This window comes from Pseudomonas palmensis, from assembly GCF_049942755.1.
Taxonomy (GTDB): domain Bacteria; phylum Pseudomonadota; class Gammaproteobacteria; order Pseudomonadales; family Pseudomonadaceae; genus Aquipseudomonas; species Aquipseudomonas palmensis.
The window spans coordinates 5,354,004-5,803,627 of record NZ_CP187958.1; the positions used below are offsets into that span (position 1 = coordinate 5,354,004).

The 449,624-nt window shown below is 65.6% G+C and carries 408 protein-coding genes, 4 tRNA genes and 9 pseudogenes (2 of these 421 cut by a window edge); 208 read left to right on the forward strand and 213 right to left on the reverse strand.

Annotation, left to right across the window (positions count from 1 at the left end; translation table 11 throughout):
• The 8 genes from ACPRTJ_RS24690 to ACPRTJ_RS24725 all read right to left on the reverse strand — a co-directional run.
• Positions 1-174: the 5' portion of an urease accessory protein UreF gene (locus ACPRTJ_RS24690; RefSeq protein ID WP_054914445.1), read on the reverse strand. 501 nt of this gene lie to the left of the window's left edge; the window shows 174 of its 675 coding nt (coding positions 1-174); the start codon lies at positions 172-174; its stop codon lies off the left edge, out of view.
• A complete protein-coding gene (locus ACPRTJ_RS24695) occupies positions 174-719 on the reverse strand; it encodes a HupE/UreJ family protein (RefSeq protein WP_058540237.1) in 546 nt (181 codons plus the stop codon). The genes ACPRTJ_RS24690 and ACPRTJ_RS24695 overlap by 1 nt, the downstream gene beginning before the upstream one ends.
• A gap of 20 nt (positions 720-739) precedes the next feature.
• Positions 740-1,225 (reverse strand): urease accessory protein UreE, encoded by a 486-nt coding sequence (ureE, locus tag ACPRTJ_RS24700; protein ID WP_043859638.1) that lies wholly within the window; start codon positions 1,223-1,225, stop codon positions 740-742.
• Positions 1,226-1,234: 9 nt separating this feature from the next.
• Positions 1,235-2,938, reverse strand: a complete 1,704-nt coding sequence (ureC, locus tag ACPRTJ_RS24705) for an urease subunit alpha (RefSeq protein WP_043859639.1) — start codon at positions 2,936-2,938, stop codon at positions 1,235-1,237.
• Entirely contained in the window at positions 2,935-3,252 is a 318-nt protein-coding gene (locus ACPRTJ_RS24710; RefSeq protein ID WP_043859640.1) for an urease subunit beta, read from the reverse strand. Before ACPRTJ_RS24710 ends, ureC begins: the two co-directional genes overlap by 4 nt.
• 18 nt (positions 3,253-3,270) lie before the next feature.
• Positions 3,271-3,573: an urease subunit gamma gene (locus ACPRTJ_RS24715; RefSeq protein WP_043859641.1), complete on the reverse strand. Its 303-nt coding sequence runs from the start codon at positions 3,571-3,573 to the stop codon at positions 3,271-3,273.
• Between the two features lie 11 nt (positions 3,574-3,584).
• Entirely contained in the window at positions 3,585-4,421 is an 837-nt protein-coding gene (locus tag ACPRTJ_RS24720; RefSeq protein ID WP_426427463.1) for an urease accessory protein UreD, read from the reverse strand.
• A gap of 145 nt (positions 4,422-4,566) precedes the next feature.
• The gene (locus ACPRTJ_RS24725) at positions 4,567-4,968 is read right to left on the reverse strand and encodes a hypothetical protein (protein WP_054914649.1); all 402 of its coding nucleotides are present in this window, start codon (positions 4,966-4,968) and stop codon (positions 4,567-4,569) included.
• 111 nt (positions 4,969-5,079) lie between these two features.
• Here ACPRTJ_RS24725 and alkB point away from each other — a divergent pair, with 111 nt between their 5' ends.
• The 8 genes from alkB to ACPRTJ_RS24765 all read left to right on the forward strand — a co-directional run bounded on the left by alkB (position 5,080) and on the right by ACPRTJ_RS24765 (position 12,559).
• Positions 5,080-5,745, forward strand: a complete 666-nt coding sequence (gene alkB, locus ACPRTJ_RS24730) for a DNA oxidative demethylase AlkB (protein ID WP_426427465.1) — start codon at positions 5,080-5,082, stop codon at positions 5,743-5,745.
• A gap of 61 nt (positions 5,746-5,806) precedes the next feature.
• A complete protein-coding gene (gene ligD / locus ACPRTJ_RS24735; protein WP_426427467.1) occupies positions 5,807-8,308 on the forward strand; it encodes a DNA ligase D in 2,502 nt (833 codons plus the stop codon).
• Positions 8,305-8,577 carry a hypothetical protein gene (locus ACPRTJ_RS24740; protein ID WP_043860027.1) on the forward strand — a complete coding sequence of 91 codons (273 nt, stop codon included), beginning with the start codon at positions 8,305-8,307 and terminating at the stop codon, positions 8,575-8,577. The genes ligD and ACPRTJ_RS24740 overlap by 4 nt, the downstream gene beginning before the upstream one ends.
• Positions 8,574-9,617: a hypothetical protein gene (locus ACPRTJ_RS24745; protein ID WP_054914439.1), complete on the forward strand. Its 1,044-nt coding sequence runs from the start codon at positions 8,574-8,576 to the stop codon at positions 9,615-9,617. The genes ACPRTJ_RS24740 and ACPRTJ_RS24745 overlap by 4 nt, the downstream gene beginning before the upstream one ends.
• Complete coding sequence (locus ACPRTJ_RS24750; protein WP_043860029.1) at positions 9,614-10,375, forward strand: PIG-L deacetylase family protein; 762 nt, start codon at positions 9,614-9,616, stop codon at positions 10,373-10,375. The genes ACPRTJ_RS24745 and ACPRTJ_RS24750 overlap by 4 nt, the downstream gene beginning before the upstream one ends.
• An 11-nt stretch (positions 10,376-10,386) precedes the next feature.
• Positions 10,387-10,986 (forward strand): class I SAM-dependent methyltransferase, encoded by a 600-nt coding sequence (locus ACPRTJ_RS24755; protein ID WP_054914437.1) that lies wholly within the window; start codon positions 10,387-10,389, stop codon positions 10,984-10,986.
• Positions 10,983-11,642 carry a glycosyltransferase gene (locus ACPRTJ_RS24760; RefSeq protein ID WP_426427470.1) on the forward strand — a complete coding sequence of 220 codons (660 nt, stop codon included), beginning with the start codon at positions 10,983-10,985 and terminating at the stop codon, positions 11,640-11,642. The genes ACPRTJ_RS24755 and ACPRTJ_RS24760 overlap by 4 nt, the downstream gene beginning before the upstream one ends.
• Positions 11,639-12,559: a DUF72 domain-containing protein gene (locus ACPRTJ_RS24765; RefSeq protein WP_426427471.1), complete on the forward strand. Its 921-nt coding sequence runs from the start codon at positions 11,639-11,641 to the stop codon at positions 12,557-12,559. The genes ACPRTJ_RS24760 and ACPRTJ_RS24765 overlap by 4 nt, the downstream gene beginning before the upstream one ends.
• Before the next feature lie 78 nt (positions 12,560-12,637).
• Here the strand turns inward: ACPRTJ_RS24765 and ACPRTJ_RS24770 are convergent, their stop codons facing one another.
• A complete protein-coding gene (locus tag ACPRTJ_RS24770) occupies positions 12,638-13,525 on the reverse strand; it encodes a LysR family transcriptional regulator (RefSeq protein ID WP_426427473.1) in 888 nt (295 codons plus the stop codon).
• 114 nt (positions 13,526-13,639) lie between these two features.
• Here ACPRTJ_RS24770 and ACPRTJ_RS24775 point away from each other — a divergent pair, with 114 nt between their 5' ends.
• On the forward strand, positions 13,640-14,833 hold the full coding sequence (locus tag ACPRTJ_RS24775) for an MFS transporter (protein ID WP_426427475.1): 1,194 nt from the start codon (positions 13,640-13,642) through the stop codon (positions 14,831-14,833).
• A gap of 5 nt (positions 14,834-14,838) precedes the next feature.
• Complete coding sequence (locus ACPRTJ_RS24780) at positions 14,839-15,210, forward strand: DUF4440 domain-containing protein (RefSeq protein WP_123753074.1); 372 nt, start codon at positions 14,839-14,841, stop codon at positions 15,208-15,210.
• 78 nt (positions 15,211-15,288) lie between these two features.
• On the opposite strand, the gene ACPRTJ_RS24785 is transcribed toward ACPRTJ_RS24780, so the two are convergent.
• From ACPRTJ_RS24785 to ACPRTJ_RS24795, 3 genes are read right to left on the reverse strand one after another with little or no spacing between them, the layout of a single operon-like run.
• On the reverse strand, positions 15,289-16,119 hold the full coding sequence (locus tag ACPRTJ_RS24785) for a Ku protein (protein ID WP_426427478.1): 831 nt from the start codon (positions 16,117-16,119) through the stop codon (positions 15,289-15,291).
• 14 nt (positions 16,120-16,133) lie between these two features.
• Entirely contained in the window at positions 16,134-17,042 is a 909-nt protein-coding gene (locus ACPRTJ_RS24790) for an SDR family oxidoreductase (protein WP_043860037.1), read from the reverse strand.
• A gap of 27 nt (positions 17,043-17,069) precedes the next feature.
• On the reverse strand, positions 17,070-17,240 hold the full coding sequence (locus ACPRTJ_RS24795) for a metallothionein (RefSeq protein ID WP_043860038.1): 171 nt from the start codon (positions 17,238-17,240) through the stop codon (positions 17,070-17,072).
• Between the two features lie 189 nt (positions 17,241-17,429).
• Between ACPRTJ_RS24795 and ACPRTJ_RS24800 the strand changes: the two genes are divergently transcribed.
• On the forward strand, positions 17,430-18,044 hold the full coding sequence (locus ACPRTJ_RS24800; protein WP_043860039.1) for a Yip1 family protein: 615 nt from the start codon (positions 17,430-17,432) through the stop codon (positions 18,042-18,044).
• 15 nt (positions 18,045-18,059) lie between these two features.
• Here ACPRTJ_RS24800 and ACPRTJ_RS24805 read toward each other — a convergent pair whose 3' ends face one another.
• The 3 genes from ACPRTJ_RS24805 to ACPRTJ_RS24815 all read right to left on the reverse strand — a co-directional run bounded on the left by ACPRTJ_RS24805 (position 18,060) and on the right by ACPRTJ_RS24815 (position 20,756).
• On the reverse strand, positions 18,060-18,323 hold the full coding sequence (locus tag ACPRTJ_RS24805; RefSeq protein ID WP_043860040.1) for a DUF1652 domain-containing protein: 264 nt from the start codon (positions 18,321-18,323) through the stop codon (positions 18,060-18,062).
• Between the two features lie 127 nt (positions 18,324-18,450).
• Positions 18,451-19,404: a methyltransferase gene (locus ACPRTJ_RS24810; protein ID WP_043860041.1), complete on the reverse strand. Its 954-nt coding sequence runs from the start codon at positions 19,402-19,404 to the stop codon at positions 18,451-18,453.
• Between the two features lie 11 nt (positions 19,405-19,415).
• Positions 19,416-20,756: an iron-containing redox enzyme family protein gene (locus ACPRTJ_RS24815; RefSeq protein ID WP_210014984.1), complete on the reverse strand. Its 1,341-nt coding sequence runs from the start codon at positions 20,754-20,756 to the stop codon at positions 19,416-19,418.
• Between the two features lie 214 nt (positions 20,757-20,970).
• On the opposite strand from ACPRTJ_RS24815, the gene ACPRTJ_RS24820 reads away from it, so the two are divergent.
• The 3 genes from ACPRTJ_RS24820 to ACPRTJ_RS24830 all read left to right on the forward strand — a co-directional run bounded on the left by ACPRTJ_RS24820 (position 20,971) and on the right by ACPRTJ_RS24830 (position 22,086).
• On the forward strand, positions 20,971-21,144 hold the full coding sequence (locus ACPRTJ_RS24820; protein WP_370409158.1) for a KGG domain-containing protein: 174 nt from the start codon (positions 20,971-20,973) through the stop codon (positions 21,142-21,144).
• A gap of 49 nt (positions 21,145-21,193) precedes the next feature.
• Positions 21,194-21,754 (forward strand): ATP-dependent Clp protease proteolytic subunit, encoded by a 561-nt coding sequence (locus tag ACPRTJ_RS24825; protein ID WP_043860043.1) that lies wholly within the window; start codon positions 21,194-21,196, stop codon positions 21,752-21,754.
• A 104-nt stretch (positions 21,755-21,858) separates the two neighbouring features.
• Complete coding sequence (locus ACPRTJ_RS24830; protein WP_043860044.1) at positions 21,859-22,086, forward strand: DUF6555 family protein; 228 nt, start codon at positions 21,859-21,861, stop codon at positions 22,084-22,086.
• Between the two features lie 54 nt (positions 22,087-22,140).
• On the opposite strand, the gene ACPRTJ_RS24835 is transcribed toward ACPRTJ_RS24830, so the two are convergent.
• The 5 genes from ACPRTJ_RS24835 to ACPRTJ_RS24855 form a co-directional block, all read right to left on the reverse strand.
• Complete coding sequence (locus ACPRTJ_RS24835; protein WP_043860045.1) at positions 22,141-22,836, reverse strand: glutathione S-transferase N-terminal domain-containing protein; 696 nt, start codon at positions 22,834-22,836, stop codon at positions 22,141-22,143.
• Positions 22,829-23,365, reverse strand: a complete 537-nt coding sequence (locus ACPRTJ_RS24840; protein WP_043860046.1) for a GNAT family N-acetyltransferase — start codon at positions 23,363-23,365, stop codon at positions 22,829-22,831. Before ACPRTJ_RS24840 ends, ACPRTJ_RS24835 begins: the two co-directional genes overlap by 8 nt.
• 75 nt (positions 23,366-23,440) lie before the next feature.
• Positions 23,441-23,923 carry a DUF934 domain-containing protein gene (locus tag ACPRTJ_RS24845; protein ID WP_058540251.1) on the reverse strand — a complete coding sequence of 161 codons (483 nt, stop codon included), beginning with the start codon at positions 23,921-23,923 and terminating at the stop codon, positions 23,441-23,443.
• Positions 23,911-25,593 (reverse strand): nitrite/sulfite reductase, encoded by a 1,683-nt coding sequence (locus ACPRTJ_RS24850; RefSeq protein ID WP_100632707.1) that lies wholly within the window; start codon positions 25,591-25,593, stop codon positions 23,911-23,913. The genes ACPRTJ_RS24845 and ACPRTJ_RS24850 overlap by 13 nt, the downstream gene beginning before the upstream one ends.
• A 184-nt stretch (positions 25,594-25,777) precedes the next feature.
• Complete coding sequence (locus tag ACPRTJ_RS24855; RefSeq protein WP_043860049.1) at positions 25,778-26,854, reverse strand: sigma-54 interaction domain-containing protein; 1,077 nt, start codon at positions 26,852-26,854, stop codon at positions 25,778-25,780.
• Between the two features lie 300 nt (positions 26,855-27,154).
• Between ACPRTJ_RS24855 and ACPRTJ_RS24860 the strand changes: the two genes are divergently transcribed.
• From ACPRTJ_RS24860 to ACPRTJ_RS24870, 3 genes are read left to right on the forward strand one after another with little or no spacing between them, the layout of a single operon-like run.
• Positions 27,155-28,378: a lipase family protein gene (locus ACPRTJ_RS24860; protein WP_426427483.1), complete on the forward strand. Its 1,224-nt coding sequence runs from the start codon at positions 27,155-27,157 to the stop codon at positions 28,376-28,378.
• 15 nt (positions 28,379-28,393) lie between these two features.
• The gene (locus ACPRTJ_RS24865; protein ID WP_058540253.1) at positions 28,394-29,590 is read left to right on the forward strand and encodes an LLM class flavin-dependent oxidoreductase; all 1,197 of its coding nucleotides are present in this window, start codon (positions 28,394-28,396) and stop codon (positions 29,588-29,590) included.
• A gap of 3 nt (positions 29,591-29,593) precedes the next feature.
• Positions 29,594-31,168 (forward strand): ABC transporter substrate-binding protein, encoded by a 1,575-nt coding sequence (locus ACPRTJ_RS24870; protein ID WP_054914430.1) that lies wholly within the window; start codon positions 29,594-29,596, stop codon positions 31,166-31,168.
• Positions 31,169-31,286: 118 nt separating this feature from the next.
• Here ACPRTJ_RS24870 and hpaA read toward each other — a convergent pair whose 3' ends face one another.
• Positions 31,287-32,189 (reverse strand): 4-hydroxyphenylacetate catabolism regulatory protein HpaA, encoded by a 903-nt coding sequence (gene hpaA / locus ACPRTJ_RS24875; RefSeq protein WP_426427486.1) that lies wholly within the window; start codon positions 32,187-32,189, stop codon positions 31,287-31,289.
• Between the two features lie 151 nt (positions 32,190-32,340).
• Between hpaA and ACPRTJ_RS24880 the strand changes: the two genes are divergently transcribed.
• The 8 genes from ACPRTJ_RS24880 (at position 32,341) to hpaI (ending at position 39,633) form a co-directional block, all read left to right on the forward strand.
• Entirely contained in the window at positions 32,341-33,012 is a 672-nt protein-coding gene (locus ACPRTJ_RS24880; RefSeq protein WP_043860075.1) for a fumarylacetoacetate hydrolase family protein, read from the forward strand.
• Positions 33,012-33,785 carry a fumarylacetoacetate hydrolase family protein gene (locus ACPRTJ_RS24885; protein WP_054914429.1) on the forward strand — a complete coding sequence of 258 codons (774 nt, stop codon included), beginning with the start codon at positions 33,012-33,014 and terminating at the stop codon, positions 33,783-33,785. Before ACPRTJ_RS24880 ends, ACPRTJ_RS24885 begins: the two co-directional genes overlap by 1 nt.
• 5 nt (positions 33,786-33,790) lie before the next feature.
• Entirely contained in the window at positions 33,791-35,251 is a 1,461-nt protein-coding gene (hpaE, locus tag ACPRTJ_RS24890) for a 5-carboxymethyl-2-hydroxymuconate semialdehyde dehydrogenase (protein ID WP_426429159.1), read from the forward strand.
• A gap of 119 nt (positions 35,252-35,370) precedes the next feature.
• Entirely contained in the window at positions 35,371-36,228 is an 858-nt protein-coding gene (hpaD, locus tag ACPRTJ_RS24895) for a 3,4-dihydroxyphenylacetate 2,3-dioxygenase (protein ID WP_043860073.1), read from the forward strand.
• A gap of 19 nt (positions 36,229-36,247) precedes the next feature.
• Positions 36,248-36,643, forward strand: coding sequence for a 5-carboxymethyl-2-hydroxymuconate Delta-isomerase (locus ACPRTJ_RS24900; protein WP_043860072.1), 396 nt, complete (start codon positions 36,248-36,250; stop codon positions 36,641-36,643).
• A gap of 50 nt (positions 36,644-36,693) precedes the next feature.
• A complete protein-coding gene (locus ACPRTJ_RS24905) occupies positions 36,694-37,998 on the forward strand; it encodes an MFS transporter (RefSeq protein ID WP_043860071.1) in 1,305 nt (434 codons plus the stop codon).
• 12 nt (positions 37,999-38,010) lie between these two features.
• Positions 38,011-38,814 carry a 2-oxo-hept-4-ene-1,7-dioate hydratase gene (gene hpaH, locus ACPRTJ_RS24910; RefSeq protein ID WP_043860070.1) on the forward strand — a complete coding sequence of 268 codons (804 nt, stop codon included), beginning with the start codon at positions 38,011-38,013 and terminating at the stop codon, positions 38,812-38,814.
• A gap of 15 nt (positions 38,815-38,829) precedes the next feature.
• Positions 38,830-39,633 (forward strand): 4-hydroxy-2-oxoheptanedioate aldolase, encoded by an 804-nt coding sequence (gene hpaI / locus ACPRTJ_RS24915; protein WP_058540257.1) that lies wholly within the window; start codon positions 38,830-38,832, stop codon positions 39,631-39,633.
• Between the two features lie 81 nt (positions 39,634-39,714).
• Here hpaI and hpaR read toward each other — a convergent pair whose 3' ends face one another.
• Positions 39,715-40,137: a homoprotocatechuate degradation operon regulator HpaR gene (gene hpaR, locus ACPRTJ_RS24920; RefSeq protein ID WP_043860068.1), complete on the reverse strand. Its 423-nt coding sequence runs from the start codon at positions 40,135-40,137 to the stop codon at positions 39,715-39,717.
• 179 nt (positions 40,138-40,316) lie between these two features.
• On the opposite strand from hpaR, the gene ACPRTJ_RS24925 reads away from it, so the two are divergent.
• Together ACPRTJ_RS24925 and ACPRTJ_RS24930 are read left to right on the forward strand one after the other, a co-directional pair.
• Positions 40,317-41,615, forward strand: a complete 1,299-nt coding sequence (locus ACPRTJ_RS24925; RefSeq protein ID WP_043860067.1) for an NAD(P)/FAD-dependent oxidoreductase — start codon at positions 40,317-40,319, stop codon at positions 41,613-41,615.
• 35 nt (positions 41,616-41,650) lie between these two features.
• Positions 41,651-42,016, forward strand: a complete 366-nt coding sequence (locus ACPRTJ_RS24930) for a cupin domain-containing protein (protein WP_054914427.1) — start codon at positions 41,651-41,653, stop codon at positions 42,014-42,016.
• A gap of 86 nt (positions 42,017-42,102) precedes the next feature.
• On the opposite strand, the gene ACPRTJ_RS24935 is transcribed toward ACPRTJ_RS24930, so the two are convergent.
• From ACPRTJ_RS24935 to ACPRTJ_RS24955, 5 genes are all read right to left on the reverse strand, one after another.
• Positions 42,103-42,684, reverse strand: a complete 582-nt coding sequence (locus tag ACPRTJ_RS24935; protein WP_088515091.1) for a TetR/AcrR family transcriptional regulator — start codon at positions 42,682-42,684, stop codon at positions 42,103-42,105.
• Positions 42,685-42,700: 16 nt separating this feature from the next.
• A complete protein-coding gene (locus ACPRTJ_RS24940; RefSeq protein ID WP_426427492.1) occupies positions 42,701-43,915 on the reverse strand; it encodes a multidrug effflux MFS transporter in 1,215 nt (404 codons plus the stop codon).
• A gap of 118 nt (positions 43,916-44,033) precedes the next feature.
• On the reverse strand, positions 44,034-44,987 hold the full coding sequence (feaR, locus tag ACPRTJ_RS24945) for a transcriptional regulator FeaR (RefSeq protein WP_058540261.1): 954 nt from the start codon (positions 44,985-44,987) through the stop codon (positions 44,034-44,036).
• Positions 44,988-45,104: 117 nt separating this feature from the next.
• A complete protein-coding gene (locus ACPRTJ_RS24950) occupies positions 45,105-45,695 on the reverse strand; it encodes a DUF3156 family protein (RefSeq protein WP_088515094.1) in 591 nt (196 codons plus the stop codon).
• Complete coding sequence (locus ACPRTJ_RS24955) at positions 45,655-47,157, reverse strand: APC family permease (RefSeq protein WP_043860061.1); 1,503 nt, start codon at positions 47,155-47,157, stop codon at positions 45,655-45,657. Before ACPRTJ_RS24955 ends, ACPRTJ_RS24950 begins: the two co-directional genes overlap by 41 nt.
• 692 nt (positions 47,158-47,849) lie before the next feature.
• On the opposite strand from ACPRTJ_RS24955, the gene ACPRTJ_RS24960 reads away from it, so the two are divergent.
• On the forward strand, positions 47,850-49,163 hold the full coding sequence (locus ACPRTJ_RS24960; protein ID WP_426427495.1) for a hypothetical protein: 1,314 nt from the start codon (positions 47,850-47,852) through the stop codon (positions 49,161-49,163).
• 50 nt (positions 49,164-49,213) lie between these two features.
• Here ACPRTJ_RS24960 and ACPRTJ_RS24965 read toward each other — a convergent pair whose 3' ends face one another.
• Both ACPRTJ_RS24965 and ACPRTJ_RS24970 read right to left on the reverse strand, forming a co-directional pair.
• Positions 49,214-49,711, reverse strand: coding sequence for a PaaI family thioesterase (locus tag ACPRTJ_RS24965; protein ID WP_043860059.1), 498 nt, complete (start codon positions 49,709-49,711; stop codon positions 49,214-49,216).
• A gap of 91 nt (positions 49,712-49,802) precedes the next feature.
• A complete protein-coding gene (locus ACPRTJ_RS24970; RefSeq protein WP_043860058.1) occupies positions 49,803-50,456 on the reverse strand; it encodes an ArsR/SmtB family transcription factor in 654 nt (217 codons plus the stop codon).
• Positions 50,457-50,523: 67 nt separating this feature from the next.
• On the opposite strand from ACPRTJ_RS24970, the gene ACPRTJ_RS24975 reads away from it, so the two are divergent.
• Positions 50,524-51,036: a DUF2938 domain-containing protein gene (locus ACPRTJ_RS24975; protein WP_104572508.1), complete on the forward strand. Its 513-nt coding sequence runs from the start codon at positions 50,524-50,526 to the stop codon at positions 51,034-51,036.
• Between the two features lie 2 nt (positions 51,037-51,038).
• On the opposite strand, the gene ACPRTJ_RS24980 is transcribed toward ACPRTJ_RS24975, so the two are convergent.
• Positions 51,039-51,623, reverse strand: coding sequence for a hypothetical protein (locus tag ACPRTJ_RS24980; RefSeq protein ID WP_426427499.1), 585 nt, complete (start codon positions 51,621-51,623; stop codon positions 51,039-51,041).
• Between the two features lie 79 nt (positions 51,624-51,702).
• Between ACPRTJ_RS24980 and ACPRTJ_RS24985 the strand changes: the two genes are divergently transcribed.
• The gene (locus ACPRTJ_RS24985) at positions 51,703-52,104 is read left to right on the forward strand and encodes a low affinity iron permease family protein (protein ID WP_043860056.1); all 402 of its coding nucleotides are present in this window, start codon (positions 51,703-51,705) and stop codon (positions 52,102-52,104) included.
• A gap of 6 nt (positions 52,105-52,110) precedes the next feature.
• Here ACPRTJ_RS24985 and ycaC read toward each other — a convergent pair whose 3' ends face one another.
• A complete protein-coding gene (gene ycaC, locus ACPRTJ_RS24990) occupies positions 52,111-52,740 on the reverse strand; it encodes an isochorismate family cysteine hydrolase YcaC (RefSeq protein WP_043860055.1) in 630 nt (209 codons plus the stop codon).
• A 73-nt stretch (positions 52,741-52,813) separates the two neighbouring features.
• Complete coding sequence (locus tag ACPRTJ_RS24995) at positions 52,814-53,707, reverse strand: pirin family protein (RefSeq protein WP_078481248.1); 894 nt, start codon at positions 53,705-53,707, stop codon at positions 52,814-52,816.
• Positions 53,708-53,803: 96 nt separating this feature from the next.
• Between ACPRTJ_RS24995 and ACPRTJ_RS25000 the strand changes: the two genes are divergently transcribed.
• Entirely contained in the window at positions 53,804-54,712 is a 909-nt protein-coding gene (locus ACPRTJ_RS25000) for a LysR family transcriptional regulator (protein WP_173925050.1), read from the forward strand.
• Between the two features lie 196 nt (positions 54,713-54,908).
• Positions 54,909-55,670, forward strand: coding sequence for an AraC family transcriptional regulator (locus ACPRTJ_RS25005; RefSeq protein ID WP_043860226.1), 762 nt, complete (start codon positions 54,909-54,911; stop codon positions 55,668-55,670).
• Here the strand turns inward: ACPRTJ_RS25005 and ACPRTJ_RS25010 are convergent, their stop codons facing one another.
• From ACPRTJ_RS25010 to ACPRTJ_RS25025, 4 genes are all read right to left on the reverse strand, one after another.
• A complete protein-coding gene (locus ACPRTJ_RS25010) occupies positions 55,671-57,185 on the reverse strand; it encodes an MDR family MFS transporter (RefSeq protein ID WP_426427502.1) in 1,515 nt (504 codons plus the stop codon).
• Positions 57,175-58,311, reverse strand: coding sequence for an HlyD family efflux transporter periplasmic adaptor subunit (locus ACPRTJ_RS25015; protein ID WP_426427504.1), 1,137 nt, complete (start codon positions 58,309-58,311; stop codon positions 57,175-57,177). Before ACPRTJ_RS25015 ends, ACPRTJ_RS25010 begins: the two co-directional genes overlap by 11 nt.
• A gap of 104 nt (positions 58,312-58,415) precedes the next feature.
• Entirely contained in the window at positions 58,416-59,288 is an 873-nt protein-coding gene (locus tag ACPRTJ_RS25020) for an alpha/beta fold hydrolase (RefSeq protein WP_043860229.1), read from the reverse strand.
• A gap of 18 nt (positions 59,289-59,306) precedes the next feature.
• The gene (locus ACPRTJ_RS25025) at positions 59,307-59,927 is read right to left on the reverse strand and encodes a LysE family translocator (protein WP_426427506.1); all 621 of its coding nucleotides are present in this window, start codon (positions 59,925-59,927) and stop codon (positions 59,307-59,309) included.
• A gap of 188 nt (positions 59,928-60,115) precedes the next feature.
• Between ACPRTJ_RS25025 and ACPRTJ_RS25030 the strand changes: the two genes are divergently transcribed.
• Positions 60,116-60,595, forward strand: coding sequence for a GNAT family N-acetyltransferase (locus tag ACPRTJ_RS25030; protein WP_043860231.1), 480 nt, complete (start codon positions 60,116-60,118; stop codon positions 60,593-60,595).
• A gap of 9 nt (positions 60,596-60,604) precedes the next feature.
• On the forward strand, positions 60,605-60,979 hold the full coding sequence (locus ACPRTJ_RS25035) for a DUF2784 domain-containing protein (RefSeq protein WP_043860232.1): 375 nt from the start codon (positions 60,605-60,607) through the stop codon (positions 60,977-60,979).
• An 80-nt stretch (positions 60,980-61,059) separates the two neighbouring features.
• On the opposite strand, the gene ACPRTJ_RS25040 is transcribed toward ACPRTJ_RS25035, so the two are convergent.
• The gene (locus ACPRTJ_RS25040) at positions 61,060-62,034 is read right to left on the reverse strand and encodes a bile acid:sodium symporter family protein (protein WP_043860233.1); all 975 of its coding nucleotides are present in this window, start codon (positions 62,032-62,034) and stop codon (positions 61,060-61,062) included.
• A 79-nt stretch (positions 62,035-62,113) separates the two neighbouring features.
• Between ACPRTJ_RS25040 and ACPRTJ_RS25045 the strand changes: the two genes are divergently transcribed.
• From ACPRTJ_RS25045 to ACPRTJ_RS25085, 9 genes are all read left to right on the forward strand, one after another.
• Positions 62,114-62,920: an AraC family transcriptional regulator gene (locus tag ACPRTJ_RS25045; RefSeq protein ID WP_054914413.1), complete on the forward strand. Its 807-nt coding sequence runs from the start codon at positions 62,114-62,116 to the stop codon at positions 62,918-62,920.
• Entirely contained in the window at positions 62,917-64,077 is a 1,161-nt protein-coding gene (gene ampC / locus ACPRTJ_RS25050) for a class C beta-lactamase (protein ID WP_426427508.1), read from the forward strand. Before ACPRTJ_RS25045 ends, ampC begins: the two co-directional genes overlap by 4 nt.
• 2 nt (positions 64,078-64,079) lie before the next feature.
• A complete protein-coding gene (locus tag ACPRTJ_RS25055) occupies positions 64,080-64,742 on the forward strand; it encodes a hypothetical protein (RefSeq protein ID WP_426427509.1) in 663 nt (220 codons plus the stop codon).
• Positions 64,743-64,829: 87 nt separating this feature from the next.
• Positions 64,830-66,164 (forward strand): cation:proton antiporter, encoded by a 1,335-nt coding sequence (locus tag ACPRTJ_RS25060; RefSeq protein WP_426427511.1) that lies wholly within the window; start codon positions 64,830-64,832, stop codon positions 66,162-66,164.
• A gap of 143 nt (positions 66,165-66,307) precedes the next feature.
• Positions 66,308-67,354 carry a class I SAM-dependent methyltransferase gene (locus ACPRTJ_RS25065; RefSeq protein ID WP_426427513.1) on the forward strand — a complete coding sequence of 349 codons (1,047 nt, stop codon included), beginning with the start codon at positions 66,308-66,310 and terminating at the stop codon, positions 67,352-67,354.
• A 189-nt stretch (positions 67,355-67,543) separates the two neighbouring features.
• A complete protein-coding gene (locus ACPRTJ_RS25070; protein ID WP_123753248.1) occupies positions 67,544-68,200 on the forward strand; it encodes an ABC transporter ATP-binding protein in 657 nt (218 codons plus the stop codon).
• Positions 68,197-70,653, forward strand: a complete 2,457-nt coding sequence (locus ACPRTJ_RS25075) for an FtsX-like permease family protein (RefSeq protein ID WP_426427514.1) — start codon at positions 68,197-68,199, stop codon at positions 70,651-70,653. The genes ACPRTJ_RS25070 and ACPRTJ_RS25075 overlap by 4 nt, the downstream gene beginning before the upstream one ends.
• Entirely contained in the window at positions 70,643-71,722 is a 1,080-nt protein-coding gene (locus ACPRTJ_RS25080) for a lipocalin-like domain-containing protein (protein WP_054914410.1), read from the forward strand. Before ACPRTJ_RS25075 ends, ACPRTJ_RS25080 begins: the two co-directional genes overlap by 11 nt.
• Before the next feature lie 57 nt (positions 71,723-71,779).
• Complete coding sequence (locus ACPRTJ_RS25085) at positions 71,780-72,832, forward strand: permease (protein WP_043860240.1); 1,053 nt, start codon at positions 71,780-71,782, stop codon at positions 72,830-72,832.
• Between the two features lie 39 nt (positions 72,833-72,871).
• Here ACPRTJ_RS25085 and mnmH read toward each other — a convergent pair whose 3' ends face one another.
• From mnmH to ACPRTJ_RS25125, 8 genes and pseudogenes are all read right to left on the reverse strand, one after another.
• Positions 72,872-73,969, reverse strand: coding sequence for a tRNA 2-selenouridine(34) synthase MnmH (gene mnmH, locus ACPRTJ_RS25090; protein WP_229590157.1), 1,098 nt, complete (start codon positions 73,967-73,969; stop codon positions 72,872-72,874).
• Entirely contained in the window at positions 73,969-75,003 is a 1,035-nt protein-coding gene (selD, locus tag ACPRTJ_RS25095) for a selenide, water dikinase SelD (RefSeq protein ID WP_043860242.1), read from the reverse strand. The genes mnmH and selD overlap by 1 nt, the downstream gene beginning before the upstream one ends.
• A gap of 73 nt (positions 75,004-75,076) precedes the next feature.
• Entirely contained in the window at positions 75,077-75,940 is an 864-nt protein-coding gene (locus ACPRTJ_RS25100) for a methyl-accepting chemotaxis protein (RefSeq protein WP_370409268.1), read from the reverse strand.
• 42 nt (positions 75,941-75,982) lie between these two features.
• Positions 75,983-76,705, reverse strand: a pseudogene (locus tag ACPRTJ_RS25105) (MCP four helix bundle domain-containing protein); the annotation flags it as partial.
• A gap of 188 nt (positions 76,706-76,893) precedes the next feature.
• Positions 76,894-77,661, reverse strand: a complete 768-nt coding sequence (locus ACPRTJ_RS25110) for a methyl-accepting chemotaxis protein (protein WP_370409269.1) — start codon at positions 77,659-77,661, stop codon at positions 76,894-76,896.
• A 135-nt stretch (positions 77,662-77,796) separates the two neighbouring features.
• Positions 77,797-78,834, reverse strand: a pseudogene (locus ACPRTJ_RS25115) (cache domain-containing protein); the annotation flags it as partial.
• Positions 78,835-78,975: 141 nt separating this feature from the next.
• Positions 78,976-79,614: a TetR/AcrR family transcriptional regulator gene (locus ACPRTJ_RS25120; protein WP_426427516.1), complete on the reverse strand. Its 639-nt coding sequence runs from the start codon at positions 79,612-79,614 to the stop codon at positions 78,976-78,978.
• 123 nt (positions 79,615-79,737) lie between these two features.
• Entirely contained in the window at positions 79,738-80,181 is a 444-nt protein-coding gene (locus tag ACPRTJ_RS25125) for a bifunctional diaminohydroxyphosphoribosylaminopyrimidine deaminase/5-amino-6-(5-phosphoribosylamino)uracil reductase RibD (protein WP_043860246.1), read from the reverse strand.
• A gap of 258 nt (positions 80,182-80,439) precedes the next feature.
• Here ACPRTJ_RS25125 and ACPRTJ_RS25130 point away from each other — a divergent pair, with 258 nt between their 5' ends.
• From ACPRTJ_RS25130 to ACPRTJ_RS25140, 3 genes are all read left to right on the forward strand, one after another.
• A complete protein-coding gene (locus tag ACPRTJ_RS25130; RefSeq protein WP_054914405.1) occupies positions 80,440-81,690 on the forward strand; it encodes a DUF1835 domain-containing protein in 1,251 nt (416 codons plus the stop codon).
• A gap of 136 nt (positions 81,691-81,826) precedes the next feature.
• A complete protein-coding gene (gene lpxO / locus ACPRTJ_RS25135; protein WP_043860248.1) occupies positions 81,827-82,726 on the forward strand; it encodes a lipid A hydroxylase LpxO in 900 nt (299 codons plus the stop codon).
• A gap of 183 nt (positions 82,727-82,909) precedes the next feature.
• Positions 82,910-83,254, forward strand: a complete 345-nt coding sequence (locus tag ACPRTJ_RS25140) for a carboxymuconolactone decarboxylase family protein (protein ID WP_078481264.1) — start codon at positions 82,910-82,912, stop codon at positions 83,252-83,254.
• 19 nt (positions 83,255-83,273) lie between these two features.
• Here the strand turns inward: ACPRTJ_RS25140 and ACPRTJ_RS25145 are convergent, their stop codons facing one another.
• Both ACPRTJ_RS25145 and ACPRTJ_RS25150 read right to left on the reverse strand, forming a co-directional pair.
• On the reverse strand, positions 83,274-83,750 hold the full coding sequence (locus ACPRTJ_RS25145) for a GNAT family N-acetyltransferase (protein WP_426427519.1): 477 nt from the start codon (positions 83,748-83,750) through the stop codon (positions 83,274-83,276).
• 58 nt (positions 83,751-83,808) lie between these two features.
• Positions 83,809-84,345 (reverse strand): hypothetical protein, encoded by a 537-nt coding sequence (locus tag ACPRTJ_RS25150; RefSeq protein WP_043860251.1) that lies wholly within the window; start codon positions 84,343-84,345, stop codon positions 83,809-83,811.
• 131 nt (positions 84,346-84,476) lie between these two features.
• Between ACPRTJ_RS25150 and ACPRTJ_RS25155 the strand changes: the two genes are divergently transcribed.
• Positions 84,477-85,043 carry a GNAT family N-acetyltransferase gene (locus tag ACPRTJ_RS25155; RefSeq protein ID WP_043863946.1) on the forward strand — a complete coding sequence of 189 codons (567 nt, stop codon included), beginning with the start codon at positions 84,477-84,479 and terminating at the stop codon, positions 85,041-85,043.
• 3 nt (positions 85,044-85,046) lie between these two features.
• On the opposite strand, the gene ACPRTJ_RS25160 is transcribed toward ACPRTJ_RS25155, so the two are convergent.
• On the reverse strand, positions 85,047-85,799 hold the full coding sequence (locus ACPRTJ_RS25160) for an outer membrane beta-barrel protein (RefSeq protein WP_043863947.1): 753 nt from the start codon (positions 85,797-85,799) through the stop codon (positions 85,047-85,049).
• Positions 85,800-86,048: 249 nt separating this feature from the next.
• On the opposite strand from ACPRTJ_RS25160, the gene ACPRTJ_RS25165 reads away from it, so the two are divergent.
• Complete coding sequence (locus ACPRTJ_RS25165) at positions 86,049-86,348, forward strand: RcnB family protein (protein ID WP_043863948.1); 300 nt, start codon at positions 86,049-86,051, stop codon at positions 86,346-86,348.
• On the opposite strand, the gene ACPRTJ_RS25170 is transcribed toward ACPRTJ_RS25165, so the two are convergent.
• Entirely contained in the window at positions 86,345-87,262 is a 918-nt protein-coding gene (locus tag ACPRTJ_RS25170) for a LysR substrate-binding domain-containing protein (protein ID WP_104572521.1), read from the reverse strand. The genes ACPRTJ_RS25165 and ACPRTJ_RS25170 overlap by 4 nt on opposite strands.
• A 99-nt stretch (positions 87,263-87,361) precedes the next feature.
• Between ACPRTJ_RS25170 and ACPRTJ_RS25175 the strand changes: the two genes are divergently transcribed.
• The 5 genes from ACPRTJ_RS25175 (at position 87,362) to ACPRTJ_RS25195 (ending at position 94,034) form a co-directional block, all read left to right on the forward strand.
• On the forward strand, positions 87,362-88,453 hold the full coding sequence (locus ACPRTJ_RS25175) for a tartrate dehydrogenase (protein WP_043863950.1): 1,092 nt from the start codon (positions 87,362-87,364) through the stop codon (positions 88,451-88,453).
• Positions 88,454-88,647: 194 nt separating this feature from the next.
• Positions 88,648-90,270, forward strand: a complete 1,623-nt coding sequence (locus ACPRTJ_RS25180) for a BCCT family transporter (RefSeq protein WP_043863951.1) — start codon at positions 88,648-88,650, stop codon at positions 90,268-90,270.
• A gap of 153 nt (positions 90,271-90,423) precedes the next feature.
• Positions 90,424-91,545: an aromatic ring-hydroxylating oxygenase subunit alpha gene (locus ACPRTJ_RS25185; RefSeq protein ID WP_426427522.1), complete on the forward strand. Its 1,122-nt coding sequence runs from the start codon at positions 90,424-90,426 to the stop codon at positions 91,543-91,545.
• Positions 91,546-91,590: 45 nt separating this feature from the next.
• Positions 91,591-93,039, forward strand: coding sequence for an NAD-dependent succinate-semialdehyde dehydrogenase (locus ACPRTJ_RS25190; protein ID WP_327781055.1), 1,449 nt, complete (start codon positions 91,591-91,593; stop codon positions 93,037-93,039).
• 23 nt (positions 93,040-93,062) lie between these two features.
• The gene (locus ACPRTJ_RS25195) at positions 93,063-94,034 is read left to right on the forward strand and encodes a PDR/VanB family oxidoreductase (RefSeq protein ID WP_054914401.1); all 972 of its coding nucleotides are present in this window, start codon (positions 93,063-93,065) and stop codon (positions 94,032-94,034) included.
• 114 nt (positions 94,035-94,148) lie between these two features.
• Here the strand turns inward: ACPRTJ_RS25195 and glgB are convergent, their stop codons facing one another.
• From glgB to ACPRTJ_RS25210, 3 genes are read right to left on the reverse strand one after another with little or no spacing between them, the layout of a single operon-like run.
• On the reverse strand, positions 94,149-96,362 hold the full coding sequence (gene glgB, locus ACPRTJ_RS25200) for a 1,4-alpha-glucan branching protein GlgB (protein ID WP_043863955.1): 2,214 nt from the start codon (positions 96,360-96,362) through the stop codon (positions 94,149-94,151).
• A complete protein-coding gene (gene treS / locus ACPRTJ_RS25205) occupies positions 96,363-99,671 on the reverse strand; it encodes a maltose alpha-D-glucosyltransferase (RefSeq protein WP_196933071.1) in 3,309 nt (1,102 codons plus the stop codon).
• A gap of 27 nt (positions 99,672-99,698) precedes the next feature.
• Entirely contained in the window at positions 99,699-101,705 is a 2,007-nt protein-coding gene (locus ACPRTJ_RS25210; RefSeq protein ID WP_078481704.1) for an alpha-1,4-glucan--maltose-1-phosphate maltosyltransferase, read from the reverse strand.
• A gap of 142 nt (positions 101,706-101,847) precedes the next feature.
• Here ACPRTJ_RS25210 and ACPRTJ_RS25215 point away from each other — a divergent pair, with 142 nt between their 5' ends.
• Complete coding sequence (locus ACPRTJ_RS25215; RefSeq protein WP_167400188.1) at positions 101,848-102,003, forward strand: hypothetical protein; 156 nt, start codon at positions 101,848-101,850, stop codon at positions 102,001-102,003.
• Between the two features lie 132 nt (positions 102,004-102,135).
• Here the strand turns inward: ACPRTJ_RS25215 and ACPRTJ_RS25220 are convergent, their stop codons facing one another.
• A complete protein-coding gene (locus ACPRTJ_RS25220; protein ID WP_043863958.1) occupies positions 102,136-103,809 on the reverse strand; it encodes an AMP-binding protein in 1,674 nt (557 codons plus the stop codon).
• 204 nt (positions 103,810-104,013) lie between these two features.
• Between ACPRTJ_RS25220 and ACPRTJ_RS25225 the strand changes: the two genes are divergently transcribed.
• The 4 genes from ACPRTJ_RS25225 to ACPRTJ_RS25240 all read left to right on the forward strand — a co-directional run bounded on the left by ACPRTJ_RS25225 (position 104,014) and on the right by ACPRTJ_RS25240 (position 109,642).
• Positions 104,014-105,177, forward strand: a complete 1,164-nt coding sequence (locus ACPRTJ_RS25225) for an isovaleryl-CoA dehydrogenase (protein ID WP_043863959.1) — start codon at positions 104,014-104,016, stop codon at positions 105,175-105,177.
• Between the two features lie 83 nt (positions 105,178-105,260).
• Entirely contained in the window at positions 105,261-106,865 is a 1,605-nt protein-coding gene (locus tag ACPRTJ_RS25230; RefSeq protein ID WP_043863960.1) for a carboxyl transferase domain-containing protein, read from the forward strand.
• 3 nt (positions 106,866-106,868) lie between these two features.
• Complete coding sequence (locus ACPRTJ_RS25235; RefSeq protein ID WP_043863961.1) at positions 106,869-107,687, forward strand: gamma-carboxygeranoyl-CoA hydratase; 819 nt, start codon at positions 106,869-106,871, stop codon at positions 107,685-107,687.
• Positions 107,684-109,642 carry an acetyl/propionyl/methylcrotonyl-CoA carboxylase subunit alpha gene (locus ACPRTJ_RS25240; RefSeq protein ID WP_426427527.1) on the forward strand — a complete coding sequence of 653 codons (1,959 nt, stop codon included), beginning with the start codon at positions 107,684-107,686 and terminating at the stop codon, positions 109,640-109,642. The genes ACPRTJ_RS25235 and ACPRTJ_RS25240 overlap by 4 nt, the downstream gene beginning before the upstream one ends.
• Before the next feature lie 72 nt (positions 109,643-109,714).
• Here ACPRTJ_RS25240 and ACPRTJ_RS25245 read toward each other — a convergent pair whose 3' ends face one another.
• Entirely contained in the window at positions 109,715-110,332 is a 618-nt protein-coding gene (locus ACPRTJ_RS25245; RefSeq protein ID WP_063611980.1) for a LexA family protein, read from the reverse strand.
• 132 nt (positions 110,333-110,464) lie between these two features.
• On the opposite strand from ACPRTJ_RS25245, the gene ACPRTJ_RS25250 reads away from it, so the two are divergent.
• The 3 genes from ACPRTJ_RS25250 to ACPRTJ_RS25260 all read left to right on the forward strand — a co-directional run bounded on the left by ACPRTJ_RS25250 (position 110,465) and on the right by ACPRTJ_RS25260 (position 112,942).
• On the forward strand, positions 110,465-110,797 hold the full coding sequence (locus ACPRTJ_RS25250) for a DUF6124 family protein (protein WP_054914395.1): 333 nt from the start codon (positions 110,465-110,467) through the stop codon (positions 110,795-110,797).
• 435 nt (positions 110,798-111,232) lie between these two features.
• Positions 111,233-111,745: a DUF4880 domain-containing protein gene (locus ACPRTJ_RS25255; RefSeq protein ID WP_043863965.1), complete on the forward strand. Its 513-nt coding sequence runs from the start codon at positions 111,233-111,235 to the stop codon at positions 111,743-111,745.
• 48 nt (positions 111,746-111,793) lie between these two features.
• Positions 111,794-112,942 carry a M14 family metallopeptidase gene (locus tag ACPRTJ_RS25260; protein WP_210014728.1) on the forward strand — a complete coding sequence of 383 codons (1,149 nt, stop codon included), beginning with the start codon at positions 111,794-111,796 and terminating at the stop codon, positions 112,940-112,942.
• A 103-nt stretch (positions 112,943-113,045) separates the two neighbouring features.
• Here the strand turns inward: ACPRTJ_RS25260 and ACPRTJ_RS25265 are convergent, their stop codons facing one another.
• Positions 113,046-113,501 carry a winged helix-turn-helix transcriptional regulator gene (locus ACPRTJ_RS25265; protein ID WP_043863967.1) on the reverse strand — a complete coding sequence of 152 codons (456 nt, stop codon included), beginning with the start codon at positions 113,499-113,501 and terminating at the stop codon, positions 113,046-113,048.
• Positions 113,502-113,597: 96 nt separating this feature from the next.
• On the opposite strand from ACPRTJ_RS25265, the gene ACPRTJ_RS25270 reads away from it, so the two are divergent.
• Positions 113,598-114,812: an MFS transporter gene (locus ACPRTJ_RS25270; RefSeq protein ID WP_078481709.1), complete on the forward strand. Its 1,215-nt coding sequence runs from the start codon at positions 113,598-113,600 to the stop codon at positions 114,810-114,812.
• Here ACPRTJ_RS25270 and ACPRTJ_RS25275 read toward each other — a convergent pair.
• The 7 genes from ACPRTJ_RS25275 to ACPRTJ_RS25305 all read right to left on the reverse strand — a co-directional run bounded on the left by ACPRTJ_RS25275 (position 114,776) and on the right by ACPRTJ_RS25305 (position 121,142).
• Positions 114,776-115,714 carry a Csu type fimbrial protein gene (locus ACPRTJ_RS25275; RefSeq protein ID WP_043864087.1) on the reverse strand — a complete coding sequence of 313 codons (939 nt, stop codon included), beginning with the start codon at positions 115,712-115,714 and terminating at the stop codon, positions 114,776-114,778. The genes ACPRTJ_RS25270 and ACPRTJ_RS25275 overlap by 37 nt on opposite strands.
• A 47-nt stretch (positions 115,715-115,761) precedes the next feature.
• Positions 115,762-118,002, reverse strand: coding sequence for a fimbria/pilus outer membrane usher protein (locus ACPRTJ_RS25280; protein ID WP_426429162.1), 2,241 nt, complete (start codon positions 118,000-118,002; stop codon positions 115,762-115,764).
• Between the two features lie 168 nt (positions 118,003-118,170).
• Positions 118,171-118,956 carry a fimbrial biogenesis chaperone gene (locus tag ACPRTJ_RS25285; protein WP_078481711.1) on the reverse strand — a complete coding sequence of 262 codons (786 nt, stop codon included), beginning with the start codon at positions 118,954-118,956 and terminating at the stop codon, positions 118,171-118,173.
• Positions 118,957-119,001: 45 nt separating this feature from the next.
• Positions 119,002-119,499 carry a Csu type fimbrial protein gene (locus ACPRTJ_RS25290; protein WP_043863969.1) on the reverse strand — a complete coding sequence of 166 codons (498 nt, stop codon included), beginning with the start codon at positions 119,497-119,499 and terminating at the stop codon, positions 119,002-119,004.
• A 3-nt stretch (positions 119,500-119,502) separates the two neighbouring features.
• A complete protein-coding gene (locus tag ACPRTJ_RS25295; RefSeq protein ID WP_043863970.1) occupies positions 119,503-120,036 on the reverse strand; it encodes a Csu type fimbrial protein in 534 nt (177 codons plus the stop codon).
• A gap of 16 nt (positions 120,037-120,052) precedes the next feature.
• Complete coding sequence (locus ACPRTJ_RS25300) at positions 120,053-120,586, reverse strand: Csu type fimbrial protein (protein ID WP_043863971.1); 534 nt, start codon at positions 120,584-120,586, stop codon at positions 120,053-120,055.
• A gap of 28 nt (positions 120,587-120,614) precedes the next feature.
• Entirely contained in the window at positions 120,615-121,142 is a 528-nt protein-coding gene (locus ACPRTJ_RS25305; protein ID WP_282362366.1) for a Csu type fimbrial protein, read from the reverse strand.
• A 215-nt stretch (positions 121,143-121,357) separates the two neighbouring features.
• Between ACPRTJ_RS25305 and zapE (ACPRTJ_RS25310) the strand changes: the two genes are divergently transcribed.
• Positions 121,358-122,476 carry a cell division protein ZapE gene (gene zapE / locus ACPRTJ_RS25310; RefSeq protein ID WP_411269344.1) on the forward strand — a complete coding sequence of 373 codons (1,119 nt, stop codon included), beginning with the start codon at positions 121,358-121,360 and terminating at the stop codon, positions 122,474-122,476.
• Positions 122,477-122,479: 3 nt separating this feature from the next.
• Here zapE (ACPRTJ_RS25310) and ACPRTJ_RS25315 read toward each other — a convergent pair whose 3' ends face one another.
• A complete protein-coding gene (locus ACPRTJ_RS25315) occupies positions 122,480-124,369 on the reverse strand; it encodes a propionyl-CoA synthetase (protein ID WP_078481714.1) in 1,890 nt (629 codons plus the stop codon).
• Positions 124,370-124,498: 129 nt separating this feature from the next.
• Here ACPRTJ_RS25315 and ACPRTJ_RS25320 point away from each other — a divergent pair, with 129 nt between their 5' ends.
• Complete coding sequence (locus ACPRTJ_RS25320; protein ID WP_426427533.1) at positions 124,499-125,806, forward strand: leucine-rich repeat-containing protein kinase family protein; 1,308 nt, start codon at positions 124,499-124,501, stop codon at positions 125,804-125,806.
• Between the two features lie 28 nt (positions 125,807-125,834).
• Here the strand turns inward: ACPRTJ_RS25320 and ACPRTJ_RS25325 are convergent, their stop codons facing one another.
• The 3 genes from ACPRTJ_RS25325 to ACPRTJ_RS25335 form a co-directional block, all read right to left on the reverse strand.
• Positions 125,835-126,542: a YebC/PmpR family DNA-binding transcriptional regulator gene (locus tag ACPRTJ_RS25325; RefSeq protein ID WP_043863975.1), complete on the reverse strand. Its 708-nt coding sequence runs from the start codon at positions 126,540-126,542 to the stop codon at positions 125,835-125,837.
• Positions 126,543-126,807: 265 nt separating this feature from the next.
• Positions 126,808-128,088, reverse strand: coding sequence for a Zn-dependent hydrolase (locus ACPRTJ_RS25330; protein ID WP_043863976.1), 1,281 nt, complete (start codon positions 128,086-128,088; stop codon positions 126,808-126,810).
• Between the two features lie 39 nt (positions 128,089-128,127).
• On the reverse strand, positions 128,128-129,615 hold the full coding sequence (locus ACPRTJ_RS25335; protein WP_043863977.1) for an NCS1 family nucleobase:cation symporter-1: 1,488 nt from the start codon (positions 129,613-129,615) through the stop codon (positions 128,128-128,130).
• A gap of 347 nt (positions 129,616-129,962) precedes the next feature.
• On the opposite strand from ACPRTJ_RS25335, the gene hydA reads away from it, so the two are divergent.
• From hydA to preA, 3 genes are all read left to right on the forward strand, one after another.
• Positions 129,963-131,402, forward strand: a complete 1,440-nt coding sequence (hydA, locus tag ACPRTJ_RS25340) for a dihydropyrimidinase (RefSeq protein ID WP_054914390.1) — start codon at positions 129,963-129,965, stop codon at positions 131,400-131,402.
• Between the two features lie 126 nt (positions 131,403-131,528).
• Positions 131,529-132,896 carry an NAD(P)-dependent oxidoreductase gene (locus ACPRTJ_RS25345; protein ID WP_043863979.1) on the forward strand — a complete coding sequence of 456 codons (1,368 nt, stop codon included), beginning with the start codon at positions 131,529-131,531 and terminating at the stop codon, positions 132,894-132,896.
• Entirely contained in the window at positions 132,897-134,171 is a 1,275-nt protein-coding gene (gene preA, locus ACPRTJ_RS25350) for an NAD-dependent dihydropyrimidine dehydrogenase subunit PreA (protein WP_253086945.1), read from the forward strand.
• Here preA and ACPRTJ_RS25355 read toward each other — a convergent pair.
• Entirely contained in the window at positions 134,153-136,642 is a 2,490-nt protein-coding gene (locus tag ACPRTJ_RS25355; protein ID WP_426427537.1) for a UvrD-helicase domain-containing protein, read from the reverse strand. The genes preA and ACPRTJ_RS25355 overlap by 19 nt on opposite strands.
• A gap of 222 nt (positions 136,643-136,864) precedes the next feature.
• Between ACPRTJ_RS25355 and ACPRTJ_RS25360 the strand changes: the two genes are divergently transcribed.
• On the forward strand, positions 136,865-137,563 hold the full coding sequence (locus ACPRTJ_RS25360) for a pirin family protein (RefSeq protein WP_043864092.1): 699 nt from the start codon (positions 136,865-136,867) through the stop codon (positions 137,561-137,563).
• Between the two features lie 89 nt (positions 137,564-137,652).
• Here the strand turns inward: ACPRTJ_RS25360 and pgm are convergent, their stop codons facing one another.
• The 5 genes from pgm to ACPRTJ_RS25385 form a co-directional block, all read right to left on the reverse strand.
• Positions 137,653-139,293: a phosphoglucomutase (alpha-D-glucose-1,6-bisphosphate-dependent) gene (gene pgm, locus ACPRTJ_RS25365; RefSeq protein ID WP_123753106.1), complete on the reverse strand. Its 1,641-nt coding sequence runs from the start codon at positions 139,291-139,293 to the stop codon at positions 137,653-137,655.
• A gap of 95 nt (positions 139,294-139,388) precedes the next feature.
• Positions 139,389-141,650, reverse strand: a complete 2,262-nt coding sequence (locus tag ACPRTJ_RS25370) for an ATP-dependent DNA helicase (protein WP_253086942.1) — start codon at positions 141,648-141,650, stop codon at positions 139,389-139,391.
• Positions 141,647-143,299: a VRR-NUC domain-containing protein gene (locus ACPRTJ_RS25375; protein WP_058540292.1), complete on the reverse strand. Its 1,653-nt coding sequence runs from the start codon at positions 143,297-143,299 to the stop codon at positions 141,647-141,649. Before ACPRTJ_RS25375 ends, ACPRTJ_RS25370 begins: the two co-directional genes overlap by 4 nt.
• 71 nt (positions 143,300-143,370) lie before the next feature.
• The gene (locus tag ACPRTJ_RS25380) at positions 143,371-144,780 is read right to left on the reverse strand and encodes a hypothetical protein (RefSeq protein ID WP_143516651.1); all 1,410 of its coding nucleotides are present in this window, start codon (positions 144,778-144,780) and stop codon (positions 143,371-143,373) included.
• A gap of 546 nt (positions 144,781-145,326) precedes the next feature.
• Positions 145,327-146,349 (reverse strand): zinc-dependent alcohol dehydrogenase family protein, encoded by a 1,023-nt coding sequence (locus ACPRTJ_RS25385; protein WP_043863985.1) that lies wholly within the window; start codon positions 146,347-146,349, stop codon positions 145,327-145,329.
• A 198-nt stretch (positions 146,350-146,547) separates the two neighbouring features.
• On the opposite strand from ACPRTJ_RS25385, the gene ACPRTJ_RS25390 reads away from it, so the two are divergent.
• From ACPRTJ_RS25390 to ACPRTJ_RS25415, 6 genes are all read left to right on the forward strand, one after another.
• Positions 146,548-147,462, forward strand: coding sequence for a LysR family transcriptional regulator (locus ACPRTJ_RS25390; protein WP_043863986.1), 915 nt, complete (start codon positions 146,548-146,550; stop codon positions 147,460-147,462).
• A gap of 342 nt (positions 147,463-147,804) precedes the next feature.
• Positions 147,805-148,104, forward strand: coding sequence for a His-Xaa-Ser system protein HxsD (hxsD, locus tag ACPRTJ_RS25395; protein WP_054914385.1), 300 nt, complete (start codon positions 147,805-147,807; stop codon positions 148,102-148,104).
• Positions 148,101-149,588, forward strand: a complete 1,488-nt coding sequence (gene hxsB / locus ACPRTJ_RS25400; RefSeq protein ID WP_426427540.1) for a His-Xaa-Ser system radical SAM maturase HxsB — start codon at positions 148,101-148,103, stop codon at positions 149,586-149,588. Before hxsD ends, hxsB begins: the two co-directional genes overlap by 4 nt.
• Positions 149,589-149,593: 5 nt before the next feature.
• Positions 149,594-150,823: a His-Xaa-Ser system radical SAM maturase HxsC gene (gene hxsC / locus ACPRTJ_RS25405; RefSeq protein ID WP_054914383.1), complete on the forward strand. Its 1,230-nt coding sequence runs from the start codon at positions 149,594-149,596 to the stop codon at positions 150,821-150,823.
• Positions 150,820-151,428 (forward strand): His-Xaa-Ser repeat protein HxsA, encoded by a 609-nt coding sequence (gene hxsA, locus ACPRTJ_RS25410; protein WP_426427542.1) that lies wholly within the window; start codon positions 150,820-150,822, stop codon positions 151,426-151,428. The genes hxsC and hxsA overlap by 4 nt, the downstream gene beginning before the upstream one ends.
• Before the next feature lie 500 nt (positions 151,429-151,928).
• Positions 151,929-152,237, forward strand: a complete 309-nt coding sequence (locus ACPRTJ_RS25415; protein ID WP_054914380.1) for a hypothetical protein — start codon at positions 151,929-151,931, stop codon at positions 152,235-152,237.
• Between the two features lie 315 nt (positions 152,238-152,552).
• Here the strand turns inward: ACPRTJ_RS25415 and ACPRTJ_RS25420 are convergent, their stop codons facing one another.
• From ACPRTJ_RS25420 to ACPRTJ_RS25465, 10 genes are all read right to left on the reverse strand, one after another.
• Positions 152,553-154,013, reverse strand: a complete 1,461-nt coding sequence (locus ACPRTJ_RS25420) for an aldehyde dehydrogenase family protein (protein WP_426427544.1) — start codon at positions 154,011-154,013, stop codon at positions 152,553-152,555.
• Between the two features lie 21 nt (positions 154,014-154,034).
• Positions 154,035-155,216 carry a pyridoxal phosphate-dependent aminotransferase gene (locus ACPRTJ_RS25425; protein ID WP_043864003.1) on the reverse strand — a complete coding sequence of 394 codons (1,182 nt, stop codon included), beginning with the start codon at positions 155,214-155,216 and terminating at the stop codon, positions 154,035-154,037.
• A 44-nt stretch (positions 155,217-155,260) separates the two neighbouring features.
• Positions 155,261-155,950, reverse strand: coding sequence for an ABC transporter permease (locus ACPRTJ_RS25430; RefSeq protein ID WP_043864004.1), 690 nt, complete (start codon positions 155,948-155,950; stop codon positions 155,261-155,263).
• Positions 155,951-155,960: 10 nt separating this feature from the next.
• Positions 155,961-156,674, reverse strand: coding sequence for an ABC transporter permease (locus tag ACPRTJ_RS25435; protein ID WP_043864005.1), 714 nt, complete (start codon positions 156,672-156,674; stop codon positions 155,961-155,963).
• Between the two features lie 36 nt (positions 156,675-156,710).
• Entirely contained in the window at positions 156,711-157,487 is a 777-nt protein-coding gene (locus ACPRTJ_RS25440) for a transporter substrate-binding domain-containing protein (protein ID WP_054914377.1), read from the reverse strand.
• A gap of 80 nt (positions 157,488-157,567) precedes the next feature.
• Positions 157,568-158,374, reverse strand: a complete 807-nt coding sequence (locus tag ACPRTJ_RS25445; protein ID WP_054914376.1) for an ABC transporter ATP-binding protein — start codon at positions 158,372-158,374, stop codon at positions 157,568-157,570.
• Positions 158,375-158,420: 46 nt separating this feature from the next.
• Complete coding sequence (locus ACPRTJ_RS25450; protein WP_043864007.1) at positions 158,421-160,022, reverse strand: 5-guanidino-2-oxopentanoate decarboxylase; 1,602 nt, start codon at positions 160,020-160,022, stop codon at positions 158,421-158,423.
• 186 nt (positions 160,023-160,208) lie between these two features.
• Positions 160,209-161,210: a GTP-binding protein gene (locus ACPRTJ_RS25455; protein ID WP_327781040.1), complete on the reverse strand. Its 1,002-nt coding sequence runs from the start codon at positions 161,208-161,210 to the stop codon at positions 160,209-160,211.
• Positions 161,211-161,224: 14 nt separating this feature from the next.
• Positions 161,225-162,961 (reverse strand): amidohydrolase, encoded by a 1,737-nt coding sequence (locus tag ACPRTJ_RS25460; RefSeq protein WP_043864009.1) that lies wholly within the window; start codon positions 162,959-162,961, stop codon positions 161,225-161,227.
• 93 nt (positions 162,962-163,054) lie between these two features.
• Positions 163,055-164,638 carry an amidohydrolase gene (locus tag ACPRTJ_RS25465; protein WP_426427549.1) on the reverse strand — a complete coding sequence of 528 codons (1,584 nt, stop codon included), beginning with the start codon at positions 164,636-164,638 and terminating at the stop codon, positions 163,055-163,057.
• Positions 164,639-164,786: 148 nt separating this feature from the next.
• On the opposite strand from ACPRTJ_RS25465, the gene ACPRTJ_RS25470 reads away from it, so the two are divergent.
• Positions 164,787-165,689, forward strand: coding sequence for a LysR substrate-binding domain-containing protein (locus ACPRTJ_RS25470; RefSeq protein ID WP_058540305.1), 903 nt, complete (start codon positions 164,787-164,789; stop codon positions 165,687-165,689).
• Between the two features lie 39 nt (positions 165,690-165,728).
• Here the strand turns inward: ACPRTJ_RS25470 and ACPRTJ_RS25475 are convergent, their stop codons facing one another.
• The 7 genes from ACPRTJ_RS25475 to ACPRTJ_RS25505 all read right to left on the reverse strand — a co-directional run bounded on the left by ACPRTJ_RS25475 (position 165,729) and on the right by ACPRTJ_RS25505 (position 172,898).
• On the reverse strand, positions 165,729-166,058 hold the full coding sequence (locus ACPRTJ_RS25475; RefSeq protein ID WP_054914373.1) for a hypothetical protein: 330 nt from the start codon (positions 166,056-166,058) through the stop codon (positions 165,729-165,731).
• Positions 166,059-166,084: 26 nt separating this feature from the next.
• A complete protein-coding gene (locus ACPRTJ_RS25480) occupies positions 166,085-167,443 on the reverse strand; it encodes a dihydroorotase (protein ID WP_123753119.1) in 1,359 nt (452 codons plus the stop codon).
• Positions 167,440-168,696 carry a Zn-dependent hydrolase gene (locus ACPRTJ_RS25485; RefSeq protein ID WP_054914371.1) on the reverse strand — a complete coding sequence of 419 codons (1,257 nt, stop codon included), beginning with the start codon at positions 168,694-168,696 and terminating at the stop codon, positions 167,440-167,442. Before ACPRTJ_RS25485 ends, ACPRTJ_RS25480 begins: the two co-directional genes overlap by 4 nt.
• Positions 168,693-169,628 (reverse strand): dihydroorotate dehydrogenase, encoded by a 936-nt coding sequence (locus tag ACPRTJ_RS25490; RefSeq protein ID WP_043864015.1) that lies wholly within the window; start codon positions 169,626-169,628, stop codon positions 168,693-168,695. The genes ACPRTJ_RS25485 and ACPRTJ_RS25490 overlap by 4 nt, the downstream gene beginning before the upstream one ends.
• Positions 169,628-170,458 carry a dihydroorotate dehydrogenase electron transfer subunit gene (locus ACPRTJ_RS25495; protein WP_043864016.1) on the reverse strand — a complete coding sequence of 277 codons (831 nt, stop codon included), beginning with the start codon at positions 170,456-170,458 and terminating at the stop codon, positions 169,628-169,630. The genes ACPRTJ_RS25490 and ACPRTJ_RS25495 overlap by 1 nt, the downstream gene beginning before the upstream one ends.
• Positions 170,459-170,644: 186 nt before the next feature.
• On the reverse strand, positions 170,645-171,880 hold the full coding sequence (locus tag ACPRTJ_RS25500; RefSeq protein ID WP_043864017.1) for an MFS transporter: 1,236 nt from the start codon (positions 171,878-171,880) through the stop codon (positions 170,645-170,647).
• 163 nt (positions 171,881-172,043) lie between these two features.
• Complete coding sequence (locus ACPRTJ_RS25505; RefSeq protein ID WP_052504312.1) at positions 172,044-172,898, reverse strand: hypothetical protein; 855 nt, start codon at positions 172,896-172,898, stop codon at positions 172,044-172,046.
• Positions 172,899-173,116: 218 nt separating this feature from the next.
• Between ACPRTJ_RS25505 and ACPRTJ_RS25510 the strand changes: the two genes are divergently transcribed.
• Positions 173,117-173,992: a helix-turn-helix domain-containing protein gene (locus ACPRTJ_RS25510; protein ID WP_052504313.1), complete on the forward strand. Its 876-nt coding sequence runs from the start codon at positions 173,117-173,119 to the stop codon at positions 173,990-173,992.
• A gap of 45 nt (positions 173,993-174,037) precedes the next feature.
• On the opposite strand, the gene ACPRTJ_RS25515 is transcribed toward ACPRTJ_RS25510, so the two are convergent.
• Complete coding sequence (locus ACPRTJ_RS25515) at positions 174,038-174,256, reverse strand: hypothetical protein (protein WP_426427554.1); 219 nt, start codon at positions 174,254-174,256, stop codon at positions 174,038-174,040.
• 81 nt (positions 174,257-174,337) lie between these two features.
• A complete protein-coding gene (locus tag ACPRTJ_RS25520) occupies positions 174,338-175,123 on the reverse strand; it encodes a PhzF family phenazine biosynthesis protein (RefSeq protein WP_210014130.1) in 786 nt (261 codons plus the stop codon).
• 220 nt (positions 175,124-175,343) lie between these two features.
• On the opposite strand from ACPRTJ_RS25520, the gene ACPRTJ_RS25525 reads away from it, so the two are divergent.
• From ACPRTJ_RS25525 to ACPRTJ_RS25555, 7 genes are all read left to right on the forward strand, one after another.
• On the forward strand, positions 175,344-177,203 hold the full coding sequence (locus ACPRTJ_RS25525; protein ID WP_054914368.1) for an ABC transporter ATP-binding protein: 1,860 nt from the start codon (positions 175,344-175,346) through the stop codon (positions 177,201-177,203).
• A 146-nt stretch (positions 177,204-177,349) separates the two neighbouring features.
• The gene (locus tag ACPRTJ_RS25530) at positions 177,350-178,180 is read left to right on the forward strand and encodes an alpha/beta fold hydrolase (RefSeq protein WP_043864022.1); all 831 of its coding nucleotides are present in this window, start codon (positions 177,350-177,352) and stop codon (positions 178,178-178,180) included.
• Positions 178,181-178,271: 91 nt separating this feature from the next.
• The gene (locus tag ACPRTJ_RS25535) at positions 178,272-178,802 is read left to right on the forward strand and encodes a cupin (RefSeq protein WP_078481125.1); all 531 of its coding nucleotides are present in this window, start codon (positions 178,272-178,274) and stop codon (positions 178,800-178,802) included.
• Positions 178,803-178,938: 136 nt separating this feature from the next.
• Positions 178,939-179,490, forward strand: coding sequence for a dihydrofolate reductase family protein (locus ACPRTJ_RS25540; protein ID WP_426427557.1), 552 nt, complete (start codon positions 178,939-178,941; stop codon positions 179,488-179,490).
• 94 nt (positions 179,491-179,584) lie between these two features.
• A complete protein-coding gene (locus ACPRTJ_RS25545) occupies positions 179,585-180,082 on the forward strand; it encodes an RNA polymerase sigma factor (protein ID WP_104572552.1) in 498 nt (165 codons plus the stop codon).
• A gap of 55 nt (positions 180,083-180,137) precedes the next feature.
• Complete coding sequence (locus ACPRTJ_RS25550; protein ID WP_426427559.1) at positions 180,138-181,118, forward strand: FecR family protein; 981 nt, start codon at positions 180,138-180,140, stop codon at positions 181,116-181,118.
• A gap of 126 nt (positions 181,119-181,244) precedes the next feature.
• Positions 181,245-183,749, forward strand: coding sequence for a TonB-dependent siderophore receptor (locus tag ACPRTJ_RS25555; RefSeq protein WP_426427561.1), 2,505 nt, complete (start codon positions 181,245-181,247; stop codon positions 183,747-183,749).
• An 18-nt stretch (positions 183,750-183,767) separates the two neighbouring features.
• Here the strand turns inward: ACPRTJ_RS25555 and ACPRTJ_RS25560 are convergent, their stop codons facing one another.
• A complete protein-coding gene (locus ACPRTJ_RS25560) occupies positions 183,768-184,493 on the reverse strand; it encodes an SDR family oxidoreductase (RefSeq protein ID WP_043864027.1) in 726 nt (241 codons plus the stop codon).
• A 101-nt stretch (positions 184,494-184,594) separates the two neighbouring features.
• Between ACPRTJ_RS25560 and ACPRTJ_RS25565 the strand changes: the two genes are divergently transcribed.
• The 8 genes from ACPRTJ_RS25565 (at position 184,595) to ACPRTJ_RS25600 (ending at position 191,824) form a co-directional block, all read left to right on the forward strand.
• Entirely contained in the window at positions 184,595-185,413 is an 819-nt protein-coding gene (locus ACPRTJ_RS25565) for a LysR family transcriptional regulator (RefSeq protein WP_426427564.1), read from the forward strand.
• Between the two features lie 119 nt (positions 185,414-185,532).
• The gene (locus ACPRTJ_RS25570) at positions 185,533-186,210 is read left to right on the forward strand and encodes a thermostable hemolysin (RefSeq protein ID WP_327781032.1); all 678 of its coding nucleotides are present in this window, start codon (positions 185,533-185,535) and stop codon (positions 186,208-186,210) included.
• Positions 186,200-187,681: an AMP-binding protein gene (locus tag ACPRTJ_RS25575; RefSeq protein ID WP_058540319.1), complete on the forward strand. Its 1,482-nt coding sequence runs from the start codon at positions 186,200-186,202 to the stop codon at positions 187,679-187,681. Before ACPRTJ_RS25570 ends, ACPRTJ_RS25575 begins: the two co-directional genes overlap by 11 nt.
• Complete coding sequence (locus tag ACPRTJ_RS25580) at positions 187,678-188,349, forward strand: TenA family transcriptional regulator (protein WP_426427566.1); 672 nt, start codon at positions 187,678-187,680, stop codon at positions 188,347-188,349. The genes ACPRTJ_RS25575 and ACPRTJ_RS25580 overlap by 4 nt, the downstream gene beginning before the upstream one ends.
• Positions 188,336-189,145: an SDR family oxidoreductase gene (locus ACPRTJ_RS25585; protein ID WP_058540321.1), complete on the forward strand. Its 810-nt coding sequence runs from the start codon at positions 188,336-188,338 to the stop codon at positions 189,143-189,145. The genes ACPRTJ_RS25580 and ACPRTJ_RS25585 overlap by 14 nt, the downstream gene beginning before the upstream one ends.
• Positions 189,142-189,786, forward strand: coding sequence for a tetratricopeptide repeat protein (locus ACPRTJ_RS25590; protein WP_078481133.1), 645 nt, complete (start codon positions 189,142-189,144; stop codon positions 189,784-189,786). The genes ACPRTJ_RS25585 and ACPRTJ_RS25590 overlap by 4 nt, the downstream gene beginning before the upstream one ends.
• 11 nt (positions 189,787-189,797) lie before the next feature.
• Positions 189,798-190,460 carry a response regulator gene (locus ACPRTJ_RS25595; RefSeq protein ID WP_054914356.1) on the forward strand — a complete coding sequence of 221 codons (663 nt, stop codon included), beginning with the start codon at positions 189,798-189,800 and terminating at the stop codon, positions 190,458-190,460.
• On the forward strand, positions 190,457-191,824 hold the full coding sequence (locus ACPRTJ_RS25600) for a sensor histidine kinase (RefSeq protein WP_058540323.1): 1,368 nt from the start codon (positions 190,457-190,459) through the stop codon (positions 191,822-191,824). Before ACPRTJ_RS25595 ends, ACPRTJ_RS25600 begins: the two co-directional genes overlap by 4 nt.
• 35 nt (positions 191,825-191,859) lie before the next feature.
• On the opposite strand, the gene mqo is transcribed toward ACPRTJ_RS25600, so the two are convergent.
• Positions 191,860-193,506: a malate dehydrogenase (quinone) gene (mqo, locus tag ACPRTJ_RS25605; RefSeq protein WP_058540324.1), complete on the reverse strand. Its 1,647-nt coding sequence runs from the start codon at positions 193,504-193,506 to the stop codon at positions 191,860-191,862.
• Between the two features lie 295 nt (positions 193,507-193,801).
• Between mqo and ACPRTJ_RS25610 the strand changes: the two genes are divergently transcribed.
• From ACPRTJ_RS25610 to ACPRTJ_RS25625, 4 genes are all read left to right on the forward strand, one after another.
• Positions 193,802-196,057 carry an ATP-binding protein gene (locus tag ACPRTJ_RS25610; RefSeq protein ID WP_254999888.1) on the forward strand — a complete coding sequence of 752 codons (2,256 nt, stop codon included), beginning with the start codon at positions 193,802-193,804 and terminating at the stop codon, positions 196,055-196,057.
• 18 nt (positions 196,058-196,075) lie between these two features.
• On the forward strand, positions 196,076-196,537 hold the full coding sequence (locus ACPRTJ_RS25615; protein WP_043864031.1) for a response regulator: 462 nt from the start codon (positions 196,076-196,078) through the stop codon (positions 196,535-196,537).
• Positions 196,538-196,546: 9 nt separating this feature from the next.
• Positions 196,547-198,946, forward strand: a complete 2,400-nt coding sequence (locus ACPRTJ_RS25620) for a response regulator (protein ID WP_426427570.1) — start codon at positions 196,547-196,549, stop codon at positions 198,944-198,946.
• A gap of 88 nt (positions 198,947-199,034) precedes the next feature.
• Positions 199,035-199,925, forward strand: coding sequence for a LysR family transcriptional regulator (locus tag ACPRTJ_RS25625; RefSeq protein ID WP_426427572.1), 891 nt, complete (start codon positions 199,035-199,037; stop codon positions 199,923-199,925).
• A gap of 39 nt (positions 199,926-199,964) precedes the next feature.
• Here ACPRTJ_RS25625 and ACPRTJ_RS25630 read toward each other — a convergent pair whose 3' ends face one another.
• The 4 genes from ACPRTJ_RS25630 to ACPRTJ_RS25645 form a co-directional block, all read right to left on the reverse strand.
• On the reverse strand, positions 199,965-200,939 hold the full coding sequence (locus tag ACPRTJ_RS25630) for a Bug family tripartite tricarboxylate transporter substrate binding protein (protein WP_054914351.1): 975 nt from the start codon (positions 200,937-200,939) through the stop codon (positions 199,965-199,967).
• Between the two features lie 36 nt (positions 200,940-200,975).
• Positions 200,976-202,478 (reverse strand): tripartite tricarboxylate transporter permease, encoded by a 1,503-nt coding sequence (locus ACPRTJ_RS25635; RefSeq protein ID WP_043864035.1) that lies wholly within the window; start codon positions 202,476-202,478, stop codon positions 200,976-200,978.
• Positions 202,479-202,488: 10 nt separating this feature from the next.
• Positions 202,489-202,989, reverse strand: a complete 501-nt coding sequence (locus ACPRTJ_RS25640) for a tripartite tricarboxylate transporter TctB family protein (protein WP_235384379.1) — start codon at positions 202,987-202,989, stop codon at positions 202,489-202,491.
• An 83-nt stretch (positions 202,990-203,072) separates the two neighbouring features.
• Entirely contained in the window at positions 203,073-204,155 is a 1,083-nt protein-coding gene (locus ACPRTJ_RS25645) for an LLM class flavin-dependent oxidoreductase (RefSeq protein ID WP_426427575.1), read from the reverse strand.
• Between the two features lie 253 nt (positions 204,156-204,408).
• Here ACPRTJ_RS25645 and ACPRTJ_RS25650 point away from each other — a divergent pair, with 253 nt between their 5' ends.
• Positions 204,409-205,017: a cysteine dioxygenase gene (locus ACPRTJ_RS25650; protein ID WP_123753128.1), complete on the forward strand. Its 609-nt coding sequence runs from the start codon at positions 204,409-204,411 to the stop codon at positions 205,015-205,017.
• Entirely contained in the window at positions 205,014-206,597 is a 1,584-nt protein-coding gene (locus ACPRTJ_RS25655) for a rhodanese-related sulfurtransferase (RefSeq protein WP_058540329.1), read from the forward strand. The genes ACPRTJ_RS25650 and ACPRTJ_RS25655 overlap by 4 nt, the downstream gene beginning before the upstream one ends.
• Before the next feature lie 189 nt (positions 206,598-206,786).
• Here ACPRTJ_RS25655 and ACPRTJ_RS25660 read toward each other — a convergent pair whose 3' ends face one another.
• Together ACPRTJ_RS25660 and ACPRTJ_RS25665 are read right to left on the reverse strand one after the other, a co-directional pair.
• Complete coding sequence (locus ACPRTJ_RS25660; RefSeq protein WP_426427577.1) at positions 206,787-207,749, reverse strand: aliphatic sulfonate ABC transporter substrate-binding protein; 963 nt, start codon at positions 207,747-207,749, stop codon at positions 206,787-206,789.
• Between the two features lie 14 nt (positions 207,750-207,763).
• Positions 207,764-208,729, reverse strand: coding sequence for an ABC transporter substrate-binding protein (locus ACPRTJ_RS25665; RefSeq protein ID WP_426427579.1), 966 nt, complete (start codon positions 208,727-208,729; stop codon positions 207,764-207,766).
• Positions 208,730-208,975: 246 nt separating this feature from the next.
• Between ACPRTJ_RS25665 and ACPRTJ_RS25670 the strand changes: the two genes are divergently transcribed.
• Together ACPRTJ_RS25670 and ACPRTJ_RS25675 are read left to right on the forward strand one after the other, a co-directional pair.
• Entirely contained in the window at positions 208,976-210,160 is a 1,185-nt protein-coding gene (locus ACPRTJ_RS25670) for an acyl-CoA dehydrogenase family protein (protein ID WP_426427580.1), read from the forward strand.
• 92 nt (positions 210,161-210,252) lie between these two features.
• Entirely contained in the window at positions 210,253-210,924 is a 672-nt protein-coding gene (locus ACPRTJ_RS25675; RefSeq protein WP_426427582.1) for an SOS response-associated peptidase, read from the forward strand.
• 7 nt (positions 210,925-210,931) lie between these two features.
• On the opposite strand, the gene ACPRTJ_RS25680 is transcribed toward ACPRTJ_RS25675, so the two are convergent.
• From ACPRTJ_RS25680 to ACPRTJ_RS25700, 5 genes are all read right to left on the reverse strand, one after another.
• Positions 210,932-211,648, reverse strand: a complete 717-nt coding sequence (locus tag ACPRTJ_RS25680; protein WP_043864043.1) for an ABC transporter ATP-binding protein — start codon at positions 211,646-211,648, stop codon at positions 210,932-210,934.
• A 2-nt stretch (positions 211,649-211,650) separates the two neighbouring features.
• Entirely contained in the window at positions 211,651-212,424 is a 774-nt protein-coding gene (locus ACPRTJ_RS25685; protein WP_054914344.1) for an ABC transporter ATP-binding protein, read from the reverse strand.
• Positions 212,421-213,662: an ABC transporter permease subunit gene (locus tag ACPRTJ_RS25690; protein WP_100632635.1), complete on the reverse strand. Its 1,242-nt coding sequence runs from the start codon at positions 213,660-213,662 to the stop codon at positions 212,421-212,423. The genes ACPRTJ_RS25685 and ACPRTJ_RS25690 overlap by 4 nt, the downstream gene beginning before the upstream one ends.
• A 12-nt stretch (positions 213,663-213,674) precedes the next feature.
• Positions 213,675-214,613, reverse strand: coding sequence for a branched-chain amino acid ABC transporter permease (locus tag ACPRTJ_RS25695; RefSeq protein ID WP_043864046.1), 939 nt, complete (start codon positions 214,611-214,613; stop codon positions 213,675-213,677).
• A gap of 143 nt (positions 214,614-214,756) precedes the next feature.
• Positions 214,757-215,905: a branched-chain amino acid ABC transporter substrate-binding protein gene (locus ACPRTJ_RS25700; protein WP_078481146.1), complete on the reverse strand. Its 1,149-nt coding sequence runs from the start codon at positions 215,903-215,905 to the stop codon at positions 214,757-214,759.
• A 363-nt stretch (positions 215,906-216,268) separates the two neighbouring features.
• Between ACPRTJ_RS25700 and ACPRTJ_RS25705 the strand changes: the two genes are divergently transcribed.
• Complete coding sequence (locus tag ACPRTJ_RS25705; protein WP_043864047.1) at positions 216,269-216,994, forward strand: FadR/GntR family transcriptional regulator; 726 nt, start codon at positions 216,269-216,271, stop codon at positions 216,992-216,994.
• A 27-nt stretch (positions 216,995-217,021) separates the two neighbouring features.
• Here ACPRTJ_RS25705 and ACPRTJ_RS25710 read toward each other — a convergent pair whose 3' ends face one another.
• The 9 genes from ACPRTJ_RS25710 to ACPRTJ_RS25750 form a co-directional block, all read right to left on the reverse strand.
• Positions 217,022-218,473 carry an NAD-dependent succinate-semialdehyde dehydrogenase gene (locus ACPRTJ_RS25710; protein ID WP_043864048.1) on the reverse strand — a complete coding sequence of 484 codons (1,452 nt, stop codon included), beginning with the start codon at positions 218,471-218,473 and terminating at the stop codon, positions 217,022-217,024.
• A gap of 65 nt (positions 218,474-218,538) precedes the next feature.
• Complete coding sequence (locus tag ACPRTJ_RS25715) at positions 218,539-220,224, reverse strand: thiamine pyrophosphate-binding protein (RefSeq protein ID WP_426427588.1); 1,686 nt, start codon at positions 220,222-220,224, stop codon at positions 218,539-218,541.
• A gap of 27 nt (positions 220,225-220,251) precedes the next feature.
• Positions 220,252-221,448 carry an NAD(P)/FAD-dependent oxidoreductase gene (locus tag ACPRTJ_RS25720; RefSeq protein WP_196932844.1) on the reverse strand — a complete coding sequence of 399 codons (1,197 nt, stop codon included), beginning with the start codon at positions 221,446-221,448 and terminating at the stop codon, positions 220,252-220,254.
• Between the two features lie 33 nt (positions 221,449-221,481).
• Positions 221,482-222,294 (reverse strand): NAD-dependent epimerase/dehydratase family protein, encoded by an 813-nt coding sequence (locus ACPRTJ_RS25725; RefSeq protein WP_426427590.1) that lies wholly within the window; start codon positions 222,292-222,294, stop codon positions 221,482-221,484.
• Between the two features lie 33 nt (positions 222,295-222,327).
• Positions 222,328-223,530 carry an aminotransferase class I/II-fold pyridoxal phosphate-dependent enzyme gene (locus ACPRTJ_RS25730; protein ID WP_350488517.1) on the reverse strand — a complete coding sequence of 401 codons (1,203 nt, stop codon included), beginning with the start codon at positions 223,528-223,530 and terminating at the stop codon, positions 222,328-222,330.
• A 3-nt stretch (positions 223,531-223,533) separates the two neighbouring features.
• Positions 223,534-225,198 carry a hydantoinase B/oxoprolinase family protein gene (locus ACPRTJ_RS25735; protein WP_054914338.1) on the reverse strand — a complete coding sequence of 555 codons (1,665 nt, stop codon included), beginning with the start codon at positions 225,196-225,198 and terminating at the stop codon, positions 223,534-223,536.
• Positions 225,199-225,226: 28 nt separating this feature from the next.
• Positions 225,227-227,302, reverse strand: coding sequence for a hydantoinase/oxoprolinase family protein (locus tag ACPRTJ_RS25740; RefSeq protein ID WP_196932842.1), 2,076 nt, complete (start codon positions 227,300-227,302; stop codon positions 225,227-225,229).
• 160 nt (positions 227,303-227,462) lie between these two features.
• Positions 227,463-228,221, reverse strand: coding sequence for an SDR family oxidoreductase (locus ACPRTJ_RS25745; protein ID WP_078481155.1), 759 nt, complete (start codon positions 228,219-228,221; stop codon positions 227,463-227,465).
• Positions 228,214-228,963, reverse strand: a complete 750-nt coding sequence (locus ACPRTJ_RS25750; RefSeq protein ID WP_043864056.1) for an SDR family NAD(P)-dependent oxidoreductase — start codon at positions 228,961-228,963, stop codon at positions 228,214-228,216. Before ACPRTJ_RS25750 ends, ACPRTJ_RS25745 begins: the two co-directional genes overlap by 8 nt.
• Positions 228,964-229,060: 97 nt before the next feature.
• On the opposite strand from ACPRTJ_RS25750, the gene ACPRTJ_RS25755 reads away from it, so the two are divergent.
• Both ACPRTJ_RS25755 and ACPRTJ_RS25760 read left to right on the forward strand, forming a co-directional pair.
• Complete coding sequence (locus ACPRTJ_RS25755; protein ID WP_054914335.1) at positions 229,061-229,663, forward strand: TetR/AcrR family transcriptional regulator; 603 nt, start codon at positions 229,061-229,063, stop codon at positions 229,661-229,663.
• 5 nt (positions 229,664-229,668) lie between these two features.
• Positions 229,669-230,898 (forward strand): DUF3422 domain-containing protein, encoded by a 1,230-nt coding sequence (locus ACPRTJ_RS25760; RefSeq protein ID WP_236176171.1) that lies wholly within the window; start codon positions 229,669-229,671, stop codon positions 230,896-230,898.
• A 153-nt stretch (positions 230,899-231,051) separates the two neighbouring features.
• Here the strand turns inward: ACPRTJ_RS25760 and ACPRTJ_RS25765 are convergent.
• A tRNA-Gln gene (locus ACPRTJ_RS25765) sits at positions 231,052-231,126 on the reverse strand.
• A gap of 124 nt (positions 231,127-231,250) precedes the next feature.
• Positions 231,251-232,291, reverse strand: a complete 1,041-nt coding sequence (locus ACPRTJ_RS25770) for a GlxA family transcriptional regulator (protein WP_229590272.1) — start codon at positions 232,289-232,291, stop codon at positions 231,251-231,253.
• A gap of 176 nt (positions 232,292-232,467) precedes the next feature.
• Between ACPRTJ_RS25770 and ACPRTJ_RS25775 the strand changes: the two genes are divergently transcribed.
• The 6 genes from ACPRTJ_RS25775 (at position 232,468) to ACPRTJ_RS25800 (ending at position 238,238) form a co-directional block, all read left to right on the forward strand.
• Positions 232,468-234,258 carry a thiamine pyrophosphate-requiring protein gene (locus tag ACPRTJ_RS25775; RefSeq protein ID WP_054914333.1) on the forward strand — a complete coding sequence of 597 codons (1,791 nt, stop codon included), beginning with the start codon at positions 232,468-232,470 and terminating at the stop codon, positions 234,256-234,258.
• A gap of 225 nt (positions 234,259-234,483) precedes the next feature.
• Positions 234,484-234,957: a hemerythrin domain-containing protein gene (locus ACPRTJ_RS25780; protein ID WP_043864060.1), complete on the forward strand. Its 474-nt coding sequence runs from the start codon at positions 234,484-234,486 to the stop codon at positions 234,955-234,957.
• 185 nt (positions 234,958-235,142) lie between these two features.
• Positions 235,143-235,724, forward strand: a complete 582-nt coding sequence (locus tag ACPRTJ_RS25785; protein ID WP_116053692.1) for a hypothetical protein — start codon at positions 235,143-235,145, stop codon at positions 235,722-235,724.
• The gene (locus ACPRTJ_RS25790) at positions 235,724-236,152 is read left to right on the forward strand and encodes a phage holin family protein (RefSeq protein WP_078481157.1); all 429 of its coding nucleotides are present in this window, start codon (positions 235,724-235,726) and stop codon (positions 236,150-236,152) included. Before ACPRTJ_RS25785 ends, ACPRTJ_RS25790 begins: the two co-directional genes overlap by 1 nt.
• A complete protein-coding gene (locus tag ACPRTJ_RS25795; protein WP_426427597.1) occupies positions 236,149-236,943 on the forward strand; it encodes a DUF3618 domain-containing protein in 795 nt (264 codons plus the stop codon). The genes ACPRTJ_RS25790 and ACPRTJ_RS25795 overlap by 4 nt, the downstream gene beginning before the upstream one ends.
• Before the next feature lie 74 nt (positions 236,944-237,017).
• A complete protein-coding gene (locus ACPRTJ_RS25800) occupies positions 237,018-238,238 on the forward strand; it encodes a zinc-dependent alcohol dehydrogenase (RefSeq protein WP_196932836.1) in 1,221 nt (406 codons plus the stop codon).
• A gap of 46 nt (positions 238,239-238,284) precedes the next feature.
• Here ACPRTJ_RS25800 and ACPRTJ_RS25805 read toward each other — a convergent pair whose 3' ends face one another.
• The 8 genes from ACPRTJ_RS25805 to ACPRTJ_RS25840 all read right to left on the reverse strand — a co-directional run bounded on the left by ACPRTJ_RS25805 (position 238,285) and on the right by ACPRTJ_RS25840 (position 247,822).
• A complete protein-coding gene (locus tag ACPRTJ_RS25805) occupies positions 238,285-238,665 on the reverse strand; it encodes a hypothetical protein (protein WP_043864065.1) in 381 nt (126 codons plus the stop codon).
• Positions 238,666-238,837: 172 nt separating this feature from the next.
• Complete coding sequence (locus tag ACPRTJ_RS25810; protein WP_054914329.1) at positions 238,838-240,151, reverse strand: MFS transporter; 1,314 nt, start codon at positions 240,149-240,151, stop codon at positions 238,838-238,840.
• 86 nt (positions 240,152-240,237) lie between these two features.
• Entirely contained in the window at positions 240,238-241,455 is a 1,218-nt protein-coding gene (locus tag ACPRTJ_RS25815; RefSeq protein ID WP_043864067.1) for a fumarylacetoacetate hydrolase family protein, read from the reverse strand.
• Positions 241,456-241,481: 26 nt separating this feature from the next.
• Positions 241,482-242,540: an Ldh family oxidoreductase gene (locus ACPRTJ_RS25820; RefSeq protein WP_043864102.1), complete on the reverse strand. Its 1,059-nt coding sequence runs from the start codon at positions 242,538-242,540 to the stop codon at positions 241,482-241,484.
• Positions 242,533-244,119, reverse strand: a complete 1,587-nt coding sequence (locus ACPRTJ_RS25825) for an aldehyde dehydrogenase (NADP(+)) (RefSeq protein WP_116053685.1) — start codon at positions 244,117-244,119, stop codon at positions 242,533-242,535. The genes ACPRTJ_RS25820 and ACPRTJ_RS25825 overlap by 8 nt, the downstream gene beginning before the upstream one ends.
• 36 nt (positions 244,120-244,155) lie before the next feature.
• Positions 244,156-245,706 carry a UxaA family hydrolase gene (locus ACPRTJ_RS25830; protein WP_043864068.1) on the reverse strand — a complete coding sequence of 517 codons (1,551 nt, stop codon included), beginning with the start codon at positions 245,704-245,706 and terminating at the stop codon, positions 244,156-244,158.
• 158 nt (positions 245,707-245,864) lie between these two features.
• The gene (locus tag ACPRTJ_RS25835; protein ID WP_426427601.1) at positions 245,865-246,836 is read right to left on the reverse strand and encodes a LysR family transcriptional regulator; all 972 of its coding nucleotides are present in this window, start codon (positions 246,834-246,836) and stop codon (positions 245,865-245,867) included.
• 38 nt (positions 246,837-246,874) lie between these two features.
• Entirely contained in the window at positions 246,875-247,822 is a 948-nt protein-coding gene (locus ACPRTJ_RS25840) for a LysR substrate-binding domain-containing protein (RefSeq protein ID WP_054914325.1), read from the reverse strand.
• 101 nt (positions 247,823-247,923) lie between these two features.
• On the opposite strand from ACPRTJ_RS25840, the gene ACPRTJ_RS25845 reads away from it, so the two are divergent.
• The 5 genes from ACPRTJ_RS25845 (at position 247,924) to ACPRTJ_RS25865 (ending at position 256,665) form a co-directional block, all read left to right on the forward strand.
• Positions 247,924-249,234, forward strand: a complete 1,311-nt coding sequence (locus ACPRTJ_RS25845; RefSeq protein ID WP_043864071.1) for an L-fuconate dehydratase — start codon at positions 247,924-247,926, stop codon at positions 249,232-249,234.
• Positions 249,235-249,304: 70 nt separating this feature from the next.
• Positions 249,305-250,618: an MFS transporter gene (locus ACPRTJ_RS25850; protein WP_043864072.1), complete on the forward strand. Its 1,314-nt coding sequence runs from the start codon at positions 249,305-249,307 to the stop codon at positions 250,616-250,618.
• 201 nt (positions 250,619-250,819) lie between these two features.
• Positions 250,820-252,052 carry a multidrug efflux RND transporter periplasmic adaptor subunit MexE gene (gene mexE / locus ACPRTJ_RS25855; protein ID WP_043864073.1) on the forward strand — a complete coding sequence of 411 codons (1,233 nt, stop codon included), beginning with the start codon at positions 250,820-250,822 and terminating at the stop codon, positions 252,050-252,052.
• Positions 252,053-252,064: 12 nt separating this feature from the next.
• On the forward strand, positions 252,065-255,244 hold the full coding sequence (locus tag ACPRTJ_RS25860) for an efflux RND transporter permease subunit (protein ID WP_327781014.1): 3,180 nt from the start codon (positions 252,065-252,067) through the stop codon (positions 255,242-255,244).
• Positions 255,241-256,665, forward strand: a complete 1,425-nt coding sequence (locus ACPRTJ_RS25865; protein ID WP_043864075.1) for an efflux transporter outer membrane subunit — start codon at positions 255,241-255,243, stop codon at positions 256,663-256,665. Before ACPRTJ_RS25860 ends, ACPRTJ_RS25865 begins: the two co-directional genes overlap by 4 nt.
• A gap of 180 nt (positions 256,666-256,845) precedes the next feature.
• Here ACPRTJ_RS25865 and nfuA read toward each other — a convergent pair whose 3' ends face one another.
• The 3 genes from nfuA to ACPRTJ_RS25880 all read right to left on the reverse strand — a co-directional run bounded on the left by nfuA (position 256,846) and on the right by ACPRTJ_RS25880 (position 260,931).
• Positions 256,846-257,430 (reverse strand): Fe-S biogenesis protein NfuA, encoded by a 585-nt coding sequence (nfuA, locus tag ACPRTJ_RS25870; protein ID WP_058540345.1) that lies wholly within the window; start codon positions 257,428-257,430, stop codon positions 256,846-256,848.
• A 57-nt stretch (positions 257,431-257,487) separates the two neighbouring features.
• Entirely contained in the window at positions 257,488-258,522 is a 1,035-nt protein-coding gene (locus tag ACPRTJ_RS25875; protein ID WP_104572570.1) for an acyltransferase family protein, read from the reverse strand.
• 111 nt (positions 258,523-258,633) lie between these two features.
• On the reverse strand, positions 258,634-260,931 hold the full coding sequence (locus ACPRTJ_RS25880; RefSeq protein ID WP_054914322.1) for a fatty acid cis/trans isomerase: 2,298 nt from the start codon (positions 260,929-260,931) through the stop codon (positions 258,634-258,636).
• 156 nt (positions 260,932-261,087) lie between these two features.
• On the opposite strand from ACPRTJ_RS25880, the gene metH reads away from it, so the two are divergent.
• Both metH and ACPRTJ_RS25890 read left to right on the forward strand, forming a co-directional pair.
• Complete coding sequence (gene metH / locus ACPRTJ_RS25885) at positions 261,088-264,795, forward strand: methionine synthase (protein WP_426427607.1); 3,708 nt, start codon at positions 261,088-261,090, stop codon at positions 264,793-264,795.
• A 54-nt stretch (positions 264,796-264,849) separates the two neighbouring features.
• Positions 264,850-265,068, forward strand: a complete 219-nt coding sequence (locus tag ACPRTJ_RS25890; protein ID WP_043864080.1) for a DUF2970 domain-containing protein — start codon at positions 264,850-264,852, stop codon at positions 265,066-265,068.
• 97 nt (positions 265,069-265,165) lie between these two features.
• On the opposite strand, the gene ACPRTJ_RS25895 is transcribed toward ACPRTJ_RS25890, so the two are convergent.
• Positions 265,166-265,786, reverse strand: a complete 621-nt coding sequence (locus ACPRTJ_RS25895) for a TetR/AcrR family transcriptional regulator (protein ID WP_043864081.1) — start codon at positions 265,784-265,786, stop codon at positions 265,166-265,168.
• A 159-nt stretch (positions 265,787-265,945) separates the two neighbouring features.
• On the opposite strand from ACPRTJ_RS25895, the gene dkgB reads away from it, so the two are divergent.
• On the forward strand, positions 265,946-266,749 hold the full coding sequence (gene dkgB / locus ACPRTJ_RS25900) for a 2,5-didehydrogluconate reductase DkgB (protein WP_043864082.1): 804 nt from the start codon (positions 265,946-265,948) through the stop codon (positions 266,747-266,749).
• Here dkgB and ACPRTJ_RS25905 read toward each other — a convergent pair whose 3' ends face one another.
• From ACPRTJ_RS25905 to ACPRTJ_RS25920, 4 genes are read right to left on the reverse strand one after another with little or no spacing between them, the layout of a single operon-like run.
• Positions 266,750-266,989 carry a DUF2790 domain-containing protein gene (locus ACPRTJ_RS25905; protein WP_078481167.1) on the reverse strand — a complete coding sequence of 80 codons (240 nt, stop codon included), beginning with the start codon at positions 266,987-266,989 and terminating at the stop codon, positions 266,750-266,752.
• Positions 266,990-267,044: 55 nt separating this feature from the next.
• Positions 267,045-268,262, reverse strand: coding sequence for a cyanate transporter (locus ACPRTJ_RS25910; RefSeq protein ID WP_054914319.1), 1,218 nt, complete (start codon positions 268,260-268,262; stop codon positions 267,045-267,047).
• Positions 268,262-268,717 carry a nucleoside deaminase gene (locus ACPRTJ_RS25915; RefSeq protein WP_054914318.1) on the reverse strand — a complete coding sequence of 152 codons (456 nt, stop codon included), beginning with the start codon at positions 268,715-268,717 and terminating at the stop codon, positions 268,262-268,264. The genes ACPRTJ_RS25910 and ACPRTJ_RS25915 overlap by 1 nt, the downstream gene beginning before the upstream one ends.
• A 19-nt stretch (positions 268,718-268,736) precedes the next feature.
• The gene (locus ACPRTJ_RS25920) at positions 268,737-269,402 is read right to left on the reverse strand and encodes an ankyrin repeat domain-containing protein (RefSeq protein ID WP_426427611.1); all 666 of its coding nucleotides are present in this window, start codon (positions 269,400-269,402) and stop codon (positions 268,737-268,739) included.
• Positions 269,403-269,494: 92 nt separating this feature from the next.
• Here ACPRTJ_RS25920 and ACPRTJ_RS25925 point away from each other — a divergent pair, with 92 nt between their 5' ends.
• On the forward strand, positions 269,495-270,418 hold the full coding sequence (locus ACPRTJ_RS25925) for a LysR substrate-binding domain-containing protein (RefSeq protein ID WP_426427612.1): 924 nt from the start codon (positions 269,495-269,497) through the stop codon (positions 270,416-270,418).
• On the opposite strand, the gene ACPRTJ_RS25930 is transcribed toward ACPRTJ_RS25925, so the two are convergent.
• The gene (locus ACPRTJ_RS25930; protein WP_058540352.1) at positions 270,360-271,370 is read right to left on the reverse strand and encodes an AraC family transcriptional regulator; all 1,011 of its coding nucleotides are present in this window, start codon (positions 271,368-271,370) and stop codon (positions 270,360-270,362) included. The two genes, ACPRTJ_RS25925 and ACPRTJ_RS25930, sit on opposite strands and share 59 nt — an antisense overlap.
• 180 nt (positions 271,371-271,550) lie before the next feature.
• On the opposite strand from ACPRTJ_RS25930, the gene ACPRTJ_RS25935 reads away from it, so the two are divergent.
• Genes ACPRTJ_RS25935 through ACPRTJ_RS25945 form a run of 3 tightly spaced genes read left to right on the forward strand, consistent with a single transcriptional unit; the run spans position 271,551 to position 274,212 of the window.
• Positions 271,551-272,735, forward strand: a complete 1,185-nt coding sequence (locus tag ACPRTJ_RS25935; protein WP_426427614.1) for an acetyl-CoA C-acyltransferase family protein — start codon at positions 271,551-271,553, stop codon at positions 272,733-272,735.
• A gap of 13 nt (positions 272,736-272,748) precedes the next feature.
• Positions 272,749-273,597 (forward strand): 3-hydroxybutyryl-CoA dehydrogenase, encoded by an 849-nt coding sequence (locus tag ACPRTJ_RS25940; protein ID WP_043861758.1) that lies wholly within the window; start codon positions 272,749-272,751, stop codon positions 273,595-273,597.
• 9 nt (positions 273,598-273,606) lie between these two features.
• Complete coding sequence (locus ACPRTJ_RS25945) at positions 273,607-274,212, forward strand: TetR/AcrR family transcriptional regulator (protein WP_253087067.1); 606 nt, start codon at positions 273,607-273,609, stop codon at positions 274,210-274,212.
• A 19-nt stretch (positions 274,213-274,231) separates the two neighbouring features.
• On the opposite strand, the gene ACPRTJ_RS25950 is transcribed toward ACPRTJ_RS25945, so the two are convergent.
• From ACPRTJ_RS25950 to ACPRTJ_RS25970, 5 genes are read right to left on the reverse strand one after another with little or no spacing between them, the layout of a single operon-like run.
• Complete coding sequence (locus ACPRTJ_RS25950) at positions 274,232-274,609, reverse strand: response regulator (RefSeq protein WP_043861756.1); 378 nt, start codon at positions 274,607-274,609, stop codon at positions 274,232-274,234.
• Positions 274,610-274,664: 55 nt separating this feature from the next.
• Positions 274,665-275,891 (reverse strand): hybrid sensor histidine kinase/response regulator, encoded by a 1,227-nt coding sequence (locus tag ACPRTJ_RS25955; protein WP_043861755.1) that lies wholly within the window; start codon positions 275,889-275,891, stop codon positions 274,665-274,667.
• Positions 275,885-276,460 (reverse strand): chemotaxis protein CheB, encoded by a 576-nt coding sequence (locus ACPRTJ_RS25960; RefSeq protein WP_043861754.1) that lies wholly within the window; start codon positions 276,458-276,460, stop codon positions 275,885-275,887. The genes ACPRTJ_RS25955 and ACPRTJ_RS25960 overlap by 7 nt, the downstream gene beginning before the upstream one ends.
• Positions 276,457-277,278, reverse strand: a complete 822-nt coding sequence (locus ACPRTJ_RS25965; protein ID WP_043861753.1) for a CheR family methyltransferase — start codon at positions 277,276-277,278, stop codon at positions 276,457-276,459. Before ACPRTJ_RS25965 ends, ACPRTJ_RS25960 begins: the two co-directional genes overlap by 4 nt.
• Positions 277,275-280,766: a response regulator gene (locus ACPRTJ_RS25970; RefSeq protein WP_078481179.1), complete on the reverse strand. Its 3,492-nt coding sequence runs from the start codon at positions 280,764-280,766 to the stop codon at positions 277,275-277,277. The genes ACPRTJ_RS25965 and ACPRTJ_RS25970 overlap by 4 nt, the downstream gene beginning before the upstream one ends.
• A gap of 269 nt (positions 280,767-281,035) precedes the next feature.
• Between ACPRTJ_RS25970 and ACPRTJ_RS25975 the strand changes: the two genes are divergently transcribed.
• Together ACPRTJ_RS25975 and ACPRTJ_RS25980 are read left to right on the forward strand one after the other, a co-directional pair.
• Positions 281,036-281,395: a response regulator gene (locus tag ACPRTJ_RS25975; RefSeq protein ID WP_054914313.1), complete on the forward strand. Its 360-nt coding sequence runs from the start codon at positions 281,036-281,038 to the stop codon at positions 281,393-281,395.
• 118 nt (positions 281,396-281,513) lie between these two features.
• Positions 281,514-282,827: a glycosyltransferase gene (locus tag ACPRTJ_RS25980; RefSeq protein WP_229590212.1), complete on the forward strand. Its 1,314-nt coding sequence runs from the start codon at positions 281,514-281,516 to the stop codon at positions 282,825-282,827.
• Here the strand turns inward: ACPRTJ_RS25980 and cobF are convergent.
• Complete coding sequence (gene cobF / locus ACPRTJ_RS25985) at positions 282,796-283,533, reverse strand: precorrin-6A synthase (deacetylating) (RefSeq protein ID WP_043861749.1); 738 nt, start codon at positions 283,531-283,533, stop codon at positions 282,796-282,798. The two genes, ACPRTJ_RS25980 and cobF, sit on opposite strands and share 32 nt — an antisense overlap.
• 65 nt (positions 283,534-283,598) lie before the next feature.
• Positions 283,599-284,888, reverse strand: coding sequence for an OprD family porin (locus ACPRTJ_RS25990; RefSeq protein WP_054914311.1), 1,290 nt, complete (start codon positions 284,886-284,888; stop codon positions 283,599-283,601).
• Positions 284,889-285,246: 358 nt separating this feature from the next.
• Here ACPRTJ_RS25990 and ACPRTJ_RS25995 point away from each other — a divergent pair, with 358 nt between their 5' ends.
• The 3 genes from ACPRTJ_RS25995 (at position 285,247) to ACPRTJ_RS26005 (ending at position 286,699) form a co-directional block, all read left to right on the forward strand.
• Positions 285,247-285,606 carry a histone-like nucleoid-structuring protein, MvaT/MvaU family gene (locus tag ACPRTJ_RS25995; protein WP_043861747.1) on the forward strand — a complete coding sequence of 120 codons (360 nt, stop codon included), beginning with the start codon at positions 285,247-285,249 and terminating at the stop codon, positions 285,604-285,606.
• Positions 285,607-285,825: 219 nt separating this feature from the next.
• Positions 285,826-286,347 carry a lactoylglutathione lyase gene (gene gloA, locus ACPRTJ_RS26000; RefSeq protein ID WP_043861746.1) on the forward strand — a complete coding sequence of 174 codons (522 nt, stop codon included), beginning with the start codon at positions 285,826-285,828 and terminating at the stop codon, positions 286,345-286,347.
• A 103-nt stretch (positions 286,348-286,450) separates the two neighbouring features.
• Positions 286,451-286,699, forward strand: a complete 249-nt coding sequence (locus tag ACPRTJ_RS26005) for a hypothetical protein (protein ID WP_054914310.1) — start codon at positions 286,451-286,453, stop codon at positions 286,697-286,699.
• Between the two features lie 84 nt (positions 286,700-286,783).
• On the opposite strand, the gene ahpF is transcribed toward ACPRTJ_RS26005, so the two are convergent.
• From ahpF to ACPRTJ_RS26040, 7 genes are all read right to left on the reverse strand, one after another.
• Positions 286,784-288,346 carry an alkyl hydroperoxide reductase subunit F gene (ahpF, locus tag ACPRTJ_RS26010; RefSeq protein ID WP_054914309.1) on the reverse strand — a complete coding sequence of 521 codons (1,563 nt, stop codon included), beginning with the start codon at positions 288,344-288,346 and terminating at the stop codon, positions 286,784-286,786.
• 117 nt (positions 288,347-288,463) lie between these two features.
• On the reverse strand, positions 288,464-289,027 hold the full coding sequence (gene ahpC, locus ACPRTJ_RS26015; RefSeq protein ID WP_043861743.1) for an alkyl hydroperoxide reductase subunit C: 564 nt from the start codon (positions 289,025-289,027) through the stop codon (positions 288,464-288,466).
• A gap of 215 nt (positions 289,028-289,242) precedes the next feature.
• A complete protein-coding gene (gene gorA / locus ACPRTJ_RS26020; RefSeq protein ID WP_054914308.1) occupies positions 289,243-290,598 on the reverse strand; it encodes a glutathione-disulfide reductase in 1,356 nt (451 codons plus the stop codon).
• A gap of 98 nt (positions 290,599-290,696) precedes the next feature.
• Positions 290,697-291,536 carry a UTP--glucose-1-phosphate uridylyltransferase GalU gene (galU, locus tag ACPRTJ_RS26025; RefSeq protein WP_043861741.1) on the reverse strand — a complete coding sequence of 280 codons (840 nt, stop codon included), beginning with the start codon at positions 291,534-291,536 and terminating at the stop codon, positions 290,697-290,699.
• A 195-nt stretch (positions 291,537-291,731) separates the two neighbouring features.
• Positions 291,732-292,580 (reverse strand): c-type cytochrome, encoded by an 849-nt coding sequence (locus ACPRTJ_RS26030; RefSeq protein WP_370409331.1) that lies wholly within the window; start codon positions 292,578-292,580, stop codon positions 291,732-291,734.
• 62 nt (positions 292,581-292,642) lie between these two features.
• A complete protein-coding gene (locus ACPRTJ_RS26035; RefSeq protein ID WP_043861739.1) occupies positions 292,643-293,293 on the reverse strand; it encodes a c-type cytochrome in 651 nt (216 codons plus the stop codon).
• A 146-nt stretch (positions 293,294-293,439) separates the two neighbouring features.
• Positions 293,440-293,793: a hypothetical protein gene (locus ACPRTJ_RS26040; RefSeq protein ID WP_043861738.1), complete on the reverse strand. Its 354-nt coding sequence runs from the start codon at positions 293,791-293,793 to the stop codon at positions 293,440-293,442.
• A gap of 155 nt (positions 293,794-293,948) precedes the next feature.
• On the opposite strand from ACPRTJ_RS26040, the gene ACPRTJ_RS26045 reads away from it, so the two are divergent.
• From ACPRTJ_RS26045 to csrA, 8 genes are all read left to right on the forward strand, one after another.
• Entirely contained in the window at positions 293,949-294,251 is a 303-nt protein-coding gene (locus ACPRTJ_RS26045; protein WP_426427622.1) for a DUF1883 domain-containing protein, read from the forward strand.
• Positions 294,252-294,255: 4 nt separating this feature from the next.
• A complete protein-coding gene (locus tag ACPRTJ_RS26050; RefSeq protein WP_088514404.1) occupies positions 294,256-294,426 on the forward strand; it encodes a hypothetical protein in 171 nt (56 codons plus the stop codon).
• A gap of 26 nt (positions 294,427-294,452) precedes the next feature.
• Positions 294,453-295,526, forward strand: a complete 1,074-nt coding sequence (locus ACPRTJ_RS26055; protein ID WP_353228398.1) for an NAD(P)H-dependent flavin oxidoreductase — start codon at positions 294,453-294,455, stop codon at positions 295,524-295,526.
• A gap of 78 nt (positions 295,527-295,604) precedes the next feature.
• Positions 295,605-296,363 (forward strand): molybdate ABC transporter substrate-binding protein, encoded by a 759-nt coding sequence (modA, locus tag ACPRTJ_RS26060; protein WP_236176155.1) that lies wholly within the window; start codon positions 295,605-295,607, stop codon positions 296,361-296,363.
• Entirely contained in the window at positions 296,363-297,043 is a 681-nt protein-coding gene (gene modB, locus ACPRTJ_RS26065) for a molybdate ABC transporter permease subunit (RefSeq protein WP_043861734.1), read from the forward strand. Before modA ends, modB begins: the two co-directional genes overlap by 1 nt.
• A 3-nt stretch (positions 297,044-297,046) precedes the next feature.
• On the forward strand, positions 297,047-298,135 hold the full coding sequence (gene modC / locus ACPRTJ_RS26070; RefSeq protein ID WP_078481840.1) for a molybdenum ABC transporter ATP-binding protein: 1,089 nt from the start codon (positions 297,047-297,049) through the stop codon (positions 298,133-298,135).
• Positions 298,136-298,187: 52 nt separating this feature from the next.
• Positions 298,188-299,225: a DNA topoisomerase IB gene (locus ACPRTJ_RS26075; protein WP_054914302.1), complete on the forward strand. Its 1,038-nt coding sequence runs from the start codon at positions 298,188-298,190 to the stop codon at positions 299,223-299,225.
• A gap of 315 nt (positions 299,226-299,540) precedes the next feature.
• Positions 299,541-299,738 (forward strand): carbon storage regulator CsrA, encoded by a 198-nt coding sequence (csrA, locus tag ACPRTJ_RS26080; RefSeq protein ID WP_043861731.1) that lies wholly within the window; start codon positions 299,541-299,543, stop codon positions 299,736-299,738.
• A gap of 48 nt (positions 299,739-299,786) precedes the next feature.
• On the opposite strand, the gene ACPRTJ_RS26085 is transcribed toward csrA, so the two are convergent.
• The 3 genes from ACPRTJ_RS26085 to ACPRTJ_RS26095 are packed head-to-tail and all read right to left on the reverse strand — an operon-like array spanning position 299,787 to position 302,812.
• Positions 299,787-300,179 carry a response regulator gene (locus tag ACPRTJ_RS26085; protein ID WP_426427626.1) on the reverse strand — a complete coding sequence of 131 codons (393 nt, stop codon included), beginning with the start codon at positions 300,177-300,179 and terminating at the stop codon, positions 299,787-299,789.
• A gap of 19 nt (positions 300,180-300,198) precedes the next feature.
• Positions 300,199-301,644, reverse strand: coding sequence for an ATPase domain-containing protein (locus ACPRTJ_RS26090; protein ID WP_043861729.1), 1,446 nt, complete (start codon positions 301,642-301,644; stop codon positions 300,199-300,201).
• Between the two features lie 4 nt (positions 301,645-301,648).
• Positions 301,649-302,812: a two-component system sensor histidine kinase NtrB gene (locus ACPRTJ_RS26095; RefSeq protein WP_043861728.1), complete on the reverse strand. Its 1,164-nt coding sequence runs from the start codon at positions 302,810-302,812 to the stop codon at positions 301,649-301,651.
• A 269-nt stretch (positions 302,813-303,081) separates the two neighbouring features.
• On the opposite strand from ACPRTJ_RS26095, the gene ACPRTJ_RS26100 reads away from it, so the two are divergent.
• The 9 genes from ACPRTJ_RS26100 (at position 303,082) to ACPRTJ_RS26140 (ending at position 309,422) form a co-directional block, all read left to right on the forward strand.
• The gene (locus ACPRTJ_RS26100) at positions 303,082-303,276 is read left to right on the forward strand and encodes a hypothetical protein (RefSeq protein ID WP_043861727.1); all 195 of its coding nucleotides are present in this window, start codon (positions 303,082-303,084) and stop codon (positions 303,274-303,276) included.
• A 14-nt stretch (positions 303,277-303,290) separates the two neighbouring features.
• Positions 303,291-303,995 (forward strand): YoaK family protein, encoded by a 705-nt coding sequence (locus tag ACPRTJ_RS26105; protein ID WP_043861726.1) that lies wholly within the window; start codon positions 303,291-303,293, stop codon positions 303,993-303,995.
• Positions 303,996-304,104: 109 nt separating this feature from the next.
• Positions 304,105-304,189, forward strand: a tRNA-Leu gene (locus ACPRTJ_RS26110).
• A gap of 208 nt (positions 304,190-304,397) precedes the next feature.
• Positions 304,398-304,820 (forward strand): nuclear transport factor 2 family protein, encoded by a 423-nt coding sequence (locus ACPRTJ_RS26115; RefSeq protein WP_043861725.1) that lies wholly within the window; start codon positions 304,398-304,400, stop codon positions 304,818-304,820.
• Positions 304,817-305,581, forward strand: a complete 765-nt coding sequence (locus ACPRTJ_RS26120) for an SDR family NAD(P)-dependent oxidoreductase (protein WP_043861724.1) — start codon at positions 304,817-304,819, stop codon at positions 305,579-305,581. The genes ACPRTJ_RS26115 and ACPRTJ_RS26120 overlap by 4 nt, the downstream gene beginning before the upstream one ends.
• A complete protein-coding gene (locus ACPRTJ_RS26125) occupies positions 305,578-306,825 on the forward strand; it encodes an NAD(P)/FAD-dependent oxidoreductase (protein WP_426427629.1) in 1,248 nt (415 codons plus the stop codon). Before ACPRTJ_RS26120 ends, ACPRTJ_RS26125 begins: the two co-directional genes overlap by 4 nt.
• Positions 306,822-307,637, forward strand: coding sequence for a DUF1365 domain-containing protein (locus tag ACPRTJ_RS26130; RefSeq protein ID WP_229590219.1), 816 nt, complete (start codon positions 306,822-306,824; stop codon positions 307,635-307,637). The genes ACPRTJ_RS26125 and ACPRTJ_RS26130 overlap by 4 nt, the downstream gene beginning before the upstream one ends.
• A complete protein-coding gene (locus ACPRTJ_RS26135) occupies positions 307,624-308,895 on the forward strand; it encodes a class I SAM-dependent methyltransferase (RefSeq protein WP_426427632.1) in 1,272 nt (423 codons plus the stop codon). The genes ACPRTJ_RS26130 and ACPRTJ_RS26135 overlap by 14 nt, the downstream gene beginning before the upstream one ends.
• A gap of 26 nt (positions 308,896-308,921) precedes the next feature.
• Positions 308,922-309,422, forward strand: coding sequence for a DUF2878 domain-containing protein (locus ACPRTJ_RS26140; RefSeq protein ID WP_100632522.1), 501 nt, complete (start codon positions 308,922-308,924; stop codon positions 309,420-309,422).
• Here ACPRTJ_RS26140 and ACPRTJ_RS26145 read toward each other — a convergent pair.
• From ACPRTJ_RS26145 to ACPRTJ_RS26155, 3 genes are all read right to left on the reverse strand, one after another.
• Positions 309,391-309,915, reverse strand: a complete 525-nt coding sequence (locus ACPRTJ_RS26145; protein ID WP_043861719.1) for a DUF3833 domain-containing protein — start codon at positions 309,913-309,915, stop codon at positions 309,391-309,393. The two genes, ACPRTJ_RS26140 and ACPRTJ_RS26145, sit on opposite strands and share 32 nt — an antisense overlap.
• On the reverse strand, positions 309,912-310,445 hold the full coding sequence (locus ACPRTJ_RS26150; protein ID WP_116053633.1) for a chalcone isomerase family protein: 534 nt from the start codon (positions 310,443-310,445) through the stop codon (positions 309,912-309,914). Before ACPRTJ_RS26150 ends, ACPRTJ_RS26145 begins: the two co-directional genes overlap by 4 nt.
• A 112-nt stretch (positions 310,446-310,557) precedes the next feature.
• On the reverse strand, positions 310,558-310,749 hold the full coding sequence (locus ACPRTJ_RS26155; RefSeq protein WP_043861717.1) for a hypothetical protein: 192 nt from the start codon (positions 310,747-310,749) through the stop codon (positions 310,558-310,560).
• A 168-nt stretch (positions 310,750-310,917) separates the two neighbouring features.
• On the opposite strand from ACPRTJ_RS26155, the gene ACPRTJ_RS26160 reads away from it, so the two are divergent.
• Entirely contained in the window at positions 310,918-311,319 is a 402-nt protein-coding gene (locus ACPRTJ_RS26160) for a glycine zipper domain-containing protein (RefSeq protein ID WP_043861716.1), read from the forward strand.
• Between the two features lie 71 nt (positions 311,320-311,390).
• On the opposite strand, the gene ACPRTJ_RS26165 is transcribed toward ACPRTJ_RS26160, so the two are convergent.
• The 3 genes and pseudogenes from ACPRTJ_RS26165 to ACPRTJ_RS26175 all read right to left on the reverse strand — a co-directional run.
• Positions 311,391-311,687, reverse strand: coding sequence for a hypothetical protein (locus ACPRTJ_RS26165; protein WP_043861715.1), 297 nt, complete (start codon positions 311,685-311,687; stop codon positions 311,391-311,393).
• A 78-nt stretch (positions 311,688-311,765) separates the two neighbouring features.
• A complete protein-coding gene (locus tag ACPRTJ_RS26170) occupies positions 311,766-312,158 on the reverse strand; it encodes a CZB domain-containing protein (RefSeq protein WP_370409334.1) in 393 nt (130 codons plus the stop codon).
• A 3-nt stretch (positions 312,159-312,161) separates the two neighbouring features.
• Positions 312,162-312,437, reverse strand: a pseudogene (locus ACPRTJ_RS26175) (methyl-accepting chemotaxis protein); the annotation flags it as partial.
• 525 nt (positions 312,438-312,962) lie between these two features.
• Between ACPRTJ_RS26175 and ACPRTJ_RS26180 the strand changes: the two are divergent.
• Positions 312,963-313,484 (forward strand): hypothetical protein, encoded by a 522-nt coding sequence (locus ACPRTJ_RS26180; protein ID WP_426427636.1) that lies wholly within the window; start codon positions 312,963-312,965, stop codon positions 313,482-313,484.
• A gap of 31 nt (positions 313,485-313,515) precedes the next feature.
• Here ACPRTJ_RS26180 and ACPRTJ_RS26185 read toward each other — a convergent pair whose 3' ends face one another.
• Entirely contained in the window at positions 313,516-313,938 is a 423-nt protein-coding gene (locus tag ACPRTJ_RS26185) for a hypothetical protein (RefSeq protein WP_058540370.1), read from the reverse strand.
• A 130-nt stretch (positions 313,939-314,068) separates the two neighbouring features.
• Here ACPRTJ_RS26185 and ACPRTJ_RS26190 point away from each other — a divergent pair, with 130 nt between their 5' ends.
• The 4 genes from ACPRTJ_RS26190 (at position 314,069) to ACPRTJ_RS26205 (ending at position 315,643) form a co-directional block, all read left to right on the forward strand.
• On the forward strand, positions 314,069-314,503 hold the full coding sequence (locus ACPRTJ_RS26190) for a GNAT family N-acetyltransferase (RefSeq protein WP_426427638.1): 435 nt from the start codon (positions 314,069-314,071) through the stop codon (positions 314,501-314,503).
• A 46-nt stretch (positions 314,504-314,549) separates the two neighbouring features.
• Positions 314,550-314,804 (forward strand): hypothetical protein, encoded by a 255-nt coding sequence (locus tag ACPRTJ_RS26195; RefSeq protein WP_054914290.1) that lies wholly within the window; start codon positions 314,550-314,552, stop codon positions 314,802-314,804.
• Between the two features lie 154 nt (positions 314,805-314,958).
• Positions 314,959-315,291 (forward strand): hypothetical protein, encoded by a 333-nt coding sequence (locus tag ACPRTJ_RS26200; RefSeq protein ID WP_286901205.1) that lies wholly within the window; start codon positions 314,959-314,961, stop codon positions 315,289-315,291.
• A gap of 25 nt (positions 315,292-315,316) precedes the next feature.
• Positions 315,317-315,643 (forward strand): DUF2388 domain-containing protein, encoded by a 327-nt coding sequence (locus ACPRTJ_RS26205; RefSeq protein WP_043861709.1) that lies wholly within the window; start codon positions 315,317-315,319, stop codon positions 315,641-315,643.
• A 129-nt stretch (positions 315,644-315,772) separates the two neighbouring features.
• On the opposite strand, the pseudogene ACPRTJ_RS26210 reads toward ACPRTJ_RS26205, so the two are convergent.
• Positions 315,773-315,964 (reverse strand): annotated as a pseudogene (locus tag ACPRTJ_RS26210) (hypothetical protein); the annotation flags it as partial.
• A 170-nt stretch (positions 315,965-316,134) separates the two neighbouring features.
• Here ACPRTJ_RS26210 and ACPRTJ_RS26215 point away from each other — a divergent pair.
• Positions 316,135-317,283 (forward strand): serine hydrolase domain-containing protein, encoded by a 1,149-nt coding sequence (locus ACPRTJ_RS26215; protein ID WP_426429165.1) that lies wholly within the window; start codon positions 316,135-316,137, stop codon positions 317,281-317,283.
• Between the two features lie 34 nt (positions 317,284-317,317).
• Here the strand turns inward: ACPRTJ_RS26215 and ACPRTJ_RS26220 are convergent, their stop codons facing one another.
• Together ACPRTJ_RS26220 and ACPRTJ_RS26225 are read right to left on the reverse strand one after the other, a co-directional pair.
• Positions 317,318-317,614, reverse strand: a complete 297-nt coding sequence (locus ACPRTJ_RS26220; RefSeq protein WP_078481849.1) for a hypothetical protein — start codon at positions 317,612-317,614, stop codon at positions 317,318-317,320.
• A 235-nt stretch (positions 317,615-317,849) separates the two neighbouring features.
• Positions 317,850-318,269 (reverse strand): hypothetical protein, encoded by a 420-nt coding sequence (locus ACPRTJ_RS26225; protein ID WP_147303867.1) that lies wholly within the window; start codon positions 318,267-318,269, stop codon positions 317,850-317,852.
• Between the two features lie 314 nt (positions 318,270-318,583).
• On the opposite strand from ACPRTJ_RS26225, the gene ACPRTJ_RS26230 reads away from it, so the two are divergent.
• A complete protein-coding gene (locus ACPRTJ_RS26230) occupies positions 318,584-319,069 on the forward strand; it encodes a GNAT family N-acetyltransferase (protein WP_043861704.1) in 486 nt (161 codons plus the stop codon).
• A gap of 72 nt (positions 319,070-319,141) precedes the next feature.
• On the opposite strand, the gene ACPRTJ_RS26235 is transcribed toward ACPRTJ_RS26230, so the two are convergent.
• Positions 319,142-319,609, reverse strand: coding sequence for an anti-virulence regulator CigR family protein (locus ACPRTJ_RS26235; protein ID WP_282361328.1), 468 nt, complete (start codon positions 319,607-319,609; stop codon positions 319,142-319,144).
• A 103-nt stretch (positions 319,610-319,712) separates the two neighbouring features.
• Positions 319,713-319,913, reverse strand: a complete 201-nt coding sequence (locus ACPRTJ_RS26240; RefSeq protein WP_054914285.1) for a hypothetical protein — start codon at positions 319,911-319,913, stop codon at positions 319,713-319,715.
• Between the two features lie 175 nt (positions 319,914-320,088).
• Between ACPRTJ_RS26240 and ACPRTJ_RS26245 the strand changes: the two are divergent.
• Positions 320,089-320,415: pseudogene (locus ACPRTJ_RS26245) on the forward strand (nucleoid-associated protein); the annotation flags it as partial.
• 498 nt (positions 320,416-320,913) lie between these two features.
• Here ACPRTJ_RS26245 and ACPRTJ_RS26250 read toward each other — a convergent pair.
• Positions 320,914-320,987 (reverse strand) — tRNA-Cys (locus tag ACPRTJ_RS26250).
• Positions 320,988-321,169: 182 nt separating this feature from the next.
• Positions 321,170-323,335, reverse strand: coding sequence for a methyl-accepting chemotaxis protein (locus ACPRTJ_RS26255; RefSeq protein ID WP_426427643.1), 2,166 nt, complete (start codon positions 323,333-323,335; stop codon positions 321,170-321,172).
• A gap of 458 nt (positions 323,336-323,793) precedes the next feature.
• On the opposite strand from ACPRTJ_RS26255, the pseudogene ACPRTJ_RS26260 reads away from it, so the two are divergent.
• The 4 genes and pseudogenes from ACPRTJ_RS26260 to ACPRTJ_RS26275 all read left to right on the forward strand — a co-directional run.
• Positions 323,794-324,678: pseudogene (locus ACPRTJ_RS26260) on the forward strand (cache domain-containing protein); the annotation flags it as partial.
• Between the two features lie 309 nt (positions 324,679-324,987).
• Positions 324,988-325,584 (forward strand): annotated as a pseudogene (locus ACPRTJ_RS26265) (methyl-accepting chemotaxis protein); the annotation flags it as partial.
• A gap of 208 nt (positions 325,585-325,792) precedes the next feature.
• A pseudogene (locus tag ACPRTJ_RS26270) lies at positions 325,793-327,883 on the forward strand (TonB-dependent receptor); the annotation flags it as partial.
• A gap of 241 nt (positions 327,884-328,124) precedes the next feature.
• Positions 328,125-330,590 carry a sensor domain-containing protein gene (locus ACPRTJ_RS26275; RefSeq protein WP_058540378.1) on the forward strand — a complete coding sequence of 822 codons (2,466 nt, stop codon included), beginning with the start codon at positions 328,125-328,127 and terminating at the stop codon, positions 330,588-330,590.
• A gap of 41 nt (positions 330,591-330,631) precedes the next feature.
• Here ACPRTJ_RS26275 and ACPRTJ_RS26280 read toward each other — a convergent pair whose 3' ends face one another.
• Positions 330,632-332,116 (reverse strand): PLP-dependent aminotransferase family protein, encoded by a 1,485-nt coding sequence (locus ACPRTJ_RS26280; RefSeq protein WP_054914280.1) that lies wholly within the window; start codon positions 332,114-332,116, stop codon positions 330,632-330,634.
• 161 nt (positions 332,117-332,277) lie between these two features.
• On the opposite strand from ACPRTJ_RS26280, the gene ACPRTJ_RS26285 reads away from it, so the two are divergent.
• A complete protein-coding gene (locus tag ACPRTJ_RS26285; RefSeq protein ID WP_054914279.1) occupies positions 332,278-333,342 on the forward strand; it encodes a phosphotransferase in 1,065 nt (354 codons plus the stop codon).
• On the forward strand, positions 333,343-334,662 hold the full coding sequence (locus ACPRTJ_RS26290) for an aspartate aminotransferase family protein (RefSeq protein WP_043861696.1): 1,320 nt from the start codon (positions 333,343-333,345) through the stop codon (positions 334,660-334,662). It abuts the gene before it with no gap.
• Between the two features lie 96 nt (positions 334,663-334,758).
• On the opposite strand, the gene ACPRTJ_RS26295 is transcribed toward ACPRTJ_RS26290, so the two are convergent.
• On the reverse strand, positions 334,759-335,793 hold the full coding sequence (locus tag ACPRTJ_RS26295; RefSeq protein WP_078481036.1) for an ABC transporter substrate-binding protein: 1,035 nt from the start codon (positions 335,791-335,793) through the stop codon (positions 334,759-334,761).
• A gap of 70 nt (positions 335,794-335,863) precedes the next feature.
• Positions 335,864-336,637: a class II aldolase/adducin family protein gene (locus ACPRTJ_RS26300; protein WP_078481037.1), complete on the reverse strand. Its 774-nt coding sequence runs from the start codon at positions 336,635-336,637 to the stop codon at positions 335,864-335,866.
• A 171-nt stretch (positions 336,638-336,808) separates the two neighbouring features.
• Here ACPRTJ_RS26300 and ACPRTJ_RS26305 point away from each other — a divergent pair, with 171 nt between their 5' ends.
• Together ACPRTJ_RS26305 and ACPRTJ_RS26310 are read left to right on the forward strand one after the other, a co-directional pair.
• On the forward strand, positions 336,809-338,209 hold the full coding sequence (locus ACPRTJ_RS26305; RefSeq protein ID WP_043861693.1) for a PLP-dependent aminotransferase family protein: 1,401 nt from the start codon (positions 336,809-336,811) through the stop codon (positions 338,207-338,209).
• Between the two features lie 183 nt (positions 338,210-338,392).
• Positions 338,393-339,445 carry an NAD(P)-dependent alcohol dehydrogenase gene (locus tag ACPRTJ_RS26310; protein ID WP_043861692.1) on the forward strand — a complete coding sequence of 351 codons (1,053 nt, stop codon included), beginning with the start codon at positions 338,393-338,395 and terminating at the stop codon, positions 339,443-339,445.
• Between the two features lie 9 nt (positions 339,446-339,454).
• On the opposite strand, the gene ACPRTJ_RS26315 is transcribed toward ACPRTJ_RS26310, so the two are convergent.
• From ACPRTJ_RS26315 to ACPRTJ_RS26325, 3 genes and pseudogenes are all read right to left on the reverse strand, one after another.
• Positions 339,455-340,282, reverse strand: a complete 828-nt coding sequence (locus ACPRTJ_RS26315) for a methyl-accepting chemotaxis protein (RefSeq protein ID WP_370409199.1) — start codon at positions 340,280-340,282, stop codon at positions 339,455-339,457.
• Positions 340,283-340,360: 78 nt separating this feature from the next.
• Positions 340,361-341,338 (reverse strand): annotated as a pseudogene (locus tag ACPRTJ_RS26320) (cache domain-containing protein); the annotation flags it as partial.
• Between the two features lie 222 nt (positions 341,339-341,560).
• Complete coding sequence (locus ACPRTJ_RS26325; protein WP_043861690.1) at positions 341,561-342,976, reverse strand: amino acid permease; 1,416 nt, start codon at positions 342,974-342,976, stop codon at positions 341,561-341,563.
• 360 nt (positions 342,977-343,336) lie between these two features.
• Here ACPRTJ_RS26325 and ACPRTJ_RS26330 point away from each other — a divergent pair, with 360 nt between their 5' ends.
• From ACPRTJ_RS26330 to ACPRTJ_RS26345, 4 genes are all read left to right on the forward strand, one after another.
• A complete protein-coding gene (locus ACPRTJ_RS26330; protein WP_043861689.1) occupies positions 343,337-344,749 on the forward strand; it encodes a PLP-dependent aminotransferase family protein in 1,413 nt (470 codons plus the stop codon).
• A gap of 81 nt (positions 344,750-344,830) precedes the next feature.
• On the forward strand, positions 344,831-345,466 hold the full coding sequence (locus tag ACPRTJ_RS26335) for a LysE family translocator (RefSeq protein ID WP_426427648.1): 636 nt from the start codon (positions 344,831-344,833) through the stop codon (positions 345,464-345,466).
• Between the two features lie 107 nt (positions 345,467-345,573).
• Positions 345,574-346,257 carry a LuxR C-terminal-related transcriptional regulator gene (locus ACPRTJ_RS26340; protein WP_043861687.1) on the forward strand — a complete coding sequence of 228 codons (684 nt, stop codon included), beginning with the start codon at positions 345,574-345,576 and terminating at the stop codon, positions 346,255-346,257.
• An 8-nt stretch (positions 346,258-346,265) separates the two neighbouring features.
• Complete coding sequence (locus ACPRTJ_RS26345) at positions 346,266-348,134, forward strand: ATP-binding protein (RefSeq protein WP_426427651.1); 1,869 nt, start codon at positions 346,266-346,268, stop codon at positions 348,132-348,134.
• A gap of 90 nt (positions 348,135-348,224) precedes the next feature.
• On the opposite strand, the gene katG is transcribed toward ACPRTJ_RS26345, so the two are convergent.
• Entirely contained in the window at positions 348,225-350,495 is a 2,271-nt protein-coding gene (katG, locus tag ACPRTJ_RS26350) for a catalase/peroxidase HPI (RefSeq protein WP_426427652.1), read from the reverse strand.
• A gap of 346 nt (positions 350,496-350,841) precedes the next feature.
• On the opposite strand from katG, the gene ACPRTJ_RS26355 reads away from it, so the two are divergent.
• From ACPRTJ_RS26355 to ACPRTJ_RS26365, 3 genes are all read left to right on the forward strand, one after another.
• Entirely contained in the window at positions 350,842-351,474 is a 633-nt protein-coding gene (locus ACPRTJ_RS26355) for a hypothetical protein (RefSeq protein ID WP_426427654.1), read from the forward strand.
• Positions 351,475-351,595: 121 nt separating this feature from the next.
• Positions 351,596-352,105: an autoinducer binding domain-containing protein gene (locus tag ACPRTJ_RS26360; RefSeq protein ID WP_426427656.1), complete on the forward strand. Its 510-nt coding sequence runs from the start codon at positions 351,596-351,598 to the stop codon at positions 352,103-352,105.
• A 76-nt stretch (positions 352,106-352,181) separates the two neighbouring features.
• On the forward strand, positions 352,182-352,514 hold the full coding sequence (locus ACPRTJ_RS26365; protein WP_426427659.1) for a hypothetical protein: 333 nt from the start codon (positions 352,182-352,184) through the stop codon (positions 352,512-352,514).
• 36 nt (positions 352,515-352,550) lie between these two features.
• Here ACPRTJ_RS26365 and ACPRTJ_RS26370 read toward each other — a convergent pair whose 3' ends face one another.
• Positions 352,551-353,534, reverse strand: a complete 984-nt coding sequence (locus ACPRTJ_RS26370; protein WP_100632503.1) for an Lrp/AsnC family transcriptional regulator — start codon at positions 353,532-353,534, stop codon at positions 352,551-352,553.
• 97 nt (positions 353,535-353,631) lie between these two features.
• On the opposite strand from ACPRTJ_RS26370, the gene ACPRTJ_RS26375 reads away from it, so the two are divergent.
• Both ACPRTJ_RS26375 and ACPRTJ_RS26380 read left to right on the forward strand, forming a co-directional pair.
• Positions 353,632-354,924 (forward strand): MFS transporter, encoded by a 1,293-nt coding sequence (locus tag ACPRTJ_RS26375; RefSeq protein WP_043861683.1) that lies wholly within the window; start codon positions 353,632-353,634, stop codon positions 354,922-354,924.
• Positions 354,925-355,012: 88 nt separating this feature from the next.
• Complete coding sequence (locus ACPRTJ_RS26380; protein ID WP_275731628.1) at positions 355,013-356,425, forward strand: amidase; 1,413 nt, start codon at positions 355,013-355,015, stop codon at positions 356,423-356,425.
• 59 nt (positions 356,426-356,484) lie between these two features.
• Here the strand turns inward: ACPRTJ_RS26380 and ACPRTJ_RS26385 are convergent, their stop codons facing one another.
• From ACPRTJ_RS26385 to ACPRTJ_RS26395, 3 genes are all read right to left on the reverse strand, one after another.
• Positions 356,485-357,762 carry an NADH:flavin oxidoreductase/NADH oxidase family protein gene (locus ACPRTJ_RS26385; RefSeq protein WP_088514795.1) on the reverse strand — a complete coding sequence of 426 codons (1,278 nt, stop codon included), beginning with the start codon at positions 357,760-357,762 and terminating at the stop codon, positions 356,485-356,487.
• A gap of 94 nt (positions 357,763-357,856) precedes the next feature.
• Positions 357,857-358,297: a MerR family transcriptional regulator gene (locus ACPRTJ_RS26390; protein WP_116053566.1), complete on the reverse strand. Its 441-nt coding sequence runs from the start codon at positions 358,295-358,297 to the stop codon at positions 357,857-357,859.
• 124 nt (positions 358,298-358,421) lie between these two features.
• Positions 358,422-359,588, reverse strand: a complete 1,167-nt coding sequence (locus ACPRTJ_RS26395; RefSeq protein ID WP_058540393.1) for an MFS transporter — start codon at positions 359,586-359,588, stop codon at positions 358,422-358,424.
• A gap of 94 nt (positions 359,589-359,682) precedes the next feature.
• On the opposite strand from ACPRTJ_RS26395, the gene ACPRTJ_RS26400 reads away from it, so the two are divergent.
• Entirely contained in the window at positions 359,683-360,576 is an 894-nt protein-coding gene (locus ACPRTJ_RS26400) for a LysR family transcriptional regulator (RefSeq protein WP_088514798.1), read from the forward strand.
• Between the two features lie 419 nt (positions 360,577-360,995).
• Positions 360,996-361,190, forward strand: a complete 195-nt coding sequence (locus ACPRTJ_RS26405; protein ID WP_236176368.1) for a hypothetical protein — start codon at positions 360,996-360,998, stop codon at positions 361,188-361,190.
• Positions 361,191-361,538: 348 nt separating this feature from the next.
• On the opposite strand, the gene ACPRTJ_RS26410 is transcribed toward ACPRTJ_RS26405, so the two are convergent.
• The 5 genes from ACPRTJ_RS26410 to ACPRTJ_RS26430 form a co-directional block, all read right to left on the reverse strand.
• Positions 361,539-361,679 carry a hypothetical protein gene (locus ACPRTJ_RS26410; RefSeq protein ID WP_167400183.1) on the reverse strand — a complete coding sequence of 47 codons (141 nt, stop codon included), beginning with the start codon at positions 361,677-361,679 and terminating at the stop codon, positions 361,539-361,541.
• 228 nt (positions 361,680-361,907) lie between these two features.
• On the reverse strand, positions 361,908-362,882 hold the full coding sequence (locus ACPRTJ_RS26415; protein WP_078481051.1) for a Bug family tripartite tricarboxylate transporter substrate binding protein: 975 nt from the start codon (positions 362,880-362,882) through the stop codon (positions 361,908-361,910).
• Between the two features lie 170 nt (positions 362,883-363,052).
• On the reverse strand, positions 363,053-364,192 hold the full coding sequence (locus tag ACPRTJ_RS26420) for a mandelate racemase/muconate lactonizing enzyme family protein (RefSeq protein WP_054916483.1): 1,140 nt from the start codon (positions 364,190-364,192) through the stop codon (positions 363,053-363,055).
• A gap of 15 nt (positions 364,193-364,207) precedes the next feature.
• The gene (locus ACPRTJ_RS26425) at positions 364,208-365,329 is read right to left on the reverse strand and encodes a mandelate racemase/muconate lactonizing enzyme family protein (RefSeq protein WP_043860271.1); all 1,122 of its coding nucleotides are present in this window, start codon (positions 365,327-365,329) and stop codon (positions 364,208-364,210) included.
• Entirely contained in the window at positions 365,326-366,951 is a 1,626-nt protein-coding gene (locus ACPRTJ_RS26430; protein WP_058540399.1) for a BCCT family transporter, read from the reverse strand. Before ACPRTJ_RS26430 ends, ACPRTJ_RS26425 begins: the two co-directional genes overlap by 4 nt.
• Before the next feature lie 123 nt (positions 366,952-367,074).
• Between ACPRTJ_RS26430 and ACPRTJ_RS26435 the strand changes: the two genes are divergently transcribed.
• Positions 367,075-367,977, forward strand: a complete 903-nt coding sequence (locus tag ACPRTJ_RS26435) for a LysR substrate-binding domain-containing protein (protein WP_054916485.1) — start codon at positions 367,075-367,077, stop codon at positions 367,975-367,977.
• A 19-nt stretch (positions 367,978-367,996) separates the two neighbouring features.
• On the opposite strand, the gene ACPRTJ_RS26440 is transcribed toward ACPRTJ_RS26435, so the two are convergent.
• Positions 367,997-368,926, reverse strand: coding sequence for a LysR family transcriptional regulator (locus ACPRTJ_RS26440; protein ID WP_426427665.1), 930 nt, complete (start codon positions 368,924-368,926; stop codon positions 367,997-367,999).
• Between the two features lie 108 nt (positions 368,927-369,034).
• On the opposite strand from ACPRTJ_RS26440, the gene ACPRTJ_RS26445 reads away from it, so the two are divergent.
• Both ACPRTJ_RS26445 and ACPRTJ_RS26450 read left to right on the forward strand, forming a co-directional pair.
• On the forward strand, positions 369,035-370,231 hold the full coding sequence (locus ACPRTJ_RS26445; RefSeq protein ID WP_078481056.1) for an MFS transporter: 1,197 nt from the start codon (positions 369,035-369,037) through the stop codon (positions 370,229-370,231).
• Positions 370,232-370,328: 97 nt separating this feature from the next.
• Positions 370,329-373,544, forward strand: a complete 3,216-nt coding sequence (locus ACPRTJ_RS26450; protein WP_116053556.1) for a hybrid sensor histidine kinase/response regulator — start codon at positions 370,329-370,331, stop codon at positions 373,542-373,544.
• A 115-nt stretch (positions 373,545-373,659) separates the two neighbouring features.
• Here the strand turns inward: ACPRTJ_RS26450 and ACPRTJ_RS26455 are convergent.
• The 4 genes from ACPRTJ_RS26455 to gacA all read right to left on the reverse strand — a co-directional run bounded on the left by ACPRTJ_RS26455 (position 373,660) and on the right by gacA (position 376,860).
• Positions 373,660-373,735, reverse strand: a tRNA-Gly gene (locus ACPRTJ_RS26455).
• Between the two features lie 65 nt (positions 373,736-373,800).
• Entirely contained in the window at positions 373,801-374,361 is a 561-nt protein-coding gene (gene pgsA, locus ACPRTJ_RS26460; protein ID WP_043860267.1) for a CDP-diacylglycerol--glycerol-3-phosphate 3-phosphatidyltransferase, read from the reverse strand.
• Positions 374,362-374,393: 32 nt separating this feature from the next.
• The gene (gene uvrC, locus ACPRTJ_RS26465; protein ID WP_043860266.1) at positions 374,394-376,217 is read right to left on the reverse strand and encodes an excinuclease ABC subunit UvrC; all 1,824 of its coding nucleotides are present in this window, start codon (positions 376,215-376,217) and stop codon (positions 374,394-374,396) included.
• 1 nt (position 376,218) lies between these two features.
• Positions 376,219-376,860 carry a response regulator transcription factor GacA gene (gene gacA, locus ACPRTJ_RS26470; protein WP_043860265.1) on the reverse strand — a complete coding sequence of 214 codons (642 nt, stop codon included), beginning with the start codon at positions 376,858-376,860 and terminating at the stop codon, positions 376,219-376,221.
• 725 nt (positions 376,861-377,585) lie between these two features.
• On the opposite strand from gacA, the gene ACPRTJ_RS26475 reads away from it, so the two are divergent.
• The 11 genes from ACPRTJ_RS26475 to ACPRTJ_RS26525 all read left to right on the forward strand — a co-directional run bounded on the left by ACPRTJ_RS26475 (position 377,586) and on the right by ACPRTJ_RS26525 (position 391,946).
• Positions 377,586-378,893 carry a nucleotide sugar dehydrogenase gene (locus tag ACPRTJ_RS26475; RefSeq protein WP_043860264.1) on the forward strand — a complete coding sequence of 436 codons (1,308 nt, stop codon included), beginning with the start codon at positions 377,586-377,588 and terminating at the stop codon, positions 378,891-378,893.
• 154 nt (positions 378,894-379,047) lie between these two features.
• Positions 379,048-380,580 carry a glycosyltransferase gene (locus tag ACPRTJ_RS26480; RefSeq protein WP_173925053.1) on the forward strand — a complete coding sequence of 511 codons (1,533 nt, stop codon included), beginning with the start codon at positions 379,048-379,050 and terminating at the stop codon, positions 380,578-380,580.
• Positions 380,581-380,595: 15 nt separating this feature from the next.
• Positions 380,596-381,765, forward strand: a complete 1,170-nt coding sequence (locus ACPRTJ_RS26485) for a PilZ domain-containing protein (protein WP_054916489.1) — start codon at positions 380,596-380,598, stop codon at positions 381,763-381,765.
• A gap of 11 nt (positions 381,766-381,776) precedes the next feature.
• The gene (locus ACPRTJ_RS26490; RefSeq protein ID WP_052504205.1) at positions 381,777-383,222 is read left to right on the forward strand and encodes a sel1 repeat family protein; all 1,446 of its coding nucleotides are present in this window, start codon (positions 381,777-381,779) and stop codon (positions 383,220-383,222) included.
• A complete protein-coding gene (locus tag ACPRTJ_RS26495) occupies positions 383,219-384,673 on the forward strand; it encodes an alginate biosynthesis protein AlgE (protein ID WP_043860261.1) in 1,455 nt (484 codons plus the stop codon). Before ACPRTJ_RS26490 ends, ACPRTJ_RS26495 begins: the two co-directional genes overlap by 4 nt.
• Positions 384,674-384,687: 14 nt before the next feature.
• Positions 384,688-386,115 carry an MBOAT family O-acyltransferase gene (locus ACPRTJ_RS26500; protein WP_275731613.1) on the forward strand — a complete coding sequence of 476 codons (1,428 nt, stop codon included), beginning with the start codon at positions 384,688-384,690 and terminating at the stop codon, positions 386,113-386,115.
• A gap of 9 nt (positions 386,116-386,124) precedes the next feature.
• A complete protein-coding gene (locus tag ACPRTJ_RS26505; RefSeq protein WP_043860259.1) occupies positions 386,125-387,219 on the forward strand; it encodes an alginate O-acetyltransferase in 1,095 nt (364 codons plus the stop codon).
• An 11-nt stretch (positions 387,220-387,230) separates the two neighbouring features.
• Positions 387,231-387,875 (forward strand): alginate O-acetyltransferase AlgF, encoded by a 645-nt coding sequence (locus ACPRTJ_RS26510; RefSeq protein ID WP_043860258.1) that lies wholly within the window; start codon positions 387,231-387,233, stop codon positions 387,873-387,875.
• Positions 387,876-387,913: 38 nt separating this feature from the next.
• The gene (locus ACPRTJ_RS26515; RefSeq protein ID WP_058540405.1) at positions 387,914-389,314 is read left to right on the forward strand and encodes an alginate O-acetyltransferase AlgX-related protein; all 1,401 of its coding nucleotides are present in this window, start codon (positions 387,914-387,916) and stop codon (positions 389,312-389,314) included.
• Entirely contained in the window at positions 389,305-390,420 is a 1,116-nt protein-coding gene (locus ACPRTJ_RS26520; RefSeq protein ID WP_229590239.1) for a polysaccharide lyase, read from the forward strand. Before ACPRTJ_RS26515 ends, ACPRTJ_RS26520 begins: the two co-directional genes overlap by 10 nt.
• Positions 390,421-390,437: 17 nt before the next feature.
• On the forward strand, positions 390,438-391,946 hold the full coding sequence (locus tag ACPRTJ_RS26525; RefSeq protein ID WP_255000040.1) for a right-handed parallel beta-helix repeat-containing protein: 1,509 nt from the start codon (positions 390,438-390,440) through the stop codon (positions 391,944-391,946).
• On the opposite strand, the gene ACPRTJ_RS26530 is transcribed toward ACPRTJ_RS26525, so the two are convergent.
• Both ACPRTJ_RS26530 and ACPRTJ_RS26535 read right to left on the reverse strand, forming a co-directional pair.
• Positions 391,936-392,367: a GNAT family N-acetyltransferase gene (locus ACPRTJ_RS26530; RefSeq protein ID WP_054916520.1), complete on the reverse strand. Its 432-nt coding sequence runs from the start codon at positions 392,365-392,367 to the stop codon at positions 391,936-391,938. The genes ACPRTJ_RS26525 and ACPRTJ_RS26530 overlap by 11 nt on opposite strands.
• 122 nt (positions 392,368-392,489) lie before the next feature.
• Positions 392,490-392,897 (reverse strand): DUF488 domain-containing protein, encoded by a 408-nt coding sequence (locus ACPRTJ_RS26535; protein ID WP_426427673.1) that lies wholly within the window; start codon positions 392,895-392,897, stop codon positions 392,490-392,492.
• A gap of 138 nt (positions 392,898-393,035) precedes the next feature.
• Between ACPRTJ_RS26535 and ACPRTJ_RS26540 the strand changes: the two genes are divergently transcribed.
• Positions 393,036-394,652, forward strand: a complete 1,617-nt coding sequence (locus ACPRTJ_RS26540; RefSeq protein WP_100632490.1) for an inorganic phosphate transporter — start codon at positions 393,036-393,038, stop codon at positions 394,650-394,652.
• 3 nt (positions 394,653-394,655) lie between these two features.
• On the opposite strand, the gene ACPRTJ_RS26545 is transcribed toward ACPRTJ_RS26540, so the two are convergent.
• On the reverse strand, positions 394,656-395,426 hold the full coding sequence (locus ACPRTJ_RS26545) for an OmpA family protein (protein WP_043861092.1): 771 nt from the start codon (positions 395,424-395,426) through the stop codon (positions 394,656-394,658).
• An 11-nt stretch (positions 395,427-395,437) separates the two neighbouring features.
• Positions 395,438-395,833 carry a DUF4398 domain-containing protein gene (locus ACPRTJ_RS26550; protein ID WP_052504235.1) on the reverse strand — a complete coding sequence of 132 codons (396 nt, stop codon included), beginning with the start codon at positions 395,831-395,833 and terminating at the stop codon, positions 395,438-395,440.
• Between the two features lie 218 nt (positions 395,834-396,051).
• Here ACPRTJ_RS26550 and ACPRTJ_RS26555 point away from each other — a divergent pair, with 218 nt between their 5' ends.
• Positions 396,052-396,699 (forward strand): TIGR04211 family SH3 domain-containing protein, encoded by a 648-nt coding sequence (locus ACPRTJ_RS26555; RefSeq protein ID WP_043861144.1) that lies wholly within the window; start codon positions 396,052-396,054, stop codon positions 396,697-396,699.
• Positions 396,700-396,757: 58 nt separating this feature from the next.
• On the opposite strand, the gene ACPRTJ_RS26560 is transcribed toward ACPRTJ_RS26555, so the two are convergent.
• On the reverse strand, positions 396,758-397,711 hold the full coding sequence (locus tag ACPRTJ_RS26560; protein ID WP_043861094.1) for a LysR family transcriptional regulator: 954 nt from the start codon (positions 397,709-397,711) through the stop codon (positions 396,758-396,760).
• Between the two features lie 78 nt (positions 397,712-397,789).
• Between ACPRTJ_RS26560 and ACPRTJ_RS26565 the strand changes: the two genes are divergently transcribed.
• The 7 genes from ACPRTJ_RS26565 to fusA all read left to right on the forward strand — a co-directional run bounded on the left by ACPRTJ_RS26565 (position 397,790) and on the right by fusA (position 405,141).
• Positions 397,790-398,842 carry a Gfo/Idh/MocA family protein gene (locus ACPRTJ_RS26565; protein ID WP_043861095.1) on the forward strand — a complete coding sequence of 351 codons (1,053 nt, stop codon included), beginning with the start codon at positions 397,790-397,792 and terminating at the stop codon, positions 398,840-398,842.
• A gap of 70 nt (positions 398,843-398,912) precedes the next feature.
• On the forward strand, positions 398,913-400,310 hold the full coding sequence (locus ACPRTJ_RS26570) for an MFS transporter (RefSeq protein ID WP_043861096.1): 1,398 nt from the start codon (positions 398,913-398,915) through the stop codon (positions 400,308-400,310).
• The gene (aroQ, locus tag ACPRTJ_RS26575) at positions 400,307-400,762 is read left to right on the forward strand and encodes a type II 3-dehydroquinate dehydratase (protein ID WP_043861097.1); all 456 of its coding nucleotides are present in this window, start codon (positions 400,307-400,309) and stop codon (positions 400,760-400,762) included. Before ACPRTJ_RS26570 ends, aroQ begins: the two co-directional genes overlap by 4 nt.
• On the forward strand, positions 400,759-401,922 hold the full coding sequence (locus tag ACPRTJ_RS26580) for a Gfo/Idh/MocA family protein (RefSeq protein WP_116053550.1): 1,164 nt from the start codon (positions 400,759-400,761) through the stop codon (positions 401,920-401,922). The genes aroQ and ACPRTJ_RS26580 overlap by 4 nt, the downstream gene beginning before the upstream one ends.
• Before the next feature lie 100 nt (positions 401,923-402,022).
• Positions 402,023-402,421, forward strand: a complete 399-nt coding sequence (locus ACPRTJ_RS26585; protein ID WP_054916498.1) for an ACT domain-containing protein — start codon at positions 402,023-402,025, stop codon at positions 402,419-402,421.
• 127 nt (positions 402,422-402,548) lie between these two features.
• Positions 402,549-402,938, forward strand: a complete 390-nt coding sequence (locus tag ACPRTJ_RS26590; RefSeq protein WP_058540411.1) for a tautomerase family protein — start codon at positions 402,549-402,551, stop codon at positions 402,936-402,938.
• Positions 402,939-403,035: 97 nt separating this feature from the next.
• Entirely contained in the window at positions 403,036-405,141 is a 2,106-nt protein-coding gene (gene fusA / locus ACPRTJ_RS26595) for an elongation factor G (RefSeq protein WP_078481078.1), read from the forward strand.
• A gap of 12 nt (positions 405,142-405,153) precedes the next feature.
• Here the strand turns inward: fusA and ACPRTJ_RS26600 are convergent, their stop codons facing one another.
• The 8 genes from ACPRTJ_RS26600 to ACPRTJ_RS26635 all read right to left on the reverse strand — a co-directional run bounded on the left by ACPRTJ_RS26600 (position 405,154) and on the right by ACPRTJ_RS26635 (position 417,791).
• Positions 405,154-405,489 (reverse strand): hypothetical protein, encoded by a 336-nt coding sequence (locus tag ACPRTJ_RS26600; protein WP_426427677.1) that lies wholly within the window; start codon positions 405,487-405,489, stop codon positions 405,154-405,156.
• Between the two features lie 94 nt (positions 405,490-405,583).
• Complete coding sequence (locus ACPRTJ_RS26605) at positions 405,584-406,231, reverse strand: response regulator (protein ID WP_043861102.1); 648 nt, start codon at positions 406,229-406,231, stop codon at positions 405,584-405,586.
• A gap of 43 nt (positions 406,232-406,274) precedes the next feature.
• Positions 406,275-408,656: an ATP-binding protein gene (locus tag ACPRTJ_RS26610; RefSeq protein WP_426427679.1), complete on the reverse strand. Its 2,382-nt coding sequence runs from the start codon at positions 408,654-408,656 to the stop codon at positions 406,275-406,277.
• Positions 408,653-411,454, reverse strand: coding sequence for an ATP-binding protein (locus tag ACPRTJ_RS26615; RefSeq protein ID WP_043861103.1), 2,802 nt, complete (start codon positions 411,452-411,454; stop codon positions 408,653-408,655). The genes ACPRTJ_RS26610 and ACPRTJ_RS26615 overlap by 4 nt, the downstream gene beginning before the upstream one ends.
• Before the next feature lie 139 nt (positions 411,455-411,593).
• Entirely contained in the window at positions 411,594-413,219 is a 1,626-nt protein-coding gene (locus tag ACPRTJ_RS26620; RefSeq protein ID WP_426427682.1) for a methyl-accepting chemotaxis protein, read from the reverse strand.
• Between the two features lie 201 nt (positions 413,220-413,420).
• Positions 413,421-414,224, reverse strand: a complete 804-nt coding sequence (locus ACPRTJ_RS26625) for a putative bifunctional diguanylate cyclase/phosphodiesterase (protein WP_088514871.1) — start codon at positions 414,222-414,224, stop codon at positions 413,421-413,423.
• Positions 414,225-414,388: 164 nt separating this feature from the next.
• Positions 414,389-415,858 carry a SulP family inorganic anion transporter gene (locus ACPRTJ_RS26630; protein WP_426427684.1) on the reverse strand — a complete coding sequence of 490 codons (1,470 nt, stop codon included), beginning with the start codon at positions 415,856-415,858 and terminating at the stop codon, positions 414,389-414,391.
• A gap of 169 nt (positions 415,859-416,027) precedes the next feature.
• Positions 416,028-417,791, reverse strand: coding sequence for a S8/S53 family peptidase (locus ACPRTJ_RS26635; RefSeq protein WP_043861107.1), 1,764 nt, complete (start codon positions 417,789-417,791; stop codon positions 416,028-416,030).
• A gap of 140 nt (positions 417,792-417,931) precedes the next feature.
• On the opposite strand from ACPRTJ_RS26635, the gene ACPRTJ_RS26640 reads away from it, so the two are divergent.
• The 3 genes from ACPRTJ_RS26640 (at position 417,932) to ACPRTJ_RS26650 (ending at position 421,732) form a co-directional block, all read left to right on the forward strand.
• Complete coding sequence (locus ACPRTJ_RS26640; protein WP_054916502.1) at positions 417,932-419,209, forward strand: bifunctional O-acetylhomoserine aminocarboxypropyltransferase/cysteine synthase; 1,278 nt, start codon at positions 417,932-417,934, stop codon at positions 419,207-419,209.
• 123 nt (positions 419,210-419,332) lie between these two features.
• Positions 419,333-421,279: a DNA topoisomerase III gene (locus ACPRTJ_RS26645; RefSeq protein ID WP_426427687.1), complete on the forward strand. Its 1,947-nt coding sequence runs from the start codon at positions 419,333-419,335 to the stop codon at positions 421,277-421,279.
• A gap of 63 nt (positions 421,280-421,342) precedes the next feature.
• Positions 421,343-421,732: a VOC family protein gene (locus ACPRTJ_RS26650; RefSeq protein WP_088514873.1), complete on the forward strand. Its 390-nt coding sequence runs from the start codon at positions 421,343-421,345 to the stop codon at positions 421,730-421,732.
• Between the two features lie 61 nt (positions 421,733-421,793).
• On the opposite strand, the gene ACPRTJ_RS26655 is transcribed toward ACPRTJ_RS26650, so the two are convergent.
• The 4 genes from ACPRTJ_RS26655 to ACPRTJ_RS26670 form a co-directional block, all read right to left on the reverse strand.
• Positions 421,794-422,738: a p-hydroxyphenylacetate 3-hydroxylase reductase component gene (locus tag ACPRTJ_RS26655; protein ID WP_043861111.1), complete on the reverse strand. Its 945-nt coding sequence runs from the start codon at positions 422,736-422,738 to the stop codon at positions 421,794-421,796.
• A gap of 62 nt (positions 422,739-422,800) precedes the next feature.
• The gene (locus ACPRTJ_RS26660) at positions 422,801-423,970 is read right to left on the reverse strand and encodes a p-hydroxyphenylacetate 3-hydroxylase oxygenase component (protein ID WP_043861112.1); all 1,170 of its coding nucleotides are present in this window, start codon (positions 423,968-423,970) and stop codon (positions 422,801-422,803) included.
• Between the two features lie 206 nt (positions 423,971-424,176).
• Positions 424,177-425,589, reverse strand: a complete 1,413-nt coding sequence (locus tag ACPRTJ_RS26665; RefSeq protein WP_229590250.1) for a DOPA decarboxylase — start codon at positions 425,587-425,589, stop codon at positions 424,177-424,179.
• Positions 425,590-425,674: 85 nt separating this feature from the next.
• Entirely contained in the window at positions 425,675-426,619 is a 945-nt protein-coding gene (locus tag ACPRTJ_RS26670) for a LysR family transcriptional regulator (protein WP_043861114.1), read from the reverse strand.
• Positions 426,620-426,763: 144 nt separating this feature from the next.
• Here ACPRTJ_RS26670 and ACPRTJ_RS26675 point away from each other — a divergent pair, with 144 nt between their 5' ends.
• Positions 426,764-427,627, forward strand: coding sequence for a LysR family transcriptional regulator (locus tag ACPRTJ_RS26675; RefSeq protein WP_054916507.1), 864 nt, complete (start codon positions 426,764-426,766; stop codon positions 427,625-427,627).
• On the opposite strand, the gene ACPRTJ_RS26680 is transcribed toward ACPRTJ_RS26675, so the two are convergent.
• Both ACPRTJ_RS26680 and ACPRTJ_RS26685 read right to left on the reverse strand, forming a co-directional pair.
• Complete coding sequence (locus tag ACPRTJ_RS26680) at positions 427,568-428,764, reverse strand: HPP family protein (protein WP_043861116.1); 1,197 nt, start codon at positions 428,762-428,764, stop codon at positions 427,568-427,570. The genes ACPRTJ_RS26675 and ACPRTJ_RS26680 overlap by 60 nt on opposite strands.
• A gap of 267 nt (positions 428,765-429,031) precedes the next feature.
• Positions 429,032-429,319, reverse strand: coding sequence for a hypothetical protein (locus ACPRTJ_RS26685; protein ID WP_043861117.1), 288 nt, complete (start codon positions 429,317-429,319; stop codon positions 429,032-429,034).
• Between the two features lie 268 nt (positions 429,320-429,587).
• On the opposite strand from ACPRTJ_RS26685, the gene ACPRTJ_RS26690 reads away from it, so the two are divergent.
• The 4 genes from ACPRTJ_RS26690 (at position 429,588) to ppk2 (ending at position 434,394) form a co-directional block, all read left to right on the forward strand.
• A complete protein-coding gene (locus ACPRTJ_RS26690) occupies positions 429,588-430,511 on the forward strand; it encodes a hypothetical protein (RefSeq protein ID WP_426427691.1) in 924 nt (307 codons plus the stop codon).
• Positions 430,512-430,794: 283 nt separating this feature from the next.
• Positions 430,795-431,775 (forward strand): aliphatic sulfonate ABC transporter substrate-binding protein, encoded by a 981-nt coding sequence (locus tag ACPRTJ_RS26695; RefSeq protein WP_078481093.1) that lies wholly within the window; start codon positions 430,795-430,797, stop codon positions 431,773-431,775.
• Positions 431,776-431,792: 17 nt separating this feature from the next.
• Positions 431,793-433,154, forward strand: coding sequence for an LLM class flavin-dependent oxidoreductase (locus tag ACPRTJ_RS26700; RefSeq protein WP_255000081.1), 1,362 nt, complete (start codon positions 431,793-431,795; stop codon positions 433,152-433,154).
• Between the two features lie 205 nt (positions 433,155-433,359).
• The gene (gene ppk2 / locus ACPRTJ_RS26705) at positions 433,360-434,394 is read left to right on the forward strand and encodes a polyphosphate kinase 2 (protein WP_043861121.1); all 1,035 of its coding nucleotides are present in this window, start codon (positions 433,360-433,362) and stop codon (positions 434,392-434,394) included.
• Positions 434,395-434,435: 41 nt separating this feature from the next.
• On the opposite strand, the gene ACPRTJ_RS26710 is transcribed toward ppk2, so the two are convergent.
• The 3 genes from ACPRTJ_RS26710 to ACPRTJ_RS26720 form a co-directional block, all read right to left on the reverse strand.
• Complete coding sequence (locus ACPRTJ_RS26710) at positions 434,436-434,621, reverse strand: DUF1289 domain-containing protein (protein WP_043861122.1); 186 nt, start codon at positions 434,619-434,621, stop codon at positions 434,436-434,438.
• A 9-nt stretch (positions 434,622-434,630) separates the two neighbouring features.
• Entirely contained in the window at positions 434,631-435,377 is a 747-nt protein-coding gene (locus ACPRTJ_RS26715; protein WP_043861123.1) for an SDR family oxidoreductase, read from the reverse strand.
• A 70-nt stretch (positions 435,378-435,447) separates the two neighbouring features.
• Positions 435,448-436,584 carry a sterol desaturase family protein gene (locus tag ACPRTJ_RS26720; protein ID WP_043861124.1) on the reverse strand — a complete coding sequence of 379 codons (1,137 nt, stop codon included), beginning with the start codon at positions 436,582-436,584 and terminating at the stop codon, positions 435,448-435,450.
• 268 nt (positions 436,585-436,852) lie between these two features.
• Here ACPRTJ_RS26720 and ACPRTJ_RS26725 point away from each other — a divergent pair, with 268 nt between their 5' ends.
• Together ACPRTJ_RS26725 and ACPRTJ_RS26730 are read left to right on the forward strand one after the other, a co-directional pair.
• Complete coding sequence (locus ACPRTJ_RS26725) at positions 436,853-437,284, forward strand: DUF411 domain-containing protein (protein ID WP_043861125.1); 432 nt, start codon at positions 436,853-436,855, stop codon at positions 437,282-437,284.
• 10 nt (positions 437,285-437,294) lie between these two features.
• Positions 437,295-437,729, forward strand: coding sequence for a YqaA family protein (locus ACPRTJ_RS26730; RefSeq protein WP_043861126.1), 435 nt, complete (start codon positions 437,295-437,297; stop codon positions 437,727-437,729).
• Between the two features lie 6 nt (positions 437,730-437,735).
• On the opposite strand, the gene zapE (ACPRTJ_RS26735) is transcribed toward ACPRTJ_RS26730, so the two are convergent.
• The 3 genes from zapE (ACPRTJ_RS26735) to ACPRTJ_RS26745 all read right to left on the reverse strand — a co-directional run bounded on the left by zapE (ACPRTJ_RS26735) (position 437,736) and on the right by ACPRTJ_RS26745 (position 440,426).
• Complete coding sequence (zapE, locus tag ACPRTJ_RS26735; protein WP_426427696.1) at positions 437,736-438,845, reverse strand: cell division protein ZapE; 1,110 nt, start codon at positions 438,843-438,845, stop codon at positions 437,736-437,738.
• Between the two features lie 104 nt (positions 438,846-438,949).
• Entirely contained in the window at positions 438,950-440,098 is a 1,149-nt protein-coding gene (locus tag ACPRTJ_RS26740; RefSeq protein WP_302099072.1) for a PQQ-dependent sugar dehydrogenase, read from the reverse strand.
• A 28-nt stretch (positions 440,099-440,126) separates the two neighbouring features.
• Positions 440,127-440,426 carry a hypothetical protein gene (locus ACPRTJ_RS26745; RefSeq protein ID WP_043861129.1) on the reverse strand — a complete coding sequence of 100 codons (300 nt, stop codon included), beginning with the start codon at positions 440,424-440,426 and terminating at the stop codon, positions 440,127-440,129.
• A gap of 181 nt (positions 440,427-440,607) precedes the next feature.
• On the opposite strand from ACPRTJ_RS26745, the gene ACPRTJ_RS26750 reads away from it, so the two are divergent.
• Positions 440,608-441,096 carry an LEA type 2 family protein gene (locus ACPRTJ_RS26750; protein ID WP_043861130.1) on the forward strand — a complete coding sequence of 163 codons (489 nt, stop codon included), beginning with the start codon at positions 440,608-440,610 and terminating at the stop codon, positions 441,094-441,096.
• A gap of 14 nt (positions 441,097-441,110) precedes the next feature.
• On the opposite strand, the gene ACPRTJ_RS26755 is transcribed toward ACPRTJ_RS26750, so the two are convergent.
• Positions 441,111-441,365, reverse strand: a complete 255-nt coding sequence (locus ACPRTJ_RS26755; RefSeq protein ID WP_043861131.1) for a hypothetical protein — start codon at positions 441,363-441,365, stop codon at positions 441,111-441,113.
• A gap of 130 nt (positions 441,366-441,495) precedes the next feature.
• Between ACPRTJ_RS26755 and ACPRTJ_RS26760 the strand changes: the two genes are divergently transcribed.
• Positions 441,496-441,816 carry a DUF883 family protein gene (locus tag ACPRTJ_RS26760; RefSeq protein ID WP_043861132.1) on the forward strand — a complete coding sequence of 107 codons (321 nt, stop codon included), beginning with the start codon at positions 441,496-441,498 and terminating at the stop codon, positions 441,814-441,816.
• Positions 441,817-441,891: 75 nt separating this feature from the next.
• On the opposite strand, the gene ACPRTJ_RS26765 is transcribed toward ACPRTJ_RS26760, so the two are convergent.
• A complete protein-coding gene (locus ACPRTJ_RS26765) occupies positions 441,892-442,518 on the reverse strand; it encodes a response regulator transcription factor (protein ID WP_088514900.1) in 627 nt (208 codons plus the stop codon).
• Positions 442,519-442,532: 14 nt separating this feature from the next.
• Entirely contained in the window at positions 442,533-444,332 is a 1,800-nt protein-coding gene (locus tag ACPRTJ_RS26770) for a PAS domain-containing sensor histidine kinase (RefSeq protein ID WP_104572615.1), read from the reverse strand.
• 198 nt (positions 444,333-444,530) lie between these two features.
• On the opposite strand from ACPRTJ_RS26770, the gene ACPRTJ_RS26775 reads away from it, so the two are divergent.
• From ACPRTJ_RS26775 to ACPRTJ_RS26785, 3 genes are all read left to right on the forward strand, one after another.
• A complete protein-coding gene (locus ACPRTJ_RS26775; RefSeq protein ID WP_302099073.1) occupies positions 444,531-446,153 on the forward strand; it encodes an acyl-CoA synthetase in 1,623 nt (540 codons plus the stop codon).
• Positions 446,154-446,182: 29 nt separating this feature from the next.
• Entirely contained in the window at positions 446,183-447,952 is a 1,770-nt protein-coding gene (locus ACPRTJ_RS26780; protein WP_043861135.1) for an acyl-CoA dehydrogenase C-terminal domain-containing protein, read from the forward strand.
• Between the two features lie 156 nt (positions 447,953-448,108).
• Positions 448,109-449,113, forward strand: coding sequence for a FecR family protein (locus tag ACPRTJ_RS26785; RefSeq protein ID WP_058540429.1), 1,005 nt, complete (start codon positions 448,109-448,111; stop codon positions 449,111-449,113).
• A gap of 31 nt (positions 449,114-449,144) precedes the next feature.
• On the opposite strand, the gene ACPRTJ_RS26790 is transcribed toward ACPRTJ_RS26785, so the two are convergent.
• On the reverse strand, positions 449,145-449,624 hold the 3' portion of the coding sequence (locus ACPRTJ_RS26790) for a Na+/H+ antiporter family protein (RefSeq protein ID WP_054916515.1). The gene runs 840 nt beyond the window's last position; 480 of the gene's 1,320 nt are visible here — the last part of the coding sequence; its start codon lies beyond the right edge, outside the window; its stop codon occupies positions 449,145-449,147.

A 449,624-nucleotide genomic window follows, 5' to 3' on the forward strand; every position in this document is an offset into this window, starting at 1 on the left:
GTGGCCGAGGGTGTCGTGCAACTGCTCGCGCTGCCAGGCGCCAAAGCCGTCGGCCCCCGTCACCCAGCCCGCCTCCACCGCCCACTCCAGCCCCTGGGAATAGGTGAAGCCCCCCACCGGCAGGTTGGCGCTGACCAGTTGCAGCAGGCGCAGCAACTGCAGGTTGGCGCTCATCAGCCGGCCAGCACCAGGGCGGCACCGGCCAGCAGGCCGCCGCCACAGGCCTTCTGCAGCCCAGGGTGACGGCGCAACAGGCGCCCGGCGCCATAGCCTGCCAGCAGCAACAGGCCGCTGACCGCGACAAAGCCTGCGCTGAACACCCAGAACGCGCCCGGGCTGGCTTCGACGCCGTGGGCCCAGCCGTGAAACAGCGCGAACACCGGCATGACCAGCGCCAGCAGCACCTGGCGGCTGGGCAGCAGCAGCGCCGCGGCGGCCACCAGCAGCGAGCCGATGATCATGCTCTCCATGCCGATCACGCCCCCGAACAGATGGCCCATCAGCGCGCCGCCGAACATCGCCGCCAGCGTGGCCAGCGGCAGCGCCAGGGTGCGCCCGGTCAGGGCGGCCAGCACCCCGGTGCCCAGCAGCATCAGCAGGTGGTCAAGCCCGGTGAGCGGGTGCAGCAACCCGTCCTGCAGGGGGTTGCTGTCGTGGCCGGGGTGGGCGAACGCAGGGACGGCGATCAGCAGCAAGGCAAACGCGAGGGTCTTTTTCATCGTGCAACTCCATGTCGAAATCAGTGGGCGTGGCCAGGCACGCGAACAAAGGGGTGATCGTTGTGGCTGTGGCTGTGCGGCGCGCTCTGGTAGGCGCCGGCCTCGGGCTCGAACGGCGCCTGCTCCACCGTCACCTCAAGGCCGAAGCCACGCACCATGTCGTCCAGCACATGGTCGTGCTGGTACCGCACGAAATCGCGCTCGATCTGCAACGGCACATGCCGATTGCCCAGGTGATAGGCGGCGCGGGCCAGCGCCAGCGGGTCGGCGCAGCGCACCGTCGAAACCTGCTCCGGCGCCGCCAGCACGCGAATCACCTCACGCCCCTGGGCGTCGGCCAGCAGCTCGCCGCCGCGAATCAGCTGGCCGCGTTCGAGCATCAGCCCGGCCTCGCGCCCGTCATCCAGGGTGATGCGCACGCGGCTCTTGATGCGCGTATCCAGGCTCAGGGTGGCAGTGGCGCCGATGTGTGCGGCCTGGTTCAGGCGTTGCGTCAACAGGATCATGCTCGCTCCTCAAAACAGAAAATAACGCTGCGCCATCGGCAGCACGCTGGCCGGTTCGCACACCAGCAGCTCGCCGTCGGCGCGTACCTCATAGGTTTGTGAATCCACTTCGATGGTGGGCATCAGCCCGTTGTGCAGCATGTCGGCCTTGCGCACCGTGCGACAGCCCCGGGCCACGCCGATCAGGCTGCGCAGGCGCAGTTCATGGTGAACGCCACGCTCCACCGCGGCCTGGGACAGGAACGTCATGCGCGTGGCGTTGCGCGCCTGGCCCAGGGCGCCGAACATCGGCCGGTAGTGCACCGGCTGCGGCGTGGGGATCGAGCCGTTGATGTCGCCCATCGGCGCCATCACGATCATCCCGCCCTTGAGCACCAGTGCGGGCTTGACCCCGAAGAACGCCGGCGACCACAGCACCAGGTCGGCCAGCTTGCCGGCCTCCAGCGAACCGACTTCATGGGCGATGCCATGGGTCAGCGCCGGGTTGATGGTGTACTTGGCGATGTAGCGCTTGACCCGGAAGTTGTCGCTGCGCGCGGTGTCAGGCGCCAACGGGCCGCGGCGCAGTTTCATCTGGTGCGCCACCTGCCAGGTGCGCAGCACCACCTCGCCCACCCGGCCCATGGCCTGGGAGTCTGACGAGGTCATCGAGAACGCGCCGATGTCGTGCAGGATGTCTTCGGCGGCAATCGTCTCGCGGCGGATGCGCGACTCGGCGAAGGCCACGTCCTCGGGGATGCTGGTGTCCAGGTGGTGGCACACCATCAGCATGTCCAGGTGCTCGTCCACGGTGTTGACGGTGTACGGCAGGGTCGGGTTGGTGGAGGACGGCAGCACGTTGGCGTAGCCCGCCGCACGGATGATGTCCGGCGCATGCCCGCCGCCCGCGCCTTCGGTATGGAAGGTGTGGATGGTGCGGTCGCCGATGGCGGCCAGGGTGTCTTCGATGCAGCCGCTCTCGTTGAGGGTGTCGCTGTGCAGCGCCACCTGCACGTCCATCGCCTCGGCCACGCCCAGGCAACAATCGATGGCCGCCGGGGTCGAGCCCCAGTCTTCGTGCAGCTTGAGCCCCACCGCCCCGGCCTCGATCTGCTCGCGCAGGGCCTGGGGTTGCGAGGCATTGCCCTTGCCCAGCAGGCCGATGTTGATCGGCAGTTCGTCGGCGGCCTGGAGCATGCGCGCCAGGTACCAGGTGCCCGAGGTGCAGGTGGTGGCATTGGTGCCGGTGGCCGGCCCGGTGCCGCCGCCGATGAAGGTGGTGATGCCCGACACCAGCGCCTCGTCGACCTGCTGCGGGCAGATGAAGTGAATGTGCGAGTCGATGCCGCCGGCGGTGACGATCTTGCCCTCGGCGGCGATCACCTCGGTGCCCGGCCCCACCGCCAGGGTCACGCCGGGCTGCACGTCGGGGTTGCCGGCCTTGCCGATGCCGAAGATGCGCCCGTTCTTCACGCCGATATCGGCCTTGACGATGCCCCAGTGGTCGATGATCAGGGCGTTGGTCAGCACCAGGTCCATGGCCTCGGCGGCCAGCATCTGGCCCTGGCCCATGCCGTCGCGGATCACCTTGCCGCCGCCGAACTTGACCTCTTCACCGTAGACCGTGAAGTCCTGCTCGACCTCCACCCACAGCTCGGTGTCGGCCAGGCGCACGCGGTCGCCCACGGTGGGGCCGAACATGTCGGCATAGGCACGCCGGGAAATACGGCTCATGCCACGGCCCCCAGCTTGCCCATCACCCGGCCCTGGAAACCGTACACCTCGCGCTTGCCGGCATAGGCCACCAGGTTGACGGTGCGCGCCTGGCCCGGTTCGAAGCGCACGGCAGTGCCGGCGGCGATGTCCAGGCGAAAGCCGCGGGTGGCCTCGCGCTCGAACACCAGAAAGGCGTTGACCTCGTAGAAGTGATAGTGCGAGCCGACCTGGATCGGCCGGTCGCCATGGTTGGCCACGCTGACGCTGATCGTGGCGCGACCGGCGTTGAGTTCGATGTCGCCGTCGGCGACCTGGATTTCTCCGGGAATCATGGGCTGCTCCTGGGCAGGTCAGACGATAGGGTCGTGGACGGTGACCAGCTTGGTCCCGTCGGGAAAGGTCGCTTCCACCTGCACGTCGTGGATCATCTCGCTGACGCCTTCCATCACCTGGTCACGCCCCAGCACTTCGCGGCCCAGGCTCATCAGCTCGGCCACCGTGCGCCCGTCGCGGGCACCTTCCATCACGCTGGCACTGATCAGCGCCACCGCCTCGGGGTAGTTGAGCTTCAGCCCACGGGCCAGGCGGCGCTCGGCGAGCAACGCGGCGGTGAACAGCAGCAGTTTGTCTTTCTCTCTCGGGGTCAGCTCCATGGTGCGGTCTCTCAAGTGGCCCAGATGCGCGGCGGGCATGGCGGCAAGCCGACGACGGTCGGTCGCAGGGCGCGCCACAGCCGCTGCAGGGTGGATTGCAGGCGTTGGTTGTCGTGGTCGAGCAGGCGCACCACCAGCAGCTGGCCAAGCAGCGTGGCGCCGGCGGGCACCGGCAGCGGGTGGATCAGTTCGCGCACCTGTTCAAGCAGTTGCTCGTTGGCCGGGGCGGCGCAGAAGGTGGCCAGCAGCGGGTGGCCGCCCAGCTTGTGCAGGTGCCCACCCTGCAGGCGCAGGCGCTCGTGCAGGCCGGGGTCGTCGGGCATGTCCACCTGCAGCCGGCTGTCAACGGCGCCATGGTTGAAGGCCTCGCCCATTACCGGGCGGCCCAGGCACAGGGTTTCCCAGGCCAGCAGGCGCGCGCCGGGGGCCAGGCTGAAATGGCTGTGCAGCGATACCCGCGCGCCGGGGAAGCAGATGCTGTCCTGGGGCAGCCACTCCAGGGTGCTGCCCTCGGCCAGGTGAAAGCGCTGGCGCAGCACCGAGGTGGGCCCGGCGCTGCGGTAGAACTTGGTGGCGCCGGGCATGGTCAGCAGCGCATGGCTGCCCGGCTCCAGGTGCAGGTTCAGGGCCAGGCGATCACCCCCCACCACCCCGCCCGGGGGGTGCAGCACATACACATGGCAGGGGTCGCCTTCGGGGTAGAACGGGCGTTGCACCAGAAGTGGGCCGAAATGCTGGCGTGCACCAATTCGGGTCCGCCCCTGACCTGCGGCGAAGCGCAGGTTCAGTTCGGCGTTCCAGCCGGCCGGATCAACCGGCGCGGGAATAAATCGTTGAGCTAGCGTCATGCACGGCGGCCCTGGGCAATGGAGTGGCGACACGGCAAGGCCGGTGTCTGACCAATCGATCAGCTATCGATGCCTGGGGCAATGCAGGTTGCGAGCCAATGTTGTGCATTGGCGTGGTCACGGCGTAGGAAACGCCCTGCGATGGTTACTGCTGGCCAAACAGGTCATGGGCGTCGAGCAGCCGGTAGGCGATCTCGGGACGTTTTTCGAGGGCGCGGCGGATGGCCGCCGGTATGCTCTGGCGGGTCTTGCGGCACAACCCTGGCGGGCCTTCGACCTCGATACGGATACCGCGCATGGTGCGCACTTCATTGGGGCCGGGGGCGATGTGCACCTGGATGCCGAGCTGATCGAACAGGCGGCGCTGCAGGTGTTCGAGGTCGGGCAGGCTCTGCAGGTTTTCCAGGCGTTGGAGCAGGCGGTTTTCTTCCTGGCGGGTCAGGCGCAGAATGCGCAGGTCGGCGCCCGGCGTTTCGAGCAGGCGTTCGCGCTCGCAGATGCAGGCACCGGGTGGGCAGGGTTGGCGCAGCGGTATGATGGGCTCCATGAGGCCCAAGCATAGTCACCGACCCCTGCGCCGGCAACGCCGGCTCCTGCCCGGTTTGCGTCGCCTGCAGGCGCCGGCGTTGCCGGCGAAGGCGTCACTGGAGATCCTTGCATGAAACAACCCGAACTCGACCTGTTCGGCCCACCCGCCCTCGGCGCCCCCGAATGGATCGGCAAGCAGACGCTGCTGCTGCCAGGCTTTGCCCTGGACCTCGTCGAGCCCCTGCTGCCGGCCCTGCGCACGGTGCTGCGCGCCGCACCGTTTCGCAACCAGCTCACCCCCGGCGGGCGCACCATCGAAGTGGCGGTCACCAATTGCGGGCCGCTGGGCTGGGTCAGTGACCGCCTGGGCTACCGCTACAGCCCCTTCGACCCGCTCACCGGCAAGCCCTGGCCTGCCCTGCCCACGCTGCTCGCCGAGCTGGCCGCTGCCGCCGCAGAGGCCGCCGGCTTCGCCCATTTCATGCCCGACGCCTGCCTGATCAACCACTACCAGCCCGGCAACCGCCTGACCCTGCACCAGGACCGCAACGAACGCGACTTCAGCCAGCCCATCGTGTCGATCTCGCTGGGCCTGCCGGCGGTGTTCCTGTTCGGCGGGCACACCCGCAGCGAGCCCACCCGCAAGGTCGGCCTGCAGCACGGCGACGTGATGGTCTGGGGCGGCGAGGATCGCCTGCGCTTTCACGGGGTCAACCCGCTCAAGGACGGCGAGCACCCACTGCTGGGCGCCCGCCGTATCAACCTGACCCTGCGCAAGGCCGGTCAACCCGATTGAACTCCCGCCGGTCTGCGCCCCTCCCACTTCATAGGGTTTGTATGAACGATGGAGCACGGCAATGGCCAAGCCACTGCAGGAATACCAGCGCAAGCGCAACTTCGACGCCACCCCGGAGCCGGCCGGCAAGGCCCGCCGCAGTGCGCGCGCGCAGGCATTGCAGTTCTGCATCCAGAAGCACGACGCCAGCCACCTGCATTACGACTTTCGCCTTGAGCTGAACGGCACCCTCAAGAGCTGGGCCATCCCCAAGGGCCCGTCACTGGACCCCAAGGTCAAGCGCCTGGCCGTCCACGTCGAAGACCACCCGCTGGACTACGCCAGCTTCGAGGGCAGCATCCCCGCAGGCCATTACGGTGCGGGCGAAGTGATCGTGTGGGACCGCGGCGTGTGGCTGCCCGAGGGCGACCCGGCCCAGGGCTATGCCAGCGGCAAGCTGCGCTTTCGCCTGCAGGGCGAAAAGCTGAACGGCACCTGGCATCTGTTTCGCACCCGCCTTGGCGGCAAGAAGGAACAGTGGATGCTCGTCAAGTCCGACGACGAGGCTGCCCGCGCCGAGGCCGACTACGACGTGCTGCAGGCCCAGCCCGACAGCGTGCTCAGCGAGCGCAGCCTGATCCCCCGCACCAAGGGCAAAGACAAGGACAAAGACAAGCCCAAGGCCGCACCCCCGCCTCGCCGCCCAGCCAGGGCCGGCACACTGAGTGCGGCCAGGAAGGCCACCCTGCCCGCCGCCCTCACGCCGCAACTGGCCACCCTGGTGGAAACCCCGCCACAAGGCGACTGGCGCTACGAGGTCAAGTTCGACGGCTACCGCATCCTGGCGCGCATCGACGGCGACGACGTGCGCCTGTTCACCCGCAACGGCCACGACTGGACCGCGCGCATGCCGCTGCAGGCCAAGGCCCTGGCCAGCCTGGGGCTGAGCTCGGCCTGGCTGGATGGCGAAGTGGTGGTGGCCAACGCCGAGGGTATCGCCGACTTCCAGGCCCTGCAGAACGCCTTCGACAGCGACACCGATGCCAACATCGTCTACTACCTGTTCGACCTGCCCTACCTCAATGGCATGGACCTGCGCCAATGCCCGTTGCAGGAGCGGCGCGCCGCCCTGGCGGCCGTGCTTGAACCGGCCGACGAACAACGCCTGCGTTTGAGTGCCGACTTCGACGAAGCCCCCGAGTCCCTGCTGGCCAGCGCCTGCCAGATGCAGATGGAGGGCCTGATCGGCAAACGTGCCGACAGCCTCTATGTATCGCGGCGCAGTCACGACTGGATCAAGCTCAAGTGCAAGCAGCGCCAGGAATTCGTGATCGTCGGCTTCACCGAACCCAAGGGCAGCCGCGCCGCGTTCGGCGCCCTGCTGCTGGGGGTGCACGACGCCGACAGCGGCCAGCTGCGCTACGCCGGCAAGGTCGGCACCGGCTTCAATACCGCCACCCTGCAGAGCCTGCTTCAGCGCCTCACCCCGCTCGAGGTGAAAAAGCCCGCGGTCGCCAACCCACCCACCGGCGCCGAAGCCCGCGGCGTGCACTGGCTCAGGCCACAGCTGCTGGCCGAGGTGGCCTACGCCCAGATGACCCGCGAAGGGGTGGTACGCCATTCGGTGTTCCATGGCCTGCGCGAAGACAAGCCGGCCCGCGCCATCGGCCTGGAGAAACCCGTGAAAGCGCCTACCCGCAAAGCCTCCGACAACACCCTGCGCATCACCCACCCCGACCGGGTGATCGATGCCAGCAGCGGCACCGACAAACGCCAGGTGGCCGAGTACTACGCCCAGGTCGCCGAATGGATCCTGCCGCACCTCAAGCGTCGCCCCGTGGCGCTGGTGCGCGCACCGGAGGGCCTGAGCGGCGAGCTGTTCTTCCAGAAGAACGCCGCCCAGCTGAACATCCCGGGCCTGGAGAGTCACGACAAGGCCGAGGCCGGCCAGGCAGTGATGATCATCGACCGCGCCGACACCCTGCTGGGCGCGGTACAGATAAACACCCTGGAACTGCACACCTGGAACGCCACCGCCAGGGACTTCGACAAACCCGACCGTTTCGTGCTCGACCTCGACCCCGACCCGGCATTGCCCTGGAAGGCCATGGTCGAAGCGACCCAGCTGACCCTGGCGCTGCTCGACGAACTGGGCCTGCAGGCGTTTCTGAAAACCAGTGGCGGCAAGGGCATGCACGTGGTGGTGCCGCTGACCCGGCGTGCCGGCTGGGACGAAGTCAAGGCGTTCAGCCATGCCATCGTCACCCACATGGCCGGGTTGTTCCCCGACCGGCTGTCCGCCGTTTCGGGGCCGAAGAACCGCGTGGGGCGCATCTTCATCGACTACCTGCGCAACGCCCGTGGCGCCACTACCGTGTGCGCCTATTCGCTGCGCGCCCGCGAAGGGCTGCCGGTGTCGGTACCGATCCGCCGCGAAGAGCTCACCGAACTCAAGGGCGCCAACCAGTGGAACCTGCACAACCTGGGCGAGCGCCTGGCCAATGGCGACGACCCCTGGGCCGACTACGACAAGACCCGCCAGTCGCTCACCGTGGCGCTGCGCAAGCGCATGGGCGTGGCATGAAGGGCCTGGACTGGATCGACCTGCTGCAGTGGCCGGCCATGCTGCTCACCCTGGTGGCTGCCTGGTGGATCGGCTCGCGTCAGCCGCGTCGGCGGCGCATCGGCTTCTGCTGCTTCATGGCCAGCAACCTGCTGTGGGTGGTGTGGGGCTGGCATACCGAGGCCTGGGCATTGATCGTGCTGCAGTTCTGCCTGTGCGCCATGAACCTGCGCGGCCTGAAAAAGAATACCTCGACCCACGCTGCGTGCCCCAAGGAGTCCGCCTCATGAGCATTGTTCAAACCTTCGACCTGGGCCGCCTGGACACCCTGCTGCGCCAGTTCGCCGAGCGCCCGCAACCGCTGAACCTGGACAGCCAGCTGCTCGAACTGATGCAGGCCCTGCAGGCGGCCGGCCTGGAACGCCTGCCGTTGCCCGGTCAGGGCCAGACGCTGCAGCGCTGGCAGACCCTGGCGCGGGTGGCCGGCGCCGACCTGGCCCTGGCCAAGCTGTATGAAGGGCATACCGATGCCCTGGCGATACTCGCCGAATGCGCCGGGGCGCACCTGGCCGGCAACGGGATCTGGGGCGTGTGGGCGGCCGAGCCGCCCAGCGCACGGGTGCGCATCGTGGCTCGCGACAACCAGCGGGTGTACCTGCAGGGGCGCAAGGCCTGGTGCTCCGGCGCGCTGCAGATCGACCACGGCCTGCTCACCGCCTGGGACGAAGACGAACAGCCGCAACTGGTGGCGCTGGACCTTGCCGAGACGGGTCTGCACCGGGTGGCAGACGGCTGGCAGGCGGTGGGCATGGGCATTACCGCCAGCGTCGAGCTGGAACTGGAACACACCCCGGCGCACCTGGTGGGTGGCCCTGGCCAGTACCTCAGTCGCCCCGGCTTCTGGCACGGCGGCGCCGGCATCGCCGCCTGCTGGTACGGCGCCGCCGAGGCCCTGGCCGACTACCTGCGCGAACACTGCCGCCAGCCACGCCCCGACCCCCACGCCGACGCCCACCTGGGCGCGGTGGACGCTGCCCTGTGCGGCGCCGCTGCAGCCCTGCGCGAGTGCGCCGCACAGATCGACGCACAGCCCCAGGCCGATGCCCAGTTCGCCGTACGCCGGGTGCGTGCCCAGGTCGAATACGCCGCCACCCTGGTGCTGACCCACGTGGGCCGCGCCCTGGGTGCCACCCCGTTCTGCCGCAACAGCCACTTCGCCCGGCTCAGCGCCGACCTGCCGGTGTTCCTGCGCCAGAGCCACGCCGAGCGCGACCTGGCCGAACTGGGCCGGCAACTGGCCGGGCGTGAAGCCGGCGGGTGGCAGCTATGAGCGTCGACAACCCGATCAAGGCAGCCGGCAGCGGCACGCCATTGTCGCTGTGGCAGGCGTCCAGCGCCCTGGCCCAGGTCGCCACGGTGCAGGCCGATGAGCTGCTGCCCCCCGGTGCGCGCCTGGTGGTGGTGGCGCCCCACCCGGATGACGAGGTGCTCGGTTGCGGTGGCCTGCTGTCGACCTTCAGCGGCCGTGAGCAGGCGCTGCTGCTGGTGTCGGTGACCGATGGCGAAGGCAGCCACCCCGGCTCGCTCGCCTGGCCAGGCGAGCGCCTGCGCGTGCAGCGCCCCCTGGAAAGCCGCGCAGCCCTGGTCGCGCTGGGGCTGGACGTCGACCGGGTGGCCTGGCAGCGCCTGCACCTGGCCGACAGTGGCGTGGCCGCGCACGAAGCGCAGCTGGCCCATGCGCTGGTGCGCTGCCTGCGCCCCGGCGACCGGGTACTGAGCACCTGGCGCCTGGACGGCCACTGCGACCACGAGGCCGTGGGCCGTGCCAGCGCACAGGCGGCGCAGACCGTGGGCGCGCAACTGATCGAGGTGCCGATCTGGGCCTGGCACTGGGCCCGGCCGGACGACCCGCGCCTGCCGTGGCGCCGTGCGCGCAAGCTGGCGCTCAGCCCGCAGCAACTTGCGCGCAAGCGCGCCGCCATCGCCGCGCATGCCAGCCAGCTCCATGCCGATGGCGAGCAGCCACCGGTGTTGAGCCAGACCACCCTGCAACGCCTTCTGCAACCTTTCGAACTGCTGTTTCTATGACGGGTGTTTCCATGAGCGTATCGCCGCAGTATTTCGAACAGCTGTTCGAGCACGATGAAGACCCCTGGGCCTTTCGGACCCGCTGGTACGAGAAGCGCAAGCGCGACCTGACCCTGGCCTGCCTGCCGCGCCAGTACTACACGCGCATCTTCGAGCCTGCCTGCGCCAACGGCGAGCTCAGTGCAGCGCTGGCCGAGCGCACCGAGGCCCTGCTGTGCCAGGACCTCAATGCCACTGCCGTGGAGCTTGCGCGCCGGCGCCTGGCAGCCTGCCCCCAGGCCAGTGTGAGCCAGGGCCACCTGCCCGGCGACTGGCCGGGGGGCGAGTTCGACCTGATCGTGCTCAGCGAGATCGGCTACTACCTCGACCCCGCGCAGTGGCTGCAGGTGATCGAACAGGCCGTGGCCAGCCTGAGCCCTGGCGGTGCGCTGCTGGCCTGCCACTGGCTGCACCCCATCGACGGCTGCCCGCAGGATGGCCGCCAGGTACACGCCCTGCTCGATCAGCGCCTGCCGCTGTACCGCGCCGTGCGCCACGAAGAAGCCGACTTCCTGCTCGAATACTGGTGTTGCCAGCCGTGTGCCATTGACCTGCAGGAGCCTTGCCTATGATCGGCGTGATCGTCCCCGCGCATAACGAAGAACAGTACCTGCCGGCCTGCCTGCGCGCCCTCGGGCAGGCGGCGGCGCAGGCCGAGGCCCTTGGCGAGCGCGTAGAGATCGTGGTGGTGCTCGACCAGTGCAGCGATGCCAGCCAAGCCATTGCCCTGGCGCACGGCGCGCACACCCTGCAGGTCACTGCGCGCAACGTGGGCTACGCCCGGCGTGCCGGCGCCAGCTGGATGCTCGAGCGCGGCGCGCGCTGGCTGGCCTGCACCGACGCCGACAGCTGCGTGCCGGCCGACTGGTTGGTGTGCCAGCTGGACTGCGCCGCCGACGCCGTGTGCGGCACGGTGCACGTGGAGCAATGGCAGGCGCACCAGGATGCGGCGTTGCAGGCGCGTTACCTGGCCCACTACCAGGCCCGCGAGGACCACCGGCACATCCATGGCGCCAACCTGGGCATCTGCGCCAGAGCCTACCAGCGGGTCGGCGGCTTCCGGCCCGTGCCGCTGGACGAAGACGTGCAACTGATCAGCGACCTTGAACTGAGCGGCGCGCGCATCGTGTGGACGGCACGCAACAGCGTGTCCACCAGCAGCCGTGGCGACTGCCGGGCGCGGGGCGGCTTCGGCGACTTCCTCACCACCCTGGCGGCTACCCCGTGAGCCGTGGCGCGGCGCAGGTGCATATCGGCATCTCGGGCTGGCGCTATGTGCCGTGGCGGGGCGACTTCTACCCCGAGGGCCTGCGCCAGAAGGACGAGCTGCACTTCGCCTCGCGGGCGGTCAACAGCATCGAGATCAACGGCACCTTCTATGCGCTGCAACGTCCCGAGCGTTTCGCCGGCTGGGCGGCCGAAACGCCGCCAGGCTTCGTGTTCAGCGTCAAGGCGCCGCGCTTCATCACCCACGTGAAGCGCCTGCGCGAGATCGACGAACCGCTGGCCAACTTCTATGCCTCCGGGCCCCTGTCGCTGGGCAGCAAGCTGGGGCCGACCTTGTGGCAGTTCCCGCCGAACATGCGTTTTGACGAGGGGTTGTTCGATGCGTTTCTGGCGCGCCTGCCGCACACCGGCAAGCAGGCCAAGGCCCTGGCCGCGCAGTGTGCCGAGCGGATGCAGCGTGCGGGTTACCTGGAGGGCGCCGACCGGCAGGTGGTGCGCCATGCAGTGGAGGTGCGTCACGAGAGCTTTCTGGACCCGGCGTTCGTGGCGTTGCTGCGCAAGTACCGGGTAGCGCTGGTGGTGGCCGACACGGCGAAGAAGTGGCCGCATGTGGAGGACTTGACCAGCGACTTCGTGTACATGCGCCTGCATGGGGATGTGGCGCTGTACAGCAGCGGTTATTCAGAGGCGGCCCTGCGCGGCTGGCAAAAGCGTATGCAGGCGTGGAAACGCGGGGCGCAGCCTGGGGATGCGCGGTTGATCGATGCGGCAAGTGCGGCGCCGAAGGCGGCGCATCGCGATGTGTACTGCTACTTCGACAACGACATCAAGGTGCGCGCGCCCTATGACGCCAGACGGTTGCTGGAGCTGCTGAAGCTGGACAAGGGCCTGGAAGCGACACCGGGTGCTGCGCTGTAGGAGCCCGCCTGGCTGGCGAACCGGACACCGCGAAACACCGGCCAACGCAGCGCGCCCCTTCGCCGGCAACGCCGGCGCCTACATGCCGTTCACATACCCCTTGAGAAAATCGATCCAGGCCCGCACCTTGCGCGGCACGTGGTTGCTGGCCGGGTACAGTGCATACACGCTCTGCTCGACAAAGCGATACCCCGGCAATGCATCCAGCAGACGCCCGGTACGCAGGTCGTCCTCAATCAACCAGGCCGGCAGCAGCGCCACGCCCAGCCCCTGCAAGGCGAACGAACGCAGGATCGAGGCATTGTCTGCCACCATCACCGCCCGGCCCGAAGGCTCGTACACCGCCGCCTCCCCCCTCTGATCGAGCAACGCCCAACCGGCCTGGCGCTCGAAACGCCCATGCACCAGCCTGGGCAAGGCGTTCACCTGGGCAAGCGTCGCCCCCGGCACGCCCACGCCCGGCGCCATCACCAGGTGCACTGCATAGGTCTCCAGGCACACCCCGCGGTAGCCTGAGTCCTGCGCCTGACCCAACCGGATGGCCACGTCGAAGCGCTCCTGCACCAGGTCCGCGTGGCTGGTGTGGGTTTCCAGTCGCACGTTGAGCAACGGGTGCTCGCGCATGAACAGCTGCAAGGCCGGCGCCACCACGCGCAAACCGTACTCCACCGTGGAGGTGACCCGCAGGCTGCCCTGCAACCCGCCATGCTCGGCACGCGCCTGCTCGATGGCCAACCGCGCCTGCTCCAGCACCAGCAGGCACTGACGGTAGAAGCCCTCGCCGGCATCGGTCAACGCCACCCGGCGCGTGGTGCGGATCAGCAGGGTCACGCCCAGCTGCGCCTCCAGCTGCTTGATACCGAAGCTGACCGCGGCGCGGGTCTGGCACAGGCGTGTGGCCGCCGCCGTGAACGACCCCGCCTCCACCACGGTGCAAAACAGCTCGAAACGGTCCAGGCTGACCATGCAAAGGCCCCTTGATTGTCAAAATAATTCGACCAATCTGGCAGTATTGCGGGGCTTATTCAATCATCAGCAACGCCCTACACTGCGCCCATCGTTCTCCAGCGGCGCCCCGTCATGCCTTTTCGCAGCAAAGTCAGCCTGATCTTCCTGATGGGTTTTGCCCTCGACCTGCTCAACCTGTTCGTGCTCAACAGCGCCTACCCCGCCCTGCAGCGCCAGCTCGGCGCCTCGGTCACGCAGCTGGGCTGGGTCGGCAACGCCTACATGCTCGGCCTGACCCTGATCATCCCGCTGGGTAACGGGCTGGCGCAGCGCATCGGCGAGCGCGCCACCCTGCTGCTGTCGCTGGCCCTGTTCGGCCTGGGCTGTGCCCTGGCAGGCTCGGCCCGGAGCATCGAGGCACTGATCGGCTGGCGCCTGCTGCAGGGCCTGGGTGGCGGCCTGCTGATCCCGGTGGGCCAGGCGCTGGCCTACCGCGCCTGCCCCGCCAGCGAGCGCGCCGGCCTCACCTCGCGGGTGATGATGGTGGCCCTGCTGGTGCCGGCGCTGTCGCCGGCACTGGGCGGGCTGATGGCCGACCAGGGCGACTGGCGCTGGGTGTTCTTCGCCCTGCTTGCGCCCACCCTGGCGTGCGCCGCGCTGGTGCTGGCCTGGCTGCCCGGCGGTCGGCCCCAGCCCAGCGCACGGTCGGCCCTGGACCTGCGCCTGTTGCGCCAGCCACTGCTGCACACCGCCATGCTCATCTACCTGTGCGTACCGGGCGTGTTCATGGGGATCAACCTGGTGGCGGCGCTGTACCTGCAAGGCACGCTTGGCCTGAGCGCCACTGCCACCGGCGGGCTGATGCTGCCGTGGGCCGCCGGTGCGCTGGCGGCGATCGCCCTGAGCCGGTGGCGCTTCAACGCACTGGGCCCACGCCCGCTGCTGCTGGCCGGCATGGGCATTCAAAGCCTGGCGGTGCTGGCGTTGGCCAGCCCCTGGCTGGTCGCCCACCCCGGTTGGCTGGTGCTGCTGTATGCGTTGCTGGGCCTGGGCAGCAGCCTGTGCAGCAGCACCGCGCAGACGGCGGCGTTCGTGGCGATCCCCGAGGCGGCCATGGGCGCGGCCAGTGCGTTGTGGAGCCTGAACCGGCAGTTGAGTTTCTTTTTCGGGGTGGCGTTGCTCGGCGCAGTGCTCGACTGGCGATTGCCGGGGCCTACAGCCTACGCGCAAGTGCTGGCGCTGGGCGCCGCGCTGACCTTGCTGCCCTTGCCCTGGGTGCTGCGCCTGCCGGGCGCCCGGGCCCTGTTTGTTCAACCTGTGGAGTAAGTGCAATGCCAGAGCGTAATGCGGGGTTTGAAGAGGTGCTGGAGGCGCATGTGCAGATCCGCCAGTGGCTGGCCGGCGAGGCACGGCCGCCGTTGCTGGAGCGCTTTGCCGAGGGGTTCTCGATGTTCACGCTCAAGGGCACGGTGCTCGACAAGGCGCAGCTGGAGGTTTTTTTTGCCCAGGCCTATGGCTCACGGCCTGGCCTGCGCATCGAGATCGATGAGATGCACGACGTGGCGCCGGGGGTGGTGACCTATCGCGAGCATCAGCAGGATGACAGCGGCCAGACCACGCTGCGCTGGTCGACGGTGGTGTTCGATGGGCAGGGCAAGTGGCTGCATTTGCAGGAGACCGCGGTAACGCCGCAGCCTGTGTAGGAGCCAGCCTTGCTGGCGAAGCGAACACCGCAAAAGCCCGACAGACCGCGGTGTGGCCTTCGCCGGCAACGCCGGCTCCTACCGCGAAGGCGCTGCCTTTCTGGCCGGCGCCTTCTTGCCCCCACCCAGGCTGCGCTTGAGCAGCTCGGTGAGGTCGATGATGTCCGCACCCTTGCCCGCTGCCTGGTCTTCGGGCGCCTCCACGGTGGCGATCTTGCCCTGACTGGCCTTCTCTTCCACCAGCGCCATGATGGTGTCTTTGAAGTCGTTGTGGTACTCCTGCGGCGTCCAGTGCCCGGCCATGTCCTCCACCAGACGCTTGGCCATCTGCAGCTCCTTCTTGTCCACCGTGGCCGCGCTCACGCTCTTGTCCAGCTCCAGCCCTTCGAGCCCGCGGACCTCATCGGGCCAGCGCAGGGTGATCATCACCAGGGCGTCCTCCAGCGGGCGCAGCAGCGCCAGGTGCTGCTGGGTATGCAGCACCACCTTGGCCAGCGCCACCTTGCCAGTGCTCTCCAGGGTCTGGCGCAGCAGCGCATAGACCTTGCCACCGCGCTTGTCCGGCGCCAGGTAGTACGGCGTGTCGAAGTGCTGCAGCGGGATCTCGTCACTGCCCACGAACGAGAAGATATCGATGGTCTGGGTGGCCTCGGGCCGCGCCTTGCGGATCTCGTCCTCGCTGATCACCACATAGCGGCCCTTCTCGAACGCCACGCCCTTGACGATATGCTCCTTGTCGATCTCCTTGCCGGTGACCTTGTTCACCCGCTTGTAGCCCACCGGGTCCATGCTGCGCTTGTCGAGCCAGTCGAAATCGACACGGTCGCTGCTGACCGCCGTGGTCAGCGACACCGGGATATGCACCAGCCCGAAACTGATCGCGCCCTTCCAGATCACCCTGCTGGCCATGCTCGTCTCCTCGCCTAAGGCAATGGGTTGCCACCGGTCACGCCAAACACTTCACCGGTGATGTAACTGGATTCCTGCGACGCCAGCAGCACGTACAACGGCGCACACTCGGCCGGCTGGCCGGGGCGCTTCATCGGCGTGTGCCCGCCGAAGTCGGGGATCTTCTCCGGCGGCTGCCCGCCGCTGGGCTGCAGCACCGTCCAGATCGGCCCCGGTGCCACCGCGTTGACACGGATGCCGCGCTCGATCACCTGCTTGGCCAGGGCCTTGGTAAAGGCCACGATCGCCGCCTTGGTGGTGGCGTAGTCGAGCAGGGTCGCCGACGGCTGGTACGACTGGATCGATGCGGTGTTGATGATGGTGGCCCCGGCCGGCATCAGCGGCACGGCCGCCTGGCACAGCCAGAACAGCGCATACACGTTGGTCTTCATGGTGGCGTCGAACTGTTCGCTGCTGACCTGGCCCACCTGCTTGCGCGCCACCTGCTTGCCTGCCACGTTGACCAGGATGTCCAGCCCGCCCAACTGGTCGTGGGCCTGGCTGACCAGTTCGCGGCAAAAGGCCTCGTCCTTGAGGTCGCCCGGCAAGGCGATGGCACGCCGGCCCTCGGCCTCGATCAACTGGATGACTTCCTTGGCATCGCTGTGCTCGATGGGCAGGTAGTTGAGCACGATGTCCGCACCCTCGCGGGCAAAGGCGATGGCCACCGCACGGCCGATCCCGGAGTCGGCGCCCGTGATCAGCGCCTTGCGCCCCTGGAGCCGGCCAAAGCCCTGGTAGCTGTGCTCACCGTGGTCCGGCTTGGGTTGCATGCCGCTGTCCAGCCCCGGCGCCGATTGGCCCTGGGCCGGAAACGGCGGTTGCGGGTACTGGGTCAGCGGGTTGCGCATGCTGTACTGGTTGCTGGGTTTTGGCGTCGACATCGGGATCCTCCGGTACGGTTCAGTGCCTCAGTGCGTGGGGGCCTGCCTGGCGCAGCCGCAGCCACTGGCAGAACAGGGTTTGCCGGCCGGGTGATGATCGGCGCAGGCCTGACAGCAATAAGACTTGCCTTCGCGTTGCACGGGGTTGTCGCCGACCTTGCAGTTGCAGTCCGGGCAGGCACAGGTCTGTTGGTCCATGGTCTTGACTCCTGAAGGTGATGGTCGTCATCGGTGGCGCCGTTTGGCGCCCCTGCAAGAAGTGACCGGCCCGCGCGCGCAATGGTTCAAGGCAGTTGGTCCGCTTGCGGCAAAGCCGATGAAACCCTGGCCGCTTTGTGACCTCCACAGAACACGAGGGGCCCTTTCGCCCCGGTACCGGAGACCGCCATGACAAGCCACCTGGTCAAGCTGTTCACCCAACCCAACTCGGCGTGGGCCGATATTCGCCACGACGAGGAAGCCCACCCGCGTCACTACCTGTCACACCTGCTGTTGCTGGCACTGATCCCCACCGTATGCCTGTTCATCGGGATCACCTCGGTGGGCTGGAGCCTGGCCGAAAACGAGAACGTGCGCCTGAGTGCCAGCAGCGCGTTGCAGCTGTGCATCCTGCTGTTTCTGGCGATCATGGCGGGCACGGTGCTGATGGGGGCATTCATCCGCTGGATGTCGCGTACCTTCGATGCACGCCCCACCCTCAACCAGTGCATCGGCTTTGCTGCCTACACCGCCACACCGTATTTCATAGCCGGGCTGGCCGGGCTGTACCCGAGCCGTTGGCTGGCGGTCACGATACTGGGCGCGGCCACGGTGTACGCGACCTTTCTGCTGTTCACCGGTCTGCCGACCTTCATGCGCATCCGCAAGGAAGACGGCCTGCTGTACTCGGCCAGCGTGTGGGGAGTGGGGTTGCTGGTGCAGGTGACCATCCTGGTGTCGATGATCCTGTTCTGGTTCAACACCCTGCAACCGGAATACCTGCGCCCGGCCGGCCTGGGCTAGCCGGGCGCATGGGGGTCAGGCGCGGTACAGCCTGCGCGGCTGCAGGCCCATGGTGCGGCGCTCTTCGCGGATCTGACCCACCAGGTCCGCGATGGCCCGCACGTCGGGCAAGGCGCTCAGCTGGATACCCGTGACCGTAAGCTCGGCATACTCGGCATCGGCCGGCAGGTGGATGGTCAGCGCCAATCCGTCGCTGCACGCCACTTCACAGCGCCATGGCAGAAAGGCGCCTTCTATCAGGCGACGCAGTTCCAGATCACACACTCCGTTCATTGGCATGATGCAACCCTCGATGTCTCAGGTGTAACCACTAGTAAGGGCCCCCCGGGCCCGACATTCAAATCGAAAACTCCAATACAGCCCCCGGCATCTGATTGACCGGGGCAATGAAACCGCACCGGCATGTTCAGCCGTTGCGCGTCACCGTCAGCCCCACCGCTGCAATGCGCTCGACCTGCTCGTAGCCAGGTTCGAGCAGTTGCTCGCCAAACACGTCAGGGTCCAGCTCCTGGTAGTGCCACGACCATTGCGGGGCGGTGAGCTGGGCACGGATGGCGGCCAGGAACGGGTCGTGCCCGTCGACCATCGCCACCCCGGTGTACAGCAGCAGCGTGCCGCCCTGGCTCAGGCGCCCGATTGCCTCGTTGACGATGCGCAGCGACAGGTCGGCGCCCAGGCTGCCGCCACCGTGCCGATAGGCGCGGCGGCCGGCATCGAGCATGTACGGCGGGTTGGCGACGATCAGGTCGAAGTTGCCGGTAATGCCCTGCAGTACATCGCTGTGCGCCACCGACACATTGGCCAGCCCGGCCAGGGCCACGTTGATCGCGCTCAGGCGCAGGGCGTCGGGGTTGATGTCCAGCGCGGTGACCTGGGCGTGCCGGCGTGCACGGCCGATCAGTATCGCCCCTACCCCGGCCCCGCAGCCGATATCCACCGCGTGGTTGATTTCGCTGAAGCGGCCCTGCAAGTGGCTGGCGATGAAGTGTGCGAAACGGTAGCTGTCGGGCCCGAAGAACACCGCATCGGCCTGCGTGGTGGGAAAGCCCGAATGCACGAACAGCAGGTCCTCCAGGCTCGACCAGCGCACCCGGCTGCGCCAGCAGTCGCCGTCTTCGTCGAGAATCTGTGCCACGCGCATCTGCGCCAGTTCGTCGGCCGACAGCAGCGAAGCGGTGAACGGACGGTTCCAGCCAAAAATGTCGCGCAGGGTGCGCGCCCGCGCCGCGCTCTGGCGCTCGTTGTTGCGCTGCTGGGTCAGCGGGGTGACGCAGGTGAAGCGGTAGCCGTCGGCCTGCAGGCGCCGGCCCAGTTGCAGCAGGGCCTTGTCCGCTTCAGGCTGGCAGGTGTTCAGCAGCATGGTGCACTCCTTCAGTTTAGGCCCGTGAGCTGGCGGTACATCCGCGTGGCCTGCAGGCCGCGCGGCAGTGCATGGCGGTTGCCGGCCATGGCGTCGATCAGGCGTTCGATACGGCACTGTGCGGGCAGCGCCTGCAGCTCGATGTCGAGCGCGGTGTCGTCCGAAGGCATCGAGGGTTGCAGGGCGCTGCCCTGGGTACGCTCGGGGTTGCTGGCCGGCTGCCAGTCGCCGGCAATCCAGTCATGCAGCAGCTGCTTTTCATACACGCTGAACACCCCGAACATCGCCGCGCCCGGCCCCTCGATCACCTGCCAGAAGCGGCTGAGCTGTGGGTCCTGCCCGCGCTTGATCCAGCCCTTCTGTTCCAGTACGCCAAGAAAGCCCGGCATGCTGCCCGGCTCGGCCAGCCATTGATTGACGGTGCGCCCCTGGAAGCGGCAGTAGTCCGAATGCATGTGCTGGCCGAAGGCGCGTTTGCGTTCGAGCAGCGCCACCACCTCGGCCTCCAGGTCAAAGCCTGCGATGATCGCCGCCGAGCCCTGGCCCAGGTCGTTGAGCCGGTAGCCGGCGGCCACGCGCTGGTAGAAACGCCCGTCGTCCTGCTCCGGGCGCAACTGCTGCAGGGCCTGCACGGCCTTGCGTGCATGGCCGCTGCTGGCGTTGTCGATGGTGACGTGCAGGCGAAAGTACTGGGCATCCAGGCCCAGTTCGTCGAGCTCATAGGCGCTGATCAGCAGGTGCAACGGCAGCTGCTCATAGCCCAGGTTGTAGCCGATCACCTCGGGCAGGAACATGTCGCTGTTGGCCCCCAGCGCCAGCTGCAGGCAGCCTTGCAGGTAACGCTCGTCGGGCAGCGGCACCGGCTCGTGGCAACCGGCCTCGGCCAGCAGGCGGCGATAGATCAGCACATGGTTGCAGGCCGGGTCGCCATCGCCCAGCTCTTCGAGGTAGATACGGATCAGCCCGTGATAGCGCGGGTCGGCCCAGTGTCGCAGCAGCCCGTGCAGCCAGGCGCCGTCCACCGCCTTGGTGGGGGCCACATGGTGCAGAAAGTACAGCGCGTGAGCGCGAGTGCTGAAATAGCGCCGGGGCGCGCCAGCCTTGCGCCCGGCCAGGTACTCGGCGTACTCGCCGGCAACTGCGGCGGTGCGCCGGTCGGTCCACGCGTCCAGTTCGCCCGGGGTTGCCGGCAGGTCGTCCTGCAGACCCTGGGTGCGCAGCAGTTGCTCGGCCAGCCAGGCGGCACTGCCCACCAGGTCACCGCGCAGCAGCGCCTGGTAGCGGTTGAGCAGGTCGCCGGCCTGAACCTGCGCCAGGTCGGCAGTCGGGCGGGTTGCGTTCATCACGGTCATGGCCGTTGTCCTCTTGGCTGCCCCTTGCAGTCGATATGCAAGGGAATGGGCGCTGCGCTGCAAAGTTCCACAGCCCCGCCAAGCGGATGAAAAAGTCGTGCGGGCTTACCGTTCGTCTCATGCACGCAAAGATTTTAAAACTTTGCCCCGTGGCCTATCTCCACACCTATGTGAGGTCCACAAGGCTTCGCATCCCAATGACATGAGGATCAGCATCATGGACAAGAAAGAAAACTCGGGAAACTTTGCCAACGACAAGAACAAGGCGTCGGAAGCCGGCAAAAAAGGTGGGCAGGCCTCCGGAGGCGGCGCTGGCAGCCAGGGCAACAAGAAGCCTGACGCCACCAAGTCTGACACCCGCAAACCAAGTGGTGGTGGTCGTAGCTGACGCTCGAGCGACCGGCGCACCGAGGGTGCGTCGGTCTTGAGGACTCTTGATGAAGCAGTACGTCATCCACTTTCACTGCCCGATCGATCAGGGCACCACCGAGCGCTTTCGCGACCGTTGCCTGCAGGCGATCGACGAAGGGGCCAGCGCCCTGCTGCTCAACCTGTCGACCATCGGCGGCAGCACCCACCTGGGGTTCTCGATCTACAGCTTTCTCAAGTCGCTGCCGGTGCCGGTCAGCGCGGTGAATGCGGGCAACATCGAATCCATGGGCATCGTGATGTACCTGGCCGCCAGCGAACGCCTGGCCGTGCCCCACTCGCGGTTTCTGATCCACCCCATGACCTGGCACTTCAGCCAGAGCGCGGTGGACCACTCGCGCCTGCGTGAATACCTGTCGAGCCTGAACAACGACCTGGAGCGCTATGCGCGGATCTTCGAACTGGAGACCGCCCATGCCGAGCGCAAACTGGACATCATCCACTGCCTGTCGGCCGAGGAACGGGTGATCCCTGCCTACGATTCGCTGGCCTGCGGCATGGCCCACCGGCTGGAACAGGTAGTGTTCGACACCGATGCCCGCCACCTCACCGTCAGCGCCGAACACTGATGTCGAACAATCAGACTGAATTATTTGGTGGCTGGAAGGTACTTAGTTAGGCGGTATGAGTGAACACGCATCGGTCACCACGTTGAAAGGATTTTCAGGGAACCATGAACAACGCAAAACTCTTCGTCATCGACTATCAATTGCACGGCAAACAGAAGTCCTTCGTGATTCGTGCCGAGGCGATGGACAACGCCGAAGCCTGGCACTGGGCCAGCTGTGACGCCGGGGTGGGGCATATTCCGCGCTATGGGCGCGAGAAGGTAAAGAAGGTCAGCAAGCCACTGGCCGAACGGTACGGAATCACCGAGGTGACGTGGCGCCAGAGCCACTGAGACGGCGCTGCGGTCAGCGCGGGCCAGGCCCGCGCTGACCGCAGCACAACCCGGTCAACCCGGAATCAGCAAGCCGCGCTGCACCGCCGGCCGCGCCAGAAACGCCTCCAGCACGCGTCGAACCTCGACGAACTCTTCGATCCGCACCAGATCCCCCGCTTCGTAGAAACCGATCAGGTTGCGCACCCACGGCAGCGTGGCGATATCCGCGATGCCGTACTCGCCCATGATCCAGTCGCGCCCGTGCAGGCGCCGGTCCAGCACGCCCAGCAGGCGCCGCGCCTCGTCCACGTAGCGCTGCAGCGGGCGCTTGTCTTCATAGGCCTTGCCGGCGAACTTGTTGAAGAAGCCCACCTGGCCGAACATCGGGCCGATGCCGCCCATCTGGAACATCAGCCACTGGATCGTCTCGTAGCGCGCAGCCGGGTCTTCAGGCAGCAGCTGGCCGGTCTTCTCGGCCAGGTACAGCAGGATCGCCCCCGACTCGAACAGCCCCAGCGGCTTGCCCCCCGGCCCGTGCGGGTCGAGGATCGCGGGGATCTTGTTGTTGGCACTGAGCGAGATGAACTCGGCGCTCAGTTGATCCTCGGTGGCAAAGTCCACCTTGTGCGCCTCGTAGGCCAGGCCCGTCTCTTCGAGCATGATCGACACCTTCACCCCGTTGGGCGTGGGCAGCGAATACAGTTGCAGGCGCTCGGGGTGGCGGGCAGGCCATTTGCGGGTGATGGGGTAGGCAGAAAGATCAGTCATCGGCAGCCTCTGGTTCGGCAGTGGCGCAGGCGCGCACCATCACCCAGTCACGGTGACGTTCCGGCCCGCAGACAAAAATGGCCTCGCCCACCTGGCGGAAGCCATTGCGTTGGTAAAAGCGGATCGCCCGGCTGTTGTGTTCGTTGACCGTCAGGCGGATCGCCCCGCCCACCTGGGCCAGGGTGTCCTCGAGCAGGCGCTGGGCCGCGCCCTGGCCATGGTGCTCGGGCAGTACGTAGCAGCGGCTCAGTTCCGGCAGGCCATCGGCCGCCTCGATACCCAGCGCCTGCGCCGCCTTGTCGATCAGGGTGTAGCCCACCACCACGCCGTCATGCTCCAGCACGCGCAATTGCTTGGCGCGGCTGATCAGGTGCAGGCAGAAGTGTTCGGGCTGAAGATGGCCTCGGATATAGGCGGCAAGCGCCTTGGCCGACGAATCGGCGGGGCTTGCCAGGGCGAAGGTCTGGCTGGCGATGTCGCTGAGGGCTTCAGCATCGGCCGGCCGGGCAGTACGGGTACTGAAAAGCATGCTGCAACATCCTGTCCAACGGGCGAACCTGCATGGTAGCCCGTTCCATCACCGGCGCGACAGCACCCTACGCACTCAACGTCGCCGAAACAGCGGCCTGGGCTCGATCACCGAACGCCCGTAGAGCACGCTCATGCCCTGCAGGCCCTTGAGCGCGTCGGCTGCCGACTTGTCCTCGCGCACGGCAAAACTGTCGAAACCGCACTGGCGCATGTGGCTCAGCTGGTCGCGCAGCACATCGCCGACAGCACGCAATTCGCCCTGCCAGCCCAGCCGCGTGCGCAGCAGGTAGGCCTGGCTGTAGCCACGGCCATCGCGAAACGAGGGGAAGTCGATGGCGATCAGCGGCAGCACGCCCAGCCACAGCTGCAGCGACTCGACATCGTCATCCGGCCCCAGCCATAGCCCGTGATAACCACTGGGCTGCGCCAGCCAGCGGTGCAGCGGCAAAATCAGCGCGCCCGTCGGCAGCGGCGCCTCCTGCTCGCGCAGCAACTGCCAGCTGTCGTCCTCCACAAGCTGCGCCTGCCCTTGGCGTATCGCGATCACATTGCGCATGTGGACACCTCCGGCTGCCTGGCATAGACGCGCTCCTTGAACGGCTCCAGCCCCACCCGCGCCACGGTGTCGACGAAGGGCTCGTCGAGTTCGCGGTAGGCGCAGTAGGTGGCCACGATCTGCTCGATCACGCGGGGGATCTCGGCGGCGCTGAACGACGGGCCGATCACCTTGCCCAGTGCGCTGGCCTTGCCCTGCGCCCCGCCCAGGGTCACCTGGTACCACTCGCTGCCGTTCTTGTCGACGCCCAGGATGCCGATGTTGCCGATGTGGTGGTGGCCACAGGCGTTGATGCAGCCCGAGATGTTCAGGCTCAGCTCGCCCAGGTCGTGCAGGTAGTCGAGGTCGTCGAAGCGGCTCTGGATGGCCTGGGCGATGGGGATCGACTTGGCGTTGGCCAGCGCGCAGAAGTCGCCGCCCGGGCAGGCGATGATATCGGTCAGCAGGCCGATGTTGGCGGTGCCCAGGCCCTGCTCGCAGGCCAGACGCCACAGCGGGTACAGGTCGGCCTTGCGGACATCGGGCAGGATCAGGTTCTGCTCGTGGGCGATGCGGATTTCACCGAAACCGAAGTGCTCCGACCAGTCGGCCACGTTGTCCATCTGCTCGGCGGTGAGGTCGCCGGGGGGCGCCGCCGGGCCGGGCTTGGTCGACAGCACCACGCTGGCATAGCCGGCCACCTTGTGCGGCTGCACGTTGCGCGAGACCCAGCGGGCGAAGGAGCGGTCCATGGCCAGGTGGGTGCCGTAGTCCAGGTCGCCGTCGGGCTGCGCGGCGTAGCGTGGCGGCGCGAAGCCTTCGGCTACCCGCTGGAACTCGGCTTCGGTGAGCTGCGCCGGGCCGTCCTTGATGTGTTGCCATTCCTGTTCGACTTCACGGGCAAAGGCCTCGATGCCCAGTGCCTTGACCAGGATCTTGATGCGCGCCTTGTACTTGTTGTCGCGCCGGCCATGGCGGTTGTACACCCGCAGGATGGCCTCGACGTACGACAGCAGGTGCTCCCACGGCAGGCCCTCGCGGATCTGCAGGCCCAGGATCGGCGTGCGCCCCAGGCCGCCGCCGACCATCACCCGCAGGCGCATCTGCTGGCGCCCGTCGCGGTAAAGGTACAGGCCGATGTCGTGCATCATGATCGCTGCGCGGTCCTGGCGGGCCGAGCAGATGGCGATCTTGAACTTGCGCGGCAGGAACAGGAACTCGGGGTTGATGGTCGACCACTGGCGCAGGATCTCGGCCAGCGGGCGCGGGTCGATGATCTCGTCGGCGGCGACGCCGGCGAAGGCCTCGGTGGTGATGTTGCGCACGCAGTTGCCGGAGGTCTGGATCGCATGCATGTCGACCTCGGCCAGGCGCTGCAGGATATCCGGCACCTGGGCCAGTTCGACCCAGTTGAACTGGATGTTCTGGCGCGTGGTGAAGTGGCCGTAACCGCGGTCGTAGTCGCGCGCGATGCTGGCCAGGGTGCGCATCTGGCGGGCGCCGAGGGTGCCGTAGGGGATGGCCACGCGCAGCATGTAGGCATGCTTTTGCAGGTACAGGCCATTTTGCAGGCGCAGTGGCAGGAATTCTTCTTCGCTCAGTTCACCGGCAGTGAAGCGCTGCACCTGGTCGCGGAACTGGGCTACGCGCTCGAACACCAGTGCACGATCGTATTCGTCGTAGTGATACATGGTCGGACCTCATCAGGGAGGCCGCTACTATGGCTTCGAGGTGTACTGGGTTACAGATTCAGGTTGGGGGGATTAATGCGGATCAGTTGACCCGGTGGCGCCTGTATCGCGGGTCAAGCCCGCTCCCACAGAACGTTCACGGCCCCTCAAGTCGGTGCACAACCTGTGGACCCGCGAAGGGCCCTTACAGGCCGACAGTATCGCTACGCTTGAGCTCGCCGATCTTCTCCAGCCGCGCCCGCACGATGTTGCGGCTGATGTTGAGCAGGCGCCCGGTCTGCAGCTGGTTGCCGTGGCAATAGCGGTACGCGGTGCGAAACACCGTCTCTTCGATATGCTCGTACAAATCCTCTACGTTCTGCTCGAACAGCGCCGTCAGCGCCGCCTCCAGGCTCGGCGCCTCGGGCGTCTGCAGGCGCAGCGGCTGGGCGCTCTCCTCCTGGCGGATACCCACCGAACGCATGTCCACCAGGTGCAGGTCGGCTGGCTGCACCACCTGCTGGCGGCACACCAGCAAGGCATGGTGAATGGCATTCTCCAGCTCGCGGATGTTGCCTGGCCAGCTGTGCCCCAACAGCTTGCGCTCGCTCTCCAGGCTCAGGCTGGCGCGGCTGTAGCCCAGGCGCTGGCAATGCTCCTCGAGAAAGAATTCGGCCAGCGGCAGGATGTCGCCGGGGCGCTCGCGCAGCGGCGGCAGGCGGATGGTCGCCACGTGCAGGCGGTAGAACAGGTCTTCGCGAAAGTGCCCCGCCACCACCGCATCGGCCAGGTTGACGTTGGTGGCCGCCACCAGGCGCACGTTGATCGGGATCGGCGTGCGCGACCCCAGCCGCACCACTTCGCGCTCCTGCAGCACGCGCAGCAGCTTGACCTGCATGTTCAACGGCAGGTCGCCGATCTCGTCGAGAAACAGCGTGCCGCCATTGGCCGCCTCGAACCAGCCCGCCTTGCTGTTGGTGGCCCCGGTGAATGCGCCCTTTTCATGGCCGAACAACTCGCTCTCCACCAGGGTTTCGGCAAAGGCGCCGCAGTTGACCGCCACGAACGGTTCGCGACCGCGCCGGCTCAACTGGTGGATATGCCGCGCCACCAGTTCCTTGCCGGTGCCGGTCTCGCCGATGATCAGGGTGTTGGCCTCGCTCGGCGCCAGGCGCTCGATACGGGCCAGCAGTTCCTGGGAGCGAGGGTCCTTGAACACCAGCACGGTGGCACGAACGGATTTGGTCAGTTCCCGGGCATGGGGATGGGTAATCAGCGACATGGTGCATTCCTGGCATTGATAGCGCCGGCCCATAGTGCACGAAACAAATTAGAACAAATAATTATTAATTCATCTTTGTATATTCCAATTTCACCTATCAGAAGCCACCTGCTGAGGCACTGCTGCCACAGCAGCAATCCGGCCCAGGGGGTTGCTTGCGAATCAGCAGCGCGGTGCTGGGCAGCGACTGGATAAAACCAGTAAAACCCTTTTTATTCAGCAGGTTGCGTGAACATTTCAGCATCTGGCACGGCTTTCGCTCTGCACCCGGCATCGTTGTTTTGCCCAAGGAAGCCCCTGATGAAATTCCCGCACTCCGTTGCCTTCGGCCTGAGCCTGCTCGCCCTCTCCTGCGCCGCCATGGCCGCCGACACCTACGCCCCCACGCCCGACCCGCTGCAGGGCGACGGGCGCGTTTCGGCGTTCTACCACTGGGAACAGGCGATCCCGGCCACCCCCGGCACGTTGCTGCGCAGCGAGCCGCTGGAGCAGACCCTCAGCCTGCCCGGCGCGGCCAGCCAGTTGCGCATTCTCTACAGCTCCACCGACGGCATCGACGGCAAGACCCCGATCGCGGTCTCCGGCGCGCTGTTCATTCCCCAGGGCAAGGCCCCGGCCGGCGGCTGGCCGGTGGTCACCTGGGGGCATGGCACCGTCGGCGTGGCCGACATCTGCGCGCCGTCCTGGTCGGGCCGCTCGTACCGCGACGTGCAGTACCTGGCGCGCTGGCTGAACGAGGGCTATGCCATCGTCGCCACCGACTACCAGGGCCTGGGCGTGCCCGGCGGCCACCCGCTGCTGAACAACCGCATGGCCGCCTACGGCATCCTCGATGCGGCCCGCGCCGTGGTCAGCGGGGTGCCGGGCCTGGCCAACAAGGTGCTGGTGGTCGGCCAGTCCCAGGGCGGCGCCGGGGCCTTCGCCTCTGCCGCCTATGCCCCCACCTACGCCCCGGACCTGGGCCTGAAGGGCAGCGTCGGCACCGGGGTGATCTACACCGTGGGCGCCAGCAACGTGGGTGAGCAGGACCCGAACAAGGTCGACGCGTCACTGGCCTACGGTTTCTACACCCTGCTGGCCGCGCAGCAATACGACCCGAGCATCGACCCGCGCGACTTCTACACCGACAAGGCCCTGCCACTGTTCGAACAGGCTCGCACCACCTGCCTGGCGTCGCTCACCGCCGATGTGATCGGCACCGGGCTGACCCCGGCCAACACGCGCAAGGCCAACGACGACGCACAACTCAAGCCGTGGCTGGCGCAGGTCTCCTACCCGACGCTCAAGCTTGCGCAGCCGATCTTCATCGGCACCGGCGCCGAGGACAAGACCCCCGCTGCCGTCACCCAGGTCAGCCTGATGAAGGACGCCTGCGCTGCCGGCTCGGTGGTCGAGGGCCACCTGTACAAGGGCCTGGGCCACAGCGAGACGGTCAATGCCTCGCTCAAGGACTCGCTGCCCTTCGCGCGCAAGGTGTTCAGCGACCAGCCCGTCACCCCGATCTGCAACCCCAGCGTGCAATAAGCCAGGAGCCTGCCCATGAGCATCGAATTCTTTACCCGCCTGCCGCTGCACGGTGAAACCCAGTTCCTGCCCGGCGACCCGCGCAACCGCGGCGACTGGCATGCCGGCGGCGCCAGCACCGGCGCGGTGTCGGGGTTTGCGGTCGGTGACCACTTCACCTACATCGACTACCTGGGGCAGATTGCCCGGGCCGCCGAAATCAACGGCTTCGGCGGTGCGCTGATGGTCAATGCGCCGTCCGGCGAAGAGCCCTGGACGGTATGCTCGCTCCTGGCCCGCGAAACCCGCACGCTGAAGTTCGTCACCGCGTTCCAGCCCTACCACTACACCCCGTGGGTGGCGGTGCAGCAGGCCGCCACTTACCAGCGCGCCAGCGGCAACCGGCTGGTGTGGAACATCATCAACGGCGGCTCGGACGCCCTCCAGCGCCAGGTCGGCGACCTGGCCGAGCACGACGAGCGCTACGCCCGCGCCACCGAGTTCATGGATGTGGTCAAGGGCTACTGGCACTCGGAGCACTTCCACTACGACGGGCGCTTCTACAAGGCCGAAGGCGGCGGCCTGCGCGGGCCGCAGAAAAAGGCCGAGCTGCCGCTGATCTGCACCGCCGGCTCGTCGATTGCCGCCCGCGAGTTCGCTGCAAAGCATGCCGACTTCTACCTGATGCGCGCCGAGCACCCCGACGAGATCGCCGCGCTGATCGCCGACATCCGCCAGCGTGCGCTCACGTTCGGCCGCAGCGACATCCGCTTCGGCCTGTCGATCGACGTGATCGCCCGCGAGACCGAGGCACTGGCGCTGGCCGAAGCCAAGCGCTTTTTCGACGAGGGCGTGGCCAGGGGGGCCGCCAAGGCCAAGGCGGCCCACGAAGGGCTGCGTACCGCGCGCAAGCTCAGCTACGAGGAGGACTACCGGCCCGAGCACGACGAGCGTGGCTTCGACGATTTCTTCATCTACCCCAACGTGTGGTCGGGCTTCAGCCACATCGGCATCCCGCCGGGCCTGGCGCTGGTGGGCAGCTACGCCAACGTGGTGGCGCGCATTCGCGAGTACAACGCGCTGGGCATCGACCTGTTCTTCCTGGCCGGCTACCCGCACCTGGAAGAAGCCTACCGCCTGGGCGAGCACGTCCTGCCGCACTTTCGCGGTGAACGGCAGGCGCTGAGCCGGCCCGTGCAGGCCACCGCGCAGTTGCGCGCGGCAGGAGCCTGAGCCATGAACCCCAACCACTACAGCCGGCGCCAGTTCATCGGCCAGGGCCTGGCCATGGGCGGCGGCCTGCTGCTGGGCACCAGCCTGCTCAGCGGCTGCGGCCCGGATGACGCCCCCGCCCCCGCCGCCGGGGTTGCCCAGCCGCGGCACGGCGGGCGCCTGCGCCTGGGCATCCTGGACGGCGGCCAGACCGGCAACCTCGACGCCCACAAGCCCATCGGCAGCGGCATCGTGCGCGGCTTTGCGCTGTACAGCAAACTGTGGGAATGGGACGAGCAGATGCAGCCGCGCCTGGCCCTGGCCGAGTTCGCCGAGGCCAGCAGCGACGCGCGCAGCTGGACCCTGCGCCTGCGCCAGGGCCTGGAATTCCACAACGCCAAGACCATCGATGCCGACGACCTGATCTTCTCGATCCGCCGCCTCACCGACCCGCAGCTGGCTTCGCCCTACGCCGCCTTGCTGCACTGGGTGGACCGCGACAACCTGGTCAAGCTCGACAACCGCACGGTGCGCCTGAGTTTCAAGGACGGCCGCAGCTTCCTGCCACTGCCGGAAACCTGGGTGAATTTCGGTGGCATCGTGCCGGTGGACTATCACCCGGTCACCAACCCGGTCGGCGCAGGGCCCTACCGGTTCAAGAGTTTCACCCCCGGCCAGCGCTCGGTGTTCAGCCGCTTCGAGAACTACTACAAGGCCGGCAGGCCGTATGCCGATGAACTGGAGATCATCGACTTCAAGGACCAGGTCTCGCGCCTGGCCGCGCTGCGTGCCGGGCAGATCGACATGGCCAACGGCATGCCCAGCGAGCAGTTGCAGGTGCTCGAGCGCGACCCGCGGCTGAACCTGGTGACGTCGATCAGCGGCAACTGGCTGTCGTTCGAAATGAACACCAGCAAGCCGCCATTCAACGACCCGCGGGTGCGCGAGGCACTGCGCCTGCTGGCCGACCGCGACGAGCTGGTGCGCCGCGCCCTCAACGGCCAGGGCCGCGTGGCCAACGACCTGTACGCCCCGTTCGACCCCACCTTCAACCACGCCCTGCCCCCGCGTGCCCATGACCCGCAGCGCGCCGCGCAACTGCTGCGCGAGGCTGGCCAGGAACACCTGCGGGTGGAACTGGTGACCACCGCCGGGCCGGCGCTGGCCTCGGCGCTGGTGCTGGCCGAGCAGGCCAGGCGCATCGGCGTGACCCTCGATGTGCGCCAGGTCGACAGCGCCACCTTCAACGGCCCGCAGCAGGACCAGTGGCTGCTGAGCACCGGCGGCACCATCGGCGCGCCATTCCTGGCCAGCGCCATGCACACCGACGCGCCGTTCGCGGTGGCCAACAAGACCCACTTCGACGACCCGCAGTTCACCCAGCTGTTTCTGCAGGCCATGGCCCAGCCGGACCTGGCCAGGCGCACCGCGCTGGTCCACCAGGCGCAGCAGATCCAGTACGACAAGGGCGGCCTGCTGATCTGGGGCTACGCCAACCTGCTCGATGCGTTTTCACGCAAGGTCGGCGGCGCGGCGCCGGAGCAGACGTTGTTCAGCACCTGGCGTTTTGAAAACCTGTGGTTGAACAACGCCGCCTGAGCGCTCTGAAAAGTACAAGCGCACCCCTGTAAAAGGCATTTTTCCGTTACACCGCTACCGCCATCATGGCGGCAGCGGCGCTTGCCGCGTCTAACAACAAAAACGGAAAAATGCCATGTCAGCGCACGCCCGCCTGCCGTTGGCGGTACTCGCCCGGCGTCACCTGCGCATAGCGCAGGAAAAACCGGCTGAAGTACGCCGGGTCCTTGAAGCCCAGGCTGTAACAGATCTCGTTGGCCGAACTGCCGGTGAACAGCAGCAGGCGCTTGGCTTCCTGCATCAGGCGCTCCAGGATCAGGCGCTTGGACGGCAGGTCGGCGATACGCCGGCACACGTCATTGAGCCGCGCCTCGGTCACCCCTACCCCCAGCGCATAGCGCGACAGCGGCCAGTGCTCCAGGTAATGCGCCTCGATCAGCTCGTTGAAGCGGTGGAACACCTGCAGGTCCTCATGCCGGGTCTGGCGCGCCGGCAGCGAGCGCGCGCACAGGCGCAGCAGGCTGAGCATGATCAGCCGGGTCAGGCTGTCCAGCGCCGGGCCACGGCCCACCTGCGCGGCATTGATCTCGCGGTGCAGCTCGTCGAACAGCAGCACCAGGCGCCGCGCCTCGTCGGCAAACCGTCCCTCCAGCCCGCTCAGCGCCACGCACGCCGGCGCCACCTGCGGCCCAGGCGCCAGCGCAGGGTCGGCTTCGAGCAGTTGCCATACCAGTTGCTGGCGCACGGTCAGCACGTGGCCATCGGCGTCGGGCTTGGTGACGAACGAGTGCGGGATGGTCGGCGGGGTAAGGAAGAACATCGGCCCCGACTCCACGTACTGCTGGTCGTCCAGGTACACCCGCACCGTGCCGCTCTTGACGTAATGCACCTGAAAGTAGCGGTCGTGGCGGTGCACCGGCATGTTGCGGCCGAAAAAGCCGGCCAGGTTGCCGAGCTTGTCGTAATGCACCTCGGCATCGCTGTACCGCTGGTCGTAGACCTGCCCGATGTTGATGTTGGGAATCGGCGTGCGTTCGTTCATGACGGGGTTTCCTGCTGTGTTCTTGTTCTGCCGGCAGCTTAACGCCTGACACGCGCCGCTTGCCTTTAGTTAACATCTTAATTATAACGTTAACACATTAACGATTTGTCCCGCAGGGTGCTTGCCGCCCTGCCCTTGCCAGGAGAAGAGCATGAGCCGTGCCCTGCACGACGTTGCCACCGGCACCCTGTTCGGCGTTGCGCTGAACTACCAGGGGTTGCTAAACCAGCGTCTCGCCGAATTCGAACAGGCGCCGTACCAGAAGCCCCCGGTCAAGCCGGTGCTGTTCATCAAGACCCCCAACACGCGCAACCGCCATGGCGCCCCAGTGGTGTACCCGCAAGGTGTCGAACGCCTGCAGCCGGGCCCGGCGCTGGGCGTGGTGATCGGCAAGCGCGCCAGCCGCGTGAGCGTCGAACAGGCCCTGGAGCACGTGGCCGGCTACACCATCGTCAACGAGTTCAGCCTGCCCGAAGACAGCTACTACCGCCCGGCGGTCAAGGCCAAGTGCCGCGATGGTTTCTGCGTACTCGGCCCTGAGCTGGTGCCGACCGCGCAGGTGGCCGACCCGCATCAGCTGGCCATCGAGCTGTTCGTCAATGGCGAACTGCGCCAGCACAACAGCACCGCCAACCTGGTGCGCAACATCCCGCAGCTGATCGCCGAGATCAGCGAGTTCATGACCCTGCACGCAGGCGACGTGCTGATTACCGGCACCCCCGAAGGCCGCGTGGACGTGCTGCCAGGCGATCAGGTCGAGGTCCGGATCAGCGGCCTGGGCCGCCTGGCCAACCCGATCGTGGCCGAACAGGAGCAACGCTGATGAAACACGCCCGTATCCGTTACCAGGGCCAGGACCACGCCGTGACCGTGGAAGATGGCAACAACGTGCGCCTGGCCGATGGCCGCCTGCTCGCCGAGCACGAGGTGCAGTGGTTGCCGCCGGCCACCGGCAGCATGTTCGCGCTGGGCCTGAACTACGCCGACCACGCCGCCGAACTGGCCTTTGCCGCACCCACCGAGCCGCTGGCCTTCGTCAAGTCGCCCGGTACCTACACCGGCCACAACCAGGTCACCTGGCGCCCGGACAACGTCAAGTACATGCACTACGAGTGCGAGCTGGTGGCGGTGATCGGCAAGCCGGCGCGCAACGTCAGGCGCGAGGACGCGCTGCAGTACCTGGCCGGCTACACGGTGTGCAACGACTACGCGATCCGCGACTACCTGGAGAACTACTACCGCCCCAACCTGCGGGTGAAGAACCGCGACGCCACCACCCCGGTGGGCCCGTGGATGGTCGATGTGGCCGATGTGCCGGATGCGTCCAACCTCACCCTGCGCACCTGGATCAACGGTGAGCTCAAGCAGCAGGGCAGCACCCGCGACATGATCTTCGACATCCCCTACCTGATCGAATACCTGTCCAGCTTCATGACCCTGCAACCGGGCGACATGATCGCCACCGGCACCCCCGAAGGCCTGGCCGACGTGGTGCCGGGTGATGAAGTGGTGGTGGAAGTGGAAGGTGTCGGCCGCCTGGTCAACCGCATTGTCAGCGAAGCCGAGTTCTTCGCGCTGAACCCGCAAGAGGCATGAACCCGATGATCAAGCACTGGATCAATGGCCGTGAGGTCGAAAGCAAGGACGTCTTCGTCAACTACAACCCGGCCACCGGCGAGGCCATCGGCGAAGTCGCCAGCGGCGGCGCCGAAGAAGTTGCCCAGGCAGTTGCAGCAGCCCGGGAGGCGTTCCCCAAATGGGCCGGCACCCCGGCCAGGGAGCGTGCGCGGCTGATGCGCAGGCTGGGCGAGCTGATCGAGCAGAACGTGCCCCGGCTGGCCGAGCTGGAAACCCTGGATACCGGCCTGCCGATTCACCAGACCAAGAACGTGCTGATCCCGCGGGCCTCGCACAACTTCGACTTCTTCGCCGAAGTGTGCACGCGCATGGATGGCCACACCTACCCGGTCGACGACCAGATGCTCAACTACACCCTGTACCAGCCGGTCGGCGTGTGTGCGCTGGTGTCGCCGTGGAACGTGCCGTTCATGACCGCCACCTGGAAGACCGCGCCCTGCCTGGCCCTGGGCAACACGGCGGTGCTGAAGATGAGCGAACTGTCGCCGCTGACCGCCAACGAACTGGGCCGCCTGGCGGTCGAGGCCGGCATCCCCAATGGCGTGCTCAACGTGATCCAGGGCTACGGCGCCACCGCAGGCGATGCCCTGGTGCGTCACCCGGACGTACGCGCCATCTCGTTCACCGGCGGCACCGCCACCGGCAAGAAGATCATGCAGACCGCGGGCCTTAAGAAGTACTCGATGGAACTGGGCGGCAAGTCGCCGGTGCTGATCTTCGAGGACGCCGACCTCGAGCGCGCGCTGGACGCTGCGCTGTTCACCATCTTCTCGCTCAACGGCGAGCGCTGCACCGCCGGCAGCCGCATCTTCATTCAAGAGAGCGTGTACCCGCAGTTCGTGGCCGAGTTCGCGGCGCGGGCCAGGCGCCTGATCGTGGGCGACCCGCAAGACCCCAAGACCCAGGTCGGCTCGATGATCACCCAGGCCCACTACGACAAGGTGACCGGCTATATCCGCATCGGCATCGAGGAAGGCGCCACCCTGCTGGCCGGTGGCCTGGAGCGCCCGGCCAACCTGCCGGCGCACCTGGCGCGCGGGCAGTTCATCCAGCCCACGGTATTTGCCGACGTCAGCAACAGCATGCGCATCGCCCAGGAGGAGATCTTCGGCCCGGTGGTGTGCCTGATCCCGTTCAAGGACGAGGCCGAGGCACTGAAGCTGGCCAACGACACCGAGTACGGGCTGGCCTCGTACATCTGGACCCAGGACATCGGCAAGGCGCATCGCCTGGCCCATGGCATCGAGGCCGGCATGGTGTTCATCAACAGCCAGAACGTGCGTGACCTGCGCCAGCCGTTCGGCGGGGTGAAGGGCTCCGGTACCGGTCGCGAAGGTGGCCAGTACAGCTTCGAGGTGTTTACCGAGATCAAGAACGTGTGCGTGTCGATGGGCAGCCACGCCATTCCGCGCTGGGGCCTCTGAGGGCTTCGCCGGCAAGGCCGGCTCCTACAGACGGCACAACCCCTGTAGGAGCCGGCCTTGCCGGCGAAAGCACCCGCCCTGACCCACCACAAGAACAACAGATCCAGGAGTACCCCACCATGGGCGAAGTCGTCCTCGCAGCCAAAGTCTGCCACGTCCCCTCGATGTACCTGTCCGAACTGCCCGGCAAGCACCACGGTTGCCGCGAGGCCGCCATCGCCGGCCACAAGGAGATCGGCCGCCGCGCCCGCGAACTGGGCGCCGACACCGCCGTGGTGTTCGATGTGCACTGGCTGGTCAACAGCGGCTACCACATCAACTGCGGCGAGCACTTCAAGGGCACCTACACCAGCAACGAACTGCCGCACTTCATCAAGAACATGGACTTCGAGTACCCCGGCCTGCCGGCACTGGGCGAGTTGATCGCACAGGAGGCCAATGCCGCCGACGTGCGCACCCTGGCCCACAACATCCCGAGCCTGGAGCTGGAATACGGCACCCTGGTACCGATGCGCTACATGCACATGGACGTGCCCGCCGCCGACAGACTCAAAGTGGTGTCCATCGCCGCCTGGTGCGCCTGGCACCGCCTGGAAGACAGCTTCACGTTCGGCGCCGCCGTGCGCCGGGCCATCGAGAAGAGCGACCGCAAGGTGCTGGTGCTGGCCTCCGGCTCGCTCTCGCACCGCTTCTCGGACGACCGCAACGCCGAGGCCAACATCCACAACTGGACCCGCGAATTCGACAAGCAGATGGACCTGCGCGTGGTGGAACTGTGGAAGCAGGGCCGCTTCAGGGAGTTCTGCGCGATGCTGCCCGACTACGCCAGCCACTGCTACGGCGAAGGTGGCATGCACGACACCGCGATGCTGCTGGGCCTGCTTGGCGGCGCCGACTACGACAGGCCGGTGGAGGTGCTGACCGAGCCGTTCGGCAGCTCCGGCACCGGCCAGATCAACGCCATCTTCCCCGTCTGACCCCGCCAAGGAGCCCAGGATGCCCCACTTCATCGCCGAGTACACCGACAACCTCCAAGCCCAGGCCGACCTGCCCGGCCTGTTCGAAAAGGTCCACCACTGCCTGGGCGCCACGGGCGTGTTCCCGCTGGGCGGCATCCGCAGCCGGGCGGTGCGCCTGGACACCTGGCGCATGGCCGACGGGCAGCACGACTACGCCTTCGTGCACATGACCCTCAAGGTCGGCCACGGGCGCGACCTGGCCACCCGCGAACAGGTGGCCAAGGCCCTGTTCGCGGTGATCACCGAGCACTTTGCCGACCTGCAGAGCCAGCGCCTGCTGGCCCTGTCGTTCGAAATGATCGAGCTGCACCCGCAACTGAACTTCAAGCAGAACAACGTGCACGCGTTTCTGAACCAGCAGCAGCCGGGCTGAACCCGGCCCTGCGCTCCCCCATCGGCCCTCTGACCAAAAAGAACAAGATCATGAGCACAGCCAATACCGCCGCATCGGCCAGCCTTGCCCAGCACGACTCCACCCACGGCACCGTCACCTGGCGGCTGATGCCGCTGCTGCTGGTCTGCTACCTGTTTGCCCACCTGGACCGCATCAACATCGGCTTCGCCAAGATGCAGATGAGCAGCGACCTGCACTTCAGCGACACGGTGTACGGCTTCGGTGCCGGCCTGTTCTTCATCGCCTACGCGCTGTTCGGCGTACCCAGCAACATGGCCCTGGACCGGGTCGGCCCGCGGCGCTGGATCGCCACCCTGATGATCGTGTGGGGCGCGCTGTCCACCGGCATGCTGTGGGTCGAGTCGGCCTCGGGCTTCTACGTGCTGCGCTTTCTGCTGGGCGTGGCCGAGGCCGGGTTCTTCCCCGGCATCCTGGTGTACCTCAACCGCTGGTACCCGGCCCGGCGCCGTGGCCAGATCACCGCGCTGTTCGCGATTGCCGTGCCGATGGCCGGGGTGATCGGCGGGCCGCTGTCGGGCGGCATCCTGGAACTGTTTCACGACGCCGCCGGCCTGCGCGGCTGGCAGTGGATGTTCCTGATCGAAGGGGCCCCGGTGATGCTGCTGGGCCTGGTGGTGCTCAAGCGCCTGCCCGACAGCTTCGAGCACGTCAGCTGGCTGGACGCCGGCCAGAAGCAGCACCTGCGCGAGCAGTTGGCCAGCGAAGAGCAACGCAAGTCGATCACCTCGTTCGGCGGCATCCTGCGCAACCGTCAGGTATGGCTGCTGGTGGCGGTGTACTTCGCGGTGATGCTGGCGGTCAACACCCTGGCCTTCTGGATGCCGACCCTGATCCACGGCGCCGGTATCGGTAGCGACGGCCGCGTGGGCCTGCTCAGCGCCATCCCCTACCTGGCCGGCTGCCTGTTCATGATCGCCTGCGGGCGCTCGTCAGACCGCCAGCGCGAGCGGCGCTGGCACCTGTGCGTGCCGCTGCTGATGTCGGCACTCGGCATCGCCGTGGCCGGGCTGGCCCCGGGCAACCCGCTGATGGTGCTGGGCGGCCTGATCGTCGCCGGCATGGGCGCCAGCGCCGCCCTGCCGATGTTCTGGCAGCTGCCGCCGGCGTTTCTGTCCAACACCACGCAGGCGGCCGGTATCGCGCTGATCAGCTCGTTCGGCAGCATCGCCTCGTTCCTTGCGCCCTACCTGATCGGCTGGATGCGCGACACCACCCACAGCGCCAGCCTTGCGCTGTACGTGCTGGCCCTATTCATCGCCCTGGGTGGCCTGCTGGTGCTGCGCACCCGGGCTGCCATCGTCAACCCCCAGTAAGAGACGCCGAACATGCTCGACCCTAGCCAGATCCTTCAAGCCGCCGCCCAGCTCGACCGCGCCGAGCGCAGCCGCGAGCAGGTGCGCCAGTTTTCCCTCGACCACCCGGCCATCGGCATCGAGGACGCCTACGCCATCCAGCGCGCCTGGGTGGCGCAAAAGATCAAGGACGGGCGCAAGCTGGTCGGGCACAAGATCGGCCTGACCTCGCGCGCCATGCAGGTGTCGTCCAACATCACCGAGCCGGACTTCGGCGCGCTGCTCGACGACATGTTCTTCGACGAAGGCAGCGACATCCCCTTCGAACGCTTCATCGTACCGCGGGTGGAGGTGGAGCTGGCGTTCATCCTCGGCAAACCCCTCAAGGGGCCCAATGTGACCCTGTTCGATGTACTGGATGCCACCGAGTGGGTGATCCCGGCGCTGGAGATCATCGATGCGCGCATCCAGCAGGTGGACCCGCACAGTGGCGCCACGCGCAAGGTGTTCGACACCATCTCCGACAACGCCGCCAATGCCGGGGTGGTGATGGGTGGGCGCGCGGTGCGCCCGGGCGACATCGACCTGCGCAAGGTGCCGGCGGTGCTGTACCGCAACGGCGTGATCGAGGAATCCGGGGTGTCGGCGGCGGTGCTCAACCACCCGGCCAAGGGCGTGGCGTGGCTGGCCAACAAGCTGGCGCCGTATGACGTGGCGCTGGAGGCCGGCCAGGTGATCCTGGGCGGTTCGTTCACCCGGCCGGTGGCCGCCAACCCCGGCGATACCTTCCATGTCGACTACGACATGCTCGGTTCCATCGCCTGCCGTTTTGTCTGACCTTCGGAGACTGCCATGCACCTGCCTGTGAACCGTTTCAAACAACGCCTGGCCAGTGGCGAGCCGCAGATCGGCCTGTGGCTGGGGCTGGCCAGCGCGTATTGCGCGGAGCTGGCGGCCAATGCCGGCTTCGACTGGCTGCTGATCGATGGCGAGCATGCGCCCAACGACCTGCGCGGCATGCTCGCGCAGCTGCAGGCGGTGGCGCCCTACCCTGGCGAGGCGATCATCCGCCCGGTGATCGGCGACACCGCGCTGATCAAGCAGGTGCTGGACATCGGTGTGCAGACGCTGCTGGTGCCGATGGTGGAAAGCGCGGCCCAGGCCGGCGAGCTGGTGCGCGCCATGCGCTACCCGCCGCTGGGCGTGCGCGGGGTGGGCAGTGCACTGGCGCGGGCGTCGCGCTGGAACAGCATCCCCGGCTACCTGGACCAGGCCGATGCGCAGATGTGCCTGCTGGTGCAGATCGAGAGCGCCGAGGGGCTGGCGCAGCTGGACCGGATTGCGGCCGTGGAGGGGGTGGACGGGGTGTTCATCGGCCCGGCCGACCTGAGTGCGTCGATGGGGCACCGGGGCAATCCGGGGCACCCTGACGTGCAGGCGGCAATCGAAGACGCGATCGTGCGGATTCAGCGTGCGGGCAAGGCGGCCGGGATTCTCAGCGCCGATGAAGCGCTGGCGCGCCGCTACATCGAACTGGGCGCGGCGTTCGTGGCGGTGGGGGTGGATACCACGGTGCTGATGCGCGGGTTGCAGGGGTTGGTGGGCAAGTTCAAGGGTGAGGCGGCACCTGTCGACAAGGCTGGCGGGGTGTATTGATCTGACGGGCCTCTTCGCCGGCAAGGCCGGCTCCTACACAGGCTGCGGTGTCTGCAGGAGCCGGCCTTGCCGGCGAATGAGTTAGCGCCGTACTTGCTTCAGTTCTTCCAGCAACCCCAGCAACTGCTGCAGCTTCTGTTCACCGAACTGGTCCTGCAGCTGCTGGTAGTTGGCCTCCATGCTCTGGCTCATGGAGTCGAAACACGCCACGCCCTTGTCCGCCAGCTTGACCAGCACCCGCCGCTGGTCCTGCTCGGCCTTGCGCCGGCACACCAGCCCCGCCGCCTCCATGCGCACCAGCACACCGGTCATGCTCGGCTTGAGGATGCACGCCTGTTCGGCCAGCCGGTAGATCTCCAGCTCGCCCTGCTGGCTGAGGATACGAATGACCCGCCACTGCTGCTCGGTCAGGCCATGCTGGTTGAGCGAGGGGCGGAAGAAGCTCATTGCCGCCTCGCGGGCTTGCAATAAGGTAAGAGTCAGCGAAACACGAGGTTTGGACATGGAAGGCTACGGTCATCAGGTTATTTGTTAACACTTTAACAAAGAAGCCGGCGGCCACCTACCCGCCTGCGCAGCGCTGGCACCCGCGGTCAAGGCACGCGGCACGCAGGGTCAAGACACGCCACCCCGCCAAGCCCCCTAATAGGCCTCGAAAGCTCCTCCACTTTTCAGGCTGCGCCATGATCACGATCGAAACGCCGACCTACTACACGGCAACCAAGAAATACAACCTGAGCTTCCCGACCCTGGAACACGATGAAGACGCGGACGTGGTCATCATCGGTGGCGGGTTTTCCGGCATCAACACGGCGCTGGAGCTGGCCGAAAAGGGCATCACCAACATCGTCGTGCTCGAGGCCCGCTACCTGGGCTTTGGCGGCACCGGGCGCAACGGCGGGCAGATCATGGCCGGCATCGGCCACGACCTTGAAAAGATCAAATCAGCCGTGGGCGAAGATGGCCTGCGCCAGATCTTCGAGATCAGCGACCTGGGCGCCGACATCATCAAGCAGCGCATCGCCCGGTACGCCATCGATGCCGACTTCTGCCACGGCTATGGCTACATGGGCTTCAATGCCCGCCAGGAGAAAACCCTGCGCGCCTGGGAGAAAGACTTCAAGTCGGTGAATTCCCAGCACGAGATCCGCTTTCTGGGCGGCAGCGAGGTCAGCCAGATCATCGGCTCCAACGCCTACGGCAGCGCCCTGCTGCACATGGGCGGCGGGCATGTGCACTCGCTCAACCTGCTGCTGGGCGAGGCCAAGGCCGTGGCCGGGCATGGCGTGCGCATCTTCGAGAACAGCCCGGCGCTGCAGGTGCAGTACGGCGAGCGCATCACCGTGCGCACCGGCCGCGGCTCGGTACGCGCCAGCAAGCTGCTGTGGGCCTGCGACAGCTTTCTGAACAGGCTTGAACCCGAACTGCACCGCTCCACCATCAACACCTACGCCTTCCAGATGATGACCGAGCCGCTGCCCGAGGAGCTGATCCGGCGCATCAGCCCGATTCGCGGCGCCTACAGCGACATTCGCCCGGTGATCGACTACTACCGCGTGACCAACGAGAACCGTCTGCTGTTCGGCGCCGCGACGCCGCTGGTGGAGCATATCCCCCGCGACCTCAAGGCCTGGAACCGGGCTTTGATGCTGAAGATCTTCCCGTACCTGAAGGACGTGAAGATCGACCTGGCCTGGGGTGGCCCGATGGCCTGCAGCCCCAACCTGTTCCCGCAGGTCGGCACCCTGCCCGGGCGCAGCAATGCGTTCTACGTGCAGGGCTACTCCGGGTTCGGCGTGACGCCCAGCCACATCATCTGCAAGGTGCTGGCCGAAGGCATGAGCGAAGGCTCGGCCCGCTATGACCTGGTCAGTTCGATCCCGCGCCCGACGATTGTCGGCAAGGACCATATCCGCCCACTGCTGCTCACGGCCGGCAAATCCTGGCACCAGCTGTCGGGGTACTGGAATGGACGGCGCTGACCCCCCTTTTTTTCCACTGTTCAAGGAACACTGCCATGACCCTGACTGCACTCAAGCACAACATCCAGCTCGGCGAACTCGACGCCTGGGGCACCGTTGCCGACCTGGGCTCGGAGATTCTCGAAGGCGAGGTGCGTGCCTTCGGCAAGATGACCTTCGGCGCGCCGACCGACGCGCTCAGCAGCGCCTACTTCGGTACCACCCGGGGCAGGTTCCGCATGGTCTATCCGTTCAACGAGCAGGCCACGGTGATGACCGGCCAAGTGCGCCTGACCGATGAAAGCACCGGGCAGAGCACGCTGTACAAGGTGGGCGACAGCTGGTTCGTGACCAAGGGCACGCCGGTGCTGTGGGAGGTGCTGAGCGAGAGCTTCGTGAAGCATTACCTGGCGGTGGCCTGACGGGCCTCTTCGCGGGTCAAGCCCGCTCCCACAGGTTGTTGTGATCCTGTGGGAGCGGGCTTGACCCGCGATGAGGGCACCACGATTTATCCGGCTGCGTTCAAAGCATCCCCGAACACCACCCACATCGCCCGCAACCGCCGCGCGTACGCCTGCGGCCCGGCATAGATCAGCTCTACATTCAGGCTGTCCACCACCCCCAGGTACGCGTCCACATACACCCCCCGCCGCGCCACCGGCACCTGCGGCAGGCACGTGCCCAGCGCCTGTTCGAACACCTCGCCCAGCCGCGCCAGGTACCCCTCGAAGCCTGCCGAGATGATCGGCCGCAGCGCCGCCGGCGGAAAGAACGCGGTACGCAGCAGAAACCGCAGGTGCGCCGACTGCTGATAGCGCTCACCCAGGCAGTGGGCATAGCCGGCCCCCGGCAACGCGTCGTCGCACTGCGCAAAGCACTGCTCCACATACAGCCGCTCGGCCTCCACCGCACGCTCGAACACCGCCTCGAACAGGTCGTCCTTGCTGCTGAAGTGCGCATACAGCGACGGCTTGCGCATGCCGGCCGCCGCCGCGATGTCGTTGAGCGAGGCGGCATCGTAGCCATGCTCGGCAAACTGCTCGACCGCGATCGCGCAGACCTTCTGCGCCGAAGGCGTGAGGGTTCTCATGCAGGGTTCTCCCGTATCAATGCCCGGCCAGGCTGCTCGCCTCGACCGGCGCGTGCCGGGTGCAGGCGCGCACCAGCAGCGCCACGACAACACCCGAAATCACCAGCAGCGACGCCCAGTGCGCCGCGCCCAAAGGCGCCATGATGCCCGACAACGGCGTGGCGAACGACGAAATGATCAACTGGAAGGCGCCCAGCAACGCCGCCGTGGAGCCCAGCGCGCGGCTTTGCGAAGACATCACCAGCGACATCAGCGTGGCCTCGAGAATGCCCAGGCCGAACATCGCCAGCGCCATGCCGGCAACGATGCCGGCCAGCCCCGCCGCGCTCAGGGCCCCTGCCAGCACCAGCAGGGAACCGATCAGCAGGCACCCCGCACCGGCCTTGGCCAGGCGCAGCAGGCCCTTGCGCGCCACCAGCCGACCCGCCGCGATGGCACCGAGCAGAATTGCCACCCCGGTGGCGCCGAACAGCGTGCCGAAGGCTTGCACCGACAGGCCGAAGTGGGTCTGGTAGACGAACGCCGCACCGCCGATGTAGGCAAACAGAAAGAAGAACACCGCCGCCAGCGCCAGCGCCGGGCGCAGGAACTGGCCATCGCTGCCGATGCGCAGGTAGGTGCGCAGGATGTCCCGCGGCTGCCAGGGCTGGCGCTTGTCGGCGGCCAGGGTTTCATTGAGCACCCAGGCCGAGTTCAACAGCACCAGCACGCCGAGCCCGGCCAGGGTGAGCATGATCGCGCGCCAGCCAAGGTGCGCCCCCACAAAACCGCCCACCGCCGGTGCGAGCACAGGCGCCAGGCCCTCGACGGTCATCAGCAGGGCGAAGATCTGCGCGGCGCGCGCCCCTTCGGCCACATCGCGGACCATGCTCATGATCACCACCAGGGTCAGCGCACTGCCCAGGCCCTGGACAAAGCGCGCCGCCAGCAGTGTTTCGAGGCTGGGCGCCTGGGCCGCGGCCAGCGAACTGAGCACGAACACCAGCAACCCGGCCAGCAGCGGCCGGCGCCGGCCCAGGGTGTCGACCAGCGGGCCGAACAGCAATTGGCCGGCGCCCATGGCCAGCAGAAACACCGTCAGCGTCAGTTGCACCCCGGCATAGGTCGCGCCGTACTCGGCGGCGATGCTCGGCATGCTGGCCAGGTACATGTCGATGGCCGACGGCCCCAGGGCGCCGATCAGCGCCAGGGACACGGCAAATTTCACGTGGGGGGACTGCGGGGTGTGCATAGCTCGAATCCACAAAAAGGTCACAGGTCTGGCTGCCGAATGCCAACCTACCGACCGGTAGGTTTCCAGAACGTGCGAGCCTATACACTGTGCCCCGCAGGGTCAAGCCAGTGGTTTATCAGGCCGGGCCGGCCAGGCTGTGGGAGCGGTAGTCCTTGGGCGAGCGTTCGAACTGTTTCTTGAACGAGCGGCTGAAGTGCGCCGAATCGGTGAAGCCCCATTTGTAGGCGATGGTGGTGATCGACTCGGTCTTGAGGATCGGGTTGGCCAGGTCGTCGGCGCTGCGTTGCAGGCGCGTGCGCTGGATGTAGCGGCACACGCTGTCGCCCTGCTCTTCGAACAGGCGGTAGAGGTGGCGCACCGAAATGTTCAGGCGGTTGGCCAGGTTCACCGGCGACAGGCCAGGCTGGCCCAGGGACTCGTCGATGACCTTCTGCACATAGCTGCGCAGGTTGGCGCCGTGCAGCGCCGCGCCCGGCTGCACCTGGTCATCGCCGCCCTCCAGGGCCGACCCCAGCAGCGACAGAAATGCACTGTGCAGGGCCTGGCCCTCGGCCAGCTCGCCCTCCCCCGGAGCGCTTTCCTTGCACAGTTGATCCATCAGCACATGCAGCATGCGCCCGCAGGCCTTGGTCTGAGAGATCTTGCCGAAGGTACGCGCATCGCCCCCCAGCTGCCGGCACACCGCCTCGCGCGAGAGCGACAGCGAGGCGTGTTCGATCAGGCCGAACGGCATGATTTCACAGGCCCCGACCGCGTCCATCAGCAGCATCTCGCCCGGTGCCAGCTGCACACTCACGCCGTTCTGGGTGACCTGGGAGAAACCGGTGCGCTGGCTGACCAGAAAGCAGTGCTGGTCGTTGTCGCGGTCGGGCTTGATGCCGTCGCGGCGGATCAGCCCGGCGTTGGTGCGCAGGTTGGCCAACGCCAGGCCACCGCGTGACCAGGTGGAAATCTCGCCGATGAACAGCGAGCGGTTGAACGCAAGTTCGGTCTCGAAATGCCCGCAAATGTGTTGCATGTCGGCATTCCAGCGGTCCAGCGCAGTGCCGGCGAGCTGATGAGTACTCATGGGTACCTCCACGATGGCATCTTGTTTTTGTTGGGCAATAGTTAACATGTTAGCTATATGCACGCAACACGTTCGTCGTCGCCAGGGTGGAAGCAGTTTTGGTGCCAGTCTGCGGGTTCAGAGGCCTTCGACAAGCCGCGCCAGACCTTTCAATGCGGCCAGCAGCAGGTCACGCTGCGCGGGGTTCAGGCTGATGTAGCGACGAAACGCCGGCATGCGGTTGACCACCTCGCTGCCGCCCATGTGCTCCAGGGTCAGGGTCCAGCAGCCGCCTGCCAGGTCCAGGTGCAGGCGCTTGAAATCCAGCGGCATCAGCGCCTGTTGCAGGGCCGGGTCGTGGGCCAGGGCCTGCTCCAGCCGCGCTTGCCAGGACCGCTCGCCACGCAGCCGGCGCCAGCGCAGGCCGCTGCGCCGCAGTGCACCGGTATGCTGCAACACCAGCCGCGCCGTGCCCTGTTGCGGGCCGGGCACCTGCAGGCGGAACTCGCACAGCACCAGGTGCATCAGCAACTGCGACTCGGTGCGCTCGCGCACCTCGAACGTCAGGCTGCCATCGGCCAGGGCGTAGCGTGCACTGCCCGGCCCCAGCACCTCGCAACCGGCCAGGCCGAGGTTGCGCTGCAGGTGCGCCAGCGTCACCCCGGGGCGGTAGCCCGAGGGCGCGCGGTCAAACAGCCTTTGCCACAGTGTGGGCAGGGTATGCGCCATGCTCGACTCCCGGTTGGTGGGCAAATTCGCGCGCCAGCACCTCTTCGACCGAGGCCGGCTTGAACGGGTTGACCTTCTGCACCACCAGGGTCCAGAACAGCGCGTACACCGCCGTGGCACCGAGCATCCAGGCGAATGGCACGTACACCTGGGCCGGGTTCATGCCCGGCGGGGTGATGAACCACATGCCCAGGCCGATGCCGACGCTCGACAGCAATTGCGGCAGCGGGAACAGCGGCGAGCGGTAGGCCCGTGGCAGGTCGGGCCGGCGAATGCGCAGGATCACCACCGACAGTGTCACCAGCAGGTAGGCGGTGCTCCAGGCACACACCGCCGCCAGTACCAGGTGCAGGATGGTGTCGGTGTTGCCGCCCAGCCACCAGGCGTGCAGGCACGGGATCAGCATCGCCACCAGAATGCACACGATGGGGGTCTTGAAGCGTGGGTGCAGGTAGGTGAACACCCGGGGCAATGCGCCATCCACCGCCATGCCATAGAGGATGCGCGGCACCCCGGCCATCAGGGTGTTGATGGTGGCGGCGCCGGCGAACAGAAAGCCGATGCCCAGCCACAACGGGCCGATGTCGCCCATCACCTGTTGGGCAAAATGCGGAATGGCCATGGGCGTGTCCAGCAGGTGCGTGCCGCTGGCGGCGTCGAGCAGCACGTTGTCGACCTGGCGCTTCATCGCCGCGCCATAGATGAACATGCACGAGGCCACGCCGAACAGCCCCAGCGCCATGGCCCTGGGCAGGGTGCGCGCCGACTGGCGCAGGTCGGGTGCCAGCGGGGTGACGAACTCGCAGCCGACGAACATGAACATCGCCATGCCCACCAGCGACAGCACGGTGATCAGGTCGGTGCCCACCAGCGACGCGCCGAACCAGCCGTCCAGTTGCACCGCCGGGGCGGCGATCAGGCCGAGCACGCCGAACACCATCAGCGTGGTCCACATGCCGAAGGTGAGGATGATCTCGGCCTTGCTGAACACACTGATGCCGAACGCATTGAGGATGCCGAACACCACCACGAAGCCCACCCCCAGCAGCCACGAGCCACCGGCGGATTCGGCCAGGGTGTTGAGGTGTTCGAAGTTCACCAGCGCCATCACCCCGGCCAGGATGGTTTCGGCGGTGCCGGCGAACACGTGCACGATCAGGTAGGCCGACAGCGTGCCGGTGATGGCGAAGAAGCGCCCCATGCCGCAGTTGATGTAGTCGTACACCGAGCCGGTGGTGGGTAGGATGGCGGCGGCTTCGGCGAAGGTGGTCGACTGGGCGAGCATCATCAGCATGGCGATCAGCATGGCCACGGCGAACGCACCGCCGCCGATGCCGAAACCGGTGGTGGCGGTGAGGATCACCGGGCTGGCCATGATCAGGCCGATGGTGCTGGCCAGCGCGGTGGGGAACCCGACCGTGCCACGGTTCAGGTGCACGCTGAGGGTGTGGTTGAGCGACATGATGAGCGACCTCGAATGCCGTTGTTGTGGTTATGCGCCACTGTGCGCTGGCGGTTGACTGGCGTCTTGCCCGTGGCTGCCTGGGGTTTTGTTGCAGCCTGCCAGGGCACTTCTGGCCGTAGCCGGTTTGCCTGACACACCCTGCACTCAGGTTTTACGACCGCTTCGCGCTCGATCGTCGGCCAAGCCAACTCCCACGCCCTGCGGGCAGAAGCCAACCTCACAGCCCCAAACAACCTGCTTCTGGCCGCAAGGCCGTGGGAGCGGGCTTGCCCCGCGATCTGGCGCGTAGCGGCAGCAAAACCTGCGCACGCGGTTTGCCTGACACACCCTGCTCTCAGGTTTTACGACCGCTTCGCGCTCGATCGTCGGCCAAGCCAACTCCCACGCCCTGCGGGCAGAAGCCAACCTCACAGCCCCAAACACCTGCTTCTGGCCGCAAGGCCGTGGGAGCGGGCTTGCCCCGCGATCTGGCGCGAAGCGGCAGCAAAACCTGCGCGCACGGTTTGCCTGACACACCCTGCGGGCAGAAGCCGACCTCACAGCCCCAAACAACCTGCTTCTGGCAAGCACCCCGGCACCTACCCGCCTGGCGCACACAATCAATCCATGTGGCAGCCAGATCAAAGACAGCCCCCACCGTCCCCGCCCTAAATGGCCACCACTCACGCCAACCCGGGGACCCCACCACCATGAACCTGCACCCTCACCTGCTTGCCGCCCTCAGCCTGGCTGTGCTGCTGGCCCAGCCATCAGCCCAGGCCATCGAGCTCTACGCCGATGACGAGTCCCACCTGAATGCCGACATCCTGGCGGTGTACGGCCTGTTCAACAGCCGCAAGAACTACGACGCCACGCCCGGCGGCTCGACCTGGCGCGAGGGCTTCATCAAGTATGGAATCAGCGGCGACCAGCGCCTGGCCGGCAACGGCAGTGCCTACGGCGCACTCAGCTGGGTCAGTTCCGCCACCTGGGGCGATGGCGACGCAGCTGGCAACACCGACGGCACCGAGCGCACCACCAAGCTGGAGGACGCCTACCTCGGCTGGCGCTCCGGCGAGCTGTTCCCGTTGCTGGGCAAGGATGGCGTGGATGCCTCGTTCGGCCGTCAGGTGGTCAAGCTGGGCCGCGGCTTTCTGATCAACGACGATGGCCCCAACCTCGGCAAGGGCCCCGCCGACGGCGTGCTGAACCGTGGCGGCGCCTATTACCTGGCGGCGCGCCACGCGTTCGACCGCACCGCCGTGCTGCGCCTGGGCGGCGAGCGTGGCGTGCACGCCAGCGTGCTGTGGCTCAAGTCCGACAACCGCGCCCAGGCCGAGACCGAACTGGCCGCCGGCACCCTGGATTACACCACCGCGGCCGGCACCCTGGGACTGACCTGGGTTCACGGCCTGGGCGTGACCGAGCAATGGGCCAGCGAATTCCAGCGCCAACGCGACGGCATGGACACCTACAGCCTGCGCGGCGAAGGTAACGCCGGTATCGACAACGCCAGCTTCGCCTTCGAATACGCCTGGCAGGACAAGCAGGCCGGCCCGGAAAAGGCCTGGTACGCCGAGGCCGGCTACACCTTCGCCGAGCTGCCCTGGGCACCGAGCCTGACCTACCGCTACACCCGCTATTCCGAAGGCTGGGATGCCTTGTTCACCGGGCTGAGCACCGGCTACGGCACCTGGTTCCAGGGTGAGGTGGCGGCCAACTACGCGGGGCCGTTCAACAGCAATACCGGGGTGCATCACCTGGGCCTGGTGGCCAAGCCACTGGAGAACCTGACCCTGGGCGCGCTGTATTTCGACTTCGATACCCTGCACACACGCAACGCGCTGAACCTAGGTGCCCGCGAGCTGGACCTGTACGTGGAATGGGCAGTCAGCCCGCACCTGATCGTCAGCCCGCTGGTGGGGCTGTACCAGCCGAAAAAGGACGAGAACACGGGGGGCAATCAGGTGGGCGGCAATGGCACCAACCTGTACAGCCAGGTGACGCTGGCGATGCCGTTCTGAGTTGGCTGGGGCGACGGCCAGGGACATGTCCAAGGCCATCGCCCCCGGGGTTACACGGTCGCGTGGGCCTGTTGCTTGAGGCGTTCGGTGTCGACGCGCACGAACACCGAGTCGGCCGTCACGGTGAGCACGTCGCCGGCCCAGACTTCGCAGATGACCCGGCTCTTGCGCCCCACCTCACCCTCGACCCACGCCTTGAGCACAAGCTCCACGCCCATCGGGGTGGGCTTGAGGTAGGTCAGCGAAAGCTTGCCGGTGACGCAGTCGATGCGCGGCAGGCTGCCCGGCTCGCGGCCTTCGGCGCGGTAGTGCCAGGCCATGGCGGTCCAGTTCGAATGGCAGTCCACCAGCATCGCCAGCAACCCGCCGTACACCAGCCCCGGCCAGCCGGTGAAGGTGGCATCGGGTTCGTGCCGGCACAGCACGTGGCTGCCGTCCTCGGCCCAGTGGCTTTTCAGGTGCAGGCCGCTGGGGTGCGAGGTACCGCAGCCGTAGCACACGCCCTCTGGCGCGGCGAGGTCTTGCAGGGGTAAGGCTTGGGCGTTCATAGGCTTCCTGATTGTTTTTATGGAAAGTCAGACCGTCGATGGTAACGCTGCCAGGCCCGCGCGCGAAAGCGCCAGGGGCCGCCGCAGAGGCTCAGGCCTCCACCGGCAGCCCTGCCGCCTGCCAGTCCGGCAGGCCGCTGTCGAGCCGGCGCACCTTGAAGCCGTGCTCGCGCAAGGCCGCGGTGGCGGTACTCGACAGCACGCACCAGGGGCCCCGGCAGTAGGCAACGATCTCCTGGTCCTGCGGCAGTTCGGCCAGGCGCTGCTGCAGCTCGTCCAGTGGCATGCTGATCGCCCCCGGCAAGTGCCCCAGGGCGTATTCCTCGTGGGAGCGCACATCCAGCAGGGTGATGCTCTGCTCGTGCAGGCGCTGCACCAGTTCGTCGCGCGACATCGCCTCCAGGCGCTCCTGCGCACTCATGCTGTCGGCCAGCAGCTCGCGCACCGCCAGGCGGTTGTGCTCGGCGAACTGCCCCAGTGCCGCCAGCACCTCCAGGATCGGCCCACCACCCAGGCGGTACAGCACGCGCTTGCCGTCGCGGCGGGTCTGTACCACGCCGGCGCGACGCAGGTGCTGCAGGTGCTGGGAGGTGTTGGCCACGGACAATCCGCACAGTTCGGCCAGGCGCTCGACCGCACGCTCGCCCTGGGCGATGTGTTCGAGCAGGTGCAGCCGATGCGCATGGCCCAGGGTGCGGGCCAGCTCGGCGATATCGATGAAGTGTTGCTGAGGAAGGTCGGTCATTGACAGGAAGCTATCATTCGCCAATCATTCAATCAATTCATTGAATGTTTTATTCAGGAGCAACGCCATGTCCCCTCTGCTTCACTTCATCGCCAGTGCCAGCCTGATCGGGCTGCTGGGCACGGCGCTGGCCGACCTGTGGGCCGAAACACAGAAGCGGCTGCTGAATGTGCCCACGCCCAGCTGGCCGATGGTCGGGCGCTGGGTGGCGCACCTGCGCCATGGTCAGTTCATTCATGACAGCATCGCCAAGGCGCCGCCCGTACCGGGCGAAGCCCTGCTGGGCTGGGCGACGCACTATGTGATCGGGGTGCTGTACGCCGGGCTGCTGCTGGCGATCTTCGGCATCGGCTGGGCCCACAGCCCTACCCTGCTGCCGGCGCTGGCGATCGGTATCGGCACACTGGTGGCGCCGTTCTTCATTCTGCAGCCGGGCATGGGCGCTGGCGTACTGGCCCGTCGCACCCCCAACCCCAAGGTGGCACGCCTGCGCAGCCTGGCGGCGCACACGGCGTTCGGGGTCAGCCTGTTCGTCGCGGCGCTGCTGCTCAATGGCCTGGGCCTGATGCCCCGGGGCTGAGCTCAGGCCTCACGCTGGCACCAGGCGTCTATCAATACGTCCAGCAATGCCTGCGCATCCGTGGTGTTGGCGTCGACCAGGGCAATGGCCCAGCCACAGCCGGCCAGCTCGAAGTGTTCGCGCCAGTTGGGCCACGCCACAAGCCCGGCCAGGTCGAAGGAAAACATGCCGCCCCGCTCGCCATGGCCGCCGTGAATCGACTCGCCCAGGCCGAATGGCCGCGGGTCGAAGGGCTTGAGGCTCACGTAGTACACGTGGTGGGTGTCGTGCTCCGGGGTGGGCGCGCGGTTGCACTGGGAGAAGTCCACCGACTGCCAGCCCAGCTCGCGCTCGTTCATCGGCTGTGCCTGCGCGAGCAGGTAGTCGAGCCCCAACGTACGCCCACCCGGCCAACCGAGCTGGGTGGCACTGAAGGTTCGCTGGCGCGCCTCGCGTGGGTTGGCAAGCTCGCTCCAGCCCAGCTCGCGGGTCAGCACCAGGCCCTTGAGCAAGCGGTGCTCGCCATTGTTCAGCTCCAGCACGAACTGGCCGTAATCGGTGGGTATCACCCGCACCAGGTGCGTCGGTGCCCCGTGGTCCTGCCCCATGTCGTCTTCCCCTGATGTTACAAAGAATTTCGGCAACGCCGCAGGGTCTACCCAGTAGATCCCCACACAAGAGTCTGCCATGAAATTCGAACGCTTCGCCCAGGGCCTGGCCAAACAGGCCGGTCGCTCGCGCACCTTCCTCATCGCACTGGTACTGATCGTGGTCTGGGCCGTCACCGGGCCTTGGTTCGACTACAACGACACCTGGCAGCTGATCATCAACACCTCGACCACCATCGTCACCTTCCTGATGGTGTTCGTCATCCAGAACACCCAGAACCGTGACAACGACGTGCTGCACATCAAGCTCGACGAACTGCTGCGCTCGACCAAGGCGGCGCACAACGCGCTGATGAACCTCGACCAGCTGGACAACAGCCAGCTCAAGCAATTGCTCAAGGAGTACCGGGAGATCGGCGAAGACCGCGCCACCGACCTGCCCGCCGATGAAACCGGGGGCAGGCGCGGCGACGCGCAGTGAGGCGGGCTACTGGTTGGCGCCGGTGAGGGTGTTGTAGCTGGTGATCAGGTTGCGGTAGTCGGGGATGTGGTTGGAGAACAGCGCGCCCAGCCCCTCGACATCGTTGCGCCAGTCGCGGTGCAGTTCGCAGGCTGCGCCGAACCACGTCATCAGTTGCGCACCGGCCGACGACATGCGGTCCCAGGCGGCGTCGCGGGTGATCGGGTTGAAGGTGCCGGAGGCGTCGGTGATCACGAACACCTCGAAGCCTTCGGCAATCGCCGACAGCGCCGGGAACGCCACGCACACCTCGGTTACCACACCGGCGATGATCAGCTGCTTCTTGCCGGTGGCCTTGACCGCCTTGACGAAGTCCTCGTTGTCCCAGGCGTTGATCTGGCCGGGGCGCGCGATGTACGGCGCGTCAGGGAACTGCGCCTTGAGCTCGGGCACCAGCGGGCCGTTGGGGCCGCTTTCGAAGCTGGTGGTGAGGATGGTGGGCAGCTTGAAGTACTCGGCCAGGTCGGCCAGCGCCAGCACGTTGTTCTTGAACTTGTCCGGCTCGATGTCACGCACCAGCGAGAGCAGCCCGGCCTGATGGTCGACCAGCAGCACGGCGGCGTTGTTCTTGTCCAGACGGGTGTAGGGAACACTCATGGTCATACTCCTTGCAGGGGTGGTCCGGCGCCGTGGCGCCGGAGTTGGGACAAACGTGAGTTGCATACAGACCCTAGTCGGCGCGTGTGACAGTGCCGCCGCCATTGGTCATCTGGCCGAAGCGCCCGGCGCGAAAATCGGCGAACGCCGCCTCGATCTCGGCATCGCTGTTCATCACGAACGGGCCGTAGCCGACGATGGGTTCATCCAGCGGCTCGCCGCTGAGCCACAGCACCGCCGCCTCGCTGTCGGCCTGCAGCAGCACTTCGTCGCCGGCACGCTCCAGCAGCACCAGTTGTGCCGGGCCCACCGAACGCTCGCCATTGACCGTGACCTGGCCGCGCAGCACCACCAGGGCGCTGCTGTGACCGGCCTGGGCAGGCAACCGCACGGGCTTGCCGGACTTGAGCTGCATGTCCCACACCTGCATCGGCGTGAAGGTGCGCGCCGGGCCGCGATGGCCGTGGTAGTCACCGGCGATCACCCGCAGGCTGCCGGCACCGCCGGGCAGCGCCACGCTGGGGATGTCGGCGGCCAGCAGGGTCTGGTAGCCGGCAGGGGCAGACTTGTGCCGGGCCGGCAGGTTGACCCACAACTGCACCATCTCCAGGGTGCCGCCACTGCGGGCGAACGACGGCGCATGGAACTCTTCATGCAGGATGCCGCCCGCGGCCGTCATCCACTGCACATCGCCCGGGCCGATCAGGCCGCCGGCACCGGTAGAGTCGCGGTGCTCCAGTTCGCCCTGGTAGACGATGGTCACCGTTTCGAAACCGCGGTGCGGGTGCTGGCCGACGCCGCGACGGGCGCTGGTGGGGGTGAAGGCATGGGGCCCGGCGTAGTCGAGCAGCAGGAACGGGCTGATGTGCTGGGCCAGGTTGTCGTAGGTGAACAGGCTGCGTACCGGGAAGCCGTCACCCACCCAATGCGGGTGCGGGCTGCTGTAGACGCCTTGGATCTTTTTCATGAGCTACCTCCTCTCGTGCATGAAGCCAACGATAAGGGCGCAACGCTGAAGGCGGTAGATAGCGTAAAGTGCCCTCAGCGTTCCATTTGGAGAACAGTGGTGGAAGACCTCAACGACCTGTACTACTTCGCCCAGGTGGTCGAGCACGGTGGCTTTGCCGCCGCCGGCCGTGCCCTGGACATGCCCAAGTCCAAACTCAGCCGGCGGGTGGCCGGGCTCGAGGAGCGCCTCGGGGTGCGCCTGATCCAGCGTTCCACCCGGCATTTTTCGGTAACCGACATCGGGCAGGCCTACCACCGCCATTGCGTGGCCATGCTGGTGGAGGCCGAAGGTGCGGCCGAGCTGATCGAGCGCCACCGTGCCGAGCCCCAGGGCATCGTGCGCCTGAGCTGCCCCACGGCGCTGCTGGATTTCTGGGTGGGGCCGATGCTGTCGCGCTTCATGGTGCAGTGCCCGCTGGTGCAGCTGCATATCGAGAGCACCAACCGCCATGTGGACCTGATCCAGGAAGGCATCGACATTGCGCTGCGGGTGCGGGTGCCGCCGCTGGAGAGCAGTGACCTGGTGATGAAGGTGCTGGCCAACAGCACGCAGTTGCTGGTGGCCGCGCCCGGCTTGCTGGCTTCGTTGCCCAGGCCCATCGTGCCCGCCGACCTGGCCGCCTTGCCGAGCCTGCACTGGGGCAACCCGCAGCGCGATTATCAATGGCAGCTCAATGGCCCGGACGGCGCCACGGCCAGCTTGCGGCACACGCCGCGGCTGGTGACCGACGACCTGGTGGTATTGCGCCAGGCGGCGCTGGCGGGCGTGGGGGTGGTGCACCTGCCACTGGTGGTGATCCGCGACGAGCTTGCCCGTGGCGAGCTGGTGCAGCCCACCCCGCACTGGGCGCCGCAATGCGGGCTGGTGCACGCGGTGTTTGCCTCACGGCGCGGGCTGCTGCCTTCGGTGCGGCACCTGCTGGATTTTCTGGCCCAGGAGTTTGCCCAGAGCGGGATCGATTGATGTGCCAGGGTTTGCTGGCGCTATGCGCCAGATCGCGGGTCAAGCCCGCTCCCACGGGGATTGCGGCACTCTTTGAATAGGCGCTGTACCTGTGGGAGCGGACTTGCCCCGCGATCGAATGCACAGCATTCGCTGAACCTGCACCCACCGATCATCAGGCATACTGCCCCCCCACCCTCAACCCCAACGCACCGCCATGCAGCCGATTGTCCCCCTGGCAGAAAACTACCCCCACGGCGAGCGCATCGCCCCGCACTGCCACAACCGCGCCCAGCTGATCCATGCCCTGAGCGGGGTGATCACGGTCAACTCCAGCCAGGGCTGCTGGGTGGTTCCGCCAGGGCGCGGCGTATGGGTGCCCGCCGCCGTCGAGCACGACCTGAAGATGGCCGGCCAGGTCCGCATGCGCACCCTGTTCGTCGCCTCCGACGCGCGCCCCGACCTGCCGCTGACCTGCCGCGTGGTGGACATCCCGCCGTTGCTGCGCCAACTGATCATCAGCGCCATGCTCATCCCCGCCGACTACCCGCCCGGCGGGCGCGACGAGCGGGTGATGCAGTTGATTCTGGACGAGATCCGCGTGCTGCCGATTCTGGCCCTGCACGTGCCGCTGCCGGTCGACCCTCAACTGGCCGCGCTGTGCCAGGCCCTGCGCGACGACCCGGCCAGCCCCTGGAGCCTGCAGCGCGCCGCCGCCCACAGCGGCCTCAACGCACGCACCCTGACCCGCGCGTTCCAGCGCGAAACCGGCCTGAGCTTCATCCAGTGGCTGCGCCGCCTGCGCCTGCTGGCCAGCCTCGACGCGCTGGCCGCCGGGCACTCGATCCTGAACGTGGCGCTGGACCTGGGCTACGACAGCCCCAGCGCCTTCAGCGCCATGTTCCGCCGCACCCTGGGGGTCTCGCCCAGTGCCTACTTCGGCAAGACCCCGGCCTACGGCCAGCCCGACGCCGACTAGTCAGCGTGCATGCTGGCGCAGCAGCAGCGACGCCAGCGCACACACCGCCAACGCCACGCACGACACATAGAACGCATCCGAATACGCCATCAGGTAGGCCTGCTGATGCACCGTCTGGTCCAGCTGCGCCAGCACCTGCAGGTGCGCCGGGGCCTGTGCATCGAGCACCCCGCCGGGCAGACGCTTCTGCACGGGTGCATCGAACAGCGTCAGGCTCTCATTGATGCGCTGCCCGTGAAACCGTTCGCGCAACGACACCAGCTGCGTCAGCAGCGCCGTGCCCACCGCACCGCCCAGGTTGCGCAGCATCGAGATCAGCGCCGAGGCCGAGCCGGCCTGGGCCTTGTCCAGCCCTTTCACCGCCAGCACCGACAGCGCCACCATGATCAGCGGCTGACCCAGCCCGCGCACCACCGTGGAGGGGATGATCACGTTCTTCGCCGCGTCCGCCGACAGGTGCGCCCCCAGCCAGCAGCCCAGCGCCATGATCGCGAAGCCGCTGGCCACCAGCACCTTGGCGTTGAGCCAGCGCATCAGGCGCGGCAGCAGCGGCGCCAGCAGCAACTGCACCATGCCGTAGGCGATCAGGCTGATGCCGATTTCGCGGGCGTTGTAGCCCTGCACCTGGGACAGGTAGTTGGGCACCAGAAACACCAGCCCGAAGGTCGCCGCCCCGAACACCGCCATGGCCAGGCTGGCCACACCGAAGTTGTAGCTGGCCAGCAGGCGCAGGTTGATGAAGGGCCGCGCGCCCCACAGCTGGCGCTGCACGAACAGCGCCAACGCCACCACGGCAATCACGCTGAAGGTGACGATGAACGCCGAATCGAACCAGTCCTCGCGCCCGCCCTCCTCCAGCACGATCTGCAGCGCGCCCAGCCCCAGCGCCATGGCCGCGATGCCCAGCCAGTCGGCGCCGCGCAACTGGGCGCGGTCGCCGGCCTGCGCCGGGATCGACCACGCCACCGCCGCCAGCAGCGCCACCCCGGGCAGCAGTTGCAGCAGGAAGATCCAGCGCCATGAATAGGCGTCTGTCAGCCAGCCGCCGATCGACGGCCCGGCGGCCTGGGCCACGCTGTTGGAGAGGCTGAACAAGGCCATGCCCAGGGCGATCTTGCTCGGCGGCAGCTCGGTGATGATCAATTGCATCGACAGCGGGATCAGCACCGCCCCCGAAGCGCCCTGGATCACGCGGATGGCGATCATCGCCTGCAGGTTCGGCGCCAGCGCGCAACTGACCGAGCTGATCAGAAACACCAGCGAGCCCACCAGCATCACCCGGCGCAGGGAGAACACCTGCACCAGCCAGGCGGTGAGCGGAATCATGGTGATTTCCGCCACCAGGTAGGCGGTGGAGATCCACGAGCCTTCCTCGAACGTCGCCCCCAGCGCGCCTTCGATTTCCGGCAGCGCGGCACTGGTGACGTGCACGTTCATGCCCGCCATGAAGCAGCCGAACAAGCCACCGATCACCGCCACCCACGCGCGCAGCGATACCTTGTCTTCAGTGCTCATCGCGCACCTGCGCCGTGCGCGTATCGATGGTGGCGATCACCGACATGCCCGGCAGCAGCCGCGGCGTGCCGGGTTCCACCGGGTCGAGGTGAATACGCACGGCAAAGCGCTGCACGATCTTGGTGAAGTTGCCGGTGGCGTTGTCGGGCGGCAACAGCGCAAACACCGCCCCCGAGCCGGGCGAGACGCTGTCGACCGTGCCCTGCCAGTGCCGGCCGAAGGTGTCCACCTCCAGGGTCGCGCGCTGCCCCGGGCGCATATATTCGAGCTGGGTTTCCTTGAAGTTGGCCACCACGTAGGCCTGCTCTACCGGTACCACTGCCAGCAGTGGCAGGCCGGGGCTGACGTACTGCTGCACACGCACCTTGCGCTGCCCCACCACGCCGTCGAAGGGCGCCCGTACCTGGGTGTCGGCCAGGGCGTTCTCGGCCAGGGCCAGGGCCGCCTCGGCCTGTTCCAGCTCGGCCTCGCGGCGCACCAGTTCGGCCCGGGCCTCGCGCTGCTGGCTGGCCAGCACCTGGTGCCGGGCCCGCTGCATGGCCCAGCCGGCGTCCGCGCCCTTGAGCGTGGCCTGCGCCTGGGTGCGTGTGGTGCTGGCGCGTTCGGCACGCTGGGCACTCACCGCGTTCATGCCGATCAACTGGCGGTAACGCTGCCAGTCGAGTTCGGCGCGCCGCGCCTCGGCACCGCCCGCCTCGCGCTCGGCGGCGGCACGGGCAATCGCCTGCCCTTGCCCCTCCAGCTGCGCCGCCAGGGTCACCAGCACGGCCTGCTGCGCCTGCACCGAAGCGGTACTGGCGGCCAGCGCCGCACGGGCCTGGCGCACCTGCTGGCGATAGTCGCGGTCGTCCAGCTGCACCAGCAGGTCGCCGGCCTTGACCACGGCATTGTCGGCCACGCTGACCTGGGCCACATAGCCGCCCACCCGCGCACTGATCGGCGCCCAGTCGGCGCGCACGTAGGCATCGTCGGTCTGTTCGTTGAAGCGCCCGCTGTGCCACACATACAAGGCAACCCCTAGTACCGCCAGCGTGCCGGCTGCGCCAAGGGCGCGGCGCAGCGTTATCACGCGCACGCGCTCGGTGGCTTGGGTAACCGGTGGTTCGGGGCTGACCGCCTGGTTCATGTTCGTGCTCCCTGTTGTTGTTCAAGGATGCACTCTAAGGGGGTCAGCGGTTGGCGTTCGCTAGCGTACAGGCCAGTATTCGTCGCGAAATGGACAACCTGCCATCAGCCTAGCAGGTAGGTTTGCACCTCGTGCGCACAGGCCTGCGGATCTTCCTGCATGAAGCAGTGCCCGCCGGGCACCTCGCGCAGCTCGACCCTTGGGTTCAGACGCGCCCAGCGCGCCAGCGACACGGGTACGAAGGGATAGGTGGTGATGCCATGCAGCACCCGTGCGGGTGTCTGCACCTGGGCCAGGGCAGCCCACAGCCCGCGCGGGAACGAACTGAACACGTCCACTTCGCGCGCCGGCCGGCACTTGAGCACTACCCCTTCGCCGCAGTCGCCGATGGCGTGGTCCACATAGGCCTGCAGCGCCTCGTCGTGCCAGCCCTTGAAAATGCCGCGCCCGTGCAGCGCGGCGTAGGCCGCCTCGCGGTCGGGCCAGTGGCTGCGCCGGGTGGCGGCCTTGCGTGCCAGGCCGTGGCGACGGTGCATGCCGAACAGCGTGGCCACGCTCATCACCCCCAGCATCGAGCGGCTGAACACCACAGGGTCAAGCAATACCGCCCGCTGAAACAGGCCCGGTTGCAGCGCCAGCATCAAGCCGGTCAGCACCCCGCCGAAACTGTGGCCCATGGCAAAGCACGCCACCTGCCCGTATTCGCCACGGCCTGCCTGGAAGGCCTCGATCGCCAGCGCGGCGCTGCGGTTCCAGCCCACGAAGGCGCCGCCATGATCGCTGTCGCCATGGCCCTGCACATCGCACAGCCACAGGTCGAAATGCTCGGCCAGGCGCTCCAGCAACGGCTGGTAGGCCAGGCAGCAGAACCCGGTGCCGTGGATGAAATGCAGCAGCGGCTTGCCGCTGGCGGGTGAGCGCCAGCCGCGCAGCGTGAAGTGTTCGGCGCAGTCATGCGACCAGGGGATCAGTTCCATCGGGACTCGCTGTGGGGGTTACACAAAACCGGATTCTACAAACAGCAGTGGATACAGCGATAGCACCAGCAGTGCGGCCATCAGCCAATTGAACAGCTTGAGCCAGCGTGGGTCCTGCAGCACGGTGCGCAGCGCGCTGCCGAACATCACCCACACGCACACGCTGGGCAGGTTGACCACGGCGAACACCGCGGCGATCACGATCACGTTGGTCAGGTAGCCCTGGCTGGGTGCATAGGTGGTGATGGCGCCCACGGCCATGACCCAGGCCTTGGGGTTGACCCACTGGAAGGCTGCCGCGCCCCAGAAACCCAGGGGCTTGCGCGTGCCGGGGTCGGCGCTGGTCAGCGGGCCTGAATTGGCGATCTTCCAGGCCAGGTACAGCAGGTAGCTGGCGCCCACGTAGCGCAGCACGCCGTAGGCCAGCGGATAGGCCTTGAACACCTCGCCCAGGCCAAGGCCCACCGCCAGTACCAGCACCATGAAGCCGATACTGATGCCCAGCGCGTGGGGAATGGTGCGACGCACACCGAAGTTCACGCCGGAGGCCAGCAACATGGTGTTGTTGGGGCCGGGGGTGATCGAGGAGACGAAGGCGAACAGCACGAAGGCCATCAGCAGGTTGAGCGAGGTGAGCATGGCGGGTGTCCGGCGGTGTGTTGTTGTGAAGTGACACTAACCAAGTCGGTGCGCAGTGCTGCGATACAGTTGGGGGCAATTGTGGCACTACACTTGGCGAGCCCTCACCACCCTCCAGGCTTCCCGTGCCCTCGACCGGTAATTGCCTTAGGATAACCCTCCTCGATTTCCGGAACAGAAGCCCCGCCATGCCCGTACATATCCGCCCCGCGCGCGTCGAAGACGCCAGCCAGATTCTCACCTTCATCACCGAGCTTGCCGAGTACGAGCGTGCCCGCCACGAGGTGATCGCCACGGTCGCCGATATCGAGCGCACGCTGTTCGGCGAAGGCAGCAGCACCCAGGCGCTGATCTGCGAGCGTGACGGCCAGGCCATCGGCTTTGCGGTGTACTTCTTCAGTTATTCGACCTGGCTCGGCACCCAGGGCATCTACCTCGAAGACCTGTACGTCACGCCCCAGGCCCGCGGCACGGGTGCGGGCAAGGCGTTGCTGCGCCACCTGGCGCAGGAGGCCTGTGCCAAGGGCTGCGGGCGCCTGGAGTGGAGCGTGCTGGACTGGAACGAACCGGCCATCCAGTTCTACAAGTCCATCGGCGCGCAGCCGCAGGACGAGTGGGTGCGTTATCGCATGGAAGGTGAAACGCTGCGCAGCTTCGCCCAGGGTTGAGACCACGCCATGTTCTTTCGATTGGCCGCCGACGGGCTGGTACTGTTTCATCTGACGTTCATCGTGTTCGTGATGCTGGGCGGGTTGCTGGTGCTCAGGTGGCCGCGGCTGTGCTGGCTGCACCTGCCGGCCGTGACCTGGGGCGTGCTGGTGGAGGTGCTGCACCTGCCCTGCCCGCTGACCGAATGGGAAAACCGCCTGCGTGCAGCGGCGGGTGACACCGGCTACCCCGACAGTTTTGTGGAGCATTACCTGATACCGCTGATCTACCCGGCCAAGCTGACGGCAGGCATCCAGCTGTGGCTGGGGGCATTGGTGTTCGTGGTGAATGCGGGGGTCTATGCGTGGTTGTGCTACTCGCGCAGGCGCCGTGCCTTGCGGTGAGTGCTCAGGCCGCTTCGCCGGCAAGGCCGGCTCCTACGGGAGCCTGCCTTGCCGGCGAAGTGGTCACCACAGCACCTGAATCAGGCGCTCACCTCCTCCCGCGCCGCATAGCGCTGCGCCAGCACCGCACACACCATCAGCTGGATCTGGTGGAACAGCATCAGCGGCAGAATCATCGCGCCAATCGCCCCCCCGGCAAACAGCACCTGGGCCATCGGCACACCGGTGGCCATGCTTTTCTTGGAGCCGGCAAACAGGATGGTGATGCGGTCTTCCACGTTGAACCCCAGCCGCTTGCCCAGCAACTGCGTGCACCACAGCACCACCGCCAGCAACACGCAGCACACCAGCGCCAGCCCCAGCAGCCGCACCAGCGGCACCGACTGCCACAACCCGCTGATCACCGCGTCGCTGAACGCGGTATACACCACCAGCAGGATCGAGCCCTGGTCGACGGTCTTCAGCCAGCGTGCATTGCGCGCCACCCAGGCGCCGATCCAGCGCCGCGCCAGTTGCCCGGCCACGAACGGCACCAGCAGTTGCAGCACGATCTTCAACACCGCATCGAGGTTGGACCCGGTATCGCCCTGCACGCCCATCAGCACCATCACCAGCAACGGCGTCAGTACGATGCCCAGCAGGCTGGAGGCCGCCGCGCTGCAGATCGCCGCCGGGATGTTGCCCCGCGCCAGCGAGGTGAAGGCAATCGCCGACTGCACGGTGGCCGGCAACGCGCACAGGTACAGCACGCCCAGGTACAGCTCGTCGCCCACCAGTGGCAGGAACAGCGGCTTGAACAGCATGCCCAGCAGCGGAAACATCACGAAGGTGCAGCCAAAAACCAGCAGGTGCAGGCGCCAGTGCCCTGCCCCGGCCGCCACCGCCTCGCGCGACAGCTTGGCGCCGTGCAGAAAGAACAGCAGCCCGATGGCCAGGTTGGTCAGCCAGCCAAACACCACCGCGCCCTGGCCCTCGCAGGGCAGCAAAGTGGCCAGTGCAATCACGCCGAGCAGGGCCAGGGTGAAATTGTCGAACAGCAACCGCAGGTGTTTCATGTCACGTCCTGTCTTGTTATTGAGATGGCGCAGACGGTAAGGTTTCTTTTCTTTTCCGACTAACGACAGAACCCCAAGAGTGTCGCCCAAAGGACAACCCCACGCCCCGCGCATCCCGCCCCTGAGCGAGCTCAAGGTACTGCCGCGCCCGCTGTACGGGCAGGCGCAGTCGCTGGCCAACATCGCCCTGGGCTTTCGCCACAAGCATGCCTGGGGGCAACTGTCGTATGCGGCCCAGGGCGTGCTGCATGTGCACACCGGCGCCGGACGCTACGTGGTGCCGCCGCAGCGCGCGGTGTGGATCCCGGCGCATACCCCCCACCAGGTCAGCTGCGCCGACGACACCTGCATCCGCAGCCTGTACATCGAGCACAGCGTGTGGCCGGGCACCCAGTGCCGGGTGATCGGCGTGAATGCCTTGCTGCGCGAGCTGATCCGCACCTTCAGCGGCCTGCCGGTGGCCTACGACACCGAGGGCGCAGACGGGCGCCTGGTCGCCGTGCTGCTCGACCAGCTGGCGAGCGCCCCACAGGAAGACCTGATTCTGCCGCTGCCCCAGGACACCCGCCTGCGTGCGCTGTGCCGGCGCCTGCAGGCACACCCCGAGGACAGCACCGGGCTGGCAGCCTGGAGCCTGAAGTACGGTGTTTCGGAAAAGACCCTGAGCCGGTTGTTTCTGCGTGACACCGGCATGACCTTTCGTACCTGGCGCCAGCGCATGCGCCTGCTCAGTGCGCTGCCAGCACTCAGCCGCGGCGAGCGCGTCACCGACGTGGCCCTGGCCTGCGGCTACGAATCGCTTTCGGCCTTTATCGCCGCCTTTGGCAAACAGTTCGGCCTGTCACCGGGCGAATTCCTCCAGACCCACCGGAAACCCATTACGTGAACCTGTTCAAACCGCATCACCTGCTGAGCGCCCTGCTGCTGGCCAGCCCTGCCGCCTGGGCCGCCACCGTGCCTGACAACCTCGACAACCTGGTAGAGGCCGCCAGCCAGGCCGTGATGCAGGAGCACGCGATACCCGGCATGGCCGTGGCCCTGACAGTCAATGGCCAGCACCACTACTACGACTTCGGTGCGGCCTCGCGCGACAGCGGCCAGGCCGTCGACCGCGACACCCTGTTCGAACTGGGCTCGATCAGCAAGACCTTCAACGTCACCCTGGCGGCCTATGCCCAGGCCACCGGCAAGCTGAAGCTGACCGACAGCCCGGCCAGCTACCTGCCCGAACTGCGCGGCCGGGCCCTGGAAAACACCAGCCTGCTGAACCTGGCGACCCACACCGCCGGCGGCTTCCCGCTGCAGTTGCCAGACAGCGTGCACGACAACGGGCAACTGATGCGCTACTTCAAGCACTGGACCCCGAGCTACCCGGCAGGCACCCGGCGTACCTATGCCAACCCGAGCATCGGCCTGCTCGGGGTGATCAGCGCCCGCCAACTGGACATGAGCTACCGGTCCGCCCTGCAGGACCTGCTGTTTCCGGCGCTGGGCCTGAACAACACCCATCTGCAGGTACCTGCCAACTGGCAGCGTATGTACGCCCAGGGCTATACCCGCGACAACGTGCCCGCCCGGCTGAGCCCTGCGGTGCTGGCCGACGAAGCCTACGGGGTGAAGTCCAGCAGTGACGACATGCTGCGCTTTGTCGAGGCGAACATGGGCCTGGAGAAACTCGATACGCCCCTCAAGCAGGCCATTGCCGCCACCCATACCGGCTACTACCAGGTGGGCCCCATGACCCAGGACCTGATCTGGGAGCAGTACCCCTACCCGGTCGCATTGCAGACCCTGCTCGACGGCAATGCCAGCCGCATGGCCCTTGAAACCCTCGACGTCACGCCGCTGCAACCCCCGCTGGCCCCGCAGCAGGCGGTGTGGATCAACAAGACCGGCTCCACCAACGGCTTTGGCAGCTACGTGGCGTTCGTGCCCTCGCAGCGGATCGGCATCGTGATCCTGGCCAACAAGAACTACCCCAATGAAGCGCGGGTGAAGCTGGCCTACCAGATCCTCGGCGCCTTGAACGAAGGTAGCCACTGACCGTGAGCAAACCGGTACGCGACACCCTCAAGCTGCTGTTGCTGCTGGCCGGGCTGTGGGGCTTCGCGCGCCTGCCGCCGAGCCTCGGCGCGAACCTGATACTGGTCGGCGGGCTGGCGGCCGGCGGCATCTATGCGCTGCTGAACCTGTCGCGCCTCTTCGCCTTTCTCAGCTACTGGCCAGGGTCGTTGCTGTACAGCGTGGTCGTGGTGTACCTGTGCAAGCTGTCTGCGCAACGGGCGCTCAATGCGCGCTTTGGCATCGAGGTGGACTACCTGGACAACGCGGCGGTGGTATATGGGGCGCTCTATTCCATCCCGTTCTCGCTGATGCTGCTGGGGGTCTACCTGCTGTTGCCCCAGTGGCTGCGCAGGGTGGCTGGCAGACTACGCCCCGGCGCCGCCCCGGCCCCGGCGCAGAAAGTGCCGACGTTCGAACCCTTCTTTGCCGCGGCCCTGGTCTGTTGTGCGGGGTTTGCCCTGCAGCAGCTGGACGAGGGCCTGGAGTACGCCCTGATCGTCGATGCCATGCCCGCCTCCAACTGCGGCCCGGTCGACGCGGGCACTGCATGGCTGCGCAAGAACCACAGCCAGTGCTACAGGCTGCAGGGCAACCCGTTCACCGGCACCTTCAGCCTGCAGCAGGTCGACAGCCCGGCGCCCTGATGCTGCGTGCAGTGAACCTCTGCCGCACCGCGCCCCTCGAATGCTCAGGGGCCAGCGCTGGCCCGACCCCATGCGACGGTGCCTTCGATGAGTTTTACCCTGTGGATCGCCGTGTTCGGCGCCGTGTTGCTGATCCTGGCCCTGACCTCCTCGTACCTGCGCTGGATGCCGGTGACCACCTCCGCCGTGTGCCTGCTGCTGGGCATCGGCATCGGCCCGCTGGGGCTGGGCCTGTTGCACCTGGACCTGGACCACGCCGCCGGCTGGCTCAAGCACCTGACCGAAGTCGCGTTGCTGTTCTCGCTGTTCATCAGTGGCCTGAAGCTGCGCCTGCCGCTGCGCAGCCGTGTCTGGCGGGTGGCATTCGGCCTGGCCGGCCCGGTGATGCTGCTGAGCATCGGTGGCTTCAGCGTGGTGCTGCACTACCTGGGTGACATGGCGTGGGCGCCGGCCCTGCTGATCGGCGCCATCCTTGCGCCCACCGACCCGGTGCTGGCAGCGCTGGTGCAGGTCAACGATGCGCAGGACCACGACCCGCTGCGCTTCGGCCTGTCGGGCGAGGCCGGGCTCAACGACGGCGTGGCCTTTCCCTTCGTGCTGCTGGGCTTGCTGCTGGTGCAGGGCCAGGCCGTCGACGGCTCGGCGCTGTTCACCTGGTTGTGGCGGGACCTGCTGTGGGCGATGCCGGTGGGGTTGCTGGTGGGCTACTGGATGGGCAAGTTGCTGGGGCGCCTGACCCTGACCCTGCGCATCAGCCATGCCGACAGCACGCTCACCCCCAACGACTACCTGGCATTGGCGCTGATTGCACTGGCGTATGTGGTGGCCGACACCCTGCACGCCTATGGGTTTCTGGCGGTGTTTGCCGCCGGGCTGGGGCTGCGCAAGGCCGAGGTGAGCTTTACCGGCGGTTCGCAGACCCCGTCCGAGCACCTGGCGCAACCGGTGGCCGGGCACCTGGAAGCCGCGCCGGAGAATGCGGTGCATGGCGACCTGGACAACCTCGAAGACACCCAGGTGGCGGCCGGGGTGATGATGGGCGACATGCTTGCCTTCGGCAGCCTGGTGGAGCGGGTGATGGAAGTGTTCCTGGTAACCGTGCTCGGCGTGGCGCTGGCCAGCCACTGGGACTGGCGCGCACTGGGCTTTGGCCTGGCGCTGTTCTGCGTGGTGCGCCCGTTGAGCGTGTTGCTGATGCCTTGGGGCAGCCTGCTCGACCTGCGCCAGCGGCTGATGGTCGGCTGGTTCGGCATTCGTGGCATCGGCAGCCTGTTCTACCTGTTCTACGCCCTGAGCCACGGCCTGGGCGGCACGCTTTCGGCGCAGTGCCTGAACATCACGCTGTCGGTGGTGGCGTTGAGCATTGTGGTGCATGGCCTGAGCACGCAACCGATGCTGAACTACTACGGGCGGCGCGGCTGACCGCCCCTGCTGGCGAAATACCCTTCGCACTTGACCTGCTGCCCCCCTGAACTAGAGTCAAAGGCTGCCCATCAAGGACAGATGGCTGCAGATAGGCGACGTTATCTACGCGTTCAAGGAAGCCAACTAACGGAGTAGTGGCAATGAGCAAACCTGCATCGACCCCTTTCATCCATACCCTTATCAACGACCTCGGCGCTGCCGCGATGTTGCCCAACATCATGCTCGGCGAAGAACTGGGCCTGTACCGGGCCATGGCCGACGGCCAGCCGGTGACCGCCCAGACCCTGGCCACACGCACTGGCTGCAATGCCCGCCTGCTTCGCGAATGGCTCAACGCCCATGCCGCCTCTGGCTACATGCAGCACAACGACGAACATTTCAGCCTTGACGAGCAGCAGGCCCAGGCCCTGGCCCATGAGGACTCCGCCACCTACATTGCTGGCGGCACCCAGGCCATCGCCTCGATGGTGCTCGACAAGGACAAGCTGGTGGCGGCGATGCGCGGCGACGGTGGCCTGGCATGGGGCGACCATCATGCGTGCATGTTCGGTGGCGTCGAGCGCCTGTTCCGGCCTGGCTACCGCAACCACTTGGTCGGCAGCTGGCTGCCGGCACTGGAGGGTGTGGTGGACAAGTTGCACGCCGGGGCCCGGGTGGCAGACATCGGGTGTGGTCTTGGCACCTCGACGCTGCTCATGGCCGAGGCCTTTGCGGCTTCGCATTTCGACGGCATCGACTACCACGCGCCCTCGGTGGCCACTGCCGGTCAACGGGCCAGGGACAGCGGCCTGACCGAACGGGTGCGCTTCACCCAGGCCAGCGCCAAGGACTACCCTGGCCGCGATTATGACCTGGTGTGCTTCTTCGACTGCCTGCATGACCTGGGCGACCCGGTGGGTGCGGCCCGGCATGCCTGGCAGGCACTCAAGCCGGGGGGCACGCTGTTGCTGGTGGAGCCGTTTTCGAATGATCGGCTGGACGACAACCTCAACCCGGTGGGGCGTTTGTTCTATGCGGTATCGACGTTTCTGTGCACGCCCAATTCACTGTCGCAGGAGGTGGGTTTGGGGCTTGGCGCGCAGGCGGGTGAGGCGCGCATTCGGGGTGTGCTTGAAGCGGCGGGGTTCAGCCACATGCGCCGGGCGTGCGAGACGCCGTTCAACCTGATACTGGAGGCGCGCAAGTAGAGGCGACGCGGCAATCGGGTGTCGAGCCACCAGGGCTGACAACTGCGATCCTGCAGGCCAGGGTGCGTTGCAACCAATGTGGGAGCCGGCAAGGCCGGCTCCTGCATTTTTAAAACCACCCTGGGCTGCAGGATCGCCATGGCACAACCCGATGTACCCACCTGCCCCAACCTGGCCTACCCTTCACCCATGCTCATCGTCGAAAACCTGCACAAGACCTTCACCACCGCCCAAGGCACCCTGCCGGTGCTGCGCGGTGTCGATCTGCACCTGCCCGCCGCCACCAGCCTGGCGCTGATGGGCGAGTCCGGCAGCGGCAAGAGCACGCTGCTGCACCTGATAGCCGGCCTCGAACGCCCCGACAGCGGGCGCATTCTGTTCGACGGCCAACCGCTACACACCCGCACCGAAGCCGGGCTCGCCCACTGGCGCCGACAAGGCATCGGCCTGGTGTTCCAGCAATACAACCTGATCAGCAGCCTGGACGTGGCCGCCAACCTGGCCTTTCAGGCGCGCCTGGCCGGCCGTCATGACCCGGCCTGGGTCACCCACCTGGCCGAGCGCCTGGGCCTGGCGCCGCTGCTGCAACGCTACCCCGAGCAACTCTCCGGCGGGCAGCAGCAACGCCTGGCAATCGGCCGCGCACTGGCCTCGCGCCCCGCGCTGGTGCTGGCCGACGAACCCACCGGCAGCCTCGACGAAGCCAGCAGCGAAAACGTGCTCGACCTGCTGCTGGAGCTGGTCGGGGCAAGCAACAGCAGCCTGCTGATGGTCACCCACAGCGCCCACCTGGCCACCCGCCTGCACCAGCGCCTGACCCTGCACCTGGGCCGGGTAAGCGCATGATCGGCCTGTGCCTGCAGACGCTGCTCAGCCACTGGCGGCGCCACCCCCTGCAATGCGCCAGCATCCTCACCGGGCTGTGGCTGGCCACCACCCTGTGGGCCGGGGTCCAGGCGCTCAACCAGCAGGCCCGCGCCGACTACGCGCGGGCCAACGCGCTGCTGACCGGCGCAGCGCAGGCGCAGGTGAGCCCGCGCCACGGCGAACGCTTCGACCAGCACGCCTACATTCAACTGCGCCGGGCCGGCTGGCCGGTGTCGCCGGTGCTCGAAGGCCGCCTGCGCTTTGCCGGCGCCGAACCGGTCAGCGTGAAGCTGCTGGGCATCGAGCCGCTGAGCCTGCCACCCGGCAGCGCCATCGCCGGCCAGGCCGCCCAACGCATCGACCCCGCCGCCTTCATTGGCCCCCCAGGCCAGGCATGGATCGCACCCGACACCCTGCAGCGCCTTGGCCTGGCGCCCGGTGCCGAACCGCTGAGCGGCGACGGCCAGCGTCTGCCGCCGTTGCAGGTACAGGCGCAGCTGGCCCCGGGGGTAATGGTGGTCGACATCGGCCAGGCCCAACGCCTGCTGCAGGCACCGCAACAGCTCTCGCGACTGCTGATACCCGCCGGCTACACCCCGCCCGCGCTGCCCGAGGGCCTGAACGAGCTACTGGTGGTGCAGGCCGCCAGCGACACCGACGACCTGCAACGGCTGACCGAAAGCTTTCACCTCAACCTCACTGCGCTGGGCCTGCTGGCCTTCCTGGTGGGGCTGTTCATCGTGCATGCGGCCATCGGCCTGGCCCTGGAGCAGCGCCGCAGCCTGTTGCGCACCCTGCGTGCCTGCGGCGTGAGTGTGCGTGCGCTGGTGACTGCCCTGGCCATCGAACTGGGGCTGTTCGCGCTGCTGGCCGGGCTGGCCGGGGTGGCCTGCGGTTACCTGCTGGCCAGCCTGCTGCTGGGTGACATGGCCGCCAGCCTGCGCGGCCTGTATGGCGCCCAGGTGGCCGGGCACCTGAGCCTGCCGCTGCACTGGTGGCTGAGCGGGCTGGCCATCAGCCTGTTCGGGGCAGCACTGGCCGGTGCCGGCAGCCTGCTGCGCGCCGCGCGCCTGCCGCTGCTGGCGCTGGCACAGCCCCAGGCCTGGCGCCAGGCGCAGGTGCGCTGGCTGCGGCGCCAGGCACTGCTGGCGCTACTGCTGCTGGCCGTGGCCCTGGGGTGCTGGCGCTGGGGCGCGAGCCTGCCGGCGGCCTTCACCCTGCTGGCCGCCTTGCTGCTGGGCGCCGCGCTGATGCTGCCACTGCTTCTCGATGGCGCCCTGGCGCTGTTGCAGCGGCTGTGCCACCGGCCGCTGGCGCAGTGGTTCGTGGCCGACAGCCGCCAGCAACTGCCGGCCCTGGCACTGGCGCTGATGGCGTTGCTGCTGGCGCTGGCCGCCAGCGTCGGGGTGGGCAGCATGACGTCCGGGTTCCGCCAGACCTTTCTGGGCTGGCTCGATCAACGGCTGTCGGCCGAGCTGTACGTGACCCCGCATGACACCGCCCAGGGCCTGGTCATCGCGGCCTGGCTACCCACCCAGCCAGGGGTGCGCGCCGTGCTCGCGCAGTGGCGCACCGAGGTGCGCGTAGGCGGCGCCCCGGTGCAGGTGCAGGGGGTGATCGACCACCCGGCCTACGCGCAGCACTGGCCGCTGCTCGAACAGCGCAGCGAGGCGTGGCGCCAGTTGGCCAGCGGCGCCGGGGCGATGCTCAGCGAACAGTTGGCACGGCGCCTGGCGCTGGGCCTGGGCGACCGCCTGAGCTTGCCCGGCGCTGCGCCCCTTGACGTGGTGGCCGTATACGCCGACTACGGCAACCCGCGCGGGCAGGTGCTGGTGAACGCCGACTGGCTGCGGCGCACCTGGCCCGAGGCCACGCTCAACACCCTCAACCTGCGCGTGGCGGGCGAGCAGGTGGCGACGCTCAAGGCCGCGCTGCAGCAACGCTATGCGCTGGACGGCACCCGGCTGGTGGACCAGCGCACCCTAAGGCGCTGGTCGGTGGAGGTGTTCGAGCGCACCTTCGCCGCCACCGCCGCACTCAACAGCCTGACCCTGGGCGTGGCCGGCGTGGCCCTGTTGATCAGCCTTTTGACCCTGGGCCAGAGCCGGCTCGGCCAGTTGGCGCCGCTATGGGCACTGGGCGTCAGGCGCCAGCACCTGGCCTGGCTGTCGCTGGGGCAGACGCTGCTGCTGGCCAGCCTGACCGTGCTGCTGGCAATTCCCCTGGGCCTGCTGCTGGCCTGGTGCCTGGTGGCGGTGGTCAACGTGCAGGCGTTCGGCTGGCGCCTGCCGTTGCAGGTGTTCCCTGGCCAGCTGCTGCAACTGGCGCTGCTGGGCCTGTTCACCGCCCTGCTCGCCGCCGCCGGCCCCCTGTGGCAACTGGCCCGCCGCCAGCCCGCCGAACTGCTGAGGCACTACGCCGATGGAACCTAGACAGTGGGGCGTCCTGCTGCTGTGCCTGCTGCTGGGCGCCTGCGACCCCTCGCCACCGCCACCCGCCGGTTTTGCCGGCCTGGGCCAGGACGCTGCAGCCTTTGCCCCGGTGGTGCGCGGCCAACCGTTGCAGTTCCCGCGTGACCACGGCGCGCATGCGGGGTATCGCATCGAATGGTGGTACGTGACCGCCAACCTGCGCGATGCACAGGGCCGCGACTGGGGTGCGCAATGGACCCTGTTCCGTTCGGCGCTGCGCCCCGGCGCCGAACAGCCGGGCTGGGCCAGCCCCGCCGTATGGCTGGGGCACGCGGCGTTGAGCGGGCCGTTTGGCCATCAGTTCAGTGAAACGCTGGCGCGTGGCGGTGTCGGCCAGGCGGACGTGCAGGCGCAACCGTTCAAGGCCTGGATCGACGACTGGTCGCTGCAGGCGGTGGGCGGCCAAGGCATCGAGCAGTTGCAGATGCGCGCAGGCGGCAACGGCTTCAGCTACGACCTGCAACTGAGCAGCCAGCAGCCCCTGGTGCTGCAGGGCGATCAGGGCTACAGCGAGAAGTCCGGCCAGGGCCAGGCGTCGTATTACTACAGCCAGCCGTTCTATGCAGTGCGCGGTGAAGTACAGCACGAGGGCCGGCGCGTCGAGGTGACCGGCAACGCCTGGCTCGACCGCGAATGGAGCAGCCAGCCGCTGGCCCCCGACCAGCATGGTTGGGACTGGTTTTCGCTGCACCTGGACAACGGCACGCGGCTGATGCTGTTCCAGGTCCGTCAGGCCGATGCACAACCGTACCGGGCAGGCACCTGGATTGCCGCCGACGGCAGCAGCACCGCGCTCAACGGTGCGCAGATCGTGCTTGAGCCGCTGGCCCGCACCCAACTGGTCGACGGCCCGCAGGTGCCCACGCGCTGGCGGGTGCAGGTGCCCGACCGGCAGCTGGACATCGAGGTCGACGCCCTGGTGCCGCAGGCCTGGATGGGCACCCGCTTTCCCTACTGGGAAGGCCCGGTGAAGGTACAGGGCAGCACGGCCGGGCGTGGCTACCTGGAAATGACCGGCTACTCGCGCTGAGCGCCACCGACGCAGCGGCTATTCTTGCCTGAACGCCCCCATGCCTGGAGTTGCACCATGCCTGGCCTGTCTACTTCCGCCCCCCGTGGCTGGACGCAGTGGTGCAAACCGCTGGCGTTCCTGCTGGTGGCCGCCATCGGCCTGTACTACGTGAAATGGTCGCCCTACTACGCCAAGTCGTTTGTTGCCGCCGACAGCCACAGCATCGGCGCCTCGATCCTGGACGATCACCAGTACGCACCGCTGACGGCAGCGCTGGCGTATGCCCAGGTGTATTTCCTGGCCATCTGGAAGGCGGCGGTGCTGGCGGTGATCCTCGGCTCGCTGGTTCAGGTGCTGATACCGCGGGACTGGCTGCTGCGCCTGTTCGGCAAGGCCGGGCTGGGCTCGACCCTGCGTGGCGGCCTGTTCGCCCTGCCGGGCATGATGTGCAGTTGCTGCGCGGCACCGGTGGCTGCCGGGCTGCGTCGGCAGAATGTGTCGGTAGGCGCGGCGCTGGCGTTCTGGATCGCCAACCCGGTGCTCAACCCGGCCACGCTGGTGTTCATGGGCTTCGTGCTGGGCTGGGAGTTCAGTGCCCTGCGCCTGGTGGCGGGTGTGGTGCTGGTGGTGGGGGTGTCGCTGTTCGCCCAGCGCATCTCGCGCCCGGACGTACTGCCCGAACCCGCGGTGGACGCGGCCAATGTGGCCAGTACCCCGGTGCCCGGCAGCCTGCTGGCACGCTGGATGAAAACCCTGTGGCAGCTGTTCTGGACCACCATCCCGATCTATGTGCTGGCCGTGCTGGTACTGGGCGCGGCGCGGGTATGGCTGTTTCCGCATGTCGAGGGCGGCATGGGTTCAGGGCTGGTGTGGCTGGTACCGCTGGCGGTGGTCGGCACGCTGTTCGTGATCCCGACGGCGGCGGAAATCCCGATCGTGCAGACGCTGATGGCCCTGGGGCTGGGCACCGCGCCGGCGGTGGCATTGCTGATGACCTTGCCCAGCGTGAGCCTGCCGTCACTGCTGATGCTGCGCACCTCCTTCGATACGCGGGTGCTGGTGTGGGTTGCGCTGCTGACGATGCTGGTGGGGGTGCTCAGCGGGCTGGTTGCGCTGCTGGTGCTCTAGGGCCGGCGTGCACCGCCCCCACAGCACCGGCACAGGTGCCTACAGCCGCCTTTCGCGCAGGTAGGCCAGCACCGCGGCCCGATCGCCGGCGAACTCGATGCGCGCCGCCTTGGCATCGCGCTGGTAGGCGTACATCGGGTCGTAGTACTCGCTCAGCAGGCCCTCGATCCACGCACGGTGCAGCTCCACCGCGCCGCTCGCACGCTGCACCTGCAACGCCGCGTCCATCGCCGCCGCCAGGCGCTGGTAACGCTCGCCACCCAGGCGCCGGACAATGCCCGACAGGCTCTCGCGCAGCCGCCCGGCAAAGTGTTCGAAGCCCTGCTCCGGCCCGTGGGCCAGCACGAACTCGGCGCACAGGTCGATCACATAGTCCTGCAGGATTCGTTGCACGCGGCATTCCAGGCTGTCTTCGAGCCACACCAGCGGCGCCTGCTGCATGCGCCGGTACAGGCCCAGCGGCACCGCGCGGCTGCCGATCATGCGCCCCTCGTCCTCGAGCACGAACTGCTCGATGCCGGCGTTGCGCTTTTTCAGCAGGTCCACCGCCAGGGTGTTTTCAAAACCGATCTGCGCCGGCTGCGCAGTGGCATGCCGGCCGAAGCTGGAGCCACGGTGGTTGGCGTGCCGCTCCAGGTCCAGCGCATTGTCCAGCTGCGCCAGCGCCTCGGTCTTGCCGGTGCCGGTCATGCCGCCCAGCAGCACGAAATCGCACTGCGCCACGGCCTGGTCGCCAACCTCCAGCAGAAACGTGCGCAAGGCCTTGTAGCCCCCGCGTACGCGCCGGTAGCGGATACCGGCCTCATCGCGCAGCCACTGCTGGGTGATCTGCGAACGCAGGCCACCGCGAAAGCAGTACAGCAGGCCATCGGGGTTGGCTCGGGCGAACTGCGCCCAGGCCTGGATACGGGCCTGGCGCAGCGCCCCGGACACCAGCTGGTGCCCGAGCACCATTGCCGCCTGCTGGCCATGCTGCTTGTAGCAGGTGCCCACCTGCTGGCGCTCGTCGTCGTTCATCAACGGCAGATTGCTGGCGTGGGTGAACGCGCCCTTGTCGAACTCGACCGGTGCGCGCACATCCATCAGGGGCACATCGTCGAGAAAGATCGAACGGTAGTCGGTGCAGTCGTCGTGCATCAACACACCTCGACCGCATGGGTGCCGCGCGCCACCAGCGTGCCGATCGGCGTCAGCGCCAGGCCCTGTGCCTGCGTCAGCTCGAGAAACGCCGCCTGCCCTTCGGGTGCCACCGCCACCAGCAGCCCGCCACTGGTCTGCGGGTCGCACAACAGCAGCTTGTGCGCCTCGCTCAACGGGCCGATGCGCTCGCCATAGCTGTCGAAGTTGCGCAGCGTGCCACCGGGTACGCAACCCTGCTCGATGTAATGCTCGACACTGGCCAGGCGCGGGACCTGCGCCGCTTCCAGGCGCGCGGTCACACCGCTGCCATCGGCCATTTCCACCAGGTGCCCGAGCAGGCCGAAGCCGGTGACGTCGGTCATGGCCTTGACCCCCTCCAGGCGCGCGATCTGGCTGCCGATACGGTTGAGGGTGCACATCTGGTCACGCGCCAGCCCCACGTCTTCGGCGCGCAGCAGGCCCTTCTTCTCCGCCGTGGTGAGCACGCCGATGCCCAGCGGCTTGGTCAGGTACAGCTGGCAGCCGACGGTCGCGGTGTCGTTGCGCTTGATGTGGCGCTTGTCGACGATGCCGGTGACCGCCAGGCCGAAGATCGGCTCGGGGGCGTCGATCGAATGCCCGCCGGCCAGGGGAATGCCGGCCGCATCGCACACCGCGCGCCCGCCGCGGATCACCTCGCGGGCGATCTCCGGGGCCAGCACGTTGACCGGCCAGCCCAGGATGGCGATGGCCATCAGCGGGTCGCCGCCCATGGCGTAGATGTCGCTGATGGCGTTGGTGGCCGCAATGCGGCCGAAATCGAAGGGGTCGTCGACGATGGGCATGAAGAAGTCGGTGGTCGAGACCACGCCGCGCTCGTCATCGATGGCATACACCGCCGCGTCGTCGCGCGAGGCGTTGCCCACCCACAGGCGCGGGTCGAGGTTCTGCGCGCCGCTGCCGGCGAGGATCACCTCGAGCACCTTGGGTGAAATCTTGCAGCCACAGCCGGCGCCGTGGCTGTACTGGGTAAGGCGTACTGGTTCGTTCATCGGTTGTCCCCCGGGTTCAAGCCCCTGAGTCTAAGGCAGGGGACCCGGGGGCGCTACGTGATGGTGGCTACTGCTAGACCTTGAACTGGGTCACCAGCAGGTTGAGGTCGACCGCAAGGCCTGCCAGCGCCTGGCTGGCGGCATTGCTCTGGCGTGCACCGGCCGCGGTCTGGATCGACAGGTCACGGATGTTGACCAGGTTGCGGTCCACCTCGCGGGCCACCTGGGCCTGCTCCTCACTGGCGCTGGCGATCACCAGGTTGCGCTCGTTGATGCCGGTGATGGCCTGGGTGATCTCGTCCAGGGCGTGACCGCACAGCTGCGCCACTTCCAGGGTGGCGTGGGCGCGCTGGTTGCTGTTGCGCATTGCCGTGACCGCCGTGCCGGTGCCCTGCTCGATGGTCCCGATCATGGTCTCGATCTCCTGGGTGGACTGCTGGGTGCGGTGCGCCAGCGCCCGAACCTCGTCGGCCACCACGGCGAAGCCGCGCCCGGCATCCCCGGCCCGGGCCGCCTCGATGGCGGCGTTGAGGGCCAGCAGGTTGGTCTGTTCGGCAATCGCGCGGATCACTTCCAGCACCTGGCCGATGTTGCGTACATCGCCCGCCAGGTGCTCGACCTGCTCGCAGGTGTGGGTCACGTCGTCGGTGAGCTGGCCGATGGAGTCGACGGTGCGCTGCACCTGCTCGCGGCCGTGGTGGGCGGTCTCGTCGGTCTGGCGCGAAGCCTCGGAGGTGCTCACGGCGTTGCGGGCCACCTCCTCCACGGCCGCCGTCATCTCGTTCACCGCCGTGGCCGCCTGCTCCACTTCGTCGTTCTGCTGCTGCAGCGCGCGATTGGAGTCGTCGGTGGCAGCCTGCAGCTCTTCGGCGGCCGAGGCCAGCTGGCTGGAGGAACTGGCGATTTTCTGCAGCGTGCCGCGCAAGCTGCCCTGCATGTCGCGCAGCGCCAGCAGCAGACGCGCCGGCTCATCCTTGCCGCTGATGCTGATCTCGTCGCACAGGTCGCCACCGGCGATGGTCTGGGCAATGCCCACGGCTTCGCCCAGCGGGCGCACGATGCTGCGCGTGAGCAGCACTGCCAGCGCCACGGTCAAAGCCAGCACCACGGCCAGAATCGCCAGCACCAGGCTGATGGCGCCATGGAATACCTCGGTGCTGCGTCGGGCCGCCTGCTCCCCGCCCTTGTCGTTGAGCGCAATGATTTCGAGCAGGTCGGTGAGCATGCCGTCGGCATTGGTCAGGTACGGGCCGGCGTCCACCAGCGCGATGGCGTCGTCCTTGCGCCCCTGCTGCAGTAATTGGACGACCTTGTGCTGATCGGCAAGGTAGCGCGTCTTGGCCTGCTGGTAGCGGGCGAACGCGGCCTGTTCCTGCGCCAGGGTGATCAGCCCGGCATAGGTCGCCTCCTGGGTGTCCAGCTGCGCTTCGAGCTGGTGCAGACGCGTGATCAGGTCCTGCAGGTCGTCGCCGTCGCGCAGTACCAGCAGGCGCAGGGTCAGGGTGCGGATCTGGGTGCTGGTCAGCGCTACGCCGTTGGCCGCGACAATCGAGGGCAGCCAGTTCTGGTCGACCTGGTTGGACTGTTCGTTCATTCGACGCATTTCCAGCAGCGACAGGCCGCCAAGGGCCATCGCCAGCAGGGCAATCAGCGCGAAGCTGAGGCCGGCACGCAGGGAAATGTTGAGGGAGCGCAGAAGCATGGGGTGTTCCTTGTGGCTGCAAAAGTACAACCCGCGCCGGGACAGGCGGCGCGGTCAGGTTCTGCAGGCAAGGCGGTGAAGCGGGAGGGCAGTGTTCTTTATGAGTGCTTGCTCCACTGCCGGCGGGATCACTCGGCGGCAGTGAAGCCATGATATCACATTGACATTAATTGTAACGTTGTCGGTGGTCAGGACTTGAAGCGGCCCACCAGGGCGTTCAATTCGGCCGACAGCGTGGACAGCCGTCCGGAGTCCTCCTGCGCCGAGCTGGCCAGGCTTTCGACCAGGCGCGCTTCGTCGTAGATCTGCTGGATATGCCGGTTGATCTCTTCGGCCACGCTGTGCTGCTCCTCGGCGGCGGCCGAGATCTGCAGGTTCTGGTCGCGGATCTCGTTGACCGACAGCTGGATGCCCTCGAAGCTGTCGCGCGCGCTTTCGATGGAGGTGACACTGGCCCGGGACAGGTCCTGGCAGCTTTGCATCTTCTGCGATACCTCCTGGGTCTTGCTGGCGAGGGTACCGAGCAACTGGTCGATTTCGCCGGTGGAGTCGGCGGTGCGCTTGGCCAGCGCGCGCACCTCGTCCGCCACCACGGCAAAGCCGCGGCCCTGGTCCCCGGCGCGAGCGGCCTCGATGGCGGCATTGAGCGCCAGCAGGTTGGTCTGCTCGGCGATGGCGCGAATGGTGCCCAGGATCTGGTTGATGCTGCGGCTGCCCTCCTCCAGCTCGACCATGGCCTGGGACGACTCGCTCAGGCGGTTGCCCAGGCGGTTGACGTTCTCGGTGGTCAGCTCGATCTGCTGCTTGCCTTCGGCCACCCGGCGATGCCCGCTTTCGGCGGAATCGGCGGCGTTGCTGCACGAGCGGGCCACCTCGTTGGCGGTGGCGACCATTTCGTTGAATGCGGTGGAAACCAGCTCCACCGCTTCACGCTGGCGCCCGGCCGCCTGGTTCATGTTGGTGGCCACCTCGCTGTTGACCTGCGAGGCGTCGTGCAGGTTGGTGGAGGCTGCGCCGATGCGCTGGATCAACTGGCGGATGGCCGCCAGAAACCGGTTGAACCAGCCGGCCAGCTCGGCGGTTTCGTCCTTGCCCTGCACAACCAGGTCGCGGCGCAGGTCGCCCTCGCCCTCGGCGATCGACTGCAGGCCCGTGCTGACCTGGCCGATGGGCTTGACGATCACCCGGGCGAACGCGGCGCCGATCAGCGCGAAGAAGATCGCCAGCACCACCACGATGATCCCGGCCAGGTAGGTCATGCGCGTGGCGGCGCCCATCACTTCGCGCTGCTCGATCAGGCCCACGAAGCGCCAGCCCAGGCCTGGGGAGGTCCATACGTTGGCCATGTAGCGAACCCCGTCGATCTCGACGTCGGCAGCCCCCTGTTCGGTGGCCGCGAGCCTGGCGTAGGGCTCGCCCAGGTCCTTGAGCGGCTTGAAGCTGTGCCCGTCGTCGCGCGGGTCGACCAGCACCACACCGTCCTCGATCAGCATCACGTAGCCGCTTTGACCCAGCTTGATGCTCTTGACCAGTTCGGTGAGGTTCTTCAGCGAGACGCTGACCACGAACACGCCGCGGGGCTTGCCGGCGCCGTCGAGCATGGCCCGGGCGGTGCCCACCAGGGCCACGTCGTCCTTGTCGTAGTAGTAGGCCGGGGTGCGCACGGTCTTGCCGGGGCTGGCCATCGCGGCCTTGTACCAGGGGCGCTGGCGCGGGTCGTAGTTGGCCAGTTGCGGGTCATCCGGCCACTTGGCGTAGGTGCCGTCTTCCAGGCCGATGGACAGGATGGCCGCCGCCGGGTGGGTGGCGCCAAAGCGTGCAAAGGCATCGATCACCCCCTGGGCCGGCGCTGGCAGGGGCTGGCTGGCGGCGTTGGCAGCGCGGTAGTCCTTGAGCGTCTGCACAGCGCTGTATACAGGATCGGCCGACATCTGATCGACGTTCTGCTGCATCCCGTCGAAGAACTGGCGCATGTTGCCGTCGATCTGGCGTATTTCCCGGGTGCTGCCATCGATGAACTGTTCAACCGCCTGGGTGCGGATGTTCATCACGCTGACCACCGCGACCACCGTCACCGGGATGAAAGCCACCAGTACAAACGCAAGGACCAGCTTGTTTTTTATATTCATCGCGCGCTTCACCCTCCCCGGGCATGAGGCGCCAGTCACCCGTGCAGCGTGAGTTCTGGCAATTTGCTATCACCGCTGTTTCGGCTGGGGAGGTGAAAATCTTTAATACAGTTTCGTGTACAAAAAAAAGCAGGATTGTTTCTAGTTGGTCGGCCACATGGGGCGCGGCGCCGGCATGCCAGGCGTGGCGCCCTGCAGCACCAGGCGGGTGATGGTGGCGGCCGCCAGCGCGTAGTCGTCGCCCTGGGGCGCATGCACGCCCGTGAGCTGGGCCATGCGCCAGCCGAAATTGGTGTAGGTGCGGGTGGCCGACCAGATGAACAGCATCAGGTGTTGCGGGTCGACCGGGGCGATCAGGCCGCGTTTGATCCAGCTGTTCAGGCAGTGCACGTTGAGCTGCGCCTCGGCGCGCAGCAGGTCGCGGCACACCCCGGGCAGTTGCTTGGCCCCATGCAGCAGCTCGCTGCTGAACACGTTGGAGGTGTACGGGTGGTCACGCACGATGCGGATGCGCGCCTGGATGTAGGCCGGCAGCGCCACCTGCGGGTCATCGCTGGCGCGCAACACGGCGGAGGCCGCGAGCAAGGGTTCCAGAAAGGCCATCAGCACCCGGGTGTAGAGGTTTTCCTTGGTCTGGAAGTAGTAGTACAGGTTGGCCTTGGGCACGCCGGCGCGGGCCGCGATGTCGCGGGTCTGGGCGGCGTTGTAGCCTTTGCTGGCGAATTCCTCGCTGGCGGCCTCGAGAATCAGCTGCTGGTTGCGTTGACGAATGCTGGACATGGCGATGGCACTTCGGGGAAAGACCCTCGCAATATACAAAAATACATAGCGATGAGGCTATGCATGCCAGGTTGCGGGCGCGCCTTCGCCGGCAAGGCCGGCGGCTGGAATGGGTGGGGCGCCTCAGGCCTCGGCCAGCAGGTAGGTGCGCAGGTCCCTGGAGACCTCTTCGGCCAGCAGCCCGACGATCACCTCGACACCGGCCTGGCGCAACAGGCGAACCCCGGCCCCGGCATTGCGCGGGTCCGGGTCGAGCATGCCGACGAACACCCGCTCCACCCCCTTGTCGATCAACGCCAGGGCACACGACGGGGTGCGCCCCTGGAACGAACAAGGCTCCAGGGTCACATACGCTGTCACACCCCGGCCCCCTTCCGGCAATTTCGCCAACGCCATGGCCTCGGCATGGGGCTGCCCCGGCGGCTGGGTGTGGCCCTGGCTGATCACCTGGTGATCGCGGACCATCACGCAGCCCACCGGCGGGTTGGGCCGGCACGCCGGCAAGGCACGGCGCCCCTCGATCAGGGCCAGTTGCATGAAATCGCTGTTGGAAGGGAGTATCGGCATAAGGTCCTTGCCCAGTGGGTTCCAGAATGAGCGAAGGCGACAGGGTACTCCTGCTGCACGGCGAGGGCACGATTTCTCCCGCATCGTGCGCTCACGCCGGTTGCCCGTTGTCGCTGCCGGCGGGCTTCGCTATAGTCACGCCCTGGCGTTCTCCGCGCCTGCCGTCCGCGCAAAGGGCCACGCCCCGGTACAGAACAGCCTCATTCGTCGATACGACTCCCGGCCTGCAAGCGGACAAGGCCCGACCCAGGAGATCGTATGCTCGCCGCCCTGCCCCCGCACATCTGCCATGACGGCAGAATCAACCTCGAACACCAGCGCAAACGCGCCAAGACCCTGCTCAGGCACCTGCTGGCCGGCACTGCGCCGGCGCACTTCAAGCCCCTGCCCCACAGCCGCGCCCCACGCCTGGCCGATGCGCAGTGGCTGATCGCGCAGGAGCTGGGCTTTGCCAGCTGGCCAAGGCTCAAGGCGCATGTCGACGCCATCGACTTTGCCGCACGCAACCCCGGCTTCGAAGCCGACGACGAAGCCCGCAGCGTGCATTGGCGGTGCGGCAACGACATCGCCCATACCCTGCGCCTGGCCGGTTTCAAGGGGGCCTTCCATACCTTCATCGACCCGCTGTGCATGGGCCCGGTACCGGCACTGCCGGCGCAACCGTTGCTCGCCCTGCGCAACGATTACATCAGCCGCGTGTTCGGCATGCCAGAAGCCGACGTGGCGCGGCGCAGTGCCGAGGAGTACGCCGCCCTGGCGCAGCTCGACGGGTGCCCGCACGCCGTGCTGTGGTGCGAGGCGGATGCCTATGACCAGTTGTTCCTGATCCGCGTGCTGGCGGGCATCGAGCAGTTGCCCGAGTGCCTGGAACTGATCGAGATCAGCCAGGTGCCGGGTGTGCAGCGTTTCATCGGCATCGGCCAGCTCGCGCCGGACCTGCTGGCCTGGCTGTGGCCCCAGCGTCGGCGCCTGGACGAGGCAGCGCTGGCGCTGGCCCGGCGTGCCTGGGCGGCGTACTGCGCGCCCTCGCCACTGGCCTGGGCGCAGCTGGCCCATGCGCCAAGCCCGGCACTGCCCTTGCTGGCGCCGGCATTGCTGCGCCAGTTGCAGGAACTGCCGGGGCTGGCCGACGGCCTGTCGCTGACCGAGCGCCTGGCCCTGGGCATCGTCGCCGAAGCCGGCAGCCTGGCGTTCGGCCGGGTGTTCGCAGAGCTCATGGGCAGGCGCGAGCCACTGCCGTACCTGGGCGACCAGATGTTCCATGCGCTGATGCGCCCGCTGATCGATGCGCCCACGCCGTTGCTGTTCGAAGCGGACGTTCACCTGCCCTGGCCGCAACGCAGCCTGACCCTCACGGCCCTGGGCCAGCGGGTACTGGCAGGTGACGCCTACTGGCTGGACCAGGCGGCCCCCGAACGCTGGGTAGGCGGTGTACGCCTGCAGGCCGGGCTGGCGCACTGGGCACTTGATGCCCATGGCCAGCCGGTGTGGCGCCACCAACCGTCCTGATGCCTGCCGAACGACCGCCGACCTAGCCAAAGGTCGGCACCCCAAAACGTAACAATATGTACAAAGCACGCGGTTGATTGTTTATGCTGGCCTGCTCATGCCATGGCGCATAGCCACATCGACCTGTTAATCGACCATGAAAATCTTTCTTGTTCTACTGTTTGTCTTCTCCATCGCCTACGTGCACCTGCGCGGGCGCGTGCGGCACAAGCTCACCCGCCAGCTGGGCGATCACTCCAGCTTCCTGGCCCCGATCAACGTGTTCCTCTACCTGTTCTCCCGGCTGCCGGCCAAGCCTTACCTGCCGGTGGAGGCCTTCCCCGAGCTCAAGCCGCTGCAGGACAACTGGCAGGAAATTCGTGCCGAAGCCCAGCAACTGCTGCACGTGGGCGAAATCAAGAGTTCGCAGAGCCATGACGACGTCGGCTTCAACTCGTTCTTCAAGAGCGGCTGGAAGCGCTTCTACCTGAAGTGGTACGGCGAAAGCCACCCGTCGGCCATGAAGCTGTGCCCACGCACCACCGAACTGCTGCAGGGCATCGGCACGGTCAAGGCGGCGATGTTCGCCACCCTGCCGCCGGGCTCCAAACTTGTGCGCCATCGTGACCCGTATGCCGGCTCCTACCGCTACCACCTGGGGCTGGACACGCCCAACGACGAGGCCTGCTATATCTGCGTCGACGGCGAGAACTACCACTGGCGCGACGGCGAGGCGGTGATGTTCGACGAAACCTACATCCACTACGCGGCCAACCACACCGAGCACAATCGCATCATCCTGTTCTGTGATGTGGAGCGACCGCTGAAGTACCGCTGGGCGACGGCGTTCAACCGCTGGTTCAGCCGCAAGGTGATGGCCGCCGCTGCGGCGCCGAACGATGCGGGCGACAAGACCGGCGGGATCAACCGGCTGTTCACGCGCATCTACAAGATCCGCGAGCGCGGCAAGGCGCTGAAGAAGCGCAACCGGCTGCGCTACTACCTGGAGAAGTGGGCGGTGGTGGCGCTGTTGCTGCTGGTGTTCATCTATATCTGAGGTGGCCCTTTCGCCGGCAAGGCCGGCTCCTGCCGGCGGCGCGTGAGCCTGTGGGGGCCGGCCTTGCGGCAAAACGGCCCCTACCAAAGTACGCCCCCACCCCGACCATCGACCAACGGCGCCCCAGTGCCGAAAAAACTAGCTTCACTGTTCATTTTGTCGCAACACAAAAAGGTGAAGACGATGAGCATGATGGACTGGGATGGCTACCGCAAACAGCTGATGGCCGGTATCGGCGACCTCAAGCAACTCTCGCCCGGCACGGTCGACGGCTACATGACCGCCAGCGGCGCCGGGGCCAAGACCAACCACCTGGACGCAAAGACCCGCGAGCTGATCTCCCTGGCCGTGGCGGTGACCACCCGCTGCGACGGCTGCATTGCGGTGCACTCGGCGCAGGCGGTCAAGCAAGGCGCCACCCGTGAGGAAATCGCCGAGGCCCTGGGCGTGGCCGTGGCGATGAACGCCGGCGCCGCCCTGGTGTACTCGGCGCGCGCACTGGATGCGGTGGGCAAGGCCGGGGAGTAACCCGGCCTGGGGCCTGCGCTCAGGGCTGCGCAGGCCGCTCCATCAGCACCACCTCGATCGGGTCGCCGCCCACCCCGTGGGAGAAGAAGTCGCGCCCCTTGGCGACAAACCCGTGACGCTGATAGAAGCCCTCGGCATTGAGCGTGGACTCGATCTTGATCACCTCCACACCCGGCGCCCGGGCCTTGGCCAGGCCCGCCTCCAGCAGGCGGCTGCCCAGTTGCTGGCCGGCCGCCTGCTGCAGCACGAACAGGCGCGTGACTTCGCCAGGTTCAGCATCGACAAAACCGACCACCGTCTCACCCTGACATGCCACCACCATCGAGCCCTTGGCAATGGAACGCTCGTAATCCTCATGGGTTCGCTGGCCCATCCAGCCGCGCAACTGCTCATCCGAATAGCGCCCACCCGCCAATTGCGTGATCGACTGGTGCGTCACCGCAAACACCGCTGCCCCATCGCCGGCCCGGGCCGCGCGCAAGGTGATCGACTCCATGGGTTCCCTTCCCCTGTGAATGCATGAGCCGCCACTCTAGCCGGCCTGTACGGTGGCCTCAACCACCCGGGTTGGTGAACTGGATGTACAGGCAGAAGCTGCCCAGCAGCAGCCAGAAGCCGATGAACAGCCAGGGCGTGCGCATGGAGAACAGCAGCGACTTGCAAAAGCCCTTGTGGCTCGATTCCAGCTCGTTGAACAGCGGCGATTCGTCGTAGGCCAGGCCCATGGCCGGCTTGCTGTGCAGCAGGTTGCTCTGTTTGAAGTGCCAGTGATCGATGATCAGGTAGGCCGCGCGTATGCCCGGCCAGGCGTTGAGCGAACTGACGATGCCAAGCAGCGCCATCAGGCACGGCACCACCAGGGTGAACAGCTTGCCCCATTCGGGGTTGAGGTTGGCCATCGACGAGGCAAAGGCGATCACCAGGAACGACTGCGCCGTGAGGTAGGCGTTGGTCCGGTTGGACAGCAGGCTGGTTTCGTACTGGATCTCGCGCCGGTAGAAGTCCAGGCGCTCCTTGGGCGAGCCGAACAGCAACGGGTCGTCTTCGTCGCTCGATTGCACGGGTAAGGGCTGGGTGATGATTTTCGACATGTCTGGGTATCCGCAACCAGTGGTCGAATTTGGAGCCCACCCCGGCGCCAGCGTTCAGTTGATTGCGCCGGTCGGGGCGCAATCCCTTAGAATGGCGCCCCACCCGCCCCCTTCGCCCGCCAAGGATTCCCATGCTGCAGATCCGCCCGATGACCGCCGCCGATTTCGACCGCTTCTGGCCCACCTTCCAGGCCGTGATCGCGGCGCGGGAGACCTACGCCTACGACCCGAACCTGAGCCTGGAGCAGGCCCGGCACCTGTGGCTGGAGGTGCCGCTGCACACGCTGGTGGTCGAGGACGAGGGCCAGTTGCTGGGCGCGTACTACCTCAAGGCCAATGCCGCAGGCCCCGGCAGCCATGTGAGCAACTGCGGCTACATGGTCGCCGAGGCCGCCCGCGGGCGCGGCGTGGCGCGGCTGATGTGCGAGCACTCCCAGCGCCTGGCACGCAACGAGGGCTTCCTGGCCATGCAGTTCAACTCGGTGGTGGCCAGCAACGAGGTGGCCGTGGCGCTGTGGCACGCGCTGGGCTTCGAGACCGTCGGGCGCCTGCCCAGGGCCTACCAGCATGCCCGCCTGGGCCTGGTCGACTGCCTGGTGATGTACAAGTGGCTGGGTGAAATGACTGCGCCCGAGCAGCCAAGGCTGATCGGGCGCAAGAACATCGAGGCGGTGGTGTCGCGCAAGCGCGGGCGCTAGCCCTTAGAACGCAAGGCCGACCTTGATGCCGAACTCGTCACGCTTGAGCTTGATGTTGTCGGCCACTTCCGAGTCTTCGTCCAGCTTGTACTCGGTGCGGGTGTAGTACAGGCCGGCCATCACCGGCATCGAGCCCTTCTGGTTCATCAGCAGGCTGACTTCGGCATAGGGGTTGGTACGGTCCTTGAGGTCGACGGTGTCGTTGCCCACGTCTTCGACATGCAGCTTGGCCTTGCTGTCCAGCGAACGGCGTGCACCGGCTTCCAGGCGCAGGGTCATGTCGTCGAACTGGTGGTTGTAGCCCAGCGCGGCCTTGGCGAAGGGGGTGCGACCGGTCAGCTTCATGTCGTAGCCGTTGGATTCCAGCTCGTAGCGCGACCAGTTGTAGCCGCCGCCCACGATCAGGTCGACCGAGTTGCGCGCATCGATCGCGGCGCGCCAGCCCAGGTCCACGTCGGCCTGGCCTTCCTTGAGCTTGGTGTCGTTGTGGTCGCCGTACTTGAGGTCGACACCGGCCTGGTAGATGAAGCCGGATTCAGCGGTGAGCTTGTTGCCGAAGTTGAAGAACAGGCCGCCTTCACCCATGCGGTCGGTATCGGACTCGCTGCCGCCTTCGAGCTTGAACTTGTTGTAGGCGCCGAGAACACCAAAGGTTGCAATCGGGTCGGTGGGGGCTGCGGCCAGTGCACTCAGGGGGGCGGCCAGTACCGCCAGGGCCGAGGTCTTGAGCAGCAGGTTGCCGAATCGCTTGGACATCACTTTCAGTCTCCATTTATGTGAAAGGCACTCGGGGTCGAATGCGACCTTTCGAACCCCGGGCGTTTCAAAAAGTTCAGACGAAGGCTCTGGGGTGCGGGTTGTGTCACAGAAACCGTGTCGGGCGTTCACAAAACCCTGTGGGAGCTGGCATTGCCAGCGAAGGCAACGCCGCAGATATACAACCGATGGAATGTTTGCAGCAGCGCGCAGTCCGATTCTTCAAGCCCCAGCCATCAGGAGTACCGCATGACTGCACGCAAACTGTTCACCACCCTTGCCCTGCTCGGCAGTGTCGCCCTGGTCCAGCTCCCGGCCCAGGCCGCCGAGCCCAGCGTGGTCGCCCCCGAGTCCCCGACCCGCGAGCTGAAGGTGCACGACAAGGCCCCCGACCTCTACAAGCGCGACGACATGGCCCTGCGCGGCTGGAAGGAAAAGGGCCTGAGCCAGCCCGACGAAGACAGCCAGTGGGTCAAGATCCAGGACAACTACGTGCTGATCGAAATCACCAACGGCACCATCAAGAAAATCGTGCCTGCCAAGGGCTAACCCAGCGCCGGCAGGCTGTAGCGCTCGGCGAAGTACTGGCGCAGGAACTCGACCGCCACGCGTACTTTCGCCGAGCTGGCCAGGGGCGAGGTGTACACCGCCCAGATGTCCGCCGCCTGGTGATAGTCCTCCAGCACCGGCACCAGCCGGCCATCGGCCAGGCTGTCGTGCACATCCCAGTACGAACGCAGCAGTATCCCCCGCCCGTCCAGGCACCATTGGTGCGCCACCTCGCCGTGGTTGGTCGACAGCCCGCCGGTCACCCGCACGCTCTGCTCGCCCTGCGGCCCCTGTAGTTGCCAGACGCCGAACGGGTGGTCACGCTCCTTGATCACCAAACAGTCATGGCTGCTCAACTCGGCCAGCTGGCGCGGCGTGCCGCGCCGTTGCAGGTAGCCCGGTGCGGCGCACAGCACGCGCCGGTTGTGGGCCAGCGGCTTGGCGATCAGGTGCGGGGCAATCACGTTGCCCACGCGGATATCCAGGTCTACCCCCTCCTCGATCAGGTCCACCAGGCGGTCGTGCACGTCCAGGCGGATATCCAGCTGCGGGTAGCGCTCGGCCAGCTCCGATAGCGCCGGCGCCACGAAGCGCCGGCCCAGGCCCAGGCTACTGGCGATACGCAACTGGCCCACCGGCACGCGGTGCTGGGTGCTGATGTCGTCGCCCATGCGCTGCACCGTCTCGAAGATCTGCAAGGCCCACTGGTAGACCCGCTCGCCCTCCTCGCTCAGCGACACCCGCCGCGTGGTGCGGTGCAGCAGGCGCACGCCCATCTGCTGCTCGAGCAGGCGCACACGCTTGCTGATGAACGCGGCCGACATGCCCAGTTGCTCGGCCACCGCGGCAAAGCTGGCGCGCTTGGCCACCTGGACAAAAATGTTGAGGTCTTCGAGGTTGGGCAGACTATTCACGATATGTGCACAAAGAATTCATGTTGGGCGAGATTATCTCTGACCCAATGGCTTATAGCATGCGCTCACCTGTTCCCAAACAACAACGAGTGAGCCGCCATGACCAAGACCTTCAAGATTGCCGCCATTCCTGGCGACGGTATCGGAAACGAAGTGCTGCCCGAGGGCATCCGCGTTGTCGAAGCCGCCGCGCGCAAGCACGGCCTGGACATCCAGTTCGAATTCTTCGAGTGGGCCAGCTGCGACTATTACCTGGCCCACGGCAAGATGATGCCCGATGACTGGTTCGAGCAGCTCAAGGGCTTCGATGCGCTGTACTTCGGTGCGGTCGGCTGGCCCGACAAGGTGCCGGACCACATCTCGCTGTGGGGCTCGCTGCTCAAGTTCCGCCGCGACTTCGACCAGTACGTGAACATCCGTCCGGTGCGTCTGTTCCCCGGCGTACCCTGCCCGCTGGCCGGTCGCGAGCCGGGCGACATCGACTTCGTGGTGATCCGCGAGAACACCGAGGGCGAGTACTCCTCGCTGGGCGGTCGCATGTTCGAAGGCACCGAAAACGAGTTCGTGCTGCAGGAGTCGGTGTTCACCCGCCGCGGCGTCGACCGCATTCTCAAGTATGCCTTCGACGTGGCGCAGACCCGCGAGCGCAAGCACGTGACCTCGGCCACCAAGTCCAACGGCATGGCCGTGAGCATGCCGTACTGGGACGAGCGCACCGCCGCGATGGCCGCCAACTACCCCGAGATCAGCTGGGACAAGCAGCACATCGACATCCTCTGCGCACGCTTCGTGCTGCAGCCGGACCGCTTCGACGTGGTGGTGGCTTCCAACCTGTTCGGCGACATCCTCTCCGACCTGGGCCCGGCCTGCGCCGGCACCATCGGCATCGCACCGTCGGCCAACCTCAACCCCGAGCGCAGGTTCCCGTCGCTGTTCGAACCGGTCCACGGCTCGGCGCCGGATATCTTCGGCCAGAACATCGCCAACCCGATCGCGATGATCTGGTCCGGGGCGCTGATGCTGGAGTTCCTCGGCAATGACGGGGCCGACCCGCGCTACCGCGCCGCCCACGACGACATCCTCGGCGCCATCGAGCGCGTGATCGCCGCCGGCGACACCACCCGCGACATGGGCGGGCAGAAGTCCACCCAACAGGTCGGCCAGGCCATCACCGCGCTGATCGAAGGGTGAACCAACGGGCCGGTTGTCTGAATTGCCAGACAATCCGGCCCGTCACCTCTTGCGAGCCCACAAGATTCTAGGCAGAATCTGTTAACCAAAAGATAGTAGTTAACTTATAGTTAACAGAAGGAGGACGCTTTACCGCACTACCCCCGGATTGCCTGCCGGGTACAGATAAGAACGCCAACGTCCAGGAGACGATGATGTCGCACAAGAATAAAAAACAGATAGATGTGTTCCTGATTACCGTGAGCCTGATTGCCGTGCTGCTCACCGTGATCGGCCTCGCCGTGTTTCCCTCCCAGGCCGAACAGGCCGCCAACCAGTTGTTCGAGATTGCCACCCGTACCTTCGGCACCAGTGTCCAGGTGCTGGTATTCGGCAGTTCGCTGGCCGTGCTGTATCTGGCGTTCAGCAAGTACGGCAACATCCGCTTCGGCAGCGGCAAGCCCGAGTACTCCACCCCCACCTGGGTGTTCATGTTCATCTGTGCCGGCATGGGGTCCTCGACCCTGTACTGGGGCGTGATGGAATGGGCCTACTACTACCAGACCCCTGGTCTGAACATTGCCGCGCAATCGAGCCAGGCGCTGGAATACAGCGTCAGCTACTCGTTCTTCCACTGGGGCATCAGCGCCTGGTCGATCTATGCCCTGGCCTCGCTGGCCATGGCCTATCACTTCCACGTGCGCAAGAAGAGCGGCCTGAACCTGGCCTCGATCGTCGAGGCGGTGACCGGCTTCAAGGCCACCGGCCCGATCGGTCGCACCGTGGACCTGATCTTCCTGCTGACCATGATGGGCGCGCTGACCGTGTCGCTGGCGCTCACCGCCTCGACCCTGACCCGCGGCCTGCATGACCTGGCCGGCACCCCCGACACCTTCACCGTGCAACTGATGGTGATCGGTGCAGTGGCCATCCTGTTCTCGCTCAGTTCCTACATCGGCATCGATGGCGGCCTGCAGCGCCTGAGCAAGATGGTGTGCATCGGCGCGCTGGTGTTCGCCGGCGTGGTGCTGCTGGTGGGCCCGACCCAGTTCACCATCAACAACACCGCCAACTCCATCGGCCTGATGGTGCAGAACTATGTGCGCATGAGCCTGTTCACCGACCCGGCCGGCGACGGCGCGTTCACCCGCAACTGGACGGTGTTCTACTGGCTGTGGTGGGTGTCCTATGCCCCGGGCGTGGCCATGTTCGTGACCCGTGTGTCCCGTGGGCGCCAGCTCAAGGAAGTGGTGTTCGCCCTGCTCGCCGGTGGCAGCGTGGGCTGCTGGTTCTTCTTTGGCGCGCTGGAAAGCTACAGCATGCACCAGTTCATCAACGGCGCCATCGACGTACCGAAGATCCTCAGCGAGCAAGGCGGCGAATCGGCGGTCAGTGCCCTGCTGACAGCACTGCCGATGGGCAAGGTGTTCCTGGGCGTGTACCTGTTCATCATGGCGGTGTTCTGCGCCTCGCACATGGACGCTGCCGCCTATGCCGTGGCGGCCACCAGTACCCGCAACCTGCGCGAAGGCGACGACCCCACCCCCACCCACCGTCTGTTCTGGTGCGTGGTGCTGACCCTGGTACCGCTGGCCATGCTGTTCGCCAAGGCCTCGCTGTCGACCATGAAGACCGCCGTGGTGCTGACCGCGATCCCGTTCATGGTGATTCTGCTGATCAAGATCTACGGCTTCTTCAAGTGGATGCTGCAGGACTACGGCCACGTGCCGGCCCACCGCATCGAGGAAGAGGCCGCGCGCCTGGCCGGCGAGCAGCCCGAACAGCCTGAACCCGTTGAACAACCCGCAGCGGCCCCGGTAACCGCGACGGCCCGCTGAGTCGCTGACCCCGACCCACCTGCACGGATGCAGGCCTGACGGTCCTTTTTTTTGCCTGCTCTGTTAACCAATAGATACACGTAAACCAATAAGTAAAAGCCAATTGAACAACGGTGCGCCGGCCTGGCTGGACGCCCCCGTGAGGAGATAGCAATGAACGACTTCAAACGCCTGCCCGCCGATTTCTGCGCCAGCGCAGACGAGGCCTTCACCATTCCGGCCAAGTTCTACACCCAGCCTGCGGTGTTCGAGCACGAGAAAGAGAACATCTTCGCGCGCAGCTGGATCTGCGTGGGTCATCGCAGCGAAGTGGCCGAGAACAACGCCTACATCACCCGCGAGATCATCGGCGAGAGCATCATCGTGGTGCGTGGTCGCGACAGCGTGCTGCGCGCCTTCTACAACGTGTGCCCGCACCGTGGCCACCAGTTGCTCAGCGGCAGCGGCAAGGCCAAGAACGTGATCACCTGCCCGTACCACGCATGGACCTTCAAGCTCGACGGCGAACTGGCCCACGCACGCAACTGCGAGAACGTGGTCAACTTCGACAAGCAGAACTCCACCCTGGTGCAGCTGCGCGTGGAAGAGTACGCAGGCTTCATCTTCATCAACATGGACATGGCCGCCGGGAGCGTCGAAGACCAGCTGCCCGGCCTGCAGGCACGCATGCGCCAGGCCTGCGCGGTGATCGACGACCTGCACCTGGCAGCACGTTTCGTCAGCGATACCCCGGCCAACTGGAAGTCCATCGTCGACAACTACCTGGAGTGCTACCACTGCGCCCCGGCGCACCCGGGCTTCTCCGACTCGGTGGACGTCGGCCAGTACAGCCACACCACCTACGGCAACTGGACCCTGCAATATGGTCTGGCCAAGCCGTCGGAGCAGTCGTTCAAGTTCGACGAAAGCGTCAAGGACCCCTCCTTCGCCGGCTTCTGGGCATGGCCGTGCACCATGTTCAACGTGCCGCCAGGCGCGAACTTCATGACCGTGATCTACGAGTTCCCGGTCGACGCCGAAACCACCCTGCAGCACTACGACGTGTACTTCCTGAACAAGGACATCACCGAAGAGCAGCAGAAACTCATCGACTGGTACCGCGAGGTGTTCCGCCCCGAGGACCTGCGCCTGGTCGAAAGCGTGCAGAAGGGCCTCAAGTCCCGCGGCTACCGTGGCCAGGGCCGGATCATGGCCGACCGTGAGCGCAGCGGCATGAGCGAGCACGGCATCGCCCACTTCCACAACCTGATCGCCGTCGCCCACCTCAACGACTGACAACGCCCGCCCCCGGTACGCCGGGGGCGGCATGGAGTGCCTTGCGTGAAACTCAACGATCCCACACTGCTGCGCCAACAGGCGTACATCAACGGCCACTGGTGCGATGCCGACGACGGTCGTCAGGTCGAGGTCTGCGACCCGGCCAACGGCGAGCGCCTGGGCAGCGTGCCGCTGATGGGCGGCGCCGAGACGGTACGCGCCATCGAAGCCGCCGAGGCCGCGCTGCAAGGCTGGCGCGAGCGCACCGCCAAGGACCGCGCGCAGGTGCTGCGCCGCTGGTTCGAACTGCTGCTGCAACACGAAGACGACCTGGCCCGGCTGATGACCTTCGAGCAGGGCAAGCCACTGCACGAGGCACTGGGCGAGATCCGCTACGCGGCCTCGTTCATCGAATGGTTTGCCGAGGAAGGCAAGCGCGTCTACGGCGATGTCATCCCCAGCCCTTCCAACGACAAGCGCCTGCTGGTGATCAAGCAGGGCATCGGCGTGTGCACCGCCATCACCCCGTGGAACTTCCCGGCGGCGATGATCACGCGCAAGGTGGCCCCGGCCCTGGCCGCCGGCTGCACCATCGTGGTCAAGCCGGCCAACGAAACCCCCTTCTGCGCCCTGGCGCTGGTGGAGCTGGCCGAACGTGCAGGCATCCCTGCCGGGGTGTTCAGCGTGGTCACCGGTGATGCGGTGGCCATTGGCGCCCAGTTCACCGGGCACCCGGCCGTGCGCAAGCTGAGCTTTACCGGCTCCACCCCGATCGGCCGGCTGCTGATGGGTCAGTGTGCCCAGAGCATCAAGAAGGTGTCGCTGGAACTGGGCGGCAACGCGCCGTTCATCGTGTTCGACGATGCCGACATCGACGCCGCCGTCGAAGGCGCGCTGGCAGCCAAGTACCGCAACGCCGGCCAGACCTGCGTATGCGTCAACCGTTTCTACGTGCATGACAGCGTGTATGCGCAGTTCACCGAACGCTTCGTGGAGCGCGTGCGCGCCCTGGGCGTGGGCCACGGCACCAGCGCCGCGAGCCAGGTCGGCCCGCTGATCAGCGACAAGGCCGTGGCCAAGGTGCACAGCCTGATCGACGACGCCATGGCCAAGGGCGCCGACCTGCTGCTGGGCGGCGAAGCCCATGCGCTGGGCGGCAACTTCTTCGCACCCACGGTGCTGGCCAACATTGCGCCGGGCACCCAGCTGCTGCAGGACGAGATCTTCGGCCCGGTGGCGGCCATCGTGCGCTTTCGCAGCGACGAAGAGGTGATTGCCCAGGCCAACGACACCCTGTACGGCCTGGCGGCGTACTTCTACAGCCGCGACATCGCCCGGGTGTTCAAGGTGGCCGAGGCACTGGAGTACGGCATGGTCGGTATCAATACCGGGCTGATCTCCAATGAAGTGGCGCCGTTTGGCGGCGTCAAGCAGTCGGGCCTGGGCCGCGAAGGCTCGCGCTACGGCATCGAAGACTATCTGCAAATCAAGTACCTGTGCCTGGCCGTGTGAGCCAGTGGCAGTCGAGGTGAATCATGGCCAACAAATACGAGATGTTCAGTGTGCAGGTAACCGCCGTCGAGCAGGCGACGCCGCTGATCAAGCGCTTCACCCTGGCCCGTGAGGACGGCGCGCCGATGCCGGCATTTACCGGTGGCAGCCACGTGATCGTGCAGATGCAGGGCGCCGACGGGCGCCAGTTCAGCAACGCCTACTCGCTGATGAGCGACCCGCGCGACACCCGCAGCTACCAGATCGGCGTGCGCCTTGAAGAGCAGTCCAAGGGTGGCTCGGCGTTCATGCACCAGCAGGTCGAGGTGGGCAGCGTGCTGACCATCTCCAGCCCCAACAACCTGTTCGCGCTGGACCCGAGCGCGGGCCGGCACGTACTGATCGCCGGCGGCATCGGCATCACGCCGTTTCTGGCGCAGTTGCATGAACTGGAGGCCGGCAGCACCGCCTACGAGCTGCACTATGCCTTTCGCAGCCCCGAGCATGGCGCGTTCCAGGCCGAACTGAGCAGCGGGCCGCATGCGGCCAACACGCAGTTCTACATCGACAGCCTGGAGCGCAAGCTGGACCTGGCCGCGCTGTTTGCGGGCCTGGATGACGCGGCGCATGTGTATGTGTGCGGGCCCAAGCCGCTGATCGATGCGGTGATCGCCACCGCAGCGTCGCTGGGCATTGCCGAGCAGCGCGTGCACTGGGAGCAGTTTGCCGCGGCGCCGGTGACCGGCGCGGCGTTTACCGTGGTGCTGGCGCGCTCGGGGCAGGAGTTGCAGGTGGAGGAAGGCATGACCATCTTGCAGGCCATCGAGAAATCCAAGGCGGCCAAGGTGGAATGCCTGTGCCGCGAGGGTGTGTGCGGCACCTGCGAGACCATGATTCTGGAGGGTGAGGCCGAGCATTTCGACCAGTACCTGAGCGATGAAGAGAAGGCTTCGCAGCAGAGCATGATGCTGTGCGTGTCGCGGGCGCGCACGGCCCGGCTGGTGCTGGACCTGTAGATCGAATCGCGGGTCAAGCCCGCTCCCACAGGTGCAGTGCAGTTCCTGAAAACACTGCAATCCCTGTGGGAGCGGGCTTGACCCGCGAATGGCCTGCGCAGCAGGCCCAAGGTCTCAAGCCGGGCGCAGCACCAGCACCGCCAGTGGCGGCAGGTTCACCGCCAGCGACAGCGGCTGCCCATGGCTGGGCAACGCCTCGCTGTTCACCGCCCCGAGGTTGCCGTAGTTGGACCCGGCATACACCTGGGCATCGCTGTTGAGCACCTCCACCCACTGTTCGCCAAACGGCACCCCGATGCGATAACCCTCCCTCGGCACCGGCGTGAAGTTGGCCACCACCAGCAACGGCTCGCCCTCGGCGCTCCAGCGCAGCCACGCATACACGCTGTTGCGCGCATCGTCGCCGATCAGCCACTGGAACCCTTGCGGCACGCAGTCCTGCTGATGCAGCGCCTTCTCGTCGCGGTACAGCCGGTTCAGGTCGGCCACCAGCGACTGCACACCCTTGTGCTCGGGGTACTGCAACAGGTACCAGTCCAGTTCCGCGTCATGGTTCCACTCGCGCCACTGGCCGAATTCGCAGCCCATGAACAGCAGCTTCTTGCCCGGATGGCACCACATGAAGGCCAGGTACGCGCGCAGGTTGGCGAACTTCTGCCAGCGGTCGCCCGGCATCTTGTCGATCAGCGAGTGCTTGCCGTGCACCACCTCGTCATGGGAAATCGGCAGGATGAAATGCTCGGAATACGCGTAGATCAGGCCGAAGCTCATCTCGTTGTGATGATGCGCACGGTGGATCGGGTCGTTCTGGATGTAATGCAGGGTGTCGTGCATCCAGCCCATGTTCCACTTGTAGTTGAAACCCAGGCCGCCCTGCTGGGTCGGCTGGCTGACACCCGGCCAGGCGGTGGATTCCTCGGCGATCACCAGCGCCCCCGGCGCCTCCTGGGCCACCACGTCGTTGAGGTGGCGCAGAAAATCGATGGCCTCCAGGTTCTCGCGCCCGCCGTGGCGGTTGGGCACCCATTCGCCGGCCTTGCGCGAATAGTCGCGGTACAGCATCGAGGCCACCGCATCCACCCGCAGCCCGTCGATGTGAAAATGCTTGAGCCAGTGCAATGCCGAAGCCAGCATGAAGCCGTGCACCTCGTTGCGCCCCAGGTTGTAGATCAGCGTGTCCCAGTCCTGGTGGAAGCCCTCCAGCGGGTTGGCGTACTCATACAGTGCGGTGCCGTCGAACTGCGCCAGCCCATGTTCGTCGGTGGGAAAATGCGCCGGCACCCAGTCGAGGATCACGCCGATGTGGGCCTGGTGGCAGGCGTCGATGAACGCGGCGAAATCCTCGGCCGTGCCATAGCGCGCGGTGGGCGCGAACATCGACAACGGCTGGTAGCCCCACGAGCCGCCAAACGGATGCTCCATGATCGGCATCAGCTCGATATGGGTGAAGCCCAGCTCCTGGATGTAGGGCACCAGCCGCTCGGCCAGTTCGCGCCAGTTGTAGTAGCGGGCCACTTCACCGCTTTCATCCAGCTCGCATTGCCAGGAACCGGCGTGCAGTTCGTAGATCGACAGCGGCGCGTTGGTGGCCTGGTGCGCCGCACGCACGCGCATCCAGCCCTGGTCCTGCCACACATGGCCCAGCGCGGCGGCCACCTTCGAGGCGGTGCTGGGCGGCAGCTCGGTGGCCAGTGCCAGCGGGTCGGCCTTGAGCGGCAGGATGCCGTCGGGCCCGAGCAGTTCGTACTTGTACGTCTCGCCGGCCTGCAGGCGCGGGATGAACAGCTCCCACACACCGCTGGGCACGCGCTTGCGCATCGGGTGGCGGCGCCCGTCCCAGTTGTTGAAGTGACCGACCACCGACACCCGCCGCGCATTCGGCGCCCACACCGCAAAGCGCACCCCGTCGATGCCGTCAACCTGTGCGGGCTGCGCGCCGAATACCTTGGCCAGGTCGCGATGATTGCCCTCGGCGAACAGGTACAGGTCCATCTCGCCCAGCAGCAACTGGGTAAAGCTGTAGGGGTCTTCGGTGACCTGCTCGCCCCCTGCCCAGTTGATGTGCAGGTCGTACGCCTGCGGTTGCTGCAACCGCCCGCTGAACAGCCCGGGCACACTGCCCTGCTCCAGCTCCAGCAGCACCTGCCCACTGTCACGGGCCAGCGCCCGGGCACTCAGGGCATCGGGCAGGTAGGCGCGTATCCACTGCCCGCCCGCGCCATCCGGGTGCGGCCCGAGCACCGCGAACGGGTCGCCGTGCCTGGCATTGACCAGGTCATCGATATCCCTTGTGCCCAACCCAGCCTGTTCCCGCTTGTGCGCGCTCATTCATTCTCCCCACGTACTGACAAGCCCATGGAGGCCATGCAAGGGCACGGCCAACCAGCTCGGGCGATTCTCGGCTTCATACATAATTTCGTAGGCAGCCTTTTCCAGGCTGAACAGGTCCAGCGCCGCGCGTGCCCCGCCGGGCTGTTCCCAGGCGTGCGGCAGGTCGGCGGTGGCCAGATCGTAGGCCTGAACAAAGGCATGCCGGGCCTGGTGCAGGTAGCGCCGCGCCACGCGCTGACGGGCCTGGCGGGCCGGCGGCGAGACGTCCACCCCCGACGCGCTGCGCAACACCATCGCAGCAGCATAGTCGAACGAACGCAGCACGCCGCTGACGTCCTTGTACGGGCTGTGCTTGCCGCGTCGCTCCTCCAGCGGGCGCGCCGGCTCGCCTTCGAAGTCGATCAGATAGGCATCGCCCTGCACCACCAGCACCTGGCCCAGGTGCAGGTCGCCGTGTACCCGTATCAGCACGCCACCGACCGCCTGCATGGCCAGTTCGCTGACCTGTTCGAGCAGGCCCTTGCGCTGCTTGCCCAGGTCGTCGACCAGCGCCTGGCTGTCGGCATCCAGCTCATCGCGGTGCTGCTCCAGCAGGTCGAACGCCTGGTTGAGCTGGGCGCTGACCTGCTTGCCCCAGGCCTTGCCATCGCGCGCGCTACTCACCCGCGGCTTGAACGCCGGGTCCTGGGTGGGCGCGGCCAGCACCTGGTGCATCTGGCCCAGGCGCTGGCCCAGCTGCGCGGCAAAGGCCTGCAGCTCCTGCAAGGCATCGGCATGGGCCTGCGGGGCCTGGGTGCCGGGTTCCATTTCGTCGCGAATCGCGCGTTCCAGGGTGTTCTGGGTCCAGTCCCAGGCGTCGCCTTGGTTGCTCAGGTAGCCCTGGGCGATCATCAGCAGGTGCGGCTGCCCGGTGGCGTCCACCCGGCTCAGCCAGCCCAGCAGCGGTGATATGTTCGGGTAGCGGGCGGCAGTGAGGTAGGCGCTCATCTCGAGCTCGGGGTGGATGCCGCCATTGACCCGGCGGATCAGCTTGAGCACCAGGCTGCCCCCTACCACCACCGAGCTGTTGGACTGCTCGGCCGACAGGTAGCGCACCGCCGGCTCGTCGCCCAGCTCCAGGGCGGCCAGCTGCTCGGTGGCCTGGAACTGCAACTCGCCGTCGCTGCAGCTCAGGCGCGTGCCATCGGCAAAGCCGGCCAGCACCGCGCGAATGAAGCTTTCGAGCACGAAACCATCGGTGATCAGGCCCACCTGGCGCCCCCGGCGTACCCGTGACAGGGCCAGTTGCTGGGGCAATGCGCTGGTCAGCTGGTCTTCGCCGATCAGGCCGAACGGCAACTGATAGCGGCTGGTCTGCCCGCCGCTGTCGACCTCGATTTCACTGAGCAGCACGGGGCTGGTGGCCGCACCGAAGCGCACGCCATAGGCGATGCGCACCTTTTCCACCGCGGCGCCCTTGCCCGCGAACCAGCGGCGCTTGGGCAGGTACTGCGGCAGGATGGCGTCTTGCAGGGTGTCGCGCGACGGCGATTCGAGCAGCTCTTCCATGCGTTTCTTGAGCACCACGGTGGTGAACTCCGGTAGCGGCTGCGCGGGCTGCACATGCCAGCTGGGCATCTGGTCCCTGGGCGCGAGCAGGAACCAGTAGAAGCCATAGGGCGGCAAGGTCAGCAGAAACGGCAGTTGGCCGATCGGCGGGAACGCGCTGCCGCCGAGCATCTCCACCGGCACCTGGTCGACATAGGCCGAGAGGTCCAGCTCTGCCGCCTGGGCGGCGCGGGACACGTTGGCCACGCACAGAATGGTTTCGCCCTTGCCGTCGCTGCCGGTGAATTCGCGGACATACGCCAGGATGCGGCGGTTGCTGGGCGAGAGCATGGTCAGGCTGCCGCGGCCAAAGGCCTTTTGTTGCTTGCGCACCGCCAGCAGGCGACGGTTGAAGTTGAGCAGCGAATGCGGGTCGCTGGCCTGGGCCTCGACGTTCACCGACTGGTAGCCGTACAGCGGGTCCATGATCGGCGGCAGCACCAGGCGTGCCGGGTCGGCGCGGGAGAAGCCGCCGTTGCGGTCGATGGACCATTGCATCGGCGTGCGCACGCCGTCGCGGTCGCCCAGGTAGATGTTGTCGCCCATGCCGATCTCGTCACCGTAATACAGGGTCGGGGTGCCCGGCATCGACAGCAGCAGGCTGGTCAGCAGCTCGACCCGGCGTCGGTCGCGTTGCAGCAACGGTGCCAGGCGCCGGCGGATGCCCAGGTTGATGCGCGCGCGACGATCCTGGGCGTAGTAGTTCCACAGGTAGTCGCGCTCGCGGTCAGTGACCATCTCCAGGGTCAGCTCGTCGTGGTTGCGCAGGAAGATCGCCCATTGGCAGTTGGCCGGGATCTCCGGGGTCTGGCGCAGGATGTCGGTGACCGGAAAGCGGTCTTCCTGGGCCAGCGCCATGTACATGCGCGGCATCAGCGGAAAGTGAAAGGCCATGTGGCACTCGTCGCCCTGCCCTTCGCCGAAGTACAGCTGGGTGTCCTCGGGCCACTGGTTGGCCTCGGCCAGCAGCATGCGGTCGGGGTAGTTGGCGTCGATTTCGGCGCGGATCTTCTTCAGCACCTGGTGGGTTTCGGGCAGGTTCTCGTTGTTGGTGCCATCGCGCTCGATCAGGTACGGGATGGCATCCAGGCGCAGGCCATCCACGCCCAGGTCGAGCCAGTAGCGCATCACCCCGATCACCGCCTTGAGCACCTGCGGGTTGTCGAAGTTGAGGTCGGGCTGGTGCGAGTAGAAGCGGTGCCAGAAGTACTGGCCGGCAACCGGGTCCCAGGTCCAGTTGGAGTGCTCGGTGTCGAGGAAGATGATGCGCGTGCCGTCGTACCTGGTATCGGTGTCGGACCACACATAAAAGTCCCGCGCCCTGGAGCCGGGCTTGGCGCGCCGGGCCTTCTGGAACCACGGGTGCTGGTCGGAGGTGTGGTTGATGACAAGCTCGGTGATCACCCGCAGGTTGCGCTTGTGCGCCTCGGCGATGAAGCGTCGCACGTCGGCCAGGGTGCCGTAGTCGCTGTGCACGGCCTTGTAGGCGGCGATGTCGTAGCCGTCGTCGCGCCGTGGCGAGGGGTAGAACGGCAGCAGCCACAGGGTGTTGACCCCAAGCTCGGCGATGTAGTCGAGCTTGGCGATCAGGCCGGGAAAATCACCGATGCCGTCGCCGTTGGAGTCGAAGAACGACTTGACGTGCACCTGGTAGATGATCGCGTCCTTGTACCACAGCGGGTCGTTGATGAACGTGGCTGGGCGGGCTTTCTTCGCCATGTACGACTCCTTCTGGTTGGCGGGGGGCTAGCGGGCCGGGGTGATGCGCCAGATGCCGAACGGCTGGTGCCAGGGTTCGATGCGCATCCACTGGGTCTTGCCGTACCAGCTCCAGCGATGGCCGCTCATCAGGTCTTCGCCGAAGGTTTCGGCGTCGTCCTCCAGGCCCAGCTCCCACAGCGGCAACTCGAAGTGCGCCTCCTGGGCGTTGTGCGGGTCGAGGCTGACGGCCACCAGGATCAGGCTGCCGCTGGCCGGATCGCCCTTGGCGAAGTACAGGATGTTGTCGTTCCAGGCGTTGTAGAAGCGGATGCCCAGGTGGGTCTGCAGCGCCGGGTGCTGGCGGCGGATGCGGTTGAGCTGGGCGATCTCGGCAATGATGTTGCCGGGCTGGGTGTAGTCGCGCGGGCGGATCTCGTACTTCTCCGAGTCCAGGTATTCCTCCTTGCCCGGTATCGCCGCCGCCTCGCACAGCTCGAACCCCGAATACATGCCCCACAGGCCCGAGCCCATGGTGGCCAGCGCTGCGCGAATCAGAAAGCCCGGGCGGCCGGAGTCGTGCAGGAAGAACGGGTTGATGTCCGGCGTGTTGACGAAGAAGTTGGGGCGGTAGCAGTACGACCACGGCGGCTGGTTGAGTTCGCTGAAGTACTGTTGCAGCTCGGCCTTGGTGTTGCGCCAGGTGAAGTAGGTATAGCTCTGCGAATAGCCGACCTTGCCCAGGCGCGCCATCATCGCCGGCTTGGTGAAGGCCTCGGCGAGGAAGATCACCTGCGGGTGCTGGCTGCGCACGTTGGCGATCAGCCACTCCCAGAACGGCAGCGGCTTGGTGTGCGGGTTGTCCACGCGAAACTGGGTCACGCCCTCCTGCACCCAGCCCAGCACCACGTCGCGCAGGGCCAGCCACAGGGCGGGCACCGCGTCGGCGGCATAGAAGTCGACGTTGACGATGTCCTGGTATTTTTTCGGTGGGTTCTCGGCGTAGCGGATGGTGCCGTCGGGGCGCCAACTGAACCAGCCCGGGTGCTCGGTGAGCCAGGGGTGGTCCTGAGAGCACTGGATGGCGAAGTCCAGGGCGATTTCCAAACCATGCTCGGCGGCGGCGGCCACCAGCCGGCGGAAGTCTTCGCGGCTGCCCAGCTGCGGGTGAATGGCCTCGTGCCCGCCGTCGGCGCTGCCGATGGCGTAGGGGCTGCCGGGGTCGTCGAGGCCGGCCTGCAAGGCATTGTTGCGGCCCTTGCGGTGCTGGGTGCCGATGGGGTGGATGGGCGGGAAGTAGAGCACGTCAAAGCCCATGTCGCGGATCATCGGCAGGCGCTGATGCACGTCGTTGAAGGTGCCGTGGCGGGCCGGGTCGTCGGTGACCGAACGCGGGAACAGCTCGTACCAGCTGGCAAAGCGTGCGCGCTCGCGCTCCACCTCAAGGGGGAACTCGGCGCTGCGGCTGAGGTAGGCACGGTGGTCGGCGCGGCCCATCAGGGCGCGGGTGTCGCCGTGCAGCAGCAGCTCGACACCGGCCTGGGCAGGCAGGCTGGCCAGTTGCAGGGCCACCGCCTCCAGTTGCGCACGCAGCGGCTCGCTGCTGCGCTCGGCGCTCTGCATCAGGTGGCGGCGGCCCTCCTCCAGCTCCAGGCCTACGTCGACGCCGGCGGCGAATTTCTTCTCCAGCTCGTAGCAGTAGCTGGCGTACTGGTCGATCCAGGCCTCGATCATGAACAGGTGGCGGCCCACCTCGCTGACCGTGAAGCGCCCCTCCCAGCTGTCGTTGCCCAGCAGCGTCATGGGCACTTCGTGCCAGTTGGGGTGCTGCAGGCGGCGCCAGCTCAGGCGCACGGCCAGCACGTCGTGGCCGTCGGCGAAGACCTTGCTGGTAACGGTGACCTGTTCGCCCACGGTGCCCTTGACCGCGTGCTGGCCGGCGTCGAGCACAGGTTCGGTGTTCTCGATCACTATGCGCGGCAGCAGCAGCGCCCTGGCCAGGGTCAGGGTGTGCTCGCTGGTTTCATCGGTGCTGAAAGGCTCATCGCGGGTCATCGAACATCGCTCCGTTACGCTGTGACGGTAAGGTTCAGAGCAATGGCAGGCGTGGGGGTTCAATAAAAAATGAGCGATGCGGCGCGGCCACGGTCGAAGAATGGGTCAGCCTTTGAACAGCCCTTTATGTGAGGTTCGGCCCATGAATATTCCTATTCCTGCTGAAACGCCCGATCCGAATATCGATGACCCCAATCTGCCACCACCGGTGCCCGAGAAGGAGCCTGAGCCGCCCAAGGAGCAGGAGCCCGTGGGCGACCCGCCCAGTGAAGAGCCGCCGGTGAAGGTGCAAGCGTAGACCGGGATCTGGCAGTTGCACTGCGGTGTGCCCATCGCGGGTCGAGCCCGCTCCCACAGGAGTGCGGTGGTTTACAGAAATGCGCGATACCTGTGGGAGCGGGCTTGACCCGCGATGGCTGAAACGCCGAGCTCAACGGTTGCACAACTCCTCGATGCTGATCTCGCGCATGCGAAACTTCTGGATCTTGCCGGTCACCGTCATCGGAAACTCCTCGACGAAACGAAAATGTCGCGGCGTCTTGAAGTGCGCGATGCGGCTCTTGCACCAGGCCTGCAGCTCCCCATCGGTGGCGCTGTGCCCAGGGTGCAGCTTGATCCACGCCACGATCTCCTCGCCGTAACGCTCATCCGGAATGCCGATCACCTGCACGTCCGCCACCGACGGGTGGGTAAAGAAGAACTCCTCCAGCTCGCGCGGGTAGATGTTCTCGCCACCGCGAATGATCATGTCCTTGTTGCGCCCGGCAATGCACACGTAGCCCTGCTCGTCCATGCTCGCCAGGTCGCCGGTGTGCATCCAGCCCGCCGGGTCGATCGCCTCGCTGGTGGCCGCCGGGTTGCCCCAGTAGCCCAGCATCACGCTGTAGCCGCGCGTACACAGCTCGCCGATGGTGCCACGCGGTACGATGCAGCCGTGTTCGTCGACGATCTTGCTCTCCAGCTGCGGCTGGGTGCGCCCCACCGTAGTCACGCGCAACTCCAGCTCGTCGTCCGGGCCGGTCTGCAGCGACACCGGGCTGGTCTCGGTCATGCCGTAGGCGATCTGCACCTCGCCCATGTGCAACTGGTCGATCACCCGACGCATCACCTCGATCGGGCAGGTGGCGCCGGCCATGATGCCGGTGCGCAGGCTGCTCAGGTCGTAGTCGCCGCGCCGCGGCTGGTCGAGCAGCGCGATGAACATGGTCGGCACCCCGTACAGCACGGTGGCGCGCTCGCGGGCCACGCCTTCGAGGGTCAGCAGCGGGTCGAAGGCGTCGTTGGGGTAGATCATGGTGGTGCCGTGGGTGATGCAGCCCAGGTTGCCCATGACCATGCCGAAGCAGTGATACAGCGGCACCGGGATCACCATGCGGTCATGCTCGGTCAGGCCCAGGCTCTCGCCGACCATGTAGCCGTTGTTGAGGATGTTGTAGTGGCTCAGGGTCGCGCCCTTGGGGAAGCCCGTGGTGCCGGAGGTGTACTGGATGTTCACCGGCTGGTCGAACTGCAGGCTCTGCTGGCGCTGCTGGTACTCGGCCGGGGCGACCTGCTCGGCCATGCCGGCCAGCGCCGCCCACGGCAGGAAGCCGCCCGGCGGCGCGTCGTCGAGGCTGATCAGCCCGCGCAGGTCGGGCAGGCGCTCGCCATTGAGCTGGCCTGGCGCCTGGTGCGCCAGCTCCGGCAGCAGTTCGCCAAGCATGGCATGGTAGTCGGAGGTCTTGAAGGTGCCGGCGCAGATCAGCCACTGGCAGGCAGACTGGCGCAGCACGTATTCCAGTTCGCTGGTGCGGTAGGCCGGGTTGATGTTGACCAGGATCACGCCGATTTTGGCGGTGGCGAACTGGGCGATGCACCACTGCGCGCAGTTGGGCGCCCAGATACCCAGGCGGTCGCCAGTCTTCAGGCCCAGCGCCATCAGGGCGCGGGCATGCAGGTCGATGCTGTCGGCCAGTTCACGCCAGCTGTAGCGCAGTTGCTGGTGGCGTACCACCAATGCCTCGCGCTCGGCAAAGCGCGCCACTGTGTTGTCCAGGGCCTGGCCGATGGTCATGGCCAGCAGCGGTTTGTCCTGGCGACCCTGGGTGTAGCTCGGTTGATTCATGACGACCCCGTATTGTGATTGTTGTGGGTGCTGATTCACGCGAGACCTAATGTGGCGCAAATTAACGTTAACGTAAAGGTCATGGGGAGATTGACAGTGTTCGGTGCGGGGTTTACGTTAACGTAAAGGTGACAGATCGCAGCGCCTTGATCGCGGGTCAACCACCACGCCACTCAAAGAACAATCGACAAGAAAGGTGCCAGCATGCGTTATCCGACCCTGAACTTCGCCCTGGGCGAAACCATCGACATGCTCCGCGACCAGGTGCAGGCGTTCGTCGCAGCCGAGCTGGCCCCGCGTGCGGCGCAGATCGACCAGGACAACCTGTTCCCCGCCGACATGTGGCGCAAGTTCGGCGACATGGGCCTGCTGGGCATCACCGTCAGCGAAGAATACGGCGGCGCGGGCCTGGGCTACCTGGCCCACGTGGTGGCCATGGAAGAAATCAGCCGCGGCTCGGCCTCGGTCGCGCTCTCCTACGGCGCCCACTCCAACCTCTGCGTCAACCAGATCAACCGCAACGGCACCGCCGAACAGAAAGCCAAATACCTGCCCAAGCTGATCAGCGGCGAGCACATCGGCGCCCTGGCCATGAGCGAGCCCAACGCCGGCTCCGACGTGGTGTCGATGAAACTGCGTGCCGAACAGCGCGGCGACCGCTTCGTGCTCAACGGCAGCAAGACCTGGATCACCAACGGCCCCGACGCCAACACCTACGTGATCTACGCCAAGACCGACTTGGAAAAGGGCCCCCACGGCATCACCGCGTTCATCGTCGAGCGCGACTGGGCCGGCTTCAGCCGCAGCAACAAGTTCGACAAGCTGGGCATGCGCGGTTCCAACACCTGCGAGCTGTTCTTCGACAACGTCGAGGTGCCCCAGGAGAACATCCTCGGCCAGCTCAACGGTGGCGTGAAGGTGCTGATGAGCGGCCTGGACTACGAGCGTGTGGTGCTCTCCGGCGGCCCTACCGGGATCATGCAGGCGTGCATGGACCTGGTGGTGCCCTACATCCACGACCGCAAGCAGTTCGGCCAGAGCATCGGCGAGTTCCAGCTGATCCAGGGCAAGATCGCCGACATGTACACCCAGCTCAATGCCAGCCGCGCCTACCTGTATGCCGTGGCCCAGGCCTGTGATCGCGCCGAGACCACCCGCAAGGACGCCGCCGGGGTGATCCTCTATACCGCCGAGCGCGCCACCCAGATGGCCCTCGAGGCAATCCAGATTCTGGGCGGCAACGGCTACATCAACGAATTCCCCGCAGGCCGCCTGCTGCGCGACGCCAAGCTGTACGAGATCGGCGCCGGCACCAGCGAGATCCGGCGCATGCTGATCGGTCGCGAGCTGTTCAACGAGACGCGCTGAGGCGCTCAGCGGCAACGCCGCCATAACGCAGACCCACTCTTGCAGCTTGGAGCTTGCCGCTTGAAGCTGCGCCAGGAGCCACGATGATTCTGAAGTCTCAGTTGAACCCCCGCGCGCCCGAATTCGCGCTCAACAGCGCGGCCATGCTCGAGCAGGTGCAAGGCCTGCGTGACCTGCTCGCCAGCGTGCACCAGGGCGGCGGGCCCAAAGCCCAGGAGCGCCACACCTCACGCGGCAAGTTGCTGCCGCGCGACCGCATCGACCGCCTGCTCGACCCGGGTTCGCCGTTTCTGGAGATCGGCCAGCTGGCCGCCCACGAGGTGTACGGCGAAGACGTGCCTGCCGCCGGCGTGATCGCCGGCATCGGCCGCATCGAGGGCGTGGAGTGCATGATCGTGGCCAACGACGCCACCGTCAAAGGCGGCTCGTACTACCCGCTGACCGTCAAGAAGCACCTGCGCGCCCAGACCATCGCCCAGCAGAACCGCCTGCCCTGCGTGTACCTGGTGGACTCCGGCGGCGCCAACCTGCCGCGCCAGGACGAGGTGTTCCCCGACCGCGAGCACTTCGGCCGCATCTTCTTCAACCAGGCCACCATGAGCGCCCAGGGCATCCCGCAGATCGCCGTGGTGATGGGCTCGTGCACCGCCGGCGGTGCCTACGTTCCAGCCATGGCCGACGAGGCGATCATGGTGCGCCAGCAGGCCACCATCTTCCTGGCCGGCCCGCCGCTGGTCAAAGCCGCCACCGGCGAGGTGGTCAGCGCCGAAGACCTGGGCGGTGCCGACGTGCACTGCAAGGTCAGCGGCGTGGCCGACCACTATGCCGACAACGACGAACACGCCCTGGCCATCGCCCGGCGCTGCGTGGCCAACCTCAACTGGCGCAAGCTGGGCCAGCTGCAGGTGCGCACCCCGATCGCCCCGCTGTACGCAGCCGACGAGCTGTACGGCGTGGTGCCGGCCGATGCCAAGCAGCCGTTCGATGTGCGCGAGGTGATCGCGCGCCTGGTGGACGGCTCGCTGTTCGACGAGTTCAAGGCGCTGTTCGGTACCACGCTGGTGTGCGGCTTTGCCCACCTGCACGGCTACCCGGTGGCGATTCTGGCCAACAACGGCATCCTGTTCGCCGAGGCCGCGCAGAAAGGCGCGCACTTCATCGAGCTGGCCTGCCAGCGCGGCATCCCGCTGCTGTTCCTGCAGAACATCACCGGCTTCATGGTGGGCCAGAAGTACGAGGCCGGCGGCATCGCCAAGCATGGCGCCAAGCTGGTGACCGCAGTGGCCTGCGCCCAGGTGCCCAAGTTCACCGTGATCATCGGCGGCAGCTTCGGTGCCGGCAACTATGGCATGTGCGGGCGTGCCTACGACCCGCGCTTTCTGTGGATGTGGCCCAACGCGCGCATCGGCGTGATGGGCGCCGAACAGGCCGCAGGCGTGCTGGCCCAGGTCAAGCGCGAACAGAGCGAGCGCAGCGGCCAGGTTTTCAGCCCGCAGGACGAGGCGCAGCTCAAGCAGCCGATCCTGGACCAGTACGAACACCAGGGCCACCCCTACTATTCCAGCGCAAGGCTGTGGGACGACGGCGTCATCGACCCTGCGCAAACCCGCGAGATTCTCGGCCTGGCCCTCTCGGCAGCCCTCAATGCCCCGATCGAACCGAGCCGTTTCGGCATTTTCCGGATGTGACCGATGAGCGACTTCTCTACCCTTGAACTGATTCGCGACCCGCGCGGCTTCGCCACCCTGTGGCTGAGCCGCGAGGCCAAGAACAACGCCTTCAACGCGCAGATGATCCGCGAACTGATCATCGCCATCGACCAGATCGGCAACGACGCCAGCCTGCGCTTCATGGTGCTGCGCGGGCGCGGCCGGCACTTCAGTGCCGGCGCCGACCTTGCCTGGATGCAGCAGTCGGCGCAGCTGGACTACAACACCAACCTGGACGACGCCCGCGAGCTGGCCGAGCTGATGTACAACCTGGCGCGGCTCAAGGTGCCGACCCTGGCGGTGGTCCAGGGCGCAGCCTTCGGCGGTGCCGTGGGGCTGATCAGTTGCTGCGACATGGCCATCGGTGCCGACGACGCGCAGCTGTGCCTGTCGGAAGTGCGCATCGGCCTGGCGCCGGCGGTGATCAGCCCGTTCGTGGTGCAGGCCATGGGCGAGCGCGCCACCCGCCGCTATGCCCTGACCGCCGAACGCTTCAGCGGCGAGCGGGCCCGCGAACTGGGCCTGCTGGCCGAAACCTGCCCGGCCGCGCAGCTGGATGCCGAGGTCGAGCGCTGGGTCGACAACCTGCTGCTCAACAGCCCGCAGGCCATGTGCGCCAGCAAGGAGCTGCTGCGCGAAGTGGGCAATGGTGAGCTCACCCCTGCCCTGCGCCGCTACTGTGAAGGCGCCATTGCGCGTATCCGCGTGAGCGCCGAAGGCCAGGAGGGCCTGCGCGCCTTCCTCGAAAAACGCACGCCAGCCTGGCAAACCCCCGCTTCGGACAAGGAGCCACGCCCATGAGCCGCCCTCTGCTGACCACCCTGCTGGTCGCCAACCGTGGCGAGATCGCCTGCCGCGTGATGCGCACCGCCAAGGCCATGGGCCTGACCACCGTGGCCGTGCACAGCGCCATCGACCGCGATGCGCGGCACAGCCGCGAAGCGGATATCCGGGTTGACCTAGGTGGCGCCAAGGCGGCCGAGAGCTACCTGGACATCCCCAGGCTGATTGCCGCGGCCAAGGCCAGCGGCGCCCAGGCGATACACCCGGGCTACGGCTTTCTGTCGGAGAACGCAGGCTTTGCCCGGGCCATCGAAGAGGCCGGGCTGATCTTCCTCGGCCCGCCGGCCAGTGCCATCAACGCGATGGGCAGCAAGTCGGCGGCCAAGGCGCTGATGGAAGTGGCCGGGGTACCGCTGGTGCCTGGCTACCACGGCGAAGCCCAGGACCTGGAGACCTTCCGCGCGGCCGCCCAGCGCATCGGCTACCCCGTACTGCTCAAGGCCACCGCCGGTGGCGGTGGCAAGGGCATGAAGGTGGTCGAGCAGGAAAGCCAGCTGGGTGAAGCCCTGGCCTCGGCCCAGCGTGAAGCGCTGTCGTCGTTCGGCGATGCACGCATGCTGGTCGAAAAGTACGTGCTCAAGCCGCGTCACGTCGAAATCCAGGTGTTCGCCGACCAGCATGGCAACTGCCTGTACCTGAACGAGCGCGACTGCTCGATCCAGCGTCGTCACCAGAAGGTGGTCGAGGAAGCCCCGGCCCCCGGCCTGAGCCCGGCGCAGCGCCAGGCCATGGGCGAGGCGGCGGTACGTGCGGCCCAGGCCATCGGCTATGTGGGCGCAGGCACGGTCGAGTTCCTGCTCGATGCCCGTGGCGAATTCTTCTTCATGGAAATGAACACCCGCCTGCAGGTGGAGCACCCGGTGACCGAGGCGATCACCGGCCTGGACCTGGTGGCCTGGCAGATCCGCGTGGCGTGCGGCGAGGCGCTGCCGCTGACGCAGGATCAGGTGCCGCTGCACGGGCATGCCATCGAGGTACGCCTGTACGCCGAGGACCCGGCCAACGACTTTCTGCCGGCCACCGGGCACCTGGCGCTGTACCGCGAGTCGGCGCCGGGCGAAGGGCGCCGGGTCGACAGCGGCGTGTGCGAAGGTGACAGCATCTCGCCGTTCTACGACCCGATGCTGGGCAAGCTGATTGCCTGGGGCGAGAACCGGGAGCAGGCACGCCTGCGCCTGCTGGCGATGCTCGACAGCTTCGCCATTGGCGGCCTGAAGACCAACATCGCCTTCCTGCGCCGCATCCTGGCCCACCGCGCCTTCGCCGAGGCCGAACTGGATACCGGGTTCATCCCGCGCTATCAGGATCAACTGCTGCCCGCCCCCGTCGCGTTGCCGACAGCGTTCTGGCAGGCCGCCGGGCAGGCCTTCCAGCAATCGCGCCCCGCCTGCGTGCGCGCTGATGACCGGCACTCGCCGTGGGCAGCCGCCACCGGTTTCAGGCCGGGCGTACCGGCGCAGACCGCCCTGCACCTGCGCTGCAATGGCGAAGACCGGGCATTGAGCCTGAACCCCGGGTCGGTGTCCGCGCGCATGGACGGCGAGCACCTGGTGATCGAGCACGAAGGCGTGCGGCGCAGGCACCTGGCCGTGCGCCGTGGGCAAACGCTGTATCTGGAGTGGGATGGCGAGCTGCACGGGGTAAGCGCTTTCGACCCGATTGCCGAGGCGGACGCCGGCCATGCGCACCAGGGCGACATGAGTGCGCCCATGAACGGCAGCATCGTGCGGGTACTGGTGGAGGTCGGTCAGGTGGTCGAGGCCGGCACGCAACTGGTGGTGCTGGAGGCCATGAAGATGGAGCACAGCATCCGCGCACCCCAGGCCGGGACGGTCAAGGCGCTGTATTGCCAGGAAGGCGAGATGGTCAGCGAAGGGGCCGCGCTGGTGGAGCTGGAGGTTCAGGAAGGCTGACGGCGCTGCACCTGCACAGGGTTTTGTGGGCGCCACGAAACCCTGTGTGGGCCGGCTTGCCAGCGACGCTTTTCAGCCCAGCCGGATAGACGCCTGCACCACTACACCGAGCACCTCGGTGCCCTCCTCCCACGTCAGTTTGGGCCAGGTGGGATTGAGCGGCTGCAAGTACCGCTGACCACCCTCCTCGACCAGCTGGCGAAACACCGCGACAGGATTGCCGGGCAGGCGCGCGATCACCAGCGCGCCGATCTCGGCAATTCGACCGCTGTCCACCAGCACCATCATGCCCGCCGGCACGCTCAGGCCCATGGGCGAATTCATCGCGTCACCTTCCACCGTCAGCCAGTAGCACGGGCCATCGGCCAGGTGGTCGCTGAGCACGGTCGGCGCGCCTTCGACAGGCTCGGCCAGGTGCTCCCAATCCGACAGCGGGTAGCGGAATGCACCCAGCGCCGGTGTGGCATAGACCCCGGACGGCTCCGCGACGGCGTCGTCGCAGACCACGCCCATGCGCCCCATGCCCAGTATCCGCAGGATCTCGTCGATGGTGGCCAGCGGTGGGTTGTTCCTTCCCCGAATCCAATGGCCAACGCCACCTTGGGTCACCCCGAGGCGTTCGGCCAGTTTCTCCTGCGTGAGGCCCAGCTCGCGCATTCTGGCTTTCGCCAGTTCATTCCATTTTTTCATCGCTGGCACGATACGGACTGACAGCAGCGACTCAATACATACTCTGTAGTATTTAAGCGATGGAATACAATACAACATGTACTTAGGATTGAAGGGTAATCTTTTCCTACTCACCACAAGGAAGGCAGCCCCATGACCCCACCCCCTTTCAACGACCTGGACAGCGAAGCGGCACGCCGCGCACTGGACTATTACCTCAACCCTACCCCATCTACGGTCAGCCACACGGACGACCAGCTGTTCATCGCCCGCCAGGACCTCTCGGCCGAAGCGGCCACCGAACACGCCTCGAGCATGCTGCGCTGCGCCGCGGCCAGCGCCTACGAGTCGGCCGACAACCTCAAGGGCAACTCACGGGACATGGCCTTCTCGGTGATGCACATGATCAACATGGCCAGGGCGCTGCTGGACCGCAGCCTCGCGGAACAGGCCAGGCGGCAGGAGCTTCAATCAAGGGAGGGATGATGGGCAACGGGAACGGCGGTGGGGCAGGCCGTGGTTCAACGACCAGGCACAGCGATGCGGAATTTTTTGCTGGATAACAGAAAATTCATTTGACTTGAAAATGAGAACGATTATTATTGCAAACAACTGGTCGCGAGACTGGTTGGATAACTGAAAGCCCTTAGGTCGGACTCTCAGATTATCTCCTCATCAGGCTAATCACGGTTTTTGACCCGGCTTTTTGCCGGGTCTTTTTTTTGGCTCTTCAGGCTAATGAAGGCGGGTGGTGCTTGAATGGCAGCGATGATAGCAAATGTATGTCTCGATATGTAACCCCGAGACAAGCCTTTGCCGATTCAGCACTTGAGAATCAATCTCATGTAGATTAAGCTGTCGCAGCGTCAGGGAAGACGCCCCCCTTCTCTTCAGTCGTTTCTTTCTGCAAGGAGCTCGTACATGACCCGTCTGTTGCTGCCCCTTGAACACCATCACGATAGCGCCGACCTCGGCGAAGATGCCCTGCTCGTGCGCCTGAAAAAGCTGCCACGCCGGGTACAGCAGGTGTTCCTGCTCAATCGCCTCGATCAACTGTCGTTCGCCGCCATCGCCCAGCGCCTGGACATCGGCGCACCGACCGTGGAACGGCACATGGGCCAGGTACTGCAGGCCGCCCTGCCGGTGCGCAGCGCCTCCAGCACTGCGGCGGCGCAATGGTATGTGCGCCTGCAGAGCCCGGACATCACCGCCAGCGAGCGCATCGACTTTCGCCGCTGGCTGGATGCCGCCCCCGAACACCTGCATGCGTTCCATGCCACCGAACTGCGCTGGCGCAACCTGCTGGCACCGGCCCGGCAACTGGGCGATGGGCACTGGTATCGCCAGGCCTGGGCCGGTGTTTCGCTGGGAGGCTGCTCGGTGGCGCTCGGCCTGGGGTTGGCAGCGGCGCTGGCGATCGGTTTCTGGTCGTGATCCAGGGGTGTAGAGTGGTTGGCACAACAACTCTACCGGAGCCTGGCCATGACCGTGACGCTGTCCCCCGTTAGCATCGATTGCGCATTCGATGCCGGCAACATCCTGCTCGTCGATGCCGGCAACCCGTCCCGGATTCACCTGAACATCCGCCCCGACACCCACAGCGGGCATTTCCAGTGGTTTCACTTCAAGGCCAGCGGGCTGACGCCCGGGCATACCCACGCCTTCAGCCTGGACAACGCCAGCCAGTCGTCCTATAGCGCCGCATGGGAGGGCTACCAGGCGGTAGCGTCCTACGACCAGCAGAACTGGTTTCGCGTGCCGACCCGCTACGACGGCAAGGCCCTGCACTTCAGCCTTGAGCCCCGCGAAACACAGGCCTGGTTCGCCTACTTCGAGCCCTACCCGCGCGCGCGGCACAATCAGCTGATCGAGCGCGCCAGCGCCTTGCCGGGCGTCGAACTGCTGGCCACCGGGCGCAGCGTCGAAGGGCGCGATATCCCGTTGCTGCGGGCGGGCGACGGGGGCGCGGGCAAGCGCAAGCTGTGGATCATCGCCCAGCAGCACCCCGGCGAGCACATGGCCGAGTGGTTCATGGAGGGCGTGATCGACCGCATACAGGGCAACGATGCCACCGTGCAGGCCCTGCTGGCGGTCGCCGACCTGTACCTGATCCCCAACATGAACCCGGACGGTGCCGCTGCCGGGCACCTGCGCACCAATGCCAGGGGCAAGGACCTCAACCGCGCCTGGCAGGATGCGAACATCGAACACACCCCTGAGGTGCTGTTCGCCCAGCAGCAGATGAAGCTGTATGGCGTGGACCTGTTCCTGGATGCCCATGGCGATGAGGAAATACCCCATGTGTTCACGGCCGGGTGCGAAGGCAACCCGGGCTACACGGATCGGATCGCGGCACTGGAGGAGCGTTTTCGCAGCACCCTGTGCAGCGTGACCCGGGACTTCCAGACCACCCACGGCTACCCGCGCAGCAAGCCTGGGCAGGCCAACATGACCCTGGCATGCAATGCGGTGGGCCAGGCGCATGACTGCCTGTCGCTGACCCTGGAGATGCCGTTCAAGGACCACGACGACGCGCCCGATGCGGTGACCGGCTGGTCGGGTGAACGCTCCAAGGCGCTGGGCAGCGCAGTGATCGACACCTTGGCGAAGCTGGTCGCAGAGCTGCGCTAGGGCTGACGCACCGCCGCCCCGCAGCGCTCCCCATCGCGGTTCAAGCCCGCCCCCACAGGCTTGCAGTGCCCTGTGGGAGCGGCCTGACCCGCGATGAGGCAGGTCAGGCCGGCGGCGGCCCCGCCACCCGCACGCAATCATCCGGCCCCAGCACCCGCCCATCCGCCGCTCGCAGCTGCAGTGGGCCCACCGGCGCCCCGCTCTGGCGGTCCACCAGCACCGAATGCGCCTCGCCAGGCTGGTAGAAAAACGCCTCGCCCCACTGGCGCAGCCCCACGATCAAGGGAAACAACCCGCGCCCCTTCTCGGTCAGCACGTACTCCTGGTACGCGCTGCCATCCGACGCCGGCACCAGCTCCAGAATCCGGTGCTCCACCAACTGGCGCAAGCGCGAGGCCAAAATGTTCTTGGCCATGCCCAGGTTGCGCTGGAACTCGCCAAAGCGGCGCAAGCCATCAAACGCATCACGCACGATCAACAGCGACCACCAGTCACCGATCGCGTCCAGTGACCGGGCCACCGGGCATTCGGCATCTTGCAGGCGGGTACGCTGAACCATGGTCGCTCTCGGCAGGCTGAAAAAAGTAGTTGCAATATAAAACCGGTCCTCTCAGCATACAACCAGTTTCATTATGCAACCACATAGGATATCGCCATGCCCGCCTCCCCTGCGCCCCGGCTTTCGCCGTGGCTCGCCCTGCTGTTCTCCGTCGCCTGCGCACTGGCGGTGGCCAACGTGTATTACGCCCAGCCACTGCTGGACGCGATGGCCCGCGACTTCGCCATCGACCCGGCGCTGGTGGGGCTGGTGGTGACCCTGACCCAGGTGGGCTACGGCCTGGGCCTGATACTGCTGGTGCCTCTGGGCGACCTGTTCGAGCGGCGCCGGCTGATCGTGCTGCAGTCGCTGCTGTCGGTGCTGGCCCTGCTGATGATCGCCCTGGCCACCAGCAGCGCCTGGCTGTTTGTCGGCATGGCCCTGACCGGCCTGTTGGCGGTGGTGGCGCAACTGCTGGTGGCGCATGCCGCCAGCGTATCGGCCGACACCGAACGCGGGCATGTGGTGGGCATGGTCACCAGCGGTATCGTGATCGGCATCCTGCTGGCCCGCACCCTGTCCGGGGCGATGGCCGATCTGGCCGGCTGGCGCTCGATCTACGCCCTGTCGGCAGCGCTGACCCTGCTGATGACCCTGCTGCTGTGGCGCGTGCTGCCCGCACACACGGCTGCGCGCCCCAACACAGGCTACGGCGCGCTGCTGGTGTCGTTGTGGCAACTGGTGCGCGAGCAGCCGGTGCTGCGCCAGCGCGCCCTGCTGGCAATGCTCAGCTTCGCCTCGGCCATGGTGCTGTGGACCCCGCTGGTACTGCCCCTGAGCGCCCCGCCGCTGTCGTTGTCGGCAACCGAGGTGGGCCTGTTCGGCCTGGCCGGCGCAGCCGGGGCGCTGGCCGCCGCGCGTGCCGGCGGGCTGGCCGACCGTGGCCTGGGGCAACGGGTCAGCGGCCTCTCGCTGCTGCTGATGATCGGTTCGTGGGGCGCCATCGCCCTCACCCAGCAATCGCTGTGGGCACTGCTGCTGGGGGTGGTGGTGTTCGACCTGGGCCTGCAGGCGCTGCACGTGGCCAGCCAGAGCCTGATCTACCGCCTGCCGGCCGATACCCACAGCCGGCTCACCGCCGCCTACATGCTGTTCTACTCCATCGGCAGTGCACTGGGCTCGCTGGCCTCGACGCTGGCCTACGCCTGGGGCGGCTGGCTGCTGGTATGCGTGCTGGGCGCGGGGTTGAATGTGCTGGCACTGGGGTACTGGTGGCGCACCGTGCGCCAGCCGGCTCAGAACTGCACGTCGAGTATCACGCTGTCCAGGTAGTCGCCGGCCGGCGGCGTGGCCTGGTCGGTGTAGACCCTGGCGTTGTAGTTGAACACCTGGCTGCCGGCCGCGCTGCCACTGCCATTGCCGTTGCCCGGGTTGATGTCGGCGTCGCTGCTGGCGCGCCGCGCACTGCTCAGGCTGCCCCAGCGCACGCCCCCGCCACTCTTGAAGATGTCATAGGCCAGGTAGTTGCCGGCGCTGGATTTCATGCGCCGACGCCCGCCTGCCACGTTCTGCCCGTCATCCAGCCCCACCGTGTAGGCACTGCCCTTGGTACAGGCCAGGTTGACGTTCTGGCTCACCGTGGCGAACCCGCTGACCACCGGCGCGCTGCCGAACACGATGTTGGGCGAGCTGATCTGGCAGTCGTTGGTGACGGTCAGGTTGATGGTCAGGGTGGTAGTGGCGTTGAGCACCTGCCGCCCCAGGCAGGCGCTGCCCAGACCCAGCCCCCAGCAATAGTCGATGCTCCAGGCCACGGTGAACGTCTCCTGGTACAGGCCGGCCGCCACGTTGCTGGTCATTTGCGTGCGCAGGTAGATGGGCACGGTCTTGGGCGAGGTGCCGCCGAGCAGGCCCAGGGCATCGATGATGCCGTTGCGCGCAAAATCGTAGGGCTGGCCCCGGGTGATCGGGTAGCTGGTGCTGTTGTTGGCGTACAGCGTGTAGAGGATGACGTCGCCGGTGGGGCCCACCAGCCCGGTGGTGCCGTTGTTGGCGGTGAAGGTGGCCTTGAAGGAGTCATCCGAACGCAGCAGGGTCAGCAGCGAACCGGTGCAGCTCAAGCCGGCACTGGGCGCCGTGGTGGTCTGCACCGTGGTGCGTATCAGGGTGGAGTTGACCAGGCCGAAAGTGGCCGGCGTGGTTGCCAGCACCTGGCACAGCGCCTGGGCGCGCATGCAGGCCAGCAGTGCCAGCAGCGCAAGCAGCCCCGTCAGCCGGCGCTTCACTGGCACACCAGCGGGCCGATCAGCGGCACCTGGTCGGCCTGCGCCTTGAGCTCGAACTGCACCCGGCAACTGCCGCCTCCGGCCAGTTGCACCACCAGGCTGTTGTGTTCGCTCAGGTCCTCCAGGTACACCAGGCCATCCCAGCCCACCACCGCCAGCGCGCCGCTCTGCTCGTGGCGTACCTGGCTGCCCACGGCCAGTTCGTTGTTGCTGGCATCCACCAGCACCACGCTGGCGGCCAGTACCCGGCGCAACGGAAATTCCAGCAGGTAGCCGGCGCCGCGCCTTACCGCCACACGCTGCTCCACATTTGGTGAGCGCACATCGGGGGGCAGTTCCAGCGGGTCGATCTCGTACTTGCCGCGGTAGTAGCCGCTGCCGTAGGGCACCAGCAGGTGCCCCTGGCTGTCGGTGTGCCCCACCACCTGGTTCTCGTAGCGCACCGGCACATCGGCAAAGCCTTCGGTGCTGACCAGCACGAAGGCGTCGTCGATGCGATTGGCCGCGAACACCCCGGCGTCCATCAGCACCACCGAGCCGCTGGCGTCGGCCCAGCGGGTCATGTTGTCGCTGCTGCCGTACACCCCGGCCTGCAACTGCACCGATTGCAGGCGCCAGGTCAGGTCGGCCTGACGGTAGGTTTCACGGTCGCCACCGGCATAGCCCAGGTTGAACCCCACGCCGCCCTGGGCGGGTACGGCGCGGCTGTAGTTGACCCGCTGCAGGTTCTCGCCCTGCTGGTTGCGCTCCAGGCTCAGGGCCAGCGTGCCGTGCAGGTCGAAGGGCACCACCAGCTGCGCCTGCACCGCCCACTGGCTGTCGTCCAGGTCGCGGTTGGCCGACAGGTACAGGCTGCTGTTGCCCCACAGCGGCTTGCTCCAGCTGAGGTTGAGCAGGCGCGTGCGCGAGTTGTCGGCGGCGCGCACATCGAAGTAGCCCACCCCCAGGCTGCCATAGCGTTGCAGGTTGAGGCTCAGGGTGACCTGCTCGCTGCGCTGGCTGAGGCGGATGTACGGGCTGTCGACCAGCGACAGGTCGGCGTAGTCGCCATGACGCTCCAGGCGCTGGTAGTTGAAGCCCAGCCAGCGGTTGTTGTACTGGTAGCCCAGGCTCAACTGCTGGCCACTGCGACCTTCGAAGCGGCTCTGGCTCAGCGCCGTGTTGAGCACGCCGAAGTTGCCCACCCGCAGGTTGCCGCCCAGCCCGCCCAGGCCCAGGGACCCGGCCGCCTCGGCATGGCTTTCCAGCGTGAAGTAGTCGGTCAGGCCATAGCGCAGGCTGCCCGCCGCAACGCCGGGGCCGTAGGCAAAGTCGCGCACGGCATAGTCGCGGCGCAGGGCGCCGGCCGCCACCGAGAAGTCCGCCAGCCCCTGTTGCAGCAGGCTGCTGGTGACGTAGAACGGCAACGTGGTCGAGACCTGCCGGCCAAGGGCGTCGGTGGTCACCACCACCGCCTCGCCGGCACCGTTGATGAACGGCACGTTGGTCAGGGTATAGGGGCCTGGCTGCAGGTCGGCACTGGCGCTCTTGTAGCCATTGATGAACAGGTCCACCGACGAGGGCACCGCGGCTTCACCGGCGAAGGCCGGCAAGGGGTAGGTCACCAGGTCCGGGCGCACGGCAAAGTCCCGCGACAGCTGCACCCCGCCCACCCGCACCGAGCTGGTCCAGGGCAAGGCGCCGGTCAGCACATCGCCGGCCTCGAAGGTCAGCAGGCGCGCCTCGTCGGTGTAGCGCCAGGTGGTGTCGTACCGCCGAAAACCTTCCTGGGCGCCTTCGTAGCCTGCCCCGCCGAGGCGCTGGCGCCACTGCCCGGTGGTGGAGAAGGTGCCCCAGCTGTCGAACACCCGCAGTTCGTTCCAGGCCGCCAGGTAGGTGCCCCCCTCATCGGTGTCGTTGAAGTAGGCGTCGTAGTTGAGCAAGGCGCCGAAACTGCTCAACGCCTCGCCGGCCGGCCCCAGCGAGCGCTCGCCGATACGCTGGTTGGGCAGCCACGCCGCCGGCACCTGCACCAGCAGCCGCTGGTTCTGGCTGTCGTACTCGCTGTGCAAGCCATCGATGGCGTCCAGCGCCAGTTCCGGGCCGGGCTGCCCGGGCAGTTGCACGCCCGCCGCCTGCAGGTCGGCGGTGGCCATGTACAGGCGCCCGGCCCGCTGGTGCACCAGCACCACGCTAGCGCTGCTCATCTGGTTGACCACCAGTTCCAGGTACAACGGCGCATCGGCGACAGCCTCCATACTCGCAGGGGGTGGCGGCAGTTCGCCTGCGACCGCGCTGCCCGCCAGCAGCACCGCCAGCGTCACGCTGCGGGTGCAGGCCAAAGAAGTACTCACGCACGCCGTCCCACCATGTCCGGGTCCTCCCTGGCCCCTGCTCCATCTTCATGCGCCCTTGAGGCGCCGGGCTCAGTGGCCCTGGTTGATGGTCTGGGGCGGCTCGGCCCCGTTGACGCGCCCTTTCAGCACACTGGCCGCCGAGGCTGCTGCAGGTGCCGGCCAGCGCATGCTCGCGCCGGGCAGTACATAACCCAGCAAGCCGTCGACCAGCGGCTTGCTCTGGGCGCCCTGCTGCATCACCACATCGGTGAGGCGCGCATGCACCGGCCCCACGTTGCGGATCTCGACGAAGGGCTTGCCCTGCTGCGATACCTGTCGCCAGCTCAGCAACGGCGTGCCCACGCCCGCTGCATCACGCTTGCCCTCGGCGTCCGGCTTGCTCCACAGCCCCTGGCCGTAGACGAACAATGGCACCGAGTAGCGCATCTGGAAGCGGATCTGCGCCTGGGAAGTCTGCGCATCGCTGGCCGGCAGGGCGGGTGGGATTTCGTCGATGATGATGCGGTAGGCCTGTTCCTGGCCGGCCGGCGACTGGCCGGTGCGGGTCAGGCGAATCAGCTGTTTCTCACCCGGCTTGATGGTCGCTACCGGCGGGCTGCCGATGATCTCGCGCTGGGGCTGGAACTGGTCGTCATACCCGTCCTGGCGCCAGGCGAACACCCTGACCTGCAGGTTCGCCGGGGTGGTGCCACGGTTTTCCAACCACAACGCCCCGGCCTTCTGGTCGGCCTCCAGCACCGGGTCGATCGGCCAGATCAACACCGATGTGGCCGCCTGGGCGCCCCCTGCGCCGAGCAAGGCGCCCACCAGCAGCCACTTGCCCATCCCTTGCCATCCACGTGCGTACAGCGCCATGCACCCTCTCCTTTGGCTTGTTCCGATACAACCCCGGGAGCGCACTCACCAGGACAACACCACTTGCACCACGTCGGTGTAGGTGCCCGCCGGCAACACGCCGGGTAACTGGGCTTGCGCATACACCGGCAGCTTGATCGCCGTCGGATCGCTGTAACTGACCGCCACGAGCTGACCGATGCCCAGCACCTGGGACAAGGCCGCGTCGCGGTACAACTGATAGGCCACCAGCGAGGTACCGCTGGTGCGCTTGAGGTTGCGTACCCCGTTGTTGTTCAGGCCACCGTCGACGCTCATCTTCAGGGCCACCCCGGGCGTGCATTGCAGGGTCACCGTGGTGCCTGCCAGCTGGGTGTTCACGCTGGCGGCGCCGAGCGCCGGACGGGTGCCGAAGTCCAGGGTGCCGTAGTTGCTGGCGCCGCCCACCACCAGGCAACCTGCCGCAATCGTTGCGCTGACCTGAAGCGTGCTGGTGAGCGCGGCATCCAGCGGCATGGGCACTGCCCAGGCCAGCACCGCAAGGCCACCGAGCAACCGGCGCATGACCTAGAAGCTCAGCTCGACCGCCACCGTGTCGGTGTACACCCCTGGCGGCAGCGACGGCTTGCCCACGGCGCGGCCGTACAGGTTGACGGTCTGCGCCACCCCGGTGCTGGTGGCGAGGGTGATGGTGCCGTTGATTGCCAGCAGATTGGTGTGCCCGGCATCGGTATAGAAGTCATAGGGCACGTAGTTGGTGCCCATGGCCAGCGCGCGGCTGCCACCGGTGGTGGCCGCGTCATGCGCGCCTGCGCCCACCTTCACCACCGGCGTGGCACCGGGCGAACACAGCACGCTGATGGCGCCGCCACCACCGGTGCCGATCACCTGGGCGCTGGCCTCGGTGAACAGGGCAATCTGCGAGCCGAAATCCAGGTTACCGAAGTTGACCCCGGTGGTGGCGGTCGAACCGTTCACCTGACAGGCCGCGGTCAGGGTCAGGGTGGCGTTGATATTGCCCGTGACCGTGGCCGCCTGGGCCTGGCTGGCAAGGGCCAGGCCAAGCCCGGCGAAGAGTATGCGTGAGACGTTGGGATGCATGAGTCACTCCTTGTTGTTACCAGTCCAGGGTCACCATCAGGGTGTCACGGTAGATGCCGGCCGGCAGCGCCCTGGGGTGTGCCACCACGGCGCCGTAGATCGGTATGGGGATTTGCGCAGCGCTGCTGATCGAGAAATTGCGCTGCTGGCCGATGCCGTAGCGCACTGCACCGCTTGGATCGGCCGCCAGCTGGTAGGGGATGAGCTCGCTGCCGTTGCGCAGGCGGCGCACGCCGTTGGCATCGTTGCTGCCGCCATTGATGCTCACCGTGAAGGCCCGCACCGAGGGGTTGCAGCTGACCTGCAGGGTGCCGCTGCCGCCGGTCTGGTCGAGGTTGGCGCTCAGCGGGCGGGCCCAGCTTGGTCCCTGGGTGCCGAAGTCCAGCAGGCCCAGGCCGCCACCGGCCGGGCTGTCGTCCGGCACATTGCTGATCTGGCAGGCTGCGCTGATCACCAGGCGTGCCTGGATATGCCCGCTGAGGGCGGCATTGGCCATCGGACACAACAGCAAGGGCCCGAGGCTGATCAACAGAATCTGCGATGTCTTCATGCTGCCAGTTCCTTTAGCACGCACAGGGTCACCAGGTGACGGTCACCTTGAGCAAGTCCGAGTAATGGCCGACACGGGGCACCTGGGCCAAGGTGTCGATGCGGGCGTACAGCGGCAGTTCCACCGACCCCGAGTCGGGTACGCGTGCATGCTGGGCGATGTTCACCGCCAGCGGAGTGCGCCAGGCCGGGTCCTGGTAGAGACGGTACGGGATGGGACGGGCCTGTGGCGTGTCGCTGGCCAGGTAGCGCACCTCGCCGACGCCGCCATGCTGGCCGCCATCGACCTTTACCTGGTACAGCGTGTCGGGGTTGCATTCCAGACGTGGGGGGCGTTGTTGCAGCAAGGCGCCGGTCAGCGGGCCTTGCGGATCGTCCAGGCGCGCGGTACGGCCGAAGTCGAGCAGGCCCTGGGCCTGGGCGCCGGCATCGCGGGTCTGGTACACCAGCTGGCAACCGCGCTGTACATCCACGCGAACTTCCACCAGAAAATCTGCGGCGGCGGCAGCGTCTGCGACAACCAGCCCGAGCAGCGCAGCCAGAGAGCGTCCCTTCACCGTTACCCTCCTTGCAATGCAGGATCCATCTGTTCCAGAGGGTAGCAGCCGAAGAAAAACCTGCCAGCAAGCTCGGAAATGTATAGGCCGCGTACAAGAACCTTCCTACATGACCTGCCAGGCACGACATGACTGGCAGCCCAACCCCCTATTCGGTACATTAGCGCCGCCCACTCAGCCGGCCCTTGTGCCCGGCACCCCCAAGGAGCCTGAGATTGACCGCCTTACCGCCGTCCTGGATCCGTTCGCCGCTGCGTGCCCTGCGCCAGCGCCTGGCTGCCCGTGCACACCCGCCGGCCAAGCGCCTGGCGGCTGTTGAAGTCGATGAATTCTTCCGACGAAAGGCCGATGAGCAGGGCTATACCTTGAGCCACGGCCAGCAGCGGGTGATCGCCTGCATGGCCGAGCAGGCCGCGCACCTGGCTGACGGCACGGCGCGCAGCCTGTACCTGTACGGGGCGGTGGGACGGGGCAAGAGCTGGCTGCTGGACGGCTTCTTCCAGTCACTGGAGCATCCGCACAAGCGCCGCCTGCACTTTCACGATTTCTTCGCCCAGTTGCACGAGGGCATGTTCCGCCATCGCCAGCAGGACGATGCGCTGGGCGCGACCCTGGACGAGCTGCTGCAAGGCTGCCAGGTGCTGTGCTTCGACGAGTTCCACGTGCACGACATCGGCGACGCGATGCTCATCACCGGCCTGTTCAAGGCGCTGTTCGAGCGCCGCGTGTTCGTGCTGCTGACCTCCAACTACCCGCCTGCCGGGCTGCTGCCCAACCCGCTCTACCACCAGCGCTTCGAACCGGTGATCCGCCTGATCGAGGCGCACATGCAGGTGCTTGAAGTGGGCGGCGAGCAGGACTACCGCAGCCACCCGGCCTCCGGCAGCCAGCAGCGCTTCACCCAGGGTCACTACCTCTGGCCCGGCAGCCCGGCGCAGCGCCATGCCGCCGGCCTGGATCACGCCGGCGCGCCGGTAAGGCTGCAGGTGGGCAAGCGCTCGCTGCACGCCCTGTTCAGCCAGGAGCGCGCGGTAGGCTTCAGCTTCGAGGCGATCTGCGAGCAACCCACGGCGGTGATGGACTACCTGGAGCTGGCGCGCCGCTACGACCACTGGGTGATCGAGCACCTGCCGGACCTGGCGCAGTGCTCGATGGCGGCGCAGCAGCGCTTCATCAACCTGGTGGACGTGCTGTATGACCAGGACAAGCATCTGGTGCTGGTCGGCCAGGCCTCGCTGTGCGAAAGCCTGGGCGGCAGCGCCATCGACCTGGCCCGCACCCGCAGCCGGCTGGGCCAGCTCAATGTGCTGGGCCCGGTGGCCTGCCCGGGTTGACCCTCAGCTGGCCCGCGCCAGGCTGGCCAGCACCCCTTCGATCTCGGCCAGCACGGCCGGGTCGTCCAGGGTCGAGGGCGGGGTGTAGGGCTGGTGGTCGGCGATCTTGCGCAGCACCGCCCGCAAAATCTTGCCCGAGCGGGTCTTGGGCAGGCGCTTGACCACCCGCACCTGGTTGAAGCAGGCCAGCGCGCCGATCTGCTCGCGCACGCTGGCCACCAGTTCGGCCTGCAACTGCTGCTCGCTCAGGCTGACCCCGTCCTTGAGCACCACCAGGCCCAACGGCACCTGGCCCTTGATTTCGTCGCGCACCCCCACTACCGCGCACTCGGCAATCGCCGGGTGGCGCGCCACCAGGTCCTCCATCTCGCCGGTGGACAGCCGGTGCCCGGACACGTTGATCACGTCATCGGTGCGCCCCATGATGTAGACGAAACCGTCCTCGTCGAGGTAGCCGCCATCGCCGGTGTGGTAATAGCCGGGGTGGCTGTGCAGGTAGGCCTGCAGGTAGCGCGCATGGTCGCCCCACAGCGTCTGGCTGCAGCCGGGCGGCAGCGGCAGTGCGATCACGATGGCACCCTGCTCGTTGGGGCCCAGAAGGTGCCCGTCGTCGTCCAGCACGCGCACGTGGTAACCCGGCACGGCGCGGTTGCTCGAACCCGGACGCACCCCGCAACCTTCCAGCCCGACGCAGGGCGCGGTCACCGGCCAGCCGGTTTCGGTCTGCCACCAGTGGTCGTGCACGGCCTTGCCGCTGGCCGCCTCCAGCCATTGATGGGTGCTGGAGTCGAGTTTTTCCCCGGCCAGGAAGATCTGGCGCAGCGAGCTCAGGTCATGGCGCTTGAACAGCTCGCCCTGCGGGTCTTCCTTGCGGATTGCGCGCATGGCCGTGGGTGCGCAGAACAGCCCGTTGACCCGGTACTGCTCCACCACGCGCCAGTAGGCGGCAGCGTCCGGGGTGCGGATCGGCTTGCCCTCGTAGAACACCGTGGTGCAGCCGTTCATCAGCGGCCCGTAGACGATCAGCGAGTGCCCCACCACCCAGCCCACGTCGGAGATGCCCCACCACACATCCCCCGGCTGCATGCCGTAGATATGGCGCAGGGCAAAGCGCAGCGCCACGGCGTTGCCGCCGTTCTCACGCACGATGCCCTTGGGTTTGCCGGTGGTGCCGGAGGTGTACATGATGTACAGCGGGTCGCCTGCGGCCAAGGCCACCGGTGGCACCGGGCTGGCCGCAGCCACTGCCGCCTGCCAGTCCAGGTCGCGGCCTTCGCGCAGCTCGGCGCGGGCCTGCGGGCGCTGCAGCACCAGCACCTGGCGCGGCTGGTGGGTGGCCAGTTGCAGGGCCTTGTCCACCAGCGGCTTGTATTCGATGACGCGGTCGAACTCCAGCCCGCAGGAGGCGGTGAGCAGCAGCGCAGGCCGCGCATCGTCGATGCGCAGGGCCAGCTCGTTGGCGGCAAAGCCACCGAACACCACCGAATGCACCGCGCCGATACGGGCGCAGGCCAGCATTGCCATGGCCGCCTGCGGCACCATCGGCATGTAGATGATCACCCCATCGCCCTGCTTCACCCCCAGCTCGCGCAACAGGCCGGCCAGGCGCGCCACCTCGTCGCGCAGTTGCACGAAGGTGAAGGTCTGGCGGGTGTCGGTGACGGGCGAGTCGTAGATCAGTGCGGTCTGCTCGCCACGGCCCTGCTCTATCTGGTGGTCGAGGGCCAGGTAGCAACTGTTGAGTTGCCCGTCGGCAAACCACTGGTGGGTGCCGTCGGGGTTGGCCACCAGGGTCTGCGCAGGCTTGCGGTACCAGGCCAGGTGGTCAGCCTGTTCGGCCCAGAACGCGGCGGGGTCGGCAATGGAGCGGTCGTAGCTGTGCTGGTAAGTCATCGATCGGTAACCCTGAACTTTGTTGTTATTAAAAGGGCGAATATCGAGTATGGACGCCAATTGCGCGCCTGCCATGGTACTTAAGTCGGGTATCATCGCCGCCGTCTTCATTGCCCTTGCAGCCCCTTCATGCACACCCTCGACGACCTCAGGCGCGGCCGCCTGGCAGGTGCCACCCGCCTCGACCTGAGCTGCGGGCTCACGCAGTTCCCAGATGAGATCTTCGAACTGGCCGACAGCCTCGAAGTGCTCAACCTGAGCGGCAATGCGTTGAGCAGCCTGCCCCATGACCTGGGCCGGCTGCACCGGCTCAAGGTGCTGTTCTGCTCCCACAACCGGTTCACCGAGGTGCCGGCCAGCGTAGGCCAGTGCCTGCGCCTGGAAATGGTCGGGTTGCGCAACAACCGCATCACGCACCTGCCGGCCGCCGCATTGGGCCCCAACCTGCGGGCACTGGTGCTGACCGAGAATTGCCTTGAACAGTTGCCCGACGCACTGGGCGACTGCCAGCAGCTGCAAAAGCTGATGCTGGCGGGCAACCGCCTGCGCGCCCTGCCGGCCAGCCTTGCGCGGTGCCAGCGGCTCGAACTGCTGCGGGTGTCGGCCAACCGGTTGAGCGAACTGCCCCAGTGGCTGCTGACGATGCCCCGCCTGGCGTGGCTGGCGTATGCCGGCAACCCCTTGCCCCAGGGCCTTGCGGCGCCGCAGGCGCCGGGCCGGTGCGACGCCATCGACTGGCACGCCCTCGAGCTGGGCGAGGTGCTGGGCCAGGGCGCCTCCGGGGTGATTCACCGCGTGCAGGTGGCGGGCCGAAAGGCGGCGCTCAAGCTGTACAAGGGCCAGATGACCAGCGATGGCTCGCCGCTCAACGAAATGCAGGCGTGCGTGGCAGCTGGCGCCCACCCGAACCTGATCCCGCTGCTGGGGCAGGTAGCCAACCACCCGCACCAGGTGCCGGGGTTGCTGATGGCGCTGGTGGGCACCCACCTGTCTGCCCTGGCCGGGCCGCCCAGCCTGCAAACCTGCACCCGAGACGTCTACCCGCCTGACCTGTGCCTTGACCTGCAAGCCGCAACCCGGCTGGCGACGGCCATCGCGTCGGTCGCGGCGCATCTGCACCAGCGCGGCATCACCCACGGCGACCTGTACGCGCACAACATCCTGTGCGATGCACAGGGCAGCGCGGTGCTCGGGGACTTTGGCGCGGCATCGTTCTTTGCGCAGGATGGCAGTGTTGCAGCAGACGCATTGCAGCGTATCGAGGTGCGGGCGTTCGGGGTGTTGCTGGGGGAACTGCTGGCGTGTTGCGGGGAGGCGTCAGAGGAACTGGCGGACTTGCAGGCGAGCTGTGTTCAACCGCAGGTGCTGGCAAGGCCGGATTTTGCGCAGGTTGAACGGGTGCTTCGCCGGCAAGGCCGGCTCCTGCAAGAGGCGTAGGAGCAGGCCTTGCCGGCGAAGTGGGTTATCAGCCCGCCAGGCCGACGTACACGTTCTGCACGTCGTCGTTGTCGTCGATGGCTTCCAGGAATGCCTCGACTTCAGCCATGTGCTCGTCGCTGAGCCCGCTGACCGGGTTCTTGGGGGTGTAGCCGATCTTGGCCGAGATCACCTTGAAGCCCTGTTGCGGCAAGGCCTTCTGTACCGCGTCCAGGTCGGTGGTGTCGGTGATGAACAGGGTCGAGCCCTCTTCTTCACCTTCCGCGAAGTCCTGTGCACCGGCTTCGATGGCGGCCATTTCCGGGTCGGCATCAGGGGTTTCAGGGCTGGCTTCGATCAGGCCGACGTGGTTGAAGTCCCAGGCCACCGAACCCGAAGCGCCCAGCTGGCCCTTGCGGAACAGCACGCGAATCTGCGCCACGGTGCGGTTGACGTTGTCGGTCAGGCATTCGACGATCAGCGGCACCTGATGCGGGGCGAAGCCTTCGTAGGTAACGTGGTGGTACTGCACCGCGTCGCCATCCAGGCCCGCGCCCTTGCGGATGGCGCGTTCCAGGGTCTCTTTGGTCATCGAGGCCTTCTTGGCCTGTTCCACGGCCAGGCGCAGGCGCGGGTTCATGTCCGGGTCGGCACCGGCCTTGGCCGCGATCTGGATCTCCTTGGACAGCTTGCCCATGATCTTGCCCTTGGCGTTGGCTGCTACTTCTCTATGCTTGGCTTTCCACTGTGCGCCCATCTCGACTCTCTTGTTTCAGCTGCCGGTTCAGGTAGCGACCAGCAAGGTGGCGTGCAGTTTATACAGGCTGCGCCGGGCAATCGACAAAAAAACGCTGGGCTGTTGCCGGGCCTGGTGAACCCTTCGCCGGCAACGCCAGCTCCTACTGGCGTTGCAGGAGCCGGCCTTGCCGGCGAAGAGGCCAGCATCCACAACCTAGAAACCACTTTAAGTTGTGATTTTTATTTCATATATATCAATCAGATAAGCCAACAACCTCATGTAGTTAAGCAGCTTCACGCTGCGCCACCGCCTGCGCCGCCGCCAGCATCGCCCTGAGCAGCACGGCGCACCCAGCCGCCAGGTCCTTGGGGTCGGCATTCTCGATTTCGTTATGGCTGATGCCGCCCTCGCACGGCACGAAGATCATCCCGGCCGGGCCCAGTTCGGCCAGGAAGATCGCGTCGTGCCCGGCCCCGCTGACGATGTCCATGTGCGACATGCCCAGCCCCTGCGCCGCGCTGCGCACCGCCTCCACGCAGCCCTTGTCGAAGTACAGCGGCGGGAAGTCCGCGGTGGGCGTCAGCGTGTAGGTCAGCCCATGCTGCTGCGCGGTCGCGGCGATCACCTCCTGCACCTGGGCGATCATCGAGTCCAGCCGCGCCGGCTCCAGGTGACGAAAATCCAGGGTCATGCGCACCTCGCCGGGGATCACGTTGCGCGAGCCCGGGTACGCCTGCAGGCAGCCCACCGTGCCGCACGCATGGGGCTGATGCTCCAGAGCCACGCGATTGACCGCCGCCACCACCGCACTGGCGCCTACCAGGGCGTCCTTGCGCAGGTGCATCGGGGTCGGCCCGGCGTGGGCCTCGACACCGCGCAGGGTGAGGTCGAACCATTTCTGCCCCAGCGCGCCGAGCACCACGCCGATGGTCTTGCGCTGGTCCTCCAGGATCGGCCCCTGCTCGATATGCGCCTCGAAATAGGCGCCAACCGGGTGCCCACTGACCGCGCGGGTACCGGCGTAGCCGATCGCATTCAGCGCCTCGCCCACGCTCACGCCCTGGGCATCGCGCTTGGCCAGCGTCTCCTGAAGGGTGAACTTCTCGGCGAACACGCCCGAGCCCATCATGCACGGCGCGAACCGCGAGCCCTCCTCGTTGGTCCACACCACAACCTCAAGTGGCGCCTCAGTTTCTATCTGCAAGTCATTGAGTGTACGAAGAACTTCCAGCCCGGCCAGCACCCCGAAGCAGCCATCGAACTTGCCGCCGGTGGGCTGGGTGTCGATGTGGCTGCCGGTCATCACCGGTGGCAGTTGCGGGTTGCGCCCGGGCCGGCGGGCAAAGATGTTGCCCACCCCATCCACGCTGACGGTGCAGCCGGCAGCCTCGGTCCATTGCACGAACAGGTCGCGGGCCTGGCGGTCCAGGTCGGTCAGAGCCAGGCGGCATACGCCGCCTTTGGCGGTGGCACCCAGTTGCGCCAGCTCCATCAGCGACTGCCACAGGCGCTGGCCATCGATGTGGGCCTGGGTACTTTGCAGAACGTCCTTAGCGGTTTGCATGAGCATCTCCTGCTTGGCCGGCCTCTGCGGGCCGTGGGGTTACACGGTGGGTTTGAGGCTGGTGGCACGCGCGCCCTTCAGGCTGCCCAGGGCGTAGTAGATCACCCCGCCCAGCGCCGAGCCGGTGAACCAGCCGAAGTCGTAGAACCAGCTGAACGCCGGGCTGTGCAGCGACAACAGGGTCAGCACCACCGGCACGCCGAAGGCGATGAAGCCGGTCGCGTTCCAGGCCGGGTACACGTCGTCGCGGTACAGCCCGGCAAGGTCGAGGGTCTGCTTGCGCAGCAGGAAGTAGTCCACCACCATGATCCCGGCAATCGGCCCCAGCAGGCTGGAATAGCCCAGCAGCCAGTTGGAATACACCGACTCCAGGCTCACGTCCGAGACGATCAGGCCGAGCTTCTTGAGCAGCTCATGGGCCATCAGCAGCAGGCCCACCAGCCCGGTCAGCAGCACGGCGGTGGTACGCCCGATCCACTTGGGCGCCAGGTTCTGGAAGTCGTTGGTGGGCGAAACGATGTTGGCCGCGGTGTTGGTCGACAGTGTGGCGATGATGATCAGCGCCATGGCCAGCGCCACCCACAGCGGGCTCTGGATATGCCCGATCAGGCTCACCGGGTCGGACACCGTCTCGCCCACCAGCGAGGCCGAGGCCGCGGTCAGCACCACCCCCAGCGCGGCAAACAGGAACATGGTCAGCGGCAGGCCGAAGATCTGCCCCAGGATCTGGTCCTTCTGGCTTCGGGCATAGCGGCTGAAGTCCGGGATGTTCAGCGACAGCGTGGCCCAGAAACCCACCATGGCGGTCAGCCCGGCGAAGAAGTAGCCGGTCACGCTGGCGCCTTCGGGGCGTTTGGGCGGCTGCGCCAGCAGTTCGCTGAACGACACGTTGGGCAGCGCCCACACCAGCAGCCCGGCACCCACCAGCACCAGCAGCGGTGCCGACAGGGTTTCGAGCCACTTGATCGACTCGGCGCCGCGCAGCACCACCCACAGGTTAAGGCACCAGAACAGCATGAAGCCGATGACCTCGCCGGTGCCGCCCAGCGCCTTCCATTCCGGCCAGAACGAGCCCAGGAAGAGGTGGATGGCCAGCCCGCCGAACATCGTCTGGATACCGAACCAGCCGCACGCCACCAGCGCGCGGATCAGGCACGGCACGTTGGAGCCGATGATGCCGAACGATGAGCGCAGCAGCACCGGGAACGGGATGCCGTACTTGGTGCCGGGGAAGGCATTGAGCGTCAGCGGGATGAGCACGATGGTGTTGGCCAGCAGGATCGCCAGCAGCGCCTCGCCCACCGTCAGGCCGAAATACGCCGTGAGCACCCCGCCCAGGGTGTAGGTGGGCACGCAGATCGACATGCCGACCCACAGTGCGGTGATGTGCCATTTGTTCCAGGTGCGCTGCCCCACCTTGGTCGGGGCGATGTCATGGTTGTAGCGAGGGCTGTCGAGGACGTCGGTGCCGGCGTCGAGCTCGAACAAGCCGTCACGCTCGCTCACTTGCGATCGGGTCTGGTGCATTGGCCGCTCCACTTTTCTGGTTATGTGCACCTCGCGATGAGGCGCCGGAGTCTTGCGCGTGCAGGTAAGGCAATCACGGTCAGGTGATCTGAGAAATCTTGACCATTTACGCATCCTGTCAAGCAAGACAGGACTCGCCAGAAACCTCTCCTAACCCGTAAAAAGAGGTTTTATTCTTATTTTTCAATAAGTTGAAAACAGAATAAGCATATAAAAAATAATCTTGCCCAATCCCGGATCGCCAACTAGATTCAATTCTTGACGGCGATGACAGGATTACTCCGGCGCCGATCACGACAAAAATCTAGAGCCGGTAGCAACCGGTCAAGCCTGCGAGGAGCTTCGTGATGACGCTTTTGATTCGTGGCGCCACCCTGATTACCCATGACGAGAGTTACCCGGCCGACGTGTACTGCGCAGACGGCCTGATCCAGGCCATCGGCCACAACCTCGACGTCCCCGCCGGCTGTACCGTGCTCGATGGCAGCGGGCAGTACCTGATGCCCGGCGGCATCGACCCCCACACCCACATGCAGCTGCCCTTCATGGGCACGGTGGCCAGTGAGGACTTCTACACCGGCACCGCCGCCGGCCTGGCCGGCGGCACCACCTCGATCATCGACTTCGTGATCCCCAACCCGCAGCAATCGCTGCTCGAAGCCTTTCACCAGTGGCGCGGCTGGGCCGAGAAATCGGCGGCCGACTACGGCTTTCACGTGGCCATCACCTGGTGGAGCGAGCAGGTGCGCGAGGAAATGGCCGAGCTGGTCAACCACCACGGGGTGAACAGCTTCAAGCACTTCATGGCCTACAAGAACGCGATCATGGCCGCCGACGACACCCTGGTCGGCAGCTTCGAGCGCTGCCTGGAGCTGGGCGCGGTGCCCACGGTGCATGCCGAGAACGGCGAGCTGGTGTACCACCTGCAGCGCAAGCTGCTGGCCCAGGGCATCACCGGCCCCGAAGCGCACCCGCTGTCGCGCCCTTCGCAGGTGGAAGGCGAAGCGGCCAGCCGTGCCATCCGCATTGCCGAAACCCTCGGCACCCCGCTGTACCTGGTGCACGTGTCCACCCGCGAGGCGCTGGACGAGATCACCTATGCCCGCGCCAAGGGCCAGCCGGTGTACGGCGAAGTGCTGGCCGGGCACCTGTTGCTGGACGACAGCGTGTACCAGCACCCCGACTGGCAGACGGCGGCCGGCTATGTGATGAGCCCGCCGTTTCGCCCGCGCGGGCACCAGGAGGCCCTGTGGCACGGGCTGCAATCGGGCAACCTGCATACCACCGCCACCGACCATTGCTGCTTCTGCGCCGAGCAGAAGGCCGCGGGGCGTGACGATTTCAGCCGTATCCCCAACGGCACGGCGGGCATCGAGGATCGCATGGCGGTGCTGTGGGACGAAGGCGTGAACACCGGCCGGCTGTCGATGCAGGACTTCGTCGCCCTCACCTCCACCAACACCGCCAAGATCTTCAACCTGTACCCACGCAAGGGTGCGCTGCGGGTCGGCGCCGATGCCGACCTGGTGCTGTGGGACCCGCACGGCACGCGCACCATCTCGGCCAAGACCCACCACCAGAATGTCGACTTCAACATCTTCGAAGGCAAGACAGTGCGCGGGGTGCCCAGCCATACCATCAGCCAGGGCAAGCTGGTGTGGGCCGACGGCGACCTGCGCGCCGAGCGCGGCGCCGGGCGCTATGTCGAACGGCCGGCATACCCGGCGGTGTTCGACCTGCTGAGCAAGCGTGCGCAGCAGTGCAGGCCCGGCGCGGTCAAGCGCTGAGCCTTTAAAGCATCGCGGGTCAAGCCCGCTCCCACAGGTATCGTGCGATCCCGGTGGGAGCGGGCTTGACCCGCGATGGGCGCGCCAGCGCCCCGGTTTCTATAAAAAAACAAAGAGGCCACTACCGTGATCAACGCCTTGAACCATCTCCCGCACCCGCAAGACGACAACGCCACCCTCGCCACGCATTTCAGCGACCTGGCTCCGCCCCTCACCCCGCGCCAGGCCGCCGTGGAAAGCGCGCGCTGCCTGTACTGCTACGACGCCCCCTGCGTCGACGCCTGCCCCAGCGACATCGACATCCCCTCCTTCATCCGCAACATCCAGCAGGACAACGTGCAGGGTGCGGCCATCAAGATTCTCTCGGCCAACATCCTCGGTGGCAGCTGCGCCCGGGTGTGCCCCACCGAGATCCTCTGCCAGCAGGCCTGCGTGCGCAACAACGCCCAGGAATGCGCCCCGGTGCTGATCGGCCTGCTGCAACGCTACGCGGTCGATCATGCCGAGTTCGCCGAGCACCCGTTCCAGCGTGCGCCCAGCACCGGCAAGCGCATCGCCGTGGTCGGCGCCGGCCCCGCAGGCCTGGCCTGCGCCCACCGGCTGGCCTGGCACGGGCATGAGGTGGTGATTTTCGAAGCACGGGAAAAGGCCGGCGGCCTCAACGAATACGGCATCGCCAAGTACAAGCTGGTGGACGACTTCGCCCAGCGCGAGCTGGACTTCGTGCTGCAGGTGGGCGGTATCGAGATCCGCCACGGCCAGGTGCTGGGCGACAACCTCAGCCTGGGCGAGCTGCAACAGCAGTTCGACGCGGTGTTCCTCGGCCTGGGCCTGGCCGCCAGCCGCCAGTTGGGCCTGCCCGACGAAGGCGCCCCCGGCCTGCTCAGCGCCACCGAGTACATCCGCGAGCTGCGCCAGGCCGACGACCTGAGCACCCTGCCCCTGGCCGAACGCTGCATCGTGCTCGGCGCCGGCAACACCGCCATCGACATGGCAGTACAGATGGCCCGCCTGGGCGCCCATGACGTCAACCTGGTGTACCGCCGTGGCCTGCAGGACATGGGCGCCACCCAGCATGAACAGGACATCGCCAAGGCCAACCAGGTACGGCTGCTGACCTGGGCCCAGCCCGAGCAGGTGCTGCTCGACGACCAGGGCCGGGTGCGCGGCATGCGCTTTGCCCGCACGCACCTGGTGGACGGACGCCTGCAAACCACCGGGCAAACCTTCGAACTGGCGGCGGATGCGATCTTCAAGGCCATCGGCCAGGCCTTCGACGGCCAGGCCCTGAGCGACCCGCAGGCCCTGCAACTGGAGCGTGATGGCGAGCGTATCCGCGTGGACGACAACCTGCGCACCAGCCTGCCGGGCGTGTACGCCGGCGGCGACTGTACGCACCTGGGCCAGGACCTCACCGTACAGGCCGTGCAGCACGGCAAGCGGGCCGCCGAGGCCATCCATGCCCAACTGACCCTCAACGTGGAGGCCGCATAAATGGCAGACCTGTCGATCGAATTCGCTGGCATCAAGGCGCCCAACCCGTTCTGGCTGGCCTCCGCACCGCCCACCGACAAGGCCTACAACGTGATACGTGCGTTCGAGGCCGGCTGGGGTGGCGTGGTCTGGAAAACCCTGGGCGAAGACCCCGCCGCCGTCAACGTGTCGTCACGCTACTCGGCGCACTTCGGGCCCAACCGCGAGGTGCTGGGCATCAACAACATCGAGCTGATTACCGACCGCTCGCTGGAGATCAACCTGCGCGAGATCACCCAGGTGAAAAAGGCCTGGCCCGACCGCGCGCTGATCGTGTCGCTGATGGTGCCGTGCGTGGAGGACGCGTGGAAAACCATCCTGCCGCTGGTGGAGGCCACCGGGGCGGACGGCATCGAGCTGAACTTCGGCTGCCCCCACGGCATGCCCGAGCGCGGCATGGGCGCGGCGGTGGGCCAGGTGCCGGAGTACGTCGAGCAGGTGACACGCTGGTGCAAGACCTACTGCTCGCTGCCGGTGATCGTCAAGCTCACCCCCAACATCACCGACATCCGCCAGTCGGCCCGCGCCGCGCACCGGGGCGGCGCCGACGCGGTGTCGCTGATCAACACCATCAACTCGATCACCAGCGTCGACCTTGAGCGCATGATCGCCCTGCCGATCGTCGGCGAGGCCAGTACCCACGGTGGCTACTGCGGTTCGGCAGTGAAGCCGATCGCGCTGAACATGGTGGCCGAGATCGCCCGCGACCCGGCCACCCACGGGCTGCCCATCAGTGGCATCGGCGGCATCGGCAGCTGGCGGGATGCCGCCGAGTTCATTGCATTGGGTTGCGGCTCGGTGCAAGTGTGCACCGCGGCGATGCTGCATGGCTTTCGCATCGTCGACGAAATGAAGGACGGCCTCTCGCGCTGGATGGACAGTCAGGGCTACCACAGCCTGCAGGACTTTCGCGGGCGCGCGGTGGGCCACACCACCGACTGGAAGTACCTGGACATCAACTACCAGGTGATCGCCAGGATCGACCAGCAGGCCTGCATCGGCTGCGGGCGCTGCCACATTGCCTGCGAAGACACCTCGCACCAGGCCATCGCCAGCCTGGTCAAGGCCGAGGGAGGGCACCGCTACGAGGTGATCGACGCCGAGTGCGTGGGGTGCAACCTGTGCCAGATCACCTGCCCGGTGGAGGACTGCATCGAGATGGTGCCCCAGGACACCGGCAAGCCGTTCCTGGACTGGCTGCACGACCCACGCAACCCCTACCGCGAGGCGTCCTGAGGCTGCGCCCCGCGCAGGTCTTCGAAGCAGGCCTTGTTCCCGTCCACCTGAACAGACGCCCGGGGCAGGTTCGCCGCCTCCCCGGTCGGCGTCTCCACATGCCAGTAGCAGTGCTTGATCGCGCGGGTGATGGCCACGTAGGCCAGGCGCAGGATCTCGTCCTTCTGGGCGTTGTCGTAGCCTTCGGGGTCGCCCGCCCGGCCCAGCCCGGCCTGGCGGTACACCTGGTTCTTGTACGGCGAGCGCGTCAGGTGCTGGCAGTCACCGAGCATGAACACCGCATCGGCCTGCAGGCCCTTGGCGCTGTGGTAGGTGAGCTGGCGGAACCGCCGCTGCGCCGCCGGCAGGCCGGCCTCGTGGTTGAGCAAGGGCTGCAGGTGCTCGGCAATCACCGACTTGTCGACGCTTTTGCGGTACAGCAGCATCACCGACTCGCCATCGCGGTAGTGGTCCATCAACTGCCGGGCCAGTGTGGCTTCGTCGCGCTCCATCACCATCACCGCCACCGGCTGCTCGGCCGCCGGGCCGCAGGCACGGGCCTTCTTGCCGGCAATTGCCGGGGCCGACTTAACGATATGCTCGGCTGCATCGATGATGTGCTGGTGGCTGCGGTAGTTGTCGGCCAGCATCACGCGGGTGGTGCTGGGGGCGACGAACTGCTTGGCGAACTCCATGAAGTACTTGGGCGAGCTGCCGCGCCAGCCATAGATCGACTGCCAGTCGTCCCCCACGCACAGCAGCGAGGAATGCTGCGCCACCTGCCCCACGTGCATGGCCGGGCCGCGCCGGCGGATCTCGCGCAGGCAGGCGCGCAGCCACGAGACGATCTGCGGCGACACGTCCTGGAACTCGTCGATCATCAGGTGCGACAACGGGCGCAGCATCGGGTCGGGCAGCAGGCGCAGGTTTTCCGGGTTGTTCTCGCCGAACAAGGCGAACATGCGGTTGTAGCTCATGATCGGCGGCGACTGTGCCAGCAGGTGCGCCTCCAGCGCCTTCCAGTACAGGCTCAGGGCCTCGAAGAACAGCGCGTCGGTGTCGCCCTGCGGGAAGCTCATGCCGCCCACCGCCACGCTCACATCCAGCCCCAGGTTCTCGATGAACCCGGCAGCGCCGACGAAGGCATCCAGCAAGGGCGCCGCGCCCAGCTCGCCTTTTACCTTGTAGTCAAAGCCTGGCCCGGCCACTGCATCACCGGCCAGCGAGGCGGTGAGGCGTTTGGCCGCCGCGTAGTTTTCCAGCCAGATCACCGGCTTGTCGCAGAACGCCTGGAACAGCGTGCGCTTGATCACCCATTCGGCCCACACCGGCAGCTTGGCGCCGGGGCGCTTGTACTGCTGATTCTCCTTGGGGTCGAAACCCAGCACCACCCAGGCGTCAAGCTCGGCGATATGGCCGTGGAAATGAAAGCGGCTGCCGTTGATTTCGACGGTTTCGCGGCTGGGCTCGATGCCCTTGATCGGCCAGGCACCCGCCTGGAACCACAGGTCTTCGATCACGTCGCACAGCTCTTCGTCGCGCCCGGACGACAGCTGGGTCACCGCCACGCGCTTCTGCACGTCGGGGTGGTCGCGGTCCAGGGCCTTGAGCTGCAAGGCTTCGCGGCGCAGCCCGGCAATCAGCTCGGCGAACCGCGGGCTGGTATGCAGCAGGTCGCGGTAGCACAGGTTGAGTTGCTGGCGCTGGGCATCGTTGATGCGCAGGTCGAACGGGTTGCTGTCCACGCCCGCCTCGCTGCCCCCGGGCTGCTCGCTGCCCAGGGTCTCGAACGCCCGCACCTGGCTGAAGCCCGGCAGGCTGCGCACCAGCGGCAGGATGCGCGAATGGAAGGTGCGCACCAGCTCACGCGCCTGCACCGGGCTCAGGGCCAGTTGCCACAGGCCGAACACCTGCACCAGGCGGGCAATGAAGTCCTTGCGCGACTCGCGGGTGAAGGTGACCACGGTCATGGCCTCCAGCTCGAAGCCCAGGTAATGGCGCAGCAACAGGATACGCAGCACCAGCGAGGTGGACTTGCCAGCGCCGGCGCCGGCGATCACGCAGGTGGACGGCGTGTCGCTGAAGATTATCTTCCACTGCGCTGCGCTGGGTTGTGCGTGGGCCGGCAGGCGCGCAGCGACGTCGGCCTTGAAGCGCTTCTTCAGCTCGGGGGTCAGCGGCAGGCGCCAGTCGTCGAACAGGGCATCGTCCAGCCCCGGCACGCCGTGGGCATCCGGGCGCGTATCGCGGATCACCAGCACCTGGCGCCCGGCCTCGAAACCGTCCACGCGCCCTTCTTCATAGCCTTCACGCAGCCCGTCGGCATGCCCGGTGCGCTGGCCGTTGGCATGGCCCTGGAACCACGAATCGCGGTGCTGTGCCTGCAACCGGCTCAGGCCACGGCCCAGCAGGCGTGCGGCCAGACGTCTGACCCAGGGCAGTTGCGCGGGTGGGGTTAGATCCGTGGGTAGCTTGGGACGCTCGTGTGACACACCGACTCCGGCAATCAATTCAATCAGCGGCCATGTTCGCCTTATCACGACCAAATCACCAGCCGAATGCTTTCAGATCAGTGGATTAGGCGACGAAACAGCGAAACTACCGCAGGTTATATATCGAATGTAACGATCATATTTAGCCGATATTTACGCTTTTTTTCGATGTTTATCGAGAGGATCATCAGCGCCATCCACCTGATTACCGAGGACACGAGCATGCTGCAACTGCGCCCCTTCGACACCCTTGGCCACGCCAACCATGGCTGGCTGGATGCCCACCATCACTTCTCCTTTGCCGAATACCACGATCCGCGCCGCATGAACTGGGGCACGCTGCGGGTATGGAACGACGACCTGATCGCCGCCGGCAGCGGGTTCCCGCCGCACCCGCACCGCGACATGGAGATCATCACCTATGTGCGTGAAGGCGCGATCACCCATCAGGACAGCCTGGGCAACAAGGGCCGTACCGAAGCCGGTGACGTGCAGGTGATGAGCGCCGGTACCGGCATCACTCATAGCGAGTACAACGTGGAGGCCGTGGACACGCGGATCTTCCAGATCTGGATTGTGCCCCAGCGTGTGGGCCAGGCACCGTCGTGGGGCGTGCGGCCGTTTCCCAAGGGCGAGCGCGGCGAAGGGTTCGTGACCCTGGCCAGCGGGCGCGAGGGGGATGAAGGCAGCCTGGGGATCCGCGCCGATGCGCGGCTGGTGGCGGCGACGCTGAAGGCCGGGGAAAGCGCCGAGTACCGCATCGATGCGGGTCGCCGGGCCTACCTGGTGCCGGCCAAGGGCGTGATCGAGGTCAACGGCCTGCGCGCCGAGGCCCGCGACGGGGTGGCGGTGGAGGATGAGCAGGTGCTCAGGGTGGTGGCGCTGCAAGACAGCGAGATTGTGCTGGTGGATGTGGCGTAGGTACCGACGTCATCGCGGGTCAAGCCCGCTCCCACAGGGTTTGCGAACGCCGCAAAACCTTGTGGGAGCGGGCTTGACCCGCGATGCTTTTAGGCGATGGCAGCGTCCACCAGCTCCTGCGCCTCACCCACCAGGCGCTGCAGGTGCGCGTCGTCGACGAAGCTCTCCGCATAGATCTTGTAGATGTCTTCGGTGCCCGAAGGCCGCGCCGCGAACCAGCCGTTGGCCGTCATCACCTTCAAGCCGCCAATCGCCTGGTCATTGCCCGGCGCATGGCTGAGGATCTGCTCGATCGGCTCGCCCGCCAGCGTGGTCGACTTGACCTGCTGCGGCGACAGCTTGCCCAACTGGGCCTTCTGCTGCGGCGTGGCCTTGGCATCCACCCGGGTGGAGAACGGCCTGCCCAGCGCCTCGGTCAGCGCCTCGTATGCCTGGCTTGGGTCGCGCCCGGTACGGGCGGTCATCTCTGCCGCCAGCAGCGACGGGATCAGGCCGTCCTTGTCGGTGCTCCACACCGTGCCGTCCTTGCGCAGGAACGAGGCGCCGGCGCTCTCCTCCCCACCAAAGCCCAGCGAACCGTCGAACAGGCCATCGGCGAAATACTTGAAGCCCACCGGCACTTCGTACAGGCGACGCCCCAGGCGTGCCGCCACGCGGTCGATCATGCCGCTGCTGACCACGGTCTTGCCCACGGCCGCATCGGCGCGCCATTGCGGGCGGTTCTGGAACAGGTAGTCGATGGACACCGCCAGGTAGTTGTTCGGCGCCAGCAGGCCGCCTGACGGGGTGACGATGCCGTGACGGTCATGGTCGGGGTCGCAGCCGAACGCCACGTCGAACCGATCACGCAGGCCGATCAGGCCCTGCATGGCGTAAGGCGAGGACGGATCCATGCGGATCTGGCCGTCCCAGTCCACGCACATGAAGCGGAACGTGGGGTCGACCTCGGTGTTGACCACGTCCAGGTCGAGCTTGTAGTGCTCGGCAATCGCCGACCAGTAACGCACCCCGGCACCGCCCAGCGGGTCGACACCCAGGCGCAGGCCCGCACCACGAATCACATCGAAATCAATCACATTGACCAGGTCGCTGACGTAACTGCCCAGGTAGTCGTGACGGTGCGTGGTGCTGGCCTTGAGGGCCTGTGCATGGCCCATGCGCTGCACGCCTTTGAGGCCATCGGCCAGCAGTTGGTTGGCCTTGGCCTCGATCCACTTGGTCACGTCGCTGTCGGCCGGGCCGCCATTGGGCGGGTTGTACTTGAAGCCGCCACTTTGCGGCGGGTTGTGCGACGGGGTGATCACGATGCCGTCGGCCAGGCCACGGCTGCGGCCACGGTTGTAGCAGATGATGGCGTGGGAGATGGCCGGGGTCGGGGTGTACTCGTCATCCTTGGCCAGCATCACCTCGACGCCGTTGGCTGCCAGCACCTCCAGTGCGGTAGCTGCCGCCGGGGTCGACAGCGCATGGGTGTCGATGCCGATGAACAGCGGCCCGTCGATGCCCTGCGCCTTGCGGTACAGGCAGATGGCCTGGCTGATGGCGAGCACGTGCGCTTCGTTGAAGCCCAGGTCCACGGAGCTGCCGCGGTGCCCCGACGTGCCAAAGGCAACGCGCTGGGTGGCGACGCCTGCATCGGGCTGGCCGGTGTAGTACGCGGTCAGCAGCTGGGGGATATCGACCAGCACGGAGGCTGGCGCCGGTTTACCCGCCAAGGGACTGAGCTTCATGCAAAACCTCAAGTAAAGATGTACAGGGTGATGAAAATACGCAGTTTACTGGCACTTCGACCACAACGCGACGGCGGCGATCCCGCCCGCCGCGACTATTTGTACTGCGGTGCCCACCAGCCGGGAAACATCCGCTGCACCCGGGGCTCGGCAAAACGGTCGTCGATCAGCATGACCACACCGCGATCTTCAGTGCCACGTATCACTCGCCCGGCCGCCTGGATCACCTTCTGCACGCCGGGGTACAGGTAGGTGTAGTCGAAGCCCGCGTCGAACAGAGCGCCCATGCGCAGCTTGAGCTGTTCGTTCACCGGGTTGACCTGGGGCAGCCCCAGGGTGGCAACGAAGGCGCCGATCAGCCGGGTGCCCGGCAGGTCGACCCCTTCGCCGAACGCCCCGCCCAACACGGCGAAGCCCACGCCCTGCCCGTCTTCGACAAAGCGTTCGAGAAAGCCCTTGCGCTGCGCCTCGTCCATGCCGGGCGACTGCGACCATTGCACGATGTGCGGGTAGCGCTCGGCCAGCAGCCGCGCCACCTGCTGCTGGTAGTCGAAGCTGCTGAAGAACGCCAGGTAGTTGCCCGGCTGGAGGCGGTACTGCTCGGCGATCAGTTCCACGATCGGCGCCAGTGACGCCTGCCGGTGCTGGAAACGCGTCGACACACTGCTGATCACGCGCACCTGCAACTGCTCGGCGGCAAACGGCGAGGCCACATCCAGCCACGCGGTGTCGGCCGGCAGACCGAGCAGGTCGGCGTAGTAATGGCGTGGGCTGAGGGTGGCGGAAAACAGCGTGACGCTGCGCGCAGCGGCCATGCGCGGGCCGATCAGCGGCGCCGGCACCACGTTGCGCAGGCACAGGGTGGACAGGCTGCGCCGGCCCGGGCCGTCGCGCTTGCTGATATCGAACACGAAATGCTCGTCGAACACCTCGCACAGGCGCAGGAACTGCGAAGCCTGAAAGAAGAGCTGCAACAGCGGCCCTTCGACGCCGGCAGGCTGCTGGTTCATGCTGTCCTGCACATGGCTGACAAAACGCTGCAACGCCTTGAGAAAGGCCTCGGGCAACTGGCCGGTGGCGCGGTAGGGAACGTCCTGGTCCTTGTGCACGGCGTTCCAGGCCCGGTCAAGGCGCTGCAAGGCGTTGGCCATGCCTGCCGGGGGATCACGCCGCAGGGCCTTCAATTGCCATTGATCGAGGCTCACGCTGTACATCTGGCGTGCACGCTCCACCAGGTTGTGCGCCTCGTCCACCAGCACCGCCACCCGCCACTGGTCGAGCTGGGCCAGGCCGAACAGCAAGGCGCTCTGGTCGAAGTAGTAGTTGTAGTCGCCCACCAGCACATCCACCCAGCGCGCCATCTCCTGCCCCAGGTAGTAGGGGCACACCTGGTGCGCCAGGGCTACCTCGCGCAGGCGGGCCTGGTCCAGCACCGGCTGCTGCGCGGCGGCCTGGCGGGCGGCGGGCAAGCGGTCGTAGAAGCCCTTGGCCAACGGGCAGGCTTCGCCGTGGCAGGCGGTACCGGGAAACTCGCAGGCCTTTTCCCGTGCCACCAGTTCCAGGCTACGCAGGGCCAGCTCGGGGCTGGCGTGCATGACCCGCTGCACGGCCTCCAGCGCCAGCGCCCGCCCCGGCGTCTTGGCGGTCAGGAACAGCACCTTGTCCAGTTGCTGCGGCACCATCGCCTTGAGCAACGGGAACAGCGTGCCCAGCGTCTTGCCGATGCCGGTGGTGGCCTGGGCCATCAGGCAGCGGCCGGTGCTTACCGCCTTGTACACGGTCTCGGCCAGCTCGCGCTGCCCGGTACGAAAGCTGGCGTGGGGGAACGCGAGCGCCTGCAGGCCGCTGTTGCGCAAGGCCTGGCGTTGCATCTGCTGCTGGGCCCAGCGCAGGAACAGCGTGCACTGGGCGATGAAGAACTGCTCGAGTTCGGCGGCGGTATGGCGGGCCTCCACCAGGGTTTCGCGGTCGCTGTCCACGTCCAGGTACACCAGCGCCAGGTTCACCTCGGCCAGTTCTCGCTGCTGGCACAGCAGCCAGCCATACACCCTGGCCTGGGCCCAGTGCAGTTGGCGGTGGTTGTCGGGCTGGCTGGCCAGGTCGCCGCGGTAGGTCTTGATCTCTTCCAGGCGGTTGAGCGCCGGGTTGTAGCCGTCGGCGCGCCCACGTACCTGCAACTGCTCGAACTGCCCCTCCAGCGCCACCTCCGACTCATAGCCCCGACCCCGGCGCGTGACCACCGTGCGGTGGCCGGTGATGCCCTCCTGGGCCGAGGGCGATGGGGTGAAGCGCAGGTCCAGGTCACCGACCTTGGCGGTGAACTCGCACAGCGCACGCACCGCTACCTTGTAGCTCATGCTGCCGGCTGTGCCCACTGCACGTGGCACACCTCGACGGGGAGGCCGTGCTCGGTGCAGAAGGCGATCCAGCGCAGCTGGTTGTCCTGCAGGCGATCGCCCGGCCCCTTCACTTCGATCATGCGGTAGCGCCGTTGCCCGGGCCAGAACTGGATCAGGTCGGGCATGCCGGCGCGGTTGGCCTGGATATCCTCCAGCAGGCGCTCGAAGCAGCGCTTGAGGTGCGCCGCCGGCAGGCAGTCCAGGGCCTGCTGCAACAGCGTGGCATCCAGCAGCTCCCAGTACACGAAGGGTGATTGCAGGCCGTGCTTGGCCTGGTAGTTGGCCAGGATGGTGTGGCGGTAGCGCTCATCGTCCAGCTGCCCCAGGCAGGCGGCAAAATGCTCGGCGCGGCGCGCCTGGAAGCCGGCGTCGTGCAGGTCCAGCGGGCCGCTCTGGAACGGGTGGAAGAACGCGCCGGGCACGGGCGCGAAGATGGCTTCCCAGCACAGCAGCCCGAACAGGCTGTTGAACAGGGTGTTCTCGACGTAGTGCACCGGCCCGTCATCGGCCGCCAGGTGCACCTGCACCGCCTGCTCCACGCCAAGCGTCGACAGATCGACAGGCAGGCACAGGTCCAGCCGGCTGATCGCTGCCGGGGCGCGCCGACGCTGTGGCGGGCCGCCCAGCTTGCGCTGCAGGCGGGGCACGATGCGCGCCAGCGCCTGGACCTCCAGCGCGTTGGCCGGTTTGGCGCCCACTACGCTGGCAAGCTCCAGGGCGGCGGCATGATCGGCGCTGCGCTCCAGCACGCGGATATGCCGGATGCGTGCCTGGGGGTGGTTGCTGCGGGGGTAGATGTTCAAGGCCTGGGCCCAGTCGCCGCTGCGCTCGCAATGCTGGCCAAGCTGGAACAGCAACCTGGCGCGGCGCCGTTCCAGCCACGGGTTGCTCGGCTGCAGGCCGTCCAGCAGTGCCAGCACCTGCTCGACCGGCTGCCCGGCCTCGAGCTGCTCGGCACAGGTGTGCAGGGCCAGGCACAGGTCGATATCGGCGCGCTCGCGCAGCGCCCGGGAATCCTCGCCGAACGCGACCTGCTCGTAGCGCAGCAGGCCAAGGTCGGCGAGCACGAACTCCGACCAGTCCTGGTGCAGGTTGCCGAAAAACAGCAGGCGCAGACGATCGCACAGCGCCTGCAGGTGCAGCACGTACACCGGTTCGTCGAATTCGGGCCACCACTGACGCAGGGGCCTGGCCTCGGCATACAGCGCCGACAACTGTTCGAGCAGTTCGCCCTTGGCAGCCCGCGGGCGCTCCAGCACGTCGGCGAAACAGCGGGCGATTTCGTCCTTGCGCAGCAACTGGAACAGGTGGTCCAGGCCCAGGCTCGGCTGGTCGTCGAGCCAGCCCAGCGCCACCAGCGGCGCGGCGGCAGGCTCGATTGCGCCGATTTCCAGGTAGGTCAGCTTGCTGGCGCGAAACATCACACCCTTGCGCATCACCATGCGTACCAGCAGGGCCTGGGAGGCCTGGCCCAGCGTCGCGAACTGTTGAATGAAGGCGTGTTCGTGTTCATCGAGCAGGTCGGCGTAGCGCAGTTGCACCCAGGCCAGTACCTGCTGAAAGTTGCACAGGTAATAGAACGGGTCGGCGACGGAATGGGCGATCACGGAGCGGGTAACCAGCAGAAGGAATCCACTGGTTATACATACAGACAGGCGAGCTTGGCAACCTCAGCGGATCAATGGCGCAACCGGCCCGGATCGCTATCCCGGGCCCGCGCCAGCAGCGAACGTCCACCGGCGGCCGCTTCACTTTCTCGCTGGTAGAGCATCTGCAGCGTGCTCAGGGACAAGCCGCTGATCTCCTCCAGCCATTGCACCATGGGCTGTGGCGAGGGTACGCCCTTGAGTGCCTTGTGCAGGTAGGGCAGCGCCGCCTGCATGCCGGGGTGCCGCGCCTGTACGAAGCGCTCCAGGTTGCGCCCGCGGTCGACGAAGGGCGCGAACAGCAGGCAGGCCAGCTGTTCTTCGTTGAGGTTGTAGCCCTGCAGGGCGAAGTTGTCCGCCAGGCGGCGGCGCTGGCCGTGGCGCTCGCGGTCTTGCCAGGTTTCCATGGCCAGTGCCTGCAGCGCCGCCGGCACCGGTTTGCGCCGCAGCTGGGCCTTGACCTGCTGCAGGTGCTCGGCAATGCCCAGCGCATAGTCCTGCCCCTGCACCCACTGCGCGCGCAGCCCGGCAAGGTGTGCCATCAGCAACGGGTTGGCACAGGCCGACTGGCTGAAACCCAGGGCCAGCTCGTCATAGCGAAACCTGAGAAATTCGAGCAGCAGCACGCTCTGCCCCTGCTGGCTGTCCTGCAGCAGGTCGGCGATGTCGATGAAGCGCGGGATACGGCGGGGGCCCGGGACCTGCCGAAGGGGCTCGGCTGGCAGACCCAGCACCTCGTTGAGGTAGATGCGGCGCAGTTGGCCAAGGCCCTGCAACAGGGCGCCGGGGTGTGAGTGGGCCGGCCTTGCACTGCTCAACCCGGCCTCGCGCATCATGCGGCGGCCCCACGCCAGGTAGCGTTTGCGCTCGGGCATCGGGTCGGCGTTGATCAATGCGTCCACCCCGCCCTCCCAGCCCATGCCCTGGCGGTACAGTTCGGCCAGCGCCAGGTAGAAGCGATTGCAGAACATCGGCCGCACCTGGCCGGCGGTCAGGTGCCCGGCAACCAGGGTGTCGAAGCGCTCGACCTGCTGCTGACGCGGCGACAGCGGCTTGAGTGCATCGAAGTGCTGGAGGCCGCCGTCGTCCAGCACCAGCAGCTCGACCCGCAGGTCGTCATGCAGCACCAGCGCCGAATAGCCACGCTCGATGTTCTCGATCACCGCCGTCGACATGCCCACATGGCGGGCGGTGACCACGCGCAGCTCGAAGGTGGCCGGCGCACGCGCCGCAATGCTCAACTGCGCGGCGCGCAGAAACGCCAGGGCGAAGGAGCTGTCCTTGCCGCCGCCATGGGCCAGCATCACCTTGAAGTCGCCTATGCGCTCGATCCCGCCGGCGGCCACCAGCATGCGCTGGATAAGCAATTGCAGCGACGCGCGCTGGCCCTGGGTAAGGCACTCGAGCAGTCGCTGCAAGACCTGCTGGTAAATGTGAGTCATGGCTTGATCGTGGAGGGTACTCATGGTGTATACCTGATTCGATAACGACTGCCGGCAGCCGGAAGTTACCCGATGCGGGTAACAGGACATCGTTGCGCAACAACGGCAAAGTGAATTAAAAAAAGAATGATGGTCTTAGGATGTTTCTTACAACTTCCTACGATTGTTCCGACTCAGATCGAAACAGCATCGCCCGATGACCACCCTTGCCCCGGACAGCGCCCCCCGGCGCGTTGCGTGCGAGGGCCCCACCTCCATGAACAGTACAGCTGGCACACCATATCTCGCTCCTTGAGATGATTGATGGTTGGATGAACAGCGCCGCCTTAGGCACTACAGTGCCCGACGCCCATAGGAAACAGCAGCCCTTCCACGCGAAGATGTAATTTTACGGACACCGGAAAGTCTTTATTCCCACGCCCACAACATAACGCAAGCGCCGTACTTAGTCCGCACAAGTTAAATAGGAAACATCTGAAACTTTAATAAGAAATTTCCACAAAAAAGCCCGAGACTCGGCTCGGGCTTGGCGTGTCGCGCAGCCTGTCAGGCGTCAGGCAGCACCAGTACCACGCGGCCTCCACACGGGCACTCGTCCATGTGGCGGTGCGCGGCGACGACCTCGTCGAACGGGTAGGCCTTGATGATGTGTGGCAATACCTGGCGGTCGGCGGTGAACTGGTTGATATCGCGCAGTGCGCGCTGCAGCGCCACCTGGTCCTGGGTGATGCCCAGCTCCGGCTTGCCGGTGAAGTTGCTCACGCAGTGCACGAAGAACTGGATGTTCTTCTGGAACGCCGCACAGGCCGGGAACGGCGTCTGGTTGCCGCCCTGCAGGCCGTACAGCACCAGGCTGCCGCGTGGCGCCAGCACATCGCCCAGCAACGACATCTGCGGGCCACCCAGGCCATCGAGCACCATGTCCACGCCGCGGTTGTCGGTGTACTTGTTGATCTGCATGAGCAGGTCCTGCTCTTCGGTCACGATGACCTTCTCTGCCCCCAGCTTGAGCAGGTTGTCGCGCTCGGCGCTGTCCTTGGTGGCGGCGATCACCTTCAGGCCCAGGGCCTTGCCCAGCTGCACGAAGGCCGGCCCGGCGCAGTGGCTGGCGTCGGTGACCAGGGCGGTCTGCCCGGCCTTGGCCCGCGCCAGGTCGACATAGGCGAAATAGGCGATCAGCAGCGGCGTGTAGTGCACGCTGGCCTCGATCGGGCTGAGGATATCGGGGTAGCGGGTCAGTGCGTTGCGCGGCAACACGATGACCTCGCCATACACCGGGTGCTCGTTGGGGCTGGTGGCCGGAAAGCTGGCGACCTTGTCGCCGATGGCCAGGTCGTCGACGCCGGCGCCGAGGGCGGTCACCACACCGGCCATTTCGTGGCCGATGCCGGCCGGCAGGCGCGCATGGGACGGCGCCAGGTTCTGCCGCCACAGCACGTCGTACCAGCTGATGCCGATAGCCTGCACCCGCACCTGTACTTCACCGGCAGCCGGTTGCGGCGTGGCCACGTCCTCGCACTTGAGCACCTCGGCCTGGCCGAATTTGTGAAAACGGATCATGCGGGACATCGCAAACCTCGCCTAGTGAACCTCTAATACCCGCAACTCTATCGGGGCTATAGCGGTTAGACCATCAGTGGCCATTAATAGTCAACATGCCTGTCATTGATTGGTGATAGCGCCTGCTGCGCAATTTATGCGGTGCAGGGTACCGTCTTTGCCCTTAAGATTCACCCCTGCCCCGACCAGACCTATGAAGCGAAGCCGATGAACCGTAACGACTTGCGTCGCGTCGACCTGAACCTGCTGATCGTGTTCGAGACCTTGATGCACGAGCGCAGCGTCACCCGCGCCGCGGAAAAACTGTTCCTCGGCCAGCCGGCTATCAGTGCGGCGCTGTCGCGCCTGCGCAGCCTGTTCGACGACCCGCTGTTCGTGCGTACCGGGCGCAGCATGGAGCCCTCGGCACGGGCGGTGGAAATCTTCGCCCTGCTCTCCCCGGCGCTGGACTCCATCTCCACGGCGGTAAGCCGCGCTGCCGACTTCGACCCGGCCACCAGCACGGCGGTGTTTCGCATCGGCCTCTCCGACGACGCCGAGTTCGCCTTGCTGCCGCAACTGCTCAAACGTGTGCGCGCCGAGGCGCCGGGCATCGTGCTGGTGGTGCGCCGGGTCAACTACCTGCTGATGCCCTCGCTGCTGGCGTCGGGTGAAATCTCGGTGGGCGTGAGCTGGACCAGCGACCTGCCGGCCAACGCCAAGCGCAAGGTGCTGCGTCGCAGCAGGCCCAAGGTGCTGCGTGCCGACAGCAAGCCGGGCAGCCTCAGCCTGGATGAATTCTGCGCACGCCCGCATGCCCTGGTGTCGTTTGCCGGCGACCTGAGCGGGTTCATGGATGAGATCCTCGAGAAGCTGGGGCGCAAGCGCCATGTGGTGCTGGCCGTGCCGCAGTTCAACGGCCTGGGCAGCCTGCTGACCGGCACCGACATCCTCGCCACGGTGCCGGACTACACCGCCGAGCAGCTGACCGCCGCCGGCGGCCTGCGCGCCGAAGACCCGCCGCTGGAGGTGCAGAGCTTCGAGCTGCATATGGCGTGGCGCGGGTCGCAGGACAATGATCCGGGGGAGCGGTGGTTGCGGTCGCGGATTCAGATGTTCTTTGGCGACCCTGACAGTCTTTAGGGGCTTCGCGCATGCTTGTTAGCTGGTCATTTCTACTTTTTCCGAGCCTCAAAGAGCCATTTACTTCCAGCTAATTGCTACATTTTGGGCATATTTGAGGGCATGCTTTGGATGGTTTGAAAAGGATGCCCCCAGTCTGGCGGCAAGCAGGCTATTAATGAGGATGAATGGACTGAAGGGATATGAGCCCCCGCCCCTACCCGCATCAATGGCCGAGTCGTTGTGAGCGCGCCATCCACCACGCTGAACAAATGCGTGCAAATGTAAAAAATTATGATGGCATAATGCCTCTTCAATCGGCAAAATCCACACGCCCCCAAAGGATTTGAAGGACCGGTTCCGATGACATGGCCAGTCACGCTGAAACTCGACAGCGCAGCCTACCCGCTCAACGTGGTACAACGCACCGCTTATTCCCTTGCCGATACTTTCACGATCCAGGTCGGCATTGAAGCCAATCAGATAAGCCTCATGGCCCACCCCGCTAAAGCAAGGTTAATGCTTTCCCCGGAGCAGGCCCACTCGCAGATCCTTCAGCATCTGAACGACTTCGCCCTACGCGACCATATCAACCGCGAAACAGCAGGGCTGCGCGAAGTCCTGGCCCGAGCCGCGCTCGCTGGATGTGGGATTTCCCAGTGACACTGATTGCGACAGACGCCAAGCACTACCGCTTGCTGCCTTTTCGATTCATGCGCATGAACACGGGACATGACCGTGACATCCTGCTCACCTCCGATACCGGTGAGTACATGCACGTGAACGACGCGCAATTACGAGCCCTCAGTTACTTCGACGTTCAAGCAAGTACGCCTTTTTACAAGGACCTGCTGGCCCGCCACTTCATCTACGAACCAGGCTGCCACGACCCGTTCCCGGAAATGGCAGCGCAGTATCGCAGCCGCAAGGACTTCCTCTTCCAGGGCCCTGCACTGCACTTGTTCGTGGTTACATTGCGCTGTAACCACACCTGTCAGTACTGCCAGGTGTCGCGGGCCCCTCTGGGAGGATCCGGACACGACCTGTCGGAAGCGGATGCGCAGGCGGCGGTCGATCGCCTGTTCGAATCGAACGCTCCCGCACTGACTGTGGAGTTTCAGGGTGGCGAGCCGCTTCTGGCCTTCGAGCGCGTCCGCCAGATTGTCGAATGGGTCGTTGAACGGAACGTGGTCGAACAGCGGGATATCCAATTCGTCATTACAACCACGCTGCACCACCTGACGGAGCAAATACTCGACTTCGCAGAACAACATCGCATCCAGTTTTCGACCTCGCTCGATGGGCCGGCGCCCTTGCACAATGCCAACCGCCCTACCCCGTCACGAGACTCCTACGAACGCACTGTAAAAGGCATCCAGTGGGTCCGTGAGCGCCTTGGCCAAGATTCAGTTTCCGCGCTGACCACGCTGACTTCCAGAAGCCTCGAACAGCCTGAAGCGATCATCGATGAGTATGTTAGCCAGGGTTTCTCCAGCATTTCGCTTCGGCCTCTTAGCCCTTATGGCTTTGCCACCAAGAGTGCCCATCGACTTGATTACCCTATTGAGCGATACCTAGTCTTCTACAAGAAGGCACTGGCCTATTTGCTGAATATCAATCAACAGGGCGTATACCTTTGCGAAAGTTATACGAGCCTGTTGCTGAAAAATATCCTGACACCCTTTTCCTCCGGCTACGTAGACCTGCGTTCCCCTGCTGGCGCTGGCACTGCGGCGCTGGTTTACAACTATGACGGTTACGTCTATCCCTCGGACGAAGCCCGAATGCTGCTGGAGATGGGTGAAGAAGGCTTGAGGCTCGGCACCGTGCAGCAACCCTTGTCTGAATTACTCACATCGCCCGTTATGAATGCGTTGCTCGCCAGTGGTGTTGCAGAGGCGCTGCCGGGCTGCTCCGATTGCGCACTTGTCCCGTACTGTGGCGCTGACCCCATCGAACACTATGCCCGCCAAGCTGACCCGATCGGACACCGAGTGTTCAGCAGCTTCTGCAAGAAGAACATGGGGCTGCTGAAGCATCTTTTCGGCCTGCTTCGCGATGGCGACGACAACGTGCAGAGGGTGCTGCTGTCTTGGTTGAACAGGCGCTCTTACAGTGATGTCCGGTTCCCGGGGTACAAGGGCTGAAGGCGATGCTGCGAAAAGATACCCACTTCGAAATCCATAACCTGAATGAGCCGAAACTGCTCAAGGTCATCACTCTGGATGAGTTCATCGAACAAGGCCTGGCTGTTTGTGCCGGAAGTGCTGAGTTCGGTGACCTGCTGCTTTGGCTGCCAAACGAAGAACGGCTACGGAGCCCGCATCTGCTCTCGTTACCAGTGGGTGGATTCCTGATCCCGGAGCCATTGATCGGCGACTTCGACAGCGCGCGGCCACACCTGCACACCCCTAAAGATGCGGATGTCGTGCAGCCCGGCGATGTCATTGCCATCACACCAGGCAACGCGATGGTGCGAGTGCTCTATCGACGAGGCTCAGACAGCAACCTGCTGTTCATGACCGATCGTTGCAACAGCCTCTGCCTGATGTGCTCGCAGCCGCCCAAAGATATCGATGACCGTTGGCACATCGAAGAGAACCTACGGCTGATCGACCTGATGGACCCGGGCGAGGAAAATCTGGGAATCAGCGGCGGAGAACCAACGCTTTATCGCGACGGCCTGCTCGAAATCCTGGCCAAGTGCAAAGCCGTCTTGCCGCAGAAATCCATTCATGTGCTCAGCAACGGGCGTCTGTTCCACGACACGAACTGGATCGCAGCGCTCTCTGCAATCGGCCACCCTCAGTTGAGCTGGGGCATCCCACTGTATGCCGACAATGCCGAAGACCATGACCATGTAGTGCAGGCTCCAGGCGCGTTCAGCGAAACCCTGCAAGGTCTTTACAATCTGGCGCGCGCCAACCAGATCATCGAGGTACGCGTGGTGCTCAACCGCCTGACCACGCCACGCTTGCCAGAACTCGCCCACTACGTGTTCAGGAACCTGCCCTTCGTGCGGCACGTTGCACTGATGGGTATCGAAAGTACCGGCCTGGCCAGGAAGAACTACGAAGAACTGTGGATTGACCCGCTGGACTATCAGGAATCATTGAGCCAGGCCGTGTATTTCCTGTTCAACCGCGGAGTGCCGGTTTCGATCTACAACTTGCCCCTGTGCCTGATCCCGGCACACCTCTCGCGTTTCGCCCGCCAGAGCATCTCGGACTGGAAGAACCTGTTCATCGATACCTGCCAGCAATGCGCTGCGGTGAAACATTGCTCTGGCTTCTTCAAATCGCACACCGACCGCTGGCAGAGCCGCGGCATACAACTACTATCGACCGAGGCCTTTAGCGCCTATGCAAGGAGTGCACAGTGAAATTGCTCGACCGCTGGAAAGTCCTGATCAGTGGGATCAGTTTGCTGCCAATGGCAGGTACCACCCTGGCACAGGCAGGCCATCTGTCGCTCGCCGATGCGAACTGGCAACCCAACGACAAGCTACAGCCCCCAGTATTTGCCGATACGCTCAATGCGCCAGACACCGTCAACATCTATGCGGCACATCGCTCGCACAGTTCACACCGGTCCCACAGCTCGCACAGTTCTCACTACAGCGGCTCGGGTGGCTATAGCGCACCTCGCTACTACAGCACACCCGCTACCAGCACCCGAAGCTACAGCGCGCCGAGTGCTTCGAGCGGCACGTCCAGCAGCAACAGCCTTTATCAGTCGACTGGCACTACCAGCGGGACGAGTTCGAGCACTTCAAAGAGCCGCGCGACCAATGAGCAGAAAAGCAACCTGGTCACCCGTGTGCAGACCGCGCTGATGGTGCGTCAGTATTACCAAGGCGCCATTGATGGGGTGATGGGCAAGGCGACACGTGGTGCGCTGATGGCCTTTCAGATGGACAGTGGGCTGACCGTGAATGGTCGGATGGATACGCCATCGCTGAATGCGTTGGGTATCAAGATTCCATAAGTCGCCTCAGGGCTAAAGCTAGCGTCCATTCAGCAACGAAGGAGTTATCCAATGCAGCAAGCACATCATTCAAGTCGACAACACTCTCTGGGCATTGATCAGCCGCCTACAAGGCAAGGAACTGCAAACACCGTCGCGTCGCGCCCGTTTCCGGATCACGACCGTTGATGCAAATCGTGTTGTGATTGAGACCGGATCGGAAGACTCGCAGTTGGCGCTGACTCGAGCAGCTTTTCAGCAAACGCTGGACTACCTCGCCGGTAACAATCATTTCGGCCAAGCACACGCTGTGCAAATCGGCTCCAATCACAACTACGAAGAAGCTGGCCCACTCTGCCGGGCGGCTCGTTATAGAGCAGAAGGCCAGCCGGGCCCTACCAACATCACCTACATTCTGCCGATTCTGGAGCAGTGCCAGGCAGTCGGCATCCGGTCAACCACCCCAACAGCACTTGGCTGCTGCCCTGAACCGCTGCTGATATCTTTACAAGGACGCCAACATGTACGCCAAAATGGACACCTTCCGCCCCGGCAGTGCCGCTTCGTTCGATCAACCCTGCAAGGTTACGATCGACATCGAGTTTATCACCGTCTCCTATGACGACGCGGGGCAGACCTGGCAATACCGAGGCCAGGCAAAAGGCCCGGGGCATTACGAACTGCAAGCAGAAGGCTTCGACGGTAGAGCAACGCTGCACCGCTTCGAAGGCTCGAATGTGCTGGAAGGCACTTGGGTCGAAGACGGCGTACGCGGGATGTGGCGAATTGTCTGCCAGCCGATTGATTCGCCATTCGTGCCAACTAAATAAGCTAAACGCGTGGTGGCTTGAAGGGCCGCCACGGGGTCATCTGCCTCAGCTGGCAGAACAAGAGGTACTTAATCGCCCCGGACTCTCTAGACACTTTGCAAACTCATTTAAATTTTTCTGCCTGCCTAGAGCCTTGTCAAAAATGTTCTGTGCCCCCCCTGACAGCCTGCAACAGCCCCCTGCCGGCCTGCCACATCACGACAAGCCACAGACGGACCGCCAGTACCAGCTGGCAACCGAGCGACAGGATGCAGCCCCTCAAAGCTGCCGATGCAGTGAATCATCGACGCAACAGCACGCCATCAGCCCCCCCAATCAACCAGCACTCACCACATGCTTCAACTCCTGAAACGCTGCCAGCCCCCAGGGGCCGAGCTCGCGCCCGATGCTGCTCTGCTTGTACCCACCCCAGGCGGTCTGCGGGAAGATCACCTGAGGCGCATTGATCCAGACCATGCCGGCCTGCAAGGCATCCGCTACCCGGTTGGCCGCAACGCGGTCGCGGCCGACCACCGTGGCCACCAGGCCAAAATCACCCTGGTTGGCCAGCGCAATGGCCTCGGCTTCGGTGCCGAAACGGCGGATGCAGATCACCGGGCCGAAGATCTCCTCGTTCCACAAGCTGCTGTCCAGCGCCACGTCGGTGAACACCGTCGGCGCAACGTAGAACCCCTGCGCCAAGCCCTGCGGGCGCCCACCGCCGCACTCGAGCCGGGCGCCCGAAGCCAGCCCGCGCGCGATGTGCGCCAGCACACGCTCGTACTGGGCACGGTTGACCAGCGCACCCATCTGCACCCCGTCGACAAAGGGGTCGCCAACGATGATCGCCTGGGCGCGGGCCCTGACCTTTGCCACGAAGGCGTCCGCCAGGTGCTCGGCGACCAGCACCCGGCTGGTGGCCGAGCACATCTGGCCAGCGTTGTAGAAGCCGCCGCCACAGGTCAGCTCGACCGCCAGTTCCAGGTCGGCGTCCTCCAGCACGATCAACGCAGACTTGCCGCCCAGCTCCAGGCTGACACCCTTCACCGTCTCTGCCGCACGCTGCATCACCTGAACCCCCACCGCGTTGCTGCCGGTGAAAGAGATCTTGGCCACCTGCGAGTGCGCCGACAAGGGTGCGCCCACGGCCAGGCCGGTACCGCACACGATGTTCAACACGCCCGCCGGCAGGCCCGCCTCGAGAATGATCCGCGCCAGTGCAAGCTCCGGCAACGGCGTGACCTCCGATGGCTTGAGCACCACCGTGCACCCCGCAGCCAGGGCCGGCGCCAGTTTCCAGGCCGTGGTGACCATGGGGAAGTTCCACGGCACGATCAGCGCAACCACGCCACACGGCTCGCGGCGCAAGCGCGCGGCATAGTCGCTGACAGGCAGCTCCACATCGCGGTCCTGTGCAGCGTCAAGGCCCTGGGCCAGGTCGGCGTAATAGTCAAAGGTGGCTATCACGTCGTCCACGTCCAGCCCCGCTTCGGCCAATGGCTTGCCGTTGTTGCGCGATTGCAGCGCCATCAGGGTTTGGCGGTTCTGCTGTATGCCCCGGGCAATGCGGCGCAACACCTGGGCACGCAACGCGCCAGTGCTGGTTGACCACTGCGCAAACGCTGCAGCGGCGCTTTGCACGGCAAGCTCGACGGTTTCAGCGTTGCCCCCGCCCACCGTGGCGATTAGCGCCTCGGTGGAGGGGTTGATGACTTCGAGCGGCGGGCCGTCGGCGAGCCATTGCTCGCCGATCAGCACGCCGGCGAGCACTTCGGATGAACATTCAGGAGGGAGCATCGTCATTCCTTCGCAAGCGGCTCAGAGGCCGGCCTGCAGCTTCTCGATGAACTGGCGGATCCGCTGGCAGGCGTCCAGCAGGTCCTTGTCGGCAACGGTGAACGACACCCGCACGAAGCCCGCGCAACTGGCGCCAAAGGCCTGGGCATCGAGCACCGAGACGCCGGTCTCGCGGAACAGCGCCCAGGCAAAATCGACGCCCGACAGGCCCGTGGCACGAATGTCCAGCAGCATGAACATGCCCGCCTCGGGCACCTTGCCCTTGATCAGCGGCACCCCGTCCAGCTCCCGGGCGATCAGGTCACGGCGGCGGGTGTAGAGTTCGCGGGCCGAGGCGACGATCTCATCGTCCAGCTCGATGGCCTTGAGCGCGGCTTCCTGAACAAAGCCCGGCAGACCGTAGAGCATGCACAGCAGCAGGTTGTCCAGGTGCTGGACAAGGCTCGTGGGCGCCACCACCCAGCCGACCCGCCAGCCGGTCATGGCGTGGGATTTGGACAGGCTGTTGAGCACCACCGTGCGCTCGGCCATGCCCTCCAGGCTGGCGATGCTGATGTGCGGCGCGTCGTAGGTCAGCTGGCAGTAGACCTCGTCCGAGATCACCCACAGGTCGTGACGCCGGGCCACCTGCGCCACCGCCTCCAGCTCCTCGCGGGTGTAGACGTTGCCGGTGGGGTTGTTCGGCGTGGCCAGGGCGATGCCACGGGTGTTGGGGGTCAGTGCGGCTTCAAGCGCCTGGGCCGTGAGGCGAAAGTCCTTCTCGGCAGGCTGCTCGATGCACACCAGCCGCGCACCGGATGCCTGCACGCTGGCAGCGTAGGTCAGGTACATCGGCTCGGGCACCAGCACGTCATCACCGCTTTCGAACAGGCACATGGCTGCGGCGTACAGGCCGTTCTGCGCACCGGCCACCAGCGCGACGTTCTCGGCGGCCACCGGTATGCCCAGCAGCTTGCGCTGCTTGGCCGCGATGGCTTCGCGCAGCTTTTCCCGGCCCACTACCGGGGTGTAGTGGGTATCGCCGGCCTTCAGGGCCTGGATCGCGGCCTCGCAGATCGCATCGTCCGTCGCGAAATCGGGGTCGCCGATGCTGAGGATGATCGCGTTCTCGCCCCGCTCCTGCGCCTGGCAGGCAGCATAGTGAATGTCCCATGCGGCTACGCTCTCGCCGCTGATGCGTTGAACCAGAGATGAATACTTCATTTGAATTCCTTGTGGCGTGCAGACCGACGCCAATACGTTAGCCACTAGACTCGACGCTGCGAGGTGGTGCCCATCAACTTGAAGCTCTTTTCGATGATCAGGGCCAGGACGATGTAGGTGATCGCCACCAACAGCAGCGGCTCATAGACCCGCAGGGTCTGCGAACGCACGATGTTGGCGGCGCCGAGCAGGTCGGTAACCGCGACGGTGGAGGCCAGCGCCGTGGATTTGAGCAGCATCACGCTCTCCCCCGCCAGGGTTGGCCTGACCATCTGCAATGCCCGCGGCAACCAGACCCTGCGCAGGATCTGCCCGCGGCGCATGCCATAGGCGCGTGCCGCTTCGAGCTCGCCCCTGGGTACGGCGCGCAGGCCACTGCGCAGCACTTCGCCCACATACGCCCCCACGCTCAAGGTCAGTGCAAGGGCCACATACCAGAACCCTTCGCGCAGGTAGGGCCACAACACCCCGCCCCTGATCAGCGGGTAGCTGGCCAGCACGCTGCCGACGCCGTAATACAGGATGTAGATCTGCACCAGCAGCGGCGTACCGCGAATCACGCTGCTGACAAACCTGCAGGCGTTGGCCAGCACGACGCTGTTGGACAGGCGCCCCAGGGCCATCGCGATAGCCAGTACAAACCCGAAGCCTGCCGAGATGAGCAGCAACTGCACGGTCAGGCCGGCACCGCGCAGCAGTTCACTGGAAAAATCATTCAGCCAAGTCAAATCCATGATCGTCCCCTTATACGTTCCTGGGCATCCAGCGTTCGAAGCCGGCCTCGAACTTGCGGAACACCATGCTGGAAACCAGGGTGATGACGTAATAGAACGCCGCGACCACCAGGTAGAACAGCAGGTAGTGCTTGGTGCTGGCCGCCGCCTGACGCCCGGCGGTCAGCAGTTCGCTGTAGCCCACCACGCTGATCAGCGCACTTTCCTTGACCAGCACCAGCCACAGGTTCGACAGGCCCGCGATGGCGAACGGCAACATGCACGGCAGGATGATCCGGCTCAACAGCTTTGCCCGCGACATGCCGTAGGCCCTGCCGGCCTCCACCAGCCCCGCAGGAATGGCCTCGACGGCGCCGCGAATCACCTCACCCGAGTAGGCGCCCTGGACAATCCCCAGCACCACGACCGCAGCCAGAAAACCGTTGATCTCGACACTGGGCCGGCCCATCGCGGCCATCGCCAGGTTCAGCAGGTCGGTGCCTGCGTAGTACAGCAGCAGGATCAGCAGCAGTTCCGGCACGGCGCGGTACAGCGTGGTGTAGCAGTTGGCACAGGCGACCATCCAGCGTGGCCCCCTGAGCTTGATCAACGCGACGAGCAGGCCGATGCACAGGCCCAGCGCGAAGGCCCCCAGGGAGATACCCAGGGTTTTCACCGCGCCCTGGGCCAGGGTTTGAATCCAGCCCTCGGCGAACAGCAGATTGGACATTTCAGAAATGGTCATACAGGCACCCGATCACCCGCGCAGGTTTCAACCGCCTCATTGGGCGGCTGTGACACTGGATTTGAAGTAGCGCGCACCGATGGCGTCGTAGGTGCCGTCTTCACGCACGGCCTTGAGCGCCTGGTTCAGCTTCTCGCGCAGGGCATCGTCGCCCTTGCGCACCGCCGCGCCGATGCCCTTGCCGAACAGCGGGTCGGCCGGCGCGATGCCCTTGCCGGCCAGCATCGCGTTGTCGGGCAGTGCCAGCATCGGCTCCACCGAGATCTTGTCGGCCAGCATGATGTCGATGCGGCCGCTGCGCAGGTCGGCCAGCAGGTCGTCCTGGTCGTTGTAGTAGCGGATGGTCGAGCCTTTGCCGAAGTACTCCTTGACGTAGGCCGAATGGCTGGTCGAGCCCTGCACGCCGATGATCTTGCCCTTGAGCCCTTCCGGGGTGGGCGTCAGTTCCAGGGCGGCATCCCCGACCCACAGTGCGGGCGTCTCGATGTAAGGGTCGCTGAAGTCCACCACCTGCTCGCGTTCGGGGGTGATGGACATCGAGTTCATGATGACGTCCACCTGCTTGGAGCGCAGCGCCGGAATCAGGCCGTCCCAGGCCATTCCCTTGAGCGAGCACTCGGCCTGCATGCGCTTGCACACTTCGCTGATCAGGTCAGGCTCGAAACCGCTCCACGCACCATTGCTGTTTCTGAAGGAAAACGGCGGGTAGGGTTCCTGGGAAATCGCGAACACCACCTTGTCCTGGGCGTGAGCGACATTGATCGCCCCGGCCAGCAGGAGCGAGTGCACGACAGCAACGAGTGTCTTTTTCATTTAACAGTCCTTATGCAGCTATTGTTTGGTTTTTGGCAGCGGACAATGCAGGGGCACGCCCCCGCGGATGAATAGTGTTGTTATGAGCGATTGTTCTGCGCCATCACGAACTGGCGGCACCGCTCGCTGTGCGGGTCGAGCATCACCTGTTGCGGTGGGCCCTGCTCTTCGATCTGGCCCTGGTGCAGGTATACGACCTGGGTGGAGACATCCCGCGCGAACGCCATCTCATGGGTCACCAGGATCATCGTGCGGCCCTCCTGCGCGATGTCGCGGATCACCTTCAACACGTCGCCCACCAGCTCCGGGTCCAGCGCCGAGGTAGGTTCGTCGAACAGCATCACCTTGGGGCGTACCGCCAGTGCCCGCGCGATGGCGACCCGTTGCTGCTGGCCACCGGACAGAAACGAGGGGTAGTCGTGGCGCTTGTGGGCCAGCCCGACCTTCTCCAGCAACTGCTCGGCATGCGCGATCGCGTCCTGGCGCTTCTCACCCAGTACATGCACCGGGGCCTCGATCACGTTCTCCAGCACGGTGCGATGCGGCCACAGGTTGAAGTTCTGGAACACCATGCTCAGGGTCGCACGCAGCCGCTCGACCTGGCGCAGGTCGGCGATCTCGCGCACCCCGCCACGCCCCTGCCTGAACCTGACTTCCTCGTCGTTCACGCGCAGGCTGCCGGCGTTGGGAATCTCCAGCAGGTTGATGCAGCGCAGCAAGGTGCTCTTGCCCGAGCCGCTGGAACCGATCAGGGACACCACGTCCCCCTCATGGGCACGCAGGGAGATCCCTTTGAGGACGTGATGGTCGCCGTAGCTCTTGTGCAGGTCATCGATGGCGACGACGGGGGTCGACTGCACGCTTGGCAGCCCTTTTTCGTGGATCATGCTTCGATGTCCCATTGTTGTTGATCAACCCGACCGGACAGCCCCGTCAGGCAGGCAGAAAGTCCGAGGCGTTCAGTTCGATGACGTGCGGCTCGCCGCTCTCCAGGCCTTGCAGCAGATCGCGCAACCCGTCCAGGCTGCCGGCGGTGTGGTACTGCACATGACAGGAGCGTGCGAAGGCCGCGAAGTCCGGCGTGAGGATGTCCACGCCCAGGGGCGCAATGTCGCGCGCCGTCATGTAGTCGCGAATTTCGCCGTAGCACTGGTTGTTCCACAGCACCAGGATGACCCCGATGCCGTGCTCGCGCGCCGCGATCAGTTCGGCGCTCGAGAACTGCAAACCACCATCGCCCACCAGCGCCACCACGGCACGTTCAGGCAGGGCAACCTTGGCACCGATGGCCGCCGGCAGGCCGTAGCCCAGCGTTCCGTACCCGGTACCGGCGTTGAACCAGGTGCACGGGGCCGGTGCGCGATAGCCCAGCGCGCCCTGGTACACCGGCTGCGTCGAATCGCCAACCAGGATCGGCGCCGGCAGGCTGTCGCGCAGCGTATCCAGCAGCGCCTGCATGGCCTGCTGCCTGCCGGTCCAGCTGCCGCGCTCGGCGGCATTGACCCGCGGCACGTTCAACGCGGCCCAGTCACTGTCTGCGGCCGCCCCGGGCAGCGCTGCGATCAGGGCCTGCAGCCCCAACCGTGCGTCGCCAAGCAGCCCGACGGCTGCGCGTTGCACGCCCAGGATCTGCATCGGGTCGATGTCCAGGCGAATCACCGGCACCTGCAGGGCCAGTGGCCCGAGGCCGAAGAAGTCGTAGTCGGTTTCGCCCAGCTCGGTGCCCACCGCCAGCACCACATCGGCCTGGGCGAAAAGTGCACGGCCATGGGCGGACGATTGCACGCCATCGAGCAGCAGCGGGTGCGCAGGCGGCAGGATGCCGCGTGCATTGGTGGTCAGCGCAACGGGTGCCTGGAGACGCTCGGCCAGTGCCCGCAGTGCATCACTGGCACCGCGCGCGCCGCCGCCGGCAAGAATCAGCGGCCGCCGTGCCGCGCCCAGCAGGGCGGCGGCCTGCTGTACGGCCGCCTCGGCAGGCGCGCTGGCCAGCGGCAATGCGCGAGGGCTCAGGTCCAGGCCATCGGCCGGCATTTCCAGCACATCCAGCGGGATCTCGATATGAACCGGGCGCGGCCGGGCGCAACCGAACAGCGCGAAGGCACGGGCAATCACCTCCGGCAGTTCCTGCGGGCGCTGCAGGGTATGGCTGAAGGCACACACGCCGGCCACCATGGCGCGCTGGTCAGGCAGTTCGTGCAGGTAACCGTGCCCCAGCCGCTGGTGCTCGCGACGGCTGGTGGTGGAAATCACCAGCATCGGCACCGAGTCGGCGTAGGCCTGGCCCATGGCGGTCAGAATGTTGGTCATGCCGGGGCCTGTGATGATGAAGCACACCCCCGGCTTGCCACTGGCTCGGGCATAGCCGTCCGCCATGAACCCTGCGCCCTGCTCGTGGCGAGGGCTGACATGGCGAAGCCGGCTACCGTGCAATCCGCGATACAACTCAACAGTGTGCACGCCCGGAATACCGAACACGGTGTCCACACCATAACCTTCAAGCAGTTTGACGAGCGCCTGAGCACAACTAGTCATTGGGTCTTCTCCTGTTATTTTTACCAGACCGCCGAGGCATTTTTCAGTAGATGCTGGGCAACCACAATCGAATTAAATTTGGCTGATTGTTGATATCTGCTCACCACTCCTGCCCCCTCCGCACAGGCCAGAAGGCCACTACCACCCACATTGCTGAACCTGCCGGAGGCCGTCGCCAATTCCGCTTCACCCATGATGTGAATAAAGCTTGTCATTTGTGTGGACAACGCACGCCTGGAAGCCGGCCTCGAGCGCCTCGGGGGCCAGGGTGCCGCGCTTGCCGATGCACACGAGCCGAGTGTGGGGCGTTTCATCGCCCCAGGCGCGGTCGGGCAGGATCTCGCAGCGGCTGCCGACCAGGTGCATGATGAACCGCTTGCCCGGCACTTCGGCGATGTGCAGCGTGCCCTTGGCCCGATAGATCGACGCCGGCAGTTGCGCCAGCGTCGCGCGCAGCGTGTCGAGCGCCATCGGTCTGTCGCTGGCGAAACTCCAGGACTCGAACACGCTGGCGTGATCTGCCGCGTGCCCGCCCAGGCTCGGCGCTGAGGCCGCCTTGGCCGGCGTGAACGACGCCAGCGGGTTGCCGCGCCCCACGCCCAGCACCAGCTCCAGCGGTACATCGCCATACTGGCATTCGAGCATTCGCGCCCGGGGGTACAGCCAGCGGCTCTTGAGCGCCTCGATCTGGCTGCGTTCGACCCGGTCCACCTTGTTCAGCACGATGATGTCCGCCACGTCCAGCTGGTCCATGGCCAACTGCGCCATCTCGCCCTCGAGCTGCCCGAACTGCTCGGTGTCCACCACCGTGATGATGCTGTCGATCGACAGCGCATCGCGAAACTGCGGGTACTTCAGCGTGCGGGCGATCTTGCCCGGGCTCGACACCCCGCTCGCCTCGATCAGAATGTACTCCGGGCGGTTCTGCCGGTCGCCGAGCAGGCGCCCCAGTTGCTCGATCAGGTCGCTTTCAACCGTGCAGCAGATGCAGCCGTTGGCCAGGCTGAGGGTGGTCTGGGTCTGGCTGACGATCAGCTCGCTGTCGATGTTGATCGCGCCAAAGTCATTGACCATCACCGCCATGCGCAAGCCGTGATCGCTGCCCAGGATCTTGTTGAGCAGGGTGGTCTTGCCGGAGCCGAGAAACCCCGACACCAGCGTCACCGGAATGGGAGACTGCTTGTTCATCAAAACGGCCCGCCTCAGAAGTTGGGTAGTTCACGGCGCCAGGTGGCCGCGTGGGTGCCGGCATCGAACTCGCCGTTGCGGTCCCAGGTGATTTCACCTTCGAGCACGGTGATCTGCACCTGGGTGTTGTGGATGTTGCCCTTGGGCTCCACCTCGAACAGGTTGCGATCGAGCACGATCAGGTCCGCGGACTTGCCCGTCTCGATGGAGCCGGCCTTGTCCTCGATACCCATGCACCACGCCCCGTTGATGGTCATCACGCGCATGGCCTGCTCCAGGCTGATGGGCGAGCCGTAGAAACTGCCCTGCTCCTCGCCGAACGGGTTCTGCCGGGTGACCATCGCCTCGAAGCCGATCCAGGGGTTGATGCTGGACACCGGCCAGTCGGTGCCCATCACCGCGACGCCGCCATGCTCGAACACGCCCTTGAAGTTGTAGGCGCGCTGCATGCGGTCTTCGCCGAACACGGCGCGGGCGTTGGCAAACGATGAAGGGAACCAGCCCACCGGGGAGAACTCGGCGGTGACGTTGAGCGCGGCAAAACGCGGCAGGTTGGCATCCAGCAAGGTGGTGCTGTGCGCGCACTGGTGGCGCACGCCGTCGGGCCCGTTCTTGGCCCGCGCCATGGCCACGGCATCGAGGAACAGGTCGGAGGCGCCGTCACCGGTGCAATGGGCGATGACCCGGATACCCCGGCGGTCCATGTCCACCACCATGTCGGTGATGTGCTCGGGGGTCAGGTTGAGGTGGCCGCGCCAGCGCTCCTCCCCCGGCCATGCGCTGGACAGGTACGACGAGCGCGATTCGTGGGTGCCGTCGAAGTGGAACTTGACTGCATTGGCGTTGAGCCGTGCGCTGCGATAGAAGTGACGCTCACCCGCCAGCAGCTCCCAGCGCCGCTTGACCGGGAAGATGTCGTCCTGCCAGCTGATCGCGGCCTCCACGCGCACCGACAGCTCGCCCGCCTGGTCGATGGCCTTGAGCGCATTGAGGCGGTGCTCGCACACGTGCACATACTTGGTGCCCACCACCCCATGACCGCTCTGGAACCACACCCCTTCGCGGTAGGCACGCTTCAGGGCGTGTTGCGGGGTGGGCGGCATGGCGGCGTGCATCAGTGCATAGGCACCGTCCACCAGGATGCCGGTCGGCTCGCCGGTGACGCTGTCGCGCTCGATGTAGCCGTGGCGCGGGTCGATGGTGTCGGCGTCGATCCCGGCGATCTCGAGCGCCCTGGAGTTGACCATCATGCAGCCCCAGGAGCGATCCAGGATCGCCACCGGGCGGTCCGGCAGCACGCTGTCCAGCCATTGCCGCGACGGCACCAGCCCGGCCTGCTTGAAGGTATAGCGCACGAAGTACTGCCCATACACCCAGCCGTCGCCCGGGTGCTCGGCCGCATAGTCGAGAATGGCCTGGCGCACCTGCTCCGGGGTCGGATCGCTGACGCCGACTTCGAGGTAGCCGGAGTACCCGGGCGCAAGCTTGAGGTCCGGGTGGGTGTGCATGTCGTAGATACCCGGCATCACGAAACGGCCGTCCAGATCCACCACCTGGGTGCGCGGGCCGACGAACGCCTTCGCCTCGTCGTTGCTGCCCACCGCGACGAAGCTGCCATTGCGAATGGCCACGGCTTCGGCCCAGGGGGCAGACTCATCGACCGTATAGATGCGGCCATTCAGAAACACCAGGTCGGCGGCGCCTTGGGGGCCGGGCACATGGCTGGAGCGGTAATCGGTCATCGCACTCATCGCAGGGAACACCTTTGCATGGCACCGCCGCGCGGTACCAGTCCAAGAAAACCAGGTTGGGTAAAAGGCGCCGCAGGCGCCGTCGCCGGTCGGCTATTCGTCGTCCCGGGCCGGAATCCACCACTCCTCGCCACGGGCGGTGCGGATGTATTCGGGCCAGCGGAAGTCATGCGGGACCTTGAAGTCCCGGGGCAGCAGCGGCGCCTGCCAGCGTGTGCCGCCAATGCCGCCGCCGGTACGCTCGGTGAATTCCTGGCGGGCGGCGGCCAGCAGCTCGGGCCGCGTGAGCAGGTCGATCAGGGTGGCACCGATGGTCTTGGCCGCCACCTGGATCATCGGGTCGATGGTCTGGCGGATGCCGCCCAGGGCATTGGGCACCCAGTCCGGGTAGGAGTAGCCAGGCGGCGCCGAGAGCATCGGGCGGGCCACCAGCAGGCGCACGGTCGGGCAATGCCAGGTGTATTCGGGGTAGTCGTCCGAGGTCAGGTGCTTTTGCCAGGCGGGCATCTGCTGGCGCAGCAGGCGCTCGCACTCCTGTGGGTCGATCAGGGTTTCGGTTTCGGGCAGAAACGGCCGGGCCATGGGTTCGAGCCCCAGGTTGCCCTGGATCTGCTGCGCGATGGCGATGGCCTCGTCGTCCCAGGTGGGGGCGCCGATGGCCTGCAGGTTGTCGTAGGTGGCCTGCGCCAGCACATGGTTGGGCAGCCCGCCACGGGACTTGCACACCCAGGTCTTGTTCCACTGGCAGCCGGTGGCCAGGGCGGCGGCGGCAGCGTTGTTGTCCATCACCTGGGAGATGGCCTCGGCCTGCTCGAGCGAGTCGCAGCGCGACAGGTACTGGATCTGCGCGATGTGCGGTGGCAGGTTGTCGGCCGTGGCCTGGCCGGCGGTGAGGATCGCCTCGTTGTAGCTCCACAGCCCGGTGAACGGCAACGTGGAGCGGCGCATGCTTTCGTTCAGGGTATAGAAGTGCACCAGCGCGTCGTTGGCCCCAGGCGCCCTGGCGGCCAGGTGGTTCTGCGGAATCGGGCTGTACTTGTCCGCTGCGATCCAGTCCTGGGGCGAATCGCAGGTGAAGGTATAGATGTAGGCGTAGGCGATGCCGCAGTGCGTATCCCAGGTAGTGGTGTTGTTCAGCGGCAGCATGTATGTGGGGTGGAAGCTGATGGCCGCGTCCAGGTCATCGTAATAGCCCTTGGCCGCGTGCACCGGCTTGGAGGCGCGCAGCTTTTCCGCCGGCTCGCCGAAGAATTTCAGCGTGCCCGCGATGCCATGTTCGAGCATGGCGGCCTTGGCGGCCAGCAGGCCCCCCAGGGCACTGATGCCCAGCGCCGAATGAGGGTCGGTATGCCCCGGGGCGAAACGCGACAGCCCTTCGCGCGGCTGGCGCCGGGTGGTCGCCGCCTGGTTGTTGCCCGGCACCGCGTCGTACTCCGCGTAGGTCGCCAGCACAGGGCCGTCGCCGTTGCGAAACGTGGCGCAGAAGGCGGTAGGCATGCCGCCGCTGCCCTCCTCCACCTCGAACCCTTGCCTGCGCAGCAGCTCGACGTACCAGGCGCAGGACTTGTACTCGCGAAAGGCCGGCTCGGCATAATGCCAGATCACCTGGTGCCAGTCGGACAGGGTCGTTTGCTGTTGGTCCACCCAGTTCTGGGCAAAGGCCTTGGGCTCGATCATGCAGGGCATTCCTTATTGGTATGTGACCCCGCTGAGCGGCTCGGACCCGCAGGGCCTGCCTAGTATTGTTGAACCAGAAAATACGACAATCGATTTATTTCGCCATTAATGTTTATATTTGCTCAACAATAAGTCAGTGGAGCGCCCCATGCGTCTACCCTCGATGCCCGCGTTACGTGCCCTGGAAGCGGTTGCCCGGTTGGGCAGCGTGACTGCCGCGGCGCTTGAGCTCAACCTCACCCGCAGCGCCATCAGCCATCAGATCACGGGCATGGAGGACACCCTCGGCTTTGCCCTGACCGAGCGCCAGGGCCGGGGTATCTCGCTGACGTTTCGCGGCGAACGCTACGCCCGGGAGATCCAGCGCCTGCTGGCCAACCTGGAGGATGCAGGCCGGCGGGTCGATGACCAGGAGGTGTATGGCAAGTTGACCATCAGTTGCAGCTCGGGGTTTTCCACCTACTGGCTGTGCCATCACATCGGCGGCTTCGTGAAGGAATACCCCCAGGTCCAGTTGCACATGGTCACACCGACCACGGCGGATGACGTGAGCAACCACAACGCCGACCTGTTCATCTCCTACGGTATCGGCGACTGGCCTGGCATGCAGGTGGAGCAGATAGCGGCGCTGAACTACTTTCCGGTCTGCAGCCCGCGGCTGATCAACGCCCTGGGCGGGCTCAAGACCCCGCAGGACCTGGCCGCGTTCCCATTGCTGCACATGAGCGACTACAGCGACTGGCGGGTGTGGCAGGCGGCGGCGAACACCCCGGAGCTGAACGTGGCCACTGGCATCCTGTTTTCCGATGCACATTGCGCACAAGCGGCGTGCATCGCGGCCCAGGGCGTTGCCATGGGCGACAACCTGCTGTGTGGCGACTCCATGGCCAAGGGGCTGCTGGTGCGCCCCTTCGATATCGTCATCCACTCGCACCGCGGCTACTACCTGGTCACCGACCTGCAGAAGTGCGAGCGGCCCGCCGTGCGGGCCTTTACCAACTGGATCAAGAACCAGCTGCAGGCTTCGAGGCAGTCCTGGACGGCGCTCTAGGCCGTTGGCTCCGGCCTGCTGGCGCCGCCAGCCGCCGCCCTAGAAAATCCGCTCGCTCCTGGCGTAATGGGTTACCACCTCGATCAGCGCCTGGTGCGCAATCGCGTGATCGCACGTCGCCAGGGCCGCCTGCAGGCTGTTCATGTACTCGAGCAGCTGGCGCTGGTTGCGCAGGGCGAAGTCGTGCTCCAGCCCCTGATCCTCGTAGATGAGCACGTAGCTGCGGCAAAAGCCCGCGACCAGAAAGGCCGCGCCGGCCTGGAACGGCTGGTCACGGATGATGGCCTCACAGTCGGCGTTGGCCTGCTTGAACGAGTCGGTGCCCGGCAGCGCGGCGGCGAAGCGTTGCACCATTTCATGAAAATTCATCGCTGTTCGTACCTCTTGTTGCGCCACTAGGCAGGCGTGGCGCGGTTGAAGGAAAGTCGTTGCCCACGGACTGCACTGTTCACCGTGGCGCCGTCCCACACCCGTTCGCCATTGACGAACGTGGCGACGATGCTCGATGAGAACTCGGTACCGGCAAACGGCGTCCAGCCGCACTTGGACAGCACCTGGTCATTGCTCACCCGGTGCGGGCGCTGCGGGTCGACGAGCACCAGGTCGGCGGCGTAGCCCTCGCGCAGGTAGCCCCGGCCACTGACCTGGAACAGCTGCGCCGGTGCGTGGCTGACCACCTCGACCAGACGCTCCAGGCTCAGCTCCCCGCAGAAGACACGCTCCAGGGCGGCCTGCAGCGCGTACTGCACCAGCGGAATGCCTGACGGCGCCTTGGCGTAAGTGCTGCGCTTTTCTTCGAGCAGGTGCGGGGCATGGTCGGTCGCCAGCACGTCGAGCCGACCTTCGGCCAGCGCCTTGACGATGGCGTCGCGGTCACTGGCCGACTTGATCGCCGGGTTGCACTTGATCAGAAAGCCCAGCCGCTCGTAGTCGTGATCGGTGAAGTGCAGAAAGTGCACGCAGGTTTCGGCGGTGATGCGCTTGCCGCTGAGGGGGCCGGGCTCGAACAGCTGCAGCTCTTCTGCCGTGGAGATGTGCAGCACATGCAGGCGCGTGCCGTGCTTGCGCGCCAGCTCGATGGCCAGCCGAGTGGACCTGATGCACGCCTGGCGCGAACGGATCAGCGGGTGCTCGCGGGCAGGAATGTCCTCGCCAAAGCGCGCCCTGGCCTTTTCCAGCTCGGCATTGATCATGGGCGTGTCTTCGCAATGGGTGATGATCGGCACCGGCGAAACCCGGAAGATCTCGTTCAACACCTCGGGGTCGTCCACCAGCATGTTGCCGGTCGAGGCCCCCATGAACACCTTCAGCCCTGGCGTGCTGGCCGGGTCGATGGCGCGAATGGCGGCCAGGTTGTCGTTGCTTGCCCCCATGTAGAAGGCGTAGTTGACCGCGCTCGATGCGGCGGCGATGGCGTACTTGGCTTCCAGGCTGGCCCGATCGAGCGCGGGCGGGTTGGTGTTGGGCATTTCCATGAAACTGGTGATGCCGCCCGCTGCACAGGCCCGCGACTCGCTGGCGATGTCCGCCTTGTGGGTCAGGCCGGGCTCCCTGAAGTGCACCTGATCGTCGATCATTCCCGGCAACAGCCACAGGCCGTGCGCCTCGATCACGCCCTCCCCGGCAAGCGGCTGCAGGGCCTGCCCGATACAGTCGATGCGGCCCTCGCGCAGCCGCACATCGGCCGCCCAGGTGCGGCCTTCATTCACCAGGGTCGCGTTGCGGATCAACCAGGCATTGCGGGGTACGCTCATGGTGTCAGCTCCAGTGTCGTGTGGTAGAGCACCTCGGTGGCCACCAGAAAGTCGTCCAGGGCCATGGCCTCGTGGGGGTTGTGCGAGCCGTGCTGGTTGCGGATGAACAGCATGGCGCTGGGGATGCCGACGTTGGCGAAAACCGCAGCGTCATGGCCGGCCCCGCTGGGGGTGAGCACGCCCTGCCAGCCTTGTTGGCGGGCCTGGCGCACCAGCGCCTCGACCCAGGGGGCGTGCATGGCCGCCGGGGCCGTGTCGATACGCAGGTCGAACTCGAAGCGAACCTGGCGGGCCTGCTCGATGGCCTTTGCCTCGTGCAGCGCAACCGCGTGAAAGGCCTCGAGCGTGGCCATGTCGAGGCTGCGCATCTCGAGGCTGAAGCTGACCTCGCCGGGAATACGCGAGACGGCATGGTGCGCCGCGTTGGTCCCCAGTGTGCCGACGGTAACCACCAGGTCTCGCCCGGCGGCGAGGTACTCACGCCAGCATTGGTCGATGCGGGCCACCAGCTCGCTCACGGCAAACACGGCGTCGTGGCGGTCCTCCCGAGCCACGGCGCCCGAATGGCCATCTTCGCCCAGGCAGCGAACCTGGTTATGGCGCAGGTTGCCGCGGATGCCGGGCACGATCCCCACGGCCTGCCCCATGCGCTCCAGCGACTGCGCCTGCTCGATATGCACTTCCAGATAGCCGGCAAACTGGGTGCGATCGACCAGCCACTGCTGACGGCCAATCGCTGCCAGGTCGGCGCCCACGGCCTGCATGGCCTGGCCCAGGGTGCGCTGGCTGAAGCGGTTGGTCAGCTGCAGGTCGTGCTCGCTCAACCCGCCGACCAGCGCACGCGAACCTATGTACGACTTGCCGTACCAGGCGCTCTCCTCGCCACGCAGCCCGATGACCCGCACCGGCTGCGCCGTGGCAACGCCCTCGCGGTCGAGCCGGCACAGGCACAGCAGGCCCGCCACAACGCCGGCCAGGCCGTCGTAGTTGCCGCCCTGGGGCACCGAGTCCAGGTGCGAGCCGTACCACAGTGCGGGCTGGCCATTGTCGCTCTTGCGCGTGAAGATCACGTTGCCCGCACGGTCGGTTGCCACCTCCAGCCCCTGGGTCAAGGCGAAGTCGCTCAGGCAGGCGATGGCGTCACTCTCGCCGGGGCCGTAGCTTTCGCGGGTGATCCCCACCTGGGCATCGCGTGACAAGGCGGCGATGGTGTCGAACAGTCTGGCGGCCTGTTCAGGCCATTGCGCGATCATGGCAAGGCTCCAAACGGCTCGGCGGGCAAATCGTCGAGGGCGCCGATCAGGGTGCTGATCGAGGCAACGCCCTTGCGCCGGCAGTAGGCCTCCAGTTCAGACACCATGGTGTTCATGGTTTTCGGGTGCAGGAAGGTGGCCGTACCCACTTGCACCGCCGAGGCGCCGGCATAGATGAACTCCAGCGCATCGTCGGCCGTGGCAATGCCACCGCAGCCAATCACCGGAATTTCCAGCGCCTGGGCGCATTGATAGGTCAGGCGCACCATCAGCGGGCGGATGGCGGCGCCGGATATGCCGCCCATGAAGTTGCCCAGCCGCGCGCGGCCTCGCTCGATGTCCACCGACAACCCGAGCAGCGTGTTGCCCACCACGACGGCATCGGCCCCGGCCTCCTGCGCAGCCAGGGCAACCGGCACCACCTCGCCGGCATTGGGGGTCAGCTTGACCCACAGCGGCAACGAGGTGACCTGGCGCATCAGCTCCACCACGTCGCGGGTACTTTCAGCCTGCATGCCGAACGACTGGCCATGCGCTTCCAGGTTGGGGCACGAGATATTGGCCTCGATGCCGGCCACGCCTGGCACATCGCTCAGCCGCGCCGCCAGGTCGGCAAAGCCCTGGGCCGTGGGCGCCGAAATGCTCACGATCAACGGCGCGTCGTAGTCGCGGTAGAACGGCACCACCTTGTCGATGAACAGCTGCGCGCCTTTGCTGGGAATGCCGATGGCATTCATCATCCCGTCGTTCAGCTCGCAGACCCGCGGCATCGGGTTGCCGCTGCGCTTTTCGGTGGTGATGGTCTTGGTCACCAGTGCACCCAGCTGGTTGAAGTCCAGCAGGTGGGCAAGCTCTTCGGCAAAGGTGCCCGATGCCGGCATCACCGGGTTCTTCAGGCGCAACCCGCCGACCTGTACGCTCAGATTGATCATCACACCACCTCCGCCAGGTCGAATACAGGGCCTTCGAGGCATACCCGCTTGCCCACCCTGAGCCCGTCTACCTCGAACACCTCGACGCAGCACTGGCACATGCCCAGGCCGCACACCATCTGTTGCTCCAGCGCTACCTGGCCCACCAGGCCGAGCTCGGCGCTCAGCTTCTTCAGCAACTGGGTCAGCCGCCTGGAGCCACACGTGAACAGCGCATCGGTGCCTTCACGGGCGATGATCTGGCGCAGCAGCGGTTCGAGCCGTTCGGGCGAGCTGCTGCCATCCTCATCCAGCACCACCCGCACGTCGGCCCCCAGCGAGGCGAAGCGCTCGCGCGAAAGCAGGCTCTTCTCGCTGCGGGCACTCAGCACTGCGGTCAGGCGGATGCCCAGCCGATGCGCCGCTTCGGCCAGCGGCGCCAGGGTGGCCAGCCCCACGCCCCGGGCCACGATGATCATGTGCTGCCACCCCGGCTGCAGGTCGAAGCCCTTGCCCAGCGGGCCAAGAATCTCCACGGTCTGCGCCTGGCCAAGCGTCTCCAGGCCATAGGTGCCCTTGCCGGTCACCTTGTACAGAAACTCCACCTGGCCCGTGGCCGGGTCGGCCTTGTAGGTGCTCATGGGGCGACGGAAGTACGGCTTGTGCTCGCCTTCACTCGGGCACAGCAGGTTGAAGAACTGCCCCGGAAGCGACTGGCTGGCGGCGCCGTCGGCCTGTAGCACCAGGCGCTTGTATTCATCGTTGACCCATTGGTTGGAAATCACGACCGCCAAGGTGTCGTCTGGGGGAGTCAGGGCACTCGCCTGGCAGCAGCCGGAAATCACGTTCATTGAGGTGGCCTCGCATTTGTCTAATTTTTTATACAGCACGGTCAAAAGTAGATGCCGCCTCAGTGATGAAGCGGCAGATGAAGCGGTGTTTCAGCGATTGCTTAAGCTGACTGTACTGCAGCTCGGTGTTTCTGTCTAATTTTTGATACGAATAAGCCAGAGCAAATTCATAACCATCCCGCCGGGCTAGGCCGGCTGCGGCTTCGGCACGTCGTGGGCCTGGCAGGCGGGAAGCAGCAACACCGTCGCGAGCATCGCCACCCCATACAGCGAGGCAAGCAGCATGATGGCCGCCGAGAACGAATAGTGCAGCGCTACGGCGCCCACCACCAGCGGCCCGAAGCCACCGGCGGCCCTGCCCACGTTGAACAGCACGTTCTGCGCCGTGGCACGGATCTGCGCGGGGTACAGATCGGAGATCAATGCGCCGTAGCCACCGATCATGCCGTTGACGAAGATGCCCATGATCGCGCCGGCAAACAGCATGACCGTGGGGTTGTCGAGGTTGGCATAGGCGATGACCATGAACGCTGCGCCGGCCTGATACAGCAGGAACATGCGCTTGCGTCCGAAACGGTCGGCCAGGTGCCCGAACAGCCAGATACCGAACGCCATGCCCAGCACCGTCACTGCGGTCCAGGTTCCGGAGGCCATCAGCGAGAAGCCGAACTTGTTCGACAGGTAGCTGGGCATCCAGATCATCAGCCCGTAGTAGCCGAAGTTCTGCACCGAGGTGAGCACCATCACCCCCAGGCTCGCCTTGCTGGTCTGCCGGTCCTTGAACAGGTCGGTGAAGCGCCGTGCGAAAGGCACCGGGTCGGCTGCGGCCTTCACGAACTCTGCCGGCTCGCTCATGGTATGGCGAACCACGAGCGAGACGAACGCCGGCAGCAACCCGACCAGGAACATGCCGCGCCAGCCGATGTAGGGCAGCAGCAATGGCGTGAGCAATGCAGCGGCGAGCACGCCGGCCTGCCACCCCATGCCCACATAGGAAGAAGCACGATTGCGCCGGTTGGCCGGCCAGGTTTCGGCGATCAGTGCCATGCCGATGCCGAACTCCCCGCCCAGGCCGAACCCGGCCAGGGTTCGATAGATCAGCAGGTCCCAGTAGCCCTGGGCGAATGCGCACAGCCCGGTGAATATCGAGAAGGTGAGGATGCACAGGGTCAGCATGCGTACCCGGCCATAGCGGTCGCTCAATTGGCCGAAGATCAGCCCCCCGGCCACGGCGCCGAGCAACGTCCATGTCACCAGCGAGCCAGCCTCCGAGGAGCTCAGACCGAGACCGATGGTGATCGCCGGCAGCATGAACCCGAGAATCAGCAGGTCGAAGCCGTCCATCGCATAGCCGGTCACGCTGGCTATCAAGGCCTTCTTGGGTGACGCGTCCTTCTTCGGACGCTTTTCGGAAGAAGCCATCTTGGTTTACCTCTTGTTTTTGTATGGTTTTTTAGACAGCTGACGCCTGAACCTGCCCAGGATCGCCGCCGGTCCGCCCGTGCAAGGCTTCACAAAGCGTACTGCCAGCCTGCGCGATTGTCTAAATATTTAGATTGTGGGCTCGCAAAAAAAAACGCCGCGCTCAGAAATGCCACTCCAGGTTGATCGACAAGGCGTCCACGTCGATCCCGTCGCCACGGCGGTTGCCGAACTTGTTGCGCCAGTACTCGTATCCGGGCCCGACCCATAGCGTGTTTCTTGCGCCGCCCAGCACAGCCCCTGCATCCAGCATCAGCGAGGTGCGCATCAGCTGTTCATCCGCCGTCGGGTTGCGCCGGTAGTCATCGCCCTTCTCGCCGCTGTAGCTGTAGAAGCCCTGGAATTTCATCGGCAGGCTGCCCAGCGCGAACGGTATGCCCCAGGTCAGGTTCAGCTGGTAGAACGGGTCGAACGCCATGCGCGAATGGTTGCCCGGCTGCCGGCAACTGTCGAGCCCGCAGTGGTTCCATTCCCTGGCGTAGAACAGGCTGAGGTCGAGAAACCCTGCCGGCAGCGCGAACTTGAGGGTCGGGCCTATCAAAATCATGCGCTTTCGCGACTGGAACGCGTTGTTCTTGGTGTTCCAGTCCAGGCCCAGGGTCAGCGCGACGTCCTTCACCGGCCCGAACGCCAGCGGCCGATCGAACACCCGTGCATGCTGCAACTGATTGCGGTAGGTCAGGTAGACCTCGGTGGCGCCGCTGCTGCTGTCCTTGCGCGGGTCATCGCGGTCGGACTTGAACACATCCACGTTGGCGAACTGCTGGCCCAGGGCGTAGCTGCTCACATGGGCAAGCTGGACAATGTGCTTGGCTATGTCCTGGCGCTTGCCCGGGTCCGAGAAATGGCTGCTGTAGCGATAGCCGATAAAGGTATCGCTGAAGGCTGGCGGCGGGCCAGCCATCACCATCGGGGTCATGAAAAGCGCGAACGCGGGCGCGCCGATGCGAGTCTTCATCAGGGAAGCTCCTATCAGGTGGGGGGTGGAGTTGTGGTATCAGGTGGCAGCGCAGGCGATGCCGCAGCAGCTGCAGGGTGGTGTGGACATGTGTCGGCCTTTTTTATATTTTTTGGACAAGCAACAGTTCATGTCTAAATATTGATACACTCGCGCCATGGCCTCGTCAAGCCGATCTGGTAGAACATGCCACCACGAAAAACGACAAGGATCCCCCAGTGAACCAGATTGATTACCAGGCAATCGGCGAGCGCCTCCGGGCCTTTCGCATCGGCCGCCAGCTCAACGCCGACCAGGTGGCCGACAAGCTCGGCATCTCGCGGGCTGCGGTGTACCGCCTGGAACTGGGCAAGATCGTCAAACTCGACACCCTGGAGCGCCTGGCCGACCTGCTGAAGGTGTCGCTGACCAGCCTGCTGGGTTCCGATACGGAGTACTTCGACAACGCCCTCGGCTACTTCGAGCGCATGCGCCAGCTGGAGGCCCGCTCCAGCAGCGTCATCTCCTACTTCGACCCCTTTTCCTACCTGCTGACCACGCCCGAATACTCGGCGCTGTTTCAGACCATGCTCCACGAGGCTCGACCGCAGGGCTTCAGCCCGGCACAGGAAGCGATGGAGAGCCAGATTCTGAGCATTCTGGACGAGCGCAAATCCACCTTCTTTCGCGAAAAATTCCAGGTCAGGTCGATTGTCAGCCTGCGTCAGATCGAGCGTTACCTGCACATCGGCCTGGTCGGTCGCCTGGACCTGCCCCCAAGCGTGCGAATGGAGCGCGCCCTGCTGGCACGCAAGGAAATCGAGAACCTGATCTCCATCGTCGAGACCAACAGCGATCACCCGGGTATCTACCTGATCGACGAGGCACTGCCCAGCGCCACCTTCCAGATCTTCGAGCAGAAGACCACCAGCTACGTGGCGGTGAGCCCTTACCGGCTAGGGGAGCTGCCCAACCTGCATGTGGGCATTGCCAGCGTCACCTCCTCTGCCCAGGCCGTGGACATGTACAAGAACATGTCCAGCGACCTGCTCAGCCGCGCCTGTTCCGGGCGCGAAGCCACGAAAAAACTGCAGCACCTGCTCGCCAAGCTGTGACTGGTGCTGGCACGCCAAGGCACGCAGGGCCCGGCAGGGCCGCTTTCAGCCCTTCCTTTGCGCCTCGGCCAGGCGCTGCTGGATTTCGCGGGTCTTTTCTTCCTGCTCCTTGATGGACGTCGGCGTGATCACCTTGTCCACTGCCTCGGTATCCGGGTCCGGTTGTTCCAGCACCGGGTCGGGGGATGGCGTGCCCTTCTGCGCCTGGTCCGACGAGAGTGGCCGCGGGACCTTGTCGCCCTGCTTGGTATCGGTGGGTTTCATCGGGTTCTCCTTCGAGTGCGGGGTGTTACTAAGCAGAACCCGTGAGGTAGGAAAAGTTTGAAGTGATTTGGCCGGCCGGTCTCAGATGAAGATGGTGCCGCGCAGGTAGAGCGCCGCGTGACCGCTGATGATGACCCGGTCGTTGTCCAGGACTTCGCAGTGCAGTTGGCCCTTGCGCGCCCCGCCCTGCTCGGCACTCAGGCTGCGCTTGCCCAGGCGTTGGGCCCAGTAGGTCGCCAGCGAAGTGTGGGCCGAGCCGGTGACAGGGTCTTCGTTGACCCCCACTCGCGGCCCGAACCAGCGCGAGACGAAGTCCATGTGACGACCCGGCGCGGTCACGGCAACCCCGCGCACCTCGAATGCGGCCAGGGCGGCAAAGTCGGGGTCGAGCCCGGCGACGATGCTTTCATCCTCGACCACTACCAGGTAATCGTCCGTGCGATACAGCGCCTCGGCCTGCTCCAGCCCCAGGGCCTGCAGCAGGCCAGGCGGCAGGGCTACGGCTTCAGGCTGCTTGGCCGGAAAGTCCATGGCCAGGCGACCGCCTTCGCGGCGCACTCGCAATTCACCGCTGCGGGTGGAAAAACGCAGCGTGTCGCGGCGTTCACCAAGCTGTTCGAACAGCACCCAGGCGGCTGCCAACGTGGCGTGCCCGCACAGATCGACCTCCACTGCGGGGGTAAACCAGCGCAGCTCGAACACCTCACCGTTGCGTACCCAATAGGCCGTCTCGGACACATTGTTCTCTGCTGCGATCCGTTGCAGCGTCGCATCAGGCAGCCAGGCGTCCAGCGGGCACACCGCCGCCGGGTTGCCGCCGAACGTCTCGGAAGAAAAAGCGTCCACCTGGAAAATATCGAGTTGCATCGGGCACCCAAATAATGATCGTCTGGCCCAGAAAATATCAACCAGGCGTTGAATTATCAATTTATTGTTGAAATCCTGAAGCGGGAACCCGCGTTGGGTCGATTGCGGCCTTTCTCTCAACCAGCGCAGCAAACCACCACCGCCTCTTCACTCCCCACAAATCCCGCAAGCCCGCCGTTCGATGTCAGAATTGCCCCATTCGATCGTTTTGGAGACCACCATGCTTCGTGCATTTGAACGAAGGCTCGACCCTTTCCCTCCTGACGAGGTGCCCCCGCCGCCCGTGGGCCTGGCACGCTTTCTGTGGGCGTGCACGCGGGGTGCGCGCGGCTACATCCTGGCGTTCGCACTGCTCAGCGCTGCGGTGTCCATCTATGAAGCCTGGCTGTTTTCGTTCCTGGGCCAGGTCGTGGACCTGCTCTCCACCTGGCAGGCCGGGGGCGATGCGGCAGCGCAGGAACGCCGCGTGCTGTGGGGCATCGGCATCGTGATGCTGTGCAGCGTCGGGCTGGTGGCCCTGCGCACCATGGTTCAGCACCAGATACTGGCAATCAACCTGCCCTTGCGCCTGCGCTGGGACTTCCACCGCCTGATGCTGCGCCAGAGCCTCTCGTTCTTTTCCGACGAATTCTCCGGGCGCGTCACCACCAAGGTCATGCAGACCGCACTGGCGGTGCGCGACCTGCTGTTCACCCTGATCGAGATCGCCCCCGGCATCGGGGTGTACTTCATCGCGATCATCGCGCTGGCCGGCGGCTTCGCGCTCAAGCTCATGCTGCCCTTCGTTGCCTGGGTGGTGCTGTTCGGCCTGGCCATGCTGTACTTCGTGCCGCGCCTGGGCAAGGTCGGACAGGAGCAGGCCAACGCCCGCTCGATGATGACCGGGCGCATTTCCGACGCCTACACCAACATCACCACGGTGAAGCTGTTCTCCCACTCCAACCGCGAGGCGCACTTCGCCCGTGCGGCGATGGAAGACTTCAAGCAGACCGGCTTTCGCCAGATGCGCCTGGTCAGCCAGTTCGAGATCGTCAACCAGGCACTGGTGGTGGCCCTGATCATGGCCGCCGGCGGCTATGCCCTGTGGCTGTGGCACCAGGGCGAGGTCGGCGCAGGTGCCGTGGCGGCGATCACCGCCATGGCGCTGCGCATCAATGGCATGTCGCACTGGATCATGTGGCAGATGACCTCGCTGTTCGAGAACATCGGCACCGTGCAGGACGGCATGGCCACCCTGACCCGCGGCCCCAAGGTCAAGGATGCCCCGGACGCCAAGGTGCTGCAGACCCGCGGCGGCGCGGTCACCTTCGACAAGGTGAGCTTCAACTACAACGGCGAGCGCCAGGTGCTCGACGGCCTGAGCCTGAGCATTCGCCCGGGTGAAAAGATCGGCCTGGTGGGGCGCTCCGGCGCGGGCAAGTCCACGCTCATCAACCTGCTGCTGCGCTTCTATGACGTCGACAGCGGCCAGATCCGCATCGACGGGCAGGACATCGCCCATGTGACCCAGGACAGCCTGCGCAGCGCCATCGGCATGGTCACCCAGGACACCTCGCTGCTGCACCGTTCCATTCGCGACAACATCGCCTATGGCCGGCCCGACGCCACCGACGAACAGGTCCGCAGCGCAGCCGCCAGTGCCCAGGCCGACGGTTTCATCAGCCAGTTGAGCGACCAGCAAGGCCATAGCGGCTACGACACCCTGGTGGGCGAGCGCGGCATCAAGCTGTCGGGGGGCCAGCGCCAGCGCGTCGCGATCGCCCGAGTAATGCTCAAGAACGCCCCGATCCTGCTGCTGGACGAAGCCACCAGCGCACTGGACTCCGAGGTCGAAGTGGCCATCCAGGAAAGCCTCGACGAGATGATGCAGGGCAAGACCGTGATCGCCATCGCCCACCGTCTGTCCACCATTGCGGCCATGGACCGGCTGGTGGTGATGGATGACGGGCGCATCATCGAGCAGGGTACCCACGCCGAGTTGCTTGCCAGAAATGGCACCTATGCGCAGCTGTGGCATCACCAGAGTGGCGGGTTCCTGGGTGAGGATCAGGGGGTAGCACAGGCCATGCATCAGGACTGAGCCGTACAAGCCTGCAATGGTCCGTGGTCAACGGCTATCGCAGCGTCTGTGCAGGCCGTTCATCCGCTGATCTGCACTTTGTTCACCTGGTCATGATCACAACACGATACTGACCACGCCCTCCACTTCACTCGGGAGCCACGAACATGGGGTATGTCACTACGCGGGACGGTGTCGAGATCTTCTACAAGGACTGGGGCCCACGCGATGCCCCGGTGATCGTCTTTCACCACGGATGGCCACTCAGTGCCGACGACTGGGATGCGCAGATGCTGTTCTTCCTTGATCATGGCTACCGGGTCGTCGCACACGACCGCCGCGGCCACGGGCGCTCCAGCCAGGTGTGGGACGGGCACGACATGGATCACTATGCGGACGACGTTGCGGCCGTGGTCGACCATCTTGGCGTGCAGGGTGCAGCCCACGTGGGGCACTCCACCGGCGGCGGCGAGGTGATCCGCTACATCGTTCGCCATGGCCAGGAGCGTGTGTCGAAGGCTGCCCTCATCAGTGCCGTGCCACCGCTGATGGTCCAGACCCCGAACAATCCGGACGGCTTGCCCAGGTCGGTGTTCGATGACTTGCAGGCGCAGCTCAAGGCCAACCGCGCACAGTTCTACCATGACCTGCCGTCGGGCCCGTTCTATGGCTACAACCGCCCAGGCGCAAACGCCAGCGAGGGTACCATCCTGAACTGGTGGCGCCAGGGCATGATGGGCTGCGCCAAGGCACACCTTGACGGGATCGTGGCCTTCTCCCAGACCGACTTCACCGACGACCTCAAGCGCATCACGATTCCCGTCCTGGTGATGCACGGGGACGATGACCAGATCGTGCCCTATGCAAACTCAGGGCCGCGGTCAGCGAAGCTGTTGCAGAACGGCACCCTGAAAACCTATGCGGGCTTGCCGCATGGCATGCCGACCACCGACGCCGACACGATCAACGCCGATCTGCTCGCGTTCCTGCGAAGCTAGACGACCGGGGCAGGCATCCACCTGCCCCTCCCTCTCACCACGCCGGGCTGGCAACCCGATGCCGCCCCGGCTTCATCGCCGAGGGTCGACCATGAACACTCGACACACACCTTCAACGGCCTCGCAGGTACTGCGGCTGCAACCCGATGACTGGGTGCCCAACAATACCCGGCTGCCGGTGCTGATCTACCCCCACGCGATTGCGCTGCATGGCAGTGATCCGGCGGCGCAAATCGAACGCACTTTCGAGGCCAATGGCTGGCCGGCGCAATGGCGCGATGGCATCTACGCCTACCACCACTACCACACCGAGGGCCACGAAGCGCTCGGCGTGGTGTGTGGCCAGGCAAGGCTGATGCTGGGCGGCCCGCGGGGCCGCGAAGTACAGGTGAGTGCAGGCGATGTGCTGTTGCTGCCCGCCGGCACGGGCCACTGCAAACTCGATTGCAGCCCGGGCTTTCTGGTGGTGGGGGCCTACCCGCCCGGGCAGCACGCAGACATCCGACGCGAAGCGCCAACCCAGGCCCAGCTTGCGTGCATCGCCAACCTGCCCTTTCCCGATCACGGCCCTGTGCAGGACCCGCAAGGGGCCTACCAGCAGCATTGGCTCAACCAGCGTTGATGGGCAGCGTCTGGCTCCAGCAGGCCCAGGCCCTTTGGCTGATGACTGGTAACGAGCTGGCAACGCAGTATATTCGGTCGCCAACCAACCGCCCGTTTTCAAAGGCGTGCCTACAGCAACGAGGAATTCACGTTCAATGACAATCAAGTGCTCCGTATTCATCGCCGCGAGCATCGATGGCTTCATCGCACGCCCCGACGGCGACATCGAGTGGCTGCACCGCCCCGACTATGAAACCGCTGTACTCAACGGCGTGACCTACGAACAGTTCATCGCCGGCGTCGATGCCCTGGTGATGGGCCGCAAGACCCTGGACAAGGTGCTGTCCTTCCCCGAATGGCCGTATGCAGGCATCCCGGTCATCGTGCTGTCCAACCGGCCCGTGGACATGTCTGCGCACCCGCAGGCCAACGTCGAGGTGCTGGCAGGCGACGTGACCGACATCGTCGAGCAACTGGCAGCACGAGGGCTCAAGCACCTCTACATCGATGGCGGCCAGACCCTCCAGGCGTTTCTGCAGGCCGGGCTGATCGACGAATTGATCATCACGCGCATTCCGGTACTGCTTGGCCAGGACATCGCGCTGTTCAGCCACGCAGGCAGCGAACGCCAGCTGCAGCATGTCGCCACCTGCGCGTCGGACAACGGTTTCGTGCAGAGCCACTACCGATTGCTCCCGAACCGCTAGAGACGCTACCCCAGCGCCTCGGCCGCGTTGTTTTAAATGATATTAATTCCTGTTATCTTCCTGCGCTCCCTGACCCCCAGCTCGCAGGTGTTTCGTGTCAAGCGCAGACCTCAAGGCGTTGTACCTTGCCCACCGTGAAGAAATTCAGGACTACCTGAATCGTCAGGTGCGCTGCAAGGACACCGCCGCAGACCTGACTCAGGAAACCTTCATCCGCCTGTCCGAACAGCTGGGGCGCACGCCCATCGACAACTTTCGCGCATACCTGTTTCTGTGCGCGCGCAACCTGTTCATCGACTACCTGCGTCGCGAGCGCCACCGCAAGGGCGAGGTGGTCGAGCCCACCGAGCTGCAGGCGCTGGAGCAGAAGACCCCGAGCCTGGAACGCACGGTGATCGCCCAGGACCAGCTGGCCACGCTCAACCGCGTGATGCAGCGCATGCCCGAGCCTTGCCGCGAGGTGTTTCTGCTAGCGCGCGGCGAAGGCCTGACCTACGTGGAGATCGGTGAACGCCTGGGCATTTCGCCCAAGACCGCCTACAGCCGCATGGTGCGGGCACTGGAATTGCTCAAGCTGGGCATGGCCGAGTGAGAGTGGACTATCATGCGCCCCTGTATACATCGCCGCCCGCACAGTGACCCGACCCATGGCTGAACCGCCCTTCCCCACGCCGGCCCCGGCCTCGCCCGACGAGCCCCAGGCCGACCCCATCTCGCAGCAGGCCTGCGCCTGGTTCGCGCTGATCTTCGAAGGCTCGGCCAGCCAGGCCGAGCACGAGCAGTGGCTTGAGTGGATGCTGGCCGACCCGCGCCATGCCAAGGCCTACCTGGAACTCGAAGCGCTGTGGGCCCTGGCCGCCGAGCTGCCTGCCGTGCAGGCGCCGCCTGCCCCCAAGGCCCGCGGCGTCTCGCGGCGGCGCTTCATGCAACTGGCCATGGCGGCGTGCACCGCCGCAGTGGCCACCGGCTCGGCCACGCTGTGGCTCAAGGGCGACGGCCTGTCGTTTGCCGACCTGCACACGCGCGTGGGTGAAACCCGCACCGAGCGCCTGCCCGATGGCAGCGTGATCGAACTGGCTGGCAACACCGCCCTGGACCTCGACTTTTCCGGCACCACGCGGCGCCTGCGCATGCTGCGTGGTCAGGCCTATTTCAAGGTGGCCGCCGATACCCGCCCGCTGCGCATCGACACCGAGGCCGGCACCGTGGTCAGCCACCACGGTGCGTTCTGCCTGTCCTGCGACGCCGGCAGCGCCGACCTGGCCGTCAGTGAGCACAATGCCGGGGTGCAAATCCCCGGCCAGCAGGCACAACTGGGCCAGGGCGAGGCCGTGACCTTCGGCGCCGCCGGGCTCGGCCCGGTGCAGCGCGCCGAACTGGACCAGGTGCTGGCCTGGCGCAACGGCAGCCTGGTGTTCTTCGACACGCCCCTGGCCAAGGTGGTCAATCACCTGCAGCGCTGGCGCGAGGGCCGCATCTTCATCGCCGACGAGCGCCTGGCGGCACGCCCGGTGAGCCTGATCCTCAATCGCCAGCACCCCGAGCAGATGCTCGATGTGCTGGCACGCACCCTGCCGATCCGCCTGAGCCGCTACACCGACCTGGTGACCATCATCCGCCCTGCCTGACCCGCCGATGGCTGATTGAAAATTATTTGCAGTACCCATCAGACATTTGCACTCCTCGTGCGTCATCACCAGCAGATGAAACCCATTCGCAAACAGGCGAAGTCGTTCTGCCGAGGAGTCAAGGAAATGGCAACACCCCAGACGTTGTTCCCCCAGGGTTCATGCTGGCGCATGTCGGCGCTGGGCGCCGCGATCAGTTGCGCGCTGCTGGCACAACCGGCCCAGGCCCAGGTGCCCGCGCCCGGTACAGGGGCGGTCAGCGTGCACACGGCATTCGATATCCCCGCCCAGCAACTGCGCCAGGCATTGCTGGTGTTCAGCCAGCAGACCGGGCAGAACGTGATGCTGGACGGCAACCTGGACGCCGGCCTGCGCAGCGCACCGGTCAAGGGCAGCTACTCCGCCGATCAGGCCCTGGCCCAACTGCTGGCCGGCAGCGGCTTCACCTTCGGGCGCAGTGACGCCTCGACCCTGTACCTGGTTCCGCTGCCAGACAGCGCCGGCAACAACATCGAACTGGGCGCCACCACCATCAACAGCGCCTGGAGCCTGGGCAGCACCACCGAGGGCAGCGGCTCCTACACCACCGGGCAGACCAGCACCGCCACGCGCCTGGACATGTCGCTGCGCAAGACCCCGCAGTCGATCAGCGTGATCACCCGCCAGCAGATGGACGACCAGGGCCTGAACAACCTGTCCGAGGTGATGCAGCAAACCCCGGGCATCACCGTCAACCGCGAGAACTCCGAAGGCTTCACCTTCTACTCGCGCGGCTTCGAGATCCAGAACTTCCAGTATGACGGCGTGCCCAGCCTGAGCACCGACGCCGGCAACCTGCGCGACAACTACAGCATCACCAACTCGGTGATCTACGACCGCGTCGAGGTGCTCAAGGGCGCCACCGGGCTGGTCAACGGCATCGGCTACCCATCGGGGGTGATCAACCTGGTGCGCAAGCGGCCCACTGCCCAGTTTCAGGGCCATGTGTCCGCCGGCGCAGGCTCGTGGGATCACTACCGCACCGAGCTGGACGTGTCCGGACCGCTGCTCGACAGCGGCGCCCTGCGCGGGCGTTTCGTCGCGGCCCGTGAACAGCAGCACACCTTCATCGACTACCAGAAGCAGCAACAGGACATCTTCTACGGCGTGCTCGACGGCGACCTGTCTGACGCCACCGTGCTGAGCGTGGGCTACGAGTACCAGCAGAACGACAACGACGCGTCCTCCACCACCCACCTGCCGGCCTTCTACAAGAACGGCACACCGGTGCGCTTCTCGCGCTCCACCAACCCGGCGGACAAGTGGGCCTACCGCAACCATCGCACCCAGCGCGCATTCGCCAGCATCGATCACCAGTTCGACAACGAGTGGTCGCTCAAGGCCACCGCCAGCTACCGCAACTATGCCTCGCGCGAGATCATCGCAGGCCTGGCCACCGCCCATGTCGACCCGAACGACAACAGCGTCGCCCACGGCTACTACCCGGGCGGTGCGGCCAAGTTCAACACCGATACCGACGAGAAGTCCTTCGATATCTACGCCAAGGGCCCGTTCTCGCTGCTGGGCAGAAGCCACGACCTGGTGGTGGGCTACACCTATGCCCACACCACCGCGCAATCGGACCGTACCGACGGCAGCACCGACGCCGTGGCACCCGATGCCTTCGACTGGAACAACAACGCCGCCTACCCCACCGACTGGGCCTGGTGGTCGACCTTCGATATCAAGACCACGCAGAAGGTCGGCTATGCTGCGGTCGTGCTCAAGCCCACCGACGCACTCAACCTGGTGCTGGGGGCGCGGGTCACCGACTACGCGTGGAGCCTGGACAGCATCAACGCGCTGCCGCGCAGCAGCCGCACCGCCACCCGCGACACCGGTGAAGTGATCCCCTATGCCGGCATCACCTACGACCTCGACGACCAGCACACCGTGTACGCCAGCTACACCGACATCTTCAAGCCGCAGCCCTACAACCGGGGTGCCGACAACAAGCCGCTGGACCCGCTCACCGGGCAAAACTACGAAGTGGGAATCAAGGGCGAGTATTTCGACCGTCGCCTGAATGCCAGCCTGGCGCTGTTCGAGCTCAAGCAGGACAACCTGGCGCAGTCGACCGGCACCACCGGGGAGTTCGGCAATGAAGTGATGCGCGCCGTGCAGGGCGCCACCACCCGCGGTGTGGAGCTGGAAATGTCCGGCGAGATCCTGCCCGACTGGAACATCAACGCCGGCTACGTCTATCAGGCCTCCTACGACGCCGATCACCGGCGCGTGGCGACCAACCAGCCCCAGCACCTGCTCAAGGTCGCCACCAGCTACCGCCTGCCGGCCGAGCTGAACAAGCTCACCGTGGGCGGCAACTGGCAGTGGCAGAGCCGCACCTACTTCGTCGACGACACCTTCTACGACGACGTCAACGACGTGGCGCTGCCCAGCCACAAGTTCTTCCAGGACGCCTACGGCGTGGTCGGCCTGATGGCCGCGTATGACGTGAGCAAGCAACTGAAGGTGTCGGCCAACCTCAACAACCTGTTCGACAAGACGTACTACAGCGGCATCGGCAACTACTACTCGGTCTACTACGGCGACCCGCGCAACGTGATGTTCAACGTCAGGTACAGTTTCTGACGCGCAACGCGCACGCCATCAGGCCTGCTGGCGGGTCGCCGCCAGCACGATCTCGCGGATGCACACGCCCTGAGGCTGTTCGTAAGCGTAGCGGATCGCATTGGCCACATCGTCCGCCGACAGCACCACACCGCCCATGCCGGCCTTCCAGTCCTGGTAGCCGGACTTGATCGCCTCATCGGTGGTGTGGCCGAGCAGCTCGGTTTCCACCGCACCCGGCGCGATGGTGATGACCCGCACGTTGTGCGCCGCCACTTCTTCGCGCAGGTTTTCCGAGATCGCGTGCACGGCAAACTTGGTGCCCACGTAGGCCACATGGTTGGGGAAGGTCTTGCGCCCGGCCACCGAGCCGACGTTGATCACCGTGCCGTGGTTGCGTTCGATCATGCCGCCCAGTACCGCATGGATGCCGTTGAGCAGGCCCTTGACGTTCACATCCAGCATGCGCTCCCACTGCTCGGGGGCCTGGGTGGCGGTATCACCCAGCAGCATCACACCCGCATTGTTGACGATCGCATCGGCCGGGCCGTACTGCGCCTCGGCCTCCTTCACCGCAGCCAGCAGCGCCTCGCGGTCGGTGACGTCGACACCCTTGCACAGGGTGGCGGGCAAGCCCAGTGCGAGCAGGCGCTCCACGCGCCGGGCCAGCAGCAGCAGGGGGTGGCCCTGGGCAGAGAACAGGCGCGCGACGGCCTCGCCGATGCCCGAGCTGGCGCCGGTCACGATGATCAGGGGTTTGTTCATGAAAGTGCTTCCGTCATTGGTTTATCAGATGACGCAAAGCGTATAGTGCCGGCCACAGCAGATAAAATGCTTAATTCCTCTTGCAGACATCGGCCTTACCTATGGATATCCGGCACCTCAAAGCCTTTGTGGCGGTGTTCGAAGAACGCAACATCACCAGCGCCGCCCAGCGCCTGTGCATCAGCCAGCCGACCTTGTCGGTGACCATCCGCCAGCTCGAAGAAGCCCTGGGCGCCACCCTGTTCAACCGCCAGTCGCGAGGGGTGGAGGTGAGCGAGGCGGCGCGTTGGCTGTACCCGCAGGCCTGCGCGCTGGTCAGCGAGGCCGAGGCCCTGCGCCAGCGCTTTCGCACCAGCGATGCGCACCAGCACCTGAGCCTGGGCATCGAGCCGGACCTGAGCCCCGCGCAGGTCGCTGCGTTTCTGCGCTTTGCCCACCAGGTGGTGGCGCACCTGTACATCACGCTGCACGAGGGCTGTGCCGGCGATGCGCGCCTGGCGGTGGAAGAACAGTGCTGCGAAGACGAGCTGTTCCTGCCGGTGTGGGACGACCCGTTCGTGCTGGTGAGCGCAGCCGGCAGGCAGCCGGGTACGGTCACCAGCCTGTACCCCTGGGTCATCTGCCCCGAACACCCCTCCCACCAGCGCCTGATGGCGCTGTATGGCAACTCCACCGCGTCGGCGGTGGCCAGCAGCGGCTCGCTGCAACAGTCGCTGCTGCTGGTGGCGGCCGGGGTCGGCGTGGCGGCGCTGCCGCACTCGCTGGTGAGCGCGGCACAAGGGGTGCAGGTGCATGCGCTCAACAGCCCGCTGCCCAGTCGCCGGGTGGGCCTGTGCTACAGCGGCACTGCGCTGGAGCACCCGGTGCTGCGTCTGCTGCACGCCGCGCTGCGCGACGCCCCGGCCGGTACCTGGCAATGATGCGACAGGCATCGAAAGCCGCGGCCTGAACAGACCGCTGGCTGTTTTCGCGATCTTCAGACTCCGTTAAGAATTGCCTCGGATACTCCTCCCGACACACACCCCGGGAGGCGTGATCGATGCCCGATTCTGACTGGAACATCCCCCTGCCCCTGCACTTCGCAGCCGCAGGCGGTTCGGTGATGAGCCTTGCCAGGGCCTTGCCCGGCGATAGCCTGCGCCCGGCCTACGAGGCCTTCATCCAGCAGCGCTTTCGCAAGGCCCATGGTGCGCATATCGCACAGTTCATGCCGCAGCTGTTCGGCATCAGCAATGCCTCTGGCGCGCTGTGCGCCGTGGCCGGTGTGCGGCTGGCCAGCAGTGAGGCGCTGTTTCTGGAGCGCTACCTGGACGAGCCGATCGCCCCCCTGATCAGCGCCACCGAGAACAACCCTGTCGATCGCAGCGCCATCGTCGAGGTCGGCAACCTGGCGGCCGCCGATACCGGCAGCGCGCGCCTGAGCATCATTGCCGTTACCTACCTGCTGGCCATGGGCGGCCTGGAGTGGGTAGCGTTCACCGGCAGCATCGGCCTGGTAAACAGCTTCCACCGCCTTGGGCTCAAGCCAGTGAGGCTGTGCACGGCCGACCCCCTGCGCCTGGGCGACGAACGCCATAACTGGGGCAGCTACTACCAGAGCCAACCCCAGGTGCATGTTGGCAACATCCGTGCAGGCTTCATCCATTTGCGCAACATGGGCGTGTTCACACGCCTGGGCCTGCCTACCGCCGTCGGGGAGGCCTGTCATGTCGCCTGAACTGCAGCATTTCGAACAGGTGCTGCGCAGGCACGCCGAACACACGCCCAACGCCATTGCGTTGTGGGGCGACCAGTTGAAGCTCGACTACGCCACGCTGCAGGCCGAGGTGCAGTACCGCCAGCAACGCCTGCGCGATGAGTCGGCCAGGGTCGTGGCACTGGCCCTGGATAACGGTGTGGAAGCCATGCTGTGGGATCTGGCATTGCTGTTTGCAGGCGTGACCTGCGTGCTGCTGCCGCCCTTTTTCAGCCCCGCACAGCGCAGCCATTGCCTGGCGCAGAGCCAGGCCAGCCTGGTGATTGCCGAGCCGGCCCTGGCCCCCGAACTGCTGGCGTGCGGCTATGTCGAAGACGGCGCGTTCTGGCGCAGGCAATGGTCGGGGCCCGACCTGATGCCCGAGGGCACCGCCAAGCTGACCTTCACCTCCGGCACCACCGGAACCCCCAAGGGCGTATGCCTGGGCGCCGAGAGCATGCTGCGCGTTGCCCGGGCGCTGGAGCAGGCCAGCCGAATCACCGCGCCACAGCACCACCTGACCCTGCTGCCGCTGGCGATCCTGCTGGAGAACCTGGGTGGCTACGCCGCGCTGATGGCCGGGGCCACGGTGAGTGTCCCCAGCCTGGCGGCTCTGGGCATCCAGGGCGCAAGTGGCGTCGATGCTGCGCGCCTGCTCGGCACCCTCGCCGACCGTGCGCCCCACAGCCTGATCCTGGTGCCGCAACTGCTGCTGGTGCTGGTCAGCGCCGCTGAACAGCGTGCCTTCGACCCGCGCACGTTGCGCTTTGCCGCGGTGGGCGGGGCCAGGGTCGCCACCGAACTGCTGATCCGCGCGCAGCGCATCGGCCTGCCGGTGTATGAAGGCTACGGCCTGTCGGAATGCGCCTCGGTGGTGTGCCTGAACCGGCCACAGGCCCATCGCCCCGGCAGCGTGGGTCAGCCACTGCCCCACCTGCAGGTCAGGCTGGCCGAAGACGGCGAGGTGCTGATCAAGGGCTCGGCCCTGCTCGGCTACCTGGGCCAACCGCCGCACACCGACGCCTGGTGGCCCAGCGGTGACCTGGGCGAGCTGGACGCCGAAGGGTTCCTGTACATCAAGGGGCGCAAGAAACACCAGTTCGTCACCAGCTTCGGCCGCAACATCAACCCCGAATGGGTCGAAGCCGAACTGACCCAGCGAGGGGTGTTCGCCCAGGCCTTCGTCTATGGCGAAGCCATGGCTCACAACCACGCATTGCTGTGGCCACATCAACCGGGCTGCACCGACACCGAACTGGCAGCGGCCGTGGCCCAGGCCAATCAGGCCCTGCCCGATTACGCCCAGGTGCATCGCTGGACGCGCCTGGAACAACCGTTCACGACCGCCAATGGCCTGCTCACGGCCAATGGCCGCCCGCGCCGCGATGCCATCGTCGAGCGCTACCGCTCCCAACTCACCGACCCCCTTGCCTGCGAGGCTACCCGACCATGAGCTTTTTCGACACGCTGCAAGAAGCAACCCATCAGCAACGCCATGCGCTGTTCAACCTGCCGGTGATTCGCGATGCCCTCGAAGGCAAGGTCAGCCTGGATAGCTACCAGGCCTTCCTGGCCCAGGCCTACTACCATGTGCGTCACACCGTACCCTTGATGATGGCATGCGGCGCCCGCCTGCCCTCGCGGCTGGAGTGGCTGCGCAAAGCCGTGTGCGAGTACATCGAAGAGGAGTATGGCCACGAGCAATGGATACTCAACGACATTGCTGCCTGCGGCGGTGACAGGGATGCCGTGCGCGAAGGTCGGCCTTCACTGCCGATCGAGCTGATGGTCGCCTACCTCTACGACCTGATCGCGCGGGGCAACCCGGTAGGGCTGTTCGGCATGGTCAATGTGCTGGAAGGTACCAGTATCGCCCTGGCCACCCATGCCGCGCACAGCATCCGCGCGCGCCTGGCGCTGCCGGAGGCCGCCTTCAGCTACCTCAGTTCCCATGGCTCGCTGGACCTCGAGCACATGCAGACCTATCGCCGTTTGATGAACACCCTGCAGGCCCCTGATGACCAGGCCGCGGTGATCGATGCGTCGCGCGTGGTCTACCGCCTGTATGCCGACATGTTTCGCGGCCTGCCGCACGATGGAGCACAGCATGCGCCTGTCTGACGCCCGCGTGGTCCTGACCGGTGCCAGTGGCGGGATCGGCCTGGCCATAGCCGCCGCCCTTTGCGCCAACGGCGCCCGCGTGCTGGCGGTGGCCCGGCATGCCGAACCCCTGCAATCGCTGCTGCAAGAGTACCCCGCGCAACTGACCTGGATGGGCGCCGACCTGACCTTTCTCGTGGACAGGCGCAAGGTACTCAACGCGGCCCAGGCCCTGGGCGGCGCGAACCTGCTGATCAATGCCGCGGGCGTGAACCATTTCGCCATGTTCGAGCAACTGGACGACAGTGACATCAATGCCATGCTGGCAGTAAATATCAGTGCCCCCATGTGCCTGACTAGGCTGTTGTTGCCGCTGCTCAAACAGGCCGACAGCGCCATGGTGGTCAATGTCGGGTCTACCTACGGCTCGATCGGCTACCCCGGCTACGCGGCCTACTGCGCGAGCAAGTTCGCCCTGCGCGGGTTTTCCGAAGCGCTGCGCCGGGAACTGGCCGACACCCGGGTCAACGTCCTGTACGTCGCCCCGCGGGCCACCCGCACCCCCATGAACAGCCCGGCGGCGCAGGCCCTGAACGTTGCCCTCAAGGCCAATGTCGATGATCCGAAAACCGTGGCCAGCGCCGTGATTCACGCCATTGCCGGTGATCGGCGCGACCTTTACCTGGGTTGGCAGGAGCGTTTTTTCGTGCGCCTGAACAACCTGCTGCCGCACCTGGTGGACCGCGGTCTGCGCAAGCAGTTGCCACTGATCCGCCGCCTCAGCCACAAGACCGACCGCGAGCCGCCCAAACCATGAAAAAGATTGCCACCTGCCTGCTGGTCTGGGGGCTGAGCCAAGGCGCCTGGGCCCTGGACAATGCCGACCAGCAACGCCTGAACATGCTTCAGCAAAGCTGGGCACACATCCAATACCAATTGCCGCCAGACCAACGCGCGACAGCCTTCGAGCAATTGTCCAGCCAGGCCTCGGCGTTTACCCGGGAACGTCCGACCACGGCTGAAGCCTGGATCTGGTCGGGCATCGTCACCAGCAGTTGGGCCGGTGCGCAGGGCGGGCTGGGCGCGCTGGGCAAGGCCAAGACGGCCAAGGCCGACCTCGAAAAGGCGCTGACGCTGGACCCCAGGGCGCTGCAGGGCTCCGCCTACACCAGCCTTGCAGCCCTGTATGATCGCGTACCAGGCTGGCCAATCGGCTTTGGTGACGCCGACAAGGCCGAGCAGCTGCTCAAGCAGGCCTTGCTGATCAATCCCGATGGCATCGACAGCCTGTACTTCTGGGGCGATCACCTCTACCGTCAAAAGCGTTACCCCGAGGCCAGGGCAGCCTTGCTCAAGGCACTGCAAGCCACCCCGAGGCCAGGGCGTGAAATCGCCGATAGCGGACGTCGCCATGAAATCAATGCGCTGCTGGCGGACATCGACAAGAAACTCGACTGACAGGAGTCACCGTGCGCTTGCTGCTGATAGAAGATGACGTGGCCCTGGGTGAAGGCATTCATCAGGCCCTGGGGCGCGAAGGCTACACCGTCGACTGGCTCCGGGACGGCAGCAGCGCCCTGCATGCGCTGCTCAGTGAAACCTTCGACCTGGCGGTGCTCGACCTGGGGCTGCCGCGTATGGACGGCCTCCAGGTGCTGCGTCGCCTGCGTCATAGCGGCTCCACCCTGCCGGTGCTGATACTCACCGCGCGCGATGCCACCGAAGACCGCATTGCCGGGCTGGATGCCGGTGCCGACGACTACCTGATCAAACCCTTCGACCTGGCGGAGCTCAAGGCGCGCCTGCGGGCCCTGCTGCGCCGCAGCGCCGGGCGGGCCAAGGCAAGAATCGAGCATGCAGGCATCAGCCTGGACCCCGGCACTCAGCAGGTGTCCTTCCATGGGCAGAACGTGCCCCTGACGCCCAAGGAATATCAGCTGCTGCATGAGCTGCTTTCACCGCCGGGGCGTGTCATGACCCGCGAGCGGCTGACCCAGTTGCTTTACGGCTGGAACGAAGAAGCAGAAAGCAACACCCTGGAGGTGCACATCCATCACCTGCGCAGAAAATTCTCCGCCGACCTGATCCGAACCGTACGCGGCGTGGGTTATCTGGTGGAGGAGCGCCGATGATGTCGATCCGACGCCGTACCCTGACCCTGATCATCGGCCTGATGCTCACCGGCCTGATGATTCTCAGCGCCTTCAACCTGCATGACAGCAACCATGAAATAGCCGAGGTGTATGACGCACAACTGGCCCAGAACGCGCGGCTTCTGCAGGGCGTCATGCGCATGCCGCTGGCTGGCGACCAACACACCGAACTGTACCAGGCGTTCAACCAGGCCCTGAGCGAAGCCACACCCAGGCTTGACGGCCACCCTTATGAAAGCAAGATCGCGTTTCAGGTGTGGGATGCGCAGGGCCAGGTGCTGGTACATACCAACAGCGCCCCCGCCTTCACCTCGCCACCGTCGGCACCGGGCTTCAGTGACGTGCATGACCTGCATGGCCGGCAGTGGCGCGCCTTCCTGCTCGAAGACAAAATCAACCAGGTGCGGATCTGGGTGGGCGAGCGCGACGACGTACGCACTGACCTGGTCAACCGCATCGTACGCCACACCCTGTGGCCCAATATGCTCGGCAGCCTGATCCTGGCAGCAATGGTCTGGCTGGCCATTGGCTGGGGGCTCAAACCCCTGGCCAACATGGCAGCCACCCTGCGTGCCCGTCATTCAGGGTCGCTTGAACCTCTGCAACTAATGCCATTGCCTGCAGAACTCGAACCGATGCAGGCCGCGCTGAACCGCATGCTGGCGCAGATCCAGGAAGTGCTGGGACGCGAGCGCCGCTTCATTGCCGACGCGGCTCATGAAATGCGCACGCCCCTGGCGGTCCTGCGGGTGCACGCGCAAAACCTGCAGGAGGCCGGGACCGAACAGGAGCACCGTGAATCGCTGGCGCACCTGATACACGGGGTGGACCGCGCCAGCCGTCTGGTCAACCAGCTGCTCACCATGGCACGCCTGGAACCGCAGCCGGGTCATGCCCATGCCCCGCGAATCGACCTTGAACACACTGTGCGCGACAGCCTGGTGCAGATGACCCCATGGCTACTGGACCAGGGCCTTGAACTGGTGTTCGAGGCCGCCCCGGGCAACTACCTTGCCCGAGTGGATGGCGGGGCGATCGATATCGCACTCAACAACCTGGTGACCAATGCCGCGAACTTCTCCCCCGAGGGAGGGATCATCAGCGTTCGCCTGAGCCGCCAGCCGACGCATTTCGTGCTGTCGATACAGGACGAGGGGCCTGGTATCGACGAAGCTGAACGCGAGCGCCTGTTCGAGCGCTTCTACAGTCGTGGCAATGCACAGGGCGCCGGCCTTGGCCTGGCCATCGTCCAAGCGGTCGCCATGCGGCTGGGCGGTCAGGTCCGGCTGGAGAACATGGCTACCGGCGGGCTGTGCGCAACCCTGGAGATTGCGCTGGACTGAACCCGCCGCCCCCGCTGACAGGTAGCCATCGACGGTCATGGCGCCAGGTCAGGGTCCGAGTCGCTGTGCTTCTGGCCGATCGGGTCGGTGGCCGGCGACTGCTGCGGCGCCTGGGTATCGATGCCCGGTGGCGGCGCAAGCTGCAGTATCTCGCTGGTGTAGGCCCACTCCTGCTGCACCCGGGCCGGGTCGTCGTTCAGGTGGGTGCCGTAGCTGGGCACGATCTGGTGCAGCTTCTGCTGCCAGGCCGGGCTGGCGACCTTGTCCTTGAACACCTTCTGCAGCACTTCGAGCATGATCGGCGCCGCGGTGGATGCGCCGGGCGATGCGCCCAGCAGCCCGGCAATGCTGCCATCGGCCGCGCTCACCACCTCGGTGCCCAGCTTGAGCACCCCGCCCTTTTCCTTGTCGCGCTTGATGATCTGCACCCGTTGCCCGGCCTGCCACAGGCGCCAGTCTTCCTTCTTGGCCTGGGGGAAGTAGGTCTGCAGCGCCTCGAAGCGGTCGTCGTCCGATTGCATCAGCTGGCCTGCCAGGTACTGCACCAGGTCGAACTGGTCGATCCCCACCTTGGTCATGGGCCACAGGTTATGGGTGGTCATGCTGGAGAACAGGTCCAGGTACGAGCCTTCCTTGAGAAACTTGGTGGAGAAGGTCGCGAACGGCCCGAACAGGATCACCCGCTTGCCATCGAGTACCCGGGTATCCAGGTGTGGCACCGACATCGGTGGCGCGCCCGTGGCGGCGATGCCGTAGGCCTTGGCCATGTGCTGCTGGGCGATGGTGGGGTTGTCGGTGACCAGGAACGAGCCGCCCACCGGGAAGCCCGCGTAGTCCTGGGCCTCGGGAATGCCGGACTTCTGCAGCAGCGGCAGCGCCGCGCCGCCGGCACCGATGAACAGGAACTTGGCATCGGCGGTCGACTTCTCGCCGCTCTTGAGGTTCTTGTACTCCACATGCCAGGAGCCGTCGTCATTGCGACGGATGTCCTCGACCTCGCTGGACAGCTTGAGCGAGAAATTCTCCTGCTGCTGCAGGTGCGCCACGAACTGGCGGGTGATCTCGCCGAAGTTCACGTCGGTGCCGATCGGCGTCCAGGTGGCGGCGATCTTCTGGTTGGGGTCGCGGCCCTCCATCATCAGCGGCACCCACTTGCGGATCTGCGCCGGGTCTTCGGAGTACTGCATCGGCCGGAACAGGGGGCTGGCCTGCAGCGCCTCGTAGCGGCGCTTGAGGAAACTGATGTTGTCGTCACCCCACACGAAGCTCATGTGCGGCGTGGAATTGATGAACGAGCGCGGGTTCTTCAGCACCCCGTTCTTGACCTGCCAGGCCAGGAACTGGCGCGTCACCTGGAACGCCTCGTTGATCTCCACCGCCTTGGTGATGTTGATCTTGCCGTCCTTGTCCTCGGGCGTGTAGTTCAGCTCGGCCAGCGCCGAGTGCCCGGTGCCGGCGTTGTTCCAGCCGTTGGAGCTTTCCTCGGCCACCCCGTCCAGGCGCTCGACCATCTCCATCGACCAGCCCGGCTCCAGCTCGTTGAGCCAGATTGCCAGCGTGGCGCTCATGATGCCGCCCCCCACCAGCAGTACATCGACCTTCTTCGATTCCGCCCCCTGCGCCTGGCCGGCCGCCAGTGACACGGCCAGGCCCAATGTGGCCACGTTCCTTGCGAACTTCATGGCATATCCCCCCAATTGCATTACGAGACGATCCAGTGAGTGTGGCTCATGGATCGCGCATGACAAGCCGTACAAGCGACCCGGTGCAGTCAGTGGGGTTCCCTTGGATCGGGCCGCGGCGGCGCCAGGGCACGGGCAAAACGCTATCAAACTGAACCAATTCATCAGCTAAGGATCAGTTTTAGCATCGTGAAACCACAGGATTTGATACCTTGTCCGCGCTTTCTACACTTGGCCGGGATCGCTTGTGCCCTTCCCCTGCACGGCCTGCCAACACGCCTTCAGGAGGGATCTTGTGACCACCACCCACCCCAGCGACGCTTTCCAGATCGCCCTGGCCAACTGCGCCCGTGAACAGATCCGTACCCCCGGCAGCATTCAGCCCCAGGGGTTCATGGTCGTGGTGCAGGAGCCGGCCATGTTGATCCGCCAGGTCAGCGAGAACCTGCCGGACTGGCTGGGGGTGGAGATCGACGCCTTGCTGGGCGTGCATTTCGATGCGGTGGTGCAGGACGGTTGCAGTTTCGTCGAGCAACTGGGCGAACTCGATGAAGACCAGTCCCAGCCCTATCACGTGGCCGACGTACAGTTTCTGATCGGCCAGCAGGCGCAGCGCCTGCCGATGATGCTGCACCGCCACGACCAGGTGCTGATCGCCGAATTCCAGCGCCCGGCCGCTGTGCCGGCGCCGAGCTCGCGCCTGTACCCGCTGGTGCGCTCCTTCGTTGGCGGCGCACCGGACAGCGAGAGCATCGACGAGCTGTGCGAGCGGGCGGTGCGCGTGATCAAGCGCCTGACCGGGTTCGGCCGGGTCAAGTCCTACCGCTTCGACACCGAGGGCAACGGGCTGGTCAACGCCGAACTGGTCGACGACGACTACCCCAGCTACAAGGGCCTGTGCTTCCCTGCTTCGGACATCCCGGCGCAGGCCCGGGCGCTGTACTGTGCCAACCGCATCCGCGTGATCGAGGATGCCGACTACCAGCCGGCGCGCCTGCTGCCGGCCGCCAACCTGCTCACCGGCCAACCCCTGGACCTGAGCTTCTCGACGCTGCGCAGCGTCTCGCCCGTGCACCTGCAATACATGCGCAACATGCAGACCTGGGCCTCGATGTCGGTTTCCATCGTGGTCGAGGGCCGGTTGTGGGGGCTGGTGTCGTGTCATCACCGCACCCCGCGCAGCGTGAGCTTTCAGGTGCGTACCGCCTGCGAACTGCTGGGCCGGGTGCTGTCGCTGCAGATCGAGACCCGCGAAGCCCACCTGCGCCACGCGCGCATGCTCGAGATCCGCCAGCGCATCGTGCAGCTGCTGGGCGCCATCGCCGACCAGGACAGCGTGCGCCTGGGCCTGCGCGCCCTGCCCGACATCTTCACCGACTTCGTCGGCGCCGCCGGTGCCGCAGTGGTGTCCAGCACCGGCTGCGACACCTACGGGCACACCCCGCCCCAGGCGCGGATCATGGCCCTGGTGGGCTGGCTGACCGCCCGCGGCGACGCCGAGGTGTTCCATACCGACAACGCCGGGCGCGATATCCCGCACCTGACGGGGCTGGCCGACATGGCCAGCGGCATCCTTGCCGTGTCCATTTCCGAACTGCACCCGCATTACCTGATCTGGTTCAAACCCCAGCAGTCCCAGGTGGTGCACTGGGCCGGCCGCCCGGAAAAAAGCATCGCCCAGAGCGGCTCGCTGAACCCGCGCGAAAGCTTCGAGCAGTGGCAGCAGATCGTCGAAGGCTTCTCGACCCCCTGGGACCCCAGCGAAATCGAGGGCGTGCAGGAGCTGCGCCAGGCCATCCTCGGCATCGTGCTGCGCAAGGCCGAAGAACTGGCGCAACTGTCCGAATCCCTGGAAAAGACCAACAAGGAACTGGAAGCCTTCTCCTACAGCGTCTCCCACGACCTGCGTGCGCCGCTGCGGCATATCGCCGGCTACGCCGAGCTGCTCAGCGATGCCGAAGGCGCCAACATGTCCGAGCGCAGCCTGCGCTTTCTGGGCACCATCGAGAACTCCGCCAAGTTCGCCGGCACCCTGGTGGACAACCTGCTGAGCTTCTCGCAGATGGGCCGGTGCGCCATGCACCTGTCCGACGTCAACCTGTCGGCGATGGTCGCCTCCATCAAGCTGGAGATGCTGCCCGACTACGAGGGCCGCGACATCCGCTGGACCTTCAACGCCCTGCCGATCGTGGTGGCCGACCCGGCCTTCCTGCACCTGGCCCTGCGCAACCTCATCGCCAACGCCATCAAGTACACCCGCGGCCGGCCGGTGGCGCTGATCGAGGTCGACGTGCAGGAACGCGACGACGCCCACGTGATCAGCGTGCGCGACAACGGCGTCGGCTTCGACATGCAGTACGCCAACAAGCTGTTCGGCGTGTTCCAGCGCCTGCACCGCATGGAGGAGTTCGAAGGCACCGGCATCGGCCTGGCCAATGTGCGGCGCATCATCGAGCGCCATGGCGGCACGGTATGGGCCCACGGTGTCCCGGACCAGGGCGCGACGTTCTATTTTTCACTTCCAAAGAAAACCCTCATGCCCACTGCATGACCCACACGAGGGCGCTCCATGCTCAAACCGATACTCCTGGTAGAAGACAACCCCAACGACCTCGAACTGACCCTGCTCGCGCTCGAGCGCAGCCAGCTGGCCAACGAGGTGATCGTGGTACGCGACGGCGCCGAGGCACTGGACTACCTGTTCCGCAGGAACAGCCATGCCGACCGCCCGCAAGGCAACCCGGCAGTGCTGCTGCTCGACCTCAAGCTGCCCAAGGTCGATGGCCTGGAGGTGCTCGAACAGGTGCGCGACTCGGCCGACCTGCGCAGCATTCCGGTGGTGATGCTGACCTCGTCCCGCGAAGAGCCGGACCTGGACCGCGCCTATCAGCTGGGCGTGAATGCCTACGTGGTCAAACCCGTGGAGTTCAAGGAGTTCGTCGGCGCCATCTCCGACCTGGGGATTTTCTGGGCCGTGCTCAACGAGCCACCGCCCGGTTCCACCCGGGTCGTGCGTCGCCCCAAGTCATGATGACAAGACATGCCTAGACGAGAGCCCGGAGCGCCGACGCCGCTCCCCAGAATAAAGCTGCTGCTGATCGAAGACAGCACCCACGACGTCGAGCTCACGCTGTTGACGCTGGAGCGCTATGGCCTGCAGGTCGACCCGGTGGTGGTGCACGATCACATCGGCGCCTGCGAGGCCATGCAGCAGCACACCTTCGACGTGATCGTGTGCGACTACCTGCTGCCCTCCTCGTCGGGCATCCAGGTGCTCGAGGTGGCCCAGCGGGCGGCCCCGGAAACGCCGTTCATCTTCCTGTCCGGCATCTTCGGCGAACAGCAGGCGGTGGAGACCATGCGCCTGGGCGCGGTCGACTACGTGCTCAAGCAGAACCTCAAGGTGCTGCCCAAGGCCATCCGCCGCGCCGTGCTCGAAGTGCGCGAACGCGAGAAGCGCCGCGCTGCGGAAAACGCCCTCGAAGAGGTCGAGACCCGCGCCCGCCTGGCCATCCAGGCTGCCGAGATGGGCGTGTGGGAACTGAGCGTGCCCAGCGGCTCGGTGCTGTGGGACGAGCGCTGCCGCGCCCTGTACGAAGTCACGCCCAGCTGCAACCTGCACCTTGACCAGGTGCTGGAGCACTGCCACCCCGACGACCGGGCAATGCTGCGGGCCAAGGTCGAGCAGGCCCTGAGCCGCGAATCGGTGTTCCATGCCGAATACCGCGTGCAGTTGTCGGGCGGTCGCCTGCGCTGGATCAACTCCAACGGCCGTTCGCTGTTCAAGGATGGCCGTTGCGTGCGTTTCAGCGGGGTGATGCAGGACATCAGCGAGCGCAAGGTCGCCACCCAGGCCCTGGTGCAGTTGACCGAAACCCTGGGCGAGCGCGTGGAGCAACGCACCCGCGAGCGCGACCGCACCTGGGAGCTGTCGCGTGAACTGCTGGGGGTGCTGCGCTTCGACATGACCCCGATCAACTTCAACCCGGCCTGGGAGGCGGCGCTGGGCTGGTCGCGGGACCAGATCGGCAGCCTGCGCCTGTGGGAGCTGATCCACCCCCTCGATCTGGACGCCACCATCAAGGAAACCCGCAGCATCGCCAGCGGCAACGTATCGACCCGCTTCGTCAACCGCATGCGCCACGCCAACGGCGACTACCGGTGGCTGTCCTGGACCATCGTGCCGGAGAACGGCCTGATGTACGCCGCGGTGCGCGACATCACCGATGAGCGTGCGGTGGTCGAGGAACTGGCCGCCACCAACAAGCGCCTGCGCGAACAGATCGACGAGAAGGAACGCGTGGAAGCCACGCTGCAGCAGATGCAGCGCCTGGAAGTGGTCGGCCAGCTGACGGCTGGAGTGGCCCACGACTTCAACAACCTGCTCACGGTGATCCTCACCAGCGCGACCTTTGCCACGCGCGACATTGCCCGCGGCAACCTGGACAAGGCCCGCACCCGGCTGGAACACATCACCGATGCCGGTGAACGTGGCGCCCGGCTCACGGCCCAGCTGCTGTCGTTCTCGCGCCGCCAGCGCCTGCAACCGCGCCCGGTGGACCTGAACGCCACCGTGCGCGGCATGCAGAGCCTGCTGAACAAGGCGCTGGGGGCCAATATCTGGGTAGAGATGTCGCTGGCCCCGGACCTGTGGACCGCCTCGGCGGACCTGACCCAGACCGAGATGATCATCCTCAACCTCATCATCAACGCCCGCGACGCCATGGCCAACGGGCCCGGCTCGGTGCTGCTGCGTACCCACAACGTCACCGTGGAGGCCGCGCCCCTGCGGCCCGAAGACCCGGAACCCGGCCACTACGTGGTGTTCTCCATCGTCGACTCGGGCAGCGGCATGAACGAGGACACCCTGCTCAGGGCCTTCGAGCCGTTCTTCACCACCAAGCCGGTGGGGCATGGATCGGGGCTGGGGCTGGCCCAGGTGTTCGGTTTCGCCAAGCAGTCCGGTGGTGGGGTGCGCATCGAAACCACCCTGGATGTCGGCACCACGGTCAGCGTGTACCTGCCGCGGATCCAGGGCGACGCCGTGGCCGTGCTGCCAAGCCCTGCGCCGGTGAGTGAACCGCATCAGCCGCTGGGCTCGACCATCCTGCTGGTGGACGATGACAGCACCGTGCGTACCCTCACGGCCACCTTGCTGGAATCGTTTGGCCTGAAGGTGGTGCAGGCGCGCAACGGCCCGGATGCACTGAACATGCTGAGCCCCGAGATCGACCTGCTGCTGACCGACTACGCCATGCCGGGCATGACCGGCGGCGAGCTGGCGGCCCTGGTCAAGCGCTCCTACCCGCAGTTGCCGGTGGTGTTCGTGACTGGCTATGCCAATACCGACGTGCTGGGGCTGAGCCATTCGACGGTGATCCAGAAGCCGTTCAGCGAGCGCGACTTGCGCAGCAAGATCTGGGCAGCGCTGGCGCGTTGAAAAACCTGTACACGCTTTCTACCTGGCCGAGCAAAAAAGATTATTCTTGAAAGACATTTTTCAACGCCAGACTATGTGAGAGCCGAATATGAAGATCGATGACATGGACGCCTTCGTCGCCGTCATCCGCTGCCAGTCGACCAACCTTGCGGCGCAGTCGCTGCAGTTGACGCAGCCGGCCATCACACGACGCGTGCAGAACTTCGAGGAAGACCTGGGCGCCAACCTGCTCGACCGCAACACCAAGCCGCTCAAGCCCACGCCCATGGGCTGGCGCGTGTACGAACAGTGCAAGGCCATCCTGCGCGAGATCGACACCCTGCGCGAGCTGGTGGCCAGCCACGGCTCGCCCAGCGGCACCCTGCGCCTGGGCGTGCCGCAGACCATCGGCGATGTGGTGCTGCTCGATGCCCTGGCGCAGATTCGCCAGGCCTACCCCGAGCTGCGGACCCAGGTCGCCAGCGGCTGGGGCAGCGCGCTGATCGCCAGGATGGAAAACGGCGAGCTGGATGCGGCCGCCGCGCTGTTCCCCTCCGGCAAGATCTTCCCCGAAGGTATCGCCAGCCGTTCCATCGGCCGCATGCACCTGCGGGTGGTGGCCGCCAAGTGCAGCGCCAGCAAGCGCAGCTACAAGCTCAAGGACTGCTACAGCCAGGGCTGGGTGCTCAACCCCGACGGCTGCGGGTTTCGCGCCGGCCTGCAGCGCGCCTTGAGCGAACAGGGGCTGTCGCTGCAGATCAACCTGGAAACCTTCGGCACCGAACTGCAACTGGGCCTGGTCGCCAACGGCCAGGGCCTGGGGCTGGTGCCCGAGCCGCTGCTGGCCGCCAGCCGTCATCGCGACCTGCTTGAAGTGGTCAACGTCAGCGACTTCAAGCCCCAGGTCGACCTGTGGCTGTTTCACCCCAGCTACCTGGGCAACCTGCAGGAGCCGGTGGAGCTGTTCGGCAGCGTCACGGCGCAGCGGCTGGCGCTGTAGCAGCCCCGCCCTGCCCCGCATCAGCCAAGGCAGCGGGCCTCACTCCAGCGTGATGTTGCCCGCCCGGATCACCTCGCCCCACCGTGCGCCGTCATCGGCGATCAGCTTGGCAAACCCCGCCGGGGTACTGTGCTCGACGCTGATCCCGTTCTGCGCGAACCGCTCGGCGGTCTGCGGCGCCTGGGCAATCGCGGCAATCGCCGCGCTCAACTGCTCTACCAGCTGCGGCGAAGCGCCCTTGGGCAGCACCAGGCCGAACCAGCCCGATGCCTCGAACCCCGGCAGGCCTGCCTCGCTGGCACTCGGCACCCCTGGCAGCAACGGCGAGCGCTGCGCGCTGCTGAGCACCAGCCCCTTGAGCTTGCCGGCCTGGATCTGCGGGGCCAGCACGGTGAGGGTATCCACCGCCACATCCACCTCGCCGCCCAGCACCGCCGTGACCGCCGGCGCACTGCCCTTGTACGGCACGTGCAGCAGGTCGATGCCCGCCAGGTTCTTCAGCAACTCCCCGGACAGGTGGCACAGGGTGCCGTTGCCGCACGACGAATAGCTCAACGCGCCCGGGCGCGCCTTGGCCTGGTCGATCAGCGCCTGCAGCGTGTCGACCTTGCTGGCAGCCGGTACGGCCACCACGTTGGGCACCGAGGCCAGCACCGCCACGGGCGTGAAGTCCTGCAGCGGGTCGTAGCGAAGGCCCTTCTGCAGGTTGGGCAGTATGGTCAGCTGCCCGGCGGTGGCCAGCGACAGCGTGTAGCCATCGGGTTTGGCCTTGGCCACCGCCTCGGCGGCGATTGCGGTGCCGGCACCGGGCTTGTTGTCGACCACCACCGGCTGGCCCAGCGAGGCCGACAACTGCTCGGCGTAGTAGCGCCCCACGGTATCGGCAGCACCGCCCGGCGGGAACGGCACCACCAGGGTCACGGCGCGGCTCGGGTAGGCATCGGCCTGGGCCAGTGCGGCAACGCCCAGGGCCAGTGCGGCCAGGGCAAACTTGAGCGGTAGGATGATTTTCATGCAAAGGTCCTGGAACAGTCAGGGTTGAAGCAGCCCTCAGTCTTCACTGAAGGCCACATGGCGCGTGGCGCGCACCCGCGGGATGAGCATCAGCCCCACCGCCAGCACGCACAGAATCAACAGGGTCAGGCTCAATGGCCGGGTGACGAACACCGTGGGGTCGCCCCGCGACAGCAGCATCGCCCGGCGCAGGTTCTCCTCCATCAACGGGCCGAGCAGATAACCCAGAAGCAGTGGCGCCGGCTCGCAGCGCAGCTTGATGAACAGGTAGCCCAGCAACCCGAACGCCACCGTGAGCAGCACGTCGAACAGGCTGTTGTTGACGCTGTACACACCAATGCAGCAGAACAGCAGGATCGACGGGTACAGCAGGCGGTACGGCACCGACAGCAGCCGCACCCAGATCCCCACCAGCGGCAGGTTGAGCACCAGCAGCAACAGGTTGCCGATCCACATGCTCACGATCAGCCCCCAGAACAGCTCGGGGCGCTCGTCGATCACCTGCGGGCCCGGCACGATGCCGTGGATCATCATGGCCCCGGCCATCAGCGCCATCACCGCGTTGGAAGGCAGGCCCAGCACCAGCATCGGGATGAACGAGGTCTGCGCCCCGGCGTTGTTGGCAGACTCCGGCCCGGCCACGCCCTCGATGGCGCCCTGGCCGAAGCGCTCGGGGTGCCTGGCGATACGCTTTTCGACCATGTACGAGGCAAACGCGCCCAGCATCGCCCCGCCCCCCGGCAGCACGCCCAGCACCGCGCCCAGGCCGGTGCCGCGCAGCATCGGCTTCCAGCTGCGCCGGTAGTCTTCGCGGGTCGGCATCAGGCTGCCGACCCGCGCCACCTGGGGCGGCTGGCCGCGGCTGCGCTCCAGGTTGGCGATGATTTCGGCGATGCCGAAGATGCCCATCGAGATCACCACGAAACTGATGCCGTCGCTCAACTGGGGCAGGCCGAAGGTAAAGCGCTCCACCCCGGAATTCACGTCGGTGCCCACCAGGCCCAGCAGCAGGCCCAGCAGGGTCATGGCCACGGCCTTGAGCACGTCGCCCTGGGCCAGCACCACGGCGGCCACCAGGCCCAGCAGCATCAGCGAGAAGTACTCGGCCGGGCCGAACTTCAGCGCCACCTCGGCCAGCGGTGCGGCAGCAGCGGCCAGCAGCAGGATCGACAGGCTGCCGGCAATGAACGAACCGATCGCGGCAATGGCCAGGGCCGCCCCGGCCCGGCCCTTGCGTGCCATGGCATGGCCGTCCAGGCAGGTCACCACCGAGGACGACTCGCCCGGCAGGTTGACCAGGATCGCCGTGGTCGAGCCGCCGTACTGGGCGCCGTAATAGATGCCCGACAGCATGATCAGCGCCGCGGCCGGGCTCAGGCCGTAGGTGATCGGCAGCAGCATGGCGATGGTGGCCACCGGCCCCAGGCCGGGCAGCACCCCCACCAGCGTGCCCAGGGTCACACCGATCAGGCAGTACAGCAGGTTGTTCAGGGTGAAGGCGGCTTCAAGGCCGATACCCAGGTGTGCCAACAGCTCCATGGGTCGCTCCTCAGACAGGCCAGGCCGGCAGGTTCAGGCCCAGCCCGTAGCCGAACACCAGCACGCTGAACAGCCCCAGCGCGCTGCCCACCGCCAGCAGTTCGCCCAGGTGCGCCTTGTGCCGGCCCAGGCCGCTGAGCAGCGTCATGCACAGGGTCGCCAGCGCCAGGCCAAGGCTGGGCAGCAGCAGCGCGAACGCCACCACGCTGGCACTGATGGCCAGCGCCGGGCGGACGATGAACAACCCGTCCAGCGTGACCTTCTCGCGGCCCAGCCACAGGCCGCGCACCAGCAAGGCGACGCCCAGCCCGCACAGGGCCAGGCTCACCAGCCAGGGAAAGTAGCCTGCGCCCATGCGCATCGCCGTGCCGCTGGCATAGGCGCTGCCCACCAGCAGCCCGGTCAGGCCGAAGCCCAGGAACAGGCAGCCGGCCAGCACTTCGCGGGCATCGAGGTTCAGGGTCAGGGAATGCGGGCGCGCAGTGGCGGCCCGTTGCAGAGCATCTCGCACGCAGGTCTCCAGGTGCCGGTACGGCACAAGGCAGGGCGATCCGCGCGTGCGGTCTCGGGGTGGGGTTAAGGTAGCTGCGCCGCTCAGGCGCTGCGTTGTGCCTGGCGCGCCGCGACCTTGGCGTGGGTCAGTGGGATCAGCTCGCGGCCGTAGTCGGCGGCGTCGTTGATCGGGTCGAACCCGCGAATCAGAAAGGTGGTCACGCCCAGGTCGTAGTACGCCAGCAAGGCATCGGCCACCTGCCCGGGGGTTCCCACCAGCGCGGTGGAGTTGTGCCCCCCGCCAACCAGTGCGGCCATACCGGTCCACAGGCGCTCATCCACGCGCTCGCCTTGCGCCACGGTGTCCAGCAGGCGCTGCGCACCGACGCTCTGCGGCTTGTTGGCCACCACCGGGCCGGCGCGCTCCAGGCGCTGGCGAGCGGTATCGAGAATGGCATCGGCCTTGGCCCAGGCCGCGGCTTCGGTATCGGCGATGATCGGCCGGAACGACACGCTGAACTGCACCTGGCGCCCGTGCAAGGCCGCCTGGGCACGTACTGCCTGAATGGTTTCGCGGGTCTGCTCCAGCGACTCGCCCCACAGCGCGAACACATCGGCATGCTTGCCGGCCACTTCCAGGGCCGCCGCCGAAGAACCACCGAAAAACACCGGCAGGTGCGGCTTTTGCACAGGCTTGATGGCGGAGAAGGCGTTCTGCGCCTGGTAGAAGGTGCCGTGATGATCGAAGGGGGTGTCTTGGGTCCAGACCTTGCGCACCACCTCCAGAAACTCGTCGCTACGCGCATAGCGCTGGTCGTGGTCGAGGTAGTCGCCGTCCTTGCGTTGCTCGCCGTCATTGCCGCCACTGATCACGTGCAGCGCCAGGCGTCCGTCGAGCAGGTGATCGAGGGTCGCCAGCTTGCGCGCGGCCAGGGTCGGCGCCACGAAGCCGGGGCGATGCGCCAGCAGAAAGCCGATACGCGGCGCCGCCAGCCCGGCCAGGGCCGTGACCAGAAAGCCGTCGGGCTGATCCGACCAGTACCCCACCAGAATCCGGTCGAAGCCTGCCTGCTCGTGCACCTGGGCAAAACGGGTGATGTACGCCTTGTCGAAGATCGGGCCAGCCGGATCGAGGGTCTCCGAAGACAGGCGGTGGCCGATCATGCCGATGAATTGAACGCTCATGGGGGGCTCCTTGAAGAGGGCGAAGAAAGCTTATTGGTTATAGAAGGTTCTTTCTTCAAAACGAACGCTTATAAGCTACCGAGCCCGCCACCCCTTGTGAAATTCATTTTAGGCATAACCTAATATAAAAAATGATTTATATCTAAACAGCTTTAAAATTCACTTTACGCATATTAGCTTATGCTCAATTTGAATTTTGAGAATCATCAGGCGGTTGCTAGGGTGATTCGAAACCGTAGCCAGAGCCCCGACCATGACCGACCCCCTTCGCCTGGACCGCTTGCGTCAGTTCATCGACGAACTGGCCAGCCTGCTCGACCGAGAAACCGATGAAGCGGCCCTTCTCGATGATGGCCAGCGCCTGTTGCAGCAACTGGTGGCCCATGACGACTGGCTGCCGCCAGAGCTGGCCCAGCCCAGCCCCGAACGCTATCAGCAGTACCTGCTGCACTGCGATTCGCGCCAGCGCTTCTCCATCGTCAGCTTCGTGTGGGGGCCTGGGCAGACCACGCCGGTCCACGACCACCGGGTATGGGGCCTGATCGGCATGCTGCGCGGCGCCGAATACGCCCAGGGTTTTGCCCGCAACGAGCACGGCGCGCTGCTGCCGTCCGGCAGCCCGGTGCGCCTCGAGCGCGGCCAGGTCGAGGCGGTGTCGCCGCGCATCGGCGACATCCATCAGGTCAGCAATGCCTTCGACGACCAGGTGTCGATCAGCATCCACGTGTACGGCGCCAACATCGGCGCGGTCAGGCGTGCCGTGTACCTGGCCGACGGCAGCGAGAAACCCTTCATTTCCGGTTATTCCAACACCCAACTGCCCAATCTGTGGGACCTGTCAAAAGAGAACCTTGCGCCATGAGCACCCCGACCACCCGCACCTACGCCCACCTGCGCCAGCACTTGCTGGCCAGGCATGAACTGGCCCTGATCGATGTGCGCGAAGAAGCGCCCTTCGCCGTGGAACATCCGCTGTTCGCGGCCAACATCCCGCTGTCCAGGCTTGAAATCGAAATCTACGCGCGAGTGCCCCGGCGCGATACACCGATCACCGTGTATGACGATGGCGAGGGCCTGGCGCAGATTGCGCTCCAGCGCCTGGGTCAACTTGGCTACAGCGACGTGGCCCTGCTCGAAGGCGGCCTGGCCGGCTGGCGCGAGGCCGGCGGCGAGCTGTTCCAGGATGTGAACGTACCGAGCAAGGCGTTTGGCGAACTGGTGGAAAGCCAGCGCCACACCCCTTCGCTGGCGGCCGAAGAAGTGCAGGCGCTGCTGAACGAAAAGGCCGACGTGGTGGTGCTGGATGCGCGTCGCTTCGACGAATACCAGACCATGAGCATTCCGGGCGGCATCAGCGTGCCGGGTGCCGAACTGGTGCTGCGGGTGGCCGAGCTGGCACCGAACCCGGCCACCCGCGTGATCGTCAATTGCGCCGGGCGCACCCGCAGCATCATCGGCACCCAGTCGCTGGTCAACGCCGGCATTCCCAACCCGGTATCGGCTTTGCGCAACGGCACCATTGGCTGGACATTGGCGGGGCAGACCCTGGCCCATGGCCAATCGCGGCGCTTTGGCGACGTGAGCCCGGCCAACCGGCAGCGCGCCGCCGAACAGGCCCGCGCCGTGGCCGACAAGGCCGGCGTCGTGCGTGCAGACAGCCAGACGCTGGCGGCGTGGCGCGCCCAGGCCGATCGCAGTACTTATGTGTTCGATGTGCGCACCCCCGAGGAATTTGCCCGGGGCCACCTGCCAGGCAGCCGCTCGACGCCGGGTGGTCAGCTGGTGCAGGAAACCGACCATGTGGCCAGTGTGCGCGGGGCGCGCATCGTACTGATCGATGACGATGGCGTGCGTGCCAACATGAGTGCGTCGTGGTTGGCGCAGATGGGTTGGGAGGTGGCGGTGCTCGATGGCTTGGGCGCAGGCGACTTCAGCGAAACGGGTGATTGGCAGCCGCCGTTGCCGGCGTTGCCGCAGCCTTCGACCATCGACCCCGAACAGTTGGTGCAGTGGCAGGCAGACGCCGACACGGTGCTGCTCGACTTCACCACCAGTGCCAATTACGTGCAGCGGCACATACCGGGTGCGCACTGGGCGATCAGGGCACAGCTGGAGCAGGCACTGGAGCGCTTGCCGGTGGCGGGACGTTACGTGCTGACCTGCGGCAGCAGCTTGCTGGCGCGGTTTGCGGCGCAGGACCTGCAACGCCTGACCCGAGTGCCGGTATTCGTGCTGGAGGGTGGTACGGGCCGCTGGATTGCCGAGGGGCGGCCGCTGGAGTCGGGCGAGACGCACCTGGCGGTGCCGCGCAGCGACCGTTACCGCCGGCCGTATGAAGGCACCGACAACCCGCGTGAGGCGATGCAGGGGTACCTGGATTGGGAGTTCGGGTTGGTGGCGCAGCTGGGGCGTGATGGCACCCATGGGTTCCGGGTGATCTGAACCTCTTGAGCAGACCGTATGGTCTGCCCCTGGCCGACAGGCCGCATACGCAGGTGCGGGCAAGGCCCGCTCCTGCGCCCTTCGGGCACAAGCACAGGAGGCGCCGGCCTTGCCGGCGAATCGAGCGCGAAGCGCTCGTACAACCTGAACCCACCGTGGATCAGGCAGCCCTCACCCGCCGAGCCGCAATCAGCGCCCTGCCACCGGCTCGAACAACGACACCGCCGCCGCATCCACCTTGCGCGGCAACAGGCCCTGGGCAAAGAACACATCGGCAATCTGCTGCTGTTCGGCCAGATGCTCCGGCTTCACCAACTGCACGTCGTAACTGCGCCGCGCATTGGCCTGCTCCACCGTGGCCACATCCAGGTTGCCCCACAACGGCCCCAGCACCTTCGCCGCCTGCGTGGGGTTGGCCTTGGTCCACTGCCCCGCCTTCTGCAACGCACCGAATACAGTTTCAAGCACCTGCGGATGCGCCTTGGCGTAATCGCTGCCCGCCAGGTAGTAACGCTGGTAACTGGCCAGCCCCTGCCCATCGCTCAGCACCCGCGCATGCTGCTGGCGCTGGGCGCTGGCCACGAACGGGTCCCAGGTGACCCAGGCATCGACCTTGCGGTTCTCGAACGCCGCACGGCCATCGGCCGGGATCAGGTAGGCCGGCTGGATATCGCTGAAGGTCAACCCGGCCCTGGCCAGGGCCTGTATCAACAGGTAATGGCTCCCCGCGGCCTTGGTCACCGCCACCTTCTTGCCCTTGAGGTCCGCCAGGCTGTGCAGCGGCGAATCCGCCGGCACCAGAATGGCCTGGGCCAGTGGCGATGGTGTCTCGCGGGCAAAATAGGTCAGCCGCGCCCCCGCCGCCTGGGCGAACACCGGCACGGTGTCGGCCACATCTGCCGACACATCGACATTGCCCAGGTTCAGGGCCTCCAGCAGCGGCAGGCCGCTGGCGAACTCATGCCAGCTGACCTGTATGCCCTGCTGCGCCAGCTGCTGCTCCAACGTACCCTGGGCCTTGAGCAGAATCAGCAGCGTCGAGGATTTCTGGTAACCGATGCGCAGGGTTTGCCCCGCGCTGGCGCTACCGACCAGGCTGGCGCCAAGCAGCGCGCCGATGGCCAGTTGTCGCAGACGTTTGAACGGTTGCATGGGGTCAGCTCCTGTCAGTGGGCCTGGGTCACGACGACCCTGGCGGGCAGCACGAAGCCGCCGGCAAAGGTCGGCGCCACGTCCAGACGTTGGGCAATCAGGCCGTGGGCCTGGTAGAAGTCGGCGGTTTCCTGCTGCTCGGCGATGGTGCCGGCGTCCACGACCTGCCAGCGCAACTGGCGACGCTCGAACTGCAGCCGGGCCGCGTCCTGCGGGAAGCCGATGATCTGCGCCAGGGTCTTGGAGTAGCTGTCCAGGTTCTGGTTGGCCCACACCTGGGCCTTGGCCAGGCGCGCCAGGTAGTCCTGCAGGGCCGCGCGCCGGGCCGGGTCGGCCAACGCCTTGTCGGTCGCCGCCAGAAAGCTGTTGCCACTGGACAAGCCGCGACCATTGACCAGCACCCGGCCCTGGCCGGTGGTTTCGGCCAGCGCGGTGTACGGCTCCCACGTCGCCCAGGCATCCACCGAACCGTTGGCCAGGGCCATCCTGGCATCCACCGGGCCAAGGAAGCGGAACTCGACGTCCTTCTCGCTCAGCCCCGCGCTGGCCAGCGCCTTGAGCGCCACGTAATGGCCAATCGAGCCGCGCCCGGTGGCGATGCGCTTGCCCTTGAGGTCGGCCGCCGCGTGCAGCGCCGACCCGGGGTCCACCAGCACGGCTGTGCCATAGGCGTCGGACTTGTCCACGGCAATCGCCTTGACCTGCGCGCCGGACGCCAGGGCGAACAGCAGCGGCGCATCACCGATGATGCCGGCGTCCACCGCGCCGGCATTGAGCGCCTCGGCCAGCGGCGCGGCAGCCGGAAACTCCGCCCACTTGATGTCATACGGCAGGTCGCGCAGCCCGTCGGCGGCCTCCAGCTGGGCACGCATGTTGCCCTTCTGGTCGCCGATACGCAGTTCGATACGCGGTTCGGCCAGCACCTGCCCGGCCAGCAGCAAGGCGCCAGCGAGGGCGAGAAGTCGTGAAATGGGTGGCATGCAGTGCACTCCTGAAGGCGATTGTAGAGCGACTCTACCGGCTCGTCATAAATCAGTGAAGTGCATTTTATGAATATCCTAATATGCAAATAACGTTTAATTATCGCCATTAGCTTATAACCATAAAGAATTTTACATCAGAAAATTTAACGCATACGGTCATAAGCCCGCCGATCTGCACACACAACTCGGGGCGGGACGACGGCACCCCCGGGTGCTCCCTGGATTTTCTGCGATGAGTGCCTGATGAGCCTGTCTTCTATTGCCGCGCCGTACCGTTCGATCGAGTCGGCCCCTGCCCTCGCCGACCTGGACCCACTGCTGTTTACCCTGACCCGCGAGCTGGCCGCCAGCGCCGCCGAGGTGGACCGCAGCGGTGCCTTCCCCACCGCCAACTTTGCCCTGCTGCAACGCCATGGCCTGCTCGCGCTCACCGTGCCGCGCGAGCTGGGGGGTGCCGGTGCCGACCTCGCCACCGCGCGCAAGGTGGTGGCCGCCGTGGCCAAGGGCGAGCCCTCCACCGCACTGATTCTGGTCATGCAGTACCTGCAGCATGTGCGCCTGCAGGACGACCAGCGCTGGCCGCTGTCGCTGCGCCAGCGCCTGGCCCGCGAAGCGGTGGAGCACGGCGCGCTGATCAATGCCTTCAGGGTCGAACCCGAGCTGGGCACCCCGGCCCGTGGCGGCCTGCCCGCGACCCTCGCGCGGCGTACCGCCGAAGGCTGGCGCCTGTCCGGCACCAAGCTCTACTCCACCGGCAGCCACGGCCTGAGCTGGTACCTGGTGTGGGCGCGCAGCGACGATGCCGACCCGCTGGTGGGTGGCTTTCTGGTGCACAAGGACAGCCCCGGCATCCGCATCGTCGATGAGTGGGATCACCTGGGCATGCGTGCCACCTGCAGCCACCGCGTCGAGTTCGACGATGTGCTGCTGCCGCTGGAGCACGCCGTGGCCGTCAGCCCGGCCAGCGCACCGCGCGCCGAGCTCGATGGCGAAGCTCAGCTGTGGATGGCGGTGCTGCTGGCCAGCCTCTACGACGGCGTGGCCCAGGCCGCACGCGACTGGCTGGTGAGCTTCCTGCGCGAGCGGGTGCCGTCCAACCTCGGCCAGCCGCTGGCCAGCCTGCCGCGCTTTCAGGAGCGGGTCGGGCGCATCGATACCCTGCTGTTCGCCAACCGCAACCTGCTCGACTCCGCGGCCAGCGGCCAGGTCACCGCGCAGCACGCCGGGCAGCTCAAGCAACTGGTCACGCACAACGCCATCCAGGCCGTGGAGCTGGCCATCGAGGCCAGCGGCAACCCAGGGCTTTCGCGGCACAACCCGCTGGAGCGGCACTACCGCAACGTGCTGTGCAGCCGCATCCACACCCCGCAGGATGACGTGGTGTTCCACAGTGCCGGGCGCTCGGCGCTGAGCCAGCAAGCGCCGTGACCCTCGCCCCCGGCTGACAGCGGCCGACCGGCCACGCACCGCCATCCTCCAAATCGGCCTATGCTCAAACAGGCCTGCCGGCGGAGGTGCACATGTGCGGACGACTGAGCCAGTACCACGGCATCCACGAGTTCGTGGACGCCCTGAGCATGCCCAACCCACTGGTCAACCGCGTGGGCGATGCGCCGCTTGGGCACTACAACGTGGCCCCCACCACCCAGTTGGCGGTACTCGGCCTGCAGCATGACACCCTGCACGCCGACCTGCTGCGCTGGGGCTGGCGGCCACACTGGGCGCAGGACAAGCCGGCACCGATCAATGCCCGCGTCGAGAAGGTGGCCCACGGCCCGTTCTTTCGCGCCATCTGGCCGCACCGGCTGATCGTGCCGGTCGACAACTGGTTCGAATGGGTCGATGAAGGCGGGCCTAAGAAGCAGCCCTACCTGATCCGCCGCCGCGATGGACGCCCTGCCCTGTGCGCGGCCATCGGCCAGCTGGGCGACCCACCCGGCGAACAGGACGGCTGCGTGATCATCACGGCCGACAGCCAGGGCGGCCTGCTGGATGTGCATGACCGGCGCCCGGTGGTGCTGGCCGCAGACGCCGCACGCCACTGGCTGGACCCCGCCACCTCCAAGGCATACGCCGAACAGCTGCTGGACCTCGCCGAGCCCGCCCAGGTGTTCGAGTGGTACCCCGTGGACAGCGCCGTGGGCAACAGCCGCAACCAGGGCCCGGCCCTGGTGCAGCGCCGGCACCCCTGAACGGCGCCTACTCGCCCAGGTACGCCTTCTGCACCTGCTCGTTGTGCAGCAGGTCGCTGGCCTGGCCTTCCAGCGCGATGCGCCCGCCATCGATCACATAGGCGCGCTGGCAGGTCTGCAAGGCAAGCCTGGCGTTCTGCTCCACCAGCAGCAGGGTCACGCCACCCTTGACCACCTCGACGATGGTTTCGAAGATCTTCTGCACGATGATCGGCGCCAGGCCCATCGACGGCTCGTCGAGCAACAGCAGCTTGGGCCTGCCCATCAATGCCCGGGAAATCGCCAGCATCTGCTGCTCCCCGCCCGACATGGTGCCGGCCAGTTGAAAGGCGCGCTCCTTGAGCCGCGGGAAGATGCCGAACATGCGTTCGATATCGGCCTGGATCGCGTCCTTGCCGTCGGTTCGCGAGAACGCGCCCATCTCCAGGTTCTCGTACACCGTCAGCTTGGGGAAGATCCCGCGGCCTTCCGGCACCAGCGCCAGGCCCTGGCGGATCAGGTCGTAGCTCTTGATCGCCGCATGCGCCTTGCCATCGAAGGTGATCTGCCCGGCCACCGGGCTGAGCAGGCCGGCCAGGGTCTTGAGGGTGGTGGTCTTGCCGGCGCCGTTGGCGCCGATCAGCGCGACCATTTCGCCCTCGCGGATGTGCAGGTCGATGCCCTTGATCGCCTGGATGGCCCCGTAGGCCACCTGCAGGTCGCGTACTTCAAGAATGTTCTTCATGTTCAGGCCACCGCCTCCGAACCCAGATAGGCCTCGATTACCCGAGGGTCCCTTTGCACATCGGCCGGCAGGCCATCGGCGATCTTCCTGCCGAATTCCAGCACGGTGACGTGATCGCACAAGCCCATCACCAGCTTCACGTCATGCTCGATCAGCAGCACCGTCTTGCCGTCGGCCTTCATCTTGCACATCAGCTGGCGCAGGCCTTCGGTCTCGGAGGCGTTCATGCCGGCCGCCGGTTCGTCCAGGGCAATCAGCAAGGGTTCGGTGGCCAGCGAGCGGGCAATTTCCAGACGCCGCTGGTCGCCGTAGGACAGGTTCTTGGCCAGTTCCCCGGCCAGGTGCCCGATGCCCACGTAGGCCAGCCAGTGCCGCGCAGCCTGGCGAATCTCGCGCTCTTCGCGCACGCAGGCCGGGGTGCGGAACACGGCCCCGAACACCCCGCAGCGGGTGCGTACATGGCGACCGATCATCACGTTTTCCAGCGCGGTCATGTTGTGGAACAGCCGGATGTTCTGGAAGGTGCGCGAGATACCCGCCTCCACCACCTTGTGCGGCTTGCTGATGTTCAGCGGCTTGCCGTCGAATTCGACCTTGCCCTCTTCGGCCCGGTACAGCCCGGTAAGCACGTTGAACAGGGTGGTCTTGCCCGCGCCGTTGGGGCCCAGCAGGCCGCGGATCTCGCCGCGCCGGATCGACAGGTCGATGCCGTGCAGGGCCTGCAGGCCGCCAAAGAACTTGCTGACCGAACGCAGCTCCAGTAATACGTCGCTCATACCTTGTCCGCCTGTTGGGCCGGGTGATCGAAGGCCGGCGTGCTCGCGGGCACCGTGGTGCTCAGCGCGGTCGCCGCCGGGATGGGCTCGGGGTCGCCGTCATGCAGCTCGGCGCGGCGCCGGTTGGACGGCCACAGGCCCTCGGGCCGGTAGCGCATCACCAGAATCAGCGCCAGGCCGAACACCAGCATGCGCAGGGTCGAGGCATCCAGCACGTTGCGCAGCACCTCGCGGCTGACGAAGGTCACGTTGTCCATCACGAACGGCTGTATCCAGTTGACCAGGTCGCGGAACACCTCGGGCATCACCGACAGGATCAACGCCCCCAGCACCACGCCGCGAATCGAGCCCATGCCGCCGAGCACCACCATCGCCAGCACCATGATCGACTCCATCAGGGTGAACGACTCGGGGCTGACGAAGCCCTGGTAGCTGGAGAACAGCACCCCGGACACCCCGCCAAAGGTCGCGCCCATGGCAAATGCCAGCAGCTTGAGGTTGCGCTTGTTCAGGCCCATGGCCTCGGCCGCCACCTCGTCCTCGCGCAGGGCCATCCAGGCCCGCCCGATGCGCGAGACTTCGAGGCGCTTGGACAGCACGATGGCGAAGATCACCACCACCAGGAAGAACAGGTAGTAGCTGATCACCGGGGTGACCTTGAGCCCGAACAGGCTCCATGAGGTCTGCAGCGACAGCAGCGCCTCGGGCGCCTGCCCTGCGGCATGCGACCAGGCCCCGCCGTCGATGTGCAAGGGTGCGATGTTGCTGATGCCCTGCGGCCCGTTGGTGATGTTCACCGGCTGGTCGAGGTTGTTCATGAAGATGCGGATGATCTCGCCAAAGCCCAGGGTCACGATGGCCAGGTAGTCGCCGCGCAGCTTGAGCACCGGGGCGCCGATCAGCACCCCGCAGATGGCCGCGGCAATCGCTGCCAGCGGGATGATCACCCACAGCGGCCAGTTCAGCACGCCGTCCACCAGCCCGGCCATGTTCAGGTGCGGCGAGGCCAGCAAGGCGTACAGGTAGGCGCCGATGGCATAGAAGCCGATGTAGCCCATATCGAGCAGGCCGGCGTAGCCGATCACGATGTTCAGGCCCAGTGCCAGCAGCACGTAGAGCATTGCAAAGCCGAGGATGCGTACCCAGGTGGGCCCCAGGAACGGAATGCTGTCGACGACGAAGGGCAAGGCCACGAACGCCAGGATCAGCAGCAGGTACTGTGCGGTTTGGTTTTTCATGTGCGTTGCCTCCTAGGCCCGGTCGGCCTGGCGTTCGCCCATCAGGCCGTTGGGTCGGAACAGCAGCACCAGAATGAGCACGGCGAACGCGAAGATGTCCTGGTAGTTGGCGCCCAGGAAGCCCCCGGTGAGGTGGCCGGTGTAGCCGGCGGCCAGCGACTCGATCAGGCCCAGCAGCAGCCCGCCGGCCATGGCCCCGAACAGGTTGCCGATGCCGCCCAGCACCGCCGCCGAGAAGGCCTTGAGCCCCAGCAGCAGGCCCATGTAGGCGTCGGCCTGGCCGTAGTTGACCGCGCGCATCACCCCGGCGATGGCGCCAAGCCCGGCACCGATCAGGAAGGTCGCGGAAATCACCCGGTTGATGTTGATGCCCATCAGCCCGGCCACTTCCTGGTTCTGCGCGGTGGCGCGCATGGCCTTGCCCAGGCGGGTCTTGTCGACCAGCAGCCAAAGCCCCAGCATGATCACCACCGAGATGATCATGATGCTCATCTGCACGTTGGTGACGGTGGCGCCGAACACCTCGATCGGGCGGGTTTCGACCACTTCGGGGAAGGTCTTGTAGCCACGCCCCCAGATCATCATCGCCAGGTTCTGCAAGGCGATCGAGATGCCGATCGCGAGGATCAGCGGGGTCAGGCGCGGGGCCTTGCGCAAGGGCCGGTAGGCGAACTTCTCCATGCCCTGGGCCATCAGCATGCACACCGCCGCCGCCACCATGATCGCCAGCAGCAGGGTCAGGATGCCGGGCGCAAAGCCCATGCCCGCGAGCATGCTCAGCACCGAGATGGTCACCATGGCGCCCACCATCACCACCTCGCCGTGGGCGAAGTTGATCAGGCCGATGATGCCGTAGACCATGGTGTAGCCCAGGGCTACCAGGGCATAGATGCTGCCCAGCACCAGGCCGTTGAGGACCTGCTGCAACAAGATATCGAAATTGCCTTCCACGAGCTGAATCCTCAAAACTGCGTTGTCGCTCACCGCGTGCGCTGGCAACAGCGACGCGGCGGCATGCCTGGCAGGTCAGAAATGAACGCTTCTTATTGTTGCGAGCCGGGCGGCCCGCTTGTTATTCGAGGTAGAGCAACGGCTCAGTCGCGCTCGACCGAGAGGGTTTTCCAGCCGCCGTCGGCAAACTGGAACACCGTGGCGGCCGGGCTTTTCAGGTTGCCGAATTCATCGAATGCGATGGTGCCGGTGACGCCCTCGTAGCTTTCGCTCTTGAGTACCGGCAGGTACACGGCAGGGTCGGCCGACTGCGCTTTGACCATGGCGGTGATCGCCGCCCAGGTGGCGTCGTACGCCGCAGGCGAGGACTGCACCACGCCCGTGCCGAACTTGGCCTTGAGCTTCTGCTCGAACGCCGCGCCCTTGGGCATCTCCAGCAACGGGGTGCCGTAGTTCCAGGCGTACACGCCCTCGGCGGCGCTGCCGGCCATCTTCTTGAACTCGTCGTTGGGCAGGTTGCCGATGTTCATGAACCTGGCCTTCAGGCCCAGGTTCTTCATCTGCTTGGCCATGGGGGCGGCCTGGTAGTCGAGGGCGGCGAAGAACACCGCATCGACCTTCTGCGACTTGGCGGTGGTGAGGATGGCATTGAAGTCGGTGGACTTGTCGTTGGTGTATTCGCGTACCACCACGTTGCCACCGGCGGCCTTGACCGCCTTGGTCACTTCGTCGGCCAGGCCCTGGCCGTAGGCGGTGCGGTCGTCGAAGATCGCGATGCGCTGGGCCTGCAGGGTCTTGACCAGGTAGTTGCCGGCATAGCGGCCGAGGGTGGCGTCGTCGTTGACCACGCGAAACACGGTCTTGATGCCCTGGCGGGTCAGCGCCGGGTTGGTCGCCGACGGCGAGATCTGCGGGATGCCGGCATCGGCGTAGATCTTCGAGGCCGGGATGCTGGTGCCCGAGTTGTAATGCCCGATCACCACCGCCACCTTCGAATCCACCAGGCGTTGCGCCACGGCGGTACCGGTACGCGGGTCGGCCACATCGTCCTCGGACACCAGCTTGAACTGGGCCACCTTGTCGCCCAGCTTCAACTGCTGCTGGTTGGCCTCTTCGATGGCGATGCTCACGCCATGTTCCACATCCAGCCCCTGGTGTGCAGAGGGCCCGGTCAGCGGGCCGGCAAAGCCGATCCGTACCAGCTGGGTGTCCGCCGCGTTCGCCGTGCCAGCCCCCATCAGTGTTGCCATCAGTGCAGCAAGGGCGGTCAAACCCCGGTTGTTCTTATTCATTCTCAGCTCCCAGTAATCATTGGACGAACTGCACACGCCTGGCCAACCTCGCCGGCGCACTTGTAAGATAACAGTCAGCAGGCAACTGTCAATGGGTGTATGCTTGAGGAAAATGAAAATGCTGACAAAAGCCACGCACGCCTTGATCCATGCACCTTAACGAGGCATGGGATTGCAGTAGAATCAGGCGCTTGCACCATAACAAGTCAGTTGTTTGATAACATATGGCTACATTTTCGCCGCTACTTCGGGTTTTTAGCGGGTCGGGTGAAATCGACGCAGATCGCGTTTGACGGATGCGCCAACCTGTTCAACCATTCAATCCATCGTGATGAGCACATCAGTTTCAGGAGCTACACAACTATGAATGCGTCGTTTGGAACGCGCAGGGCCAATCTGGCGGAGACAGTGATCCACGAGCTGTCCAACCGGATCGACAATGGCACATACGGGCCGGGGCAGAAGCTTCCGTCCGAACAGGAGCTGTGCAAGGAATTCGGCGTCAGCCGCCCTGTGATTCGCGAGGCCGTGGCCTCGTTGCGTCTGGGCGGTCGGCTGATCGCCCGCCAGGGTGTAGGCGTATTCGTGGTCGAGCAGGACGTCAAGCGCCTGGGCTTTGCCCTGAGCACCGCAGTCGATGACGTGCGCGCCGCCGCCCACGTGCTGGAACTGCGCCTGGGCATCGAGACCGAGTCGGTCGCGCGTGCCGCCGAGCGCCGCAGCCCCACCAGCGTGGCGCAGATCACCGAGGCCTTCGACCGCTTCAACGCGCTGGACGGCTCCAACCTCGAGGAAGAGGCCCGTGCCGACTTCGAGTTCCACCTGGCGATTGCCCGCGCCACCAACAACCCGCACTTCCCGCAGTTGCTCGAAGCCCTGGGCCCGGACATCATCTTCGACCTCAACCTCAAGCACGGCCAGTCCACCGGCAAGAACCGCCTGGCGCACATCAAGAAGATCGGCCGCGAACACGGCGCGATTCTCTCGGCCATCAGCATGGGCGACGTCAACGCCGCCCGTTCGGCGGTGCGCAAGCACCTGGAAGAAAGCCTGTCGCGTTACCAGCGCCTGGTCGACAGCGGCGACTGAGCGGCGCTGTCGCCCTGCCCTCGCGGGTCAGCCCAGGCCCAGGCACACGTACTTGATCTCGAGGTAATCCTCGATCCCGTAGCGCGAGCCTTCGCGCCCCAGCCCCGATGACTTCACGCCGCCAAACGGTGCGACCTCGGTGGCCAGCACGCCGACATTGACGCCTACCATGCCGTACTCCAGGGCCTCCGAGACCCGCCAGATCCGCCCCACATCCCGTGCATACAGGTAGCAGGCCAGGCCGAACTCGGTGGCATTGGCCTGGGCGATGACCTGTTCTTCGCTGTGAAAGCGAAACAGCGGCGCCACCGGCCCGAAAATCTCCTCGCGGGCCACGCGCATGTCCGGTGTCACCTCGGCCAGCACGGTGGGCTGGTAGAACGCCTCGCCAAGGGGGTGGCGCCGGCCACCGGCGACCAGTCGCGCACCGCCCTCCAGTGCGTCGCTCACCATCGCCTCGACCCCGGCCACGGCCTTGGCATCGATCAGCGGGCCGACGGTGGTGCCGGCCTGGCTGCCCTCGCCCACCACCAGCTCGCCGACCCGCTGGGCAAAACGCTCGACAAAGCGCTCGTAGATGCCGTCCTGGATGTAGAAGCGATTGGCGCACACGCAGGTCTGCCCGCTGTTGCGGAACTTGGCCACCAGTGCGCCCTCCACCGCCGCTTCAAGGTCCGCGTCGTCGAACACGATGAAGGGCGCGTTGCCGCCCAGCTCCAGGGTCACCTTCTTCACCGTGGCCGCGCTTTGCTGCAGCAACTGGATGCCGATGGGCGTGGAGCCGGTGAACGACAGCTTGCGCACCACCGGGTTGGCGGTCAGTTCGCCACCGATGGCGGCCGAGTCGCCGGTCACCACGTTGAGCACGCCACGCGGTATGCCGGCGCGTTCGGCCAGCACGCACAGCGCCAGGGCGCTGAACGGGGTCTGCGAGGCGGGCTTGAGCACCAGCGTGCACCCGGCCGCCAGGGCCGGGGCGGCCTTGCGCGTGATCATCGCCGCCGGGAAGTTCCACGGCGTGATCGCCGCGCACACGCCAATCGGCTCCTTGGTCACCAGCAGGCGCCGGTCGGCCTGCGGCGAGGGGATCACGTCGCCATACAGGCGCTTGCCCTCCTCGGCATAGAACTCCACATAGGCTGCGGCGAAGGCGATCTCGCCACGGGCCTCGGCCAGGGGCTTGCCCTGCTCGGCGGTCATGATGCGCGCCAGGTCTTCCTGGTGCAGGAGAATTTCGCGAAACCACGCCTGCAAGCGGCTGGCGCGTTCCTTGGCGGTGAGGGCGCGCCAGGCCGGCAGCGCCGCCTGGGCGGCGAGCACGGCGCGGCGGGTTTCGTCGGCGCCCATGCGCGGCACGCCACCCAGGCGTTGGCCGGTGGCCGGGTTGGTCACGTCAATGCTGCGGGCGCTGTCGGCGCCCACCCAGGTTCCATCGATATAGCAACGTTCACGCAGCAGATCAGGATCGGCAAGGTTCATGCTGATGGGCTCGCAGGGGAATAAGGGGAAACGGCGGGAGGCAGACCCTGCCCCCGCCTGGAGGGTCAACGCGACGCCAGGGCCTTTTCGCGGATCTGGCTGAGGGTCATGCGCGGGGTCAGCGCCTCGGGGTCGATCTGCACCTCGATCAGCGCCGGCTTGCCCGACGCCTCGCAACGCTCGAACGCACCCGCGAACTGATCGGTGGCGCTCACCGTTTCGGCATGCAAGCCATAGGCCCGTGCCAGCGCGGCGAAGTCGGGGTTGTGCAGGTCGGTACCCGACACCCGCCCCGGGTAGCTGCGCTCCTGGTGCATGCGGATGGTGCCGTACATGCCGTTGTTCACCACCACCACGATGACCCGGGCGTCATAGTGCGCGGCAGTGGCCAGCTCCTGGCCGTTCATCAGAAAGCAGCCATCACCGGCGAACGCCACCACACTGCGCTGCGGCGCGGTGAGCTTGGCCGCAATCGCCGCCGGCACGCCATAGCCCATCGAGCCGTTGGTGGGCCCCAGCAAGGTGCGAAACGCCTGGTGCTGGTAGCCGCGGTGCACCCAGCCGGTGTAGTTGCCGGCACCGCAGGTGATGATGCTGTCGGCGGCCAGGTGCTGGTTGAGCCAGGCGATCACCTCGCTCATCTGCACCTCGCCGGGCGAACGCGGGCATTCGAAGTTGGCCCGGTAGCCGCTGTTCAGGCGCTGTACCCACTCGGCGAACGCCTGCGGCTTGGCCGGCGCCAGCGCCGCCAGTTGCGCGGCGATGGTCGGCATGCCGGCGTTGATCGCCAGGGTCGGCTGGTACACCCGGCCCAGTTCCTCGATGCCGGGGTGAATGTGCACCAGCGCCTGCCTGGGCACCGGAATGTCCACCAGGGCATAGCCGCCGGTGCTCATCTCGCCCAGGCGTGCACCGATCACCAGCAGCAGGTCACTGCTTTTCACCGCCTCCACCAACTCGGGGCCGGCGGCAAGGCCCAGGTCGCCGGCGTACTGGGGCAAGGTGTTGTCGAACAGGTCCTGGCAGCGGAACGAAGCCGCCACAGGCAGGTTCTGGGCCTGGATGAAGCGCCGCGCATCGGCCACCGCCGCGGCGGTCCAGCCGCCACCGCCCAGCACCACCAACGGGCGCTGTGCCTCGCCCAGCAGAGCCTGCAGGCGCTGCAGGTCGGCAGGTGCCGCCGCCGCTTCGATCCGCCGGGCCGGGCCGGCATCGGCCACTGCCACCCGATCCGTCAGCATGTCTTCGGGCAGGGCAACCACCACCGGGCCGGGGCGGCCGTTGGTGGCGCGGTGGAACGCCTGGCTGAGCAGCTCGGGCAGGCGCGCGGCATCGTCGACCTCCACCACCCACTTGGCCATCTGGCCGAACATGCGGCGGTAGTCGATCTCCTGGAAGGCTTCGCGCTCCACCTGGTCGCGGGCCACCTGGCCGATGAACAGGATCATCGGCGTGGAGTCCTGGAAGGCGGTGTGCACGCCGACCGAGGCATTGGTCGCCCCCGGCCCGCGGGTGACGAAGCAGATACCCGGCTTGCCGGTGAGCTTGCCGTAGGCTTCGGCCATGTAGGCGGCGCCGCCCTCCTGGCGGCACACGATCAGCTCGATGTCGTCCCTGGCATCGTGCAAGGCATCAAGCACCGCCAGGTAGCTCTCGCCGGGCACGCAGAACGCGCGTTCCACGCCATTGATGCGCAAGGCATCGACCAGCACCTGCCCGCCCGTGCGCAGCCCGTTGTTGTCAGTGTTCATCTTGTTGTTCTCCATCAGGCGGCGCGGTCAGATGACCGAGTCTTCCAGGAAAGGACGGTTCTCGATCACCCGTTGATAACTCAGGGCACTCAGGTCCAGGGTGCGGTAGCCCCCGTAGATGATCAGCTCGCTCAGGCCGCGGCCGATGGCCGGTGCCTGCTGCAGGCCGTGGCCACTGAAACCGTTGCAGAACAGGAAGTTGCGCACCTGGTCATGGGGGCCGACGATGGCGTTGTGGTCGAGCACGCAGAAGTCGTAGTGCCCGGCCCAGGAGTTGACCACCTTGATCGCCTCGAACGCCGGCACACGCTCGGCCAGCACCGGCCACACCTCTTCCTCGAACTCGTCGTGCATCACGTCGAAGTCGCTGAAATCCACCTCCGGGTCGTGGCGTGGGTAGGTGCCGCCCAGGTACAGGTGGCCTTCGGGGCGGAAGAACACCCCGGTGGGGTCGATGGTCAGCGGCACGGTACCGGGCAGCGGCGTATGGCAGTCGAACACGAACAGCGAACGGCGCCGCGCCTCCACCGGTATGTCCAGCCCGGCCAGGCGCGCCACCTGGCGTCCACGGGTGCCGGCGGTGTTGACCAGCTGGCCACAGCCGATCAACTGGCCATCGCCCAGGCGCACACCGGTGATCACATCACCCTCGCGCAGCACCTGGACCACTTCGTTCTCGACATACTCCACGCCCAGGCTGCGGGCCTTTTTGCGAAAGCCGTTCATGATCCCGTAGTTGTCGAACCAGCCCTCGTCCTTCTCGCCATAGGTGCCGCCGGCCAGGCTGTCGGGGTTGACCCACGGGAAGCGGCGGATCAGCGCCTCGGTGTCCAGCAACGTGACGTCGGCACCGTTGTCCAGTTGGGTCTGGTGCAGACGCTTGAGCACGTCGAAGCCTTTCTGGTCGGCCAGGAACAGGTAGCCGTTCTCCTTGAAGGCCAGGTCGGGCCTGTCGCCATTGACCGCCATCAGTTCGGGGAAGTCGCGGATGAACTGCGCGCCAAAGCGCGAGATCTGGATGTTGATCGGGTTGGAGAACTGCACCCGGATAGAGCTGCTGGACAACGCCGTGGCCGATTGGGCATAGGTCCAGTCGCGCTCCACCACCAGCACCGAGCCGGTGAAGTCCGGGTTGCTGGCCAGAAAATACGCGGTGGCGCTGCCATTCACCGCACCGCCGACGATCACCACATCGTAATGCTGCTTTGTTGCTGTCGAAGCCATGGCTGGGGTCTCTTCAAAAGTGCTCGGAAAAGGTCATTTCGGGTCTTCGAAGTGGCCGGCGCCGGCGAAGTTGCCGCCGTGGTAGCGCGCCGCCGGCTCGTTCGGGTCCAGCGGCGGGTGCTCGGCCATGACCTTCTCGCGGTAGTCGTCGGCGCTGTCCGTGGGCACGTAGCCGAGGGAGGACGCCAGGCGGTTGTCCCACAGGGTTTCGCGGTTGTCGGACATGCCGTACACGATCATGTGGCCGACCCGTGGCGCCAGCAGCGAGCGCTCGCACAGCTGCGCGAAGTCGGCGAACGACAGCCAGGTGGCGAGCATGCGCCGGTCCAGCGGCTCGGGGAACGAGGAGCCGATGCGCAGGTTCACCGACTCGATGGCGAACTTGTCCCAGTAGTAGCGGCCCAGGTCCTCGGCAAAGCACTTGCTCACCCCGTACAGGCTGTCGGGGCGGTGCGCTGCGCTGGCGTCGATGGTTTCGGTGCGGTCATAGAAGCCGATGGCGTGGTTGGAACTGGTGTAGATCACGCGCTTGACGCCATGCTGGCGCGCCGCTTCATAGATGTTGTAGGTGCCCACGATGTTGCCGTTGAGGATCGCCGCGAAGGTGTCCTCCACCGGCACGCCGCCGGCATGGATGATGGCATCCACGCCCTTGGCCAGCGGCAGCACATCGGCCAGGTTGCCCAGGTCGCAGCGCACCAGTTCTTCGTGCGGCGCGGCGCTGCCCATGTCGGCGATATCGGTCAGGCGCAGCTCGTCGGCAAAGGCCTGCATGTGCTTGCGCAACACGCTGCCCAGGCGGCCGGCTGCACCGGTGATCAACAAACGTTTGAACGGCTTGCTCATGCTTGAAACCTCGTGAAAGTCGGTTTGTCGTTACTAGGCCAGCGCCGCGAACGCATCGCGCAGCTGACCCAGGGCCTGCTCCAGCTCCTGGCGCGAGGTGGCGAACGACAGGCGAATGTAGGGTTCGAGGCCAAAGGCCGAGCCCGGCACCGTGGCCACCTTGCCCACCCGCAGCAGGTAGCTGGCAAGGTCGGCGTCGGTTTCGATCACCTGCCCGTCCGGCGTGCGCCTGCCGATGAACGCGGCGCATTGCGGGAAGGCATAGAACGCGCCCTCGGGCATCTGCAGGCTCAGCCCCTCGATGGCCGCCAGGCCCTCGACCACCAGCGCCCCTCGGGCCTGGTACTCGCGACTGGCCTGGCGCACGAAATCCTGCGGGCCGTTGAGCGCCGCAGCAGCCGCCAGTTGCGAAATGGTCGACGGGCAGGTGGTGGTCTGCGACTGGGTCTTGTTCATTGCCACGATCAGCTCGCGTGGCCCGGCCGCATAGCCCAGGCGGTAGCCGGTCATGGCGTAGGCCTTGGACACGCCGTTGATCAGCAGGGTGCGCTCGCGCAGGTGCGGGCAGGCGCTGACGAACGACACGAACGGCTGCCTGCCCAGCACGATGTGCTCGTAGATCTCGTCGGAGATCACCAGCACCCGGGGGTGGCGCTCCAGCACGGCGCCCAGGGCCGCGAACTCTTCACGGCTGTAGATGGCCCCGCAGGGGTTGTTCGGCGAGTTCAGCATCAGCCAGCGGGTACGCGGGGTGATGGCGGCCTCAAGGCGCGCGGCATCCAGCTTGAAGCCGTGTTCGGCGCCGCACGGCACCACCTTCGGCACGCCGCCGTTGAGCATCGCCATGTCGGTGTACGACACCCAGTACGGCGCTGGCGTGAGTACTTCATCGCCCTGCTCCAGGGTGGCGAGAAACGCATTGAACAGCAGCTGCTTGGCGCCATTGCCCACGCAGATTTCGTCCAGTGCGTAGCGCAGGCCGTTTTCCCGCTCGAACTTGTCGACGATGGCCTGGCGCAGCACCTCCAGGCCATTGGGCGCGGTGTAGTGGTTGTTGCCCTCGAGCATCGCCTGGTGCGCGGCCTCGATCACGTGGGCCGGGGTGTTGAAGTCCGGTTCGCCCAGGCTCAGGTTGATCACCGGCTCGCCCTTGGCCAGCATCTGCTTGGCCAGCACCGATACCGCCATGCTCGGCGAGCTTTTCACTGCCCGCACACGGGCACTCTGAAAGTCCATGGGTCAGCCCTCCTGGCCGGGTTCGAAGGCGTAGTCGTCGCGTGCCTGGCTGGCACTGATGTAGCCAAAGCGCAGGTCGCGCGCCACCTCGTGGCGTGGCCGCTGGCGCGGGTCGCCGTAACCGCCGCCACCCGGCAGGCGCAGCACCAGGCGCCGATCGGCCGGCACGAACTGCTGGCCCTTGCCGCGCAGCAGGGTGCCGTCGTCCAGGCCCACGTAGCCCTGGGCCCCCTCCTTGCCCCCCTCGAGCCCACGCGCCGGGTACTGGATGCGGTCGAACATGGCGCTGAAGCGGAAGCTGTAGCCTTCGGCGGCCGACACCTCGATTTCCTGGCCCAGGCCGCCGCGCAGCAGGCCGGCACCGCCGGAGCCTTCGCGCAGTTCCTTGCGCCACACCACCACCGGGCCGGCCTGTTCGGTGGCTTCCACCGGCATGGTGTGCACGCCGCTGGGGAACGCGGTGGCGCTCAGGCCGTCCATGCCGGAGCGCGCGCCCATGCCGCCGCTGTTGAACATCAGCATCTCGGCGTTGCGCCCGGTCGGGTTGCTGTCCAGCGGGCGCACGCTCAGGTGCAGGTTCCACAGTGCGCTGGCGCCCTCGGCCGGCACCTGGCCGGGCAGGCACTTGTGCAGCGCACCCAGCACCAGGTCGGGCACGAAGTGGCCCAGTACATGGCGTACCGATACCGGCGCCGGGTGCTTGGCATTGAGAATGCAGCCCTCGGGCGCAGTGACCGCAAAAGGCTCCAGCGAGGCGCTGTTGTTGGGGATCTCCGGCGCCACGATGCACTTGAGCCCGTAGCAGGCATAGGCCTTGGCGTAGCCCAGCGGCACGTTGATGCCGAACTGGCTCATGCCCGAGGTACCGCTGAAGTCGGTGAGAATGCCGTCCGGGCCCACCGTCAGGGTCACCGCCAGCGTCACCGGCACGTCGTAGCCGTCCAGGGTCATGCTGTTGTGGTAAGTGCCATGGGGCAGCGACTTGAAGCATTCCAGGGTGGCGCGGCGACTGTGCTCCAGGATGAACCCGCCGATGTGCTCCAGGTCGTCCAGGGCAAACTCGTCGAGCATGCTCAGCAGGCGCTTGTGCCCGGTCTCGTTGCAGGCCGACAGTGCGTAGAAGTCGCCGACCACGCGGTCGTTCTCGCGCACGTTGTTGCGCAGGATGTTGATCAGGTCGCGGTTCACCTGGCCGCGTTCGAACAGCTTCATGATCGGGATGAACAGGCCTTCCTCGTACACCTCGCGGGCATCCGGGCCGAAACCGCGCCCGCCGATGTCCACCACGTGGGCGGTACTGGCGAAGTAGCCAATCAGCCGGCCCTTGTAGAACGAGGGCGAGACGATGGTGATGTCGTGCAGGTGCCCGGTGCCCTTCCACGGGTCGTTGGTGACGTACACGTCGCCTTCGAAGATATTGTCCGGGCCGATGTCGTTGATGAAGTGCACCACCGCCTCGGCCATGGTGTTGACGTGGCCGGGGGTGCCGGTAACGGCCTGGGCCAGCATGTTGCCGGCGCGGTCGAACACCCCGGCCGAGAGGTCGCCGGCTTCGCGTACGCTGGTGGAGAACGCGGTACGGATCAGGGTCAGGGCCTGTTCTTCGACCACCGACACCAGGCGGTTCCACATCACCTGCATTTGAATATCGATCATTGTTTCGCTCATGGGTTATCGCCTTCCAAACGAATGCGGCTTAGCGCCGGACGACCAGCAGGCAGCCGTCGGGCTGGACCGTGGCGGTGAACGAGGACGACACGAAGGTCGAGGTTTCGCGCTCGGCGATGATCGCCGGGCCATCGATGCGCGCACCAGCCTGCAGCGCTTCGCGCTGGTAGATGCCGGCATCGACGAAACCGCCGGCGACCACGTCGAACACCTGGCGACGCGCCACTTCGTGGGCGCGGTGCGAGGCCTTGACCTGGCTGGCCAGCGCCACGGGCGGCAAGGGCGAACTGGCCTTGACCGACCAGCTGACGATCTCCACGTCCGGGCCTTCGATCGGGCGGCCGAAGAACACCGTGTAGGCCGCCTCGAACAGCGTCTTGAACTGCGCCGTGTCGCTGTTGCTGAAAGCCTTGAACGGCAGGCTCACGGGGATCTCCCAGCCCTGGCCGACGTAGCGCATGAACGCGGTGCACTCCATCTCCGGCTCGCCCTCGGGCATGCCCTGGCGCAGGAAGCCCAGGGCCTCGGCCTTCATGTCGTCGATCAGTGCATTGACCTGCCCCGCCTCGAACTCGGCCAGGCGCACGAAGGCGCTGCGTACCGCTTCATAGCCGAACGGCGCACGCAGAAAACCGATGGCCGACCCTACCCCGGCGCCGGCCGGCACCAGAAAGCGCGACACACCCATCTTTTCGCACAGACGCGCAGCGTGCAGCGGGCCACCGCCACCAAAGGTGATCATGGTGTAGTCGGCAATGTCCTTGCCGCTCTCCACCGCGTGCACCCGGCCGGCGTTGGCCATGTTCTCGTCGACCACTTCGCAGATGCCGAAGGCGGCGGTGCGCGGGTCCATGCCCAGCGGCTGGCCGATCACCCGGTCCACCGCGCCGGCGGCGTTGTCGACCGACAGGCGCAGCGCGCCGCCGGCAAAATTGTCGGCATCCAGGCGGCCCAGCAGCAGGTTGGCATCGGTGATGGTCGGCTCAAGGCCACCGCGGTCATAGCAGGCCGGGCCCGGCTCGGACGCCGCGCTGTGCGGGCCCACACGAATCTGGCGCATGCTGTCGATGCTGGCGATGGAACCGCCGCCGGCGCCGATCTCGACCATCTCCACCACCGGGATGGAAATCGGCATGCCGCTGCCCTTCTTGAAGCGGTAGGTGCGCGCCACCTCGAAGGTCTTGGCGGTCTTGGGCACCTGGTTCTCGATCAGGCAGATCTTGGCCGTGGTGCCGCCCATGTCGAACGACACCACCGCGTCGAGCGCGTATTTGCGCGCAATGTCGGCGGCGAAGATCGCCCCGCCCGCCGGGCCCGACTCCACCAGGCGCACCGGAAACTCGGCGGCGCTCTGCACCGAGATGATGCCGCCGCCGGAATGGATCATGAACACCGGGCAATCGGCGCCGGCGGCCTTGAGGGTGACCACCAGGCGGTCCAGGTACGACTTGATCAGGGGTTTGACGTAGGCGTTGGCGCACACGGTGTTGAAGCGTTCGAACTCGCGCATCTGCGGCGAGACTTCGCTGGAGATCGAAATCGACAGGTGTGGCAGGCGCGCCTGCAGGGCGTCGCGCAACAGGCGCTCGTGGGCACCATTGATGTAGCTGTGGATCAGGCCGATGGCCACGCTCTGGTAGTCGCCCTCGCCGATGCGCTGCACCAGCGCGTCGATATCGGCCTGTTGCGGGGCGATCAGCACGTTGCCGCGTACGTCCAGGCGCTCGCGCAGGGTGTAGCGGTGCTCGCGCTCGATCAGCGGCGGTGGCAGCGCAATGTTGATGTCGTACTGCTCGAAGCGGTTTTCGGTGCGCATCTCCAGCGTGTCGCGAAAACCTTCGGTGGTGATGAACGCAGTGCGGGCGCCGCGGCGCTCGATCAGGGCATTGGTGGCCAGGGTGGTGCCGTGGATCAGCTGCTCGATATCCGACAGCTTCAGGCCTGCCGCGTCGACGACCGCCTGCACACCCGTGAGGATCGCACGCTCGGGCAATGCGTAGTCCGTCAGAATCTTGGTCGAGTGCAACACCCCGCCGACATCCAGCGCGATATCCGTAAAGGTCCCACCTATGTCCACGCCGACTCGGCATGCTGTAGCAGTCATCGTCGTTCCCCTGAATTCTTGTGCTTGTCACACCCGACTGGTTGGCGGGCTTAATGTAAGTTATATGTTGTCTTACAGGTGGTCAAGCACTAACACCACGCTTTTCCACCCTCGCCCGGGCTGGCGTGCCGATGCGCCGTGCGCACCGGCACCGCCTGCCTCAGCCGAGCGTCTTGACCATCCGCGCGCCGCCCACGGCCTGGGCCGTGGGGAACACCTCCAGACGCGAAACGTCCACCTGCTCGGGCAGGCGCAAGGCCGCCAGCAGCAGCTGGGCGATGTCCTCGGGCATGATCGAGGCGTAGCCGTCATACAGCTCGCTGCCCGCGGCCTGCATGCCCATGGCGGTGCGGTACAGCTGGGTCTGCACGCGACCCGGGGCGATTTCGGTCACCCGCACCCCGCTGCCCAGCAGGTCGCAGCGCAGCGCGTCGCAGAACAGGCTGATGCCGGCCTTCGACGAACCATACACCGCCGCCCCGGGGTGCGGCGCACGCCCGGCACTCGAGCCGATGAAGAACAGGTGGCCATGGCCGCGCTGCACCATGCCCGGCAGCACCTGACGGGTCAGGTGCAGGGGCGCCTTGAGGTTGATGTCGAGCATGGTGTCGATCTCGGCCGGGTCCATGTCCTGGAACGCGGCGCGGCTCGACAGCACCCCGGCATTGTTGACCAGCACGTCCACCGGGTACTGGCTCAGCACCTGGGCAAAGGCGTCGGCCTGGCGCACGTCGGCCTCCACCGTCACCACGCCCTGCTCCTGGCCCAGCGCCTGCAGCGCCTCGCGGCTGCGGCCCACGGCAATCACCTGCAGGCCGGCATCGCGCAGGGCCAGCACGATGGCCTTGCCGATGCCGCTGGTGGCACCGGTCACCAGTGCACAGCGGTAGGAGGCCGGTAATGCGGCTGCTTCAGGCATAGATGTAACCCCCGCTGACAATCACGTTCTCACCCGTGGCATAGCTGTTGCGGCTGCTGCCCATCATCACGATCCATTCGGCGATCTCTGCAGGTTCCGCCGCGCGGCCCAGCGGGTTGGCGGCGGCCAGCTCGCCGAGAAAACCCAGCTGGCGGGCGCGCTCGGTGGCAAAGCCGGCCGGCGCCACCGAGTTGACCAGGATCTGGTCCTTGGCACAGGCCTGGGCGAAGGATTTGGTCAGGCTCACCACTGCCGCCTTGGTGGCGGCATAGTGGGCGTTCTGCGGGTGCGCCTTGAAGGCGTCCACCGAGGTCACGTTGACGATGCGCCCGGTCACCTGCGGCGCCGCGACGAAGCCCTGCATGTGGCGCACGGCGGCGACCATCATGTGGTAGGTGCCCTTGATGTTGACCGCGTTTTCCAGGTCCCACTCTTCGTCGGTGATCTCGAAGATGTCCTGGCGCGGGTAGATCGCCGCGCTGTTGACCAGGCAGTGCACCCGCCCCAGCGCCTCGACGACCTGCCCGAAGGCTGCATGGGCGCTGGCCTGGCGCGAAATGTCCGCCGCCGCCGTGGCCACCTCGCAATCCAGGGCGCGCAAGGTGCTTGCCGCCTCGGCCATCAACTGCTCATTGCGATCGATCAAGCCGATTTTTCGTGCCCCACGCTTGACCATCAACCTGGCGGTTTCCAGGCCCAAACCCGAAGCCCCGCCAACGATTACGACCGTCTGACCTTCCATAACCACCTCCGCGCATTAGTCTTTACGTAAGATGCCTGTTGTCTTACATTTGGTCAAACCGAATTTGCCCCGCTCGATGCCCATACAGGACTGCGCCATGCCCGCTGCCGCTACTGCCTGCTCGCCCCGGGACCGCCTGCTCGACGCGGCCACCGAACTGTTCGCCACCCGCGGCTACCAGGCCATCGGCCTGCGCGACCTGGCCAGCCATCTGGGCCTGCGTGCCGGCTCGCTGTACCACCACATCGAGAACAAGCAGTGCCTGTTGTTCGAGCTGATCGAGTCGACCCTGGCCGACCTGGTGTTCGACACAAAACGCTGCATGAAAGGCGCCAGAACCCCCGAAGAACGCCTGCAGCGCTTCGTCCAGGCGTTTGTGCGGTTCAACCTGGCGCACGCCCATCGCGTGCAATTGGTGACTCGCGAGTACGTCAACCTGTCCCACGAACAGCAGTTGCAGATCGACGCGCTCAACCGCAGCCATGCGTCGATCCTGAGCGGCATCATTGCTAGCGAGTGTGCACGCGACGGGCGCCAGGGAGGCGCGATCGGCCTCGTCACCCATGCCGTCATCGGCATGCTGTACGGGCACGCGCAGTGGCGCGGGGTGCAGGTCAGCGAACAGGGCCTGACCCAGGCCCTGATCACCTTCGTCACGGGCATCATCGAAAGCGCCAAGAACAATTCCAACATGGCCTGATCTACATGCACCCACAGCGCAAGACCTTGCACAACGAGCTGCACGCCCGCCCCTCGCTGTACTTCGACGAGCCCGCCCACGTCTACCACCTGGCCTTTCTCAGCGACGACGCACGTTGCGAGGCGCTGCTGCAGCAGTGCTGCCCGGAGCCGGTGAGCCCCGGCGCCGTGCAGGGCATCACCCGACTGCAAGGCCACGCCCTGAAATGGGAACGGCACGCCGAGTTCGTCACCCTCACCCTGGTGGTCACCACCACCGAGCAGACGCCGGCCTGGCAGCCCCTGCCCGCGCTGCTGATGGACAGGGTCGATGCTTTTTTGCCCTACCTGATCAATGCCGTGCAGATCATGGTGCACAACGACGCGGCATTTGCCGGCGAGCTGTCGCGCTACGGTTTCAAGGACCCGTGCGGCTCGTGCATTGGCGGGGGCGATGCGCGGGTATGGAGCGATTTTCGCCTGGGCGAGGACGGCACCAACCGCTTCCTGTTCGTCAACAGGCGCCTCAATGCCTACCGCCAGGGCCGCATGATCCGGCGCCTGCTGGAGATCGAGACCTACCGCATGATGGCCTCGCTGTCGCTGGACACCGCCAAGGCCCTGAGCGTGGAGCTCAATGCCTACGACAGAACCCTGGTGAGCCTGTCCGAGCGCAACGCCGACCCGCAGCCGGGCAACGCCAAGGCACTGCTGGGCGACATTGCCGGGCTGTCGGCGCAGATGGTGCGCAGCACCGCGAAGACCCGCCACCGCTTCAGCGCCACCCAGGCCTATGCGCAACTGGTGTTCGAGCGCCTGGGCGAGCTGCGCGAAAGCCACCTGGGCGATTGCCAGCGGTTGGGTATCTTCATCGAACGGCGCTTCAAGCCCACGGTGCGCTACTGCGCCGTGACCGAACAGCGCCTGGACCAGCTGGCCAAGAGCGTGGCCAACCTGGGCGACCTGCTGCAGGCACGGGTGCAGGTGGAAATGGAGGAGCAGAACGCGGAGATCCTCAAGAGCCTGAGCACCCGCGCCGATACCCAGATCAAGATCCAGCGTGCAGTGGAAGGGTTGTCGATCATCGCCATCACCTACTACCTGCTCAACCTGTTCAAGCTGATCTATTCAGGCCTGACGGTGATGGGGCTGCAGGTCAGCGCACGGGACGCACTGCTGGGCATGGCGCCGCTGGCCATCGGCGTGCTGGGGTTGATTCTGGTGCGGGTGCGCAAGGTCAAGCACAACGATCACTAGCCCTGCGGCCAGCGTTTGAACCTGCGTTGCTTAAACCGAGCGCCATGGCCTGCAGCCTTGGCGCCGCTGGCCCGGCAGCGAAACGCAGCACGAACGGAAGCCGATCGCAATCAAGCAGCTTTTGATAGTTGGGGAAGGTTGATACGAGAAAAATGGCAGGGGCGGCTGGATTCGAACCAACGCATGGCAGGATCAAAACCTGCTGCCTTACCGCTTGGCGACGCCCCTGTGATGCAACTGGAAGCCCATGAAAGGCCTCGGCAGGAATGAGCGGAAATGTACCAACTTTCGCTTCGCCAGGGAAGCCCCCAACGATAAAAAATAACCAAAAAACAGGTGGTTACCGCATGGCTTACGGCATGTCCGGCTTTTGCGGCCCGTTCACGCAGCCAAATCGCGTCTCCTTCGACGGGCCGTACCCATAAAAAGAGGTGTAGCACTTGCTGAAATGGCTGGGCGAAACAAAGCCGCACGCCAGGGCCACATCGATCAACGCCAGGTCCGAGTGCTGCAACAACCGGCGACTCTCGGTAATGCGCAACTCCAGGTAGTAACGGACCGGCGTGGTCCCCAGCTGCGACTGGAACAGCCGCTCGATCTGACGCCGGGACAACCCCACATACTGCGCCAACTGCACCTGGCTCAGCGGCTCTTCAAGGTTGGCCCCCATCAGCTTGATCGCCTCGCGCAGCGGCGCACTCATGTTCTGGTGCACGGTCGGCTGCACCCGGCGAAAGCGCGAGGCCTCGTAGGCCAGGATATCGACCACGGCATCCACCAGGCCACGCCCATGACGCTGGCCGATCCATTCCAGCACCATGTTGAACGCCCCCGCCGGGCTGCCCGCCGTCAGGCGGTCTCGGTCCACCGTGTAGCTCTCCCCTGTCACCTGGCTATGCCTGGCCAGCTCGGCCAGCGCCGCACGGTTCTCCGGGTGCACCGCACACTGGTAGCCATCGAGCAGGCCGGCCTGGGCCAGAAACCAGGCACCATTCCACAGCCCCGCCAACGCCACTCCCGCCTGCGCAGCCCGTTGCAGCAACAGCGCCAGCTCCGGCAGCGGGCGCAGCACGGTGCGCAGGCCACCGCACACCACCAGCAGATCCAGGCCTTCGAGCGTCTTCAAACCCAGCGGGGCATCCGGGCAGATCACCAGCCCCAGGTCGCTGACCACCGAGGCACCGTCAAGGCTGAAGGTGGTGGTGGCGAAGGCATCGGCCTGGATCAGGTTGGCGGTGACCAGGGTATCGAGCGCCTGGGTGAAGGCCGGCAACGAAAAATGTTCGAGCAGCACAAAGCCCACCCGCGCCCGGGGCCCGCTGCCGTGACCCTGCCCGCCTACAAAACGCAGGTTCGAGCCCTGCAGGGCACCGCTGAACTGCCGCCGTTGCACCACGTTCTGCCTCTTCTGGTTGTTCTGGTAAAGCGTGCAGAGCACGCCGGGTGGCACGGCAATATGCCTTCAAATGCCCCCGCCGCGATAGTCGTCGCCACGCTCGACAGTTGAAACTTTCTGCGCGCGCGCCCGGTCCAGACCTCTGACTATCACTTGTAAACGTGAGGGATCGAATGACGACGACAGTGGGCGACTTCCTGGTTGAGCGGCTGTATCAATGGGGCGTGCGACGTATCTACGGCTACCCTGGCGATGGCATCAACGGCGTGTTCGGCGCGCTCGACCGGGCCCGGGGCAAGATCGAATTCATCCAGGCGCGGCACGAGGAAATGGCCGCGTTCATGGCCGCAGCCCATGCCAAGTTCACCGGCGAGCTGGGGGTGTGCATCGCCACCTCCGGCCCCGGCGCCTCGCACCTGCTCACCGGCCTCTACGATGCGCGCATGGACCACATGCCGGTGCTCGCCATCGTCGGCCAGCAGGCCCGCACCGCGCTGGGCGGCCATTACCAGCAGGAACTGGACCTGTTGTCGATGTTCAAGGACGTGGCCGGCGCCTTCGTGCAGCAGGCCTCCGAACCCTCCCAGGTACGCCACCTGATCGACCGTGCCGTGCGCACGGCGGTGGGCGAGCGCCGCGTCACGGCGGTGATCCTGCCCAACGACCTGCAGGACCTGCCCTATAAAGAACCCGCCCGTGCCCACGGCACCCTGCATTCGGGCGTCGGCTACAGCAAGCCCAGGGTGGTGCCCTACGAGGCCGACCTGCAGCGCGCCGCCGACATCCTCAATGCGGGCAAGAAGGTCGCCGTGCTGGTTGGTGCGGGCGCGCTGAACGCCACCGACGAGGTCATCGCCGTGGCCGAAAAACTCGGCGCCGGCGTGGCCAAGGCGCTGCTGGGCAAGGCCGCCCTGCCCGACGAACTGCCCTGGGTCACCGGCGCCATCGGCCTGCTCGGCACCGAGCCCAGCTACAAGCTGATGCAGGAGTGCGACACCCTGCTGATGATCGGCTCGGGCTTCCCCTACGCCGAGTTTCTGCCCAAGGAGGGCCAGGCCCGCGCGGTGCAGATCGACATCCAGCCCGACATGCTCAGCCTGCGCTACCCGATGGAGGTCAACCTGGTGGGCGATGCGGCCGAAACCCTGAGCGCCCTGCTGCCGCTGCTCGACAGCAAGACCAGCCGCAGCTGGCGCAAGAAGGTCGAAGGCTGGCGCGCCCGCTGGGACAAGACCCTGGAAAAACGCGCACTGGTCAGCGCCAACCCGATCAACCCGCAGCGGGTGGTGCACGAGCTGTCCCCTCGCCTGCCCGACCAGGCCATCATCACCAGCGACTCGGGTTCGTGCGCCAACTGGTACGCCCGCGACCTGAAGATCCGCCGCGGCATGCAGTGCTCGCTGTCCGGCGGCCTGGCCTCGATGGGTGCGGCCGTGCCCTACGCCATCGCGGCCAAGTTCGCCCACCCCGAGCGCCCGGTGATCGCGCTGGTGGGCGACGGCGCCATGCAGATGAACAACATGGCCGAGCTGATCACCGTGGCCAAGTACTGGCGTCAGTGGCAGACCCCGAACTGGATCTGCGCGGTGTTCAACAACGAGGACCTCAACCAGGTCACCTGGGAGCAGCGGGTAATGGAGGGCGACCCCAAGTTCGAGGCGTCGCAGAACATTCCCGACGTGCCCTACCACCTGTTTGCCATCTCCATCGGGCTCAAGGGCATTTTCGTCGAGCGTGAAGAAGACGTTGCCGCCGCCTGGGAGCAGGCCCTGGCCAGCGACTGCCCGGTGCTGATCGAGTTCAAGACCGACCCCAACGTGGCGCCCCTGCCGCCGCACATCACCGTGCAACAGGCGAAGAACTTCGCCACCACCCTGCTCAAGGGCGACCCCGACGAAGCCGGCGTGATCACCCAGACCGCCAAGCAGGTGCTCAGCGCGGTGCTGCCCAAGCGCAAGCGCTGATTGCATGCCCACGCCGCTTCGCTGAGGCGGCGTGGGCGTGGGCAGTGTGCCTTCATCCAAACTGCATGATCCGGTGGCCGTTTCGGGCAATTTGCAAGCCTGACGCTGCCCATGCGCGGGCGACGCCGTTGATTCAGCGAGGTTTTTCCAGCGGTGCAGGCTGGCACCGTTGATGCAACGACTACCGAGGCGAACACGCCACCGTACCCGCCACCGGAGATCACCATGAATGCCATTGAACTGCTCGAAGCCGATCACAAGCGCGTAAAGGCCCTGTTGGCAAAACTGAGCGCATCCACCGAGCGCGGCGTCAAGACGCGCACCCAGCTGCTTGCCGAACTGGAGATGGAAATCACCGTGCACACCGAGATCGAGGAGCAGATCCTCTACCCGGCGTTCAAGCAGGCCGGCGGCAAGGAACAGGACGTGATGTACTACGAGGCCAAGGAAGAGCACCGCACCGTCGACTCCCTGGTGCTGCCCGACCTCAAGACCACCGACCCGTCGACCCCGGAGTTCACCGGCCGCGTGAAGGTGGTGAAGGAGCTGCTCGAACACCATATCGAGGAAGAAGAGTCCGAGATGTTCCCGCAGGCCCGCAAGCTGCTGAAAAAGGCCGAACTCGAGGCCCTTGGCGAACAGATGCAGGCGTTCAAGGCCAACTACATGAAGGCCCTCAAGAATACCACCAGCCACTGACCCCTTCCCCAGGCCCGCCGCCGGGCGGGCCCGTCCCACCTTTGGTCGTGCCCTTGGCAGTCACCTGTCACTTGCCTTGAACTCTGCCGCCACGTCCATCGTCATCCGCCTGAGAGTCCGTAAAACAGTGCTTGGCAATCAGCGCAGTGTGCCCGGCGTTTATCCGAACGTAAGGGAGAACCACAATGAACGGGACTGATCAGTCGGCCCACGGCGACGCCTCGCAGTCGCCCCAGGGCACCCCGCAGGAACACCTGCACACCCTGGCCGAAGACGCCGGGGCATTGCTCGACGACGCCAGGGAACACGGCGCCAGACAGTACGAGCAGTATCGCGACCTGGCCGCCGAACAACTCGACTCGCTGGTCGAAGGCGCCCAGTCGGCAGCCTCGGCCCTTGAAGGCAAGGATTCCCTCGGGCTGGCCCAGTACATGGCGCAACTGGCCAGCGGGCTGGGCGATTTTGCCGACCAGGTCCGCGACAACAGCATCGAGGACCTGGTGCACAAGGGCGCGCAACTGGCCCGCGACAACCCCACGCTGTTCCTGGCCGGCAGCGTCGCCATCGGCTTTGGCCTGTCGCGCTTTCTGCGCGCCAGCAGCAGCCACCCGACCGCGTCGGGCACCCCCACGCAGGCCTACGGCGCCAGCACGCCCTACCAGAGCTCGGTACCGCCGCTGCGCGACAACCCCGTGCCCGCCGACCCGCTGGGCCGCACCCTGGCCGATGGCCCCAACACCCAGGACAGCTTCAAGGGAGGTGTGTGATGGAACGCGACCCACTCGATACCCTGCCCCCCGCGCCACCGGGCGAGCACGACAACACCAGCATCGGCAGCCTGCTGCGCCAGCTCACCCGTGAAGTGCCCGAGCTGTTCACCAAGGAGCTGGCACTGGCCAAGGCCGAACTGCAACGCAGCCTGACCACCCTCAAGGCCGGTACAGCCGCCGTGGCCGGCGGCGCCATGGTGCTGCTGGCGGGCCTGATCATCCTGCTGATGGCGGCGGTGTACGGCCTGGCCTACGTGGTCGCGCCCTGGCTGGCGGCGCTGATCGTGGGCGCGGTGACCCTGGTCATCGGCTTCATGATGCTGCAGGCCGGCAAGAAGCAGTTCGACCCGTCCAACCTCACCCCTGACCGCACCCTGCATGCCCTGCAACAGGACAAGGACGCACTGAAGAGGAAAGTCTCATGAGCACCTCATTCGAAGCCGAATCGCACAAGAGCCCGGAAACCCTGGAGCAGGAGATCGACGCCAAGCGCGCCAGCATCAGCCACCTGGTGGACTCGCTGGAACACCGCCTCACCCCCGGCCAGCTGATCGACCAGGGCATGGCGTACTTCAAGGGCAACGGCGGCGAGTTCTTCCAGAACCTGGGCACCACCCTGAAGAACAACCCGGTGCCCACCGTGCTCACCGGCGTGGGCCTGGCGTGGCTGGCGCTGAACCAGAACCGCCCCTTCTCACCCGGCTCGCCGGCCTTTGGCGGCAGCGGCCTGGCCGACACGCTGGGCGACGCTGCCAGCGGCATCAAGGGCGCCATGGCCCAGGCCGGCGAGCACCTGCACCACGCCTCGGACGTGGCCCACGACAAGGCGCGCGACGCCGGCGACAGCCTGGGCAGCTCGGCCGACAAGGTGCGCCAGGCCGCGCACCACGCCAGCGACCGGGTGCAGGCCCAGGCCACGCAGCTCAAGGGCCAGTTCGACCACCTGCTCAAGGACCAGCCGCTGGTGCTGGCCGCCATCGGCATCGCCCTCGGCGCGGCCCTGGGCGCGGCATTGCCCGGCACGCGCAAGGAGGACGAACTGATGGGCGAAACCCGCGATGCCCTGGCCGACAAGGTGACCCGCACCGGCAAGGCGCTGTACGCCGACGCCACCCAGGCCGTGCACAACGCCGACGCCAGCGCGCCGGCAGCTGCCGCGCAGGCCCCCCGCGAGGGGCCTGCCGACCTGTCCGACGGCCTGGGCTTCAGGCCCTGAGTGTCGCCCCGGCGCCCTGTGCGCCGGGGCGCGCCCCTCTGTGTTGCACCTACCTACGCGAAGCTGGAGAGACCATGAGAGCACTCACCTACCACGGCGCCCACGACGTCAGGGTCGATACCGTTACCGACCCCATTCTGGAAGAATCCGACGACCTGATCCTGCGGGTGACCGCCACCGCCATCTGCGGCTCGGACCTGCACCTGTACCGCGGCAAGATCCCGGCGGTCGAAGACGGCGACATCTTCGGTCACGAGTTCATGGGCGTGGTCGAGGAAGTCGGCACCGGGGTGACCGCCGTGCAGCCGGGCGATCGCGTGGTGATCCCGTTCGTGATTGCCTGCGGCAGCTGTTTCTTCTGCCAGCAGGACCTGTTCGCCGCGTGCGAGACCACCAATACCGGGCGCGGCGCGATCCTCAACAAGAAGCTCATCCCCTCTGGCGCAGCGCTGTTCGGCTACAGCCACCTGTACGGTGGCGTACCCGGCGGCCAGGCCGAGTACGTGCGCGTACCCAAGGCCAACACCGGGCCGTTCCGCGTGCCCGGCACGCTGAGCGACGAGAAGGTGCTGTTTCTGTCCGACATCCTGCCCACGGCCTTCCAGGCGGTGAAGAACACCGAGATCGGCCAGGGTTCGAGCCTCGCCATCTACGGCGCGGGGCCGGTCGGGCTGCTGTGCGCGGCGGTGGCGCGGATGCTCGGCGCCGAACGCATCTTCATGGTCGACCACCACCCATACCGGCTGGCCTATGCGCAGCAGGCGTATGGCGTGATCCCGATCAATTTCGACGATGACGACGACCCGGCCGATACCATCATCCGCCAGACCCCGGGCATGCGCGGGGTGGATGGTGTGGTCGATGCGGTGGGCTTCGAGGCCAAGGGCAGCACCACCGAAACCGTGCTGGCCGCGCTCAAGCTCGAGGGCAGCAGCGGCAAGGCCTTGCGCCAGTGCATCGCGGCAGCCCGGCGCGGCGGTGTGGTCAGCGTGCCGGGGGTGTATTCGGGGTTCATCCACGGCTTCCTGTTCGGCGATGCGTTCGACAAGGGCCTGACCTTTCGCATGGGCCAGACCCACGTGCAGCGCTACCTGCCGGAACTGCTGGGCTACATCGAAACCGGCGCGCTCACGCCGGAAACCATCATCACCCACCGCCTGTCGCTGGAGCAGGCGGCCGAGGGCTACAGGATCTTCGACAAGAAGGAGCAGGAGTGCCGCAAGGTCATCCTCACGCCTGGCGACAGCAGCATCGAGTTGCCGATGGCCATCGTCGACGACGGCGTGGTGGCCTGAGCCCGTGACGCTGGCCGGCAGCCTCGCCGGTCAGCGTCGGGCGGGGTCAGTGGTGGGCGTGCAGCGCTTCGATCAGCTGCGCCTTGGTCATGCTCGAGCGCCCCTTGATGTCCTTGCTGCGCGCCTCCTTGAGCAGGCTTTGCTTGGTCTGGCTGGCCAACGAGGTGGTGGAGGTGCGCGCGTGGCCGGCGCGGGTGCTGGCGGCGCGTTTGGCCGAGTCGGAGGCAGCGGCGTGCTTTTCGCCGGCCGGGGTGCTGCGACCTGAGCCGCCCTTTTTCTCGCCCCCGCCAGACTGCTTGTTCACCGTGGCCCAGGCACGCGCCTCGGCCTCGGCTTTGGGCGTGCCTTTTTGCTCGTAGCTTTCTTCGATGTGCTGCGCCTTGCGTTTCTGCTCGGCGGTGTACTTGGCTTTGCTTCCCTGGGGCATGGTGCTCACCCTCGATCCGGTTGAATGCGGGCCCGTGTCACGGGCCATTCAGGGGGTTTGAGGGCGCGCGTGCGCCAGGGTGCGATTGGGTGGATGAATGGCAGAGGAGCGAAGACCACCGGCCTCTTCGCTGGCACGCCAGCGAACGAGCGCGAAGCGCTCGCCACCTGTCCTACTGGGTAGCCCCGGCCATCTGCCCCGCCGGCTCATCCGCCCCGCCGATCGGCGCCTTGAGCAACAGGAAGTACGCCAGCGCCGAGCACAGCGCCACCACCGCACTGATCATGAACGCGGTATTGAACGAGCCCGAATACTGGATGCTGAACCCGGTCACGATCGGCGCCACGGACCCTGCAATGTAGCCGCCAAAGTTCTGGATCGAACCAAACGAGGCCACCCGCGGGCTGTCGACGATGGTGTTGACGATCATCCACGCCGTGGCACTGGCCATATTGATGCTGAACAGCGCCAGGCACAGCAGTATCACGCACCCGGTCAACCCGCTCACATACGACAGCGGCAAGGTGAACAGCGCCGCCAGCACCAGCCCGGTGATCACGCTGAACTTGCGGCTGGCCAGCACGCTCATGCCACGCCGTACCAGCAGGTCGCAGAACCGACCCGCCACGATGGTGCCCACCGCGCCGAAACCATAGGCCAGCGATACCACCCAAGCGGTGTCGTACAGGTTCAGCCCATGCTCGCGCTCGAAGTAGCCCGGCAGCCAGGTCAGGTGCAGCCACAGCATGTAGATCACGCCCATGAAGCCCAGCACCGCGCCCCAGGTGCTGCGGTGCTTGAACAGGTCGAGCCAGCCGGCAAAGTACGACGCCTTGGGCGCCTGCACCGCGTCAGCCCGCGGCGCCGGCTGTTCGCTTGGCAGCGCCTGGCCCTGCGCCGCCAGTTCGGCCAGGTACCTGGCCTTGCTCTTGTAGAACGTCAACCAGCACAGCGCCAGCACGATGCCGATCACGCCGGTGATGATGAACATCCCGCGCCAGCCGAAGTTGACCATGAACAGCGTCAGCAACGGTGGCGCCAGGCACGGCCCCAGGCAGGTCGACGACCACACGATGCCGGTCGGCGTGCCCCGCTCGTTGGCGTCGAACCATTCCGACAGCGCCTTGGCCGCCGAGGGGAACATCGGCGCCTCGCCGATCCCCAGCAGCACCCGCAGGCCCATGAAGCCGCCAAAGCTGTTGACCAGCCCGCACAGCGACTGCGCCACCGACCAGGCCAGCAACGAGGCGCCCAGGGCGATCTTGCTGCCCAGGCGGTCGATGATCAGGCCCAGTGGCAACTGCGCAAAGGCATAGGCCACGGAGAAGGCCGACAGCAGGATGCCCATCTGCGAAGGGCTGATGAGCATGTCGCGCTGGATCGAGGTGTTGGCAATCGACAGCGCGCTGCGGTCCAGGTAGTTGACGATGCCGATCAACAGCAGAAACACGACGGTGATGCGTTGGTACTTCTTCAGTGCGTTCATCTGATGGCCTTTATTATTGTTGTTGCAGCGTCAAACGCCGAGGCGATCCTTCATCCACACGTCATCCCTGGAATACGCACGCCCGCTCAGGGCTGGCGTGCAGTCACTGCCACCTCCAGCAAGCCACGACGGCTCAGGCTTTCGATCAGCGCACGCAGGCCGAATGCCCATTGTGGCGCCTGGTCGCTGGTGGTCACGCGGTTGCACAGGCTGCCCAGCAGCGGGTTGCTGATGGTGACCACATCGCCCAGCTTGTGGGTGAAACCGCTGCCGGGCTGGTCACGGTCCTGCTTGGGCGCGAACAAGGTACCCAGAAACAGCACCAGGCCGTCGGGGTACTGGTGGTTCTCGTTGAGGGTCTGCTGCACCAGGTCGACCGGGTCGCGGCTGATCTGGCGCATCGAGCTGCGCCCCTGCAGCACGAAGCCATCCCGGCCTTCGACGCGCAGGTCGACTTCGGCGGCGCGCACGTCCTCCAGGCTGAAGGTCTCGTCGAACAGGCGCAGCAGCGGGCCGAGGGCGGTCGAGGCGTTGTTGTCCTTGGCCTTGGACAGCAGCAGCGCGCTGCGCCCCTCGAAGTCGCGCAGGTTCACGTCGTTGCCCAGCATGGCGCCGTGGATGGTGCCGTTGCTCGACACCGCCAGCACCACCTCGGGCTCGGGGTTGTTCCAGCTGGACTTGGGGTGCAGGCCGATATCGGCGCCGTGGCCGACCGCCGACAACGGCTGGGCCTTGGTGAACACTTCGGCGTCCGGGCCGATGCCCACTTCCAGGTACTGCGACCACATGCCCTGCTCCACCAGCAGCACGCGCAGTTCTTCGGCCTGGGCCGAGCCGGGCACGATACGCGACAGGTCGGCGCCGATGCGGCTGACCAGGGTGTCGCGAATCGCGTCGGCCTTGGCCGGGTCGCCCTTGGCCTGCTCTTCGACCACACGCTCCAGCAGGCTGGCGGCGAAGGTCACGCCGGCGGCCTTGACCGCCTGCAGGTCGATGGGGGCCAGCAACCATGGCAGGCGCGCATCGCGCTGCTGCGGGTCGCTGTTGGCCAGCAGCGCGGGCAGCTCGATCAACGCCTCGCCCAGCGGCAGTGCGCGCAGGTAGGCGGCCGGGTCGGGTTGTTCGAGCAGGGCCGAGACGGTGGCCACATGGGCACTGATGTCATGCACCGCGCCGGCCCTGACCAACACCACGGCCGGGCCCTGCTCGGGCAGCCACACCCGCCCTACCCAGCTGCCGGTGGCGAACACGGCGAGATCGTTGCTCAGTGCGAGAGGCGCGTGCGCCTGGTTATGGTTGGTCATGTGTGCACTCTTGTTGTGGTGGTCGGTCATTGCGAAAGCGGCGCCAGTTGCAACTGCGCAGCGGTCTGGTTCAGCGCATCGAGCACCGCCGGCGACAGGCCCAGGCCCTCGCGCAACGCCTGCTCGCGCAGTTTCAGCCCGGCCTGGCCCGGCAGGCGCACCGGGCGCTGCGGGTCGAGCGGACGGCTGGCCAGCACCAACTGGCCAAGGAAGCTGCTCTCGGCGGTAAAGGCCTCAAGCCCGCCGAAGAAGCGCGGGTCGATCACCACTGCGGTGGCCGAGGCGCCCCACTGCTGCGGCGCGTCCTTGCGCCCGTGCCCGGCCAGGCCCGAGGTCAGCGCCTCGACCAGCAGGGCCAGGGCAAAGCCCTTGTGCCCGAAGGCCTGCCCGCCCAATGGCAGCAGGCTGCCCTGGGGCGTGGTGAAGAAGTCGCGCGGGTCGTTGCTCGGCGTGCCGTCGTTACTCATCAGCACGGCGTGGGGCAAGGTGGTGCCGGCATCGCGGCACTGGCCCACCAGGCCCAGGGTGACGCTGGACATGCTCACATCCAGCAGGATCGGCTCGCCCTGGGTCGGGATACCCGCGGCAATCGGGTTGGGGGTGTAGATCGGGTCGATGCCGCCCTGGGCGCACACCAGCCCCACCGACGGGTCGGAGGAATACAGCAGGGCCACCAGGCCACGGTCGGTGTAGGGCTTGAGGTAGGCCGCCAGGCAGCCGATGTGCGAGGCACGGCGCACCACCGAGATGCCGATACCCTGCGCCTGGGCACCCTGCGCGGCGCATGCCAGGGCACGCTCCACGCAGTACGGCCCGAGCACGTAGTGGCCGTCGAACAGCGTGGCGATGCCGCTGCCCTGCAGGTGTTCGAGGTCGGCGGCACGTGCCTTGACCTCACCGCGCTGTACGCCATCGACATAGCGGCTGACCAGGTTCAGGCCGTGGGTGCGGTGCCCCAGCAGCTCGCCCTCGAGCAGCACGCGGGTCACCACCCGGGCCACCTCGGCGTCGGCCCCGGCACCCTCGAACAACTGTTCGACGAACCGGGTCAGCGTGGCCGTGTCGTAGCGCCGGGCCTCAGACATCGCTCAGGCCCTGGCGACTGTACTGGCCATCGACCAGGCGCTGGATACCCAGCGGGTTGGCGTCCTTCAGGGCGTCCGGCAGCAGCGCGTCGGGCACGTTCTGGTAGCACACCGGGCGCAGGAAGCGGTCGATGGCCAGGGTGCCGACCGAGGTGCCGCGGGCATCGGAGGTGGCCGGGTACGGGCCGCCGTGCACCATCGCGTCACACACCTCCACACCGGTGGGGTAGCCGTTGACCAGCACGCGGCCGACCTTGTCTTCGAGCACGCCGAACAGCTGGGCGAAGGCCGGCAGGTCGTCACCGTCGGCCAGCAGCGTGGCGGTGAGCTGGCCCCGCAGGGCGCTGACGGCGCGCAGCAGCTCGGCGTCGTCGGCCACCTGGATCACGATGGTGCAGGGGCCGAACACCTCTTCCTGCAGCAGTTCGTCGTGTTCCAGCAGCAGGCTGACATCGGCGCCGAACAGCTGCGGCTGGGCCTGGTTGCCGGCTTGTGCCTGGCCGCTCAGGTGCTGGATGCCGGGGTGCGCCAGCAGTGCCTGCAGGCCCTTGCCATAGCTGGCCAGGGTGCCGGCGTTGAGCATGGTCTGCGGCGCCTGTTCGGCCAGGTGGCCGCCCAGTTGCTCGATGAAGGTGGTGAAGGCCGGCGAGCGGATGCCCAGCACCAGGCCCGGGTTGGTACAGAACTGGCCACAGCCCTGCACCACCGAGGCGGCCAGTTCCCTGGCCATCTGCGCACCACGGCTGGCCAGTGCCTGCGGCAGCGCCAGTACCGGGTTGATGCTCGACATCTCGGCAAACACCGGGATCGGCTGCGGCCGCGCCGCCGCCATGTCGCACAGGGCACGGCCGCCCTTGAGCGAACCGGTGAAGCCCACGGCCTGGATGCCGGGGTGCTTGACCAGCGCCTCGCCCACACCGCCACCGAAGATCATGTTGAACACGCCGGCCGGCATGCCGGTTTTGTCGGCCGCACGCAGCAGCGCTTCAGCCACGCGCTCGGCAGTGGCCATGTGGCCACTGTGGGCCTTGAACACCACCGGGCAACCGGCTGCCAGCGCTGCGGCGGTGTCGCCGCCAGCGGTGGAGAATGCCAGCGGGAAGTTGCTGGCGCCGAACACCGCCACCGGGCCCACGCCGATGCGGTACTGGCGCAGGTCCGGACGTGGCAGCGGTGTGCGCTCGGGCAGCGCCTGGTCGATGCGCGCACCGTAGAAGTCGCCACGGCGCAGCACCTTGGCGAACAGGCGCATCTGGCCGCTGGTGCGACCGCGCTCCCCCTGGATGCGTGCGCTTGGCAGCGCGGTTTCGCGGCAGGTCAGCGCCACGAAGTCCTCGCCCAGGGCGTCGAGCTCATCGGCAATGGCGTCGAGAAATTCGGCCCGGCGCACGGCCGGCAGGCTGCGAAACACCGGGAAGGCCGCGCTGGCACCGGCAACGGCGCTGTCGACTTCGTCCAGGGTGGCCTGGTGGAAACCGCCCGGCAGGCGTTCGCCGGTGTGGGCGTCGACGCTGTAGACCAGGGTGTCGCCCAGGGCGCTGCGCTGGCCTGCGATGAAGTTGTGTCCGGAAAAGCTCATGTGCATTTCGCCTCTGTAAGGGTGCGGAAAGGTCAATCAGGTCACGGCGCCGATCTGCCACGGCACGAACTCGTTCTGCCCGTAGCCGTGTTGCTCGCTCTTGCTGCGCTGGCCCGATGCGATGCGCAGCATCTGTTCGAAGATGTAGGCGCCGCGTTCTTCAATGCTGGTGGAACCGTCGGCAATGCCGCCGCAGTTCACGTCCATGTCTTCTTCCTGGTGCTCGAACACCCGGTTGTTGGTGGCCAGCTTGATCGACGGCGCCGGGGCGCAGCCGTAGGCCGAACCGCGACCGGTGGTGAAGGCGATCAGGTTGGCGCCGCCGGCGACCTGGCCGGTGGCCGACACCGGGTCGTAGCCGGGGGTGTCCATGAACACCAGCCCCTTGGCGCGCACGGCCTCGGCGTACTGGTACACGTCCACCAGGTTGCTGGAGCCGGCCTTGGCCACGGCGCCCAGGGATTTTTCGAGAATGGTGGTGAGGCCACCGGCCTTGTTGCCGGCCGAGGGGTTGTTGTTGAGCTCGGCGTTCATGCGCTGGCAGTAGTCTTCCCACCAGTGGATGCGCGCGATCAGCTTCTCGCCCACTTCGCGGCTGACCGCTCGGCGCGTCAGCAGGTGCTCGGCGCCGTAGATTTCAGGGGTTTCGGACAGGATCGCGGTGCCGCCCGCGGCCACCAGGCGGTCTACCGCATTGCCCAGCGCGGGGTTGGCGGTGATGCCCGAATAGCCGTCGGAACCGCCGCATTGCAGGCCCACGATCAGGTGCCGGGCGCTGACCGGCTCGCGGCGCACCTGGTTGGCGTCGGCCAGCAGCGCCTTGACCTGCTCGATACCGGCGGCGATGGTCTTGGAGGTGCCGCCAATGCCCTGGATGGTGAACGCGCGCAACTGGGCGCCGGCGGTCAGCCCCTGGGTCTGCATCAGGCTTTCGATCTGGTTGGTCTCGCAGCCCAGGCCGATGATCAGCACGGCGGCGAAGTTGGGGTGCACGGCATAGCCGCCCAGGGTGCGGCGCAGCAGGCCCAGGGCTTCGCCGCTGGGGTCGACCGCGCAACCGGCACCGTGGGTCAGGGCCACCACGCCATCGACGTTGGGGTAGTCGGCCAGCGCCTCGGGGTGGATATCGCGGCGAAAATGGTCGGCCACGGCACGGGCAACGGTCGCCGAGCAGTTCACCGAGGTCAGGATGCCCACGTAGTTGCGGGTGGCCACCCGCCCGTCGGCGCGCACGATGCCTTCGAAGAAGGCTTCCCTGGCCGGCACGCTGTGGGCGTCTTCGCCAAAGGCGTAGTCACGGGCGAAGTCGCCCATCTCCACGTTGTGCACGTGCACGTGTTCGCCGGCCTCGATGGGCTGCGAGGCAAAACCGATGATCTGGCCATAGCGGCGCAGCGCCTCGCCCTGCTCCACGCGCTGGCTGGCCACCTTGTGCCCCGAAGGGATCGACTGGCGCACGGTGACCGCCTCGGCGTCCAGGTGCAGGCCCTCGGGCAGCACCTGGCGGGCAATCAGCACGTTGTCCAGCGGGTTGAGGCGGATGACCGCAGGGTCTTCGCTGCTGCGGGTTCTGGCAATCAGGTGCATGGGACCTCTCAGGGCGCTACGGCAAGCTTCTTGTTATGGCATCACGCCCGTCTTGTGCGGGCGAATCTGCACCAACTGTAAGGAGCCGGCCGGCGTATTCCCAATGAGATGATCCGATCAAGCGATAACCCTGGGTTATCGAAGTGCGAATTCTCGTTTCATTTATGGATCGTTTTATGACCCTCGGCTTGACGGCGCTGGCGGGCGAAGTCCAGCAGGATATCGGCGAACACCTGCGCCGAGCCGGTCAGCGGCTGGTTCTTGCGGGTGATGATGCCGTACTCCAGCGGTGCCAGATGCAGCGGGGTCTGCAGCTCGCGAAACTGACCGCTGGCCAGCTGCGCCGCCACCATCGAGCGCGGCAGCATGGCGATCATCGGCCCCGACTGCAGCAGTTGCAGGAACATCGGCATCGAGATGGTATCCACGCTGTCGGCGGGGGTGGCGATGTTGGCAGCGCGAAACGCCCGCTCCAGGCGGTCGCGGATCGGCGTGCCGACCGGGTACAGCACCCACGGCCAGTCGCCCAGGGCCTCCAGCGGCGTGACCTCGAGCTGGTTGAGCGGGTGGCTGCTGTTGACCACCAGGCAGAAGGGCTCGGGCTCCAGTGCCTGGAAGTCGAACAACTGGGCGAAGCGCGGTTCGGTGAAGCGCCCGATCATCAGGTCGAGCTTGTTCTGTTCGAGCATCGCCAGCAGGTAGTCGCTGGACTGCTCCACCACTTCTATCGACAGCAGCGGGCTGCGCGCCTTGATCGCGGCAATGGCCTGGGGCAGCACCACCGAGGTGGCGGCGAAGATGCCGCCCACCTTGATGAAGCCGTGCCCGCCCTTGCGCAGGCGATTGACCTGGTCGACGAAGGTGTGCGAGTCGGCCAGCGCGTTCTGCGCATAGCGCACCACGTACTCGCCCAGCTCGGTGGGCGGCATGCTGCGCGGCAGGCGTTCGAACAGGGCAAAGCCGAACTGCTCCTCGAGGTCGCGCAGCATCTTGCTCAGGGCCGGCTGGCTGAGGTTCATGCGCGAGGCGGTGGCGTGCATGTTGCGCGTGCGCGCCAGGGTGTCGATCAGCACCAGGTGTTTGAAGCGCACCCAGTTGCAGAAGCTGGAATGGGTAATGTCCGAGGGCATCGGCTCAGTGCCTCCTGAAGGTGGCGGCGCAGGTCATGTCATTGCGCCCGCAGGTAATGCAGCAGGGTGTTCAGCGCCACCGAGCGTGGGCGCGAACGCAGGGTCAGCAGGCCCAGGTTGACCATGCTGATGGGCAGCTCCACCGGCAGGATGGCGACCATGCCATAGCGCGCATAATGCTCGGCCACGTCGTTGGGCACCACCGCGATCATATCGGAGGCTTCGAGCATGGCGGTGGTGGCCAGGATCGAGGCGGTCTCGACGATGTCCAGCGACTGCACCATGCCGCCGGCCTGCAGCGCGCTTTCCACGCGCCGGCGCATGGGGCTGCCGAGCGGGTGCAGGATCCAGGTGAGGCTGACCAGGTCGGCCAGTTGCAGCGCCGCGGCGCCGGCCAGCGGGTGCCCTGCCCTGGCGATCACGCGCATCTGCTCGCCGATGTCGAACAGCTCGATGTCCAGGTCCTGGCTGTCACCCTGGTCGGGCAGGCGCCCGAGCACCACGTCGAAGTCGCCGCGCAGCAGCGCCGGCAGCAAGGTGTCGCTGGTGCCCACCTCGATGCTGATGCGCACCTTGGGATGGTCGCGCTTGTAGGCCAGCACCGCGCCGGTCAGCAGGCGCGGCACCGGGCCCATCACCGTGCCCACCCGCACCAGGCCCATGGCACCGCGGGCCAGTTCGGCGATCTGCGCCTGGGCGTGCTCGAACTCGTGCAGCGCGCCCTGGGCATAGCGGATCATCACCTCGCCATACAGAGTGGGCTGCATGCCCCGGGGCAGGCGCTCGAACAGGCGTACGCCCAGGCGCTCCTCCAACTGCTGCAACAGCAGGCTCGCCGCCGGTTGGGTGGTGTGCATGGCCGCTGCGGCACGGCGCAGGTTGCCGAACTCGCCCAGGGCGTTGAGCAAGGTGATCTGGCGGCTGGAAATTTTCAGCGCGCCGAGGCTGCGTGGCAGCAGCGGATCGGCTTCAGGGCTCGCAGACATATCGAATTCGGTATCTCTGGTTAGGAAACCGCGATTATGCACGTATCGCTCGGCAACCTACAGTCGGGTCTCCAAGTGGTCACCGAGAACAAGAGCCCGCCATGAGCATTCGAATTACCCACCTGAGCGTTCGCGATATCCGTTTCCCTACCTCGCTGTCGCTCGACGGCTCCGACGCGATGAACAGCGCACCGGACTATTCGGCGTCCTACGTGGTGCTGCACACCGACAGCCCCCTGGAAGGCCACGGCCTGACCTTCACCATCGGCCGCGGCAACGAGATCTGCGTGGCCGCGATCCAGTCGCTGGCACCGATGGTGGTGGGCCTGACCCTGGAAGAGATCACCGCCGACATGGGCGCCTTCTGGCACAACTTCACCGTGGGCGACAGCCAGCTGCGCTGGCTGGGCCCGGAAAAAGGCGTGATCCACCTCGCCACCGCCGCCATCATCAATGCCGTGTGGGACCTGTGGGCCAAGCACGAAGAAAAACCGGTGTGGAAGCTGCTGGCCGACATGAGCCCCGAGCAGCTGGTGCGCTGCCTGGACTTCAGCTACGTCACCGACGTGATCACCCCCGAGGAAGCCATCGCCCTGTTGCGCCGCAATGCGCCGGGCAAGGCCGAGCGCGAGGCGCAGATGCTGCGCGAAGGCTACCCGGGCTACACCACCGCACCGGGCTGGCTGGGCTACAGCGAAGAGAAGATGCGCCAGCTGACCCGCGAGGCCGTGGCCGATGGCTGGACCCACGTGAAGCAGAAGATCGGCGCCAACCTGGAAGACGACATTCGCCGCGCCGGTATCCTGCGTGACGAGCTGGGCTGGGAACGCACCCTGATGATGGACGCCAACCAGGTGTGGGGCGTGGACGAATCGATCGAGAACATGCGCCGCCTGGCCGCCTTCGCACCGCTGTGGATCGAGGAGCCGACCAGCCCCGACGACATCCTCGGCCATGCCACCATTCGCCAGCGCATCGCGCCGATCGGCGTGGCCACCGGCGAGCACTGCCACAACCGGGTGATGTTCAAGCAGATGTTCCAGGCCGGTGCGCTGGACTTCTGCCAGCTCGACGCGGCGCGCCTGGGCGGGCTGAACGAGGTGCTGATCGTGCTGCTGATGGCGGCCAAGTACGACGTGCCGGTGTGCCCGCATGGCGGGGGTGTGGGTTTGTGCGAATACGTGCAGAATATCGCGCTGTTCGACTACATCGGCGTTTCGGCCTCGCTGCACAACCGCGTGCTGGAATACGTCGACCACCTGCACGAGCACTTCATCGACCCGGTGGTGATCCGCCGCGGCCGCTACATGCCACCGCTGCGCCCCGGCTACAGCATCGAGATGCACGCCGACACCCTGGAGCGCTACCAGTACCCGAACGGCCCGGTGTGGCTGGACATCGCCCGCACCTGATCGACACCCAAGCCCGCCGCCGCGCCCTGCGCGTCGGCGGGCCGCACCATCAATACCGGGGTTAACAATAATGACAATCCTCAATACCGCGACAGCGGCGGCCGCGCCCGCCGTGCCTGCCGAACAACGCCTGAACAGCCTGCTGCTGCGCAAACTGCTGCCGCTGCTGGTCATCGTCTACGTGATGAGCTTTCTGGACCGCACCAACATTGCCCTGGCCAAGGCCAGCATGGGCATCGACCTGGGGCTGTCGGCCGCTGCCTACGGCCTGGGCGCCGGGCTGTTCTTTCTGACCTACGCGCTGGCCGAGGTGCCGAGCAACCTGATCATGCACCGGGTGGGCGCACGTTTCTGGATCACCCGCATCATGATCACCTGGGGCCTGCTGTCGGCGGGCATGGCGTTCGTGCAGGGCGAGACCTCGTTCTACATCATGCGCCTGCTGCTGGGCGTGGCCGAGGCCGGGCTGTTCCCGGGGGTGATGCTGTACCTGACCTACTGGTTCGACCGCGAACAGCGGGCACGCGCCACCGGTTACTTTTTGCTGGGCGTGTGCCTGGCCAACATCCTCAGCGGGCCGCTGGGCGGTGCGTTGCTGCAGATGGACGGTTTGCTGGGCTGGCATGGCTGGCAGTGGCTGTTCGTGATCGAAGGCCTGCCGGCAGTGGCGCTGGCGTATGTGGTGTGGAAGAAACTGCCTGACGGGCCGGCCTCGGCCAAATGGCTGTCGGAGGCCGACAAGCGCGATATCGAGCAGCGCCTGAGCGCCGAAAAAGCCGCCGCGCCGCCACAGACCCGCCTGAGCCAGATGTTTCGCGACAAGCAGATCTGGCTGGCGATCGCGGTGTACTTCGTGCACCAGATCACCATCTACACGGTGATCTTCTTTCTGCCGGGCATCATCGGCACCTATGGCAACCTGTCGCCGTTCCAGATCGGCCTGCTGACCTCGGTACCGTGGATTGCCGCCGCCATTGGCGCCGCGACCTTCCCGCGCCTGGCCACCACCCCCACCCGCTGCCGGATGATCATGTTCTTCGGCTTGCTGACCATGGCGGCGGGGCTGGTGATTGCCTCGTTCTCCAACTCGTTCATCGGGCTGGTGGGCTTTTCGCTGACGGCGCTGATGCTGTTCGTGGTGCAGTCGATCATCTTCGTGTTCCCGTCCAGCCGCCTGAGCGGCAGTGCACTGGCGGCGGGGCTGGCGTTCGTGACCATGTGCGGGCTGTTCGGCGGGTTCGTCGGGCCGTCGGTGATGGGGTTGATCGAGCAGACCACCGGCAGCACGCGCAACGGGCTGTGGGTGATCGCCGGCCTGCTGGTGCTGGCGGCGCTGATCAGCACGCGGTTGCGTCAGGGGCAGGAGGAGAAGGCTCAGGCCTGAGCCCATCTCGAATCGGCGCTGCCTGCATCGCGGGTCAAGCCCGCTCCCACAAGGATCATCGCGGTCCGTGTAGGAGCGGGCTTGACCCGAGATGGTGTTCATATCATTCCGAATGATAGTTACCTTCGCCCCATTCGATTCGTTGTTAATAGTTACAAATCGCAGAATCCGCCCACTCTCAATACATTGGCGGATCTATCCATGGAACACTCACTCAAACCCTTGCGCTATCCCCTTGCTGCCCTGGCACTGGTGGTGATGAGTGCCTGTGGTCGTACCCCGGAGGCCCCGCAAGCGCCCGGTGCGCCGAAAGTCACGGTGGCCAAGGTGCTGGAGCAGCCCATCAACGAATGGGACGAGTTCACCGGCCGCCTCGAAGCCCCCGAAACCGTCGAAGTACGCCCGCGCGTGTCCGGCCAGATCGACCAGGTAGCCTTCACCGAAGGTGCCCAGGTCAAGAAAGGCGACCTGCTGTTCCAGATCGATCCGCGCCCGTTCCAGGCTCAGGTACGCCAACTTGAAGCCCAACTGCAACAAGCCCGCGCCACCGCCACCCGCAGCCAGACCGAAGCCCAGCGCGGCGAGCGCCTGCGCAGCAGCAACGCGATTTCCGCCGAACTCGCCGAGTCGCGCACCAGTGCCGCCGCCGAAGCCCGCGCCGGGGTGGCCGCGATCCAGGCGCAACTGGACCTGGCCAGGCTGAACCTGAGCTTCACCCGCGTGACCGCGCCCATCAGCGGCCGTGTCAGCCGCGCCGAGTTCACCGCCGGCAACATCGTCACCGCCGATGTCACCGCGCTCACCAGCGTGGTGTCCACCGACAAGGTCTACGCCTACTTCGACGCCGACGAGCGCGTGTACCTCAAGTACACCCAGCTGGCCCGCGACGGCCAGCGCGGCCAGAGCACCCCGGTGTACCTGGGCCTGTCCAACGAAACCGGCAACCCGCACCTGGGCCAGATGAACTTCGTCGACAACCAGGTCAACCCCAAGACCGGCACCATTCGCGGTCGCGCGGTGTTCGACAACAGCGACGGCCAGTTCACCCCCGGGCTGTACGCGCGCCTGAAACTGGTAGGCAGCGCCACCTATTCGGCCGTGCTGATCAACGACGAGGCCGTGGGCACCGACCTGGGCAAGAAGTTCGTGCTGGTGATGGACAAGGACAACAAGGCCGATTACCGCGCCGTGGAGCTGGGCCCCAAACTCGAAGGCCTGCGTATCGTGCGCAGCGGCCTGAGCAAGGAAGACCGCATCGTGGTCAAGGGCCTGCAGCGTGTACGCCCTGGCTCGCCGGTCAGCCCTGAAGAAACCCCGATGGCCAGCGACACCACCCTCGCCGCCCTCGCCCAGCAACGCCAGGCCCTGGAAGCCAGCACCCCGAGCAAGCCGGTCACGGTCAAGCTCGCCAGTGCCGCGGCACCACGCGGTTAAGGGACCAGACCGATGAATTTTTCCCAGTTCTTCATTACCCGGCCGATCTTCGCCGCCGTGCTGTCGCTGCTGATCCTGATCGCCGGCAGCATCTCGCTGTTCCAGCTGCCGATCAGCGAATACCCCGAGGTGGTACCGCCCACCGTGGTGGTCCGCGCCAACTTCCCCGGCGCCAACCCCAAGGTGATCGGCGAAACCGTGGCCGCGCCGCTCGAGCAGGCCATCACCGGTGTAGAGAACATGCTGTACATGTCCTCGCAGTCCACCGCCGACGGCAAGATCACCCTGACCATCACCTTCGCCCTGGGCACCGACCTGGACAACGCGCAGGTGCAGGTGCAGAACCGTGTGACCCGCACCCAGCCCAAGCTGCCCGAGGAAGTCACGCGTATCGGTATCACCGTCGACAAGGCCTCGCCCGACCTGACCATGGTGGTGCACCTGACCTCGCCGGACAACCGCTACGACATGCTCTACCTGTCCAACTACGCGATCCTCAACATCAAGGACGAGCTGGCTCGCCTGGGTGGCGTGGGTGACGTGCAGCTGTTCGGCATGGGCGACTACTCGCTGCGCGTGTGGCTGGACCCGAACAAGACCGCCTCACGCAACCTGACTGCCAGCGACGTGGTGGCTGCCATTCGCGAGCAGAACCGCCAGGTGGCCGCCGGCCAGCTCGGTTCGCCGCCCGCCCCCGGGGCCACCAGCTTCCAGCTGTCGGTCAACACTCAGGGCCGCCTGGTGAACGAAGAGGAATTCGAGAACATCATCATCCGCTCTGGCGCCGACGGTGAAATCACCCGCCTCAAGGACATCGCCCGGGTGGAGCTGGGCTCCAGCCAGTACGCCCTGCGTTCGCTGCTCAACAATCAGCCGGCGGTGGCGATCCCGATCTTCCAGCGCCCTGGCTCCAACGCCATCGAGATCTCCGACGAAGTACGCGCCAAGATGGCCGAGCTGAAGAAGGACTTCCCCGAGGGCATGGACTACAGCATCGTCTATGACCCCACCGTGTTCGTGCGCGGCTCGATCGAAGCGGTGGTGCACACCCTGTTCGAGGCGCTGATCCTGGTGGTGCTGGTGGTGATCCTGTTCCTGCAGACCTGGCGCGCCTCGATCATCCCGCTGGTGGCGGTACCGGTCTCGCTGATCGGCACCTTTGCGGTGATGCACCTGTTCGGCTTCTCGCTCAACGCGCTGTCGCTGTTCGGGCTGGTGCTGGCCATCGGTATCGTGGTGGACGACGCCATCGTGGTGGTGGAGAACGTGGAGCGCAACATCGAGCTGGGGCTCAACCCGCTGGAGGCGACCAAGCGCGCCATGAGCGAAGTGACCGGGCCGATCATCGCCACCGCGCTGGTGCTGTGCGCGGTGTTCATCCCAGCGGCGTTCATCTCCGGCCTGACCGGGCAGTTCTACAAGCAGTTCGCCTTGACCATCGCGATTTCCACGGTGATCTCGGCGTTCAACTCGCTGACCCTGTCGCCGGCGCTGGCTGCGGTGTTGCTCAAGGGCCATCACGCCCCCAAGGACCGCTTCTCGAAACTGCTCGACCGCCTGCTCGGCGGCTGGCTGTTCAAGCCGTTCAACCGCTTCTTCGAGCGTGCCAGCCATGGCTACGTGGGCACCGTGGGCCGCGTGATCCGCAGCAGCGGCATCGCCCTGTTCGTGTACGCCGGGCTGATGGTGCTGACCTGGATGGGCTTTGCCGCCACCCCGACCGGTTTCGTGCCCGCCCAGGACAAGCAGTACCTGGTGGCCTTCGCGCAACTGCCGGATGCGGCCAGCCTTGACCGCACCGAATCGGTCATCAAGAAGATGAGCGAGTTCGCCCTCAAGCAACCGGGTGTGGCCGATTCCATCGCCTTCCCGGGCCTGTCGATCAACGGGTTCACCAACAGCCCCAACAGCGGCATCGTGTTCGTCGCACTCAAGTCGTTCGACCAGCGCAAGGACCCCAGCCAGTCGGCCGCGGCGATTGCCGCCACGTTGAACGCGCAGTACGCCGACATCCAGGAAGCCTACATCGCGATCTTCCCGCCACCGCCGGTTCAGGGGCTGGGTACCATCGGCGGTTTCCGCCTGCAGATCGAAGACCGTGGCAACCTGGGGTATGAGGCGCTGTACAAGGAAACCCAGAACATCATCGCCAAGAGCCACAACGTGCCGGAGCTGGCCGGGCTGTTCACCAGCTACCAGGTGAATGTGCCGCAGGTGGATGCCGCCATCGACCGTGAGAAGGCCAAGACCCACGGTGTGGCGATCAACGATATCTTCGACACCCTGCAGATCTACCTGGGCTCGCTGTACGCCAACGACTTCAACCGCTTTGGCCGTACCTACCAGGTCAACGTGCAGGCCGAGCAGCAGTTCCGCCTGGATGCCGAGCAGATCGGCCAGCTCAAGGTGCGCAACAACCAGGGCGAGATGATCCCGCTGGCGACCTTCATCAAGGTCAGCGACACCTCCGGGCCGGACCGCGTGATGCACTACAACGGCTTCATCACCGCCGAGATCAACGGTGGCGCAGCACCCGGCTACAGCTCCGGCCAGGCCGAACAGGCCATGGCAAAACTGCTCAAGGAAGAGCTGCCCAACGGCATGACCTTCGAATGGACCGAGCTGACCTATCAGCAGATCCTGGCCGGCAACACCGCGCTGTTCGTGTTCCCGCTGTGCGTGCTGCTGGCGTTCCTGGTACTGGCTGCCCAGTACGAGAGCTGGAGCCTGCCGCTGGCGGTGATCCTGATCGTGCCGATGACCCTGCTGTCGGCCATTACCGGGGTGATCCTGTCCGGTGGCGACAACAACATCTTCACCCAGATCGGCCTGATCGTACTGGTGGGGCTGGCGTGCAAGAACGCGATTCTTATCGTCGAGTTCGCCAAGGACAAGCAGGCCGAAGGGCTCGACCCGCTGGCTGCGGTGCTGGAAGCCTGCCGGCTGCGGCTGCGCCCGATCCTGATGACCTCGTTCGCCTTCATCATGGGTGTGGTGCCGCTGGTGTTCTCCTCCGGGGCCGGCGCCGAAATGCGCCATGCCATGGGTGTGGCGGTGTTCTCCGGGATGATCGGGGTGACGATTTTCGGCCTGTTGCTGACCCCGGTGTTCTTTGTGTTGATCCGTCGTTATGTAGAGCGCAGCGAGGCCCGCAAGGCGGCCCGCCAGCTGCAGCTGGAGAACCAGGCATGAACCACTTGAAACTGTGGGCACCGAGCCTGCTGGTACTGGCCCTGGCCGCCTGTGCGGTCGGCCCGGACTACCAGGCCCCGCACACCGACGCCGCGCACCTGGCGGCGGCCGATGCGCAGGAGGCCAAGGCGGCCTTCGACCGCACCCGCTTCGATGCGATCTGGTGGCGTCAGTTCGACGACCCGGTCCTCAACCAGCTGGTGAGCCAGTCGCTGGCCGACAACCGCGAGCTGCGCGTGGCGTTTGCGCGCCTGAAAGCGGCGCGGGCGATTCGTGACGATGTGAGCAACGATGCGCTGCCCACCGTCACCAGCCGCGCCAGCAGCGACCTGGGCAAGGGTCAGATACCTGGCCAGACCGACCGCCGGGTCAACAGCGAGCGCTACGACCTGGGCCTGGACATGGCCTGGGAGCTTGACCTGTTCGGCCGCATTCAGCGCCAGCTGGAAGCCAGCGAGGCGCAGGAGGCCGCGGCCCAGGCCGACCTGCAACAATTGCAGGTGAGCCTGATTGCCGAGCTGGTTGATGCTTATGGACAACTGCGCGGTGCGCAGTTGCGCGAGAAGATAGCCCTGGCCAACCTCAAGACCCAGCAGGATTCGCGCGGCATTACCGAAACCCTGCGTGATGCAGGGGTTGGCAACGAATTGGACGTGGTGCGCGCCGATGCGCGCCTGGCGGCGGTAGAGGCCAGCGTGCCGCAGCTGCAGGCCGAGCAGGTGCGTGCGCGCAACCGCATCGCCACCTTGCTGGGGCAGCGGCCGGATGCGTTGAGTGTCGACCTGTCGCCGGCGCAGTTGCCGGCGATTGCCAAGGCCCTGCCGATTGGCGACCCGGGCGAACTGCTCAAGCGTCGCCCGGATGTGCGCAGTGCCGAGCGCCAGCTGGCGGCGGCCACGGCGAATGTGGGGGTGGCCACGGCCGACCTGTTCCCGCGGGTGAGCCTGAGCGGCTTCCTGGGCTTTACCGCAGGGCGTGGTTCGCAGTTGGGGTCGAGTGCGGCGCAGGCGTGGGCACTGGGCCCGAGCATCACCTGGGCGGCGTTCGACCTGGGCAGTGTGCGGGCGCGTCTGCGCGGCGCGAATGCCGAGGCCGAGGGTGCGTTGGCGACCTATGAGCAGCAGGTGCTGCTGGCGTTGGAAGAGTCGGAGAATGCGTTCAGCGATTACGCCAAGCGTCAGCAACGGCTGATGGCGCTGCTGCGCCAGAGCGAGGCGAGCCGCAAGGCCGCGGACCTGGCGTCGATTCGTTACCGTGAAGGTACGGTGGATTACCTGGTGCTGCTGGATGCCGAGCGTGAACGGCTTACTGCCGAGGACGCGCAGGCGTTGGGCGAGGTGGACCTGTATCGCGGGATCGTGGCGATCTACAAGGCACTCGGTGGTGGCTGGCAGACCGACAGCGTGGCTGCGGCGAACTGATTCAGAGCTCCTTTGGTTGGTTAGCACCGACCACTTTGCCCCGCCATTGGCGGGGCTTTTTTTTGTGGCCTGAACGCAGTTTGCCTGTCGCCGTACGGCAAATCGCGGGTCAAGCCCGCTCCCACAACGGCTACGGTGATCCTTGTGGGAGCGGGCTTGACCCGCGATTGGGCATAACTGTCAGTAGTAGGCGTTTTCTTTCTGCGAATGGTCGGTCACGTCCCGCACGCCCTTGAGCTCCGGAATGCGTTCGAGCAAGGTGCGCTCGATGCCTTCGCGCAAGGTAACGTCGGCCTGGCCGCAACCCTGGCAACCACCGCCGAACTGCAGCACAGCAATACCGTCCTCGACCACTTCGATCAGGTTGACCTGACCGCCGTGGCTGGCCAGCCCCGGGTTGATCTCGGTTTGCAGGTAGTAGTTGATGCGCTCGTTGATCGGGCTGTCGGCATTGACCATCGGCACCTTGGCGTTCGGCGCCTTGATGGTCAGCTGGCCGCCCATGCGGTCGGTGGCGTAGTCCACCACCGCATCTTCCAGAAACGGGATGCTGACCGCATCCAGGTAGGCGGTGAAGGACTTGAGCCCCACCGCTTCGTCTTCCGGCTTTTCTTCACCTGGCTTGCAGTAGGCAATGCAGGTTTCGGCGTAGTTCGTACCCGGCTGGGTAATGAAAATGCGAATGCCAATGCCTGGGGTATTCTGCTTTTCCAGCAGATCGGCCAGGTAATCGTGCGCGGCGTCGGTAATCGTTATGGCGCTCATGTAAGTTCCTCACAGACTTGTGCGCAGTTTACGCCAACACGGCCGGCGAACAAAGTCCTAGTAATTCTGTCGGGAAAGTGCCACCGGCACCGCCGGGCCCAGACGCGCCTCGAACCAGCCGCTCATGCGCCGGTACAGGCCCTTTTCCAGCCAGCGGTAACTGGCCCACGACGCCCCGCCGATCAGCGGCACGCACAGCGCGAACACCAGGTAGGGGTTGAGCCCCAGACGCTCGCTGGCAAACCAGCCGCCGTACAGCACCAGCACATGGATCAGGTACACCGAATAGGAGCAGTCGCCCAGGGCCTTGAGCACCCGGTTGCCCTTGAAATACGGCTCCAGCGAGATGCACGCCAGCACGATCAGCGCGCTCGGCAGGCCCCAGTGCAGCAGGCGCGACGAATTATCCAGGCGATAGATCGCCACCGATGCGGCCGCCAGGGTCAGCAATGGCAGCCACAGCCCCTGGGCAATCCAGCCGCGTCGGTAGAGCACGCCGATGGCTACGCCCAGCAGGAACTCGTAGATGATGTTGTTGCTGTAGAACCGCCCCAGCACGCCCAGGCCGGTGAGCACCTCGCTGACCGCGAACAGCGCCAGCGCCACCAGCCACAGGTGATGGCGCTGGCGCACCAGGAACACCAATGAGAACAGCAGGTAGAAGAACATCTCGTAGTTCAGCGTCCAGCCCACGTTGAGCGTGGGGTACAGGCCATAGCCGCCGGGGTTTTCCGCCGGAATGAACAGCAGCGACAGCAGCAGGTGCGACAGCTCCAGGGTCTGGTGCGGCATCCACTGGCTGGCCACCACCAGCAGCAGCGCCATCAGGCCGGTATAGAACCAGTAGGCCGGCACGATGCGCAGCACCCGGTTGAGCAGAAAGCGCCGGGGCGCCATGGGTTTGTCGCGGGTCGAGAGGTAGATCACCAGCCCGCTGATGACGAAGAAGATGTCCACCCCGACCGCACCGCGATCGGCCAGAAACTGCCCTACCGGGCCGCTGGCCTTGAAGTCGAAGAAGATCTGCATGAAGTGGTGACAGACCACCACCCAGGCGGCGAGCGCCCTCAATGCCTGAAGCGAAAACAGCATGTCGATTCCCGTCTCTCGTTACCCCACCCTGGCCCCGCACAAATCGGGACCGCTTGCGGGTGGGACTACGAAAGGCCGGGAAAGATCAGCCCGATCTGCCCGGCGGTTGCTTCAGAGGTTCTCGTAGCGGTTCATGTCGAGCACGCCGGCCTCCACCGGATCGGTCTGCTGGATGTAGCGGCTCAGGTCATGAAAGTACTGCCAGAACTGCGGGTGGCTGCGGCGCACGCCCCAGCGCATGACGATGCGCTCGAAGCGGGCCGGATCGTCCCGCGCCGCCTCCATGTCCTCGACCCACTCGGGCACGTCGCTGGCCGGAATGTTGAACATGAAGTTGGGGTAGCTGCTCATCACCCCCGGGTAGAGGGTCAGGGTGTCCAGCCCCGGCTGGTAGCGGTAGGCCTCGCCGAGCATGAACGCCACGTTGCTGTGGGCGCGGTTGCGCAGCAGGCTGTAGACCTTGCGCTGGCCGCCCTGCCCTTCGATGCGCAGCATGGTCGCCTCGGGCAACTGGCCGATCACCTTGAGCCCGGCCGCCGGGCGCGAGGCCAGCCGGCTCAGGGCCTGCTCCACGTCACGGAACTCCTCGCTGCCGGGCAGCGAGCAGTACGCGCCCTGGCAGCGGTTGATCGGGTCGGGCGCGGCGTTCAGGCTGCCGGTGCGCTCCACCAGCTTGAGGCCGAAGTCGCGCTTGGGGTCGCGCGGGTCGAGCTTGAGGGCGGTCGGGGTCTTGCTGTCGATCGCCTCGTAGTCCAGCCACATCTTGACCTTGCCGCTGTTCTGGTACCAGTCGCCGAGGATGTCGCTGCGCTGCTTGGCCGGCATCAGGCGCAGGAAGTTGACCTCGGCCCCGTTGCGGATCAGGTCGAAGTAAAGGCGTGTCTGCGCCTGGTGCGAGACGTTGCCGTACACGTCGAAATTCACCGCCAGCTGGTAATAGGTGCGCTCGAACAGCGGGTAGTCGAACAGCCACAGGGTCTTGGGCACATCGCCGATCAGGCCCTTGCTCACCGAGGCGCTGTCGAAGTGGCGGAAGATGGTCAGCAAGGCGTTGTCGTTGCCGGCCCACAGGCTCGACCAGCTCGGTGGCGGCAGGTCGGCATAGGCGTCGCGGCGCAGTTTTTCGTACTCGTTGCGCTTGTCGCGGTAGGCGTGCCACAGGGTCAGGATGCTGCCCACGTCGTCGATCTGACCGGGCATCGCCAGCAGTGGCGTGGCCTTGCCGCGGTACTCGGCATCGGTGATGTAGCGGTCGTGGGCCGGCTCCTGGAACAGGGTCCAGAAGTTGTCGCGGATCACGTCGGTGGCGATCTGCCCACGGCATACCGGGCCGCGAATGAAGGTGCGCACGAAGTACTCGGCGTTATCGAGCATGAACTGGTAGCGCGCTATCGCCGGGATCGCCTCGAAGGTCTCGAACGGGTTGGCGCGGTGGCGCGGGCCGTAGCCGGGCAAGGCCGTGGCATGCCAGTCGCCGCTGTAGAACAGCTGCTTGACGCGCTTGAGCTTGTTCGGCCCCATCGGGTAGGTGATGTGGGTCTTGTGCACGATCACGCCCTGCACGGGCATCAGGCGGTAGTAGAAGTCGGTGCCGGGCGGATCGTTGGGGCGGCGTGTGGCGATCAGGTCGATCGGCTGGCCGCTGGGCGTGCGCGAGCGCACCCACTGGAAGAAGTGGCCCTGCTCGCCGCCGACAAAGTAGATGTGCGCCAGGAACAGGTGCTCGTACAGCCAGCGCCCCACCAGCGCCTCGGTGGACCCGGGGCGGTTGAGCAGCGCCTCCCATTCGGTGATCTGCGCGGCCTCGCTGGCACTTGGCTGGATCGGGTTGTACTCCACCGGCGCACCGGCGGCGAACCAGCGCTGCAGGGTCTGGTACTCGGCATCGGTAAGGCCGGTGACGGCCAGCGGCATGCCCTCCCTGGGGTGGGCGCCGGCGTAGGCGTCGAACTCGCCGGGCAGCGGGCACATGTTGTTGCGGTTGAGCCCCAGCACGATCTCCTCGGGCAGCTTGGCATTGGGGGTGAGCGGCGTGTTGTGGCCCAGCTCGAGCATGCGCGCCATCAGCGCGGCCTGACTGCCCTGGCTGTCGAGCACCGAACTGAAGCCCTTGCGCTGCCAGGCCTCGACGCTGTGCGCGTCGTAGAACAGCCGGGTCGGCGCGACCGCCGTACTGCGGTCGCCCTGATACACAGGCACCTTGGAGGCACCGCGCGCGGCGCCCTCGGCACTGCCCAGGTTCAGCTGGCAGGCCGCGTCGTTGCAGGCATGGCAGGCAACGCACTTCTCGGTGAAGATCGGTTGGATGTCCCGGGTATAGGAAATAGCCGGGCTTGTGACGGGGGCTTGTCCGAGCGCCGCGCCGCTGATGAGCAGTGCGAAGGCGCCGGCAAGTAAACGATGCACCATGTGCCGAATGTCCTGGGTATTGATAGCTTCACGATTCTACCGGTGGCGGCAGCGTGCCAACATGAATCAAATTCATGCAAACCGGCAACACGCCTAAAAACCGCGCAGGTTTGTTATTATTCCGCAACTTTTGTATTTGCCCGACCAGGTAGTCCTATGTCTGACCGCAGCGCCCGTTACCAAGCACTTCAGCAAGCCCTCAAAGAGCGCATACTGATCCTCGATGGCGGCATGGGTACTATGATCCAAAGCTACCGCCTGGAGGAACACGACTATCGTGGCACGCGCTTTGCCGACTGGCCTAGCGACGTCAAGGGTAACAACGACCTGCTGCTGCTTTCGCGCCCCGACGTGATCGCAGCCATCGAGAAAGCCTACCTGGATGCCGGCGCCGACATCCTCGAAACCAACACCTTCAACGCCACCCAGGTATCCCAGGCCGACTACGGCATGGAATCGCTGGTGTACGAACTCAACGTGGAAGGTGCGCGCATCGCCCGCCAGGTGGCCGATGCCAAGACCCTCGAAACCCCCGACAAGCCGCGCTTCGTCGCCGGGGTGCTGGGCCCCACCAGCCGGACCTGCTCGATCTCCCCGGATGTCAACGACCCCGGCTACCGCAACGTCACCTTCGACCTGCTGGTGGAAAACTACATCGAGGCCACCCGCGGCCTGATCGAGGGCGGCGCCGACCTGATCCTGATCGAGACCATCTTCGACACCCTCAATGCCAAGGCGGCGATCTTCGCCGTGCAGCAGGTGTTCGAGGACGACGGCATCGAGCTGCCGATCATGATCTCGGGCACCATCACCGACGCCTCGGGCCGTACCCTCTCGGGCCAGACCACCGAGGCGTTCTGGAACTCGGTACGCCACGCCAACCCGATCTCGGTGGGCCTGAACTGCGCACTGGGCGCCAAGGACCTGCGCCCCTACCTCGAAGAGCTGTCGAACAAGGCCGGCACCCACGTTTCGGCGCACCCCAACGCCGGCCTGCCGAACGCCTTCGGCGAGTACGACGAGACCCCGGCCGAAACCGCCGCGGTGATCGAAGAGTTTGCCGCCAGTGGGTTTCTGAACATCATCGGCGGTTGCTGCGGCACCACCCCGGGGCATATCCAGGCCATCGCCAAGGCAGTGGCCAAGTACCCGCCACGGGCGATCCCCGAGATTCCCAGGGCCTGCCGCCTGTCGGGCCTGGAGCCGTTCACCATCGACCGCAGCTCGCTGTTCGTCAACGTCGGCGAACGCACCAACATCACAGGTTCCGCCCGTTTCGCGCGGCTGATCCGTGAAGAGAACTACACCGAGGCGCTGGAAGTGGCCCTGCAGCAGGTCGAGGCCGGCGCCCAGGTGATCGACATCAACATGGACGAAGGGATGCTCGATTCCCAGGCGGCCATGGTCAAGTTCCTCAACCTGATCGCCGGCGAACCCGACATCTCCCGGGTGCCGATCATGATCGACTCCTCAAAGTGGGAAGTGATCGAGGCCGGCCTCAAGTGCATCCAGGGCAAGGGCATCGTCAACTCGATCTCGATGAAGGAAGGCGTCGAGGCGTTCAAGCACCATGCCCGCCTGTGCAAGCGCTACGGCGCCGCCGTGGTGGTGATGGCCTTCGACGAGGTCGGCCAGGCCGATACCGCCGCCCGCAAGCGCGAGATCTGCAAGCGCAGCTACGACATCCTGGTCGATGAGGTGGGCTTCCCGCCCGAAGACATCATCTTCGACCCGAACATCTTCGCCGTGGCCACCGGCATCGAGGAACACAACAACTACGCGGTGGACTTCATCGAGGCCTGTGCCTACATCCGCGACCACCTGCCGTATGCACTGACCTCCGGCGGGGTATCCAACGTGTCGTTCTCGTTCCGTGGCAACAACCCGGTGCGCGAGGCGATCCACTCGGTGTTCCTCTACCACGCGATCCAGAACGGCCTGACCATGGGCATCGTCAACGCCGGCCAGCTGGAGATCTACGACGAGATCCCGGCGCTGCTGCGCGAGAAGGTCGAGGACGTGGTGCTCAACCGCACCCCCGACGGCACCGATGCGCTGCTGGCGATTGCCGACGACTACAAGGGCGGCGGCGCGGTCAAGGAGGTCGAGAACGAGGAGTGGCGTTCGCTGCCGGTGGACAAGCGCCTCGAGCACGCCCTGGTCAAGGGCATCACCGCGTTCATCGTCGAGGACACCGAGGAGTGCCGCCAGCAGTGCGCGCGCCCCATCGAGGTGATCGAGGGGCCGCTGATGAGCGGCATGAACGTGGTGGGCGACCTGTTCGGCGCAGGCAAGATGTTCCTGCCCCAGGTGGTCAAGTCGGCGCGGGTGATGAAGCAGGCGGTGGCTCACCTGATCCCGTTCATCGAACTGGAAAAAGGCGACAAGCCCGAGGCCAAGGGCAAGATCCTGATGGCCACGGTCAAGGGCGACGTGCACGACATCGGCAAGAACATCGTCGGCGTGGTGCTCGGCTGCAACGGCTACGACATCGTCGACCTGGGCGTGATGGTACCGGCCGAGAAGATCCTGCAGGTGGCGCGCGAGCAGAAGTGCGACATCATCGGCCTGTCGGGGCTGATCACCCCGTCGCTGGACGAAATGGTGCACGTGGCCCGCGAGATGCAGCGCCAGGACTTCCACCTGCCGCTGATGATCGGGGGGGCAACCACCTCCAAGGCGCATACCGCGGTGAAGATCGAGCCCAAGTACAGCAACGACGCGGTGGTCTACGTGACCGACGCCTCGCGTGCGGTGGGCGTGGCCACGCAGTTGCTGTCCAAAGAGCTCAAGCCGGCCTTCGTGCACAAGACCCGCGAGGACTACGTGGAGGTGCGCGAACGCACCGCCAACCGCAGCGCGCGCACCGAGCGCCTGAGCTATGCGCAGTCGATCGAGGCCAAGCCGAAGTACGACTGGTCTGCCTACCAGCCGGTGGCACCGACCTTTACCGGTACCCGCGTGCTGGAGAACATCGACCTCAAGGTGCTGGCCGAGTACATCGACTGGACGCCGTTCTTCATCTCCTGGGACCTGGCTGGCAAGTACCCGCGCATCCTCAACGACGAGGTGGTGGGCGAAGCGGCCACCGCCCTGTTCGCCGATGCACAGGAAATGCTGGCCAAGCTGATCGACGAGAAGCTGATCAGTGCCCGCGCGGTGTTCGGCTTCTGGCCGGCCAACCAGGTGGCGCACGACGACATCGAGGTGTACGGCGATGACGGCCAGCCCCTGGCCCTGCTGCACCACCTGCGCCAGCAGACGATCAAGCCCGACAGCAAGCCCAATTTCTGCCTGGCCGACTTCGTGGCGCCCAAGGACAGCGGCATCACCGACTACGTGGGCGGCTTCATCACCACCGCCGGCATCGGCGCCGAGGAAGTGGCCAAGGCCTACCAGGACAAGGGCGACGACTACAGCTCGATCATGGTCAAGGCCCTGGCCGACCGCCTGGCCGAGGCCTGCGCCGAGTGGCTGCACGAGCAGGTGCGCAAGGAGTACTGGGGCTATGCCAAGGACGAGCACCTGGACAACGAGGCGCTGATCAAGGAGCAGTACGCGGGTATCCGCCCTGCCCCGGGCTACCCGGCGTGCCCGGACCACACCGAGAAGGAAACCCTGTTCCGCCTGCTCGACGGCACGGCGATCGGCGAGACCGGCCCGAGCGGCGTGTTCCTCACCGAGCACTTCGCGATGTTCCCGGCGGCGGCGGTCAGCGGCTGGTACTTTGCCCACCCACAGGCGCAGTACTTTGCCGTGGGCAAGGTCGACAAGGACCAGGTCCAGAGCTACACCGCGCGCAAGGGGCAGGACCTGGCGGTAACCGAGCGCTGGCTGGCGCCTAACCTGGGGTACGACAACTAAGCGCTGGTGAGGCAAGGGTCTACACTGAGCTGAAGCCTTTTACAGGAGCAGATCATGGAAGACCCGGCCGAACACAAACCGCCGACCTTCTGGCAAATGCTGCACAGCGTGCTGGCTGCAGCCTTTGGCGTGCAGACCGGCAAGAACCGCGCCCGCGACTTCACCCACGGCAAGCCCGCGCACTTCATTGCGCTGGGCACGGCCTTCACGCTGGTGTTCATCCTGGTGCTGATAGGGCTGGTTCAGCTGGCGATGCACCTGACGGCACGCTGAATCTGTTCTGCCCCCATCGCGGGTCAAGCCCGCTCCCACACGGGCATTGCTGATCCGTGTGGGAGCGGGTTGACCCGCGGTAGGCCGCAATCGACCTTCAGGGCTCCAGCCCGATCCCGCGCAGTATCACACTGGTCACCGTCTGCAACGCCCGCTCGAACTGCGGTTCGCTCAGCGGCTGGTGCGCGTTGAGCAGGTTCACCTGGTGGCTGAAGTCGGCGTAGTGCTGGGTCGAGGCCCAGATCATGTACAGCAGCCCCGAGGGCTCCACCGGCAGAATCCGCCCGTCCTCGACCCACTGGCGAATCTTGCCCTCCTTGAGCTTGGCCCATCCGTACAGGCTGTCATCCAGCGCCGCCCCCAGATGCGGCGCACCGTGGATGATCTCGTTCGCCCACACCTTGGAACCGTGCGGGCGGGTCCAGGAATGGTTCATCTTGGCGCGGATATAGGTGCTGAGCACGATGCGCGGGTCATCGTAGAGCTCGAAACACAGGGCGTCCTGCTTCCACACTTCCAGCAAGCCGAACAGCACCGCCTGGTACAGCTCGGCCTTGGTGCTGAAGTAATAGTGCACGTTGCTGCGCGGCAGCGCGGCGGCCTCGGCGATGTCGGCCATGGCCGTGCCGGCAAAGCCCTTCTCGGCAAAGACCTTTTCTGCTGCCAGCAGGATGCTGTCGACATTGCGTTGGCGAATGCTGTGCTTGTGCGCGGCCATGGGCGGGTCCGTTGCGGATGACCCTGCAAGGCTACCACCGCCAGGGCGATTCGTGCCGCACGCTCAAAAAAGTTGTGCCGCGGGCGGTGTTTTTCAGCGCCGTGCGCTGTCCGATACTGCGCCTCACCGCATTACATCCCACACAAGAGGACGCACTCCATGACTATTCCCCTGCTCGGCCTGGGCACCTTCCGGCTCAAGGACCAGGTGGTCATCGACTCGGTCAGCCAGGCCCTCGAACTGGGCTATCGGGCCATCGACACCGCGCAGATCTACGGCAACGAGGCCGACGTCGGGCACGCCATCGCCGCCAGCGGCGTTGCACGCAACGAGCTGTTCCTGACCAGCAAGATCTGGACCGAGAACCTGGGCGCCGACAAGCTGATCCCCAGCCTGAAAGAGAGCCTGCACAAGCTGGGCACCGACTATCTGGACCTGACCCTGATCCATTGGCCGTCGCCCAAGGGCGCCGTGCCGGTGGCCGAGTTCATGGGCGCCCTGCTCGAAGCGAAGCGCCAGGGCCTGACCCGCCAGATCGGCGTGTCCAACTTCACCATCGCCTTGCTGCGTCAGGCCATCGAGGTGGTGGGCGCCGAACAGATAGCCACCAACCAGATCGAGCTGCACCCCTACCTGCAGAACCGCACGCTGGTGGATTTCATGCACGAACAGGGCATCGCGGTGACCTCCTACATGACCCTGGGCTATGGCAAGGTGCTGCACGATCCGCTGATCCAGCAGATCGCCGAACGCCATGGCGCCACCCCGGCACAGGTGGCCCTGGCCTGGGCGATGCAGCTGGGCTATGCGGTGATCCCCTCCTCGACCCGGCGTGAAAACCTGGCCAGCAACCTGAAGGCAGCGCAGCTGCGCCTGAGCGAACAGGACATGGCGCAGATTGCCGGCCTGGACAAGGGCGAGCGCCTGGTCGACCCCGAGTCGCTTGCACCCGCCTGGGACTGATCAACCGCGGTCGGTGCACACCTTGGCCAGTTTCAGGTACTGCACGGTGTGCTGCCGGCCGGCAGAGTCCACGTAGGTCATGTACGCCTTCACCACGTCGCAGACCTCGGTGGCCGGCTCGTCCAGTTGCACCACGCGCGCCACGTCCAGTGGCATGCCGTACTGATAGACCGTGGTCGTCTGGGCCTGGGCGGCACCGGCCAGCAACAGCGCCAGGGGCAGCAGCGTTCGCAGCGTCATGACAGTTCTCCCGTGAAATGGAAGGCACGCCCGGCACCGGCGCGCGCCGACCCTTTCAGTGTGGTGCCATGCCTGCCCTGGCGTCGCTTTCGCGGATCAACGGCATGCCCATCGCCTGCGCATAGCCGCTGGGGGCGAAGCGCCAGGTCACCAGCAGCATCAGCAGCACCGTCACGCTCAGCAGCAGCCAGGAGGCCTGGAAGTCGCCGCTGACGTCGCGCAACCAGCCGGTGACGTAAGGCACGATGCCGGTGATGATGAAGCCCACGCCCTGCACGAACGCCGCCAGCGCCCCCGCACTGGCGGGGGCCTTGAGGTGCTCGAGGGTCAGCGTGAGGCTGAGGCTGAAGCACGCGCCCAGGCCGAAGCCGATCAGGGCCACCCATAGCCCGGCGATTGCCGGGGCCAGCAGCAGGCCGACAAAGCCTGCCAGTTGCACGGTCAACGCCAGCCACAGGCCGGGGCGCCGATCCACCAGGCGACGCAGCAGCAAGGGCAGCCCGAGGGCGCCGGCCACCTGGAACACGGTCATCAGCCCCACCAGCTCGCCACCGCCCTGGGCACTGCCGCCGACCTGCTGGTAGTAGGCCGGCAGCCACGCCACCATGCTGGTGTAGCCGCCATTGATCAGCCCGAAATAGACCGCCAGCAGCCATGCCCGACGGCTGCCGAACAGGTGCCCGCTGGCACCTGCGCCGCCGACCGCCGCTTCGAGCTGCGGGCGCACCCAGGCCCATACCGCGAACGCCAGCAAGGCCGGCAACAGCCAGATGCCCAGGCCTGCCTGCCAGTGCGAGAACTGCTCGGCCACCCGCGGCCCGAGCACGGCGGCGGCCCCGCCGCCGCTCATCAGGGCTGCCGAATACACACCCATGGCCATGGCCAGGCGGTGAGGAAACCAGCGGTTGACCAGCCCCGGCATCAGCGCCTGAATGCAGGCCACCCCAAGCCCGGCCAATGCTGCGCTGGCGATCAGCGCAGCGGCGGAGTCGAGGGTCAGGCGCCAGGCGCAGGCCAGCGCGATGGCGGCCAGCCCGGCGAGCATCGCGCCCTGCTCGCTGACCCAGCGGCGCAACCAGGGTTGCAGCAAGGGCACCAGCCCCATGCACAGCACGGGCAAGGCGGTCAGCAGCGCGGCCTGCTGGTAGCCGATGCCGGTGCTCTGGCGGATGGCCTCCAGCAATGGGCCGATGCTGGTGAGGATGGGGCGCAGGTTCAGCGCCATCACCACCACCAGCAACAGCAGCAAGGTACTGCGAGCCTGCTCGCGCATCACCCCTGCACCTGCCGCCAGGCGGCGTACAGGCCCTGCTCGCCGGCTGGCTTCAGGGGTGCCAGGGGCAGCGACTGCTGCTGCGGCGGGCGTGCCATCTGCGCGTAAACCGCTGCCGTCGACAGGCCATAGGGCTCGCCGTCTTCGTTGCTGTAGGCGAACCAGGCGCGCTCGATACCGCACAGGTGCATGGCGGCCAGGCACATCGGGCAGGGGTGGCCGGTGGCGTAGATTTCGCAGCCCTCCAGGCGCGGGCTGCCGAGCACCTGGCTGGCCAGGCGGATGGCCTGCAGTTCGGCGTGGGCGGTCGGGTCCTGGGTCAGGTGGATCTGGTTGACCGCCTCGGCGATCACCCGGCCCTGGTGCACCAGCACCGCCGCGAACGGGCGGCCGCCGGCCTGGATGTTCGCCCGGGCCAGCCCCAGCGCTTGCTGCATGAAATGTTCGTTGGCCATGGTCAGGCTCCTGTCAGGTTCAATGGGCATCGTGGGCCAGCAGCAACTCGACGATCCGCTGCTGGCCGCGTTCCCGGGCGTGCTGCAGGGGCGTCACGCCCTGGCGGTCGGCAAGGTTGACGTCGGCACCGGCGTCGATCAGCAGTTGCACGATGGCCTGGTGACGCGGGCCGCCATCGCTGAGCAGGATGGCTTCGAGCAGCCCGGTCCAGCCCAGCGAGTTCACGTGGTCGGGTGCAACGCCGGCGGCCAGCAGGCGAGCGACCACCTCGACATGGCCGCGCTCGCATGCGGGGATCAGCGCCGTGCCGCCATAGCGGTTGGTGCTCTTGAGGTCCGCGCCATGGGCCAGGGTCATCTCCAGAATCTGCAACTGGCCTTCGGCGCCGGCCAGCAGATACGGGCTGTCGTGCATCCAGTTGCTGGCGTTGACGTTGGCGCCGGCGTCGATCAACCGGCGCGCCGCCGCCACATGCCCGCCGGCGGTGGCCAGCAGCAGCGGCGTATTGTTGCGCGAGTCGCGCTGATCGACGTCGGCGCCCTGGGCCAGCAAGGCGCCGACGCGGGTGGGGTCGCCGCTGGCGGCGGCTTCGAGCAAGGTGTCGGCCGCCCCGGCGGCCCCGGCGATGCCGAGGCTGGCGCACAGCCCGGCAACCCCGTACATCCAGTGTCTAAGCAATGACATGGCGCCTCCTTTGGTGCAATGAAGCGGGATTATCCGAGGCTTGGGGTGTAGCATGAAATTAATTGATTTCATGCATACCAGTGGGTAATCGAATGCTTGACCCCGTACTGCTGCGCAGCTTCGTGACCGTGGTGGAAACCGGCAATTTCACCCGCGCCGCCGAACGCCTGCACCTGACCCAGTCGACCATCAGCCAGCAGATCATCCGGCTGGAGCAGCACCTGGGGGTGCGCCTGCTGGATCGCAGCCAGCGCCAGGTGTGGCCGACCGAAGACGGCGAGCGCCTGCTGGGGTATGCCCGGCGCCTGCTGCGCCTGGACGAAGAGGCGCGCCAGGCGTTCAGCCCGGTGCAGGCGCAACGGGCACTACGCCTGGGGGTGCCGGAAGACCTGGCCGGGGAAGTGCTGACCGAGCCATTGAGCCGGTTCATCGGCGAGCGCCCGCATGTGCGCCTGGAGGTCGAGAGCGGGCTGAGCAGCCCGCTGCTGCGCCTGTACCGTGATGGCGAGCTGGACCTGCTGCTGGTCAAGCAATGGGGCGCGGACCGCGACCGCCATGCCGGCTGGCACGAGCCGTTGTCGTGGGTGTGCAGTGCCGGGCAGACGCATCTGGCCGACCCGGTGCCGCTGGTGGTGTTTCCGGTGGGGGCGCTGTACCGGCAGGAAATGATCAATGCGCTGGAAGCCCGTGGGCGCAGCTGGCGTATCAGCTATTCGAGCACCAGTCTGGCCAGCCTGGGGGCGGCGGTGAGTGCGGGGTTGGGCGTGAGCCTGATACCGACCCGCAGCGTGTTGCCGACCCATCGGGTGCTGGGTGAGGCGCAGGGGTTTACCCCGGTCCAGGGCCTGGAGCTGGCGTTGTACGGGCGCAAGGGGCTGGACGCCGATGGCCTGGCGCTGCGCGAGCTGCTGCAGGCCCTGTGCGAGCAGCGCGCAGAGTGTCGAGGGGGCCAGCCCCCTACTCCCCCGCCACCCGCGCCCGGTAGCTCCCCGGGCTCTCCCCCGTCCATTTCTTGAACGCGCGATGAAACGCGCTGGGCTCCTGGAAGCCGGTCTGCTCGGCAATCTGCGCCACGCTCAACACACCATCGCGCAAGCATTCGAACGCCAGTGCACGGCGCACCTCGTCCTTGATCTGCTGGTACGAACACCCTTCACGCTCCAACTGCCGGCGAAAACTGCTCGGGCTCAGGCCCTCGGCTGCCGCCATGCCCAGCAAGGTCGGCCACTGCCCGTACTGACGCCCGCGCAGATGCCGGTATACCCGCGCCGCCAACCCGTTCTGGTTGCGGTAGCGCACCACCAGCCACTGCGGCGCACTGCGCAGGAAGGTCTTGAGCGCACCCAGGTCCTGCACCACCGGCAAGCGCAGGTAGTGCGCCGAGAACTCGACCTGGGTGCGGCCACTGCCCAACTGCAGGTTCGGCCCCCACAGCAACGCGTCGTCCTCCAGCACCGCACGCCCGTCGCGCAGTTCGGTACGGTCGATGGCGATGCGCCGCCCCCCCAGCCAGCACAGCAGGCTGACCACCAGCACCAGGAAGGTCTCCTCTGCATATACCCGAGTCTGCGCATCGTCGAAATGCGACTCCAGGCTGATCACCGCACGCTGCCCACGCACCACCAGGCGCCCGCGCACGTCACGCAGGAACAGGCCGAAGTTGCTCAGGCACTGGCGCAAGGCCTTTTCCAGCGTCGGCTCCTGGATCAGCCCACGACAGATCAGGGCGAAACTGCCCAGCGGCATGCCGTGGCTGTCGAGGTTGAAGAATTCGTCGCCCAGGTCTTCAATGAGCAGCAGCCACAGCCGTGCGAACGCCCTGGCCGGCACCCGTGCATCGGGTGCGTCCACCACCGCCGGGTCGATGCCCGCCTGCACCAGCAACGCACTGGCGCGCGCCGGCTGTTGGCGCAGTGTGTGCAGCATGATGTGCACGAAGTACACCGCGACCGAATCGTTTTCCCGCATGACTGTTTCCGCTATGCAGCGTAAGAATATGGCAAAAAGTGCCAGCCTCGCTGGGCAGTTATGGCATAGGCCCAGGCGTGACCTTTGCCTAGACTCGAACCCATCCCGAGCGTGGCCCCGGGCGCCATTCTGGCAGAGCCAGGCAGCGCCCCGCCACGCTTTCGCACACTGGAGTCGCGTATGAACACCCCGCAAATCTATGTAGTGAGCGCCGTTCGCTCGGCCATCGGCACCTTCGGCGGCTCGCTCAAGGACCTGCCCCTGGCCGACCTGGCCACCCAGGTGACCCGCGCCGCCATCGAACGCTCCGGCATTGCCCCCGAACAGATCGGCCACATGGTCATGGGCAACGTGATCCCCACCGAGCCGCGTGACGCGTACCTGGGCCGCGTGGCCGCGATGAACGCCGGCGTGCCCAAGGAAACCCCGGCATTCAACGTCAACCGCCTGTGCGGCTCGGGCCTGCAGGCCATCGTCTCGGCCGCGCAGAGCCTGCTGCTGGGCGAGGCCGAGGCGGTGATTGCCGCCGGCGCCGAATCCATGAGCCGCGGCCCGTACCTGCTGCCGCAGGCGCGCTGGGGCGCGCGCATGGGTGACCTGAAGGGTGTCGACTACATGCTGGGCATTCTGCAGGACCCGTTCGAAGGCTTTCACATGGGCATCACCGCCGAGAACGTGGCGGCGAAAAACGGCATCACGCGCCAGATGCAGGACGAGGTGGCCCTGACCAGCCAGCAGCGCGCCGCCCGCGCCATCGCCGAAGGCCGCTTCACCAGCCAGATCGTGCCCATCGAGATCCCGAGCCGCAAAGGTCCGGTACGTTTCGAGGTGGACGAGCATGTGCGTGGCGATGTGAGTGCCGAGCAACTGGCCGGCATGAAGCCTGCCTTCAAGAAGGACGGCACCGTCACCGCCGGCAACGCCAGCGGCCTCAACGACGGCGCCGGCGCCCTGGTGCTGGCCACCGGCGAAATGGTCGAGCGCCTGGGCTTGCGCCCGCTGGCGCGCCTGGTGGCCTATGCACATGCAGGCGTCGAGCCCGAGCTGATGGGCCTGGGCCCGGTGCCGGCCACGCGCAAGGTGCTGGAAAAGGCCGGCCTGAGCGTCGCCGACCTGGACGTGATCGAGTCCAACGAAGCCTTCGCTGCCCAGGCCTGCGCCGTGTCGCGGGAACTGGGCCTGGCCCCCGAAAAGGTCAACCCCAACGGCTCGGGCATTTCCCTGGGCCACCCGGTGGGGGCCACCGGGGCCATCATCGCCACCAAGGCGATCCATGAGCTGCAACGTATCCAGGGCCGCTACGCGCTGGCCACCATGTGCATCGGCGGCGGTCAGGGTATCGCCGTCGTGTTCGAACGTGTTTGAGTCGGAGTTAACCGTGAGTATTGAAAACATCGCCGTGATCGGCGCCGGCACCATGGGCAACGGGATTGCCCAGGTGTGTGCAGTGGCCGGCTACCAGGTCACCCTGATCGACGTGTCCGAGGCCGCGCTGGAGCGTGGCCTGGCCACCCTGCGCAAGAACCTGGAGCGCCAGGTCAGCAAGCAGACCCTGCAGGCCGAACAAGCCGAAGCAGCCCTGACGCGCATCGCCACCAGCACCGATTACGCGCAGCTCAAGGGCGCGCAGCTGGTGATCGAGGCAGCCACCGAGAACCTCGCCCTGAAGGTGAAGATTCTGCAGCAGGTGGCCGCCAGCGTGGCCGACGACTGCGTCATCGCCACCAACACCTCGTCGCTGTCGATCACCCAGCTGGGCGCATCGGTGAGCCAGCCCGAACGTTTCATCGGCGTGCACTTCTTCAACCCGGTGCCGATGATGGCGCTGGTCGAGATCATTCGCGGCCTGCAGACCAGCGACGCCACCTACGCCAGCGCCATGGCCCTGACCGAGCGCGTGGGCAAGACCGCCATCAGTGCCGGCAACCGCCCGGGCTTCGTGGTCAACCGCATCCTGGTGCCGATGATCAACGAGGCGATCATGGTGCTGCAGGAAGGCCTGGCCAGCGCCGAGGACATCGACACCGGCATGCGCCTGGGCTGCAACCAGCCCATCGGCCCGCTGGCCCTGGCCGACCTGATCGGCCTGGACACGCTGCTGGCGATCATCGAGTCGTTCCACGACGGCTTCAACGACAGCAAGTACCGCCCCGCTGCCCTGCTCAAGGAAATGGTCGCCGCCGGCTACCTGGGGCGCAAGAGCGGCCGCGGCTTCTTCACCTACTGAGGTACGGGCATGCCGCAGACCTGCGCCGAACGTTGCGCCAACTTTGAAGAACGTCGGGACAAGGCACTCGAACTCTTTGCGGTCAAGGGGTTCGGCCAGGTCAGCATGCGTGAACTGGCCAGCCACCTGGGGCTGACGGCGGGCTCGCTGTATCACCACTTCCCGAGCAAGCAGCACCTGCTGTTCGACCTGATCGAAGAGCTGTTCGAGGAGTTGCTGGCCACCCTGCAGCCCCGTGGACGCGGCAAGCCCGAGGCCACGGCGTTGAGCCGGGTGATAAAGGCACACTGGGCGCTGCATGCCGAGCGCCCGTTGCAGTTTCGCCTGGCCGAACGTGACCTGTGCTGCCTGAGCGAGGAACAACAGGCACGCATCGCCCAGCTGCGCCGTGAATACGAAACCCACCTGTTGCAGCTGATCGCCCCTCACGCGGCCCTGCCGCCGCCGGCCCGGGAGGCGACCGGCCATGTCATCGCCACGCTGCTCAACAGCCTGCCCGGCTGGTTGCAGGCCTCACCGCTGGGGCAGCCACAACGCCTGGCGCTGATGGAAAACATGCTGCTGGGGGCAATAGAGCGCACCCTGCAGACCGGTGCGCTGGACGCTGCCGCTTGAACTCACACCAACGTCAGGCCTATTTCAGGAGTTCCTGAATCTGGTCGCGCAGGCTGTCCAGGTCGAACGGCTTGGCCAGGATCGGTGCCTTGAACGCGATCGGGCTGCCCGACTCGCGGATCTCCGCCGGGTAACCACTGATGAAGATCACCTTCAGGTCCGGGCGCAGCTTGACCGCAGGTTCGGCGATCTGTACCCCTGAAATGCCGCCCGGCAGGCGGAAGTCGGTCACGATAAGGTCCAGGTGCGGCTTGCTGGCCAGGATCTTGAATGCCTGCTCGCCATCTTCGGCCACCAGCACGTGATAGCCCTCGCCTTGAAGATAGTCCTTCAGGATCATGCGAATGACCGGTTCGTCTTCGACGACCAGTACTACATCTTGCGCATCTTCACTCATGCCAATGCCTTCAACTCGTATTTGATTCATGGGGGATCGCTATACGACCCCGGCCTCACGCAGAGGTTGCCTGCTGCGCGCCACTTTCTTGCGGGCTGCGTACCAGTGGCAGGCGCACGCTGAATGTCGCGCCCTGGCCCTCGGTACTGCTGACCGTGATACTGCCGCCATGGGCCAGCACGATCTGTTCGGAAATATACAGGCCCAGCCCCAGGCCGGCACTGCTCTGGTTGGAGCATACCCGCTCGAACTGCTGGAAGATGCGCTGCTGGTTCTCGGCACTGATGCCGATGCCATGGTCGCGCACCTGCACGCAGGCCATGCCCTGTTCCTCGAACACGCGCACCTGCACCGGCGACTTGGCGCCATAGCGCAGGGCGTTGGTGAGCAGGTTGGCGATCACCTGCTCGATACGAAACTCGTCCCAGTAGCCGACCAGTTCGGCGCCGGCCTGCAGGCTGATGCTCGAGTCGACCGCAGCCGCCTGGGCGGCGAAGTTCTCGACCAGGCCGCTGACCAGCTGGCACAGGTCGAACGATGCGGGCCGGATCGACAGCTTGCCGGTACGGATGCGCGACACGTCGAGCATGTCTTCGATCAGCCGGATCAGGCTGTTGATCTGGCGCTCGTCACGCTCGACCATGGCGTGCATCTTGTCCAGGGTGAAGGCATCGGCGTTGTTGCGCGCTAGGTGCAGCTTGCGCAGCTGGGTCTCCAGTATCAGACCGTTGAGCGGTGTGCGCACCTCGTGGGAGACGATCGACATGAAGTCGTCGCGCATGCGTACCGCGTGCTCCAGCTCGCTGCGCGTGACCTGCAGCTGCGCCAGCAGCAGCTCCTGCTCCTGGCGGCTGCGCTCCAGGGCCTCCAGCTGCTGGCCGAGGGCCTTGCGCTGGCGGTACAGGTCGATGAACACCGCCACCTTGCTCTTCACCGCCTGGGTGTCCAGCGGCTTGTGCAGGAAGTCCACCGCGCCGCTCTCGTAGCCCTTGAAGGCGTAGTTCATCTCGCGCGCCGCAGCGCTCACGAACACGATGGGAATGTTCTTGGTCTTTTCCGTACCGCGCATCATCTCGGCCAGTTCGAAACCGTTCATTCCGGGCATCTGGACGTCGAGGATGGCCAGCGCGAACTCGTGCTCGAGCAACAGCGACAACGCATGGTCGGCCGATTGCGCCTGGTACACGTTGCGGTCCGGCCCCTTGATCAGCGCCTCGAGCGCCAGCAGGTTTTCCGGCAGGTCGTCGACGATCAGCAGGTTTGCTTGGATATGGCTTAGCATGCACGTGGTTCCAGCTTGGCGAGCAATTGCCCGATGCCATTCAATGGGAGTATGTGGTCGGGCCGGTGCAGCGCCAGCGCCGCCTCGGGCATGACCGCGACTTGCGCCTCATGCGGGTCCTGAATCAGGGTAGTACCGCCGTGCTCCTTGATGCGCGCCAGCCCGCGCGCACCGTCTTCGTTGGCGCCGGTCAGCAACACGCCGACCAGGCCGTCGCCATAGGCATCGGCGGCCGACTCGAAGAGGATGTCGATCGAGGGCCGGGAAAAGTGCACGCGGTCCTCCTGGCTCAGGGACAGGCTGCGGTCACGCTCCACCGACAGGTGATAGCCGGGGCCGGCCACGTAGATCATGCCCGGCACCACGCTTTCCTTGTCGCGGGCCTCCTGCACGGGGCGCTGCAAGCGGCGGCTGAAGACTTCGGCCAGCTGGCTGTGGCGGTCGTCGGGCAGGTGCAGCACGCACAGCAGCGCAATGGCGTAGTCGGCGGGCAAGGCGGCAAACACCGTGAGCAGCGCCGACACGCCCCCGGCTGAAGCCCCCACCACGATCGCATCGGTGCCTTTCATGACTTTCGGTAGATCCGTTCTGGCTTGACCAGCGCGTCGAAGCGGTTGGCGTAAGCGGAAAAATCCAGGGTTTCCTTGCTGCCCAGCACCAGAAAGCCACGGTGGCACAGCGAGTCGTGAAACAGGCCGAAGGCCCGGTCCTGCAGGGTCTTGTTGAAGTAGATGAGCACGTTGCGGCACGAGATCAGCTGGGTTTCGGAGAACACGCTGTCGGTGGCCAGGCTGTGGTCGGCGAAGGTCACGTTTTCGCGCAGGCTGCTGTCGATGATCGCGTTGCCATAGGCGGCAGTGTAGTAGTCGCTGAAGGCCCGGCGCCCGCCGGCCTTCTGGTAGTTCTCGGTGTACTCGCGCATGTTCTGCATCGAGTAGATGCCCTGCTTGGCCTTTTCCAGCGAACTGGGGTTGATGTCGGTGGCGTAGATGATGGTGCGTTCGAGCAACCCTTCTTCGCGCAGCAGGATGGCCATGGAGTAGACCTCCTCGCCCGTGCTGCAGCCGGCAATCCAGATCTTGATCGAGGGCCAGGTCTTGAGGTGCGGCACCACCTCCTCGCGCAGCGCGAGGAAGTGACCGGGGTCGCGAAACATCTCGCTCACCGGGATGGTGAGGTACTGCAGCAACTGCATGAACACACTCGGGTCGTGCAGCACCCGTTCCTGCAGGGCCGACACCGTGGCACATTCGAACTGGCGCACGGCATGCAGCACCCGGCGCTTGATCGAAGCGCCGGAATAGTCGCGAAAGTCGTAGCTGTACTTGAGGTAGATCGCCTCGATCAGCAGCCGGATTTCAATGTCGGTGTTACGTTCGATACTCAAATTCGCTCCAGTTGCGGCAGCCATACCCGAATCAGGGAGAACAGCCGGTCCAGCTCTATCGGCTTGGCCAGGTAGTCGTTGGCGCCGGCCTGCAGGCAGCGCTCCTGGTCATCCTTCATGGCCTTGGCGGTGACGGCGATGATCGGCAGCTTGCGCCAGCGCGGGTCCTTGCGAATGCGCCGGGTGGCTTCATAGCCGTCCATCTCCGGCATCATCACGTCCATCAGCACCAGGTCGATATCGCTGACCTGCTCGAGTTTTTCGATGGCCTCGCGGCCATTGCGACCGATCTCCACGATCGCGCCCTTGTGCTCCAGCGCACTGGTGAGGGCGAAGATGTTGCGCACGTCGTCGTCCACCAGCAGGATCTTGCGCCCCTCGAACACCTTGTCGCGGCTGCGCGCGGTCTTGAGCATGCGCTGACGTTCATGGGACAGCGTCGACTCGACTTTGTGCAGAAACAGCGTGACTTCATCCAGCAACCGCTCGGGTGAACGCGCGCCCTTGATGATGATCGAGCGCGAGTACTTGAGCAGGTCGGCCTCTTCGTCGCGGGTCAGGTTGCGCCCGGTGTAGACGATCACCGGCGGGAACGAGCGGATATCGTCGGCGGTCATGCGCTTGAGCAGCTCGTTGCCGAGCATGTCGGGCAGCTTGAGGTCGATGATCATGCAGTCGTAGATGTTCTCGCGCAGCAGCTCCAGGGCTTCCTGGGCCATGCCCACCGCGGTGATCTTGATGTCTTCGTCGCCGATCAGGCGGGCGATGCTTTCGCGCTGCAGGTCATCGTCTTCCACCAGCAGGATGTGCTTGAGTTTCTGGGTCAGCTTGGCTTCCAGGCGGCCGAACACGGCCTTGAGCTCCTCGCGGCTGGTGGGCTTGACCGCATAGCCGATCGCGCCCATGTGCATGGCCGCCTCGACACGGTCCTCGACCGAGATGATGTGCACCGGTATGTGCCGGGTGGACGCCTGCTCCTTGAGCCGCTGCAGCACGGTAAGGCCGGAATGGTCGGGCAGGCGCATGTCCAGCAGGATGGCGTCGGGGATGTAGCTGGCCGCCAGTTCGAAGCCTTCGTCGGCGGCCTGGGCCACCAGGCAGCTGTAGCCCAGCTCGTGGGCCAGGTCGAAGAGGATGCGGGCAAAGTTGGGCTCGTCCTCGATCACCAGGATGCAGCGGTTGCTGAACGGTGCCAGGTGACGGTCGTCGGCGAAGCTGGCCGCCGGACGCGGGGCTTCGGCGGCCGGCAGCACGACGGGGGCCGCCACGGGCAACGGCGCGGCGGCGCGGGCCACCAGTGCCAGCGGCTGCGCCTCGACGCTCGGCTCGTACGACTCGGGCAGTATCAGGCTGAACACGCTGCCCTGGCCCAGTTGGCTTTCGACACGGATCTGGCCGCCCAGCAACTGCGCCAGGTCACGGGAAATCGACAGCCCCAGGCCCGTGCCTCCGTAGCGCCGGTTGGTAGTGCCGTCGGCCTGGTGGAAGGCTTCGAAGATGCTCTGCTGCTGGTCGTCTGCAATGCCGATGCCACTGTCGCGCACCGAGAACACGATGCCGGTGCCGGCCTGGTAGCCGATGGTCAGCGCCACCTGGCCGCGCTCGGTGAACTTCAGCGCGTTGGACAGCAGGTTCTTGAGGATCTGCTCCAGGCGCTGGCGATCGGTGAACAGGGTGGCCGGTACCTGCGGCTCTACGGTGACGCTGAAGGCCAGCTGCTTCTGCTGCGCCAGCGGCTCGAACAGGCTGCGCAGGCCTTCGGCCATGCGGCTGATGTGGGTGGTTTCGGCGCGTACATCGAGCTTGCCGGCCTCGACCTTGGCGATGTCGAGAATGTCGTTGATCAGGTTGAGCAGGTCGTTGCCGGCCGAATAGATCGACTCGGCGAACTTGACCTGCTCGGCGCTGAGGTTGTCCTGCGGGTTCTCGGCCAGCAGCTTGGCCAGGATCAGCGAGCTGTTGAGCGGGGTGCGCAGCTCGTGGGACATGTTGGCGAGGAATTCGGACTTGTACTTGCTCGAGCGCTGCAGTTCCTCTGCACGCTCCTGCAGCTCGACCTGCACCCGGTTCAGCTCGCCGTTCTTGCGGTCCAGCGCATCGCGCTGCTCGGCCAGCGCGTCGGTACGCTCGGCCAGTTGCTCGTTGGTCTGCTCCAGCTCGGCCTGCTGCGTCTCCAGATGGGCCTGGGACTCCTTGAGCACCCGGGACTGTTCCTCGAGCTCTTCGTTGGCGGTCTTGAGCTCTTCCTGCTGCACCTGCAGCTCTTCGTTGAGCTGCTGGGTTTCGGCCAGCACTTCCTGCAGGCGCTGGCGATAGCGCGCACTCTCGATGGAGGTGCCCAGGTTGTCGGCCAACCGCTCGAGGAACTCGATGTCGCGGTCCTCCACTGCACGCAGAAAGCCCAGCTCGACCACGCCATTGACCTGGCCGTCGTTGATCGCCGGAATCACCAGCACGTTGCGTGGGCACCCCTCGCCCAGCCCGGAGCTGACCTTGAAGTAGTCCTGCGGCACCTCGTCCAGGCGCATCAGGCGACGCTGCGCCACGGCCTGGGCAAGGATGCCCTCCTGGGCGCCGACGACCTGCTCCTGCCCCTGCTGCTCGCGGGAGAAGCCGTAGCTGGCCACGCGGCGCAGGCTGCCATGCTCGTCGCGCACGTACACGGCCGCCACCACGCTGCCCAGGTAATGGGCGAAGAACTGCAGGATGTTGTTGCCCAGCATCGGCAGGGTCAGTTGCCCCAGCACCTGCTCGGCCAGACGCGATTGCCCGGCGCGCTGCCAGGCCTGCTGTTCGAGGCGCTCGGCAGCGCGCTGCTGGGCCTCCAGGTTGGCCGCGTAGTTGCTGGACAGGTTGAGCAGGTCGCGGCGGCCGATATAGGCCAGCAATGCGCTGAGCAGCACCACGAAGGCCAGATAAAGGGAAATGGACCACTGCGTGGTGTTGCTGACCTGATCGTTGCGGGCAAGACGCAACTGTTGCTCCATCGCGACGAAATCGTCGAACTCCTTGCGGATCTCGTCGGTCAGGCGCTTGCCCTGACCGAGCTTGATGGGCGTGCGGTAGTCGTCATTGGCGCGGCGCAGGTCGATCATGTCCTTGCCAAAGTTGTTCCAGGCGGCCTGCAGGGCTTGCAGGCGGCTCAGGCGGTCGACCTGCTGCGGGTTGTCGGCCACCAGTTGCTTGAGCGTCTCGAGTTCGGCCTGTATGCGTGGCTTGGCCACTTCATAGGGGTCGAGGAATTGCTCGTCGCCGGTGAGCAGGAAACCGCGCATGCCGGTTTCCATGTCGATGGACAGCTTGACCGCCTCGTTGGCGTTGTTGATCACCCGGTCGGTGTGGGCGACCCACTGGATGACCGACAGCAGGTAGGCAATCACGGCGACGAAAACCACCGCACTGATCAGACCGACCCCCAGGGGCAGGCCGATGTTGCGGCTCAGCAGCTTGCGAAAGCTCTGCTGATCGGTCGAGGCTGGTTGACTCATTGGAAAGGCCCGAGCAAGTAGACGAACGAAAGAGTGTGACGGATTTTCGAGCAATTGTTCCAGTTTTCCGCCAGTTCAATGCCCGCAGCGTGGCGCCGCGCCCGTGTTGGCCGGGCATCGAGCCCGTATTTGAGCCAGTGCTGCGCCAAACGTTCCCTGTTTGGCCAGAGCCCGCTATGCTCACTGGCTGGTACGTTTGACGATCCAGGGAACTAAGCACCGCGTGCTGTTTACAGATAGTGTGTCACCCATTTTCACAGGATCCTGCCATGCCCGATAATCACCCTCTTCTGGTCGTCGAAGACGACGCCATCGTGCGCATGCTGATGGTGGATGTGCTCGATGAACTGGGTTACCAGGTGGTGGAGGCCAAAGATGCCGAACAAGCGCTGCAAGTGCTGGGCAACCCGGACAAACCCCTTGCCCTGATGATGACCGATGTCGGCTTGCCCGACATGGACGGCAAGCAACTGGCGGGCAAGGCCCGCGAACTGCGGCCGCTGTTGCCCATCCTGTTCGCCAGTGGCTATGCCGACAGCTTCGATGTGCCCGAGGGCATGCACATGATCGGCAAGCCGTTCAGCATCGACCAGCTGCGCGACAAGGTGACCTCGATTCTGGCCCTCTAGGCGCGCCCGCTCCCGCACCGCTGTACCTGCGGGAGCCGGCCTGCCGCCGAAGCGGCCGAAACGGGTGGCCTGGATTCTGGTTTAATACGCCTTTTTTGCCCAAAGGCCCGCCCTCCCCATGCACCCAACCGCCCTCCACGTCCTGGTCATCGGCTATGTCTGGCCCGAACCCCGCTCCTCGGCCGCCGGCGGGCACATGATGCAGCTGCTGGAGTGTTTTCTGGAGCGCGGCTGGCACATCACCTTCAGCAGCCCCGCAGCCATCGGCGAACACAAGGCCGACCTCGCGAGCCTGGGCATCGCCGAGCAGGCCATCGAGCTGAACAACGCCAGTTTCGACCGTTTCATCACCGACCTTGCCCCCGACGTGGTGCTGTTCGATCGCTTCATGATGGAGGAGCAGTTCGGCTGGCGCGTCGAGAAGCATTGCCCAGCGGCCCTGCGCGTGCTCGAGACCTCCGACCTGCAGAGCCTGCGCGATGCCCGTCATCAGTTGCTGCGCCGGCGCCTGGCCGAGGGCCTGGACAGCAACGACTTTCGCGCGCTGTTCAACACCTCGGGCCCCGACCTGTATCGCCAGATGGCCGGTGCCGACCTGGCCCAGCGCGAACTGGCGGCGATCTACCGCAGCGACCTGAGCCTGATGATCTCGGATGTCGAGATAGACCTGCTGGTCAATGGCTTCGGCGTGCCCGAGGCGTTGCTGCACTGGTGCCCGCTGATGCTGGCGCCGCCCACCGAAGCCTTCAGGCCGTTCGCGGAACGCGAGCACTTTCTCAGCATCGGCAACTTCCGCCACGCGCCGAACTGGGATGCGGTGCTGTGGATGAAGCACAGCCTGTGGCCGATGATCCGCCGTCGCCTGCCCAAGGCGCAGTTGCACATCTATGGTGCCTACACGCCGCCCAAGGCCACCGCGCTGCACAATGCTGCCGAAGGATTTCACGTGATGAACTGGGCTGAGGACGCCCTGCAGGTGATGAGCGGCGCACGGGTGTGCCTGGCCCCGCTGCGCTTTGGCGCCGGCATCAAGGGCAAGCTGACCGATGCGATGCTGTGCGGCACGCCCAGCGTGACCACCCCGATTGGCGCCGAGGCCATGCACGGCGACCTGCCCTGGCCAGGCCTGGTGGCCGACACCGCCGAAGGGTTGGCCGATGCCGCGGCGCGGCTCTACAGCGAGCAACCGCGCTGGGAGCAGGCCCAGCGCGACGGGCGCCAGCTGCTGAGCGCCCGCTACGACAGGCGCTGGCACGGCCAGGCCCTGGTGCAGCGCATCGAACACACGCTGGCGCACCTGGATGAACAGCGCCTGTACAACTTCACCGGGGCCATGCTGCGCCACCATCACCACAAGAGCACCCAGTACATGGCCCAGTGGATCGAGGCCAAGAACCGGCCTAGCGGCGGCGCAGCAGATACGTGTCCATGATCCAGCCCTTGCGCGCGCGGGCCTGCTCGCGCTGCGCCAGGATCTGCGCCTTGACCTGCATCAGCGGCCCCTCGATCAGCAGCTCGTCGGCAGTGCCCAGGTAGGCGCCCCAATAGATGTGCAGGTGCGGATCGTCCAGTTCGGCAAAGGCGCATTGCCCGTCCAGCATCACCACCACGTTGTCGATGCCTGACTCATCAGCCAGGCGTCGGCCCGGCAGGATATGCAGCGGCTCGCCGATACGGTTCAGTGCAATGCGGTGAGCGGCCGCCAGGGCCTGGACGCTGCTGATGCCGGGGATGACTTCAAGGCTGAAAGCCGGCTGCGCCACCCGCTCCAGAATGCGCAGGGTGCTGTCGTAAAGCGTCGGCTCGCCCCACAGCAGGAACGCGCCGCATTGCCCCTCGGCAAGCTCGTCGTGCAGCAGACGCCCATACAGCGCAGCGCGCTGGCGGTGCCAGTCCTCCACGGCACCGACGTAGTCTGCAGCCGCCGCGTCGCGTTGCGGGTCTTCGACCTGCACCAGGCGATAGGGCCGGGTGACGTGGCGCTCCAGCAGCTCCTTGCGCAGGCGCAGCAGGTCGTCCTTGGCGGCGCCCTTGTCCAGCACGAAGAACACGTCGGCGCGGTTCAGGCTGTCGATGGCTTCGAGGGTGATCTGCCGGGGGTTGCCCGGGCCTATTCCAATCAGCAGCAGGTGTTTCATCGCAAGCTCTCCCAGGGGCGCGCGGCCATTGTCGACCGGCCCGCGCCACTTGGCAAAGCCTGCGCCTACAGTACGGAGAAGTTGTAGCTGACGATCACCCGGGTCTCATCCATGTCGCGGGCGAATTTCTCGTAGTTGCTGCGGTAGGTGGAGTTGCGCAGGCGCACGCTGACGTCCTTGAAGGTGCCGCTCTGCACCTGGTACTTGAGTTCGCTGTCGCGCTCCCATTCCTTGCCCTGTGCCGGGCTGCCCGGCACCTTGACGTGATCGCCGCTGATGTAGCGGGTCAGGAAGCTCAGGCCTTCGAGCCCTACTGCCTTGAAGTCGTAGTCGTAGCGCACCTGCCAGGACCGCTCCTGGGCCGCAGCGAAGTCGTTGACCTGGGCGTAGTTGACCAGGTAGGGGTTGCTGCCATCGAGGTACGGCATGGCGTTCTCGCCGTACATGCGCTGCCAGCCGGCGCTGAGCTTGTGCCCGCCCAGGCTGTAGCCAAGCATGGCGCTGAAGGCACGGTGGTCGATGTCGCCGGCACGGGCACGACCGATGTCGTCGCTCTTGATCAGGCGCAGGTCGGCCGAGAGGCGGCCCACGCTCAAGGGCTGGCTGGCCACCAGCCCGAGGAAATGCTGGCGATAGATGTTTTCGAGCTTGGCCACCTGGTACTGCGCGCTCAGGCGCTCGTTGAAGCGGTACTCCAGCCCGGCCGTGTCGAAGTGGTCGGCGCGGGTGTCGCAGGCATAGCGCTTGTTCTTGCAGTGCACGCGGATATCTTGCTGGTCGGTCGAATCGCGGGCGGTGTACTTGTCGAGCCGCGCGGCGCTGAAGGTGAGGTTGTCGACCTCTCTGGACGTCAGCATCGCGCCATGGAACATGGTGGGCAACAGGCGCCCGTCGTTGTACTTGAGCAGCGGCATGTCCGGCAGCATGGCACCGTATTTCAATACGGTCTGCGAGTAACGCACCTTGCCGGCCACACCCAGTTTTGCGTACTGATCGGCCGAATGGCGCGGGTTGTGGCCGCTGGAAGGCAGCAGCCCGCTGTTGCTGTCGGCCGGGCTGGAATCGAGTTTGAAACCCAGCATGCCCAGCGCATCGATACCAAAGCCCACGGTGCCCTGGGTATACCCGGACTGCGCGTTGAGTATGAAGCCCTGCGCCCACTCTTCACGTTTCGACGCGCCCTGGGAGGAGGCGGTGTGACCGTCACGAAAGTCACGATTGAAATACACGTTGCGCGCCTCGATGTTGACACTGCTGTCTTGCAGGAAACCACTGGCCTGGGCCGAAACAGTAACGAAGGACAACAACGCGCCGACCACCGGGCGTTGGGCAATGAAGGGAGTTGGGGCACGCATGAAAAGCAGTATCCAGAACGAAGGGCAAGGTATCCATCAGCCCCGACGGGGCTGGGCAAGGGCCGCTGCACACAACTAGGCAGCGACCGCTTATTGTCTCCAAAGCGCTCTGGCACGGGCCATTGGACCATGGTCTAGAACAGATGCCGATGCGGTAATTAATTCTTTAGTGTGGCGAGCACTGTGCAATAAGAAAGTTCCGTAGTGTGTTGTCGTAAAAGTTTGATGTTTATCGCAGGGCGATTGACTACACTCTTTTTACTGTGTTGTTTGTTTTCTACCCGGTGACGCGGCATCAATAGCGGCCTCAAGCGGTTGCGCCGCGCACGGCCCTTACCGACCAACAGGAGAGATGACAGTGTCCAGACTTGCAGAGTTTCGTGCTGCCGAAAAAGCCCTTCAGGAACAGCTTGCTCAACTGGAGGCACTGAAAAAAGACGCCGGCCTCAAACGGGAAATCGAATTCGAGCAGAAACTTGTCAGCCTGATGAAAACCTATGACAAGGGCTTGCGCGACATCATCAATATTCTCGACCCGGCGGCCACTACGCGCCGGCCTGCCAGCGCGCCGAAACAACGCCGTGCGCGCGTGGTGAAAGTCTATGAAAACCCGCATACCGGCGAGCTGATCGAAACCAAGGGCGGCAATCATCACGGCCTCAAGGCATGGAAGCAGGAGTACGGCGCACAGACAGTCGACAGCTGGTTGCGCAAGTGAAACAGTACTTCACACTTTTTTCACATGTACTGGCTCAGGATGAAGACTGCTAAAGGATTAGCGCCCCATACGCCCGCTTCGGCGGGCTTCTAATTCTTGCGCCCCGTCAGGCCTGGCCGATGGGGCGCAAACCGTTTGCGCAATCGCTTCAGTTCCGTATCATTGCTCCCTGACTGTTTTGCTGGCGCGCCAAGCGCCGGCCCTATCTGCGGAGTGCCCATGAGCCTGCAAAACCTCGACACCCTCCCCGGCGTCACCGCGCAACCGGATGCCGCGACCCACAACTTCGTGTTCAACCACACCATGCTGCGGGTCAAGGACGTCGCCAAGTCCCTGGACTTCTACACCCGCGTTCTGGGCTTCAGCCTCGTGGAAAAACGCGACTTCCCGGAAGCCGAATTCAGCCTGTACTTCCTGGCGCTGGTGGACAAGGCGCAGATTCCGGCCGACCCGGCCAAGCGTACCGAGTGGATGAAGTCGATCCCGGGCATCCTCGAGCTGACCCACAACCACGGCACCGAAAACGATCCCGCGTTCGCCTACCACAACGGCAACACCGACCCGCGCGGTTTCGGCCATATCTGCATTGCCGTACCGGACATCCGCGCGGCCTGCGAGCGCTTCGAACAGCTGGGCGTGAACTTCCAGAAGCGCCTGAGCGACGGGCGCATGAAGCACCTGGCCTTCATCAAGGACCCGGACGATTACTGGGTAGAGATCATCCAGCCGACCGAGTTCTGACAGCGGCCCCGGGGGCGCGCTCGTCGGCGCGCCGCCCCGGCGCACCTGGCTGTGGTATACCGGAGCTGATACCGGTTGAAGCCACCACAGCGAGGTAGCGCTCATGCACACCCTTGAATGTGTCCACCGCAACTACACGGTCACGGCAAACGTGGTCCCGCATGCCGGCATTCCCCTGCCGTTCGAAGTCGGATGCCGCATCACCTCCCCAGACAAGCACAGCACCCGGCGATTGTGTGCCCACGCGCCGCTGTTTCTGGCCGACCTGGAAAACGCCCAGCGCGCGTCGATTGCACTGGGCAAGTCGCTGGTCGACCAGCAACTGGACAAGGGCCGGTCGCTGTTCGAATAGGCCACGCAAAAGCCCTGACAGTCTGACCTGTCAGGGCTTTTGCGTTGTTGCACCGTCACAGGCCGGCAAGGCCGGCGATGCGCCTCAGGCCGGAGCGCTGGTACGGATCAGGTGGTCGAACGCTGCCAGCGACGCCTTGGCCCCCTCACCCACCGCGATCACGATCTGTTTGTAGGGCACCGTGGTCACGTCACCGGCGGCAAACACGCCCGGCACGCTGGTCTGGCCCCGCGCATCGACAATGATCTCGCCACGGGGCGACAGTTCGAGGGTGCCCTTGAGCCAATCGGTGTTGGGCAGCAGGCCGATCTGGACGAAGATCCCTTCCAGCGCGATGTCATGCTGCACGTCGCTGTTGCGGTCCTTGTAGCGCAGCCCGTTGACCTTCTGGCCGTCGCCCAGCACTTCGGTGGTCAAGGCGCTGGTGATCACGGTCACGTTGGCCAGGCTGTGCAGCTTGCGCTGCAGCACCGCGTCGGCACGCAACTGGCTGTCGAACTCGATCAGCGTGACATGGGCGACGATGCCGGCCAGGTCGATGGCCGCCTCCACACCGGAGTTGCCACCACCGATCACCGCCACACGCTTGCCCTTGAACAGCGGGCCGTCGCAGTGCGGGCAGTAGGCCACGCCACGGCTGCGGTACTCCTTTTCGCCCGGCACGTTCATTTCGCGCCAGCGTGCGCCGGTGGCCAGGATCACGGTCTTGGCCTTGAGCGTGGCACCGTTGGCCATGCGCACCTGGTGCAGCGCGCCGTCCTGGCCCGGCACCAGCGCATCGGCGCGCTGCAGGTTCATGATGTCGACGTCGTACTGCTTGACGTGCTCTTCCAGCGCCATGGCCAGCTTCGGCCCTTCGGTCTCCTGCACGGAGATGAAGTTCTCGATGGCCATGGTGTCCAGCACCTGCCCGCCGAAGCGCTCGGCAGCCACGCCGGTGCGAATGCCTTTGCGGGCCGCGTAGATCGCTGCTGCCGCGCCTGCCGGCCCACCACCGACCACCAGCACGTCGAAGGCGTCCTTGGCGTTGAGTTTCTCGGCCTGGCGCTCGCTGGTGCCGGTGTCGAGCTTGGCGACGATCTCCTCCAGGCCCATGCGGCCCTGGCCGAACACCTCGCCATTGAGGTAGACGCTGGGCACTGCCATCACCTGGCGTGCCTCGACTTCGGCCTGGAACAGCGCGCCGTCGATGGCCACATGGCGCACGCTGGGGTTGAGTACCGCCATCAGGTTCAGCGCCTGCACCACGTCCGGGCAGTTCTGGCACGACAGCGAGAAGTAGGTTTCGAAGTTGAACTCACCCTTGAGCCCGGCGACCTGTTCGATCAGCTCGGCGCTCGCCTTGGAGGGGTGGCCACCGACTTGCAGCAGCGCCAGCACCAGCGAGGTGAATTCGTGGCCCATGGGGATGCCGGCAAAGCGCAGGCTGATATCGCCCCCCGGGCGATTGAGCGAGAACGACGGGCGACGGGCGTCGGCACCGTCCTCGCGCAAGGTAATCAGATCCGACAGGCTGGCGATTTCCCGCAGCAGGTCGTGCATTTCACGGGACTTCGCGCCGTCGTCGAGGGAGGCAACGATCTCGATCGGCTGGGTGACCCGCTCCAGGTAGGCTTTCAACTGAGTTTTAAGCGTGGCGTCCAACATACGGGCGATTCCTTTTCAAACGGTAGAAAAAACAACGCCCGGGCAGAGTCGCCCGGGCGTTTTGCGGGGCGGGACAGACTTCAGGTGCGGTGGCCCGCCCTCGGCTGGTTCACGGTCTTAGATCTTGCCGACCAGGTCCAGCGATGGCGCCAGGGTAGCTTCGCCTTCTTTCCACTTGGCCGGGCAGACTTCGCCTGGGTGGGCAGCGACGTACTGGGCAGCCTTGACCTTGCGCAGCAGCTCGCTGGCATCACGGCCTACACCGCCGTCGTTGAGTTCGACGATCTTGATCTGGCCTTCAGGGTTGATCACGAAGGTACCGCGGTCGGCCAGGCCGGCTTCTTCGATCAGCACGTCGAAGTTGCGCGAGATGACGTGGGTCGGGTCACCGATCAGCGGGTACTGGATCTTGCCGATGGTTTCCGAGGTGTCGTGCCAGGCTTTGTGGGTGAAGTGGGTGTCGGTCGACACACCGTAGATTTCCACGCCCAGCTTCTTGAATTCAGCGTAGTTGTCGGCCAGGTCGCCCAGTTCGGTCGGGCAGACGAAGGTGAAGTCGGCCGGGTAGAAGAACACCACGGACCACTTGCCCTTCAGGTCGGCTTCGGAAACAGGGACGAATTCGCCGTTGTGGTAGGCAGTAGCGTTGAACGGTTTGACCTGGCTGTTGATGATAGGCATCGGTGACTCTCCTCAGGGTTGAAAAACTTGATGGGAGAATCCTAACCATTCATCGCCGATAGCGCTCATTGGCAAAGCTGATGCTGGTGATTGGTTTTGGCTATAAAGCTCAGTTCAGATAGACGATTTATGTTGATGCAATCGCGGGCCAAGCCCGCTCCCACGACCGTTGCAATCGCTGTGAGAGCGGGCTTGACCCGCGCTGGAGGCACCGCTTAGCGCGTAGGCGTACGCAGGGTCACGAACTCCTCCGCGGCTGTCGGGTGCACACCGATGGTTTCGTCGAACTGTTGCTTGGTCGCCCCGGCCTTGAGCGCGATGCCCAGGCCCTGGATGATCTCGCCGGCATCCGGCCCGACCATGTGACAGCCCAGCACGCGGTCGGTGTCGGCATCGACCACCAGTTTCATCAGGGTCTTCTCCTGCACGTCGGTGAGGGTCAGTTTCATTGGCCGGAAGCGGCTTTCGAAGATCTGCACCTTGTGCCCCGCCTCCAGCGCCTGCTCCTCGGTCAGGCCCACGGTGCCGATCGGCGGCTGACTGAACACCGCCGTCGGGATGTTCCGGTAATCCACCGGGCGATACTGCTCCGGCTTGAACAGGCGCCGCGCCACGGCCATGCCTTCGGCCAGGGCCACCGGAGTGAGCTGCACGCGGCCGATCACATCGCCAATGGCCAGGATCGACGGCTCGTCGGTCTGGTACTGGTCATCGACCTGCACGTAGCCGCGCTTGTCCAGTTGCACTTCGGTGTTCTCAAGCCCCAGGTTATCGAGCATGGGGCGCCGGCCGGTGGCGTAGAACACGCAGTCGGCAATCAGCTCGCGACCATCCTTGAGGGTCGCCTTGAGGCTGCCATCGGGCTGCTGGTCGATACGCTGGATATCGCTGTTGAACTGCAGGTCGAGACCGCGTTTTTCCAGCTCTTCCTTCAGGTGCGTGCGCACTGCGCCATCGAAGCCGCGCAGGAACAGGTCGCCCCGGTAGAGCAAGCTGGTCTTGGCGCCCAGCCCCTGGAAGATTCCGGCGAACTCCACCGCGATATAACCACCCCCCACCACCAGCACACGCTTGGGCAAGGTCTTGAGGTAGAACGCCTCGTTGGAACTGATGGCCAGCTCGCGCCCGGGGATGTCCGGAATCTGTGGCCAGCCGCCGGTGGCGATCAGGATGTTCTTCGCGCTGTAGCGCGTGCCGTCCACCTCGACCTCATGGGGCCCGGTGAGGCGGCCGTGGCCTTCGAGCAGGGTCACGCCACTGTTGACCAGCAGGTTGCGGTAGATGCCGTTGAGCCGCTCGATTTCACGGTTCTTGTTGGCGATCAGCTGTGCCCAGTCGAACTGTGCATCTTCCAGCGACCAGCCGTAGCCTGCCGCCTGCTCGAAGTCATCGGCAAAGTGCGCGCCGTACACCAGCAGTTTTTTCGGCACGCAGCCGACGTTGACACACGTGCCGCCCAGGTAGCGGCTTTCGACCACCGCCACTTTTGCGCCGAAACCGGCAGCAAAACGTGCTGCACGCACACCGCCGGAACCGGCGCCAATCACGAACAGATCAAAATCGTAGGCCATATCAGTCTCCTTGGCAGGCCGCCAGCATACCGCCAGCCAGGCCCATAAACAAAAAAGCCACCCGAAGGTGGCTTTGTGACGCAACCGACCGAGTGAACTCAGTAGGCCTTGCCGGTCTTGTAGAAATTTTCGAAGCAGAAGTTGGTCGCGTCGATGTAACCCTCGGCGCCACCGCAGTCGAAACGCTTGCCCTTGAACTTGTAGGCAATCACGCAGCCGTCCTGGGCCTGCTTCATCAGGGCGTCGGTGATCTGAATTTCACCGCCCTTGCCCGGCTCGGTCTCTTCGATCAGCTTGAAGATGTCCGGGGTCATGATGTAGCGGCCGATGATCGCCAGGTTCGACGGGGCGTCTTCCGGCTTTGGCTTCTCGACCATGTTGCGTACACGGTACAGGTCGTCGCCGATCAGGTCGCCGGCGATCACACCGTACTTGCTGGTTTCCTGCGGGTCGACTTCCATGATCGCAACGATGGTGCAGCGGTACTGCTTGTACAGCTTGACCATCTGCTTGAGCACGCCGTCACCATCGAGGTTGACGCACAGGTCGTCGGCCAGCACCACGGCAAACGGCTCGTCACCGATCAGCGGGCGACCGGTCAGGATCGCGTGGCCCAGGCCTTTCATTTCGGTCTGGCGGGTGTAGGAGAACGAGCACTCGTCGAGCAGGCGACGAATACCGACCAGGTACTTTTCCTTGTCGGTGCCCTTGATCTGGTTTTCCAGCTCGTAGCTGATGTCGAAATGGTCTTCCAGAGCGCGCTTGCCGCGGCCGGTGACAATGGAGATTTCGTTCAACCCAGCGTCCAGCGCTTCTTCAACGCCGTACTGGATCAGTGGCTTGTTCACCACTGGCAGCATTTCCTTTGGCATGGCTTTGGTTGCTGGCAGGAAGCGGGTGCCGTAACCGGCTGCCGGGAACAAGCATTTCTTGATCATAAACGTCCTTAACAAGGGGCTGTGCAGTACGAAATTCGGCGCAGTCTAATCAGGCGGCGATGCGCTTACAATGCCCCCGTGGCCCGGCCGAATGAATGATAGAGAAAAACTCAGTGTAGATAGTTCCCGCAGGTTGCAAATAATCCGCGTATCCAGGCCCGCAGGCAGGCCTGGATACGCGGATGGGCGAGCGTTCTAGCCGCCTGTGCCCTGCCCGATCAGCACCCCATCGACCTTCTGGCCGTAGAGGTTGACGCCGTCATTGGCGTGGAACTTGAGCCGGGTTTTTTCCACCGAGCCTTCGACCAGGCGCGGGTCCTGAGGGCGCTCATGCGCGTTGATGAAGGCCGCCACGTCCCAGGCCTGCTGGTCGGTCAGCGTGCCTGGCTTGCCCAGCGGCATGTTGTGCTTGATGAACGAGGCCGCCGTGTTGATGCGGTGCATGCCGGCACCCCAGTTGTAGGAGTCCTTGCCCCACAGCGGTGGCATCACATAGTCCTTGGCCACCTTCTGGCCCTGGCCGCTGTCGCCGTGGCAGATGGCGCACTGCTGCTGGTACACCTGGGCACCGCGCTTGATGTCATAGCCCTGCGCAGGCTTGTCGACCTCCGGGTAGCCACGCCCCGGTGTCTCGACGCCGATCGGTGCCTTGCTCGCCAGCCAGTAGGCATACACCGACAACGCCGTCATCTCGGGGCTGTCGGCCGCCGGCGGCTTGCCGTTCATGCTGAACTGGAAGCAGCCCTGGATACGCTCGGCAAAGGTGTTGACCTTGTCGTTTTTCTTGCGATAGGCAGGGTACATCGGGTAAGCCCCCCACAGCGGCGCCGAATGCGCCAGCCGCCCCTGATCCAGGTGGCAGTTGCTGCAGTTCAGGCCGTTGCCCACATACTCGGGGGCCAGGCGCTTGGTGTCGACGAACAGCGCATAGCCGTCGCGCACCATCTTGCCGAAGGCGTTGTCGGGCAACTCGCTTTCGGCGGGGGGCTTGAAGCTGGCCGGCGTGCTGGCCGGCGCCACCTTCAGTTGCGACTGGTCTTCCATGGCGATCGGGGCCGCCTGAACGCCGCCCATGAACAGGGTCAGGGTAGTGAGTAGCAAGCGATTCATTTGGCGGCCTCCTGGCTGGCGCGGGTGGCAAAGTATTCAGCCAGCGCCTTGACCTCGGTATCGGTCAGGGCTTTGGCGACACCGACCATCAACTGGTTAGGGTCGTTGCTGCGCCGGCCGTCGCGCCATGCGTCAAGTTGCCCGGCCAGGTAGCTGGCAGGCTGGTGGGCCAATGGCGGAAAGTGCTCGCCTACCCCCACACCACCCGGCCCGTGACATTGCACGCACCCGGGGATGCCTCGGCTCCAGTCGCCGTAAAGCGCCAGCGACTCGACCGGGTCGGTTGCCATCTGCTGGCGACGGGTATCAGGGGTGGGCGGTACCGGCATTGCCGCCAGCGTGGCGCTGATGGCGCTGATCTCGGCGTCGCTCAGGGCCTTGGCCAGCGGCTCCATGATCGGCTGCTTGCGGCTGCCGTCACGAAAGTCCTTGAGCTGTTTGCTCACATAGGCGGCCGGCAGGCCAGCCAGGCGTGGGAAGCCGGCGGCGGCCATGCCCAGGCCATCGGGGCCATGGCAGCTCATGCAGGCCATGGCAGAGGGGTTCTCCCCTCCCTGGGTGAATATCTTCTGGCCATCGGCGGCAGTGGCGGCTTGCATTGAAAGCAACAGCAGGCTGCCTATCAGGATTCGATCCAGTGGGATCATCACGGACTCCATTTTTCTTGTTATAAGCTTAGACTTATAAAATATAAGCCTACCGATACTAGGCCTATCCGGCCAGCGCTACAACGCGGGCAGGCACAGAAAAATGCAGGGACAACCACTGAATCGTTTAAACGCGGCTCACGCAATCACTTGGAGATGCACACGCTCACAGCCGCTTTGACATCCCCCGGGCGCAGGGGAAAATTGCTCAACCGCTCATGCAACTTGACCGCGCTGCCACTCGAGCGCTCGCTGATCTCCAGCACTGCAGCCGGGGACTTGTCCGAGAGCTTCTGCGGTACCACCACGCGCAGGCCGCTGCCCCGCTCCTCGATGGTCAGCGGGCCACGGCTATCGGCCAGTTTTTGCTGGACGCAGGTGGCAAACTCGCGTGGCGACTTGCCCGAGATCACGCTCATGGTCTCGGGGCTCTGTTCGATTTCGGCTACATTGGCACAACCGGTCAGCGCAACTGCCAGCGCTGGTACAACCCATTTCATCGGTACCCCTCCATAAAAAACCGTTGGACCATGGCCAGGCCGATTTGCTCCCTGGATTGGCAGTTTTATCTCTGGCCTTGGCACTCAGCCCCACAGTGTAACCCGACATCGTGCTATCGTTTTGATTTGCCAAAAGATCCCTTGCGGAGAGCGACATGAAATTCGTACACCAGCGCGAGCACCTCAATGAAGACGACATCGTCGTCATCCACTGCTCCCAGCGCTGCAATATCCGCCTGATGAACGATGCCAACTTCCGCAGCTTCAAGAATGGCGGCCGGCATACCTATCACGGCGGCGCCTTCGTCAACTTCCCGGCGAAGATCACCGTGCCCAGCGACGGCTTCTGGAACATCACCATCGACACTGTTGGCCCCCGTGCCCTGTCGGCGGTAAGCAAGCCGACCTTCACCCACACGATCAAGATCATCCGCCGTTCGTCGTCGAAGCTGAGATAACCCCATGAGCGAAAACATCAAGTACGTCATCAAGTACAACCTCGACGGCGAGCGTCGTTTCGACTTCGCCGTGCTCAGCAGCACGGCGCCACAGCAGGTCGAGGAAGCCTTGCGCAAACTGCACGGCGAAGACTTCAGCAAGATCACCGACATCAAGGTAAGCAAGGCGCTGTAACCCACGCCCACACAAGGAGCCCCGCGATGAGCCAATGGCCGGACCCACGTATCCTCGACCTGCTCGGTATCGAGTTGCCCATCATCCAGGCACCGATGGCGGGCGCCACGGGGTCGGCCATGGCCATCGCGGTCAGTAACGCCGGGGGGCTGGGCTCGCTGCCATGCGCGATGCTCACCCCCGAGCAGATACGCCAGGAGATCGCGACCTTCAGCCAGGCCAGTCGCGGCCCGCTCAACCTCAATTTCTTCTGCCATCGGCCACCCGCCACCGATGGCGAACGTGCAATCCGCTGGAAGCAGGCACTCAAGCCGTACTACGAAGAAGTGGGTGCCGACTTCGGCGCCACCACCCCGGCCTCCAATCGCGCGCCCTTCGACGAAGCGGGCTGTGCCTTGGTGGAAGACTGCAAGCCTGCAGTGGTGAGCTTTCACTTCGGCCTGCCTGCGCCCGAGCTGCTGGCGCGGGTCAAGGCCAGCGGGGCCAAGGTACTGTCCAGTGCCACCACGGTCGAGGAAGCACGCTGGCTCGAAGCCCATGGCTGCGACGCGATCATCGCCATGGGCTATGAAGCAGGTGGGCACCGCGGCATGTTCCTGAGCGATGACCTCACCACCCAGATCGGCACCCTGGCGCTGGTGCCCCAGGTGGCCGATGCGGTCAAGGTGCCGGTGATCGCGGCTGGCGGCATCGGCGATGCCCGCGGTGTTGTGGCGGCCTTCGCACTGGGCGCCTCGGCCGTTCAGGTGGGCACCGCCTACCTGTTCTGCCCCGAGGCCAAGGTGTCGGCCGCGCATCGCCAGGCACTGCACAGCGCACAGGCCAGCGATACCGCGCTCACCAACCTGTTTACCGGGCGCCCGGCACGCGGCATCAATACCCGCATCATGCGTGAGTTGGGCCCGATGAGCCCCCTGGCCCCTGCCTTCCCCCTGGCCGGCGGCGCCTTGATGCCCCTTCGCGCCATCAGCGAGCCGCAGGGCAACAGCGATTTCAGCAACCTGTGGGCCGGCCAGGCGCTGCGCCTTGGCCAAGCCCTGCCGGCAGCCGAACTGACGCGCCAACTGGCAGAAAAGGCGCTGGCATTGATGTCACGGTAAAACAGATCTTTCCGTTTGTCGGGCAATCGCTATATATTCCAATGCATAACGATTACCTCATGCACATGGAGCTGTTTGATGAGAATGCGCGCCCCTCGTTTTGCCCTGACCGCCGTATTCGGCATGCTGACCCTCAACAGCGCCTGGGCCGATGAAGTCCAGGTGGCCGTCGCGGCCAACTTCACCGCGCCCATCCAGGCTATTGCCAAGGATTTCGAAAAGGACACCGGCCACAAGCTGGTCGCCTCCTTCGGCGCTACCGGGCAGTTCTACGCGCAGATCAAGAATGGCGCGCCCTTCGAGGTGTTCCTGTCGGCCGACGACACCACCCCCGAAAAACTCGAGAACGAAGGCGAAACCGTCAAGGGCTCGCGCTTTACCTACGCCATCGGCACCCTCGCGCTGTGGTCGCCCAAAGCGGGCTATGTGGATGACAAGGGCGAAGTCCTGAAGAAAAACGACTACAAGCACCTGTCCATCGCCAACCCCAAGGCCGCGCCCTACGGCCTGGCCGCCACGCAGGTACTGGCCAAGCTGAACCTGACCGAGGCCACCAAGGGCAAGCTGGTCGAAGGCCAGAACATCACCCAGGCGTTCCAGTTCGTTTCCACCGGAAACGCCGAGCTGGGCTTCGTGGCCCTGTCGCAGATCTACAAGGACGGCAAGGTCAGCAACGGCTCGGCCTGGATCGTGCCAGCCGACCTGCACGACCCGATCAAACAGGACGCTGTGATTCTCAACAAGGGCAAGGACAACGCCGCCGCCAAGGCGCTGGTCGATTACCTCAAGGGCCCGAAGGCCGCTGAAGTGATCAAGTCGTTCGGCTACGAACTCTGATGCCACTGGACGCCGGCGACCTGGGCGCCATCTGGCTGACGTTCAAGCTGGCGTCGCTGACTACCCTGATCCTGCTGCTGATCGGCACCCCGATCGCCTGGTGGCTGGCGCGCACGCGCTCCTGGCTGCGCGGGCCGATCGGGGCGATCGTGGCCCTGCCCCTGGTGTTGCCGCCCACGGTGATCGGCTTCTATCTGCTGATCGCCCTGGGCCCCCACGGCTGGCTTGGCCAGGCCACCCAGGCGCTGGGCCTGGGCACCGTGGTGTTCAGTTTCACAGGCCTGGTGATCGGGTCGGTGGTGTACTCGATGCCGTTCGTGGTGCAACCGCTGCAAAACGCGTTCAGCGCCATTGGCGAGCGCCCGCTGGAGGTGGCTGCCACCTTGCGCGCCAGCCCGTGGGACTGCTTTTTCAGCGTGGTGCTGCCCCTGGCCCGCCCTGGCTTCATTACCGCGAGCATCCTGGGCTTTGCCCACACCGTCGGCGAGTTCGGCGTGGTGCTGATGATCGGCGGCAATATTCCCGACAAGACCCGCGTGGTTTCCGTGCAGATCTTCGACCATGTCGAGGCCATGGAGTACATGCAGGCCCACTGGCTGGCCGGCGCCATGCTGGTGTTCTCGTTCCTGGTGCTGCTGGCGCTGTACGCCAGCCGCCGCGGCAAGCCGGCCTGGAGCTGACCGATGAGTGCATTGATCCAGGCCCGGTTGCAGGTGGCCTTCGACGATTTCCGGCTGGATGTCGACCTGCAACTGCCCGGGCGCGGTGTCAGCGCCCTGTTCGGCCATTCGGGCTCGGGCAAGACCACCTGCCTGCGCTGCCTGGCAGGCCTGGAGCGGGCCGACCAGGCCTACATCGAGGTCAATGGCGAGGTCTGGCAGGATTCCGCACGCCAGTATTTCATGCCGCCCCACCAGCGCCCCATCGGCTATGTGTTCCAGGAAGCCAGCCTGTTCCCCCACCTGAGCGTGAAGAACAACCTGATCTTCGGCTGGCGACGCATCGCCCAGCACCAGCGCCAGGTCGGCCTGGAGCACGCCTGCGAGCTGCTGGGCATCAGCCACCTGCTCGCGCGCAAGCCGGACACCCTGTCGGGCGGTGAACGACAGCGCGTGGGGATCGCCCGTGCGCTGCTCACCAGCCCCAAGGTGCTGCTGATGGACGAACCCCTGGCAGCCCTGGACGGCCCGCGCAAACGCGAGATCCTGCCGTACCTGGAGCGCCTGCACGACCAGTTGCAGATCCCGCTGATCTACGTCAGCCATGCGCAGGACGAAGTGGCGCGCCTGGCCGATCACCTGGTGCTGCTCGAACAGGGCAAGGTGCAGGCCAGCGGGCCGATCAGCCAGACCCTGGCCCGCCTGGACCTGCCGCTGGCCCTGCAGGAGGACGCCGGGGTGGTCATCGAGGGCGAGGTGGACGCCCACGACGCGGCCTACCAGTTGCTGGACCTGAAACTGCCGGGCAGCGACCTCAGGTTGCGCCTCACCCACGAGGCGCTGGCCCCGGGGGCGCGCCTGCGGGTCAAGGTCCAGGCACGCGACGTGAGCCTGAGCCTGGCCGACGACAGCCGTTCGAGCATTCTCAACCGCCTGCCGGTGCGCGTGTGCGCGCTGCGCGCCGGTGACAACCCGGCGCAGATGCTGGTGAGCCTGGACGCCGATGGCACAGCCCTGCTGGCGCGGGTGACGCGCTACTCGAGCGACCAGTTGGGGCTGCACGAAGGCCAGCAGTTGTGGGCGCAGATAAAATCGGTGGCATTGCTGGGCTAACTTGCGCGAACGGCTGCTGTCCATCGTCAGAGCCCCTACGCGAGCGCCCAGCATGAGTGTCGACCTGCCCCCTTTGCCCAGTGGCCTGCATTACGTGGATGACAGCCGCCCCGGTTTCCATCGGCGCCTGCTGCGCAAGCACTTCGCCTATTTCGACGCGCACGGCCAGCGCATCACCGCACCGGATACCCTGGCCCGCATCAAGGCGCTGGCCATACCGCCGGCCTATACCGATGTATGGATCTGCGCCGACCCGCGCGGCCACCTGCAAGCCACCGGACGCGACGCACGTGGTCGCAAGCAGTACCGCTATCACCCCGACTGGCGCGAACTGCGCGACAGCCACAAGTACGACCGCATGCTGGCCTTCGCCAAACGCCTGCCGAGGCTGCGCAAGCAACTCGACGAGCACCTGGCGCGGCCCGGCCTGGACCGCGAAAAGGTCATGGCACTGGTGGTCAGCCTGCTCGACAACACGCTGATCCGCGTGGGCAACCGTCAGTATGCCCGCGACAACCGCTCCTACGGGCTGACCACGCTGCGCACTCGCCATGTGCAGGTCGAAGGCAGCGCAATACGGTTTCGCTTTCGCGGCAAGAGCGGCATCGAGCACCAGGTGACCCTCAAGGACCGGCGCCTGGCACGCATCGTCAAGCGCTGCCTGGAACTGCCGGGCCAGGACCTGTTCCAGTGGCAGGACGCGCTGGGGCAATGTCACACCGTCGGTTCGGCGGACGTGAACGCCTACCTGCAGCAATTGACCGGTGCCGACTTCACCGCCAAGGACTATCGCACCTGGGCCGGCAGCGCGCTGGCGCTGGAGTTGCTGCGCGAGCTGCAATGGCAACCGGAAACCGAAGCGCGCCGACAGATCGTGGCCATGCTCAAGCAGGTGGCGTCGCGACTGGGCAATACCCCCGCCGTATGCCGGCGCAGCTATGTGCACCCGGCGCTGCTGGAGCGCTTCGTGCTGGGCGAGCTCCACGCGCTGCCACGGCCACGGGCGCGCCAGCGCATGGAGCTGGCCGAGGTGGCCCTGGCACGTTTTCTCATGACATTGAATGCATGCGATACGAATGAAAATCATTAACTAGCACATTAAATAACCCTACTTTTTAAACGCCGCCGTACCATAGAAAAAAGACATATCCCCCATCAGGCAGAGAAATTTCCCATATGCGTTGAAGCCCCCTATGCTTGCGTCCATGGGCGATACCGGTTGTGCGTAATTGCCCATCTGCCCAATCGGAACCTGTGACTAAAGACCTCAACAGAATCTTGTGCTCGGGGAATTAATTTCCATCGAATGCGTCTTTAATGAAGGGAAAGACGGCTGTGCCACCGCGCACACCCGGCCTGTGCAGCTACCGCCTGCAAGGCATTCAAAGTTACCAAGGAGAAGTACATGCTGATACTCACCCGCAAAGTTGGCGAAAGCATCGTCATCAATGATGACATCAAGGTCACCATTCTAGGGGTCAAGGGGATGCAAGTGAGGATCGGCATCGATGCACCCAAAGATGTCCAGGTGCACCGTGAAGAGATTTACAAGCGCATTCAAGCCGGCAGCCCGGCGCCGGAGAAGGGGGATGATCACCAGTAACCAGGGCTAATCGAGTCGCACGGATGCGCTTGGTCCCGGCAACACGGTTCACTGAAGCTCTGGCGTATCCCGCCCGGCCTCCGCCACACCGATGAATGCCCTGACCCTGGCCACCATGCTGGCAGTATCGAACGGCTTGTCGAACACTGCAGAAAACAGGTCAGGTATGGCTTTGCCGATACTTGCCTGGGCCCCGCTCATGAGAATGACCGGTAGGTCCGCAAACTGCGCATTGCTGCGAATCGCTTTGGCCAACTCCTCGCCATTCATTATCGGCATCATGTAGTCGGTGATGACCAGGTCGATTCGCACCTTCTCCAGCACGTCCAGGGCCATCTTGCCATTGGGCGCCTTCTCGACCTTGTAGCCGGCGTCCTCCAGGGCATACCCCAGGATATCGGCGATCACATACTCGTCGTCCACGACCAGAATCGTGCTCATGGCTGCCAGCCCAGGGCTTTCATGCTCCTTGCGCCGATGAAGCGGTGCCCGACATCACCGCGCTCGCCTGAACGAACGCCTTGTCGAGCTCGATGCCTGTCGAACGGATGACCAGCTCCAGCAGGGCCGGATCGTATTCACTGTCGCGCACCTTGAGGATCGACAGCAAGCGCTTGAGCTCGGCGTCCAGCTCGACGAAACGCATCAGGAACAGGTTGTCGACGATCGACGACAGCTCCGACGCGGGTGCGTTGATTTCAGAGCCGAACAGGTCGCGCATCTCCCAGGTCGCCAACACCGTCACATCCTCGGCACGCAGCTCGCCCATCAGCGCACGGAAGAACTCGTTGAGCCGCCCCTGGTTGGTGGCGAGCCGGGCAAACGCGCCCAGGCTGTCGATCAGCACCCGTTTGATGCGGTGCTTGCGTACATGGCTGAGCAAACGGGCGCCCACGCCATCGAGCAACCCTTCGGTAGTGGGCTGCCAGGCCAGGTGCACCGCCCCGCTTTTCTCCAGTGCCGGCAGATCGATACCGATGGCCCTGGCCTTGATGCGCAAGCGCTGCGGGGTCTCGTAGAAGCCGAAATGCAGGCCCGGCTCGGCCACTGTGGCACCGGCCAGAAAACTCAGGCCCAGGGAGGTCTTGCCAATACCCGACGGCCCCATCGCCAGTGAGACCGAAGCGCTGGGAAAGCCCCCGCCCAGCAAGCCATCGAGACTGGCCAGGCCCGTGCCGACGCGGGTCAACACCTCGCTGCCCGGGCTGGAGGGGTGGCTGTAGAGTGCTTCAAGGCGCGGATACACCTTCAGCCCCTGCTCGGTGATCTCGCATTCGTGCACCCCGGACAGCGCCCCGCTGCCGCGGGTCTTGCGCAACTGGATGCGTCGCACCGAACGTGCGCCGTACAGGTCCTCGCCCAGCTCGATGACGCCATCGACCATGGTGTGTTCCGGGCTGCCGTCATCCAGGCGCGAACTGGTAAGCAGCAGCAAGGTGCAGCCGGCAAACGCGGCATGGCCTTGCAGCTCTGAAATGAACTTCTTGGTGTCGAGCACGTTTTCGGCGCGTGAACGTGCATTGAGCAGGCCGTCGACAATCAGCAGTGAGGCGCCCTGGCGGCCGATTTCACCGCGCAGCAGCTTGACCACCGCCTCCAGCCCCTCGCTTTCGAGGGTATCGAAGGCACTGACGAACTGCAGCTGGTTGCCCACCAGCGCAGGGTCGAAAAAGCTGAGGGTGGACAGGTACTGGAACAGACGCTCATGGGACTCGCTCAGCAGCGTCGCCACCAGCACCCGCCCGCCCGTGGCCACATGGTTGAACGCCAACTGGTTGGCCAGGATGGTCTTGCCCGAGCCCGGGCGACCCTGGACGATATAGGACGAGCCGGCCACAAGGCCGCCCTTGAGCAGGTCGTCCAGACCTTCGATGCCTGTAGCAAGACGCTTGAGCTGCTCCACGATAGGTTCACTCGCTTTGAAGGTTGTCGGGCTGGGGTGGCTGCCATGCCGGCAGGCACAGGGTCATGCAGGTGCCGCGACCGCTTTCGCTCTCGACCCTGATGCAACCGTTGCTCTGCTTGGCAAAACCGTAGGCCTGGCTCAACCCCAGGCCGGTTCCCTTGCCAAAACTCTTGGTGGTGAAAAACGGTTCGAAGATGCGCGGCAACACCGCAGCATCGATACCACGTCCGGGGTCGCGCACGCTGATGAGCACATGATCGCCAACCAGTCCGTCCCACTCCCCCTGCAGCACCTGGTTGCGTGCAACCAGTTCGATGCGCCCCTCGGCATCCATGGCGTCACGGGCGTTGAAGATCAGGTTGAGCAGCACCATCTGCAACTGGCCGCTGTCCACCTCGATATCCGATACCTCGCCCTGGATATCTACCTGCAATTCGATGCCCTTGGGCAGCGCCTGGGACAGCAACGCCTGGCTCGCCCGGACCAACTGCGCCACATCGACCCGGCTTGTGCTTTGCACCTTGCGCCGGGCGAACCCGAGCAACTGCTGGGTCACCTGGCTGCCGCGTTCGCCGGCATCGACGATATGCTGCAACAGGCGCTCGGTACGCTGCGGGTCGCGAGAGGTCATGGCCAGCTTGGCCGAGCCGATGATGATCGTGAGCAGATTGTTGAAATCGTGGGCCATGCCCCCGGTAAGCTGGCCGAGGGCTTCCAGCTTCTGCGACTGGAACAGCTGCGCACGCATGGCGTCCAACTGTAATGCGGCTTCCCGACGATCGGTGATGTCGCGGGTGATTTTCGCCAGCCCGACCACCTCGCCCTGCTCGTCCCGAATCACATCCAGTGCCGCCAGGGCCCAGAACTGCGTGCCGTCCTTGCGCATGCGCCAGCCTTCGTCCTGTGCCCCGCCGGTGCTCAGCGCACGATTGAGCAACCAGCCAGGCCGGCCTTCGGCGCAATCCTGCGGTGTGAAGAACATCGAGAAGTGCCGACCGATGACCTCGTCGGCGTTGTAGCCCTTGATGCGCTGGGCCCCCAGGTTCCACGACACCACATGGCCCTCGAGGTCGAGCATATAGATGGCGTAGTCCGCAACGGTCTGCACCAACTGCTCATAGCGGCTGGCGTGCATGGTTTGAAGGTCAGAGCGCTGGGAAGAATCCATGGCAAACCCGCAGGCACCGCAGTGAGGACAATGAGAAGGTAGACAACCGGGTGCCTCTGCAATTCCGTAATTTCGAAACAGTCGTATCGACCTGCAGGACGTGAACGATAAATCACTGGCGGAACAGTGGCGCAGTGATTGCCCGGTGTCAACGGGTGCTCACCTATCCGGGCAGTGCCCGGGGAAATCGTTCCGGGCCGGGGGGCAACTTGTTATAGTCCACAGGTGCAAGCGCAACCGGGGGAAGGACGTTGACCACAGATGCAAGGATGAAAGGCATTCACGATGACCTGGAGCACACCGCCGCCGATCTGGAGCAGATCGCGCGCGAAATGGCCGGGCATGCGCGCTACCTGCAGCACTCGGCCCACCCGCAGGATGCCCTGGAAGTGCAGCGCAGCATCAATGGGCTGCAGGCATCGATCGACCAGTTGCGCAGCGTGGCCGACCGCATCGAACCCTAGCCCCGGAGACGCCCATGCTGCCAGAGCGCCCACAGGGCCAACGCGGGCCGCTGACTACCCTCGTCTACAAGCGCCGGGGCCGCGTCGGGTTGTTTTTCGTCGCCGCCCTGTCGGTGCTGGCGGGCATGACCGACGCCATCGGCTTTCTCGCCACCGGCGATTTCGTTTCTTTCATGAGCGGCAACACCACGCGCATGGCCGTCGCCCTGGGCGATGCGCACTGGGCACTGGTGGCCCGCCTGGCCCTGCTGATCGGCGCCTTCATTGCCGGCAACGCGCTGGGGGTGATCATCGCCCGCCTGAGCGCCAAGCGAGCATGGCCGCTGCTCGCCCTGTCGGCGGCACTGCTGCTGGGGGCAGGCCTGTGGGGCGCGCAGGCGCAGTTGCCGGCGCTGCTGGGCGCGATCATCGCCATGGGCATGCTCAATGCGGCGGTCGAAGAGGTGAACGGGCTGCCCATCGGGCTGACCTATGTAACCGGCGCCCTGTCGCGCTTTGGCCGCGGCCTGGGCCGCTGGCTGATGGGGGAGCGGCGTCCGGGCTGGCGCGTGCAACTGGTGCCGTGGTCCGGCATGTTCGGCGGCGCAGTGCTGGGCGGGCTGCTGGAGCACCGCTACGGCCTGGCGGCGCTGATGGCCTGCGGTGGCTTCGCCTTGGCGCTGGCCATCGTGTCACTGCTGATTCCCCGCCGCTGGCTGCGGCGTTACATGGCAAAGTAGCTGGTGCGCGAGTTGACTCGAATATAACGATGAGTTATAAAGCCGCCTTGATCCGGAAGGTAAAGTGTAGCACACACCCTGTGCCTGACCTTGCAGCCGGATGATCCGTGCGAGTGTGGTGGAATTGGTATACACAGCAGACTTAAAATCTGCCGGCGTGAGCCTTGCGGGTTCGAGTCCCGCCACTCGCACCATCTTCTGAAAAGCGCCCCTTGGGGCGCTTTTCTGCTTTCTGCGTCCTGCGTTCTCCCTCGCCTTGCCCCTGCCCCTGCGTCCATCTCCCTGCAGCAAAATCTGCAGGGATGAATTGACTTGTACAAATTTCCCTCTAACCTGCAAATATCTTGTACAAATAACAATACGTGTACAACTAAATGACCACAATGGTCATGGGTGCAGGCAATGTCCGAGTATCTCAAACGCTTTGCAGAGCGATTCTGCGCCATCGACGCGCACAACCTGGGTGTGCTGCGCGAGTTGTACAGCGACGATGTCCAGTTCCGCGACCCGCTGCATCAGATCCACGGCATGGCCGCGCTGCAGGATTATTTCGCTCAGCTGTACGCCAACGTCGATCAGGTGCGCTTCGAGTTCCACGGTTATGACCAGGTCGACGACGGGAAGGGCTACCTGCGCTGGACCCTGCACTACCGGCATGCGCGCCTGAACGGTGGGCGCCCGGTTCAGGTACAGGGTTGCTCGCACCTGATGTGGCGCGACAAGGTCTACCTGCACCATGACTACTTCGACGCCGGGGCGCTGCTGTACGAGCACCTGCCGGTGATGGGCAGCGTGATCGGCTGGCTCAAGCGGAGGCTGGCATGAGACGCATCTGGCTGACCGGCGCCAGCAGCGGCATTGGTGCGGCACTGGCCCCCCTGCTGCTGGCCCAGGGGCATCGCCTGGCGGTCAGCGCGCGCAATGTCCAGCCCTTGCAGGCATTGGCGCAGCGCTACCCCGACCAGGTACTGGTGGTACCGGGCGACCTTCGCGAAGGTGACCAGGTGCGCGCGATAGCCCAGCAGATCGCCCAGGCCTGGGGTGGCCTGGACCAGGTGATACTCAACGCCGGCACCTGCGAGTACCTGGACAGCGAAGCCTTCGAAGCCGCCATGGTCGAGCGCGTGGTGGCTTCCAACCTGTTCAGTGCCAGCCACTGCGTGGAGGCTGCCCTGCCCCTGCTGCGCCAGGGCCGACAGCCGCACCTGGTGGCCGTGGCCAGCGCCGTGACCTTTCTGGCGCTGCCACGCGCCGGGGCCTATGGCGCCTCCAAGGCCGCGGTGCGCTACCTGTTCGAATCGCTGCGCATCGACCTGGCCCGCGAAGGCATTGCCGTGACGCTGGTCAGCCCGGGCTTCGTCGACACCCCGCTGACCCGGCGCAACGACTTCCCCATGCCGCTGTGCTGGCCCGCCGAAAAGGCCGCACGCCATATTGCCCGGCGCCTGCACAAGCGCCCGTACACCATTGCCTTTCCACTCCTGTTCATCGCCGGCCTGCGCCTGGTCGCGCTGCTGCCGGTGAGCCTGCAACTGGCACTGGGCAAGCACCTGTCACGGCCACTGCGCCAGGAACCCCACCCATGAAGATAGCCATCATCGGCAGCGGTATCGCCGGGCTTACCTGCGCCCACCTGCTGCAGCGCCAGCACGCCATCACGCTGTACGAATCCAGTGACCGGATTGGCGGGCACACCCATACCGTCGACGTGCAGCTTGGCGAGCGACACTACGCGGTGGATACCGGGTTCATCGTATTCAACGACTGGACCTACCCCAACTTCATCCGCCTGCTCGATCAGCTGGGCATCGCCTCGCGCCCTACCGAAATGAGCTTTTCGGTCCACGACCCGCAGACCGCCCACGAGTACAACGGCAACACCCTCAACAGCCTCTTCGCGCAGCGCCGCAACCTGTTGTCGCCGCCCTTCTGGGGCATGCTCTACGACATCCTGCGCTTCAATCGCCAGGCCCTGAACGACCTGGAGCAGCAGCGAGTCAACGACACCCTTTCGCTGGGCGACTACCTGTACATGAACGGCTACGGCGAGCGCTTCATCGACCACTACATCGTGCCGATGGGGGCCGCCATCTGGTCGATGCCGCTGGCGCAGATGCTGGGCTTCCCGCTGCAGTTTTTCGTGCGCTTCTTCAAGCACCACGGGCTGCTGTCGGTCAACGACCGCCCGCAATGGCGGGTAGTGGAAGGTGGCTCGCGCAGTTACCTGGCCCCGCTGTGCGCACCGTTTGCCGAACGCATTCGCCTCAACTGCCCTGTACTGGGCGTGACCCGCGATGCCGACGGTGTCAACCTGTTCAGCCGAGCAGGCATGGAGCGTTACGACAAGGTGGTGTTCGCCTGCCACAGCGACCAGGCGCTGCTGATGCTGCATGATCCCAGCCAGGCCGAGCGCGAGATTCTTGGCGCGCTGCGCTATGCCGACAACGACGTGGTCCTGCACACCGACACCCGCCTGCTGCCGCGTCGCCCCTTGGCCTGGGCCAGCTGGAACTACCGCCTCGGCGGCTCGCAGTCCCAGCCGGCCGCCGTCACCTACAACATGAACATTCTGCAGGGCATCGATGCCCCGCAGACCTTCTGCGTGAGCCTCAACCAGACCGGCGCCATCGACCCCGGCAAGGTCCTTGGCCGCTACACCTATGCCCACCCGCAGTTCAGCCTTGCCGGGGTACGGGCCCAGGCGCGTCACGCCGAACTGTGCGGTGCCCGACACAGCTACTACTGCGGCGCGTACTGGGGCAACGGCTTTCATGAAGACGGCGTGGTCAGCGCGCTGCGCGTGGCCGCCCAATTTGGTGAGCAGTTGTGAACAGCGCTCTCTACCAGGGCTGGGTCAGCCACCGCCGCCCCGCCAGGGGGGATTTCGGCTTTGCCTACCGCATCGGCCTGCTGTACCTGGACCTGGACGAGCAGGCGCAGCTGCCAGCGCTGTCGAGGCTGGCCGGCAGGGGCCGGTGGAGCGCCTTTGCCTTCGACGAGCGGGACTATCTGCCAGCCGCCACTCACCAGGGCACGCCCCTCAAGAGCGCCGTGCTGGACCTGCTCGAACAGGTGCTGCACCACCGCCCCCAAGGGCCGGTGTGCGTACTGACCCAACCCCGCAGTTGGGGCCTGGCCTTCAACCCGGTGAGCTTTTTCTACTGTTTTGAAGGTGACGGGCGTCTGGCTGCGATTCTCTGCGAGGTCACCAACACGCCCTGGCGCGAACGCTTTCACTACGTGTTGCCCGCCGACGGCCCGGGGCCGTGGAACTTCAGCGTGGCCAAGGCGTTTCATGTGTCGCCGTTCCTGCCCGCCGACCTGGAATACCGCATGCACTTCTGCACACCTGCAGCACGTATCCGTGTGCGCATGGAGGACTGGCAGGCACACACCCGGGTGTTCAGCGCCGTGCTGAACCTGGCGCGCATCGACCTGGACCGACGCAGCCTGCACCGGCACCTGCTGAGCTTCCCGTGGATGACCGCCAAGACCCTGCTGGCCATCCATTGGCAGGCGTTGCGCCTGCTGCTCAAGCGTCATCGCCTGTTCGACCACTTCGCCGCCCGGGGCACCTGGCGGCGAGCCAAACCGATCAATGCACCCGACAGCGCAAAGGACACCCCCCATGAAGAGCCCTGAGGCAATCCCGGCAAAACGCTTCGCGTCCGCCGGCAACGGCATCGGCGTGATGCTGCTGCGGCGCGCTGTGCTGCGCCAGCTCGAACGCCTGCGCCACGGCGCACTGGTGGTCATCGAAGCCAATGTGGTGCACCACTTCGGCAACGCCGGCGCGAGCCTGCAAGGGCATGTCCAGGTAGTGGACGACGCACTATGGGGCCTGGTGGCCAGCAACGGCTCGATTGGCGCAGGCGAAGCCTACGTCCACGGCTACTGGACCAGCCCGGACCTCACCGCCGTGGTCCGCGTGCTGGTGGCGAACCTGGAGGTACTCGACGGCCTGGAAGGCGGGCTGGCACGCCTGGGGCGCCCGCTGCTGCATGGCCTGCACTGGCTCAACCGCAATACCCGGCGCGGCGCCAGACGCAACATCGCCGCCCATTACGACCTGGGCAACGAACTGTTCGAGCGCCTGCTGGACCCGAGCATGATGTACTCGGCGGCCATGTTTCAGGGGGCCGACGATACCCTGGAACAGGCCCAGCACTACAAGTTGCAGCGCATCTGCCAGAAGCTCGCCCTCACCCGCGACGATCACCTGCTGGAGATCGGCACCGGCTGGGGCGGCCTGGCCATTTACGCGGCACGCCACCACGGCTGCCGGGTAACCACCACCACGGTGTCGGCCGAACAGTTCGCCTATGCCCGTCGACGCATCGACGAAGCCGGCCTGCAGGACCGCATCACCCTGCTGCTGGAGGATTACCGCGACCTGCAGGGCCAGTACGACAAGCTGGTTTCCATCGAGATGATCGAAGCTGTCGGCCATCGCTACCTCAGCAGCTACTTCAGGCAATGCGCGCAGCTGCTCAAGCCCGATGGCCTGATGCTGCTGCAGAGCATCACCATCCGCGAACAGCGCTACGCACAGGCGTGCCGCTCGGTCGACTTCATCCAGCGCTACATCTTTCCGGGCGGCGCCCTGCCTTCGGTGGGGGTGATGCTGCAGGTGATGGGCCGCGACACCGATCTGAATCTGCACCACATGGAAGAATTCGGCCTGCACTATGCGCGCACCCTGCGCTGCTGGCACCAGAACCTGCAGCAGGCGCGCCAGCCGTTGCAGGCGTTGGGTTATGACGACACGTTCTACCGCTTGTGGGAGTTCTACCTGTGCTACTGCGAGGGGGGCTTTCTGGAGCGTGCCATCGGCACCGCCCAGCTGTTGCTGGCCAAGGCCGGCGCACGGCCCGCACCGCTGCTGGGGCAACCAGGCTGAACCGGCGGACAGCGCATTGGGCAGCGGTGCTGAGCAATGCGCTGCTGTTTCAGCTTGGCTGGTTCGCCTGCGTGCTGGGTGCTCGCCACCCCGCCTTGCTGGCAGTGGCAGTGGCCTGCCTGGTGACGCACCTGAGCTGCCTGGCCAGGCCCGGCGAGGTGCGCCTGATCGTCGCCGTCAGCCTGTGCGGGTGGCTGACCGACAGCCTGCTGCTGGCGCTTGGGGTGTTCGAATTTGGCGGTCATCGTTGGCTGCCGCCGTTCTGGCTGCTGTTGCTGTGGCCGGTGTTCGCCTGCACCTTGCGCCACAGCCTGCACTGGACCGCCAACCCCTGGTGGCGGGCCAGCCTGCTGGGCGCGGTGGGCGGCCCGTTGTCCTACTGGGGCGGTGTGCAGCTTGCCGGTGCCGGGCTGCCATTGGGCACCTGGCCGAGCCTGCTGGTGCTTGCCGCCGTGTGGGCCTTGCTGCTGCCGGTACTGCACCGTCTCGGCCGGCCTACTGCACCTGCTTGCGAAAGAACAAGGTGACCTGCCCGACTTCGATGCCGAACTTGGTCATGTAGGAGCGGTTGGCCAGGGTGTTATCGTCCAGCAGGTACATCCAGTCGTCGAAGCGGATGGCCCAGGTCTTGCCGTCCACCGGTACGTCGAGCACGTACTGCCAGCGCAAGGCGAAACCGGCGTTCTGCCCGCGCGCCTCTTCCACCACATCCCCGGCCGTGCCGCGCCAACGTCCCGGGCCGTCCGGGCGAATGGTCCAGGTGCGTTGCTGCCGGGTGCCGTCGCTGTAGGTGAAGTGCTCGTTCAGCACCACGTTATCGCCTTCGCTGCGCCCTTCGATCAGCACGTGAAAACGCTTGATGACCTCGCCGGAACGCTTCTGCACGATGCCCCAGCCGTCGACGCGGCCGTTGAAGTACTGACGCAGGTCGAACGCCGGTGACTGGTTGCGGTAAGCCTCGACATCGACATTGCCGCAGCCGGCCAGCAGCAGGAACACCAACAGGTACCAGGCTTTCATGGGGAAGCTCCAAGGAGTTGCCGACGCAAGTCGGGGTAGCGGCTGCGAGGGTCCAGCCAGATGGCAAAGAACGCACGGGCGAATGCCTGGTCACGCACTTCGTGCTGCAGGCGCTCCCCCACATAGAAGCGACAGCCCAGCCCGGGAACGTACACGCCCGCGATGCGCATACCCGCCTCGACATCCACGAACGCCTGCTGCATCTGCGCCTGCCACTGGTCCCGTTGCGCTGCCGTCAGCGGGGTGGCAGACAGACGCTGGATCTCCTCGAGGCTGACCTTGACCAACCGCTCGCGACTGACCGCGCGCCGGTAGGTGATCTCGAGGGCGAAGCCATCGCCCTCGTTCAAGCGTGCACCGGGGGCCCACAATCGCGCCGTATAGATATCCAGGCCCCAGGTCCTGAATTCAGCACTGCCTACCAGAAGCGCATCCGGCAGGTCGGCCCGCCACCCCGCCTGGGCGTAACCGCAGGCCAGCACACCGATCAGCAACAGCAGCCTGCACAGCGCGATGGGTGGTGGTCGCATGCGGTACTCCCTGGCAGCCCCTTGGGCGGGGGTTGCGGCGATACTTGCACATGGAAAATTTTCTGTACAAGTTAATTGCCGTATCTGTACACGCTAGCACAGCCTGCAGAAGTCACTGCTTGACGAACACTACCCACGACGGCGAGGAGTCGATGATCTGCTCCTTGAACTCGATCTGGACCTGCCCTGCCCCGAACAGGCTGATGTCCTTCAGGCCCAGGCCACCCTGAACCACCACCCGTGCATCCTGCGGAAGCCGCGACAAGGCTGCCACCAGCTCGCCAACGGTCTTGTACTGCGCCATATCAACCTCACTGTGCAAAAGCCAATCGGCCATCTTCGCCGAGGCCTGCGAAGCCTCGCAAGGGCGCACCACGTTTTTAAATGGCGCGACGGGAAACTAAACCTTCAGCGCGCGGTCTGAACAGCACCAAAAAATCATCTTGCAGATCAAGTACCTGAGGTTCACATCATGCGTTTCACCCTGCCTACCCTCGCCCTGGGTATCCTGCTGCCCCTGACTGCCGTTGCCGGCGACGGCACCACCGCCATCGGTGGCGGGCTGGGCGGCGCACTGGGCAATGTGGTTGGCCAGCAGATCGGCGGCAGCACCGGCGCCGCCATCGGTGCCGGGCTGGGTGGCGCTGCAGGTAGCGCGGCCGGTGCGCGCAAGGGCAACCGCACCCAGGCCGCCGTGGGCGGTGGCCTGGGGTCGGCTGGCGGCTCGCTGATCGGCAATGCGCTGGGCGGCTCCACCGGTTCGACCGTCGGCGCCGGCCTGGGCGGCGCGGCCGGGGGCGCGGTGGGCAATCATCTGGCAGATGACAACAGGCACAGCGCCAGCAAGCACAAGCGCAAGCACCGCCACCGTTAAGTCGCCTGCCACTACGCAAACGTCCGGCCATGTGCCGGACGTTTGCGTTTTGCATTGCAGCACAGTTGCAGTCAAACCACGCTGTACCACAGCACAAATGCCGCCATTGCGATGCCCTGCACGATCAGCAACACCCGAGCACCATCAGGCCGGAACGCCAACAGCCAATAGGCAAACACCAGTGGCAGGCACAGCAGGTTGGTCAGTGCCAGCGCGAAGATCGCCAGCACCGGGCCCAGCGAGGGGAACATGCTGGCCGGGCTCAACAGGCAGTACAGGGAAGCACAGAGACCAACCGCCGCAATGATGACTGCACAGACAACGCAGAAACGACGCGCGACGTCGCGCTCATCCAGCTCCCCAACCATGCCGCACTCCCTTTACCCGATCCGATCGCACGGATCCTACCACTTTTGCTCCCTCGCGCCGGTGCCTGCAACTGTCGATCAATCGCCGCGATGGGCGAGCGCCTGCAGCACCTGGTTCACCTTGAGGCTGGCGGTCTCCATGCTGTCCAGCGAGGCCACCACCGCGCTCCAGTCCTTGTGCTGCGCCTGGTGCAGCGCATGGCTGGCCGATTCGTGGCAGATACGGTGGGGGTCGTCGAGCTGGGCGAATGCCCGGTCGTGCTGGTAGATCTGCTGGGTTTCCGGCATCAGGTACCACTTGCCCAGGCGGCAATGCTTATGGTCCGACAGCTCAAGGTTCGGGTCCTGATTGAACAGGCGCAGGTACACCATCAGCTTGAACAACAGGTGGTCGAGCTTGACCGCCTCGCAGAACGAACTGAGGGCCATGTTCTCGATCAGGGTGGTCATGTGGTCACCCATCACCACCATTTCGTCCAGGGTCTGCGCCGAGGTCGACACGTCGCCAGCCAGGCGCGTGGCTTCATTGGAGAGGTTGCCGATCGAGTTGCTCGCAGCCGTGGTATCGACATTGATGGCGTCCACCAGCACGCTGATGTCCTGGGTGGCCTGGTGGGTGCGCTGGGCCAGGGCCCGTACCTCGTCGGCCACCACCGCAAACCCGCGCCCCTGCTCACCGGCCCGCGCCGCCTCGATGGCGGCGTTGAGTGCCAGCAGGTTGGTCTGGTCTGAAATGGCCTTGATCAAGCCCACGATGCTGCTGATTTCGCTGACCCGCGCCTGCAGGTGGGTCACGCTCTCGACACTGCTCACGCCTTGACCGGCCATGTGCGTGAGCGAGGTGGAGAACGACGAAAGCAGTTCGGACGTCTCGCTGAACACGCCGCTGTTGGCCTTGAGGTGGTCGACCTCCCCGCGCAGGGTTTCGGCCTGGCTGACCACCCCATCACGGGTCTGCTTCATCGACTCGTCGAACATGCCCATCTTGCTGTGCAGATCACATTGGTAACGGCTGTAGGCATTGAGCTCGGCCTGCTCACCCTGGGTTTGCGCCAGCAAATCGGTCAGTTGCTGGTTTTCCTGCTGGAGCGCCAGATTCTGCTGCTTCAGCTCCTGCAACTCACGCGCCTGTGCGTTGACCTGTTCTCGCCACTTTCTACCAAACATTGCCACAACTCCCCGGCACGCAACGCCTATCGATATGTGCCTCGATTTTAAAGGCGCAGCAGGGAGGCAACATTGACATCAATCAGCCATCATGCATGAATTGGCCCCTTGCGCACTGCCGCAGAGCGTCTGCATCACGTTTTTCGCGTCCTTGAAAATACCCGTGACCATGGCACAGTGCGTGGGCTGCAGTGTTTTCTCTTCGTTGTCGCAGGTAGCTGTATGGACAAACTCACCACCTTTCGAATGGGCCTCACCCTGGCTGCCGTACTGGGCCTGATGCCCCTGACGCTGCTGTTCATTGCCGGGTGCATCGGTTTTTTCTTCCCGATGTTGGTCATCAGTGAGCAACCGCTGTTCGCGATACCCATAGCCATGGGCCTGATGTCGATTTCGTTGTTCGGCCTCTGGTCGTGCTGGAAGATCTACCTGCTGGCGATGGCTGAAATACCCGTGGTACCCAACCGCCGCCTGCTGATCTGCGGGGTGGCAGTCACACTGATATGGGGCGGCGTGCTGGCCGGCTTCACTCACAAGTTCCCGCAGCTCGTGTATATCTTCATGATGCCCGGCCTGCTGTCGGCCGCCCTGTTGTGGCATACACTGCGGCGGGAACGGCAGGCGGGGTGACGCGCCCCTTCATCCCCCCTTGGTCATCGGCTTAGCGCTGGTCAGCCTCCAGCGACCTATCGGGCCTGCGCCGCTCGAGGGCGACCGCAAGCCCCGCCAGCAGAATGGCCAGCGCGTAGGCAAAAAGACCAAGGTTGACGCCCAGGATCATCTTCTCCGAACCGTCTGTGAGTACCATCGAGCCGCCGTAGCCATCGCGCAGCCAGTACGCCATCAGGAACCCGCCGGTGACGAACAGGGTCAGCAGGCTCGCCAGCCTCAGGTTATCGCGCCCCCACACCAGCCAGACGCTGTACGCACCAATGGCGGTATTGGTGAAGAGCTGCCAGGTTTCATGCAGGCGCGCGTGTGGCTCCCAGGCCTGATTGAAGACGTGGGTATCATTGATTTCGAGGATCGGTACCACGACGGCGTAAAACACGATACCAACGGTGACCATCAACTTCGCTATCATCGCAAACTTCCTTGTTCAGACCATGACGGGACTATTCGGCACTGTAGCGCCAAGTTGCGTATATCGCGACTTTTATGGATTCAGTGTCCCTGAAGTACACTTCGCGGCATCAAACCGACAAGGCGAGACCATGAGCCTATCTATCAGGCAGGCCCTGGCAGAGGACATCCACCACCTGACAGGCATTGACGCTGTTGCACGCAACGATGAACGCCGCCGCGAGCAGCTTGCGCAGGCCATCCGCGCACGTGAGTGCTGGATTGCATGCGAAGCGAACGACGCCGCCCCCCCCTTGGGTTATGGTTGCCTGGACCGAAGCTTTTTCGGTGAGTACTTCATTCCCCTGGTGGTCGTTTCAGATGCATCCAGGCGCACCGGTGTCGGCCGCCAGCTGATGGCACACCTGGAGCGAGTCGCCTCGGCGCAGAAGGTGTTCACATCCACCAACACCTCCAACCTGCCGATGCGCCAACTCCTGGCACAGCTGGGCTATCAACACAGCGGGACAATCGAAAACCTCGACCCGGGCGACCCGGAACTGGTGTTCGTGAAGTTCATGCGTTGAGTGGGCTTGTCGCCAGGCTTCTACAGAACAGAAAAGGATTTCATCGATGGCATTTTCCCCGACAGAACGTACTGCCCTGCTGGCGCTCAAGGGCGTAGGCCCCACCGTTATCACCCGGCTCGAGCAGATGGGCATCGATTCCCTGGCCGAGCTGGGCAGATCGGATGTCACTGACATCCTTGCCCAGGCATCTGCCGCATTGGGCTCGACCTGCTGGAAGAACAGCCCCCAGGCCAGGGCCGCCATTACCGCAGCCGTGGACCTGGCCAGAGGGCTGGCCGACGGTGAGCCCGCGCGCTAGCGAACTCCCCATCGATGGCGGAACCGCCCGGCGCAGCACTGGCATCGCCCGGGCGAATCTTTCAAAACGAGACTCAGTGCAGGGTAATGAAAACCCTCACCCTGTAGTCTGCAGCGCTAACGCAACAATGATGCAACTACCAGGACCCGTGACCATGAAGTGCAAGTACCTGTTGCCCCTGGTGCTGCTGGCCGGCTGCACCACCCAGCCCAATCATCAGCCCAATCATCAAGGCATCGACTGGGGCCAGGGCAATTGCCCGGCCCCAGACCCGCAGAGCATCTCGCCCAACCACCAACTGGTGATCGAAGATGGCAAGACGCTCAAGTGCCAACTGCGCCCCTACGTGTCGAACATGGCATGCCAGGGCATCGTCGACAGCCAGAATGAAGGCGTCATCTGCCAGGACAACGTGGGCAACCAGATCATCTTTCTGTTCGACGACAAGGGCGTGCTGAGCCTGCATCGAAGCCTGAGATCACGCTAAGCCACCCGGTGCAATGGAACCGCAAATGACCGTATGGAACGCCCTGGGCGCCGCCCTGCTTGTCCTGGCCAGCAGCCACGCTGCGGCTGCCGAAAACGCCAATCCGTTCGATAAGGCGCTGATGTACACCACGTTCGTGCCGAGCATTCTGGTGGCGGGCACCACCGCGCTGACCTTCAATGCGCCCGATCTGTTCAAGTCGGCCAGAAGCGACGCGCTGGCCTTCGTTGGCTCGGATGGCCAGATACGCGGCGCACAGTTCGAGCAGGCGTCTCGGCATTATCGTGCGACCGCCCGGCCACCTTTGATGACAGATCGGCAGCTGGCTCAGGCGATCACAGCCACCTACTGACCAGGCGAGGGTTCAGGCACCGGACTCAGGATCGCTCGCAGGCACGTCGCGCGTCTCCTTTCTCCCATCGCCCTGCTCGCGCAATGGCGAGCCCGCATGCGGGTGGTCGTCGCGACTGTGGTTTCCTGCCTCGGGATGCTCGCTCAGTACCGAGTTGCCGGCCTCCACATCGGTCATGTCTTCTTCGACCGCCGCTTCGTCGTCAGGCGGCAGTGGCACCTCTGGCGCCTCGCGCCTTGGATCGTGACCGGTTTCGTTGTCGGTGGTGCGCGTAACGCCCTGCTGTGACCTGTTGCCAGGTGCGTTCTCGTCGATGTCCATGGTGCTTCTCCAGGCTGCTGCACGGGATGCCCGCGCATAAGCGTGAGAAGCCTCGCAGGGTGTGGGAGTGCCGGGCATTGGACGAACGGTGCGCACAAGCGCAGGGCACCGGCACCCCCACCGCGCAGTACGGGCTAGAGTTCAGCGCTCGATCGAATGGAGTCAATGAGATGCAGGTACAAGGACGATGTGACGCTGCTTTTGAACCGGTCCGCCAGGCCTTCGCCGCCATCCTGGAAGAGCCCCACGAGCGCGGTGGCGGTGTCTGCATACAGGTCGGCGGCAAGACCGTCGTAGACATCTGGGGCGGCGTGAAGGATGCGCACGGCCATGCACCCTGGCAGCGCGATACCCTGGTCAACGCCTATTGCACCATCAAGCCGATCACCGCTGTGGCGGTACTCATGCTGGTGGAACGGGGCCGACTGGATCTGGATGATCCCGTGGCCAAACACTGGCCTGAATTCGTTCGACACGGCAAAGAACGAATCACCCTTCGCCAGGTGTTGAGCCATACCAGCGGCTTGCCTGCGCTGCGCCTGCCGGATCGCACGCCCCACATGTACGACTGGAACCACATGGCCCAGGTGACAGCAGACGAACAGCCGTGGTGGTCGCCAGGCACACAGGTGGGGTACGGCGCGACCACCTATGGCTGGATCATCGGTGAGCTGATCCGCCGCGTGGACGGTCGCGACGCCGGGGTTTTCATACACCAGGAGATCCTCGAACCCCATGCGCTGGATGTGTTCCTGGGCGTGCCTGCCGATCAGTTCAAGCGTATCGCTCACTTCGAGCATGCGCCCGGCCGAGTAGGTGACCGGTTCGCACAGGACCTGCGCACCCTCATCCTCAATGAGCCTGCGCATGTGGCGACCCTGACATTCACCAACCCCAGCCTTTCACCCACCCGTACGGGTAATCCGCACTGGTGGGGCTACCACCAGCCGGGCGTCTGCAGCCATGGCAACGCCCATGGCCTGGCGGGCTTCTACAGTGCCCTGCTGCAAGGCAAGTTGTTGGGGCCACAACTGTTGAAGGCGTTCGGCACAGAGCAAAGTGCAGGGTTCGACCAGACCCTGCGGCGCCCCATGCGCTATGGCCTGGGTTGCATGATGGAACATGCCGCCGACCCTGACGCGTCCTATTGCATGGGGCCGCAGGCATTCGGTCATGTTGGGCTGGGCGGGCCGGTGGCGTTCGCAGACCCAGACCGGGAGATGAGCTTTGGTTTCGTGACCACCACCATGGGCAGCCATGTGCTGATGGACCCTCGCGCCAGAACGCTTGCGGCACTTGCCTTCGCAGCGGTTGAGTGACGCATCGTGCCAGCGCTTACCGGGCGCTGGCGTTTCAGTCCTGATCGGCCAGTTCGCAGACGCCATTCGCACGGTTCTTGCCGGTGTACGACACATCCGGCGAGCCGTCGGGCCTGATGGTGAGCGACACGGTTATCCCGCTGCCCTTGGCTTCGAAATAGTTGTCGTTGACTTTCTTCAACGTGGCCTCTTTGCCATTGATATAGATCGGCCCGCCTTCATCGGCGTGAACCTCGATGTTGCCTGGGCAGGTGGCGTTAAGCAGCGGGATATCCGCATGGGCAATGCCGGCAGCGCTCACCAGCAAGGCGCCCAACAGTAGCTGTTTCATCGAATTGTCTCCTGAGTCGGCCAGGTGCCGAAACATCAGCAATAGCTCACTTCAACGGTGCACGCCACCCTGGTGCAGGGGCGGATGAATTGACTGCGCTACCACAGCGATGGATTCAAGATGAAAAGAGCCCCTCTCGGTCAACCAGCAAAGTGGCTGCAAGCAAAATGCCACCAAGTGCAAGAATGTTCGGAGCTGTTTTAAAATGCGCACTTTGTCATTTCAAAGGAATGAACTAGTGGTAAGTCACAATGCCGTCGCGTGCCCACACTGTCACGGGCAAAATGTTCAACTGCTGTCCGTTATCCATGCCGCAGGCACCTCCCGCATCAAAACCACTCATCAAGTGCAATCCGGAGTAGGGCCAAGTGTTACGGTCGAGACGACGGGTAAACATCAGACTGACCTGGCCGCCAGCGTCTCTCCCCCACCAGGCAAACGCTTGCTGGGGCCCGTCATACTTACGATCGTGGGCTCCATCATCCTGTATGACGGCCTTAAACTCATGAACACCTGGTGGGGAGTCGATTGGACCAGGTTCTTCATTGGCGTTGCGTTCATTGCAATCGGCGTGATCGGTTTTGTTCGTCATTGGCGGTTCAACGTCGCGCAATACGACAAGTTGGAAGTCTGGCGCCGTAGTTGGCTTTGTCATGCTTGCGGCACCCGATTTCAGCCCTCATAACGTGTGAGGTCACTGTCCCGACGCGTACTTGAGCCCGTCTAGCGCGGGCTTTTTTTGAGCCATTTTTCTGCATGAGCATAATTTAAGGGCCGCCAGCTTCTGGTTGTACTCGTCGAGGCTCATGCTGCAGGCGCTGTCACCGTACTGGTTGGCCAGGTTCAGCTTTTGCTGGTTGATCCGGTCGGCGATGGTGGCGGCATCGGTCTGCTCATCACGCCCCTGGACATTGAAATAATGGTGGGTTGCCGGTATTGGTGAACATCAAGTCATCCGCAAGGCAAATCATGCAGCTAACGTTCCGACATCTCAGCGATGTTTCAACCGATGACATCATGGCGCTTAACAACAATCCAGATGTCTTACGCCAGATGCCCTTGGGCCGCCCCGACTTTGACGAAAAAAAATGCAAGGCATGGGTCGCCCAAAAAGAGGCCCAATGGGTCCTTAACGGATATGGGCCCTGGGCCTTCTTCGTCGAGAATGAATTTGCCGGTTGGGGTGGGCTACAGAAAGAGGGCGACGACGCCGATCTTGCCTTGGTGCTCCATCCACACTACTGGGGATTGGGAAAGGTAATTTTCAATGAAATCGTACGGCGCGCTGTTCAGGAGTTGAGGCTGGAGTCGATTACCCTACTGCTTCCACCAACCAGAGTTCGAATCAAAGGTGTACTGCGCCTAGGGTTTCGCCCTGACGGAGAAGTTGATATCGACGGTACGTACTTCAGGCGCTATCGGCTCCTTGTCGGTCCAAGCGCACAGCACCCGTAACCCTTCAACTCGCATCCAGAGGAGCAAGCGCGCCGCCTGAAAAGCCTGATGCGAGCTTCTAATAGATCGAGCTTAATCCAGCACTCCATTTATCACTTCGTAGATGATGCCAGTGGCAATAGCAACGAGAATCAAGTCTGTGCCAGCTTGTTGCCACTCATAGCCATCGTAGCGCGGTAGATGGCCGATAAGTCTTGCGTCGAGCTTTTTCGCGATGCCAGGAGGGAGCGGTTTTCCTCGTGCCAAGTTCTTCTGGATGCCAGGCGGTAGTGCTGGACTTGGGGCCCAATAATTGCGGTAACTGTTCAGTACATTCAGGACGCTGCCACGATCAATGTTCGGGCCGTGGTCCCAGTCATTTTGCCCTGAACGCGTTCCCTTCGCCCCGCTCCCCTGGTTGCCGTGGCCTTGAGCATTGTGGGCGTTACCCTTTCCGTTGCCTTGCCCTTTTCCATTACCGGGGTCAGCGCATGCGCCGACCGAGCCTGTAATTAAAACAAGGCTTGTAAGCACTGAGATCAACATTTTCGATTTGAGCATGGCCGTACTCTCAGAAAGGGGATAGCCCCTCCAATGTAGACGACGCTGGATGAAAAGATTCACTCACCCCCATGCCGCATCCGGCCACGGAGGGCCACCAGAGTCACCATCTACCTGCCAGGTAGAACATGCCTCCTGCAAACACAGTCAAGATGATGCCGTCCAGTACATCGCCAAATGCGGCGTTATCTGAGCACCATGCTTCGAGCTGTGCGGCCAGAAAGAAGATCGCAATGAACAACACGACGCCCGCGATGCGCCGCTGAACCTTGAACCTGGCTTTGTCGGTTCCGAACCACAGCATTCACGCCTCCTTCAGTCATCCATCCATAACCCCACGATAACTTGCGTAGGCGCTCAGGTCACGGAGGGCGGCGCATGCCGCCGCGAAGCATTACGTCTTGCCCCACCTGAATGCGCTCCCGCATTGACCCTGTTCCGACCGGTTGATGTTGATATTTGGGCCTCACTACACGGTGCAGGTGCTCGATGAAGATAGACCCGCGACCTTCGCCGAATTTATCAAGGCCGGGGACTACGGCCTGATGGAAAGCTTCACTGCGCACAAGCGCACCCTGAACCAGTTCAGGCGCTACACCGGTCGAGCAGAGGGTTTGTCGATCAGCTTCGAGCCTCACTTGCTCGGCTCAAAGATTGAGTTCGACCAGGACAGCAGCAGCCTGACTATCCGCAACCTGCCAACGCAGCTTACTGATCAACTGAAGCGCCGCGCGGCCTGCCCCTTCGGCGCCGCCCGCCAGTGCCTCAGCGCTTGTCATGGAGCTCGGGAGGCCAAGCGCTCATGAACCACATCATTCCGGGAATCATCACGTAGATCCAGTGCTTGCCAGGGTAAACGCAGATGCCGACAGTCCAGATGACGAGCAACGTACCGCCCGCTCGCCGACGCCTCCGCGGCGTGAACCATTCCTGAAATGCCTTATGCTTTTCCCGCAGTTTCACTACCACTCTCCCTGTTTGGTAAGCGGCGAAGCATAACACCAGCAGCGCTGCCCGCCAGCGCCTTCCCCCCATACGAAAACGCCGCCTGATGAGGCGGCGCTGACTGTAACGGACGTTACCAGGTCTTTGGCTCTGACTTTTTGTACGAGCCACCAGTCATGCACTTCTCGACCAGGGAAAGAGGAAATCACCAAGCGTGTTTATCGCCGAGTCGGCGAAGTGGTCAGCCCGACCAAGTAGAGGGCTGATGCGGAAACGATGCCTCAAGATGCGGAAACGATCAGGTTTTCTATCGCCCAAAGAAAAACCCCGCAGACGTTAATCTGCGGGGCTTTCAATAATGGAGGCCGAGGTCGGAATCGAACCGGCGTAGACGGATTTGCAATCCGGAGCATAACCACTTTGCTACTCGGCCTCAAATGACTGAACCCTCTGAAGCAGCTCAATCACGTACAAACTGTAGAGATTTGCATCTCATTGAAAACGTTGAGATTTTTATTTCTCGTCGCTTTCGATGGACGCCATTATGTCCGCATTCGGGAGGGCTTGCAACCCCCTGATTTAAAAAAGATTTGGGGTGGGTTTTCGCCAACGGGGTCATGCGGCGGCAGGCTCTCCTGCCCCGCGGCTGACTTCGAACACGCCCACCAGCTTCTGCAGCTTGTTCGCATTCAAGCGCACGGTCTCGGCACTGGTGTGCAGCACCGTCACGGTCTGGCGCATTTCCAGTGACGCCTGATCGACCTCCTTGATGGTGCGCCCGTACTCGAGGCTGCGCTGGTTGAGCTGCTGGATGATGCCGAACATGTTCTCCACGGCCCGGTGCAATTGCACGTTCTCGGACGAGGCCTGCTCGGCCAGGCGCAGGCTGTCATCCACGTCCTGCACGCCGCTCTGCATGAAGCCCACGGCCTGCTGCGTCTCGCTGTGCAAACCGTCGACCATCGTACGGATATCGTCGGCCGCCCGTGCCGTGCGCGCCGCCAGGCTGCGCACCTCGTCGGCCACCACCGCAAAGCCGCGACCATGCTCGCCGGCACGCGCCGCCTCGATGGCGGCATTGAGCGCCAGCAGGTTGGTCTGGCTGGTGATGTCGCTGATCAGCCCGGTGATGTTGCCGATCTCGGCCATGCGGCTGTCCAGCAACCTGACACTGGACGATGAACGCTGCACCACATCGCGAATCGACTGGGTGCCCGCCTGCACGGTCAGGAACTGCTCCCGCGCCCGGCTGACCACCTCGTCCATGGCCTGCTTCATCTGCTCGGCGCCGGCCGAGGCCTGCTGGATCTCGCCCAGTTGCTCCTCCACGATCACCATCATGCGGTGCACGGCATCGGCCACCTCCTCGGAGGTGAGGCTGGCGGCCTGGCTGCGCCCCAGCATCATCTGGTTGGTGGTGCCCACGCTGTGGCTGGCCTTGATCACCTGCCCCACCACCGCGTCCAGGTGGTCGATGAAGCTGTTGATCCAGCGCCCCATGTCGCCGGTCTCGTCATTGGCCATGCGCGTGGTGTCCAGGCGCTGGCGCAGGTTGCCCTCGCCTTCGGCGATGGCCCTGATCACGTCGGTCATCTCGCTCAGGCGCGCGGCGAGGCGCTGCGGCCCCAGCACGCTGAACACCAGCGCGGCCAGCAGCAGGCTCACGCCCTCGCACGCATCGATCAGGCCCTGGTCGAGGCCGCTGTAGTGCTGCACCAGGTAGTTGCTGACGAACAGGCCGAGCATCGTCGCCAGGTACGGCTTCATCAGGCCGTAGCTCAGCGAGCGCCGCCGGTACACCTCCTCCAGGTCGGCTTCGCACATCATGCCCCAGCGGTCCGGCGAGCCGGGCAACTGAAAGGTCACGCCCTTGCCCACCACGGGAATGTGGCGGTAGTCCGAATAGCCGGGGTAGCTCACGAACAGGTTGGCGCCGGTGCGGATGGTTTCGCGCACGCCGGGGTGCAATTGCCCGGTGGCCGGGTCGGTGAAGCGCAGCTCAAGCTCGGTGTGGCGCTGCACCTGCACGGTCTTCCACGGGGTGTACACGCCGCTCTTGAGGTTCTCGCCGTGGCTGAAGGTGCCGTCCTCGAAGCGCGAGCGCGACAAGGCCACCCCCGGCTGCAGGCCGGGGTCGAAACGCGACTGCACCATGAACAGGTAGTTGTCCCCGGACTCGGCAAAGATATGCCCGGCCTCGCGCTGGATCAGGTCGCCCAGTACGTCGTTGGGCACCCGTGCGCACAGGCAGCCCACCACCTGGCGGTCGACCTTGATCGGCTGGTAGAACATCAGCGTCACTTCATCATGAAAGCTGGAGGTCGACGGGCCGATCGCCAGGGTCAGCGGGTCGCTGTAGGGCCCATGCAGAAACGGCGCCTTCAGCCCCTCGGCCAGCGGCCGTGGGTCGATGCGCGGGCGCGTGCCCTGGCCGCGCCAGGTCGAGGCAAGCACCTCGCCCGCCGCATCCACCACGAACAACTCGGAAAAGTCTTCGGCCTGGGCCAGCTTCTGCTGCAATACCTGCCCATCGAGGCTGCGGATGTCGTTGCCGGCACTGGCGGCCAGCTCCGCCAGGTGCTCCCACTGCTCCTGGGCCCAGCCCTGCAGCAACTTGACGCGGGTTTGCGCAATGGCTTCGAAGGTCTGCCCGATCACCGGGTACGCCGATCGGTTGAGGCGGCAGGCCCAGCCCATGGCCAGTTTGCCGGTCTTGCCAAACCATGGCAGCCAGCGCTTTTCTGCGGCGGACAGTTGCATGCAATTGTTCGATAGCGACATTTACATCTCCCGATACGACATTCCTTTGTCCATTCGGCAGGCAACTACCAGGCCAACGCAAAAAACCACCTTGAAAACCGACGCGCAAGCCAGCCACATAGCACTCTGCCAGGCCCTTCCACGCCCCCTGCGAACCCACCTTTTCTGCGCCCCGAAACGGCGCATGAACGCGCTTGTGTGCACCGCAGGAGTGCGCAGATGAAATGTCCTACAATCCTTGCCTTTGCTGCTCAAGCGGCCGCTCGCCACGCCGATAACCCGACCAGACGAAACAACAATTAAACGGCGTCAGCGGAGCGGATATGAACATCAAACAGAAACTCACGTGGGGCTTCGCGACCATCGCCTGCGTACCGATACTGGTCGTCGCTACGCTGGTGATACTCAACATCCGCCTGGAAGCGCGGGAGAACTTCGTCGACGGCAGCGACCGCGAGATTCGACAGGTGGCCAATGCCATGCAGTTGTTCTTCGACGGCATCAGCCAGAACATCGAATTTCTCAGCAAGCTGCCCATGCTGCAGAACACCGACGCCAGCCTGAAGAAGTACATTTCGCCCGACGCCCCCACGCTGCCGATGGGGCCGCAGGACAAACCGGTGTTCGACTACTTTGCCCGCCTCGGCGCCAGCCACCCGGCCTATGGCTACATCTCCATCGGCACCACCGAGGGCGGCTACATCTCATGGCCCGAAGACCCCAGCCTGGCCAACTACGATCCGCGCCAGCGCCCCTGGTTCAAGATGGCCCAGGCCAACCCGGGCAAGACCCTGCGTACCGCCGCCTACTACTGGGCCAACGACGACGCGGTGCTGGTCAGCACCGTGCGCAGCCTGCCCAACGCGCTGGGCGCCAACGGCGGCGTGGTGAGCGTGGATGTGTCGCTCAAGCAACTGACCGAGATCATCAAGCAGCTCAAGCTGGGTGAAACCGGCTACGTGATGCTGCTGGAGCAGAGCGGCAACATCCTGGTCGACCCCAAGCAGCCGGCGCACAACTTCAAACAGCTCGACAGCCTCGGCCAGGGCTATGCGCAACTGGCCAAGACTACCCAGGGGCTGGTGGAGATCGAGCTTGACGGTGAGCGCTACATGGCCAACGTGTGGCCTTCCGAGCAACTGGGCTGGCGCTTCATCGGCCTGGTCAAGCAGAGTGAAGTGATGGCCTCGGCCACCCGCCTCACCTGGCTGATCGTCGGCATTGCCGCCGCGCTTGGGCTGCTGTTCGCCTTCGTCGGTGCCAGCTTTGCCAAGGTCATCGTGCGCCCGATCAACGACGTGTCCCACGGCCTGGAAGGCATCGCCCAAGGCGAAGGCGACCTGACCCGCAACCTGCACGTGCGCGGCAACGACGAAACGGCCCAGCTCTCGGGCTGGTTCAACCAGTTCCTGGGCGCGATCCGCAGCCTGATCCAGCACATCATGCACGCCGCCGATGGCATCCTGACCAACTCCCACAGCGCCACCAGCGTGTCCAACGAAATGGCCGACGCCGCCAGTCGCCAGCGCGAGGCCGTGGACATGGTGTCGACCGCCTTCCATGAAATGGTCGCCACCGCCAACGAGGTCGCGCGTTCGTGCAGCCAGGCCGCCGAGTCGGCCGACAACGGCCAGCGCCAGGCTTCCGAGGGCCAGCAGCAGATCGACGCCGCCGTGGGCAGCGTCGACCAGCTCAGCCAGGAAATCGCCCAGTCGGCGCAATCCATGCAGCAGCTGGAGCGCGACAGCAACGCCATCCAGTCGATCCTCAGCACCATCCGCTCGATTGCCGAGCAGACCAACCTGCTGGCCTTGAACGCGGCCATCGAGGCGGCGCGGGCCGGCGAGCAGGGTCGCGGCTTTGCCGTGGTGGCCGACGAAGTGCGTGCGCTGGCCAAGCGCACGGCCGACTCCACCGCCGAGATCGACGGCATGCTCGCCAACCTGGCCCGCGGCACCAGCCAGGTCGCAGCACAGATGAACACCAGCCTGAGCCTGTCGCAGGACTCGGTCAGCCGCATCGGCGAGGCACGCACCCGCTTTGGCCAGATCCGCGAGTCGGTGGACATGATCCGCGACATGAACACCCAGATCGCCACCGCCGCCGAAGAGCAGCACCAGGTGGCCGAAAGCATCAACCAGCACATCAGCCAGATCCACGGCGATGCGCAGCGGGTGGCGCAACTGGCCAGTGAAGCCAAGAGCGATGCGTTCAACCTGACCCAGCTGTCCAACGAAATGAACACGCTGGTACGGCGCTTCAAAACCTGAAAAAAAGGCGCTGCACGATTTATTTTGCAGCGCCTCTGTCACTTTTTGTTTCTCGTGCGGCAACAGGGTTACTGAGAACCATTCACATCAGGAACCTGACCCCATGTCCGTTGCCGCCCCTACGCCCCGCCCTCACCTGCTGGCGCTTGCGATTGCCTGCGCCGGTATCGCCACGCCGCTGCTGGCCGCCGATGAACAGGCTGTGCCCCAAGCCCGGCTGAACCTGCCGCAAACCGACGTCAACGCCACCCGCATCGCCGACGGCAGCGCCGAAGCCGGCTACCTCACCGACTCGCTGAAGAACGTCGGCGCCCTGGGCGGCATGGCCCTCAAGGACACGCCCTATTCGATCAGCGTGGTGTCCAGCGAGCTGATCCGCAACACCCAGGCCACCTCCACCGACGACATCTTCAAGCTCAGCCCCTTCACCCAGTTCACCTCGCCCTCGGGCGCCGGCTATGCCAGTTCGGTGGCGATCCGCGGTTTCAACGACCTGGGCAATCTCAACATCGCCAACGACGGCCTGCGTTTCAGCAATGGCTCCGACAGCGGCAACTTCGTCGAGGAGATGGAGCGCCTGGAGATCGTCACCGGCCTCAGCGGCTTCCTGTATGGCCCCGGCAGCCCGGGCGGGCTGGTCAACTACGTGCTCAAGCGCCCCACCTACGAGCGCTACAACAGCGTGACCCTGGGCAACGCCGGCGGCGAGAACGCCTATGTGCACGGCGACTTCGGCGGCCCGATCGACGATCAGGGCGTGCTGGCCTACCGCGTCAACGTGCTGGCCCAGGACGGCGAGACCGCCATCGACCTGCAGAACCGCCGTCGCAAGATGGTCAGCCTGGCGCTGGACTGGAACGTCAGCGACGACCTGCTGGTGCAGTTCGACGCCTCGTACAAGAAAAACCAGACCCACGGCCTGACCAGCTACTGGTACTTCGCCGACCAGCGCCTGCGCCCCGACGCCGATCAGTTGGACAACGACAAGCTCTACAGCCAGCGCTGGGCGTTCTCCGACAGCGAGCACGAGCGCGTCGGCAGCCGCTTCAACTGGCGCCTGAACGAGGTGTTCAGCCTGCGCGGCGCGGTGGCCCACGACCGCAACCGCACCCAGTACGCCTACACCGGCCCCACCGTGACCTCGCCCGGGGTCTACAGCCAACCGCTGTACGCCTTCGCCCCGGTCGAGCGCGAGGAAACCTCGGCCTACCTGTTCGCCGACGCGGCCTTCGACACCGCCAGCATCGGCCACAAGGTCACCTTCGGCTATCAGGGCAACGTGGCGCGGGTACGCGACTACACCGACTACATTCCCTTCCCGGGCCCGCAGTACCAGCCGGTGGGCGGCAACGGCTCGATCCCGCTGGATGAAACCCCGCAGTACGCCAAGCCCGACTACTCCATCGGCCACGGCGACCAGCGCCTGTCCTCGCGCACCCAGGCCGACAACCTGCTGCTGGGCGATGTGATCACCTTCAACGGACAATGGTCGACCATCCTCGGGGTCACCCGCACCCGCATCAAGACCTTCAGCGACAACTTCGTGTGGGCCGAATCGCTCGGCACCCCGAGCCAGATCGACAACTACAACCAGAGCAAGACCTCGCCCAACGTCTCGCTGATCTACAAGCCGCTGCCCTGGCTGACCACCTACGCCACCTACATCGAAGGCCTGCAGGCCGGCGGCATCGCGCCCAACACCGCACTCAACGCCGGCCAGGCCATGGCCCCGGCCATCAGCGAGCAGTACGAGGTGGGGGTCAAGGCCGAAGTGGGCGAAGCCCTGCTGACCCTGGCACTGTTCAACATCGACAAGCCCAATGGCTACACCAACCAGCAGCAGATCTACGTGCAGGACGGACGCCAGGAGAACAACGGCCTGGAGTTCGGCATCACCGGCAAGGTCACCCCGCAGCTGACCCTGGTCAGCGGCCTGACCCTGCTCGACCCCCAGGTGAAGAAGGCGGCCAACGCCAGCATCGAGGGCAACAAGCCGGTGGGCGTGGCCAGCCAGCTGGCCAAGGTGTACGCCGAATACGACCTGAACGGCGTGCCCGGATTCGCCGTGACCGGCGGCGCCTATTACACCGGCAAGCAGTACGTGGATGAGGCCAACCACTACAGCCTGCCGTCGTTCACCACCTTCGATGCCGGTGCGCGTTATCGCCTGCCGCTGGCGGACAACGCCCTGACCCTGCGCGCCAACGTCAGCAACCTGACCAACAAGGCGTACTGGCTGAGCGACCACTTCCTGGGCGCGCCGCGTACCCTGACGTTCTCGGCACAGCTGGAGTTCTGAGCCCCTTCGCCGGCATTGCCGGCTCCTGCACGGGCGCACGCAGCCTGCAGGAGCCGGCGTTGCTGGCCAAATGCCCACCTCGCGCCGCGCAAATCCCTGAGCGCCGCCAAAATCAGTACCAAAGAACCATTGCCGTTCGCATCCGGCCCTGATATTGAGTGTGCCGCTTTGCGCACCCGCGCCTTTCGTTTCCTCTTGCCCACCCCGCTGGCTTCATCCCCACGCGATCCGAGATGCCGACATGATTGAAAACTCCGATGTAATGTATCGCCTGCTGGTACAGAGCGTGATCGATTACGCGATCTACATGCTGACCCCGGAGGGTGTGGTCAGCAACTGGAACGCCGGGGCGCAGCGGGCCAAGGGGTATACCGGCGAAGAGATCATCGGCGAGCATTTCTCGGTGTTCTACAGCGCCGAGGAGCGCGCCACGCAGTTGCCGCAGAAAAACCTGCAGACCGCCCGCGACCAGGGCCGCTTCGAGGCCGAGGGCTGGCGCCTGCGCAAGGACGGCAGTGCGTTCTGGGCGCACGTGGTGATCGACGCGGTGCATGACGACGACGGCCACCTGGTCGGCTTTGCCAAGGTTACCCGCGACTGCACCGAACAGCGCCGCGCCCTGCTCGAACAACGTGAACAGGAGCGTCACTTCCGCCTGCTGGTACAAGGCGTGAACGACTACGCCATCTACATGCTCGACCCGCTGGGCCATGTGATCAACTGGAACGCCGGCGCCGAGCGGGCCAAGGGCTACACCCACGACGAGATCGTCGGCCAGCATTTCTCGGTGTTCTACACCCCGGCGGACCGCGCCGCCGGCCTGCCCGCCCAGTGCCTGGACGCCGCACGCCAGACCGGCCGCTTCGAGGCCCAGGGCCTGCGCCAGCGCAAGGACGGCTCGCACTTCTGGACCAACGTGGTGATCGAAGCCATCCACGACGACGATGGCCAGCTGCTGGGGTTCGCCAAGATCACCCGCGACATCACCGAGCGCCGCCAGTACGAACTCGACCTGCTGGCAGCCAAGGAGCTGGCCGAAGCGCAGAGCGAGAAAATGGCCGCGCTGTCGCAGTTTCTCGACTCGGTGATCAGCAACATCCCGTCCAGCGTGATGGTGCTGGACGTGGCGTCACGCCAGATCCTGCTGGCCAACCCGCAGGCCGAGAAGCTGTTCTCCAGCCAGCAGTGCGCCCTGGTCGGCAGTACCCCGCAGCAGAGCCTGGTGCCGGTGATGGCCGGCTACCTCGAACACCTCACCGAGCATTGCCTGAACCACAACGGCCTGCACCTGACCGAAGACCACCTCGACACCCCGCTGGGCCGACGCACCCTGCGCTCACGCACCCTGCTCAGCCGCAACCCGCAGGTGGGTGCGGGCCACTATGTGCTGCAGATCGCCGACGACGTCACCGACGAGATCGCCGCGCACGCGCAGATTCACCACATGGCGCACCACGACGAACTCACCGGCCTGCCCAACCGCACGCTGTTCCACAACTGCCTGGAAGAGGCGCTGGCCGACGGGCAGGCGCGCCAGCACATGACTGCGGCGCTGTGTCTGGACCTGGACAATTTCAAGAACATCAACGATGCCCTGGGGCATGCCTTCGGCGACCGCCTGCTGCGCGCCCTGGGCCAGCGCCTGCGCAGCGTGCTGCGCGACCAGGACACCCTGGCGCGCCTGGGCGGTGACGAGTTCGCCGTGGTGCTGCCACACCTGGCGCGCCTCGAGGATGCCCAGCGCACCGCCACGCGCCTGATCGAGGCAGTGGCGCCGGCGTTCCTGATCGACGGCCACAGTTTCTCGGTGGGCCTGAGCGTGGGTATCGCCATCGCGCCGGTCGACCACCACAAGGCCGACCAGTTGCTGCGCTACGCCGACATGGCGCTGTACGAGGCCAAGCGCAACGGGCGCAACCGCTACGAGCTGTTCCACCCCGAGCTCGACGAAGCCGCGCGGCGCCGCCGCATCATGGAAACCGACCTGCGCACCGCGCTGCACCTGGGCCAGCTGCACATGCACTACCAGCCGATCATCGGCAACGACGGGCAGATCACCGGCTACGAGGCGCTGATGCGCTGGCAGCACCCGGTCAAGGGGCAGGTCATGCCGATGGACTTCATCCCGATTGCCGAAGAGACCGGGCTGATCCACGAGGTGGGTACGCGGGCGCTGAACCTGGCCTGCCAGGAGGCCGCCAGCTGGGCCACCGAGCAATCGGTGGCGGTCAACCTGTCGCCGGTGCAGTTCAAGAACAGCGACCTGGTGGAAGTGGTGCAGCTTGCGCTGACCGACGCCAGGCTCGACCCGTCGCGCCTGGAACTGGAGATCACCGAATCGGTGCTGCTGGAGAACAGCGACGGCAACCTGCGTACCCTGCAGGCGCTCAAGGACATGGGCGTGCGTATTGCCCTGGACGACTTCGGTACCGGCTACTCCTCGCTGGGCTACCTGCGCTCGTTCCCGTTCGACCGGATCAAGATCGACAAGTCGTTCGTGCACGACATGGGCGAAAGCCGCGAGGCGATGTCGATCATCCGCGCCATTACCGGCATGAGCAGCAGCCTGCTGATCAACACCACCGCCGAGGGGGTGGAGACCGAGGCGCAGTTCAAGCAATTGCAGGCCGAAGGCTGCTCGCATTTTCAGGGGTATCTGTTCGGGCATCCGCAGCCGGCTGACAAGCGCCAGAAGGGAGGCCGGTAGAGCAGCGAGCGCGCAGGCCGTTTCGCCGGCAAGGCCGGCTCCTACACGACAGGTGCGGGAGCCGGCCCTGCCGCCACCTGATCGTACAGCCGCCGCAGCCGCTGCACTGCCGCCTCGATCTCGCCCACCTTGACCCCGCCGTACCCCAGCACCAGCAGGTTGTCGTCATCGGCGTCGGGCTCCACGCTGTAGCCGCCGCGCAGCACCAGCCCATGTGCCGGGGCCTGCGCCAGCATCTTGCGCGCCGTGCCCGGGGCACCGATGCGTACCGCCAGGTGCAACCCCGCCTGCCCCGCCGAGTACCCGATCAGCGCCCCGAACGCCTCGTCCAGGCACTGCTGCAGGCAACTGCGGCGCTGGGCGTACTCGGCGCGCATCTTGCGGATGTGCCGGGCGAAATGCCCTTCCTGGATGAAGTCGGCCATCGCCGCCTGAATCGACAGGTACCCTGGCCGGTACAGCTGGATCAGGCCCTTGCCGAAGGCCTCGGCCAGCCCCTCGGGCACCACCAGGTAACTCAGGCGCAGCCCCGGGAACATCACCTTGCTGAAGGTGCCCAGGTAGATCACCCGGTCTTCGCCACCGAGCCCCTGCAGCGACGGCATCGGCTCGATGTCGTACCGGAACTCGCTGTCGTAGTCATCCTCCACCACCCACAGGTTGTTGGCCTGGGCATACGCCAGCCAGTCACGCCGGCGCTGCAGCGACATGATGTTGCCGGTGGGGTACTGGTGCGACGGCGTGACGAACGCCAGCCGCGGCGCAGCAGCCGGCACTGCAGAAGGCAGGCAGGCGCCCTGCGCATCGATCGCCAGCGGCGCGCAGTGCAGCCCCGCCGCCGAAAACACCACCGGCGCCCCCCAATGGCAGGGGCTCTCGACCCACACGGTGTCCCCCGGGTCGCCCAGCAGCTTGGCCACCAGGTCCAGCGACTGGTGGGTGCCCTGGGTCACGATCACCTGCGCCGGGCTGCAACGGACCGCGCGGGCCGCATACAGGTAGGCACTGAGCGCCTCGCACAGCGGGCGGTAGCCGCCCTGATCCACGTAGCCGGCCAGGTGCGCCTGGCGCTTGCTCAGGTAGCGGTTGTGCAGGCGCTTCCAGATATGAAACGGAAACAGGTCGGCGTCCGATACGCCGCCCACGAAGGCGCCCTCGGCCCGCGCCACCGCGCCGAAGCGCGCGTTGATCGCCTTGCCCCGGGCCGACAGCGGCGCCTGATCGGGCGTATCGGGGGCCGGCACGCCGGTTTTCACCTGGGGCAAGGTGTCGGCCACGAAGGTGCCGCTGCCGGGCCGGGCGTACAGGTAGCCCTCATCGAGCAGACGGTCGTAGGCCAGCGACACGGTCAGGCGCGAGACCAGCAACTGCTCGGCCAGCGCCCGGGTGGAGGGCAACTTGTGGTTGACCGGCAGGCGCCGCTGCAGGATCGCCGCCTGGATCGCCTGGTACAACTGGCGCTGCAGGGTCACGCCGCCGTCGCGGTCCAGCGTGCCGACCAGCAGGTCGTGGAGAAGCGATGCCATCGGGTGCCTCACTGCAGGGGCGGAATCGGAACCGCGAGCATACAAGTGGCCTTAACAACTGATCAACTCTGGATATAACCGATATAGCCAAACAGGCCTATGTTCGAACCAGTGCTGGCCTGACACCCCAGCTTTCCCGGCAATCGACAGAGTGATGTTCAGTGACCCTTCACACACCCCCTGCCTTCGACGCATTGCTGGTCGCAGCTCCGCCCAAGGTTTCGGCCGAACAGGCGCAGGCCGTGGCAGCGCAGTACTTCGGCCTGCACGGCGCATGCCGCCTGCTCACCGGCGAGCGTGACCTCAACTTCCAGATCACCTGCGCCGACGGCGCCCAGTACCTGCTCAAGGTCTCCAACGCGGCCGAAGACCCGCAGGTGGCCGACTTCCAGAACCAGGCGCTGCTGCACATCCAGCACTGCGACCCGACCCTGGCGGTGCAGCGCATCTACCCCAACACCAGCGGCAGCTACCAGATCCCGCTGATGTTCGATGGCCAGCCGCTGCTGGTGCGGCTGTTCTCGTTCGTCGACGGGATCTGCCTGCACCGCGTCGAACACCCCGACGTGGCGCTGCGCAGCAGCCTGGGCGAGCACCTGGCCCGCCTGGGGCTGGCCCTGCGCGGCTTCTTCCACCCCGGCGCCGGGCACGAGCTGCTGTGGGACCTCAAGCACGCCTCGCGGCTGAGCGACAAGATCGGCCTGATCCAGGACCCTGAAGAGCGCCAGCTGGCCCAGCACTTTCTGGACAACTTCGAGCGCCACGCACAACCGCACCTCAAGGGCCTGCGCGCCCAGGTGATCCACAACGACCTGAACCCGCACAACGTGATCGTCGATGCCAGCCAGCCGCACCCGGTGCGCAACATCCTCGATTTCGGCGACATGGTGCATGCCCCGCTGGTCAACGACCTGGCCGTGGGCGCCGCCTATCAACTGGGCAGCCAGGGCGACCCGCTGGAACACGCTGCACCGTTCATCCGCGCCTACCACCGCATCGCGCCGCTGGAGCCGCTGGAACAGGAACTGCTGGTGGACCTGATCGCCACCCGCCTGGTGCTGACCGTGACCATCACCAACTGGCGCGCTGCGCTGTACCCGGAAAACCGCACCTACATCCTGCGCAACGCGCCGTCTGCCTGGCGTGGCCTGAAGGCCCTGGCTGACGTGCCGCGCGAGGTCGCGCAGCAACAGATTCGTCGTATCTGCTCCGAGGAGACGCTGTAAATGACCATGATCAATGGCTTCACCGCCGAAGATGCCGCACGCCTTAGCGAAACCGAACGTGCCCTGATCGAGCGCCGTGCGCGCGTGCTGGGCCCGGCCTACCGCCTGTTCTACGAACACCCGCTGCACCTGGTCAAGGGTGAAGGCGTGTGGCTGTACGACGCCGACGGCAAGCGTTACCTGGATGCCTACAACAACGTGGCCTCCATCGGCCACTGCCACCCCAAGGTGGTCGAGGCGCTGTACGAGCAGGCCAAGGTGCTCAACACCCACACCCGCTACCTGCATGAAGGCATCCTCGACTATGCCGAGAAACTGCTGGCCACCTTCCCGCCCGAGCTGGACCAGGTGATGTTCACCTGCACCGGCAGCGAGGCCAACGACCTGGCCCTGCGCATCGCCCGTCAGTACACCGGCGGTACCGGCCTGATCGTGACCCAGCTGGCCTACCACGGCGTGACCGACCAGATCGCCGCCGCCTCGCCTTCGCTGGGTGCGGGCGTGCCGGTGGGTGACTTCGTGCGTACCGTGCGGGCTCCCGACGCCTACCGCCTGGGCGCCGAGAACGTGGCACAGATCTTCGCCGACGACGTGCGCGCCGCCATCGCCGACCTGCGCCGCTGCGGGATCAAGCCGGCAGCACTGCTGCTCGACGGTATCTTCGCCAGCGATGGCGTGCTGTCCGACCCGGCCGGCTTCCTGCAACAGGCGGTGGCCGTGGCCCGCGAAGAAGGCCTGCTGTACATCGCCGACGAGGTGCAATCGGGCTTTGGCCGTACCGGCTCGCACATGTGGGGCTACCAGCGCCATGGCGTGCAGCCCGACATCGTCACCATGGGCAAACCCATGGGCAACGGCCAGCCGATTGCCGGTGCGGTGTTCCGCGGCGAGGTGCTCGATGCGTTCGGTCGCACCGCCCGCTACTTCAACACCTTCGGCGGCAACCCGGTGTCATGTGCAGCAGCCAACGCGGTGCTCGACGTGATCCAGGGCGAAGGCCTGATGGCCAACTGCGCGGCGGTGGGCGAATACTTCAAGGCGGGTCTGCAAGGGCTTGCCGAGCGCTACCCGCTGATTGGCGACGTGCGCGGGGCCGGGCTGTTCGTGGGGGTCGAGTTGGTGACCGATCGTGCCAGCAAGGCGCCGGCCACCGAGGCAACGGCACGGGTGGTGAACGGCATGCGTGAACGTGGCGTGCTGATCAGTTCGGCGGGGCCGGCGGCCAACATCCTCAAGATCAGGCCGCAGTTGATCTTCCAGCGCGAGCATGCCGATCTGTTCGTGCAGACGCTGGAGGCGGTGCTGAAGTCGCTGAACTGACAGCGAGAGGCATTGACGGTTGTGGCCCTTTCGCCAGCAAGGCTGGCTCCTACAACGATTGGTGCAGGAGCCAGCCTTGCTGGCGAAGGGGTTCACTCACTTGGTCTTGGCAACCCAGGCATTGAAGCGCTGCTCGAGGTCTTCGCCGTTGTTGACCCAGAACTCGCTGTCCATCGGGATGGCCTGTGCCAGGTTGTCCGGCGCGGTGTTCAACTGCGCCGCCAGTGCAGGGTCAAGCAGCCCGGCGGTATGCAGGTTGGTCGACCCATAGCCCAGCTTGGTGGTGTGGATCTTCTGGTTTTCCGGGCGCAGCGAAAACGCGATGAAGTCCTCGGCCAGGGCCTTGTTCTTGCTGCCCTTGGGGATCGCCCACGAGTCGATCGCGTAGATGCTGCCATTCCATACCGTGTGCACATTGGCGCCGGCCGCCTGTGCGGCGAACACCCGGCCGTTGAACGCGGTGCTCATCACCACATCGCCGCTGGCCAGGAACTGCATCGGCTGCGCACCGGCCTCCCACCACTGGATGTCGGGCTTGATCTGGTCCAGCTTGCGGAATGCACGCTCCACCCCTTCCGGCGTCGACAACACCTTGTACACGTCGGCATACGGCACGCCATCGGCCATCAGTGCCGCTTCCAGGGTGTACTTGGCGCCCTTGCGCAGGCTGCGCTTGCCCGGAAACTTCTTGGTGTCCCAGAAATCGCTCCAGCCGGTAGGCGCCTGCTTGAGCTTGTCGCCGTTGTAGGCCAGTGCCATCGACCATACCAGCAGGCCGCCGCCGCAGTCCGACAGGGTGCCGGGCACGAAATCCGATTCCTTGCCGATACGGTTGAGGTCCAGGTGTTCGAACAGGCCCTCCTCGCAGCCACGGATCAGTTCGGCGCTCTCGACCTGCACCACGTCCCAGTTGACGCTGTTGGTGTCGACCATGACCTTGATCCGGCCCATTTCGCCGTTGTATTCACCCGCTACCACCTTGCTGTGGCTGGCGGCGGCAAAGGGGGCGTAGAAGGCCTCGGTCTGTACATCCTTGCTGGCACCGCCAAACGAAATCACGGTGATTTCGGCAGCAAGGGCGTTGGCGGCAAAAGCACTGAGCAACACGGCGGCAATGGTGGTTCTTTTCATGTCTACCTCTGTAATTTATTGGTTTTGGCAGAGTTGATACACGCTGGGCGTCCTTTCGGGTGGTCGCACTTCAGCTTCGGTAATCCACCTGATCACCACTGATCAGGCGCAAGGCGGCGGTCCAGGCCAACAGGTGAAGTTGCTGATCGAATTCGGCGTCGGACTGCTGCGCGGTCAGTTCGCAGACCGCTTCGTCCGGCAGGCGCAGCGGCGAGTTGCCCGCCAGTGCCTGTACCTGCGCCTGGCAGGCGCGCTCCAGGAAGTAGATCTGGTTGAAGGCTTCGGCAATGCAGCGCCCGGCGGCCAGCAGGCCATGGTTGCGCAGGATCATCGCCATGTGCGGGCCCAGGTCCCTGACCAGGCGCTCGCCTTCGGCCGGGTTCAGCGCAATGCCCTCGTAGTCGTGGTAACCCAGGCGGCGATAGAACTTCAGCGCATGCTGGGTGATCGGCAACAGCCCCTGCTCCTGGGCCGACACGGCCATGCCGGCAGCGGTATGGGTGTGCACCACACAGGCCAGGTCCGGACGTGCGGCGTGGATCGCCGAATGGATGTTGAAGCCGGCACGGTTGACGCTGCCGGCGTCATAGCCAGGGTCGATGGTGTTGCCGTGGTGGTCGATCTTGATCAGGTCCGAGGCGCGCATTTCGTGAAACAGCACGCCGTAGCGGTTGATCAGGAAATGCCCCGGCTCGCCGGGGACACGGGCCGAGATGTGCGTGTCGATCAGATCGGTCATGCGAAAGTGGGCCAGCAGCCGGTACAGCGCTGCCAGGTCGCAACGGGTCTGCCACTCTTCGGGCGAAACCTGCTGCGCGTCGATCCGCGGGGTGTTGGGGTGCATCGCGCCTCCTTGTTCATGGTATGTTTCGGGCACTTGGCCCGCCGGCATGCAGGGATGTTGCAGCAGCCCCCGGCGGCCCACCATGCACAGAACGCGCTGGTTGTGCCGGCCCTGTTATGGTGTTTTCACCAGTACACCCACCGCCACACCCTCGCCTGACGGATGTTTTCTATGATGTTGTTGGATGCCAGCTCGTCGCAGTCGCTGGTCAACCAGATCGTTGCGGGCATCACCCTCGCGATCAACGAACAGCGCTTGCGCCCGGGCACCAAGCTGCCCTCCATCCGCAAGTTCGCGCAAACCCACAAGGTCAGCCATTTCACCGCCGTCGAGGCTTATGACCGGCTGGTGGCCCTGGGTTACCTGACGGCGGTGCGCAATGCCGGCTTCTATGTACGCAGCGCCCCCGACACCCCCGCCCCGCCGCCGATGCCCAGTGCCAGCGACGATGCCTTCGACTTCGACGCCTACCTGCTGCTGCAGAAGGTGTTCCAGCCGCTGGGCATGGACCTGCGCCCGGGCATCGGCCTGCTGCCCGAGCCCTGGAGCGACGATGACGGGGTGCAGCGCAGCCTGCGCGCCCTGAGCCGCCGCGACCCGAGCGAGTTCACCGGCTACGGCCATGCCAAGGGGTGCGCCAACCTGCGCGCCCGGCTGGTGGAGAAACTGCTCGATACCCGAGTCAACGCCCACCCCGAGCAGATTCTGCTGACCAGCGGCGCCAGCCATGCGCTGGACCTGCTGGTGCGCTACCTGGTGCACCGCGGCGACAGCGTGCTGGTGGACGAACCGGGCTACCACAACCTGTTCCTCAACCTGCGCCTGCAGGGGGCCCGTCTGCTGGGGGTGCCACGCACCCGCGACGGCATCGACCTGGACGTGCTCGAGGCGCAGATCCGCGAACACCGGCCCAAGGTGTTCTTCACCAACACGCGCCTGCAATGCCCCACCGGCACCAGCCTGACACTGGCGGTGGCCCACCGTCTGCTGCAACTGGCGGAAAAGTACGACTTCCTGATCGTGGAAAACGACATCTACGCCGACCTCGACCCGTCCGACCAGCAGGCGCTGGCAGGCATGGACCAGCTGGCGCGGGTGATCTACGTGGCCAGCTTCTCCAAGAGCATCGCGCCGTCGCTGCGGGTGGGGTTCGTTGCCGCGCACCGCGACCTGATCGACGAACTGGTGCCACTGAAGATGGCCAGCGGCCTGACCACCTCGGCAATTGCCGAGGAACTGGCACTGGAGGTGCTGCTGCAGGGGCGCCACCGCAAGCACGTCAAGCAGTTGCAGGCCAACCTGGCCCTGGCCCATGAACAGGTGGCGCGCAAGCTCGAGGCGGTGGGCATGGAGATCTTCGTCAAGCCCCATGCGGGGTTGTTCCTGTGGGCCCGTCACCCCCAGGTCGAAGACGCCACGGCACTGGCCATGGACGCACGCGAGCACAAGATTCTGCTCGCGCCCGGGCAACTGTTCATGCCCGATGCGCGGGTGGTGCCGTGGCTGCGCTTCAATGTGGCGCACGCGCAGGATGAGCGGATCTACCGGCTGTTGGAGCAGGCCGCGCACTGACCGGATTCGACTCGCCTCTTCGCCAGTAGGCGCCGGCCTTGCCGGCGAAGCGGCCCGCCCGGGCGACACCCCCGCAGGTCCGGAGAATCAGGCATGACACGCAGAGGAATGCCGGTGGGCACGCCCGTTGCCCGCGCGGACAATGCGCCGCCTCTACCGTCATTGCTTTTGCGAGGTTCCCCCATGTACACCGCCATCGGCTACGCCGCCCAGTCGGCCACCACGCCCCTCGCCCCCATGACCTTCCAGCGCCGCAGCCCACGCCCCGACGACGTGGCCATCGAGATTCTCTACTGCGGCGTGTGCCACTCCGATATCCACCAGGCCCGCAACGAATGGGGCATCGCCGTGTACCCGCTGATGCCCGGCCACGAAATCGTGGGCAAGGTCACTGCCGTGGGCGCCAGCGTCAGCCGCTATCAGGTGGGTGACCTGGTGGGTGTGGGCTGCATGGTCGACTCCTGCCGCCACTGCCAGGCCTGCGCCGCCAACCTGGAACAGTACTGCCTCGAAGGCCCGACCATGACCTACGCCACCCCCGACCGGGTCGACGGCAGCAACACCATGGGCGGCTATTCCAGCAGTATCGTGGTCGACCAGCATTTCGTGGTGCGCATCCCGGCCGGCATGGACCTGGCCAGCGCCGCGCCGATCCTCTGCGCCGGCATCACCACCTATTCGCCGCTCAAGCACCACGGGGTCAAGGCCGGGCACAAGGTCGGCATCCTCGGCATGGGCGGCCTGGGTCACATGGGCATCAAGCTGGCCAAGGCCATGGGCGCCGAAGTCACCCTGTTCACCCGTTCGGCCAGCAAGGCCGAGGAAGCCCGCCGCCAGGGCGCCGACCATGTGGTGGTGTCCACCGATGCCGCGCAGATGGCCGCCGTGGCCGGGCACTTCGACTTTCTGCTCGACACCATCCCGGTGCAGCACGACCTCAACCCCTACCTGGAAACCCTGAAGTTCGACGGCGTGCACATCCTGGTGGGCCTGATCGAACCGGTGGAGCCGCCCCTGCACGCCGCCAACCTGGTGCTCAAGCGCCGCGTACTGGCCGGCTCGCTGATCGGCGGCATCGCCGAAACCCAGGAGGTGCTGGACTTCTGCGCCGAGCACGGCATTTGCTGCGACATCGAGATGCTCGACATCCAGCACATCAACGAGGCCTATAGCCGCATGATCGCCGGCGACGTGAAGTACCGCTTCGTGATCGACATGGCCTCGCTCAAGGCCTGAGCCTCCGCCTCACAGGTTGAAGCGCCCCAGCAGGTGGTGCTGTTGCCCCACCTGCTCCACCATCACCGCACACTGGCGCACCTGCACCTGGGTGCCTGCGGCCACTTCATGACTGATGTCGCGAATGGTCGTGGTGTTGCGGTTGATCTCTTCGCTGGTGGCGCTCTGCTGCTCGGCCGCGGTGGCGATCTGGGTGTTCATGTCGTTGATGCGGGTGATCGCCTGGCGAATGCGCACGAGCCTGTCGTTGGCCGCGCCCGCCTCCTCGGCGGTCTTGCCGGCGCTATCGCGGTTGTGCTGCATGCGCGACTCGGCGTGGCGCACCCCGGCCTGCAGCTGGTCGATCATCTGGCGGATCTCCTGGGTCGACTGCTGGGTGCGCGAGGCCAGCGTGCGCACCTCGTCGGCCACCACCGCGAAACCTCGCCCCGTCTCGCCGGCACGTGCAGCCTCGATGGCGGCATTGAGCGCCAGCAGGTTGGTCTGCTCGGCAATGCTGGTAATCACCGCCAGGATCGACTCGATGTTGTCGCTGAGGCGCGACAGGTCATTGATTGCATGGCCGGTGTCGTCCATTTCGCTGGCCAGTTGCCGGATCGCCGCGGTCGAGCGTCGCACCACGTCCTCGCCGCCGTGTGCTTCCTCGTCGGCAATCACTGCGGCCTGCGCCGCTGCCTGGGCGTTGCGCGCGACGTCTTCGGCGGTGGAGGCCATCTCCTGCATGGCCGTGGCCAGTTGGTCCAGCTCCTGCAACTGGCGCTGCAGGCGTTCATCGGTCCGGGTGGCTTCGGCCGACGTCAGGTGGGTGCTCTCGCGCACCTGGTTGGAGGTGCTCATCACCTGATGGATCAGGTTCTGCAGGTTGCCCAGAAAGCCGTTGAACTCGCGCGACACCAGCGCCACCTCGTCATTGCCGCCGTCGGGCAGGCGCCGCGTCAAGTCGCCGTCGCCCTGGTTGACCTCATGGAACGAGCGGTGCAGCAGCTCCAGCGGCTTGAGCAGGCGCCCGAGCAGCAGGCCCAGCACCACGAGGCTCACCAGCACGCCGAGCAGCGTGGCCAGCACTGCACGCCAGGTCAGGCTGTCGGCCTCGGCCATCACGATGCGCTGGTCGAGCACCACGCCGATCAACCAGTCCATGCCCTCCAGGTAGGTCAGCGGGGTGAAGGACACCAGTGAATCGTGATCGCCGGTTCGAACCGTCTGCAGCTGGCTGTCCAGCGCCGGGTGCTGGCCATCGAACAGGCTGCTGTAGGGCTTGCCGTTGTACTGGCTGTCGGGGTGGGAAATGATCGTGCCGTTGCGGCTGAGCAGAAAGGCATGGCCGGCGCCGTTGAAGTCCAGGGTATTGATGGCATCGGCCACGCTCTTGAGGCGGATATCGCCGCCCAGCACGCCGGCGAAGGTAGCGCCATCGTGGAGGCGCGTGACCGCCGAAATCAGCGTTTCGCCAGTGGCCGAGTCGATGTAGGGCTCGGTGAGCACCGCCTTGTCGGCGCCCTTGGCGACGGCATACCAGGGCCGTGTGCGCCCGTCCCAGCTCGCATCGGGGCGCCAGCTGGGCGTGTTGGTGAGGGGTTTGCCGTCGCGTTGCAAGGCGCCGAATATCAGGATGAACTCGTCCTTGAGCATCGGGCTGTCGATGATGCGCTGGGTGTTTTCAGGGCTGTAGCGGCTGTCGATGACCTGCGCCACCAGGCCCATGAGCTTGAGCTTGGCGTTCAGCCAGTTCTCGATCTGCCGGGCCAGGGCACCGCTGGACTCGGCGATGCCGGCAGACACTTGCTTGTGCAGGGCCTCGCGCACCTGGCTGACCTGCGTGACCGACAGCAATCCGGTGGTAATGAACAGCAATGTGGCGGCCGCCAGGCCAGCCTTGTGAACGATCTTCATGCCTGCACTCCGTGCCGAATCGAGCAAACGGGCATGCTAGGCAGGCGTACTGGCACACTGCAATCAACGTTGCGATGATTGCCCGGTGCCGTAATGGGGATTGTTTACCGGCATCACGGCCACTGCTTGTAGGACGAACCCGGCGGGCGGCATCCGCGCCGCGGGCAGGCAAAAAAAAACCAGGGCCGTTTGCGGCCCTGGTCTTTTTCGTCATGGTGCCTGTCAGCCCTTGAGCTGCCTGGCCGCACGCACGTGCATGAACACGCCCATCAGTGCCACGATGGCCGCCGCCGCACCGGTGGAGAACACCAGTACCTGGTAGTCCGGCACAAAGGCCATGGTCACCAGGCACCCGATGATGAACACGATCACCAGGTAGGTCAGCCACGGGAACAGCCACATCTTCAGGCGGATTTCCTTGCCCTCGGCTTCCAGCTTGCGGCGCATCTTCAGTTGCGAGAACGCGATCACCAGGTACACCAGCAAGGCGATCATGCCGGTGGTGTTCATCAGCACGTCCAGCACGTCTTTCGGGCGCAGGGTGTCGCTGAAGTTGATCAGGGCGACGAACACCGCCACCGAGCACGAACCGATGATGGCGAACACCGGCACACCGGTACCGGCGCGGGTGATCTTGAAGAACGACGGTGCATCACCGCGGGTCGACAGCGAGAACAGCATGCGCGAGGCGGTGTAGTGCGCCGAGATCAGGCAGCTGCTCACCGAGGTCAGCACCACGAAGTTCATCACGAACTCAGCGCCCGGAATGCCCAGCAGCTCCAGGGTACGACGGTACGAACCGTAGCCCGACTGGCCCATCAGCGGGTCGTTCCACGGCACCAGGGCCACGATCAGGAAGATCGAACCCACATAGAACAGGCACACACGCCACACCACCGAGTTGGTGGCCTTGACGATCTGCTCGGACGGGTTCTTCGACTCGGCGGCCGCGATGGTCACGATTTCGGCGCCCAGGAAGGCGAACATCACCCCCAGCATGGCCACCACCACTGCCTCCACCCCATTGGGCATGAAGCCCTGGGCCGTGAGGTTGCTGATGCCGTGGACCTCACCGGTGGGCCACAGGTTGGCCACGGCCAGCCCGCACACCACAAGGAAGCATATGATCGCCACCACCTTTATCAGCGCGAACCAGAATTCGAACTCCCCGTAGTGCTTGACGTTGAAGAAGTTGACGCTGATCAGCACCAGGGTAGTGGCCAGCACGAACACGTTGACGCTGATGGAGGGGAACCAGCCGTGCAGGATCTTGCCCGCCACATAGGCTTCCCAGGCCATCAGGATGACCCAGAACCACCAGTACAACCAGCCGATGGTGAAGCCTGCCCAGCGCCCGATGGCGCGCTCGGCGTAGGTGGAGAACGAGCCGGTGTCTGGCGAGGAGGTGGCCATTTCACCCAGCATGCGCATGATCAGCACCACCAGGATGCCGCCGGCCAGGTACGCCAGGATGGCGGCCGGCCCGGCGCTGTGGATCACACTCCCCGAGCCCACGAACAGCGCACCGCCGATCACCCCGGCGATGGACATCATGGTCAGGTGGCGCGATTTGAGCGAAGCGCTAAGCTTGCTCTCGGGCTCCACCTTGGAGGATGTGGAAGTCGATGTAGCGTCCATCAGTTGTCTACCCCTTGTTTTTCTTTTTCCAGCGAACACGCAAGACCGGCGAATGCCGGGCTTCATTGCTCGTCAGTGTCTGATTGTGTACGGGATGGATCGCAAACCCGGCGGGCATCCATGGCCTTGAAGGTCGGCAATCGTGCTGTGCACGCCCGGGGGCTTGCCCCTGGCGGTAGTGATCGGGCCTCTCAACATGCTTTAGCTGGCGAATACAGACCCCTAATGTAAAAATGTACGACACAGAGAGCCATGCACAGCGCCGTGAAATATGCACTGCACTGTACAGGCCGCCAATGCAGTACACCCCCGTTCCCTGCAGGCGCCAGGCGTTACGCACCCTGAAGGCACAGCCCCAACATGCTTGAATTACGACCCGACTCCGCCCCCCCGCTCGTCAACCAGATCATCAACGGGTTGCGTGAGTTGATCGAGAACCAGACCCTCAAACCCGGTGCCAAGGTACCGTCCATCCGCGCCTTCGCCGCCACCTACTCGGTCAGCACCTTCACCGTGGTCGAAGCCTACGATCGGCTGGTGGCCCAGGGCCTGCTGGTCAGCCGCGGCAATGCCGGCTTCTTCGTCAACCGCTCGGTGAACGAGCGCATCGAAAGCCAGGCCAGCGACGCCGAGCCGGGCAAGCCGGAGTTCAACTCCGAGTGGTACCTGCAGAACATCTTCGAAAGCCGCCAGCTGGCCTTCAAGCCCGGCTGTGGCTGGCTGCCCAACGAGTGGATGTTCGAGGACGGCCTGCGCCGCGGCCTGCGCCAGGTGGCCGGCAGCGTGATGGAACTGAGCGGTTACGGCGACCCCATGGGCCTGCTCGAGCTGCGCACCCTCACCGCGCAGAACCTGGAACAGGATCAGCGCATCGTGGCCAACCCCAACCAGCTGATGCTCACCCACGGCGCCAGCCAGGCGCTGGACCTGGCGGTGCGCACCCTGGTGCGCCCGGGCGACGTGGTGCTGGTGGACGACCCGGGCTACCCCAACCTGATGAGCATCCTGCGCTTTCAGGGCGCCACCCTGATCGGCGTGCCGCGCACCCCGGCCGGGTATGACCTGGAGCATCTCGAGCGGCTGCTGGCCCACCACCGGCCCACGGTGTTCTTCACCCAGCCGCACCTGCACAGCCCCACCTGCTCGCGCACCCCGCTGGCGCAACTGCACCGCCTGCTGCAACTGTCGGCGCAACACGGCTTTCGCCTGGTGGAGAACAACCTGTACGCCGACATGGTGGCCGAACCGCAACCGTGCCTGAGCAGCCTGGACCACCTGCAGCAGGTGGTGTACGTGGGCAGCTATTCCAAGAGCATCTCGCCGAACGTGCGGGTGGGCTACATGCTGGCCAACCCCGAACTGATCCAGAAGCTGCTGCAACTGAAGATGCGCTCGGGCCTGACCACCTCACAGGTGATGGAGCGCGTGGTGTATGCGGCCATCACCGACGGGCGCTGGCGCAAGCACCTCAAGCGCCTGCGCCAGCGCCTGGCCGAGGCGCAGCAGGAGGTCAGCCGTCGCCTGAACCGCCTGGGCTTCGAGATTTTCGTCGAGTCCGACGAGGGCATGTACCTGTGGACCCGCCACCCGCAGATCGCCAACAGCGCAGCGCTGGTGGACGACGCCCTGGAGCGCGGCATCATGATCGGCCCCGGCCAGTTGTTCATGGTCGACGCCCAGGCCACCGGCTGGATGCGCTTCAACGTGGCGTTCAGCACCGACCCGGCCTTGTGGCAGCAACTGGAAAAGCTGTTCGCCCGTCACGCCGCCTGAACCTGCGCAATTTTGTTCAATACGCCGCCCCCGGCCCCGCCACACACTTCCTGGACCCACATCCATAGAAGTGAAGGTTACATGGAGCAGTTCCTGATCATTGCAGCAGCGCACTTTCTGGCGCTGCTGTCACCCGGGCCGGATTTCTTCCTGGTGGCACGCACCTCCCTGGCCACCAGCTGGCGCGTGGCCAGCGGGGCCTGCCTGGGCATCGCACTGGCCAACGGGGTGTTCATCGTCGCCGCCTTTACCGGCGTGTCGGTGCTGCAGCCGCACAGCACGCTGTTCATCGTGCTGCAACTGGCCGGTTGCGCCTACCTGCTGTACCTGGGCTGGCTGTTCATCCGCCATGCCGGTGCCAGTACGCTGGAGGTTGCCCCGCAGGGGGCGCCGGCACCGTCGCCCGCGGCCACCACCTGGCTGGGCGCCGCCGGCATGGGGGTGGTGTCCGGCATCCTCAACCCCAAGAACGCGCTGTTCTACGCCAGCCTGGCGGCCATGCTGAGCGGGCCGCAGGCAAGCCCTGGCTGGAAGCTGGCCTACGGCCTGTGGATGTTCGGCGTGGTGCTGGCGTGGGACCTGCTGGTTGCGGTGGTGATCGGCAACCGCCACGTGCGCCGCCGCTTCGCCCGTGCCCTGCCGTGGCTGGAGCGGGCCACGGGGGCGATGCTGGTGATGCTGGCGCTGGGCGTGATCGCGGTAATGGCGCTGGGCTAGCACCGGGGCGTGGGGTAGGCTATGAGGCTTCATTTACCTGTTTTCAGGGATACCTATTGGCCGCTGCATGGGGCACAGTCGCCCCCACCGCGCGCCCGAGACTGCCCATGCCTATCCAGACGACTGTTCCCGAACCCACGCTGCTCGCGCCGGTACTGCTGGTGGAGGACGAGCCGCTGATCCACCGCCGCCTGGAAGCCCTGCTGCTGCAACTGGGCTACCGGCCCGAGGCCCTGCTGTTCGCCAGCTCGCTGGCCGAGGCCCGCGCCTGCCTGGCGGCGCAGCCGGTGGCGCTGGCGCTGGTAGACCTGGGCCTGCCCGACGGCAACGGCATCGAGCTGATCGAAGAGATGCACGCCACCGACCCCGGCCAGGCGATCCTGGTGATCTCGGCATGGAGCACCGAAGACACCCTGCTCGCGGCGCTGCGGGCAGGCGCCACCGGCTATGTGCTCAAGGAACGCGACGACCTGGAGATCCTGTTGTCGCTGCGCAGCGTGCTGCGCGGCGGCGCCCCCATCGACCCGTTCGTGGCCCGGCGCATCATCGAGGAACTGCGCCCGGGGGCCGCCCAGCCGGTCGACACCGCCGATGGCGAACGCCTGACCCCGCGTGAAGACCAGATCCTGCGCCTGGTGGCCGAGGGCCTGGGCAACCGCGAAATCGCCGAACAGCTGAACCTGTCGCGCTACACCGTCGAATGCCACGTCAAACGCATCTATCGCAAGCTGGCGGTGTCTTCGCGCACCCGCGCCATCCATGCGGCACGCACGCGTGGCCTGCTCGATTGAGAGGCCTGATGGCGTGCTGGCTGCTCGTCCTGTGCCTGTCGGGTGCAGCGCAGGCTGCAACGCCGGGCGGTGCAAGCTGCACCGTGCAGGTGCTGTCGGTAGCCGCCGCCCAGGGTGATGACCAGGGCAACCGCCCCGAGGCCGGCCCCTGGCAGGCCGTGACCCTGCCCGACGACTGGAGCCGACGCTGGCCGCAGCACGACGGCACGGTGTGGTACCGCCTCCAGTGGCAGCGCGACTGCGCGGCCGGTCAACGCATGCCGGTGGCACTGACGCTGCGCTCGGTGATCATGGCCGGCGAAGTGTTCGTCAACGACCAGCGCCTGTGGCGTGACAGCCAGCTGAGCGAGCCGCTGTCACGCAGCTGGAACATGCCCCGCTACTGGCACCTGCCCGAAGGCCTGCTGCACGAAGGCGTCAACACGCTGTGGGTACGTGTGGTGGGCCTGGCGGTACAGTCACCCGGGCTGGGGCCGGTGTACCTGGGGGATGAGGCCTCGGCACGCCAGCTGTATGAAGAGTTGCTGTGGACCAACCGCTCGTTGTTCGTGCTCAACCTGACCGTCTCGGCGGTGCTGGGCGGGCTGTTCTTCTGTATCTGGGTGATCCGCCGCGAGCAACGGATCTTTGGCTGGTATGCGGCCATGGCCCTGTGCTGGGTGCTGTTCATCGCCAATATACTGATGACCAGCCCCTGGCCCTTCTCCACCACCCTGATGGCTGCGCGCTTCAACGGCATCGCGCTGGTGATGTACGTCACCTGCTTCTGCGTGTTTGTCTGGCGCTTTGGCGGGCAATCGCTGCCGCGCCTGGAGAAGGCACTCTGGCTGCTGACTGCCGCACTGGTGGCCTTGATGGCACTGGCCCCGGATGCCCGCGTCGGCAACGCGCAACTGGTGGCGGTGCTGAGCACGGCGACGGTGTTTTTCCTCAACTGCCTGCAGTTTCAGCTGCATGCCTTGCGCACCCGGCGGACCGAGCATGTGTGGCTGGCCGCCAGCCTGCTGGTATTCATGCTGGCCGGGGCCCATGACCTGCTGATAATGCTGAAGCTGATCGGCGAAACGCCCGCGTGGACACCGCTCACCAGCGTGGTGACGACCCTGTGCATGTCGGTGGTGCTGGGCTTGCGCCATGCGCGCAGCGTGCGCCGCATCGAGCGCTTCAACCTGGAGCTGGCCGAAGGCATCGAGCGCGCTCGCGGGGAACTGGCCACCACCCTCGAACGCGAACACGCCCTGGCGCTGACCAACTCCCGCCTGCAGGACCGCCTGCAGATCGCCCACGACCTGCATGATGGGCTGGGCGGTTCGCTGGTGCGCATGATGGCCATGGTCGAGCAGGCCAGCACGCCGCTGCAGGGCCCGCAGTTTCTGTCGATGCTCAAATTGCTGCGTGATGACCTGCGCCAGACCATCGACAATGGCTCCAGCGCCGGCATCAAGGTGCCGGCCACGCCGCAGGAATGGATCGCCCCGCTGCGCCATCGCTTCACCCAGCTGTTCGACGAACTGGATGTGACCTGCACCTGGCACTTTGCCGCGCAGTGGCGCACACCGCCCAGCGCCTTGCAGTGCATGGCATTGACCCGCCTGGTGGAAGAGTCGCTGACCAATGTGGTCAAGCACAGCCGTGCCCGGCATGTGCGGGTTGAGCTGCAGCAGCCGCAGCCCGACAGCCTGGAGCTGAACATCGAGGATGACGGTATCGGCTTCGACGTGCTGGCGGTACAGCGCGCCGGGGTGAGCGTGGGCATGCGCAGCATGAATGCGCGCATCGCCCGGGTGGGCGGTCAGCTGGAGGTGGTTTCGCTGCCGGGTTGTACGCGGCTTGTTGCACGCCTTGCGCTGCAACGGGAGGTGCCGGCCAGCGTGTGAGCCGGTACTGCAGGCATTCGCTTGGCCGGCAAGGCCGGCCCCTGCAGGGGTTGTGCTGCTCTGCAGGGGCCGGCCTTGCCGGCGAACGCGCTACTTCACATCGAAACGGTCCAGGTTCATCACTTTGGCCCAGGCTGCCACGAAGTCGCTGACGAACTGCTGCTGCGCATCCGCACTGGCATACACCTCGGCCACGGCCCGCAATTGCGCGTTCGAGCCGAACACCAGGTCGACCCGGGTCGCGGTCCACTTCACCTGCCCGCTTTTGCGATCACGCCCTTCGAACGCCTGAGCGGCCTCGGACACCGGCTTCCACTCCACGCCCATGTCCAGCAGGTGGGTGAAGAAGTCATTGGTCAGCGCCTGCGGCCGCTGGGTGAACACGCCATGGCTGCTCTGGCCCACATTGGCCCCCAGCACCCGCAGGCCGCCCACCAGCACCGTCATCTCCGGTGCACTGAGCGTCAGCAGTTGCGCCTTGTCGATCAGCAGCGCTTCGGCCGGCACGCGGTAGTGCCCCTTGAGGTAGTTGCGAAAACCATCGGCAATGGGTTCGAGAAAGCCGAACGACTCCACGTCCGTCTGCTCCTGGCTGGCATCGGTGCGCCCCGGCGTGAACGGCACCGTGACCGTATGCCCGGCGTTTTTCGCAGCCTGCTCGACGCCGGCGTTGCCTGCCAGCACGATCAGATCGGCCAGGGAGATCTTCTTGCCACCGGCCTGCGCCCCATTGAATTCGTTCTGGATGCCTTCCAGGGTCGCGAGCACGGCGGCCAGCTGTTCGGGCTGGTTGGCCTGCCAGAACTTCTGCGGGGCCAGGCGCAGCCGCCCGCCATTGGCACCGCCGCGCTTGTCCGAACCCCTGAAGGTGGAAGCCGCCGCCCATGCGGTGGACACCAGCTGCGCCACCGACAGGCCCGAGGCCAGTACCTTGGCCTTGAGCGCGGCGATGTCGCCGTCATCGACCAGCGGGTGGTCGACCTTGGGAATCGGGTCTTGCCACAGCAGCTCCTCAGCGGGCAGTTCCGGGCCCAGGTAGCGCGACAGCGGGCCCACGTCACGGTGGATCAGCTTGTACCAGGCGCGAGCAAAGGCATCGCTCAGCTGGTCGGGGTTTTCCAGGTAGCGGCGCGAGATCTTCTCGTAGATCGGGTCGAAGCGCAGCGACAGGTCGGTGGTCAGCATGGTGGGGTTGCGCCGCCTGGACGGGTCGTGGGCGTCGGGGATGATACCGGCGCCGGCGCCGCCCTTGGGCGTCCACTGGTGGGCCCCGGCCGGGCTCTTGGTCAGCTCCCACTCGAAGCCGAACAGGTTCTCCAGGAAGTTGTTGCTCCAGCGGGTCGGGGTGGTGGTCCAGGTCACTTCCAGGCCGCTGGTGATGGTGTCCGGGCCCTTGCCGGTGCCGAAGCTGTTCTTCCAGCCCAGGCCCTGCTCCTCCAGGCCTGCCGCTTCAGGCTCGGGGCCCACGTTGTCGGCCGGGCCGGCGCCGTGGGTCTTGCCGAAGGCGTGGCCGCCGGCGATCAGGGCCACGGTTTCCTCGTCGTTCATGGCCATGCGCCCGAAGGTCTCGCGAATGTCCTTGGCGGCGGCGACCGGGTCGGGGTTGCCTTCCGGGCCTTCCGGGTTCACGTAGATCAGCCCCATCTGCACTGCGGCCAGGGGGTTCTCCAGGTTGCGGCCCTGCTCGGTACGGCTTTCTTCGTTGCCGTGCTGCTCGGGTTCGGCCACCAGGGTGCCCTCGCCCGGCGGCTGCATGGCTTCAGGGTCTTTGCCGTAGCGCGTGTCGCCGCCCAGCCACTTGTTCTCCGAGCCCCAGTACACGTCCTCGTCCGGCGCCCACACGTCCGGGCGACCGCCGGAAAACCCGAAGGTCTTGAAGCCCATCGACTCCAGCGCCACGTTGCCGGTGAGCACGATCAGGTCGGCCCAGGAAATCGCCCGCCCGTACTTCTGCTTGATCGGCCACAGCAGCCGCCGCGCCTTGTCGAGGCTGACGTTGTCGGGCCAGCTGTTGAGCGGCGCGAAGCGCTGCTGGCCGGAGCCGGCACCGCCGCGCCCGTCGCCGGTACGGTAGGTGCCCGCACTGTGCCAGGCCATGCGCACGAACAGTGGCCCGTAATGGCCGAAGTCGGCCGGCCACCAGTCCTGCGAGTCGGTCATCAGCGCGGTGAGGTCCTGCTTGAGGGCCTGGAAGTCCAGGCTCTTGAACGCCTGGGCATAGTCGAAGCCCTCGCCCAGCGGGTCGGCCTGGGGCGCGTGCTGATGCAGGATCTTCAGGTTGAGCTGGTTGGGCCACCAGTCACGGTTGGTGGTGCCACCGCCGGCGGCATGATTGAACGGGCATTTCGATTCAGTTGCCATGTGAGAGCTACCCTTGGTCGAGTTCATGTCGCCAGGCAGCCCTGCCAGGGCGCCGTGGCAACGTGCGAAATCAGTTACACAGGTTGCATCGTCAACGACTCGAACGGCTGAGCGCCGCGATCTTGTCTCTTCATCAGGATGGGTCGGCCAGCTGGCGCCGGCACCGAACTAAGGCTAGTTCGCCGCCCCCGAGTCGGCAAATAGCCGCAGTATTGGTGGGTGATAGCCATAATCTCTTATACGGAACCCGCCAGGGAGCAGAAGGTAGGACAAACGCTCGCTGAGCCGTGCACCGATAACGCAGGCGTAGTCAGGGCGAGCGACCACCCCACGGGAGGCTCGCCCCATGGACATGCGCCCGCGTTCAACCGCCATCCACGAGGCCGGTCACGCCCTGGCCGTGTGGTGGAACGGCCAGCCCATTGCACGGGTGACCGTGCTGACCCACGCCCAGGCCGCCAGCGGCCCGCTGATCGACCTGAACGGGCGTGCGCACTTTGCCGAGGGGCTGGTGGAGGCGGACTACCTGATCGTGCACCCGGCCTTCGCCGCCCGTGGCATTGCCGAATACCTGCCCTCCCTCGTCGAACCCATCGAGCGCGACCTGCTGCACTGCTTTGCCGGGCCCGTGGCCGAAGCCATCCACCGGCACGCACGCTATGACCGGATCTTGCGCGGCAGCGGCCGTGGCGACCGCTGCCGCGGGCATGAACTGATCAGCCTGTTGCCCGCGCACAAGCTGCTCGATGCCGAGGCCCTGGCCATTGCCCGGTCCGGCTGCCTGGTACGCCGGTACTGGGCGGGGCTGGTAGCAGTGGCCGACCTCTTGCAGGCACGGGGCGTGGTGGACGGCGAGCGAGTCAGCGCGTTGCTGTGCCAGGTGACTGGTGAGTCACCGGCACAAGGGCCCGCAAGCCTGCGCGAACTTGACCCTGAGGGCAGGCCCGACCAGAGGCAGGCCACCCGGCAAAAGCGTTAGCGCTTTTTGCAATAGCGCAAAAAAGCTGAGCTACAGTCGTAAAAGGCGCATCTGATACGTATTTATCAGGAGAAACTGATCTGTATCCACGGATGTTCACATCATGCAGGGATGAGCAACGATGGATCACTGGACAACGGAGCAACTGCGTCAGCTGGTGTGCTCGAAGGACCTGGACAGCCAGTTGGCGCAATTGGAAAAGCTGCTTCGGTGCCTGGGTTTCGACTGCTACGCCTTCAGTTTCACCACCCCGACCTTTTCGATCACACAAAGCAACTGCCCCAACCCATGGGGCGAGAGCTACCGTCGCCATGAGCCTGCGGTCGTTGAGCCCCTGCTTGCGCACAGCCGGCACTCATCCTTCCCGTTGCTATGGACACCAGAGGCTTTCACCAGCCCCCCCGAGTTGTGGGCAGGCGCGCAGGATCACGGCGTTTGCCTCGGCTGGACCCAACCCTTTCACGATGAGCACGGCAGGTTCAGCAGCTTGAGCGTGGTACGCCAACACCCGCCCGTGACCGTCAATGAGCTTTACCGCAAGGGGGCCGCGGTGCTGTGGCTGGTGCAGGTGCTGCATGCGACGGCGGCCGCTCTGGTGAATGACCCGCAGGGGCCGTCATCATCCGAGTGACCCGCAATGGGGTTCGCCAGCGCCACATGGGATATCCTCGCTACCTGACCCGTTCAAAGATCGAGTGGAAGACCCATTGAAACTGCTGAAGGAAAACAGAGAAATCCTCCTGTCTGGAGAAGAAGCCATCCACCTTGTCGCCGATATCGAATACATGCTCATTTCCCTGAGAGACATTGCCCGCCATTACTACAGGGATGTTGATGGCGACATCAGCCCAGGCAACAGAGCGCTGTATTGCGAAGAGACGACACGGTTCATCGATGAAAACCAGATCACCCGTCGACTGGCCGCCATGCGAAGAACAATCACTGAAAAGTTCAACCTCGAGCTGGGCTGCGACGACATGGATGACATTGAAAGAGCGGTGGCCGAGATGGACTACTGGAAGCCCAAACAGGCAACGTAGCCAGCTACGTTGCTTGCACAAAGGCAGGCATGAGCCCTACTCGACCATCAACCCTCGACGCACCCGCCCCGCCCTTTTGTAGGCCCTGACCACCGTGTTGGTCTCACACGAGATGATCCCGTCCAGGGATCCCATGCGGGCGGTCGAGACGGTCCATAGATCATGGATATCACGGCACAGCACATGCCAGAACAGCTGCGAGCCGCCACTGGTGCCAAACAGGCAACGCGTGTGTTCATCCTTCGCCAGTTCCTGGGCAATGCCCTCCGCCGCACCCGGTCGAGTCTGCAACGACACAATCGCTTCTACCCCATAGCCCACCAGCAACGGCTCGAGCTCCACACGAAATGTCAGGGCATTGCTGTCGACGAGCCCACTCAGCATCCGCTGAACCTTCGGCTCACTGACTCCACATGTCTCGGCAAGCACGCCCAGGCTGGCCCTTCCATCCAGGGTCAGGGCGCCGAGTAACCGCATTTCGTCAGCACTCAGGCTCACAGGCCCGGCCAGCACCGGCTCGGTAGGCACCGAACCATCAATACGCCAGCGGCTGGCTCGTCGGAACGACCTGAGCACCACCTGCGTCTGAACCTGCCTAACCCCCGGCACCAGCGGCAACTCCCGCACCACCATGTCAGAAAGCGCTTCCACGCTGGGCAGGTTGATCTCGGTGAAGATGTCGAACTCGCCCGTTGTCGCCATCACAACCTGCGTCTGTGCCCACTGCGCCAGGTGCTGCGCCACTTCGCTCTGACGACCGTCTGCTACCCGAATCCAGGCATGCAGCACCGGGCCACTCCCCACCACAACCGGGTCGAGCTCGCCGATCACCCGGATATACCCGTTGTCCATCAAGCGTTGCAGCCGACGCGAAAGCGTACGCTCCGCCACATCGCAGCCGGCGCTCAGATCCCGCCAGGTGCCGCGAGGGTTCGCCTGCAGTGCAATCAGGCAGGCCAGATCCGCGTCATCCAACGCAAAATGTCTTTTTTCATCCGAATCAACGGTTGACGAGACCATATCCTTACAATACCTTCGCTCAAGTGGCCAAATTAATACAAAAAAACGCCGCACATGTCTAAAAACAATTACAACTCAAACCCAAAGGCACAAGCCAATGAATTATGCGACTCAAACGTCCGAAGCGGCAAAGCCGCAGGTATCAACCGCGCGCAAAATTGCTGCTGGCAGCATTGGCAATGCGGTGGAGTGGTTCGATTGGACGATCTATGCGTCGTTCGCGGTGTTCTTTTCCACACAATTCTTTCCAAAAAATGACGAAACGGCGTCCCTGCTGGCGACCTTCGCGATTTTCGCCGTGGGGTTCTTCATGCGCCCGATCGGCGGCTGGGCCCTGGGGATCTACTCTGATCGCTATGGCCGCAAATCGGCACTGGGGGTCACCATCCTGCTGATGGCAGGCGGGTCCCTGATGATCGGCATCACCCCCACCTACGAGAAGATCGGCCTGCTCGCGCCGGTCTTGCTGGTGATAGCGCGCCTGATGCAAGGCCTGTCGCTGGGCGGTGAATACGCTTCAGCCTCTACCTACCTTGCCGAGTTGGCGCCGGACCACCGTCGCGGGTTCTTTTCGAGCTTTGTGTTCTTCAGCTCCGCCGCGGGCATTCTGACCGCCTCGGCGATCGGCTGGGCGCTGACCACCCTCCTCACCGAGGAACAGATGAGAGAGTTCGGCTGGCGCATTCCGTTCCTGCTCGGCGCCCTGGGCGGTATCGCAGGCATCTGGCTGCGTATGTCGGTACCTGAAGCAGAAGCCTCCACGCCGCCAACCGCAGACAAGGTAGAGAAGCAACCGCTGCGCACCCTGCTGCGCGATTATCCGCGCGAGACCCTGCGGATCGTGGGCTTTTCGATCCTGAGCACCTTTGCCTTCTACCTGTTCGTCATCTACATCCCGACCTATGCCATCCGTGCGCTGCACGTGGAGTCCTCGACAGCGTTCGCTGCAAACACGGTTGCAATGGTCGCGTTCATGCTCGTGCACCCACTCTTCGGCATGCTCTCTGACAAGTTCGGGCGCAAGCCGCAACTGATCGTGTTCGCCCTGGGCTACCTGGTGTTCTTCTACCCGATCATCACCAGCATGCAGCCGACGTTCTCGTCGATCCTGATGGTGGAGCTGTTCGGCCTTATGCTCTACGCGCTCTATACCTCCATCGCCCCGGCAATCATGTCCGAACAGTTCCCCAGCCGCGTTCGCGCCGTCGGCATTGGTGCTCCCTACAACCTGATGGTGGCGCTGCTGGGCGGTACCACGCCGTATCTGCTGACCTGGCTGCAGAGCAACGGTCAGGAGAGCTGGTTCTTCTACTACGTGCTCGCAGGCGCCGCGCTCACGCTTGTGACCTTCATCAAAATGCCGGAAACAGCCGGAAAGCCACTGAAATAGTCACTGGCTCGAACAACGCCATGCAATCCCCGTCAACGAGTATCGGATACGGGGATTACCGACCCACACCGCTTAGAACCTAGAACCCATGCTCGAACGATCCGAAGCCCTATGTTTCCAGTCTGCCCTGCAGATTGCCCATCTGATCGCTACCCGGCAGATCACCTCGCGTGCCGTCACGCACTACTTTCTGGACCGCATTGCTCGCGGCAGCGAGCTCAATGCCTTTACCGCAGTGTTCGCAGAGCAAGCCCTGGCGGCAGCCGATGCCGCCGACAGTGCGCTCGAGGCAGGCCACCCATTGAGCGCTTTGCATGGCGTACCGGTCGCCATCAAGGACAACATCGAAATCGCCCATACCCCGGCATCGGCAGGTTCGTTGAGCCGCCTGAGCACTGTCAGTGCCGTGACCAGCACCGTCGCGCAACGATTGCAGGCGGCCGGAATGGTTATCCTGGGCAAGACCCAGATGACCGAATTTGCGTTCGGCCTGTCCGGGCAGAACCCGACCCGAGGCACGCCCTGGAACCCGTGGGACACAACGCTGCATCGCGCCCCGGGCGGTTCCTCTTCAGGTGCGGCGGTTGCTGTTGCCGCAGGGCTTGTACCTGTTGCAGTGGGGGGCGATACCGGCGGATCGATCCGAGCCCCCGCATCGCTCAATCATCTGGTCGGCTTCAAACCGTCCAGCGGGGTCATCAGCGTGCACGGTGTGGTTCCGCTTGCGCCCAGCCTCGACGTGCTGGGCCCGATCGCCCGTGATGTTGGCGACGCCCATGCACTCACGGCCATCCTTGCCAGCCCGTCTACCGGCAGTGGGTCGAGCGTTCAGGCCGACCTTGCAGGTGAGCTGGTACCAGCCAAGCCGGGCACGGTGTTCGTACTGGACCAGAGCGCGTTCCCAAGTGCGCTGTCCGTGGGCGCTCGCCGGGTATGGGATCAGGCCCTGGTCACCCTGGAAAAGGCCGGCTGGACGCTCCAGAGCTGGGTTCCAGAGGATGAGTTGAACATCGGCCGGCTGTCCGAGTGCAACTCGATGATCATTGCCTATGAGGGGTATCGCGAGTTCGGCCACCTTGCACATGACCCTGCGCAGCCGCTCTGGGAGGTGGTGCGCAATCGCATCCTGGCCGGCGCGGCCATCAGCCGTGACGACTACGAACACGCCGTTGCACAGCGTGCCCACGCCGCCGAGGCCTTCAGACGAGCGATCGGCTCATCCGGTGTTCTGCTGATGCCGGTCAGCGGTCACGGGGCCCTGCCTCTTGATGACCAGGACGCTGCTCACGTGAGCATCGGCACGTTCAGCCGCGCCAGTAACTACCTCGGCACCCCGGCAATCGCACTACCCGCCGGATTCGATGAAGCACAGATGCCGATTGGCGTGCAGCTGCTGTCACCGGTATCTACCGACATGCACTTGCTGAACATGGCGAGCGCCATGGCGCCTGCACTGCTGCTTGACGAGCGCAAGCCCGAGCTGGGGCGGTGGGGGCTTTAAGCCCGGAACAACACTCGCGTAGCACCTGGCGCAACGTCTTCAGTGATGTTGCGCAGGTGTCATCCAGGCAGACCATCGCCGTGCGCTGCGATCGTCAGGCCGTTGCAATGCGAAGACTTTTCTACCCATCTCCGGTACCGGCGAGTGCGAAAGGCCATGGCTGCCTGTTGCAGGATCAGCGCGAGCAACGGTGAAACACTCGGGTCGGGATTTTTATTGCGACTGAGTTTACGCAGTTGAAACTTCACTACAGCCATGTTCGCCAAGGCCGCCATGGCTTTGTTTTTCCAGGTGATCGGCGGCAATTGCGGGGCATTGTCGTTGCCCGCCAGCCACTGGCGAGGCAGGTGCGGGTCGATAGCAAGGGCGGTTCCGATGCCCACCATGTCCACACCGCTTTGCACGACGCTGTCGGCCACCGGGCGGCGGCGTATACCGCCAGTGACCATCACCGGCATGTTGGCGACGGTTTGGATATCACGGGCGAACTCGACGAAATAGGCTTCGCGAGCCAGGGTGCGACCATCGCGCGCGTCACCCTGCATGGCGGGCACTTCGTAGCTGCCTCCCGATAACTCCACCATGTCCACGCCCAGGTCGTTGAGCAACTCAACCACCTTTTTCGCGTCATCGGCGGTGAATCCTCCGCGCTGGAAATCGGCGGAGTTCAGCTTGACCGCCACTGCAAAATCCGCAGAAACCACAGCCCTGACCGCCTTGACGATTTCGAGCAACAGGCGCGCCCGGTTTTCCAGAGGGCCACCCCACTCGTCCGTCCGCTGGTTGGTCAACGGCGAAAGGAACTGGCTCAACAAATAGCCATGGGCAGCATGAATTTCCACACCAGTGAATCCGGCCTGCTCGCCGAGGCGTGCGGTATTCGCGAAGCGCTGAACAACCTCTTCGATCACGCCTGGGGTCATCGCATGAGGTGTGGCAAATCGCCTGGACATTTTGCCGAGATCCAGCGGCACGGCTGACGGGGCCCAGGTCTTTTGCCCAAGGTTGGACTGCATCTGGCGACCGGGATGATTGATCTGCAACCAGAACTGCGCACCGCCAGACCGACCTGTACGCGCCCAGTGCTTGAACTTGTGCAATTGCTGATCGTCTTGCAACACCACGCCACCCGGTCCGGTCATGGCGCGGCCGTCGACCATAACGTTGCCGGTAATGATCAGGCCGGCACCACCGTCGGCCCATGCTTGATAGAGACGCAGCAAGTCCTTGGAAGGCGCCTGATCGGCGTCCGCCATGTTCTCCTCCATGGCAGCTTTGGCGATTCGGTTCTTGATGGTTGAACCGTTGGGAAGCATCAGGGTGTCGAACACATTCATGGAGCAGCCCTCAACTGAAGAGGAGGCCACCTTAAGATTAAAGTCAACTTTAAGGTCAATACCCTTTTGCGCAGTGCAGCAGTGGAGTTTGACCTTAACGCACCGCACGCTTGCCCGGCGCTTTGCCAATGCCTTCTTCACGCAGGCGATTGATCAGCATTTGCGCATTTTCCGCGCACGCCATGCTTTCGGGCTTACCCTCGATGCCCTGGATGACGAGCAGAAGCTGCGCTTTGTTGTGGGCTAGCCGTTGCTGTAGAACAGCAATTTCCTCAACCTTTTGCTTAAGCCCGCTGAGCAATTCATCGTGCTGCCAACCGCTGGCATTCATCGGCATCAACTGCCGAATTTCTTCCAATGAAAAACCCGCCGCCTGCGCTGCGGTGATGACCTCCAACACCCACTTGGTATCAGGCGCGTAGTCCCTGTAACCATTTGCTTTGCGCTCGACAGATTTGATCAAGCCGCTCGACTCGTAGAACCGGATGCGTGAGGGCGCCAAACCACTGATTTTCGCCAGTTCGCCTATTCGCATAACCCACCCTGAACACTCTGTTGACCTTGAAGTTGACTTTAAACCTAAAGTCATCGGGGCGGCCAACCATCACGCATTGAATTCAGGCTCGACCACTGTCTACGCCACTGGCATCAGCGCTTCGTCACGCCACTGTTGATGCAACAGTTCTGGAGCGCCAGCCATACGCCAACACCATCAGCAGCCCCAGAGCACCCATCGACGCTCCGGCCAGGGAAATGGCCGGATAACCCAACCCGGCGTTGATCACCGCTCCGCCCAGCGCTGCGCCAATCGCGTTGCCAAAATTGAAGGCGCCAATGTTCACCGCAGAGGCAAGATTGGGCGCGTCCTTCGCTGCTTCCATCACCCGCATCTGTAGTGGCGGCACCAGGGCAAAACTGGCGATACCCCATATCAGGATGGCCAGAGCGGCCGGCACCGCCCAACGCATCAGCAGGGTGAACGCCAGCAAGACGAGAATCAGAACGCTTAGCGAGACGATCAAGGTGCGATCTATCGAGCGGTCGGCGGCCTTGCCGCCCCACAGGTTGCCCAGCGTCAACCCCACCCCGAAAAGAACCAGCATGCCAGTGATATAGGCGGTGGAACCATTGGTCTCGCTGCTGAGGATCGGCGCGATGTAGGTGAAGACAGTAAACATCGCGCTCGACCCGACTACGGTCAGGGCCAACGCGCCCAGCACCGGACCGCGTCCCAGTACTCGAATTTCGGCCATTACACCGACGCTTTGCGACGTCTTCAGGTTAGGCAGGGCGAACCATAATGCGGCCATGGTCACCACGCCGAGGCCGGTAATTCCCCAGAAAGCGGTGCGCCAACCGAACAGTTCACCAAACCAGGTGGCCAGCGGCACACCGCCGATGGTCGCCAAGGTCAGGCCCATGAACATCGCCGCCACCGCCCCGGCACGTTTTTCCGGGGCGACCACGCTGGCGGCGACGATGGAGCCAACGCCAAAAAATGCACCATGGTTCAGTGAGGTCACCACCCTGGCGACCATGAGGCTGTAGTAATCGGTGGCCAGGGCTGACATCAGATTACCCAAGGTGAAAATCCCCATGAGCCCGATCAGCAGATAGCGTCGGGGAATCCTGCCGGTGGTCAGTGTCATCAGCGGTGCACCGAGCAATACGCCCAGCGCGTAGGCACTGACCAGCAAACCGGCAGCGGGAATCGAAACGCCCAGATCCTGAGCTATACCCGGCAACATGCCCATGGGGGCGAATTCTGTTACGCCGATGCCAAAGGCACCGATGGCAAGTGCGACAAGTGGTGGATTGATACGCATGGAAGGCTCCTTATCTATGCCGCCAATGCTACGATGCAGTTTTTTAACGCGGTAGATAGCATTTTTGGCAATCACCTTTGCGCAGGAGGCACAAGTGGACTTCAACGGCAGGTCAGGTGAAATGAGCGTGTTCACCACCGTGGCGCACGAAGGCAGCCTGTCGGCCGCGGCGCGTGCACTGGGCGTGACACCCTCGGCAGTCAGTCGGGTCATCGCGCGTACCGAGCAACGCCTTGGCACCCGCCTGCTGTTGCGCACCACCCGAGCGCTCGCCTTCACTGCCGAGGGCGAAGCGTTCCTGCGTGGCGCCCGGCGTATCCTGGCCGATATGGACGAGGTCGAAGCAGCGATCGCTGACCAGGGCGTGCCCAGGGGGCGATTGCGGGTCAGTGCCGCCCTTGGCCACGGGCGGCTGGCCATCGTCCCGCTGGTGGCAGCATTCAGCGCCCGTTACCCGAACATCGTCGTCGACCTTACCCTCGGCGACGAAGTGGTCGACATTCTCGGCGGGCAGGCCGATGTCGCGATCCGCTTTGGCCATCTGCCCGACAGCCCGCTGACCGCGCGCAGGATCGGCGACACCGGCCAGGTAGTGGTGGCATCGCCCGATTATCTGCAGCGCGAGGGCATCCCCAAGGAGCCGGAAGACTTGTTTCAGCACAATTGCCTGCGCTTCAACTTCCGGCGTGCCGAACCCAACTGGCCGTTCATCCGCGATGGAAAAGAGTTTTCCCTGAAGGTCAGCGGCAACATCGAATGCAGCAGTGGTGAAGCACTGGCACAACTTGCGCGAGTAGGTGCCGGCATTGCACGTATCGGTGAGTTCAGCGTGCGCGAGGATCTGCAGCGCGGCGCCCTGATTCCGCTGCTGGAAGCCTGGAACCCTGGGGACCAGGAACCGATTCATGCTGTGTTCGTCGGCGGGGCGGCAATGCCGGCGCGGGTGCGATTGTTCGTGGACTTCTTGCTGGAACATCACCGGATGTAAGCGCTTGATCTGAAATTCCGGGTGCTTGTGGTGTTGAAGTCTCCAAAAGGTCGTTACCTCACCAGCATCAATGCTGAAACGGTAACCTCTCCAGCTTCCCCACAAGCCAGAACCTTGAATACCCACCCCCACCCCGTTAACCTTCGCCTATCGCTTTTTGTGTCTGCTGTTTCGTGTCATGGCGGCTGTGCGTGGGGCGCATTCGTGCGCGCCGGGTTCCTTGATTCCCGGTCTACCAACCTGCGTACAGCGCCACCCTTCGTCTGGTAGCGATAGGTGTCGGCTCCACCAATCAAGGGAGCTGCACAATCACAAGAATCGTCCCCGCTCCCCCGCTTGTTAATTCCCGCAAAACCACCTACACCGCCTTCGGCTGTAGCAACGGAAACCACCCTCCCCTGTTTTCCGTCTGCGAAGGCATCGAGCTCGAAGATGCGTTGGTCCATCTGTCGCTACAGATCCAATGCGCCAAGGACACCACCGCACAAGCTTGCGAACGCGCCGACGCGCAGTTCAAGCACCTGCTGGTGGCAGCGCAGCAGTCGCTGGAGATGAGCACCGTGTTGATCGAAACGGTGCTGGACGGCATGGAGGCGCAAGCGGTAGACGCGTAACGACGTGACACCCGGGCCGCAGACGCGGCCCACTGATAGGGGTGCCTATACGCCAAGTAGGAGCCGGCTTTGCCGGCGAAGCGACGCGCGGGCAGCGCGCGGCCTAGAGAGCGCCATCAGATTCAAGGCATGCCCCCCAAACCCAGATGCAATTTCAAGACAGGTGACTGGGGATGTCTTCAGAAAGGCCACCAAAGGATCGCGGTGAGGTTATCAGGTGCCAGTCAATGCTGTTGTGCCGGTCACAAGATCGAGCGCCGCGAGCGCGGCGCTTCGCCGGCAAAGCCGGTTCCTACATGGGCTGCCACGTGCCAACGCCTGTGAGATTCGAGTTGCCAGCCACCACAACTACACCACCAGAATCGCCTCATGCACATCAATTGTCGGAATCGGCACCACACAACGGCGCGTGTCGAGCCACTGGCGCATCTTGCAGGCGTCGAAAATCTGGCCCTCGTCCATCATCGTCAGGATGAGCTTTTGAGACATGTGGTAACACCCACATTTCAGGCAACGCCGCCCTTCCCACCCGGCTGGGCAGTCGATGGCCTCGGCGTGGCCGGCGCAGATCAGACAGCTCATGCAACCCCCTGATTGTTTTTCTGGGCGGGAAGGAACGTGCTGGTTACACCACAAAAAACAGCGTTCGAAAAAGGCATGAAAATTCCGTGCCAAGGCACGTATCTCGACAGATGGCAGCTGTTTCGGGCACCCGCCTCACTGGCCCCTGCGAAGGTCGTCGATCAGGGTCTTGTACCCGGCCACCTGCTGCTTGACGTAGGTGCGCAATTGATCACCGGTCAGGGCGAACGGCAGCAGCCTGAAGCCGCTGCGAAGCTGGGCGAACTGTTCCGAGGCCAGTAGCTGGTCGAAGGTGTGCTTCCACCAGGCATAGTCCTCGTCGCTGACCCCGGGCCCCAGATAGAAGCCCCTGACCACCGGGCAGACGATGTCGTAGCCCTGTTCCCTGGCGGTGGGTACGTCCTTGAGCTCACCGCCCAGGCGTTCTTCCGAGAGTACGGCCAGCAGGCGCATCTCGCCGCGCTGCAGGTGCGTGATGACCTCGAACGCATCGGTACTGCTGACTTCGATGTAACCGCCCAGCAACGCCGTGGCGCTTTCGCCGCCGCTTTCCAGGGCGATGTAGCGCAATTCGCCAATATCGATACCCGCGGCCTTGGCGAGCAACGCGGCCTGCACCCAGTCCTGCCCGCCGGCAGTGCCGCCGGAGCCGAACAGCACCTTGCGCGGCTGCTGCTTCAGCGCCTTGACCAGGTCGTCGAGGTTCTTGTACGGGGAGTCGCTTCTTACCGCGATGGCGCCATAGCTTTTGCCCAGGGCGGCGACCCAGCGTACCGCACCCTCGTCGAAGCGCCCGAACTTGCCCTGGGCAAGGTTGAGCAGCGACCCGCTGGACCATGCGATCAGGGTGCCCGGCTCTGCCGGCCGTTGCGCGATGATGGTGTTGTAGGTAACCGCCCCGACCCCACCGGGCATGTAGGTGATCTGCATGGGCTGGTCGAACACCTTGTTCTGGGCCAGGGCTGTCTTGATCAACTGGCACATCAGGTCCCCACCGCCACCCGATGAACCGGGCACGATGCACTCGGGCGAAGACGGCGGCGCCGCCAGCAACGAAGTGGCGAACAGGGAGCAAGCAATCGAGCAGATACTGCGCAGGAAAAACGTCATGGCGGTCGCCTGTTATTGTTTTTGGTATGACTTGGCAGTTGCGCACCGGGCGGGTTGTCGCCAGTGCACAACTGCACGTACCAAATCTTAGGCTGTGTAGCTTTCTCCAACCTTGCAGCAAGGCAGCGTACGCTGCCCGCGCCATGACTGCAAAACCGGCACCACGGCAGTTACGCAGCGCCCGCCTGGCGGCCGACGCTCAGCTGCAACTGGGCAACGCGCCCGATCTGCTCCCAGTCGATCTGCAGGCCCAGGCCCGGTTGCTGCGACACTGTCACCTGCCCTTGCGCGTTGGTGCGGATCGGGTTGGCGGTGGCGAACTCGAACAGCTCCACCTCGCACGCCTGTTCGAAGTAGCTGCACACCGGCTGCCCCAGCATCAGGTGCAGGTTGGCCGCCTGCGCCAGCGAATGCCCCCAGCTCTGCAGTTCGACCTTGAGCCCGCTGGCCGCAGCGTGGTGGATGATCTTCAGCGCGGGGGTGATGCCGCCGCAGGTCATCACATCCACCCGCACACGGCTCCAGCACTGCTGGCTGGCGGCAAACGCCACCAGCTGGCTGTCGGTGATGGCGTTGCCGGCGGCCAGCACCGGCACCTGCAGCCGCGTGCTCAAGTGTCGGTACCCGGCCAGGTCGTAGTCGTCCAGCGGCGCCTCGAACCAGGCGTAGCCCAGCTCGCCCAGCACCCGCCCGACCTTGAGCGCGGCGTCCAGGTCGTAGCGCTGCTCCACGTCCAGCATCAGCGCCAGGCCCTTGTCGCCGTGGGCCCGCTGAACCTGCTCGAGCAGTTGCAGGTCGCGCGCCGGGTCGCACCAGCAATGGAACTTGATGGCCGCAAAGCCCGCCTCGACCAGTTGCTGCACGGCGTCCACATAGGCCTGCGGCGTGGCCAGCACCGGGGTGCTGGCGTAGGCGTCGATGCGCTCGCGGTAGCCGCCCAGCAGCCTGAACAGGGGCAGGCCCGCCGCCTGCGCCGCGATGTCCCACAGCGCCACGTCGATCAGCGCCTGGGCCTGGGCCGAGCGCGCATAGGCCCTGGGCTTGAAGTGCATCCACAGCCCTTCGCGCTGCAGTGCCGAGCGCCCGAGCAGGTCGGGGATCATGTCACGCAGCGTCTCGGCCAGTACCGCGTCGGGGTGGTGCGTGGTGTACGAATCGGTAGCCGCCACGCCGACGATGCCGTCGCAGGTGCTGATGCGGATGAAGGTGTGCGTGGTGCACGGCGCCGGTTGCTCCGGGGTCCAGGTGGAGCCGCGCAGCGGCGGCGCGCACACGAACACCTCGACCCGGTCGATGATCTGGTTGTGCATGGGGGCCTCCCGCCTCTAGGTGCGAACGCGATAACGCTCGATCATCGCCTCGTCCAGTATCACGCCAAGGCCTGGGCTGTCGGGCACGCGCACATGGCCGTCCTCCAGTGCCAGCAGGTTGCTCACCAGGCCACGGAACAACGGGCTGTCGCTTTGCGAGTATTCGATCAACTCGCCAAACTCGCTGGCCGCCAGAAAGTGCACGGTGGCTGCCAGCAGGATGCCGGTGCTGAAGCCGTGGGGCACCAGTTGCGCGCCGTGCAGTTGCGCCAGCTCATAGATGTGGCGCATCTCGCTGATGCCGCCGCAGCGGGTGATGTCGGGCTGGATGATCGCCGGGCGCGAAGCCTCCAGAAAGTGACGGAACTCGTGCCGCGTGGCCAGCCCCTCGCCGCCGGATACGCGCAGCCCGGAGCGCTCGGCCAGGTACGCCAGGCCGCGGGTGTCGTCCGAAGGCAAGGGTTCCTCGATCCAGTTGAGGTTGAACTGGCGCAGTGCATCGCATTGCACCAGCGCGTGGGAGTAGTTGCGCCAGCGCCCCACCAGGTCGATCTGCAGTTGCACGTCGTCGCCGATCTCCTCGCGCACCAGTTGCAGCAATGCCTTGTCCCTGGGCAGGTCTTCGCCAAAACCTGCGCCGCCGAGCTTGATACTGCGCAGGCCCTGGGCCAGCAGGCCGCGTACCCGCTCGCGGTTGCCGGCCTCGTCGGGCCGCGGGATGAAGGTGCCGTAGGCGGCGATGCGCTCACGGTACTTGCCGCCGAGCAGGGTGTGCACCGGCACGCCGTAGTGCTGGCCTGCGATGTCCCACAGGGCGATGTCGAGCGCGCTGATGGCATGGATGGCCACGCCGCGCCGGCCCATGTATTCGCAGTGGCGGTACATCTTCTTCCACAGCCGGTCGATTTCCAGCGGGTTCTCCCCGACCAGGATGTCGCGCAGCCCCTGGCAGGTTTCATGGGATGCCGGGGTTTCGATCAGGGCCTTGACCACGGCCGGCGAGCTGTCGGTTTCACCGATGCCCAGCAGGCCGCTGTCGGTGTAGATGCGCACGATCAACGCATCCTCACCCCACTCGCAGGGCTGGTCGAGCGCAGGCACGCGCAACCAGATCGCTTCTACATCGACTATTTTCATTGCAGGTTTTCCAGAGTTTTCGGGGCGCCCTGGCGAGCTTGGCGAGGGGCCTGTTCGGCGTCGCATGCAGTGCTCTGGGCCAGGCGGGCGGACTGCGCTTCGATCAGGTGTGCGGGCATTGCCGCGTAGTCTTCGCGCAGCCACTTCAGCAGCCCCCAGATCTTCACCATGAGGATGAAGATGAACGGGATGGCGGTGAGGATCACGGCAGTCTTGAGGGTGTTGAGCGAGGCATTGATGTACAGCATCGCCAGCGGCAGCACGGCCAGCATCAGGCACCAGAACAGGCGCAGGCTCGGCGACGGGTCCTGGCCTTCACGCAGGTTGCGGGTGCTGGTGGCGGCCACGGTGTAGGCCACGGCGTCCAGGTGCGAGGCCAGGAACACCAGCATGAGCAGGAAGTACACCACCGACAGCAGTTTGCCGAACGGCAGGCTGGCGAGCAGCATCGACACCGCCGCTTCGCCGCCGGCACCGCTGAGCATGGCCGGGGCATTGACCACATCGGTGACGAACTGGTGAATGGCAAAGCTCTGCAGGCTGCCGAAGAAGAACCAGCAACCGCCGCAGCCGCCCAGGATCATCGCCAGTACCACCTCGCGAATCGTGCGGCCCTTGGAGACGCGGGTGACGAAAATTGCCACGCCCGGCGTGTAGGTGATCCAGTACAGCCAGTAGAACACGGTCCAGTCACGGGAGAAGCCGCCGTCCCCGGTAGGGTCGGTGAACAGGCTCATGTGGATGAAGTTCTGCAGGGTCAGGCCGATGGCGTTGGCGATGTTGCTGACGCTGAACTGGGTGGGCCCCAGCAGCAGCACGACCAGGGCGAACAGCATGGTCATGCCGCAGGCCAGTTTTGCCAGGCGCTGCATGCCGGAGCTGATGCCGATGTAGGAGCTGAGCGAGAACACCAGTGTCACCAGGATCACCAGCGACGCCTTGAGCATGAAGCCGTCGGCAAGCCCGGTGAGGTCCGACAGCCCCTTGGCCACGGTGGAGGTGGTCAGGGTGGTGGTCAGCACCAGCCCGCCGAAGGTGGCAAACAGGAAGATCAGGTCGATGACCCGCCCGACCGGGCCGTGGGCCTTGTAGCCGGTGATCGACTCGATGATGCCCGCCAGGCTCAAGCCTTTGTTCTTGCGCACATGGAAGTGATACGCCATCGCCAGCGAGGCGATGCCGTAGATGGCCCACGGGGTCACGCCCCAGTGGAAGAACGAGTAGGCGATGCTCATCTCCAGCGCCTGCTTGCTGGCGGCGGTGATGTTCAGGCCCGGGGTGAGGTAGTAGTAGGCCCATTCCATGAACGCCCAGTACATGGTCGCCGAGCCGAGGCCGGCGCAGATGAACATGAAGATCCAGCTGGTGTTCCTGTACTCGGGCTTGCCCTCGCCCAGGCGGATGTTGCCGTACTTGCTCATGCCCAGGCCGATCACCAGTACCACGCAGGCAAAGCCCAGTACCTGGACCAACACGCCGAAGGTGGTGGTGGCACGGGTGAAGAGCTGATCGGCCAGTACCTTGGCCTGATCGGGGAACATCATCAAACCGATGACCGTCAGCGATATCACCACGATGCTGGTGAAAATCAGCGTCAGGTCTTTCTGGGTGTTCTGCTGCATAGTGAGTCCCAACTGTTGTAATTATTGGACAGACCCCCGTATTGGCGGGCTCGGCGGCTAATGTAAGCTGGTGCCCAGCGCCGAGAGAATCGCGATTTGGTAATGGACTAATAACGAAGTCTTATGAATAAATTCGCCCTGACCCGCCTGCCGCACATGACCCTGCTGCTGGCCTTCAAGACCGTTGCCGAGCACGGCAGCTTCACCCGTGCCGCCACCGCGCTGCACCTGTCGCAGTCGGCCATCAGCCAGCAGGTGGTCAAGCTGGAGGAGGCATTGGGGGTGACGCTGTTCGTGCGTTCGACCCGTACCGTGGCCCTGACCAGGGCAGGCGCCGCGCTGCTGGACGATGTTCGCGCCCCCTTCGACCAGCTGGTGGCCGCCTTCGAGAAATGCGCGCGCAAGGCCGCACCGTCGGTGCTGCACATCGAGGCCGAGCCGGTGATGAGCGCGTTCTGGCTGACCCCGCGCCTGAAGCATTTCACCCAGCGCTTCCCCGCGCTGCGCATCCAGCAACTGCTGAGCACCCAGCGCGTCGAGTTTCCCGACGAGGTGGAGCTGGCGATCAAGTGGGGCACGGCCGACTGGCCGGGTTTCGAGACGCAGTTTCTGATGGGCCTGAACTACGTGCCGATCTGCTCGCCCGCATTGCTCGAAGGGCCCGACGCGCTGCGGGTGCCGGCCGACCTGGCGCGTCACCCGCTGCTGCATGACCGGCATCATCACGACTGGGAAGCCTGGCAGGCGCTGTACCCCACGCCAGGGCTGGAGGTGCGCAGCGGGCACGTGGTCACCGACTCCAATGTGCTCGCGCAGCTGGCGATCGAGGGGCATGGTGTCGCCCTGTGTGCGATCGAGCTGACCGAACGGGCGGTGCGCAGCGGCGAACTGGTGATGCCCTTCCCCGAGCTGGTGATGCCGCATCAGCTGGCGTATTACCTGCTGACCAAGCCGCACAAGCAGATCAGCGACATGGCCCGGCAGTTCATTGCGTGGCTGAAGGAAGAGGCAGGCAACGGGGCGTAGTGCGTGACTGGGTGCCCGATCAGCCCATCAGCTCGACATCCGGAATCGCCGCCACCGTGGTTTCGCGCAGCAGCGCCAGGAACTCGACGACATAGGGTTTCTGGCTGTCTGCCGGCAAGGTGGCAGCCCAGATATCCGAGATAAGCCCCTCGCGGGTGATGGGCCTGGCCGTCACGTACTGACGCTGGAGGTAGGTCTGCACGGCCCAGCGTGGCAGCACCGCAATGCCGCGCCGCGCGGCCACCAGCATCAGGATCGCGACAGTCAGCTCGGCGGTGCGGCGCACAGGCTTGATCCCCGCGGGCCGCAGCAATGAGCGGACAATGTCCAGCGCGTCTTCCTCGATCGGATAGGTCACCAGGGTTTCGTCGATAAAGTCCTCGGCCGTCAAGAACTCGCGCAGGGCCAAGGGGTGGTCGTTGGCAACCAGTGCCACCAGCGGATAGCGAAACAGCCCGTGAAAATCGACCCCTTCCTCGTCCCTTTCGGAGCAGGACACCAGTGCAAGATCGGCGGTGCGCTGATGCAGCAGGCCAACGGGATCGTCGTGATAACCCGATACCAGGTCCACTTCCACCTCAGGCCAGCGTGCTCTAAAGGCATCGACTGCGGGCATGAGCCAGTCAAAACAGGTGTGGCATTCGACAGCGATACGCAAGGTACCGCCGGTGCCTTCGGCCATCTGCAGCAGGTCACGCGTGGTCTGATTAAGAATGGGCACCACTTTGTCGGCGGCTTCCAGCAGCCGCTTGCCAGCCGGCGTAAAGACCACCGGGGAAGACTTGCGAACGAACAATCGGGTGCCGAAAAACTCCTCCAGCGCCTTGATGTGATGGGACAAGGCGCCTTGGGTCAGTCGCATCCAGGACGCGGCGCGGGAGACGCTGCCGCTGTCGCGCAGGGCCACCAGCGTTTGCAGGTGGCGAACATCGATCGGGATTCTGTCCATTAAATTTACTGAGGTTAGGTGACGATATTATTCGTTTGAATAATAGACCTGCGATTTTCATACTTCCAGCCTCGATTTCACCCAGGCAAGACAGAGGCTGCACGCAAGATGAAAAAAACACACATGCACAGGCAGGTCGGCATTCTGGCAAGTGCACAGGCCTTGTTCCAGACGGTTTCGGTTCTGGTGATGACCATCGGCGCACTGGCAGGCGCCCAGTTGACCCACCGCGCCGACATGGCCACATTGCCTATCGCCAGCATGTTCCTGGGCACCGCACTGGCGATGTTTCCGGCCTCGTCATTCATGGCAAACGCCGGGCGCAGGGCCGGCTTTGTACTTGGCGCGGCGCTGGGCGTGACCGGCGGCATGGTCGCTGCCGCCGGTATCTGGTTCGGCTCCCTGGCCCTGCTCGCACTGGGCACCTTCCTGGTCGGCACCTATCAGGCCTTTGCCCAGTTCTACCGTTTTGCCGCAAGCGAGGTCGCGGACGAGAGCTTGCGCCCCAAGGCCATCTCGCTGGTGCTGGCAGGTGGCATAGTCGCTGCACTGCTGGGGCCGGCGTTGGCGCGGTTCGGAGGCCAGTGGATAGGCCCGCAGTACTTCGGGTCATTTGTTCTGCTGACCGTCGTCGCCGTGTTGGGGCTGGGCGTGCTGCTGTTTCTGGACATGCCTGCCACCGAACCACCGGCGGCGGCCCTGGACAAGGGCCGGCCATGGGCCCGGATCGTCCTGCAGCCGACCTACCTGGTAGCCCTGTTCGGCGCGGTGACCGGCTATGGCGTGATGATACTGGCGATGACGGCGACTCCGCTGGCGATGCTCCACCATCACCATCCGCTGGCCACGGCCGCCACCGTCATCCAGTTGCACGTGATGGGCATGTTCCTGCCCTCGTTCTTCACCGGCGCCCTGATTTCCCGGCTGGGTGCGGCGTGGGTGATGCTGCTGGGCGTGATGCTGCTGGCCTTGCACGTTCTGACCACCTGGTCCGGCACGGGCTTCAATGCCTTTGCCAGTGCTCTGGTTCTGCTGGGTGTGGGCTGGAATTTCCTGTTCATCGGCGGCACGGCCTTGCTGACCACAACCTACAGCCCGGCGGAAAAGAGCCGGGCCCAGGCGACCAACGACATGGCGATCTTTGCGGTGGGATTGACGTGCTCGTTTGGCGCCGGCGGCCTGCTCGACGTGTTTGGCTGGCAGGTGCTGAATGCGCTGCTGCTGCCTTGGCTGGGGCTTGCCGGCCTGATGATCGTATGGCGGCTCGTGGCTGAAAACCGCACCCGAACGCTACCGCAGGGCTAGGGCCGCACGGGGTGTGGCACCCGGGATGATCCGGCAAGCACTCCAGCTCTTGTATAGACTGGGTCTGGACGCGCCTCATCACTGACGGGATTGCACGATGAATCACCGCTACACCCGCCTGGACAGGCTGGCCAGCAGTTCACTGCGCCTGAACATGGGGCTTGCCGTGCTCCTGGGCCTGGCGCTGCTGTTGACTGGCTTATGCTACTGGGGCGTGAATCGCGTGCTGCAGAAGCAGGAAGACACGGTGAAGTTTCACTTCGCCCGCCTGATGGAAAACATCCGCGAGCAGGAAGCCTTTCTCAGCGCCGTGTCGCGCAAAAGCGCCGAAGGCCAACTGCTGGGCGCCTCCAGTGTGCCGGTGGTGGTGCAACGGTCTTCGTCCGATGCCACCGGTGCGGTCTATGAAGAACTCGAATACGCCTTCTCCCTGCCGTTCAGCGTGAAGATCAACCCGGCCAGGATCGCAGCCTCGCAACACGCCAGCGTCTCTACCCTGGGGGCGAACCTGGCCAACTACTACAGTGCATTCTGGTCGGCTTCGCACTATCAATCGCCCCAGGTGCTGCTGTTCAACCTGCCGGACAACTTCGATATCAGCGTACCGGCCATGGGGCGCCTGCGCGGCACGGGTCGGCCCCGACAAGAGGACTTCGATCGTGTGGTGCGCCAGGTGGGCAAGAGCCTGCACGACCACGCGCCGCGGGACCACCAGGTGCAGTGGGTGCCCTATGACGCAGGCCCCGATGCCCCTGCCACTGTGCTGGGGTATGTCGACATCGACCTGTCGGCAACCCGGCTGCACATTTCAGGGGCCAGCCCCTCGGTGGTGGTGGCGTCCATGTTCACGCTGGATCAGGTCAACAACATCGAACGCATCATGCAATGGTCGATCTACGATCACTTCAGCCTGATCGCCCCCACCCGCGAGGCATTGGTGGGCGAGTTCAAGCCCGATCGGGTGCTGCATGAAGGCCTGAACCTGAACGCTGACGGGCTGGTGTTCCGTGTGACAAGCCCGGGCGAGCAGCCCTGGACCGGCATCTATGTGATCGGTTTCAAAAGCTTTGTGGACTATGCCTTCTGGCCGCTGCTGGGGCTGGTTGCACTGATGCTGGCCGGATTGGGCGGCGGCTGGGCGTTCAATCACTGGTATCGCAAGCATGTGGTGTTGCCTGCCCACCGTGCACTTGAAGACATCGCCGAGAGCGAGGCTTTCAGTCGAGCCGTCATCGACACGGCGCCAGCCGGTCTGTGCGTGCTGCGTTGCAGCGACTACGCGGTGCTGCTGGAAAACCAGCACGCCCAGCAGTCCCACGGCAGCGCCACGCTGATCGGCGCCCTGCGTCGACAGCACGACCTGCCCGAGCGGGGCTCAACCGATCTGCAGGTTGAAGGCCGCCATTGGCACGTGAGCTTTGTGCCTACCCGCTACCACGGCGAAAACGCCTGGCTGTGTGCCTTTCATGACGTTACCCGGCTTGTCGAAGATGCCGCCAGCCTTGAACAGGCGCGCTTGGCCGCCGATTCCGCCAATGAAGCCAAGACACGTTTCCTGGCCACCATGAGCCATGAGATCCGCACACCGCTGTACGGCGTACTGGGCACCCTGGAGCTGATGGGGCTGACCGCGCTCGACCCGCGCCAGCAGCACTACCTGCAGACCATCCAGCGATCATCGGCCACCCTGTTCCAGCTGATCAGCGACGTGCTGGATGTGTCGAAGATCGAATCCGGACAGATGACCATCGACGATCTGGACTTCTGCCCTCTGGAGATGATCGAGGCCACACTCGGCACCTACAGTGCATACGCCCAGGCCAAAGGCTTGCAACTGTATGCCTGCATCGATGCCGACCTGCCCGACCGGCTGCGCGGCGATCCGTTGCGCATTCGCCAGATCCTCAACAACCTACTGAGCAATGCCATCAAGTTCACCGACAGCGGCCGGGTGGTGCTGCGGGCTCGGGTCGTGGAACAGGACAGCGAATACAGCCAGTTGCAGTGGCAGGTCAGCGATTCGGGACTGGGCATTTCCCAGGCCCAGCAGGTGCATCTGTTCGACCCGTTCTATCAGGTGCGCGACGCCAGCAGCGAGGCCGGCGCAGGCCTGGGCCTGTCCATCTGCCGCCGGCTCTGCGAACTGATGGACGGCCAGCTCGACGTGGTCAGTGCAATCGGGCTGGGCAGCAGTTTCACCCTGCAGCTGAAGCTGCCCCGCGCGCCCGGCGCACTCACCGACTGTCCTGAACTCGAGCCATCCACCGCCCCTGTGTACGTGCGCGCACCCGTCCCGGAACTGGCCCGGCACCTTTGCGCCTGGCTCGTTCGGCTGGGGGTAGACGCCCGTCCGCTGGCCAGCGACATGGGTTCGGGCAACGACGCGACACTGTTGGTGGACATGCTCGCGTCCGGTCAAGCGTGGGCTGGCCCCCGGATCAACGCCGTACCGGGCGGGCCCAACCCACCCGACCACGGCGCTGATGGCTGGGAGGTCGATGCCTACGACGTTCGCGCGATCGCCAGGGCGGTGGGCCTGGCGCACGGCGGTCACGACACGCAGCACAGCGCCTGGCCAGCGGGCACCCGCCAGCCACTGGACCTGCGGATTCTGGTAGCCGAAGACAACCCCATCAATCAGGCGATCATCAAGGAGCAACTCGAAGCCCTGGGCTGCGTGGTCACGGTGGCGTTCAACGGTGAGCAGGCACTGGCACTCTGGGCGCCCGGGGCGTACGACCTGGTGCTCACCGACGTCAACATGCCGGTTATCAATGGCTATGAGCTGACCCAGGCACTGCGCCAGCAGGATGCCGACCTGCCCGTGATCGGCATCACAGCCAACGCCATGCGCGATGAAGGCGAGCGCTGCGCGGCCGTGGGCATGAACGCCTGGATGGTCAAGCCCCTGAACCTGCACACCTTGCGCACTCAGCTGTTGCAGCACTGCGAGCTGGTTCTGCCGCAGCCCTTCACCGAGGTCGACGAACCCGCCACCACACTCTTGAGCGACGTCGACACCGTCCACGTTCCGCCTGCGATGCGAAAACTGTTCATCACCTCGATGCGCGACGACCTGCACAAGATCCACGTCGCACTGGACAACGCCGATGCCGGCGTCCTGGCGCAGGTACTGCACAGCCTGGGCGGCGCCCTGTGCTCGGTTCAGGCGTTCGCCCTGGCCACCTTGTGCGCCGAACTGGAATGCCAGCTTGCGGGGTCGCACATCACGCCGCAGCTGGCCCGGAAAGTACGCCAGGTGCAAACGCGCCTGGAGACCGTGCTGAACACACAGCAAGCCCTGGACGGTTGAAGCCGTCCTGTCTTGCGTATTCGAAGAGGATTGTTGCGCAACGAAAAAAGGGCCACTTTTCAGTGGCCCTTCTTTCTGACGAATTACAGACCTTTCGATCTGTAGCTCCAAATACTGGAGCGGGAAACGAGACTCGAACTCGCGACCCCGACCTTGGCAAGGTCGTGCTCTACCAACTGAGCTATTCCCGCGTCGTGTTGATGGGGGCCATTCTAGCGATTTTAAAAACGCCGTCAACCCCTTGATTCAAAAAAGTTTATTTTATTTCAGAGCCTTCACGCAGGTGCGGCCAGGCTGCACGCAGGTAGTGCACCATCGACCACAGGGTCAGCCCCGCCGCCACCAGCAGCAGCGCATAACCCAGGCCTACCCAGAACCCCCACACCGGCGGGTTGCCCAGCAGGATCACCAGCGCCAGCATCTGCGCCGCGGTCTTCCACTTGCCCAGGTTGGACACCGCCACATGGGCACGTGCGCCCATCTCGGCCATCCATTCACGCAGCGCCGACACCACGATCTCGCGACCGATGATGACCGCCGCCGGCAGCGTGAGCCACAGGTTGGCATGCACCTGCACCAGCAGCACCAGGGCCACGGCCACCATCAGCTTGTCCGCGACCGGGTCGAGGAAGGCGCCAAACGGAGTGCTCTGCTGCCACCGACGAGCCAGGTAACCGTCCAGCCAGTCGGTGGCGGCGGCAACGGCAAACACGCTGCTGGCGGCTATGTAGCTCCAGTGATACGGCACATAGAACAGCAGTATGAAGATCGGTATGAGCAGAACGCGTAGTACGGTAAGCAGATTCGGGATATTCATCGGCACAACTGGCTGCGAGGTGAGCGGGCATTCTACTCGCTATGCAGGCTGTCATAAATCGACTCGGCAAGCTTTTTACTGATTCCGGGTGCTTTGGCGATTTCTTCGACGCTGGCACGGCTCAGTTCCTGCAGTCCGCCAAAGTGTTTTAGCAGGTCGCGCCGGCGCTTGGGCCCTACCCCGGCGACGCCTTCCAGGGTCGAGGTGCGCCGCGTCTTGCCGCGCCGCGCGCGGTGACCGGTGATGGCGAAACGGTGCGCCTCGTCGCGGATCTGCTGGATCAGGTGCAGCGCCGGCGAGTCGCCCTTGAGGGTGAACTCGTGGGCCACATCGTTGAGGTACAAGGTTTCGAAACCGGCCTTGCGCGTGGTGCCCTTGGCCACGCCCAGCAGAATCAGGTCGGGCACGGCCAGTTCCTGCAGCACGTCGCGGGCCATGTTCAGCTGGCCCTTGCCGCCATCCACCAGCAGCACGTCCGGCAGCTTGCCCTCGCCGTCCTTGATCCGCGAGAAGCGCCGGGTCAGGGCCTGGTGCATGGCCGCGTAGTCATCGCCGGCGGTCACGCCCTCGATGTTGTAGCGCCGGTAGTCGGACTTGATCGGGCCTTCGGGGCCGAACACCACGCAGGAGGCCACGGTGGCCTCGCCGCTGGAGTGACTGATGTCGTAGCACTCCAGGCGCTGCGGGGTTTCATCCAGGTCCAGCACCTGGGCCAGCGCATCGAAGCGCGCGGCCATGTGCTGGCGGTTGGCAAGGCGCGCCATCAGCGCCTGCTCGGCGTTGGTCACGGCCAGTTGCTGCCAGCGCGCGCGGGTGCCGCGCACCCGATGGCTGATGGTCAGCTCGCGACCCCGAAGGGCCTCGACGGCGGCGCACAGGGCTTCGAAGTCTTCGTGCACCACGTTGACGATCAGCTCGGCAGGCAGTTCGCGCTCGGCGTTGCCCACGTAGTACTGGGCCAGGAACGCCGACAGGACCTCGGCCACGTCTTCCTCGATGCCCACCTGCGGAAAGAAGTTCTTGCTGCCCAGCACCCGCCCGCCGCGCACGCTGATAAGGTGCACGCACGCCCCGCCCGGGTTGACGAAAGCGGCCACCACATCCACGTCGCCGCTGCCGCCCTCCATGCTCTGCTGATCCTGCACGCGACGCAGCAAGGCGATCTGGTCGCGCAGCTCGGCGGCACGCTCGAACTCCAGGGCCATCGCGGCGCGCTCCATCTCTTCGTTGAGCTCGTTGGTCAACTGGTGGCTGCGCCCCTCCAGGAACATCACCGAGTGGCGCACGTCGGCGGCGTACTCCTGTGGCTCGACCAGGCCGACGCACGGCGCCTTGCAGCGCTTGATCTGGTACTGCAGGCACGGCCGGGTGCGGTTGGCGTAATAGCTGTCTTCGCACTGGCGCACGAAGAAGGTCTTCTGCAGCAGGCTCAGGCTTTCGCGAATGGCACCGGCACTGGGGTAAGGGCCGAAGTACCTGCCCTTGGCCTTCTTGGCCCCGCGATGGATGCCCAGGCGCGGGTAGTCGCCATCACTGAGGAACACATAGGGGTAGGACTTGTCGTCGCGCAACAGGATGTTGTACGGCGGGCGCCATTCCTTGATCAGGGTCTGCTCGAGCAGCAGCGCCTCGGTCTCGTTGGCGGTAATGGTGGTCTCGACCTGAGCGATGCGCGCCACCAGCGCGGCTGTCTTGGGCGCCAGGCCCGCCTTGCGAAAATAGCTCGCCAGGCGCTTCTTGAGGTTTTTGGCCTTGCCTACATACAACAGGCGCGCGCCTTCATCGAACATCCGGTAGACACCCGGACGTCCGCTGCAGGTCGCCAGAAAGGCACTTGAATCAAACGCTGGGGTCATATCAGAGGTTGGCGTCAACCATACCGTGGCGCACGGCCAGCAACGTCAGTTCCACGTCGCTGGTAACGGAAAGTTTCTCGAAGATCCGGTAACGGTACGTATTCACCGTCTTCGGCGACAAGCACAGCTTGTCGGAAATGATCTGCACCTTCTGGCAACCGACGATCATCAGGGCGATCTGGATCTCCCGCTCCGACAGGCTGTCGAACGGCGAGGCATTCTGCGGTTCGAACGACTTGAGTGCCAGCTGCTGGGCTATCTGCGGGCTGATGTAGCGCTGCCCGGCAAACACCAGGCGAATGGCCTGGACCATTTCACCCAGCCCGGCGCCCTTGGTCAGGTAGCCGGCCGCACCGGCCTGCAGCAGGCGGGTGGGAAACGGGTCTTCCTCGCACACGGTCACGGCCACCACCTTGATGTCGGGGTGGCTGCGCAGCAGCTTGCGGGTCGCCTCCAGGCCACCGATGCCGGGCATCTTGACGTCCATCAGGACCACGTCGGGCTTGAGTTCGCGGGTGAGTTTCAGTGCTGCCTCGCCGGAATCGGCTTCCCCTACCACCTGCAGGCCGTCGATGTCGGCCAGCATGCGGGTAATGCCCGTACGCACCAAATCGTGGTCATCGACCACCAGGACCCTGATCAAGCAGACACCTCGCGTTACGGTGTGAATTGTATCCGGCCACCTTAGCAAAAAATCGACCGGGTGAGCTAACTGTAAACGCCATCCGGCTGACGTCAATTTCCCAGCCTTCCTACGTGGCTTCCTACGCGGCTCATCGTCACTGCAGCTGGGCTTCTGCCTGGATGAGCAGACCTGCCTGTACAGGCACAGGCCACGCATGAAACTGAAACTATGCCCGGCTCGCCACGCGGAGCACAAGCGGTGGCGAATGCAAAAAAAAGCAACGCCAATAAAACAGGCTGTTCACGCTCGCGATGCACTCATCAACACAACTAACCCGTCGCCCGATTGCAACTTTCAAAACATTAAGCTGAAACGGTTTACCTAATTAAATGAAGGCGATTTGCCACCATTAAAATTTATGTAAAAACCTCGTGGAAGCATTTTTTTGGCGCCATTAAAACACACCAAATACACATATCAATTTTTTGACGTCGAACTTTATACAAACTATATGTCATTGTTTTTAAATGGTTTTTTAACTTTCACAAAACAAACTATATTTTTTTCTAGTTAATTTGATATGAAGTGTTGCCGTTCCAAAATTAAACGCTATAGGATGAAAAAAAGAGAGATAAGCCGCCGACGAACATCAACGTTCGCCGCGTTTCAGTTTGCGCCTGCCGCCTGAACATTTATCAACTACACAAGGGTTCGCTCAGGCGAACAGTGCTAAAGGGATCTCTATGAACATCAGTATTTTCGGGCTCGGATATGTAGGTGCCGTGTGCGCCGGGTGCCTCTCGGCACGTGGCCACAATGTGGTGGGGGTGGATATCTCCCCGGCCAAGATCGACATGATCAACCAGGGCAAGTCGCCCATCGTCGAGCCGGGGCTCGAGCAGCTGTTGCAACAGGCCGTGCAGCAAGGGCGCCTGTACGGCACCACCGACGTACAACGCGCCGTGCTCGACACCGAACTGTCGCTGCTGTGCGTGGGCACGCCCAGCAAGAAGAACGGCGACCTCGACCTGGTGTACATGGAGGCCGTATGCCGCCAGATCGGCGAAGCCCTGCGTGACAAGGCTGGCCGTCACACCGTGGTGGTGCGCAGCACCGTGCTGCCAGGCACGGTCAACAACGTGGTCATCCCGCTGCTCGAGCAAGCCTCGGGCAAGAAGGCCGGCGTCGATTTCGGCGTGGCGGTCAACCCCGAGTTCCTGCGTGAAAGCACGGCCATCAAGGACTACGACTTCCCGGCCATGACCGTGATCGGCGAACTCGACACCCAGTCGGGCGACATCCTGCAATCGCTGTACGAGGGCCTGGACGCCCCGGTGATCCGCAAGTCGATCGAAGTGGCCGAGATGATCAAGTACACCTGCAACGTGTGGCACGCCACCAAGGTGAGCTTCGCCAACGAGATCGGCAACATCGCCAAGGCCTCCGGGGTGGACGGACGCGAGGTGATGGACGTGGTGTGCCAGGACCACAAGCTCAATCTGTCGCGCTACTACCTGCGCCCCGGCTTCGCCTTCGGCGGCTCGTGCCTGCCCAAGGACGTGCGCGCCCTCACCTACCGCGCCGGCCAGCTGGACGTCGAGCACCCGCTGCTGGCCTCGATCATGTCCAGCAACCGCAGCCAGGTGCAGAACGCATTCGACCTGGTCAGCGGTTTCAACAAGCGCCGTATCGGCCTGCTGGGGCTGAGCTTCAAGGCCGGCAGCGACGACCTGCGCGAAAGCCCGCTGGTGGAGCTGGCCGAAATGCTGATCGGCAAGGGCTACGAGCTGCGCATCTTCGACGCCAACGTCGAGTATGCCCGGGTGTTCGGCGCCAACCGCGACTACATCGAGTCGAAGATCCCGCACGTGTCGTCGCTGCTGTGCAACGACCTCGACCAGGTGATCGACGGCGCCGAGATCATCGTGCTGGGCAACAACGACCCGCGTTTCGCCCAGGCTCTGGAAGGCAATGGCGACAAGCAGATCGTCGACCTGGTCGGTTTCATGCCCAACGCCAGCAACGCCACCCAGGAAGGGATCTGCTGGTAAGGCCACAGGCTCCGTCAAGAGAGCCCAAGGCGTTCGACTCCACGCGTCACCCGACTGTTTACCTGCCTGAGTGCCGCCTCCTTCGGAGCGCCGGCGAACCTCATGTGCGTGAACGGCCGGGTGCGCGCTGCCCGTCCCAAGGAGAAACGGCACCATGAAACCACAGCAACAGCGGCCCGAGGGCCGACCCGGCTACCTGCAGGCAGGCGCCAGCTTCTGTGCCTGGGCCTGCCTGTTCGGCCTGGTCGCGCTGGCGTCGCAGATGATCGCGCCGCAGTACCTGGACCCCAGCCACCACACGTTCATCTTCATCATCGGTACCCTGGGCATGTGGCGCTACGGCAATGCCATCGTCCACTACATCCGCGGCATGTACTTCCTGCACTGGAAGTTCCCGCGCATCCGCAAGGCGGTCGAGCGCATGGGCGACGATGCCCTGCCCTCGCACATGTTCATGGTGGTGACCAGCTTTCGCATCCCCACCCACACCACCTTCAAGGTGTACCAGTCGGTATTCCAGGAAGTGCAGCGGCTGAACGTGCCGTGCACGGTGATCGCCTCGATCGTGGAAAAAGGCGACGAGCAGTTCATCAAGACCATCATGCGCAACGAGGTGGTCGATCGCGACGACATCAAGCTGGTGATCGTGCGCGCCCGTGGCACCGGCAAGCGTGACGGCCTGGCCCATGCCTTCCGTGCCCTGTCGCGGCAGATGCCGCTGCAGGACGCGGTGGTCGGCGTGGTCGACGGCGACACCATGATGCTGCCCGGCTGCGTCGAGCGCGCGGTCAAGCTGTTCGCCTACCTGCCCAATGTCGGTGGCCTGACCACCAACGAGTTCTGCGAGGTCGAAGGCAGCCCGCTGATGCGCCAGTGGCACTCGATGCGCTTCGTGCAGCGGCACATCAACATGTGCTCGATGGCCCTGTCGCACCGGGTGCTGACCCTGACCGGCCGGCTGTCGTTCTTTCGCGCCAGCGTGATGACCGACCCCGAATTCATCCGCGACGTGGAAGCCGACTTTCTCGAACACTGGCGCCTGGGCCGCTTCCAATTTCTCACCGGCGACGACAAGTCTTCGTGGCTGAGCCTGATGCGCGCCGGCTGGGACACCTTCTACGTGCCCGACAGCAACACCCTGACCGTGGAGCATCCACCAGACAACAGCTTCTGGCGCGCCACCCGCCAGCTGATGTTCCGCTGGTACGGCAACTCGCTGCGCCAGAACTTTCGCGCCACCCACCTGCTGGGCCGCGCCCGCCTGGGCCTGTTCACCCTGTACGTGCTGCTCGACCAGCGCGTGTCGATGTGGACCTGCCTGATGGGCCTGACCGCCTCGGTAGTGGCCGGTGTGGTGTTCGGCATCGAGTACCTGCTGGTGTACCTGTTCTGGGTACTGCTCTCGCGCAGCCTGGTGACGGTGCTGTTCCTGTTCGCCGGTCACCCGGTCAGCCCGGTGTACCCGTTCGTTCTCTATTACAACCAGATCGTGGGCTCGCTGATGAAGGTGTACGCACTGTTCCACATGGACCAGCAGAGCTGGACCCGGCAAAAAACCACGCTAAGCAACGGCACTGTCGATTTCGACACGGCCCTGAACCGCTGGTCATCGAAGGCGATGCTGTTTTCATCCATCGCGATTTTCTTCGGTGCCATCTCGGTACTTCTCGAACTCACGCAACGTTAAGGAAAGGCGCCTGCCATGAGTAGCTCGAACATCCCAGCAGCCCCCGGCACCACTGCAGCCAATGTGGTCCACGAGGCCATCGACGAACGCCAGTACGTGCGCACCAAGCTCAATGCCCGGGTCAGGCTCAGCGCCCCCGGCCAGGCGCCCATCGACAGCACCCTGCAGGACATCTCCCTGGGCGGCCTGGGCCTGGTGCACAGCGCCCCGCTGAAGATCGGCAGCCTGTACACCGCCTCGATCCAGCTGCGCCTGAACCAGGTCGACCTGAACATCGACAGCCAGATCAAGATCGTCTCGCAGCGCGGCGCCGAAGTCGGCGCGCAGTTCGTCGACCTCGACGCCCAGAAGCGCGACATCCTGCGCTACATCATCAGCGCCTACCTGTCGGGCGAAATTGCCGACGTCAACGGCCTGTTCAACGTGATGCAGCGCGAGAACTACATCAAGGAGCGCAAGCACAAGTACGCCAGCGCACGCAATGCAGGCGATCGCCTGCGCGCCATCGGCGGCACCCTGCTGTTCACCGCCGCCGGCATCGCCGCCCTGAGCTTCGTGGCCTACAAGAGCTACCTGCTGTTCTTCCGCATTCCGGCCGTGCAGGCCCAGGTCAGTGCCGATGCGCAGATCATCAGCATGCCCGACAACGGCTACGTGAAGTTCCTGCTGCAGCCTGGGCAGAGCGAGGTCAAGGCCGGCGAGCCGCTGGCCAACATCTCCACCCAGCTGGCCACCAGTTTCACCAGCCCGGCCGACATGAAGGCGCTGGCCGACCTCGCGCCCGGCGACCTGCAGACCCTGCTGGGGCGCGCCACCATCGAGACCGTGATCAACAGCCCGTGCGACTGCCAGGTGTACTTCCCCAGCACGCCCATGAACGGTTACGGCTACAAGCAGGCGCCGCTGCTACACCTGCTGCCCAAGGACCAGCCGCTGTACGTCAGCGCCAACGTGCCGTTCGACAAGCTGAGCGACATCAGCCGGGTCAGATCCGTGGACCTGCAGGTATTCGGCCTGGACGAACGCTTCGGCGGCACCGTGGTGGACTCGCGGGTCGACGCACTGAACAAGAACCTCGCCCTGACCATCCGGCCGGACCGTCCGCTGCCACTGGCGGCCTACCAGAAACCGGTGGCGGTGGACCTGTACCTGGGCCTGCCGGCCTTGCCGTCGCTGTCGCGCTGAAGGGCCCCCAGATGAAACCGATGACGCCCGCCTGGCTGCTGTTCACCGCCCTCGCCTGCACTGGCCCTGCCCTTGCCGGGCAAAGCCTGGAGCAGATCCGCTACGCGCTGTACAAGGACCCGCAAGCCGATGTGAGCGCCGATTTGCGCGTGCTCGCCGAGCGCGGTGACCTGGCGTCCAAGCAGTTGCTGGGCGATGTGCTGGCCAGCAGCGACAGCGCCAACCGCCAGGAGGCGATCCGCCTGTACCAGGAAGCGTTTGCCGAGGGTCGCGGCCTGGTGCCGGCGCTGGCCTCGCTGGCCCGCCTGCTTGACCGCAGCCCCGGCCTGCGCCAGCAGCAGCGTGCCTGGGTGGCCCAGGCGCTGACCCGCTACCCGGCCACCCTGGACCCGCGCAACACCAATGCCACGCTGGAAGTGTTCCTGACCTACCCTGACCTGGTGCCCACCGCCGAGGCCGCGCAGCTGCTGGCGCTGTACGAGCAGTCCTGCCTGCTCGACTGCCACCCCGAGCTGTACCGTGCGGTGGTCGCCGAGCGCCAGGGCGACCGCGCCGCTGCCGAGCACTGGTACCAGCAGGCGGTACGCGTCGACCCGCGTGGCGTCGACCGCTACTACGCCTTCCTCGGCGAGCGCCAGGACACCGCGTTCCCCGCCTTCGCCCGCACCCTGGAGCCCCGGATGGCGCAGTTGCCGGTGGAGATCGTGCACCGTATCGGCTCGTTGCTCGACACCATCAGCACCGTGCAGCGTGCCGACCAGCAGGCCGAGCAGGATGAACAGCTGGGCAACGCCATGGGTGCCCCAAGGCCCGCGCCCACCCCCGAACAGCAGGCCCGTGCAAAGGCCCTGGCCGATGAATGGGCGGCCGCCATGGCCGAGGTCCAGCGCTGGTTCGACAACGCCGCGCAGCGCGGTTTCGTGCCGGCGCTGGTGTCCAAGGCCAACTTCATGATCTCCAACCCCACCGAGCACAACGCCGACCAGGTACAGGCGCTGATTGCCCAGGTGCAGGCCAAGGACCCGACCCGGGCCAAGGCGCTCAATGCCTCGCTGTACATGGTCACCAACTGGCTGACCCTGGACCCGCAAAAGGCCCAGGTGCTGATCGACGAACTGATCGCCAGCAACTTTCGCGACGCGCACCTGCTGCTGGCCGACCTGTACAGCAAGGGCGGCCTCGACCAGCCCGACCAGGAGCGTGCCCTGGCGATCTATCAGGAACAGGCCGAGCGCGGCGCCACTGCCGCCTGGTACCGCATGGCCACCATCTACGCGAGCGGCCGCGCCATCTGCCACGACCCGGTCAAGGCCTACACCTACGCGCGCCTTGCCCTGGACCTGGGCGAGCGCCGCGCCCGCGGGCTGCTCAAGCGCCTGGACAAAACCCTGAAAACGGCTGACATCGAGCGCGCCATGGCGGCACGCAATGACCTGCTCAAGGAGACCACCCTGTGAAAGCGCATCCGTCCCTGTTTGGCGCCCTGCTCATGCTCGCGCCGCTGTACACCGCGTTCGCCGCCGAAGAAATCACCGGCCCCGAGGCCGACAGCAGCGAGCCGGTGCGGGTAGACGCCGACGCCAGCACGCCGGTGATCACCTCCGAATTCTTCAACAAGCTCACCGTGCAGACCGGCTACGGCCCCGAAGACTCCCAGGTGGGGCGCAGCCGCGAGAGCTTCTACAGCCTGCGCTACGAACCCTCGTTCGCCTGGTACTCGCCGGAAAAACGTTGGGCCAAGTGGATGGTCTACGGTCGCCTGTGGCTCAACTACGACTCCAGCCAGACGGCCAACAGCCAGAACGAAAGCACCAACGCCTTCGACCGCGAGCAGCCCGAAGGCTGGTACGCCGAGCTGCGCGAGCTGTACGTCAAGCGCAACCTGCTGGGCGACGACCCACGCTTCTCGCTGTCGGCCGGACGCCAGCGCTTTGCCGACGACTACGGCATCTGGTGGGACGACAGCATCGAATCGCTGCGTTTCGACTACAAGGACACCTTCGCCAAGGGCTTCTTCGCCGTGGCGCAGAAGTTCTACAACTACAACAGCGACGTCAACCGCCTGGCCGACAGCGAAGAACGCACCACCTACCTGATGGGCGAGTACGCCTACCGCTGGAGCGAGAACAACTGGGCCGGCACGCGCGTGATGTACGAAGACGACCACAGCGGGCACGACCCGCGTGACCGCTACGACTTCACCGGCATGCGCTACGGGCTGTTCTTCAAGGCCGACAACCTGCAGGTCAGCCCGCTGTTCAGCGACTACCACCTGGAACTGGCCGCACTCGACGGTAAGGTCGACAACACCGACGGCAACGGCCTGACCACCACCGGCCACAACGCCAGCGGCTGGGCGGCGCTGGGCGAGATCGGCAAACGCTTCGACGACCTGCCCTGGACCCCGCGCCTGGCCTTGCGCGGCGGGCTGACCGACAAGCCGAGCAACGAGAACGACGGCTTTCGTCTCAACACCATCCAGTCCGACCGCATCACCCGCCAGGGCTCCTACAGCACCCGCCTGGCCAGCTCGTTCGTCAGCCTCGACCTGCGCAACCTGAGCTACTACGGCTTTGCCGTGGAAACCCGGCCCACGCCGCGCAGCGCCCTGGATTTTCGCCTCACCGAACTCAAGCTGCGCGATGCCAGTGGCACCCTGCCGATCCGCGTCGACGGCGACCAGCGCAGCGCGCGCAACCAGGCCATCGCCCAGGGCAGCAACGGCAACGGCAAGCACGTGGGGCAGATGCTCGACCTCAACTACTACTGGAAGATGTTTCCGGTCGCCCTCGACGGCAAGCACCTGGACGTCAACACCCTGGTCAGCGCCAGCTACCTCAATGCCGGCAACGCGCTGGATACCGGTGACGACTACCAGCTGACGGTCGGCGTCGTGATCAGTTACTAAGGGCGGGCCCCGCGATGATTTTCGCCTCAAACGTGTTCCTGTTCCTCTACCTGCCGCTGTTCCTGGCGGTGTACTTCCTGGCGCGTGCGCCGTGGCGCTCCACGGTGATCGTCGCCGCCAGCTACATCTTCTATGCCTGGTGGCGCCCGGACTTCCTGCTGCTGTTCGTCGGCATCACCTACTGGAACTACTGGTTCGGCCTGCGCATCAAGGCGCGTCTGGACGCCGACGACAAGCGCTGGGCGTTCCGCCTGCTGTGGATCGGCATCATCGGCAACCTGTCGACCCTGGGCTATTTCAAGTACGCCAACTTCGGCGCCGAGGTGCTGGGCGCACTGCTGGCGCCGCTGGGCATCAACACCTTCACCCTGGAGACGATCTTCCTGCCGCTGGGCATCTCGTTCTACGTGTTCCATGCCCTGAGCTATATCGTCGACATCTACCGCAAGGACGCCACGCCCACCAACAACTTCATCGACTTCGCCGCATTCGTCGCGCTGTTCCCGCACCTGGTGGCCGGCCCGATCCTGCGCTACAGCCAACTGGCCCCGCAGCTGCGCCAGCGTACCCACTCGCTGGAGATGTTCTCGCTGGGGGTATGCCGGTTCATGCTCGGTTTCATCATGAAGGTGCTGATCGCCGACCAGCTGGCGCCGATCAACGTGCTGTTCATCAGCGAGGGCAGCCTGCAGCTGAGCGATGCCTGGTTCGGCCTGGTGGTGTCGACCCTGCAGCTGTACTTCGACTTCGCCGGCTACAGCCACATGGCCCTGGGCCTGGCGTTGATGATGGGCTTTCGCTTCCCGGAGAACTTCAACCAGCCCTACGTCTCGCAGAGCATCACCGAGTTCTGGAGCCGCTGGCACATGACCCTGGCGCACTTTCTGCGCGACTACGTGTACATGCCGCTGGTGCGCAAGCGCATCGCCGGGGCCATGCCGGCGCTGGTGTACACCATGCTGCTGTCGGGGCTGTGGCACGGCGCAAGCTTCGCCTTCATCTGCTGGGGGCTGTTCTTCGGCCTGGGCATGGTGATCGAGCGCAAGTTCAACCTGGCCACCAAGGTCACCACGCCCTACCGCCTGGGGCGCAACCTGCGCACCGGGTTGCTGATCATCCTGAGCATGCCGCTGTTCTTCACCAACGACCTGCGCCACAGCCTGGACATCTACCAGGCGCTGTTCGGCTTCAACGGCCTGGGCTCGCTGGAGCTCTACGTGCTGGGCGCCTCGAAGATGGCCATGTCGTTCGTGGCGGTGGCGCTGTGCTGGCTGATCCTGGCCGGCAGCAACAACGTGCGCTACTACGCCGGCAACAAGCAGCACTTCTTCATGGCCCATGTCGGCGGGCTCAAGGCCGTGCTGCTGTGGGCCGGCTTCGCGCTGGCGCTGAGCAGCCTGGCTGCGCACTCGTTCTCCCCCTTCCTCTACTTCCAGTTCTAGGAGACTGTCATGTACCCGGTGATGAACTCGGCAAGCAAGGTCAACGGCATTCTGTTCTGCCTGGTGCTGGCGGGGATGTTCGTCTACTCCCTGCCACCGGTTTTCAGTTTCGCGAAAAACCAGAGTGACGCCTGGAACCTGTTCGTCGACGGCAAGCTGCTGCGCAAGTTCGAGCAGGCCTACGACAAGCGCTTCTTCCTGCGCGAGCCCTCGGTGCAGCTGTGGGCCGACGCGCAGTACCTGCTGTTCAGGGAGGGCACCAAGGGCGTGGTACTGGGCAAGGACGGCTGGCTCTATACCTCCCAGGAATACCGTGTGCCCAATGACCTGGAGGCCAACCTGCAAGGCCAGCTGGCACAGATCGACGCCGTGCAGGCGCAACTGGCGCAGCACGGCAAGCGCCTGGTGCTGCTGCCGTTGCCGATGAAGCTGGACATCTATGCCGCGCATGCAGAGCACCCGTTCGATCCGCGGGCCATCAGCCTGTACGACCGCTTCGTGGCGCAGCTGCAGGCACGCAACGTCACCGTGACGCCGCTGCGCTCGGCGTTTCTGGACAACCTCGGCGGCCCGCCGCTGTTTCTCAAGTCCGACACCCACTGGAGCCCCGATGGCGCACGCCTGGCCGCCTTCGAACTGGCGCGCCAGCACCCGGAGCTGCTGGGCCAGGAGCGCTATGTGTCGCACCAGGTCGCGCAAAAGACCGTCAAGGGCGACCTGATGAACTACATCCAGTTCGACCAGAGCCGGCTGATGCCGGACTTTGGCGCCAACCAGATCGCCGTGTACGAAACCCTGAAGGCCGAACAGAGCAGCGATGAGCTGTTCGCCGACCAGGCCCAAAGCCTGCTGCTGGTAGGTACCAGCTACAGCAAGATCGACGACTGGAACTTCGTCGGTTTTCTCAAGGAAGCCCTCAACCGTGACCTGCTGAGCATTGCCGTGGAGGCCCGCGGGCCGTTCGAGGCAATGAACCAGTTTCTGGCCAGCGATGAGCTGGGCAACCCTGACATCGACACCGTGGTCTGGGAATTCCCGCTGCGCACCCTGCTGGCCCATCGGGTCAGCGGCCAGCGTCAGATGAACCAGACCCAACACTTCTAAGGAGATACACCATGACCCGTTCGCCACGCCAACTGCTCGCCGCCACCGCCCTGCTGCTGGTCAGCACCGCCAGCCTCGCCAACGACGGCAATGCCGACCTCTACGACGCCGTGGCCCCGGCCGACTCGGCCTTCGTGCGCGTGCTCAACCTGAGCGATCGCAGCATCGACGTGACCCTGAGCGGCAAGGTCAACCCACAGAAGGTCGCCCCCGGCCAGCTCAGCGGCTACCGCTTCACCCCTGCCGGCAGCCACAAGATCGCGGTCGACAAACAGGCCATCGAGCCGCAGCTCAAGGCCAACGCCGCCAGCACCGTGGTGTATGACGGCAAGGGCTTGACCCTGATCGCCGACAAATACGTCAACGAACCGAAAAAGGCCCAGATCGCCTTCTACAACCTGACCCCCGCGCAGGCCGCCCTCAAGACCTCCGACGGCAAGACCTCGGTCATCGACCCGCTGGGCAAGGACCAGACCGGCAGCCGCCTGGTCAACGAAATCAAGATCGGCTTCGCCGCCTATGTCGATCAGCGCAACGTCGCCCAGTTCGACGACCTGTTCCTCAAGAAAGGCCGCTCGTACAGCTACGTGCTGCTGCCCGCCGCCAATGGCTACAAGAGCATCAGCGTGGCCAACAGCATCGACCCCACGCTGTAACCGCAGGCTGGCCTTGAACACAGGATGATGAACCGCGCATGAAGATCCTTACCTCCCTCGGCCTGATGGCCGTACTCGCTGCCGCCAGCCAGGCCGGCCAGGCCGCCGAGGCGCCCAGCACCGGCTGCACCAGCCTTGAGTGCATGGTCTGCCCGGCCCTGAGCGATCCGCAGAAATACGCCGAAGGGCGGATGAAACTGATGCGCGAGATCGTCCCGGGCAAGGACCGCTGGCTGTTCCGTTCGGCCGTCGACCTGACCAACGACTTCGGCATCCCCGCGCCCATGCGCCCGGAGTTCGCGCGCCTGATGGCCGCGTTCCGCCAGCAGGGTATCCACGTGGCCATGGCCGTGCAGCCCACCCGTGGGCTGATGCACCGCGACAAGCTCTACCCCGGGCAGTTGCACGGGTTCGACTTCGAGCGCGCCAGCAACAACCTGGCCAGCTACCTGCAGCAGCTGCGCAGCGGCGGCGCGGTGGTGCCCGACCTGATGCAACTGGTGCGCACCCCGCCGGCGGGCGAGTACTTCTTTCGCCGCGACCACCACTGGACCCCCAGCGGTGCCGAGGCCACCGCACGCCTGGTGGCCGATGAGGTGCGCCGCCAGCCGTTCTATGCCGACCTGACCAAGAAGCACTACCGCACCGAGCCCGGCGTGATGGTACCCAAGGACGGCACCATGAACCTGGCGATGAGCAGCATCTGCGGCAACAACTACGGCTTCCAGTACGTGCGCGGCTACCAGACCATCCCGGTGGCCGACGATGCCGACGCACTGTTCGACGAAGCCCCCGACCCGCAGGTGATCCTGGTGGGCGACAGTAACGCCGCAGCCCGTGAGGACGAGAGCAAGCAGTTCAACTTCGACGGCTACCTCAAGCAGTACCTGGATGTCGACATCCTCAACTACGCCCTGCCCGGCGTTGGCCAGGACGGCTCGCTGCTCGAATACCTGCTGTCCGAGAACTACAAGCCCGACGCACCGCCCAGACTGATCATCTGGGAGCTGCCGGCCAACTACCAGCTCGAGTCCGACCAGATGTACCGCCAGCTGATTCCGGCGGTCAAGGGCGGTTGCAGCACCTCCACACCGGTGCTGGGCAACCGCCTGCAGCGCCCTGCGCTGCGCGTCAACGACCGCATCGAACTGCTGAGCAACGCCGGCGAAAGCCGCAAGGCACTGGGCAGCGGCCAGGGCTTTCTGGACATCCGCATCAGCGACAAGAACGTCAAGGACTTCTACGTGATCGTGTATTACGACAACGGTGCCCGCGACAAGGTGTGGTTTCGCCGCGAGGCGGCCGTCAGCGGTGGCCAGTACTACCTGGAGCTGAGCAAGGCCAAGGAGTTCGCCGGGGCCAACCTGCTCTCGGTGTTCCTCGAACCGACCAAGCCGAGCCAGGCCGCCACCCAGGTGGAAACCCGTCTATGCCTCTGAAGCCCTGGCTGGTCGCCACCCTGGGCCTGTGCGCCGGGTTGCAGCTGGGCAGCAGCCTGGCCGCGCAATCGATCTGGCCGGCGCGGGCCACCGCCCAGTCGGCGATGATCGCCGACTACCGCACCCTGCAGTGCAGCAAACAGCCGCCGCCACCGTACACCGCCAGCCTGCGCATGCAGAGCAAGTACGACCAGCGCGATGCCAGCAAGTCGACCCTGCGCAGCCGCCCCGATGCCGACACCGAGGCGGCGAGCAAGCAGGTCAAGCAGTTCATCGCCGGGCTGATCTTCGCCAGCAAGCGTTTCCAGCGCGCCAAGACCCCGCAACAGGCCAACATGGCCCTGGCCTGCCAGGACCAGTGGCTGGAGCACTGGGCGCAGGCCGGTGCCCTGCTCAACCCGGATGCCAGCAGCACCGGCATGGCGGCGCGCAAGTGGGCGGTGGCGGCCATGGCCTCGACGCTGCTGCTGACCCAGGCCGCCAGCAACGGCAAGGTGCAGCTGTCGCCGGCCCAGACGCGCTGGTTCGAACAGCTCGGCGAACTGATCATCCGCGAGTACCAGCCACGCCAGGCCGCCAGCTTCACCTGGTTCAACAACCACGACTACTGGGCCGCCTGGGCCGTGGCCGCCAGCGGCATGCTGGTGCAGCGCGACGACTTCATCCGCTGGGCCGACGGCAATCTGCGTCGCGGCCTGCAGCAGGCGGTGCGCAGCGGGGACGGCAGCTATGCCTACCTGCCGCTGGAAGTGGCGCGGGCCCGGCTTGCCGCCACCTACAGCCAGTACGCGCTGGTGCCGCTGGTGCTGCTGGCCGAGTCGGCGCGGGCCAATGGCCTGCCCTGGAGCGAACACGACCAGCAGACCCTGGAGCTGCTGGGCAACTTCGCCGCACGCACGGTGCTCGACCCCGGCCCGCTGCCCGAACTGATGGGCCAGGCCCAGACCGAGGTAGCCCCCTACAAGCTGGCCTGGCTGATCCCGTTCCTGTACCGCGCGCCCAACAACCGCCTGGCCCGCCAGCTGTACGAAAGCGAGGACGGCAACGTCGACAACTACAGTCAGATCGGCGGCCCGCTCAAGCCCTTCTACCCCCCTTTGCCGTAACCCAAGGACGAATCGCCATGGCCCAGCCTGCCCGCATTTTCCGCTTTACCCGACTGGCCGGCCTGCTGCTGGCCGGCCTCGCCGGCGTGGCCCACGCCGCCCCCCAGGGCCTGCCGATGCAGCAGGCACTGCGCGTGGTCAGCCCCAACGACTACCAGGCGCAGGTGCAACAGGTGCAGGCCAGCACCCGCGAAGCAGTGAGCTTCACCCTGCAGGAACGCCCGCGCCCCGGCGGGCGTGCCACTGTCAGCCTGCAACCGATGTTCTCGGCCCAGGGCGGCAGCTGGCCGTTCGAGCCGTTCGTCAACAACGGCCTGTTCCGCGCCGTGGCCGGCTACCAGGCGCACCACCCGCAGGCGGTGCTGATCCAGGGTGGCAGCATCACCCTGGCGCAATTGGCCGACACCCTGAACAACCCGCAGGTACTCAAGCGCTACAAGGACGGCTACCTGCTCAGCTACCCGCTGATGATCGCCGCCGATGGCGGGCTGGTGCTGGAGGGCACCAGCCTGTACCTCTACAGCTATTCGGGCACGGCCCTGATCAACCAGGGCTGGCTGGGCCTGAACCAGTCGCGCCTGGAAAGCGTGGCCGGCGACAAGGCCGGCAACACCGAGCGCGCCTGGCGTCCGTTCGTGGTGGCCTGGGCCGGCAGCCATACCCAGCTGATCGGCGCCACCCTCAACCGCCTGGGCTACAACGCCAACCTGTCGCGGGGCCTGACCACTGCCCTGAGCAGCCAGCAATCGCCGGCCACCCGGCCGGCCAGCGTGCTGATACGCGACAGCCAGTTCAGCGAGCTGTCGGCGGTGGAGCTGCAGCACAGCCGTGGGGTGATCGAGGGAAGCCGCTTCGAAAGTGCCCAGCAGTATGGCGTGGACGTGCGCGACAGCCAGATGCGCATGGCGCACAACCAGATTCGCGGGGTCGACAACAACAGCGGCATCCGCCTGCGCGGGCAGACCCGCGCCTGGCTCGACGACAACCTGATCCTGGGCACGCACAAGGCCGCCATCGAGGTCAGCGACCAGCAAGGCGCCCTGCTGCTGAGCGGCAACCGCATCGGCGCCAGCCGCGGCAACGGCGTGCTGCTGCGCAACCTCAAGGGCGAGATGCCGGTGCTGATCGAAGGCAACTTCATCGGCAACAGCCAGGGCAGCGCGGTGGACGCCAGCGACGTGGCTGGCGCGGTCATGCTGGAAAACCACATCGGCAACACCCCCGAGTACGCCATCAGCCTGCGCAACACCCAGCCGCTGGCCGGGCCGCTGATTCTGGGCGGCAACACCCTGGGCCGGGTGGGCAAGGCGGTGGTTCGGGTGGAAGGCATGGACCAGGTGCTGCTGGGCAGCAACCGTTTCGAGGGCAAGCCATTGCTGCAGAACCTGCTGATCGGCGACCTGCTGCCGGTGCAGGGCCCGTTGCTCGACGCCACCGTGCGCCAGGGCTGCGTGGTGCAGGTACGCCGGGTGGCCGCCGGTACCCCGCAGCCGGGGCTGACCTGCGTGCAGAGTGCTAGCCGATAACCCGCTGCATGCGCACGAAGCATTCGTCCTCACCCTGCGCGACGAAGCCGTGGCGCAGGTACAGGGCCTGGGCCGGATTGCTCTTGAACACGGTCAGGCGCAGCAGCGGCAGATGGCGCCTGCCGGCCCATTCGGCCAGTTGCTCCAGCACCCAGCCGCCGATGCCCTTGCCGCGGGCGGCCTCGACCAGGTGCAGTTCGCGGATGTACAGCGCACGGCTGTCCTGGCTGAGGCTGCAGAAGCCCAGGGGCTGTCCGGCGTCGACAATCAGCCATTGCTCGCGCCAGCCCCAGGCCTGGTCGAAGGCTTCTTCCAGCCAGAGCAGATCGAATTCGCGGTAGTACGCCAGCATGGCGCGGCGCGTGAGGTCGCGGGCGAAGGTTCGGTGCAGGTCGGTGGCGGGGGTCAGGGTTGGGGTCATTTGGGTGCCCGTCAGGGGATTTTCGGCGCGGCCATCGCAGGTCAAGCCCGCTGCCACAGGTAAGGCGGGGGCCTTGTGGGAGCGGGCTTGACCCGCGATGGCCGTAGCACAGATTCAGAGAGTCACACTTTAGGCCCCAGCTCATCGGCATAGCAAACCAGCGAACTCCCGGGCCCCTGGCGATCCAGCTCATCCTCCAGCCACTGGGCCAGCACCCGCGCATTGTTGTGCTGTTCATCCTTGAACGCATACACCAGGGTCAGGGTGCCGCCACGGGCCTTGTCCAGCAGCCCCCACCAATGCTGCGGCCGGTCGGCCAGCTCCTGGCGATACCGCTGGCAGAACCCATCGTAGTCCACCTCACCGCGGTGAAAGGCCTGGCGCAACGCCGACGACGGCGCCACCTCCGGTAGCCAGGCACTCAGGTGCAACTGATCCTTGCGCCGGTTGCGCGGCCACATCCGATCCACCAGCACCCGCTCGCCATCCTGCGGCGCAGGCGCCTCATAGGCCCGTTTGCACTGAATCATCGGCACGTTCCTCCCACTGCCTGGGTGTAAGCGTAGCTGGGCAACCCGCGTTTTTGTTGATCGAAGTCACTATGCCATCACTCAGGGTTTTTATCCTTGATGCGCCAGGCACGACTTCCACCCTACCGGACCCGTCTAATGACAACCCCGATCAGCACCACCCTTGACTCCGCGGGTGGCCGCCCCTCCCTTGCACAACTGGCCACCCGCCCCGGCCGCGCCTCCGTCACCCTGTTCGTCTGCCTGTTGCTGGGGGGCCTGGTGTACACCGCCTGGAGCCTGTTCCGCGACATTGATGCCGCCGGTACCGTGGTCACCACCTGGACGCCCTTCCTGCTGCTGGGCCTGGCACTGCTGATTGCCCTGGGTTTCGAATTCGTCAACGGTTTCCACGACACCGCCAACGCCGTGGCCACCGTGATCTACACCAACTCGCTGCCGGCGCAGTTCGCCGTGGTGTGGTCGGGGTGCTGGAATTTCATCGGGGTGCTGCTGTCCAGCGGCGCGGTGGCCTTCGGCATCATTGCCCTGCTGCCGGTGGAGCTGATCCTGCAGGTGGGTTCGGCCACCGGCTTTGCCATGGTCTTTGCCCTGCTGCTGGCCGCGATCATCTGGAACCTGGGCACCTGGTGGCTGGGGCTGCCGGCCTCCTCCTCGCACACCCTGATCGGCTCGATCATCGGCGTGGGCGTGGCCAATGCGCTGATGAACGGGCGCGACGGCACCAGCGGCGTGGACTGGACCCAGGCCAGCAAGGTGGGCTACGCGCTGCTGTTCTCGCCCCTGGTGGGCTTTGCCTGCGCGGCGCTGCTGCTGGTGGGCCTGCGCATGCTGGTCAAGCGCCGCGAGCTGTACCAGGCGCCGGTCGGCGACGCCCCGCCGCCCTGGTGGATTCGCGGCCTGCTGATCGCCACCTGCACCGGGGTGTCGTTCGCCCACGGCTCCAACGACGGGCAGAAGGGCATGGGCCTGATCATGCTGATTCTGGTGGGTACCCTGCCGATGGCCTACGCGCTGAACCGCACCATGCCGGCCGACCAGTCGCTGCAGTTTGCCGCCGTGGCCCAGGCCACCCAGCAGCAGTTGCTCGGCCAGTCGGCGCAGCCTCATGTCGGCGACCCGCGCGCCACCCTCACCCTGTACCTGCGCGAGCGGCAACCGAGCCCCGAGCTGGTACCGGCCCTGGCGGCGCTGGCCGGCCTGATCGGCGAGGAAGTCGCAGGCTACGGCTCGCTGACCCACGTACCAGCCGAGGCCATGGCCAACGTGCGCAACGACATGTACCTGACCAGCGAAGCCATCCGCCTGATGCAAAAGCACCAGCACGGCGGGCTCGACGCGGCTGCCACCGCGCAGGTGCAGTTGTTCAAGAGCCGCATCGACGACGCCACCCGGTTCATTCCGTTGTGGGTCAAGGTGGCGGTGGCGATTGCCCTTGGGCTGGGCACGATGGTCGGCTGGCGGCGCATCGTGGTCACGGTGGGCGAAAAGATCGGCAAGACCCACCTCACCTACGCCCAGGGGGCTTCGGCGGAGCTGGTGGCGATGTGCACCATCGGTGCGGCGGACATGTACGGGCTGCCGGTGTCGACCACCCACGTACTGTCGTCCGGGGTGGCCGGCACCATGGTGGCCAACGGTTCGGGCCTGCAATTGCGCACCATCGCCAACCTGGCGATGGCCTGGGTACTGACCCTGCCCGCAGCGATCATGCTGTCGGGCGGGCTGTACTGGCTGCTGACCCGGCTGCTGTAGGCCTCAGCGCTGGCCGACGGCAGCATTGCCGTGGGAGATGATCACTTCGACGCGGCGGTTGAGCTGACGCGACTGCGCGTCGGCGTTGGAGGCCACCGGGTACTCCTTGCCATAGCCGGCACTGATGATGCGCCCGGCATCCACCCCGTTGCGGCGCAGGGCGTTGGTCACAGCCGCTGCGCGACGCTCTGACAGCTGCTGGTTGAGGCTGTCGCTGCCGGTCGAGTCGGTGAAGCCCTCGACCCGCACCTTGCGCTCCGGGTTGGCACGCAGGTACTCGGCCAACTGGTCGATGTTGCGCTGGCTGCCAGCCTTGAGTTCGGCACGCCCGGTGTCGAACAGTACATCGCCGAAGGTCACCACGGTGCCACGCTCGGTCTGTTTGGCCTTGAGCTGCTGCAGGGCCTTGAGCTGCGCGGTACGCACGTCCAGTCGGGCCTGGGTGCGCTGCGCCTCGATGCCCTGCAGGCCGGCTTCGGCCTGGCGCAGGGCAATGGTCTGCTCGGCGACGGCGATCTTCTGGTTGGCCAGGTAGGCCAGCTGCTCGATCTGCGGGGCCTTGCGGTCCTTGATCGAAGCCAGCTCGGCCTTGCCCAGGGCATTGAATGCATCCTTGGTTTCCAGTGCCGCCAGGCGGCTGGACTCCGGCTTGCTCTGCAGCACGCTGAAGTGCTCGCGGGCTTGCAGCAGGCCAGGGTTTTCGGCGGTAGTGCTGCAACCGGCGAGCAACAGGCCCATCACGGAAACGGCAGGCAACAGGTATTTGACGGACATGACGGGCATCCTTACGGCGTGATCGTGGGGGTGATGGCGTCGGGCGACTGGAGCATTTCCTGCTTCAGCACTTCAATGCCCTGCTGCGCGCTGCGCAGTTGCTGCTGGGCCTTGGCGGCACGCGCCTTGCGCTCGGCCAGGTTGGCATCGGCCTCGGCCTGCTCGGCCAGGGTGCGGGCCGCGACAAGGTTCCGTTCGCCCAGGGCGCGTTCGACGGCGTACAGCTTGTCCTGGGCGGCCTTCATTTCGGCTGGCGCGTACTGGGTGGCGTCGGCGGTCACGGCGCGGCTGACCGCGTTGCGGGTCAGTTCGACCTGCTCGGTGGGCACGGGCACGCCGGCACAACCGGCCAGCACCATCAGCAGGCTGCTGGCGGCCAGGTAATTCGTGGTGCGTTTAGCAACCATTGAAAGACTCCATAACATGAGAAAGACAGACCGTTGTTCAAGCCGCGTAAGACTATTCCCGGTCATGCCCCGCCCCTATCAGGGGGCATCCTGCTGTCAGGTAGGAAACTTCTCCGGCATTGCCACGATTCGTGCCTGCCCTTCGTCAGTGCGCAGTGAACCTGACGGGCAAAAAATGGTCTGTGGGTTTCATTTTTTCCGTTTTCAAGAAGATCACCATGCCCCCATCTTTTCAGCTTCGCGCACGGCGCTCTCTTATCCCCGGCCTGCTCGGCAGCCTGGTCATCCTGTGTGGCCCGGCCCACGCCGAGGAAGGCAGCGGCAATGAACGCTGGGTCAGCGACAGCCTCAGCACCTACGTGCGCAGCGGCCCTACCGACGGGCACCGGATCGTCGGCAACCTCAAATCCGGCCAGAAGGTCACCCTGCTGACCAGCCAGGGCAACTACAGCCAGGTACGTGGCGAGTCGGGCGATACCGTGTGGATCAACAGCAGCGACCTGCAGACGGTGCCCGGCCAGGCCGAGCGCGTGCCGCAACTGAGCGAACAGGTGACCCAGTTGAGCGAGCAGCTCAAGACCATCGACGACAGCTGGAAGACCCGGGTGCAGGGCATGCAGGAGACACTGGATTCACGCAAGGCGCTGATCGACGAACTGGAGGCACGCAGCACCGCGCTCAATGCCGAGCTGGGCGATGCGCAATCGCAACTGCGCGCTACCCAGGCGCAGCTGGGCGACGAGAACAAGCAGGTGCTGATGCGCTACATGGTGTACGGCGGCGGCATTGCCGGGGCCGGCTTGCTGGCGGGGCTGATCCTGCCGATGCTCAGCCGCGGGCGCAAGCGCAGCGACCGCTGGTTCTGAGACCCCGGCCTTCGACCGCAGGGTGCAGGCGCCAGCCTTGCTGGCGAAGGCCGCCCCACTATTGCCCCGCCCTTCCCCCAGCCAGCGCATAGGGCCCCTGCGCCAGTTGCTCACGCAGAAACGCCACGCAACTGCGCACCTTGGCCGAACTTGACGAGCGCACCGCCGTCACCGCCCAGATGTCCGCCGGCTGGTGATACCCCGGCAGCACCTGCACCAGCGCCCCGCTGGTCAGGCTGGCCGCCACGTCCCAGCGCGAAGCCATGATGATGCCGTGCCCGTCATGGGCCCACTGGCGCACGATGTCGCTGTGGTTGGAGGCCATCGGCCCGGTCACCTTCACCGTCTCGGCGCCGTTGGGCCCCACCAGGCGCCATACCCCGAAACGGTCGTCGCGGCTGCGAAACAGCAGACAGTCATGCTGCGCCAGGTCGGCCGGCACCCGCGGCTGGCCGCGCCGCGCCAGGTAGTCCGGGGCGGCCGCCAGCACCCGCGAGCTGCTGGCGATGCGGTGCGCGATCAGGTGTTTTTCCTGCACCTCGCCCACCCGCACATCGATATCGAAGTTGTCGGCAATCAGGTCCACGCGCCGGTCCAGCAGCTCCACCCACACCTCCAGCGCCGGGTACTGGCGCCGCAGCAGCGACAGGATCGGCGCCACGTGCTCGCGCCCCAGGCGCAGGCTGGTGCACACGCGCAAGGTGCCTTGCGGCTCGCGCTGCCCGCCGGACAACGCATCGAACATCGCGCCCACGTCCTCGAGGATCTTCTGCGCCCACACGAACGTCGCCTCGCCATCGCTGGTGATGTTGACCCGCCGCGTGGTGCGGTTGAACAGCTTGACCCCGAGCATCGTCTCCAGGGTGGCGATGCGCTTGCTCACATGCGCCGGCGACAGCCCGGTCTCGGTGGCTGCCGCGATGAAGCTGGAGCGCCGCGCCACCTCGCAGAACAACTGAAGGTCACGCAGCAACGGCTCATTATTCGCTATCAGCGCATTCTGATTCTTCATCTGGCCCGATTATCTCCTGGCGCTTTTTTATTAGCCTCTCACAAACGCGCTTCGACCCAGAACAAGAAAGTGAGAACCATGACTGCATTACGCCTTGCCGTGGCCGGGGCCGGCCTGATCGGCCGCCGCCATATCGAACTGATCCAGGCCAGCGCCGAGTGCCAGCTGGCCGCCATCGTCGACCCCTCGCCCGCCGCCGCCGAACTGGCCAACGCCTGCGGCGTACCGTTGTACCCGGGGCTGGCCGAACTGTTCGGCGCGCAGCGCCCGGACGGGGTGATCCTGGCCACGCCCAACCACCTGCATGTCGACGGCGCACTGGCCTGCGTGGAGCACGGCATACCGGCACTGATCGAAAAGCCGGTAGCGCATACCCTGGAAGACGGCAAGCGCCTGCTGGCCATCGCCGAGCAGCGTGATGCACGCCTGCTGGTGGGCCACCACCGCGCCCACAGTGCGATCCTGCACAAGGCCCGCGAAGTGATTGCCGAAGGGGTACTGGGCAACCTGGTGGCGGTGATGGGCAGCGCGCTGTTCTACAAGCCCGACGACTACTTCGACGCCGCCCCCTGGCGCCGCGAGGCCGGCGGCGGCCCGGTGCTGATCAACCTGATCCACGAGATCGGCAACCTGCGTTCGCTGTGCGGCGAGATCGTCGCGGTGCAGGCCCAGGCGTCCAACGCCACCCGCGGCTTTGCCGTGGAAGACAGCATCGCCATCAGCCTGCGCTTTGCCAGCGGCGCGCTGGGCACCTTCATGCTCTCCGACACCGCCGCCTGCGCGCGCAGCTGGGAGCAGACCGCCCGCGAGAACCTCGACTACCCCAGCTACGCCGACGAGGACTGCTACGTACTGGCCGGCACCCAGGGCTCGCTGTCGATACCGACCATGCGCCTCAAGTACTACGCCCGCGACGAGCAGCGCTCGTGGTGGCGGCCGTTCCAGTGCGCCACCGCCAGCCTCGACGAGGCCGACCCGCTGGCCCGCCAGCTGGCGCACTTCTGCCAGGTGATCCGTGGCCAGGCCCGGCCGCTGGTGAGCGTGCGCGACGGCCTGCGCAACCTGCAGGTCATTGACGCCATTGGCCAAGCCGCCCGCTGCGGCCACACGGTAATGATCGACAGCCTCTGAACATCGGTGCCCCGGCCCTGCGCCGGGACGCCTGCGTGCCCCCAATAAAAACAACAAACGGAGAATTGCGATGGCCACACATGACGCCGCGCACAGTGCGCGCCAAACCCGCAAAGCCACCGCCAGCGGTTGGGTCGGCTCCGCGCTGGAGTACTACGACTTCTTCATCTATGCCCAGGCCGCGGCGCTGATCTTCCCGCAGATCTTCTTCCCCAGCACCGACCCCAAGCTGGCCATCTTCGCCTCCCTGGCCACCTATGGCGTGGGCTACCTGGCGCGCCCGGTCGGGGCCTTCGTGCTCGGCCACTGGGGCGACACCCGCGGGCGCAAGAACGTGTTGCTGCTGTGCATGTTTCTGATGGGCATCGCGACCATGGCCGTGGGCCTGCTGCCGACCTTCGAGCAGATCGGCTACTGGGCGCCGGCACTGCTGGTGGTGCTGCGCCTGGTGCAGGGCTTTGCGGTGGCCGGCGAGATCGCCGGGGCCAGCTCGATGATTCTCGAACACGCACCGCCCGGGCGCCGCGGCTTCTTTGCCAGCTTCACCCTGCAGGGCGTACAGGCCGGCCAGGTGATGGCAGCGGCGGTGTTCCTGCCGCTGGCGTACTTCATGCCCAGCGACGCCTTCAACAGCTGGGGCTGGCGCATCCCGTTCCTGCTCAGCGCCGCGGTGCTGATCGCCGCCTACATCATTCGCCGCGAGGTCAAGGAGCCCGAGGCCTTCAAGGTGGCCGCCAAGCAGACCGCGCGCTCGCCGATCCGCGATGCCTTCACCTACAGCTGGCGCGGCATGCTGGTGGTGTTCGGCGTGTCGCTGATGAACGTGATCCCGGTGGTGACCACCATCTTCGGCGCCGCCTACGCGGTGCAGCCGGCCTATGGCGTGGGCTTCGACAAGAGCGTGTACCTGTGGATTCCGGTGGTGGGCAACATCGTCGCGGTGCTGGTGATCCCGTTCGTGGGCAACCTCTCCGACCGCATCGGCCGGCGCCCGCTGATCATCGGCAGCGCACTGGGCTGCGGGCTGATGTCGTTCGTCTACCTGTATGCCATCAGCCTGCACAACCTGCCGCTGGCGTTCGGCGCCTCGCTGCTGATGTGGGGCATGGTCTACCAGGGCTACAACGCGATCTTCCCCAGCTTCTTCCCCGAACAGTTCCAGACCCACTACCGCGTGTCGGCCATGGCCATCGCGCAGAACGTCGGCTACATGATCACCGCCCTGCTTCCGGCGCTGTTCACCGCCGTGGCCCCGCCCGGCTCGAACAACGTGCCGCTGCTGATCGGCGCCATCACCTGCGCGGTCACCGCCATTTCGGCCGTGGCTGCCTGGAGCGCTCCGGAAACCTACCGCACGCCCCTGGACCAGCTCGGCAAGCCGGACGCCGTGGCCCTCGACAAACCCGTGTATGACGCGCTGCGGGCCAAGGCCCTGCGCACCACCCCTGCTACGGAAACCGCCCAATGAAGACCCTGCTCGTGCTCAATGGCCCCAACCTCAACATGCTCGGCCTGCGCCAGCCCGAGGTGTACGGCCGCGAAACCCTGGCCGATGTGCAGGCGCTGTGTCACAGCGCCGGCCAACGCCTGGACCTGGACATCGAGTTCCACCAGACCAACCACGAGGGCCAGATGATCGACTGGATTCACCAGGCCCGTGGCCGCGTGGCCGGCATCGTGATCAACCCCGGTGCCTGGACCCATACCTCGGTGGCGATCCACGACGCGCTGATCGCCGCCGAGGTGCCGGTGATCGAGGTGCACATTTCCAACGTGCACAAGCGTGAAGCCTTCCGCCACCACTCCTATGTGTCGCTGGTGGCCCAGGCGGTACTGGCCGGGTTCGGCACCCATGGCTACGTGCTGGCCATCAACCACTTCGCCCACCTGCAGCGCACCGCGCAAGGAGCCGCGCAATGAAAACCGTAGCCAACCCCAGCCAGCGCCTGCGCCTGGGTTTTGTCGGCGGCGGCCTGGAGTCGTCGATCGGCGCCACCCACCGCTACGCCGCGCAACTGGACGGGCACTTCGAACTGGTGGCCGGGGTCTTCGCCCGCGACCCGGCACGCAACCGCGCCGCTGCCCAGGCCTACGGCGTAGCGCCGGAGCGGGTGTACCCGGACTTCCAGCGCATGGCCGTGGCCGAAGCCGCGCGCGCCGATGGCGTGCAGGCGGTGGCGATCATGGCGCCCAACGCGGTGCACGTGCCGGCCAGCCTGGCGTTTCTCGACCAGGGCATCGACGTGATCTGCGACAAGCCGCTGGCCTCGAGCCTGGCCGAGGCGCAGCAACTGCTTGAACGCGCACGCAAGGGCCCCGCGCTGCACCTGCTGACCCACAACTACAGTGGCTACCCATTGGTGCGCGAAGCCCGCGAGCTGATCGCGCGCGGCGCCATCGGCGAGGTGCGCCTGGTGCAGGTGGAACACGCCAGCGCCTTCGGCACCCACCCGCTGGAGCAGCAAGGGGTCAAGGCGCTGGCCTGGCGCACCGACCCGGCCCAGGCCGGGGCCTCATCGGTGCTGGCGGATGTGGGCGTGCATGCCCATCAGTTGCTGCGCTTTGTCACCGGGCAGGAGGTCAGCGAAGTGTCGGCCGAGCTGAGCACCCTGGTGCCGGGGCGCCAGTCGGACGACAACGCACACGTGAAGCTGCGCCTGCAGAATGGCGCGCGCGGCATGCTGTGGGCCAGCTTCGTGGCGGCCGGGCACCGGCATGGCCTGCAGTTGCGCGTGTTCGGCTCCACCGGATCGCTGTACTGGCATCAAGAGGAACCCGACCGGCTGGAGCTGCGTCATCAGGACCAGCCGCACCAGATCCTGCGCCGTGGCGAGGCCTGGCTGAGCGAGTCGGCCAGGTTGTCGACGCGAATCAAGGCGGGCCAGCCGGAGGGGCTGCTGGAGGCGTTCGCCAACATCTACAGCGAGGCGGCCGAGCGGATCATGGCGCGCCGCGAGCACCGTGCGCCGAGCGCGCAGTCGCTGCTGTGCCCGACGGCCGAGGATGGGGTACGCGGCATGCGCTTCATTGATGCCTGCGTGCGCTCGGATGCGGCGGATGGGCGCTGGACGCAGGCCTGAACGCCAGAAGCTGCACTTATGCAGGCCCAGCAGAATTGATTTTGCTGATCAACAATCGGCTGCCAGACTGGCGGCCGATTTCTTTTGCAGGGGCACGATCATGTCGGGTGAAACAAGTCTGGCCGCGCTGTTACGCAGCATGCGGCCGCAGTTGAATGAAGGCAGCTACGTGTTCTGCACGCTGGCCGACTGGTCGGGGCTGCAGCCTGACGAGGTGATCGGCAGCTTTCGCGAGCAGGAGGGGCTGACGGTGATCGTGTCGCGTGGGCGGGCCGAGGCGCTGAAACTGCCTTTCAGCTACGAGGCCGCGTGGATCACCCTGACGGTGCATTCGTCGCTGGAGGCGGTGGGCCTGACCGCGGCGTTCGCCACGGCGCTGGGCCAGGCCGGCATCAGCTGCAACGTGGTGGCCGCGTTCTACCATGACCATATCTTCGTCGCGCAGGCCGATGCGCAGCGGGCGATGGCGGTACTGGAAGGGTTGGCGGCGGGGGCCTGATGATAGCGGGGGCCTTCGCCGGCAAGGCCGGCTCCTACAGGTTCGGCGTTCTCTGCAGCAGCCAGCCTTGCCGGCGCCAGGGCCATCGGCCACGATGCACCTCCCCCGCCCCACACGGAACGTCAGCATGGCCCAGATCAAGATCTATGGATTGCGCACCACCCTCGACCAGCACCGCCCTGCCCTTGCCGAAGCCATCCATGGCGCGGTGATGAGCGCCCTGCAGTACCCGCCGGAAAAACGCTTCCAGCGCTACCTGGCCCTGGACCCCGCCGACTTCCTCTACCCCGACGACCGCAGCGAACACTACCTGATCATCGAGATCAGCCTGTTCGAAGGCCGCTCCAGCGCCGCAAAGAAAGACCTCATCCGCCAACTGTTCCAGCGCATCGGCGAGCACACCGGCATCGGCGCCCAGGACATCGAGATCACCCTGTTCGAGACCCCCCGCGAAAACTGGGGCATACGCGGCCTGCCCGGCGACGAGCTGGGCCTGAACTACACCGTGGAGGTCTGAACACACGCGCCGACCGGTAGCAGCAGCCGTGCATTCTTCTGCTTAACTGGAAGAACCCGGGCCACAGGCTGCCCGCCTTTTGCACAGGTGAACGACCATGGCGCGCACCACCCCCATCGAGCTGTACCGCAATATCGGCATTGTCGCCCACGTCGACGCGGGCAAGACCACCACCACCGAACGCATCCTGTTCTACACCGGGGTCAACCACAAGATGGGCGAAGTGCACGACGGCGCCGCGACCATGGACTGGATGGCCCAGGAACAGGAGCGCGGCATCACCATCACCTCCGCCGCCACCACCGCCTTCTGGCAGGGCTCGACCAAGCAGTTCCCCGAGAAATTCCGCTTCAACATCATCGATACCCCCGGCCACGTCGACTTCACCATCGAGGTGGAGCGCTCGCTGCGCGTGCTCGATGGCGCGGTGGTGGTGTTCAGCGGCGCCGACGGGGTCGAGCCGCAGTCCGAGACGGTGTGGCGCCAGGCCAACAAGTACCATGTGCCGCGCCTGGCCTACGTCAACAAGATGGACCGCCAGGGCGCGGACTTCCTGCGCGTGGTCAAACAGATCGACAAGCGCCTGGGCCACCACCCGGTGCCGATCCAGCTGGCCATCGGCGCCGAGGAGCACTTCATCGGCCAGATCGACCTGGTGAAGATGAAGGCCATCTACTGGAACGAGGCCGACAACGGCACCAGCTACCGCGAAGAGGCGATACCGGCCGACATGCTGGAGCTGGCCACCGAGTGGCGTGCGCACATGATCGAGGCCGCCGCCGAGGCCAACGACGAGTTCATGGAACTGTACCTCAACGGCACCGAACTCGACAACGAGCAGATCAAGGCCGGGCTGCGCCAGCGCACCCTCAACAACGAGATCGTGCCGGCCATCTGCGGGTCGTCGTTCAAGAACAAGGGCGTGCCGCTGATGCTCGACGCGGTGATCGACTACCTGCCCGCCCCGTCCGAGATCCCCTCCATCAACGGCACCGACCCGGATCATGAAGACCGGCACCTGGAGCGCCATGCCGACGACAGCGAGCCGTTCTCGGCGCTGGCCTTCAAGATTGCCACCGACCCCTTTGTCGGCACCCTGACCTTCGCCCGGGTGTACTCCGGGGTACTGAACTCGGGCGATGCGGTACTCAACTCGGTCAAGGGCAAGAAGGAGCGCGTGGGCCGCATGGTGCAGATGCACGCCAACCAGCGCGCCGAGATCAAGGCGGTGTGCGCCGGCGACATTGCCGCACTGATCGGCATGAAGGACGTGACCACCGGCGACACCCTGTGCGACATCAACCAGCCGATCATCCTCGAACGCATGGACTTCCCCGACCCGGTGATCTCGGTGGCCGTGGAACCCAGGACCAAGGCCGACCAGGAGAAGATGGGCATCGCCCTGAGCAAGCTGGCCCAGGAAGACCCGTCATTTCGCGTGCGCACCGATGAAGAAACCGCGCAGACGATCATCTCCGGCATGGGCGAGTTGCACCTGGACATCATCGTCGACCGCATGCGCCGCGAATTCGGCGTCGAGGCCAATGTGGGCAAGCCGCAGGTGGCCTACCGCGAGAAGATCCGCAACACCTGCGAGATCGAAGGCAAGTTCGTGCGCCAGTCTGGCGGGCGCGGCCAGTACGGGCACTGCTGGATCCGCTTCGCCCCGGCCGAGGAAGGCAAGGAAGGCCTGGAGTTCGTCAACGAGGTGGTCGGCGGCGTGATACCGCGCGAGTACATCCCGGCGATCCAGAAAGGCATCGAGGAGCAGATGAAGAACGGCGTGCTGGCCGGCTACCCGCTGATCGGCCTGAAGGCCACGGTGTTCGACGGCTCGTACCACGACGTCGACTCCAACGAGATGGCGTTCAAGGTGGCGGCGTCGATGGCCACCAAGCAACTGGCGCAGAAAGGCGGTGCGGTGCTGCTGGAGCCGGTGATGAAGGTCGAGGTGGTGACCCCCGAGGAGTACCAGGGCGACATCCTCGGCGACCTCAGCCGGCGCCGCGGGCTGATCCAGGAAGGCGAGGACACCCCGGCCGGCAAGGTGATCCGCGCCGACGTGCCGCTGGGCGAGATGTTCGGCTATTCGACGCAGATGCGCTCGATGACCCAGGGCCGCGCCAGCTACACCATGGAGTTCACCAAGTATGCCGAGGCGCCTGCGAGCGTGGCCGATGCCATCATCAAAAAGCAGGGCTAGGTCGTCGCGCGATTACTGCACGGTCGACGCCCCGCCGACCCGGTCGCTGGGTGCAGGGATGTGCTGATTGCTGACCACCAGCCGCAGCAGGTGTGCACTTGCCCGGTAAAAGGGGCGCCTGCTCAGTGTGTGGTCAAGCCAGGCATTGAGCTCGTACAGGCGCACCGGTGCTTCACCCGGGTAGTCCGCCAGTACGGCGAGGACCATGTTCCGCACCGCAGGGCTGGAACGCAGGCAACGGCTGTCGATGTACTGCCCTATGAACTGGCGAACATCCGCTGTCTCGCTGTGTGAAATGAAGATTGTCCGCACGCTGTCGGGGTATCGCTGCTCAAGATCGGGCGCCATGATTGCCTCCTGTGGAATGCTGCCGTCGCTTGACGCCATTGAACGATACAGCCGGGTCCCGTGCCATCAGGCAAACCTGAAAACGCGGGCACGCCTACTGGAACAGGTTGGCCTCCAGGCAGTACGAGATCAGCTCCTGGTCGCTGCGCACATCCAGCTTGCGCATGGCCGCGATCTTTTGCGTGCTGATGGTCTTGGGGCTGCGATTCTGATTGATCGCGATGTCGCGCAGGCTCATGCCCGCCACGAACAGACGCAGGATCTCCACTTCGCGGGTGGACAGCGAAGCCATGCGCTCGTCGATCTGATAGCCGTTGTCGATCACCGAGTTCCGGTTCGCCGGCGCCAGCTTGTAGATGCGGTTCTGGCTCAAGGCTTCCAGTGCGCGCAGCAACTCTTCGTTCACCGTGCGCTTGTCGATCACGCCCGCCACGCCCAGATTGTACAGCCGCGTGAGGATGAGGCTGTTGGACACCATCGTCAGCACCAGCACGCGCAGCGCGGGGAAGTTGCGCGTCAGGTAGGTGATCAGCCGCAGGCCGTCGCCATACTGGGAACTCTCCGGCATGTTGTAGTCGGTGATCAGGATCTGGGGCTGCTTGTCGTGCAGCACGTTGATCAGTTCGGTGGAGCTGCCCGCTTCGCCAACCACCTCGAAGCGCGGGTCGGACTTGATGAGTTCGCGTACGCCAAACAGCACGATCGGGTGGTCATCGGCGATGACTACGGTGATTTTATGCATGATCGCTCCGGTGTGCACAAAGTGTGGCAAGTCTCGGCCCGGGTCATACCGAACTCATCAAGTCGCAGAGCCGGTCGAGCGCCTGGTGAATATCGTCAATCAAGGTGAGCTGCAGGCTGGGCGCGCGCAGGCGGTGCTCAAGCTCACCGAACAGCCTGGCCAGCGCGTGCGCCTGCACCACCGACAGTGCGCCACTGACACCATGCACTTTGTGCAGGACGTCGATTTGCTCGCCGGCCGCCAGGGCCAGGCGAATGGCGCGGATGTCCTTCTCCATGGTACTCAAAAACAGGTCGCGCATGGCCGGCGACAACACGATGCCCGCTGCCGATGACTCCGCCTCGGCCAACTGCACCGACAGCTCTAGCGACGGCTGGCGCCCGGCCTCCTCGTGCGCCAGCGCCGGGGTGACATTGAGCAGCAGGTTGCGCAAGGTGGTCAGGCTCAGCGGCTTGACCACCCAGCAGGTCATGCCCGCTGCCTGGCAACGCTCGCCCTCGTCGCGCATGGCATTGGCGGTAACGCCGATGATCGGCGCCTTGGCGTTCTGCAGGCGTATCGCGCGCGCCAGCTCGTAGCCGTTCATGACCGGCATGTTGACATCGGTCAACAGCACGTCGAAGCGGTACTTGCGCCACTGCTGCAGCGCCTGCTGGCCATCGCTGGCCAGTTCCACGGTGCAGCCCAGGGCTTCGAGTTGTTCCTTGAGAATGGCCTGGTTGATCAGGTTGTCCTCGGCCACCAGCACCTGCAGGCCAAGCGCCGGTAAGGCAGGGGCTGCGCCAGGCGGTGCGGGCTCGGTGACGCCGTTCTTTTCCATCAGCACGGCGCCGGCAATCGCCCGCACATGATTGGCGCTGACGCGCCAGCCCGCCTCCATCGGCTCGGGAACCTGCGGGCCGTCGTAGTCGCACAACAGGCGCCGGCCGTTCCAGTCCGGCAGCCACTTGCCGTTGCCCAGTACCTCGACCAGCAGCGCCCCGCTGTGCACCTCGTGCTGCGCGGCGCTGAGCACCGTAACCGTGGCATGCCAGCGCAGCAGCCAGCTGCCGATGTTCTCGGCCAGCTCCAGCACGGGCGCACGCACGTACACCTGCACGCCGCCGAGGTCGATGCCAGGTTCTGCCGGCAACGGCGTGTCCGGCAGCACGAACGGCAGGCGTAGCGTGAAACTGCTGCCCAACCCCTGTTCGCTGACCACCTTCACCTCGCCGCCCATCAACGCACTGAAGCGGCTGCAGATCGACAGGCCAAGCCCGGTGCCGCTGACAAGGTTGCTCGCGCGGGCCTGGTAGAACGGCTCGAACAGGTGCAGCTGCTGCTCCGGGGAAATGCCGATGCCGGTGTCGGTGACCTGGAGTTCCAGCATGATGTCTTGCCCTTCGCCCCTGGCCACGCGACAGCGCAGCACAACCCGCCCGATGTCGGTGAACTTGATCGCATTGCCCAGCAGGTTGTTGAGGATCTGCCAGATGCGCACCTCGTCCCCTACCAGCTGGTCGGGTATTTCCGGTGCCACGCAGGCATAGATCTGCAGGCCCTTTGCACGCGCGTTGGCGATGTGCGCGGACATCACGTCCTCGATCAGGCCCAATGGCGAAAAGGCCACCGACTCAAGGGTGAGTTGACCCGACTCGATCCTGGACACGTCCAGCACATCGCTGATCAGTTGCAACAATGTCGAGGACGAGCGCTGGATGATGCTGAGGTAATCCATCTGGCGCTGGTCGAGGCCGGTCAGGCCGAGCAGCTCCAGGGTGCCCAATACGCCGTACAGCGGGGTGCGGATCTCGTGGCTCATGGTCGCCAGGAAGAGGGTCTTGGCTTCACTGGCCTTGTCGGCCATGGACTTGGCCTGGCTCAAGGCCACCGCGCGTTCCAGGTGTTCGGTGACGTCGGTGAACGCGCACAGCAGCACCTGCTGGTCCTGGTAGCGGGTCGAGGAGAAACTGAGCCGGAAACAGCGACCCTGCAGCACCATGCTCGCCTCGCCGCACAGTTCGATGCCGGGTTGGCGCGCCATCTCGACGATGGACTGCGCCACTTCGCGACTGTCCTTGGCACGCTGATTTTCCACCACCACCTGGTGGTCGTGCAGGCGGATGACAATCAGCCCGGCAGGTGCACTTTCGATCACCGCCAGGCTGAACGCCTGGCTGTCGAGCAGCTCGCTCCGGGCCTGGCGAGCCGGCGCGATGACCTGCCGGCGATAGTGGTAGTACAGCCACCCCAGCAGGGCACTGAGCAACGCGAATGCCAGCACGATGCGCAGCAGCGGTAAATTCGCCCCACGGATGAAGCTGACGCAATCGACGCAGTACTGCGCTGCCCATTGCTCGTGGGTCATCGCCAGCAGGAAGATCAGGGCAATGCCAAGCAGCAAGCCGATACCGAGGCGTAGGGAGCTTCTGGCCAACGACGTCACGCTCGCCTCTCTTCACGCTGGCAGTGCTGCAGGCAGGTGAACAGCGCACCGAGGCCGAAGGGTTTGACCAGCAGCTGCTGCATGCCTACCGCCAGGCACCGATCGCCCTCGTCGCGCATGGCATTGGCCGTGGCACCGATGATGGGCACCACGCAACCTTGACGACGAAGGGCCTTGGCCAGGTCATAGCCATTCATGCGCGGCATGTTGATGTCGGTGAGCACCACGTCGAACACCTCGTTCTGCCACAGCGCCAGGGCCTCATGCCCATCGCGGGCCAGGCCCACGCTGCACCCCAGCTCCTCCAGCTGGTCCTTGACGATCAGCTGGTTGATCACATTGTCTTCGGCGACCAGTACCCTCAGGTCCAGTTGCCGGGTGATCTCGTGCTCGATCCGGCCAGGCGCCGGGGGGGCGATGCCCTGGGCCTGGCTGACGGCCGCCAGCAGCCCGTTCAGGTCGTTGAGCTTGACCCGCCAGTAGCGTTGCTGCGACGGCGGCTCGCACTCCTGCGGGCATATCACTACACGCGGCCCGCTCCACTCCAGCAGGACGGGGTGCGCGGTGTGCGGGTGGGCCTCCACCAGCAGCACGTCATGCGCGGCCTGGATCTCGGGTGGCAGCCCGATATGGGTCTGTGCGCCCCAGCGCCGTAGCCAGCCACTGACGTATTCGGCCATTTCCAGCACCGGGGAATGCACGTAGATCATCTCGTCGGCCAGGCGCGGCGTATCGCTCGCCGGCATCGGGTACGAGCGCCCCAGCGGAATGCTCAAGGTAAAGCTGCTGCCCAGGCCCACGGCGCTGACCACGCGGATGCTGCCGTTCATCAAGGCGGCCAGGCGCTGGCAGATGGACAGGCCCAGGCCGGTGCCGGGCACCACGTTGGTCTTGGTCGAGGACTGGTAGAACGGCTCGAACAGCAAGGCCTGGTCGTCCGGGGCAATGCCCGGGCCGCTGTCGCTGACCTGCCAGAGGATGTCGGCCCGTTCCTCGGTCATCGAGCCGACCTTGGCACGCAGTACGATCTGCCCGCTCTCGGTGAACTTCACCGCATTGTTGAGCAGGTTGTTCAGCACCTGGCGGATGCGCGTTATGTCGCCGCGCAACAGCGCCGGCATGTGCGGGTCGACGAAGGCATACAGATACAACCCCTTGCTGCGCGCAGCACCGGCGTAGCTCTGGGTCACGTCGTGGATCAGCTCCAGCGGCGAGAACTCGCTGGCCTCCAGGGCCAACTGACCGGCTTCGATCTTGGCCACATCGAGAACATCGCACACCAGGTTGAGCAGCGCTGCCGAGGAACTCTCGATGGCGTGCAGGTAGTCTTTCTGCGGCCCCCTCAGCTCGGTACGGGCCAGCAGCTCCAGGGTTCCGAGCACGCCATACAACGGCGTGCGTATCTCGTGACTCATGGTCGCCAGGAACAGTGTCTTGGCTTCGTTGGCGGCATCGGCCATCTGCTTGGCCATGGTCATCGCGGCCTCGGCCTGCTTGCGCGTACTGATATCGCTGAAGGCGCAGAACAGCACATCCTCGCCGTTGTAGCGGGTGCGCACGAAACTCAGGTGCAGGTGGCGACCGTCGCCAGCCTGGAACTCGTCGGACTGGACGATTTCGCGGTCGCTGAAGGCTTGTTCGATCCAGCCGTGGCACAGGCGCTCGCGCTCCTTGCACTCGCCCAGCCACTGCTGCGACAAGGTGTTCTCCAGTACCACCTGGCCATCCGCGCGGCGCAGCACGCACAGCGCCACCGGGGCGGTCTGGATGATCGCGCGGTTGAACGCTTCACTTTCGATCAGTGCATCGATGCGCTGGGTCGCCGGGGTGATCAGGCGCCGTTCGACGCGCGTCACCAGGCGCCCCACCAGCACGCCGATCAGCAGGATCAGGGCGCTGGCAGCCAGCAACGGCCACCACAACACCTTGAGCAAGGCCTCCAGCCCGATGGCATAGAACAGCTTCCAATCCGAGTAGCCCAGCTTCTTGCGCATCACCAGCTGGTCGGGCCAGAAGCCTTCCCCGGAGAAGCCGAAGTCATGGCCTGTCTCCAGCTTCGGCAAGGGCAGCGACGGGTACACGCTCGACACGCTGCGCATCATCACATCGCCTCTGGGGTTGAGCATCATGAACTGCCCTGCCGCGTCATCGTGCAGCGTGCTGGCCACGTCGCTGGCATCCATCTCCATGCCGAGCCAGCCCGATCGGGGCTGGTGGAAATCCACCCGCACGAACAGATACAGCCGCGGCGTCGACGCCTGCTGATCGCTGAGCCAGACCGCCTGGTCCGCCTCGGGCAGGGTGGGATCAATACGCTGCAGGCGGCTCAGCACCGCGCCAGGGATCGGCGTATCGAAGCTGACCGTGCGGTTCAGGTACACCACGCGGGCCGCCACCTGATCGGCGACGTACAGCAGGTTGATGCGGTTTGTCGTGAGGAAATCCACCATGCGCCCGGACAACTGCAGGTCCCAGCGGAGATCGTCACCGGGCTGTCGGTGGCCGACCTGCTGCGCCACCGCGAACTGTTGCCCAGGTGGCTTCGCCACCGCCGACAGCGCGAGGCTCTTGAGCAGCGCCTCGCGCTGGGTGAAGAACACCCGTGCATTGGCGATGGCATCGCTCATGAGCCCCTGACGACGGGAAACTTCGTTTCTGAGAATCGAGCTCAGGGAAATGATCGCACCCACCACCATGCCCAGCACCAGCAACTGGGCGAACAATCGCAGCAGCCGGCGCACGGCCTTGGGGGTGGAGAAGAACGAGTCGGTGGGTTGCAGGAAATGCTTCAATTTCATGGCGCCAGCTTAAGTGCCCTTTGCTGCGCAGCACTATCAGGCAAGCCTTAAAAATGCGCCCCAGCACAGCCAGGGCGCTTGGCTCAGCTCGATGTACCGCCGCGAATGCGCATGCCGTGGCTGGTGCACCGGCGCGGTTTCACGTGGTGAAACGCCGGGTCAGGTCGGCCATGGCAATCGCCAGCCTGGACAGCTCGTTGCTTGCAGTGGCCGTCTGGCTGGCGCCGTCGGAGGTCTGCACCGAGTGATCGCGAATGCTCACCAGGTTGTGGTCCACCGAACGTGCCACCTGCGCCTGCTCTTCGGAAGCGGTTGCAATCAGGAAGTTGCGGTCGTTGATCTCGGTGATCGAACGGGCAATCGCATCCAGTGCGGCGCCGGCTTCCTGCGCGATCCCCAGGGTGTCCTGGGCATTGACGCGGCTTTGCGACATCGCCGTTACCGCCTGCTCGGCCCCCGCCTGGATGTCGGCGATCATGGTCTCGATTTCCTTGGTGGACTCCTGGGTACGGTGGGCCAGTGCCCTCACCTCGTCGGCCACCACGGCGAACCCGCGCCCCTGGTCACCGGCCCTGGCAGCCTCGATGGCAGCATTGAGGGCCAGCAGGTTGGTCTGCTCTGCAATCGCGCGAATCACGTCCAGCACCTTGCTGATGTTCTGTGCCCTGTTCGCAAGGCCTTCGACTTCCCCGCTGGTGGACTCGACAATCGTTGTCAGGTTCTGGATGGCGACAACCGCCTGGGTCACCCGCTCGGAACCGGTGCGGGTCGAACTGGCGGACTGCTGGGTGACTTCCGACGCGGAGGCTGCGTTGCGCGCCACCTCTTCGACCGCAACCGTCATCTCGTTCACGGCGGTGGCGGCCTGTTCGATTTCATCGCTCTGCTGCTGCAGCCCGCGGCTCGATTCCTCGGCCACCGAATGCATCTGTTCGGCCGCTGCGGCCAACTGGTTCGACGAGTCGCCCATCAGACGAATGGTGTCACGCAGGCTGGCCTGCATGCTCGCGGTCGAGGCCATCAGGTCGGTCAGCTCGTCCTTGCCGGACATCGGCACGACACTGCGCAGGTCGCCTTCGGCAATCCGCTGGTTGACCCCCAGCACCGCCAGCAACGGCACGGTGATGCTGCGCGCGAACAGAACCCCCATCAGGATGCTCAACACCACGACCACGCTGATGATCACGATCACGGTCTTCACCGAGCTCTGATAGATGGCCTCGGACTCGATCCCCGATTGACGGGCACCTTCGCGGTTGATGTCCATCATCTTGCCGATAACGATCTGCAGGCTGTTCGCCAGCGGCCGAGTCGTCTGGTTGAGGTACTCAGTGGCTTCGGCGGCGTGGTCGGCCTGCACCCGTTCCAGAAAGCTGTCCAGCTGCCCTATGTAGTTGGCGATCCCTGTCTTGACATCGTCGTAGGCCGCTTGTTCGTCCGGGCTGGACACCTGGTGACGATAGTCGGTGACCGCCTTGTCGAGCTCGCTGCGTGCACCGGTGATGGTCTCGATGGACATCTTCCTGATCGCTGTGTCATCGGTACTGAGGAGGCGATAGCTTTCAAGCCGCAGGCGCAGCACCAGCGCGTCGATCGCGCCTCCCTGGCGCACACTTTCCATCCAGTTCTTCTCGATTTCCAGGGCAGCGGCACGCACTCGGCCCATTTGCATGATGGAAACCACACCCAGGACAATGACCAGCACGTTCAATACGAAAAACACCAGTATTGCTCGATGGCCCAGCCTGAAATTTCTAAGCAGCATGTTCAATCCCTCATAGAAACAAGCAGAAAATCGGAGGCACCCGACTCCGCGTCGTTGCTGGTGGGGACTTTAATGAGGGCGTTTGAAATAGCCTATCAGGCAAGCCTGAAAACGGGCCTGCACACCGCCCTCCAATGATCGGCGATCGAGGTACGCCCACACTCCGAGCGGCCAGGCTCCCTTGCGTGGCGGTGGCAGCCGCTAGTTGAACAGGCGTTGCAACTCCGTCGGCGGCAAGGGCCGGCTGAGCAGGTAACCCTGCGCGTAATGGCAGCCCTGGCCCACGATGAAGTCCAGGTGGTCAGCCTCCTCGACGCCTTCGGCAACCACTTCGAAGCCCAGCTCGCACCCCAGCCCAATGATTGCACGACAGATCGCGTGCAGCTTGCCGCTCTGGGGCTGGCCGCTGACGAAGCTCCTGTCGACCTTGAGGATGCTCAATGGAAAACGCAGCAGGCAACTCAGGGCTGAGTAGCCGGTGCCGAAATCATCCAGCGCCAGCCGCACGCCCATGCTCACCAGTTCATCGAGGCAGGCCTTGACCTGGGCACTGTCGCTGACCCACTGGCTTTCGGTGATTTCCAGGATCAGGCTCGCCGGCGGCAGCCCGCAGGCCTGCAGAACGCGCCGCACCGAGGCGGCGAAGCCGACCTGCTCCAGCTGCAGGCTGGAGACGTTGACCGAACAGTGCAGCTGCCCCTGCCCGGCCAGTTGCCAGTCGCGGACCTGTCGACAGGCGCGCTGCAGCACCCACTCGCCAACCGGTACGATCTGCCCGGTGGCTTCAAGGGTGGGGATGAACGCCAGCGGCGGCACCAGTTGCCCGGCAGATCGCCAGCGCAGCAGCGCCTCGACACCCGCGATGTAGGGGCGGCCCTGATCGACGCGGTAGAGCGGTTGATAATGCAGTTCGAACTGATCCCGCTCCAGGGCCCTTCCGAGGTCCGACTGCAACGACGTACTCGCGACGGGCGTCGAGACCACGTAAAGCGCCGACTGATTCATCACTCACCCCTCCCACGCAGGCGTGCCATAGCCCATCCACCGCTTCGAAAGACTCCTCCAATCAACAGGCTTGCCGTCAGAGAACGTCACTCCCGTGACAGGCCAATGTTCAGGCACATGCCGCAGCGCGGACCATCAGCAGATCCTTAAAAATGCGCGTGGGCTCAGGCGGTGTGCTGCTCCCCCGCGCGCCTGAGCAGTTGCTTGCAGCGCTCGGTCAGGTGCACCACGCGCAGGTGCTTGCCGGCCTTGGCATAGCGCTCGCGCAGGGTCTTGATGGCAGCGATCGCCGAGTAGTCGACCACCCGCAGGTGGGCGCAGTCCAGGGTCACCTCGGCCGGGTCGTCGGCCGGGGTGAACTGGTTCAGAAAGGTGGTGACCGACGCAAAGAACAGGGTGCCGTGCACGCGGTACAGCTTGCTGCCGTCGGCGTGCACGTCGCTGTCGGCGTACAGCTCGCGGGCCTGCTGCCAGGCAAAGTTCAGGGCGGCGATGATGATGCCGAACATCACGGCAGCCGCCAGGTCGGTGAACACCGTGACCACGGTGACCGCCACGATGGTCAGCACGTCGTTCACCGGCACCTTGTGCAGCACCCGCAGCGATGCCCAGGCGAAGGTCTGCTGCGCCACCACGAACATCACCCCCACCAGTGCCGCCAGCGGAATGCGTTCGATCAGCGGCGCGAGAAACAGCACGAACATCAGGATCATCACCCCGGCCACGACGCCCGACAGCCGACCGCGCCCGCCGGAGCCGAGGTTGATCACGGTCTGCCCGATCATCGCGCAGCCGCCCATGCCGCCGCACAGGCCCGAGACCATGTTGGCCGCGCCCAGCGCCACGCATTCGCGGTCGGGGTGGCCGCGGCTCTCGGTGATTTCGTCGGTGAGGTTGAGGGTGAGCAGGGTTTCGAGCAGGCCGACCATGGCCATCAGTACTGCGTATGGCGCGATGATGCGCAGGGTGTCGAGGGTCCATGGCACCTCGGGCAGGGCCAGGCCCGGCAGGCCGCCGGCAATGTGCGCCATGTCGCCCAGGGTGCGGGTGGGCAGGTCGAACAGGTACACCAGCAGGCCCACGCCGAGAATCGCCACCAGCGCCGGCGGCACGGCGCGGGTCAGGCGTGGCAGCACGTAGACGATGGCCATGGTCAGTGCCACCAGGCCGAGCATCAGGTACAGCGCATTGCCGGCAAGCCAGGCCTGGCCGGACTTGAAGTGTTCGAACTGGGCCAGGGCAATCACGATGGCCAGGCCGTTGACGAAGCCGAGCATCACCGGGTACGGCACCAGGCGCACCAGCTTGCCCAGGCGCAGCAGGCCGAACAGCAGCATCACCAGCCCGCCCAGCAGCACCGTGGCCAGCAGGTATTGCACGCCGTGCTGCACCACCAGCGCGACGATCACCACCGCCATCGAGCCGGCGGCGCCGGAAACCATGCCCGGGCGCCCACCGAACAGTGCGGTCAGGGTGCAGATGATGAAGGCGCCGTAGAGGCCCATCAGCGGGTTGAGGTGCGCAACCAGGGCGAAGGCGATGCACTCGGGCACCAGGGCGAAGGCGGTGGTGAGGCCGGCGAGCACGTCGGCGCGCACGGGGGCGAGTCGGAAGGGTTTGCGTGTGGGCTGCATCGGGGTTCCAATCGGCAGGGCATCGCCTGCGGGGGTGACAGGGTATCGAGGGGGTGCAAAAGGTTGGCTAGCTTACCTCAAACACAAACGGCGTCGCAGCCATCGCGGGGCAAGCCCGCTCCCACAGGACTGTGCAGAGCGGGCTGGACCCGCGATGAAGGCGACACCCTCATCGCACCCGGTCGCGGCTCTGCACCGCCAGGTCCAGGGCCTTGTGCATGTCCAGCCGCGCCGAGCGGCCGACGTCCTTGTCATTGAGCTGGTAGTTGCGCTCGGACGGCAGGATCGGCGCGGTAAGGTCTTCGGCGTCCATCGGCTCGAAGTCGCCCTCGCCGCCCAGGGTCATGGCGCTGCGGCGCAGCAACAGGCGCAGTTGCTCGGGCTGCAGGCGCGGGTTGATCGAGAGCATGGCCGCCACCACCCCGGCCACCATCGGCGTGGCATAGGAGGTACCGCAGTGCACCTCGCCGCGCTGGTCGGCCTGCGCAGTGGACGCCTGCACGCAGGCGGCGGCGGTGATGTCCACGCGCGCGTCGATGTTGGAGGCGGCGCGCTTGACCACATAGGCCGGATCATCCACCGCCACCGGGCGCTCGCTGCGCTGGTGCCCGCCCACCACCAGCAACTGCTCGGTGACGAACGAGGATGGCAGGCGGTACTCGTCGGTACCCGAGTACGACGCGCCATTGCCCGCCGAGTTGATCACCACGACGTCCGGGTGCTCCTTGCGCAGCCACAGGAAGAACTCCTCCAGCAGCTCTTCATAGCCGCTCATGGCCAGGCCCGAGCGCACCAGCGAGTCGACCTCGTCGCCCTCGACGTTCTTCGCCCCCACCCGGTGGATGCCCCAGCTCCAGTTCAGCACCCGCACGCCATCCTCCACCAGGTTGACCGAGGCGGCGATGTTGGCGGTGATGCCAGCGTCGGAATTGCGCTCCACGATCACCTCGAAGCCGGGGCTGGCCGGGTCGAGCCCGCGCAGAAAACCGGTGTTGCCGCCCTGCTCCCAGCGCGCGGCGAGCACCCCGGCCACCGTGCTGCCATGCCCGTCGGGCTTGTCGGCGTCACGCGCGTACAGGCAAGTGCGTGGTCGCTCGCCACGGCACGGGCCCAGGTAATCGGCGAAATCGGGGGCGTCGAAATCCACGTCGCGCTCGATCACGCCGATGCGAACCGGGCTGACCGGTACCGCCGCATCGCGGGCAGGGATGCGCCGCTGGTAGAAGTTGACCGCGTCCATGAAACGGTTGGCGGCCCACTCCTCGCCGCCGGGCCGGGCCTGCGCATCTGCGGGTTCGCGCTCCTCGCCCTTTTCCGGCGCGGACTCCTCGATCACCACGGCGTCCACGCTGACCTCGCTGCCCAGGCGCAACACCATGGCATCGCGCTGCACCAGGTCACTGACCGGCAGGCGCAGCTGGTAGACGTTCAGCGGCGCGATCGCCCCCACCACCTTGGCGCCGTACTTGTCGGCCAGGCGCCGGGCCTCCTGCAGGCCGTCGTGGCGCTCTTCGATCAGCAGGCTGACCAGGTCAACATAGGTGGTCAGGCCGTCCATGTTCTTCGCCACCTCGCCCGGCCCGGCGGGCACCACATGGCTGGCCTTGAGCGACAGCCACACCGGGTTGCTGGCCTGGCCGCCCGCGTCCTGCAGCCACAACGGGCCGCTGTCCAACCGCGCCGTATCGAGGTTCAGGCGCAGCGTATCGCCATCGCGGGTGACACGGGCGGCGGGCAGCACGTGCCCGTCCAGATGCACCCCGGGCGTGCCCTGCGCCAGACCGCGGGTGCTCACGCACCACTGCTGCTGCACCGCGCTCAGCACATCGCCACAGCGCTGCAGGCCGGTGATGCGCAAGGGCTCGGCGGCGATGGCCAGGGTGCTGGCCAGGGCCAGCAGGGCGAAACCGGGTGCAATCAGGTGGGGCAGCATGGGCGACTCCGTTGCAGGGTGGCAGGCAATGACCATCCGACCGGCTGGCGCAGGTCATCGTTCAGCGGGGCAAGGCTTGACCCCGCGTTTGCGCGCCGCGCATGCTTCGGCCTCCACGACTTTCAAGGAACGACTGCATCATGAAGCTGGAAACCTTGGCGATCCATGCGGGCTTCAGCCCCGATCCGACCACCAAAGCGGTTGCGGTGCCGATCTACCAGACCACCTCGTTCGCCTTCGATGACACCCAGCATGGTGCCGACCTGTTCGACCTCAAGGTGGCCGGCAACATCTACAGCCGCATCATGAACCCCACCAACGATGTGCTGGAACAGCGCATGGCCGCGCTGGAAGGCGGCGTGGGCGCACTGGCGGTGGCCTCGGGCATGGCGGCGATCACCTACGCCATCCAGACCGTGGCAGAGGCCGGCGACAACATCGTCTCGGTGGCCAAGCTGTATGGCGGCACCTACAACCTGCTGGCCCATACCCTGCCGCGCTTCGGCATCCAGACCCGCTTCGCCGCCCATGACGACATCGCCGCCCTCGAGGCGCTGATCGACGACAAGACCAAGGCGGTGTTCTGCGAGTCGATCGGCAACCCGGCCGGCAACATCGTCGACCTGCGCGCGCTGGCCGATGCCGCGCACCGCCATGGCGTGCCGCTGATCGTCGACAACACCGTGGCCACGCCGATCCTGTGCCGCCCGTTCGAGCACGGCGCCGACGTGGTGGTGCACTCGCTGACCAAGTACATCGGCGGCCACGGCACCAGCATCGGCGGCATCGTGATCGACTCGGGCAACTTCCCGTGGGCCGACCACAAGCAGCGCTTCGCCCTGCTCAACACCCCCGACCCGTCCTACCACGGCGTGACCTACACCGAGGCCTTCGGCCCGGCGGCGTTCATCGGGCGCTGCCGCGTGGTGCCGCTGCGCAACACCGGCGCGGCGCTGTCGCCGTTCAACGCCTTCCTGATCCTGCAGGGGCTGGAGACCCTGGCCCTGCGCATGGAGCGTCATACCGAGAACGCCCTGAAGGTGGCCCACTACCTCCAGGGTCACGAGCAGGTGGCGTGGGTCAAGTACGCCGGCCTGCCAGACCACCCCGAGCACGCGCTGGCGCTGCGCTACACCGAGGGCAAGCCGGCGTCGATCCTGTCGTTCGGGATCAAGGGCGGCCAGGAGGCCGGTGCACGCTTCATCGACGCACTCAAGCTGGTGGTGCGCCTGGTGAACATCGGCGATGCCAAGTCGCTGGCCTGCCACCCGGCCTCCACCACCCATCGCCAGTTGAACGACGAAGAGCTGGAAAAGGCCGGCGTGCCGCGTGACATGGTGCGCCTGTCGATCGGCATCGAACACAGCGACGACATCCTGGCCGACCTGGCCCAGGCACTGGAAGCGTCGCGCGGCTGAGGCATCGGCGGGCAGGCAAGCGCTACACATTCATCTGTATATCCATACAGATAAACCTTGCCTGCATCGCCAATCCTGCGCATTCTAGGGCCCATCACAGCCCGACCAAGAGCTCACTCGGCCATGCGCCTGTACCTCTGCGAAAAACCCTCCCAGGCCAAGGACATCGCCAAGGTCCTCGGCGCCAGCCGCCGCGGCGACGGTTGCTGGGTCGGCACGGGCGTCACGGTGACCTGGTGCATCGGCCACCTGCTCGAAACCGCCCCGCCCGACGCCTACGATGCCCGCTACAAGCGCTGGTCGCTGGCCGACCTGCCGATCATCCCGGCGCAATGGAAAATGCTGGTAAAACCCAGGACGGCCGCCCAGTTCAAGGCGGTCAAGCGCCTGCTCGGCGAGGCGGCCGAACTGGTGATTGCCACCGATGCCGACCGCGAGGGCGAAATGATCGCCCGCGAGCTGGTGGAGCACTGCCGCTATCGCGGGCCGATCCAGCGCCTGTGGCTGTCGGCGCTGGACGACGCCTCGATCCGCAAGGCCCTGGCCGCCCTCAGGCCCGGCGCCGCCACCTTCAACCTGTACCACTCGGCCCTGGGCCGCTCGCGTGCCGACTGGCTGATCGGCATGAACATGAGCCGGCTGTTCACTCTGCTCGGCCGCCAGTCCGGCTATCAGGGCGTGTTGCCGGTGGGCCGGGTGCAAACCCCGACACTGCGCCTGGTGGTTGACCGCGACCGCAGCATCGCCGATTTCGTGCCGGTGCCGTTCTGGGCCATCGATGTGCAGTTGCGCAGCGCCAGCGCGGTGTTCAATGCCCAGTGGCGTGCGCCCGACGAGCTGTGCGACGACCAGGGCCGCTGCCTGAACCAGGCGTTCGCGCAGCAGGCGGCTGCGGCCATCCAGGCGGCGCCCACGGCGCGCCTTTTGACGCTGACCACCGAGCGCGTGCGCGAGGCAGCGCCGCTGCCCTTCGACCTGGGCACCCTGCAGGAGCTGTGCTCGAAGAAATTCGGCCTGGGCGCCCAGGAAACCCTCGACATCGCCCAGGCGCTGTACGAAACCCACAAGGTCATCACCTACCCGCGCAGCGACTGTGGCTACCTGCCCCTGAGCCAGCACGCCGAGGCGCCGGCGATTCTTGCCGCGCTGGGGCGCGCCGACCCGAGCCTGGCGCCCTTGCAGCCGCACCTGCAGGCGCAACGCCGCTCACGCGCGTGGAACGACGCCAAGGTCAGCGCCCACCACGGCATCATCCCCACCGCCGCCGCGCTCGACCCGGCGCGCCTGCCGCCCAAGCACAAGTCGGTGTACGTGCTGATTCGTGCCCGCTACCTGGCGCAGTTTCTGCCCAACCATGAATACGACCGCACCCAGGCCGACTTCGATTGCGCCGGGCAGGCGCTGCGTGCGGTGGGCAAGCAGATCGTCGAGCAGGGCTGGCGGCGCGCGCTGCCCGAAGCCCTGACCCCGCCCAAGGGCCGCGAGGCGCCGGTGGCGCAAGTGCTGCCGGCATTGCACGAGGGTCAGCTGTGCGAGGTGGCCGGGGTCAACCTCAAGGACCTGTGGACCCAACCGCCCAAGCCCTTCACCGAAGGCGACCTGATCAAGGCGATGAAGAACGTCGCCAAGCTGGTGGACGACCCGCGCCTTAAACAGAAGCTCAAGGACACCACCGGCATCGGCACCGAAGCGACCCGCGCCGGGATCATCCAGGGCCTGCTCGACCGGGGCTACCTGGTCAAGCAGGGCAAGGCGCTGTCGGCCACGCCGGCGGCGTTCAGCCTGATCGACGCGGTGCCAAGGGCGATTGCCGACCCTGGCACCACGGCGATCTGGGAGCAGGCGCTGGACATGGTGCAGAGCGGCGAAATGAGCCTGGAAGCGTTCGTGGCCAAGCAGTCGGCGTGGATGAGCAAGCAGGTGGAGCGCTGCTCGGGCATGAGCCTGCGCATTTCAGGGCCGCCGGTGCCGGCCGGGCGCGGCGGCGCGCCGTGGAAGAAGAAGCGCAAGAGCAGCGCCACGGCCGGCAAGCGACCCCGTGCCACCAAAGCGAAAAAAACCGGGGCTTAGGCCCGTGCCGGCTGCTTCGCCGGCAAGGCCGGCCCCTACAGAAACCACCGACAAGGAATGTGTATGAAACTGGGCTACACCATCGTTTATGTACCCGATGTCGAGGCATCGTTGAGCTTCTTCGAGAATGCCTTCGGCCTGAAGCGTCGTTTTCTGCATGAGTCCGGCGATTACGGCGAGCTGGACACCGGGCCAACCACCCTGGCCTTCGCGTCGCTGGAACTGGGCGAGTCGAATTTCCCGGAAGGTTTCGTTGCCGCCAGCAACAGCCACAAGCCCCTGGGCATGGAGATCGCGCTGGTGACCGAGAAGGTCGTGGCGGCCCACGCCAATGCCCTGGTCAACGGCGCCGAGGAAATCAGGGCGCCGCAGAGCAAGCCCTGGGGCCAGACGGTTTCCTATTTGCGCTGCCCGGCCGGGGTGCTGGTGGAGCTGTGCTCGCCAATGGGTTGAAAGCGCTTGGCCAGCAAGGCTGGCGCCTACAGAGGCCGTCCTTGCTGGCAAAGCCTTTGGCTCACGCGCGAATCACCGCCTTGAGCACCGTCTTGAACGTCTCGATCTGCTCGTCGCTGAACGCGGCAAACACCGTGTCCTGCTGCTCGCGCGCAATCGTCCACAGGGCCTCGGTCTGGTCGATGCCGGCCACGCTCAGGCGCACATGCCCGGCCGCCTCGCTGTCGCACACCAGCCCCTTGCGCTTGAGGTTGGCCACCGCCTCGTCGATCTCTCGCGCCGGCATCGCCACCTCGCGCTGCAGGTCGGCCAGGTTCAACCCCGCATCGTTCTCCAGCACCATCAGCATGCGCGCCTCGCTGGTGCGCAAGCCACTGGACAGCTGGCGCGGCTGGTAACTGGCTTGGTAGGCACGCAGCGCCTGGGTCATCAGGTAGTACAGGTTGTGGCTCAGGCGCCCCTGAAAATGGCTGCTGGGGGCCTGCCCCTCTTCGCGTCGGGTCATGCGGGTGTGCGGCAGCACCATCGAGTACGCACCCTGGTGGTAGAGCAACGGCGAACGCCCGCCATCGTCGAACGCTACCACCTTGCCCAGCATGATCCAGTGGTCACCGCCGTCGAGCAGCTGATGGCGTTCGCACTGGAAGCACGCGGCGCAATCGGCCAGCAGCGGTGCGCCCCCCTCGCCCGCCCGGTGCTCGATGCCGGCAAAGCGGTCCTCCCGTGGCTTGGCGAAGTTGTTCGACAGCTCGATCTGGTCGGCGGCCAGGATGTTCACCGCAAAGTGGCTGGCGGCCTCGAACACCGCGAGGCTGCTGGAGCGCTTGTCCAGGCTCCAGAGGATCAGCGGCGGGTCCAGCGAGACCGAATTGAAGCTGTTGGCCGTGACCCCGACCTTGTTGCCCGCGGCATCGGCGGCGGTGACCACGGTGACGCCGGTGGCGAAGTTGCCCAGGGCGCGGCGGAACGCGCGGCTGTCGAAGGCCACGGCAGGTTCAGTAGACATGCAAGACTCCCCGGCTGCCGCCAGGGCAGCCGTACGTTGTTGTTATGGGCAGGGCGCGGTGTTCACACCATGCTCGGGTCGGGCTCCAGGCCCATCAGCTCGCGACCGAGAATCTGCGCACAGACGTCGTAGTCGGTGTAGGCATGGGCGCCGGTCATGTGCGAGTCGCGCCACAGGCGCTGCATCTCGTTGGCCTCGAACCAGGCGGTGCCGCCTGCGGCTTCGAACAGGCGATCCACGGCCTGGATGCACATCTTCACCGCGTAGCCCTGGTTGGTGCGCCAGAACGCCAGGGTCTCGCGGCTGGGGTACTGGTGGCGGGCGCTGTGGTCGGCGTGTTCCTGCCAGGTTTTTTCGAGAAAGGCCCGCGCGGCGGCCACCTGGTGGGTGGACTCGGCCAGGCGCATCAATGCGGGGGTGGCTGCGCCAACCGCGGCACCGGTGTAGGCGCGCACGCGGTTGGCGGTCTTCTCGCGGAAGGCCTGGAGCATGCGCTCGGCCACCCCCAGGCTGACCGTGGAAAAGCCACTGGCGAAGTACGGCCGGTACGGCGAATAGAACACCTTGCTGTCCGGGTACAGGCCGAAGCCGGCGGACTTGCCTTCCATCATGTCCTTGGCTTTCTGGATGCGGTACTCGGGCACGAAGGCCTTGTCGATGAGCAGGGTCTTGGTGCCGCTGCCCTTCATGCCCGCAGCGTGCCAGTCGTCGCGGATCACGTAGTCGCTGCGCGGCAGCACGGCGAAGCAGTAGTCCTGGGTGCCTTCGGCGTTGGCGCGGCGACAGCCGACGATGGCCCATTCGGCATGGTCGCTGCCACTGCTCCAGCCCATCTCGCCGCTGAACAGCAGGCCGCCCTCGACCTCCTCGATACGCCCGAACGGCGCGATGCTGCTGCTGGCAGTGGCGTCGCGGTCGGTGCCCCAGATCTCTTCCTGCAACCGGGCCGGGAACATCGCCAGCTGGTGGCTGTGGGTGCACAGCAGGCTCATGGCCCAGGCGGTACTGGCACAGGCACCGGCCAGCGCGGCGATGCAGTCGGCGAATTCGGGCAGGGAAATTTCCAGGCCGCCATACAGCTTGGGCTGGAAGGCGCGGTGCAGGCCGATGCCCTTGAGCAGCGCGATGTTTTCGGCGGGTACCTGGCGATCCTGCTCGGCACGGGCGGCGTTGGCAGCGATGGTCGGCAACAGTGGCTTGAGGTCTTCAAGCAGCGGGTTTGGCTTTTTCATGGAGGGCCCTGCTTATTATTGGATGTCCGGGCCGGGCTGCGAGGTGGGCAGCTGGCGGCGGATGCAGGGCCAGTATGGGATGGGTGTGACGGGGGGAAAATGCACCTTCCACAGGCAAGGTTGTACTTTTCATGGGCCTCTTCGCCGGCAAGGCCGGCGCCTGCTATCGGTAGGAGCCGGCCTTGCCGGCGAAGGGGCCGCAGGGATCAGCCCTTGACCACCTGCTGCAACCGCTCCCACAGCCTTGCCACATGCTCGCGCTCGGTGGGCAACGCGCCCACCGACACCCGCACCATCCACTGCCCGTTCAACGTCGCCGGGGTCACATACGCCGCGCCCGACGCATTGAGCCGGTCGGCCCAGGCGCGGGTGTGGCGGTCCAGTGCCTCGCCTTCCAGCCCGCCAGGCTGGTGACGAATGCACAGGGTCTGCAACTGCACCGGCGCCAGCACCTCCCAGCCCGGCGCCGCACCTACCTGCTGTTCAAGCCAGCGAGCATTGCCCAGGTCGCGGCGCAGGCGTTGCTGCAAGCCTTCCACGCCTTCGCTGCGCAACATGAACCACAGCTTCAACGCACGAAACCTGCGCCCCAGCGGGATGCCCCAGTCGCGCAGGTTCTTCACTTCGCCATCGACCGCCGACTGCAGGTAGCTGGGGTTGGTGCTCATCACACGGATCAGGTGCTGCGGGTCACGCACGAAATACAGCGAGCAGTCGAACGCCACCCCCAGCCATTTGTGCGCATTGACCACGATGGAGTCGGCCTGCTCGATGCCGGTCCACATCCAGCGGCATTCGGGCAGGATCATCGCCGAACCGGCCATGGCCGAGTCCACATGCAGCCACAGGCCATGGGCGCGGGCGATGCGGCCGATCGGTTCGAGCGGGTCGAGGGCGGTGGTGGCCGTGGTGCCGGTGGTGGCGACCACCGCGCATGGTTGCAGCCCTGCGGCAAGGTCCTGCTCGATGGCCGCTGCCAGCGCTTCAGGGCGCATGGCGAAGGCTTCGTCGACTTCGATGTAGCGGATGTTGTGCTTGCCGAAGCCGGCCAGCAGCGCGGCCTTGTCTACCGAGCTGTGGGCCTGGGCGCTGGTGTAGATCATCAGCGGCCGGGCCTGCGCTTGCAGGCCACCCTTGACCAGCGCGTAGTCGCTGGCGCGCTCGCGGGCGCAGATCAGCGCCACCAGCGTGCTGCTGGAGGCGGTGTCCTGGATCACCCCGCTCCAGGCACCGGACAGGCCGATCATCTGGCGCAGCCAGTCGACCGTGGTCTCCTCCAGCTCGCTCAGCGCCGGGCTCGACTGCCACGACAGGCCGAGCACGCCCAGGCCGGTGCTGAGAAAGTCGCCCAGCACCGAAGACAACGTGCCGTTGGAGGGGAAGTAGCCGAAGAAGTCCGGGTGCTGCCAGTGCGACAGGCCGGGCATCACCAGCTGGTCCACGTCGGCGAGGATCTGCTCGAAGGGCTCGCCCTGCTGCGGCGCGGCCTGGGGCAAGGCGTGCTTCAGGTAGCCCGGCTCGACCTGGGCCATGACCGGCAGGCTGGCGACATTGGCACGGTAATCGGCGATGCGGTCGATCAGTTGGTGACCTTGCTGGCGAAATTCTTCTGGGCTCACGCGCTGGCTCCTGTGGGGGTGATTGCAGTGCCAGCGAGTCTAGGCGCTGGCTGGCCGCTGAAACACGCCGCGCCGCGCATAGCTGCTATGGCGAATCCACATAGCTGCCGGTGACGCCGAACTGCGACTGCTGCCACAGCTCGAACACCTGCGCACGAAACCAGCGGTGCTCGGCCGAAGCCTGCAGGCGCTGGTGCCACACCACCCAGTAGCGCTGGGTGTGTTCGACGAACGCCAGCGGGCACCACACCACCGGGTGCAGGCGGCTGAGCTGGCGGGCGATGTGTTCGGGCACAGTGACCAGTGTCTGGCTGGCGCACACCACCTGCACCGCCGCCGAGAAGAACGGCACCTGCAGGGTGATGCGCCGGGCAAGGCCCTGGCCGCGCAGGTGGCGGTCGATGAAGCTGTCCTTGTCGCCGCCGCCACAGATGCGCACGTGCCCCCAGGCCAGGTAGTCGTCCTGGCTCAGCTCGGCGTGCCGGGCCAGCGGGTGTTCGCGGTGCATCAGGCACACCGCGCGATCCTCGCCGAGCATGCGCCCGTGCAGGTTGGCCGGGGCGCTGTCGAACAGCGTGGTGGCCAGGTCGATTTCACCGCTGGCCAGGCGTTCGAACTGGTCCGGCGACCAGCTGCGGTAGTCGATCGACACCCCCGGCGCCTGCTCGGCCAGGCGGCTGACCAGCAACGGCAGCATGTGTTCGGCGATGTAGTCGGAGGCGGCCAGGCAGAATCGCCGCTCGCAGCGCTGCGGGCTGAAGGCCTCGGGTTGGCGCAGGGCGTCGAGCTCGCCCAGTACCTGGCGCAGGGGCAGCACCAGCGCCTGGGCCCGTTCGCTGAGTACATAGCCGCGGCCCTGGCGAACCAGCAGCGGGTCGTCGAAGGCTTCGCGCATGTGCGCCAGCTGGCGGCTGAGCACCGACTGGCTGCTGCCCAGGCGCTCGGCGGCATGGCTGAGGTTCTTGAGCTGCAACAGCGTGTCGAGGGTACGCAGGTGCGCAAGGCTCAACGAGGCGAAGGTGGGGTTCAAGGCGCGCTCCGGCGGTGTAGTCGCCCTAGGCTAAGGGGTTTTGTGCCTGACGCAAAATCCGTTGCGTGGCCTTCGCCGGCAAGGCCGGCTCCTACAAGGGCACTGAAAGCTCTAGACTGTGCACTGGTAGAACACGAGGCCCCCATGGATATCGACCTGGCGCGTACCTTCATCGAAATCGTGCGCAGCGGCAGCCTGGTGGCCGCCGCAGAGCACCTGCACGTGACCCAGACCGCGATCAGCGCACGGGTGCAGAAGCTCGAGCAGTTGCTCGGCTGCCAATTGTTCGTGCGCAGCCGCAACGGCGCCAGCCTGACCGCCGACGGCAAGGGCTTCGTGGCCTACGCCAACCAGCTGGTGCACACCTGGGAGGCGGCGCGGCGCGACCTGCCGTTGCCCGCCGGCGGCTACCAGGTGCTGCACATCGGCGGCGAAGTCAGCCTGTGCAACCCGCTGCTGCTGGACTGGGTTCGCGTACTGCATCAGGAGGTGCCCAGCCATGCCATCCGCAGCGAGGTGGGCGACAGCGACACGCTGCTGCGCAAACTGGACATGGGCCTGCTGGATGCCGCGCTGGTGTACCAGCCGGGGTACGGCCCGGGGGTGCAGGTGGAGCAATTGCTGGAAGAGAAGCTGGTGTGCGTACGCCGTGCCGGCCAGCCCGAGCCGTATATCTACATCGACTGGGGCGAGGCGTTCCGCCGCCAGCATGACGCGGCGCTGCCCGAGCACGCGCGCCCTGCCTTGAGCTTCAACCTCGGCCCGATGGCCTTGCAGTACATCCTCGAACACGGCGGCAGCGGCTACTTTCGCGCCCGCGTGGTGCAGAGCTACCTGGACTGCGGCGTGCTCGAACGGGTATTGCAGGCGCCGGAGTTCACCTACCCGACCTACCTGGTGTACGCCCGCGAGCGCGACTCGGCAGCGCTACAACAGGCGTTTGGCCTGTTACGCGGCGTGGTCGCGGGGGACAGTGACTGGTCCCAGCGCTGGGACCCGCTGATCTAGACCGGCCTGCTCGCGCTGCAGCAGTTGCTGGTGCAGCGCGCCGATCAGGTCGGTCTGGGTGACCACCCCCACCAGTTGCCCGGCTTCGAGCACCGGCAGGCAATGCAGGCCCTGGTCGCACAGCAGCGGGATCAGGGCCACCGCCGGTTCGTCGCTGTTCACGCTGCGTACCGGTTTGGTCATGACCTGTTCCAGGCGCACCGGGCGACGCCGGCCGAACAGCGCGCGCCAGCTGAAACGGCGTGCGGCCATTGCCGAATCGAGCAGGTCGCCGACGCTGACGATACCCACCAGCTGGCGCGCCTCGTCGAGCACGGGGAGGATCTTCAGGCGATGCTCGCCCAGCATCTTGAAGGCTTGCTCAAGCGTGGTGTCCGGGCTGGCGGACTGCACGTCGCGCGACATCACCCGGGCAGCCGTCATGCCGCCCAGGCTGCGCTGCAAGGCATGGCGCTCGGTGGCCAGGATGATGCGCTCCAGATCATCACGGGTCACGTCGACGAACTCGCCCAGTTCATTCAATGCGCGGTCCAGGTCGCCGGCACTCACCCCTACCCGCTCGCTCACGGGCGCATCCTGGGTACGGTGCAGGTCGGGCCGCGGGGCGACGATCTTGGGGTAGCGCACGCCGGTCAGGCGGTTGTACACCACTGCCACCAGCAGCAGGCACAGGGCATTGAGCAGCACCGGCTCGACCACCTGGGCGCCCAGGCTCGCCAGCGACGGGTCGGCCATCGCCAGGCTGACCGCCAGTGCCGCGCCCGGCGGGTGCAGGCAGCGCAGCAGGCACATCAGCAGCACCACCAGCACCAGCGCCATGCACACCACCACCAGGCTCGCGCCCAGCCAGTGGTGCAGCACCAGGCCCACCAGCATCGCGCAGCTGTAGCTGCCCAGCAGCGGCCAGGGCTGCGACAGTGCGCCCGAGGACACCCCGAACAGCAGCACCGCCGACGCAGCCAGCGGGGCCATCAGGTGCAGGGTGACGGCGTTGCCGAACAGCACGCTGCACAGCCCGCCGGCCACCAGCAGGCCGAGCACGGCGCCAAGGCCGGCCCGCAGCCACTCTTTGGGCGGGATATGCAACGCGGCGGGGATGAAGCGATCGAGCCAGTTGTTCAGACGGCGGGTGGACATGCGACGACCTGGTACCTGTTGAAATAAAAGAAGCCCGCCCAAGACGAGGGGGCTTTGTATCGCGAGGGGGCAATACGCAAAGGGCTCCGTCCCTGGAGATGGAAATCCGGGGGTTCGGATGCGCGCAGTCTGAACAAAAGCGGGGATGGGCTCCAACGCAAAAAAATGCAGCTTGAGTGCAATTATTTTGCTGGATGAGCCGGCGGGAGGATTCTGGCAGGAGCGCAAGGCTGCGCTCCTGCCGCTGACCGGGCCTGAACGGCCGAATCAGCCAAGCAGTGCCGGGTCGATGCCGTCGCAGTCGAAGGCGATGTAGCCACCCACTTCATCGGCCCTGCCATCGGTGATCTCGCCGTGATAGGACAGGCCGTTGCTCAGGGTGACGCAGATGTGGGTGGGGTCCTGCGGGGCGTCCAGCTTGCCGTTGAACTCGACCGTGAAGCGGGTTTCGCCATCGACCTTCAACCCGATCAACACATTGGCATTGTCCACGGCCTCGGTCTCCTTGCCTGCGTATTCGGCGCTGACGGTCACGGTGGCGGTGTCTTGATACATGCTAGAGCTCCAACGGCAGGAATGCGTGACGCCCACTGGCGCCAACCGGCGGCTAGGGTAAGCCACCAGGCGGGGTGTGGGGAATCCCCGTCGGGCGCAAGGTTGCAATTTGCATGAGGCAAAACGGGCACTCATGCAGGCTGCATGGCCTTAGGACGGTTCGGCTTTACAACTGATTGATTTTGAAAGGATAAATATTTCGTAGCATTTGGCACAGCAACTGCTCTACAGGAGGGGGAAGACCCATTTCATGACTGGAGCACCAACAATGATTACAAGTGCCGATACCTACGCCGTCCCCGCGGGGGACACCTCCAGCCACTCAGGGGTGTCCTGGGCGGCCATCTTCGCCGGTGCCACCGGTGCCGCCGCACTGTCGCTGATCCTTATCGTGCTGGGCTTCGGCCTGGGGTTCTCGGCTGTCTCGCCGTGGCCGGGTGATGGCGCCACGGCCAAGCAACTGGGTATTTCGAGCATCGTGTGGCTGGCGCTTACGCAGATCATTGCCTCGGGCCTGGGCGGCTACATCGCCGGGCGGCTGCGGGTCAAATGGGCCAACCTGCATGGCGATGAAGTGTATTTCCGCGATACCGCCCACGGTTTCCTGGCCTGGGCCTTTGCCACGCTGGTAACTGCGGTGCTGGTGGTGGGTTCGGTGAGCTCGGTGGTGAGCGGCGGCGTCCAGGCCGGCGCGATGGCGGCCTCTGGCGTGGCTGCGGCTGGTGCCGGCGCGGCTGCCAACAGCAGCAAGGCGAGCAATGACGATTCGGCCTACTTCATCGACATGCTGTTCCGTGACGAACGCCCGGTGGCGGTCACCGATGACGCGGCCCACGGCATTGCCGCGCGCATCTTCGTGCGTGGCCTGACCGACGGCCAGCTGAACGCCGAAGACCGTGCCTACCTGGCCAACGTGATTGCCCAGCGCACCCAGATCAGCCAGGCAGAAGCCGAACAGCGCATCGACACCGTGTTCGCCGAAGCCCGCCAGGCCATCGAAGAGGCCAAGCAACTGGCCGACGCCGCACGCAAGGCCGCTGCCGCCTCTGCGCTGTGGATGTTCGTGGCGCTGCTGTGCGGCGCGTTCTTCGCCAGCCTGTTCGCCATCTGGGGTGGCCGTCGCCGTGATGCCGCCGTGTTCCTGACGGCCGACCCGGTGCGCGTCGACCCCACCACTGCCCGTACCCTCTGACAGGAGATTCACCATGCGCTCGATACTGCTGTTCTTCCTCGGTGTGCCTATCCCGATCATCATTCTGATCGCCTTGTTCATGCATTGATGCACACACAAAGCCCCCGACCCGTCGGGGGCTTTTTTGTGGGCGACTGGCACGGCCGATAAATTCAAAAAGGATATAAAAATAACTATTTATTCTAACTAAAAGTAATAAAAAAATTGCACTCCGCGGGCATCAGCCTTTACTTTCAGGCCCTACCAGAAAACACCTGACGAACCCGCCTGCGGAGCCCTCACCATGTCCAACAAACCTCCTTCGACCCTGCGCCGCCTGCTGCTTGGCGGTGCCTTTGCCGCGCTCGCCAGCCTGGTACTGCCTGGCCCGGCCGCCTACGCCGAGCCAACCAAGAACCTGCGTATCGGCTACCAGAAGTTCAACAGCGTCAACATTCTCAAGGGCTCCGGCGCCCTGGAAAAAGCCCTGGCACCGCAAGGCATCAAGGTCAGCTGGTACGAGTTCGCCGCCGGCCCGCAGTTGCTCGAGGCCCTGAGCACCGGCGCCATCGACCTGGGGCACGCCGCCGATGCGCCCTCGGTGTTCGCCCAGGCATCGGGCAAGTCGGTGGTGTACCTGGCCGCCGAACAGCCCTACCCGCGCGGCATCGGCATTGTGGTGCGCGAGCAGGACAAGGTCGCCGATATCGCCGCCCTCAAGGGCCAGCGCGTGGCCACCGGTCGCGGCTGGAATGCCCAGTATCTGCTGGCCGTGGCCCTGCAGGACACCGGCCTGAGCTACAAGGACATCGACCCGGCCTACGTCAACAACGCCGCCGATGCCGTGGCCGCCCTGCAATCGGGCAGCGTCAAGGCCGTGACCCTGTGGGACCCCTTCCTCGCCGCAGCGGAAAAACAACCCGGCCTCAAGACCCTGCGCGACGGCACCGGGCTGACCAACAACCGCACCTTCTACCTGTCTTCGCCAGCCTTTGCCGACGAGAACCGTGGTGTGCTCAAGACCTTCTTCACCGAGCTGGGCAAGGTCAGCAACTGGGCCAACGCAAAACCCAAGGAAGTGGCGGCCCTGCTGGCTCCGCAACTGGGTATCGGCGCCGACGTGCTGGAAGTGGCCAGCGAGCGTCGCAACTACAACGCAGTGGCCATCACCCCCGAGATCACGGCCGAACAGCAGAAGCTGGCGGACACCTTCCAGGGCCTGGGCCTGATTCCCAAGCCGCTCAAGGTCGCCGACGCCGTGTACCCCGTCTCCGTACTGCCTTGACCGCGAGCGATTCGAGCATGTCCAAGCCCATCCGTTTCAACGCCTTCAGCATGAACGCCGCCACGCACCAGTCGCCGGGGCTGTGGCGCCACCCACGCAACACCAGCAGCGATTTCAATCGCCTGAGCTACTGGACCGGGCTGGCCAGGCTGCTGGAGCGCGGACGTTTCGACGCGCTGTTCATCGCGGATGTGCTGGGCGTGTACGACGTGTACCAGGGCAGCCACGACGCAGCCCTGCGCGGCGGCGTGCAGGTACCGGTGAACGATCCGTTGCTGATCGTGCCGGCCATGGCCGGGGTCACCGAGCACCTGGGCTTCGGCATCACCTTCAGCCTCACCTATGAGCACCCGTACCCGTTCGCCCGGCGCATGTCGACACTCGATCACCTGAGCGACGGGCGGGTGGGCTGGAACATCGTCACCGGCTACCTGGACAGCGCCGCGCGCAACCTGGGGCTGGCCCGGCAGCTGGCCCACGACGAGCGTTACGAGTTGGCCGAGGAGTACCTGCAGGTGCTCTACAAGCTGTGGGAGAAGAGCTGGGACGACGATGCGGTGGTCCGCGACCGGTCCCGCGGGGTGTTCGTGGAGCCTGCGCGGGTGCACCCGATCGGGCATGCCGGTGCGCACTTCCAGGTGCCTGGCGTGCACCTGAGCGAACCATCGCCACAACGCACCCCGGTGCTGTTCCAGGCCGGCGCCTCGGCACGCGGGCAGCGCTTTGCCGCTACCCATGCCGAATGCGTGTTCATCAGCGGCCCGACCCAGACGGTACTGCGCAGCTATGTGGACGGCATTCGCCAGGCCACGCGCGAGGCCGGGCGCCAGGAAGGCGAGGTGCTGATATACGCGCAGGCGCTGCTGATCGTGGGTGACACGCGCGAAGCGGCCCAGGCCAGGCTGGACGAGTACCGCCAGTACGTGGATATCGAGGCGGCGCTGGCCTTGCTGTCGGGCTGGACCGGCATCGATTTTTCCAACCTGGAGCCGGATGCGCTGATCGAGTACATCGAAAACGATGCCGGGCGCACGGCGCTGGCCGCCTTTACCAGGTCGGACCCGAACCGGCGCTGGACCGTGCGCGAGGCGGCGGAGTTCGTCAGCCTGGGCGGGCGTGGCCCGGTGCTGCTGGGGTCGCCGGTGGAGATTGCCGACCAGCTGGAGCAGTGGCTGGATGCCACCGGCATCGACGGCTTCAACCTCACCTACGCGGTGGTGCCGGATGACCTGCAGGCGGTGGTCGACACGGTGGTGCCGGAACTGCAGCGGCGCGGGCGCTATCGCACCGAGTATGAGGCAGGCACCTTGCGCCACAAGCTGTTCGGGCGTGGGGATCGGTTGCCGGCTGAGCATGCGGGGCGGTTGGTGCAGATCTGAAACCGTGCCGTCTGCAATCGCGGGTCAAGCCCGCTCCCACAGGTTAGACGGTTTCTGTGGGAGCGGGCTTGACCCGCGATTGCAGCACCACCGTTACCGCGTGATATATGGCCACTTGCCTCCACGCTATTGACCAGGATCAACAGATCGCAAAATCACACTCCTACACTAGATAGAGGAAATCAGAACGCAAAACAGGCCCACCATGAGCGAAGAATCCACCGTACACCCCCTGCCCCTGCCATCCGCCTCGTCCAACGACAGCAGTTCGCCGGCCACGCCCAAAGCGGCCGTCACTCGTTCGCGCCGCCCACGCGCCCCGCGCAAGCCTGCTCAGGTGATCCCTGCCGAAATCGAAATCAGTGCCATCAGCCACGAGCCTGCCGCGCTGCAGGTGGCCAGTGCGCCGCGTCGCGGCTCCAACGAAGACAGCGTGTCTGCCGCCCTGCCCGCCAATTACCCCTACCGCAACCGCATGCGCCGCGCCGAGTACGAAAAGGCCAAGCATGAGCTGCAGATAGAGCTGCTGAAGGTACAGAACTGGGTAAAAGCCACCGGCCAGCGCATCGTGGTGCTGTTCGAAGGCCGCGATGCCGCCGGCAAGGGCGGCACCATCAAGCGCTTCATGGAGCACCTGAACCCGCGTGGCGCACGTATCGTGGCCCTGGAAAAACCTTCCGACCAGGAGAAGGGCCAGTGGTACTTCCAGCGCTATATCCAGCACCTGCCCACCGCCGGTGAAATGGTCTTCTTCGACCGCTCCTGGTACAACCGCGCCGGCGTCGAGCGGGTGATGGACTTCTGCACGCCGATGCAGTACCTGGAGTTCATGCGTCAGACCCCGGAGCTTGAACGCATGCTGTGCAACAGCGGCATCCTGCTGTTCAAGTTCTGGTTCTCGGTGAACCGCGAAGAGCAACTGCGCCGGTTCATCTCGCGCCGTGACGACCCGCTCAAGCACTGGAAGCTCTCGCCCATCGACATCAAGTCGCTGGACAAGTGGGACGAGTACACCGCCGCCAAGGAGGCGATGTACTTCCACACCGATACTGCCGATGCACCGTGGACCGTGATCAAGTCGGACGACAAGAAGCGCGCGCGCCTGAACTGCATCCGCCACTTCCTGCACACGCTGGACTACCCCGACAAGGACCCGAAAGTCGCCCACCAGCCCGACCCGTTGCTGGTCGGCCGCGCCTCGCGCGGGCTGGAGGAAGAGGACCTGGTCAACACCCACTGACCACCGCTGGGGGCGCGTCAGGATGGCGCGCTACCTGCGGCCTAGCGCTTGTTTTTCTTCTTCAGGGCCTTCAGGCGCTTGGCCGCCCGCTCCACCGTGGCCATTTTCTCGGGCCGCTTCATGCGCTTCCACTGCTTGATCTCGTCCTTGCTGCGCCCGCAGCTCACGCACAGCTCGCCGCTGAGCTTGCACGCCGAGATGCACGGGTTGTCGATATCCTTGGCCATGCTGCGCGCTCAGCGCCCACCGCCCAGGTCGATGAAGCTGCCGGTGGTGTAGGAGGCCTTGTCCGACAGCAGCCACAGGATCGCTTCGGCCACTTCGGCCGCCTGCCCGCCACGGCCCATGGGGATGCCCGGTTCCAGCTTGCGGACCCGCTCGGCATCGCCGCTGAGGGCATGGAAGTCGGTGAAGATGTAGCCCGGCCGTACGCCATTGACACGCACGCCCTCGCCCGCCACTTCCTTGGCCAGGCCCAGGGTGAAGGTGTCCAGCGCGCCCTTGGAGGCGGCGTAGTCGACATACTCGTTGGGCGAACCCAACCGCGCGGCCACCGATGACACGTTGACGATGGCACCGCCCGGCCCGCCATGGCGGGTCGACATGCGTTGCAGCGCATGCCTGGCGCACAGCATCGGCCCCACCACGTTGGTTTTCATCAGCTTGAGCAGGCGAAACTCGGACATCTCTTCCACCCGGCTCTGGTGGCCGATGGTGCCGGCGTTGTTGACCAGCGCCGTGACCCGGCCCAGTTCCTTGTCGACACGCTGGAACAGCTGGATGATTTCATCCTCGACGCTGACATCGGCGCGCACCGTGATCGCCTCGGCACCCAGCGCGCGCACCTGCTCCAGCACGCGATGGGCCGAGGCGTCATCGGCAAGGTAGTTGATGCAGATGCGGTAGCCGGCCCGCGCAGCGGCCAGCGCAGTGGCCGCGCCAATGCCGCGACCGGCGCCGGTAATGATGATCACGTTGTCCATGGATACTCCTGGCCCCAATGCCGTTCACCCGGCAAGGCTAACGCAGCATGGGGCAGCGGGCAAAGGGCTATCAGGCCTTGGGCTCGGGCTTTTGCAGCGGGTACAGGTGCTGGCGCACGATGCCTTCGGGCAGGTCCTTGCCGAACACGCCGTAGCGGGTCGGCCATTCCTTGCGCGGCAGCTTGAAGGTGCCGAACAGCATGTCGACCAGGGGCAGGTGGATCGCGTAGTTCTTGTAGATGTAGTCCTTGTGCCGGGCATGGTGCCAGTGGTGGTAGCGCGGCATCACCAGCACGTAGTTCAGCCAGCCGCCGTCGATTCGCACGTTGGCATGCGCCAGCACCGCCTGCACGCCCACCAGGATCACGTAGGCATTCATCGCCTGCGGCGAGAAGCCCAGCAGGATCAGCGGTACCAGCACGCCGGTGCGGGTCAGCAGGATTTCGGCGAAATGGATGCGCGAGCCGGCCAGCCAGTCCATCGCGGTGCTGGAATGGTGCACCGCATGGAAGCGCCACATCCACGGAACCACGTGGTACAGGCGGTGCAGCCAGTACTGCCCCAGGTCGGCGACGAACACCGCCAGCACGAACTGCACCACGATCGGCAGGCTCTGCACCTTGGCCTGCAGCGTTTCGGACACCACCCAGCCGGCCAGCCAGGTGGACGAGGCGGTGACGAAGATCAGGATGAACTGCACCAGCATGTGGCTGACGAAGAAGTAGCTCAGGTCGGTACGCCATTGCGGGCGCAGGATGTTCTGCTGCGGGTCCTTGGCGTAGAGCTTTTCCAGCGGGATGAAGATGATCGCCGAAACCAGCAGCGCCAGCACGAACCAGTCAAGGCCAAGGGAATACGGGGTTTGACCGATGGTTTCGGTCTGAATGTTGGTGCCGCCCAGAAACACGGCCAGGCCCGCCGCGCTGATGCCGGTGAAGCCCAGGCGCTTGCGCCGGTTGAGCAGGATGTTGAGGGTGCCCAGGCTGAACGCCAGCACCAGCCCGGCCAGCAGCAGGGTGCGGGCGAACTGCTCGCTGTAGACCTTGCGGAACTCGCCGAAGGTCAGCCACTGCGGGAACAGAAAGCACAGCACCGCCAGCAGGCTGAGCAAGCCGAGCATGGCCGACAGGTAGCCGCTGATACGCCCTTCACCGAACCGGAACGGCTCGTGCCCGTGACGCTTGAAGTAGGCCTTGAGTGCCTGCATGGGTCATGTTTCCTTGATTGACTGTGGTACTCCATCACCGATGGTCGCCCTGACCAGGCACGACGCCACCGTTTGGGGTTAGAGGAGCGAGTGCTCCCACAGGTCACGCAGGCAGTGTCCTACCTTACAAATCTGTAATGCAGCGCTCAGTCTGGCGACAGCTTCACCCGGCTATGCTCCAGCCATGAGCCCGGTTACCCTGTTGCACTGACCGACCACCGATCATTCGAGACGCGGGTTGCCCTGACGGCGGCCCCGGAGATCCACGATGCTGAAAAAGAATTTCGTTGCCTTCGGCCTGCTGGCCATGAGTGCGCTGGCCCAGGCCGGCCAGACCATCGATGTGTACCGCGACCCCAACTGCGGTTGCTGCAAGGAATGGATCAGCCACCTGCGCGACAACGGCTTTAGCGTGAATGACCATGTGGAGCCGAACATGAGTGCAGTCAAGCAGCGCCTGGGCGTGGCGCCGCGCCTGGCGTCGTGCCACACCGGGGTGATCGACGGCAAGTTCGTCGAGGGCCATGTGCCGGCCGAGCAGATCCAGCTACTGGCCAAGCGTCCCGACCTGCGCGGCCTGGCCGTGCCGGGCATGCCGATGGGCTCGCCAGGCATGGAAATGGGCGATCACAAGGATGCCTACCAGGTCATCGGCCTGACCCGCGACGGCACCGACGAAGTGGTCGCCAACTACCCGTGAGCACGGCGCCATGCTGAGCGGCTGGGGGCTGTTCCTCAGCGCCTTTGGCGCCGCCACCCTGCTGCCGTTGCAGTCCGAGGCGGTATTGGTCGGGCTGCTGCTGCACGAACCTGATGCCTGGTTGCTGCTGCTGGCGATTGCCACCGCCGGCAATGTACTGGGCTCGGTGGTCAACTGGCTGCTGGGCCGGGGTATCGAGCACTTGCGCGACAAGCGCTGGTTTCCGTTCAGCCAGGCCCAGCTGGACAGGGCCCAGCAGCGCTACCAGCGCTATGGCCAGTGGTCGCTGCTGTTGAGCTGGATGCCGGTGATCGGCGACCCGCTGACGCTGATCGCCGGGATCATGCGCGAGCCATTCTGGCGTTTCATGCTGCTGGTGACCGTGGCCAAGGCCGGGCGTTACCTGGTGCTGGTGCTGCTGACCCTGGGCTGGGTGCACAGCTGAGCGGCTTCAGCAGAAGCGTTGCAGTTGCATCTCGCGCAGCCGGCTGAGGGTGCGACGGAATGGGAACTCCAGGTAGCCTTCGGTATACAGCGCCTCGAGTGCCACCTCGGCCTCCACGTACAGCGCCACGCGGCGGTCATAGCATTCATCGACCAGCGCGATGAAGCGCCGCACGCTGTCGTCGTGAATCGACAGCTGCGGCAGTTCGCGATCCCCCGCCACTACCCGCTCGGCGCCGTCCTCGGTGCCGCGGGCGATTCTGCCCGGTCGTTGCCGGGCCCCGAGTGCAGGCACCTCGCCCAGCAGAATGACCTTGAAGCGATCACACAGGGCCATGAAGTCCATGGCGGCCAGGGGCTGCTCGCACAGTTCGTTGTAAGTGCACCACACCGCCGAGGTGCTGCGTCGCACCACCTTGACCGTGCGGTAGCCCAGGCTCAGGTCCTCGCGGGTGGCCGGTTCACCCGCGCTCGACTGCTCGAACACCTGGCCCAGCGCGCTGGGCTGGCCCGGCTGGCGCACCCAGTAGCGTTGCAGTTCGGCACCGGGATGCAGGCGATGGTCCTGGCCGCCGTCCACCGCCACCACGTGCATGTGCCGCTCGATGGCGGCAATCGCCGGCACGAAGCGTTCGCGATTGAAACCGTCGGCGTAGAGCTGCGCCGGCGGCTGGTTGGAGGTGGCGACGATGACCACGCCGCTGTCGAACAGCACCTGGAACAGGCGACCGAGAATGATGGCGTCACCGATGTCGTTGACGAACAGTTCGTCGAAGCACAGCACGCGGATCTCTTCGGCCAGGCCGTGGGCAAGGGCCTGCAAGGGGTCGGCGGTGCCGTTGAGCTGGAACAGGCGCTGATGCACCCAGCGCATGAAGTGGTGAAAGTGCTGGCGGCGGGCGGGCACCTGCAGGCAGCGGTGGAACTGGTCCATGAGCCAGGTCTTGCCGCGCCCGACCGGGCCCCACAGGTATACCCCACGCGCCACCTCGCCGCGCTCAAGAGCCTCGAAGCAGGCTTGAAGGCAGTCGACGGCATGCTGCTGCGCAGCGTCGGGGACAAAGCCATTGAGCTCGATGGATTGCTGGTACAACGACAGCGGGGTGAGGCTGGACATGCCGGGGGCCTGTGCGGAAAAAGGCCAAGGGTAGCATCAGTGACGTTTGCGGGGCGTGCTTCGCCTGCAGCAGCCGGCCTTGCCGGCAAAGGACGCGCCGCCGCTTACTGCGTCAGGCCCACCTTCAGCAGCGCACCGTCACTCTCGTCGGTCAGCACATAGAGAAAGCCGTCCGGCCCCACCCGCACATCGCGAATACGCGCATTCAACTGCCCAAGCAGGCGCTCTTCATGCACCACCTTGTCGCCATCCAGTTGCAGGCGGATCAGCTCCTGGGCGGCCAGCGCGCCGATGAACAGGTTGTGGTCCCAGGCCTTGAAACGCGGGTTGTCGTAGAACGCCATGCCGCTGATGGCCGGGGACTTCTCCCACACGTGCAGCGGGTCCACCGCGCCCTCGACGCGCTTGCCCTTGGCCTCGGGTATCGGCAGCAGCGAGTAGTTGATGCCGTGCGTCGCCAGGGGCCAGCCGTAGTTCTTGCCCGGCTTGGGAATGTTGATCTCGTCGCCGCCGCGAGGCCCGTGCTCGTTGGTCCACAGTTCGCCTGTCCACGGGTTCAATGCCGCGCCCTGCTGGTTGCGATGGCCATACGACCAGATCTCGGGGCGCACGTTGCTCTGGCCGACAAAGGGGTTGTCCTTGGGCACCTGGCCGTCGGGCAGCATGCGCACCACCTTGCCCTGCAGCTTGTCCAGGTCCTGGGCGGTGGGCCGCTGGTTGTTCTCGCCCAGGGCGATGAACAGGTAGCCGTCGCGGTCGAACACCAGCCGCGAACCGAAGTGGTTGCCGCTGGACAGCTTGGGCTGCTGGCGGAAGATCACGTTGAAGTCGTCCAGGCGCAGGTTGTCGCTCGACAGGCGGCCGCGCCCCACGGTAGTACCGGCCGTGTCGCCATCACCCCCGCCTTCGGCATACGAGAGGTAGACCATGCGGTCCTGCTCGAACTGCGGCGACAGCGCCACGTCGAGCAACCCGCCCTGCCCCTTGGCCCACACCTGCGGCACGCCGCTCAACGGCGAACCGACCTTGCCGTCGGCACTGATGATGCGCAGGTTGCCCTGGCGCTCGGTCACCAGCATGCCCTGCCCGTCGGGCAGGAACGCCAGCGCCCAGGGGTTTTTCAGCCCCTCGGCCAGGGTACTGACGGTGAGCTGGCCTTCCTCGCTGGGGAAGGTGCGCTCGGGGGCGGCGGTGGCGGTCAGCGGAAACAGCGCCGCAGCGCAGAGGGAGAGTAGCCAGGTACGTGAAGACATGCAGGGTTCCTTGCAGTGGGCCAAGCGATCAGGGCGTACGCGTCGATTCGCGCGGCGGGCGGGAGGGGTCCAGGCGCGGCGGCACCTGTTCACGGCGCAGGTTCTGGCCGTTGCCGATGCCGCCATTGTCGAGGGTGGGTGGGCGCGGCAGCGGCTGGGTGGAAGGCCCGCGCGGCGGTGGCGTGGAACGCACGGTGCCCTGCTGGGAATTGGGGTTGGCGCGGCGCACCGGGTCGTTGTAGGGATTGCCCGCGTCGGCGGCCTGAACAGGCATACCCAGTATCAGGCTCAGTGCTGCGCCGGTCAGTGCCGGCAACCATCGGTTCATCGCGTTCATCTCCTGCACAACGTCAGTGGCCCCAGGCGTTGGATAGCCTACGGCGCGAGAGGTTCGCGACGAAACCCGTTGCCGGGCCAGAGATGATTCAGATTGTTACGCTGCTTGCGCCACTTTCAACCGCGCCAGGCATTTGCCACACTGCAGAGACATTTGTCCGGAGCCAAGCCCCATGCCCTGTTTCCTGCGTCATACCCTGCGTGTCGGCCTGGGCCTGCTGCTGGCCCTGAGCCTGAGCGCCTGCGCGTTGCTGCAGGGGCGCGACCCGTTGACCATCAGCGTGATCGGCATCGAGCCGCTGCCCGGCCAGGACCTGGAAATGCGCATGGCGGTGAAACTGCGGGTGCAGAACCCCAATGAAACGCCCATCGACTACAACGGCGTGGCGCTTAACCTGGAGGTCAATGGCCAGCCGCTGGCAACCGGGGTCAGCGATCAGCACGGCAGCATCGGGCGCTATGACGAAGCGGTACTGAGCATTCCGGTGAGCATCACCGCGTTCTCGATGCTGCGCCAGGCCGTGGGCCTGAGCCGGGTGAGCAACCTGGATGGCATGCCCTATGTGCTGCGCGGCAAGCTGGCCGGGGGCGCCTTCGGCACGATGCGCTTCACCGACAGCGGGCGGCTGGCGCTGCCCAAGCCCACCGATACGGCGTGGTAGCGCTGGGGGGTCGGCTACTTGGCAGCCGCCATCAGCTTGTTGACTTCGCTGCGCACCATGTTGGCGAACTCCGGCGGCGACATGCCGTCGAGCTCGGCCCGCACCCACTCGGCCCATTTGCCCTTGCGCCGCGGCTTCTCGCTGATCAGCCGCGCGGCTTCGGCCTTGGCCTTGCCCAGGTTCGATTGCCAGAGTTCGAACAGTCGCGACTTCTCGTCCTCGATCTGTGCCCGCTCGGCGAAGCTCATGTTGGCCAGATTGAAACTCATGGGGATTCCTGCCACTTGAAAATGGGGGCTATCTTACACTGTAGCCACCGAGCGCCGCCAAGGCGCTGCAACTTTCGGCGCGCTCAGGCATCCATTGATACAGTGACCATCATTCAACGAGGAAGCGTACATGGCCAGGAAAAGCACCCTTAAAGCCGATGCCGAACAAATCAAGGACCAGGCCTTCAGCGAACTGCAGGCGCTGATCGAAGAGTCTGACAAGCTGCTCAAGGACAGCTCCACCCTGGTGGGCGAAGAAGCCGAGACCCTGCGCGCACAGGTGGGCCTCAAGCTCAAGCAGGCCCTTGATGCGGTGGGCGGCGTGCGTGAAAAGGCCAAGCCGGCGGTGGATGCCACCGAGGATTACATTGGCGGCCACCCGTGGCAGACCGTGGCGATTTCGGCGGGCTTCGGGCTGGTGGTCGGGCTGTTGCTGGGACGTCGCTCCTGACACCCAATCGCGGGTCGAGCCCGCTCCCACAGGCTTGCACTGTACCTGTGGGAGCGGGCTTGACCCGCGATGCATTCAACGCAGTTTCAAGGGGTCCACCACCCCACACGCAATCGCCATCCCCACCAGGTCCGGCAGGTGTTCGGCCTGCATGCGCTTCATCACCCGCGAACGGTACAGGTCCACGGTCTTCACGCTGACCTGCAACTGCTCGGCAATCTCCCGATTGGTATAGCCCTGCACCAGGGGCACGAACACGTCGCGCTCACGCGGGGTGAGGCTGTCGATGCGCCCCTGCACTTCATCGCGCTGGCGACTGCTGACCTGAACCCGTGACGAGCGCCCCAGGGCATCCTGCACGCTGTCGAGCAACAACTGGTCGTTGTAGGGCTTCTCGATGAAATCGATGGCCCCGGCCTTGAAGGCGCGTACCACGATCGGCACATCGGCATGCCCGCTGACAAAGATCACCGGCACCTGCACGCCCCGGGCGCGCAAGGCTTCCTGCACGCTCAGCCCACCCATGCCGGGCATGCGCACATCCAGCAGCACGCACGCCGGCAACGCCGCATCGCAGGCCTCCAGAAAAGCCTGGCCACTGGTGAACGGCAGCGCCTGCAGGCCCACCGACTCCAGCAGCCAGACGGTGGAGTCGAGCATGCCCTGGTCGTCGTCGACCACGTAGACCTTCGGTTCCTGCATGGAAATCCCCTTGTTCATGCACTGGCCACCGGCGCCAGCCGACAGCACAAAATCAATCCGCCGGTATCACCCGGGTGCGCCTGCAAGGTACCGCCGAACCCTTCGACGATACTGCGGCTCATGCTCAAGCCCAGCCCCAGCCCTTCGGGCTTGCTGGTGGTAAACGGGGTGAAGATGCCGTCCAGCTGCTCGGCGGCCACCCCGGGGCCCTGGTCGGCCACCTGGATACGCAGCCAACCGGCCTGCTGGTCGGCGCTGATCAGCACGCGCGAAGGCGCCCCGGCATGCTGCTCGCGGTTGGCGTCGATGGCATTGCGCAACAGGTTGAGCAGGACCTGTTCGAGCAAGACACGGTCGGCGTATACCGGCGGCAGGTTGTACACCATGTGCTGCTCGATGGTCACCTGGGCCTGCGCCGCCTCCCAGGCACACAGGCGCACGGCCTCGCGCGATACATCGGCCACGTTGAGCGCCTGCAAGCGGCGCGGCTCCTTGCGCAGGAACGAGCGCAGGCGCTTGATCACTTCGGCGGCATGGGTGGCCTGCTCGGTGATGCGCTGCAGGCCCTGGGCGACCCGCCCGGCCGCCTGCGGGTCACGCTCCACCGCCAGCAGGTAGCGCTGGCTGGCACTGGCATAGTTGACCACCGCTGCCAGCGGCTGGTTGATCTCGTGGGCGATGCCGGAGGCCAGCTCGCCCAGGGTGACCAGCCGCGCGGTGTGCGCCAGTTCATCCTGGTGTCGGCGCTGCTGGCGTTCACGCAGCTCGCGCTCGGTCATGTCGCGAGCCACCAGCGAGTAGTAGCGCTCGCCACCTGCGGCCCGGTGCGCCAGCAGTACCAGCGACACCGGGAACGGCGCCGAGCCGTTGTAGGGCGCCAGCCGCGCCTCGCATTGCCACACCCCTTCGCGCTCGGCGCAGGCCCAGCCCTCTTCGTCGAGGCGTTGCAGGGCTTCTTCGTCCAGCAGCTCGCGCAGGGGCGGCACGGCCTGCACCTCCAGCAGGCCCAGTGCACGCCGGGCGGAACGGTTGAGGTAGGTGAGCTGGCCGGCGGGGTCGGTGAACAGCACCAGGTCGGTGTTGGCCTCGACCACCTCGGCCAGGCGCCGGCGGTTTTCCTGGGCTTCGATGCGCACGGTGATGTCACGTGACACGCTGACGATCTCGACCACCGCACCGGTGTAGGTTTCGCGGATGGCGCGGCTGGCGATCTCGAACCACAGGTCGCGGCCATCGCGGTGGCGCACGCGACAGGTCATGGTCTGGTAGCCGTCCTGCTCCAGCGCCTGGGAGGCCTGCAGCAGCGATTGCTGGCGGTCCTGGGGGTGAAACAGCGACTGCACCGCCACCCCGCGCAGCTCTTCCGGCCAGTAGCCCAGCAGGCGATAGGAGGCCGGCGAAGCATCCAGGAAACACCCGTCGGGGGTATGGCGCGAGATCAGGTCGGTGGTGTTTTCGGTGATCAGGCGGTACAACCGACGTGCCTGGCTGGCCTCGCGCTCGGCCAGGCGCTCCACCGTGGCGTCGCGGCAGCGGGCCAGCACCTGCAGGCCGCCCTCCAGCGGGACGAAGGTCCACAACAGGATACGCTGTTGCACCAGGGCCTCGACCTCGGCAATCGCCCGCTGCTGGTGCAGGCAGGCGCTCACCAGCGCCTTGTAGTTGGCGGGCAGCAGGCTGCCGACGGGCGGCTTGGGCCAGGTGTCAAACAACCCCTGCACCGCCGGGTTGGCGGCCACCACCTGGGCGGCGGCATCGAGCAGCACGGTGGGTTGCGGGTCCTTGTCGAGCAAGGCCGAGGGAGGAAAGGTCACTTGGGGCTCCGGCTTTTTATAGTATTTATACCATATTGCTATAGTCTATCTTCCAAGTAATATGGAGAACAGCGTAAAAATGAAACACCGAAGTCGGTCTGCGTACCGCCTTCCAGAAACCTGATCAGAGCTAACAATCAGCCATCGGAGGTTTCAGCCAGCGCCTGATCGCGGCTGCCTCCTGCACAGGAACCGTTCATGTCGATCTTCTCCCAGGGCCTGCAGCCCGCCCCCGTCAACCATGTCGCCCTTTCCCCGCTGAGTTTCATCGAACGCACGGCTGCGGTCTATGGCGATTACCCGGCGGTGATCCATGGTGCCATCCGCCGCAACTGGCAGGAAACCTACCAGCGCTCCCGCCGCCTGGCCAGCGCCCTGGCCGGCCGCGGTATCGGGCTGGGCGATACGGTGGCGGTGATGCTGCCCAACATTCCGGCCATGCTCGAGGCGCATTTCGGTGTGCCGATGATCGGTGCGGTGCTCAACGCCCTGAACGTGCGCCTGGATGCCGAGGCCATCGCGTTCATGCTCGAGCACGGTGAAGCCAAGGTGCTGATCACCGACCGCGAATTCCACAAGGTGATCGAAGCAGCGCTGGGCCTGATGGCCCACCCGCCGCTGGTGATCGATGTGGACGACCCGGAGTACGGCGAGGGCCGCGCCGTCAGCGACCTGGATTACGAAGCCTTCCTGGCCGAGGGCGACCCCGAGTTCGTGTGGCACTGGCCCCAGGACGAGTGGCAGGCGATCTCGTTGAGCTACACCTCCGGCACCACCGGCAACCCCAAGGGGGTGGTCTACCACCACCGCGGCGCCTACCTGAACGCACTGGGCAACCAGATGACCTGGGCCATGGGCAACCACCCGGTGTACCTGTGGACCCTGCCGATGTTCCACTGCAATGGCTGGTGCTACCCGTGGACCGTGACGGCCCTGGCCGGCACCCATGTGTTCCTGCGCCGGGTCGACCCGCAGAAGATCCTGACCCTGATTCGCGAGCACCAGGTCACCCACCTGTGCGGCGCACCGATCGTGCTCAATGCGCTGATCAACATGCCCGACTCGGCCAAGGCCGCCATCGACCACCCCGTGAACGCGATGGTGGCCGGGGCGGCGCCACCCGCCAAGGTGATCGGCGCGGTGGAGGAAATGGGCATCAAGGTGACCCACGTCTACGGCCTGACCGAGGTCTACGGCCCGGTGACGGTGTGTGCCTGGCATGCCGAATGGGACGCGCAGCCGCTGGAGGAGCGGGCCCGCATCAAGTCGCGCCAGGGCGTGCGCTACCCTACCCTCGAGGGGCTGATGGTGGCCGACCCGCAAACGCTTGAGCCGGTGGCCCGCGACGGCAACACGCTGGGCGAGATCTTCATGCGCGGCAACACCGTGATGAAGGGCTACCTGAAGAACCCCGAGGCCACCGCCGAAGCCTTCCGAGGCGGCTGGTTCCATACCGGCGACCTGGCAGTGTGGCATGCCGACGGCTATGTGGAGATCAAGGACCGGCTCAAGGACATCATCATTTCCGGAGGCGAGAACATCTCGACCATCGAGGTCGAAGACACGCTGTACCGCCACCCGGCCGTGCTCGAGGCTGCGGTGGTCGCCCGCCCGGATGAAAAATGGGGCGAAACCCCCTGTGCCTACGTCACCCTCAAGGCCGGTTTCGAAGGTACCCGCGAGGCGGACATCATCGCCTTCTGCCGCGAGCATCTGGCCGGCTTCAAGCTGCCCAAGACCGTGGTGTTCAGCGAACTGCCGAAAACCTCCACGGGCAAGATCCAGAAGTACCTGTTGCGCGACTGGGCCAAGGCGCTCTGACCTTTTTTCACCTTTATTCGGAAACCGTTATGCCTGAGTTCAATGCACCGCTGCGCGACATGCGTTTTGTTCTTCACGAAGTGTTCCAGGGCCCGGCCCTGTGGGCACGCCTGCCGGCGCTGGCGGCCAGCGTCGACGCGGATACCGCCGATGCGATACTGGAAGAGGCGGCCAAGATCACCGGCCAGCTGATTGCGCCGCTCAACCGCAGCGGCGATGAGGAAGGCGTGCACTTCGCGCAGGGTCGGGTCACCACTGCGCAGGGGTTCGTGCAGGCCTGGCAGACCTACCGCGAAGGCGGCTGGGTCGGGCTGGCGGGCAACCCCGAGTACGGCGGCCTGGGCATGCCCAAGATGCTCGCGGTGCAGTTCGAGGAGATGCTCTACGCCGCCAACTGCAGCTTCAGCCTGTATTCGGCGCTGAGCGCCGGCTGCTGCCTGGCCATCGACGCGCACGCCAGCGATGCATTGAAGGCCACCTACCTGCCGGCGCTGTACAGCGGGCAGTGGGCCGGCACCATGTGCCTGACCGAACCGCATGCAGGTACCGACCTGGGGATCATCCGCAGCAAGGCCGAACCCCAGGCCGATGGCAGCTACCGGGTCAGCGGCACCAAGATCTTCATCACCGGCGGCGACCAGGACCTGACCGAGAACATCGTGCACCTGGTGCTGGCCAAGCTGCCCGACGCGCCGGCCGGGCCCAAGGGCATCTCGCTGTTTCTGGTGCCCAAGCGCCTGGTGGGCGAGGACGGCAGCCTGGGTGAAACCAACGCGGTGAGCTGTGGATCGATCGAGCACAAGATGGGCATCAAGGCCTCGGCCACCTGCGTGATGAACTTCGATGGCGCCGTGGGCTACCTGGTGGGCGAACCCAACCGCGGCCTGGCGGCGATGTTCACCATGATGAACTACGAGCGCCTGTCCATCGGCATCCAGGGCATCGGCTGCGCCGAGGCGTCGTACCAGAATGCCGCACGCTACGCCCGGGACCGCCTGCAAAGCCGCGCCGCCACCGGACCGCTGGCCAGCGACAAGGTGGCCGACCCGATCATCGTGCATGCCGATGTACGGCGCATGCTGCTGAGCATGCGCGCCCTGACCGAAGGCGGCCGGGCGTTCGCCACCTATGTCGGCCTGCAGCTGGATATCGCCAAGTACGCCGAGCAGCCGGAGGAGCGCGAGGCCGCGCAGCGCCTGGTGGCCTTGCTGACACCGGTGGCCAAGGCGTTTTTCACCGACATGGGCCTGGAAAGCTGCGTGCTGGGCCAGCAGGTGTTCGGCGGCCATGGCTACATTCGCGAATGGGGCCAGGAACAGCTGGTGCGCGATGTTCGCATCGCGCAGATCTACGAAGGCACCAACGGCATCCAGGCGCTGGACCTGCTGGGGCGCAAGGTGGTGGCCGATGGCGGACAGTCGCTGGCGCTGTTCGCCAACGAGATCCGCAGCTTCTGTGAAACCCGTCCGCCCTTGTGCGAACCGCTGCTGCATGCCCTGGCGCAGCTGGAAAGCGTGAGCCAGTGGGTACGCGAGCAGGCCACCGGTGATGCCAATGCCGTGGGCGCGGCGTCGGTGGAGTACCTGCACCTGTTCGGCTATGTGGCCTACGCCTACATGTGGTCGCGCATGGCGGCCACTGCCCGCGAACGGCGCGAGCAGGAGCCGGCGTTCTACGAGGCCAAGCTGGCCACGGCTACCTTCTACGTCGAGCGTCTGCTGCCCAGGGTACTGTCGTTGCAGGCCAGCATCCGCGCAGGCAGTGCGCCGCTGTACCAGTTGCCAGCCGAGCTGTTCTGAGCCGCGCAACGCTCCAGGCGGGTGCTTAAACGATAAAAACCACGCATTTGCGTGGTTTTTCATTCAAATATTTCTTACAACTGATAGTCATTCACGATGAACTCGGTTCTCGTTGGCCACCTGCCAAGGGTAGAATGGCCAAAACCGGGAGTATCAATGAACCAAACCAGCCTCAGCGCAGCCGAACTTGATGCCATCACCGATGCCGCTGCGCACTGGTGCATGCGCCTGCATGCTGAGGACTGCAGTGAACAGGAACGTGCCGCCTGCGCGCAATGGCGCGCAGCCGACCCACTGCACGAGCAGGAATTCCAGGCCATGCAGGAGATCTGGCAGACCGCCGACCACCTGCCCCGTCCTGCTGCCCCGGTAATCAATCTGTCAGCCAGGCCACGCGGGCGCGCCCTGCGTCGGCTGGCCTCGGCTGCGGCCGTGGCGCTGGTGGCACTGCCGATTGGCGCCTGGGTGGGCTGGGAACAGGGCTGGCTGCCCAACAGCTATGAGCGCGTTGAAAGCGGCAATGCCATCGCCCGCGCGGTGCTGCCGGATGGCAGCGAGGTGGAGTTGAACCTCAACACCACCCTGCGCTACGCCAACTACAAGGACGAACGACGGGTGACGCTGGTCAACGGCGAGGCCTTCTTCAAGGTGCAGCACGATACCCAGCACCCGTTCGTGGTGCGTGCCGGCAAGGGCCAGACCCGGGTGACCGGTACCCAGTTCAACGTTTGGAAGTATCAGGACCAGGTGAAGGTCACCCTGGTGGAAGGTTCGGTGCTGGTCAGCAGCAACAGCAGCGACCCGGACAGCGGCTATCGCCTGGGCCCCGGCATGCAGGCCAGCTACCGTCGCGGCGACTACGAGCCGGCCCTCAGCCAGACCTATGCCCACGACACCAGCCTGGCCTGGCGCGGCGGCAAGCTGATCCTCGACAATCTGCCACTGGACCAGGCCCTGCCGCTGATCAACCGCTACCTGGAAACGCCGTTGCTGCTGGCGGACGCCAGTACCGGCAGCATCCGCATCAGCGGCATCTACAACACCACCGAGGTCAATCGCCTGGTGAGCAACATGCCCAAGGTGCTGCCGGTGTACCTGACGCGCAACAAGAACGGCGATACGGTGCTCAACCGCATCTCGCCGCCCCCGCGAAAAAGCTGAGCCTCGCGCCCAGCTCCTGCGCCCTGGCGCGCTACAGCACCATCGCCGCTACCCAGCCGAACGCCAGCAACGGCAGGTTGTAATGCAGGAAGGTCGGCACCACCGTGTCCCAGATGTGATGGTGCTGGCCGTCGACGTTCAGGCCCGAGGTCGGGCCCAGGGTCGAGTCCGACGCCGGTGAGCCGGCATCACCCAACGCGCCGGCAGTACCGACGATGCACACGGTGGCCAGCGGGTCGAAGCCCAGTTGCACGCACAGCGGCACGAAGATCGCCGCCAGGATCGGCACCGTGGAGAACGACGAACCGATACCCATGGTCACCAGCAGCCCCACCAGCAGCATCAGCAGCGCCCCGACCGCCTTGCTGTGGTCGATCCAGCCGGCCGAGGCCTCCACCAGGGTCTTCACTTCGCCGGTGGCCTTCATGACCTCGGCAAAGCCGGACGCGGCAATCATGATGAAGCCGATCATGGCCATCATCTTCATGCCTTCGGTGAACAGGTCATCGGT

Bases quoted from the DNA above. Each gene is read 5' to 3' on its own strand.
- ACPRTJ_RS24695 (WP_058540237.1), bottom strand. From the start codon at position 719: ATGAAAAAGACCCTCGCGTTTGCCTTGCTGCTGATCGCCGTCCCTGCG.
- ureE (WP_043859638.1), bottom strand. From the start codon at position 1,225: ATGATCCTGTTGACGCAACGCCTGAACCAGGCCGCACACATCGGCGCC.
- ureC (WP_043859639.1), bottom strand. From the start codon at position 2,938: ATGAGCCGTATTTCCCGGCGTGCCTATGCCGACATGTTCGGCCCCACC.
- ACPRTJ_RS24710 (WP_043859640.1), bottom strand. From the start codon at position 3,252: ATGATTCCCGGAGAAATCCAGGTCGCCGACGGCGACATCGAACTCAAC.
- ACPRTJ_RS24715 (WP_043859641.1), bottom strand. From the start codon at position 3,573: ATGGAGCTGACCCCGAGAGAGAAAGACAAACTGCTGCTGTTCACCGCC.
- ACPRTJ_RS24720 (WP_426427463.1), bottom strand. From the start codon at position 4,421: ATGACGCTAGCTCAACGATTTATTCCCGCGCCGGTTGATCCGGCCGGC.
- ACPRTJ_RS24725 (WP_054914649.1), bottom strand. From the start codon at position 4,968: ATGGAGCCCATCATACCGCTGCGCCAACCCTGCCCACCCGGTGCCTGC.
- alkB (WP_426427465.1), top strand. From the start codon at position 5,080: ATGAAACAACCCGAACTCGACCTGTTCGGCCCACCCGCCCTCGGCGCC.
- ligD (WP_426427467.1), top strand. From the start codon at position 5,807: ATGGCCAAGCCACTGCAGGAATACCAGCGCAAGCGCAACTTCGACGCC.
- ACPRTJ_RS24740 (WP_043860027.1), top strand. From the start codon at position 8,305: ATGAAGGGCCTGGACTGGATCGACCTGCTGCAGTGGCCGGCCATGCTG.
- ACPRTJ_RS24745 (WP_054914439.1), top strand. From the start codon at position 8,574: ATGAGCATTGTTCAAACCTTCGACCTGGGCCGCCTGGACACCCTGCTG.
- ACPRTJ_RS24750 (WP_043860029.1), top strand. From the start codon at position 9,614: ATGAGCGTCGACAACCCGATCAAGGCAGCCGGCAGCGGCACGCCATTG.
- ACPRTJ_RS24755 (WP_054914437.1), top strand. From the start codon at position 10,387: ATGAGCGTATCGCCGCAGTATTTCGAACAGCTGTTCGAGCACGATGAA.
- ACPRTJ_RS24760 (WP_426427470.1), top strand. From the start codon at position 10,983: ATGATCGGCGTGATCGTCCCCGCGCATAACGAAGAACAGTACCTGCCG.
- ACPRTJ_RS24770 (WP_426427473.1), bottom strand. From the start codon at position 13,525: ATGGTCAGCCTGGACCGTTTCGAGCTGTTTTGCACCGTGGTGGAGGCG.
- ACPRTJ_RS24775 (WP_426427475.1), top strand. From the start codon at position 13,640: ATGCCTTTTCGCAGCAAAGTCAGCCTGATCTTCCTGATGGGTTTTGCC.
- ACPRTJ_RS24780 (WP_123753074.1), top strand. From the start codon at position 14,839: ATGCCAGAGCGTAATGCGGGGTTTGAAGAGGTGCTGGAGGCGCATGTG.
- ACPRTJ_RS24785 (WP_426427478.1), bottom strand. From the start codon at position 16,119: ATGGCCAGCAGGGTGATCTGGAAGGGCGCGATCAGTTTCGGGCTGGTG.
- ACPRTJ_RS24790 (WP_043860037.1), bottom strand. From the start codon at position 17,042: ATGTCGACGCCAAAACCCAGCAACCAGTACAGCATGCGCAACCCGCTG.
- ACPRTJ_RS24795 (WP_043860038.1), bottom strand. From the start codon at position 17,240: ATGGACCAACAGACCTGTGCCTGCCCGGACTGCAACTGCAAGGTCGGC.
- ACPRTJ_RS24800 (WP_043860039.1), top strand. From the start codon at position 17,430: ATGACAAGCCACCTGGTCAAGCTGTTCACCCAACCCAACTCGGCGTGG.
- ACPRTJ_RS24805 (WP_043860040.1), bottom strand. From the start codon at position 18,323: ATGCCAATGAACGGAGTGTGTGATCTGGAACTGCGTCGCCTGATAGAA.
- ACPRTJ_RS24810 (WP_043860041.1), bottom strand. From the start codon at position 19,404: ATGCTGCTGAACACCTGCCAGCCTGAAGCGGACAAGGCCCTGCTGCAA.
- ACPRTJ_RS24815 (WP_210014984.1), bottom strand. From the start codon at position 20,756: ATGACCGTGATGAACGCAACCCGCCCGACTGCCGACCTGGCGCAGGTT.
- ACPRTJ_RS24825 (WP_043860043.1), top strand. From the start codon at position 21,194: ATGAAGCAGTACGTCATCCACTTTCACTGCCCGATCGATCAGGGCACC.
- ACPRTJ_RS24830 (WP_043860044.1), top strand. From the start codon at position 21,859: ATGAACAACGCAAAACTCTTCGTCATCGACTATCAATTGCACGGCAAA.
- ACPRTJ_RS24835 (WP_043860045.1), bottom strand. From the start codon at position 22,836: ATGACTGATCTTTCTGCCTACCCCATCACCCGCAAATGGCCTGCCCGC.
- ACPRTJ_RS24840 (WP_043860046.1), bottom strand. From the start codon at position 23,365: ATGCTTTTCAGTACCCGTACTGCCCGGCCGGCCGATGCTGAAGCCCTC.
- ACPRTJ_RS24845 (WP_058540251.1), bottom strand. From the start codon at position 23,923: ATGCGCAATGTGATCGCGATACGCCAAGGGCAGGCGCAGCTTGTGGAG.
- ACPRTJ_RS24850 (WP_100632707.1), bottom strand. From the start codon at position 25,593: ATGTATCACTACGACGAATACGATCGTGCACTGGTGTTCGAGCGCGTA.
- ACPRTJ_RS24855 (WP_043860049.1), bottom strand. From the start codon at position 26,854: ATGTCGCTGATTACCCATCCCCATGCCCGGGAACTGACCAAATCCGTT.
- ACPRTJ_RS24860 (WP_426427483.1), top strand. From the start codon at position 27,155: ATGAAATTCCCGCACTCCGTTGCCTTCGGCCTGAGCCTGCTCGCCCTC.
- ACPRTJ_RS24865 (WP_058540253.1), top strand. From the start codon at position 28,394: ATGAGCATCGAATTCTTTACCCGCCTGCCGCTGCACGGTGAAACCCAG.
- ACPRTJ_RS24870 (WP_054914430.1), top strand. From the start codon at position 29,594: ATGAACCCCAACCACTACAGCCGGCGCCAGTTCATCGGCCAGGGCCTG.
- hpaA (WP_426427486.1), bottom strand. From the start codon at position 32,189: ATGAACGAACGCACGCCGATTCCCAACATCAACATCGGGCAGGTCTAC.
- ACPRTJ_RS24880 (WP_043860075.1), top strand. From the start codon at position 32,341: ATGAGCCGTGCCCTGCACGACGTTGCCACCGGCACCCTGTTCGGCGTT.
- ACPRTJ_RS24885 (WP_054914429.1), top strand. From the start codon at position 33,012: ATGAAACACGCCCGTATCCGTTACCAGGGCCAGGACCACGCCGTGACC.
- hpaE (WP_426429159.1), top strand. From the start codon at position 33,791: ATGATCAAGCACTGGATCAATGGCCGTGAGGTCGAAAGCAAGGACGTC.
- hpaD (WP_043860073.1), top strand. From the start codon at position 35,371: ATGGGCGAAGTCGTCCTCGCAGCCAAAGTCTGCCACGTCCCCTCGATG.
- ACPRTJ_RS24900 (WP_043860072.1), top strand. From the start codon at position 36,248: ATGCCCCACTTCATCGCCGAGTACACCGACAACCTCCAAGCCCAGGCC.
- ACPRTJ_RS24905 (WP_043860071.1), top strand. From the start codon at position 36,694: ATGAGCACAGCCAATACCGCCGCATCGGCCAGCCTTGCCCAGCACGAC.
- hpaH (WP_043860070.1), top strand. From the start codon at position 38,011: ATGCTCGACCCTAGCCAGATCCTTCAAGCCGCCGCCCAGCTCGACCGC.
- hpaI (WP_058540257.1), top strand. From the start codon at position 38,830: ATGCACCTGCCTGTGAACCGTTTCAAACAACGCCTGGCCAGTGGCGAG.
- hpaR (WP_043860068.1), bottom strand. From the start codon at position 40,137: ATGTCCAAACCTCGTGTTTCGCTGACTCTTACCTTATTGCAAGCCCGC.
- ACPRTJ_RS24925 (WP_043860067.1), top strand. From the start codon at position 40,317: ATGATCACGATCGAAACGCCGACCTACTACACGGCAACCAAGAAATAC.
- ACPRTJ_RS24930 (WP_054914427.1), top strand. From the start codon at position 41,651: ATGACCCTGACTGCACTCAAGCACAACATCCAGCTCGGCGAACTCGAC.
- ACPRTJ_RS24935 (WP_088515091.1), bottom strand. From the start codon at position 42,684: ATGAGAACCCTCACGCCTTCGGCGCAGAAGGTCTGCGCGATCGCGGTC.
- ACPRTJ_RS24940 (WP_426427492.1), bottom strand. From the start codon at position 43,915: ATGCACACCCCGCAGTCCCCCCACGTGAAATTTGCCGTGTCCCTGGCG.
- feaR (WP_058540261.1), bottom strand. From the start codon at position 44,987: ATGAGTACTCATCAGCTCGCCGGCACTGCGCTGGACCGCTGGAATGCC.
- ACPRTJ_RS24950 (WP_088515094.1), bottom strand. From the start codon at position 45,695: ATGGCGCATACCCTGCCCACACTGTGGCAAAGGCTGTTTGACCGCGCG.
- ACPRTJ_RS24955 (WP_043860061.1), bottom strand. From the start codon at position 47,157: ATGTCGCTCAACCACACCCTCAGCGTGCACCTGAACCGTGGCACGGTC.
- ACPRTJ_RS24960 (WP_426427495.1), top strand. From the start codon at position 47,850: ATGAACCTGCACCCTCACCTGCTTGCCGCCCTCAGCCTGGCTGTGCTG.
- ACPRTJ_RS24965 (WP_043860059.1), bottom strand. From the start codon at position 49,711: ATGAACGCCCAAGCCTTACCCCTGCAAGACCTCGCCGCGCCAGAGGGC.
- ACPRTJ_RS24970 (WP_043860058.1), bottom strand. From the start codon at position 50,456: ATGACCGACCTTCCTCAGCAACACTTCATCGATATCGCCGAGCTGGCC.
- ACPRTJ_RS24975 (WP_104572508.1), top strand. From the start codon at position 50,524: ATGTCCCCTCTGCTTCACTTCATCGCCAGTGCCAGCCTGATCGGGCTG.
- ACPRTJ_RS24980 (WP_426427499.1), bottom strand. From the start codon at position 51,623: ATGGGGCAGGACCACGGGGCACCGACGCACCTGGTGCGGGTGATACCC.
- ACPRTJ_RS24985 (WP_043860056.1), top strand. From the start codon at position 51,703: ATGAAATTCGAACGCTTCGCCCAGGGCCTGGCCAAACAGGCCGGTCGC.
- ycaC (WP_043860055.1), bottom strand. From the start codon at position 52,740: ATGAGTGTTCCCTACACCCGTCTGGACAAGAACAACGCCGCCGTGCTG.
- ACPRTJ_RS24995 (WP_078481248.1), bottom strand. From the start codon at position 53,707: ATGAAAAAGATCCAAGGCGTCTACAGCAGCCCGCACCCGCATTGGGTG.
- ACPRTJ_RS25005 (WP_043860226.1), top strand. From the start codon at position 54,909: ATGCAGCCGATTGTCCCCCTGGCAGAAAACTACCCCCACGGCGAGCGC.
- ACPRTJ_RS25010 (WP_426427502.1), bottom strand. From the start codon at position 57,185: ATGAGCACTGAAGACAAGGTATCGCTGCGCGCGTGGGTGGCGGTGATC.
- ACPRTJ_RS25015 (WP_426427504.1), bottom strand. From the start codon at position 58,311: ATGAACCAGGCGGTCAGCCCCGAACCACCGGTTACCCAAGCCACCGAG.
- ACPRTJ_RS25020 (WP_043860229.1), bottom strand. From the start codon at position 59,288: ATGGAACTGATCCCCTGGTCGCATGACTGCGCCGAACACTTCACGCTG.
- ACPRTJ_RS25025 (WP_426427506.1), bottom strand. From the start codon at position 59,927: ATGCTCACCTCGCTCAACCTGCTGATGGCCTTCGTGCTGTTCGCCTTC.
- ACPRTJ_RS25030 (WP_043860231.1), top strand. From the start codon at position 60,116: ATGCCCGTACATATCCGCCCCGCGCGCGTCGAAGACGCCAGCCAGATT.
- ACPRTJ_RS25035 (WP_043860232.1), top strand. From the start codon at position 60,605: ATGTTCTTTCGATTGGCCGCCGACGGGCTGGTACTGTTTCATCTGACG.
- ACPRTJ_RS25040 (WP_043860233.1), bottom strand. From the start codon at position 62,034: ATGAAACACCTGCGGTTGCTGTTCGACAATTTCACCCTGGCCCTGCTC.
- ACPRTJ_RS25060 (WP_426427511.1), top strand. From the start codon at position 64,830: ATGAGTTTTACCCTGTGGATCGCCGTGTTCGGCGCCGTGTTGCTGATC.
- ACPRTJ_RS25065 (WP_426427513.1), top strand. From the start codon at position 66,308: ATGAGCAAACCTGCATCGACCCCTTTCATCCATACCCTTATCAACGAC.
- ACPRTJ_RS25070 (WP_123753248.1), top strand. From the start codon at position 67,544: ATGCTCATCGTCGAAAACCTGCACAAGACCTTCACCACCGCCCAAGGC.
- ACPRTJ_RS25075 (WP_426427514.1), top strand. From the start codon at position 68,197: ATGATCGGCCTGTGCCTGCAGACGCTGCTCAGCCACTGGCGGCGCCAC.
- ACPRTJ_RS25080 (WP_054914410.1), top strand. From the start codon at position 70,643: ATGGAACCTAGACAGTGGGGCGTCCTGCTGCTGTGCCTGCTGCTGGGC.
- ACPRTJ_RS25085 (WP_043860240.1), top strand. From the start codon at position 71,780: ATGCCTGGCCTGTCTACTTCCGCCCCCCGTGGCTGGACGCAGTGGTGC.
- mnmH (WP_229590157.1), bottom strand. From the start codon at position 73,969: ATGCACGACGACTGCACCGACTACCGTTCGATCTTTCTCGACGATGTG.
- selD (WP_043860242.1), bottom strand. From the start codon at position 75,003: ATGAACGAACCAGTACGCCTTACCCAGTACAGCCACGGCGCCGGCTGT.
- ACPRTJ_RS25100 (WP_370409268.1), bottom strand. From the start codon at position 75,940: ATGCAGGGCAGCTTGCGCGGCACGCTGCAGAAAATCGCCAGTTCCTCC.
- ACPRTJ_RS25110 (WP_370409269.1), bottom strand. From the start codon at position 77,661: ATGAACCAGGCGGCCGGGCGCCAGCGTGAAGCGGTGGAGCTGGTTTCC.
- ACPRTJ_RS25120 (WP_426427516.1), bottom strand. From the start codon at position 79,614: ATGTCCAGCATTCGTCAACGCAACCAGCAGCTGATTCTCGAGGCCGCC.
- ACPRTJ_RS25125 (WP_043860246.1), bottom strand. From the start codon at position 80,181: ATGCCGATACTCCCTTCCAACAGCGATTTCATGCAACTGGCCCTGATC.
- ACPRTJ_RS25130 (WP_054914405.1), top strand. From the start codon at position 80,440: ATGCTCGCCGCCCTGCCCCCGCACATCTGCCATGACGGCAGAATCAAC.
- lpxO (WP_043860248.1), top strand. From the start codon at position 81,827: ATGAAAATCTTTCTTGTTCTACTGTTTGTCTTCTCCATCGCCTACGTG.
- ACPRTJ_RS25140 (WP_078481264.1), top strand. From the start codon at position 82,910: ATGAGCATGATGGACTGGGATGGCTACCGCAAACAGCTGATGGCCGGT.
- ACPRTJ_RS25145 (WP_426427519.1), bottom strand. From the start codon at position 83,750: ATGGAGTCGATCACCTTGCGCGCGGCCCGGGCCGGCGATGGGGCAGCG.
- ACPRTJ_RS25150 (WP_043860251.1), bottom strand. From the start codon at position 84,345: ATGTCGAAAATCATCACCCAGCCCTTACCCGTGCAATCGAGCGACGAA.
- ACPRTJ_RS25155 (WP_043863946.1), top strand. From the start codon at position 84,477: ATGCTGCAGATCCGCCCGATGACCGCCGCCGATTTCGACCGCTTCTGG.
- ACPRTJ_RS25160 (WP_043863947.1), bottom strand. From the start codon at position 85,799: ATGTCCAAGCGATTCGGCAACCTGCTGCTCAAGACCTCGGCCCTGGCG.
- ACPRTJ_RS25165 (WP_043863948.1), top strand. From the start codon at position 86,049: ATGACTGCACGCAAACTGTTCACCACCCTTGCCCTGCTCGGCAGTGTC.
- ACPRTJ_RS25175 (WP_043863950.1), top strand. From the start codon at position 87,362: ATGACCAAGACCTTCAAGATTGCCGCCATTCCTGGCGACGGTATCGGA.
- ACPRTJ_RS25180 (WP_043863951.1), top strand. From the start codon at position 88,648: ATGTCGCACAAGAATAAAAAACAGATAGATGTGTTCCTGATTACCGTG.
- ACPRTJ_RS25185 (WP_426427522.1), top strand. From the start codon at position 90,424: ATGAACGACTTCAAACGCCTGCCCGCCGATTTCTGCGCCAGCGCAGAC.
- ACPRTJ_RS25195 (WP_054914401.1), top strand. From the start codon at position 93,063: ATGGCCAACAAATACGAGATGTTCAGTGTGCAGGTAACCGCCGTCGAG.
- glgB (WP_043863955.1), bottom strand. From the start codon at position 96,362: ATGAGCGCGCACAAGCGGGAACAGGCTGGGTTGGGCACAAGGGATATC.
- treS (WP_196933071.1), bottom strand. From the start codon at position 99,671: ATGGCGAAGAAAGCCCGCCCAGCCACGTTCATCAACGACCCGCTGTGG.
- ACPRTJ_RS25210 (WP_078481704.1), bottom strand. From the start codon at position 101,705: ATGACCCGCGATGAGCCTTTCAGCACCGATGAAACCAGCGAGCACACC.
- ACPRTJ_RS25215 (WP_167400188.1), top strand. From the start codon at position 101,848: ATGAATATTCCTATTCCTGCTGAAACGCCCGATCCGAATATCGATGAC.
- ACPRTJ_RS25220 (WP_043863958.1), bottom strand. From the start codon at position 103,809: ATGAATCAACCGAGCTACACCCAGGGTCGCCAGGACAAACCGCTGCTG.
- ACPRTJ_RS25225 (WP_043863959.1), top strand. From the start codon at position 104,014: ATGCGTTATCCGACCCTGAACTTCGCCCTGGGCGAAACCATCGACATG.
- ACPRTJ_RS25230 (WP_043863960.1), top strand. From the start codon at position 105,261: ATGATTCTGAAGTCTCAGTTGAACCCCCGCGCGCCCGAATTCGCGCTC.
- ACPRTJ_RS25235 (WP_043863961.1), top strand. From the start codon at position 106,869: ATGAGCGACTTCTCTACCCTTGAACTGATTCGCGACCCGCGCGGCTTC.
- ACPRTJ_RS25240 (WP_426427527.1), top strand. From the start codon at position 107,684: ATGAGCCGCCCTCTGCTGACCACCCTGCTGGTCGCCAACCGTGGCGAG.
- ACPRTJ_RS25245 (WP_063611980.1), bottom strand. From the start codon at position 110,332: ATGAAAAAATGGAATGAACTGGCGAAAGCCAGAATGCGCGAGCTGGGC.
- ACPRTJ_RS25250 (WP_054914395.1), top strand. From the start codon at position 110,465: ATGACCCCACCCCCTTTCAACGACCTGGACAGCGAAGCGGCACGCCGC.
- ACPRTJ_RS25255 (WP_043863965.1), top strand. From the start codon at position 111,233: ATGACCCGTCTGTTGCTGCCCCTTGAACACCATCACGATAGCGCCGAC.
- ACPRTJ_RS25260 (WP_210014728.1), top strand. From the start codon at position 111,794: ATGACCGTGACGCTGTCCCCCGTTAGCATCGATTGCGCATTCGATGCC.
- ACPRTJ_RS25265 (WP_043863967.1), bottom strand. From the start codon at position 113,501: ATGGTTCAGCGTACCCGCCTGCAAGATGCCGAATGCCCGGTGGCCCGG.
- ACPRTJ_RS25270 (WP_078481709.1), top strand. From the start codon at position 113,598: ATGCCCGCCTCCCCTGCGCCCCGGCTTTCGCCGTGGCTCGCCCTGCTG.
- ACPRTJ_RS25275 (WP_043864087.1), bottom strand. From the start codon at position 115,714: ATGCGCGCCCAGGCGCTGTGCCAGGTGCTGGCAACCACGCCGGCCACT.
- ACPRTJ_RS25280 (WP_426429162.1), bottom strand. From the start codon at position 118,002: ATGGAGGCTGTCGCCGATGCGCCGTTGTACCTGGAACTGGTGGTCAAC.
- ACPRTJ_RS25285 (WP_078481711.1), bottom strand. From the start codon at position 118,956: ATGGCGCTGTACGCACGTGGATGGCAAGGGATGGGCAAGTGGCTGCTG.
- ACPRTJ_RS25290 (WP_043863969.1), bottom strand. From the start codon at position 119,499: ATGCGCCGGTTGCTCGGTGGCCTTGCGGTGCTGGCCTGGGCAGTGCCC.
- ACPRTJ_RS25295 (WP_043863970.1), bottom strand. From the start codon at position 120,036: ATGCATCCCAACGTCTCACGCATACTCTTCGCCGGGCTTGGCCTGGCC.
- ACPRTJ_RS25300 (WP_043863971.1), bottom strand. From the start codon at position 120,586: ATGAAGACATCGCAGATTCTGTTGATCAGCCTCGGGCCCTTGCTGTTG.
- ACPRTJ_RS25315 (WP_078481714.1), bottom strand. From the start codon at position 124,369: ATGACTTACCAGCACAGCTACGACCGCTCCATTGCCGACCCCGCCGCG.
- ACPRTJ_RS25320 (WP_426427533.1), top strand. From the start codon at position 124,499: ATGCACACCCTCGACGACCTCAGGCGCGGCCGCCTGGCAGGTGCCACC.
- ACPRTJ_RS25325 (WP_043863975.1), bottom strand. From the start codon at position 126,542: ATGGGCGCACAGTGGAAAGCCAAGCATAGAGAAGTAGCAGCCAACGCC.
- ACPRTJ_RS25330 (WP_043863976.1), bottom strand. From the start codon at position 128,088: ATGCAAACCGCTAAGGACGTTCTGCAAAGTACCCAGGCCCACATCGAT.
- ACPRTJ_RS25335 (WP_043863977.1), bottom strand. From the start codon at position 129,615: ATGCACCAGACCCGATCGCAAGTGAGCGAGCGTGACGGCTTGTTCGAG.
- hydA (WP_054914390.1), top strand. From the start codon at position 129,963: ATGACGCTTTTGATTCGTGGCGCCACCCTGATTACCCATGACGAGAGT.
- preA (WP_253086945.1), top strand. From the start codon at position 132,897: ATGGCAGACCTGTCGATCGAATTCGCTGGCATCAAGGCGCCCAACCCG.
- ACPRTJ_RS25360 (WP_043864092.1), top strand. From the start codon at position 136,865: ATGCTGCAACTGCGCCCCTTCGACACCCTTGGCCACGCCAACCATGGC.
- pgm (WP_123753106.1), bottom strand. From the start codon at position 139,293: ATGAAGCTCAGTCCCTTGGCGGGTAAACCGGCGCCAGCCTCCGTGCTG.
- ACPRTJ_RS25370 (WP_253086942.1), bottom strand. From the start codon at position 141,650: ATGAGCTACAAGGTAGCGGTGCGTGCGCTGTGCGAGTTCACCGCCAAG.
- ACPRTJ_RS25380 (WP_143516651.1), bottom strand. From the start codon at position 144,780: ATGACTCACATTTACCAGCAGGTCTTGCAGCGACTGCTCGAGTGCCTT.
- ACPRTJ_RS25385 (WP_043863985.1), bottom strand. From the start codon at position 146,349: ATGTCCCGCATGATCCGTTTTCACAAATTCGGCCAGGCCGAGGTGCTC.
- ACPRTJ_RS25390 (WP_043863986.1), top strand. From the start codon at position 146,548: ATGAACCGTAACGACTTGCGTCGCGTCGACCTGAACCTGCTGATCGTG.
- hxsD (WP_054914385.1), top strand. From the start codon at position 147,805: ATGACATGGCCAGTCACGCTGAAACTCGACAGCGCAGCCTACCCGCTC.
- hxsC (WP_054914383.1), top strand. From the start codon at position 149,594: ATGCTGCGAAAAGATACCCACTTCGAAATCCATAACCTGAATGAGCCG.
- ACPRTJ_RS25415 (WP_054914380.1), top strand. From the start codon at position 151,929: ATGTACGCCAAAATGGACACCTTCCGCCCCGGCAGTGCCGCTTCGTTC.
- ACPRTJ_RS25420 (WP_426427544.1), bottom strand. From the start codon at position 154,013: ATGCTCCCTCCTGAATGTTCATCCGAAGTGCTCGCCGGCGTGCTGATC.
- ACPRTJ_RS25425 (WP_043864003.1), bottom strand. From the start codon at position 155,216: ATGAAGTATTCATCTCTGGTTCAACGCATCAGCGGCGAGAGCGTAGCC.
- ACPRTJ_RS25430 (WP_043864004.1), bottom strand. From the start codon at position 155,950: ATGGATTTGACTTGGCTGAATGATTTTTCCAGTGAACTGCTGCGCGGT.
- ACPRTJ_RS25435 (WP_043864005.1), bottom strand. From the start codon at position 156,674: ATGACCATTTCTGAAATGTCCAATCTGCTGTTCGCCGAGGGCTGGATT.
- ACPRTJ_RS25440 (WP_054914377.1), bottom strand. From the start codon at position 157,487: ATGAAAAAGACACTCGTTGCTGTCGTGCACTCGCTCCTGCTGGCCGGG.
- ACPRTJ_RS25445 (WP_054914376.1), bottom strand. From the start codon at position 158,374: ATGATCCACGAAAAAGGGCTGCCAAGCGTGCAGTCGACCCCCGTCGTC.
- ACPRTJ_RS25450 (WP_043864007.1), bottom strand. From the start codon at position 160,022: ATGACTAGTTGTGCTCAGGCGCTCGTCAAACTGCTTGAAGGTTATGGT.
- ACPRTJ_RS25455 (WP_327781040.1), bottom strand. From the start codon at position 161,210: ATGAACAAGCAGTCTCCCATTCCGGTGACGCTGGTGTCGGGGTTTCTC.
- ACPRTJ_RS25460 (WP_043864009.1), bottom strand. From the start codon at position 162,961: ATGAGTGCGATGACCGATTACCGCTCCAGCCATGTGCCCGGCCCCCAA.
- ACPRTJ_RS25465 (WP_426427549.1), bottom strand. From the start codon at position 164,638: ATGATCGAGCCCAAGGCCTTTGCCCAGAACTGGGTGGACCAACAGCAA.
- ACPRTJ_RS25470 (WP_058540305.1), top strand. From the start codon at position 164,787: ATGCGTCTACCCTCGATGCCCGCGTTACGTGCCCTGGAAGCGGTTGCC.
- ACPRTJ_RS25475 (WP_054914373.1), bottom strand. From the start codon at position 166,058: ATGAATTTTCATGAAATGGTGCAACGCTTCGCCGCCGCGCTGCCGGGC.
- ACPRTJ_RS25480 (WP_123753119.1), bottom strand. From the start codon at position 167,443: ATGAGCGTACCCCGCAATGCCTGGTTGATCCGCAACGCGACCCTGGTG.
- ACPRTJ_RS25485 (WP_054914371.1), bottom strand. From the start codon at position 168,696: ATGATCGCGCAATGGCCTGAACAGGCCGCCAGACTGTTCGACACCATC.
- ACPRTJ_RS25490 (WP_043864015.1), bottom strand. From the start codon at position 169,628: ATGATCAATCTGAGCGTACAGGTCGGCGGGTTGCGCCTGAAGAACCCG.
- ACPRTJ_RS25495 (WP_043864016.1), bottom strand. From the start codon at position 170,458: ATGAACGTGATTTCCGGCTGCTGCCAGGCGAGTGCCCTGACTCCCCCA.
- ACPRTJ_RS25500 (WP_043864017.1), bottom strand. From the start codon at position 171,880: ATGGCTTCTTCCGAAAAGCGTCCGAAGAAGGACGCGTCACCCAAGAAG.
- ACPRTJ_RS25505 (WP_052504312.1), bottom strand. From the start codon at position 172,898: ATGAAGACTCGCATCGGCGCGCCCGCGTTCGCGCTTTTCATGACCCCG.
- ACPRTJ_RS25515 (WP_426427554.1), bottom strand. From the start codon at position 174,256: ATGAAACCCACCGATACCAAGCAGGGCGACAAGGTCCCGCGGCCACTC.
- ACPRTJ_RS25520 (WP_210014130.1), bottom strand. From the start codon at position 175,123: ATGCAACTCGATATTTTCCAGGTGGACGCTTTTTCTTCCGAGACGTTC.
- ACPRTJ_RS25525 (WP_054914368.1), top strand. From the start codon at position 175,344: ATGCTTCGTGCATTTGAACGAAGGCTCGACCCTTTCCCTCCTGACGAG.
- ACPRTJ_RS25530 (WP_043864022.1), top strand. From the start codon at position 177,350: ATGGGGTATGTCACTACGCGGGACGGTGTCGAGATCTTCTACAAGGAC.
- ACPRTJ_RS25535 (WP_078481125.1), top strand. From the start codon at position 178,272: ATGAACACTCGACACACACCTTCAACGGCCTCGCAGGTACTGCGGCTG.
- ACPRTJ_RS25540 (WP_426427557.1), top strand. From the start codon at position 178,939: ATGACAATCAAGTGCTCCGTATTCATCGCCGCGAGCATCGATGGCTTC.
- ACPRTJ_RS25550 (WP_426427559.1), top strand. From the start codon at position 180,138: ATGGCTGAACCGCCCTTCCCCACGCCGGCCCCGGCCTCGCCCGACGAG.
- ACPRTJ_RS25555 (WP_426427561.1), top strand. From the start codon at position 181,245: ATGGCAACACCCCAGACGTTGTTCCCCCAGGGTTCATGCTGGCGCATG.
- ACPRTJ_RS25560 (WP_043864027.1), bottom strand. From the start codon at position 184,493: ATGAACAAACCCCTGATCATCGTGACCGGCGCCAGCTCGGGCATCGGC.
- ACPRTJ_RS25565 (WP_426427564.1), top strand. From the start codon at position 184,595: ATGGATATCCGGCACCTCAAAGCCTTTGTGGCGGTGTTCGAAGAACGC.
- ACPRTJ_RS25570 (WP_327781032.1), top strand. From the start codon at position 185,533: ATGCCCGATTCTGACTGGAACATCCCCCTGCCCCTGCACTTCGCAGCC.
- ACPRTJ_RS25575 (WP_058540319.1), top strand. From the start codon at position 186,200: ATGTCGCCTGAACTGCAGCATTTCGAACAGGTGCTGCGCAGGCACGCC.
- ACPRTJ_RS25580 (WP_426427566.1), top strand. From the start codon at position 187,678: ATGAGCTTTTTCGACACGCTGCAAGAAGCAACCCATCAGCAACGCCAT.
- ACPRTJ_RS25585 (WP_058540321.1), top strand. From the start codon at position 188,336: ATGCGCCTGTCTGACGCCCGCGTGGTCCTGACCGGTGCCAGTGGCGGG.
- ACPRTJ_RS25590 (WP_078481133.1), top strand. From the start codon at position 189,142: ATGAAAAAGATTGCCACCTGCCTGCTGGTCTGGGGGCTGAGCCAAGGC.
- ACPRTJ_RS25600 (WP_058540323.1), top strand. From the start codon at position 190,457: ATGATGTCGATCCGACGCCGTACCCTGACCCTGATCATCGGCCTGATG.
- mqo (WP_058540324.1), bottom strand. From the start codon at position 193,506: ATGAAGTTCGCAAGGAACGTGGCCACATTGGGCCTGGCCGTGTCACTG.
- ACPRTJ_RS25615 (WP_043864031.1), top strand. From the start codon at position 196,076: ATGCTCAAACCGATACTCCTGGTAGAAGACAACCCCAACGACCTCGAA.
- ACPRTJ_RS25620 (WP_426427570.1), top strand. From the start codon at position 196,547: ATGCCTAGACGAGAGCCCGGAGCGCCGACGCCGCTCCCCAGAATAAAG.
- ACPRTJ_RS25625 (WP_426427572.1), top strand. From the start codon at position 199,035: ATGAAGATCGATGACATGGACGCCTTCGTCGCCGTCATCCGCTGCCAG.
- ACPRTJ_RS25630 (WP_054914351.1), bottom strand. From the start codon at position 200,939: ATGAAAATCATCCTACCGCTCAAGTTTGCCCTGGCCGCACTGGCCCTG.
- ACPRTJ_RS25635 (WP_043864035.1), bottom strand. From the start codon at position 202,478: ATGGAGCTGTTGGCACACCTGGGTATCGGCCTTGAAGCCGCCTTCACC.
- ACPRTJ_RS25645 (WP_426427575.1), bottom strand. From the start codon at position 204,155: ATGAGCGTTCAATTCATCGGCATGATCGGCCACCGCCTGTCTTCGGAG.
- ACPRTJ_RS25650 (WP_123753128.1), top strand. From the start codon at position 204,409: ATGACCGACCCCCTTCGCCTGGACCGCTTGCGTCAGTTCATCGACGAA.
- ACPRTJ_RS25655 (WP_058540329.1), top strand. From the start codon at position 205,014: ATGAGCACCCCGACCACCCGCACCTACGCCCACCTGCGCCAGCACTTG.
- ACPRTJ_RS25660 (WP_426427577.1), bottom strand. From the start codon at position 207,749: ATGCAACCGTTCAAACGTCTGCGACAACTGGCCATCGGCGCGCTGCTT.
- ACPRTJ_RS25665 (WP_426427579.1), bottom strand. From the start codon at position 208,729: ATGCCACCCATTTCACGACTTCTCGCCCTCGCTGGCGCCTTGCTGCTG.
- ACPRTJ_RS25670 (WP_426427580.1), top strand. From the start codon at position 208,976: ATGAGCCTGTCTTCTATTGCCGCGCCGTACCGTTCGATCGAGTCGGCC.
- ACPRTJ_RS25675 (WP_426427582.1), top strand. From the start codon at position 210,253: ATGTGCGGACGACTGAGCCAGTACCACGGCATCCACGAGTTCGTGGAC.
- ACPRTJ_RS25680 (WP_043864043.1), bottom strand. From the start codon at position 211,648: ATGAAGAACATTCTTGAAGTACGCGACCTGCAGGTGGCCTACGGGGCC.
- ACPRTJ_RS25685 (WP_054914344.1), bottom strand. From the start codon at position 212,424: ATGAGCGACGTATTACTGGAGCTGCGTTCGGTCAGCAAGTTCTTTGGC.
- ACPRTJ_RS25690 (WP_100632635.1), bottom strand. From the start codon at position 213,662: ATGAAAAACCAAACCGCACAGTACCTGCTGCTGATCCTGGCGTTCGTG.
- ACPRTJ_RS25700 (WP_078481146.1), bottom strand. From the start codon at position 215,905: ATGAATAAGAACAACCGGGGTTTGACCGCCCTTGCTGCACTGATGGCA.
- ACPRTJ_RS25705 (WP_043864047.1), top strand. From the start codon at position 216,269: ATGAATGCGTCGTTTGGAACGCGCAGGGCCAATCTGGCGGAGACAGTG.
- ACPRTJ_RS25710 (WP_043864048.1), bottom strand. From the start codon at position 218,473: ATGAACCTTGCCGATCCTGATCTGCTGCGTGAACGTTGCTATATCGAT.
- ACPRTJ_RS25715 (WP_426427588.1), bottom strand. From the start codon at position 220,224: ATGAACACTGACAACAACGGGCTGCGCACGGGCGGGCAGGTGCTGGTC.
- ACPRTJ_RS25720 (WP_196932844.1), bottom strand. From the start codon at position 221,448: ATGGCTTCGACAGCAACAAAGCAGCATTACGATGTGGTGATCGTCGGC.
- ACPRTJ_RS25725 (WP_426427590.1), bottom strand. From the start codon at position 222,294: ATGAGCAAGCCGTTCAAACGTTTGTTGATCACCGGTGCAGCCGGCCGC.
- ACPRTJ_RS25730 (WP_350488517.1), bottom strand. From the start codon at position 223,530: ATGGACTTTCAGAGTGCCCGTGTGCGGGCAGTGAAAAGCTCGCCGAGC.
- ACPRTJ_RS25735 (WP_054914338.1), bottom strand. From the start codon at position 225,198: ATGAGCGAAACAATGATCGATATTCAAATGCAGGTGATGTGGAACCGC.
- ACPRTJ_RS25740 (WP_196932842.1), bottom strand. From the start codon at position 227,302: ATGACTGCTACAGCATGCCGAGTCGGCGTGGACATAGGTGGGACCTTT.
- ACPRTJ_RS25745 (WP_078481155.1), bottom strand. From the start codon at position 228,221: ATGCCTGAAGCAGCCGCATTACCGGCCTCCTACCGCTGTGCACTGGTG.
- ACPRTJ_RS25750 (WP_043864056.1), bottom strand. From the start codon at position 228,963: ATGGAAGGTCAGACGGTCGTAATCGTTGGCGGGGCTTCGGGTTTGGGC.
- ACPRTJ_RS25755 (WP_054914335.1), top strand. From the start codon at position 229,061: ATGCCCGCTGCCGCTACTGCCTGCTCGCCCCGGGACCGCCTGCTCGAC.
- ACPRTJ_RS25760 (WP_236176171.1), top strand. From the start codon at position 229,669: ATGCACCCACAGCGCAAGACCTTGCACAACGAGCTGCACGCCCGCCCC.
- ACPRTJ_RS25775 (WP_054914333.1), top strand. From the start codon at position 232,468: ATGACGACGACAGTGGGCGACTTCCTGGTTGAGCGGCTGTATCAATGG.
- ACPRTJ_RS25780 (WP_043864060.1), top strand. From the start codon at position 234,484: ATGAATGCCATTGAACTGCTCGAAGCCGATCACAAGCGCGTAAAGGCC.
- ACPRTJ_RS25785 (WP_116053692.1), top strand. From the start codon at position 235,143: ATGAACGGGACTGATCAGTCGGCCCACGGCGACGCCTCGCAGTCGCCC.
- ACPRTJ_RS25790 (WP_078481157.1), top strand. From the start codon at position 235,724: ATGGAACGCGACCCACTCGATACCCTGCCCCCCGCGCCACCGGGCGAG.
- ACPRTJ_RS25795 (WP_426427597.1), top strand. From the start codon at position 236,149: ATGAGCACCTCATTCGAAGCCGAATCGCACAAGAGCCCGGAAACCCTG.
- ACPRTJ_RS25800 (WP_196932836.1), top strand. From the start codon at position 237,018: ATGAGAGCACTCACCTACCACGGCGCCCACGACGTCAGGGTCGATACC.
- ACPRTJ_RS25805 (WP_043864065.1), bottom strand. From the start codon at position 238,665: ATGCCCCAGGGAAGCAAAGCCAAGTACACCGCCGAGCAGAAACGCAAG.
- ACPRTJ_RS25810 (WP_054914329.1), bottom strand. From the start codon at position 240,151: ATGAACGCACTGAAGAAGTACCAACGCATCACCGTCGTGTTTCTGCTG.
- ACPRTJ_RS25815 (WP_043864067.1), bottom strand. From the start codon at position 241,455: ATGACCAACCATAACCAGGCGCACGCGCCTCTCGCACTGAGCAACGAT.
- ACPRTJ_RS25820 (WP_043864102.1), bottom strand. From the start codon at position 242,540: ATGTCTGAGGCCCGGCGCTACGACACGGCCACGCTGACCCGGTTCGTC.
- ACPRTJ_RS25825 (WP_116053685.1), bottom strand. From the start codon at position 244,119: ATGAGCTTTTCCGGACACAACTTCATCGCAGGCCAGCGCAGCGCCCTG.
- ACPRTJ_RS25830 (WP_043864068.1), bottom strand. From the start codon at position 245,706: ATGCACCTGATTGCCAGAACCCGCAGCAGCGAAGACCCTGCGGTCATC.
- ACPRTJ_RS25835 (WP_426427601.1), bottom strand. From the start codon at position 246,836: ATGCCCTCGGACATTACCCATTCCAGCTTCTGCAACTGGGTGCGCTTC.
- ACPRTJ_RS25840 (WP_054914325.1), bottom strand. From the start codon at position 247,822: ATGTCTGCGAGCCCTGAAGCCGATCCGCTGCTGCCACGCAGCCTCGGC.
- ACPRTJ_RS25845 (WP_043864071.1), top strand. From the start codon at position 247,924: ATGAGCATTCGAATTACCCACCTGAGCGTTCGCGATATCCGTTTCCCT.
- ACPRTJ_RS25850 (WP_043864072.1), top strand. From the start codon at position 249,305: ATGACAATCCTCAATACCGCGACAGCGGCGGCCGCGCCCGCCGTGCCT.
- mexE (WP_043864073.1), top strand. From the start codon at position 250,820: ATGGAACACTCACTCAAACCCTTGCGCTATCCCCTTGCTGCCCTGGCA.
- ACPRTJ_RS25860 (WP_327781014.1), top strand. From the start codon at position 252,065: ATGAATTTTTCCCAGTTCTTCATTACCCGGCCGATCTTCGCCGCCGTG.
- ACPRTJ_RS25865 (WP_043864075.1), top strand. From the start codon at position 255,241: ATGAACCACTTGAAACTGTGGGCACCGAGCCTGCTGGTACTGGCCCTG.
- nfuA (WP_058540345.1), bottom strand. From the start codon at position 257,430: ATGAGCGCCATAACGATTACCGACGCCGCGCACGATTACCTGGCCGAT.
- ACPRTJ_RS25875 (WP_104572570.1), bottom strand. From the start codon at position 258,522: ATGCTGTTTTCGCTTCAGGCATTGAGGGCGCTCGCCGCCTGGGTGGTG.
- ACPRTJ_RS25880 (WP_054914322.1), bottom strand. From the start codon at position 260,931: ATGGTGCATCGTTTACTTGCCGGCGCCTTCGCACTGCTCATCAGCGGC.
- metH (WP_426427607.1), top strand. From the start codon at position 261,088: ATGTCTGACCGCAGCGCCCGTTACCAAGCACTTCAGCAAGCCCTCAAA.
- ACPRTJ_RS25890 (WP_043864080.1), top strand. From the start codon at position 264,850: ATGGAAGACCCGGCCGAACACAAACCGCCGACCTTCTGGCAAATGCTG.
- ACPRTJ_RS25895 (WP_043864081.1), bottom strand. From the start codon at position 265,786: ATGGCCGCGCACAAGCACAGCATTCGCCAACGCAATGTCGACAGCATC.
- dkgB (WP_043864082.1), top strand. From the start codon at position 265,946: ATGACTATTCCCCTGCTCGGCCTGGGCACCTTCCGGCTCAAGGACCAG.
- ACPRTJ_RS25905 (WP_078481167.1), bottom strand. From the start codon at position 266,989: ATGACGCTGCGAACGCTGCTGCCCCTGGCGCTGTTGCTGGCCGGTGCC.
- ACPRTJ_RS25910 (WP_054914319.1), bottom strand. From the start codon at position 268,262: ATGCGCGAGCAGGCTCGCAGTACCTTGCTGCTGTTGCTGGTGGTGGTG.
- ACPRTJ_RS25915 (WP_054914318.1), bottom strand. From the start codon at position 268,717: ATGGCCAACGAACATTTCATGCAGCAAGCGCTGGGGCTGGCCCGGGCG.
- ACPRTJ_RS25920 (WP_426427611.1), bottom strand. From the start codon at position 269,402: ATGTCATTGCTTAGACACTGGATGTACGGGGTTGCCGGGCTGTGCGCC.
- ACPRTJ_RS25925 (WP_426427612.1), top strand. From the start codon at position 269,495: ATGCTTGACCCCGTACTGCTGCGCAGCTTCGTGACCGTGGTGGAAACC.
- ACPRTJ_RS25930 (WP_058540352.1), bottom strand. From the start codon at position 271,370: ATGCGGGAAAACGATTCGGTCGCGGTGTACTTCGTGCACATCATGCTG.
- ACPRTJ_RS25935 (WP_426427614.1), top strand. From the start codon at position 271,551: ATGAACACCCCGCAAATCTATGTAGTGAGCGCCGTTCGCTCGGCCATC.
- ACPRTJ_RS25945 (WP_253087067.1), top strand. From the start codon at position 273,607: ATGCCGCAGACCTGCGCCGAACGTTGCGCCAACTTTGAAGAACGTCGG.
- ACPRTJ_RS25950 (WP_043861756.1), bottom strand. From the start codon at position 274,609: ATGAGTGAAGATGCGCAAGATGTAGTACTGGTCGTCGAAGACGAACCG.
- ACPRTJ_RS25955 (WP_043861755.1), bottom strand. From the start codon at position 275,891: ATGCTAAGCCATATCCAAGCAAACCTGCTGATCGTCGACGACCTGCCG.
- ACPRTJ_RS25960 (WP_043861754.1), bottom strand. From the start codon at position 276,460: ATGAAAGGCACCGATGCGATCGTGGTGGGGGCTTCAGCCGGGGGCGTG.
- ACPRTJ_RS25970 (WP_078481179.1), bottom strand. From the start codon at position 280,766: ATGAGTCAACCAGCCTCGACCGATCAGCAGAGCTTTCGCAAGCTGCTG.
- ACPRTJ_RS25975 (WP_054914313.1), top strand. From the start codon at position 281,036: ATGCCCGATAATCACCCTCTTCTGGTCGTCGAAGACGACGCCATCGTG.
- ACPRTJ_RS25980 (WP_229590212.1), top strand. From the start codon at position 281,514: ATGCACCCAACCGCCCTCCACGTCCTGGTCATCGGCTATGTCTGGCCC.
- cobF (WP_043861749.1), bottom strand. From the start codon at position 283,533: ATGAAACACCTGCTGCTGATTGGAATAGGCCCGGGCAACCCCCGGCAG.
- ACPRTJ_RS25990 (WP_054914311.1), bottom strand. From the start codon at position 284,888: ATGCGTGCCCCAACTCCCTTCATTGCCCAACGCCCGGTGGTCGGCGCG.
- gloA (WP_043861746.1), top strand. From the start codon at position 285,826: ATGAGCCTGCAAAACCTCGACACCCTCCCCGGCGTCACCGCGCAACCG.
- ACPRTJ_RS26005 (WP_054914310.1), top strand. From the start codon at position 286,451: ATGCACACCCTTGAATGTGTCCACCGCAACTACACGGTCACGGCAAAC.
- ahpF (WP_054914309.1), bottom strand. From the start codon at position 288,346: ATGTTGGACGCCACGCTTAAAACTCAGTTGAAAGCCTACCTGGAGCGG.
- ahpC (WP_043861743.1), bottom strand. From the start codon at position 289,027: ATGCCTATCATCAACAGCCAGGTCAAACCGTTCAACGCTACTGCCTAC.
- gorA (WP_054914308.1), bottom strand. From the start codon at position 290,598: ATGGCCTACGATTTTGATCTGTTCGTGATTGGCGCCGGTTCCGGCGGT.
- galU (WP_043861741.1), bottom strand. From the start codon at position 291,536: ATGATCAAGAAATGCTTGTTCCCGGCAGCCGGTTACGGCACCCGCTTC.
- ACPRTJ_RS26030 (WP_370409331.1), bottom strand. From the start codon at position 292,580: ATGGAAGACCAGTCGCAACTGAAGGTGGCGCCGGCCAGCACGCCGGCC.
- ACPRTJ_RS26035 (WP_043861739.1), bottom strand. From the start codon at position 293,293: ATGATCCCACTGGATCGAATCCTGATAGGCAGCCTGCTGTTGCTTTCA.
- ACPRTJ_RS26040 (WP_043861738.1), bottom strand. From the start codon at position 293,793: ATGAAATGGGTTGTACCAGCGCTGGCAGTTGCGCTGACCGGTTGTGCC.
- ACPRTJ_RS26045 (WP_426427622.1), top strand. From the start codon at position 293,949: ATGAAATTCGTACACCAGCGCGAGCACCTCAATGAAGACGACATCGTC.
- ACPRTJ_RS26050 (WP_088514404.1), top strand. From the start codon at position 294,256: ATGAGCGAAAACATCAAGTACGTCATCAAGTACAACCTCGACGGCGAG.
- ACPRTJ_RS26055 (WP_353228398.1), top strand. From the start codon at position 294,453: ATGAGCCAATGGCCGGACCCACGTATCCTCGACCTGCTCGGTATCGAG.
- modA (WP_236176155.1), top strand. From the start codon at position 295,605: ATGAGAATGCGCGCCCCTCGTTTTGCCCTGACCGCCGTATTCGGCATG.
- modB (WP_043861734.1), top strand. From the start codon at position 296,363: ATGCCACTGGACGCCGGCGACCTGGGCGCCATCTGGCTGACGTTCAAG.
- modC (WP_078481840.1), top strand. From the start codon at position 297,047: ATGAGTGCATTGATCCAGGCCCGGTTGCAGGTGGCCTTCGACGATTTC.
- ACPRTJ_RS26075 (WP_054914302.1), top strand. From the start codon at position 298,188: ATGAGTGTCGACCTGCCCCCTTTGCCCAGTGGCCTGCATTACGTGGAT.
- csrA (WP_043861731.1), top strand. From the start codon at position 299,541: ATGCTGATACTCACCCGCAAAGTTGGCGAAAGCATCGTCATCAATGAT.
- ACPRTJ_RS26085 (WP_426427626.1), bottom strand. From the start codon at position 300,179: ATGAGCACGATTCTGGTCGTGGACGACGAGTATGTGATCGCCGATATC.
- ACPRTJ_RS26095 (WP_043861728.1), bottom strand. From the start codon at position 302,812: ATGGATTCTTCCCAGCGCTCTGACCTTCAAACCATGCACGCCAGCCGC.
- ACPRTJ_RS26100 (WP_043861727.1), top strand. From the start codon at position 303,082: ATGAAAGGCATTCACGATGACCTGGAGCACACCGCCGCCGATCTGGAG.
- ACPRTJ_RS26105 (WP_043861726.1), top strand. From the start codon at position 303,291: ATGCTGCCAGAGCGCCCACAGGGCCAACGCGGGCCGCTGACTACCCTC.
- ACPRTJ_RS26115 (WP_043861725.1), top strand. From the start codon at position 304,398: ATGTCCGAGTATCTCAAACGCTTTGCAGAGCGATTCTGCGCCATCGAC.
- ACPRTJ_RS26120 (WP_043861724.1), top strand. From the start codon at position 304,817: ATGAGACGCATCTGGCTGACCGGCGCCAGCAGCGGCATTGGTGCGGCA.
- ACPRTJ_RS26125 (WP_426427629.1), top strand. From the start codon at position 305,578: ATGAAGATAGCCATCATCGGCAGCGGTATCGCCGGGCTTACCTGCGCC.
- ACPRTJ_RS26135 (WP_426427632.1), top strand. From the start codon at position 307,624: ATGAAGAGCCCTGAGGCAATCCCGGCAAAACGCTTCGCGTCCGCCGGC.
- ACPRTJ_RS26145 (WP_043861719.1), bottom strand. From the start codon at position 309,915: ATGAAAGCCTGGTACCTGTTGGTGTTCCTGCTGCTGGCCGGCTGCGGC.
- ACPRTJ_RS26150 (WP_116053633.1), bottom strand. From the start codon at position 310,445: ATGCGACCACCACCCATCGCGCTGTGCAGGCTGCTGTTGCTGATCGGT.
- ACPRTJ_RS26155 (WP_043861717.1), bottom strand. From the start codon at position 310,749: ATGGCGCAGTACAAGACCGTTGGCGAGCTGGTGGCAGCCTTGTCGCGG.
- ACPRTJ_RS26160 (WP_043861716.1), top strand. From the start codon at position 310,918: ATGCGTTTCACCCTGCCTACCCTCGCCCTGGGTATCCTGCTGCCCCTG.
- ACPRTJ_RS26165 (WP_043861715.1), bottom strand. From the start codon at position 311,687: ATGGTTGGGGAGCTGGATGAGCGCGACGTCGCGCGTCGTTTCTGCGTT.
- ACPRTJ_RS26170 (WP_370409334.1), bottom strand. From the start codon at position 312,158: ATGGTGGTGATGGGTGACCACATGACCACCCTGATCGAGAACATGGCC.
- ACPRTJ_RS26185 (WP_058540370.1), bottom strand. From the start codon at position 313,938: ATGATAGCGAAGTTGATGGTCACCGTTGGTATCGTGTTTTACGCCGTC.
- ACPRTJ_RS26190 (WP_426427638.1), top strand. From the start codon at position 314,069: ATGAGCCTATCTATCAGGCAGGCCCTGGCAGAGGACATCCACCACCTG.
- ACPRTJ_RS26195 (WP_054914290.1), top strand. From the start codon at position 314,550: ATGGCATTTTCCCCGACAGAACGTACTGCCCTGCTGGCGCTCAAGGGC.
- ACPRTJ_RS26200 (WP_286901205.1), top strand. From the start codon at position 314,959: ATGAAGTGCAAGTACCTGTTGCCCCTGGTGCTGCTGGCCGGCTGCACC.
- ACPRTJ_RS26205 (WP_043861709.1), top strand. From the start codon at position 315,317: ATGACCGTATGGAACGCCCTGGGCGCCGCCCTGCTTGTCCTGGCCAGC.
- ACPRTJ_RS26215 (WP_426429165.1), top strand. From the start codon at position 316,135: ATGCAGGTACAAGGACGATGTGACGCTGCTTTTGAACCGGTCCGCCAG.
- ACPRTJ_RS26220 (WP_078481849.1), bottom strand. From the start codon at position 317,614: ATGAAACAGCTACTGTTGGGCGCCTTGCTGGTGAGCGCTGCCGGCATT.
- ACPRTJ_RS26225 (WP_147303867.1), bottom strand. From the start codon at position 318,269: ATGACAAAGCCAACTACGGCGCCAGACTTCCAACTTGTCGTATTGCGC.
- ACPRTJ_RS26230 (WP_043861704.1), top strand. From the start codon at position 318,584: ATGCAGCTAACGTTCCGACATCTCAGCGATGTTTCAACCGATGACATC.
- ACPRTJ_RS26235 (WP_282361328.1), bottom strand. From the start codon at position 319,609: ATGCTCAAATCGAAAATGTTGATCTCAGTGCTTACAAGCCTTGTTTTA.
- ACPRTJ_RS26240 (WP_054914285.1), bottom strand. From the start codon at position 319,913: ATGCTGTGGTTCGGAACCGACAAAGCCAGGTTCAAGGTTCAGCGGCGC.
- ACPRTJ_RS26255 (WP_426427643.1), bottom strand. From the start codon at position 323,335: ATGTCGCTATCGAACAATTGCATGCAACTGTCCGCCGCAGAAAAGCGC.
- ACPRTJ_RS26275 (WP_058540378.1), top strand. From the start codon at position 328,125: ATGATTGAAAACTCCGATGTAATGTATCGCCTGCTGGTACAGAGCGTG.
- ACPRTJ_RS26280 (WP_054914280.1), bottom strand. From the start codon at position 332,116: ATGGCATCGCTTCTCCACGACCTGCTGGTCGGCACGCTGGACCGCGAC.
- ACPRTJ_RS26290 (WP_043861696.1), top strand. From the start codon at position 333,343: ATGACCATGATCAATGGCTTCACCGCCGAAGATGCCGCACGCCTTAGC.
- ACPRTJ_RS26295 (WP_078481036.1), bottom strand. From the start codon at position 335,793: ATGAAAAGAACCACCATTGCCGCCGTGTTGCTCAGTGCTTTTGCCGCC.
- ACPRTJ_RS26300 (WP_078481037.1), bottom strand. From the start codon at position 336,637: ATGCACCCCAACACCCCGCGGATCGACGCGCAGCAGGTTTCGCCCGAA.
- ACPRTJ_RS26305 (WP_043861693.1), top strand. From the start codon at position 336,809: ATGATGTTGTTGGATGCCAGCTCGTCGCAGTCGCTGGTCAACCAGATC.
- ACPRTJ_RS26310 (WP_043861692.1), top strand. From the start codon at position 338,393: ATGTACACCGCCATCGGCTACGCCGCCCAGTCGGCCACCACGCCCCTC.
- ACPRTJ_RS26315 (WP_370409199.1), bottom strand. From the start codon at position 340,282: ATGAGCACCTCCAACCAGGTGCGCGAGAGCACCCACCTGACGTCGGCC.
- ACPRTJ_RS26325 (WP_043861690.1), bottom strand. From the start codon at position 342,976: ATGGACGCTACATCGACTTCCACATCCTCCAAGGTGGAGCCCGAGAGC.
- ACPRTJ_RS26330 (WP_043861689.1), top strand. From the start codon at position 343,337: ATGCTTGAATTACGACCCGACTCCGCCCCCCCGCTCGTCAACCAGATC.
- ACPRTJ_RS26335 (WP_426427648.1), top strand. From the start codon at position 344,831: ATGGAGCAGTTCCTGATCATTGCAGCAGCGCACTTTCTGGCGCTGCTG.
- ACPRTJ_RS26340 (WP_043861687.1), top strand. From the start codon at position 345,574: ATGCCTATCCAGACGACTGTTCCCGAACCCACGCTGCTCGCGCCGGTA.
- ACPRTJ_RS26345 (WP_426427651.1), top strand. From the start codon at position 346,266: ATGGCGTGCTGGCTGCTCGTCCTGTGCCTGTCGGGTGCAGCGCAGGCT.
- katG (WP_426427652.1), bottom strand. From the start codon at position 350,495: ATGGCAACTGAATCGAAATGCCCGTTCAATCATGCCGCCGGCGGTGGC.
- ACPRTJ_RS26355 (WP_426427654.1), top strand. From the start codon at position 350,842: ATGGACATGCGCCCGCGTTCAACCGCCATCCACGAGGCCGGTCACGCC.
- ACPRTJ_RS26360 (WP_426427656.1), top strand. From the start codon at position 351,596: ATGGATCACTGGACAACGGAGCAACTGCGTCAGCTGGTGTGCTCGAAG.
- ACPRTJ_RS26370 (WP_100632503.1), bottom strand. From the start codon at position 353,534: ATGGTCTCGTCAACCGTTGATTCGGATGAAAAAAGACATTTTGCGTTG.
- ACPRTJ_RS26375 (WP_043861683.1), top strand. From the start codon at position 353,632: ATGAATTATGCGACTCAAACGTCCGAAGCGGCAAAGCCGCAGGTATCA.
- ACPRTJ_RS26380 (WP_275731628.1), top strand. From the start codon at position 355,013: ATGCTCGAACGATCCGAAGCCCTATGTTTCCAGTCTGCCCTGCAGATT.
- ACPRTJ_RS26385 (WP_088514795.1), bottom strand. From the start codon at position 357,762: ATGAATGTGTTCGACACCCTGATGCTTCCCAACGGTTCAACCATCAAG.
- ACPRTJ_RS26390 (WP_116053566.1), bottom strand. From the start codon at position 358,297: ATGCGAATAGGCGAACTGGCGAAAATCAGTGGTTTGGCGCCCTCACGC.
- ACPRTJ_RS26395 (WP_058540393.1), bottom strand. From the start codon at position 359,588: ATGCGTATCAATCCACCACTTGTCGCACTTGCCATCGGTGCCTTTGGC.
- ACPRTJ_RS26410 (WP_167400183.1), bottom strand. From the start codon at position 361,679: ATGTCTCAAAAGCTCATCCTGACGATGATGGACGAGGGCCAGATTTTC.
- ACPRTJ_RS26415 (WP_078481051.1), bottom strand. From the start codon at position 362,882: ATGACGTTTTTCCTGCGCAGTATCTGCTCGATTGCTTGCTCCCTGTTC.
- ACPRTJ_RS26420 (WP_054916483.1), bottom strand. From the start codon at position 364,192: ATGCACAACCAGATCATCGACCGGGTCGAGGTGTTCGTGTGCGCGCCG.
- ACPRTJ_RS26425 (WP_043860271.1), bottom strand. From the start codon at position 365,329: ATGAAAATAGTCGATGTAGAAGCGATCTGGTTGCGCGTGCCTGCGCTC.
- ACPRTJ_RS26430 (WP_058540399.1), bottom strand. From the start codon at position 366,951: ATGCAGCAGAACACCCAGAAAGACCTGACGCTGATTTTCACCAGCATC.
- ACPRTJ_RS26435 (WP_054916485.1), top strand. From the start codon at position 367,075: ATGAATAAATTCGCCCTGACCCGCCTGCCGCACATGACCCTGCTGCTG.
- ACPRTJ_RS26440 (WP_426427665.1), bottom strand. From the start codon at position 368,926: ATGGACAGAATCCCGATCGATGTTCGCCACCTGCAAACGCTGGTGGCC.
- ACPRTJ_RS26445 (WP_078481056.1), top strand. From the start codon at position 369,035: ATGAAAAAAACACACATGCACAGGCAGGTCGGCATTCTGGCAAGTGCA.
- ACPRTJ_RS26450 (WP_116053556.1), top strand. From the start codon at position 370,329: ATGAATCACCGCTACACCCGCCTGGACAGGCTGGCCAGCAGTTCACTG.
- pgsA (WP_043860267.1), bottom strand. From the start codon at position 374,361: ATGAATATCCCGAATCTGCTTACCGTACTACGCGTTCTGCTCATACCG.
- uvrC (WP_043860266.1), bottom strand. From the start codon at position 376,217: ATGACCCCAGCGTTTGATTCAAGTGCCTTTCTGGCGACCTGCAGCGGA.
- ACPRTJ_RS26475 (WP_043860264.1), top strand. From the start codon at position 377,586: ATGAACATCAGTATTTTCGGGCTCGGATATGTAGGTGCCGTGTGCGCC.
- ACPRTJ_RS26480 (WP_173925053.1), top strand. From the start codon at position 379,048: ATGAAACCACAGCAACAGCGGCCCGAGGGCCGACCCGGCTACCTGCAG.
- ACPRTJ_RS26485 (WP_054916489.1), top strand. From the start codon at position 380,596: ATGAGTAGCTCGAACATCCCAGCAGCCCCCGGCACCACTGCAGCCAAT.
- ACPRTJ_RS26490 (WP_052504205.1), top strand. From the start codon at position 381,777: ATGAAACCGATGACGCCCGCCTGGCTGCTGTTCACCGCCCTCGCCTGC.
- ACPRTJ_RS26500 (WP_275731613.1), top strand. From the start codon at position 384,688: ATGATTTTCGCCTCAAACGTGTTCCTGTTCCTCTACCTGCCGCTGTTC.
- ACPRTJ_RS26505 (WP_043860259.1), top strand. From the start codon at position 386,125: ATGTACCCGGTGATGAACTCGGCAAGCAAGGTCAACGGCATTCTGTTC.
- ACPRTJ_RS26510 (WP_043860258.1), top strand. From the start codon at position 387,231: ATGACCCGTTCGCCACGCCAACTGCTCGCCGCCACCGCCCTGCTGCTG.
- ACPRTJ_RS26515 (WP_058540405.1), top strand. From the start codon at position 387,914: ATGAAGATCCTTACCTCCCTCGGCCTGATGGCCGTACTCGCTGCCGCC.
- ACPRTJ_RS26520 (WP_229590239.1), top strand. From the start codon at position 389,305: ATGCCTCTGAAGCCCTGGCTGGTCGCCACCCTGGGCCTGTGCGCCGGG.
- ACPRTJ_RS26525 (WP_255000040.1), top strand. From the start codon at position 390,438: ATGGCCCAGCCTGCCCGCATTTTCCGCTTTACCCGACTGGCCGGCCTG.
- ACPRTJ_RS26530 (WP_054916520.1), bottom strand. From the start codon at position 392,367: ATGACCCCAACCCTGACCCCCGCCACCGACCTGCACCGAACCTTCGCC.
- ACPRTJ_RS26535 (WP_426427673.1), bottom strand. From the start codon at position 392,897: ATGATTCAGTGCAAACGGGCCTATGAGGCGCCTGCGCCGCAGGATGGC.
- ACPRTJ_RS26540 (WP_100632490.1), top strand. From the start codon at position 393,036: ATGACAACCCCGATCAGCACCACCCTTGACTCCGCGGGTGGCCGCCCC.
- ACPRTJ_RS26545 (WP_043861092.1), bottom strand. From the start codon at position 395,426: ATGTCCGTCAAATACCTGTTGCCTGCCGTTTCCGTGATGGGCCTGTTG.
- ACPRTJ_RS26550 (WP_052504235.1), bottom strand. From the start codon at position 395,833: ATGGTTGCTAAACGCACCACGAATTACCTGGCCGCCAGCAGCCTGCTG.
- ACPRTJ_RS26555 (WP_043861144.1), top strand. From the start codon at position 396,052: ATGCCCCCATCTTTTCAGCTTCGCGCACGGCGCTCTCTTATCCCCGGC.
- ACPRTJ_RS26560 (WP_043861094.1), bottom strand. From the start codon at position 397,711: ATGAAGAATCAGAATGCGCTGATAGCGAATAATGAGCCGTTGCTGCGT.
- ACPRTJ_RS26565 (WP_043861095.1), top strand. From the start codon at position 397,790: ATGACTGCATTACGCCTTGCCGTGGCCGGGGCCGGCCTGATCGGCCGC.
- ACPRTJ_RS26570 (WP_043861096.1), top strand. From the start codon at position 398,913: ATGGCCACACATGACGCCGCGCACAGTGCGCGCCAAACCCGCAAAGCC.
- aroQ (WP_043861097.1), top strand. From the start codon at position 400,307: ATGAAGACCCTGCTCGTGCTCAATGGCCCCAACCTCAACATGCTCGGC.
- ACPRTJ_RS26580 (WP_116053550.1), top strand. From the start codon at position 400,759: ATGAAAACCGTAGCCAACCCCAGCCAGCGCCTGCGCCTGGGTTTTGTC.
- ACPRTJ_RS26585 (WP_054916498.1), top strand. From the start codon at position 402,023: ATGTCGGGTGAAACAAGTCTGGCCGCGCTGTTACGCAGCATGCGGCCG.
- ACPRTJ_RS26590 (WP_058540411.1), top strand. From the start codon at position 402,549: ATGGCCCAGATCAAGATCTATGGATTGCGCACCACCCTCGACCAGCAC.
- fusA (WP_078481078.1), top strand. From the start codon at position 403,036: ATGGCGCGCACCACCCCCATCGAGCTGTACCGCAATATCGGCATTGTC.
- ACPRTJ_RS26600 (WP_426427677.1), bottom strand. From the start codon at position 405,489: ATGGCGCCCGATCTTGAGCAGCGATACCCCGACAGCGTGCGGACAATC.
- ACPRTJ_RS26605 (WP_043861102.1), bottom strand. From the start codon at position 406,231: ATGCATAAAATCACCGTAGTCATCGCCGATGACCACCCGATCGTGCTG.
- ACPRTJ_RS26615 (WP_043861103.1), bottom strand. From the start codon at position 411,454: ATGAAATTGAAGCATTTCCTGCAACCCACCGACTCGTTCTTCTCCACC.
- ACPRTJ_RS26620 (WP_426427682.1), bottom strand. From the start codon at position 413,219: ATGCTGCTTAGAAATTTCAGGCTGGGCCATCGAGCAATACTGGTGTTT.
- ACPRTJ_RS26625 (WP_088514871.1), bottom strand. From the start codon at position 414,224: ATGAATCAGTCGGCGCTTTACGTGGTCTCGACGCCCGTCGCGAGTACG.
- ACPRTJ_RS26630 (WP_426427684.1), bottom strand. From the start codon at position 415,858: ATGCAGCCCACACGCAAACCCTTCCGACTCGCCCCCGTGCGCGCCGAC.
- ACPRTJ_RS26635 (WP_043861107.1), bottom strand. From the start codon at position 417,791: ATGCTGCCCCACCTGATTGCACCCGGTTTCGCCCTGCTGGCCCTGGCC.
- ACPRTJ_RS26640 (WP_054916502.1), top strand. From the start codon at position 417,932: ATGAAGCTGGAAACCTTGGCGATCCATGCGGGCTTCAGCCCCGATCCG.
- ACPRTJ_RS26645 (WP_426427687.1), top strand. From the start codon at position 419,333: ATGCGCCTGTACCTCTGCGAAAAACCCTCCCAGGCCAAGGACATCGCC.
- ACPRTJ_RS26650 (WP_088514873.1), top strand. From the start codon at position 421,343: ATGAAACTGGGCTACACCATCGTTTATGTACCCGATGTCGAGGCATCG.
- ACPRTJ_RS26655 (WP_043861111.1), bottom strand. From the start codon at position 422,738: ATGTCTACTGAACCTGCCGTGGCCTTCGACAGCCGCGCGTTCCGCCGC.
- ACPRTJ_RS26660 (WP_043861112.1), bottom strand. From the start codon at position 423,970: ATGAAAAAGCCAAACCCGCTGCTTGAAGACCTCAAGCCACTGTTGCCG.
- ACPRTJ_RS26675 (WP_054916507.1), top strand. From the start codon at position 426,764: ATGGATATCGACCTGGCGCGTACCTTCATCGAAATCGTGCGCAGCGGC.
- ACPRTJ_RS26680 (WP_043861116.1), bottom strand. From the start codon at position 428,764: ATGTCCACCCGCCGTCTGAACAACTGGCTCGATCGCTTCATCCCCGCC.
- ACPRTJ_RS26685 (WP_043861117.1), bottom strand. From the start codon at position 429,319: ATGTATCAAGACACCGCCACCGTGACCGTCAGCGCCGAATACGCAGGC.
- ACPRTJ_RS26690 (WP_426427691.1), top strand. From the start codon at position 429,588: ATGATTACAAGTGCCGATACCTACGCCGTCCCCGCGGGGGACACCTCC.
- ACPRTJ_RS26695 (WP_078481093.1), top strand. From the start codon at position 430,795: ATGTCCAACAAACCTCCTTCGACCCTGCGCCGCCTGCTGCTTGGCGGT.
- ACPRTJ_RS26700 (WP_255000081.1), top strand. From the start codon at position 431,793: ATGTCCAAGCCCATCCGTTTCAACGCCTTCAGCATGAACGCCGCCACG.
- ppk2 (WP_043861121.1), top strand. From the start codon at position 433,360: ATGAGCGAAGAATCCACCGTACACCCCCTGCCCCTGCCATCCGCCTCG.
- ACPRTJ_RS26710 (WP_043861122.1), bottom strand. From the start codon at position 434,621: ATGGCCAAGGATATCGACAACCCGTGCATCTCGGCGTGCAAGCTCAGC.
- ACPRTJ_RS26715 (WP_043861123.1), bottom strand. From the start codon at position 435,377: ATGGACAACGTGATCATCATTACCGGCGCCGGTCGCGGCATTGGCGCG.
- ACPRTJ_RS26720 (WP_043861124.1), bottom strand. From the start codon at position 436,584: ATGCAGGCACTCAAGGCCTACTTCAAGCGTCACGGGCACGAGCCGTTC.
- ACPRTJ_RS26725 (WP_043861125.1), top strand. From the start codon at position 436,853: ATGCTGAAAAAGAATTTCGTTGCCTTCGGCCTGCTGGCCATGAGTGCG.
- ACPRTJ_RS26730 (WP_043861126.1), top strand. From the start codon at position 437,295: ATGCTGAGCGGCTGGGGGCTGTTCCTCAGCGCCTTTGGCGCCGCCACC.
- zapE (WP_426427696.1), bottom strand. From the start codon at position 438,845: ATGTCCAGCCTCACCCCGCTGTCGTTGTACCAGCAATCCATCGAGCTC.
- ACPRTJ_RS26740 (WP_302099072.1), bottom strand. From the start codon at position 440,098: ATGTCTTCACGTACCTGGCTACTCTCCCTCTGCGCTGCGGCGCTGTTT.
- ACPRTJ_RS26745 (WP_043861129.1), bottom strand. From the start codon at position 440,426: ATGAACCGATGGTTGCCGGCACTGACCGGCGCAGCACTGAGCCTGATA.
- ACPRTJ_RS26750 (WP_043861130.1), top strand. From the start codon at position 440,608: ATGCCCTGTTTCCTGCGTCATACCCTGCGTGTCGGCCTGGGCCTGCTG.
- ACPRTJ_RS26755 (WP_043861131.1), bottom strand. From the start codon at position 441,365: ATGAGTTTCAATCTGGCCAACATGAGCTTCGCCGAGCGGGCACAGATC.
- ACPRTJ_RS26760 (WP_043861132.1), top strand. From the start codon at position 441,496: ATGGCCAGGAAAAGCACCCTTAAAGCCGATGCCGAACAAATCAAGGAC.
- ACPRTJ_RS26765 (WP_088514900.1), bottom strand. From the start codon at position 442,518: ATGCAGGAACCGAAGGTCTACGTGGTCGACGACGACCAGGGCATGCTC.
- ACPRTJ_RS26775 (WP_302099073.1), top strand. From the start codon at position 444,531: ATGTCGATCTTCTCCCAGGGCCTGCAGCCCGCCCCCGTCAACCATGTC.
- ACPRTJ_RS26780 (WP_043861135.1), top strand. From the start codon at position 446,183: ATGCCTGAGTTCAATGCACCGCTGCGCGACATGCGTTTTGTTCTTCAC.
- ACPRTJ_RS26785 (WP_058540429.1), top strand. From the start codon at position 448,109: ATGAACCAAACCAGCCTCAGCGCAGCCGAACTTGATGCCATCACCGAT.